The sequence below is a fragment of the Phytohabitans rumicis genome (assembly GCF_011764445.1).
Lineage (GTDB): Bacteria > Actinomycetota > Actinomycetes > Mycobacteriales > Micromonosporaceae > Phytohabitans > Phytohabitans rumicis.
The window spans coordinates 6,358,951-6,820,323 of sequence record NZ_BLPG01000001.1 but is presented as its reverse complement, the minus strand read 5'-3'; the positions used below and the strand labels follow the sequence as shown (position 1 = coordinate 6,820,323).

Annotated in this window: 377 protein-coding genes, 3 tRNA genes and 28 pseudogenes (2 of these 408 cut by a window edge); 196 read left to right on the top strand and 212 right to left on the bottom strand. The window is 71.6% G+C overall.

Annotated elements, in window-relative coordinates; all coding sequences use genetic code 11:
- The 3 genes from Prum_RS31025 to Prum_RS31010 form a co-directional block, all read right to left on the bottom strand.
- Positions 1-248, bottom strand: the start of a protein-coding gene (locus Prum_RS31025) for an enoyl-CoA hydratase/isomerase family protein (RefSeq protein ID WP_173079689.1). 517 nt of this gene lie to the left of the window's left edge; only the first 248 of its 765 coding nucleotides appear in the window; the start codon lies at positions 246-248; the stop codon falls past the left edge of the window.
- Between the two features lie 46 nt (positions 249-294).
- Complete coding sequence (locus tag Prum_RS31020; RefSeq protein WP_085066491.1) at positions 295-522, bottom strand: helix-turn-helix domain-containing protein; 228 nt, start codon at positions 520-522, stop codon at positions 295-297.
- A gap of 1,316 nt (positions 523-1,838) precedes the next feature.
- Positions 1,839-3,440, bottom strand: coding sequence for an ABC-F family ATP-binding cassette domain-containing protein (locus tag Prum_RS31010; protein WP_173079688.1), 1,602 nt, complete (start codon positions 3,438-3,440; stop codon positions 1,839-1,841).
- 217 nt (positions 3,441-3,657) lie between these two features.
- Here Prum_RS31010 and ypfJ point away from each other — a divergent pair, with 217 nt between their 5' ends.
- Genes ypfJ through Prum_RS30995 form a run of 3 tightly spaced genes read left to right on the top strand, consistent with a single transcriptional unit; the run spans position 3,658 to position 7,079 of the window.
- Complete coding sequence (ypfJ, locus tag Prum_RS31005) at positions 3,658-4,620, top strand: KPN_02809 family neutral zinc metallopeptidase (protein ID WP_173079687.1); 963 nt, start codon at positions 3,658-3,660, stop codon at positions 4,618-4,620.
- Between the two features lie 9 nt (positions 4,621-4,629).
- Positions 4,630-5,082, top strand: coding sequence for a (2Fe-2S)-binding protein (locus Prum_RS31000; RefSeq protein WP_173084346.1), 453 nt, complete (start codon positions 4,630-4,632; stop codon positions 5,080-5,082).
- Positions 5,079-7,079, top strand: coding sequence for a xanthine dehydrogenase family protein molybdopterin-binding subunit (locus tag Prum_RS30995; protein WP_173079686.1), 2,001 nt, complete (start codon positions 5,079-5,081; stop codon positions 7,077-7,079). Before Prum_RS31000 ends, Prum_RS30995 begins: the two co-directional genes overlap by 4 nt.
- A 3-nt stretch (positions 7,080-7,082) precedes the next feature.
- Here Prum_RS30995 and Prum_RS30990 read toward each other — a convergent pair whose 3' ends face one another.
- Genes Prum_RS30990 through Prum_RS30960 form a run of 7 tightly spaced genes read right to left on the bottom strand, consistent with a single transcriptional unit; the run spans position 7,083 to position 15,178 of the window.
- Positions 7,083-8,534, bottom strand: a complete 1,452-nt coding sequence (locus Prum_RS30990) for an NAD-dependent succinate-semialdehyde dehydrogenase (protein WP_173079685.1) — start codon at positions 8,532-8,534, stop codon at positions 7,083-7,085.
- Complete coding sequence (locus tag Prum_RS30985) at positions 8,531-9,472, bottom strand: NAD(P)-dependent oxidoreductase (protein ID WP_246278201.1); 942 nt, start codon at positions 9,470-9,472, stop codon at positions 8,531-8,533. The genes Prum_RS30990 and Prum_RS30985 overlap by 4 nt, the downstream gene beginning before the upstream one ends.
- A gap of 35 nt (positions 9,473-9,507) precedes the next feature.
- Positions 9,508-10,575, bottom strand: a complete 1,068-nt coding sequence (locus Prum_RS30980) for an alpha/beta hydrolase family protein (protein ID WP_173079684.1) — start codon at positions 10,573-10,575, stop codon at positions 9,508-9,510.
- Entirely contained in the window at positions 10,568-11,296 is a 729-nt protein-coding gene (locus Prum_RS30975) for an ABC transporter ATP-binding protein (protein WP_173079683.1), read from the bottom strand. The genes Prum_RS30980 and Prum_RS30975 overlap by 8 nt, the downstream gene beginning before the upstream one ends.
- Positions 11,283-13,052 (bottom strand): branched-chain amino acid ABC transporter ATP-binding protein/permease, encoded by a 1,770-nt coding sequence (locus Prum_RS30970; RefSeq protein WP_246278200.1) that lies wholly within the window; start codon positions 13,050-13,052, stop codon positions 11,283-11,285. The genes Prum_RS30975 and Prum_RS30970 overlap by 14 nt, the downstream gene beginning before the upstream one ends.
- Complete coding sequence (locus Prum_RS30965; RefSeq protein ID WP_173079682.1) at positions 13,049-13,927, bottom strand: branched-chain amino acid ABC transporter permease; 879 nt, start codon at positions 13,925-13,927, stop codon at positions 13,049-13,051. Before Prum_RS30965 ends, Prum_RS30970 begins: the two co-directional genes overlap by 4 nt.
- 3 nt (positions 13,928-13,930) lie before the next feature.
- On the bottom strand, positions 13,931-15,178 hold the full coding sequence (locus Prum_RS30960; RefSeq protein ID WP_173079681.1) for an amino acid ABC transporter substrate-binding protein: 1,248 nt from the start codon (positions 15,176-15,178) through the stop codon (positions 13,931-13,933).
- 99 nt (positions 15,179-15,277) lie between these two features.
- Between Prum_RS30960 and Prum_RS30955 the strand changes: the two genes are divergently transcribed.
- The gene (locus tag Prum_RS30955; protein WP_173079680.1) at positions 15,278-16,120 is read left to right on the top strand and encodes an ABC transporter substrate-binding protein; all 843 of its coding nucleotides are present in this window, start codon (positions 15,278-15,280) and stop codon (positions 16,118-16,120) included.
- A gap of 38 nt (positions 16,121-16,158) precedes the next feature.
- Positions 16,159-17,145 (top strand): LacI family DNA-binding transcriptional regulator, encoded by a 987-nt coding sequence (locus tag Prum_RS30950; RefSeq protein WP_173079679.1) that lies wholly within the window; start codon positions 16,159-16,161, stop codon positions 17,143-17,145.
- A gap of 197 nt (positions 17,146-17,342) precedes the next feature.
- Here the strand turns inward: Prum_RS30950 and Prum_RS30945 are convergent, their stop codons facing one another.
- The gene (locus Prum_RS30945; RefSeq protein WP_281369046.1) at positions 17,343-17,987 is read right to left on the bottom strand and encodes an acVLRF1 family peptidyl-tRNA hydrolase; all 645 of its coding nucleotides are present in this window, start codon (positions 17,985-17,987) and stop codon (positions 17,343-17,345) included.
- A 27-nt stretch (positions 17,988-18,014) separates the two neighbouring features.
- Between Prum_RS30945 and Prum_RS30940 the strand changes: the two genes are divergently transcribed.
- Positions 18,015-18,692 (top strand): DNA alkylation repair protein, encoded by a 678-nt coding sequence (locus Prum_RS30940; RefSeq protein ID WP_173079677.1) that lies wholly within the window; start codon positions 18,015-18,017, stop codon positions 18,690-18,692.
- Here Prum_RS30940 and Prum_RS30935 read toward each other — a convergent pair.
- Positions 18,676-19,986 (bottom strand): jacalin-like lectin, encoded by a 1,311-nt coding sequence (locus Prum_RS30935; protein WP_173079676.1) that lies wholly within the window; start codon positions 19,984-19,986, stop codon positions 18,676-18,678. The genes Prum_RS30940 and Prum_RS30935 overlap by 17 nt on opposite strands.
- An 81-nt stretch (positions 19,987-20,067) precedes the next feature.
- Between Prum_RS30935 and Prum_RS30930 the strand changes: the two genes are divergently transcribed.
- Complete coding sequence (locus tag Prum_RS30930; RefSeq protein WP_173079675.1) at positions 20,068-23,226, top strand: penicillin acylase family protein; 3,159 nt, start codon at positions 20,068-20,070, stop codon at positions 23,224-23,226.
- Positions 23,227-23,274: 48 nt separating this feature from the next.
- On the opposite strand, the pseudogene Prum_RS30925 reads toward Prum_RS30930, so the two are convergent.
- Positions 23,275-23,900 (bottom strand): annotated as a pseudogene (locus tag Prum_RS30925) (LysE family transporter).
- Positions 23,901-24,075: 175 nt separating this feature from the next.
- Here Prum_RS30925 and Prum_RS30920 point away from each other — a divergent pair.
- The 3 genes from Prum_RS30920 to Prum_RS30910 all read left to right on the top strand — a co-directional run bounded on the left by Prum_RS30920 (position 24,076) and on the right by Prum_RS30910 (position 29,342).
- Positions 24,076-25,815, top strand: coding sequence for an Hsp70 family protein (locus Prum_RS30920; protein ID WP_173079674.1), 1,740 nt, complete (start codon positions 24,076-24,078; stop codon positions 25,813-25,815).
- A gap of 12 nt (positions 25,816-25,827) precedes the next feature.
- The gene (locus Prum_RS30915; RefSeq protein ID WP_173079673.1) at positions 25,828-28,719 is read left to right on the top strand and encodes an AfsR/SARP family transcriptional regulator; all 2,892 of its coding nucleotides are present in this window, start codon (positions 25,828-25,830) and stop codon (positions 28,717-28,719) included.
- 284 nt (positions 28,720-29,003) lie between these two features.
- Positions 29,004-29,342: an XRE family transcriptional regulator gene (locus Prum_RS30910; protein WP_173079672.1), complete on the top strand. Its 339-nt coding sequence runs from the start codon at positions 29,004-29,006 to the stop codon at positions 29,340-29,342.
- Here the strand turns inward: Prum_RS30910 and Prum_RS30905 are convergent.
- From Prum_RS30905 to Prum_RS30825, 17 genes are all read right to left on the bottom strand, one after another.
- Positions 29,327-30,205, bottom strand: a complete 879-nt coding sequence (locus Prum_RS30905) for a carbohydrate ABC transporter permease (protein ID WP_173084340.1) — start codon at positions 30,203-30,205, stop codon at positions 29,327-29,329. The genes Prum_RS30910 and Prum_RS30905 overlap by 16 nt on opposite strands.
- Positions 30,206-30,225: 20 nt before the next feature.
- Entirely contained in the window at positions 30,226-31,224 is a 999-nt protein-coding gene (locus tag Prum_RS30900; RefSeq protein WP_173079671.1) for an ABC transporter ATP-binding protein, read from the bottom strand.
- Positions 31,221-32,531, bottom strand: coding sequence for an ABC transporter substrate-binding protein (locus Prum_RS30895; protein WP_371871282.1), 1,311 nt, complete (start codon positions 32,529-32,531; stop codon positions 31,221-31,223). The genes Prum_RS30900 and Prum_RS30895 overlap by 4 nt, the downstream gene beginning before the upstream one ends.
- Positions 32,531-33,328: a carbohydrate ABC transporter permease gene (locus Prum_RS30890; RefSeq protein ID WP_173079669.1), complete on the bottom strand. Its 798-nt coding sequence runs from the start codon at positions 33,326-33,328 to the stop codon at positions 32,531-32,533. The genes Prum_RS30895 and Prum_RS30890 overlap by 1 nt, the downstream gene beginning before the upstream one ends.
- Before the next feature lie 3 nt (positions 33,329-33,331).
- On the bottom strand, positions 33,332-36,145 hold the full coding sequence (locus Prum_RS30885) for a beta propeller repeat protein (RefSeq protein WP_173079668.1): 2,814 nt from the start codon (positions 36,143-36,145) through the stop codon (positions 33,332-33,334).
- 418 nt (positions 36,146-36,563) lie between these two features.
- Positions 36,564-36,911, bottom strand: a complete 348-nt coding sequence (locus Prum_RS30880; RefSeq protein WP_308785388.1) for a metal-sulfur cluster assembly factor — start codon at positions 36,909-36,911, stop codon at positions 36,564-36,566.
- Positions 36,908-37,378 (bottom strand): Fe-S cluster assembly sulfur transfer protein SufU, encoded by a 471-nt coding sequence (sufU, locus tag Prum_RS30875; protein WP_173079667.1) that lies wholly within the window; start codon positions 37,376-37,378, stop codon positions 36,908-36,910. The genes Prum_RS30880 and sufU overlap by 4 nt, the downstream gene beginning before the upstream one ends.
- Positions 37,378-38,670, bottom strand: a complete 1,293-nt coding sequence (locus Prum_RS30870) for a cysteine desulfurase (protein ID WP_173079666.1) — start codon at positions 38,668-38,670, stop codon at positions 37,378-37,380. The genes sufU and Prum_RS30870 overlap by 1 nt, the downstream gene beginning before the upstream one ends.
- A 15-nt stretch (positions 38,671-38,685) precedes the next feature.
- On the bottom strand, positions 38,686-39,459 hold the full coding sequence (gene sufC / locus Prum_RS30865; protein ID WP_173079665.1) for a Fe-S cluster assembly ATPase SufC: 774 nt from the start codon (positions 39,457-39,459) through the stop codon (positions 38,686-38,688).
- On the bottom strand, positions 39,456-39,785 hold the full coding sequence (locus Prum_RS30860) for a non-heme iron oxygenase ferredoxin subunit (protein ID WP_173079664.1): 330 nt from the start codon (positions 39,783-39,785) through the stop codon (positions 39,456-39,458). Before Prum_RS30860 ends, sufC begins: the two co-directional genes overlap by 4 nt.
- Positions 39,782-40,921, bottom strand: coding sequence for a Fe-S cluster assembly protein SufD (gene sufD, locus Prum_RS30855; RefSeq protein ID WP_173079663.1), 1,140 nt, complete (start codon positions 40,919-40,921; stop codon positions 39,782-39,784). The genes Prum_RS30860 and sufD overlap by 4 nt, the downstream gene beginning before the upstream one ends.
- A complete protein-coding gene (gene sufB / locus Prum_RS30850) occupies positions 40,921-42,327 on the bottom strand; it encodes a Fe-S cluster assembly protein SufB (protein ID WP_371871393.1) in 1,407 nt (468 codons plus the stop codon). The genes sufD and sufB overlap by 1 nt, the downstream gene beginning before the upstream one ends.
- Positions 42,328-42,339: 12 nt before the next feature.
- Positions 42,340-43,041, bottom strand: a complete 702-nt coding sequence (locus tag Prum_RS30845; RefSeq protein ID WP_246278199.1) for a helix-turn-helix transcriptional regulator — start codon at positions 43,039-43,041, stop codon at positions 42,340-42,342.
- Positions 43,042-43,051: 10 nt separating this feature from the next.
- Positions 43,052-43,984, bottom strand: coding sequence for a COX15/CtaA family protein (locus Prum_RS30840; protein ID WP_173079661.1), 933 nt, complete (start codon positions 43,982-43,984; stop codon positions 43,052-43,054).
- A gap of 4 nt (positions 43,985-43,988) precedes the next feature.
- On the bottom strand, positions 43,989-44,921 hold the full coding sequence (locus Prum_RS30835; RefSeq protein ID WP_173079660.1) for an ATP-grasp domain-containing protein: 933 nt from the start codon (positions 44,919-44,921) through the stop codon (positions 43,989-43,991).
- Between the two features lie 8 nt (positions 44,922-44,929).
- Positions 44,930-45,265: a hypothetical protein gene (locus Prum_RS30830; protein ID WP_173079659.1), complete on the bottom strand. Its 336-nt coding sequence runs from the start codon at positions 45,263-45,265 to the stop codon at positions 44,930-44,932.
- Positions 45,266-45,474: 209 nt separating this feature from the next.
- Complete coding sequence (locus Prum_RS30825) at positions 45,475-46,443, bottom strand: heme o synthase (protein ID WP_173084335.1); 969 nt, start codon at positions 46,441-46,443, stop codon at positions 45,475-45,477.
- A gap of 252 nt (positions 46,444-46,695) precedes the next feature.
- Between Prum_RS30825 and tkt the strand changes: the two genes are divergently transcribed.
- The 6 genes and pseudogenes from tkt to pgl all read left to right on the top strand — a co-directional run bounded on the left by tkt (position 46,696) and on the right by pgl (position 54,799).
- Complete coding sequence (gene tkt, locus Prum_RS30820) at positions 46,696-48,798, top strand: transketolase (RefSeq protein WP_173079658.1); 2,103 nt, start codon at positions 46,696-46,698, stop codon at positions 48,796-48,798.
- Between the two features lie 14 nt (positions 48,799-48,812).
- A complete protein-coding gene (tal, locus tag Prum_RS30815; RefSeq protein ID WP_173079657.1) occupies positions 48,813-49,925 on the top strand; it encodes a transaldolase in 1,113 nt (370 codons plus the stop codon).
- Positions 49,918-51,505, top strand: a pseudogene (locus Prum_RS30810) (phosphoglucose isomerase-related protein). The gene tal and the pseudogene Prum_RS30810 overlap by 8 nt, the downstream one beginning before the upstream one ends.
- Before the next feature lie 12 nt (positions 51,506-51,517).
- Positions 51,518-53,035 (top strand): glucose-6-phosphate dehydrogenase, encoded by a 1,518-nt coding sequence (gene zwf / locus Prum_RS30805; protein WP_173079656.1) that lies wholly within the window; start codon positions 51,518-51,520, stop codon positions 53,033-53,035.
- Positions 53,032-54,036: a glucose-6-phosphate dehydrogenase assembly protein OpcA gene (locus Prum_RS30800; RefSeq protein ID WP_173079655.1), complete on the top strand. Its 1,005-nt coding sequence runs from the start codon at positions 53,032-53,034 to the stop codon at positions 54,034-54,036. Before zwf ends, Prum_RS30800 begins: the two co-directional genes overlap by 4 nt.
- Positions 54,029-54,799, top strand: coding sequence for a 6-phosphogluconolactonase (gene pgl, locus Prum_RS30795; RefSeq protein WP_173079654.1), 771 nt, complete (start codon positions 54,029-54,031; stop codon positions 54,797-54,799). The genes Prum_RS30800 and pgl overlap by 8 nt, the downstream gene beginning before the upstream one ends.
- A gap of 106 nt (positions 54,800-54,905) precedes the next feature.
- Here pgl and Prum_RS30790 read toward each other — a convergent pair whose 3' ends face one another.
- The 11 genes and pseudogenes from Prum_RS30790 to uvrA all read right to left on the bottom strand — a co-directional run.
- Entirely contained in the window at positions 54,906-55,250 is a 345-nt protein-coding gene (locus tag Prum_RS30790) for an RNA polymerase-binding protein RbpA (RefSeq protein ID WP_173079653.1), read from the bottom strand.
- 99 nt (positions 55,251-55,349) lie between these two features.
- Complete coding sequence (secG, locus tag Prum_RS30785) at positions 55,350-55,604, bottom strand: preprotein translocase subunit SecG (RefSeq protein ID WP_173079652.1); 255 nt, start codon at positions 55,602-55,604, stop codon at positions 55,350-55,352.
- A 181-nt stretch (positions 55,605-55,785) separates the two neighbouring features.
- Positions 55,786-56,577, bottom strand: coding sequence for a triose-phosphate isomerase (tpiA, locus tag Prum_RS30780; protein ID WP_173079651.1), 792 nt, complete (start codon positions 56,575-56,577; stop codon positions 55,786-55,788).
- Positions 56,577-57,769: pseudogene (locus tag Prum_RS30775) on the bottom strand (phosphoglycerate kinase). Before Prum_RS30775 ends, tpiA begins: the two are co-directional and overlap by 1 nt.
- Positions 57,766-58,770 carry a type I glyceraldehyde-3-phosphate dehydrogenase gene (gap, locus tag Prum_RS30770; RefSeq protein WP_173079650.1) on the bottom strand — a complete coding sequence of 335 codons (1,005 nt, stop codon included), beginning with the start codon at positions 58,768-58,770 and terminating at the stop codon, positions 57,766-57,768. Before gap ends, Prum_RS30775 begins: the two are co-directional and overlap by 4 nt.
- 359 nt (positions 58,771-59,129) lie before the next feature.
- Positions 59,130-60,110, bottom strand: a complete 981-nt coding sequence (gene whiA, locus Prum_RS30765) for a DNA-binding protein WhiA (RefSeq protein WP_173079649.1) — start codon at positions 60,108-60,110, stop codon at positions 59,130-59,132.
- A gap of 43 nt (positions 60,111-60,153) precedes the next feature.
- Positions 60,154-61,093: pseudogene (locus Prum_RS30760) on the bottom strand (gluconeogenesis factor YvcK family protein).
- A 4-nt stretch (positions 61,094-61,097) separates the two neighbouring features.
- Positions 61,098-61,991 (bottom strand): RNase adapter RapZ, encoded by an 894-nt coding sequence (gene rapZ, locus Prum_RS30755; RefSeq protein ID WP_173084333.1) that lies wholly within the window; start codon positions 61,989-61,991, stop codon positions 61,098-61,100.
- Between the two features lie 6 nt (positions 61,992-61,997).
- Positions 61,998-63,911 (bottom strand): excinuclease ABC subunit UvrC, encoded by a 1,914-nt coding sequence (gene uvrC, locus Prum_RS30750; RefSeq protein ID WP_173079648.1) that lies wholly within the window; start codon positions 63,909-63,911, stop codon positions 61,998-62,000.
- A 49-nt stretch (positions 63,912-63,960) separates the two neighbouring features.
- Positions 63,961-64,428: a Rieske (2Fe-2S) protein gene (locus Prum_RS30745; RefSeq protein ID WP_173079647.1), complete on the bottom strand. Its 468-nt coding sequence runs from the start codon at positions 64,426-64,428 to the stop codon at positions 63,961-63,963.
- Between the two features lie 618 nt (positions 64,429-65,046).
- Positions 65,047-68,009: pseudogene (gene uvrA, locus Prum_RS30740) on the bottom strand (excinuclease ABC subunit UvrA); the annotation flags it as partial.
- 202 nt (positions 68,010-68,211) lie between these two features.
- Here uvrA and Prum_RS30735 point away from each other — a divergent pair.
- Complete coding sequence (locus tag Prum_RS30735; RefSeq protein WP_173079646.1) at positions 68,212-69,444, top strand: bifunctional diguanylate cyclase/phosphodiesterase; 1,233 nt, start codon at positions 68,212-68,214, stop codon at positions 69,442-69,444.
- On the opposite strand, the gene rsgA is transcribed toward Prum_RS30735, so the two are convergent.
- Positions 69,441-70,436: a ribosome small subunit-dependent GTPase A gene (gene rsgA / locus Prum_RS30730; RefSeq protein ID WP_173079645.1), complete on the bottom strand. Its 996-nt coding sequence runs from the start codon at positions 70,434-70,436 to the stop codon at positions 69,441-69,443. The two genes, Prum_RS30735 and rsgA, sit on opposite strands and share 4 nt — an antisense overlap.
- Positions 70,437-70,543: 107 nt before the next feature.
- On the opposite strand from rsgA, the gene Prum_RS30725 reads away from it, so the two are divergent.
- The 6 genes from Prum_RS30725 to Prum_RS30700 all read left to right on the top strand — a co-directional run bounded on the left by Prum_RS30725 (position 70,544) and on the right by Prum_RS30700 (position 74,570).
- Positions 70,544-71,251, top strand: a complete 708-nt coding sequence (locus Prum_RS30725; protein WP_173079644.1) for a maleylpyruvate isomerase family mycothiol-dependent enzyme — start codon at positions 70,544-70,546, stop codon at positions 71,249-71,251.
- A 2-nt stretch (positions 71,252-71,253) separates the two neighbouring features.
- The gene (locus tag Prum_RS30720) at positions 71,254-71,907 is read left to right on the top strand and encodes an MBL fold metallo-hydrolase (protein ID WP_173079643.1); all 654 of its coding nucleotides are present in this window, start codon (positions 71,254-71,256) and stop codon (positions 71,905-71,907) included.
- A 55-nt stretch (positions 71,908-71,962) separates the two neighbouring features.
- Positions 71,963-72,172, top strand: a complete 210-nt coding sequence (locus tag Prum_RS30715; protein ID WP_173079642.1) for a type II toxin-antitoxin system VapB family antitoxin — start codon at positions 71,963-71,965, stop codon at positions 72,170-72,172.
- Positions 72,169-72,594: a PIN domain nuclease gene (locus Prum_RS30710; RefSeq protein ID WP_173079641.1), complete on the top strand. Its 426-nt coding sequence runs from the start codon at positions 72,169-72,171 to the stop codon at positions 72,592-72,594. The genes Prum_RS30715 and Prum_RS30710 overlap by 4 nt, the downstream gene beginning before the upstream one ends.
- A 101-nt stretch (positions 72,595-72,695) precedes the next feature.
- Complete coding sequence (locus Prum_RS30705; RefSeq protein WP_173079640.1) at positions 72,696-73,055, top strand: hypothetical protein; 360 nt, start codon at positions 72,696-72,698, stop codon at positions 73,053-73,055.
- A gap of 48 nt (positions 73,056-73,103) precedes the next feature.
- On the top strand, positions 73,104-74,570 hold the full coding sequence (locus Prum_RS30700; RefSeq protein ID WP_173079639.1) for a Fic family protein: 1,467 nt from the start codon (positions 73,104-73,106) through the stop codon (positions 74,568-74,570).
- Positions 74,571-74,963: 393 nt separating this feature from the next.
- Here Prum_RS30700 and Prum_RS30695 read toward each other — a convergent pair whose 3' ends face one another.
- A complete protein-coding gene (locus Prum_RS30695; protein ID WP_173079638.1) occupies positions 74,964-76,436 on the bottom strand; it encodes a serine/threonine-protein kinase in 1,473 nt (490 codons plus the stop codon).
- 305 nt (positions 76,437-76,741) lie between these two features.
- On the opposite strand from Prum_RS30695, the gene Prum_RS30690 reads away from it, so the two are divergent.
- From Prum_RS30690 to Prum_RS30670, 5 genes are all read left to right on the top strand, one after another.
- Positions 76,742-77,350 carry an RNA polymerase sigma factor gene (locus Prum_RS30690; protein ID WP_173079637.1) on the top strand — a complete coding sequence of 203 codons (609 nt, stop codon included), beginning with the start codon at positions 76,742-76,744 and terminating at the stop codon, positions 77,348-77,350.
- A 34-nt stretch (positions 77,351-77,384) separates the two neighbouring features.
- Positions 77,385-78,044, top strand: coding sequence for a hypothetical protein (locus Prum_RS30685; RefSeq protein ID WP_173079636.1), 660 nt, complete (start codon positions 77,385-77,387; stop codon positions 78,042-78,044).
- An 8-nt stretch (positions 78,045-78,052) separates the two neighbouring features.
- Entirely contained in the window at positions 78,053-78,421 is a 369-nt protein-coding gene (locus Prum_RS30680; RefSeq protein WP_173079635.1) for a hypothetical protein, read from the top strand.
- Positions 78,422-78,424: 3 nt separating this feature from the next.
- The gene (locus Prum_RS30675) at positions 78,425-80,560 is read left to right on the top strand and encodes a bifunctional polysaccharide deacetylase/glycosyltransferase family 2 protein (protein WP_173079634.1); all 2,136 of its coding nucleotides are present in this window, start codon (positions 78,425-78,427) and stop codon (positions 80,558-80,560) included.
- 71 nt (positions 80,561-80,631) lie between these two features.
- Positions 80,632-81,255, top strand: a complete 624-nt coding sequence (locus tag Prum_RS30670; protein WP_178132667.1) for a hypothetical protein — start codon at positions 80,632-80,634, stop codon at positions 81,253-81,255.
- Between the two features lie 64 nt (positions 81,256-81,319).
- On the opposite strand, the gene Prum_RS30665 is transcribed toward Prum_RS30670, so the two are convergent.
- A complete protein-coding gene (locus tag Prum_RS30665) occupies positions 81,320-81,967 on the bottom strand; it encodes an ester cyclase (RefSeq protein ID WP_218577406.1) in 648 nt (215 codons plus the stop codon).
- Positions 81,968-82,119: 152 nt separating this feature from the next.
- The gene (locus Prum_RS30660; protein WP_173079632.1) at positions 82,120-83,643 is read right to left on the bottom strand and encodes an FAD-binding oxidoreductase; all 1,524 of its coding nucleotides are present in this window, start codon (positions 83,641-83,643) and stop codon (positions 82,120-82,122) included.
- Positions 83,644-83,737: 94 nt separating this feature from the next.
- On the opposite strand from Prum_RS30660, the gene Prum_RS30655 reads away from it, so the two are divergent.
- Entirely contained in the window at positions 83,738-84,112 is a 375-nt protein-coding gene (locus tag Prum_RS30655; protein ID WP_173079631.1) for a DUF4180 domain-containing protein, read from the top strand.
- Between the two features lie 60 nt (positions 84,113-84,172).
- Here the strand turns inward: Prum_RS30655 and Prum_RS30650 are convergent, their stop codons facing one another.
- Positions 84,173-84,403 (bottom strand): hypothetical protein, encoded by a 231-nt coding sequence (locus tag Prum_RS30650; RefSeq protein WP_173079630.1) that lies wholly within the window; start codon positions 84,401-84,403, stop codon positions 84,173-84,175.
- Between the two features lie 103 nt (positions 84,404-84,506).
- Positions 84,507-85,604: an ROK family transcriptional regulator gene (locus Prum_RS30645; RefSeq protein ID WP_218577405.1), complete on the bottom strand. Its 1,098-nt coding sequence runs from the start codon at positions 85,602-85,604 to the stop codon at positions 84,507-84,509.
- A 114-nt stretch (positions 85,605-85,718) separates the two neighbouring features.
- Between Prum_RS30645 and Prum_RS30640 the strand changes: the two genes are divergently transcribed.
- Together Prum_RS30640 and Prum_RS52155 are read left to right on the top strand one after the other, a co-directional pair.
- Positions 85,719-87,290 (top strand): alkaline phosphatase D family protein, encoded by a 1,572-nt coding sequence (locus tag Prum_RS30640; RefSeq protein ID WP_246278196.1) that lies wholly within the window; start codon positions 85,719-85,721, stop codon positions 87,288-87,290.
- Positions 87,291-87,292: 2 nt separating this feature from the next.
- Positions 87,293-88,108 (top strand): polysaccharide lyase family protein, encoded by an 816-nt coding sequence (locus Prum_RS52155; protein WP_173079627.1) that lies wholly within the window; start codon positions 87,293-87,295, stop codon positions 88,106-88,108.
- A 91-nt stretch (positions 88,109-88,199) separates the two neighbouring features.
- Here Prum_RS52155 and Prum_RS55245 read toward each other — a convergent pair whose 3' ends face one another.
- The 3 genes and pseudogenes from Prum_RS55245 to Prum_RS30625 all read right to left on the bottom strand — a co-directional run bounded on the left by Prum_RS55245 (position 88,200) and on the right by Prum_RS30625 (position 92,563).
- Positions 88,200-89,342, bottom strand: coding sequence for a LamG-like jellyroll fold domain-containing protein (locus Prum_RS55245; protein WP_371871280.1), 1,143 nt, complete (start codon positions 89,340-89,342; stop codon positions 88,200-88,202).
- 119 nt (positions 89,343-89,461) lie between these two features.
- Positions 89,462-90,499, bottom strand: a pseudogene (locus tag Prum_RS49800) (beta-L-arabinofuranosidase domain-containing protein); the annotation flags it as partial.
- A 180-nt stretch (positions 90,500-90,679) separates the two neighbouring features.
- Entirely contained in the window at positions 90,680-92,563 is a 1,884-nt protein-coding gene (locus Prum_RS30625) for a glycoside hydrolase family 127 protein (protein ID WP_173079626.1), read from the bottom strand.
- A gap of 284 nt (positions 92,564-92,847) precedes the next feature.
- On the opposite strand from Prum_RS30625, the gene Prum_RS30620 reads away from it, so the two are divergent.
- Positions 92,848-93,876 carry a LacI family DNA-binding transcriptional regulator gene (locus tag Prum_RS30620; RefSeq protein ID WP_173079625.1) on the top strand — a complete coding sequence of 343 codons (1,029 nt, stop codon included), beginning with the start codon at positions 92,848-92,850 and terminating at the stop codon, positions 93,874-93,876.
- Here the strand turns inward: Prum_RS30620 and Prum_RS30615 are convergent, their stop codons facing one another.
- The 3 genes from Prum_RS30615 to Prum_RS30605 all read right to left on the bottom strand — a co-directional run bounded on the left by Prum_RS30615 (position 93,877) and on the right by Prum_RS30605 (position 95,826).
- Positions 93,877-94,242 carry a hypothetical protein gene (locus Prum_RS30615; RefSeq protein ID WP_173079624.1) on the bottom strand — a complete coding sequence of 122 codons (366 nt, stop codon included), beginning with the start codon at positions 94,240-94,242 and terminating at the stop codon, positions 93,877-93,879.
- Between the two features lie 27 nt (positions 94,243-94,269).
- On the bottom strand, positions 94,270-94,509 hold the full coding sequence (locus tag Prum_RS30610) for a hypothetical protein (RefSeq protein WP_173079623.1): 240 nt from the start codon (positions 94,507-94,509) through the stop codon (positions 94,270-94,272).
- A 99-nt stretch (positions 94,510-94,608) separates the two neighbouring features.
- Positions 94,609-95,826, bottom strand: coding sequence for a glycosyltransferase (locus tag Prum_RS30605; RefSeq protein ID WP_173079622.1), 1,218 nt, complete (start codon positions 95,824-95,826; stop codon positions 94,609-94,611).
- A gap of 386 nt (positions 95,827-96,212) precedes the next feature.
- On the opposite strand from Prum_RS30605, the gene Prum_RS30600 reads away from it, so the two are divergent.
- The 3 genes from Prum_RS30600 to Prum_RS30590 are packed head-to-tail and all read left to right on the top strand — an operon-like array spanning position 96,213 to position 99,531.
- Positions 96,213-96,953, top strand: a complete 741-nt coding sequence (locus tag Prum_RS30600; RefSeq protein WP_173079621.1) for an ABC transporter permease — start codon at positions 96,213-96,215, stop codon at positions 96,951-96,953.
- A 56-nt stretch (positions 96,954-97,009) separates the two neighbouring features.
- A complete protein-coding gene (locus Prum_RS30595; RefSeq protein WP_173079620.1) occupies positions 97,010-97,816 on the top strand; it encodes an SAM-dependent methyltransferase in 807 nt (268 codons plus the stop codon).
- The gene (locus Prum_RS30590; RefSeq protein WP_173079619.1) at positions 97,813-99,531 is read left to right on the top strand and encodes a putative bifunctional diguanylate cyclase/phosphodiesterase; all 1,719 of its coding nucleotides are present in this window, start codon (positions 97,813-97,815) and stop codon (positions 99,529-99,531) included. The genes Prum_RS30595 and Prum_RS30590 overlap by 4 nt, the downstream gene beginning before the upstream one ends.
- A gap of 7 nt (positions 99,532-99,538) precedes the next feature.
- On the opposite strand, the gene Prum_RS30585 is transcribed toward Prum_RS30590, so the two are convergent.
- Complete coding sequence (locus Prum_RS30585; RefSeq protein ID WP_173079618.1) at positions 99,539-101,128, bottom strand: phytoene desaturase family protein; 1,590 nt, start codon at positions 101,126-101,128, stop codon at positions 99,539-99,541.
- 42 nt (positions 101,129-101,170) lie between these two features.
- Here Prum_RS30585 and Prum_RS30580 point away from each other — a divergent pair, with 42 nt between their 5' ends.
- Positions 101,171-102,112 carry a YihY/virulence factor BrkB family protein gene (locus tag Prum_RS30580; RefSeq protein ID WP_308785387.1) on the top strand — a complete coding sequence of 314 codons (942 nt, stop codon included), beginning with the start codon at positions 101,171-101,173 and terminating at the stop codon, positions 102,110-102,112.
- Here Prum_RS30580 and Prum_RS30575 read toward each other — a convergent pair.
- Both Prum_RS30575 and Prum_RS52150 read right to left on the bottom strand, forming a co-directional pair.
- Positions 102,006-102,794 carry an MFS transporter gene (locus tag Prum_RS30575; protein ID WP_246278195.1) on the bottom strand — a complete coding sequence of 263 codons (789 nt, stop codon included), beginning with the start codon at positions 102,792-102,794 and terminating at the stop codon, positions 102,006-102,008. The genes Prum_RS30580 and Prum_RS30575 overlap by 107 nt on opposite strands.
- On the bottom strand, positions 102,791-103,189 hold the full coding sequence (locus Prum_RS52150) for an MFS transporter (protein WP_246278194.1): 399 nt from the start codon (positions 103,187-103,189) through the stop codon (positions 102,791-102,793). The genes Prum_RS30575 and Prum_RS52150 overlap by 4 nt, the downstream gene beginning before the upstream one ends.
- A gap of 130 nt (positions 103,190-103,319) precedes the next feature.
- Between Prum_RS52150 and Prum_RS30570 the strand changes: the two genes are divergently transcribed.
- Both Prum_RS30570 and Prum_RS52145 read left to right on the top strand, forming a co-directional pair.
- Positions 103,320-103,541 (top strand): hypothetical protein, encoded by a 222-nt coding sequence (locus Prum_RS30570; RefSeq protein WP_173079617.1) that lies wholly within the window; start codon positions 103,320-103,322, stop codon positions 103,539-103,541.
- Between the two features lie 99 nt (positions 103,542-103,640).
- Complete coding sequence (locus Prum_RS52145; RefSeq protein WP_246278193.1) at positions 103,641-103,979, top strand: DUF6401 family natural product biosynthesis protein; 339 nt, start codon at positions 103,641-103,643, stop codon at positions 103,977-103,979.
- A gap of 129 nt (positions 103,980-104,108) precedes the next feature.
- On the opposite strand, the pseudogene Prum_RS30565 reads toward Prum_RS52145, so the two are convergent.
- From Prum_RS30565 to Prum_RS30555, 3 genes and pseudogenes are all read right to left on the bottom strand, one after another.
- Positions 104,109-104,852, bottom strand: a pseudogene (locus tag Prum_RS30565) (mechanosensitive ion channel family protein); the annotation flags it as partial.
- A gap of 86 nt (positions 104,853-104,938) precedes the next feature.
- The gene (locus tag Prum_RS30560) at positions 104,939-106,957 is read right to left on the bottom strand and encodes a glycerophosphodiester phosphodiesterase family protein (RefSeq protein WP_173079616.1); all 2,019 of its coding nucleotides are present in this window, start codon (positions 106,955-106,957) and stop codon (positions 104,939-104,941) included.
- Between the two features lie 47 nt (positions 106,958-107,004).
- Positions 107,005-107,931, bottom strand: a complete 927-nt coding sequence (locus tag Prum_RS30555) for an anti-sigma factor RsbA family regulatory protein (RefSeq protein ID WP_173079615.1) — start codon at positions 107,929-107,931, stop codon at positions 107,005-107,007.
- A gap of 175 nt (positions 107,932-108,106) precedes the next feature.
- On the opposite strand from Prum_RS30555, the gene Prum_RS53955 reads away from it, so the two are divergent.
- Both Prum_RS53955 and Prum_RS30545 read left to right on the top strand, forming a co-directional pair.
- A complete protein-coding gene (locus Prum_RS53955; RefSeq protein ID WP_173079614.1) occupies positions 108,107-109,522 on the top strand; it encodes a glycoside hydrolase family 6 protein in 1,416 nt (471 codons plus the stop codon).
- 60 nt (positions 109,523-109,582) lie between these two features.
- Entirely contained in the window at positions 109,583-110,146 is a 564-nt protein-coding gene (locus tag Prum_RS30545; RefSeq protein WP_173079613.1) for a hypothetical protein, read from the top strand.
- 68 nt (positions 110,147-110,214) lie between these two features.
- Here Prum_RS30545 and Prum_RS30540 read toward each other — a convergent pair whose 3' ends face one another.
- Both Prum_RS30540 and Prum_RS30535 read right to left on the bottom strand, forming a co-directional pair.
- Positions 110,215-111,171 carry a DNA polymerase domain-containing protein gene (locus tag Prum_RS30540; protein ID WP_173079612.1) on the bottom strand — a complete coding sequence of 319 codons (957 nt, stop codon included), beginning with the start codon at positions 111,169-111,171 and terminating at the stop codon, positions 110,215-110,217.
- Positions 111,172-111,429: 258 nt separating this feature from the next.
- Positions 111,430-112,254, bottom strand: a complete 825-nt coding sequence (locus Prum_RS30535; protein WP_173079611.1) for a glycerophosphodiester phosphodiesterase — start codon at positions 112,252-112,254, stop codon at positions 111,430-111,432.
- Between the two features lie 55 nt (positions 112,255-112,309).
- Here Prum_RS30535 and Prum_RS30530 point away from each other — a divergent pair, with 55 nt between their 5' ends.
- Complete coding sequence (locus Prum_RS30530) at positions 112,310-112,786, top strand: YflT domain-containing protein (RefSeq protein ID WP_308785386.1); 477 nt, start codon at positions 112,310-112,312, stop codon at positions 112,784-112,786.
- Here the strand turns inward: Prum_RS30530 and Prum_RS30525 are convergent.
- The gene (locus Prum_RS30525) at positions 112,752-113,357 is read right to left on the bottom strand and encodes a DUF1684 domain-containing protein (RefSeq protein ID WP_173079610.1); all 606 of its coding nucleotides are present in this window, start codon (positions 113,355-113,357) and stop codon (positions 112,752-112,754) included. The two genes, Prum_RS30530 and Prum_RS30525, sit on opposite strands and share 35 nt — an antisense overlap.
- Positions 113,358-113,494: 137 nt before the next feature.
- Here Prum_RS30525 and Prum_RS30520 point away from each other — a divergent pair, with 137 nt between their 5' ends.
- From Prum_RS30520 to Prum_RS30510, 3 genes are read left to right on the top strand one after another with little or no spacing between them, the layout of a single operon-like run.
- The gene (locus tag Prum_RS30520) at positions 113,495-114,334 is read left to right on the top strand and encodes an NAD(+)/NADH kinase (RefSeq protein WP_218577401.1); all 840 of its coding nucleotides are present in this window, start codon (positions 113,495-113,497) and stop codon (positions 114,332-114,334) included.
- 29 nt (positions 114,335-114,363) lie between these two features.
- A complete protein-coding gene (locus tag Prum_RS30515; protein ID WP_173079609.1) occupies positions 114,364-114,825 on the top strand; it encodes a MarR family winged helix-turn-helix transcriptional regulator in 462 nt (153 codons plus the stop codon).
- Between the two features lie 12 nt (positions 114,826-114,837).
- Entirely contained in the window at positions 114,838-115,830 is a 993-nt protein-coding gene (locus Prum_RS30510) for a pirin family protein (RefSeq protein WP_173079608.1), read from the top strand.
- A 69-nt stretch (positions 115,831-115,899) separates the two neighbouring features.
- On the opposite strand, the gene Prum_RS53950 is transcribed toward Prum_RS30510, so the two are convergent.
- Entirely contained in the window at positions 115,900-116,025 is a 126-nt protein-coding gene (locus tag Prum_RS53950) for a hypothetical protein (protein WP_281369027.1), read from the bottom strand.
- A 143-nt stretch (positions 116,026-116,168) separates the two neighbouring features.
- Between Prum_RS53950 and Prum_RS30505 the strand changes: the two genes are divergently transcribed.
- Positions 116,169-117,674 (top strand): phospholipase D family protein, encoded by a 1,506-nt coding sequence (locus Prum_RS30505; RefSeq protein ID WP_371871392.1) that lies wholly within the window; start codon positions 116,169-116,171, stop codon positions 117,672-117,674.
- Here Prum_RS30505 and Prum_RS30500 read toward each other — a convergent pair whose 3' ends face one another.
- From Prum_RS30500 to Prum_RS30490, 3 genes are read right to left on the bottom strand one after another with little or no spacing between them, the layout of a single operon-like run.
- Complete coding sequence (locus Prum_RS30500) at positions 117,675-118,790, bottom strand: protein-L-isoaspartate O-methyltransferase family protein (protein WP_173079606.1); 1,116 nt, start codon at positions 118,788-118,790, stop codon at positions 117,675-117,677. It lies immediately after the preceding gene.
- Between the two features lie 22 nt (positions 118,791-118,812).
- Positions 118,813-120,060: an asparaginase gene (locus Prum_RS30495; protein WP_173079605.1), complete on the bottom strand. Its 1,248-nt coding sequence runs from the start codon at positions 120,058-120,060 to the stop codon at positions 118,813-118,815.
- 46 nt (positions 120,061-120,106) lie between these two features.
- Positions 120,107-121,198 carry an MBL fold metallo-hydrolase gene (locus Prum_RS30490; protein ID WP_246278637.1) on the bottom strand — a complete coding sequence of 364 codons (1,092 nt, stop codon included), beginning with the start codon at positions 121,196-121,198 and terminating at the stop codon, positions 120,107-120,109.
- Between Prum_RS30490 and sthA the strand changes: the two genes are divergently transcribed.
- Positions 121,193-122,596 (top strand): Si-specific NAD(P)(+) transhydrogenase, encoded by a 1,404-nt coding sequence (gene sthA / locus Prum_RS30485; RefSeq protein WP_173079604.1) that lies wholly within the window; start codon positions 121,193-121,195, stop codon positions 122,594-122,596. The genes Prum_RS30490 and sthA overlap by 6 nt on opposite strands.
- Before the next feature lie 3 nt (positions 122,597-122,599).
- Here the strand turns inward: sthA and Prum_RS30480 are convergent, their stop codons facing one another.
- The 12 genes and pseudogenes from Prum_RS30480 to Prum_RS30430 form a co-directional block, all read right to left on the bottom strand.
- The gene (locus Prum_RS30480) at positions 122,600-123,526 is read right to left on the bottom strand and encodes a hypothetical protein (RefSeq protein WP_173079603.1); all 927 of its coding nucleotides are present in this window, start codon (positions 123,524-123,526) and stop codon (positions 122,600-122,602) included.
- 10 nt (positions 123,527-123,536) lie between these two features.
- The gene (locus tag Prum_RS30475; RefSeq protein WP_173079602.1) at positions 123,537-123,911 is read right to left on the bottom strand and encodes a hypothetical protein; all 375 of its coding nucleotides are present in this window, start codon (positions 123,909-123,911) and stop codon (positions 123,537-123,539) included.
- Between the two features lie 84 nt (positions 123,912-123,995).
- Positions 123,996-125,918 carry a CHAT domain-containing protein gene (locus Prum_RS30470; protein WP_173079601.1) on the bottom strand — a complete coding sequence of 641 codons (1,923 nt, stop codon included), beginning with the start codon at positions 125,916-125,918 and terminating at the stop codon, positions 123,996-123,998.
- Positions 125,915-128,458 carry a hypothetical protein gene (locus Prum_RS30465; protein ID WP_173079600.1) on the bottom strand — a complete coding sequence of 848 codons (2,544 nt, stop codon included), beginning with the start codon at positions 128,456-128,458 and terminating at the stop codon, positions 125,915-125,917. The genes Prum_RS30470 and Prum_RS30465 overlap by 4 nt, the downstream gene beginning before the upstream one ends.
- A 127-nt stretch (positions 128,459-128,585) precedes the next feature.
- A complete protein-coding gene (manD, locus tag Prum_RS30460; RefSeq protein WP_173079599.1) occupies positions 128,586-129,794 on the bottom strand; it encodes a D-mannonate dehydratase ManD in 1,209 nt (402 codons plus the stop codon).
- Between the two features lie 469 nt (positions 129,795-130,263).
- Positions 130,264-130,719 (bottom strand): hypothetical protein, encoded by a 456-nt coding sequence (locus tag Prum_RS52130; RefSeq protein ID WP_246278636.1) that lies wholly within the window; start codon positions 130,717-130,719, stop codon positions 130,264-130,266.
- Positions 130,720-130,850: 131 nt separating this feature from the next.
- Positions 130,851-131,282, bottom strand: a pseudogene (locus Prum_RS52125) (allantoicase); the annotation flags it as partial.
- Positions 131,279-132,508, bottom strand: coding sequence for an allantoinase AllB (gene allB, locus Prum_RS30450; protein WP_246278191.1), 1,230 nt, complete (start codon positions 132,506-132,508; stop codon positions 131,279-131,281). The pseudogene Prum_RS52125 and the gene allB, both read right to left, overlap by 4 nt.
- Before the next feature lie 67 nt (positions 132,509-132,575).
- Entirely contained in the window at positions 132,576-133,745 is a 1,170-nt protein-coding gene (locus tag Prum_RS30445) for a DUF6986 family protein (RefSeq protein WP_173079598.1), read from the bottom strand.
- Positions 133,745-135,271, bottom strand: a complete 1,527-nt coding sequence (gene aceB / locus Prum_RS30440; protein ID WP_173079597.1) for a malate synthase A — start codon at positions 135,269-135,271, stop codon at positions 133,745-133,747. The genes Prum_RS30445 and aceB overlap by 1 nt, the downstream gene beginning before the upstream one ends.
- A 16-nt stretch (positions 135,272-135,287) precedes the next feature.
- Positions 135,288-136,805: an NADH-quinone oxidoreductase subunit NuoF family protein gene (locus Prum_RS30435; RefSeq protein ID WP_173079596.1), complete on the bottom strand. Its 1,518-nt coding sequence runs from the start codon at positions 136,803-136,805 to the stop codon at positions 135,288-135,290.
- Between the two features lie 8 nt (positions 136,806-136,813).
- Entirely contained in the window at positions 136,814-138,874 is a 2,061-nt protein-coding gene (locus tag Prum_RS30430) for a hypothetical protein (protein ID WP_173079595.1), read from the bottom strand.
- 289 nt (positions 138,875-139,163) lie between these two features.
- On the opposite strand from Prum_RS30430, the gene Prum_RS30425 reads away from it, so the two are divergent.
- Entirely contained in the window at positions 139,164-140,180 is a 1,017-nt protein-coding gene (locus Prum_RS30425) for a molybdopterin-dependent oxidoreductase (RefSeq protein ID WP_173079594.1), read from the top strand.
- Here the strand turns inward: Prum_RS30425 and Prum_RS30420 are convergent.
- Genes Prum_RS30420 through uraD form a run of 10 tightly spaced genes read right to left on the bottom strand, consistent with a single transcriptional unit; the run spans position 140,177 to position 147,359 of the window.
- Positions 140,177-140,605, bottom strand: coding sequence for a type II toxin-antitoxin system VapC family toxin (locus Prum_RS30420; protein WP_173079593.1), 429 nt, complete (start codon positions 140,603-140,605; stop codon positions 140,177-140,179). The two genes, Prum_RS30425 and Prum_RS30420, sit on opposite strands and share 4 nt — an antisense overlap.
- A complete protein-coding gene (locus Prum_RS30415; protein ID WP_173079592.1) occupies positions 140,602-140,814 on the bottom strand; it encodes a hypothetical protein in 213 nt (70 codons plus the stop codon). The genes Prum_RS30420 and Prum_RS30415 overlap by 4 nt, the downstream gene beginning before the upstream one ends.
- A gap of 42 nt (positions 140,815-140,856) precedes the next feature.
- Complete coding sequence (pucD, locus tag Prum_RS30410; RefSeq protein ID WP_173079591.1) at positions 140,857-143,067, bottom strand: xanthine dehydrogenase subunit D; 2,211 nt, start codon at positions 143,065-143,067, stop codon at positions 140,857-140,859.
- Positions 143,064-144,398, bottom strand: coding sequence for an 8-oxoguanine deaminase (locus Prum_RS30405; protein WP_173079590.1), 1,335 nt, complete (start codon positions 144,396-144,398; stop codon positions 143,064-143,066). Before Prum_RS30405 ends, pucD begins: the two co-directional genes overlap by 4 nt.
- Positions 144,395-144,841: a (2Fe-2S)-binding protein gene (locus Prum_RS30400; protein WP_173079589.1), complete on the bottom strand. Its 447-nt coding sequence runs from the start codon at positions 144,839-144,841 to the stop codon at positions 144,395-144,397. The genes Prum_RS30405 and Prum_RS30400 overlap by 4 nt, the downstream gene beginning before the upstream one ends.
- The gene (locus Prum_RS30395) at positions 144,838-145,590 is read right to left on the bottom strand and encodes an FAD binding domain-containing protein (protein WP_218577400.1); all 753 of its coding nucleotides are present in this window, start codon (positions 145,588-145,590) and stop codon (positions 144,838-144,840) included. The genes Prum_RS30400 and Prum_RS30395 overlap by 4 nt, the downstream gene beginning before the upstream one ends.
- Entirely contained in the window at positions 145,590-145,682 is a 93-nt protein-coding gene (locus tag Prum_RS49795) for an FAD binding domain-containing protein (RefSeq protein ID WP_218577399.1), read from the bottom strand. Before Prum_RS49795 ends, Prum_RS30395 begins: the two co-directional genes overlap by 1 nt.
- The gene (pucL, locus tag Prum_RS30390) at positions 145,682-146,536 is read right to left on the bottom strand and encodes a factor-independent urate hydroxylase (RefSeq protein ID WP_173079588.1); all 855 of its coding nucleotides are present in this window, start codon (positions 146,534-146,536) and stop codon (positions 145,682-145,684) included. Before pucL ends, Prum_RS49795 begins: the two co-directional genes overlap by 1 nt.
- 5 nt (positions 146,537-146,541) lie before the next feature.
- Positions 146,542-146,868, bottom strand: a complete 327-nt coding sequence (uraH, locus tag Prum_RS30385; protein ID WP_173079587.1) for a hydroxyisourate hydrolase — start codon at positions 146,866-146,868, stop codon at positions 146,542-146,544.
- Complete coding sequence (uraD, locus tag Prum_RS30380) at positions 146,865-147,359, bottom strand: 2-oxo-4-hydroxy-4-carboxy-5-ureidoimidazoline decarboxylase (protein WP_173079586.1); 495 nt, start codon at positions 147,357-147,359, stop codon at positions 146,865-146,867. The genes uraH and uraD overlap by 4 nt, the downstream gene beginning before the upstream one ends.
- Before the next feature lie 115 nt (positions 147,360-147,474).
- On the opposite strand from uraD, the gene Prum_RS30375 reads away from it, so the two are divergent.
- Complete coding sequence (locus Prum_RS30375) at positions 147,475-148,998, top strand: PucR family transcriptional regulator (RefSeq protein ID WP_173079585.1); 1,524 nt, start codon at positions 147,475-147,477, stop codon at positions 148,996-148,998.
- A 421-nt stretch (positions 148,999-149,419) separates the two neighbouring features.
- Here Prum_RS30375 and Prum_RS30370 read toward each other — a convergent pair whose 3' ends face one another.
- From Prum_RS30370 to Prum_RS52120, 3 genes are read right to left on the bottom strand one after another with little or no spacing between them, the layout of a single operon-like run.
- Complete coding sequence (locus Prum_RS30370) at positions 149,420-151,246, bottom strand: ABC transporter ATP-binding protein (RefSeq protein WP_173079584.1); 1,827 nt, start codon at positions 151,244-151,246, stop codon at positions 149,420-149,422.
- Between the two features lie 11 nt (positions 151,247-151,257).
- Entirely contained in the window at positions 151,258-152,367 is a 1,110-nt protein-coding gene (locus Prum_RS30365; protein ID WP_173079583.1) for an XdhC family protein, read from the bottom strand.
- Entirely contained in the window at positions 152,360-152,923 is a 564-nt protein-coding gene (locus tag Prum_RS52120; RefSeq protein ID WP_246278190.1) for a nucleotidyltransferase family protein, read from the bottom strand. The genes Prum_RS30365 and Prum_RS52120 overlap by 8 nt, the downstream gene beginning before the upstream one ends.
- Before the next feature lie 319 nt (positions 152,924-153,242).
- Between Prum_RS52120 and Prum_RS30355 the strand changes: the two genes are divergently transcribed.
- The 6 genes and pseudogenes from Prum_RS30355 to Prum_RS30330 all read left to right on the top strand — a co-directional run bounded on the left by Prum_RS30355 (position 153,243) and on the right by Prum_RS30330 (position 161,260).
- Positions 153,243-154,364, top strand: a complete 1,122-nt coding sequence (locus Prum_RS30355; protein ID WP_246278189.1) for an epoxide hydrolase family protein — start codon at positions 153,243-153,245, stop codon at positions 154,362-154,364.
- A 91-nt stretch (positions 154,365-154,455) separates the two neighbouring features.
- Positions 154,456-155,363 (top strand): annotated as a pseudogene (locus tag Prum_RS30350) (SDR family oxidoreductase).
- Positions 155,364-155,404: 41 nt separating this feature from the next.
- Positions 155,405-157,510: a glycogen debranching protein GlgX gene (glgX, locus tag Prum_RS30345; protein WP_173079580.1), complete on the top strand. Its 2,106-nt coding sequence runs from the start codon at positions 155,405-155,407 to the stop codon at positions 157,508-157,510.
- A 2-nt stretch (positions 157,511-157,512) separates the two neighbouring features.
- Complete coding sequence (locus Prum_RS55820; RefSeq protein WP_173079579.1) at positions 157,513-158,883, top strand: alpha-amylase family glycosyl hydrolase; 1,371 nt, start codon at positions 157,513-157,515, stop codon at positions 158,881-158,883.
- Complete coding sequence (locus tag Prum_RS55815) at positions 158,853-159,755, top strand: malto-oligosyltrehalose synthase (protein ID WP_173079578.1); 903 nt, start codon at positions 158,853-158,855, stop codon at positions 159,753-159,755. Before Prum_RS55820 ends, Prum_RS55815 begins: the two co-directional genes overlap by 31 nt.
- The gene (locus Prum_RS30330; protein ID WP_173079577.1) at positions 159,752-161,260 is read left to right on the top strand and encodes an alpha-amylase family glycosyl hydrolase; all 1,509 of its coding nucleotides are present in this window, start codon (positions 159,752-159,754) and stop codon (positions 161,258-161,260) included. The genes Prum_RS55815 and Prum_RS30330 overlap by 4 nt, the downstream gene beginning before the upstream one ends.
- Positions 161,261-161,381: 121 nt before the next feature.
- Here the strand turns inward: Prum_RS30330 and Prum_RS30325 are convergent, their stop codons facing one another.
- The 3 genes and pseudogenes from Prum_RS30325 to Prum_RS30315 form a co-directional block, all read right to left on the bottom strand.
- On the bottom strand, positions 161,382-163,697 hold the full coding sequence (locus Prum_RS30325; RefSeq protein ID WP_173079576.1) for a putative bifunctional diguanylate cyclase/phosphodiesterase: 2,316 nt from the start codon (positions 163,695-163,697) through the stop codon (positions 161,382-161,384).
- 56 nt (positions 163,698-163,753) lie between these two features.
- Positions 163,754-164,476, bottom strand: coding sequence for a hypothetical protein (locus Prum_RS30320; protein WP_173079575.1), 723 nt, complete (start codon positions 164,474-164,476; stop codon positions 163,754-163,756).
- An 18-nt stretch (positions 164,477-164,494) separates the two neighbouring features.
- Positions 164,495-165,216, bottom strand: a pseudogene (locus Prum_RS30315) (PP2C family protein-serine/threonine phosphatase).
- Between the two features lie 196 nt (positions 165,217-165,412).
- On the opposite strand from Prum_RS30315, the gene Prum_RS30310 reads away from it, so the two are divergent.
- The 6 genes from Prum_RS30310 to Prum_RS30285 all read left to right on the top strand — a co-directional run bounded on the left by Prum_RS30310 (position 165,413) and on the right by Prum_RS30285 (position 172,533).
- Positions 165,413-168,415 carry a glycoside hydrolase family 9 protein gene (locus tag Prum_RS30310; RefSeq protein ID WP_246278188.1) on the top strand — a complete coding sequence of 1,001 codons (3,003 nt, stop codon included), beginning with the start codon at positions 165,413-165,415 and terminating at the stop codon, positions 168,413-168,415.
- 36 nt (positions 168,416-168,451) lie between these two features.
- Positions 168,452-168,736 carry a CPCC family cysteine-rich protein gene (locus tag Prum_RS30305; RefSeq protein ID WP_308785385.1) on the top strand — a complete coding sequence of 95 codons (285 nt, stop codon included), beginning with the start codon at positions 168,452-168,454 and terminating at the stop codon, positions 168,734-168,736.
- A 172-nt stretch (positions 168,737-168,908) separates the two neighbouring features.
- Positions 168,909-169,346 (top strand): DUF3307 domain-containing protein, encoded by a 438-nt coding sequence (locus Prum_RS30300; RefSeq protein ID WP_173079574.1) that lies wholly within the window; start codon positions 168,909-168,911, stop codon positions 169,344-169,346.
- Between the two features lie 71 nt (positions 169,347-169,417).
- Positions 169,418-170,419, top strand: a complete 1,002-nt coding sequence (locus Prum_RS30295) for a Rossmann-fold NAD(P)-binding domain-containing protein (protein WP_173079573.1) — start codon at positions 169,418-169,420, stop codon at positions 170,417-170,419.
- Entirely contained in the window at positions 170,416-171,291 is an 876-nt protein-coding gene (locus tag Prum_RS30290; RefSeq protein WP_173079572.1) for an LLM class flavin-dependent oxidoreductase, read from the top strand. The genes Prum_RS30295 and Prum_RS30290 overlap by 4 nt, the downstream gene beginning before the upstream one ends.
- A gap of 219 nt (positions 171,292-171,510) precedes the next feature.
- A complete protein-coding gene (locus Prum_RS30285) occupies positions 171,511-172,533 on the top strand; it encodes a hypothetical protein (protein WP_173079571.1) in 1,023 nt (340 codons plus the stop codon).
- Here the strand turns inward: Prum_RS30285 and Prum_RS30280 are convergent.
- Complete coding sequence (locus tag Prum_RS30280; protein ID WP_371871279.1) at positions 172,509-172,766, bottom strand: UBP-type zinc finger domain-containing protein; 258 nt, start codon at positions 172,764-172,766, stop codon at positions 172,509-172,511. The two genes, Prum_RS30285 and Prum_RS30280, sit on opposite strands and share 25 nt — an antisense overlap.
- A gap of 4 nt (positions 172,767-172,770) precedes the next feature.
- Positions 172,771-174,336, bottom strand: coding sequence for a Na+/H+ antiporter (locus tag Prum_RS30275; protein ID WP_173079569.1), 1,566 nt, complete (start codon positions 174,334-174,336; stop codon positions 172,771-172,773).
- Positions 174,337-174,435: 99 nt separating this feature from the next.
- Between Prum_RS30275 and Prum_RS30270 the strand changes: the two genes are divergently transcribed.
- The 4 genes from Prum_RS30270 (at position 174,436) to Prum_RS30255 (ending at position 179,446) form a co-directional block, all read left to right on the top strand.
- Entirely contained in the window at positions 174,436-175,281 is an 846-nt protein-coding gene (locus Prum_RS30270) for an SGNH/GDSL hydrolase family protein (protein ID WP_173079568.1), read from the top strand.
- Positions 175,282-175,754: 473 nt separating this feature from the next.
- On the top strand, positions 175,755-175,907 hold the full coding sequence (locus Prum_RS30265; RefSeq protein WP_173079567.1) for a hypothetical protein: 153 nt from the start codon (positions 175,755-175,757) through the stop codon (positions 175,905-175,907).
- A 15-nt stretch (positions 175,908-175,922) separates the two neighbouring features.
- On the top strand, positions 175,923-176,594 hold the full coding sequence (locus Prum_RS30260; protein ID WP_173079566.1) for a hypothetical protein: 672 nt from the start codon (positions 175,923-175,925) through the stop codon (positions 176,592-176,594).
- Between the two features lie 119 nt (positions 176,595-176,713).
- Entirely contained in the window at positions 176,714-179,446 is a 2,733-nt protein-coding gene (locus tag Prum_RS30255) for an AfsR/SARP family transcriptional regulator (protein ID WP_246278186.1), read from the top strand.
- On the opposite strand, the gene Prum_RS30250 is transcribed toward Prum_RS30255, so the two are convergent.
- Positions 179,422-180,129 (bottom strand): EcsC family protein, encoded by a 708-nt coding sequence (locus tag Prum_RS30250; RefSeq protein WP_173079564.1) that lies wholly within the window; start codon positions 180,127-180,129, stop codon positions 179,422-179,424. The genes Prum_RS30255 and Prum_RS30250 overlap by 25 nt on opposite strands.
- A 54-nt stretch (positions 180,130-180,183) precedes the next feature.
- Positions 180,184-181,158 carry a hypothetical protein gene (locus Prum_RS30245; RefSeq protein WP_173072765.1) on the bottom strand — a complete coding sequence of 325 codons (975 nt, stop codon included), beginning with the start codon at positions 181,156-181,158 and terminating at the stop codon, positions 180,184-180,186.
- Positions 181,159-181,542: 384 nt separating this feature from the next.
- Here Prum_RS30245 and Prum_RS52115 point away from each other — a divergent pair.
- Positions 181,543-182,232: pseudogene (locus tag Prum_RS52115) on the top strand (adenosine deaminase family protein); the annotation flags it as partial.
- Between the two features lie 255 nt (positions 182,233-182,487).
- Positions 182,488-183,402, top strand: coding sequence for a proteasome assembly chaperone family protein (locus Prum_RS52110; protein WP_173079563.1), 915 nt, complete (start codon positions 182,488-182,490; stop codon positions 183,400-183,402).
- A gap of 140 nt (positions 183,403-183,542) precedes the next feature.
- On the opposite strand, the pseudogene Prum_RS30230 reads toward Prum_RS52110, so the two are convergent.
- The 7 genes and pseudogenes from Prum_RS30230 to Prum_RS30205 all read right to left on the bottom strand — a co-directional run bounded on the left by Prum_RS30230 (position 183,543) and on the right by Prum_RS30205 (position 190,466).
- Positions 183,543-184,294, bottom strand: a pseudogene (locus Prum_RS30230) (ROK family protein).
- Positions 184,295-184,550: 256 nt separating this feature from the next.
- Positions 184,551-184,754, bottom strand: a complete 204-nt coding sequence (locus tag Prum_RS52105) for a GH36 C-terminal domain-containing protein (RefSeq protein WP_246278634.1) — start codon at positions 184,752-184,754, stop codon at positions 184,551-184,553.
- 141 nt (positions 184,755-184,895) lie between these two features.
- Positions 184,896-186,520, bottom strand: a pseudogene (locus Prum_RS30225) (alpha-galactosidase); the annotation flags it as partial.
- Between the two features lie 113 nt (positions 186,521-186,633).
- Entirely contained in the window at positions 186,634-188,112 is a 1,479-nt protein-coding gene (locus tag Prum_RS53945) for a PQQ-dependent sugar dehydrogenase (protein WP_281369018.1), read from the bottom strand.
- A gap of 37 nt (positions 188,113-188,149) precedes the next feature.
- Positions 188,150-188,767, bottom strand: a complete 618-nt coding sequence (locus tag Prum_RS30215) for a class F sortase (protein ID WP_173079561.1) — start codon at positions 188,765-188,767, stop codon at positions 188,150-188,152.
- 22 nt (positions 188,768-188,789) lie between these two features.
- Entirely contained in the window at positions 188,790-189,245 is a 456-nt protein-coding gene (locus Prum_RS30210; RefSeq protein ID WP_246278185.1) for a hypothetical protein, read from the bottom strand.
- Between the two features lie 132 nt (positions 189,246-189,377).
- The gene (locus tag Prum_RS30205) at positions 189,378-190,466 is read right to left on the bottom strand and encodes a cellulose binding domain-containing protein (RefSeq protein WP_173079560.1); all 1,089 of its coding nucleotides are present in this window, start codon (positions 190,464-190,466) and stop codon (positions 189,378-189,380) included.
- Between the two features lie 79 nt (positions 190,467-190,545).
- On the opposite strand from Prum_RS30205, the pseudogene Prum_RS48865 reads away from it, so the two are divergent.
- From Prum_RS48865 to Prum_RS30195, 3 genes and pseudogenes are all read left to right on the top strand, one after another.
- A pseudogene (locus Prum_RS48865) lies at positions 190,546-191,223 on the top strand (hypothetical protein); the annotation flags it as partial.
- A 39-nt stretch (positions 191,224-191,262) separates the two neighbouring features.
- Positions 191,263-191,955, top strand: coding sequence for a tRNA (guanosine(46)-N7)-methyltransferase TrmB (trmB, locus tag Prum_RS30200; protein WP_218577761.1), 693 nt, complete (start codon positions 191,263-191,265; stop codon positions 191,953-191,955).
- A gap of 50 nt (positions 191,956-192,005) precedes the next feature.
- Complete coding sequence (locus tag Prum_RS30195; RefSeq protein WP_173079559.1) at positions 192,006-192,968, top strand: C40 family peptidase; 963 nt, start codon at positions 192,006-192,008, stop codon at positions 192,966-192,968.
- 122 nt (positions 192,969-193,090) lie between these two features.
- On the opposite strand, the gene Prum_RS30190 is transcribed toward Prum_RS30195, so the two are convergent.
- From Prum_RS30190 to Prum_RS30145, 10 genes are all read right to left on the bottom strand, one after another.
- The gene (locus Prum_RS30190) at positions 193,091-193,765 is read right to left on the bottom strand and encodes a hypothetical protein (RefSeq protein WP_173079558.1); all 675 of its coding nucleotides are present in this window, start codon (positions 193,763-193,765) and stop codon (positions 193,091-193,093) included.
- A 111-nt stretch (positions 193,766-193,876) separates the two neighbouring features.
- Positions 193,877-196,726 (bottom strand): AfsR/SARP family transcriptional regulator, encoded by a 2,850-nt coding sequence (locus tag Prum_RS30185; protein WP_218577397.1) that lies wholly within the window; start codon positions 196,724-196,726, stop codon positions 193,877-193,879.
- 61 nt (positions 196,727-196,787) lie between these two features.
- The gene (locus Prum_RS30180; protein WP_173079557.1) at positions 196,788-198,521 is read right to left on the bottom strand and encodes a multicopper oxidase family protein; all 1,734 of its coding nucleotides are present in this window, start codon (positions 198,519-198,521) and stop codon (positions 196,788-196,790) included.
- Positions 198,473-198,964: a hypothetical protein gene (locus Prum_RS30175; RefSeq protein ID WP_173079556.1), complete on the bottom strand. Its 492-nt coding sequence runs from the start codon at positions 198,962-198,964 to the stop codon at positions 198,473-198,475. Before Prum_RS30175 ends, Prum_RS30180 begins: the two co-directional genes overlap by 49 nt.
- Positions 198,965-199,048: 84 nt before the next feature.
- Positions 199,049-199,840, bottom strand: a complete 792-nt coding sequence (locus Prum_RS30170; RefSeq protein ID WP_173079555.1) for a hypothetical protein — start codon at positions 199,838-199,840, stop codon at positions 199,049-199,051.
- Positions 199,827-200,600 carry a flavin reductase family protein gene (locus Prum_RS30165; RefSeq protein ID WP_173079554.1) on the bottom strand — a complete coding sequence of 258 codons (774 nt, stop codon included), beginning with the start codon at positions 200,598-200,600 and terminating at the stop codon, positions 199,827-199,829. The genes Prum_RS30170 and Prum_RS30165 overlap by 14 nt, the downstream gene beginning before the upstream one ends.
- Positions 200,554-201,732 carry an acyl-CoA dehydrogenase family protein gene (locus Prum_RS30160; protein WP_173079553.1) on the bottom strand — a complete coding sequence of 393 codons (1,179 nt, stop codon included), beginning with the start codon at positions 201,730-201,732 and terminating at the stop codon, positions 200,554-200,556. Before Prum_RS30160 ends, Prum_RS30165 begins: the two co-directional genes overlap by 47 nt.
- Positions 201,733-201,742: 10 nt before the next feature.
- Complete coding sequence (locus Prum_RS30155; RefSeq protein ID WP_173079552.1) at positions 201,743-202,456, bottom strand: hypothetical protein; 714 nt, start codon at positions 202,454-202,456, stop codon at positions 201,743-201,745.
- Between the two features lie 82 nt (positions 202,457-202,538).
- Complete coding sequence (locus Prum_RS30150; protein ID WP_218577396.1) at positions 202,539-202,898, bottom strand: Rossmann-fold NAD(P)-binding domain-containing protein; 360 nt, start codon at positions 202,896-202,898, stop codon at positions 202,539-202,541.
- On the bottom strand, positions 202,859-203,962 hold the full coding sequence (locus tag Prum_RS30145; protein ID WP_173079550.1) for a type I 3-dehydroquinate dehydratase: 1,104 nt from the start codon (positions 203,960-203,962) through the stop codon (positions 202,859-202,861). The genes Prum_RS30150 and Prum_RS30145 overlap by 40 nt, the downstream gene beginning before the upstream one ends.
- Positions 203,963-204,030: 68 nt before the next feature.
- On the opposite strand from Prum_RS30145, the gene Prum_RS30140 reads away from it, so the two are divergent.
- The gene (locus Prum_RS30140) at positions 204,031-204,726 is read left to right on the top strand and encodes a nitroreductase (protein WP_173079549.1); all 696 of its coding nucleotides are present in this window, start codon (positions 204,031-204,033) and stop codon (positions 204,724-204,726) included.
- On the opposite strand, the gene Prum_RS30135 is transcribed toward Prum_RS30140, so the two are convergent.
- Positions 204,705-206,207 carry an arsenate reductase/protein-tyrosine-phosphatase family protein gene (locus tag Prum_RS30135; protein WP_173079548.1) on the bottom strand — a complete coding sequence of 501 codons (1,503 nt, stop codon included), beginning with the start codon at positions 206,205-206,207 and terminating at the stop codon, positions 204,705-204,707. The two genes, Prum_RS30140 and Prum_RS30135, sit on opposite strands and share 22 nt — an antisense overlap.
- Before the next feature lie 334 nt (positions 206,208-206,541).
- On the opposite strand from Prum_RS30135, the gene Prum_RS30130 reads away from it, so the two are divergent.
- Positions 206,542-207,216: a class I SAM-dependent methyltransferase gene (locus Prum_RS30130; RefSeq protein WP_173079547.1), complete on the top strand. Its 675-nt coding sequence runs from the start codon at positions 206,542-206,544 to the stop codon at positions 207,214-207,216.
- Positions 207,217-207,264: 48 nt separating this feature from the next.
- Here the strand turns inward: Prum_RS30130 and Prum_RS30125 are convergent, their stop codons facing one another.
- A complete protein-coding gene (locus tag Prum_RS30125) occupies positions 207,265-208,377 on the bottom strand; it encodes a LuxR C-terminal-related transcriptional regulator (protein WP_173079546.1) in 1,113 nt (370 codons plus the stop codon).
- A 295-nt stretch (positions 208,378-208,672) separates the two neighbouring features.
- Positions 208,673-212,311, bottom strand: coding sequence for a S8 family serine peptidase (locus Prum_RS30120; RefSeq protein ID WP_173079545.1), 3,639 nt, complete (start codon positions 212,309-212,311; stop codon positions 208,673-208,675).
- Positions 212,312-212,476: 165 nt separating this feature from the next.
- Between Prum_RS30120 and Prum_RS30115 the strand changes: the two genes are divergently transcribed.
- The 3 genes from Prum_RS30115 (at position 212,477) to Prum_RS30105 (ending at position 216,902) form a co-directional block, all read left to right on the top strand.
- On the top strand, positions 212,477-213,454 hold the full coding sequence (locus tag Prum_RS30115; protein WP_218577395.1) for a TrmB family transcriptional regulator: 978 nt from the start codon (positions 212,477-212,479) through the stop codon (positions 213,452-213,454).
- Between the two features lie 22 nt (positions 213,455-213,476).
- Positions 213,477-215,960: a DEAD/DEAH box helicase gene (locus tag Prum_RS30110; protein WP_173079544.1), complete on the top strand. Its 2,484-nt coding sequence runs from the start codon at positions 213,477-213,479 to the stop codon at positions 215,958-215,960.
- A 141-nt stretch (positions 215,961-216,101) separates the two neighbouring features.
- Positions 216,102-216,902, top strand: coding sequence for a SigB/SigF/SigG family RNA polymerase sigma factor (locus Prum_RS30105; protein ID WP_173079543.1), 801 nt, complete (start codon positions 216,102-216,104; stop codon positions 216,900-216,902).
- Positions 216,903-216,913: 11 nt separating this feature from the next.
- Here Prum_RS30105 and Prum_RS30100 read toward each other — a convergent pair whose 3' ends face one another.
- The 10 genes and pseudogenes from Prum_RS30100 to Prum_RS30055 all read right to left on the bottom strand — a co-directional run bounded on the left by Prum_RS30100 (position 216,914) and on the right by Prum_RS30055 (position 228,736).
- The gene (locus tag Prum_RS30100; protein WP_246278184.1) at positions 216,914-217,666 is read right to left on the bottom strand and encodes a DUF559 domain-containing protein; all 753 of its coding nucleotides are present in this window, start codon (positions 217,664-217,666) and stop codon (positions 216,914-216,916) included.
- A 251-nt stretch (positions 217,667-217,917) separates the two neighbouring features.
- Positions 217,918-218,859, bottom strand: coding sequence for a DUF5005 domain-containing protein (locus Prum_RS30095; RefSeq protein ID WP_246278183.1), 942 nt, complete (start codon positions 218,857-218,859; stop codon positions 217,918-217,920).
- A 274-nt stretch (positions 218,860-219,133) separates the two neighbouring features.
- Positions 219,134-219,724: pseudogene (locus Prum_RS30090) on the bottom strand (SDR family NAD(P)-dependent oxidoreductase); the annotation flags it as partial.
- 59 nt (positions 219,725-219,783) lie between these two features.
- Entirely contained in the window at positions 219,784-220,716 is a 933-nt protein-coding gene (locus tag Prum_RS30085) for a DUF4432 family protein (RefSeq protein ID WP_218577394.1), read from the bottom strand.
- Positions 220,717-220,769: 53 nt separating this feature from the next.
- The gene (locus Prum_RS30080) at positions 220,770-221,981 is read right to left on the bottom strand and encodes an enolase C-terminal domain-like protein (protein ID WP_173079541.1); all 1,212 of its coding nucleotides are present in this window, start codon (positions 221,979-221,981) and stop codon (positions 220,770-220,772) included.
- Positions 221,978-224,992, bottom strand: coding sequence for a glycoside hydrolase family 38 N-terminal domain-containing protein (locus Prum_RS30075; RefSeq protein WP_173079540.1), 3,015 nt, complete (start codon positions 224,990-224,992; stop codon positions 221,978-221,980). Before Prum_RS30075 ends, Prum_RS30080 begins: the two co-directional genes overlap by 4 nt.
- 9 nt (positions 224,993-225,001) lie before the next feature.
- Positions 225,002-225,808 (bottom strand): carbohydrate ABC transporter permease, encoded by an 807-nt coding sequence (locus tag Prum_RS30070; protein ID WP_173079539.1) that lies wholly within the window; start codon positions 225,806-225,808, stop codon positions 225,002-225,004.
- Positions 225,805-226,746 (bottom strand): carbohydrate ABC transporter permease, encoded by a 942-nt coding sequence (locus Prum_RS30065; protein WP_173079538.1) that lies wholly within the window; start codon positions 226,744-226,746, stop codon positions 225,805-225,807. The genes Prum_RS30070 and Prum_RS30065 overlap by 4 nt, the downstream gene beginning before the upstream one ends.
- A complete protein-coding gene (locus Prum_RS30060) occupies positions 226,746-228,005 on the bottom strand; it encodes an ABC transporter substrate-binding protein (RefSeq protein ID WP_246278182.1) in 1,260 nt (419 codons plus the stop codon). The genes Prum_RS30065 and Prum_RS30060 overlap by 1 nt, the downstream gene beginning before the upstream one ends.
- Before the next feature lie 5 nt (positions 228,006-228,010).
- Positions 228,011-228,736, bottom strand: a complete 726-nt coding sequence (locus Prum_RS30055; RefSeq protein ID WP_218577393.1) for a FadR/GntR family transcriptional regulator — start codon at positions 228,734-228,736, stop codon at positions 228,011-228,013.
- A gap of 109 nt (positions 228,737-228,845) precedes the next feature.
- Between Prum_RS30055 and Prum_RS30050 the strand changes: the two genes are divergently transcribed.
- The 3 genes from Prum_RS30050 (at position 228,846) to Prum_RS30040 (ending at position 231,237) form a co-directional block, all read left to right on the top strand.
- A complete protein-coding gene (locus Prum_RS30050) occupies positions 228,846-229,547 on the top strand; it encodes a FadR/GntR family transcriptional regulator (RefSeq protein ID WP_218577392.1) in 702 nt (233 codons plus the stop codon).
- A 2-nt stretch (positions 229,548-229,549) separates the two neighbouring features.
- Entirely contained in the window at positions 229,550-230,434 is an 885-nt protein-coding gene (locus Prum_RS30045; protein WP_173079536.1) for an AraC family transcriptional regulator, read from the top strand.
- A 65-nt stretch (positions 230,435-230,499) separates the two neighbouring features.
- Complete coding sequence (locus tag Prum_RS30040) at positions 230,500-231,237, top strand: phytanoyl-CoA dioxygenase family protein (RefSeq protein WP_173079535.1); 738 nt, start codon at positions 230,500-230,502, stop codon at positions 231,235-231,237.
- A 55-nt stretch (positions 231,238-231,292) separates the two neighbouring features.
- Here the strand turns inward: Prum_RS30040 and Prum_RS30035 are convergent, their stop codons facing one another.
- Positions 231,293-234,391: a M14 family metallopeptidase gene (locus Prum_RS30035; protein ID WP_173079534.1), complete on the bottom strand. Its 3,099-nt coding sequence runs from the start codon at positions 234,389-234,391 to the stop codon at positions 231,293-231,295.
- A gap of 178 nt (positions 234,392-234,569) precedes the next feature.
- On the opposite strand from Prum_RS30035, the gene Prum_RS30030 reads away from it, so the two are divergent.
- The 4 genes and pseudogenes from Prum_RS30030 (at position 234,570) to Prum_RS30015 (ending at position 239,935) form a co-directional block, all read left to right on the top strand.
- The gene (locus Prum_RS30030; protein ID WP_246278181.1) at positions 234,570-234,908 is read left to right on the top strand and encodes a DUF5655 domain-containing protein; all 339 of its coding nucleotides are present in this window, start codon (positions 234,570-234,572) and stop codon (positions 234,906-234,908) included.
- 356 nt (positions 234,909-235,264) lie between these two features.
- On the top strand, positions 235,265-235,684 hold the full coding sequence (locus Prum_RS30025) for a DoxX family protein (RefSeq protein WP_173079532.1): 420 nt from the start codon (positions 235,265-235,267) through the stop codon (positions 235,682-235,684).
- A gap of 118 nt (positions 235,685-235,802) precedes the next feature.
- Positions 235,803-239,429, top strand: a pseudogene (gene hrpA, locus Prum_RS30020) (ATP-dependent RNA helicase HrpA); the annotation flags it as partial.
- A gap of 83 nt (positions 239,430-239,512) precedes the next feature.
- Positions 239,513-239,935, top strand: a complete 423-nt coding sequence (locus Prum_RS30015; protein ID WP_173079530.1) for a DUF6232 family protein — start codon at positions 239,513-239,515, stop codon at positions 239,933-239,935.
- Here Prum_RS30015 and Prum_RS30010 read toward each other — a convergent pair whose 3' ends face one another.
- Complete coding sequence (locus Prum_RS30010; RefSeq protein WP_173079529.1) at positions 239,936-241,297, bottom strand: type I glutamate--ammonia ligase; 1,362 nt, start codon at positions 241,295-241,297, stop codon at positions 239,936-239,938.
- Positions 241,298-241,348: 51 nt separating this feature from the next.
- Positions 241,349-243,628 carry a peroxidase family protein gene (locus Prum_RS30005; RefSeq protein ID WP_173079528.1) on the bottom strand — a complete coding sequence of 760 codons (2,280 nt, stop codon included), beginning with the start codon at positions 243,626-243,628 and terminating at the stop codon, positions 241,349-241,351.
- Positions 243,629-244,189: 561 nt separating this feature from the next.
- Here Prum_RS30005 and Prum_RS30000 point away from each other — a divergent pair.
- The 9 genes from Prum_RS30000 (at position 244,190) to Prum_RS29970 (ending at position 252,346) form a co-directional block, all read left to right on the top strand.
- Positions 244,190-244,951 (top strand): carbohydrate-binding protein, encoded by a 762-nt coding sequence (locus Prum_RS30000; protein ID WP_173079527.1) that lies wholly within the window; start codon positions 244,190-244,192, stop codon positions 244,949-244,951.
- An 86-nt stretch (positions 244,952-245,037) separates the two neighbouring features.
- Positions 245,038-246,030, top strand: coding sequence for a LacI family DNA-binding transcriptional regulator (locus Prum_RS29995; RefSeq protein WP_173079526.1), 993 nt, complete (start codon positions 245,038-245,040; stop codon positions 246,028-246,030).
- Between the two features lie 3 nt (positions 246,031-246,033).
- A complete protein-coding gene (locus Prum_RS29990) occupies positions 246,034-247,299 on the top strand; it encodes a sugar ABC transporter substrate-binding protein (protein ID WP_173079525.1) in 1,266 nt (421 codons plus the stop codon).
- 1 nt (position 247,300) lies between these two features.
- Positions 247,301-248,170, top strand: a complete 870-nt coding sequence (locus Prum_RS29985) for a carbohydrate ABC transporter permease (RefSeq protein ID WP_246278180.1) — start codon at positions 247,301-247,303, stop codon at positions 248,168-248,170.
- Position 248,171: 1 nt separating this feature from the next.
- Positions 248,172-248,999, top strand: coding sequence for a carbohydrate ABC transporter permease (locus tag Prum_RS29980; RefSeq protein ID WP_173079524.1), 828 nt, complete (start codon positions 248,172-248,174; stop codon positions 248,997-248,999).
- An 8-nt stretch (positions 249,000-249,007) separates the two neighbouring features.
- Positions 249,008-249,925 carry a DUF3131 domain-containing protein gene (locus Prum_RS49785; protein WP_218577391.1) on the top strand — a complete coding sequence of 306 codons (918 nt, stop codon included), beginning with the start codon at positions 249,008-249,010 and terminating at the stop codon, positions 249,923-249,925.
- Positions 249,910-250,386, top strand: coding sequence for a hypothetical protein (locus Prum_RS52090; RefSeq protein WP_246278722.1), 477 nt, complete (start codon positions 249,910-249,912; stop codon positions 250,384-250,386). Before Prum_RS49785 ends, Prum_RS52090 begins: the two co-directional genes overlap by 16 nt.
- Positions 250,272-250,526, top strand: coding sequence for a hypothetical protein (locus Prum_RS49780; RefSeq protein WP_246278632.1), 255 nt, complete (start codon positions 250,272-250,274; stop codon positions 250,524-250,526). Before Prum_RS52090 ends, Prum_RS49780 begins: the two co-directional genes overlap by 115 nt.
- A complete protein-coding gene (locus Prum_RS29970) occupies positions 250,523-252,346 on the top strand; it encodes a GH39 family glycosyl hydrolase (protein ID WP_173079523.1) in 1,824 nt (607 codons plus the stop codon). The genes Prum_RS49780 and Prum_RS29970 overlap by 4 nt, the downstream gene beginning before the upstream one ends.
- Before the next feature lie 46 nt (positions 252,347-252,392).
- On the opposite strand, the gene Prum_RS29965 is transcribed toward Prum_RS29970, so the two are convergent.
- The 5 genes and pseudogenes from Prum_RS29965 to Prum_RS55230 all read right to left on the bottom strand — a co-directional run.
- Positions 252,393-253,289, bottom strand: a complete 897-nt coding sequence (locus Prum_RS29965) for a Sco1979 family transcriptional regulator (protein ID WP_246278179.1) — start codon at positions 253,287-253,289, stop codon at positions 252,393-252,395.
- 141 nt (positions 253,290-253,430) lie between these two features.
- The gene (locus Prum_RS29960; RefSeq protein ID WP_173084301.1) at positions 253,431-253,670 is read right to left on the bottom strand and encodes a DUF397 domain-containing protein; all 240 of its coding nucleotides are present in this window, start codon (positions 253,668-253,670) and stop codon (positions 253,431-253,433) included.
- A 524-nt stretch (positions 253,671-254,194) separates the two neighbouring features.
- Positions 254,195-254,656, bottom strand: a complete 462-nt coding sequence (locus tag Prum_RS49775) for a glycosyltransferase (protein WP_246278178.1) — start codon at positions 254,654-254,656, stop codon at positions 254,195-254,197.
- A gap of 83 nt (positions 254,657-254,739) precedes the next feature.
- Positions 254,740-255,027: pseudogene (locus Prum_RS55235) on the bottom strand (hypothetical protein); the annotation flags it as partial.
- A gap of 80 nt (positions 255,028-255,107) precedes the next feature.
- Positions 255,108-255,356: pseudogene (locus Prum_RS55230) on the bottom strand (hypothetical protein); the annotation flags it as partial.
- A 70-nt stretch (positions 255,357-255,426) separates the two neighbouring features.
- On the opposite strand from Prum_RS55230, the gene Prum_RS29945 reads away from it, so the two are divergent.
- Positions 255,427-256,350 (top strand): 50S ribosomal protein L11 methyltransferase, encoded by a 924-nt coding sequence (locus tag Prum_RS29945; RefSeq protein WP_173079522.1) that lies wholly within the window; start codon positions 255,427-255,429, stop codon positions 256,348-256,350.
- On the opposite strand, the gene Prum_RS29940 is transcribed toward Prum_RS29945, so the two are convergent.
- Together Prum_RS29940 and Prum_RS55910 are read right to left on the bottom strand one after the other, a co-directional pair.
- Positions 256,332-257,516: a 4-hydroxybenzoate 3-monooxygenase gene (locus tag Prum_RS29940; protein WP_173079521.1), complete on the bottom strand. Its 1,185-nt coding sequence runs from the start codon at positions 257,514-257,516 to the stop codon at positions 256,332-256,334. The genes Prum_RS29945 and Prum_RS29940 overlap by 19 nt on opposite strands.
- Entirely contained in the window at positions 257,513-258,664 is a 1,152-nt protein-coding gene (locus Prum_RS55910) for a 3-methyl-L-tyrosine peroxygenase-related protein (RefSeq protein WP_503826929.1), read from the bottom strand. The genes Prum_RS29940 and Prum_RS55910 overlap by 4 nt, the downstream gene beginning before the upstream one ends.
- A gap of 51 nt (positions 258,665-258,715) precedes the next feature.
- Here Prum_RS55910 and Prum_RS29930 point away from each other — a divergent pair, with 51 nt between their 5' ends.
- Together Prum_RS29930 and Prum_RS29925 are read left to right on the top strand one after the other, a co-directional pair.
- Positions 258,716-258,985: a DUF6343 family protein gene (locus tag Prum_RS29930; protein ID WP_173079519.1), complete on the top strand. Its 270-nt coding sequence runs from the start codon at positions 258,716-258,718 to the stop codon at positions 258,983-258,985.
- A 24-nt stretch (positions 258,986-259,009) separates the two neighbouring features.
- Positions 259,010-260,047: a GNAT family N-acetyltransferase gene (locus Prum_RS29925; protein ID WP_173079518.1), complete on the top strand. Its 1,038-nt coding sequence runs from the start codon at positions 259,010-259,012 to the stop codon at positions 260,045-260,047.
- 492 nt (positions 260,048-260,539) lie between these two features.
- On the opposite strand, the pseudogene Prum_RS29920 reads toward Prum_RS29925, so the two are convergent.
- Together Prum_RS29920 and metG are read right to left on the bottom strand one after the other, a co-directional pair.
- A pseudogene (locus Prum_RS29920) lies at positions 260,540-261,754 on the bottom strand (RNA polymerase sigma factor); the annotation flags it as partial.
- A 64-nt stretch (positions 261,755-261,818) separates the two neighbouring features.
- Positions 261,819-263,315 (bottom strand): methionine--tRNA ligase, encoded by a 1,497-nt coding sequence (metG, locus tag Prum_RS29915; protein WP_173079517.1) that lies wholly within the window; start codon positions 263,313-263,315, stop codon positions 261,819-261,821.
- A 161-nt stretch (positions 263,316-263,476) separates the two neighbouring features.
- On the opposite strand from metG, the gene tsaA reads away from it, so the two are divergent.
- On the top strand, positions 263,477-263,890 hold the full coding sequence (tsaA, locus tag Prum_RS29910) for a tRNA (N6-threonylcarbamoyladenosine(37)-N6)-methyltransferase TrmO (RefSeq protein ID WP_173079516.1): 414 nt from the start codon (positions 263,477-263,479) through the stop codon (positions 263,888-263,890).
- Here the strand turns inward: tsaA and Prum_RS29905 are convergent.
- A complete protein-coding gene (locus Prum_RS29905; protein WP_173079515.1) occupies positions 263,887-264,930 on the bottom strand; it encodes a winged helix DNA-binding domain-containing protein in 1,044 nt (347 codons plus the stop codon). The two genes, tsaA and Prum_RS29905, sit on opposite strands and share 4 nt — an antisense overlap.
- A gap of 27 nt (positions 264,931-264,957) precedes the next feature.
- On the opposite strand from Prum_RS29905, the gene Prum_RS29900 reads away from it, so the two are divergent.
- Positions 264,958-265,605 (top strand): lysoplasmalogenase family protein, encoded by a 648-nt coding sequence (locus Prum_RS29900; RefSeq protein ID WP_173079514.1) that lies wholly within the window; start codon positions 264,958-264,960, stop codon positions 265,603-265,605.
- A 54-nt stretch (positions 265,606-265,659) separates the two neighbouring features.
- Entirely contained in the window at positions 265,660-266,022 is a 363-nt protein-coding gene (locus Prum_RS29895; RefSeq protein ID WP_173079513.1) for an STAS domain-containing protein, read from the top strand.
- Here the strand turns inward: Prum_RS29895 and Prum_RS29890 are convergent.
- The 4 genes from Prum_RS29890 to Prum_RS53935 form a co-directional block, all read right to left on the bottom strand.
- A complete protein-coding gene (locus Prum_RS29890; protein ID WP_173079512.1) occupies positions 265,927-266,898 on the bottom strand; it encodes a sigma-70 family RNA polymerase sigma factor in 972 nt (323 codons plus the stop codon). The genes Prum_RS29895 and Prum_RS29890 overlap by 96 nt on opposite strands.
- A gap of 64 nt (positions 266,899-266,962) precedes the next feature.
- Positions 266,963-267,268 (bottom strand): hypothetical protein, encoded by a 306-nt coding sequence (locus Prum_RS29885; RefSeq protein ID WP_173079511.1) that lies wholly within the window; start codon positions 267,266-267,268, stop codon positions 266,963-266,965.
- A 53-nt stretch (positions 267,269-267,321) separates the two neighbouring features.
- Positions 267,322-267,747, bottom strand: coding sequence for an aldo/keto reductase (locus Prum_RS53940; RefSeq protein WP_281369132.1), 426 nt, complete (start codon positions 267,745-267,747; stop codon positions 267,322-267,324).
- A gap of 32 nt (positions 267,748-267,779) precedes the next feature.
- Positions 267,780-268,154, bottom strand: coding sequence for an aldo/keto reductase (locus tag Prum_RS53935; RefSeq protein ID WP_281369013.1), 375 nt, complete (start codon positions 268,152-268,154; stop codon positions 267,780-267,782).
- A gap of 27 nt (positions 268,155-268,181) precedes the next feature.
- Here Prum_RS53935 and Prum_RS29875 point away from each other — a divergent pair, with 27 nt between their 5' ends.
- On the top strand, positions 268,182-269,177 hold the full coding sequence (locus Prum_RS29875) for an NAD-dependent epimerase/dehydratase family protein (protein WP_173079510.1): 996 nt from the start codon (positions 268,182-268,184) through the stop codon (positions 269,175-269,177).
- 66 nt (positions 269,178-269,243) lie between these two features.
- Positions 269,244-270,593, top strand: coding sequence for a serine hydrolase domain-containing protein (locus tag Prum_RS29870; protein WP_173079509.1), 1,350 nt, complete (start codon positions 269,244-269,246; stop codon positions 270,591-270,593).
- Between the two features lie 910 nt (positions 270,594-271,503).
- Here Prum_RS29870 and Prum_RS29865 read toward each other — a convergent pair.
- Positions 271,504-271,935, bottom strand: a complete 432-nt coding sequence (locus Prum_RS29865) for a Flp family type IVb pilin (RefSeq protein WP_173079508.1) — start codon at positions 271,933-271,935, stop codon at positions 271,504-271,506.
- Between the two features lie 95 nt (positions 271,936-272,030).
- Between Prum_RS29865 and Prum_RS29860 the strand changes: the two genes are divergently transcribed.
- Both Prum_RS29860 and nhaA read left to right on the top strand, forming a co-directional pair.
- Positions 272,031-272,471, top strand: coding sequence for a DUF5709 domain-containing protein (locus Prum_RS29860; RefSeq protein WP_173079507.1), 441 nt, complete (start codon positions 272,031-272,033; stop codon positions 272,469-272,471).
- Positions 272,472-273,890 carry a Na+/H+ antiporter NhaA gene (gene nhaA / locus Prum_RS29855; protein WP_173079506.1) on the top strand — a complete coding sequence of 473 codons (1,419 nt, stop codon included), beginning with the start codon at positions 272,472-272,474 and terminating at the stop codon, positions 273,888-273,890.
- 151 nt (positions 273,891-274,041) lie between these two features.
- Here the strand turns inward: nhaA and Prum_RS29850 are convergent, their stop codons facing one another.
- Positions 274,042-274,527, bottom strand: coding sequence for a DsbA family protein (locus Prum_RS29850; RefSeq protein WP_173079505.1), 486 nt, complete (start codon positions 274,525-274,527; stop codon positions 274,042-274,044).
- A gap of 213 nt (positions 274,528-274,740) precedes the next feature.
- Between Prum_RS29850 and Prum_RS29845 the strand changes: the two genes are divergently transcribed.
- The 24 genes and pseudogenes from Prum_RS29845 (at position 274,741) to Prum_RS29735 (ending at position 300,241) form a co-directional block, all read left to right on the top strand.
- Positions 274,741-275,421 (top strand): AfsR/SARP family transcriptional regulator, encoded by a 681-nt coding sequence (locus Prum_RS29845; protein ID WP_173079504.1) that lies wholly within the window; start codon positions 274,741-274,743, stop codon positions 275,419-275,421.
- Between the two features lie 70 nt (positions 275,422-275,491).
- Positions 275,492-275,689, top strand: a complete 198-nt coding sequence (locus Prum_RS29840) for a hypothetical protein (RefSeq protein ID WP_173079503.1) — start codon at positions 275,492-275,494, stop codon at positions 275,687-275,689.
- Positions 275,682-278,339: a glycosyltransferase gene (locus Prum_RS29835; protein WP_173079502.1), complete on the top strand. Its 2,658-nt coding sequence runs from the start codon at positions 275,682-275,684 to the stop codon at positions 278,337-278,339. The genes Prum_RS29840 and Prum_RS29835 overlap by 8 nt, the downstream gene beginning before the upstream one ends.
- Before the next feature lie 10 nt (positions 278,340-278,349).
- Positions 278,350-279,927 (top strand): phage tail sheath family protein, encoded by a 1,578-nt coding sequence (locus tag Prum_RS29830; RefSeq protein ID WP_173079501.1) that lies wholly within the window; start codon positions 278,350-278,352, stop codon positions 279,925-279,927.
- A 10-nt stretch (positions 279,928-279,937) separates the two neighbouring features.
- Positions 279,938-280,465, top strand: a complete 528-nt coding sequence (locus Prum_RS29825; protein WP_173079500.1) for a phage tail protein — start codon at positions 279,938-279,940, stop codon at positions 280,463-280,465.
- A complete protein-coding gene (locus tag Prum_RS29820) occupies positions 280,462-280,959 on the top strand; it encodes a T4 family baseplate hub assembly chaperone (protein WP_173079499.1) in 498 nt (165 codons plus the stop codon). Before Prum_RS29825 ends, Prum_RS29820 begins: the two co-directional genes overlap by 4 nt.
- Positions 280,917-281,156 (top strand): hypothetical protein, encoded by a 240-nt coding sequence (locus tag Prum_RS29815; RefSeq protein WP_173079498.1) that lies wholly within the window; start codon positions 280,917-280,919, stop codon positions 281,154-281,156. Before Prum_RS29820 ends, Prum_RS29815 begins: the two co-directional genes overlap by 43 nt.
- A 221-nt stretch (positions 281,157-281,377) precedes the next feature.
- Positions 281,378-282,313 (top strand): hypothetical protein, encoded by a 936-nt coding sequence (locus tag Prum_RS29810; protein WP_173079497.1) that lies wholly within the window; start codon positions 281,378-281,380, stop codon positions 282,311-282,313.
- Complete coding sequence (locus Prum_RS29805) at positions 282,310-283,473, top strand: Pvc16 family protein (protein ID WP_173079496.1); 1,164 nt, start codon at positions 282,310-282,312, stop codon at positions 283,471-283,473. The genes Prum_RS29810 and Prum_RS29805 overlap by 4 nt, the downstream gene beginning before the upstream one ends.
- Entirely contained in the window at positions 283,470-285,368 is a 1,899-nt protein-coding gene (locus Prum_RS29800; RefSeq protein ID WP_246278176.1) for an ATP-binding protein, read from the top strand. Before Prum_RS29805 ends, Prum_RS29800 begins: the two co-directional genes overlap by 4 nt.
- Positions 285,365-285,595 carry a hypothetical protein gene (locus Prum_RS29795; RefSeq protein ID WP_173079495.1) on the top strand — a complete coding sequence of 77 codons (231 nt, stop codon included), beginning with the start codon at positions 285,365-285,367 and terminating at the stop codon, positions 285,593-285,595. The genes Prum_RS29800 and Prum_RS29795 overlap by 4 nt, the downstream gene beginning before the upstream one ends.
- 15 nt (positions 285,596-285,610) lie before the next feature.
- A complete protein-coding gene (locus tag Prum_RS29790; protein ID WP_173079494.1) occupies positions 285,611-286,135 on the top strand; it encodes an eCIS core domain-containing protein in 525 nt (174 codons plus the stop codon).
- Positions 286,132-286,758: a hypothetical protein gene (locus Prum_RS29785; RefSeq protein WP_173079493.1), complete on the top strand. Its 627-nt coding sequence runs from the start codon at positions 286,132-286,134 to the stop codon at positions 286,756-286,758. Before Prum_RS29790 ends, Prum_RS29785 begins: the two co-directional genes overlap by 4 nt.
- Positions 286,759-286,760: 2 nt before the next feature.
- Positions 286,761-287,045, top strand: a complete 285-nt coding sequence (locus Prum_RS29780) for a LysM peptidoglycan-binding domain-containing protein (RefSeq protein WP_173079492.1) — start codon at positions 286,761-286,763, stop codon at positions 287,043-287,045.
- Positions 287,042-288,166: a hypothetical protein gene (locus Prum_RS29775; protein WP_173079491.1), complete on the top strand. Its 1,125-nt coding sequence runs from the start codon at positions 287,042-287,044 to the stop codon at positions 288,164-288,166. Before Prum_RS29780 ends, Prum_RS29775 begins: the two co-directional genes overlap by 4 nt.
- Positions 288,163-288,663 carry a phage baseplate assembly protein V gene (locus tag Prum_RS29770; RefSeq protein WP_173079490.1) on the top strand — a complete coding sequence of 167 codons (501 nt, stop codon included), beginning with the start codon at positions 288,163-288,165 and terminating at the stop codon, positions 288,661-288,663. Before Prum_RS29775 ends, Prum_RS29770 begins: the two co-directional genes overlap by 4 nt.
- A complete protein-coding gene (locus Prum_RS29765; protein ID WP_173079489.1) occupies positions 288,663-288,983 on the top strand; it encodes a hypothetical protein in 321 nt (106 codons plus the stop codon). Before Prum_RS29770 ends, Prum_RS29765 begins: the two co-directional genes overlap by 1 nt.
- 2 nt (positions 288,984-288,985) lie before the next feature.
- Positions 288,986-289,342: a GPW/gp25 family protein gene (locus Prum_RS29760; protein ID WP_173084297.1), complete on the top strand. Its 357-nt coding sequence runs from the start codon at positions 288,986-288,988 to the stop codon at positions 289,340-289,342.
- Positions 289,342-291,597 carry a putative baseplate assembly protein gene (locus tag Prum_RS29755; RefSeq protein ID WP_173079488.1) on the top strand — a complete coding sequence of 752 codons (2,256 nt, stop codon included), beginning with the start codon at positions 289,342-289,344 and terminating at the stop codon, positions 291,595-291,597. Before Prum_RS29760 ends, Prum_RS29755 begins: the two co-directional genes overlap by 1 nt.
- A pseudogene (locus tag Prum_RS55905) lies at positions 291,594-291,809 on the top strand (hypothetical protein); the annotation flags it as partial. The gene Prum_RS29755 and the pseudogene Prum_RS55905, both read left to right, overlap by 4 nt.
- Positions 291,810-291,958: 149 nt before the next feature.
- Complete coding sequence (locus Prum_RS29750; RefSeq protein WP_173079487.1) at positions 291,959-294,097, top strand: baseplate J/gp47 family protein; 2,139 nt, start codon at positions 291,959-291,961, stop codon at positions 294,095-294,097.
- Entirely contained in the window at positions 294,094-295,953 is a 1,860-nt protein-coding gene (locus Prum_RS29745; protein WP_173079486.1) for a hypothetical protein, read from the top strand. Before Prum_RS29750 ends, Prum_RS29745 begins: the two co-directional genes overlap by 4 nt.
- Positions 295,954-295,964: 11 nt before the next feature.
- A complete protein-coding gene (locus tag Prum_RS29740; protein WP_173079485.1) occupies positions 295,965-299,903 on the top strand; it encodes a DUF6519 domain-containing protein in 3,939 nt (1,312 codons plus the stop codon).
- Positions 299,900-300,241 (top strand): hypothetical protein, encoded by a 342-nt coding sequence (locus Prum_RS29735; protein ID WP_173079484.1) that lies wholly within the window; start codon positions 299,900-299,902, stop codon positions 300,239-300,241. Before Prum_RS29740 ends, Prum_RS29735 begins: the two co-directional genes overlap by 4 nt.
- 197 nt (positions 300,242-300,438) lie before the next feature.
- Here the strand turns inward: Prum_RS29735 and Prum_RS29730 are convergent, their stop codons facing one another.
- Positions 300,439-303,867, bottom strand: coding sequence for an ATP-binding cassette domain-containing protein (locus Prum_RS29730; RefSeq protein ID WP_173079483.1), 3,429 nt, complete (start codon positions 303,865-303,867; stop codon positions 300,439-300,441).
- A 212-nt stretch (positions 303,868-304,079) separates the two neighbouring features.
- Here Prum_RS29730 and Prum_RS52085 point away from each other — a divergent pair, with 212 nt between their 5' ends.
- The 7 genes from Prum_RS52085 to fxsT all read left to right on the top strand — a co-directional run bounded on the left by Prum_RS52085 (position 304,080) and on the right by fxsT (position 313,218).
- Positions 304,080-304,265 carry a hypothetical protein gene (locus Prum_RS52085; protein WP_173079482.1) on the top strand — a complete coding sequence of 62 codons (186 nt, stop codon included), beginning with the start codon at positions 304,080-304,082 and terminating at the stop codon, positions 304,263-304,265.
- 8 nt (positions 304,266-304,273) lie between these two features.
- A complete protein-coding gene (locus tag Prum_RS52080) occupies positions 304,274-305,044 on the top strand; it encodes a radical SAM protein (RefSeq protein WP_246278175.1) in 771 nt (256 codons plus the stop codon).
- Positions 304,969-306,597 carry an aKG-HExxH-type peptide beta-hydroxylase gene (locus Prum_RS52075; RefSeq protein ID WP_246278174.1) on the top strand — a complete coding sequence of 543 codons (1,629 nt, stop codon included), beginning with the start codon at positions 304,969-304,971 and terminating at the stop codon, positions 306,595-306,597. Before Prum_RS52080 ends, Prum_RS52075 begins: the two co-directional genes overlap by 76 nt.
- Positions 306,584-307,381, top strand: coding sequence for an AAC(3) family N-acetyltransferase (locus tag Prum_RS29715; protein WP_173079481.1), 798 nt, complete (start codon positions 306,584-306,586; stop codon positions 307,379-307,381). Before Prum_RS52075 ends, Prum_RS29715 begins: the two co-directional genes overlap by 14 nt.
- 80 nt (positions 307,382-307,461) lie before the next feature.
- Positions 307,462-308,121: a TIR-like protein FxsC gene (locus Prum_RS29710; RefSeq protein WP_173079480.1), complete on the top strand. Its 660-nt coding sequence runs from the start codon at positions 307,462-307,464 to the stop codon at positions 308,119-308,121.
- Positions 308,118-309,344 carry a TIR-like protein FxsC gene (locus Prum_RS29705; RefSeq protein WP_173079479.1) on the top strand — a complete coding sequence of 409 codons (1,227 nt, stop codon included), beginning with the start codon at positions 308,118-308,120 and terminating at the stop codon, positions 309,342-309,344. The genes Prum_RS29710 and Prum_RS29705 overlap by 4 nt, the downstream gene beginning before the upstream one ends.
- Positions 309,337-313,218 carry an FxSxx-COOH system tetratricopeptide repeat protein gene (gene fxsT / locus Prum_RS29700; RefSeq protein ID WP_173079478.1) on the top strand — a complete coding sequence of 1,294 codons (3,882 nt, stop codon included), beginning with the start codon at positions 309,337-309,339 and terminating at the stop codon, positions 313,216-313,218. The genes Prum_RS29705 and fxsT overlap by 8 nt, the downstream gene beginning before the upstream one ends.
- On the opposite strand, the gene Prum_RS29695 is transcribed toward fxsT, so the two are convergent.
- The gene (locus Prum_RS29695; RefSeq protein WP_246278173.1) at positions 313,160-314,089 is read right to left on the bottom strand and encodes an alpha/beta fold hydrolase; all 930 of its coding nucleotides are present in this window, start codon (positions 314,087-314,089) and stop codon (positions 313,160-313,162) included. The genes fxsT and Prum_RS29695 overlap by 59 nt on opposite strands.
- Before the next feature lie 145 nt (positions 314,090-314,234).
- The gene (locus Prum_RS29690) at positions 314,235-315,512 is read right to left on the bottom strand and encodes a lipopolysaccharide biosynthesis protein (protein WP_173079476.1); all 1,278 of its coding nucleotides are present in this window, start codon (positions 315,510-315,512) and stop codon (positions 314,235-314,237) included.
- A 50-nt stretch (positions 315,513-315,562) separates the two neighbouring features.
- Between Prum_RS29690 and Prum_RS29685 the strand changes: the two are divergent.
- From Prum_RS29685 to Prum_RS29670, 4 genes and pseudogenes are all read left to right on the top strand, one after another.
- Positions 315,563-317,193: pseudogene (locus Prum_RS29685) on the top strand (MmpA family trehalose lipid delivery protein).
- A gap of 43 nt (positions 317,194-317,236) precedes the next feature.
- Positions 317,237-318,790 (top strand): substrate-binding domain-containing protein, encoded by a 1,554-nt coding sequence (locus Prum_RS29680; RefSeq protein ID WP_173079475.1) that lies wholly within the window; start codon positions 317,237-317,239, stop codon positions 318,788-318,790.
- A gap of 25 nt (positions 318,791-318,815) precedes the next feature.
- The gene (locus tag Prum_RS29675) at positions 318,816-322,931 is read left to right on the top strand and encodes an alpha-(1->3)-arabinofuranosyltransferase (protein ID WP_173079474.1); all 4,116 of its coding nucleotides are present in this window, start codon (positions 318,816-318,818) and stop codon (positions 322,929-322,931) included.
- Between the two features lie 46 nt (positions 322,932-322,977).
- A complete protein-coding gene (locus tag Prum_RS29670) occupies positions 322,978-323,145 on the top strand; it encodes a hypothetical protein (RefSeq protein WP_173079473.1) in 168 nt (55 codons plus the stop codon).
- On the opposite strand, the gene Prum_RS29665 is transcribed toward Prum_RS29670, so the two are convergent.
- Positions 323,136-324,236: a glycosyltransferase family 4 protein gene (locus tag Prum_RS29665; RefSeq protein ID WP_173079472.1), complete on the bottom strand. Its 1,101-nt coding sequence runs from the start codon at positions 324,234-324,236 to the stop codon at positions 323,136-323,138. The two genes, Prum_RS29670 and Prum_RS29665, sit on opposite strands and share 10 nt — an antisense overlap.
- A 20-nt stretch (positions 324,237-324,256) precedes the next feature.
- On the opposite strand from Prum_RS29665, the gene Prum_RS29660 reads away from it, so the two are divergent.
- On the top strand, positions 324,257-324,985 hold the full coding sequence (locus Prum_RS29660) for a class I SAM-dependent methyltransferase (RefSeq protein WP_173079471.1): 729 nt from the start codon (positions 324,257-324,259) through the stop codon (positions 324,983-324,985).
- Positions 324,986-325,043: 58 nt separating this feature from the next.
- Here Prum_RS29660 and pgfA read toward each other — a convergent pair whose 3' ends face one another.
- Positions 325,044-326,048: a cell envelope lipid trafficking protein PgfA gene (pgfA, locus tag Prum_RS29655; RefSeq protein ID WP_173079470.1), complete on the bottom strand. Its 1,005-nt coding sequence runs from the start codon at positions 326,046-326,048 to the stop codon at positions 325,044-325,046.
- Positions 326,049-326,167: 119 nt separating this feature from the next.
- Here pgfA and Prum_RS29650 point away from each other — a divergent pair, with 119 nt between their 5' ends.
- Entirely contained in the window at positions 326,168-328,066 is a 1,899-nt protein-coding gene (locus Prum_RS29650) for a glycosyltransferase family protein (protein WP_173079469.1), read from the top strand.
- 249 nt (positions 328,067-328,315) lie between these two features.
- The gene (locus tag Prum_RS29645; protein WP_173079468.1) at positions 328,316-328,561 is read left to right on the top strand and encodes a hypothetical protein; all 246 of its coding nucleotides are present in this window, start codon (positions 328,316-328,318) and stop codon (positions 328,559-328,561) included.
- A gap of 37 nt (positions 328,562-328,598) precedes the next feature.
- Here Prum_RS29645 and Prum_RS29640 read toward each other — a convergent pair whose 3' ends face one another.
- The 4 genes from Prum_RS29640 to Prum_RS29625 are packed head-to-tail and all read right to left on the bottom strand — an operon-like array spanning position 328,599 to position 339,186.
- Positions 328,599-329,663: a hypothetical protein gene (locus Prum_RS29640; protein WP_218577387.1), complete on the bottom strand. Its 1,065-nt coding sequence runs from the start codon at positions 329,661-329,663 to the stop codon at positions 328,599-328,601.
- 25 nt (positions 329,664-329,688) lie between these two features.
- Positions 329,689-330,114 (bottom strand): hypothetical protein, encoded by a 426-nt coding sequence (locus Prum_RS29635; protein ID WP_173079466.1) that lies wholly within the window; start codon positions 330,112-330,114, stop codon positions 329,689-329,691.
- Positions 330,115-330,145: 31 nt separating this feature from the next.
- Complete coding sequence (locus Prum_RS29630; RefSeq protein WP_173079465.1) at positions 330,146-330,406, bottom strand: hypothetical protein; 261 nt, start codon at positions 330,404-330,406, stop codon at positions 330,146-330,148.
- Positions 330,403-339,186 (bottom strand): RHS repeat-associated core domain-containing protein, encoded by an 8,784-nt coding sequence (locus Prum_RS29625; RefSeq protein WP_173079464.1) that lies wholly within the window; start codon positions 339,184-339,186, stop codon positions 330,403-330,405. The genes Prum_RS29630 and Prum_RS29625 overlap by 4 nt, the downstream gene beginning before the upstream one ends.
- A gap of 515 nt (positions 339,187-339,701) precedes the next feature.
- Here Prum_RS29625 and Prum_RS29620 point away from each other — a divergent pair.
- Positions 339,702-340,397 carry a hypothetical protein gene (locus tag Prum_RS29620; protein ID WP_218577386.1) on the top strand — a complete coding sequence of 232 codons (696 nt, stop codon included), beginning with the start codon at positions 339,702-339,704 and terminating at the stop codon, positions 340,395-340,397.
- Here Prum_RS29620 and Prum_RS55810 read toward each other — a convergent pair.
- The 3 genes from Prum_RS55810 to Prum_RS29605 all read right to left on the bottom strand — a co-directional run bounded on the left by Prum_RS55810 (position 340,384) and on the right by Prum_RS29605 (position 343,780).
- Positions 340,384-341,616 carry an ATP-binding cassette domain-containing protein gene (locus tag Prum_RS55810; protein ID WP_246278172.1) on the bottom strand — a complete coding sequence of 411 codons (1,233 nt, stop codon included), beginning with the start codon at positions 341,614-341,616 and terminating at the stop codon, positions 340,384-340,386. The two genes, Prum_RS29620 and Prum_RS55810, sit on opposite strands and share 14 nt — an antisense overlap.
- Complete coding sequence (locus Prum_RS29610; protein ID WP_173079463.1) at positions 341,613-342,644, bottom strand: ABC transporter permease; 1,032 nt, start codon at positions 342,642-342,644, stop codon at positions 341,613-341,615. The genes Prum_RS55810 and Prum_RS29610 overlap by 4 nt, the downstream gene beginning before the upstream one ends.
- Positions 342,645-342,706: 62 nt before the next feature.
- Entirely contained in the window at positions 342,707-343,780 is a 1,074-nt protein-coding gene (locus tag Prum_RS29605) for a substrate-binding domain-containing protein (RefSeq protein ID WP_173079462.1), read from the bottom strand.
- A gap of 185 nt (positions 343,781-343,965) precedes the next feature.
- Between Prum_RS29605 and Prum_RS29600 the strand changes: the two genes are divergently transcribed.
- The gene (locus tag Prum_RS29600; protein ID WP_173079461.1) at positions 343,966-344,997 is read left to right on the top strand and encodes a LacI family DNA-binding transcriptional regulator; all 1,032 of its coding nucleotides are present in this window, start codon (positions 343,966-343,968) and stop codon (positions 344,995-344,997) included.
- 9 nt (positions 344,998-345,006) lie between these two features.
- Positions 345,007-346,116, top strand: a complete 1,110-nt coding sequence (locus Prum_RS29595) for a M20 family metallopeptidase (protein WP_173079460.1) — start codon at positions 345,007-345,009, stop codon at positions 346,114-346,116.
- 486 nt (positions 346,117-346,602) lie between these two features.
- On the opposite strand, the gene Prum_RS29590 is transcribed toward Prum_RS29595, so the two are convergent.
- Positions 346,603-347,463 (bottom strand): AbfB domain-containing protein, encoded by an 861-nt coding sequence (locus Prum_RS29590; protein ID WP_173079459.1) that lies wholly within the window; start codon positions 347,461-347,463, stop codon positions 346,603-346,605.
- A gap of 355 nt (positions 347,464-347,818) precedes the next feature.
- Between Prum_RS29590 and Prum_RS29585 the strand changes: the two genes are divergently transcribed.
- Positions 347,819-348,442 (top strand): hypothetical protein, encoded by a 624-nt coding sequence (locus tag Prum_RS29585; RefSeq protein ID WP_173079458.1) that lies wholly within the window; start codon positions 347,819-347,821, stop codon positions 348,440-348,442.
- Positions 348,443-348,457: 15 nt separating this feature from the next.
- Here the strand turns inward: Prum_RS29585 and Prum_RS29580 are convergent, their stop codons facing one another.
- From Prum_RS29580 to Prum_RS29550, 7 genes are all read right to left on the bottom strand, one after another.
- Positions 348,458-349,507 (bottom strand): VWA domain-containing protein, encoded by a 1,050-nt coding sequence (locus Prum_RS29580; protein WP_173079457.1) that lies wholly within the window; start codon positions 349,505-349,507, stop codon positions 348,458-348,460.
- Entirely contained in the window at positions 349,507-350,481 is a 975-nt protein-coding gene (locus tag Prum_RS29575; protein WP_173079456.1) for a VWA domain-containing protein, read from the bottom strand. Before Prum_RS29575 ends, Prum_RS29580 begins: the two co-directional genes overlap by 1 nt.
- Positions 350,482-350,500: 19 nt before the next feature.
- A complete protein-coding gene (locus Prum_RS29570) occupies positions 350,501-351,388 on the bottom strand; it encodes a DUF58 domain-containing protein (protein ID WP_173079455.1) in 888 nt (295 codons plus the stop codon).
- A complete protein-coding gene (locus tag Prum_RS29565) occupies positions 351,385-352,359 on the bottom strand; it encodes an AAA family ATPase (RefSeq protein ID WP_173079454.1) in 975 nt (324 codons plus the stop codon). Before Prum_RS29565 ends, Prum_RS29570 begins: the two co-directional genes overlap by 4 nt.
- Before the next feature lie 25 nt (positions 352,360-352,384).
- A complete protein-coding gene (locus tag Prum_RS29560; protein WP_246278171.1) occupies positions 352,385-353,200 on the bottom strand; it encodes a S1C family serine protease in 816 nt (271 codons plus the stop codon).
- 78 nt (positions 353,201-353,278) lie between these two features.
- Positions 353,279-354,268 carry an acetylxylan esterase gene (locus Prum_RS29555; protein ID WP_246278170.1) on the bottom strand — a complete coding sequence of 330 codons (990 nt, stop codon included), beginning with the start codon at positions 354,266-354,268 and terminating at the stop codon, positions 353,279-353,281.
- Positions 354,268-355,278, bottom strand: a complete 1,011-nt coding sequence (locus Prum_RS29550) for a LacI family DNA-binding transcriptional regulator (protein ID WP_218577385.1) — start codon at positions 355,276-355,278, stop codon at positions 354,268-354,270. Before Prum_RS29550 ends, Prum_RS29555 begins: the two co-directional genes overlap by 1 nt.
- Positions 355,279-355,487: 209 nt before the next feature.
- Between Prum_RS29550 and Prum_RS29545 the strand changes: the two genes are divergently transcribed.
- From Prum_RS29545 to Prum_RS29520, 6 genes are read left to right on the top strand one after another with little or no spacing between them, the layout of a single operon-like run.
- On the top strand, positions 355,488-357,842 hold the full coding sequence (locus Prum_RS29545) for a beta-xylosidase/alpha-l-arabinosidase (protein ID WP_173079451.1): 2,355 nt from the start codon (positions 355,488-355,490) through the stop codon (positions 357,840-357,842).
- A complete protein-coding gene (locus Prum_RS29540) occupies positions 357,839-358,810 on the top strand; it encodes an ABC transporter permease (RefSeq protein ID WP_173079450.1) in 972 nt (323 codons plus the stop codon). Before Prum_RS29545 ends, Prum_RS29540 begins: the two co-directional genes overlap by 4 nt.
- Complete coding sequence (locus Prum_RS29535; protein WP_173079449.1) at positions 358,804-359,712, top strand: carbohydrate ABC transporter permease; 909 nt, start codon at positions 358,804-358,806, stop codon at positions 359,710-359,712. Before Prum_RS29540 ends, Prum_RS29535 begins: the two co-directional genes overlap by 7 nt.
- A 41-nt stretch (positions 359,713-359,753) precedes the next feature.
- Positions 359,754-361,400, top strand: coding sequence for an ABC transporter substrate-binding protein (locus Prum_RS29530; protein ID WP_173079448.1), 1,647 nt, complete (start codon positions 359,754-359,756; stop codon positions 361,398-361,400).
- A 42-nt stretch (positions 361,401-361,442) separates the two neighbouring features.
- Positions 361,443-362,132 (top strand): DUF624 domain-containing protein, encoded by a 690-nt coding sequence (locus tag Prum_RS29525; protein ID WP_173079447.1) that lies wholly within the window; start codon positions 361,443-361,445, stop codon positions 362,130-362,132.
- Positions 362,129-364,126, top strand: a complete 1,998-nt coding sequence (locus tag Prum_RS29520) for a beta-galactosidase (RefSeq protein ID WP_173079446.1) — start codon at positions 362,129-362,131, stop codon at positions 364,124-364,126. The genes Prum_RS29525 and Prum_RS29520 overlap by 4 nt, the downstream gene beginning before the upstream one ends.
- On the opposite strand, the gene Prum_RS29515 is transcribed toward Prum_RS29520, so the two are convergent.
- From Prum_RS29515 to Prum_RS29500, 4 genes are all read right to left on the bottom strand, one after another.
- Positions 364,120-366,081, bottom strand: a complete 1,962-nt coding sequence (locus tag Prum_RS29515) for an alpha-glucuronidase (RefSeq protein WP_173079445.1) — start codon at positions 366,079-366,081, stop codon at positions 364,120-364,122. The genes Prum_RS29520 and Prum_RS29515 overlap by 7 nt on opposite strands.
- Before the next feature lie 21 nt (positions 366,082-366,102).
- Positions 366,103-367,173 (bottom strand): cellulose binding domain-containing protein, encoded by a 1,071-nt coding sequence (locus Prum_RS29510; protein WP_173079444.1) that lies wholly within the window; start codon positions 367,171-367,173, stop codon positions 366,103-366,105.
- The gene (locus Prum_RS29505) at positions 367,170-369,242 is read right to left on the bottom strand and encodes a cellulose binding domain-containing protein (RefSeq protein WP_173079443.1); all 2,073 of its coding nucleotides are present in this window, start codon (positions 369,240-369,242) and stop codon (positions 367,170-367,172) included. Before Prum_RS29505 ends, Prum_RS29510 begins: the two co-directional genes overlap by 4 nt.
- A gap of 132 nt (positions 369,243-369,374) precedes the next feature.
- Complete coding sequence (locus Prum_RS29500; RefSeq protein ID WP_173079442.1) at positions 369,375-369,755, bottom strand: DoxX family protein; 381 nt, start codon at positions 369,753-369,755, stop codon at positions 369,375-369,377.
- A 93-nt stretch (positions 369,756-369,848) separates the two neighbouring features.
- Between Prum_RS29500 and Prum_RS29495 the strand changes: the two genes are divergently transcribed.
- On the top strand, positions 369,849-370,337 hold the full coding sequence (locus tag Prum_RS29495) for a MarR family winged helix-turn-helix transcriptional regulator (RefSeq protein ID WP_173079441.1): 489 nt from the start codon (positions 369,849-369,851) through the stop codon (positions 370,335-370,337).
- Here Prum_RS29495 and Prum_RS52065 read toward each other — a convergent pair whose 3' ends face one another.
- The 3 genes and pseudogenes from Prum_RS52065 to Prum_RS29485 all read right to left on the bottom strand — a co-directional run bounded on the left by Prum_RS52065 (position 370,338) and on the right by Prum_RS29485 (position 374,415).
- The gene (locus Prum_RS52065; protein WP_246278631.1) at positions 370,338-371,012 is read right to left on the bottom strand and encodes a beta-xylosidase family glycoside hydrolase; all 675 of its coding nucleotides are present in this window, start codon (positions 371,010-371,012) and stop codon (positions 370,338-370,340) included.
- Positions 371,001-371,803: pseudogene (locus tag Prum_RS52060) on the bottom strand (glycoside hydrolase family 43 protein); the annotation flags it as partial. The gene Prum_RS52065 and the pseudogene Prum_RS52060, both read right to left, overlap by 12 nt.
- Positions 371,800-374,415, bottom strand: a complete 2,616-nt coding sequence (locus Prum_RS29485) for a family 78 glycoside hydrolase catalytic domain (protein ID WP_173079440.1) — start codon at positions 374,413-374,415, stop codon at positions 371,800-371,802. The pseudogene Prum_RS52060 and the gene Prum_RS29485, both read right to left, overlap by 4 nt.
- 83 nt (positions 374,416-374,498) lie before the next feature.
- Between Prum_RS29485 and Prum_RS55220 the strand changes: the two are divergent.
- Positions 374,499-374,612, top strand: a pseudogene (locus Prum_RS55220) (LacI family DNA-binding transcriptional regulator); the annotation flags it as partial.
- Between the two features lie 47 nt (positions 374,613-374,659).
- Here the strand turns inward: Prum_RS55220 and Prum_RS52055 are convergent.
- Complete coding sequence (locus tag Prum_RS52055) at positions 374,660-374,974, bottom strand: hypothetical protein (RefSeq protein WP_246278169.1); 315 nt, start codon at positions 374,972-374,974, stop codon at positions 374,660-374,662.
- On the opposite strand from Prum_RS52055, the pseudogene Prum_RS55215 reads away from it, so the two are divergent.
- From Prum_RS55215 to Prum_RS29450, 7 genes and pseudogenes are all read left to right on the top strand, one after another.
- Positions 374,859-375,398, top strand: a pseudogene (locus Prum_RS55215) (substrate-binding domain-containing protein); the annotation flags it as partial. The gene Prum_RS52055 and the pseudogene Prum_RS55215 sit on opposite strands and share 116 nt — an antisense overlap.
- Positions 375,399-375,636: 238 nt before the next feature.
- Positions 375,637-377,172, top strand: coding sequence for an ABC transporter substrate-binding protein (locus tag Prum_RS29475; protein ID WP_173079439.1), 1,536 nt, complete (start codon positions 375,637-375,639; stop codon positions 377,170-377,172).
- 1 nt (position 377,173) lies between these two features.
- Positions 377,174-378,115: an ABC transporter permease gene (locus Prum_RS29470; protein ID WP_173079438.1), complete on the top strand. Its 942-nt coding sequence runs from the start codon at positions 377,174-377,176 to the stop codon at positions 378,113-378,115.
- Positions 378,112-379,782: a dipeptide/oligopeptide/nickel ABC transporter permease/ATP-binding protein gene (locus Prum_RS29465; protein WP_173079437.1), complete on the top strand. Its 1,671-nt coding sequence runs from the start codon at positions 378,112-378,114 to the stop codon at positions 379,780-379,782. The genes Prum_RS29470 and Prum_RS29465 overlap by 4 nt, the downstream gene beginning before the upstream one ends.
- Positions 379,779-380,612, top strand: coding sequence for an ATP-binding cassette domain-containing protein (locus Prum_RS29460; RefSeq protein WP_173079436.1), 834 nt, complete (start codon positions 379,779-379,781; stop codon positions 380,610-380,612). Before Prum_RS29465 ends, Prum_RS29460 begins: the two co-directional genes overlap by 4 nt.
- Complete coding sequence (locus Prum_RS29455; protein ID WP_173079435.1) at positions 380,609-383,005, top strand: beta-glucosidase; 2,397 nt, start codon at positions 380,609-380,611, stop codon at positions 383,003-383,005. The genes Prum_RS29460 and Prum_RS29455 overlap by 4 nt, the downstream gene beginning before the upstream one ends.
- Positions 383,002-383,934 (top strand): nucleoside hydrolase, encoded by a 933-nt coding sequence (locus tag Prum_RS29450; protein ID WP_173079434.1) that lies wholly within the window; start codon positions 383,002-383,004, stop codon positions 383,932-383,934. The genes Prum_RS29455 and Prum_RS29450 overlap by 4 nt, the downstream gene beginning before the upstream one ends.
- Before the next feature lie 169 nt (positions 383,935-384,103).
- On the opposite strand, the gene Prum_RS29445 is transcribed toward Prum_RS29450, so the two are convergent.
- Together Prum_RS29445 and Prum_RS29440 are read right to left on the bottom strand one after the other, a co-directional pair.
- Positions 384,104-384,331, bottom strand: a complete 228-nt coding sequence (locus Prum_RS29445; RefSeq protein ID WP_218577384.1) for a hypothetical protein — start codon at positions 384,329-384,331, stop codon at positions 384,104-384,106.
- A gap of 8 nt (positions 384,332-384,339) precedes the next feature.
- Entirely contained in the window at positions 384,340-385,275 is a 936-nt protein-coding gene (locus Prum_RS29440) for a hypothetical protein (RefSeq protein ID WP_173079432.1), read from the bottom strand.
- Between the two features lie 448 nt (positions 385,276-385,723).
- Between Prum_RS29440 and Prum_RS29435 the strand changes: the two genes are divergently transcribed.
- The 5 genes from Prum_RS29435 to Prum_RS49765 all read left to right on the top strand — a co-directional run bounded on the left by Prum_RS29435 (position 385,724) and on the right by Prum_RS49765 (position 393,738).
- Positions 385,724-386,563, top strand: coding sequence for a calcium-binding protein (locus tag Prum_RS29435; RefSeq protein ID WP_173079431.1), 840 nt, complete (start codon positions 385,724-385,726; stop codon positions 386,561-386,563).
- Positions 386,564-386,766: 203 nt separating this feature from the next.
- Positions 386,767-387,447: a M15 family metallopeptidase gene (locus tag Prum_RS29430; RefSeq protein WP_218577754.1), complete on the top strand. Its 681-nt coding sequence runs from the start codon at positions 386,767-386,769 to the stop codon at positions 387,445-387,447.
- Positions 387,419-390,415, top strand: coding sequence for an AfsR/SARP family transcriptional regulator (locus Prum_RS29425; protein ID WP_173079429.1), 2,997 nt, complete (start codon positions 387,419-387,421; stop codon positions 390,413-390,415). The genes Prum_RS29430 and Prum_RS29425 overlap by 29 nt, the downstream gene beginning before the upstream one ends.
- 107 nt (positions 390,416-390,522) lie before the next feature.
- A complete protein-coding gene (locus Prum_RS29420) occupies positions 390,523-392,139 on the top strand; it encodes a CHAP domain-containing protein (RefSeq protein WP_173079428.1) in 1,617 nt (538 codons plus the stop codon).
- A 27-nt stretch (positions 392,140-392,166) separates the two neighbouring features.
- The gene (locus Prum_RS49765; RefSeq protein WP_218577383.1) at positions 392,167-393,738 is read left to right on the top strand and encodes a glucosaminidase domain-containing protein; all 1,572 of its coding nucleotides are present in this window, start codon (positions 392,167-392,169) and stop codon (positions 393,736-393,738) included.
- Positions 393,739-393,797: 59 nt separating this feature from the next.
- On the opposite strand, the gene Prum_RS29410 is transcribed toward Prum_RS49765, so the two are convergent.
- Positions 393,798-395,543 (bottom strand): ATP-binding cassette domain-containing protein, encoded by a 1,746-nt coding sequence (locus tag Prum_RS29410; protein WP_173079427.1) that lies wholly within the window; start codon positions 395,541-395,543, stop codon positions 393,798-393,800.
- A 92-nt stretch (positions 395,544-395,635) separates the two neighbouring features.
- Here Prum_RS29410 and Prum_RS29405 point away from each other — a divergent pair, with 92 nt between their 5' ends.
- From Prum_RS29405 to Prum_RS29395, 3 genes are read left to right on the top strand one after another with little or no spacing between them, the layout of a single operon-like run.
- Positions 395,636-397,123: a hypothetical protein gene (locus tag Prum_RS29405; RefSeq protein ID WP_173079426.1), complete on the top strand. Its 1,488-nt coding sequence runs from the start codon at positions 395,636-395,638 to the stop codon at positions 397,121-397,123.
- A gap of 51 nt (positions 397,124-397,174) precedes the next feature.
- On the top strand, positions 397,175-397,471 hold the full coding sequence (locus tag Prum_RS29400; protein ID WP_173079425.1) for a hypothetical protein: 297 nt from the start codon (positions 397,175-397,177) through the stop codon (positions 397,469-397,471).
- The gene (locus tag Prum_RS29395) at positions 397,468-397,722 is read left to right on the top strand and encodes a hypothetical protein (RefSeq protein WP_173079424.1); all 255 of its coding nucleotides are present in this window, start codon (positions 397,468-397,470) and stop codon (positions 397,720-397,722) included. The genes Prum_RS29400 and Prum_RS29395 overlap by 4 nt, the downstream gene beginning before the upstream one ends.
- 110 nt (positions 397,723-397,832) lie before the next feature.
- Here the strand turns inward: Prum_RS29395 and Prum_RS29390 are convergent, their stop codons facing one another.
- Positions 397,833-398,492: a hypothetical protein gene (locus Prum_RS29390; RefSeq protein WP_173079423.1), complete on the bottom strand. Its 660-nt coding sequence runs from the start codon at positions 398,490-398,492 to the stop codon at positions 397,833-397,835.
- Positions 398,493-398,877: 385 nt separating this feature from the next.
- On the opposite strand from Prum_RS29390, the gene Prum_RS29385 reads away from it, so the two are divergent.
- On the top strand, positions 398,878-399,069 hold the full coding sequence (locus Prum_RS29385) for a hypothetical protein (RefSeq protein WP_173079422.1): 192 nt from the start codon (positions 398,878-398,880) through the stop codon (positions 399,067-399,069).
- A gap of 35 nt (positions 399,070-399,104) precedes the next feature.
- Here the strand turns inward: Prum_RS29385 and Prum_RS29380 are convergent, their stop codons facing one another.
- Complete coding sequence (locus Prum_RS29380; protein WP_173079421.1) at positions 399,105-399,797, bottom strand: DUF6082 family protein; 693 nt, start codon at positions 399,795-399,797, stop codon at positions 399,105-399,107.
- 91 nt (positions 399,798-399,888) lie between these two features.
- Here Prum_RS29380 and Prum_RS29375 point away from each other — a divergent pair, with 91 nt between their 5' ends.
- From Prum_RS29375 to hpxZ, 5 genes are all read left to right on the top strand, one after another.
- Positions 399,889-400,551: a GntR family transcriptional regulator gene (locus tag Prum_RS29375; protein WP_246278167.1), complete on the top strand. Its 663-nt coding sequence runs from the start codon at positions 399,889-399,891 to the stop codon at positions 400,549-400,551.
- A 67-nt stretch (positions 400,552-400,618) separates the two neighbouring features.
- Positions 400,619-401,308 carry a biuret amidohydrolase gene (gene biuH / locus Prum_RS29370; protein WP_173079420.1) on the top strand — a complete coding sequence of 230 codons (690 nt, stop codon included), beginning with the start codon at positions 400,619-400,621 and terminating at the stop codon, positions 401,306-401,308.
- On the top strand, positions 401,302-401,979 hold the full coding sequence (locus Prum_RS29365) for a cysteine hydrolase family protein (protein ID WP_173079419.1): 678 nt from the start codon (positions 401,302-401,304) through the stop codon (positions 401,977-401,979). The genes biuH and Prum_RS29365 overlap by 7 nt, the downstream gene beginning before the upstream one ends.
- On the top strand, positions 401,976-403,565 hold the full coding sequence (locus tag Prum_RS29360) for a regulator (protein WP_173079418.1): 1,590 nt from the start codon (positions 401,976-401,978) through the stop codon (positions 403,563-403,565). Before Prum_RS29365 ends, Prum_RS29360 begins: the two co-directional genes overlap by 4 nt.
- Before the next feature lie 9 nt (positions 403,566-403,574).
- On the top strand, positions 403,575-403,955 hold the full coding sequence (gene hpxZ / locus Prum_RS29355) for an oxalurate catabolism protein HpxZ (protein ID WP_173079417.1): 381 nt from the start codon (positions 403,575-403,577) through the stop codon (positions 403,953-403,955).
- Between the two features lie 536 nt (positions 403,956-404,491).
- On the opposite strand, the gene Prum_RS29350 is transcribed toward hpxZ, so the two are convergent.
- Entirely contained in the window at positions 404,492-405,172 is a 681-nt protein-coding gene (locus Prum_RS29350) for a TetR/AcrR family transcriptional regulator (RefSeq protein ID WP_173079416.1), read from the bottom strand.
- Between the two features lie 105 nt (positions 405,173-405,277).
- On the opposite strand from Prum_RS29350, the gene Prum_RS29345 reads away from it, so the two are divergent.
- Positions 405,278-406,780, top strand: a complete 1,503-nt coding sequence (locus Prum_RS29345) for an MFS transporter (protein ID WP_173079415.1) — start codon at positions 405,278-405,280, stop codon at positions 406,778-406,780.
- Between the two features lie 8 nt (positions 406,781-406,788).
- A pseudogene (locus tag Prum_RS52045) lies at positions 406,789-407,427 on the top strand (phosphatase PAP2 family protein); the annotation flags it as partial.
- A gap of 8 nt (positions 407,428-407,435) precedes the next feature.
- Here Prum_RS52045 and Prum_RS29335 read toward each other — a convergent pair.
- Together Prum_RS29335 and Prum_RS29330 are read right to left on the bottom strand one after the other, a co-directional pair.
- Positions 407,436-408,695: a sensor histidine kinase gene (locus Prum_RS29335; RefSeq protein ID WP_218577382.1), complete on the bottom strand. Its 1,260-nt coding sequence runs from the start codon at positions 408,693-408,695 to the stop codon at positions 407,436-407,438.
- The gene (locus tag Prum_RS29330) at positions 408,692-409,348 is read right to left on the bottom strand and encodes a response regulator transcription factor (protein ID WP_173079413.1); all 657 of its coding nucleotides are present in this window, start codon (positions 409,346-409,348) and stop codon (positions 408,692-408,694) included. The genes Prum_RS29335 and Prum_RS29330 overlap by 4 nt, the downstream gene beginning before the upstream one ends.
- Before the next feature lie 119 nt (positions 409,349-409,467).
- Here Prum_RS29330 and Prum_RS29325 point away from each other — a divergent pair, with 119 nt between their 5' ends.
- A complete protein-coding gene (locus Prum_RS29325) occupies positions 409,468-410,649 on the top strand; it encodes a serine hydrolase domain-containing protein (RefSeq protein WP_173079412.1) in 1,182 nt (393 codons plus the stop codon).
- Positions 410,650-410,652: 3 nt separating this feature from the next.
- On the opposite strand, the gene Prum_RS29320 is transcribed toward Prum_RS29325, so the two are convergent.
- The 3 genes from Prum_RS29320 to Prum_RS29310 are packed head-to-tail and all read right to left on the bottom strand — an operon-like array spanning position 410,653 to position 413,682.
- Positions 410,653-412,416, bottom strand: coding sequence for an ABC transporter permease (locus tag Prum_RS29320; protein ID WP_218577381.1), 1,764 nt, complete (start codon positions 412,414-412,416; stop codon positions 410,653-410,655).
- A 1-nt stretch (position 412,417) separates the two neighbouring features.
- Positions 412,418-413,146: an ABC transporter ATP-binding protein gene (locus Prum_RS29315; protein WP_218577380.1), complete on the bottom strand. Its 729-nt coding sequence runs from the start codon at positions 413,144-413,146 to the stop codon at positions 412,418-412,420.
- Positions 413,143-413,682, bottom strand: coding sequence for a PadR family transcriptional regulator (locus Prum_RS29310; protein ID WP_173079410.1), 540 nt, complete (start codon positions 413,680-413,682; stop codon positions 413,143-413,145). Before Prum_RS29310 ends, Prum_RS29315 begins: the two co-directional genes overlap by 4 nt.
- A 121-nt stretch (positions 413,683-413,803) precedes the next feature.
- Between Prum_RS29310 and Prum_RS29305 the strand changes: the two genes are divergently transcribed.
- The 3 genes from Prum_RS29305 (at position 413,804) to Prum_RS55210 (ending at position 419,458) form a co-directional block, all read left to right on the top strand.
- On the top strand, positions 413,804-414,646 hold the full coding sequence (locus tag Prum_RS29305; protein WP_173079409.1) for an alpha/beta fold hydrolase: 843 nt from the start codon (positions 413,804-413,806) through the stop codon (positions 414,644-414,646).
- Positions 414,647-415,819: 1,173 nt separating this feature from the next.
- A complete protein-coding gene (locus Prum_RS29295; RefSeq protein ID WP_218577379.1) occupies positions 415,820-417,031 on the top strand; it encodes a serine hydrolase domain-containing protein in 1,212 nt (403 codons plus the stop codon).
- Positions 417,032-417,328: 297 nt separating this feature from the next.
- Positions 417,329-419,458, top strand: a complete 2,130-nt coding sequence (locus Prum_RS55210) for a cellulose binding domain-containing protein (protein ID WP_178132666.1) — start codon at positions 417,329-417,331, stop codon at positions 419,456-419,458.
- 46 nt (positions 419,459-419,504) lie between these two features.
- Here the strand turns inward: Prum_RS55210 and Prum_RS29280 are convergent, their stop codons facing one another.
- A complete protein-coding gene (locus Prum_RS29280; RefSeq protein WP_173079407.1) occupies positions 419,505-420,095 on the bottom strand; it encodes a TetR/AcrR family transcriptional regulator in 591 nt (196 codons plus the stop codon).
- Between the two features lie 82 nt (positions 420,096-420,177).
- On the opposite strand from Prum_RS29280, the gene Prum_RS29275 reads away from it, so the two are divergent.
- The 3 genes from Prum_RS29275 (at position 420,178) to Prum_RS29265 (ending at position 422,837) form a co-directional block, all read left to right on the top strand.
- Entirely contained in the window at positions 420,178-421,020 is an 843-nt protein-coding gene (locus Prum_RS29275) for an alpha/beta hydrolase family protein (protein ID WP_173084288.1), read from the top strand.
- Positions 421,017-422,135 (top strand): YbfB/YjiJ family MFS transporter, encoded by a 1,119-nt coding sequence (locus Prum_RS29270; RefSeq protein WP_218577378.1) that lies wholly within the window; start codon positions 421,017-421,019, stop codon positions 422,133-422,135. The genes Prum_RS29275 and Prum_RS29270 overlap by 4 nt, the downstream gene beginning before the upstream one ends.
- A 117-nt stretch (positions 422,136-422,252) precedes the next feature.
- Positions 422,253-422,837 (top strand): dihydrofolate reductase family protein, encoded by a 585-nt coding sequence (locus tag Prum_RS29265; RefSeq protein ID WP_173079406.1) that lies wholly within the window; start codon positions 422,253-422,255, stop codon positions 422,835-422,837.
- Positions 422,838-422,984: 147 nt separating this feature from the next.
- Here the strand turns inward: Prum_RS29265 and Prum_RS29260 are convergent, their stop codons facing one another.
- Complete coding sequence (locus Prum_RS29260; protein WP_173079405.1) at positions 422,985-424,556, bottom strand: prenyltransferase/squalene oxidase repeat-containing protein; 1,572 nt, start codon at positions 424,554-424,556, stop codon at positions 422,985-422,987.
- A 67-nt stretch (positions 424,557-424,623) separates the two neighbouring features.
- Here Prum_RS29260 and Prum_RS29255 point away from each other — a divergent pair, with 67 nt between their 5' ends.
- Positions 424,624-425,334 carry a glycerophosphodiester phosphodiesterase gene (locus tag Prum_RS29255; protein ID WP_173079404.1) on the top strand — a complete coding sequence of 237 codons (711 nt, stop codon included), beginning with the start codon at positions 424,624-424,626 and terminating at the stop codon, positions 425,332-425,334.
- Positions 425,335-425,340: 6 nt separating this feature from the next.
- On the opposite strand, the gene Prum_RS29250 is transcribed toward Prum_RS29255, so the two are convergent.
- Entirely contained in the window at positions 425,341-426,330 is a 990-nt protein-coding gene (locus Prum_RS29250) for a helix-turn-helix domain-containing protein (RefSeq protein ID WP_173079403.1), read from the bottom strand.
- Positions 426,327-426,863 carry a hypothetical protein gene (locus tag Prum_RS29245; protein WP_173079402.1) on the bottom strand — a complete coding sequence of 179 codons (537 nt, stop codon included), beginning with the start codon at positions 426,861-426,863 and terminating at the stop codon, positions 426,327-426,329. Before Prum_RS29245 ends, Prum_RS29250 begins: the two co-directional genes overlap by 4 nt.
- A gap of 282 nt (positions 426,864-427,145) precedes the next feature.
- Between Prum_RS29245 and Prum_RS29240 the strand changes: the two genes are divergently transcribed.
- The 3 genes from Prum_RS29240 to Prum_RS29230 all read left to right on the top strand — a co-directional run bounded on the left by Prum_RS29240 (position 427,146) and on the right by Prum_RS29230 (position 429,783).
- A complete protein-coding gene (locus Prum_RS29240) occupies positions 427,146-427,925 on the top strand; it encodes a hypothetical protein (RefSeq protein WP_173079401.1) in 780 nt (259 codons plus the stop codon).
- Positions 427,926-428,005: 80 nt separating this feature from the next.
- Positions 428,006-428,815 carry a hypothetical protein gene (locus Prum_RS29235; RefSeq protein WP_173079400.1) on the top strand — a complete coding sequence of 270 codons (810 nt, stop codon included), beginning with the start codon at positions 428,006-428,008 and terminating at the stop codon, positions 428,813-428,815.
- Positions 428,816-429,144: 329 nt separating this feature from the next.
- Positions 429,145-429,783, top strand: coding sequence for an AAA family ATPase (locus tag Prum_RS29230; protein ID WP_173079399.1), 639 nt, complete (start codon positions 429,145-429,147; stop codon positions 429,781-429,783).
- A gap of 18 nt (positions 429,784-429,801) precedes the next feature.
- On the opposite strand, the gene Prum_RS29225 is transcribed toward Prum_RS29230, so the two are convergent.
- The 11 genes and pseudogenes from Prum_RS29225 to Prum_RS29180 all read right to left on the bottom strand — a co-directional run.
- Positions 429,802-429,978 carry a hypothetical protein gene (locus Prum_RS29225; protein WP_218577377.1) on the bottom strand — a complete coding sequence of 59 codons (177 nt, stop codon included), beginning with the start codon at positions 429,976-429,978 and terminating at the stop codon, positions 429,802-429,804.
- Between the two features lie 149 nt (positions 429,979-430,127).
- Positions 430,128-430,202 (bottom strand) — tRNA-Val (locus Prum_RS29220).
- Positions 430,203-430,215: 13 nt separating this feature from the next.
- Positions 430,216-430,286 (bottom strand) — tRNA-Cys (locus Prum_RS29215).
- Positions 430,287-430,324: 38 nt separating this feature from the next.
- A tRNA-Gly gene (locus Prum_RS29210) sits at positions 430,325-430,397 on the bottom strand.
- A 114-nt stretch (positions 430,398-430,511) separates the two neighbouring features.
- Positions 430,512-431,531, bottom strand: a complete 1,020-nt coding sequence (locus Prum_RS29205) for a CapA family protein (protein WP_173079398.1) — start codon at positions 431,529-431,531, stop codon at positions 430,512-430,514.
- A gap of 17 nt (positions 431,532-431,548) precedes the next feature.
- The gene (locus Prum_RS29200; protein WP_173079397.1) at positions 431,549-432,493 is read right to left on the bottom strand and encodes a TAXI family TRAP transporter solute-binding subunit; all 945 of its coding nucleotides are present in this window, start codon (positions 432,491-432,493) and stop codon (positions 431,549-431,551) included.
- The gene (locus tag Prum_RS29195) at positions 432,490-432,909 is read right to left on the bottom strand and encodes a roadblock/LC7 domain-containing protein (RefSeq protein ID WP_173079396.1); all 420 of its coding nucleotides are present in this window, start codon (positions 432,907-432,909) and stop codon (positions 432,490-432,492) included. The genes Prum_RS29200 and Prum_RS29195 overlap by 4 nt, the downstream gene beginning before the upstream one ends.
- A complete protein-coding gene (locus Prum_RS29190; protein WP_173079395.1) occupies positions 432,863-435,088 on the bottom strand; it encodes a sensor histidine kinase in 2,226 nt (741 codons plus the stop codon). The genes Prum_RS29195 and Prum_RS29190 overlap by 47 nt, the downstream gene beginning before the upstream one ends.
- Before the next feature lie 78 nt (positions 435,089-435,166).
- Entirely contained in the window at positions 435,167-436,171 is a 1,005-nt protein-coding gene (locus Prum_RS29185) for a TAXI family TRAP transporter solute-binding subunit (protein ID WP_173079394.1), read from the bottom strand.
- The gene (locus tag Prum_RS52040; protein WP_246278166.1) at positions 436,168-436,494 is read right to left on the bottom strand and encodes a hypothetical protein; all 327 of its coding nucleotides are present in this window, start codon (positions 436,492-436,494) and stop codon (positions 436,168-436,170) included. The genes Prum_RS29185 and Prum_RS52040 overlap by 4 nt, the downstream gene beginning before the upstream one ends.
- A pseudogene (locus Prum_RS29180) lies at positions 436,494-438,149 on the bottom strand (TRAP transporter permease); the annotation flags it as partial. The pseudogene Prum_RS29180 and the gene Prum_RS52040, both read right to left, overlap by 1 nt.
- Before the next feature lie 214 nt (positions 438,150-438,363).
- Between Prum_RS29180 and Prum_RS29175 the strand changes: the two are divergent.
- Positions 438,364-438,966: a TetR/AcrR family transcriptional regulator gene (locus Prum_RS29175; RefSeq protein ID WP_173079393.1), complete on the top strand. Its 603-nt coding sequence runs from the start codon at positions 438,364-438,366 to the stop codon at positions 438,964-438,966.
- 70 nt (positions 438,967-439,036) lie between these two features.
- On the opposite strand, the pseudogene tuf reads toward Prum_RS29175, so the two are convergent.
- Together tuf and Prum_RS29165 are read right to left on the bottom strand one after the other, a co-directional pair.
- Positions 439,037-440,223, bottom strand: a pseudogene (tuf, locus tag Prum_RS29170) (elongation factor Tu).
- A 275-nt stretch (positions 440,224-440,498) separates the two neighbouring features.
- On the bottom strand, positions 440,499-442,121 hold the full coding sequence (locus Prum_RS29165) for a glycosyl hydrolase family 18 protein (RefSeq protein WP_173079392.1): 1,623 nt from the start codon (positions 442,119-442,121) through the stop codon (positions 440,499-440,501).
- Positions 442,122-442,286: 165 nt separating this feature from the next.
- Here Prum_RS29165 and Prum_RS29160 point away from each other — a divergent pair, with 165 nt between their 5' ends.
- The 6 genes from Prum_RS29160 (at position 442,287) to Prum_RS29135 (ending at position 446,570) form a co-directional block, all read left to right on the top strand.
- Positions 442,287-442,991, top strand: a complete 705-nt coding sequence (locus tag Prum_RS29160; RefSeq protein ID WP_173079391.1) for a hypothetical protein — start codon at positions 442,287-442,289, stop codon at positions 442,989-442,991.
- A complete protein-coding gene (locus tag Prum_RS29155) occupies positions 442,988-443,212 on the top strand; it encodes a hypothetical protein (protein WP_173079390.1) in 225 nt (74 codons plus the stop codon). The genes Prum_RS29160 and Prum_RS29155 overlap by 4 nt, the downstream gene beginning before the upstream one ends.
- A gap of 63 nt (positions 443,213-443,275) precedes the next feature.
- Positions 443,276-443,791, top strand: a complete 516-nt coding sequence (locus Prum_RS29150) for a DUF4365 domain-containing protein (RefSeq protein WP_246278165.1) — start codon at positions 443,276-443,278, stop codon at positions 443,789-443,791.
- Positions 443,788-444,939, top strand: coding sequence for a hypothetical protein (locus Prum_RS29145; RefSeq protein ID WP_173079389.1), 1,152 nt, complete (start codon positions 443,788-443,790; stop codon positions 444,937-444,939). Before Prum_RS29150 ends, Prum_RS29145 begins: the two co-directional genes overlap by 4 nt.
- Before the next feature lie 143 nt (positions 444,940-445,082).
- Complete coding sequence (locus Prum_RS29140; RefSeq protein WP_173079388.1) at positions 445,083-445,940, top strand: DUF4397 domain-containing protein; 858 nt, start codon at positions 445,083-445,085, stop codon at positions 445,938-445,940.
- 3 nt (positions 445,941-445,943) lie between these two features.
- Entirely contained in the window at positions 445,944-446,570 is a 627-nt protein-coding gene (locus Prum_RS29135; RefSeq protein ID WP_173079387.1) for a class F sortase, read from the top strand.
- 8 nt (positions 446,571-446,578) lie between these two features.
- On the opposite strand, the gene Prum_RS29130 is transcribed toward Prum_RS29135, so the two are convergent.
- Complete coding sequence (locus tag Prum_RS29130) at positions 446,579-446,929, bottom strand: DUF2203 domain-containing protein (RefSeq protein WP_173079386.1); 351 nt, start codon at positions 446,927-446,929, stop codon at positions 446,579-446,581.
- A gap of 71 nt (positions 446,930-447,000) precedes the next feature.
- On the opposite strand from Prum_RS29130, the gene Prum_RS29125 reads away from it, so the two are divergent.
- Positions 447,001-447,405 (top strand): hypothetical protein, encoded by a 405-nt coding sequence (locus Prum_RS29125; protein ID WP_173079385.1) that lies wholly within the window; start codon positions 447,001-447,003, stop codon positions 447,403-447,405.
- Positions 447,406-447,481: 76 nt separating this feature from the next.
- Here the strand turns inward: Prum_RS29125 and Prum_RS29120 are convergent, their stop codons facing one another.
- The 5 genes from Prum_RS29120 to Prum_RS29100 all read right to left on the bottom strand — a co-directional run bounded on the left by Prum_RS29120 (position 447,482) and on the right by Prum_RS29100 (position 451,340).
- The gene (locus Prum_RS29120) at positions 447,482-447,844 is read right to left on the bottom strand and encodes a hypothetical protein (protein WP_173079384.1); all 363 of its coding nucleotides are present in this window, start codon (positions 447,842-447,844) and stop codon (positions 447,482-447,484) included.
- 96 nt (positions 447,845-447,940) lie between these two features.
- Positions 447,941-448,759, bottom strand: coding sequence for a pyrroline-5-carboxylate reductase (gene proC / locus Prum_RS29115; RefSeq protein WP_173079383.1), 819 nt, complete (start codon positions 448,757-448,759; stop codon positions 447,941-447,943).
- Between the two features lie 76 nt (positions 448,760-448,835).
- The gene (locus Prum_RS29110) at positions 448,836-449,864 is read right to left on the bottom strand and encodes a 6-phosphofructokinase (protein WP_173079382.1); all 1,029 of its coding nucleotides are present in this window, start codon (positions 449,862-449,864) and stop codon (positions 448,836-448,838) included.
- A gap of 98 nt (positions 449,865-449,962) precedes the next feature.
- Entirely contained in the window at positions 449,963-450,454 is a 492-nt protein-coding gene (locus Prum_RS29105; protein ID WP_173079381.1) for a polyadenylate-specific 3'-exoribonuclease AS, read from the bottom strand.
- 19 nt (positions 450,455-450,473) lie between these two features.
- Positions 450,474-451,340 carry a phosphotransferase enzyme family protein gene (locus tag Prum_RS29100; RefSeq protein WP_246278164.1) on the bottom strand — a complete coding sequence of 289 codons (867 nt, stop codon included), beginning with the start codon at positions 451,338-451,340 and terminating at the stop codon, positions 450,474-450,476.
- A 255-nt stretch (positions 451,341-451,595) separates the two neighbouring features.
- On the opposite strand from Prum_RS29100, the gene Prum_RS29095 reads away from it, so the two are divergent.
- Positions 451,596-452,288, top strand: a complete 693-nt coding sequence (locus Prum_RS29095) for a Crp/Fnr family transcriptional regulator (protein ID WP_173079379.1) — start codon at positions 451,596-451,598, stop codon at positions 452,286-452,288.
- Between the two features lie 85 nt (positions 452,289-452,373).
- Complete coding sequence (locus tag Prum_RS29090; protein ID WP_173084282.1) at positions 452,374-455,886, top strand: ATP-binding protein; 3,513 nt, start codon at positions 452,374-452,376, stop codon at positions 455,884-455,886.
- Between the two features lie 383 nt (positions 455,887-456,269).
- On the opposite strand, the gene Prum_RS29085 is transcribed toward Prum_RS29090, so the two are convergent.
- Complete coding sequence (locus Prum_RS29085) at positions 456,270-457,004, bottom strand: lysophospholipid acyltransferase family protein (RefSeq protein WP_173079378.1); 735 nt, start codon at positions 457,002-457,004, stop codon at positions 456,270-456,272.
- 156 nt (positions 457,005-457,160) lie between these two features.
- Between Prum_RS29085 and Prum_RS29080 the strand changes: the two are divergent.
- Together Prum_RS29080 and Prum_RS29075 are read left to right on the top strand one after the other, a co-directional pair.
- Positions 457,161-457,894, top strand: a pseudogene (locus Prum_RS29080) (DUF308 domain-containing protein).
- 127 nt (positions 457,895-458,021) lie between these two features.
- Positions 458,022-459,434, top strand: a complete 1,413-nt coding sequence (locus tag Prum_RS29075) for an alpha,alpha-trehalose-phosphate synthase (UDP-forming) (RefSeq protein ID WP_173079377.1) — start codon at positions 458,022-458,024, stop codon at positions 459,432-459,434.
- Here Prum_RS29075 and Prum_RS29070 read toward each other — a convergent pair.
- Together Prum_RS29070 and Prum_RS29065 are read right to left on the bottom strand one after the other, a co-directional pair.
- A complete protein-coding gene (locus Prum_RS29070) occupies positions 459,431-460,228 on the bottom strand; it encodes an alpha/beta hydrolase (protein WP_173079376.1) in 798 nt (265 codons plus the stop codon). The genes Prum_RS29075 and Prum_RS29070 overlap by 4 nt on opposite strands.
- Positions 460,225-461,373, bottom strand: the 3' portion of a protein-coding gene (locus Prum_RS29065; protein ID WP_173079375.1) for a flavin-containing monooxygenase. The gene runs 246 nt beyond the window's last position; the window shows 1,149 of its 1,395 coding nt (coding positions 247-1,395); the start codon falls outside the window, past its right edge; its stop codon occupies positions 460,225-460,227. The genes Prum_RS29070 and Prum_RS29065 overlap by 4 nt, the downstream gene beginning before the upstream one ends.

Here is a 461,373-nt window from a genome sequence, read left to right as displayed (position 1 = left end):
ATCCGGGCCATCTCCGTGAAAGAATTCATCCCTTCACCACTCACTAGTGAAAGGTCTAACCCGGCGGAGAAGGCCCGGCCCTCGCCCCGTACGATTACGACCCGCACATCACCGGGCAGGTCGCGGGAGAACTCACGCAACGCCGTCCACATCGCAGGCGTTTGCGCGTTGAGCACGTCGGGCCGGCACAACGTGACAGTCGCGACCGGCCCGGCGCAATCCAGCCGAACACCGCTGTCGGAGGTCATCGGGGGTTTCCGACGGCGGGCGGGTGCGGAACAGGCGAAAGAGTGCTCACGCCTTCTTGCGGCGACGAGCGCCGCCGCGCTGGCGAAGCTGCACGCCCGATTCGGTCAGTACGCGGTGCACGAACCCGTACGAACGGCCGGTCGACGCCGCGAGAGCACGAATGCTCTCACCCGACGTATACCGCTTGACCAGGTCCTTGGCGAGCGTCTGACGCTCGGCTCCGACGATCCGGCGACCCTTCTCAGTGCTGGTGGCTGTGCCGGTGGCTGCCATGTTGATTCCTCACGTCCCAGACTGTGCGGTTTCTTTGCGGTCCCACCTATTAGACCGCCTCGAACGATCATGCGCTAGATATCATCGCTAAGCCAAGCGACACGCACACCTTGTCGCCTACCCGATACCGTGGTGCGCCGTGATGAGCGATGCGAGGGTGACGCGCCGAGATCTTCTCGGGTGGCTCGCCCTCGTCGCCGCCGGACTCGCGTTCACCTGGCTGGCGACGCGGTTCGCGAGTGGCCTCGGCACGTCCGCGGCGCCGTTCCTCGGCGCGTACTCGTGGACGGTCGGGCCGCGAAGCCTGCTCGCGCCGGCGGTGGCCGCGGTGGTCCTGGCCGTCGTGGCCCGTGGCTGGTGGGACCGGGCCGGCTGGCCATTCGTACTGGTCACCGGCTATCTGGCCGGTCTGGCGTGGACGGTCTCGCTGGCCCTCGTACACGGCCTGGCCGGGCTGTACGGGCAGGCGTTCCACCCCGGCGCGCCGCCCGGCCCCGCGCTGGTGCTGCGCTGGCTGCACCGTGCCGGAATCACCGAGCCGCTGGCCGTGGGCGCGCTGCTGACCGGCGTCGGGGCGCTGCTGGTGCCGCTGGTCCTCGTCGCGGTGCGGGGCGTCTGCGGCGACCTGCCGGGCCGCCGTTACCTACCGGTGGTCGCGCTCTCGCCGTACTCGATATGGCTGTGCGCGAGCCTGGACGCGCTCGTCGCGGTCCTGGTCGCGGCGATGGTCGCGGCGGGGGTCCGGGCCAGCGATCACCGCCGCACGGGCGTGCAGGCGGCCGCCTGGGCGGGTACGGCAGGGCTGCTGCTCGGCGTGGCGGCGATGTTCTCGTTCGCCGTGCCGTGGATGGGCCTGTCGCTGGTGTGCCTGTACTTCGCCCGCCGGCGGGCGGCGCTCAACCTGGTCACCGCGGCCGGCGCGCTGGTGCCGGTGGGCGTGGCCCAGTTGCAGGGGTTCCGCTGGGTGGACGGGCTGCTGGCCGCGCAGCGCGACCGCCCGGTGCTCTGGTGGGGCGGGATCAGCCTGGTCGCGCTGCTGCTCGCCGCGGGCCCGGCGCTGGTCGCCAGCCTGCGGAAGGTGCGCAACACGCCCGGGTGGCCGTTCCTGGTGGGCGCCACCGTGGCGGTGCTGTCCACTGTGCTGGCCGGGCTGGCCCGGGGCGGGGTGGAGCAGGCGTGGCTGACGTTCTTCCCGTGGCTTGCGGTGGCCGCGACCGCCCCGGAACGCCGGGCCGGACCGCCGGTGCCGCCCCCTTGCTCCTCGTCGGGGTCGGCGCCGCCACCGCCGTGCTGCTCGCCGCCGCACTCCACCCCGGCTAGGCCAGCTCGACGAGCTCCAGCAGGTCGTCGCTCCAGGCGTCCTCGTCACCGTCCGGGAGCAGGATGGCGCGGTCCGGCTTCAGGGCCTGTACGGCGCCCGGGTCGTGCGTCACCAGGACGATCGCGCCGGGGTAGCGGGCGATGGCGTCCAGGACCTGCTCGCGGCTGACCGGGTCGAGGTTGTTGGTCGGCTCGTCGAGCAGCAGCACGTTGGCGCCCGAGCAGACCAGCGTGGCCAGCGCCAACCGCGTCTTCTCGCCGCCGGACAGCACGCCGGCGGGCTTGTCAACGTCGTCACCCGAAAAGAGGAACGCGCCCAGGATCTTGCGCAGGTCGGTGTCCGACTGCTCGAACGCCGCGCTGCGCATGTGGTCCAGCACGGTGCGCTCGACGTCGAGCGTCTCGTGCTCCTGCGCGTAGTAGCCCACCCGCAGCCCGTGCCCGGCCAGCACCTGTCCGGTGTCCGGCTCCAGCAGGCCGCCGAGCATCCGCAGCAGGGTGGTCTTGCCGGCGCCGTTGAGGCCCAGGATCGCCACCCGGGAGCCGCGGTCCACGGCCACGTCGACGTCCGTGAAGATCTCCAGCGACCCGTACGACTTGGACAGCCCGGTCGCGGTGAGCGGGGTGCGGCCACACGACGCCGGCGTCGGGAACCGCACCTTGGCAACCTTGTCCGCGACCCGCTCGTCCTCCAGACCGGACAGCAGCCGCTCCGCCCGGCGGGCCATGTTTTGCGCGGCGATCGTCTTGGTGGCCTTGGCCCGCATCTTGTCCGCCTGGGCCATGAGCGCGCCGGCCTTCTTCTCGGCGTTGGCCCGCTCCCGGCGCCGCCGCCGCTCGTCGGTCTCGCGCTGCTCCAGGTACGCCTTCCAGCCGAGGTTGTACATGTCCACGACGGACCGGTTGGCGTCCAGGTACCAGACCTTGTTGACCACCGCGTCGAGCAGCGACACGTCGTGGCTGATCACGATCAGGCCGCCCTTGTGGGCCGCCATGTAGCCGCGCAGCCAGGTGATCGAGTCGGCGTCCAGGTGGTTGGTCGGCTCGTCGAGCAGCAGGATGCCGGCGCCGTCCTCGCCCGCGTCGCGGAAGAGGATCCGGGCCAGCTCGATGCGGCGCCGCTGGCCGCCGGACAAGGTGCCGATGGTCTGCGCCAGCACCCGGTCGGGCAGGCCCAGGTTGGCGCAGATGCGGGCGGCCTCGGCCTCGGCCGCGTATCCGCCCAGCGACGCGAACTGATCCTCCAGGGTGCCGTACCGGCGCAGGAGGCGGTCGTCGCCCGCGGCCAGCTCGGCCTCCAGGCGCTGCATCTCGGCCAGGAGGGTGTCCAGGCCGCGCGCGGACAACACCCGGTCGCGGGCGGTGACTTCGAGATCTCCGGTACGCGGGTCCTGCGGCAAATAGCCGACGACACTGCGCCGGTCGACCTGCCCGGTGTACGGCTGGCCCTCGCCGGCCAGCACCTTCAGCGTGGTGGTCTTGCCGGCGCCGTTGCGCCCGACCAGGCCGATCCGGTCGCCCGGCTGCACGCGCAGCGTCGTGTCGGACAGCAGGATCCGGGCGCCGGCGCGAAGCTCCAGGCCGGTGGCGGTAATCATCTCGTGAACTCGCTCTCTGGGGGATCGAAGGCTGTCTCAGGGCGCACCAAAGAGCCGGCCGGTCATCGACCCGGTCGGCTCCTGAAAGCTCAGCCTTCGCAGAGCAGCACGGGAGCGATTCTACCGGGCCGTCCGGCGGGCTCCCAACGCATTAGTGATCAAGATCGGCAACGCCCTTTAGACCGTATTGCCGGATTTGTGGTCTTAGCATGATCGCGTGGAGTTCAACAAGGACGCCGACCTCGACACCAGCCAGGTCGAGGACATGCGCGGCACGCGGGGTGGGGGACGCCCACGCCTGCCTGGTCCGGGCTTCAAGCTGCCCGCCGGCAAGGGCGGCCTCCTCGTCGTGGCCGTGGTGCTGGTCTGCCTGCTCGGCTTCCTCTGCCTCGGCCAGGGCGGGCTGGGCGGGCTCGGCAGCCTGGGCAGCCTCGGCGGGCTCACCGGCAGCGACACCGAGACCGCCGACAACACCCAACTCGATCAGGCATGCTCCCGGGAGAACGCCAACCGGTTCGACAACCCGGCCTGCGTCAACCTTGCGTTCATCAACTCCATCCAGGCGTACTGGCAGCGCGGCCTGCCGGAGAACTTCGGCCGGCCGTACCAGACCGCGACGACCCGCTACTTCTCCGGCGCGGTGTCGACCGGATGCGGCGCGGCCGACTCGGGCGTCGGCCCGTTCTACTGCCCCGCCGACAACCACGTCTACATCGACCTGAGCTTCTACGACGAGCTGGCCAACCGGTTCGGCGCGCCCGGCCAGTTCGCCCAGGCGTACGTCACGGCCCACGAGTACGGCCACCACGTGCAGACGCTGCTCGGCACCGAGGCCCAGATGCGCCGCCAGCAGCAGCGCGACCCCGGCAACGCCAACGCCCTCTCGGTGCTGCTGGAGCTACAGGCGGACTGCTACGCCGGGGTCTGGGCCAACAAGGCGACGCAGACCACCGACGCCGGCGGGCAGCCGCTCTTCACCGGCGTGACCGAGCAGGACATCCAGCAGGCGTTGACCGCCGCCGCCGCGGTGGGCGACGACACGATCCAGCGCCAGAGCACCGGCCGGGTCAACGAGCAGGCGTTCACGCACGGCAGCGCACAGGAGCGCCAGCAGTGGTTCGACCACGGCTACCGCACCGGCGACCCGAAGCGGTGCGACACGTTCGGCAACGCGCTGTAGAGTGGCGCAATCGATTGCTTTGAGCTGATCATCAACGGCGAGCGCCAAACCGTCGAAGGTCCGCCGGACCGGACGCTGCTCGACGCGCTCCGCGGTGAGCTGGGGCTCCTCGGCACCCGCTTCGGGTGCGGCATGGGCCTGTGCGGCGCCTGCTTCGTGCTCCTCGACGGCCGGCCCGCGCCCTCCTGCGACCTACCGCTGTGGTCGGCCGCCGGCAAGCAGGTCACCACCATCGAAGGGCTGACGCCGCATCCGGTCCAGGAGGCGTTCCTGGCCGAGCAGGCGGCCCAGTGCGGCTACTGCGTCTCCGGCATCCTGGTCAGCGCCGCCGCCCTGCTGGCGTCGGACCCGCACCCGGACGCCGCGACCGTCGCCGCCGCCCTCGACCGCCACCTGTGCCGCTGCGGCGCGCACCAACGGATGGTCCGGGCCGTCGTCCGCGCCGCCCGGGACACCGCATGAGGGTTCGCTTCGCACCGGACGGCACCGTCCACGTACGGGTGGGCAAGGTGGAGCTCGGCCAAGGCATCCTCACCGCGCTGGCCCAGATCGCCGCCGAGGAGTTGGACGTCGACCTGAGCCGGATCCGCATGCTCCCGGCGAGCACAGTGGACGGTCCAGACGAGGGCCTCACCGCCGGCAGCATGTCCGTCGCCGTCTCCGGCTCCGCGCTCCGCCAGCATTGTGCCGGGGTACGCGCACGGCTCGTCACCGCGGCGGGCTTGGAGCCGGCCACGGCGGTGGTCCGCGACGGGGCCTTCGGCGACACGACGTACTGGGCGCTGGCGGCACATGTGGACCTCTCCGCCACGCTCGCGGCCCCGTCTTCGCGTTCGGGCGGGCCGCGCGTCGTCGGCACCAGCGCGCCCCGGCTGGACCTGCCCGACAAGGTCACCGGCCGGCCGCGCTTCGTGCACGACCTGCGCCTGCCCGGCCAGGCGTACGGCCGGGTGGTGCGCCCGCCCTCCCCCGGCGCCGTCCTGCTCGGCGTGGACACCACCGCCGACTTCTACCTGGACGGCCGCTTCCTCGGCGTGGTCGCCGAGACCGAGTACGCCGCGGACCGGGCCGCCGAGGCGCTCGCCAAGGCGGCCCGCTGGCACGAGGAGGACACGCTCCCCGACGAGGACGACCTGCCGGCGTACCTGCGTTCCGGGCCGGTCGACAGCTCCACTGTGGACGAGTCCGGTGCCCCCGCTCCGGTCGCCCGTTGGCTGCGGGCCAGCTACAGCCGGCCGTTCCTGGCACACGCCTCGATGGCGCCGAGCTGTGCCGTCGCCGCGTGGGACGGAGACGTCGTTCGCGTGTGGACGCACAGCCAAGGCATCTACGCCCTGCGCGGCGCGATCGCCCAGGCGCTGGACATCCCCGCCGAGCGGGTGGAGGTGCGCCACGTCGAGGGCGCCGGCTCGTACGGGCACAACGCCGCCGACGACGCCGCCTTCGACGCCGTGCTGCTGGCCCGCTCGGTCCCCGGCCGCCCGGTGCAGGTGCGCTGGAGCCGGCGCGACGAGCTGACCTGGGCCCCGTTCGGCTCGGCCATGACCGCCGACGTGGCGGCCGGCCTCGACGCCGACGGCACCGTGGCCACCTGGTCGTACGACGTGTGGAGCCAAGGCCACGTCGCCCGCCCCGGGTACGCCGGCAGCCCCGGCCTGCTCGCCGCGGCCCACCTCGCCCACCCGCACGAGCTGCCGCCCCCGGCCGACCCGCCCGCGCAACGGGGTGCCGGCACCGCGCGCAACGCCATACCCAGCTACACGTTCCCGCACCGCCGGATCCGCGCCCACCGGGCCCTGCGCGCGCCGCTACGCTCGTCGTCCCTGCGGTCGCTGGGCGCGTTCCTCAACGTCTTCGCGATCGAGTCCTTCATGGACGAACTCGCCGAAGCCGCCGGCCGGGACCCGCTGGACTACCGCCTCGCGCAGCTGACCGACCCGCGCGCCCGCGCGGTCCTGCGCGCCGCCGCGGAACTGGGCGGCTGGGGCTCGCCCGACGCCGAGGAGGGCGTGGGGCGCGGCATCGGCTTCGCCCGCTACAAGGACCACGGCGCGTACTGCGCGGTGGTCGCCGAGGTCGAGGCGGTGCACGACATCCGGGTACGCCGGCTGGCCGTCGCCGTCGACGTCGGCCTGGTGGTCAACCCCGACGGCGTACGCAACCAGATCGAGGGCGGCGCCGTCCAGGCGACCAGCTGGACGCTCAAGGAGCGGGTACGCTTCGACCGCCGCCGGGTGACCAGCGTCGACTGGGAGAGCTACCCGATCCTGCGCTTCAGCGAGGCGCCGCCGGTCGACGTGGAGCTGCTGTCCCGCCAGGAGGAGCCGTCGGTGGGCGCCGGCGAGGCCGCCCAGGGCCCCACGGCGGCAGCCATCGGCAACGCGGTCGCCGACGCGCTCGGCGTACGCGTCCGCGACCTCCCCATCACCCCCGACCGCGTCCTGGCCGCGATCTCGTGAGGGTTACCAGGATGCGGCTATGTACTTGGACTCCAGGTACTCCAGCAGGCCGTCGTGGCCGCCCTCGCGACCGATGCCGCTCTGCTTCACCCCGCCGAACGGGGCCGCCGGGTCGCTGACCAGCCCGCGGTTGAGGCCCACCATGCCGGCCTCCAGCGCCTCGGCCACCCGCAGCCCGCGCGCCAGGTCGCCGGTGTACAGATAGGACACCAGCCCGAAGTCGGTGTCGTTGGCCTGAGCCACCGCGTCCTCGACGTCGTCGAAGACCACGAGCGGCGCCACCGGGCCGAAGATCTCCTCGCGCAGGATCGCGGCAGCCGGGTCGACATCTGCGAGGACGGTGGGCCGGTAGTACCAGCCGCGACCGTCCGGCCGGCCCGCGCCGGTGAGCACCCGGGCACCGCCGTCGAGGGCACCGGAGACCAGCTCGTCGACCTTGTCCACGGCCGGCTCGTTGACGAGCGGGCCGACCTCGGTGGCCGGGTCGAGGCCCGGGCCGACGACGAGCTTTGCCATCGCCTCGGCCAGCCCGCGGGAGAACTCGTCGGCCACCCGCCGGTGCACGTAGAAGCGGTTGGCCGACGTACATGCCTCGCCGCCGTTGCGCATCTTCGCCACCATCGCACCCGCGATCGCGGCGTCCACGTCGGCGTCGTCGAGCACCAGGAACGGCGCGTTGCCGCCCAACTCCATCGACGTGTTGACGACCCGGTCGGCCGCCTCCCGCAACAGGATCCGGCCCACCTCGGTGCTGCCGGTGAAGGACAGCTTGCGTACCCGGGGATCGTGCAGCATCGCCGACACGACCGCGCCGGAGCGGCGCGACGGCAGCACGTTGACGACGCCCGGCGGCACGCCGGCGTCGGCCAGGATGGCGCCCATCGCGAGGGCGGTGAGCGGGGTGTCGCTGGCCGGCTTCAGGACGACGGTGCAGCCGGCCGCCAGCGCCGGTCCTATCTTGCGGGTGGCCATGGCGGCCGGGAAGTTCCACGGGGTCACCAGCACGCACACCCCGACCGGTTGGCGCACCACGAGAATGCGGTTGGCGCCGGCGGGCGCGGTGCCGATGGAGCCGGACGCGCGGACCGCTTCCTCGGCGTACCACCGGAAGAACTCGGCGGCGTAGGCGACCTCGCCGCGGGCATCGCGCAGCGCCTTGCCGTTTTCCATGACGATGAGCCGCGCCAGCGGCTCGGCGCGCTCGGTCATCAGCTCGAACGCCCGGCGCAGCACCTCGGCCCGCTCCCGGGGCGCCGTGGCGGCCCATGACGGCCCCGCTTGGGCGGCCGCGCCGACCGCGGCGAGCGCATCGTCCACTGTGGCGTCCGGCACCTGGGCGAACGGCTCGGCGGTGGACGGGTCGTACACCTCGATGACGCCGCCGCCGTCGGCGGGCCGCCACTGCCCGCCGATCAGCAGACCGGTAGGCGCGAGAGCGAGTGCAGAGTCCTTCATGGACGCTCACCTCCTAGACCGTCGTCCACGTCGGCGGCCTCCGGCTTGAGGTCGAGGCCGGCGCTGGCGGCCTGCTGGTCGAGCAGCACGGCGAAGTCGTCGCCGCCGCGACCTGCACCGATCGTACCCTGCACGATCTGCTGCGTCAGGGCCGCGACGGGCATCGGCACGCCGAGCTCCCGCGCCGCGGCCAGGCCGAGGTCGAAGTCTTTACGCAGGAGTACGGGGGTGAAGGTCGGCGTGTAGTCGAGCTTGACGAACGACGGCGTCTTGTAGCGGGTGAACATGGAGCCCATCACGCTGTTGTTGAGGAAGTCCAGGAAAGCCGCCCGGGAGACGCCGCCCTTCTCCGCCAGCACGGTGATCTCGGCCAGGGACTGGGTGACCACGCCGAGCAGCAGGTTGTGGCAGATCTTCACCAGCCGCGCCGTCTCGCCCTCCCCGACGTACGTCGTGGCCTGGCCCAGCTCGGCGAGCAGCGGCGCGACCCGCTGGTAGACCGGCTCGGGGCCGGAGACGACCAGGCTGAGCCGGCCGGCGGCGACGACCTTTCCGTTGCCGCTGACCGGGGCGGCGAGGAACTCCACGCCCCGCTCGGCCGCCGCGGCCCGCATCGCGGCCGACGCCTCCGGGGACACGGTCGAGCAGTCGACGATGACGCCGGGGGCCGCGTCGGCGCGGGTCAGGAGGCCGCCGTCGCCGGTGAGCACCGACTCCAGGTCGGTCGAGGCGGACACCATGGTGAACACGACGTCGCGGTCGGCCAGGTCGGTGATGCGGTCGGCGACGCGCACCCCGTCGCTGGTGAGCGCCTCGGTCTTGGCACGGGTGCGGTTCCACGCGGTGATGTCGACGCCGGCGCGGGCGAGCCGCCGCGCCATCGCCGCGCCCATCCGCCCGGCGCCGATCCAGCCGACCGTGGTTGCTGCGGTCTTCACGCTGCGGTCCCCCTACTGCAATCGATTGCTCTCACCTAACGTACACCCGCGTCGAGCTGGTCGGCGACCCAGTCCGCGGTCCGGAAGCGGTGCTGGGCGGCCACGTTCATGCAGCCGTGGTTGCCCTCGTCGAGCAGGATCAGGGTCGTCGGGCCGCGCGCCTCGGCGGCCAGGCGCTCGGCGTGCCGCCACGGGATCAGCCGATCGCGCTTGCCGGTGACGACCAGCAGCGGGCACGCGATGGCGCCGGCGAGCCCGGCCAGGCTGAGCGTGTGCGCGGCCCGCCGCGCCGCGGCGTCGTCCGCCGAGCGGGAGCGCACCCGGAACGCCTCGCGGGTCAGCGCCGGCAGGCCGTCCCAGCAGTCGCCGAAGTCGTACGGGCCGGCGAGCGCGACGCAGCACCGCACGCGCGGGTCGGCGCTGGCGATCCGGGGCGCGTAGTAGCCGCCGAGGCTCACGCCCCACACGCCGAGCCGGGCCCCGTCCACGCCTTCCTGGGCGGCGACCGCGTCGAGGATCGCCGCGCCCGGCTCCGTCCAGTCGCCCTGGATCGGCAGGTCGTACTCGGCCTCGCCCTGCCCGGGCCCGTCGACGCTGAACGTGCCGACGCCGCGCTCCAGGAAGAGCGCCTCGGTCGAGCGGAACTCCTCCTTGGCCGAGTCCAGGCCGGGCACCATCACCACCACCGGGTGCGGGCCCGGCCCGGCTGGCAGCCGCAGGACGCCGGCCAGCCGCGCCCCGCCGTACGGGATCTCGACCCGGCGCCCGGCGGGGTCGAGGAACGGCAGCGCGACGTCGAGACAGCGCACGGCGGCCGCGTGCGCCGTACGCATCTGCCCCCGGTCCTGTACGAAGAGGAACTTGCCGAAGTGGTAGTACACGGCCGCCTGCGCGTAGTGCTGCCCGGCCGACCGGACACGCCCCTCCCGCACCGCCTCCGCCCCGAGGGCCTCGTGCTCGGCCGCGACCCTCGACCAGGCCGCGCACCAGTCCGCCCACCGGTCCACCACGCGGGTCACCCGGACGAAGTCGGAGACCGCGACGCCGTTCGTGGTGAACCGGGGAGCCCAGTTGGCGATCGCCGACTCGACCAGCTCATCCATCGCGGGCCACCGCGGCGCCGCCCAGGTAGAGGGTCGCGATCTCGGGGTGGTGCAGGATCTCGCCGGCCGGACCGCAGAGCCGTACCCGGCCGCCTTCCATCACCACGCCGCGGGTGGCCATCCCCAGGCCCAGCCGCACGTTCTGCTCGACCAGCAGCACCGTCTTGCCGTCCTCGTGCAGCCGCCGGATGAGCGCCGCCACCGACGCCAGCGCGCGCGGATCCAGCCCGAGCGAGGGCTCGTCGAGCAGGATCAGCGACGGATCGAGCATCAGGCACCGTCCAATCTCGACCATCCGGCGCTGGCCGCCGGACAGGTTGCCGGCCGGGTCACCGGCCCGCTCCGCCACCAGCGGCACGAGTTCCGCGACCGCCGCGTACCGCCGGCGCAGCAGCGCCCGATCGCGCCGGATCAGGAAGCCGCCCATCAGCACGTTCTCCCGCACGGTCATGGACGGGAAGAGCGCCTGCGACTGCGGCACCTGGGTCACGCCGCGGCGCAGGATCTCGTCCGGCGCCAGCCCGCCGATCGGCTGGCCGCCGAGGGTCACCGTGCCGGCGCGCGGGCGCAGCAGCCCGCTGACCACCCGCAGCACTGTGGACTTGCCGGCGCCGTTGGGGCCGACGACGCAGGTGATCGAGCCAGCCGCGCATTCCAGGTCGACGCCCTGCAACACGTCTCCGGCGCCGTACCCGGCGACCACGCCGTCAAGCCTGAGCATCGGCGGTCGCCTCCTCGCCCAGGTACGCGTCGAGCACCACCGGATCCGAACGGATCAGGGACGGCGGCCCGCACGCGATCGGCTTGCCCCGGGAGAAGACCACCACCGGGTCGCACAGCTCCAGCACCATCGGGACGTTGTGCTCCACCACGAGGAATGTCACGCCCTGCTCGTTGAGCCCGCGTACGACGTCGCACAGCCGCCCGACCAGGCTCGGGTTGACCCCGCCGGCCGGCTCGTCCAGCAGGATCAGGCGGGGCTCCATCATGAGCACCTGGGCCAGTTCGACGAGCTTCTGCTGGCCGTACGACAGGGATCCGGCCGGCTGGTCGGCGAAGCGGCTCAGGCCCACGAAGCCCAGCAGCTCCCGGGCCCGGTCTGCCTCGTGGCCGCTGACCGCGCCGGCCAGCATGGTGCGCCAGCGGGCGTCCGGCATGGGCGCCACGACGTTCTGCAGCACGGTCATGCTCTTGAAGAGCCGGGTGACCTGAAACGTGCGGCCCAACCCGAGATGCCCCCGGGTCCACGGCGGGAGCCGGTCGATCCGCTGACCACCGAACCAGATCTCCCCGGCGTCGGCCCGCATCGCGCCGGTCACCAGGTTGAAGAGGGTGGTCTTGCCGGAGCCGTTGGGGCCGATGAGCGCGGTGATGCTGCCCTCGGCCACGGTCAGGTCGGCGCCGTCCACGGCCACGAGGCCGCCGAAGCGCTTGGTCGCCCCCCGGACCTCCAGCAGCGGCCAGCGGTCGGCCATCCGCGAGGTCGGCTCCGGCACCCGCACCGACACCTGCGCGGCGGCGAGTGCCCCCGCCTGATCGGTGTATTCCACGGTCTTCGATCGGCGCCAGCGAGCGATGGTGGGCAGCAGGCCGGCCGGCAGGAAGAGCACCACCAGCACCAGCGCCACCCCGAAGAGCAGCACCCGGCTCTGCGACCCACCACCGTAGACGGTGGCCAGTTCGCCCGCGATCTGCACCGCGAACGCCCCGACGACCGGCCCCCACAGCGTGCCCCGGCCGCCGACGAGCGCGGACAGCACGATCGTGACGCTGCCCAGGATGCCGAACGCGCCGACCGGGTTGAGAAACGTCAGGAAGTAGGCGTACCCCGCGCCGGCCATGCCCACGAAGAACGTGCTGCAGCAGAACGCGAGGATCTTGAACCGGGTGGTGTCGACCCCGATCGCGGCGGCCTTGCCCTCGTCCTCCCGGATCGCCACCAGCCCGGTGCCGAACTTGGTCCGCCGGATCGCCGCGCTGAAGCCGATCGCCGCGACCATGAGCAGGAGGAAGAAATAGTAGAAGGGAACGTTCTGGTAGTCCCGCGACCAGAACGGCAGGTCCAGCGTGATGCCGGTTGAGCCGTTGGTCAGCGCGGACCAGTTGGTCGCGACCACCTGCATGGCCAGCAGCAGCGCGATCGTGATGATCACGAAGGCGTGCCCGCGGGCGCGCAGCACCACCGCGCCGAGGGCCAGCGCGCCCAGCACGGCCACCACGCCACCCAGCGGCGCGGCCAGGAACGGGTTCAGTCCGGTGTGGACGCCCACGATGCCGGCCGTGTACGAGCCCAGCCCCAGGAACGCGCTGTGCCCCAGCGAGACATAGCCGGCGTACCCGGAGATGATGTTCCAGCTGACCGCCTGCACGGCCAGCAGAAACGCCAGCAGCAGCACGGTCTGCGGGTACGCGTCGTACGGCCGGATGACCGGGTACAGGAAAAGCCCCGCCAGCGGAACGAGCCACAGCCTCTTCACGCGACGTCCTCGCGCAACCTCGTGCCGAACAGGCCCTGCTTGCGTACCAGCAGGACGCCGAGGATGACGACGTAGAAGACCAATGTGGACCAGCGCAGCGAGCCGTACGTCGCGGTGAGCGTCTCGGCCAGGCCCAGCACCAACGCCCCGACCAGCGCGCCCGGCAGGCTGCCCATCCCGCCGAGCACGATGATGCCGAGCAGCCGGGATATCCAGTCGTAGTGCGAGGCCGGGAAGAACGGGTACAGCACCGACATGACGGAGCCGCCGACGCCCGTGGTGGCGGTGCCGATCGCGAACGCCAGCGCCGCCGTCGCGGTGGCGCCCACCCCGACGAGCGCGGCGCCGTCGGGGTTCTGCGCCGTGGCCCGGATCGCCCGCCCGGTCCAGGTCTTCGTGAGTACGACGTACAGCAGCGCCAGCACCGCGACGGCCGCCAGGAAGCCGTAGAGCTGTGGCTTGGGCAGCGACACCCCGCCGATCCGGTACGACTCCTCGAAGTAGCCGGGGGTCGCCGAACGGAACTTGTTGCCCGCCGTCACGTTGAGGACGCCCTCGACGGTCAGCGCCAGCCCGAACGTGAGCAGCACCGACATCGAGGCCGACGCGCCCCGGATCCGCACGACGAGCCCCCGGTAGAGCACCCAGCCGAGACCGAACATCAGCGGCGTGGTGACCACCGACGCGACGATCGGGTCGATGCCGGTGTGCCGCCACAGCCACCACGTCACCATGGCCACCAGCACCAGGAAGGCGCCGTGCGCCACGTTGACGATGTGCATGACGCCGAAGATCAGCGTGAGGCCGGCGGCGAGCAACGCGTACACCCCACCGATCAGCACACCGAGCGCCAGCGCCTGCACCAGTTGCGTCATGGGCTACTTCCAGCCCGGCTTGGGGTGGATGATCGTGGTCGTCGTCGCCCGGTCGGCGGGCATGACGATCTCGACCTTGCCGCCCTGCCACTGCGCGAGCAGGAACTGCGACTGCGGCGCGCCGGTCGCGTCCCAGTTCAGCTTGCCGAGGATGGTCTCGACGGAGTTGGCGTGCAGCCAGTCGGCCAGCGCCTTCTGGTCGATCTTGCCGACCGCCGCCACGGCCGCCTGCAACACCTGCGCCGCCGCGAAGGCGTCCGCCGCGTCCTCCGCGGGCGTTTCCCCGTTGTACGCCTTCGCGTACGCCGCGACGAACTCCTCGTTCAGCGGCGTCTTGGCCTTCTCGTTCCAGCTCACCGTGTAGAAGACGCCCTCGGTGTTGGCCAGCCCGACGCCGTCGCTGTACTGGCCGGCGTTGCTGGGCGCCGACGTCTGGAAGAGCACCTTCGGCGAGAAGTTGAGCTGCTTGAGCGAGCGGACCAGCCCGACGCCGTCCTCGAAGACCGCGCCCTGCGCCACCAGGTCGGGCTTCTTCGCCGCGAGCGCACTGGCGATAGTCTGGAAGTTCGTGGCGTCCGGCGGGTACACAGTGGAGTAGACGGTCTTCACGCCGAGCGCTTCCAGGCCCGCCTGCAGCGTCTCGATGACCGGTCGGGTGAACGGGTCGTCCTGGGTCGGGTACGCCGCGGTCTTCGGCCGCTGATCGGCGGGCAGCGACTTGACCCAGTCGAGCATCACGTCGGCCTGCTTCGGCGCGGTCGCCGGCTGGGCATAGATGAGGTACTTGAAGCCGCGCTCGAACATCCGCGGCGCGCCGCCGGCCGGCTCGACGTAGAGCATGCCGTTCTTCTCCGCCACGGCCGAGGCGGGGTAGTTGAGCAACGACGAGAACGTGCCGAGCAGGAGGTCGACCTTGTCCTGCGTGATCAGCCGGGTGTAGTCGGCGACCACCGTGTCCTGGTTGCTGGCGTCATCAGTGATCTTGAGCTCGACCTGGCGCCCGAGCATGCCGCCCTTGGCGTTGACCATGTTGACCCATACCTCGTACCCGCGCTTGGCCTGGGTGCCGGGCTGGGAGAAGTCGCCGGTGAGCGGCAGCGAGATGCCGATCCTGATCGGCTTGTCGGTGTTCGTGGACTGCGCGCTGGGGGATCGCCGCAGCCGGCGACGGCCGCGGCGAGCACGGCGGTGGTGACAAGAGCAAGGCGAGACAGCAGGCCAGCCATGAGGCCCTCCTTGTTTCAGTCTCATATCGCAATCGATTGCGATCCCTGCATCATGTGAGCCGCGCCACTGAGTGTCAATAGTCTGCGCCAAGATGGTGCAATCGGTTGCGGTAAGGTGTGCGGCGTGACGGATCTGGTGCGGCTGGGGGTGTTCGGTCCCTCGGTGCTGGTGGGCGTCGCTGCGGCGACCGGCGCGCTGGACCGGGCCGGCCTCACGGTCGAGGAGGTGCCGGCCGTCTCCTCCGCCCAGCAGTTCGAGGCGCTGCTCGCCGGCGAGCTGGACGCCGTACTGACCAGCCCCGACAACGTGCTCGCCCACCGCGACGCCGACGTGCGCATCCTCGCCGCGATCGACCGCGGGCTGGGCCTGTCGCTGTTCTGCGCGCCCGGCGCCGACCCCGCCAAGCTCCGCGGTGGTGTCCTCGCCGTCGACGTGCCGCGGTCCGGGTTCGCCTTCGTCGCGTACGCCCTGCTGGCCCGGCTCGGCCTGCACGCCGGGCTGGACTACGCGGTGCTGGCGCTCGGGACGACGCCGCGCCGCGCCGCCGCCCTGGCCGCCGGCGAGTGCACGATGAGCGTCCTCAACGCCGGCAACGACCTGCGCGCCGAGGGCGCCGGCTGCACCCGGATCAGCCGCGCGTCCACCCTCGGCCCGTATGTCGGCGCGGTCCTCGCCGCCCCGGGCGCCACGGTGGACGGCGGCAGCGCCGCGCTCTGGGCCCTGACCACCGCCCTGCTGGAGACGTCCCGCGCACTCGTGGCCGGGCGGCTGCACCCGGCCGCGGCGGCGGTGACCGCGGACCGGCTGGGGCTGGACGACGGCGGCGTCCGGCGATACCTGCGCATGCTCGTCGACCCGCGCGAGGGCCTGGTCGGCGACGGGCGCCTGGACCAGCGTGCGCTGCACACCCTGTGCTGGCTCCGTACGGCCCACGGCGCCCCTCCCCCACGCTGGACGAGGGCCTGATCGACGCCCGCTTCCTCCCGCCGGTATAGGGGACGATCATGAGGCAGCCGACGCTGCAGGACGTCGCGGACACCGCCGGCGTACACCGGGGCACCGCCTCGCGGGCGCTGAACCCGGCGACCCGCCATCTCGTCAACGCCGACACGGCCGATCGGGTCGACCGGGCCGCGCGGTCACTGGGCTACCGGCCCAACCCGATCGCCCGCAGCCTGAAGACCTCCCGCTCGGCCAGCATCGGCCTGGTGATCCCGGACCTGACCAACCCGCTCTTCCCGCCGATCGCGCGCGGCGTGGAAGACGTGCTCGGCGAGGTCGGCTACAACGCCTGGATCGTCAACACCGACAACGACCCCGCGCGCGAGGCCGCCGCGGTCGAGTCGATGCGGGTACGCAACGTGGAGGGCTTCGTCTTCGCGACCGCGCGCCTGGAGCACCCGCTGCTGGCGGAGCTGGTCGCCGCCGGCAACCCCGTCGTGCTGGTCAACCGCCGGGTCACCGGGCCGGAGATCCCGTCCGTCACCTCCGACGACGCCACCGGCGTAGGGCTGGCCGTACGGCACCTCGTCGAGCTGGGACACGAGAAGATCGCCCACCTGGCCGGACCGCAGGACCTGTCGACGGGACGCGGCCGGCTGCGCGCCTTCCGCCAGGCGCTGGAGGACCACGGCCTGCCGGACGAGCCCGCGCGGCGCATCATCTGCCCATCGTGGACGGAAGCGGCGGGCGCGGCGGCGCTGACCCAACTGCTCGACTCCGATGTGGACTTCACCGCCGTACTGGCCGGCAACGACATGCTGGCGCTCGGATGCTACGACGTCCTCGCCGAACGCGGGCTGTCCTGCCCCGGCGACCTGAGCATCGTCGGGTTCAACGACATGCCGTTCATCGACAAGCTCAGCCCGCCGCTGACCTCCGTGCGGATCCCGCACTACGAGCTCGGCGCCGAAGCCGCCCGGCTGCTCCTGACCGAAATCCAGGAACCCGGTCGCCACCCCCGCTCCGTCCTCCTCCCCTCACCCTGGTAGTCCGCGGCTCAACCGGCCCCTCCCCTAACCCCACCCCCACGCGCCGCTGCCCCGCCCCGGCGCCCGCGTCGATCAAGGACCTGCGCGTCGATCAAGGGCATACAGCCGTGCTTTGATCTCCAATCCACGACCGTATGCCCTTGATCGACGCGGAAATCCTTGATCGACGCGGAGCCTTTATCGACGCGGGCCGGAGGTCAGGGGTCGCGGACCAGGATGCGAACCGCGCGGGCGCGCGCCACCGCGGCCTCCAGGATGGCGTGCCGGGGGTCGGGCACGTCCAGCAGGTGCGGGGAGCGCAACGAGGCCAGCGGGGACAGGCGCGGCGTGGCCAGGATGGTGTCGACCGTACGGCGGTCACCGCCGCACACCAGGGCCGCCAGCGAGCCCACCTCGGGCAGGAGCAGCCGGGCGGCCAGGTCGGCGGCGTCACCGGCGGCGGCCTTGGCCTGGTTGTCACGCCGGCGGGCGAAGCGCTGCTGCGACCAGCCGCCCGCGGCGGTGCGGCTCTGGACGTACCGGGTGTCCACCTTGGAGACCACGAGCTCTCCTCCGTGGGCGATCCCGACCGCCACCGAAGCCTTGCGGGCCAGCAGGAGCCCGAGCCGGCGGGGTGCGGCCACGGCGGCCACGAAGCCGGGCAGGTCGGCGAACGGCGGGAGCCCGGGCGGCGAGTGCAGTTCGGCGCTGGATCCGTCCGGGGCGTGCAGGTGTATGCCGTACTCCTGGATGGTGAAGCTCGGCGGACCGTGCCGGGTCGCGAAGCCGTCGAGCCAGCGCGCCAGGCGCGCTGGGTCGACTTCGACCCAGCGCCCGCCCCCTGCGGCCGGTCGGCTGCTCACAAGCCGACGGTACGGCATGATCGGGGCATGACGCCGCTCGCCGCCGAGGTCACGGCCCGGCTCACCCGGGTGTACGGCGCCGCGCGCGACCCGGATCGCGCGGCGGCGATGGCGGCGTACATGCGTGGGCAGTTCGCGTTTCTGGGGATCCCGTCGCCGGCGCAGCGGGCGCTCGCCCGGGAGGTCCTGGCCGGGCTGCCCCGGCCGGCGGAGGACGACCTGCGGGACGTGGCGCGGGGGTGCTGGGCGCTGCCGGAGCGGGAGTACCAGTACTTCGCGTGCGGCTGGCTGCGGCGGCACGCGCGGGTGTGCTCGGCCGGGTTCGTGCCGGTGGCCCGCGACCTGGTTACGACGAAGCCGTGGTGGGACACGGTGGACGCGCTGGCCGCGCACCTGGTGGGGCCGCTCGTCGCCGCGCATCCCGCGCTGGTGTCCACGATGGATGAATGGGTCGAAGACGACGACATGTGGCTGGTACGCACGGCGATCCTGCACCAGCTGCGGTACCGGGAGGCGACGGACGCGGCCCGCCTGTTCCGCTACTGCACGAGGCAGGCCGGCCACCCGGACTTCTTCATCCGCAAGGCGATCGGCTGGGCGTTGCGGGAGTACGCCAAAACCGACCCGGCGGCGGTGCGCTCCTATGTGGAGGCGCACCGCCTGGCGCCGCTGTCGGTGCGGGAGGCCCTTAAGAACCTGGCGTGAAGATGACGCCGAGCTTGTCGACCTCGTCGCCGGAACGCCCGTGGAAGCCGCTGATCTGCCAGCCGGCGGGCGCGGTGTACGTGACGGTGTCCGAGGTGGTGGAGCCGCCGGACAGGGTACGGCCGAGGCTGGTGGTGAACCGGATGTAGAAGATCCGGGTGTGGCCGTCGCGGACACCCGCGTTGAGCGTCACCGACGTGATCCGCTCCCCTGAGCCGAGGGTCAGGCTGGCCGCGGTGCCGCCGGTGCCGCCGTGCACATAGGACGCGCCGCCCACGACGATGCCGACCCGGTCCACTCTGGACCCGGCGCGCAGGCTGACCTGGCTGACCCGCTGGTTTGTCGGCACCGTGGCCACGTCGGTGAACGCGGTGCCGTGCGGGCCGCCGAACGCGTCGCTGAGCGAGAGGCTCGGGTTGAGGGTCCAGCGGAAGCCGGCCGCGATCGGGTAGTGGTCGGAGAGCATCTCGTCGTCGGCCGTGCGGAACGCGGCGTTCTCGTTGTTGTACCAGTCCAGGCCGAGCGTGATGTACCGGTTGCCCCGGTAAAGGATCTTGTCGACGACCTCGCAGGCGTTGGTGACGTTCGCGTCGTCGCACACCAGCGCGTCGCTGCCGGCGGCCGGGGGCGTGCCGCCGCGGACCGCCTGCACCCACGCGTCGGTCAACCCGTTGGCGGACACCAGGTCGCGGATGTTGTCGCCGGCGCGGGTGTAGCGGGTGTTCGTGTCGCCGGTGACGATGACAGCGTTGCCCGTCGAGTTGGCCTGGATGAACGCGGACAACTCACTGATGTTGGCGCGCCGCGCGGACAGGTCGGCGTCGGTGGTGCCGGCGTTCGGGTGCAGGTTGTAGAAGTCGACGTAGACGCCCTCGGCGAAGCGGATCCGCGACCAGGTGAACCCCTTGGGCGTCAGGCAGTCGGTGCCGTTGCAGGCGTCCCAGTCGTCCCGGACGAAGTCCGAGTACGGGTAGTCGGACAGCGTGTTGAGGCCGTCCCCGAAGCCGGCCCCGCCGCTGGTCGGCGTCCGGTACGGGTGGGCGTCGGCGGCGTACAGGGCGGCGTGGTAGTTGAAGTCTTCCTGGACGTGGACGACGTCGTACCCGCCGAGCCGGGCGCCGATCAGCGGCGTGTTCGCCGACGGGTTGCCGCTGGACAGCCCCTCGGGCAGGCCGGCGACGTTGTAGGTGAGCACCGAGAAGGTGCCGGTGGATGGCGGAGCCGCCGAGGCGGGAGTGGCCAGGCCAACCGTCAGCAGCGACGCCGCCACGACGACCCGGGAAATCGAGGACATTGCCTCTATCTATCACGACCGGCGCGAGGTTACTATCCAGTACACGAATGTTCCTCACATATTCACAACCGTGAGGCCCCCATGAAGCGACTCGCCCCCTCCGCCGCGGTCCTCCTCACCGCGGCGACCTGCCTCGTCGTGCTGCCCGCGGCGCCCGCCGCCGCGGCGGTGCTCGCCCCCAACGACTACTGCCTGGAGCAGTGTTCGGACATCCTGCCGCCGGGCCAGAACGGCAACGCCACGCTGGTCGAGATCCTCGGCCACCAGGCGTTCGGCACCCGTCCGGCGCACTCCGCCGACCAGCTCGACAAGTACGCCAACCTGGTCTACAACTACGCCGGGCTCACCGACGAGCAGATCGGGACGTACTTCAACAACGCGTCCTTCGGCGTCCCGGCCGGCCAGGCCGAGCGCACCTACCAGCCGCGGTCGGACGTCACGATCGTCCGGGACAGCGCGACCGGCACGCCGCACGTCACCGGCACGACCCGGTCCGGCACCATGTTCGGCGCCGGCTACGCGGGCGCCGAGGACCGCCTCTTCACCATGGACCTCCTCCGGCACGTCGGCCGCGGCACGCTGACCCCCTTCGCCGGCGGCGCACCGGGCAACCGGGCGCTGGAGCAGAGCGTCTGGCGCAACTCGCCGTACAACGAGGCCGACCTGCAGGCCCAGATCACCTCGCTGCGCCAGCAAGGCGGGCGCGCCGAGCAGCTCTACACCGACGTGGAGAGCTACATCGCCGGCGTCAACGCGTACATCACGGCGTGCATGGCGGGCCGCTACTGCCCCGGCGAGTACGTCCTCACCGGACACCTCGACTCCGTCACCAACGCCGGCGGGCCGGTGCCCTTCACGTTGACCGACCTCGTGGCGATCGCCGGCGTCGTGGGCGGGCTTTTCGGCGGAGGCGGCGGCACCGAGATGCAGTCCGCACTGGTACGCATCGCGGCGCGCGCCAAGTACGGCGCCACCGAGGGCGACGCGGTGTGGCAGGCGTTCCGCGCGGAGAACGACCCCGAGACCGTGCTCACCCTCCACGACGGACAGAGCTTCCCGTACGGGGCCGCCGCCAACGACGCGCCCAGCGTGGTCATGCCCGACGCCGGCTCGGCGACGGTGGAGCCGGTCGTGACGAACCAGACGGGCTCGGCGGCCACCACGACGGCCGCCACATCCACCGAGGGTGCCATCGCCCTCGCCGGGCTGACCATCAGCAGCGCGCAGCGCGGGATGTCCAACGCCGTCGTCATCTCCGGCCAGCACACCACCTCCGGGCACCCGGTCGCCGTGTTCGGCCCGCAGACCGGCTACTTCTCGCCGCAGCTGCTGATGATGCAGGAGCTTCAGGGGCCGGGCATCAGCGCCCGCGGCGTCGCGTTCGCCGGCATCAACCTGTACGTCCTGCTCGGTCGCGGGCAGGACTACGCCTGGAGCGCCACGTCGTCCATCCACGACATCACCGACACGTTCGCGCTGCCGCTGTGCACAGTGGACGGTACGACGCCGACGCTGGCCAGCAACCGCTACCTCTACCAGGGGCAGTGCCGGGCGATGGAGGAGCTGTCGCACGTCAACTCCTGGGCACCGACCACCGCCGACTCGACACCCGCCGGGTCGTACAAGATCGTCGCGTACCGGACCGCACTCGGGCTGGTGGGCTGGCGCGGCGCCGTCGGCGGCCAACCGTACGCGTTCGCCCAGCGCCGGTCGACGTACGGCCGGGAGGCCCAGTCGGCGATCGGGTTCCAGATGTTCAACGACCCGAGCGTGATGGGCACCGCGAGCGCGTTCCTCACCTCGGCGTCCAACGTGGAGTACGCGTTCAACTGGTTCTACGTCAACTCCACCCAGTCGGCGTACTTCAACTCGGGGCGCAATCCGATCCGGGCCACCGGGTCCAACCCCAGCCTGCCGATGAGCACGGCGTACGACTGGACCGGATTCGCCGCGGCGGCCGCCCACCCACAGTCGGTCAACCAGGACTACTACGTCTCGTGGAACAACAAGCAGGCCAAGGACTTCGGGTCCGCCGACGGCAACTTCAGCTTCGGCTCGGTGCACCGCGGCGAACTGCTGGACACCCCGGTCAAGGCGGCCCTCGCGGCCGGACAGAAGTTCGACCGGGCCGGGCTCGTACGCGTGGTCGAGAACGCGGCCACTGTGGACCTGCGGGGCAAGGAGGTCCTCGACGACCTGATCCGGGTGCTGGAGAGCCAGACGATCACCGACAGCAGCCTCGCCACGACGGTGAGCCAGCTCAAGGCGTGGCAGCAGGCCGGGGCGACCCGCAAGGAGACCACGGCCGGCTCGAAGACGTACCAGCACGCGGCCGCGATCCGCACCTTCGACGCGTGGTGGCCGCTGCTGGTCAGCGGCGAGTTCAAGTCCGGGCTCGGCACCGATCTGTACCAGGCGCTCGTCAACGCCCTGCAGATCAACGAGTCGCCCTCCGGCCACCAGGCCGGCGACGTCTCCAACCTGCCCTCGTCGGCCAACGAGGCCCAGACCCACAAGGGCTCCTCCTTCCAGTACGGCTGGTGGGGCTACGTGGACAAGGACATCCGCGCGGTGCTGGGCGACTCGGTGTCCGGCGGGCTCGGCCGCACGTACTGCGGCGGCGGCAGCCTGTCCGCGTGCCGGACGATGCTGCTGGACACGCTGCGGACCGCGGCGGCCCAGTCGGCGTCCACTGTGTACCCGGCTGACGACTACTGCTCCGCCGGCGACCAGTGGTGCGCCGACGCGATCGTGCAGTCCCCGCTGGGCGGCATCACCTCGCCGATCATCGCCTGGCAGAACCGGCCGACGTACCAGCAGGTGGTGTCCTTCCCGGCCGGACGCGGGCAGGACATCACCAACCTCGCGGCCGGGCGTACGGTGACCGCGTCGGGGACGCAGTCACCGCACGTGGCCGCGCGGGCGGTGGACGGCGACACGTCGACCCGCTGGGCCAGCGAGTGGGTCGACAGCCAGACGCTCACCGTCGACCTGGGGTCGAGCAAGACCGTGGGCCGCACGATCCTGCGCTGGGAGCCGGCGTACGCGTCGGCGTACCGGATAGAGACCTCGACGAACGGCACCACCTGGACCACCGCGTGGTCGACCACGGCGGGCAACGGCGGCACCGACAACGACGCCTTCACCCCGCGAACGGCGCGCTACGTCCGCTTCGTCGGCGTGACCCGCGCGACCTCCTACGGCTACTCGCTGTGGGAGTTCGAGGTCTATACCGCCTGAGCCGGACCCTCGCCGATCTTGGACCCGTGGGAGTCCAAGATCGGCGGGTCAGGAGAGTGCGGTGCTCAACGCCAGCGCGGCGATGAGCGCCGCACTCAGCAACGCGGTGACCAGCCGGCCGCGCGAGCCGGCCAGCAAGCGGCCGACGAGGCGGCCGCCGCCGGCGATCAGGAGTTGCCAGCTGGCTGAGGCCAGGAAGGCGCCGGCGGCGAAGAGGACCTCTCCCCCGCTATCCAGCCCGTCGGACGCCTGCCGGCCCAGCACGAGCGCTCCGAAGTAGACGATCGTCATCGGGTTGAGCAGGGTCAGACCGAGCAGCCCTCCGTACGCCCGCAGCGGCGTGGACAGGCCGCTGTCCGGCCGCGCCGCGCGGGCCGGGTCGCGGTGGTGCCGGACCGCGGTGACGGCCGTGTGCACCGCCAGCCCCACGAGCACCACGACCGCGATCCACCGCATCGGCGCGGCGGCCGGCTCGATCACCCCGCGAGCGCGGCGCCACCGGCCACCGCGATCACGGCGTAGAGCCCATCGGCCGTGGCCACACCGAGAGCCGCGGCGGCCCCGACCCGGAACGACGTACGGGCGGCCAACCCCATGATCAGGATAGCGATCGCACCGACCGGGATGGCGACGCCGTACCCGGCGATGACGCCGTCGACGAACGCCCCGATCATGACGGCGGGTACGGGATCGCAGCCGGCCGCTCGCCGCGCTGCTGTCGCTTGCCGGACGTGGCGGCAGCGACAGGGACGCGGGTGAGGAAGGTCGGCTCGATCACGCCGCCAGTCTGCGACCAGGTCAGCGCCGCCGGCCACCCATTTTCGTGCGCGCAACGCTACGGTTGCCTCCGTGGGCGCTGCGGGAGTACGGCTCGGCATCGATTTCGGTACGTCCAACACGGTCGCGGTCGTGGCCCTGCCCGGCCGCGAGCCCCGCCCGCTGCTCTTCGACGGCTCGCCGCTGCTGCCCTCCGCGGTCTGCCTGGACCAGGCGGGCCGGCTGCTGGTCGGCCGGGACGCGCTGCACACCTCGCTGGCCTCGCCGGCCTCCTTCGAGCCGTTCCCGAAGCGCTGCATCGACGACGAGACCGTGCTGCTCGGCGAGGCCCAGGTGCCGGTGCCGGACCTGATCGCGGCGGCGCTGCGCCGGGTCGCCGCCGAAGTGGCCGTGGTCAGCTCGGACCCGGTCACCGAGGTGGTCCTGACCTGCCCCGCGGCCTGGGGCGCACGGCGGCGCGACGTGCTGCTCACGGCCGCCGCCCAGGCCCTCCCCGGAACGGTGCGCCTGGTCACCGAGCCCGTCGCGGCGGCCAGCTTCTTCGTCGAGGTGGCCGGCAGCCAGGTCCCGGTCGACCGGTGCGCGGTGGTGTACGACTTCGGCGCCGGCACCTTCGACGCCTCGGTGGTGCGGCGCACCGCCACCGGCTTCGTGACGGTCGCCGCCGAGGGCCTGACGGACGCCGGCGGCCTGGACGTCGACGCCGCCATCGTGGAACGGATCGGCACGACCCTCGGCGTACGCGACCCGGCGATTTGGCAACGGCTGCTGCGCCCGGAGAGCAGCGGCGACCGGCGGGCCAGCCGCCAGCTCTGGGACAACGTGCGGGCCGGCAAGGAGATGCTGTCCCGCGCCACCACCACACTCATCCACGTACCGCTGTTCGACGCGGACGCGCCGCTCGGCCGGGAGGAACTGGAGGAGATCGCCGCACCGGTCCTGCAGCAGACGATCGGTGCGGTCCGGCTGGTGCTCCAGCGCGCCGCCATCGAGGCGCCCGAGGTCGCCGCGGTGTTCCTGGCCGGCGGCTCCAGCCGCATCCCCGCCGTGGCCACCGTCCTGCACCGAGCGCTGGGCATCGCACCGACCAATGTGGAGCAGCCCGAACTCGCCGTGGCCGAGGGCAGCCTCCGTACCGTGGAATCGGCCCCCCACGAGGAGCCGACGACGACGGCCTGGCCCGACCTCCCAGGCGTGGCCACGCCCGCCCGGCCGCGGCGCCGGCCCGCGGTGATCCTCGCGGTCGGCGCGGCGTTGGCGGTGTTCGCGGCGGCCGGCGTGGCCGCGGCGGCCGCCCTCGGCGACGACGACGCGCAGGGGCAGGGCGCCGGCCCGACCACGACGCCCACCGCCGCGAGCCCATCGCCCACGCCGTCGCCGACCCCGTCGCTCGCGCCCAACCTGGACCCTTGTCTGGTCGGAACCTGGCGGTCCACGTCGATCACGGCCTTCCACGCGATCAGCGGCGACCAGGTCGCGCTCACCGGCCGCGCCGGCGTCGTCGCGACGTACCGGCCGGACGGCGTCCTCACGCAAGACTTCAACAAGAGCACCGACACCGCGGCCAACCACGACGGCGCCCGGTGGAGCGAGAAGGTAAGGGGCACGGCCAGGATGCGCGTCCGGCACACGGACGGCAAGGAGTACATCAGCGAGGTCCAGGCCAAGGGGACGGTCACGCTGTACCGCAACGGAAAGCGGAACAACCAGATCCCGCTGTCCTTCATCCTCGAACCGGAGGAGTACTTCTGCTCCGGCGACCGGCTGGAGTTCCACGGCGGGGGCGTGAGCGTGTGGACCCGCCTGGCATAGGGGGTGACGGGGATGGCCAGGTTCCGGATTCTCGGCACACTCGAAATCGACCCCGCCGGCGGGCAGCCGGCGACGCTGACCGCGACCAAACCCCGCACCCTGCTCGGCGTGCTCCTGCTGCACGCCAACCGCCCGGTGGGCGTCAGCGCGCTGACCGACGCGCTGTGGCCGCTCAAGCCGCCGCGGACCGCCGCCGGCGCCCTACGGACGCACGTCTCCACCCTGCGTACGTCGCTACGCCTCACCGGGCTGACCGCGCGGCCACCCGGATACCAGCTCGACATCGCCCCGTACGACCTGGACATGCTCCTGTTCGACCGGCTCGCCGAGGAAGGGCACCGGGCGACGGGACGCGGCGACCTGGCCGGCGCGGCCGACCTGTGGGAGCGGGCCCTCGCCCTGTGGCGCGGGCGGCCACTGGACGGCATCGAGGTGGGCCCGGCGGCCGAGTCCACCCTGGCCGACCTCGCTGAGCGACGGCTCACACTGCTGGAGCACTGGGCACAGGCCCGGCTCACCCTCGGCCGGCACTCCGACGCGCTGCCCGCGCTCGCCGCCGCCGCCACGGAGCAGCCGCTGCGCGAGCGGTTGCACGAGCTGACCATGCTGGCGCTGTACCGCGCCGGGCGGCAGGCCGACGCGCTGGACGCGTTCCGGCGCCTGCGCCGCCGCCTCGTCACCGAACTGGGCGTCGAGCCGGGCCAGGCGCTGCAACGGCTCCAGCGGCAGATCCTGTCCGCCGACCCGGCACTGGACCCGCTCCGCGAGCCGGTCACCGCCCGCGCCCCCGTACCCCGGCAGCTGCCACCCGACGTCGCCGCGTTCACCGGCCGGCATCGCGAGGTGGCGGCCATCCGGGCCCGGCTGCCCGCGACGTCGCCACTGCGCCCGATGCCGATCGTCGCCATCGACGGAGCCGGCGGGGTCGGCAAGTCCGCGCTCGCCATCCACATCGCACACCGGCTGGCACACCGCTTCCCCGACGGCCAGCTCTACGTCGACCTGCAGGGCGCCACCGCCGGCCTGCGCCCGCTGCCGCCGCTGGAGGTGCTCGGCCGCTTCCTTCGTGCCCTCGGCGCCCGCGAAACCGATGCCACCACAGTGGACGAGGCCAGCGCGGCGTTCCGGGCCGTAGCGGCTCCCCGGCGGCTGCTCGTGGTGCTGGACAACGCACACAGCGCCGAGCAGGTGCGCCCGCTGCTGCCGGCCGGACCGCACACCTCCGTGGTGGTGACCAGCCGCCGCATGCTCTCCACTCTGGACAGCGCCACCCACGTACGCCTCGACGTACTGCCGCCGACCGAGGCGATCCAGTTACTGGGGCGGCTCTGCGGCACCGACCGCATCGCCGCCGACCCGGCCGCCGCGCAGGGCCTGGCCCGCTGGTGCGGGCGCCTGCCGCTGGCCCTACGCATCGCCGGCGCCCGACTGGCGGCCCGCCCGGCCTGGCCGGTGCGCGAGCTCGCCGACCGGCTGTCCGACGCCCGCCGCCGCCTCGACGAGCTGCAGATCGCCGAGCTGGGCGTGCGGTCCAGCTTCCAGGTCGGGTACGAGCTGCTGCGTGACGGCGGCGACGCGGACGACCGGGAAGCGGCGTACGCGTTCCCGTTGCTGGCTCAGCCGGACGCGGCCGACCTGAGCCTGCCGGCCGTCGCGGCGCTCCTCGACCTCAGCGAGGCCGCCACCGAGCGGATCCTGGACCGGCTCGTCGACTGCCAGCTCGTGGCCAACCCGGCGCCCGGCCGCTACCGCCTGCACGACCTCCTGCGCCTCTTTGGACGGTCCCTCTTGGACAGCCGGACTGGGCCGCTCACCCGCCTACTTCGCTGGTACGCGTCGACCGCCTGGCAGGCGTTCCGGCTACTGCGCCCGGCCGACCCGCGCCCGGCGAGCGCCGGCGAATGGGCGCAGGGCGGCACACCGTTCCCGGACGTCGAGCGGGCCCTGGACTGGCTGGAGGCCGAACGCCCCAACCTGCTCGCCGCCGTACACCAGATCGCGGAGGCGCCCGAACTGCCGGCGGCCGCGGCCACCAGCCTGGCCCGCGCGCTGTTCGCGTTCTTCCACGTGCGCGGCTACCTCAACGACTGGGTCGAGGTGAACGAGACGGCCCGCACGGTCGCCCGCCGGGCCGGTGACCCGGTCGCCGAGGCGCACGCCTGTCGCGACCTGGGCGCCGCGTACGAGGTACGCGGCGAATACCCCAAGGCGCTCGACCGCCTGCGCGCCGGCCTCGACCGGTACGCCGCGGCTGGTGACCGCGCCGGGGAAGCCGCCTGCCTGAACGGCCTCGGCGCGGTGCACGACAGCCTCGGCCAGCTCCACCAGGCCGCTGACTGCCTGGAGCGGAGCCTGGCCATCGCTCGGGAGCTGAACGACCCGCACACCCGGGGAATCAGCCTCAACAACCTCGGCGAGGTCTACGGTGGACTCGGCGACTACAGCCGGGCCGTCGCCAGCCTCCGCGAGGCCCTGACCATCTTCCGCGGCACCGGCAACCGGCGCAGCCAAGCGACCGCCCTCAACAACCTGGCCCAGGTGTACGAGCGGCAGGGCTCCTTCGCCGACGCCTTATCGTGCTACGAAGAGAGCTACGCGATGTTCGTGGACCTGGGCATCGCGGTCGGGCAGGCGACCGTGCTGGCGGCGCTCGGCCGGGTGCAGCGGCTCCTGGGCCGGCACGCCGACGCCCTGGACCGGCTGCGGGCCGGCCTCGCCGTCGCGGAACGGGTGGACGAACGCCGCAGCGCCGCCATCTGCCTGCGCGAGTTGGGCACGACCCAGTGGGAACTCGGCGAGCAAGACCAGGCCCGCGAAGACTGGCGCCACGCACTTGCGATCTTTCAAGAATTGGGCGTCCCCGAAGCCGACGAAGTCCGCGCCCACCTCCTCCGCGGAGCCTAAGCCCCTCCTCTCCCCGTCGATCAAGGGCATATGGCCGTGCTTCGATCTCCAATCCACGACCCTTTGCCCTTGATCGGCGCCGAGTTCCTTGATCGGCGCCCGCGGCCGAAGCCAGCAACTAAACGCTGGCGTTACTAAACATCAGCGTTTAGTCTTGAAGAATGGCGGACGCCTGGGAGGTCGTCTTCGTCGCGGAAGTCGTTACGTGGGTACGACGAGAACATCCCGCTGGCCGAGAAGCGGTACGAGTCCCACCTGGCCGAGCTGGAGTTGAGGGAGTACGAATGAGCACGACGCCGTGGAATGAGATGCGGCAGCGGATGGAGCAGGCACGTGCTGCCAAGGGCCTCCCGCCGCGGACCGACACGGACCGCCAGGCCGACGTTGACCGGATCCGGGCCGAGGCGCGGGCCTTCCAGCTCGCCGAGCTGCGTCGTGGGCAAGACCTCACCCAGCAGGACGTCGCCGGGACGATGGGGGTCTCCGCGCCACGCGTCTCCGCGATCGAGCGCGGCGATGTCGAGCGGGTGGAGCTGTCGACGCTGCGCGCCTATGTCGAGGCCCTCGGCGGCAGACTGCAGGTTATCGCCGAGTTCGGCGACAACCTTTACCGAGTCGCCTGACCAAAGCTCCCCAGGGAGCGGCGGATGAGGCGCCACTGGAGGACCACCGCGACCACGGTCAGCGCGAGCATCACGAGCGTGGCCGCCGAGGCGTACCCGTAGCGCAGGTACTCGAACGCGTTGCGGTACACGAACAGCGACAGGTACGTCGTCGCGTACGGTGGCGGGCCGCCGTCGGTCACCACGAGCGCGGGCACGAACGACACCTGGAAGCTCAGGATCGTGTCGCGCACCAGCAGCAGCCCCAGCACCGGCGCGATCAGTGGCAGGGTGATCCGGCGGAAGATGTCCCATCCGGTGGCGTCCTCGATGGCGGCCAGCTCGTACACCTCGGGTGGCAGGGCGAGGCGCGCCGCGAGCAGGACCACAAAGGACTCCCCGATCGTGAAGAGGCTCATCACGACGATCGCCGCCCGCGCGTCGGTCGGATCGGTGAGCCACTGCGGCGGCGTGCGACCCAGCGCCGTCAGCCCGTTCTCGCCGCCGACCCGCAGGAGTTGGTTGACCGGGCCGTACAGCGGGTTGAACAGCCACAGCCACAGCAGGCCGTACGCCACCTCCGGGACCGCGGTGGGCAGGGCCGCGACGGCGCGGGCCGTGCCGACGCCGGGCGCCCGCCGGTGCAGCAGCAGCGCCAGCCCCAGAGCCACAAGCAACCGCAACGGTACGGCGACGGCCGCGAACACGAGCGAGTTCACCAGCGCCGTACGGAATATGTCGTCGCCGGCCAGTTCGGTGAGGTTCGCGGTGCCGGTCCACTGTGGTGGCTGCACGAGGTCGTAGTCGGTGAACGCGAACGCCAGCGTCACGGCCGCCGGCAGGAAGACGAGCAGGACCAGCCCCACGGTGTACGGCGCCAGCATGAGGCCCAGCTGCCGCCGGCTCATACGCGCTGGCCCGTGACGGCGTCGAAGACGTGCACGTCGGCCTCCCGTACGGCCACGCGCACCTGCGCTCCGGGCGCCGGCCGGTCGGCGGCGGGGATCCGGGCCACCATCGGATGCTCCCCCAACCGCAGGTAGGCGTGGGCGTCCTCGCCGACGACCTCCACCCGTTCCACGGTGGCGGCGACGCCGTCCGCGCCGAGCCGCACGGCGGCCGGCCGGACGCCGATCACCTGGCCGGTGCTGGCCAGCCCCGGCAGCGGGCCGTCAGCCGGCAGCAGGTTCATCGGCGGCGAGCCGACGAAACGGGCCACGAACGTGGTCGCCGGCGTCCGCCAGATCTCGTCGGGCGTGCCCACCTGCTCGATGCGCCCCGCGCGGAGGACGGCGATCCGGTCGCCCAGCACGAGCGCCTCGACCTGGTCGTGGGTGACGTGCAGCATCATGCCGCCGACCCGGCCGTGCAGGGCCTTCAGTTCGGCGCGCATCTCCACCCGCAGCTCGGCGTCCAGGTTGGACAGCGGCTCGTCGAGCAGGAAGACGTCCGGCTCGCGCACCAGCGCGCGGGCCAGGGCGACACGCTGCCGTTCACCGCCGGAGAGCTGGCCGGGCCGGCGGTCGAGGAGATGGGCGCAGCCGACGACCGTGGCCGCCCGATGCGCCCGTTCCCGCGCTTCCGCCTTCGGTGTGTCCCGCACGATCAGCCCGAACGCGATGTTGTCCGCCGCGGTCAGGTGTGGGAAGAGGGCGTACGTCTGGAAGACCATCGCCACGTTGCGGCGGCCGGGCCGCAGCCGCGTGACGTCACGCCCGCCGATCGCGACGCGGCCGGCGGCCAGCGGTTGGAGGCCGGCGACCACACGGAGCAATGTGGACTTGCCTGCGCCCGACGGCCCGAGGACGACGAGCAGTTCGTCGCGGGCGACCGCCAGGTCGACGCCGTGCAGGACCTCGGTGGCGCCGTGCGTGACGCGTACTCCGTCGAGGACCAGCGTCACGGTGTTTCGCCGCGGGCGAAGAGTGGCCGGGTCTGTTCGTCCAGCTGCCGGATGACGTCGTCGAGCTTGTCGCCGCGGTACAAGGCGTTCTCCAGGATGCCGCCGGTGACGTCCTCGATCTCCGGCCAGGTGGAGATGGTCGGGACCGGCTTCACCGTGGCGATCGCGTCGAGGAAGACCTGGGCGTTGCGCGGCGGCTGCGCCGGGTCGAGGAACGCGCTGGACTTGGCGACCTCGATGTTCGACGGCACGGTGCGGCCGGTGCCGGCGATGATGCGCTGCCCCTCGGGACCGACCGCGAACTCGAGGAAGCGCCACGCCGCGTCCTTGGCCTTGGAGCCGCGGGTGATGCAATACGCGTCGGAGTGCAGGATACCGACCCGCTGCCCGTACGTCGGCAGCGGCGCGACGTCCCACTCGAAGTCCTTGATGGTACGGAACGTGGTGGTGACCCGCCGGGACTCCAGCAGCATGGCGAGGCGCCCGTTGGCGAAGCGGGAGGCGTCGTCCTCCGCCTCCACCTCCTCGTCGGTGGGCACCACGCCGTACGCCAAGCGCAGCTCGACGAAGTTGCGCAGCGCCTCCCGGGCCGCCGGCGAGTCGAACGTGAACCGGGTGGGCTTACGGTCGTTGTCGACGATCTGACCGCCGTTGGACCACACGAACGGCGCGACCCGGATCATCACCGGCTCCACACCGAGGCCGTACACGGCGACCCGGGCGCTGCCGCCCTCGGCCTCGGTGCCGCGGACGATGGCGCCGCTGGCGTTGCGGGTCATCGCGGTGGCAGTGGTGATCAGGTCGTTCCAGGTCCAGCCCGGCTTCGGCTCGGCGACGCCGAATTTCTTGAAGAGGGTGCGGTTGTAGTACACGGCGAGGCTGGACGCGTTCTGCGGCAGGCACAGCTGCTGGTCGCGCCAGCGAAACGCGCCCATCGCCTGCGGGTAGAAGTCCTCGCTTTTGACCACAGTGGACTTCGCGAGCCGGCCGTCCAACGACTCGATCGCGTTCTTCGCCGCGAACTGGCCGTAGAAGCGGTAGTTCATCAGGAAGAGGTCCGGTGGCGAGCCGCCCGCGATCGATGTGGACAGCCGGGTGATGAGGTCTTCCCGGTCGCTCGCCTCGATCAGCTGCACCTCGGCACCCGGCGCCGCCTTGCCGTACGCGGACACGAGCGTGCGGAACGCCTCGAGCTCCTCGGGTGCGCCGAAGACGAGCAGCCGGATCGAGGCGGGCGCGTCCGCCGGCTCCGGTGCGCCGCACCCCGCGAGCAGGACCACCGGCAACAACAAGGCGAGCAATCGCATCATGACTCCCGGTACTGGTGAAGGAACCTACGCTGCGCGACTACGAAGACGGCGAGCGGCGGGACCGTGGTGAGCACGGCGCCGGCCAGGAAGACCGGGAAGTTCGTCGGGTCGAGCGTGGCGAGCGAGCGCAGGGCGAGCGGAAGGGTGAACAGGTCGCGGTCGTAGACGTACACGAGCGGGTCGAGGAAGTTGGACCAGGTGAGCACGAACGTCAGCGCCGCGATCGCCGCGGTCACCGGCCGGACCAGGGGCATGGCCACCCGCCACCAGGTCCGCAGTGGACTGAGGTCTTCGAGCCGGCAGGCGTCGTACAGGTCGGCCGGCAGCGCGCGGAACGCCAGGTAGTACACCAGCGGATAGAGCGGCGAGGTGGCCAGCAGCGCCGGCGCCACGAGCGGCGCCAGCGTGTCCGTCAGTCCGAGGGTACGGAACAGCGCGAACCGGGGTACGAGCAGCGCGGTGGCCGGAGCCATCAGCGCGCCGAGCGAGGCGACCACGACGACCGCGGTGAGCCGGCGTGGCAGTTGGGTGAGGGCGAACCCGGCCAGCGCCGCCACGAGCACGCTGACCGGGACCGCGACCGCTGCTACGACGACCGAGTTGACGCCGGCGCGTACCAGACCGCCGAGGTCGACGGCCTGGGTGTACCCCTCGGCGGACATCGGGTCCGGGAGGAGTTGCGGGCCCGGTGGGGGCGGCAGCCCGGGCCGCCGCAGTGATCCCGCCACCAGCATCAGCAGCGGCGGCAGGAACACCGCGACGACGGCTACCGCCCCGACGGAGCGCCACCTCATCTATCAGTCAAGGTTGAGCCGCCACGCGGACAGGCCGTGGGTGGCCGCGTACACGATGCGCTTGCCGGGCAGGATCGTCAGGCCGGCGACCTCGACGTTGGGCATCCCCGGCGCCGCCTTCGTCCACGTCGTCGTGCCGGCCGCGAGGCGCAGCACGCCGAAGTCGGTCGAGGCGTACAGGTCGCCCTTGACGTCGTCGCGGACGAGGTCGGTGACCGGGATGTCGCCGAAGTCGTACGACCGGTCGACCCAGGTGGACGTGCCCGCGGCGGGGTCGAACGTGACCTCGAAGACGTGCCCCGGGGTCGCCGTCGTGTTCACGTTGTAGCCGCTGTAGGAGATCCACGCGTGGTTGCCGTTGTTCGGGTCGACGTGGATGCTGCTGACGAACCGGTTGGGCGTCACCGCGTCGTCGTCGACCCGGGCCCACGCCACGGACGCCGCGGGCTCGGCGTCCACGTTGGACGTCACGAACACGCGGCCGGTCGTGGTGGCCGCCCAGGCGCTCGACGCGTTCGCCGTCGTACGCTCGATCGCCGCGACCGCGCCGCCGGCCCGGTCGCCCCAGAACGGGTCGACCAGCCGGTTGGGCCCCAGCTCCGCCCAGTCGCCACAGGTGGCCTCGAACGTGCCGGTCCACGTGTTGCAGACCCGGTTCGCCTCGGCCAGGCTGCGGTCGCCGAGCCCGAACGTCTTGGTGCGGTACGCCGTCCGGCCGGTGCCGGCGAACATCGTGCCGCTGACCTTCGGATCGCTGATCACCGGCGAGTAGAACTGCGACCCGGCCTGGCCGGCGAGCTGATCCGCGGTCCAGATCCAGTCCGGCATGGCGCCGTTGTTGAAGTTCACCTCAGGTGTCGTGTCGTTGTACGTGTGGAAGCGGAAGCTCCTGTTGGTGACGTCGAAGCCGGACTGCCCGCCGTCACCGATGATGGTGTTGAGCCACCGGGTGCGGTTGCCGCCGTTCTCCCAGGTCCCGTTGTCCTGCGTGCCGCCCTGCAGCAGCGTGTGGTCGTGCGGGCTCACCGATAGGCTCATGAACTGCAATGTGGACAGTCCACTGTTGATACCGTCCAACCTGGACGGTATCCGGGAGAGCATCTGCCGGCACCGGTCCAGCTGCACCGGGGTCAGCTGCCGGTCCGGGTTGTCGCACCACGCCGAGCGGTTGACGAACGTCCCGCTCGACCGCATCACGCCGCCGTCGTTCGTCTCGAAGAACTGGAACGGGTTGCGCGGGTTGGTGACGATGTCGTGCTGGTCGGGGTGCAGCCCGTTCGGGTGCAACTCGTCCGTGCCGTCGAACGTCATGTCCGTACCCGTCGCGCCGGCGTCGGTGGACAGGATCACCGCCCGCTTGTTGGCGATCGTCTCGCCGTACGCGTAGGACCCGCCGGCGTACACGATGTCGGGGTGGCCGTCGGGCGTGTGGACGAACACGTCGTACCAGCACTGTCCACCGCAGAGGTTGTACCAGGCGAAGCCCGGGTCGGCCACGTTGGCGCTGGTCAAATCGGTGTACACGGGCGTTCCGGTGGCGACGTCGTCGCTGCGGAAGAGCCGGGCGTACGGCGCGCCGGTGTTGCCCTCGTAGACGTACATCCGGGTCTGGCCGCTGGGCAGGCGGGTGACGTCGAAGGCCGGACGGGTCTGGATGATCGCCGCGTTGAGCGACGGCTTGATCTGCGTCCAGGTCGCCCCGGCGTCGTTGGAGCGCCAGACGCCGCGCGCGTACGACGAGGCGTACACGATGCTGGAGTTGGCCGGGTCGAGCTCGACCTGGCGGACGCCGCGCGGCGAGCAGGTGGCGGTGTTGGCGAACTCGCCGGCGCTGCCGGTGCAGTCGGCGGCGTTGACCGAGCCGTTGTGGATGAACGCGAAGGTCTTGCCGCCGTCCGTCGACTTGTACAGGCCCCACTTCGCCGCGCCGGGCGTCGGCCGGGTCACGCCGGTGCAGCACACGCTCGACATGCCGGTCAACGCGGTGGTCGTGCCGACGTACAGCGTCTTGGGGTCGCCGGGCTTGACCACGATCTCGCCGATGCCCTTGCCGGCCAGCTCCGCCTTGCCCAGCGGGCCGATCCAGGTGCGGCCGCCGTTCACCGACTTGTAGAGGCCGACGCCGGCCGCGCAGCCCGAGCCGCAGATGTTGGCCTCGCCCGTACCCAGATAGATCGTGTTGCGGGTGGGGTCGTTCTTGTCGATGGTGACCGCGCCCGCGCTGTTGATGTCCAGCGGCCCGGCCAGGTATTCCCACTTCGGCGCCTTGCGCAGGATGTCGTCGGTGCGCCAGACGCCGCCGCCGGCCGGCGTGATCCACGCCCGGCAGGAGCCCGGCCAGCACCGGTCGCTGATCGCGATCGAGGTGGTGCGGCCGCCCGCGACATACTCGTTCGGCACATAGTTGGAGGAGTTGCGCAGCGGCGTGTCGGGGTAGACCGCCTCGCTGGGCCCGACCGGGAACCAGGTGCCCTTCTTGGCCTTGCCCCGCGGGAAGCCACGGTTGAACGACGTGGTGAACGCCCGCTTGGCGGCGTCGACCTCGGCGACGGCGATGGCCGTGTCCGGGTACGCCCGCTTCAGGTACTCGGCATCGGCCGCGGAGGCCGGGCCTTCCAGGGCCATGCCGCTGTTGCCGGGCATCGCCTGGCGAAGCTTTTCGAGGTGCCTGGCGAGGGCGGTCGGTACCTCCGCCTCGCCGGTCACGGCGGTGGGTGCGGCCGGTGCGCCGGACAGGTAAACGGCGACCAGACCGGTCGAGACAACGAGCAGGCCGACCGCTACGCCTGCCAGGGATTGACGACGTCTTCGGGTCACGGGGGTCCCCTTCCCTGGGGTGCCGCCGCCGCGCAATGACCAGCAGAGATCGTCAGCCGTCACTGGCGACGCTTTCAGCACCTTCCCAGAAAAGAACACCTGCTCACAAGCATGTAGATGTAACGATCAGCGACAACCCCGTCGATCAAGATCCAATGCCCTTTCGGGTACGCCAACGGACGCGACCCGGGGGTGCGCCGGCATGCCGCATCCTCCCGAGACTTACGTGAAGGATCTGAGTCGCCCCAGCGACCCAAATCCTTCACGTTCATGCAGGCTCTCACCAGGTGAGATCGACCGGCCATGGCTAGTGGCCAACCGCGTCGATCAAGGGCAAACGGCCGCGGATTGGAGATCAAACCACGGCCGTTTGCCCTTGATCGACGCACGAAAAGGGTAGGAGGAGGGAGAGGGGAAGCTAGACGTTGAAGCCTAGGGCGCGGAGCTGGTCGCGGCCCTCGTCGGTGATCTTGTCGGGGCCCCACGGCGGGAGCCAGACCCAGTTGATCCGGAAGTCGCTGACGAGGCCGCCACCTGGGCCGCCGGTCAGGGCCGACCGGGTCTGGTCTTCGATCACGTCGGTGAGCGGGCAGGCCGCCGAGGTCAGCGTCATGTCCAGCGTCGCCACGTTGTCGTCGTCGATGTGGATGCCGTACACGAGGCCGAGGTCGACCACGTTGATGCCGAGCTCCGGGTCGACGACGTCCTTCATCGCCTCTTCGACATCGGCCACCGGGGCCTTACTAGTAGCGGTCACGTCACTCATGCCTTCACCTCCGGAGCCGCCGACGGTGCGACGGCAACACCCGCGCGCGCCGCGGCGTCCTTGAACGCCATCCACGGTAGCAACGCGCACTTCACTCGGGCCGGGTAGCGAGCCACCCCGGCGAACGCCACCCCGTCGCCGAGCAGCTCCTCGTCCGGGGTCACCTGGCCCCGGCCGCCCATCAGCTCGACGAAGCCATCGAGAACCCGAAACGCCTCGTCGGCGCTCTGGCCGCGCAGCAGCTCGTACAGCACGCTGGCCGACGCCTGGCTGATCGAGCAGCCCATGCCGTCGTACGAAATGTCCGAAAGGCGGGAACCATCGAGTGCCACCCGAATGGTCACCTCATCGCCACACGTCGGGTTCACATGATGCGCCTCGCCAGCGAAAGGCGATCGCAGGCCACGGCCGTGCGGGCGCTTGTAGTGATCCAGGATGATCTCCTGGTACAGCTGGTCGAACTCCATCAGCCGAACACCCTCCGCACCTGCTCCAGGCCGCGCACCAGGGCGTCGACCTCGCCGACCGTCGTGTAGAGGTAGAACGACGCGCGGGTCATGGCCGGTACGCCGTACCGCACGCAGATCGGGCGGGCGCAGTGGTGGCCGACGCGCACCTCCACACCGACCGAGTCGAGGATCTGACCCACATCGTGCGGGTGTACCCCGTTGAGGTCGAACGAAATCGTGCCGCCGCGGCCCACCGGCGTCGTCGGGCCGAAGATCCGCAGGCCCGGGACGGTCGCGAGAGCGTCCAGGGCGTACGTGGTCAGCTCCTTCTCGTGCCAGCGGATGGCCTCCATGCCGACGCTCGTCAGGTAGTCGACGGCGGCGCCCAGCCCGATCGCCTCGGCGATCGGCGGCGTGCCGGCCTCGAACCGGGCCGGCGGCGGCGCGAACGTCGACCGCTCCAGCGTGACCGTCTCGATCATCGAGCCGCCGCCGAGGACCGGCGGCATCGCGGCGAGCAGCTCGTGCCGCCCCCACAGCACGCCGATGCCGGTCGGGCCGCACATCTTGTGACCGGTGAACGCGATGAAGTCGACGTCGAGGTCGGCCACGTCGACCGGGATGTGCGGCACCGCCTGCGACGCGTCGAGCATGACCAGCGCGCCCACCTCGCGGGCCCGGGTGGTGATCGCGGACGTCGGGTTGATGGTGCCGAGGGTGTTGGAGACCAGCGCGTACGAGACCAGCTTGGTGCGCTCGTTGACCAACTCCTCCAGCGGAGAGAGGTCGAGCCGGCCGGCGTCGGTCACCCCGAACCAGCGCAGCGTGGCGCCGGTCCGCTCGCACAGCAGCTGCCACGGCACGATGTTGGAGTGATGCTCCATCTCGGAGATCACGATCTCGTCGCCAGGGCCGATATTGAAGGAAGAGCCCGGCCCGGCGTTCGACATCGCGTACGCCACGATGTTGATCGCCTCGGTGGCGTTCTTGGTGAAGACCACCTCGTCCGGGGTGGCCGCGTTGATGAACGCCGCCACCTTGGCCCGCGCGCCCTCGTACGCCTCGGTCGCCTCGGTGCCGAGCTGGTGCACCGAGCGCGCGACGTTGGCGTTGTGCCGCTCGAAGTGCTCCCGCATCGTGTCGATCACCTGTTGCGGCTTCTGCGAGGTGTTGCCGCTGTCCAGGTACACCATCGGGTGCCCGTTGACCTCCCGGCCCAGGATCGGGAAGTCGGCACGCACCTTCTCGACGTCGAAGCGCGGCACGTCGCCGTACTGCGGCATGCCTTGCGGGATCGCGATCGTGGTCATGCGCCGTGCCCCTCCCTATGCCGCAGCCGGTCCGGCGCCTGCGAGGTAGCGCTCGTAGCCTTCGGCTTCGAGCTTCTCGGCCAGCTCCGGGCCGCCCTCCTCGACGATCCGGCCGGCGACGAAGACGTGCACGAAGTCCGGCTTGATGTAGCGCAGGATCCGGGTGTAGTGGGTGATCAGCAGCAGGCCGGTCTCGCCGGTGGCGCGGACCCGGTTGACGCCCTCGCTCACCACGCGCAGCGCGTCGATGTCGAGGCCGGAGTCGGTCTCGTCGAGGACCGCCACCTTGGGCTTGAGCAGCTCCAACTGCATGATCTCGTGCCGCTTCTTCTCGCCGCCGGAGAAGCCCTCGTTGACGTTGCGCTGGGCGAACGCCGGGTCCATGTGCAGACGCTCCATCGCGGCGCGCAGCTCGCCGGCCCAGGTGCGCAGCTTCGGCGCCTCGCCGTCGATGGCGGTCTTGGCCGTACGCAGGAAGTTGGCCACGGATACGCCGGGCACCTCGACCGGGTACTGCATCGCCAGGAACAGCCCGGCACGGGCCCGCTCGTCGACGGTCATGGACAGCACGTCGACGCCGTCGAGCAGCACCGAGCCGCCGGTGATCTGGTACTTGGGGTGGCCGGCGATCGAGTACGCCAGGGTCGACTTGCCCGACCCGTTCGGCCCCATGAGGGCGTGCGTCTCGCCCGCCCGCACGGTCAGGTTGACCCCGGCCAGAATCGGCTTGAGCTCGCCCTCGGGCAACTTCACCGACACCTGCAGGTCGCGGATCTCCAGGGTGCTCATGACGGGACTACTCCATTGCTAGGCGTGAGCGATACGTAAACTTCGCCGTCGCGGATCTCGACGGGAAAGACGGGGACGGGCTCGGTCGCGGGCAGCCCGGTGGGCTCGCCGGTCCGCAGGTCGAAGCGCGAGCCGTGCAGCCAGCACTCCAGCGTGCAGCCGTCGACCTCGCCCTCCGACAGCGGCACCGCGGCGTGCGAGCACTCGTCGTAGATGGCGTAGAAGTTGTCGTCTTCCGCGTGCACCACGGCGATCTCGGTGCCGTCGATGTCGGCACTGATCGTGCTGCCCTTGGGGACGTCGTCCACCGAACAAACCTTGATCATGTGCCCGCCTTCGCCAACCGATCCTCGATCGACGCGCCGAGCCGCTCGCGCAGCTCCTCGACCGGGATCTTGTTGATCAGCTCGGCGAAGAAGCCGCGCACGACCAGCTTGCGCGCCTCACCCTCCGGGACGCCGCGGGACATCAGGTAGAAGAGCTGCTCGTCGTCGAAACGGCCGGTCGCGCTGGCATGGCCGGCGCCGGCGATCTCGCCGGTCTCGATCTCCAGATTGGGTACGGAGTCCGCGCGCGCTCCGTCGCTCAGCAGGAGGTTGCGGTTGATCTCGTACGTGTCGGTGCCGGTCGCCTGCACCTGGATCAGCACGTCGCCGACCCAGACGGTGTGCGCGCTGTCGCCCTGCAACGCGCCGCGGTAGCCGACGTAGCTGCGGCAGTCCGGCACGCTGTGGTCGACGAGCTGGCGGTGCTCCAGGTGCTGGCCGGCGTCCGCGAAGTACAGCCCGTACAGCTCGGCCTCGCCGCCGCGCCCGGTGTAGTCGACGCTGGTGAACTGCCGGACCAGGTCGCCGCCCAGGGACACCTGGATGTGCGTGACGCGGGCGTCCCGGCCCAGCCGGAACTTGACATGCTGGGCCTGCACCGCGTCCGGCGCCCAGTCGGCCACCGTCACGAAGGTGAGCTTGGCGCCGTCGGCGACCGCCACCTCGACGTTGTCGGCGAGCACCACCGAGCCGACCTGCTCCAGCACCACGGTGGCCTCGGCGAACCGCCCGACCTCCACATAGGTGTGCCCGAAGCTGGGCGTCTCGGCGCCGGCGCCGGCCACCGTGAGCACCGCCGGCCGGTCCAGCACCGCGTTGGCGGCCACCGAGACCACCGACGCCTTGCCGGCCTTGCCGTACGCGAGGGCGCTGATCCGGTCGAACGGCGTGAGCACGCTGCCGATCCGCGGGTCACCGAAGTCCACAGTCGACACGGTGACGCCGGCCGGCAGCTCGGCGTACCCGATGACGGGAGCGGGACCACCGACCTCGTCGCCGGTCAGGCGGCGCAGGCGCTTGAGTGGCGTGAAGCGCCACTCCTCCTCCAGGCCCGTGAGGGCCGGGAAGTCGGCGACATCGTAGGACCGCAGCGCCTGAGACTTCGTCTTAGGGGGTGCGGCGAGAGTGTCGGTCATTAACCGACCGCTCCTTCCATCTGCAGTTCGATCAGGCGGTTGAGCTCCAGTGCGTACTCCATCGGGAGCTCCTTGGCGATCGGCTCGATGAAGCCGCGCACGATCATCGCCATCGCCTCGTCTTCGCTCAGGCCGCGGCTCATCAGGTAGAAGAGCTGGTCCTCGCTGACCTTGGAGACGGTCGCCTCGTGCCCCATCGACACGTCGTCCTCGCGGATGTCGACGTACGGGTAGGTGTCCGACCGGGAGATCGTGTCGACCAGCAGCGCGTCGCACTTGACCGTGCTCTTGCTGTGGTTGGAGCCCTCGAGGACCTGCACGAGACCGCGGTACGACGTGCGGCCGCCGCCACGGGCGATCGACTTGCTGATGATGGTCGAGGAGGTGTTGGGCGCGGCGTGCACCATCTTGGCGCCGGCGTCCTGGTGCTGCCCCTCGCCGGCCATGGCCACCGAGAGGACCTCGCCCTTGGCGTGGTCACCAACCATGTAGACGGCCGGGTACTTCATCGTGACCTTGGAGCCGATGTTGCCGTCGATCCACTCCATGGTCGCGCCCTCGTGCGCCACCGCGCGCTTGGTGACCAGGTTGTAGACGTTGTTGGACCAGTTCTGGATGGTCGTGTAGCGGCAGCGGGCGTTCTTCTTCACGATGATCTCGACGACCGCGCTGTGCAGCGAGTCGGACGAGTAGATCGGCGCGGTGCAGCCCTCGACGTAGTGCACGTACGCGCCCTCGTCGACGATGATCAGGGTCCGCTCGAACTGGCCCATGTTTTCCGTGTTGATCCGGAAGTACGCCTGCAGCGGGATGTCCACGTGCACGCCCTTCGGCACGTAGATGAACGAGCCGCCGGACCACACCGAGGTGTTGAGCGCGGCGAACTTGTTGTCGCCCACCGGGATCACCGTGCCGAAGTACTCCTTGAAGAGTTCCGGCTGCTCCCGCAGCGCGGTGTCGGTGTCGAGGAAGAGGACACCCTGCTCCTCCAGGTCTTCACGGATCTTGTGGTAGACCACCTCGGACTCGTACTGCGCCGCGACGCCGGAGACGAGGCGCTGCTTCTCGGCCTCCGGGATGCCCAGCTTGTCGTACGTGTTCTTGATGTCGGCTGGCAGGTCGTCCCAGCTCGCGGCCTGCTTCTCGGTGGAGCGCACGAAGTACTTGATGTTGTCGAAGTCGATCCCGGTCAGATCGGCGCCCCAGCCTGGCATCGGCTTGCGGCCGAACAGCCGCAGGCCCTTCAGGCGCAGGTCGAGCATCCACTCGGGCTCGTTCTTCTTGGCTGAGATATCACGAACGACCGCCTCGTTCAGACCCCGCTGCGCCGAAGCGCCGGCGACGTCCGAGTCGGCCCAGCCGTACTCGTAGTTGCCGAGGACGGCGAGCTGCTCCGCTTGGGTCATCTGCTCGGTCATCTATTCGGTCCTCACCGTGGTTGTTTGGGCTGGGATGTGAGTCGTGCACACCCCGTCGCCGTGCGCGATCGTGGCCAGGCGCTGCACATGGGTGCCGATCAGGCGGGAGATGACCGCCGTCTCGGCCTCGCAAAGCTGGGGGAACTCGGCGGCCACGTGCGCCACCGGGCAGTGGTGCTGGCACAGCTGCCCGCCGGACGCGATCGTGGACGCGTTGGCAGCGTAGCCTTCGGCGGTCAGAGCAGCGGCAAGCGCCTCCGCGCGGGCGAGCGGATCGTCACCCGCTCCCTCCAGCGCGGCCCGGCAGCGGGCCTCCAGGCCGGAGACCTGCTCGGTGGCGAACTCCGCCACCGCGGCCGGGCCGCCGGTGCGGGAGATCCAGCGCAGCGCGGCGGTCGCCATGCCGTCGTAGAAGTGGGTGCCGCAGTCCTGCCGGCCCGCGTCGGTCAGCACGAACGCCTTGGCCGGGCGGCCGCGGCCGCGGTGGCCACGGACCGGCTGCTCGCGGGCGACGACGACGCCGTCGGCCAGCATCGCGTCGAGGTGACGCCGGATGGCGGCGGGGCTCAGGCCCAGCTCGGTGCCCAGCTCGGCCGCCGTGGCGGAGCCGTGCTCCAGCAACAACCGGGCGACGCGATCACGGGTACGCCCGTCGACCGCCGCCGCCGGCTGCTGCTCAGACAGCGCCGACACGTATTTCACAACGCCAACGTTACGTATTTCCCGTGGTACCCGCAAACCGGTCTTGGAGTGATCCACCCCACGCACTCACGTCCGGCTGCTCTTCGATCACGCGGCGCTTGGCCCGCACGACGACCGCCCACAGCACGGACAGCGTCGCCAGCCAGACCAGGCAGGCGCCGAGCATGTGCGCGCCCACCAGCAGCACCGGCAGGTCGGTGAAGTACTGGACGAAGCCGATCAGCCCCTGGCCCAGCTCCACGGCGATCAGCACCAGCGCCGCGCGGGCCGCCGTGTGCGCGCCCAGCGCCCGCAGCCCCAGCCAACCGGCCACCGACAGGCCGATCAGCAGGAACACCAGGTCGGCGTGCACCTGGGAGATCGTCTCCGGGTCGAGGCCGTTGCGGGCCGCCCCGTGGTCGCCGGAGTGCGGCCCGCTGCCGGTCACCCACGTGCCCACCACCAGCACCGCCGCGCTCACCCCGGTGACCAGCCAGGCCAGCGCCCGCACCGGCTTGGGCGCGGGCGGGGCGACCGGCAGCCCGCGGGTGGCCCGCCAGAACGCGTACGCCGCCAGCAGCATCAGCATCGAGGCGAGAAAGTGCAGGCCCACCACCCACGGGTTGAGGTTGGTGAGCACGGTGATCCCGCCGATCACGCCCTGGAGCGGGATGCCGAGCAGCACCGCACCGGACAGCAGCACGAGCGGCCGCTGCCGGGGCCGCTGCCGCCAGGCCGCGATGAACGCCGCGAGCGCGATGAACCCGACGACGTACGTGAACATCCGGTTGCCGAACTCGATCGCCCCGTGGATGCCCATCTCCCGGGTCGCCGTGTACGACTCGTCGGTGCACCGCGGCCAGGTCGGGCAGCCGAGCCCGGAGTCGGTCAGGCGGACCGCCCCGCCGCTGACCACGATCGCGACGTTGGCGACGACCGAGGCGAGGGCGAGGCGGCGCAACACGCCACTATGTTACGTAGTAGTCGTCCCGCTTACGGGCGCGGGTCGCGACCGCCGCCGCAAGCCGATCCGCCGCCCCCTCGGCCGTCGCCAGGAAGAGCGAGGGCTCGGTCAGTTCCAGCTCGACCACCACCGGGAGGTCGTCCGGGCCGGGGATCAGGTCGACGCGGGCGTACAGGAGGCTGTGCGGGTCGCCGGGTGCCACGGCCAGCGCGCGCTCCCCCAACTCCAGTTCGGCGTCCAGCGGCCGCCGCGGCCGGATCGTCTCCTCCTTGTAGAGGCCCGCGCCGCCCTCGTCCGGACCACCGAGCATCGCGCCCTTGCGGATGGCGTGACTGAACGCGAGCCGCCCCGACTCGTCGGGGAGGTAGAGCAGGGAGGTCTCGCCGTACGTGTCGACGGCGGTCAGGTAGGGCTGGACCATCACGAGCCGGCCGGCGGCCTGCAATCGGGCGACGTGTGCCTGGGCCAGTTCCCGGTGCTCGGGCAGGCCGAGGTCGTACCGGCCGGTGTCGACGCTGCCGGCGCCCACGGCGGGCTTGACGACGTACTCACCGCCGTCCGGAAGGTCGACGCCGTCGACAGCCCAGGTCGTCGGTACGACGGGAACCCCGGCGCCGGCCAGGTCGCGCAGGTAGCGCTTGTCGGTGTTCCACCGGACCACGTCGGCCGGGTTGGCCAGGCGGGGCACCGCGCTCGCCCAGTCCACGAACTGCTCGCGCCGGGCCGCGTAGTCCCAGGTCGAGCGGAGCACAGCGAGGTCGAAGCCGGCCCAGTCGACGCCCTCGGCGTCCCAGGCCACCGGCACCGCGGTCACGCCGCGAGACCGCAGCGGCGCCAGCAGCAGCCGGTCATCCGGGTCAAGATCGGGAATTTCGCCGCACGTAACGAGAGCGACCCGGGATTCCTCCCGGGTCGCTGGGACAGAATTACTGGTCACGAGATTTCCTACCGAGACAGCGACCGCTTACCCATCGACCGCCAAAGGTCGTTGCTCGGGCGCATCTGGTCCATGAGCTCGCGCTCCCACTCGTTTTCCACCTCGACGCCCGCCTTCGCGCACGCCTGCCGCGCCACGTCGGTGGCATCGGCGAACTGGTCCGCCCACTCGCCGTCTTCCCCCACGAGGACGATTCGGGCGCCCCGCTTACCGACGTACTCGATGACCGCCTTCGCGCCGCCGTGACCGGCGGCGAAGGCCCGGATGCCCGCGACGAGGCCACCAGGGGCCTGTGCCGGAGCGGTCGGGCCGGCGGTCATGTGTGTATCGGAACCATCTGCCATGAGCACGAGCCTAGGCAGACTCCCTCGAAGGTTGCCGACCTCTCACATTTTTTTGTGATGCCAATTACCCGACCATTTCGACACGTCACCCAGAGGTTTTGCCCGATTTATCAACATAAAAGCTCATAAGAACACCGGGCAAAAGGGGCACGGTTACAACCGCATTTCGATCGACTTCAGAATCGGGCGTTTCACGCGCCAAAGGGACGTTAGAGCAGTGCGTCGGCGGCGACCGCGACGAAAAGGATCGTCAGGTACGTGGTGGACCAGTGGAAGAGCCGCATCGGCCGCAGGGGCTCCCCGCGCCGGGAGCGACGGACCAGCCGATGCGCCTCCAGAAGAAGGAGCGCGCCGACGACCAGCGCCGTTACTCCGTACAGCGGGGTCATGCCCAGCGGCCACACCGCGACCGACGCGGCCACGGTGAGCCACGCGAACAGGATGATCTCCAGGTTGACCCGGCGCTGCGAGGCAACCACCGGCAGCATCGGGATGCCGGCGCGGGCGTAGTCCGCCTTGAACTTGATCGCCAGCGCGTAGAAGTGCGGCATCTGCCAGAAGAACACGACCGCGAAGAGGGCCCAGGCGGGTGCGGCCAGCGAGCCGGTCACCGCGGCCCAGCCGATCAGCACGGGCGCGGCCCCGCAGGCGCCACCCCAGAAGGTGTTGGCCGGCGTGGTCCGCTTGAGCCACAAGGTGTAGATGACGTCGTAGTAGACGATCGCCGCGAGCGTCAGCCCGGCCGCCAGCCAGTTGGTGAACACCGCCATCAGCGTCACCGACACCACACCGAGCACCAGGCCGAAGACCAGCGCGCTGCGCGGCGACACCCGGTGCGCGGGCAGCGGGCGCCGCGAGGTCCGCTTCATGAGCTGGTCGATGTCGCGGTCGATGTAGCAGTTCAGCGCGTTCGCCGCGCCCGCGGCAAGCGATCCGCCGATCAGCACCACGGCCACCAGCCACAGCGACGGCACGCCGTCGGCCGCCAAAACCATCGCGGGTACGGTCGTGACGAGCAGCAACTCGACGATGCGCGGCTTGGTCAGGGCCACGTACGCCTTGACCACCCCGGCGACGTCCCACCGGCGCGTCTTCTCCCGCTGCGGCACCAGGTCACGCGGTGCCACCGGCACCAGGGGCCGGGCTGCGGCCGGAGAGTGTGGGCGCTCGGTGATCATGCTCACGTGACGTGTTCACCTTCCGGCATTGGCGCGGGCTGGCGTTTCGGCGCGGACCGGCAAGGTCATCGCGCCGACCGACAGGGTACGCGCAGGCGGAACCCGGCTTTACTACGACCCCTCGTAGATGCGCGGACGTGCGTCCCGTCACAGCTTGTTCGCCCACCCGTCGGGACGTCACCCGGCAGACGTTTAGCACGGGTATATAGGGTCATCGCAAGAGGGTCGACGCATTGCCGAGGAGCACACACCGTGACCGCGAACGAAGCACAACTCAACTGGTCCGACCTCGACCGCAAGGCGGTCGATACCGTACGGGTCCTGGCCATGGACGCCGTCGAGAAATCCGGTAACGGCCACCCCGGTACGGCGATGAGCATGGCGCCGGCGGCCTACCTGCTGTTCAACAAGCTGCTGCGGCACGATCCGACCGATCCGCAGTGGGCGGGCCGGGACCGCTTCGTCCTGTCCATGGGCCACTCCAGCCTCACCCTTTACATCCAGCTCTACCTTTCCGGGTACGGCCTGAGCCTCGACGACCTCAAGTCGTTGCGCCAGTGGGGCTCGCTGACCCCCGGCCACCCGGAGCACGGTCACACGGTCGGCGTCGAGACCACCACCGGCCCGCTCGGGCAGGGCGTGGGCAACGCGGTCGGCATGGCGTTCGCGGCGCGCCGGGAGCGGGGTCTCTTCGACCCGGAGGCCGCGCCGGGCCAGTCCCCGTTCGACCACTACATCTGGGCGTTCGCCTCGGACGGCGACCTCGAAGAGGGCATCAGCCACGAGGCCAGCGCGCTCGCCGGCCACCAGAAGCTCGGCAACCTGATCCTGGTCTGGGACGACAACGAGATCTCCATCGAGGACGACACCCGGATCGCCAAGAGCGAGGACATCGCGGCCCGGTACGCCGCGTACGGCTGGCACGTCGAGACCGTCAACTGGCGCTCCGGCCACCCCGAGGAGGGCGAGTACCACGAGGACGTGGAGGCGCTGAACGCCGCGCTGGAGCGGGCGAAGGCGGAGACCGACCGGCCCTCGTTCATCGCGCTGCGCACCATCATCGCCTGGCCCGCGCCCACCAAGCAGAACACCGGCAAGGCGCACGGCTCCGCGCTCGGCAAGGACGAGGTGGCCGCCACCAAGAAGCTGCTCGGCTTCGACCCGGAGCTGTCGTTCGCCGTGGACGACAAGGTGCTCCTGCACGCCCGCGAGGTGGTCGACCGGGGCCGCGCCGCGCATGCCGAGTGGCAGCAGAAGTTCGACGCCTGGGCGGCCGCCAACCCCGAGCGCAAGGCCCTCTTCGACCGGCTGGCGACGCGTACCCTGCCGGCGGGCTGGACCGAGGCGCTGCCGGTGTTTCCTGCGGACCCCAAGGGCGTCGCGACCCGGGCCGCCTCCGGAAAGATCCTCAACGCCCTCGCGCCGGTGCTGCCGGAGCTGTGGGGCGGCTCGGCCGACCTGGCGGAGAGCAACAACACCACGATGGCCGGCGAGCCGTCGTTCGTGCCGCCGGAGTTCGCCACCAAGGAGTTCCCCGGCCACGAGTACGGCCGCACGCTGCACTTCGGCATCCGCGAGCACGCCATGGGCGCGATCCTCAACGGCATCGTGCTGCACGGCGGCACCCGGCCGTACGGCGGCACGTTCCTGGTCTTCAGCGACTACATGCGCCCGGCCGTACGGCTCGCCGCGCTGATGAAGCTGCCGGTCATCTACGTCTGGACGCACGACTCCATCGGCCTCGGCGAGGACGGCCCGACGCACCAGCCGATCGAGCACCTGTCGGCGCTGCGGGCGATCCCCGGCCTCGACGTGGTCCGCCCGGGCGACGCCAACGAGACCGCGTGGGCCTGGCGGCAGGCGCTGGAGCACACCGACCGGCCGACCGCGCTGGCGCTGACCCGGCAGGCGCTGCCGGTCTTCGACCGCGGTGTCGTCGCGTCCGCCGAGGGCGTGGCCAAGGGCGGGTACGTCCTGGCCGACGCGTCCAGCGGGCAGCCGAGCGTGATCATCATCGCCACCGGCTCCGAGGTGCAGCTGGCGCTGACCGCCCGGGAGCGGCTGGAGGCCGAGGGCACCCCCACCCGGGTCGTCTCGATGCCGTGCCAGGAGTGGTTCCGGGAGCAGCCCGAGGCGTACCGGGAATCGGTCCTCCCGCGCGGCGTGAAGGCCCGGGTCAGCGTGGAGGCCGCGATCGCGATGTCCTGGCGCGACCTGATCGGCGATCAAGGTGAGGCCGTGAGCATTGAACACTACGGGGCCAGCGCGCCGTATCAGGTGCTGTTCGAGCAGTTCGGCTTCACCGCCGACCACGTCGTCGCCGCCGCCCACGCGTCGCTGTCGCGGGTTAACTGAGAGAGGCTAGAGCCATGACTGACCGGCTTGCAGAACTTTCCGCCGCTGGCGTAGCGGTGTGGATCGACGACCTGTCCCGGGTACGGCTGGTGTCCGGTGGGCTCGACCAGCTGCGCCGTGAGAAGCACGTGGTGGGCGTGACCACCAACCCGACCATCTTCGCCAAGGCGCTGAGCGACGCCGACGCGTACAACGAGCAGCTGCGCGACCTGGCCGTGCGCGGCGTGACCGTCGAAGAGGCGGTCCGCATGCTCACCACGTACGACGTGCGGTGGGCGACCGACGTGATGAAGCCGGCGTACGACGCGTCCGCGGGCGTGGACGGCCGGGTCTCGATCGAGGTCGACCCGCGCCTGGCGTACGAGACCGAGAAGACCATCGCCGAGGCCAGGGCGCTGTGGTGGCTGGTCGACCGGCCCAACCTGTTCATCAAGATCCCGGCCACCGAGGCGGGCCTGCCGGCGATCACCGCCACACTGGCCCAGGGCATCAGCGTCAACGTCACGCTGATCTTCTCGCTGGAGCGGTACTCGCAGGTGATGGACGCGTTCCTCGCCGGCATGGAGCAGGCCAAGGCCAACGGCCACGACCTGACGAAGATCGGCTCGGTGGCGTCCTTCTTCGTGTCCCGGGTGGACACCGAGGTCGACAAGCGCCTCGACAAGATCGGTTCGGACGAGGCCAAGGCGCTCAAGGGCAAGGCGGCCGTCGCGAACGCCCAGCTGGCGTACGAGCGGTACGCCAAGGTGTTCAGCTCGGAGCGCTGGCAGAAGCTGGCCGACGCCGGCGCGCACCCGCAGCGTCCACTGTGGGCGTCCACCTCGACGAAGAACCCCGCCATGCGGGACGTCATCTACGTCGAGGAGCTGATCGCGCCCGGCGTGGTCAACACGATGCCGGAGCCGACCATCCACGCGTTCGCCGACCACGGCGAGACCCGCGGCGACACCGTCACCGGCTCGTACGCCGACGCCCGCCAGGTGCTCGACGACCTCGCCGCGCTCGGCGTCGACTACGACGACGTGGTGCAGACGCTGGAGCAGGAGGGCGTGGAGAAGTTCGAGGCGAGCTGGCTGGAGCTGCTGCGGGCCATCGAGGGCCAGCTGGAGATCTCAATCAATGGGTGATGTCGAGGCGGCCGCCGGGTTGGCCGTCTGGGGGGCCGATCCGGTGGGCGCCGAGGCCCGCGCGACCCTGGTCGAAGCCGGGGTCCCGGGCCTGCTCGTGCAGAAGGACCCCACGCTGTGGGGTGCGGACGCCGAGGCCGAGGCGAAGGTGCGGCTGGGCTGGCTCGACACGTTCCGGCGCAGCCGCGACCTGCTCCCCCAACTCGCCGAGCTGAAGGCGGAGCTGGCGGATCTGGACCGGGTGGTGCTGGCCGGCATGGGCGGCTCGTCGCTCGCGCCGGAGGTGATCTGCCGTACGCTCGGCCGCCCGCTGACCGTGCTGGACACCACCGATCCGGGGCAGGTCCGGGCCGTGCTCACGGAGAGGCTGGAGCGCACCGTCGTGGTGGTCGCCAGCAAGTCCGGCTCGACGGTGGAGACCGACAGCCACCGGCGCGCGTACCTGCGGGCGTTCCTCGACGCCGGGTTCAGCGAGGCCGAGGCTGGGCGCCACTTCGTCGTGGTGACCGACCCGGGATCGCCGCTGGTGGAGATCGCCGAGGAGATGGGTGCCACCGTCATCTTCGCCGACCCTGAGGTGGGCGGTCGCTACTCGGCGCTGACCGCCTTCGGCCTCGTACCCGCAGCTCTGGCCGGGGTGGACGTGGCCGAGCTGATCGATCAGGCCGAGGAGCTGCACGCTTCGCTTTCGAAGGACCGCGACAACCCGGCGCTGGCGCTGGGCGCCGCGCTCGGCGCGGCGGTGACCGCGGGCCGCGACAAGGTGGCGCTGGTCGAGGACGGCACCGGGATCGTCGGTCTGGCCGACTGGGTCGAGCAGCTGCTCGCCGAGTCGACCGGCAAGGACGGCCGCGGCATCCTGCCCGTCGTGCTGGAGACGCCGGACGCCCCATCGCCGGCGGCGAGGACGTGCTCACCGTGACCGTGGGCGGCTCGCTGCCCGTCGGCGCGGTGCCCGGCGGCGGGGTACGCCCCGACGTGGCCGTCAACGGGCCGCTGGGGGCGCACTTCCTGGCCTGGGAGTACGCCACGGCGGTGGCCGGGCGGGTGATCGGCATCGACCCGTTCAGCCTGCCGGGCAGGGCGGCGGCGTCCGCACTCCCGGTGGAGGATCCGGCGTTCGTCGAGGGCGCCATCGAGGTCTACGGCACCTCGGCGCACTCGGTCGAGGGCGCGCTCGGCAGCCTGCTGCTGGCCGCCCGCCCGCACGGGTACGTGGCGGTCATGGCCTTCCTGGACCGGTTCGCCGACGCCCGGGCCGCGCAGGTGCGCCCGCTGCTGGCCGAGTTGAGCCGCCGTCCGGTCACCTTCGGGTGGGGACCGCGCTTCCTGCACACCGCCGGGCTGTATCACAAGGGCGGGCCGCAGCTCGGCGCGTTCCTGCAGATCACCGGGGCGGTCGGCGCCGACCTGGCGGTGCCGGGCAAGCCGTACACCTTTGGAACCTTGCAGGCGACGCAGGCCGCCGGCGACCGGCAGGCCCTGACCAGCCGCGGACGCCCCTCGTTCGCCTGCACCTGACCGATCGGGCAACGGGCATCGTTCAGCTACTGGACGCTGTCCGGTCCCTGCGGAACTGAAAGGATGTAGCCGTGGGTAACCCGTTGCGCGATCCCCAGGACCGCCGGCTGCCACGGATCCCCGAGCCATGCGCTCTGGTGATCTTCGGGGTGACCGGCGACCTGGCTCGCAAGAAGCTTCTCCCCGCCGTGTACGACCTGGCCAACCGCGGCCTGCTGCCACCCGGCTTCGTGGTGGTCGGCTTCGCCCGCCGCGACTGGGATCACGGCACCTTCGAGCAGGTGGCGTACGAGGCGGCCAAGACGCACTCCCGTACCCCGTGGCGCGAGGAGGTCTGGGCCCGGCTGACCGGAAACATGAAGTTCGTCGGCGGCGCGTTCGACGACGACGCGGCCTTCGACCGGCTCAACGACACGCTGAACGAGCTGCGCGACACGCATGGCATCGCCGGCAACGCGGCGTTCTACTTCTCCATCCCGCCGCAGGCGTTCCCGACCGTGCTCAAGCAGCTCGCCCGCACCGGCATGGCCGACAACGAGAAGTGCGGCGGCTGGCGGCGGGTGGTCGTGGAAAAGCCGTTCGGCACCGACCTCGGCTCGGCCAAGGAGCTCAACGACCTGGTCGACGACGTCTTCACCGGCCAGGACGTGTTCCGCATCGACCACTACCTGGGCAAGGAGACGGTGCAGAACATCATGGCTCTGCGCTTCGCCAACTCCCTGTTCGAGCCGGTGTGGAACTCCAAGTACGTCGACTCGGTGCAGATCACCATGGCCGAAGACGTCGGCATCGGCACCCGGGCCGGCTTCTACGACGCCACCGGCACCGCCCGCGACGTGTTCCAGAACCACCTGCTCCAGCTCCTCGCCCTGGTCGCGATGGAGGAGCCGACGAGCTTCGACGCCGCGGAGATCCGCGCCGAAAAGCTCAAGGTCCTGCGGGCCATCAGCCTCCCCAAGGACATCAACGCGGGTACGGTCCGCGGCCAGTACCTGCAGGGCTGGGTGGCCGGCGAGCGCGCCAAGGGATACCTCGACGAGGACGGCGTGCCGTCCGACTCGAACACCGAGACGTACGTGGCCGTGCGGCTCGGCATCCAGAACAGGCGCTGGGCCGGCGTGCCGTTCTACATCCGGGCCGGCAAGCGGCTGCCGCGCCGGGTCACCGAGGTGGCGGTGCTCTTCAAGAAGGCGCCGCACCTGCCGTTCAACCCGGCCGACGTCGAGGCGCTCGGCGAAAACCAGCTCGTCATCCGGGTCCAGCCGGAGGAGGGCGTGGTGCTCAAGTTCGGCTCCAAGGTGCCCGGCACCACAATGGAGCTGCGCGACATCGCGATGGACTTCCAGTACGGCGAGGCGTTCACCGAGCAGAGCCCCGAGGCGTACGAGCGGCTCGTGCTCGACGTCCTCATCGGCGACCGCACGCTCTTCCCCGACGCCGCCGAGGTCGAGCAGAGCTGGAATGTGGTCGACCCGCTGGAAGAGGCATGGATCGGCACCAAGCCGGAGCAGTACCGGTCCGGCGAGTGGGGGCCGCGCGCGGCCGACGAGATGCTGGCCCGCGAGGGCCGCCACTGGAGGCGGGCATGATCGGCTTGTGGGACACGACCGGTAACGAGGTCGTCAAGGCGCTGTCCGCGGAGCGGCGCAGCGCGGGCGGCGTCGCCAGCGGCATGGCGCTCTCGCTCATCGTCGTGGTCGACGAGAAGCGGGTACGCGAGGCGGAGGCGGCGGCCACCATAGCGTCGGCCGCCCACCCGTGCCGGCTGCTGATGGTGGTGCGCTCCGACTTCGAGCGCCCCAACAACCGGCTCGACGCCGAGATCGTCGTCGGTGGCCGGCTCGGCCCGTGCGAGGCCGTGGTCATGCGGATGTACGGCCGGCTCGCGCTGCACGCCGAGTCGGTGGTCATGCCGCTGCTGGTGCCCGACGTACCGGTGGTGACCTGGTGGCACGGCGAGCCGCCGGAGCTGATCGCCAACGACTACCTCGGCGTGGTTGCCGACCGGCGGATCACCGACAGCGCGCAGACCAGCGACCGGATCGCGACGCTGCGGCAGCGGGCCACCGACTACGCACCCGGCGACACCGACCTCGCCTGGACCCGGATCACCCCGTGGCGCACGCTCGTGGCGGGCGCCTTCGACACGCTGGAGACCCAGGTCGTCGGCGGCACGATCGTGGCACCCGCGTCCGACCCGACGGCGGCCCTGATGAGCGGGTGGCTCACCGCCCGGCTCGGCATCCGCCCGCGGCTGGAGGCGACCTCGGACTTCCCGCGGATGCGCTCGGTCACCCTGGAGTGCGCCGGCGGCGAGGTGATCACGCTGACCCGCGAGGACAGCATGGCCACGTTCAGCCGTACCGGCCACGCCGACCGCAGCCTCCCGCTCGTACGCCGCCCCACCGGCGAGGAACTGGCCGAGGAGCTGCGCCGGCTCGACTCCGACAACATCTACGGCGACGCGCTGGGCGCGTTCGCGGGCGTGTCCGGCCTGGACAGCCGGCCGCCGAAGCGGGTGCACATCTGGAAGGACCCGGTGGCCTCCTACGCCTCACCCTCGACGCCGGCAGTGGCCGTCGATGCCTGAGACGAACGTTGTCGTCCACTCGGACGCGTCCGTACTCGCCCAGGCGGTCGCCGCGCGGCTCATCGTCAAGCTCATCGACGCTCAGGCCGCACGCGGCTTCGCCGGCGTGGTGCTGACCGGCGGGCGGGTGGCGGCCGCGGTCTACCGGGCCGTACGCGACCTGCCCGCCCGGGACGCGGTGGACTGGTCCCGGGTCGACGTCTGGTGGGGCGACGAACGCTTCCTGCCCGCCGGCGACCCGGACCGCAACGAGACCCAGGCCCGCGAGGCCCTGCTCGACGCACTGCCGCTCGACCCGGCGCGGATCCACGCCATGCCGGCCTCGGACGGCCCGGACGGATCCGACCCCGAGGCGGCGGCCGCCCGGTACGCCCGGGAACTCGCCGCCTCGGCCCGCCCCGGCACGGCGGCGCTGCCCCACTTCGACGTACTGATGCTGGGCGTCGGCGAGGACGGGCACGTGGCGTCGGTCTTCCCCGAGCACCCGGTGGCGTACGAGACCCGGCCGGTCAGCGCCGTACGCGGCAGCCCCAAGCCGCCGCCTATCCGGATCACGCTGACCATCCCCACCATCAACACGGCCGAGGAGGTCTGGCTGGTCGCCGCCGGCCCCGACAAGGCCGGCGCGGTGGGCATGGCCATGGCCGGCGCAGGCCCCGTACAGGTCCCCGCGGCGGGCGTGTCCGGCGTGGAGCGCACCCAATGGCTCCTGGACCGCGCCGCCGCCTCCGAGGTAGCCCCGAAGCTCCGCAGCCTCCGCTAGCCCCGCTGCGCCCGCCCCGCCTGACCCTGTTGATCAGGGAGTGGCTCTGGCGTGTTGCGGCGCGTCGAGGGAGCTAGTCCCTGATCAACACGCTAGGCCGGGTGGGTTAGAGCTCGCCCCGGCGGCGGCGGAGGGCGGCCAGCGCCTCGGCGAGCAGGGCTTCGCCGTCGGCTTCGCTGCGCCGCTCCTTCACGTACGCCAAGTGGGACTTGTACGGCTCGGCGCGCGACGGGCCGGGCGGGTTGTGCTCATCAAGGCCGGCGGGCTGGCCGCAGCGGGGACAGTCCCAGGTCGCCGGCGGCGGCACGTCTGCCGCGAGCGAGACCTCGACGGTGTGGCCCTTGGCGCACCAGTACGTCACGGGGCGGCGTGGGGCGGGGTCGCACCGCTCGACCGGCCGCATGGGACCGGAGCCGACGCGGGTGCCGCGGATAGCACTGCCATGTGGCACGGCTCTTAGCTCCTGTCGTCGAGTGAGGGTTCGACGTCGCGATGGGGAACCTGAACGTGGACCGCGCAGAGTCTATGACTAGATACGGTGCGAAAGGCCCTAAGAGTTCATCGCGAGTTTGAGCCAAAGGCCCAGGCCGACAATGCAGGCAAACCAGACAATGCCCACGAGAATGGTGTACCGGTCGAGGTTCTTCTCCGCGACCGACGAGCCAGCGAGGCTGGTGCTGACGCCACCGCCGAACATGCTGGACAGGCCACCACCCTTGCCCCGGTGCAGGAGGATCAGGAGCATCAGCAGGAAGCTGGTGACAACCAGCAACCCGATCAACGTGTATGCGAACGCGATCGGCATGGCGACGGTTAATCCTCTCGATGAGCGGGCGAACCAAGGATAGCCGCCCCGCTCCGGACAGGCACGCCCGCCTCCCGCCCCTGGCGTCGATCATGGACTTCTACGTCGATCAAGGGCGAACGGTCGTGGATTGGAGATCAATCCACGACCGTTCGCCCTTGATCGACGAGCTAAGGAAGGACTAGCGGGCTATGTGGTCCGGGAAGCGGCAGATCTGGACCCATTCCTCGGCGTCGATGCTGGCACCGCCGACCAGGGCCCCGTCCACGTCTTGCTGGGCCATGAGGCTCGCGACGCTCGTCGCCTTGACCGAGCCGCCGTACAGGATACGGGTGCGCTCGGCCGTGGTGGCGCCGAACGCCTCACCCAGCCGGGCCCGGATCGCGCCGCACACCTCCTGCGCGTCCTCCGGCGTCGCGGTCTTGCCGGTGCCGATCGCCCACACCGGCTCGTACGCGACGACGACCCGCTCCACCTGCGCCGCCGTCAACCCGTCGAGGGCGGCGTCGAGCTGTGCGATGACGTGCGGGACGTGCTCGCCGGCCTCACGGACCTCCAGGCCCTCGCCGATGCACAGGATCGGCGCCAGCTCGTACGTCAGCGCCGCCTTCACCTTGCTGTTGACCAGCGCGTCGTCCTCGTGGTGGTACTGCCGGCGCTCGGAGTGGCCGACCACGACGTACTGGCAGCCCAGCTTGGCGAGCATCAGCCCGGAGATCTCCCCGGTGTACGCGCCCTTGGCGTGCGGGGACAGGTCCTGCGCCCCGTACCCGATCAGCAACTTGTCGCCGTCGACCAACGTCTGCACGGTGCGCAGGTTGGTGAACGACGGCAGCACGACCACCTCGACGTCGGTGAGCTGCTGCTCGTTGAGGCTCGCCGCGATCTTCTGCACCAGGAGGTTGGCCTCCAGGTGGTTGAGGTTCATCTTCCAGTTGCCGGCCATGAGGGGCCGGCGAGCCACCGCTGCCATCAGTGCTCCAACGCCGCGATGCCGGGGAGAGTCTTGCCCTCCAGGTACTCCAGCGAGGCTCCCCCACCGGTCGAGATGTGGCCGAAGGCCGACTCGTCGAGGCCGAGCGCGCGTACGGCCGCGGCCGAGTCGCCGCCGCCCACCACGGTGAAGCCGTCGACCTTGGTGATCGCCTCGGCCACACCCCGGGTGCCGGACGCGAACGGCGCCAGCTCGAACACGCCCATCGGGCCGTTCCAGAACACCGTCTTCGCGGGCCCGAGGGCCTCGGCGAACAGTGCGACGCTCTCCGGGCCGATGTCGAGCCCCAGCCGGTCGGCGGGGATCGCGTCCGCGGGCACCACGTCCCACGAAGCGTCGGCCGCGAACGACGTCGCCGCCGCCACGTCGACCGGCAGCACGATCCGCCCGGCGGCCCGGGACAGCAGGTCGCGGCAGGTGTCGACCATCTCGGCCTCGAGCAGCGACTTACCCACCTCGTGGCCCTGGGCCTTGAGGAACGTGAAGCACATGCCGCCGCCGACGAGCAGCTTGTCCACCTTGGGCAGCAGCGCCTCGATCACCGCGAGCTTGTCGGAGACCTTCGACCCGCCGAGCACCACGATGTACTGCCGCTCGGGCTGGCCGGTCAGCTTGGCCAGGACTTCGACCTCGCGCAGCACCAGGCCGCCGGCGAAGTGCGGCAGCCGCGCGGGTACGTCGTACACGCTGGCGTGCTTGCGGTGGACGGCGCCGAAGGCATCGTCCACATATGCCTCGGCGAGCCCGGCCAACTCGTCCGCGAACGCCCCGCGTACCGCGTCGTCCTTGCTGGTCTCGCCCGGGTTGAAGCGCAGGTTTTCCAAGAGCGCGACATCGCCGGACGCGAGGCCCGCGACCGTCGCGCGGGCCGACTCGCCGACCGTGTCGTTCGCGAACGCGATCGGCTTGCCGAGCAGCTCACCAAGCCGCCCGGCGACGGACGCGAGCGTGTACTTGGGGTCGGGCACGCCCTTGGGACGGCCCAGGTGGGACACGACGATGACCCGCGCGCCCGCGTCGCTCAGCGACCGGATCGTGGGCAGGACCGCACGAATGCGCCCGTCGTCGGTGATGACGCCGTCTTGCAGGGGACGTTGAGGTCGGCGCGCACGAGCACGCGCCGACCTTCCACACCCTCGGCGAGCAGGTCGTCGAGAGTCTTGATCGTCACAGCGAAGAACCCACCAGCTTGACGAGGTCCGCGAGACGGTTCGAGTAGCCCCACTCGTTGTCGTACCAGCCGACGACCTTGACCTGGTCACCGATCACCTTGGTGAGGCCGGCGTCGAAGATGCACGAGGCCGGGTCGGTGACGATGTCGGAGGACACGATCTCGTCCTCGGTGTACGTCAGGATGCCCTTGAGCGGGCCCTCCGCGGCGGCCTTCAGCGCGGCGTTGACCTCCTCGACCGAGACCTCGCGGCCCAGGGTCACGGTCAGGTCGGTCGCCGAGCCGGTCGGGATCGGCACCCGCAGCGCGTACCCGTCGAGCTTGCCCTTCAGCTCCGGCAGCACCAGGCTGATGGCCTTGGCGGCGCCGGTGGAGGTCGGCACGACGTTGAGCGCGGCGGCCCGGGCCCGGCGCAGGTCCTTGTGCGGGCCGTCCTGCAGGTTCTGGTCCTGCGTGTACGCGTGGATCGTGGTCATCAGGCCGCGCTCGATGGTGAACGAGTCGTGCAGCACCTTGGCCATCGGAGCGAGGCAGTTGGTGGTGCAGGAGGCGTTCGAGATGATCGTGTGCTGGGCCGGGTCGTACTTGTCGTGGTTGACGCCCATGACGATCGTCACGTCTTCGTTCTTCGCCGGCGCGGAGATGATGACCTTCTTCGCGCCCGCCTCGACGTGCGCCTTGGCCTTGCTCGCGTCGGTGAAGAAGCCGGTCGACTCGATCACCACGTCGGCGCCCAGGTCGGCCCACGGCAGCTTGGCCGGGTCGCGCTCGGCCAGCGCCTTGAACGTCTTGCCATTCACGGTGATCTCGTCACCGGTGGCCTTGACCTCGTAGGGCAGCCGGCCCAGAATGCTGTCGTACTTGAGCAAGTGGGCGAGCGTGGCGTTGTCGGTCAGGTCGTTCACGCCGACCAGTTCGATGTCGGCGCCGGACGCCAGCACCGCCCGGTAGAAGTTACGGCCGATCCGGCCGAAGCCGTTGATGCCAACCCGGATGGTCACTTGTCCATCTCCTCGCGTTGCAACTTGGGATCTTTTCGGCCTCGTCGCCGTGCTGTTCGACCTTATCCGAGTTGCGGTTTTGGATCCGGGCCGGGGGTGCCCGGCGGAGCCCGTCAGGCTTGATGTCTCCGCCGGTCACCCCCGGCCCGGATCCCGACCTGGTCCAGCGAGGAGTGCTGGTAACGGCTTGCACAGTTACGCCGAACCATGGGTCACCCTGTGCTTCCAGGTGACTCCCGAGCCGTAACTCTCCCTGCGGACGGTGCCCACGTCAGGTTTTGGGGGCAGGAGTGACCTGCGAAGACATCAAGCCTGACGGGCTTCGCAGGGCACTCCTGCCCCCAAAACCCCACAGTGACCTACCCCACCAACATCTCAGGCGTAACAGCCGCCTCAGTGTCAGGAATGCCCAAATCACGAGCCCGCTTGTCAGCAAGCGCCAGAAGCCGCCGAATCCGACCAGCGATCGCGTCCTTCGTGAGAGGCGGATCCGCGAGAGCGCCTAGTTCCTCGAGCGACGCCTGGCGGTGCTCCAGGCGGAGCTGGCCGGCCGACGTGAGGTGGTTGGGCGCCTCCTCGGCGAGGATTTCCAGCGCGCGGGTCACCCGGGCCGCCGCCGCCACGGCTGCCCGGGCGCTGCGCCGCAGATTGGCGTCGTCGAAGTTCGCCAGCCGGTTGGCCGTGGCACGCACCTCACGACGTACCCGACGCTCCTCCCACGCGAGAACGCTGGAGTGCGCGCCGATGCGGGTGAGCAGCGCGGCGATCGCGTCGCCGTCCTTGACCACGACCCGGTCGACCCCGCGGACCTCGCGCTGCTTGGCGCTGACGCCGATCCGGCGCGCGGCGCCGACCAGCGCGAGCGCCGACTCCGGGCCCGGGCTGGTGATCTCCAACGCGCACGAGCGGCCCGGCTCGGTCAGCGAGCCGTGCGCCATGAACGCGCCCCGCCACGCGGATACCGCGCAGCAGACGCCGGCCGACACCACGTGCGGTGGGAGCCCGCGCACCGGACGGCCGCGCACGTCGAGCAGCCCGGTCTGGCGGGCCAGGGCCTCGCCGTCCTTGACCACCCGCACGATGTAGTGGCTGCCCTTGCGCAGCCCGCCGGACGCGAGCACGTGAATCTCGCTCGGGTAGCCGTAGACCTCCGCGACCTCGCGCCGCAGCCGCCGGGCGACCGCGCCCGTGTCGAGCTCGGCCTCGACCACGACCCGACCGGAGACGATGTGCAGCCCGCCGGCGAACCGCAGGAGCGCGGCCATCTCCGATCGGCGGCAACACGGCTTCGGCACGTCGACCCGGCTCAGCTCGTCTTTGACCGCCCCGGTCATAGCCATCTTGTTGTCATCTCCTGGACAGTTTCGGGTGCTTCAGTTGGGTCTAACGACCGGCGCCCAAGACAGGCACCAGTGCGGCGCCGAGCGCCGCCGGATCGTGCCGAGCGCTGCCATCCGCCATCGCGACCGGGGCGAGGGCGAGCCGCGCACCCAGCGATTCTGCCGCATGCCGGACCGGTTCGGGGTCGCCTACGGCCTTCTCGTCCGCGATGACCGTGTCGACTTTTAGCTCCGGCAGGTACCACCGCAGGGCCGCCAGGTGGCCGGCCAGCGACAGTCCGAGGGTCTCCTTCTCCTCCGCCAGGTTGAGGGTCACCAGGCGGCGAGCCGGGCTGGCCACGATCGCGGCGGCCAGGTCGGGCATGAGCAGGTGCGGGATCACGCTCGTGTACCAGCTACCCGGTCCGAAGATCAACCAATCGGCCTCGGCCACCGCCGCGAGGGCCTCCGGGCAGGCCGGCTGCTCCTCGGGGGTGACGCGCACGGACAACACGCGGCCCCGGGTCACCGCGACCGCGTGCTGTCCGCGGACCGTCAAAACATCATCGGGTACGGAGGGGTCGGCCCCTGCACCTCGGCCTCGATGCCCAGCGGCTGGCACGACATCGGCAGTACCCGCCCGGCGGCGCCGACCATGGCGGCGGCGTGGTCGAGCGCGGCCACCGGGTCGCCGAGCAACTCCATCAGGCCCAGCAGCACCAGGTTGCCCACGGTGTGCCCGGTCAGCGGGCCTGGCGGCCGGAAGCGGTGCTGGAGCAGGTCCGTCCGCATGGCCGCGTCCGGCGCCGCCAGCGCGGCGAGCGCTTGGCGCAGGTCACCGGGCGGGAGCGCCCCGCGCTCGGCCCGCAGCCGGCCGCTGGACCCGCCGTCGTCCCCCACGGTCACGACGGCGGTGATGTCGAGGTCCAGCGCCCCGCGGCTGCGCCGCAGCGCCCGTAGCGACGCCCCGAGCCCGTGCCCTCCCCGAAGGCGACGACCCTCACGAATTTACTCCCGCCCCAGGTCGCGGTGCTGGGCGTTGGCGGACAGCCGGACCTGGCGCAACCGGTCGGCGAGCTCCTCGGCGATCGCGACGCTGCGGTGCTTGCCGCCGGTGCAGCCCACCGCCACGGTCAGGTACCGCTTGCCCTCGCGCTCGAAGCCGCTGGCCGTCGAGTTGATCAGCTGGGCGTATGTCTCCACGAACGCCGTCGCCCCGGGCTGGCCGAGCACGTACTGGCTGACCCCCTCTTCCCGCCCGGTGTGCTCGCGCAACTCGGGCACCCAGTACGGGTTGGGCAGGAACCGGGCGTCCAGCACGAAGTCGGCGTCCTGCGGCAGGCCGTACTTGAAGCCGAACGACAGCACGGTGACCCGCAGCCGGCGGGCGTCCTCGCCGCCGAAGAGCTCCTCGACCCGGCGCCGGAGCTGGTTCACGTTCAGGTGACTCGTATCAATGATCACGTCGGCGTGGTCGCGGGCCTCGTCGAGCAGCTTGCGCTCGGCGGCGATGCCGTCGGCGAGCCGGCCGTCGCCCTGCAGGGGGTGCGAGCGCCGGACGCTCTCGAAGCGCCGGATCAGCACCTCGTCGTCGGCGTCCACAAAGACCACGCGCGGCTGGAAACCGCGCTCCTTCAGCGCCCGGATCGCGCCCACCAGGTCGGTGGAGAACGCCCGGCTGCGCACGTCCAGCACCATCGCGGTGTGCTGGGCCGCGCCGCCGGCCTTCTGCGCCAGCTCGGCCATGTCGAGCATCAGCGCCTGTGGCAGGTTGTCGACCACGTAGAAGCCGACGTTTTCCAGGGCACGCGCGACAGTGCTGCGCCCGCCGCCGGAGAGGCCAGTGACGACCACCAGCTCGGTTTGATCGTCCGACTGCCGGACATCGTCGTCGTGCACCAGAGAATCCTAGGGGGTCGCGTTCAAGGCTTCCACGATGGCCTCGGCGGTGCGCCGGCCGATGCCCGGCACCTCGGTGATCTCGTCGACGCCGGCCGACGCGAGCCGCTTGAGCGACCCGAAGTGCCGCAGCAACGCCTTGCGCCGCACCTCACCCAGGCCCGGGATCGCGTCCAGGCTCGACGCGGTCATCCGCTTCGACCGCCGCTCCCGGTGGAACGCGATCGCGAAACGGTGCGCCTCGTCGCGCAGGCGCTGCAGCAGATACAACCCTTCCGAGGTACGCGACATGATCACCGGGAAGTCTTCGCCCGGTTGCCACACCTCTTCCAGCCGCTTGGCCAGGCCGCACAGCGCGACGTCGTCGATCCCCAGGTCGGCCAGGACCGCGGCCGCGGCGTTCACCTGCGGCTGGCCGCCGTCGACGACGACCAACTGCGGCGGGTACGCGAACTTGCGCGGCTTTCCGGTGGTCGGATCGATGCCGGGGGTGTCCGTCTCCACGGTGTCCAGCTCACCGCTCTCCGCCCGCGCCTCCAGATAGCGGGCGAACCGGCGCCGCAGCACCTCGGACAGCGCCGACAGATCGTCCGTCGCGCCGCGCACCGCGAACCGGCGGTATTCGCTCTTGCGTGGCAGCGCGTCCTCGAACACGACCATGCTGGCGACCACGTCGGTGCCCTGAATCTGGGAGACGTCGTAGCACTCGATCCGCAGTGGTGCGGTGCCCAGCCCCAGCGCCTCGCCGATCTCCTCCAGGGCCTTGCTGCGCATGGTCAGGTCGCCCGAACGGCGCAGCTTGTGCCGGGTCAGCGACTCGGCAGCGTTGCGCGCCACGGTCTCCAGCAACGCCTTCTTGTCGCCCCGCTGCGGCACCCGCAGCTGCACCCGGCTCCCCCGGTGCTGGCTCAGCCAGTCGGCCAGCGCGTCGGCGTCCGGCGGCAGCGCGGGCACCAGCAGCTCCCGCGGCACGTCACCCTCGCCCTCCTCGCCGCCGTAGACCTGGCTGCAGAAGTGGTGGACCAGATCGCCGGTGGTCAGATCCTCGACCTTCTCCACGACCCAGCCGCGCTGGCCGCGCACCCGCCCGCCACGTACGTGGAAGACCTGCACCGCGGCCTCCAGCGGATCTTCGGCGAACGCCACCACGTCGGCGTCCGTGCCGTCCCCGAACACCACGGCCTGCTTCTCCAGCGCCCGCCGCAGCGCCACCACGTCGTCCCGCAGCCGCGCCGCCCGCTCGAACTCCAGCTGCTCCGACGCGGCCAGCATCTCCTTTTCCAGCCGCCTGACCATGCCGTCCGTGCGCCCGGCCATGAAGTCGCAGAAGTCCTCGACGATCGCCCGGTGCTCATCCGCCGTCACCCGGCCCACGCACGGCGCCGAACACTTGCCGATGTCGCCCAGCAGGCACGGCCGGCCGATCTGCCCGGCCCGCTTGAACACCCCGGAAGAACAGGTCCGCGCCGGGAAGACCCGCAACAGCAGGTCCAGCGTCTCGCGGATCGCCCACGCATGCGAGTACGGCCCGAAGTAGCGCACGCCCTTGCGCTTGGCGCCCCGCATCACCTGCAGCCGGGGATACTCCTCGTCGAGCGTGACGGCCAGATACGGGTACGACTTGTCGTCGCGGTATTTGACGTTGAACCGCGGGTCGTACTCCTTGATCCAGGAGTATTCGAGCTGGAGCGCCTCCACCTCGCTGCCGACCGTGACCCAGTCGACGGCCGCGGCCGTGGTGACCATCTGCTGCGTGCGCTGGTGCAGATGCCAGAGATCCCCGAAGTACGAATTGAGCCGGCTGCGCAGGCTCTTCGCCTTGCCGACATAGATGACCCGGCCGCTGGGATCGCGGAACCGATAGACCCCTGGCGCGTCAGGAATTGTGCCCGGCGCGGGACGGTAGGTCGAGGGGTCAGCCACGCGAAAAGCCTAGCCCCCACGCCGGACATTCCTGCCGCTCGCGCAGGGCCTAGGCGAGGGTGATGCTGTCGCCGTCCACCTTGATCTCGCGCTCGGTCAGCGGCTTCGTCGCCGGGCCGCCCTTCACCGAACCGTCCTCGATGGAGAACTTACTGCCGTGACAGTTGCAGTTGATGGTGCCGCCTTCGACGGCGGTCACCGGGCAGCCCTGGTGCGTGCACGTCGAGCTGAAACACTTGAACTCGCCCTGAGTGGGCTGGGTGACCACCACGCTCTGCGCCGCCAGAATGATGCCGCCCTCGACCGGGACCTTGCTGGTCTGGGTGAGCGCGCCGGAACTCCCGCCCGCGGCGGCGGTGCTCCCGCCGGTCGTCTGGGCACTGCCGGTGGGGGTGTCCTCGTCAGGGTCGGTGCCGCACGCCGCCAAGACGGCGGTGGCGCTGATCGCCCCCGCACCCGCCAGCAGCGCCCGGCGGGTTGTGATGCCCGACTCCGTCACCACCTGTTCCTCGCTCATGCCTCACCCTTCCTCTGGAACCCACCGCGATCGGATCGACCACGGCCACGCCAGTACACACGGGAACCCCTCATTCCGGTTCACTCTGACGGCGAGTCCCAGCCCCACCCCCCACGTTCCCGCACGCCCCCGCGTCGCTCCCCCGCGACGCTTGATCATGAAGTTATCTGCCGAGGGAGCGCTCCCCCTTGCCGCTAACTTCATGATCACCACAGCGATTAAGGGAATACGCCGCACGGACACCTCCACGCCGGACGCGAGCCTCGACCGGCCTCTACCCAGCCCCGATCAAGGACTTTGCCGTCGATCAAGGGCAAACGGTCGCGGTTTAGAGATCGAAGCACGGCCGTATGTCCTTGATCGACGGCAAAGTCCTTGATCGACGCAGCGGGCGGCGCCAGGCAGCAGCGACACAAGGACACAGCGGCGCAACGGGCAGCGCGAGGATGCGACGGTGCGCAGGCGGACGGCTCAGCCGCGGGGCTTTGCGGCGGTACGGCGGGCCGGTGCCGCCTTGGCCGCCTTCGCCGCGCCGGCCGCGGTCTTCGTCGAGCCGGCACCGGCCTTGGTCGCGCCAGCCGCGGTCCTGGTCGAGCTGGCCGCGGTCTTGGCCGAGCCGGCGGTCGACTTCTTGGTCGCCCGCGACGAGGAGGGAGCCGCAGCGCGAGAACCGTTCGCCTTGGCGGCGCGCCCCGTGGCCGCCTTTGCGCCGGTCGCCTGGCCGTCCAGGCCCAGTACGTGCCGCAGGAACTCGCCGGTCGCGCTGTCGGGCACCTCGGCGATCTCCTCGGGCGTACCGGTGGCGACCACCTCGCCGCCCTTGTGGCCGCCGTACGGGCCCATCTCGATCATCCAGTCGGCCGTCTTGATCACGTCGAGGTTGTGCTCGATCACGATCACCGTGTTGCCCTTGTCGACCAGGCTCTCCAGCACCCGCAGGAGCTTGCGGATGTCCTCGAAGTGCAGGCCGGTGGTGGGCTCGTCGAGCACGTACACCGTGCGGCCGGTGGAGCGCTTCTGCAGCTCGGAGGCGAGCTTGACGCGCTGCGCCTCGCCGCCGGACAGGGTCGGCGCCGGCTGGCCCAGCCGTACGTAGCCGAGGCCCACGTCGACCAGCGTCTTCAGGTGACGGTGGATCGCCGGGATCGGCTCGAAGAAGGTCGACGCCTCTTCGATCGGCATCTCCAGGATCTCGGAGATCGTACGTCCCTTGTAGTGCACCTCGAGCGTCTCGCGGTTGTAGCGGGCGCCCTTGCACACCTCGCACGGGACGTAGACGTCCGGCAGGAAGTTCATCTCGATCTTGATGGTGCCGTCGCCGGCGCAGTTTTCGCAGCGGCCGCCCTTCACGTTGAACGAGAACCGGCCCGGCCCGTACCCCCGCACCTTGGCCTCGGTGGTCTCCGCGAAGAGCTTCCGGATGTGATCGAAGACCCCGGTGTACGTCGCGGGGTTGGACCGGGGCGTACGCCCGATGGGTGACTGGTCGACCCCGACCACCTTGTCGACGTTGTCCATCCCCGTGATCCGGGTATGCCGGCCGGGCACCAGCCGGGCGCCGTTGATCTGGTTGGCCAGTACGGCGTACAGGATGTCGTTGACCAGCGTCGACTTGCCCGAGCCGGACACCCCGGTCACCGCGATGAGCTGCCCCAGCGGGAACGACACGGTCAGGTTCTTCAGGTTGTGCTCGCGCGCGCCCTGCACCACCAGCTCGCGCCCCGGGATCTGCATGCGCCGCATCCCCGGCGTCGGGATCGACCGGCGGCCGGACAGGTACGCCCCGGTCACCGACTCCTCGCTCGCCAGCAGCCCCTCGACCGACCCACTGTGCACGATCTTGCCGCCGTGCTCGCCCGCGCCCGGGCCGATGTCGACCACCCAGTCGGCGGTGCGGATGGTGTCTTCGTCGTGCTCGACCACGATCAGCGTGTTGCCCAGGTTTTTCAGCCGGACGAGCGTCTCGATCAACCGGTGGTTGTCGCGCTGGTGCAGGCCGATCGACGGCTCGTCCAACACGTACAGCACGCCGACCAGGCCGGAGCCGATCTGGGTGGCGAGCCGGATGCGCTGCGCCTCGCCGCCGGAGAGCGTGCCCGCCGCCCGGTCCAGCGACAGGTAGTCAAGCCCGACGTCGACCAGGAACCGCAGCCGCGCGTTGATCTCCTTGAGCACCCGCTCGGCGATCATCTTCTGCCGGTCGGTGAGCGTCATCGCGCCCAGCAGGTCGGCGCACTCCCCACCGACAGGTTGCAGACCTCGGCGATGCTGCGGCCGTCGATGGTGACCGCGAGCACCTCGGGCTTGAGCCGCGCGCCGCCGCACGAGGGGCAGGGCACGTCCCGCATGTATCCCTCGTACTTGTCGCGGGACCAGTCCGAGTCGGTGTCGGAGTGCCGCCGCTCGATCCACTGCACCACGCCCTCGAAGCCGGTGTAGTAGGACCGCTCCCGCCCGTACTTGTTGCGGTAGCGGACGTGCACCTGGTCCTCGGCGCCGTGCAGGATGGTCTTCTGCGCCCGCGAGGGCAGCGCCCGCCACGGGGTATCGAGGTCGAAGTGCTCCGCGTCGCCGAGCGCCTCCAGCAGCCGCAGGAAGTATTCCAACGTCGTGCCGCCGGACCACGGCTGGAGCGCGCCCTCGCGCAGCGTGCGCTCCGGGTCGGGCACGACCAGGTCGGGGTCGACCTCCTTCTTGGTGCCGAGGCCGGTGCACTCCACGCACGCGCCGTACGGCGAGTTGAACGAGAAGCTGCGCGGCTCCATCGCCTCGAAGGAGAGGTCGTCGTACGGGCAGGCCAGGTGCTCGGAGAAGGTGCGCTCGCGGTGCTCGTCGCCCTCCGGCAGGTCGACGAATTCGAGCACCACCACGCCGGCCGCCAGCCGCAGCGCGGTCTCCACCGAGTCGGTGAGCCGCTGCTTGGCGCTGGCCTTGACGGTGAGCCGGTCGACGACCACCTCGATGCTGTGCTTTTCCTGCTTCTTCAGCTTTGTGGGCTTCGCCCCGCCAACGAAGTCAGTCAGCGAGTGGACCACGCCGTCGACCCGGACCCGGGCAAAGCCCTTCGACTGGAGCTCGGCGAAGAGGTCGACGTACTCCCCCTTGCGCCCGCGCACGACCGGGGCGAGGACCTGGAAGCGGGTGCCCTCGTCCATGGCGAGCACCCGGTCGACGATCTGCTGCGGGGTCTGCCGGGAGATCGGCCGGCCGCACTTGGGGCAGTGCGGATCGCCGACCCGGGCGAAGAGGAGCCGGAGGTAGTCGTAGACCTCGGTGATCGTGCCGACCGTCGAGCGCGGGTTGCGCGAGGTCGACTTCTGGTCGATGGAGACCGCCGGGGACAGTCCCTCGATGAAGTCGACGTCCGGCTTGTCCATCTGCCCGAGGAACTGCCGGGCGTACGACGACAGCGACTCGACGTACCGCCGCTGGCCCTCCGCGAAGATCGTGTCGAACGCGAGGCTGGACTTGCCCGAGCCGGAGAGCCCGGTAAAAACGATCATCGCGTCTCGTGGCAGGTCGAGGTTGACGTCGCGCAGATTGTGCTCGCGCGCGCCTCGGATGATCAACCGATCTGCCACCTTTTGCCCCCGGGAGAAGACGTCCTCAGACTGCCGGCGCAACTCTAGACCCCCGGTATGACACTTTCCCCCGCCCCAACATTCCCGCAGCTCACGGCCGTCTCACCGGCATGGTTCAAGAAGGCAAATTCGGGCATCACTCCTATACCGGCCCGCAAGATTTCCACGTACGGTCGCGGGTGCGAAGCAAGGGGGGCAACACATGACAGGTGAGCTCAGCGCGACGGCACTCCGCGACCGGGTAGCGGCGCTACTCGACCACAGTCAGGGCGGGTTCGCCCTGGCCCGCTGCGGCGTGGAGAGCTATCACGAGATCACCTGCTCGCTCGGCCCGGGGACCGGCGCCGAGCTGCTCAGCCAGCTCGCCCGGCGGCTGTCCGCCCAGCTCAAGCCCGGTGAGGTCTGGGCCAGGTACGCCGACGGCACCTTCGCCGTCGTGCTTCCCGGCGCCGGCCCAGCCACCGTGCACCACCGCCTGGAAGACCTCGTGCGCGCCACCAGCGGCTGGGCCTCCGACGCGTACGCCCAGGTCACCGCCGGTGCGGCCGGCGCCGCCGAGGTGGCCTGCGCCGAGGACCTCTTCACCCGGGCCGACCTGGCGCTCGCCGAGGCCAGCCGGCGCGGCCCCGGCGCCGTGGCGCTCTTCGAGAAGCACCTGCTCACCGCCGCCCGGGCCCGCGTACGCCTGGACACCGACCTGCGGCGCGCCGTCGAGGCGGGCCGGCTGGGCGTGCACTACCAGCCCGTCGTGGCGCTGCGCGGCCGCCGGACCGTGGGCTACGAGGCGCTGGCCCGCTGGCTCGATCCGGTGCGCGGCTGGGTCTCCCCGACCGAGTTCATCCCGGCCGCGGAGCGCTCCGGCCTGATCGACGACGTGGGCATGGCCGTGTTGCGGACCGCCCTCGCCGACGGCCGCAAGCACGGCGGCCGGCAGGACTTCTGGCTGTCCGTCAACGTCAGCCCGCTCCAGCTCGACGACGAGGCGTTCGCGCGCCGGCTGATGGCCGTGATCAACCGCTTCGGCGTCGGCCCGAACCGGCTGCGGGTCGAGGTCACCGAGACCGCCCTGCTGGAGTCGGAGCGGGCGCGCACCCAGCTCGCCGAGGTGCGCCGCCAGGGCGTCCGGGTGCTGGTCGACGACTTCGGCACCGGCTACTCGTCGCTGGCCAGCCTTCGCCGCCTCCCGGTCGACGGCATCAAGATCGCACGGGAACTCCTCCACGACGCCGAGGGCGGCCCCGACGCCACGGTCGTCCGAGCCGTACAACTGCTCGCCGCCGGCGCCGGCGTCACGGAGGTCATCGCCGAGGGCGTCGAAAGTGCCGCCGAAGCCAAGGCGCTCGCGGGTCTGGCCGTACCCCTGGCTCAAGGTTTTCACCTCGGGCGGCCGGTGCCGGCGCAGCGGGCAATGCGCCGGTCGCACACCCCCGCCTAAGGCCGCAGTCGGGCCTCCCTGCGCCGTTTCTCGAACGCGTTCTCCCGCTGAAGCTTGCGCCAGCTCTCCAGGCGCCGCGGCGGCAGGTCGCCCGACTCCAGCGCCGCCCGCACCGCGCAGCCCGGCTCGTCGTCGTGCCGGCAGTCCGCGAACCGGCACGCCGCCGCCAGGTCGGCCACGTCCGCGAAGGCCCGGCCCAGGCCCTCCTCCGCGTCCAGGAGGCCGACCGCGCGCATGCCCGGCGTGTCGAGGACGGCACCACCGCCCGGTATCGGGATTAGCGCCCGATATGTGGTCGTATGCCGGCCCTTGCCGTCCGCCCGCCGGATCGCCTGAGTGCCCATTACGACGGTGCCGGCCAGCGCGTTCACCAGCGAGGACTTGCCCGCGCCGGACGGCCCGAGCAGCGCCAGCGTGCGCCCCGCCGCCACGAACGGCCGCAGCGCGGCCAGCCCGTCACCGCGCTGCGCGCTGACGGCCAAAACCTCCACACCAGGCGCGACGTGCGCCAGCCCCGCGACGACCGCGGCCGGATCCGCCGCGAGATCGCATTTTGTGAGTACGACGAGAGGTTGTGCACCGGATTCCCAGGTGAGTGCCAGAAGGCGCTCGATCCGGCCGGCGTCGGGCGACGGATGCATGGGCTCGACCACGGCGGCGGCGTCGAGGTTGGCCGCGAGGACCTGGCCCACCGAATCCTTGCCGGACGTACGGCGCACGATGGCGGTCCGGCGCGGCAGCACGGCCTCGATGGTGATCCGGTCGTCGGGCCAGACCCGCAGCGCCACCCAGTCGCCCGCGCAGGGCAGGTTGACCGGGTCCTTGGCGGCGGCCGACAGGATGGCACCGGCGAGGCTGGCGCGCACGGTGCCGTCGGCGGACAGCACCGTACAGACACCGCGGTCGACCCGGACGACGCGTCCGGGGCGATGGTCGTGATTGGGCATGGTGTAACTGGCGTCCCAGCCAAGGGACGCGAGATCTAACGTCATCGGAAACCCTTTGTGTTATCGGCTCTCTCGGGCCTTCGTTGACGCGTCTGTACCGAACGGTAGGGGCAAACCCGGCCAGGGGAAAGCCATTTCTGTAGTGTCGTGGTGTGACGGCTGATCCCCTTGTGCTCCTGCCCGAACTCGACCGCGCCACCGACCGCGTCCTGCGTTCGGCCGCCGCGCTCGACGACGCCGCCGTGGCCGGCCCCTCCCTGCTGCCCGGCTGGACCCGCGGACACGTGCTGACCCACATCGCGCGCAACGCCGACGCGTACGTCAACCTGCTGCGCTGGGCGCGGACCGGCGAGCGCACCCCCGCGTACGCCAGCGCCGAGGCCCGGAACGCCGACATCGAAGCCGGCGCCGCCCGCCCATCGGCGGCCCAGCTCGACGACCTGCGCACCGCGGTGGCCCGCTTCGCGTCGGCCGCCGCCGAGCTGCCCGCCCCGGCCTGGGCGGTCTCCGTCGAGAAGTCCGGCGGCCGTAAGGCGACCGCGGCCAAGCTCGTGTGGGACCGGCTGCGCGAGGTCGAGGTGCACCACGTGGACCTGGACGCCGGCTACACCCCGGCGGACTGGCCCGAGGCGTTCAGCCAGCACCTGCTCCGCGAGGTGGTCAACGACCTGGACTCCCCCGACCTGGTGCTGCGGCCGGACGGGCTGGGCCACGACCTGGTGATCGGCTCAGCCTCGGCCGCACCGGTCGTCACCGGCCCGGCGCACGCCATCGCTGCCTGGCTGGCCGGCCGGTCGCCGGGCAAGGACCTGCGGGTCACCCCCGACGGTCCACTCCCGACTCTCCCGGCCTGGATGTGACCGTGCCGTACACCGGAGACGTGACGCCCGGCGGCCCGCCCGACGTACGGGCACTCGACGCGCTCACCATCACCAAGATGTCCGTCGGCCCGATGGACAACAACGCGTACCTCCTGCGCTGCGCGACCACCGGCGAGCAACTGCTCATCGACGCCGCCAACGAGGCACCCCGGCTGCTCTCGCTGATCGGCGATGATGGTCTGTCCACTGTGGTCACCACACACCGGCACATGGACCACTGGGTGGCCCTGGAAGAAGTGGTGGCCGCGTCGGGCGCCCGCCCGGTAGCACACCCCGCCGACGCCGGCGAGCTGCCCGTGCCGTGCGACACCGTCCACGATGGAGACTCCGTACGCGTCGGCGCCTGCGAGCTGGAGGTCATCCACCTGGTCGGCCACACACCCGGCTCGATCGCCCTGCTGTACCGCGACCCGGCCGGCACCGCGCACCTGTTCACCGGCGACTCCCTCTTCCCCGGCGGCGTCGGCAACACGCGCGGGAACGCCGCAGACTTCGCGTCACTCCTCCACGACGTCTCGACGAAGCTCTTCGACCGGCTCCTCGACGAGACGTGGTTCTACCCCGGCCACGGCAAGGACTCCACCCTGGGCGCCGAACGCCCGTCGCTACCGGACTGGCACGCCCGCGGCTGGTGACCGCCACCATGAGATATACTCAGCAGGCAGCCGGTATATACAGGGGTGGTCAGCCGTGACGAAGGTACTTATCGATGTCGACGATGACGCCCTTGCAGAGGCGTCGGCACTGCTCGGCACCAAGACGAAGAAGGACACCATCAACACCGCGCTGCGCGAGACAGCCAACCAGCTGCGACGGGCAAAGGCCCTAGCTCGCCTCGCGGAGCTCGGAGAGGCCGGCGCGTTCGACCAACTGTTAGACAAGACCACATACCGCGCATGACCCCGGCCCGCTTCCTGGTCGACACCAGCGCCGTGGTTCGGCTACTGCGCGATCCCGACGTCCGCGCCCGGTGGCAGCCACAGATCACCGCGGGCGTTATGGGCATGTGTCCGATCACCGAACTCGAGCTTCTGCACAGCGCACGGTCCAAAGCCGACCGCGAGGAATGGCTGGAACTACTCAGCGCCACCTTCACATGGATCGCCATGCCCGACCGCGTCTTCAGCCGGGCAACCGAAGTCCAGGCCGCCATGACCGCTCGTGGCACCCACCGCTCGGCCGGTGCCGTCGATCTGCTTCTCGCCGCGACCGCCGAACTGAGTGGCCTCGCACTGGTGCACTACGACCACGATTTCGACGAAGTCATCAAGGTAACGAGCCAGCCAGCGGTATGGGTCGCCGCGCCTGGCTCCATCGCCTGACCCGGTAGCCCCCTGCCGGTTTCGGCCAAGCCCAGCGGGTAGCCCGGCGTCGGTCATACGGTGAGGTGGTCAGCGCACCACGCAACCGGTTGGAGGGCATCATGTACGGCGCAATCCTGGTCCGTTGGGGCGAGAACATTCCCGGTCGTGAGGCCAAGGGGCTCGACGTATTCGGCAAGGCGGTCAATCGGTTCGAGGAACTGGCCAAGCAGGGTCGGGTGCACAGCCACCGCGAGTTCTTTTCGCTCACCGGCCGGCAGGGCGGTTTCATGATCGTCGACGGCGAGCTGGACGAGCTGATGAAGATCGTCGCGGAGGAGGAGACGCTCACGCTCAACACGCAGGCCACCGCGATCGTGGCGGACTTCGAGATTCAGGTCTTCGGTGGCGGCAACGACCACTCGGTCCAGCAGCTCATGGGGAACTACACGGAAAGCATGCGGGAGCTCGGGTACATGTGACGGAGCCATATCACTTGTTGATCTCCGTTTCCGTGATATATTGGGGAGGTGGGTCGCTGGGAAGAGGCTGCCTGGGCGCCCGATCTGGCCGCGCCGGGAGGGCGTCGCGCCCGCCAGGGCTTCACGTATCGCGCATACATCCCCGATGCCCTTGACGCAGACGGCCTGATGTTCAGCGCGGCGACGGCCGCGGACATCGCGGACGCGGAGGCCGCTATCGCGGTGGCCGATCACGGCCGCCATCTGGTGGCCATGGAGACCCTCGCTCGGCTGCTCCTGCGCAGCGAGTCGGTGGCGTCCAGCCGCATCGAAGGGCTGGAGTGCAGCCAGCGCAGGCTCGCCGAGGCCGCCTTCGCTCCCGAGCACGCCGGTGAGACGGCCCGCCAGGTGCTGGCCAACATCGACGCCATGCGGCAGGCGATCGAAACAGGAGCCGCCGACCGCGATCTCACGATCGACGACATCAAGAGCATGCACGAGCTCCTGATGCGGGAGGATCGCGCGACGGGACGGTTCGCCGGCGAGTTCCGCGCTCGGCAGAACTGGATCGGCGGACGGAGCGATAGCCCGCGCGACGCGGCCTACATCCCGCCGCCACCCGCGTACGTCGAGCCGCTCATGCGCGACCTGGTCGCCTTCATCAATCGTGACGACGTGCCCACCCTTGCCCAGGCCGCGATCGTGCACGCCCAGTTCGAGACGATCCACCCGTTCATCGACGGAAACGGTCGGGTCGGGCGCTGCCTGATCCACACCGTACTGGCACGCCGGCGGCTGGCATCCCGGATGCTCGTGCCGGTCAGCCTCGTCCTCGCGGCTTACGGAGACCACTACATCGAAGGGCTGGTCGACTTCCGGGAGGGCCGGATCGACCAGTGGTGTGGCACGTTCGCCTCAGCAGCCCGGCTCGCGATCGACGGCGCCGCGCAGTTCGAGGAGCGGCTGGCCACCATGATCACGCGCTGGCGGTTCGAGTCAGACGCACGGCCCGACTCGCACCTCTGGCGGGCGTGCGAGCAGACCACCATCACGCCGGTGTTCACCATGGTGTCCCTGCGCGACGAGCTCCGATGCTCGACTACAGCCGCCACCGAGGTCATCGAACGGTTGGAAGCGATCGGCATCGTCACGCAGGTCAGCCTGGGCAAGCGCAACCGCGTGTACCTGAACAGAGCGGTGCTCCGGTTGCTCGACGACTTCGAGCGGGATCTGCTCAGTGCCGACGGGAAGCCCGGCCGGCTGCGGACCTCGGCCCGTGCCAAGACATCGGTCCCGGCCGCGGTGCTGCCATCCATCGAGCACGCGGTGCTGGAGTCCTTTCCAGTGGGTACCGATGCGCCACCGGCCACCGGCACCATCGCGCGGATCTCCGGCTACCGCCCTGACCAGATCCGCCTGGTTCTAGAGAAGTTCGCCGCCGAGGGTCTGTTGGAGCGGGTCGACACACAGGGATGGGCCTTGACGCCAAAAGGTCGCCAGCTCCGCGCAATGATCCGGACGAACGAGGACCTCTAGCATCGGGCGGCCGCGTACAGGTGTTCGTTGCGGCGCGCCCCGGCAGGGCCCCGCTTGGGTAGTCCCGCGTGAGTAGGGCGCCCCACTCACACCGCAAGTCCTGATAGGGGCGGGGAGATCGACGCCAGCCTGCGGTGATCATGAGGTTAGCGTTGGGGAGAGCGCTTGCCCGGACGCCAACTTCATGATCACCGCAGAAATCGGGCTACCGTGCTGAGCACGCTATCCCGCGGCCCCGCACGCCGACCCCGCCGATCAAGGACTTCTGCGTCGATCAAGGGCGAATGGTCGCGGTTCAGAGATCAATCCACGACCATTCGCCCTTGATCGGCGCGGGGACGGCGGCGCGGGGACGGCGGCGCGGGGACGGCGGCGCGGGGACGGCGGCGCGGGCTAGATGGCGTGTAGGGACGCGGCGATCGCGTCGAGGTCGGGTAGCGCCGCGTAGCCGGCCACTGTCAGCGTGCCGTTGGCGCGCAGTTCGCGTACCCGATCGGTGAAATCGCCGAATGCGTCCGCCGCCTGCTCGGCGTTTCCGGCGCGGACGTGGCGGGCGACCTGGTTGAGCTTCCTGATCAGCTCTCGTGCGGCCTTGGCGGTGAGTTGGCCGCTGTCGGCCTGCTCCTGGACGACGGCGGCGAGCGTGCCGATCCGCTCGATCGGTGTCACCTGCCGGGGCGGCGTGGTCGGGGCGGACGGCGACGGCGACGGGCTGGGGGTGCCCAGCTCGGCGACGCCCGTCGGCGCCAGGGGCACGAACGTGGTCGGCTGGTTGGTAACCGCGGCCGGCTCGTCGCCGCGGCTCGACAGGACGGCGGTCGCGGCCACGAGGCTGACGACGGCGCCCACCAGCAGCAGGATCACCCAGCCGGACAGCCAGTGCCGCAGCCAGCTCAGGGCCTGCTCGGTGACAGGCCCGCCGGCGCGGTGCCGCCCGCCCGAAGGAACGCCCGAAGGAAGGAGCTCGGTGGGTACGTCGGCGGGGACAACGGTGGGCACGTCCGGGATCTCGGGCTGCCCGGCGATCGCGCGCAGCCGGTCCCGGACCTCCCAGGCGCTGGTGGGCCGGTCGACGGGGTCCTTGGCCAGCAGCTCGCGGACGAGTTCGTCGAGCGCCGTCGGGATGTCGTCCCGGTGCGCGCGCAGCGGCACCGCGGGCTCTTCCAGGTGCAGGTCGAGGACGTCCAGCGGGCTGTCCGCGTTGAACGGCGCGGCGCCGGTCAGCATCGCGTACAGCACGCAGCCGACCGCGTACAGGTCGGTGCGGGCGTCGATCGGGCCGCCGAGGGCCTGCTCCGGCGCCATGAACAGGTAGCTGCCCACCACCATGCCGGCGGCGGTGAGAGCGGACTGGGTGGCGGTCCGGTGCAGCACCGCGATGCCGAAGTCGCACACCTTCGCGGTCCCATCGGGCTCGACGAGGATGTTGGCGGGCTTGATGTCCCGGTGCACCACCCCGGCCTGGTGTGCGGCGCCGAGGGCGTCGCAGACCTGGGCGGCGATCGCGGCGGCACGCTCCACCGGCAGCCGGCGGTGCATGGCGATCAGGCGGTTGAGGCCGTCGCCCTCGACCAGTTCCATCGCCAGGTACGCGACGTCGTTGTCGACGTCCACGTCGTACACCCCGACGAGGTTATGGTGGGCGAGACTGGCGACGGAGCGCGCCTCCCGGCGGAGGCGTTCCAGCGCCACCGGATCGGTTTGCCAGGCCGGGTCGAGCACCTTCAGCGCGGCCGCACGATCAAGCCGCTCGTCCCGGGCCTGCCACACGCTGGCCGTCGCGCCGCGTCCGAGCTGCCGTTCCAGCCGGTAGCGGCCGCCCACGACCTCACCCGTGCGGAAAGCGAAGCTCAGTTCGTCGCGCATAAGGAGTCAGGCGCCGGGCCGCCCTGTGGCGTTACACCACGGAAGGGCCGGGGCAGCGGTCGACGAGCCGACCGCCGGGACCGCCCCGGCCACGCTCCGGAGCACGATCGCACCAGAGCACCGGCGGGCCCCGCGACCGGGGAACGGATGGACCCTCTGGGCGAAGGGATGCACGTCGCGAACGAACGGACGCTCTTCTCTCCGTTGTCCGATTTCGAGTAACGCGGTACCACGGAACCTGAGCGGGCCACGCTCAACTTGGCCGACATTTACCCTGGTGGAAGCGGGTGTAGCCTGCTCCCTCGATGCATCTGAACGACGAGGAACTCGCGAGTGCCCTGACCGCCGCCATCCAGGGCGACTCCGCGGCCTTCGCCGTACTCTGGCGAGCCCTGCAACCGGCCCTGCTGCGGTATCTGCGGGTGATCGTAGGCGAGGCCGCCGAGGATGTGGCCTCCGAAACCTGGCTGCAGGCGGCCCGCGACCTGCGCCGCTTCTCCGGCCCGCCACACGTGTTCCGGGTGTGGCTCTTCACGATCGCCCGGAACCGCGCCATCGACGAGCGGCGGCGCGCCCGGCGCCGGCCGGAGGAGCCGCGCGACCTGTCCGACCGGGATGTGTTCGCCGTCCAGCCGGACATCGCCCACGACGTGATCCAACGGTCCGAGACCGACTGGGCACTCGCCGTCATCGCCTCGCTGCCCAAGGACCAGGCCGAGGCGGTGACGCTGCGCGTGGTGGCGGGGCTGGATGTGGCGCAGACCGCGAAGGTGCTCGGCAAGCGGCCGGGGGCGGTGCGCATCGCCGCGATGCGCGGCCTGCGGCGGCTGGCCGAGCACGCCGAGGTGCGGGCCCGCCGGGACGCGGCCCGGCCGTCGCTGGGCCTGAACTCCCCGCGCCCGGAGGGGGTGTAACGCGATGGGACGCCGAGACGCATTCTTCAACGCCATGCGTACGTCACGGAAGCCCCGGATCGGGCCGCGCGAGGCCGAGCGACTGCTCGACGCCGCCCCGAGCGGCTCCGCCTACCCCGAACTCAGCTACCTCCTCGCCGCCGCGACCGCGCCGCCGCGGCCACACGAACTGGCTGGCCTGCACGCGGCCGTGGCGGCGTTCGAGGAGGCCGGCCGGTACCCGGACGCGCCCGCCCGGCGCCGTTCCCGCCTGCTCCGCCCGCTCGGCGTCAAGCTCGCCGCCGGCGTGGCCGTCCTGCTGGTCGGCGGTACGGCGCTGGCGGCGGAGACCGGCAACCTGCCGACCAACCCGTTCACCTCGGGCGGGGCACCGCCCCCGGCCACCAGCGCTCCCCGGGTCGACCGCTCCACGACCGCGCCGGCCCCGGACCCGAGTCCCACCAACCACGGCCGCACCCTCGCCCCCACCAGCCCGGCCGTGCTCGGGCTGTGCCGTGCGTGGGAGGCGATCCAGAAGAACCCGAAGGCCAAGCCGATGGCCGCCGAGGCGTTCCGCGATCTGGCCGCGGCCGCTGGCGGCGCCGACCACATTGGAGCCTTCTGCGCCCCGCTGCTGGCCCAGAAGCCGGAACGCACCACGGGCGGCGGCAAGGACCATCCCAAACCCAGCCCGACCCCGCACAGGAAGGGCTAGGCGAGGCCGTGCACGCCGATCCGGTCTTCGTCGACGGTACGGGCCGCCGCCGGCGCCTCTTCGCGCTGGCCGGCGCGGCCGCGGGAGTCCTGCTGGCGCTGGCCGCTCTCGTGCTGGTGGCCGGCTTCACCGGTACGGGACCGGGGCACCTGCCCACGCTTCCGCTGCCGGCCGGCGGTGACGCACGGGAAGCCGTGTCGCCGCCCAGACCGTCGGGCACGCCGACCACCCCCGCTCAGGCGCCGCGTCCGGGGTTGCCGATACCGTCCACAGTAGAGTCTCCGTCAGTCGCCGCCGTCACGCCGAGCCCCAGCAGGTCCAACCACCGCCGGGTGCCCACCCACACGCCGGGCAACAAGCCGTCCAAAAAGGCGTAGGCGATGTCCGCCAAACACGTACGGCTGCGGGAGCCCGCCGCCCACTGGCTGCTGCTGTGCGTCTTCATGGTGGTCCTGCTCGCCGGCCTGTGCTTCAACGGGTACGTGTCGCACGTCGGCGCGGAAGGCAGCGGCCCCGCACCGGTCCCGCCGGCGGGTGGCTCGGTGCCGGCGGCGCTGACCGACGGCGGGCCGGTCCTGCGGATCGGCACCGACGGCGCGGTCACCAGCCGGTCGATGCCGGACAGGACGATCGCGCTCACGTTCGACGACGGTCCCGATCCACAGTGGACGCCGAAGATCCTCGACGTGCTCGCCCGGTACGGCGCGCACGCCACCTTCTTCCAGGTGGGTTCGGCGGTCAACGAGCATCCGGACATCGCCCGCCGCGTGCTGTCCGAGGGGCACGAGATCGGCGCGCACACGTTCACCCACGCAGATCTGACCAGCATCCCGGCATGGCGGCGCGGGATCGAGCTGACCCTCAGCAACAACGCCATCGCCGCGGCCACCGGACGGGTGCCGGTGCTGGTGCGGCCGCCGTACTCGTCGGAGCCCGACGCGGTCACCGGCGCCGACTTCACGGCGCTGCGCCAGGCGGCCGCCGCCGGCCACCTCATCGTGCTGGCCGACCGCGACACCGAGGACTGGCGGCGCCCCGGGGTGGCCGCGATCATCGCCGCCGCCCAGCCGGCGAAGGGGCGCGGCGCCGTCGTCATGATGCACGACTCCGGCGGGAACCGCGCCCAGACCGTCGCCGCGCTGGACGCGTTGATCCCGCGGTTGCAGGCCCAGGGGTACCGCTTCACGACGGTCTCCGCGGCGTTGGGCCTGCCGGCCGCCGCGGCGGCGCCGACCGGCCAGCGGCTGCGCGGCCACGCCCTGCGTTGGGCCCAGGCGGGCAGCGGGTGGCTGGCCCGCGCGCTGACCGCGCTCATGCTCGTCGCGGTGGTGCTCGCCGCGCTGCGCCTGGCCATCCAGCTAATCTGCGCGCGGATCCACCTGCGCCGGGTACGCCGCCGCGCCCGCGAGCCGTTGCGCTTCCTCGGCCCGGTGACGGTCGTCGTGCCGGCGTACAACGAGTCGGCCAACATCGCGGCCACCGTACGGTCGCTGGTGGCCAGCGACTACCCGCAACTGGAGGTCATCGTCGTCGACGACGGCTCCTCCGACGGCACCGCGGACATCGTCGAACGCCTGCGCCTGCCCGGCGTATCCGTCATCCGCCAGGCCAACGCCGGCAAGCCGGCCGCGCTCAACACCGGGATCGCGCACGCGCGCGGCGACATCCTCGTACTGGTGGACGGCGACACCGTCTTCGAGCCGGACGCGGTGGGCCGGCTGGTGCAGCCGTTGCGCGAGCCCGACGTGGGTGCGGTGTCCGGCAACACCAAGGTGGCCAACCGGCGCGGCCTGCTCGGCCGCTGGCAGCATCTGGAGTACGTCATCGGGTTCAACCTCGACCGCCGGATGTTCGACGTGGCCCGCTGCATGCCCACCGTCCCCGGCGCGATCGGCGCCTTCCGGCGGGCCGCTGTCGTGGACGTCGGCGGCGTGCCGGCGGACACCCTCGCCGAGGACACCGACTTCACGATGGCGCTGATCCGGGCCGGCTGGCGGATCCTGTACGCGCCGGACGCGGTCGCCTGGACCGAGGCGCCCGCATCGCTGCGGCAACTGTGGCGCCAGCGCTACCGCTGGTGCTACGGCACGATGCAGGCCACCTGGAAGCACCGGCGGGCGCTGGTGCAGTCCGGTCCCGCCGGCCGGCTGGGTCGCCGCGGCCTGACGTACCTGCTGCTCTTTCAGGTCCTGCTGCCGCTGACCGCGTGCATGGTCGACGTGTACGGCGTGTACGGCGTGCTCTTCCTGCCGCTGGGCAAGGTGGCGGCGGTGTGGGCCGGGTTCACGCTCGTCCAGGTGCTCACCGCCGGGTACGCGCTGCACCTGGACCGGGAGCGTTTTGGTCCACTGTGGAGCCTGCCACTGCAGCAGATCGTGTACCGGCAACTGATGTACCTGGTCGTCATCCAGTCGACGGTGATGGCGCTGCTCGGCGGCCGGCTGCGCTGGCACCGCATGGCGCGTACCGGTGCGGTGGCGTCGCAGCTGCCCTCGGCGTTACACCCGCGCGGTTGACTCCGCATCAATCGTGAAATGTAGGTCGACACTGTGGTTTGTCGCATGTTGGCCGCATTAGCGTGTCGGCCATGCGACACCTCTGGACCTTGATCGCGGCGCTCGTCATCGCTCCCCTGGCCTGGCTGCTCCTGGCATTCGGTCAGGAACGGTCGATCCGGGCGTTGAGCCCGGAGGGCACCGGAGACCTCGTCCGCCCCGCGGTGTGCCTCGCCGCGGCGGGGCTCCTGCTCGGTCTCCTGGCGACGCTGCGGTTCTCACCGCTCGGCGCGTTCGTCGCCGGGCTGGCCTACGCGGGCAGCTACCTGGCCGCCGTAGCGAATCCGGACGGCGTGCTCGACGCGTTCCCGAGCAGTGTGACCATCGCCGGCCGGGACGCCGACCCGACCACCCCGCTGCGGACCGGGACCGCCTTGCTGCTCGGCGCGTTGCTCCTGTTGGGTGTGGTGAGCGTGGGCCGCTGGCGGCAGTGGCCGGCGCGCCAGGACGCCGACGCGGACCCGCCGGCCAGCGAGCTCCCGCTCCGCGCCGACCGGCCGCTCGGCGTGGACGGCCTGGGCCTCGCCCCGGCGGCCCGAACCGCGGAACCGGAACCGGCCTGGGCCGGTGGGGATGGCTGGGGGGCCGGCCGCCACACGGCCGAGCCCGACCTCGTGGCCCGCCACGCGAGCCGGACCAGCCGCCCGTACGCCTAACCCCGCACGTGTGGAGCCGCGGCCGAACCAGCCGCGGCTCCAGCCCTACGGCAGGGCTACCCCCTTACATGTTGACCGCGCCGACCTGCCGCAAGGCCCCAAGGAAGTCGAAGTTCCACCAGCCTTCCTGGATCTTCCCCTCGTGCATCCGGTGGATCGTCATGCCGGTCATCTCCACCTTCTTCTTGGTGGGTGCGATGCCCAGGAACTCCCCGCTGTGCGTGCCCCGCCACGTCCACCGCGTGATGACCTTGTCGCCCTCCGCGAGCTGATCCTCCACTGTGAACTTGAAGCCGCGGAACGCGTTGCGGTACATCTCGATTTCCACCCGCGCCCCGTCGACCCCGCGCACATCCTCCTCGTTGGTGGCGTCGTGGTCGTGGTAGTCGTCCGTCAGCAGGTCACCGAGCCGGGCGAGCTCGCCTTTGCTGGCCATCTCGAAGAACCGCCGGGCCGTGGCCTTGTTGAGCTGTTCGTCCCGGACCACGTCGAGATCGGTGAACGTCGGCGGTGCGTCGCACAGCGCCACCATCTCCTCGAAGATGCGGTTCGTCTCGGGAAGGTTCGAGTTGCGCATCGCCTCCTCGTACGACGGGAACTCGACGATTTCGACCACGTGGTGCGCGTCTTTCCGGTCCTTCCCGACGATCGAGTGAGTCGCCGTCCGCTTGCCCTGGGTCGCCTCGACCCATTGATCGAGCAGACGGTTCACGTCGTCCACCCGATCGGTCTTACAGTCAACGATCTGGACGAATGTCATGGCACGCCCCCTCCGGGGTCCACCTGTCTGGAACGGCGTGTATCCCGGGTCACGGCCTGCGATCAGGATAAGCCCGACATTTCAGAAGTACAACAGTTCAGGCACTATGCCCGGATGGCGAGCGCGTGCCGGAAGACGTCCCGTGGATCCCACCGGGCCTTCACCCGGCGCAGCCGCGCGTAGTTGTCCCCGTAGTAGAGGGCGTGCCAGGGCACGCCGGACGCGTTCCACGCCGGATCGGCCAGGTCCGTGTCCGGATAGTTGATGTACGCCCCGTCCGCGACCGGAACGCCCCCGGTGTCCGCGTACATGTCCCGGTAGAACTCGCGGATCCACGCCACGTGCCGGTCGTCCTCCGCCGGGTCCGACCAGGCCACCAGATAGAACGCCTTCATCACCGCGTCGCGGTGCGCGGTGGCCGACGCCTCCGGGGGTACGGCGTTGATCCGGCCGCCGTGCGTGTTCAGACTCAGCGAGCCGCCCGGGTTGTCGTAGTCGCCGCAGGTCAGGTGCCGCTGGGCGGCGGCGAGCTGCGCGCCGGAAAGCGACCGCCGCAGGTACGCCGATTTCACCTTCAGCCGCCATTGCTTGCCGTCGTCGCCGCCGGGCTGCCGCACCGACGCCAACCACGGCGTCATTTCCTGGGTACGGCTCTGCGGCGCACCGGCCACGCGGGCGAGCGCGGCGATGAAGTCGTCGGCCAGCCGCTCGGCGTCCGGCCCACCCGCCACCTGACCGGCCAGCAGGTGCGGGCCCGGACTGCGGCGCAGGACCATCTCCGCGTACACCCGGGCGTAGGGCGAGCCGGACGCGCTGTGCCGCTCGCACCAGGCGCCGAAGCCGCGCGCCAACCCGGTCAGCGCCTCCGGTCGCCAGGTGACCGTGAAGCTGAGTACCGAGTCAGGCGCCGGCGGCAGGTCGCGGAACCAGTACCGGGTCACCACGCCGAAGTTGCCGCCACCACCGCCGGTGTGCGCCCACCACAGGTCCCGGTGCGGATCGTCCGGCTCCCGGGTGGCCACGACGGCCCGCGCCCGGCCCGACCGGTCCACGACGACGACTTCGACGCCGTACAGGTGGTCGACCGAGAGGCCGTGGAGCCGGCCCAGCGGGCCGAAGCCGCCGCCGACGATGTGGCCGCCCGCGCCGACCCCGGGACATGCCCCGGCCGGCACGGTCACGCCCCAGCTCAGATAGAGCCGGCGGTACACCTCGCCCAGCGTCGCGCCGGCCTCCACGGCGTACGCGCGCCGGCCGGCGTCGTAGTACACCCCGTCCATAAAGGACGTGTCGATGACCACCTTGACGGCGGGATCGTCGACGAAGTTCTCGAAGCAGTGTCCGCCGCTGCGCACGGCGACCCGGCGCCCGGTGTCGACGGCCTCCTGCACCGCGTGCACGACCTGCTCGGTCGTGCTCACCACGCGTACGTGGTCCGGCCTGCCGACGAACCGCCGGTTGCCCCGCCGGACCAGGTCGGCGTAGCGCGGATCGCCGGGCCGGACCAGCACGGACCCGACCGGCGCCGGCGTACGGCCGTCCGCCGCGGCGGCCACCAGTGGTGCGGCCACGCCGGTCACCACGACGGCGCCGGCTCCCAGTACTCCCCTTCGCGTGAATGTCCCCATGCGACAGACGCTAGGAAAGATCGCGACGGCGGCCCATCCGGCCAGCCGGAAAACCGGTACGGGGGCTGCCCCTACCGCCGTAGCATGGGCAGGCATGACCTCCTGGACGCTTGACGAAGTCCACGGCGTGCGCGTTTTCGCGTTCGCGCCCGACGGGCCGCCGGTGCGCGACGCCATGGAGCTTGTCGCGGCCGCCTTCGAGCACGACGCCGAGTTCCTGGTCGTGCCGGCCGAGCGGCTCGCCCCCGAGTTCTTCACGCTGAGCTCGGGCGTCGCCGGGGAGTTCCTCCAGAAGCTCGTCAACTACCGGCTCCGCCTGGCGGTCATCGGCGATATCTCCGCGCACGTCGCCGCCAGCAACGCCCTGCGCGACTTCGTCCGCGAGACCAACCGCGGCCGCCAGGCATGGTTCCTAGAAACCCGCGCCGACCTGGCTACGCGCCTAGCCGCCCCCACCCCCCACGGATGATCAGGGAACGGCTCTGGCGTGTCCCGGCGCGTCGCGAAAGCTGGTCCCTGATCACCGCCCTCAGGGGCGGGCCAGGACGGTGGCGACCGCGACCAGGGCGAGCCCCATCAGCGCGACCAGCATGACCATCGCCCCGGCGATCGCCAGCGCGGGCGCCACGGGCGGGCGACCCGGCACCACCGCCGGATGCGCGGCGGTCACCAGCACCGGCTGCGCCGCCGGCGGATGGACCGGAAGCGACGGCGCCGGCGGATCGCGGTGGGCGTACGCGGGGTTCAGGTAGTGGTCCATACCGAAACAGCGCTCCACCGCCGGAAATCGTCACACCACCACCTCACCCACCCGTGATCAAGGCGTCCTTCAAGTCGTTATAACGACTTGAAGGACGCCTTGATCACGGAGAGTGGGTTCGGAGCAGGTCCGCCTCGATCCGGTCCAGGGCCAGCCGTACGGCGCCCAGCGCGACTGACTCGTCACTCAGGGTCGACGCCTCGATCCGGGTCGGGCTCAGGCACAGCGGGCGCACCTGCCGGCGTACCTCCTCGACAAGAGCACCGCCGGCGAGGGTGAGCGCGCCGCCCACGACGACCATCTCCGGGTCCATCGCCAGGACGAGCGCGGCCACGCCTCGCGCCATGCGCGCGGCCAGCGCGGCCACCCGCTCCCGGGCCTGCGCGTCGCCGGCGTCGGCCGCGGCCAGGACCTTCGCCGCGGCCCCTTCGAGGTCGACCCCGCGCCGGCCGGCGAGCGCCGCGGCGGTGTCCCGCCAGCCCAGCTCGGGCAGCACGCCGACCTCGCCGGCGGCGCCCCAGCGACCGCGCCGCAGCTGCCCGCCGATGATGGCGCCCGCGCCCGTGTGCAGGCCGGCGAGCACGTACACGACGTCGTCGACGTCGACGGCGACGCCCCGCCAGCGCTCGGCCACGGCGGCGAGGTTGGCGTCGTTCTCCACCAGCACCGGGCAGGCGAACGACCGGCCGAGCTCGCGGGCCAGGTCGACGCCGGCCCAGTCCGGCACGACCGTGCACGAGGTGACCCGGCCCTCGGGGTCGACCACGCCGGGGGTGCCGGCCGCGACGGCCCACAGCTCCGCGTGGGTGGCGCCGGCCTCGCGCAGGCACGCCCGCACCGCCGCGCGGACCGCCGCCAGGCGCTCGGCTCGGGCCCCCGCCGGATCCAGCTCCGCGCGGTGGCTGGCCACCGTCCGACCGTCCAGGTCGGACAGGAAGAGCACCGTCCGGTGCGCGTCGATCTCGATGCCGAGCGCGAGGCCGGCCTCCGCGCGGAAGCGATATCGCCGCGCTGGCCGCCCCAGCCGCTGCCCGACCAGCGGTGCCACCTCCTCCGCCAGGCCGCGGACGGCCAGTTCCGCGAGTACGGCCTCGGTGGTCGGCCGGGACAGCCCGGTCCGCTGGGCCAGCTCGGTCAGCGTCGGCTCGCCGGCCCCGCGCAGCGCCCGCAGGGTGGCGGCCGAGTTAAGCCGGCGCAGCACCGAGGGGTCACCCCGGTGAAGTTGACCTTCAGACACCCGCGCACCCCTTGACATCGCCAACCGCACCCGGAAGCTTAATGCACGCTACTTATGAAAGGTTCCTTCGGAAGTGAGGTGGCCACCATCGATCGCCGATCCTTTCTCGCCCTGAGCGGTGTCAGCACCGCCGCCGTCGTCCTCGGCTCCGGCCATCCGGCCGCCGCCGGATACGACGGCCGTGTGCCCGCGAACCCGTTCACTCTCGGTGTCGCCTCCGGCGACCCGCATCCCGACGGCGTGGTGCTCTGGACCCGCCTCGCGCCCGAGCCGCTCGCCGCGGACGGCCACGGTGGCATGCCCCGCCGGCCGTTCACGGTGGCGTACGAGGTCGCCGAGGACGAAGGCTTCGCCCGGATCGCGGCGCGCGGACACGCGCTCGCCACGCCCGAGCTGGCCCACTCCGTGCACGTCGAGGTTTGCGGGCTACGCCCCGGCCGGGAGTACTTCTACCGCTTCCGGGCCGGCACGGAGCTGAGCCCGGTCGGGCGGACGAAGACCGCGCCCGCGCCGTACGCGATGCCGGACGAGCTGCGCTTCACCACCGCGTCCTGCCAAGCCTGGTACCACGGCCACTTCACGGCGTACGAGCACATGGCCAAGGAGGACCTGGACGTCCTGTTCTTCCTCGGCGACTACATCTACGAGTACGGCATCACCGCCACCAACCTGTGGCGGCAGGGTGTGCCGATGCCGGCCGCTGAGCACGGCGTCGAGACCGTCACGCTGGAGCAGTACCGGCTGCGCTACGCGCTCTTCAAGACCGACCCCCACCTGCAGGCCGTCCACGCCTCCGTGCCATGGGTCATCACCACGGACGACCACGAGGTGCAGAACAACTACGCCGACGAGTGGTCCGAGACCGGCATCCCGCCGGCCGACTTCCTGCGCCGGCGGGCGGTGGCGTACCGCGCCTTCTACGAGAACCTGCCACTGCGCGCGGTGTCCCTTCCGGACGGTCCACACCTGGCGCTCCACCACCGGCTGCGCTGGGGCCGGCTGGCGGACTTCAACGTGCTGGACAACCGGCAGCACCGCGACCCGTACCCGGCCGGCGCGGTCGTCGACAACTCCCCGGAACGGCACGACCCGAGCCGCACGATCCTCGGAGCCCGCCAGGAGAAGTGGCTGTTCGACGGCGTACGCCGCTCGCAGGCCACCTGGAACGTCTTGGCCACCGGGGTCGTCATGGCCCAGATCGACCGGGACACCGGCCCCGGCGAGCTGTACAGCAACGACATGTGGGACGGCTTCCCGGCCTGCCGCGACCGGCTCTTCGCCGCGCTGCGCCAGTCGCCGGCCACCCCGGTCGTGCTCAGCGGCGACATCCACCGGCACGTCGCGGCCGAGCTGAAGACCGACTGGCGCGACCCGGCCTCGGCCACGATGGGCGTCGAGCTGGTCGGCGGCTCGATCGGCTCCGACGGCGACGGCGCGGACACGGACAGCTTCGGTCCACTGTGGCTGGCCAACCCGCACGTGAAGCTCTACAACGCGCGCCGCGGCTACCTCAGCTGCCGGATGACGCCCACGGCGCTGACCAGCGAGTTCAAGACGCTGCCGTACGTCACGCGGCCCGGCGCACCGGTCACCACCGCGGCCCGCTTCGTCACCGAAGCCGGCCGCCCGGCCCTGAACCGAGAGGTGTGAGCATGCCAGCTTCTGTACGCCGGCTGCGTACGACCGGCGAGCTGGGCCGCATCCTGCTGTCCTGGGAGGGCGAGGCGTACCGGCCGCTCGTGGACCACTACGCGGTCTACGTTTCCGAGCCGGGCGGGCCGGAGAGCCTGCTGGGCAAGACGGTCTACGCCACCTTCGTCCACGGCAAGCTCGGCGGGCGGGCGCGGACGTTCCACTACCGGGTGGTCACCGTCGACGCGGCCGGCGACCGGAGCCGGCCCACCCGCGCCGTGGTGGGCACCAGCGCCGAGTCCGTCACCGTCTCCGGCCGCCCGATCGCGACGGTGGGCACGTTGGACCACAAGAGCCTGGAGTTCGCGCTCGCACCGAACCTCAGCGCCCAGTTCACCGCGCGGTTCGGCACCGGCGTGGACTACACGTACGGCGTGGACGCGCCGGGCGTGGACTGGTCGTACATCCATCCCGGGCCGTCCGACGCCTGGGCCGGGCGCAAGGCGCACCGGTTCACGTTCCGGTTCACTGTGGACGCCGTACCCGCGGGCGAGGTGTGGCTGGCGATCTGGCTCATCGACACGCACGCCACGCTCCCGGGCACCGCGGTGCTGGGCCTGAACGGGACGACCGTGCGGGAGGTGGCGCTGGAGAAGGGCGCCACGCGGGGTTCCTTGGAGGGCGATGCCGCGCTCCCCGGCTCGCCACTCAAGCCGTCGTACGTCGAACTGGCGCTGCCGAAGGCCGCCCTGGTGGCCGGCGAGAACGTGCTGACCATCGACAAGACCAGCGGTTCCTGGCACGTGTACGACGCGCTGGGGGTTTACGAGAAGTAGCGGTAGCGGGAAGGGCCGGCTGGTGGCCCGACTAGCCGGGCGCAGGTCGGAGCCACCAGCCGGGGACCATGGGGGTGAGGTCCTCCTTCCTTTACTGTCCGGTGGAGTGGAGATCGGCCACCTCGGCCGCGGAAAGCACCCGGCTGTAGAGCCGGAAGCCGTCCACCGCGCCGTCCAGGTACGGATCTCCTCCGTACTGGGAGCGGCCGATCCAGTTCTGGGTGGTGCTGCCCAGGTCGGCGGGGCGCAGGGTCAGCGCCGCGTTGCGGGCGACCTCGACGCCGTTGACGTACAGGATGCCGAGGGCGCCGGACAGCGTGACCGCGACGTGCGTCCACGCGCCGGTGGGCAGCGCCGAAGGGGCGTTGATGCGCTGTTCGCCACCCGACCCGGCGGTGGTGATGGCGAACCGCGCGGTGCCCGCGCTGCTGCGCGGGGTGAAGAACATGTTCGTGCTGGTGCCGGAGCCGAGGTCGAACACCCGGGTCCAGTTGGTGATCGTGTCCAACCGGACCCAGGTGGCGACGCTGCACGCGGTGGCACCGGCGAGGATGCCCGCCGGCAACGACACGTGCGCGGTCGAACCGGTGAGATCGACCGCGTTGCCGGTGCGGCCGGTGATCCAGCCGGCACCGCCAGCCAAGGTGGCCGTACGGCCGTTGCCGGTCGCGTCCGCCGCCGCGGTGCCCGACGTCTCGTCGAAGCGGTAGTGCGCCACGAACGGCGGCGGGGGCGGCGTGGTGTTGACGTTCCAGTAGACCGTGTAGCGCTGGCCGTGCATCTTGTAGAACGGCAGCAGGGTGACCGCGCCGGTGCTGGCGGTCGCGGTGAACTGCAACGGGGTCGCGGTGGCGGCGATCGTCGACGGGTTGAGCGTGGGCATCGTCGACAGGTTGTTGGTGCCGTACGCGCCGGACAGCACGATCGGGCCGTACTTCACGGCCTGCACCGCGGCGTTGTCCGGAGTGGACTCCCGGGTCAGCGCCATCGGCAGGCTCACGTCGACCGCGTCGCCGGAGGCCCAGGCGCGGCTCACGACCGCGTACGTCCCGGGCGTGACCGTGACGCTCTGGACCACGCCGTTGACCCGGATCTGCGCGCCACTGGTCCACGATGGAATCCGCAGCCGCAGCGTGAACGTCCCCGAGCCGGTGATGGTGAGCCGGGTGGTGGTCGCCTCCGGGTACGCCGTCTCCTGCCGTACGGTGATGCCCCGGCCGGGCCAGATGAGCACCGAGGGGATGAAGAGGTTGACGTACAGGTCATCCCCGAGTGGAAGTAGATGCTGTCCACGTACTTGGTGTTGCTCTCCATGCCGGTGCCGTGGCAGCAGGTCCAGTTGTTGTAGTCGTTGCTGTACGTCTTGATGCCGCCCGGCCGCATCGGCACGTAGTAGCAGTGGAAGCCGTGCGACGAGCTCGGGTCCTGCGCGCCGAGGATGTGGTTGTAGAGCGCCTTCTCGTAGTAGTCCATGTAGTCGGCGCGCGCCGGGTTGGTGAAGAAGAGCTGCCGGGTCAGCTTCAGCATGTTGTACGAGTTGCAGCACTCACACGTCGTGTCGGACAGCTCGCTGGCGATCCGGTTCGGCGCCTTGAAGTACTCGCCGTTGGAGTTGCCGCCGATCGCGTACGAGTGCCGGCCGACCACGATGTCCCAGAAGTTGACGGCGATGTCGCGGTAGCGGGTGGTGCCGGTGGCGTGGTATTCGCGGATCGCGCCGAGCACCTTCGGGATCTGCGTGTTGGCGTGGTAGTTGTTGAGAGCGTCCACGTTGGACGCCAGCGGGTCGAAGACCTCGGCGTGGTCGAAGTACTGCGCGGTCGCCAGGTGGTTGGCGTCGCCGGTGAGCTGGTAGAGGTTGGTCAGCGTCTCGTTCATCCCGCCGAACTCGGTGTCCAGCATGTTCTGGCGCTGGGTCAGCGTCAGCCGGTCGTTGCGGAACTTCACCCACGCCGCCATCCGGGTCAGCACGGTCAGCGCCTGGGCGTTGCCGGCCAGCAGGTGCATGTCGAGCAGGCCCGCCATGATCTTGTGCAGGGTGTAGTACGGCGCCCACACCGACTGCCGCGCCTCGACCCGGTCGATGAAGCTCTCCGGGTACGCCGACAGGTAACCGGTGTTGAACCCGGCGGTGGTGGCCCGGTCCTGGCACTTGGCCAGCTCGGCGACCAGGTAGTCGCCCTTGGTCTTGAACGCGGCGGGGCCGGCGTTCGCGTACCCCTGGGCCAGCGCGGTCAGCACGTGGCCCAGCGAGTGGCCGCGCAGCTCGGTGGTGGGCGACTCCCAGCCACCCATCGCCGCGGCCGACGACGGCAGGCCGACGTTGAGCCGGAACATGTGCAGCAGCCGGTCGGCGTCCAGGAAGCTGAGATAGCTGTGGGTGCGCCCCATGTTGGCCTGGAACGGGCCGGACAGCAGGGTGACGGCGGAAAGCGGGAACGGGTACACGGAAACCCCGGTGTCTGGTAGGGCGGCCGCGGCCGGTGCCGCCGGGATCGCGGTGATCCCGGCCGCCACGGCGGCGCCTGCGACCCCCGTGCGCAGGACGGTTCGGCGAGACGGGGACATGCGCTACCTCCTATCCAGTGGGAGCCAGACCCGCATCGTGACGGGCCCGCGGTTCGCCCACAGGTGGTAGGGGACGAGGGTGAGGTTGCCCGGCTCTGACTCTTCGGCGTTGATCGATCCGTACGGCCAGCCGTTGCCGGCCGCGGCAGTGGTGGGCGCCGGGATGTCGAGCGCGACGACGTCCCGGCCGAGCGCCGGCAGCGGGCGCTCGGTCACCGGCGCCGAACGGTCCACATTGACCACATCCAGCGCCAGCACCGAGTCGTGGTCGACCGACTCGGCGCAGTACACGAGCGGGCCACGCTCCACCGCCACGCAGCCCCGCACCGCGTCGATGCGCGGATCCGCGGCGGTCCACCGTGGCGCGACCGGCAGCTCCAGCCGTACCTGGTCGCCGGGGCGCCAGGTGCGGGACACGACCGCGTAGCCCGGCCCGACCCGCTCGACGCCCTCGGGCGTCACCAGCGTCGCCTCGCCGGCCCACGCCGGTACGCGCAGCGAGAGCCGCCACGGCCGCTCGCCGGTCCGATCCACCCGCACGACGACCGACCCCTGCCACGGGTAGTCGGTCGTGACGGCCAGCTCGGTCTCGCCGTCGCGCACCGTGCCGCCGGCGTACTGGTGGAGCTGAAGGCCGTGGTGGTCGGCGGTCGCGACGTAGCCGCCCAGCGACGCGAGCGTGCGCGCCACGTTGGTCGGGCAGCACGAGACGTCGCGCCACGGCGCCCGTTCGCTCGACGTGGCCCGCGGCCACGGCTTGGTCGGGTCGAGAGCCGAGCCGGCGCTGCGCTGCTGCAAGGGGTTGGCGTAGAAGAACGCCCGGCCGTCCAGCGACGTCGAGGTGGCCACCACGTTGTAGAGCGTGCGCTCGGCCAAGTCGGCGAAGCGCGCCTCGCCGGTGGCCAGCAGCAGCCGCCAGGACAGCATCACCGACGCGACCGCCGCGCACGTCTCCACGTACGCCCGGTCGGCGGGCAGCTCGAAGTCGTCGCCGAACGCCTCACCCTCGTGCCGCGAGCCCATGCCGCCGGTGAGGTACGTCCGGGTCGCGACCGTCCGCTCCCACTGCCGTACGACGGCGGCGAGCAACTTGTCGTCCCCGGTCTCCACGGCCACGTCGACCGCGCCGCTGGCCAGGTACAGGGCGCGCACCGCGTGCCCCGCGAACGCCGTGCGCTCCCGGATCGGAATGTCGTCCTGGTAGTACGTCCGGCCCAGCTCGATGTCGGGCAGGGTGGCCTGCCCGCGCCGGTCGACGAAGAGCCGGGCCTGGTCGAGGTAGCGCGACGAACCGGTGACGCGGTACAACTCCACCAGCGCCATCTCGATCTCCGGATGCCCGCACAGGGTCTGCCGGCCGGCCGCGCCGAACTCCACGCACACGTGGTCGGCGGCCCGGATCGCCGTCGCCGTCAGCGCGTCCTCTACGCCGGTGCGCAGCCGGGCCACGCCCGCCTGGATGAGGTGGCCGTAGCAGTACAGCTCGTGCCCCCACACCAGGTCCGAGTAGCGCGGCTCCTGTCCGGGCCGGCCGAACACCGTGTTCAGGTACCCGCCCGGCTCCTGCGCCGCCGCGACCACAGTGGACAGCTCATCGATCGGCGCGCTGCCGCCACGACCGTTCTCCCACGCCATCGCCTCGGCGAGCTTGTAGACCTCGGAGTCGGAGAACTCCCGCCCGCGGCGGCGATGCGGCGCCAACTCGCCCGCGGCGGCGAGCCGGAAGTTGCCCAGCCAACCGGTCTTGTCCAGCCACTCGTGCGCGTGCGGGATCGTCGCGTTCGCGTTGCGCTCCTGCCGCTCGCCCCAGAAGCCGCCGCTGAGCCGCACCTGGTCGAGGCCCAAGGGGCGTAGCGCGCCCGCCGACGGAAGCACCGGTCCGATCATGTTCACCCCTTGAGAGCACCCCGGAATGTGGGTGGTCGCGACGGCAGGGGCCAACCGCGCAGCCATCACTCTCCGTCCGAAAATCGGCAGAGATAGGCATGCACGCCACCTCCCGCTGCGCTTGCCCAAAAGAAACCAAACGCCAACGCTGAGGGTCGCGGCCGCCCGGTGGCCGAAAACCTTTTCGGCAATGTAGCCACCCCGTTACGACGATGTCAAGGGTCGATATCTTGGCCGAGAGATGATGTAGTCTTCACACCGAAAGTTGATTCGAAAGGATTTCGGTGGGCAGGCAGCGATCCCAGTCGGTCACGCTGAGCGACGTGGCCCGGCTGGCCGGCGTATCGGTGGCGACCGCGTCGAAGGCGCTCAACGCGCGCGACGAGGTCGCGCCCGAGACCCGTCGCCGTGTCCTCCAGGCAGCCGACGAGCTCTCCTTCCAGCCGAACGTGCTCGCCCGCGGCCTCATCTCCGGGCGCACCCGCACGGTCGGCCTGCTCACCGACGAGCTCGCCGGCCGGTTCTCCATCCCGATCCTGCTGGGCGTGGAAAACGCGTTGGGCAACGAGCAGATGTCCGTCCTGCTGTGCGACGCCCGCGGCGACGCCATCCGCCGCCAGCACTACATCCGTACGCTGCTGGCGCGCCAGGTCGACGGCTTCATCGTGCTCGGCGACTCCAACGACCTTCGCCCGTCGCTCACCCGCGACATCCCGGTCCCGGTCGTCTACGTGTACGGCGAGTCCGACGACCCGGGCGACCTGTCGGTACTCGCCGACGACGAGGACGGCGCCCGGCTCGCCACCGAGCACCTGGTCTCCTTGGGCCGCCAACGGATCGCGCACATCACCGGCCCGGAGGCGTACCGGGCCGCCCGCGACCGCGTCGCCAGCCTCCGCAAAGTCCTCGCGGCCGCCGGACTCCCGCTCGTCGGCGGCGACCCCTTGTACGGCGAGTGGTCACAGCGCTGGGGCCGGAACGCCGCCAAGATGCTCCTCACCGCCAACCCCGAGATCGACGCCATCTTCTGCGGCAACGACCAGATCGCCACCGGCGTGGCCAACACCGTCCGGGAGCTCGGCCGCCAAATCCCCGACGACGTCTCCATCATCGGGTACGACAACTGGCATGAGTTCGCCGCCGACTGCCAGCCCCCACTGACCACAGTGGACCTCAACCTGCAGCAGCTCGGCGCGACCGCGGTGAAACACCTTTTCGCCGCCCTGGACGGCCAGCCCGCGTCGGGCGTCATCCGCCAACCCTGCCGCCTGGTAGTCCGCGACTCCACCGGCCCGGCCACACGCCGCGAATGACTAAGCGGTCCGACTGTTCTTGCGAGTGACGCGGCGCTTCTTCGCGGACTCCGCCACGCCGGCTAGCCGCCGGACCTCGTCAAGCTCCCGCTGCAGTGCGTCCAATGCCTTGCGGACGCCCGCGGCGTCCACCGTGGGAGCGCCGGTCGCCGCACGCAGTGCCGCATTCCGGATGTACGTCGACAACGGCACACCCGCCGCGCGAGCAGCCGTATCGATGGGGCCAAGCTCGCCCCGGTTGAACCTAACCGACACGACCGACCGGACATCCTGGTCGACGTCGACCTCAACCTGCTCCAACTGATCAACCTCGTGGCGGTGGGTGTACGCCTCGTCGGCCATCCGCGCGTAGTCGTCGTCCTCCATCCGATTCCGTCCTTCCCGATTGGCCATTTACTTCTCCCACGCGTTGATCGGCTTCGCGGTGCGGGTTTCCGCTTCGTAGATGAAGGCGACCACGAGTGGCCTGCCGGCACTGGTCCGCCCGGTAGCGAGATGCGTCGCCGCTCGGCCCGGCAGGTTGCGCCGAAAGACGGACCGGAAGTCGCACAGAACGTCCTCGATCTCCGCGACACTTGCCCGCCTCGTGGCATAGGGCGTGTTTCCGTTCCACAAGACTTGTCTGATCCTCATGGGTGGCAAGATCGCCATCCTCCAACGTAGTACGCACAACTTATCACGTATTACGCTGGAGCGACACGCGTCAGTCTGTCGGCACCCTACGAATCTCGCTCACGCCACGGCGCCCCTGGTCCGACGCAGCCGGCTGACCGCCGAGTAGACGGCGGTGAGCTGCTCGGCGACCCGCTTCCACGAGTAGCACTGGCGGGCCCGGTCGAGCGCCGCCGTGGCGTACGCGAACCTGCGCACCGGATCGCCCAGCAGTCGGCGCATCGCGACGCCCAGCGAGCGGGGGTCGCGTGGGGGCACGAGGTCGCCGGTGAGGCCGTCCACGACGGTGTCCGTGAGGCCGCCGACCGACGAGCCGATCACGGGTACGCCGCAAGCCATCGCCTCCAGCGGAGTGCGGCCGAACTGCTCGTACCAGGGGGCGGACGCGAGCACGTCGGCCGAACGGTACCAGCGGGGCATGTCGCTGGCCGGCACCGCGCCGACGAGTTGGACCCGGTCGGCGACGTTGGTCGACTCCGCGACGCTGCGCAGCCGTTGGGCGAACGGGTCGGTGGCGAGCTGCGCGGCGTCCGGCCCGCCGACCACGACACACTCGGCGCGGGGCACGACCCGCATCGCCTGGATGACGTCGGCGAGTCCCCTGCGTTCCACGAACCCACCCACCGTGAGGATGCGCGGCCGGCGCGGATCACGCGCTACCGCCGGACCGTCCGGTGTGAACCGTCCACTGTCGACGCCGGACGGGACGATAGCCATCCTGGCGCGGGGAACGCCCATGCGGACCAGTTCGCGCACCTCGTCCTGGCACTGCGCGACGACGCGGTCCACGGCGCGGCCCAGCGCCCGCTCGTATCCGATCCGCTGCGGCGGGCTGGTGTCCGCCGCGCCTTGGTGGCGCCGATTCACCGTGCCCAGCGCGTGGTACGTCTGTACGACCGGCACGCCGACCTGGCGCCCGGCGACAACGGCGGCCAGGCCACTCATCCAGAAGTGGGCGTGCGCCACGGTGGGCGCCCAGTCGTCGCCCCGCCACTGATCGACCAGCCAGCGGCCGAAGTCCTTCATGTACGGCAGCAGCGCCTCCGCGGGCAACGGCTCGGGCGGGCCGGCCGGCACGTGTGCCACCTCCACGCCGTCTCTCATCGGCACGAGCGCGGGCAGCCCGGCGGAGTCGCGCCGGGTGTAGACGCGCACGTCGTGGCCCTGCTCCGCGAGCGCGGCGGACAACTCGGCGACGTGGATGTTCTGCGCACCGGCATCCGCGCCGCCCAGTGCGGCGAGCGGGCTGGCGTGCTCCGAGATCATCGCGATGCGCATGCAGTCCCCTCCAGCAGCAGGTCCCCGTGCGGACGGCCTCGCACGAGGCAGGTTCCCGGACTCCCAAGACCTAAACATCAACTGACGCCACGCCGTGGCTGTGCTCCAGGAGCCCGGCGCCGTCGATCAAGGGCATACGGTCGTGCTTTGATCTCTAAACCACGACCGTATGCCCTTGATCGGCGCGGAAATCCTTGATCGGCGAGGCTGGTGGCTACCGCGCCCGCGCGGCCCGGAGTCGGGGTCGACCCCGGGCGGGGCGCCGACCCATCATCCCGAGACGGCGGAGCGCTAGGCACTGCGCCCCCAGTAGGGCGCTCCCTTCAAGCGAAAACTTCATGATCACCGGATGGGTGGCGGGTGGGTGGCGCGGGAAGATCTAGTCCGTGAACGCTACTGAGCTTCCGGTTGGGCCACTATTGGCGGGCGTCCTTGTTGCGCTGACCGCGTACGCGGCGATCGGCGCGTACGCCGGGAAGCTCGGCACCGGCAAGGCCGTCGTGACCGCGTCGATCCGGGCGACCGTGCAGCTCATAGCGGTTTCCGCCGTCATCGTCGCGGTGCTGCGCCACGGGCTGCTCACGGTGGCGTTCGTCACGCTGATGTACGTGGTGGCCACGCTGACCTCCGCGCGGCGCGTCGCCGAGAACTGGTCGGCGTGGTGGATACCGGCGGCCGCCATCGCGACCGGGGTGGTACCGGTGCTGGTCCTGCTCCTCGCCTCGGGGTTGGTGCCACTGCGGGGCATCTCGGTCGTACCCATCGCGGGCATCCTGATCGGCGGCGCGATGACCGCGACCTCGCTCGCCGGCCGGCGGGCCCGCGACGAGCTGCGCACCCGCCACGGCGAGTACGAGGCCGGGCTGGCTCTCGGCCTGCTGCGGCGCGACGCGGCCCTGGAGATCTGCCGGCCCACGGCGGCGACCGCGCTGGTCCCGGCGCTGGATCAGACCCGGACGGTCGGCCTGGTCACACTGCCGGGGGCGTTCGTCGGTGTGCTGTTGGGCGGCGCCAGCCCGGTGCAGGCCGGCGCTATCCAACTGCTGGTGCTCATCGGCCTGCTGGCCGTGGAGGTGGCCGCGATCATCGTGACGATCGAGGGGGTGTGCGCGAGCGGCCGCGTTTGAGCTGTGACCGCTGACACAGGATACTTGGTGTCCTACCCCCACCCCCGAGGAGCGCGATGACCGACCGACCGGACTGGGCACCCGCCGACGTCGATCTCAACACGGCCACCCTGGCCAGGGCGTACGACTATCTGCTCGGCGGCTCGCACAACTTCACCGCCGACCGCGAGCTGGCCCGCAAGCTGACCGAGGTGTTCCCGGACGCCAAAGTACAGGCACGGATAAATCGGGCATTCCTCCACCGCGCTGTGCGGCACGTTCTCGATCAGGGGATCCGGCAGTTCCTCGACATCGGGTCGGGCATCCCGACGGTCGGCAACGTGCACGAGATCGCGCAGAAGGTCGACCCGCTGGCGCGGGTGGCGTACGTCGACATCGATCCGGTCGCCGTCGCGCACAGCCAGCAGATCCTCGCCACCAACGGGTACGCGACGGCGATCCGCGAGGACTTCTCCGCGCCCCAGGCCATCCTCGACAGCCCGGGCGTGCGCGGACTGATCGACTTCGACAAGCCGGTGGCGCTGCTGCTCGTGGCACTGCTGCACGCCGTCCGCGACGAGCGCGACCCGTACGGCGCACTCCAGACGCTCAAGGACCGGCTGGCGCCGGGCAGCTACCTGGTGATCGGGCACGCCACCCACGAGAGCCGCCCCGACGAGTTCAAAGAGGCCAGCCGGGCGATCGAACGGACGCCGACCCCGCTGGCGACGCGTACCCGGGCCGAGATCCTTCGCTTCTTCGACGGCTTCGAGCTGGTCGAGCCCGGCCTGGTCTGGGTGCACGAGTGGCGCCCGGAGTCGCCCGACGACAAGCCGGAGCAGCTCGCCTCGATGAACTACGGGGGCGTAGGGCGCAAGCCATGAGGCCGGTGGAGCGGTTCGCGCGGGCGTGGGGCCAGGCGGTCCACGACGCCAGCTACGTGCTGTTGACGCGGGCCGAGCGGGAGGCGTTCTTTCTCGACCTCAGCGAGCGGCTGGCGCAGGCGCTGACCGCCGACCCGTTCGACGCGGTCGGCGGCTACCGGGTCGGCGTCGACCTCGCCAACACGGCCGCGATCGCGCCCGAAGGGCTCGGGCGCACGGTCACCATGCTCACCACCCGCCTACTGTCCACTCTGGACCTGTCCGGTGTGGTCAGTCGCGAGCGCCTGGCCGCGCTCGTCGAGGCGCTCACCATGGGCTACACCGCGACCCTGCACGACCGGACCCTGGACCAGCAGGACTCGCTGCGCCGGGCCGACATCACCGCCCGCTCCGAGGCGGAGCGGGCGCTGCGGCGCAGCGAGGAGCGGCTGCGGCACGCGGCGCTGCACGACGCGCTGACCGGCCTGCCCAACCGGACACAGCTGAGCCATTGGCTGAGCGAACTGCGGACGGACGCCTCCGCGCCGGGCCGCTTCGGCCTCTGCCTCATCGGCGTCGACCGGGTCCGCGCGGTCAACAACAGCCTCGGGTACGCCGCTGGCGACCGCCTGCTGCGGGCGGTCGCCGAGCGGCTGTCGCAGGTGCCGGATGCCGTCGCGTGTCACCTGGGCGGCGACGAGTTCGCGCTGCTGATCCGGGGCACCACCAACGCCGAGGACGCGGCGAAGCTGGCCGACCGGGCGCTCGTGCTGCTCCGCGCACCGTTCGAAGTGGACGGCCACGAGCTGCCGGTCGCGGCGAGCGCCGGCGTGGTGGAGCGCGCGGTGGGCGACGGCGACCCGGTGGACGCGATCCGCGCCGCCGCGATGGCGCTGCACTGGGCCAAGGATGACGGCCGGGACCGGTGGCGCGTCTTCGACGACGAGCAGAACGCCCGCGACGTGGCCCGCTACCGGCTCTCGGCGGAGATGCCGGGCGCCTTGGCGCGGGGCGAGTTCGCGCTGGCGTACCAGCCGATGGTCGACCTGACGACCGGCGCGGTCGTCGCGGTGGAAGGGCTGGCCCGGTGGGCACACCCCGAGCTGGGCCGGCTGCTGCCGGGACGGTTCATCGGCCTGGCCGAAGACTCCGGGTTCATCCTGCCGCTGGGCATGCACCTGCTGGAGCAGGCGTGCCGCCAGGCGATGCAATGGCAAAACGTGCGACCCGCGGCGCCCGTCGTTAGCGTCAACCTGGCCGCCCGGCAGCTGTGCTACCCCGGGCTGGCCGCCGAGGTCGCCGCCGTGCTCGACCGGGTGGGCCTGCCGTCGCACCGGCTCCAGCTGGAGATCACCGAAAACGACGTCATGACGGCCGAAGGCGACGCGGTCCGCAACCTGCACGCGCTGGCCGGCCTCGGCGTCCGGGTGGTGCTGGACGACTTCGGCACCGGGTACTGCGGCCTGGCCTACCTGCGCTCCCTGCCGGTGCACGGGATCAAGGTGGCCCGCCCGTTCGTGGCCGGGCTCGACCACCACGGCGCCACGGGCCGCACCGACGAGGCGATCCTGACCTCGCTCGTCCACTTGGGACACACGCTGGACCTGAGCGTCACCGCGGAGGGCATCGAGACCTCGCACCAGCTCGACCGGCTCCGGGCGATCGGGTGCGACGTCGGCCAGGGCTGGCTGCTCGGCCGGCCCGCCCCCGCCGGCCACCTCTTCACGGCAACGTAGGGCCCGGCTAGCGGTAGATGGCGCGGTGCGCGGCCGACACCGCGAGCCGGTACGCGTCGCCGGTCAGCGCGCGATCCCGGGCCAGGGCGGCGCGGGCGGCGTTGGCGCCGGGGCCGCCGTGCACTCCCCCACCCGGGTGCGCCGACGAGCTGGCAAGGAAGAGCCGGTCGACGGGCGTGTCCGCGCGCCCCAGGCCGGGCACCGGGCGCAGGAAGAGCTGCTGGTACGCCGAAGACGTACCGCCGCCGATCGCGCCGCCCACCAGGCTCGGGTTCGCCCGCTCCAGGTCGGCCGGGCCGGCGACGTGCCGCCCGACGACGAGCCGGCCAAACCCCGGGGCATGGTCCTCCAGCACCGCCTCCATGCGTTCGACGTGGGCGAGCACGTCGTCGGCCGACCACTCCCGCCGGAACGGCAGATGCGTATATCCCCACAGCGACTCCGTGCCGGCCGGCGAGCGGCTCGGGTCGGTGGTCGTCAGCTGTCCGATGATGAGGAACGGGTCCTCGGGCACCTCACCGCAGGCCAGCGCGGCTGCGTAGCGGGTCAGTCCATTGAGGTCGCCGCCGACGTGGATGGTGCCGGCGCCGGCGGCGGCCCGGTTCTTCCACGGCATGGGGGCCGACAGCGCCCAGTCCACCTTGACGGTCGAGCCGTCCCAGCGAAAGTGGGCCAGCTCCTCCACCAGGCGGGGCGGCAGCTGGGCCGCGCCGACCAGGTCCAGGTAGAGGGCGGGCGCGGGCACGTCGGCGAGCACCGCCCGGCGAGCCTGCCAGCGCCGGCCGTCCACGGTGGACACACCCACCGCACGGCCACGCGCGGTCAGGACCCGGTCGACGCGTACGCCGTACTCGATGCGACCGCCGCGAACCCGCAGGCGCGCGACGAGCGCCTCGGTGATGCGCTGCGCGCCGCCGATCGGGACCGGCCAGCCGCGCTCCTGGCCCAGCATGGCCAGGAGCCAGCCGTAGACGCCGCTGCCGGCGTCCTCGGTGGACAGATCGGTGTGCAGGGCGCAGCCCGCCAGCAGCGCGGCGGCGCCCTCGCCGCGGAAGAGCTCGTCGCTCAGCCTGCGGACCGGCAGGATGAGGCGGCGGGCCATCCGCAGCGCCCCGGCCACCCGCAGCCGGCGCAGCAGCCCCGCCGTGCCGACCACCGGCGGAAACGGCGTGAACAGCGCCGCCAGCAGGCGGTCGGAGATGGCGCGCCACTCGGCGTACGCATCGAGCCAGCGCGCCCCGTCACCGGCGGCGAACGCTTCGACGGAGGCCGCGGTGGTCTCCGGCCTGCGGTTGAGCGTCGCGGCGCGGCCGTCGGGCAGCAGGTGGGTGAGCACGTCGGGCGCGTGCCGCCAGGCCAGCCCGTGGTCGGTGAGCCGGAGGCGGCGCATGACCGGCGAGGCGTACCCGAGCGGGTAGAACGAGCTGTAGAGGTCGCTCAGGTAGCCGGGCGCGGTGACCTCCGCGGACCGGATCGCGCCGCCGGGCGTGGCGGCGGCCTCCAGCACGAGCACGTCCCACCCGGCGTCGGCCAGCAGGTTGGCGGCGACGAGGCCGTTGTGCCCCGCGCCGACCACCACCGCGTCAACGATCGTCACACCAGGAACCTACCGCTGCCGAGGAGGTCGACGTTTGTGCTGGTGGGTGTGGGGGTAGTGGCGGGCATGTTCGCCACCGCGTCGCAGATCCTGGTCCGGGCCGCCAAGGGCTTCATGAAGGACAACGGCACCGACTGGGCGGCCGCGCTGACGTACTACGCCGTGCTGGCCATCTTTCCCGCCCTCATCGTCATCGTCGCGCTCGTCGGTCTGGTGTCCGAGGGCGAGCAGACCGTCGACACCATCGTCGACATCGCCACCGACCTCGGCGCCGGATCCGTGGCGGCGAACGACAGCGTCGTGAACACGATCAACGACGTGGTGACCAAGCAGGACTCGCCGAGCGTGCTGCTGAGCTTCGGTCTGATCGGAGCGCTGTGGTCCGCGTCCGGCTACGTCGGCGCGTTCACCCGGGCCTCCAACGCGATCTATGGGGTCGAGGAGGACCGCCCGGTCTACAAGCTGCGCCCGCTCCAGCTCCTGATCACCGCGACGGCCCTGGTCCTGCTCGCGGTCGTCGCCGTCATCCTGATCGTCAGCGGCCCGGTCACCGACGCGATCGGCAACGCGCTGGGCGCCGGCGACGCCGCCCGGACCGCCTGGTCGATCCTGAAGTGGCCGGTGCTCGTGGCGGTGATGATGCTGCTGCTGTCGCTGATGTTCTGGATCGCGCCGAACGTGCGCCAGCCGCGGTTCCGCTGGCTCACCATCGGCGGGTTCGTGACGCTCCTGGTCTGGGCGATCTCGTCGTTCGGCTTCGGGCTCTACGTGGCGAACTTCGGCTCGTACGACGCCACGTACGGGACGCTGGGCGGGATCATCGCGTTCCTGGTGTGGCTCTACCTGTCCAACTGCGCGGTCATACTCGGCGTCGAGGTCAACGCGGAACTGCTTGCCGACGGGCGGAGGCGGCGTACAGCAGCATCAGAAGCAGCGACATCGCCACCAGCGAGGGCCCGAGCGCCTCGACGTCCACCCGGCTGATGAGCACGCCGACCAGGCCCGGCAGCAGCGCGCCGCCGAGGGCCGACGCCCCCAGTTGTACGCCGATCGCCCGGTCCGCGTGCGCGTCGCCCACCCGGTCGGCGGTGGTCAGCGTCATCAGCGGGAAGACCGGGGCGGCCGCGAAGCCGATGACCGCCAGGCCGGCGGCGGCGACCCAGCCCGGCGCCGGCAGGGCGACCAGCACCGCGCCGCCCGCCATCCCGGCGAGGCTGGCCCACAGCACCTGGCCGCTGCCGACGCGTTCGGCGACCACGCCCTGGACCACCCGGCCCAGGAAGAGGCTGGCCCAGTACGCGGACACGCACACGCCGGCCACCGCCGGGCCGATGTCGCGCCCCTCGGTCAGCAGCGTGTACGCCCAGAGGCCCGCCGCCACCTCCACGGCGACGTACACGCCGAACGCGAGGGCGCCCAGCCAGACGGCGGGGATGACGAGCGTGTCCCGGATCGGCACCCGCACCGGCGGACCACCGTCCGCCGGGGCCGCGCGGTGGGCGGCCCAGTTGCGCACCGTCAGCACGAACGCGGTGGCGAGCACCGCCTGGGCGGCGGCGACCACGCCGTACCCCCAGCGCCAGGACAGGCCCGCGGACAGCACCGCGGTCATGATCAGCGGGCCGATCGCGACGCCGAGCCCGAAGAACGCGTGCATCCAGTTCATGTGGCGGGGCCGAAGGCCGCCGCCGCGTACGCGTTGAGCCCCGAGTCGATCGCCCCGCCGCCCAGGCCGAGCACCAGCGCGAAGACGACCATCAGGGCGAGGGCCGGCGACATCGCGTACGTCGCGAGCGCGATGCTGCACAGCGCGGTGCTGCCGGCCAGCAGCCGCCCCACGCCCAGCCGCGCGATGGTGAACCCGGCCGCCACGCTGGAGCTCAGATAGCCGGCCGTGCCGAGCGCGAGCAGCAGCCCGACCGACTCCCGCGGCACGTCGAAGTCTTCGCTGATCGACGGCCAGCCCACGCCGAGCAGGCCGTCCGGCAGCCCCAGACTGACGAAGGCGAAGTAGGCGAGCAGCAGCGTTGACCCGCGGGTCGGGGTCCGGGTGGTCGACACGAGATCCGATCCTTCCCGACTGTCGGGTGCCCGCCAACCCTGTTACCAAAGCCGTCTCAACCGGACGCATCAACCACAATCGTCCGATCGTACGACGAGCGGCCGGTGGGGTCCGCGTCAGACTGGCCGGATGCGCCGCGCCCCCCACGCCCCCGGCTTCCTGACCGTCCGCCAGCGCCGCTTCGCCTGGCTCGGCTTCATGCTGACCGCGCTCCAGGCCCCGCTCGCCGCTCGGCTGCTGCCCGACGACTCGTGGCTTTTCAGCATCGTCGTGGCGCTGATGGTGGCCACCGTGATCCTGGCCGACGACGCCATGCGCCGCCGCCCCGCCGACGTTTCCCACCCCGAGTAGCCGGACACTTACACACCGCAATGAGGGTTCTATGAACCCGTCAAGATTCGTCCGACCGGCGGAAGACCCGGTGCGCCTCGCGGGCTAACGTCGATCCACATGACCGGGCTGTTCAGCGCCTTCACGTCGCGCGCCGCCACTCGTTCCGCGCGCACCGCGCTCACCGCCCTGATGTCGGCTATCGGCGCCGACGGCCTGGACGCCGCCGCCCGCCATCCCGGCCTACTGGCCGCCGTCGACCAGCACGCGGCCGCCATCCGCGACAGCCTCTTCGGCGACCTGCGGCCGCTGACCGCGATCCACCTCGCCGGGTACGCCGAAGGCGTGCGCGACGCCGCCGCCGAGCACGGCTGGCACCTCCCCGAGACCCCGGTGGACTGGCACACGCCGGACTGGGTCCTGACCCGCCTGCTCGCCGTCTGCCACCTCGCCCGGTGACCATGGGGTCGGCCAACCCCTGATCACCGGGCCGGAAGCAACCCTAACGCTGGGGTTCGATGCGCTGGGTTTCGTCGTTCGCGCGGTCTCGCGGGGGCCGGACGGCACCACCGGGGCGGCGGGTGCGGGCGCCATCTCGCGGGCCACGTCCTCGCGGCCACTGCGGTACGCCTGGGTCTGCTCCTTGATCGCTTGAGACTCGGCGGCCGCCCGGTCGAGCATGGTCTCCCAGCGCTGCTGCATCGGCCGGATCAGGCCGCCGCCCACGCCGACGATCAGGATGCCGGCGATCGTGGCCAGCGCGGCGATCAGCACCGGCGTGGTGACCGTGGTGGCGATGCCCACCTGGTTGAGCGCGGCGATCGCGCCCAGCACGATGATGAACACCCAGGCGAGCGTGGCCAGCAGCCGGCCGTACGACAGGTTGCCGAGCGCCCCACCGACCAGTTCGCGTACGGCGTTGGCGATGGCCACGGCGACCACGATGATCACGATGGCGACGAACGCCCTGGGCAGCCACGTGACAACGGCGCTGATCAGGTCGCTGATCGGGTTCGGGCCCCAGATGCCGAAAGCGAGTTGCAGGACGAGCAGCAGGACGGCGTAGTAGATGAGCTTGGACGCGACGGTGCTGGCGTCGTACCGGCCGCTCTGGAACACCCGGCCCATGCCGCCGCGCTCGATGGCGCGGTCGAGGCCCACCCGCCGGAGCCCCTTCAGGACGATCCGGCGGATGAACCTCGCGACGATCCAACCCACGAACAGGATCGCCAGGAAGGCGACCGCCTTGGGCAGGAATACGAAGATTGACTTCCACATATCGGTGAGCGCGTCATCGATGTCGACGCGCCCGACCGCCAGAGAATCGGACATCGGTGCCTCCTGTTCCCGGAGCGAGAGCATTCCTTCCGATCATGCAACTCACTCCGGGGCAAGAGGGTATAAACCACCAAAAAAGGTCAGCGCAGGCCGTTCTTGATCGCTACCGCCACCAGCGCGTCCGGGTCGTCCGTGATGATGCCGTCCACGCCCAGGTCGATCACGCGCTGCATGACCGCCGGGTCGTTGACCGTGTACGGCACGACCGCCAGGCCGTACCGCTTCTGGAGCACGGGCACCGTCGGGCCGTGGAAGTACGCCGGGTTGGTCCGCAGGTACCAGTCCGGCGACGCCGACAGCACCTGCGCCGGGTCGTGCACCTGCCAGTTCGACGAGACGGTGGTGGCCCCGGCGGCCCGTACGAGCTTGCCCAGGTCCTGGTACTTCCACCAGTCCAGCCCGCCGGTCCACGGGCTCTTCACCGAAGGGTCGCCGTACGCCGCCTGCAGCGAGCACTCGTCGGCGATCGAGGCGCACTCGGCCGGCCCGTACTGCCAGACCAGGGCGACGGTCTGTACGCGGCGGTCCAGCCGGCGGGCCTCGATGAGCGTGCGCCAGTCGAACGACTGGATCGTGGCGCGGTCGACGAACCCGGCGCGCCGCAGCGAGGAAACCAGCTTCCGGGCGAAGGCGTCCGCGGGAACCGTGTCCGCCACCGTCGGGCTGATCTTGGTTTCGATGTTCAGCCGTACGTCCGACCGGCCCGAGGAGCGCACGAGCGAGAAGACCTCGTCCAGCGTCGGGATCCGCGCCCCCGGCACGGCCACCTGCGCCGGAAACTCCGGCAGTGTCTTCGATCCGCAGTCGATGGTCTTGAGCTGGCGCAGCGTCAGGTCGTGCACCCGCTTGCCGACGTACGGGAACTCCGGGTCACCCGACCACGCCGGCGCGGTGTCGACGCAGTGCGAGCCGTTGATCGTCCGGTCGTGGATGACCACCAGGTGACCGTCCTGCGTGACCCCCGTGTCGAGCTCCAATGTGGACACGGCCCGGTTCGCCAGCGCGTACTCGAATGCCGGCAGTGTGTTTTCCGGCCGCACCGCCCGCGCGCCGCGGTGGCCCTGGATGTCGAACGGGGCGGCGTAGCCGCGCGGCAGCTTGAACCCGCGCTGGGCGAGCAGCCCGCGCAGGCGGTCCGGGTAGTCGGTGATGATGCCGTCCACGCCGTCGTCGATCAGCTTGCCCATCGTCGGTACGTCGTCGATGGTCCACGGCACCACCTTGATGCCGTGGCGGTGCGCGTGCTCGACCATCTGCTTGGTCACATACGGCCGGTACGCCGGGTCGGTCACCGAGCCGCCCTGCGGGAAGCCGTGCACCGGCGAGAACGTGGTCGCACCGAACGACTTGATCGCCTTGATCGGGTCGCCGCCGAAGTCGTCGATGTCGATGCCGCCCAGCCACGGCGACGCGCCCGGCTGCCCGGTCTGCAGGAAGTCGTAGTTGGTGAGAGCAACCAGCGGCAGGCGCGGCTCGACCTGGCGCATCCGCATCAGCGCGCCCCAGTCGAAACTCTGGATCGTCACCTGCTTCAGCAGCCCGGCCGCCCGGATCTCCCGCGCGGTCACCTGCACGAACCGCTCCCGCGGCGCCGTCTCGCTCGGCGCGCCGGCCTCCACTTTGGTCTCCACGTTGAGCTTGACGCCGCTGGCGCCGTACCGCTTCACCAGCGCGAACACCTCGCGCAGCAGCGGCAACCGGGCGCCCGGCACGGCGAGTTGCCCCGGCAGGATGGTCTTGCCGCCACAGTCCAGCGTCCGCACCTGCGCCAGGGTCAGCGTGTTGACGTACTTGCCGACGTACGGAAACTCGGGGTCGCCCGGAACGGCGGGCCCGGTGTCGGCGCACTTCGCGCCGGACACGCGGCGGTCGTGCGTCACCACCGCCTGACCGTCCTCGGTGATCTGCACGTCCAACTCCAGCGTGCTCACGCCGAGCCGCAACGCGTTCCCGAAGGAGGCGAGCGTGCTCTCCACCCGCAGCCCGAGGCCGCCGCGATGGGCCTGCAGGTCGAAGTCGGTCCGCCCGTGCGCCTGCGCGGCACCGGGCAGGAGGGTCAGAATCAGGGCGCCGGCCAGCGCCACACTCAGCTTCTTCACAAGGCGGCATCATCGCGGCCCGGAACGGCCGTCAGGTGAACGGAGAGCTAACCGACGCCGTTCACCGCCATATGGAAGCGCACCGTCGTGGATGTCCGGAGAGTGTGGATGTGCACGGCGTCGGAGAGCAGGTTGACCAGCATCAGCCCGCGGCCGCCCTCGCTGTGGTGCGCCGGCGGGATGCGCCCAGCGAGCACGTCCGTCATCTGGCCGCCGTCGCGCACCTCGCAGACCAGGCCGTCGCCGTCGCGCCAGACCCGCAGCGTGGCCGGACCCAGGCCATGGGTCACCGCGTTGGTCGCCAGCTCGTTGACGGCCACGAGCAGGTCGTCGAGGCGTTCGTCGCGCATGCCGGCAAGCTCGGCGATGGTGACCACGAACCGCCGGACGGCCGGCAGCTCACCCGTGTCGAAGATCAGCACGGCGGGCGGATCGGACGGCTCGGGCAGCGGCCGGTTGAACGAGGCCACCACCGACTCGGGCGCCGTGTACCCGTCGCTGGCTCGGCGCGTACCCGACTCGACCAGGAACGGGTGGGTGCGGACGGCGTCCGCGACCGCCGCCGGCTCGAGCCCGGCGATGTCGTACGGGCACAGGATGGTGGCGCGGCGGTCCGCGAGGGCCAGGTTGATGAGCGCCTCGTGCTGGACGCACCGGGGGTAGACGTCGGCGGGGCGGCCGGGCCAGATCGGCTCCCCGATGATCCGGGCCCACCGGCCGGCGTGCTCGCTGACGAAGGCGTGCAGCACGGCGGGGATGATGCGACCGGGGTTGCGCCCGGCGCGCGCCATGTCCAGGAGCCGTACCCGGCTCGCGGCGGCGCCCAGGGCGCGGCGGATCAGTTGGAGGCGGGGCGCCGGCACGGCGACCAGGACCGGGTCGCCAGCCGCAAGACCACCATCGATGAACTCGCGGACGCCAACGAGGTAGTCCTCGTCGTCCGCGTAGAACATGGCCTCGTGCCGCATGATCATCTAAGTCCCAAGCGTACCTTCCCAGTCGCACTCTAGTACGCCCCGGACATCTCGCTAGATCAACGACAACCGATTGGACTTCGGGTCTTCACATCGACGCAACAAATCCCGTACGGTAATCGATGCCATGGGAGCGCTTCCAATGAGGGAGCTCTATGCCGGGAAGGAGTCCCGCATGCGCAGGAGATCCGCACTCTCCGCCACTGTCGCGGCCGCTGCCGCCGCACTCGCAACGGCGACCGCGGTGGGTGTCGGGCTGCTGCAGCCCCACGCCGCATCGGCCGCCGACTCCGTATTCTACGTGGATCCGGAGACCCAGGCGGCCCGCTGGGTGGCCGCCAACCCCAACGACTCGCGGACCCCTGTCATCCGGGACCGGATCGCCAACACGCCGCAGGCGCGCTGGTTCACCACGACCAACACCTCGGCCGTACGTGGCCAGGTCGACACGCTCGTCGGCGCGGCCGCGGCGGCCGGCAAGATCCCGATCCTGGTGGTCTACAACATCCCCAACCGCGACTGCGGCGGCGCCAGCTCCGGCGGCGCGCCCAGCCACCAGGCGTACCGGCAGTGGGTCGACCAGGTCGCCCTCGGGCTCGCCGGTCGCCCGGCCACCATCATCCTCGAACCTGACGTGCTCGCCCTGATGAGCGACTGCCAGAGCGCCGCCCAGCAGGCCGAGACGAGCGCCTCGATGGCGTACGCGGGCAAGCAGCTCAAGGCCGGCTCGTCGCAGGCCCGGGTCTACTTCGACGCGGCGCATTCCGCGTGGCTGTCCGCCAGCGCGATGGCCGCCCGCCTGGTCGCGGCCGACATCGCCAACAGCGCCCACGGCATCTCGCTGAACGTCTCCAACTACCGCACCAACGCCGAGCTCATCCCGTACGGCAAGGCGGTCATCGCGGCCACCGGCGCGTCCAGCCTGAAGATGGTCATCGACACCAGCCGCAACGGCAACGGCCCGGCCGGCTCGGAGTGGTGCGACCCCGCCGGTCGCGCGATCGGCATCCCGAGCACCAACAGCACCGGCGACGCGGCGGTCGACGCGTTCCTGTGGATCAAGCTGCCGGGCGAGGCGGACGGCTGCATCGCCACCGCCGGCCAGTTCGTCCCGCAGCGGGCGTACGACCTGGCCATCGCGGCCGGCCCGTACACGACGCCGCCCACCACGCGGCCGCCGACCACCGCACCCACCACGGCGGCGCCCACCACCGCGGCCCCGACGACCGCCGCCCCAACCACCGCCGCCCCGACCACGGCGGCGCCCACCACGGCCGCACCCGGGGCCTGCACGGTGGTCTACACGCCGAACCAGTGGACCGGCGGCTTCACCGCCGAACTACGGGTCACCAACCGGGGCGCCGCGGTGTCGAGTTGGACGCTGCGCTTCACGGTCGGCTCCACCGTCCGGCTGACCAACGGCTGGAACGGCACCTGGACCCAGTCCGGTACGCAGATCACGGTGACCAACGCGACCTGGAACGGCCCGCTGGCCACCGGCGCCACGGTCAGCATCGGGTTCCAAGGCACCTTCACCGGCTCCCTGGCGGCGCCGACCGGCTACACCCTCAACGGTGCGGCCTGCTCGTAACTTGCCCCCGGGCCCCGCGCGGTGTGGCGCGGGGCCCACAGGCGGATTGGACGGTGCCGAATGACCGCCGCCATCGAGGCGCCCCCGGTACGCAAGCGCGGCCGGACCCGCTGGATCGCCGTCGCGATCATCGTGGTGGCCGCCACCGTACTGGCGGTGCTGCTGCGCGGCCTCGGCTCGGGCGCCCCCGCCAAGCCGCCGACCCTGCAAAACCAGCTCGCCGACCGGGTCGCCGCGATCCTGGAGCAGTCCACCCCGGCCCAGCACCACGACCACGGCCACGGTGCGGTCGCCAGCGAAGGCGCCGTGCTGTGCGCGGTCAAGACGCTCGGCTTCGACCCGCCCGGCGCGACCACGCTGGCCGAGGTGCGGATCTTCTACGGCAACCACCTGTGCGCGGTCGCCGAGCCCAACCGCGCCTGGGACTTCGCCGTCAAGCTGTCCGGCCCGCTGTCGGTGGAGTTCGTCGAACCGGCGAAGATCCGGGTCGCCGAGGGTGGCGAGGGCTACCCGGAGCGGGTCCGCGACATCATTCCGGCCCAGTACCAGGAGCAGGCGATGCTAGCCCTCGTCGACGACGACGACATGCGCGAGCTACGCCGCCGCTTCGACGACGCCTCCTGAGCCTTTGGTGCAAGGAAGGGCACCTTGTTATCGCTTTTTGCATAACAAGGTGCCCTTCCTTGCACTGCTCACTGGCGGCGGGCTCGGGCTCGGCGCTTGCCCTCGTGCATCGCCTGCACCCGGGCGATCGGGATCTCGTGTCCCTCCGCGATCAGATCGGCCGGCAGCGGCTGCGGCGCGGGCATCCGCTCGACCCACAGGTCGCCCGCGCCCAGCAGCCCCACCGCCGTACGCACGGTGAAGTCGGCGGGGGCGACGCTGTCCAGGTCGTCCCAGGCCACCGGGAACGACACCGGCACCCCCGGCCGCACCCGCGGGCTGTACGCGGACACCACCGTCGCCCCGCCCGCCCGCGTCGAGTCCAGGAAGACCTTCCCCTCCCGGTCCTCCCGGATGAACGCCGTCGTCGCCAGCACCGGGTCGATCCGCTCGGCGCGCGCCGCGATCGCCCGCGTCGCCGCGGCCACATCGTTGATCGGGGCCGCCGCGTCGACCGGGACGAAGATGTGCAGGCCCTTCGCCCCGCTGGTCTTCACGGCACCGACCAGGCCCGCGCCGGCAAGGGCCTCGCGGACCAGGTGCGCGGCCCGCACCGTCTGCGCGAACGCGTCCGCCCCAGGTGGATCGAGATCGAGTACGAGATGCGTGACGCGATCCCAGCGGTCGGCCCGGACCAGCGTCGTGTGGTATTCCACCGCCCGCTGGTTGGCCAGCCACAGCAGCGTTCGGCGGTCGTTGCACAGCGCGTACGACACGTCCCGCCGCGACGACTCGGCCCACAGCGTGACCGTGTTGACCCACGACGGCGTGTACTTCGGGACGTTCTTCTGCATGAACGGTTCCTGGCCGACGCGTACCCGCACGACCGACAGCGGCCGATCGTGCAGCGCCGGGATGATCCGGTCACGCACCGCGTCGAGATAGTCCACCAGGTCGCGCTTTGTCGCGCCCGCCCCGTCGAAGAGCGGCTGGTCGAGATTGGTGAGCGTCACGTCGTCCCGTACCTCATCGCCCATGCCACACATGCTTCCACTGTCAGCCCTCCATCGATCAAGGACTTTCGCCGTCGATCAAGGGCTTGCCCGTCGATCAAGGGCGAATGGCCGTGACTCGATCTCCAAACCACGACCATTCGCCCTTGATCGACGGGGAAATCCTTGATCGACACACATCCGCACCGCCAAGCACGGGCGCCAGCGCGGGCCGCGCCCAAGCCGCACCCGGCCCGGCGTGGGCCGCGTGGGCCGGGGTGGGGCCGCGCGGGCCGGCGCGCTGCGCGTCGATCAAGGACTTTTGCGTCGATCAAGGGCAAACGGCCGCGACTTGATCTCCAAACCACGGCCTTTTGCCCTTGATCGACGGCGAAATCCTTGATCGACGCGCAGCGCGCCGCAGGCGGGCGCCGCGCGCGGCGGGCGGGACGTGCGGGCGCGGGGCGGGGCGGGGCGTGCGGGTGGGACGTGGTTAGCGGGATGCGATGAGGTCCTGGAGGAGGGGAGGTTTTTGCTGATCACGGCGGTTACGTCGAGCGAACGGGCGTGGGCCAGCGCCTCCGGGGTGTCGACGGGCCACACCATCACCGTCTGTACGGACTCGCGCAGCTCCGCCACCACCGCCGGGGTCAGCAGTTCGCGGCGCACGGACACGCCGTACTCGGGTTGGCGGCGCAGCCGGGCGCGCAACCTGCGCAGCGACAGCCGGTTGCTCGCGGACAGCACGCGGCGTACCGGGTCCTCGAACGAGTCCAGCATCCGCCAGTGCTTCGTGCACACCGTGATCGGCGCCCGCGGTGCGACCTCCCGCAGCAGGGCGGCGACCTTCGGGGCGAGCGCCGCCGCCGGGCCCTTCAGGTCGAGCATCAGCCGGGCGTCACCGTCCGCGGCGGTCAGGATCTCCCCGAGTACGGGGAGCGTGGTGTCCCGCCGGCGCGCCAGCTCCCATTTGTCCCACAGCAGTTGCGGGCCGAGCGTCTTGAGGTGCCGTACCTCCAGCGCGCCGCGGAAGAGGTGGATGTCGGCCTCGACCAGGTCGACGCCGGCGTCCAGGGCGGCGCGGAGGCCGGTCACGTCGTTGCCGGCGCGGTGGGCGATGGCGAGCAGAGGAGCCACTGGATCACGGTAGCGCCGCGTTTGCGCGATGCGACCGCGGGGAAGGTGAAACGTCGTGACCAGACCCGAGAATCCTGCCCGTCCTACCGTCACCATCGCGACGTACCCGGACTACATGTCGGCCCAGCGCGCGGTGGACTACCTGTCGGACAACGAGTTCCCGGTCGAACGGGCCGCGATCGTGGGCACCGACCTGCGGCTCGTGGAGAACGTGTTGGGCCGGATGACCACCGGCAAGGCCGCGCTCGCCGGCCTGGCCACCGGCGCCTGGTTCGGCCTGTTCATCGGCCTGCTCTTCGGCATCTTCAGCGAGTCGAACTGGTTCGGCGTCATCCTCACCGGCGTCCTGGTGGGCGCGTTGTGGGGTGCCGTGTTCGGCGCGATCGCGCATGCGATGACCGGCGGCCGGCGCGACTTCACGTCGACGAGTTCGCTGCAGGCCAGCCAGTACGCGGTCGCCGTGGACGCGGAGCACGCCGAGCAGGCCCGCCAGCTGCTCACCCGGCTGAACTGGCAGGCTGCCAATACGTGAGTTCGCCCGCCTCGATCGGGGCGACGAGCCGGTTCTCCTCGGGCGCGAGCGGGCACAGCCACTCCGGCGAGTACGCGCAGCTGGGGTTGTACGCGTAGTTGAAGTCCAGGCGCACCCGGTCACCGGGCAGCACGACCACGCCGCGGCCGAAGGTGCCCTTGACGGTGTCGGTCAGGTACCGGCCGGCGCCGTACGTCTGCTTGCCGTAGGTGCCGTCGCGGAACGGCAGGAACAGGCCACCGCCGTACGCCTCGATCCAGAAGAGGGTCAGCGGACCCCACGGCGTCGCGGCCACCGCGACCCGGCGGTAGCGCACGACGCCGTCCGGACCGCCGGTGTCGAGCTCCAACCCACCAGACGACGGTTCCAGGGGTACGTCGACGACGGCGGCCGGATTTTCCGGAAAGTAGCGCAGTCCGGCGAACGCGGACCGCTCCTCGGCCGGGACGGGTGACTGGGGGTGAGCAGCGAAGAGATCATCCCGGGCAGCCCGGAAGCCGGCCAGGTCAAGATCGGATAGGTACATCCGGGCGACCCGCTCACGCCAGTTCGTCAGATCCAGATCATCCACGCTCTCGAACCCTAACCGCCCAACGAACGTATTCAGGGCGGATGAGGCACTATTTCGCTCCGGCGACCCCGAGGCCCTCGCTGCTACCGTTTGTCCGTGACTTTTCGGACACCTCGATGATCCGTACGGTCGGCTTGGTGCTGCATCCCGAGCGGGACAGCCGCGCCGCCATGTCGACCATCGGCACCTGGGTACGCGGGCATCAGGCAACGCTCATCGGCCTGCCCGAGGAGGTGGATCGCACCGACGGCGCCGTGCCGGTGCCCGCGGAGAAGCTGGCCGACCAGTCCGACCTCGTGGTGAGCCTCGGTGGCGACGGCACGATGCTGCGCTCGATGCGGCTGGCGTGCGGCGGCAAGGCGCCCGTGCTGGGCGTCAACCTGGGCCGGCTCGGCTTTCTGGCCGAGATCGACGTCCCGCAGCTGCCGGAGGCGCTGTCGGCGATCGACGACAAGCGGTTCACGGTGGAGCCGCGGTCGGCGGTGCGCTCGATCTTCCACAATCAAGAGCAGTTGGCGTTCAACGAGGTGGCCCTGGTACGCCGTCCGGGCGGCCCGATGGCCGCGGTCGCGCTCTTCGTGGAGGGGCATCCGTTCATCCACTATGTGGCGGACGCCCTGATCGTGGCGACGCCCACCGGGTCGACGGCGTACAGCTTCTCGGCCGGGGGCCCGATCGTCTCGCCGCGGGCGCAGGGCCTGGTGGTGACGCCGGTGGCGCCGCACTCGGCGTACAACCGGGCGCTGGTGCTCTCCGAGGGCGAAAAGGTCGCGCTGCGGGTGCTGCCGGCGAGCGGCGACCTGGAGGTCGAGTCCGACGGCGCGGTGGTGGGCCGGCTGTGCCCCGGCGACGTGGTGGAGGTCTGCGCGGTGCCGGGCGCCGCGAACGTCGTACGCCTCGGCCACACCACGTTCTACCAGCGGGCGCAGCGCAAGCTCCGGCTCACCGGCTCGACCGAGGTCGACCGCTCCTGGTAGATCCTTCAGATTTGAAGTAACCTGGGGGCATGGCGGAGCCACTCACCCCTACCGAGATGGCCGGCTGGCGGGCCTACATCGAGTCCAGCCAGCGGCTGATGACGCAGCTCGAAGACGACCTGCGCACCGACAGCGGACTGACGTTCGCCGACTACCACGTGCTGGTGTTGCTGTCCGAGGCGCCGGGTCGCCGGCTGCGGATGGGCGAGCTGGCGAACCGCCTCGTGTTCTCGCCGAGCCGCTTGACGTACCAGATCGGGTCGATGGAAAAGCGCGGGCTGGTCGCCCGCGAGAGCTGTCCGGCGGACCGTCGCGGCAGCGAGGCCGTCCTGACGGCCGAGGGCCTGCGCACGCTGCGCGAGGCCGCGCCGCACCACCTGCGGTCGGTGCGCGCCCACTTCGTTGACGACCTCGACGATGCCGAGATCGCCGTCCTGACCAGTGTCTTCACCCGTCTCGGCGAGCGGCTGCGCGCCGAGCGCGTCTCTTAGGGGACAACCACCATGCCAGCCGTCACCGTGGACGACGTGCTCGTCCTGCCCCGCCTGCCCCAGCTCGACGAGGCCACCACCGCGTACCGGCCGGTGCGCCGGCTCATCACCGCGCCCAGCGGCTTCGAGGGCGAGGGGTTCCCGGTGCGCCGGGCCTTCGCCGGCGTGCCGCTGCCCGAGCTCGACCCGTTCATCCACCTGGACCAGATGGGTGAGGTGGACTACGCCCCCGGCGAGCCGAAGGGCACGCCGTGGCACCCGCACCGCGGCTTCGAGACCGTCACGTACATCATCGACGGCGTCTTCGACCACCAGGACTCCAACGGCGGTGGCGGCACCATCACCAACGGCGACACCCAGTGGATGACCGCCGGCGCCGGGATCCTGCACATCGAGAAGCCGCCGGAGCACCTCGTGGTCAGCGGCGGCCTCTTCCACGGCCTGCAACTGTGGGTCAATCTGCCCCGGGTCAAGAAGATGAGCCCGCCGCGCTACCAGGACATCCGCGGCCAGGAGGCGAGCCTGCTGACCACCCCGGACGGCGGCGCGCTGATCCGCGTCATCGCCGGCGAGCTGGCCGGGCACCAGGGCCCGGGCACCACTCACACCCCGATCAGCATCCTGCACGTCACGCTGCAACCGGGCGCCACCCTCGACCTGCCCTGGCGACCGGACTACAACGCCCTGGTGTACGTCCTGGGTGGCCGCGGGACGGTGGGCACCGACCGCCGCCCGTTCCACACCGGACAGATGGCCGTCCACGGTCCCGGGGACGCGATCCGGGTCACCGCCGACGCCAAGCAGGACGCGCACACGCCGGCGCTGGATCTCTACATCATGGGTGGGGAGCCGATCCGCGAGCCGGTCGCCCACTACGGCCCGTTCGTGATGAACACCCGCGAGGAGCTGGTGCAGGCGTTCGAGGACTACCAGGCGGGCCGCTTGGGCGTCATCCCCGCCGCCCACATCCCCCACTCCACCGGCGAGGAGCCGCCGTCGGCCTAGCGCCCCGCTGTTAGGAAGGGCCCCCTGCTATGCAAAAAGCGATAGCAGGGGGCCCTTCCTTGCAGGCGGTCAGAGCGAGATGAGGTACATGCCGAACACGCCGAGCACGACCATCACCAGCATCGTCAGCAGCAGGCCACGCTCGGAGTCGGCGGACGTCTGGGTACGGTCGTTGGTGATGGTCTCGGTGGTCATCGTGGCCTCCCGGCTCGCGTCTTGATGTCATTGACGCTATGGCCGAGCGGCCGGCGGGTAATCCTGGATTCGTGCCGCATGAGCAGTGGTTCCTCTCCGCCCGGGAGCGTGGTAACCCCGCATCCGACATACCCGCCTGGACCATGGGAAACACCACGGAGCCACTGATTCACGGCGCGGCGTACTTCGCCCGGCTCGTCTCCGTCGTGGAAGGGCTGGCCGCCGGCGACCACCTCTTCTTCACCGACTGGCGCGGCGACCCCGACGAGCGCATGCGCCCCGAGGGCCCCACCGTCTCCGCCCTTTTCAGCGGGGCGGCCAGGCGGGGCGTCGTGGTGAAGGGCCTGATGTGGCGCTCCCACCTGGACGCGCTGCAGTACAGCGAGGAGGAGAACCGGCACCTCGGCGAGGTGATCGAGGAGGCCGGCGGCGAGGTGCTGCTCGACCAGCGGGTACGCCGGGGCGGTTCGCACCACCAGAAGCTGGTCGTGCTGCGGCACCCGGGCCGGCCCGAGCGGGACGTGGCGTTCGCCGGCGGCATCGACCTGTGCCACAGCCGCCGCGACGACGCCGAGCACCAGGGTGACCCGCAGGCTATCCGGATGTCCCAGCGGTACGGCGACCGGCCGCCGTGGCACGACGTACAGCTGCAGCTGCGCGGGCCGGTGGTGGGAGCGCTGGACAGCGTGTTCCGTGAGCGGTGGCGCGATCCGGCGCCGCTGGACGCGCACAGCCCGCTCGCCTGGATCCGCGACAAGCTGGGCGGCGCCGACCTGACGGCCGACCCCCTGCCGCCGCAGCCGCCCGATCCCCCGCCGGCCGGGCCGCACGCGGTGCAGGTCCTGCGCACGTACCCGGCGCGGCGACCGGGGTACCCGTTCGCGCCGCGCGGCGAGCGGACCGTGGCCCGCGGCTACACCAAGGCGGTCCGCCGGGCCCGGCGCCTGATCTACCTGGAGGACCAGTACCTCTGGTCGACGGAGGTGGCCGACCTCTTCGCGGACGCCCTGACCCGCCACCCCGACCTGCACCTGATCGTCGTGGTCCCCCGCTACCCGGACGTGGACGGCCGGCTGGCGTGGCCGCCCAACCAGGTCGGCCGGGCCAAGGCGCTGGAGGTGTGCCGCCGGGCGGGCGCGGACCGGGTGCACGCGTTCGACGTGGAAAACCACGCCGGCAACCCGGTCTACGTACACGCGAAGGTGTGTGTGGTCGACGACGTGTGGGCCAGCGTCGGCAGCGACAACTTCAACCGTCGCTCGTGGACACACGACAGCGAGCTGTCGTGCGCCGTACTCGATGAGACCCGCGACGAGCGCGCGCCGGCCGACCCGGCCGGCCTCGGCGACGGCGCCCGGGCCTTCGCCCGCGACCTGCGGCTGCGGCTGATGCGCGAGCACCTGGACCGGTCCGACGACGCCGGCCTGATCGACCCGGAGGCCGCGGTGCGAGCCGCCGTGGCGGCCGCGCAAGCGCTGGAGGCGTGGCACGAGGGCGGCCGGTCCGGACCGCGCCCGCCCGGCCGCCTGCTGCCGCACGAGCCGGAGCGCGTGTCTCGGCTGACCCGGCTCTGGGCGGTCCCCGCCTACCGCCTCGTCTACGACCCCGACGGCCGCCCCTGGCGCGACCGCCGCCGCGCCACCTGGTGATCAGGGTTGGGGAGTGAGGTGCCAGCCGCGGGGCACCCAGATCGGGCGGTCGGGATCGCCGTCGAGCGCCATCGCCGCGCGCCACGCGGGCACCGCCGGCTCCCCGCTGGTCACCCACCGATCCAGCAGGGCGGCGGCCCTTTCCGAGTACGCCCCGGCGTGCGCGCCGGTCGCGTGGATGGAGCCGTCCGGCGCGATCCCCGCGCCGCCCACGCCGGTCTCGTCCAGCAGCGCGCAGCCGCTCTCACTGGGAGCGCCGGCCAGCTGCGCGAACGTCGCCCGGCCGTCCCAGGCGCCGACCGCGAACCACAGGTCGTGGTAGCGGAACACGTCCAGCGGCGGGTCGAAGCGCGCCGGCCGGGCAACCGTCGCCGCCGGCAGCGGATCGACCGGCAGCGGATGGGCCGACGGGTACGGCGCGGACAGCGGCCCGGCCGCCGACATGAACCCGGCCGGGCACACCCCGGCCGCGTGCACCACCCCGTCCGGCTCCCGGCGTACCCGCAGGACCGGGTGGTGGCCGGCGTGCCGCAGCGGGACCAGCACGAACCCGTCCGGGGCGAGCTGCTCCAGCCAGCGCGGCGACGCCCCGGCCACCCCGACGGTCACGATCACCCGGTCGTAGGGCGCGCCCGCGGCGTACCCGTCATAGCCGTCGCCCTCGTGCAGCAGGACGCCGGCGGCGCCGCACCGGGCGAGCGCGGCGCGCGCCCGCCCGAGCACGTCGGCCTGTACGTCGATGCTGGTCACCCGGGCCCCGACGGCGGCCATCAGGGCGGCGTTGTAGCCGGTGCCCGCGCCGACCTCAAGCACTCGGGTGCCGGGCCGCAGCTCAAGCCCTTCGATCATGGCGGCCATCAGCGAAGGCTGGCTGGACGAGCTGACCGGCCGCCCGTCGCGGATCTTGGTGACGAGCACGTCGTTGGTGTAGACGCTCTCCAAGAAGCCGTCGCCGTCCGCCGGCACCCAGGTGCCGTCCCGCCCGTGGAAGCCGTCCGCGACGAACACCTCCCGGGGCACCGCCGCGAACGCGCCGGCCACCTCCGGCCGGGTGATGGCGCCCTCGCGGCGTAGCCCGTCGACATATCGACGGCGCAACCGCTGGGAGGCGCTCATCACCCCACCGTAGGCGAGCCGGTCAGGGCGCGGTGTCCCACTCGGGGTTGCCGAGCGTGGTCACCCACTGGCGTACCTTCGCCACGTCGGTCGGCGCGAACGCCAGGCTCAGCAACAGCAGCAACCGGGCCTTCTGCGGCAGCAGGTCGTCGCCGGCGATGATCGGTTGCGTGGTGCTGCCGCCGTACACCGATCCGGAGCCCACCCTCGTCGTACTCACGAAGACCACGCCCTTCGCGGCGGCCGCGGTGCGCGCGGCGGTCTGCGCGGACGAAAGGCCGCCGGAGCCGGTCCCGGCGGTGACGATGCCCTTCACGCCGGCGTCCGCGAACGCCGTGATGGCCTCCCCGCCGGCCTGCTGGTAGCTGGTCACCACCTCGACCCGGGGCAGCGCCTCCGGCTTGACCTTCTCCACGTCGAACGGGGTGAGCCAGCTCTTCTTGCTGTCACACTTCTGGACCCGCGCCGGCGCCCGGCCCACCTTGATGTTCGGCCCGTCGATCCAGCCGAGCACGCCGAACTCCCGGGTCTGAAAGGTGTCCATCCGGTACGAGCTGGTCTTCGTGACGTCCCGGGCGGCGTGGAACTCATCGCCCAGCATCAGCACGGTCCCGAAGCAGTACGTGGTCTGGCTGGCCGCCAGCACGATCGCGTTGTAGAGGTTGGCCGGACCGTCGGCGCCGATCACCTGCGGGCCGTCCGGCGTCACGGCCGCCCATGGGCGCATGGCACCGGTGAGTACGACCGGCTTCTGGTCCCGGACCGTGAGGTCCAGCCAGTACGCGAACTCCTCCATCGTGTCCGTGCCGGTGGTCACCACGACGCCGTCGGACGTCTTCAGCGCCTTCTGCACGGCCAGCGTGAGCGCGTGGAACTCGGCGATCGTGTACCCGCCCGAGCCCTTGTTGCCGAACTGCACGGTGCTCACGTCGGCGACCTGGCCGATCTCGGGCTGGAGCTGGCCGACCATGTCCGCGATCGCGATCTGCCCGGACCGGTAGTCCTGGAAGCTGCTGCGCGACGTCGCCACCCCGGAGATCGTGCCGCCGGTGCCGATCACGGTCACCTTCGGCTTGCGGGTCTGGGCGGCGGCGACGGCTTGGGTGTACGCGACGCTCTCGATGTTCGCCGCGCTCACGACCCCGTCGACCTTGACGGACGTGGACTGCGACTCGGACGGCGCGGGCGCCTGCGGCGCCAGCACGGAGATCACGACGACGGCCGTGAGGGCCGCCGAAAGGACAGGCAGGAGTACAGCGCTCTTCCGCATGCCCAAGATCCTCTGCACCGCACTTTTCGGCGGTGTTGCGGCCAGATCAACTCAGCGGTTGCCACCAGCCATCCACTGTGGGCGGGTCGGAGACGTCGACGCGCTCGCCGGGGCGCGGGATCGTCACGCTCACGTCGTACGCCTTGGCCTCCCGCCAGAGCCGGTCGGCCGGCTCGCTCCAGGCGTGGAAGGACAGGTTGAACGTGGCCCAGTGCACCGGCAGCAGCAGGCCGCCGCGCAGGTCGACGTGGGCCTTCACGGCGTCTTCCGGCGTCATGTGGATGTCCGGCCACGCCGGGCTGTACGCGCCGATCTGGATCAGGCTGATGTCGAACGGGCCGTGCGCCTCGCCGATCGCGGCGTACCCGTCGAAGTAGCCCGAGTCGCCGGTGTAGAAGACCGACCGGTCGCCGCCGCTGACCACCCACGAGCCCCACAGCGTACGGTCGCGCGCGAACGCCCGGCCGGAGAAGTGCCGGGCCGCCGTCGCGGTGAAGCGCAGGCCGGACACTTCGACGCCGTCGTCCCAGTCCAGTTCGACGATCCGATCCTTGGGTACGCGCCAGCGGTCCAAATGCGCGCCGACGCCGAGCGGCACCAGGAACGGCGCCTCCTGGGTGCGTACCAGCGAGCGCACCGTGGGCATGTCCAGGTGGTCGTAGTGGTCGTGCGAGATGACGATGGCGTCCAGGGCGGGCAACTGGTCCAGCGGGATCGGCGGCGGGTGCAGCCGGCGCGGCCCGGCGAACTGGAACGGCGAGCACCGCTTGCTCCACACCGGGTCGAAGAGCACCCGCCGGCCATCGATCTCGATCAGGGTGGACGCGTGGCCGTACCAGGTCACGTGGAGCCCGTCGGCGGGCGCCGCACCGGGGGTGACCAGCGGCACCGGGCCGGAGGGTCGCCGGCGCTGCTTGCCGAAGATCAACTCGCGCATCGCCCCTGGGGCGGTGCCCGGCGTCAGCGTGGTCGCCGGCACCGTGTTGTGGAAGCGGCCGTCCCGGTATCGGGCGGACCGGCCCATCCGGTCGCCGTCCGGGCGGCCGCCGAACGCCGCAGGAGTGAATCTCACCAGGTAACCGTAGCCATTACTCGTAAGGCTCTGGTAACCGAATCCTGCGAGAATGACGGTGTGTATGACTACGACGTGCTCGTCCTGGGCTCGGGCCCCGGTGGTCAGAAGGCCGCCATAGCCGCCGCCAAGCTCGGCCGGCGGGTCGCAATCATCGAGCGCCGGCACATGATGGGCGGGGTGTGCATCAACACCGGCACCATCCCCTCCAAGACGCTCCGCGAGGCGGTCCTGTACCTCACCGGCCTCAGCCAGCGGGAGATGTACGGCCAGAGCTACCGCCTCAAGGACGACATCACGGTCGACGACCTGACCGCCCGCACCCAGCACGTCATCGGGCGGGAGATCGACGTCGTCCGCAGCCAACTGGCCCGCAACCGGATCCGGCTGCTGACCGGCACCGGCAGCTTCACCGACCCGCACACCCTGCGCGTGCTGGACGATTCCGGGCGGGAGCAGAAGGTGACCGGCGAGAAGATCGTCATCGCCGCCGGCACCCGGCCCGCGCGCCCCGCGTCGGTCGAGTTCGACGAGCGAACGATCATCGACTCGGACGGCATCCTCAACCTCCAGCACGTCCCGCAGTCCCTGGTCGTGGTCGGCGCCGGCGTGATCGGCATCGAGTACGCGTCGATGTTCGCCGCACTTGGCACCAAGGTCACCGTCGTGGAGCGGCGCGACCGGATGCTGGAGTTCTGCGACCTGGAGATCATCGAGGCGCTCAAGTACCACCTGCGCGACCTGTCGGTGACGTTCCGGTTCAGCGAGACGGTGGCGGCGGTCGAGCACCACCCGCGCGGCGCGATCGCCGTCCTGGAGAGCGGCAAGCGGATCGCCGCCGACGTCGTCATGTACTCCGCCGGCCGGCAGGGCATGGCCGACCAGCTCGCGCTGGAGGTCGCCGGGCTCAGCGCGGACGCGCGCGGCCGGATCAAGGTCGACGAGAACTTCCGTACGGAGGTCGAGCACATCTACGCCGTCGGCGACGTGATCGGCTTCCCGGCGCTGGCGTCCACCTCGATGGAGCAGGGCCGGGTGGCCGCCCACCACGCCTGCGACGAGCCGGTGCACGCGATGCACGAGCTGCAGCCGATCGGCATCTACACGATCCCGGAGATCAGCTTCGTCGGGCGCACCGAGGACGAGCTGACCGAGAGCCGGGTCCCGTTCGAGACCGGCATCGCCCGCTACCGCGAGCTGGCCCGCGGCCAGATCATCGGCGACTCGTACGGCATGCTCAAGCTGCTCGTCTCCCCCGACGACCGCACCCTGCTGGGCGTGCACGTCTTCGGCACCGGCGCCACCGAGATCGTCCACATCGGTCAGGCGGTGATGGGCTGCAAGGGCACGATCGATTACCTGGTCGACACGGTCTTCAACTACCCGACGCTGTCCGAGTCGTACAAGGTGGCGGCGCTGGACGCGATGAACAAGATGCGCAGCATCGACCGCCTCCGCGCCTGACCATCAAGCCCCTTTGCGCAGCAGCCGGGTGATCGTACGGCCGGTCTCCGGGTCGAAGACGCCCGCCGGCGGCGACACGTGGACCTGCTCGGCGAGGTCGTGCACGTGCAGGTCCACGATCGCCTCGGTGGCCTCGGCGAGCCGGTCCGCGCCCAGCCGGGCGGTCCGCCAGGCCACCAGTTCGGTGGCCACCCCAATCAGGAGCGCCGGGTACCAGGCCAGCCCGAGCAGGCCGTACAGGATGCCCCAGCCGCCGAGCCGGGCGGCGCGGTCGAACGCGTCCCGGGCCAGCCCGAACTCGGCCCGCGCGGCGTCCGAGGCGACCAGCCACAGCCGCGGCCAGGCGGAGGCCAGATCCAGCCCGTACGTCACGTGCACGCGGCTCTCCACCGCGAGCAGCCGGTCGCCCATCCACGTCGCCGCCCGCGGCGGGTGCAGGGCGATCTCGTTGCGCCGGGCGGACAGCTCCGCGATGCGCGCCTCGTCCGGCTGCTCACCGGCGCGGATCTGCCGTGCCGGCTCGTCCAGCCGCTCGTCGGCGGCCCGCCAGCGGTCCGCCCGGCGCCGGGTGAGGGCGCCCGCGAACGGCAGGCTCCCCAGCCACATCCGCTGGATCGCCCAGCCGACCAGTTGGGCGGCCAGCGCGGCCGCGAGGGCGAGCAGGAAGACCGCCACGGCCGTGACGGCGATCGCGGCGGTGCCCGCGTCCTGCAGGCTCTTCAGGTGGGCGCCGCTCCAGGCCACGAAGGCGCCCAGGTCCAGGGCCGACCCGTGCGCACCGAAGACCCCGCTCAGGCCGTCGCCCGGGTGCCAGCCGGCCACGCCGGCCGCGAGGTAGACCGCGCCGAGGAAGAGCAGCCCGGGCAGGGCGACCGCGGCCGACAGCCGGCCGGCGAGGCCCTTGCCGACCTCGCCGAGGAGACCGATCATGCCGGGCCCCTCACGGGCTCAGGGTGAGCTGGCCGCCGTACAGCTCGCAGCGGGCGGGTGGGGTGCCCGGACGGTTGCGCCACCAGCGGTCGCACCGGCCGTGCGGGCAACCGAACACGTCGACGACCGGGTGCCCGGCGAGCCCGATCGGCAGCCGGTTGCGGTCCGGCCGGTCGATCATCCCCGGCTGCTCGCTCCGGTGCGGGACCGGGATCGGTACGCCCAGCGCGTCCTTGATCGCCAGCAGCTCGGCACGGGCGCCGGGCGGCACCGCCGTACCGATGGTGAACAGGCGGCGCAGCGCGGCCACCCGGGCCTGCCACCCGCCGTCGTACCCGGGATCCGGGCCACCGCCCTCGCGGTCGACCCGCTCGGCCGCCCGCACCAGGTACGGGAGTGCCCCGCACAGCAGGGCGGTGAGCCGCTGTGCCTCGTCGGTGTGCTCGGCGTTGCTGATGGGGTCCTCCTGTCACAGTCCGACGTGGACGAGGCTGGCCCAGTCCCGGGCCAGCAGGGGTGCGGCGGCCCGGCGGCGGCGGACGGCCTCGTGGACCGCCCCGGCGGGATCGTCCCACGCCCAGACCAGATGCTCGTAGAAGTCGGCCGCCAGGTCCGCCGCGACCGTGTCCGCGACCGGCCAGAGCGTGCCGACGACGCCGCGAAAACCGGCCAGGTGAAAGGCCGACGCGACGTGGATCGCCTCGTCGGCAAGGCGGTCCACATTGGTCTGTGCGGTGGAGCAGGCGGAGAGGTACGCGAGCCGGGCCGGCACCCGGCTCATCCGGCCCACGTCGCCGACCGTCAGGCCACCGCCGGCCAGCAACAGCCGGCTCCGGGCCGGGCTGGCCTCGTCGCTGATCGCCGGGCAGGCGAGGTGGGCCACGTCGACCTCGGCGAGTGCGCGCAGCACCCGTTCCGGCGTCGCCGAAGGCCCCTTGAGCACCGTCGCGGCCGCGAACCGCCCGGAAAGCCCGGCCACCTCCGCCTCGATGGCCGGCAACCGGCCGGACGCGTCGCTGCCCACGATGAGCACGCGCCGGCCGAGTCGACTGTGGACGGTGGACCGCCGGGCGTGCTCCAGCACCCGGGCGGTGGGCGCGTAGCTCGACACCACCCGCTCGACGACGGCGGCGCCGGCGCCGAGGGCCGGATCCTCCGCCGCGTGTACGGGCAACCCGGCGAACCCGCCGCAGGTCACCCAGTGCACCCGCGGCCACGCGCCGGCGGGTGGCCCGGCATGGCCCAGCGCGTCGAGGACGGGCGCGGCCACGTCCCGCCAGAGCCGGGCGAGGACCTCGCGCAGGCCCTCCTCGGCGGCGACGTGCTCGCCGACGTCCGCCTCGGCACCGGCGGAGATCACCGCGCCCAGCTGGTGCACCTGCGCCCGCAGGCCCTGGACGGCCTCGTAGTCCAGGCCGGACAGCGGCAGCGCGGTCACGCCCGACGGGCGCAGGATCAGCGCGTCGCAGCGGGTCGCGGCGGCGGTGAGGATGACGGTGGTGCTCGACGCGTCGGGCGGCAGCAGATCCGCGGCCGCCGGCGGCAGCAGGAACCGGCCGAACCCGGGCTTGGCCCGGATCTCCGCCAGGAGCTTGTCCCACTCCCGGGACAGCCGCAGGATGTCGCCGATGTCGGGCACGACGGTCGGCTCGCCGGGCAGTGGGGCCGTCCCGGTCGAGGCCGAGACCATGCTCCCCCGGAGCGTCTCGAAGCGGGCGGCCGCCTGCGGGTCGGCGTCGCGCAGCCGGCCCAGGTCGCCGCCGGTGTCCAGGCCGTACGACAGCACGATGCCGCGCCCCTGCTCCAGCAGCTCGACGGCGCCGGTGACGTCGCCGATGTCCAGCGCGCAGGCGGCCGCGGCGCCGGCCAGGCCGCTGTGCTCGGCGAGCCAGAACTCCTGGTCCACCGCGCCGGCCGTGCGCGGGGCGAGCCGGGGCAGCAGCTCCAGGGCCAGCCGGTACGCCGCCAGCGCGCTCGGCACGTCGCCGGCCGCACGGGCGTGGTCGGCCCAGCCGCCGGCGGCCCGCACGCGTACCTCCAGCAGGCCGGTGGGCTGCTCGGCGGCGGCCCGCAGGTGGCGCACGGCCTCCTCCCGATCGGAGTCGAGGAGCCCGGCGGCCAGTCCGACCGCGTTCAGCATGCTGGACAGCTGCAGGTGTCCGGACGGCAGTTCCTCAAGCGCCCGCCGCAGCGCCAGCCGGGCCCGCCAAGGCGACCCCTGCTCCGGTTGCGACGCCACCCGGATGGCGAGCGCCAGCGCGAGGTTGCCCCAGCGCAGCGCGCGCTCGGGATGCGCCTCCGGCATCTCCTCCACCGCGACCTGAAACGCCGCCACCGCCCGGTCGAGCAGCTCCGGATCGTCGGTCCGCCCGGCCAGGTGCAGCAGCGTCACGCCGAGCCCGTTGGCCAGGGTGTCGCGGCCGGGCGCCCCGGACGCGTGGCCTCCAGTGCCTCCGCACGCACGCGGGACGCGTCGGCGTACGCGTCGGAGTCGCCGGTGCGTTCCGCCCTGGCGTGCAGCAGCGTGCCGTACGCCGAGAGCAGCCGGGACCGTTCCGGCGCGCCCGCGGGGAGGGTGCGCACCGCCTCGGCGGCCATCCGCTCCCCGTCGTCGAGCACGGCGTACTCGCCCGACGTCTGGTAGCGGGCCCACACGGACGCCAGGTAGTTGAGCACCCGGGCGGTGCGCTGGAAGTGCTCCGGCCCGGTCGCGTCGACCGACGCCCGGCCGACGCGCAGCGCCGCCGACAGGTCCTCCTGGTCGCCGGTCGCCTGGTAGCGCAGTTGCAGGGCGTACCCCAGATCGGACAGCGCGCCGGTGTGGTGCGGATGGCCCGGCGGCAGGCCGGCCAGCGTCTCCTGCAGGACGGTGATGGCCTCGTTCAGCATCGCGAGGTCGCCGGTCCGCACGTAGTGCTCCACCAGACCCTGCGGCAGATTCGAGGTGTGCGCCTCGACGCCGGCGGTCCGGGACGACAGCGGGATCGCGCTGGCGCGCCGGGCCGCCTCCATCCCCGCCGAAAGGTCCGCCGGGTCGCCGCCGGTGAAGTAGCGCAGGCCGAGCAGGTGGGCGTGGTTCATCAGCAGGGTCCGCTGAGCGGGATCGCCGTCCGGGAGGGTGTCGACCGCCTCCTGGCTGAGCGCGACCGCCTCCCGCAGATCGGACTCGGCGCCGTCCCGCCGGTAGCGCATGATGATGGTGATCGCGAGGGTGTCCAGCCGGTGGGCCCGTTCGGGATCGCCCTCGTCCGCGAGCGCGAGGGCATCACGGTACGCGGCGATGGCCGCGGCGACGTCGTCGGGCGCGCCGGTCAGCTCGTACTTCGCGCTGTACGCGCCACCGATCAGCTGCAGCTCGCCCACCAGGAGCGCGCCCGGCTCCACGGCGTCGGCCACGGCGCGGAGCAGCTCGACCGCCTCCGCCACGGCCTCCGGGCGCCCGGTGTGGTCCCACTGGCGCAGCAGGATCCGGGCGAGCTCGGCCCGCTCCTGCCGGGACAGCTCGTCGCCCAGCTCCTGGCTGCGCAGCAACGCCTCGCGCAGCAGCCCTTCCGCCTCGTCCAGGGCCGCGCCGTCGCCGGTCTGCAGGTACCGGTTGTCGAGCAGGTCAGCGAGGTCGGAGGCGCGCTGCGGCCAGCGGAAGTTTTCCCGGCGGGTGGCTTGCAAAGCGGCCCGCGCCTGCCGGATCAGATCCGGGTCGTCCGCCTCGCCCCGGACCTGGTGGGCCTCCGCGGACCAGGTGGCCAGCAGGGCCCGGCCGGCCGCCCAGACGTCCCGGCTCTCGTCGACCAGCGCCATCGCTTCGCGCATCCGCTCGATCGCCGCGGCCCGGTCCGCCGCGGAGCCGGTGAACCGGCCACGCTGGTCCAGCGCCCGGGCCTCGTTGTACATCCAGACCGGCACGTCGCCGTGGCCGTCCGGTGCGGTGTCGATGGCCTCCCGGAACGCCGCGACGCCGGCATCGTGGTCGGCAGACTCGGGCTCCATGGCGTTCGCGACGAGCAGCGCGTTGCCCAGGTTGGCCAGGATGTTCCCGCGCTGCGGGGCGTACGGCGGCGTCAGCGCCACGGCCCGCCGGTGCTGGTCGACCGACTCCGCCAGGTCGTCGAAGGTGCCGCTGAACATGCCGCGACGCAGCAGCGCGAGCCCCAGCGCGTCGTGTGCCAGAGCGGGGTTCGGCGAATCCGGCGCGATCCCGTCGACCGCGGCGCGGGCCCAGGTCACGGCCTCCTCCGCGGGCTGCGGCCCCAGGTTCTCGGCGGCGGCGGTCAGGTTGAGCGCGAGGTTCGCCATCATGGCGAACCGCATCGGCTGGTCCGCGGGCATCGCCTCCACCGCCAGGCGGGCCCACGACACCGACTCGGTGATGTACTCGGCCTGACCGAGCATCATGCCGTGCATGCGAAGGATCAGCGCGAGGTTGGACAGGCAGGGCGGGCGTGACGGCTCCTGCCCGCCGATCACGGTGGCCGCCCGCCGTTGCAGGGCGAGCAGTTCGGGCAGCAGGTCGACCAGGCCGATGCTCAGCACGACCGCCATCGCCGGCAACGCCGCGCAGTGCAAGACCGTGCCGACGTCGTCCAGGTCCGGGATCTCCTCCGCCGACCGGGCGATGTCAAGCAGGTCGCGCGGGATGGCCCCGGCGTCCGCGGCCGCCATCAGACGCAGGTACGCCAGGGTCGTCGCCCACTCGTCCTCCTCGGCCGCCTCCGGGGCGATCTCCGCCCGGGCCCGCTGCCAGGAGACGAGCGTCCCCATGAGACGCAGCTCCTCGGCGCCCAGCCGGGCCATCTGCTCGCTGCGGCGGGACACCTCCAGGAGCAGTCGCGCGGCGGCGACGACGGCCACCGGATCCTGGAGTACGCCGGGATCACCGCTCGCGGCGTACCGCCCGGTCGCGGCCTGTACCACCGCCTCGTCCGCTTCGCCCACATGGCCTCCTGGCCGGCTGCTTATGCGCGACACCGTAGCGTGACCGGACAACGCCGGGCAGTGCCCCGTTAGGGTGGTTCGATGGTCCGGCGCGGCGAGCTGCTATCGGCGTTGGCGCCGCAGGTGCTCACCAGCTGTGCAGGGTCCCGTCCTCCAGGCGGTTGACCGGCAGCGCCGCCGGCCGGTACGGGTACCGCGCCGCCAGGTCCTCGTCGATGTCGACGCCCAGCCCCGGCTCCTCGGACGGGTGCAGGAAACCGTCCTCGAAGCGGTACGTGTGCGGAAACACCGCGTCGGTGTCGGCGACGTGCGGCATGTACTCCTGCAGCCCGAAGTTGGGGATGCTGATGTCGACGTGCAGCGCGGCGGCCAGGCACACCGGCGACAGGTCGGTGGCGCCGTGCGAGCCGCTGCGCACGTGGTAGAGCGCGGCGAGGTCGAAGATGCGGCGCAGATGCGTGATCCCGCCCGCGTGCACGACCGTGGTCCGCACGTAGTCGATCAGCTGCTCGGTGACCAGCCGCTGGCAGTCCCACACGCTGTTGAAGACCTCCCCCACCGCGATCGGCGTGGTGGTGTGCTGCCGGATGAGCCGGAAGCCCTCCTGTAACTCGGCCGGCACCGGGTCCTCCATCCAGGTCAGCGCGTACGGCTCCAGGCTCTTGCCGAGCCGCGCCGCCTCGATCGGGGTGAGCCGGTGGTGCACGTCGTGCACGAGCCGCAGGTCCGGTCCGAACTCCTCGCGCACCCGCGCGAACACCGACGGCACATGGTTGAGGTAGCGCACGGTCGACCACACCGCCTCGCTCGGCACGGCGGCGTCGGCGGGCTCGTAGACGCCGGGTCCGATGTGGACGCCGTACACGCCGGCCAGCCCGGGGACGCCGGCCTGGATCCGTACCGCCCGGTAGCCGTCCTTGACGAACCGTGCCACCTCGGTCAGCACACCGTCCACAGTGGCCGCACTGGCATGCCCGTACACCGTCACGCCGGCGCGCGACCGCCCACCCAGCAACTGGTACACCGGAAGCCCGGCCACCTTGCCCTTGATGTCCCACAGCGCGGTGTCGACGGCGGCGATGGCGCTCATGGTGACCGGCCCACGCCGCCAGTAGGCACCCTTGTAGAGGTACTGCCAGGTGTCCTCGATGCGGGCCGGATCGCGCCCGATGAGCGCCGGCACGACGTGGTCGCGCAGGTAGCTGGCGACGGCCAACTCGCGCCCGTTGAGCGTCGCGTCGCCCACGCCCGTGACGCCGTCATCGGTGACGACCTTCAACGTGACGAAGTTACGGCCAGGACAGGTAACGATCACCCGCGCATCAACGATCTTCACAGGACCGTCCTTCGTTACCGGAATACTTCCGGAATCAGTATAGTCACCACCATAGATCCCCCCTCCCCGCCCTTCTCCCGGGCGATCAAGGGCTTTCGCGTCGATCAAGGGCGAACGGTCGTGGTTTGATCTCCATTTCACGACCGTTTGCCCTTGATCGACGCGAAAGTCCTTGATCGACGGCGCCCGCCGTTCCCCACGCCCACGCGCCGCGGCCGCGCACGGATCGTGAAGGATCCGTGTCGTCCCAGCGACCCGGATCCTTCGCGATGACGCCGTACCCCCGGACTCACCCCAGCCCGCCCGGAGTGGGATCCCACACGCACCCCACGCCACCGCCGATCAAGGGAATGCCCGCCGATCAAGGGCAAAGGGTCGTGGTTTGGAGATCAAAGCACGACCGTTCGCCCTTGATCGACGGGCAAGCCCTTGATCGAGGGCGAGGCGCGCGAGGCGCCAGCGGGAGGGGTTATGGGGTTGTTGTGTGCCAGCGGTGGGTTAGGGCGGCGCGGGCGGTCGGCGTTGGCTCGCCGTACAGGCGGAGGCGGGCCATGCCGCCGTCCGGGAAGATGTCGAGGCGCACGTGCGTGGCGGGGCGGTCGGCGTCGATCCGGAAGCGGTGTCTCGTGTCCGGCTGGAGGCGGGTGCACGGCAGCATGTCGAACCAGCCGTCCGCGCCGTCAAGACCGTCCAGATCGTCCACATCGGACACGATCCCGCGCAGGCTCGCCGCCCCTGGCGCGTTGCCCTTGAAGTGGCTGGTGTCCAGTTCGGCGAGGTGTACCCGGCCGGGCGCGGCGAGGCGTACGACGGCCCAGTCGTTGGCGTCGTCGCGACGGCGGGCGGTCTCCCAGCCCTCCCCATCACCCGGGCCAGTCCGGGCGCGATGAGCCGGTGCGGCGGGCCGTAGAACATGTTGCTGCACGCGACGACCAGGCCGCCGTGCTCCATCGCCGCGAGGTCCAGGACCGCCGGGAGCAGTTCCGGATCGGGTACGACGTCGCCGTGCACCCGTAGCCGGGCCACCCCGCCGTCGGGGTAGATGGTCAGCCGTACGTGGGTGAAGCGGTGCGGATCGGTGACCACGAAGGCGTTCCGGCTGTCGCCGTGCAGGGGTGACCTGGGCACCACCGTGATCCAGCCGCTCAGCTCCTCAGGTGCCGGGTAGCCGGCGACCGCGCATGCTTCCACCGAGGCGTATGGCGGGTAGTTGCCGGTGAAGAACGACGTGTCCACGACGACGCCGCGCACGATGCCGGGCGCGCCCAGCCGGACGATCGCGTGATCCTCACCGGGCTCCCGGCGCCGGCGGGTCTCCCAGCCGTCGTACACCTGGCCCTTGGGACCGAAGGTCTGCGCCTCGAAGCTGGGCGCGGCGTCCGTCACCAGGTTGTCGCGGGCGGCGAAGAACTCGTCGTTGGCGTACACCACGCTGCCGCCGAGCGAGCGCGCCGCCAGGTCGGGCAACCGAGTCCAGTCGGCGCTCATGAGGAGCCCCGAACCAGGAGCCGGCCGAGCGGGGCCACCCCGTCGACCACCGTGCCGCGCAGCCAGGTGCGCTGGACCTTTCCCAGCAAGGCGCGCCCGTGGTACGGGGTGACCGGGTGCCGGTGCCGCAGCCGGCCGGCGTCCACCACGAACGCGGCGTCCGGGTCGAACGCGACCAGGTCGGCGTCGTACCCGGCGGCGATGCGCCCCTTGCGGGTCAGCCCGACGATCTCCGCCGGCCGCTGCGCCATCCACCGCACCACGTCGGTGAGGGTGAAGCCGCGGGCCGTCGCCTGTGTCCACACCACCGGCAGGCCGATCTGCAGCGACGCGATCCCGCCCCACGCGGCGGCGAAGTCGCCGGTGTCGCCGCGCTTGAGCTCGGGCGTGCAGGGCGAGTGGTCGGACACGACGCAGTCGATGGCGCCGGTCGCGAGCCCTTGCCACAGCGCCTCGCGGTTGTCCGCGCCCCGGATCGGCGGGCAGCACTTGAACTCGGTCGCCCCGTCCGGCACCTCTTCGGCGGTGAGCGTGAGGTAGTGCGGGCACGTCTCGACCGTGACGTTGGCGACGCCCATCGTGGCGGCCAGCGCCGGGGCGGCGGACACGTGCAGCACGTGCAGGCGGGCCCCGGTTTCCTTGGCCGCCTCGACCACGGCGGCGACCGCGCCGGTCTCCGCCTTGGCCGGGCGGGAGTCGACGAAGTCCGCGTACCGGCGGGAGGCGGCGGCCGGGACGATCTCGTCCGGGTCTTCGGCGTGGACGACGAAGAGGGCGTCCACCGCACCGATCGCGGTGCGCAAACCCGAGGGGTCCAGCGGCGGAAACTCCGGCACGCCCGAGTCGACCAGGAACGCCTTGAAGCCGAACACGCCGGCGTCGTACAGGGCGGGCAGGTCGGCCGCGTTGCCGGGGATCGCGCCGCCCCAGAAGCCGACGTCGACGTGGCACTGGCCGGTCGCCGCGGCGCGCTTCTGCGCCAGCGCCGCGACGCTGACGGTGGGCGGCAGGGAGTTCAGCGGCATGTCCACAATGGTCGTCACGCCGCCGGCCGCCGCCGCCCGCGTGGCGCTGGAGAAGCCTTCCCATTCCGTACGGCCGGGCTCGTTGACGTGCACGTGCGTGTCGACCAACCCGGGCAGCAGCGCGGTGTCGCCGAGGTCCTGCGCGCCGTCCAGCCCGTCGGCGTCGTACGCCTCGACGGCCACGATCCGCCCGTCGGACACGCACACCGCGGCCGGCCGCTCCCCTCCGGCGTGACGACCCGGCGCGACCGGACCACCAAGTCGTACGTCATATCCGCTCCAAGTCGGTGCGCGCGAACCCGGCCTCGTCCGGGTCGAGCGCGCCGCAGTCGAGCCCGCGCAGCAGGAACCCGGCCAGCGCGCGGGCGGTGGCCGGCTCGTCCAGCACCCCGCTCACCCGGCGCACCAGGTACGCCGACAGCCGGGCCCGCGCCGCGCCCGCACCGTCCCGGAAGAAGGTGTACGTCGCGCCGAACCGGGTCGGCAGCTGCGCCGGGTGCAGGTCCCAGCCCTGGTAGAAGCCGCGCTCCAGGGAGCGGCGCACCAGCCGGGCATGTAGCGCCCAGGCGCCCCGCACCGAGGCCGGGTCGCCGACCGGCAGCACGTTGGTGGAGCCGTCGGACAGCCGTACGCCGGTGCCGGCCGCCGCGACCTGCATGACCGCCTTGGCGTGGTCGGCCACCGGATGCTCCATGCTCTGGTGCGCCGCCGCGATGCTCAGCGAGGCGCTGTAGTCGTACGTGCCGTAGTGCAGTCCGGTGAGGCGGCCCTGGGCGGCCGCGATCAGGAGCGCCACCGTGGCCCGCCCGTCGGCGCCCAGCACGGCGGGTGGCGTCTCGATCTGCGCCTCGAAGCGCAGCGTGCCGGCCCGCAACCCGTACGCCTGCTCAAACCGTCCACACAGGACAGCCATCGCCTCGACCTGCTCCGGGGTGTTCACCTTCGGCAGGGTCACCACGAAGCCGGGCGGCAGGCCGCCGTACGCCTCGATGAACGTGTCCAATGTGCGCACCGCCCGGCGCCGGCTCGACCGTTCCAGGCTCTTGATGCGCAGCCCTACGAACGGTGTCTTGAGCCCGCCGCGCAGCGCGGATGCGGCGGCCTTCGCAGCCGCGTCCTCGGCCGCGTCGTCGTGGGCGCCGTATCCGTCCTCGAAGTCGATCCGCAGGTCTTCGATCGGCTCCCGCTTGATCTTGGCGAGCACCCGGTCGGCCAGGTCGGGGGCGTACGGCGGCGGCGGGTTCTCCTCCAGCGCGGCGAGCGCGCCCGCGCTCCACTCGGCAGCCAGCCCGGCGTGCACCCGGTCGGCCGGCACGTAGACGGTGTGCACCGGCTGCCGGCCGACCGGGTCGCCCGGGTAGCGGGCCCGCAGCGCCACGTCGACCGGGCCGAGCCGCTGGTCGAGCTCGGCGTACGCGTCATCGGGCAATCGCCCCATCAGTCGATCAGCTCGTACGCCGGGACGGTCAGGAAGTCGGCGAAGTCGTCGGCCAGCGCGACCCGCTCGAAGAGGTCGCGCGCCTCCTTGAAGCGGCCACCCTCGCCGAGGCGGCTCAGTTCCTCGTCGCAGATCCGCCGGACCAGCTCCGCGGTGATCGGGGTGCCGTCGTCGAGGCGTACCCCTTGATGGATCCATTGCCAGATCTGCGACCGCGAGATCTCGGCGGTGGCCGCGTCCTCCATCAGGTTGTTGATGGCGACGGCGCCGTTGCCACGCAGCCATGCCTCGATGTATTGCAGGGCAACCGAGACGTTGTTGCGCAGGCCGGCCTCGGTGACCGCGCCGGGCGTGGCGGCCACGTTCAGCAGCTCCGCGGCGGTGACCGTGACGTCCGGCCGCTGCCGGTCGAGCTGGTTGGGGCGGTCGCCGAGCGCGGCGTCGAAGACCTCCTGGCAGATCGGCACCAGGTCCGGGTGGGCCACCCAGGAGCCGTCGAAGCCGTCGCCGGCCTCGCGCTCCTTGTCCTCCCGCACCTTCGCGAGCGCGACCTCGTTGACGGCCGGGTCGCGCCGGCTGGGGATGAACGCGGCCATGCCGCCCATCGCGAACGCGCCGCGCCGGTGGCAGGTCGCCACCAGCAGCTCCGTGTACGCCCGCATGAACGGCGCGGTCATCGTCACCGCCGCCCGGTCGGGGAGCACAAAGGACGGACCAGCGTCGCGGAAGTTCTTGATGATGCTGAAGAGGTAGTCCCAGCGGCCGGCGTTCAGGCCCGCGGCGTGCGGGCGCAGCTCCCACAGGATCTCGTCCATCTCGAACGCGGCCGGGATCGTCTCGATGAGGACGGTGGCCCGGATCGTGCCGCGCGGGATGCCCAGGGCGTCCTGCGCGTGCTCGAAGACGTCGTTCCACAGTCGAGCCTCGAGGTGAGACTCCATCTTGGGCAGATAGAAGTACGGCCCGCTGCCGCGCTCGACCAGCTCCCGGGCGTTGTGGAAGAAGTAGAGCCCGAAGTCGACCAGTGCCCCGACGGCCGGCCCGCCGTCGACCGGCAGGTGCCGCTCGTCGAGGTGCCAGCCGCGCGGCCGAGGCACGATCGTCGGGTATGGGCCGCCCGCCAACTCGTAGTGCTTCTCCGGGGTCTCGTACGAGATGGTGCGGCGCACCGCGTCGTAGAGGTTCTGCTGGCCACCGACCACGTTGGACCAGTGCGGGGTGTTGGCGTCCTCCAGGTCGGCGAGCCACACCTTGGCCCCCGAGTTGAGGGCGTTGATGGCCATCTTGCGCTCGGTCGGGCCGGTGATCTCCACCCGCCGGTCGGTGAGGTCGGCCGGGGCGGGCGGCACCTGCCACTCGGTGAGCCTGATCTCGGCGGTCTCCGGCGGGAAGTCGAGCCGGCCGGTACGGGCGATCTCGGCGCGGCGCTCGGCTCGGCGGGCCAGCAACTCGTCGCGGCGCGGGGCGAACCGGCGGTGCAGGTCGGCGACGAAGCCCCGGGCCTCGTCACTGAGAATCTCAGTCACCCAAGAAAGGTAACCCCTAGCGGAGGGGTTTCTGGCGCGGCTTGGGCTTCGTCTTGCGCTTCTCCTTCGGGGCCACGCCGGTCAGCCGGAGCGCGAGACCGGGGCACATATCGACGGCGCGCCGGGCGTCCGCCTCCAGCCAGGCGGGCACCGGCGTGTCCGCGATGGCCGGGTAGCCGTTGCCGTCCAGCCGGATCAGCTCCGGCACCAGGTGCGCGCACAGGCCGTGCCCGTCGCAGCGGGTCCAGTCCACGACCAGCTTGCCGACGCCGCCGACGGTCTCTTCCTTCTCCGGCGTGCTGGTCAGCGGCAGGATCCCCTTGACCGGGCGCCCGCAGCCGTCGTGAAAGGCGTGCGCGGCGATGTCCTCCGCGAACACCTCCAGCGCGGAGAGGGCGAACCGGGACGTACCGTCGGGGTGGCTGCACGCGCCGCGGCCCTTCACCACGCCCGCGGCAGCGCGCACGGCGGCCTGGCCGCCGCCGCCCTCGACCAGCTTGGACACCGTGCGGGCCAGGTCCGGCAGGCCGAGCCGGCACGGGCCGCACTGCCCGGCGGACTCGGCGGCCATGTAGTGCATGACCCGGGCCACCTCGCCGAGCGGGCAGGTGTCGTCGGGCAGCGGGACCATGATGCCCGCGCCCAGCGTGCCGCCGACCTCGGTCAGGCTCTCCCGGGAGATCTCCGCCCGGCTCGCCGCCTCCGCGGTGATCCACTTGCCGTGGTAGCCGCCGAGCAGCAGACCCTGCCCCGGCGTGGTCCCGCACATCCGCAGGACCTCTTTCAGCGGTACGCCGGTCGGGGCCTCCACCACGCTGGGCTTGCCCTTGGCGGTGATGGTGAGCATGACTGTGCCCGGCTCCTTGGCGGTGCCGACCGCCGCGTACTCGTACGGGCCGACCGTCGCCGCGTACGCCAGCTGCGCGTACGTCTCGGCGTTGGACAGCAGCGTCGGCAGGCCGTCCACGCCGGAGTCGCTGGACCGGATCTTGCGGCCGGGCGGGATGTGCGCCTCGCCGTTGATGCCCCGGACGAGCGCGCCGCCCTCGCCGGAGATGAACCGGTGCGGCACCGCGACGATCCGGGTCGGGGCCGGCATGCGCCGCTCGGCCAGGGCCTGGCGCAGCGAGTCGTGGCCGACGTGCTCGCCCTCCACGCCGATGACGATCTCCTCGGCCTCCAGGGCCCAGGCGGCGAGCGAGGCGCCGTCGAGGATCAGGTGCGGTGCACGGGCGAGCAGGACCTTGTCCTTCCACGCGGCGGGCTCACCCTCGGTGGCGTTGACCACCACCACGATCGGCTTGTCCTGGCGCATCGCGGAGTCGATCACCGCGCGCACCTTCCGGGCGAACGGGAACGCCGCGCCGCCCCGGCCGGTCAGCTTGATCTGCTCGGCGAGGGAGATGAGGTCCGCGCTGGACATCGGGCGCAGGTCGCCGTGGACCTGCTGGTGATCGTAGAGGTCAAGGCGCCCGAACTGCTCGAAGCCAGCGGTCAGCCGGGCCGGGCCGGCACGCCCGACCGCAGGAACCATCCCGCCACTCACCTGCCATACCCTTCCTTCGGCCTTGTCCAGTAGGCACCGTCGCCCAGGTCCAGGTCTTCGCCGCCGGCCGCGCGCTGACCGCGCCGCGACGACCGGTCACTCGAGTCGATCACGTCCGGCGCCGACCGCCGGGCACGGCGGGACGGTGCCGGATCCACCGCCGGCGGGTACGGACCGGGGCGACCGTAACCCGGTTCGGAATCGTACTCGCCGGTACGGCGGGACCGCCGCGGCGGCTCTTGATCTTCGTCGGCGGTACGGCTGTGGCGGGACTCCGACCGGGAACGGCGGGACGAGCGGTCTTCGTCGTCGGTGACCAGGCGCAGGCGACCCCGGCGCGGCGACTCCTCCTCGACCCGCCGATCCTCGTACGCGTCGTAGTCGTAACGCGACTCTTCGTACCGGGCGGCCGGGGCGGAGACGGGCGCCTCGCCGTACCGCTCGTCGCCGGGCGAGGCCCAGCGGTCCGCCGGCCGCTCACGCCGGCTGTCGCGGGACTCCGAGCGCGGCGGGGGCACGTACGGCGCCGCCGAGGCGGGGGCGTACCCCTCGCCCGAGGTCGGCTCGGCGTACCGGCCGCCGGAGGTCGGCTCGGCGTACCGGGCACCGGACGTCGGCTCGGAGCGGTCGTCGGACCCGCCGCGCAGGCTCTCGTACCACTCGCGGTCGTTCTCGGCCTCGCGCTGCTTGTCCTCGCTGCGGCCGCGGCGGCGCCACTGGGTGAGGCCGCGCTTGGCCTCCGCCTGCTCGCGCCGCATGCCCTCGCTGCGACCGCGCCGCTCCTGCCGGCGCAGCTCGCCCAGGCGCTCGTCGACGTCGACGCGCTCCCGCTCGCGCCGCTCCTCGGCCCGCTCGTCCAGCGCCTCCAGCCGCGAGCGGCGCTCGTCCGAACGCGACCGCCGCGACTGCTGCGACCGCGACACCGGCTCCTCCACGCGTTCCCGGGACCGGGGCGGGCGCCCGTCCGACCGGGAGGATCGCCGCGGCGGCTCCGGCTCGGCCCGGCTGACGACCGGCTCGTTCCAGCGGTCCTCGGCCGGCGCCGCCGGGGCGGAGACCGGCGTGGCGTACCCGCCGCGGCGCTCGGCCCGGGAGGGCTGCCCGGCCGGCGGCCGGGCCCGGGACGGCTCCCCGGTCGACCGCGCCTGGCGGGGAGCGACACGGGTGGCCGCCGCCGGCTCCATCTCCTCGCGGTCCTGCCGCGCGACGCGATTCTCCCTGGTCGACTCGACCAAGCTCTCCGACACCTGCTCCCGGCGGAACGGGTTGTCGCCGACCCGGGGGATCAGCGCGGTCTCCACGTTCACGCCGACCGCGGTCGGTCCCACCTTGGGGCCGTTGGTCCGGCGCCCGAGGGTCACGTACAGGCGGACCAGCAGGGCGATCACGACGCCGACGATGCACGCGCCGTAGCTGAGCACCACCCAGGTCTTGGCGTCCCGGCCGGCGTTGAGGCCGTGTCCGAGCGCCGCCGGCCAAGCCAGGTAGGCGCCGCTGTGCAGGGTCCGCCACATCCAGGGCTTGCCGCTGCCGGCGAACTTGGCCCGGATGATGCCGGTCCAGAAGACCGAGACCATCAGGTAGCTGGCGATCGTGCCGAGCCCGACGTAGAGCGGGTTGGCCAGGTTCGCGAACGGGACGAACGGGTCGATCAGCGTCGCGCTGCCGGACAGCACCTTCATCGAGATGTGCAGCCCGAGGAAGACGATCGCGATGATCGCCGTCGCGCGGTGCAACCCCTGGAAGAACACCCGGTGACCGATCTTCAGGAAGAACCGGTCGGTGGCGACCAGGCCGCCCATCACGGTCAACGAGAGCGCCACCAGGGTGAACACGCCCGCGAAGAAGTTGAGGAACGCGAAGACGTACACCGAGGCCAGCGCGCCGCCGAACGTCGTGCTGGCGGCCCACATCGCGAGCGCCAGGAACCCGACGGCACCCAGCAGCGGAAGTCGGGGGAACTTCCGCCGGGAGCCTGTCGCGCTACTGCTCGTCTCCACCGTCTCGGTGTCGTCCATGCGCTCCGCGGAGCGCTCTTCGTACTTCCTCTTCAGCAAGGCTTACCGACCTTCCGCGCACCTAGTGACTTGCCCTTCACCGGTCCCGATCGAGCTCACTGCATCGGACGCTCTCCTTCACCAGCGCACACCTCTCCGCCCCACGTGTACGTAGCCGGGGCCGAACTTGGTTGAACCGAATTTCGAAGAGTTGCGTGTCTTAAGAGACCTATAAGGAAGGGCTAAAGGCCGGCTGCGGTCCGAAACCCAAGCGACACCTCCGCCAGGTTCTTACGGACCGCTTACGCCCCCTTGAGACAGGCCCGCCTCAGCAGCTATAACGCATGTTATGAGAGCTCCGAGCGGCCGCGTCAGCAACCTGACGCTCCTCCTCGCGCTGCTCCTGACGTTCGCCACCGGCGTCGGAGCGGTCGCCGCCGGCACGCCCCGGGGCCGCTGGGTGGTCGTCGCGCACGGGGTCGCCGCGATGCTAGTGATCCTGCTCATACCGTGGAAGACCCGCGTGATCCGCGCCGGACTTCGCCGCTCCCGCCCCAGCCGGTGGGCGTCCCTGCTACTCGCCGCCCTCGCCGTGACGGCCCTGCTGGCCGGGCTCGGCTACTCCACCGGCCTGGTCCGCTCCGTCGGCGGCGTACGCGGCATGTGGCTGCACGTCGCGGCGGCGCTCGCGCTGGTGCCGCTGCTGCTGTGGCACCTGCTCACCCGCCCCGTACGCCCCCGCCGCACCGACCTGTCCCGCCGGGTGCTGCTGCGCACCGGCACGGTCGCCGCCATGGCGGCCGCCCTCTACATCGCGACGTCCGCGGCGGTGCGGCTCGCCGCCCTGCCGGGCAGCAAGCGCCGCTTCACCGGCTCGTACGAGGCCGGCTCGTTCGACCCGCCGGCCATGCCGAACACGATCTGGCTCGACGACACCACGCCGCGTATCGACCCGGCGCTCTGGCGGCTCGCGGTGGTCGACGCCGACGGTCGCTACGAGCTCACACTCGGCGACATTTCCGGGTACGCCGTGCGGCAGCGCGCCCTGCTCGACTGCACCTCCGGCTGGTACGCCGAACAGGACTGGACCGGCGTGCCGGTGTCCGCCCTGCTCCGCAGCACCGGCGCCGCCCGCAGCCTGCTCGTGCACTCCGCGACCGGCTACTGGGTACGCCTGCCGGTGCGGGACCTCGACGGGCTGCTGCTGGCCACCGAGGTGGGCGACGCACCGCTGTCACCGGGGCACGGCTATCCGTTGCGGCTGGTGGCACCGGGACGGCGCGGCTTCTGGTGGGTCAAGTGGGTGGACCACATCGAACTCCAGTCCACCCCGTGGTGGTGGCAACCACCTTTCCCCGTGACCTAGGCGGGCACGAGCACGAAGGCGACGCCGTTCCGGGGACGAACAACGGAGAAGTGCCGGCGGTCGAGCGTGGCGACCTCGACGGCGCGCAGCCGCTCGGCGAGTGCCACGACCGCCGCGTCGGATCCGCCGAGCGGAAAGTCGGCGTAGGTCCGCACCAGCTCCGCCATGCGCAGGTAATCGGCGGGGCCGGGCGCCACGACCTCGAAAGGCTCCCTCGCGGCCAACGCCTCCAGGAAGGCCGCCTCCACGTCGGCGCCGCAGCGGCCACCGAGTAGGTAGCAGACCTCCGCGACGATCGGGGACGGCACGACAAGGCGCGACGTACACAAACGGAGCCACTTCACACATCGCTCGTGATCCGCGTCGTCACGGTCGGCCAACGCCACCAATGGGCCGGTGTCGACGACAACGACCGGCCGAGTCACGCGGCGTGACCGCCCAGCTCCTTACGAACTATCTCCTTCGCCCGGCGGCCAAGGTCACCCTGTCCGCTGTGACCCATCCCGACGAAAGCCGGAAGCTTCCGCTCGCCAGGGCGGTGGGCGTACCGCGAAGCGAGCAGATCCAGCACCTCGGCCGCCTCGGCCTCGTCGAGGTGCTCGACCAGGTCTATGAGCTGCTCTTTGCTCGTCATTCCACCAGTTTAGGCCGGCACCCCTCGCCGTGGGGAACGCTGTCAGCCGACGATGTGTTCGGGGCGGATGGGGACGCGGGTCAGGGCCTTGCCGGTGGCGGCGCGTACGGCGGCCACGATCGCGGGCGTGGACGAGATGGTCGGCGGCTCCCCCACCCCGCGCAGGCCGTACGGCGAGTGCGGGTCGGCCAGCTCCAGGACGTCGACCTTCATCGGCGGCATGTCGAGGATCGTCGGGATCAGGTAGTCGGTGAACGACGGGTTGCGCACCACCCCGTCCACCACTTGGATCTCCTCCATCAACGCCAGGCCCAGCCCTTGGGCCGTACCCCCGTGGATCTGGCCCTCGACGGCGAGCGGGTTGACGGCCTTGCCCACGTCCTGCGCCGTCACGATCTCGACGACCCGGACCAGGCCCAGCTCGACGTCGACGTCGACGGTGGCCCGGTGCGCGGCGAAGGCGTACTGCACGTGCGCGTTGCCCTGGCCGGTCTCCGGGTCGAGCGGGTACGTCGGGCGGTGGCGCCACTCGACGGTCTCCTCCACCGGGTCGTCGCCGATGACCTCCAGGACGTCGGCGAGCACCGCCCCGGTCGCCGAGACCACCTTGCCGCCCACGATGCCGGCGCCGCCGACCCGGGCCAGCAGCGTGGCCCGCACCGCCTGGCAGGCCGCCCGCACCGCGCCGCCCGTCACGTACGTCTGCCGCGACGCCGAGGACGAGCCGGCGCTGCCGACGGTGGTGTCGGCGGTGGCGATGGTGACCCGCTCGACGCCCAGCTCGGTGCGGGCGATCTGTGCCTGCACGGTGACCAGGCCCTGGCCCACCTCGGCGGCGGCGGTGTGCACCAGCACGGCCGCCTCGCCGCCGATCACCTCCAGCCGGACCCGGGCGGTGGAGAAGTCGTCGAAGCCCTCGGAGAAGCCGACGTTCTTGATGCCGATGGCGTACCCGACGCCGCGCACGACGCCCTCGCCGTGCGTGGTGTTGGAGACCCCGCCGGGCAGTTCACGGAGGTCGCCGCTGCCCGCGGGCGGCGGCGGGACGGAACGCACCCGTTCCAAGAGGGGAGCGACGGGTGCCGGCCCCTCCACGATCTGGCCGGTGGGCATCCGGGAGCCGGTCGTCATCGCGTTGCGGATGCGCAGCTGCACCGGGTCGAGCCCCAACGCCAGCGCCAGCTTGTCCATTTGCGACTCGTACGCGAAGCACGCCTGCACCGCGCCGAAGCCCCGCATCGCCCCGCACGGCGGGTTGTTCGAGTAGTACACGCTGGCGTCCATGTCCACATTGGGCACCTCGTACGGGCCGATGCCGAGGGTCGCCGCGTTGGCCGCGACCGCCGTCGAACTGGACGCGTACGCGCCGCCGTCGAGCACGATGCGGGCCTTGACGTACACGAGTTTGCCGTCACGGGTGGCGCCATGCTCGTACCGCAGCGTGGCCGGGTGCCGGTGCACGTGGCCGTAGAAGGACTCCTCCCGGCCGTACACCATCTTGACCGGCTTGCCGGTGTGCAGTGCGAGCATGCTCGCGTGCACCTGCATCGACAGGTCTTCCCGGGCGCCGAACGCGCCGCCGACGCCGGCCAGGCTGAGCCGCACCTTCTCCGGCGGCAGGGCAAGGCAGCCGGCGACCTGCTTCTGGTCCACGTGCAGCCACTGGGTGGCGATGTAGAGGTCGACGCCGCCGTCCTCGGCCGGCACCGCGAGACCCGACTCGGGCCCCAGGAACGCCTGGTCCTGCATGCCCACCGTGTACTCCCCAGCGACCACGACGTCGGCGGTCGCGGCCGGGTCGCCGGTCCGCACCGGTACCCGCCGCAGCAGCTCGCCCCGCTCCGGGTCGGTGACCGGCGGCAGCTGCTCGTAGTCCACGACGATGCGGGCCGCCGCCCGGCGCGCGGTCTCCGGGTGGTCGGCGGCCACGATCGCGACCGGCTCGCCCTCGTAGCGCACCTCGTCCATGGCCAGCACCGGCTGGTCGACGATCTCCAGGCCGTACCGCTTGGCGCCCGGCACGTCCTCGTGGGTGAGGACCGCGAAGACCCCGGGCAGCGCGAGCGCCGCGGTCAGGTCGATGCCGCGGATCCGGGCATGCGGGTACGGGCTGCGCAGCGTCGCGCCCCACAGCATGTCGTCGGCCCACAGGTCGGAGGAGAACGCGAACTCGCCCTTCACCTTAAGCGTGCCGTCGGGGCGGCGCGGGCTCGTGCCCACCCCGGCACTGACGCCAATGTCCACTGTGGTCATCGGATCAACCTCTCGTGCGCGCGCACCGTACGCCGGGCCAGGTCACGCTCGTCGGCGGTACGCAGCTCGCCGCGCTCGACCACCGCCCGGCCGCCCACGAGCAGCAGCTCCACAGTGGCCGGTGGGCCGAACACCAGCGCGGCGACCGGGTCGTCGATCCCGGCGTGGCCGAGCCCGTCGAGGCGCCACAGCGCGACGTCGGCGAGCTTGCCCGCCTCCAACGATCCCACCTCCTCGGCGCGGCCCAGGCACCGGGCGCCGCCGACGGTGCCGAGCGCCAGCGCCTGCCGGGCGGTCAGCGCGTCCGGGCCACCGCGCAGCCGCGCGGCGTACAGGGCCTGGCGCAGCTCCGCCCCCAGCTGGCCGGCCTCCTGCGAGGCGGCGCCGTCCACACCGAGGCCGACGGGCGCGCCGGCGGCCAGCAGATCGGGTACGGGAGCGATGCCCGCGCCCAGCCGCGCGTTGGAACTCGGGCAGTGCGCCACACCCGTGCCCGTCGCGCCGAAGCGGGCCACCGCCGCCGCGTCCAGGTGGATGCCGTGCGCCAACCACACGTCGGCGCCGAGCCAGCCGAGCCGGTCGGCGTACTCCACCGGGGTGCAGCCGTGCGTCTGCTGGCAGTACTCCTCTTCCTCCACGGTCTCGGCGAGGTGGGTGTGCAGCCGTACGCCACGCCGGCGGGCCAGCGCCGCGGCCTCGCTCATCAGCTTGCCGGTGACCGAGAACGGCGAACACGGCGCGACCGCCACCCGCACCATCGCCCCGGGCGACGGGTCGTGGAAGCGGTCGATCGCCTCTTCGGTGGCGACCAGCGCGGCCTCGGTGTCCTCGACGACCTCGTCCGGGGGCAGCCCGCCGGCCGAGACACCCAGGTCCATCGAGCCGCGGCACGGGTGAAAGCGCAGCCCGATCTCGCCGGCCGCGGCCACCTGGGCGGCCATCAGGTCGCCCGCCCCGGACGGGTAGACGTAGTGGTGGTCGGTGCTCATGGTGCAGCCGGAGAGGGCGAGCCAGCCGAGGCCGGCGGCGGTGGTCGCGGCCACCACCTCCTCGTCCAGCCGGGCCCAGATCGGGTAGAGCTCGGTGAGCCAGCCGAAGAGGTTCTCCTGCTGGGCGTGGCCCCGGGTGGCCCACTGGTACAGGTGGTGGTGGGTGTTGACCAGGCCGGGCGTGGCGAGGCAGCCGGACCCGTCGACGCGTTGCCCCGCGCCGGCGTACCGGCCCGGTCCGACCGCCACGATCCGGTCGCCGTCGACCACCACGTGACCGTCGGCGTACTCGGTGCCGGCGGCGTCGACCGTCGCGACCGCGCACCCCTCCAGGACGATCATCGGGCGGCCGCCAGCCGGACCGCGTCCATGATCTTCTCGTACCCCGTGCAGCGGCACAGGTTGCCGGCGAGCGCCTCGCGGATGTCCGGGTCGCTGGGCTTCTCCTCCCGCGCCAGCAGATCGTGTACGGCGACGATCAGCCCCGGCGTACAGAATCCACACTGGACGGCGCCGGCCTCCAGGAACGCCTCCTGCACCCGGCTCTCGGCGAGCCCTTCGATGGTGACCACGTCGCGCCCCTCGGCCTGCCCGGCCGCGACCAGGCAGGCGCACACGGGCGTGCCGTCCAGGTACACCGTGCAGGAGCCGCACTCCCCTTGCTCGCAGGCGTTCTTCGAGCCGGGCAGGCCGAGCCGCTCGCGCAACACGTACAGCAGGCTCTCGCCGGGCCATACGTCGTCGGCCTGGCGGGCGTCGCCGTTGACCGTGCAGTTGACCCTCATGGCAACCCCTTCCAGGCCCACGCGAGGGTGCGTCGGGCCAGTACGGACAGCGCGTGGCGGCGGTAGGCGGCGGTTCCGCGTACGTCATCGATCGGAGACGCGGCCCCGGCGACCAGCCGGCCGAACTCGGCGGCGACTGTCTCTTCCAGTGGCCCCCGGGACTCCCACGGCAGCTCGGCCGCCAGGAAGTCCGCCGCGGCGCCGGCCCGCACCGGGGTCGGGGCCGCCGAGCCGATGCCGGTGCCGACCGTACGGCGCACCGGATCCAGCGACAGCGCGAACGAGCACACCGCGATCACCATCGCGTTCCGCGTACCGATCTTGGCGAACTGCTGCGCGCCACCGGGGCGCACCAGGAACGCCGCGATCAGCTCGTCCGGCGCCAGCACGCTGCGCTTCGGGCCGGTGAAGAACTCGCCGACCGGCACCCGGCGGAAGCCCCGCAGCGAGGCCACCTCGACCACCGCGTCGGCGGCCAGCAGCGGCGGGTGCGCGTCGCCGGCCGGGGAGGCCGAGCCCAGGTTGCCGCCGACCGTGCCCCGGTTGCGGATCTGCGGCGAGCCGACCGTACGGGACGCCATCGCGAGCCCGGGCAGCACCGCGCCCATTTCCTCGATGATCCGGCGGTACGACACGCCCGCCCCGACCCGCAGCATGTCGCCGTCGGAGCCCCAGTCGGCCAACGGGGCGACCCGGGTCAAGTCGAGCAGCGCGGGCGGGCGGCGCTTGTCGAAGTTGAGCTCCACCATCACGTCGGTGCCCCGGCGATCGGCACCGCGTCCGGGTGCGCCGCCTTGGCCGCCAGCGCATCCTCCCATGTGGACGGTTGTAGGAAGTCCATCAGAAGGCCCCGTCGTTCGCTGCGGCACCTTCGCGGAGCACTGAGCCTTCGATCAGCCCGTACGGCCGGTCGGCGGCGACGAACACCTCGTTCGGGTTGTCCAGCCCGAACGGTGCCAGGTCGACGAGCAGATGGTGCTTGTTGGGCAGGGCAAGACGTACCTCCGCGACCTCGGGCCGCTCCTCCAGCACCCGCCGGCCCATCGCGTACAGGGTCTGCTGCAGCGAGAGGCTGTACGTCTGGGCGAAAGCCGCCACGAGCGCCGCCCGCACACCGTCGTACGAGGCGGCCCAGTCCGTGTCCACGGAGGACAACAGCCAGCGCGCCGACACGGCCGTCGCCAGGACCCGGTCCTTGGTCTCCGGGAGCGTCGTGTACTCGTCCTTCGCGTACCCCCAGAACTCCGAGTCGGTCGAGTTGAGCAGCACCAGGTCGGTGACCCCGGACACCACCGCTTCGCCGGCACCGTCCACAGTGACCGCGCAGGTACGCGTGGCGCCGCCGTCCCGCTGGAACGAGTGCGGCCCGAGGCGCTGCCAGCCGTACTGCTCGATGGTCACCCGGGCCCACCGGATCGAGGGTTGCGCCGCGACGAAGTGCCGCGCCAGCCGCAGCCCGAACTCCTCCGGCTCGCCGATGCCGTACCGCTTGGCGAAGGCGTACACCGTGTTCTTCTGCGTGTCGGTCGGCAGCACCGCCGCGTTGTCGCCGGTCAGGTGCGTCGCGTCGAGGTCGCCGGAGAGCGCCACGCTGACGTTCAGGTCGCGCAGCTCGTGCCGGGGGCCGTCGCGGACCACCCGCACGACCCGGGTCTCCGCCTTGCCGTACTGGTTGGCGCCCAGCACGATCCCCATCTCGGTCAGCTCCCTCGGTAGGTGGTGTAGCCGTACGGGCTCAGCAGCAACGGCACGTGGTAGTGCCGGCCGGCGTCGGCGACCTGGAAGACCACCGCGACCTCCGGGAAGAACGCGTCCGGCCCCAGGTGCGCGGCCGTGTCGAAGACCAGCCGGTACGTCCCGGCGCCCCACCCGGCGTCCGGCACCCAGTCGCGCAACCGGCCGTCAGTGTCGGTGCGGCCCGCGGCGACGGGCGTCCAGCCGTCGCCGCTCCGCCGTTCCAGCCGCACCGGCACCCCCCGCGCCGGCTCCCCGGTCGCGTTGTCGAGCACGTGCGTGGACAGGCTCACCCGACGAGCCTCTCCAGCCGGAGCAGCGCGATCTTGCGCAGCTCCTCCCGCACCACGGGCCGCTCGGCCGCCTCGTCGTGCGCCAGCCGCGCCCGGGCCGCCGCGAGCATCTCCTCCGGGCTCTTCCCGGTCGCGAAGATCAAAAACACGTGGCCGAACCGCTCCTCGTACTCCCGGTTGACCTGCGCCAGCGCGACCGCCACCGGCGAGTCGGCGGCGCCCGCCTGCTCCCGGCGCGACCAGGCCGCCTCCCGGCCGCCGCCCGCGACGCGCTCGCCGATCCGCGGGTGCGCGGACAGGGCCAGCGCGACATCCGCCCAGGCCAGCCCCTGTGCCGCGACATCACCCGCCGCGCGCAGCGCCATCCTGTCCGGGTACGGCCGGCCCGCCGCGACCGCCCGTGCCCAGGCGGGGGCGGCGCAGCACGCGAGCAACTCCCGCTCGGCCTCGGCAGGCGGGAGAGCGTTGAACTCGGCGAGGCTCCCCGTCATTCGGCCAGTACACCAGTAGGACGACCGGCCATGAACCGGTATTGACACCGAAACCGAAACACGCGGGCCGTAGGGTTTTCGTAGGTTCCTCCAAACGTCGGCGGGAGGTGCGCACATGCTGCTGCGGGAGCTGCTTGACCAGCACCGATTCAAGCTCACCCTGCTCACCGGCCCGGAAGGGCGGGAGCGCCCGGTCAACCGGGTGTACGTCACGGACCTGCCCGACCCGAGCCGCTACCTGGCCGGGGCGGAGATCGTGCTGACCGGCCTGATGTGGCGGCGCGGCCCGGCCGACTCCGAGACGTTCGTGGCCGCCTGCGCCGCCGGCGACGTCACCGCGATCGGGGCCGGCGACGCGGTCTTCGGCTCGGTCCCCGCCGACCTGATCGAGGCGTGCGAGCGGCACGGCATCCCGCTCTTCGAGGTGCCGGTCGAGGTGTCGTTCCGGGAGATCGTCGACGCGGTCAACCCGTCGCTGTGGGCGCAGCGGGCCAGCGGGCTGGCCACCGTACTCGGTCGGCAACGTGGACTGGTGGCGGCGATGGCCGCCGGCGCGCGTTTGGCCGATTTGCTCCCGCCCGTGGCGGGAGACCTGGGCCTGGCCTGCTGGGTGTACGCGCCGACCGGGCGGGAGATCGCCGGCACGGACGCCGCGCCGCCCGGCGCGGAGCTGGCGCGGGCGTTCCTGGCCGCCGGCCGGCTGCCGGCGACGGTGACCGTGGACGCCCACCGGTACGCCCTGGTCGGCGTGCCCGGCCGGCCCGAGCACCGGCTGGCGTCGTGGTTCGTGGCGTTCCCATCCGAGCCGGCGACGCCGTCCGGGTTGCCGGACGGGGCCGACGAGCTGGTCAGCCTGGTCGCGCTCGAGCGCGCCCAACTCGACGAGGTGGTACGCGTCGAGCGCCGGCTCGCCGACGGGCTGGGCCGGCTGCTGACCACCGGCGCCGGCGCCGCCGACCTGCGAGCCGGGGTGCTCTCGTGCGGGCTGCCGCCGGAGTCGACCTTCGTGGCGGTGGTGGCTGAGCTGAGCGGGCTGCGCACCCCGCCCGACCTGACCGTGGCCGTACTCGAAGAGGCCCTGCGGCCACTCGCGCCGCAGGTGGCCGTGACCGCGCTCGGCGACGGCAGAGCGCTGGGGGTGCTCGCGGCGCCGCCGGACCTGGACGTGCCCGCGGCGCTGCGGTCCGCGGTGGCCGCGCTCGGCCCCGGGCTCGGCGCCGGGCGGCTGTCGGTCGGGGTCAGCGCGCCGGCCGCCGGAGTGGCCGCGCTGGCCGGAGCGGTCGAGGAGGCCCGGCACGCGCACCGGTCGGCGGCGGGCCGGACGGCGGTGGTCTGCGCGGCGGAGCTGGCGTCGCACCTGCTACTCCTCTCGCGGGTGCCCAGCGACACCCGCGAGGCGTTCCGGGAGCGGCTGCTCGGCCCGCTCGTCGCGTACGACCGTGCACACGACGCCGACCTGGTCCACACGCTCGCCGAGTTCCTGAACTGCTCCGGCTCGTGGACCCGATGCGCCGAACGCCTGCACGTCCACGTCAACACCCTGCGCTACCGCATCGGCCGCATCGAGGCACTGACCGGCCGCGACCTGACCCACTTCGACGCCCGCGTCGACTTCTACCTAGCCCTCCAAGTCCCCTAGCCCCACCCCGCGCCCCACGCCCCCGCCGCCCCGCGCGCCGCGCCCGGACCGCGCCGCCTCGGACCGCGCCGCCCCGGACCGCGCCGCGCCGCGCCGATCAAGGACTTCTCCGCCGATCAAGGGCAAACGGCCGTACTTCGATCTCCAAACCACGACCATTCGCCCTTGATCGACGAGCAAAGCCTTGATCGACGCAGCCCCACCCCACCCCACGACCAGCCCCCGCCGCCACCCCAACCACACACACCACCCCGCGCCGATCAAGGACTTCCCGCCGATCAAGGGCAAACGGCCGCACTTCGATCTCCAAACCACGACCATTCGCCCTTGATCGACGAGCAAAGCCTTGATCGACGCAGCGCGACGCACGGCCGCGACGCCGCGTCAAGGCGGCCCGACGTGACGCCGCGCCAAGGCGGGCTTAGCCTTCGACGTACGCGGCCGCCTGCAGGGTGAATAGCTCGGCGTACAGGCCGCCCAGGGCCATTAGGGCGTCGTGGTCGCCGGATTCGACGACCTTGCCGGCGTCCAGCACGTAGATCCGGTCGGCGGACCGCACGCTGGAGAAGCGGTGCGAGATGAGCAGCACGGTACGCGCGGCCAGCAGCGACCGGATCCGTTCGAAGAGCTCCTGTTCGGCGCGCGCGTCCAGGGAAGCGGTCGGCTCGTCGAGGATGATGAACGGGGCACCCCGGAAGAACGCGCGCGCCAACGCGATCCGCTGCCACTGGCCGACGGACAGGTCGGTCCCGCCGACGAATTCCGGGCCCAGTTGTGTGGCGTACCCCTTGGGTAGCTCCTCGATGAACCCGTCGGCGCCGGCCTGGCGCGCGGCGGCCTTGATGGCGTCGAGGTCGTCGGCGGCGGACACCCGGCCGAGCCCGATGTTGTCGGCGGCCGTGAGGTGAAAGCGCTCGAAGTCCTGGAAGATGACGGCCACGTGGTCGTGCCACCCATCGGGATCCACAGTGGACATGTCGGTGCCGTCCCAGCGGATGGTGCCCGCGTCTGGGCGGTACAGCCCGGCGAGCAGCTTGGCGAGGGTGGTCTTGCCGGAGCCGTTCTCGCCGACCAGGGCGACCACCTCGCCGGCGGCCACCTCCAGGGTGACGCCGCGCAGGGCCGGTTCGGGCGCGGTCGGGTACGTGAAGGTCACGTCCTCGGCGGTGAGCCGGGCGAACCCGGGCGGCGCCGTGCCGGTCGGGCGGGCCGTGCGCACGCGCGGGAGCAGTTCGGTGAACGCCAGGTAGTCGTCGAGGTAGCGGCCCGCCTCGGTGAGCGCGCCGGCCGACCAGCCGGCTTCGGCAAGCCGCCCGCCGACCAGGGCCACGCCGGCGACCGCGATGCCGGCCGCGGCGAGCGGCACGGTGCCGCGCAGCGACAGCCAGGCCACCACGAGCAGCGTGGCGGCGAGCACGGCACCGATCATCACGTTGGCGCCGAACGTCACCACGAGCTGCTTGCGGGCCACCTTCTTCAGTTCGGTGATCCGCTCGTCGTACAGCTGGTCGTGGCGGCGGCGCAGGTGACCGGCCAGCCCGAAGGCGCGCACCTCCTTGGCCGAGCCCCGGCTCTGCAGCAGCCCGCCGAGGTAGTGCCGTTCCCGGTCGCGCGGTGTCATCTTCCAGAAGAACTTGTGGAACGCCTCGCCCCGCCGGGACGCCGCGAACCAGGCCGGCAGCACCACCAGCGCCAGCAGCGGGAGCAGGATCGGCGCGATCGCCACGATCGCCACCAGCGCCGCGGTCACCCCGACGACGGCGCGGACCAGGCCGGACAGCCCGAACACCATGTTGAGCGCCTGGTTGCCGCTCATCTGCATGCGCTGCACCCGGTTGTGAAACTCGGGCTCGTCGAACATCGCCAGGTCCGCCGCCACCGTCACGTCCAGGACGCGCCCCTCGATGTACCGGCTGACCAGTTCGCCGAGGATCTGCTGGCGCTCCCGCTGCAGCGAGCCGGCCAGCGACTGGAGCGCGGCGACGGCGGACATGGCCAGCACCCACGGCAGTACGTCGGACAGCGAGCCGCTGCCGCTGATGGCGTCCAATACGGACTGGAGCGCTGACTGACCGATCAGCAGCAGCCCGGCGAGGCCGAACCCGGCCACGACCTGGAGCCCGGTGGACAGGATCAGGTCGCCGCGCCCGGCCGTCCAGGCGATCGACAGCGCGTGGCGGCACAGCCGGGGCAGATGCCGCAAACCCACGGGCGGCGGCTCATCGACCGGCCCGATCATCACGACCATGGAGCCAAGTGTTACGCGTGAATGCGACCCTCGGTCTCCGACAACCGGGCCCCCTTGCCGCCCCACCGGCCCGCGATGATCTCGGCGGCGATGCTGACCGCGGTCTCCTCCGGCGTACGGGCGCCCAGGTCCAGCCCGATCGGCGAGGCGAGCCGGGCGAGTGCGTCCTCGGCGACGCCGGCCTCGCGGAGCCGGGCCAGCCGGTCGTCGTGCGTACGGCGGGAGCCCATCGCGCCCACGTACGCCAGCGGCATGTCCAGCGCGATCTGCAGGACGGGCACGTCGAACTTCGGGTCGTGGGTCAGCACGCACACCACCGTGCGCTCGTCGAGCCGGCCACCCTCGGACTCGGCGGCCAGGTAGCGGTGCGGCCAGTCCACGACCACCTCGTCCGCCTCCGGAAAGCGGCGCTGCGTGGCGAACACCGGCCGCGCGTCGCACACCGTCACCCGGTAGCCCAGAAACGCCCCGATCCGGGCCACCGCCGCGGCGAAGTCGATCGCCCCGAACACGATCATGCGAGGCGGAGGCGCGTACGCCCGGACCAGCACGCTGAGCCCGGAGCCCCGGCGCTGGCCGTCGGGCCCGTAGTGCAGCACCCCATTGCGCCCCGCCGCGAGCAGGCCGCGACCGTCGTCGGTGGCCGCGTCGTCCAACCGGGCCGAGCCGAGCGTGCCGTCCCGCTCGTCCGGCCAGATCACCAGGTGCCGGCCGATCCGGTCGGTCGGCCCTTCGATGCAGGTCAGCACGCCCACCGGCACGCCCTTGTCGATCGACTCGGCCACGTCGGCCAGCCGCGGGAAGCTCTCCCGGTCGACCCGCTCGACGAACAGGTCGATGGTGCCGCCGCAGGTCAAACCCACCGAGAAGGCGTCGTCGTCGCTCACCCCGTACCGCTGCTGGCGCGGCACCCCGTCGGCGATGGCCTCCTGGCAGAGGTCGTAGACCGCGCCCTCGACGCAGCCGCCGGAGACGCTGCCGACGGCCGTGCCGTCGGGCCCCACCAGCATGGTCGCGCCCGGCTGCCGGGGCGCGCTCTTCCAGGTCGCGATCACGGTGGCCATGCCGACCGGCTCGCCCACGCGCCACCAGCGCAACAGATCATCAAGGACGTCACGCATGGGAACCAGTGTGCTCCTCCGGCACGTCCACGTCACGATCGTCGGCCACGTCGTCGCACGGCACCACCCGCACGGCCGCGGCATGCGCGGACAAGTAGGGCTTGGCGCCCACATCGCCCACCGCGAGCGCCGCCACGCCGGCCCAGTGGTCCCGGCCGAGCAGCACCGGATGCCCGCGCCGGTCGCCGTAACCAGCCATGACCAGAGCATCGGGCGCGGCCAGCGCCGCGAGCCGCCGGACCGCCGTCGCAGTCACCCCCGGAAGATCAACCAGGAGTACGACGGCAGCGCTCACCCGGGTGCCGTCGAGGGAAGCGAGGCCGGTGCGCAGCGACGACCCCATGCCGGTAGCCCAGTCCACGTTGTCCACGGTCGTGGCGTCCAGGCGCGCCTCGGCCCGGACCTGCTCGGCGGCGGCGCCGAGTACGACGACCACGGGTGCGCAGCCGCCCTCCCGGAGGGTGTCGGCCGCCCACTCCACCATGAGCCGCCCGTCGCGCCGGGCGAGCGCCTTCGGCATGCCGTACCGCCGCCCGGCACCCGCCGCAAGCAACACCCCGCGACCGCCACCCTCCCACCCTATGCCCGCCCCCGCCCCGCCCCCTCCGCACGCAGCGCCGCGCCCGCTCCCTGCGCACGCCGCGCCGCGCCCGCTCCCTCCGCGCCGCGCCCGCTCCCTCCGCGCCGCGCCCGCTCCCTCCGCGCGTCGATCAAGGACTTTGCCGTCGATCAAGGGCGAACGGTCGTGCTTTGATCTCCGATCCACGACCGTTTGCCCTTGATCGACGAGGAAGTCCTTGATCGACAGGGAGGTCCTTGATCGCGCGTGGCCCGGCGCCCCGGCGAGCCGCCGCCCGCGCTCTACCCTGGGCCGGGTGGAGCCGTTCGTGATCGAGGTCGACGAGGCCGTGCTCGTGGACCTGCGGGCGCGCATCCGCAACACCCGCTGGCCCGACCCGGCGCCCGGAGAGCCGTGGTCGCAGGGGACGGACCTGGCCTACCTCCGCGACCTGCTGGCCTACTGGGCGGACGGGTTCGACTGGCGAGCCCGGGAGCGGGAACTGAACGCGTACCCGCAGTTCCGCGTGCCGCTGGACGGCGTGCTGGTCCACTGTGTCCACGCGCGGGCCCGGTCCGGCCGGGGCATCCCGCTGGTGCTGACCAGCGGCTGGCCCAGCACGTTCGCCGAGCTGCTGCCGCTGGTGCCGCTGCTGACCGACCCGGCGGCGCACGGCATCGACGGCCCGGCGTTCGACCTGGTCCTGCCCTCGCTGCCCGGGTACGGCTTCTCGTCCCGGCCACCGCACCCCGTCACCTACCGGTACGTCGCCGGCCTCTGGCACCGCCTCATGCGGTCGCTGGGCTACGACCGGTACGCCGCCGGCGGCAGCGACTTCGGCGCCGGGGTGGCCACGTACATGGCGCTCGACGACCCGGCACCCATGCTCGGGCTGCACCTGAGCACGCTGGAGATCTCGCCGTACACCGGCCCGGGGTCGCGGCCGCTGTCGGCTGCCGAGCGGGCGTACCTGGAGGTGAACGAGGCGTGGTGGCGGCATGAGGGCGCCTACAAGGAGATCCAGGCGACCAAGCCGCAGACCCTCGGGTACGGCCTCACCGACTCCCCCGCCGGCCTGGCCGCCTGGATCCTGGAGAAGTGGCGGTCCTGGTCGGATCCCCGGAGCGCGGTGCCCCGTGATTCCTTGCTGAGCATCGTGACGCTCTACTGGGTCACCGGCACCATCACGTCCTCGATGCGGGACTACTACGACAACCGCTGGTACGACGAGCCGCCCGGCCCGGACGATTTCGTCGGCGTACCGACCGGGATCGCCTCGTTCACGAACGAACTGGCGGACGAGGGCACCCCACCCCGCGAGTGGGCCGAGCGCCTGTACGACGTCCGCCGGTGGACCCCGATGCCGCACGGCGGCCACTTCGCCGCAGCCGAGGCCCCGGACCTGCTGGCCCGCGACATCGCCGCCTTCTTCGCCTAACTGCAAGGAAGGGCACCTTGTTATCGCTTTGTGCATAGCAGGGGTCCCTTCCTAACGCCCCTTGTCGGAGCCTCGTGTCAGGATCGCGGGCATGACGTTGGAGGGGAAGATCGCGCTGGTCGCGGGGGCTTCGCGGGAGCGGGGCGGGGGATCGCCACCGAGTTGGGCGCGGCTGGCGCCACGGTCTACGTGACGGGTCGCAGCACCCGGGCGCAGCGCTCGGAATACGACCGGCCGGAGACCATCGAGGAGACCGCCGAGCTGGTGGAGCGTGCCGGCGGGGTGGGCATCCCGGTCCAGGTCGACCATCTGGAGCCCGACCAGGTGCGCGGGCTGGTCGAGCGCATCGAGCGCGAGCAGGGCCGGCTCGACGTCCTGGTCAACGATGTCTGGGGCGCCGAAAAGATGATCACGTGGGAGCGCAAGATGTGGGCGCAGGACCTCGACAAGGGCCTGCGTACGCTGCGACTGGCGATCGACACGCACATCATCACCAGTCACTTCGCGCTGCCGCTGCTCACCCGGCAGCCGGGCGGGCTCGTGATCGAGGTGACGGACGGGACGACGGCGTACAACAGCGACAACTACCGGGTCTCGTTCTTCTACGACCTGGCGAAGGTGTCGGTCAACCGGATGGGCTACACGCTCGCCGAGGAGTTGCGGCCGTTCGGCGGGACCGCGGTCTCGCTCACGCCCGGGTGGCTGCGCTCGGAGTTCATGCTGGAGATCTACGGCGTCACCGAGGCCAACTGGCGCGATGCCCTGGCCAAGCAGCCGCACTTCGCCATCTCGGAGACGCCCGCGTTCGTGGGGCGGGCGGTGGTCGCGCTCGCGGGCGACGCCGACCGGGCACGATGGAGCGGGCAGTCGCTGTCCAGCGGCCAGCTCGCCCAGGAGTACGGGTTCACCGACGTCGACGGTTCCCGTCCGGACGCCTGGCGCTACGTGGTGGAGGTGCAGGACCCCGGCAAGCCCGCCGACGTCACCGGATACCGCTGAACCCGCCGTCGCGGCGAAGCCCAGGCCGTAATGTGTGATTTATGCTGGTGTGGCCTGGGCGTCGCTACCCACTGGGCGCGACGTACGACGGTGTTGGCACAAACTTCGCCCTGTACTCGGAGGTGGCCGAGGCGGTCGACCTGTGCCTGTTCGACGCGGACGGCACGGAGCAGCGCATCGAGCTGCGTGAGGTCGACGCGTTCGTCTGGCACGTCTTCCTGACCGGCGTCGAGCCCGGCCAGCGGTACGGCTTCCGCGTGCACGGGCCGTACGACCCGGGGCGCGGGCTGCGGTGCAACGAGCACAAGCTGGTCCTCGACCCGTACGCCAAGGCGGTCGACAGCGACGTGCGGTGGCACCCGTCGCTGTACGGGTACGACCTCGACCATCCCGAACGGATGTCCGAAGTGGACTCCGCACCGCACATGCCGAAGGCGGTGGTGGTCAACCCGTACTTCGACTGGGGCAACGACCGCCCACCCGGTAGGCCGTACCACGACACGCTCATCTACGAGGCCCACGTGAAGGGCCTGACCTGGCGGCACCCGGACATCCCGGAGCAGCTGCGCGGCACGTACGCCGGCATCGCCCACCCGGTGATGATCGACCACCTGTCGCAGCTCGGGGTGACGGCCATCGAGCTGATGCCGGTGCACCAGTTCATCCACGACCACCACCTGGCCCAGAAGAACCTGCGCAACTACTGGGGCTACAACACCATCGGCTACTTCGCGCCGTACCACGGCTACTCGGCGATGGGCCACCTCGGGCAGCAGGTGCAGGAGTTCCGCGGCATGGTGCGGGCGCTGCACGCGGCGGGCATCGAGGTGATCCTCGACGTGGTCTACAACCACACCGCCGAGGGCAACCACCTCGGTCCGACGCTCGGCTTCAAGGGCATCGACAACGCCGCGTACTACCGGCTGGCCGACAACGCGCCGCAGCAGTACCTGGACTACACCGGGTGCGGCAACAGCCTCAACATGCGCGGGCCGCAGACGCTGCAGCTCATCATGGATTCGCTGCGCTACTGGGTGCAGGAGATGCACGTCGACGGGTTCCGCTTCGACCTGGCCGCCGCGCTGGCCCGGGAGTTCTACGAGGTGGACCGGCTCTCGACGTTCTTCGAGGTGGTGCAGCAGGACCCGGTCGTCAGCCGGGTCAAGCTCATCGCCGAGCCGTGGGACATCGGACCGGGCGGATACCAGGTCGGCAACTTCCCTCCCCTGTGGACGGAGTGGAACGGCAAGTTCCGCGACACGGTCCGCGACTTCTGGCGTACGCAGCCGGTGCTCGCCGAGTTCGCCAGCCGGATCAGCGGCTCGGCCGACCTGTACCAGGACGACGGCCGCCGCCCCTTCCACAGCATCAACTTCATCACGTGCCACGACGGGTTCACGCTCACCGACCTGGTGTCCTACAACGACAAGCACAACGCGGCGAACGGTGAGGACAACCGGGACGGGGAAAGCTACAACCGATCCTGGAACTGTGGCGTCGAGGGACCGACCGACGATGCCGACGTGCTGGCACTGCGCGCCCGGCAGCGCCGCAACTACCTCGCCACGCTGCTGCTGTCGCAGGGCGTACCGATGATCAGTCACGGCGACGAGCTGGGCCGCACCCAGCGCGGCAACAACAACGTGTATTGCCAGGACAACGAGCTGTCCTGGGTGGACTGGGACAACGTGGACGAGCAGATGTTCGAGTTCGTCCGGCGGCTCACCGCGTTCCGCGCCCGGCACCGGGTCTTCCGGCGGCGCCGGTTCTTCACCGGCGACCCGGTCAAGACGCGCAGCGCCGCCACGCCGGTGGCCGACATGGAGTGGTTCACGCCGGACGGCCGGCAGATGAGCGGCACCGACTGGGACAGCGACATCGGCGCGCTCGCGGTCTTCGTCAACGGGGAAGGCATCCGGGAGCGCGGCCGGTACGGCGAACGGCAGTGCGACGACTCGTTCCTGCTCTGCTTCAACAGCCACCACGAGCCGGTCGAGTTCATGCTCCCGCCCGAGGAGTACGGCGAGAAGTGGCAGACCGTCGTGGACACCGCCGAGGCGGGGCCGGTCAACCCGATGACGCTCGGCGCCGGCGCCCGGGTGCGCGTGCCCGAGCGCTCGCTGCTGGTGCTGGACCGGGCGGTGTAGGCATGTCCGGCCCCACGTACCGGATCCAAGTGCGGCCGGACTTCGACCTGCACGCGACCGCCGACGTCGTCGGCTACCTGGCCGACCTGGGGGTCGGCCAGCTCTACAGCGCACCGCTGCTCGCCGCCACGCCCGGCTCCACCCACGGGTACGACGTGGTCGACCACTCGCGCGTCAACCCCGAACTGGGTGGCGAACCGGCGTTCCAGAAGCTGCGTGGCGCGCTACGCGAGGCGGGGCTGGGACTCGTCGTCGACATCGTGCCCAACCACATGGGCGTGGCGGTGCCGGCCGCCAACCCGGCGTGGTGGGACGTGCTGCGCCGCGGGCGGGAGTCGGCATACTCGCGCTGGTTCGACATCGACTGGTCGGCCGGGCGGCTGCGGCTGCCGGTGCTCGCCGACGACCCGGCCGCGCTGAACGACCTCAAGGTGGTCAACGGCGAACTCGTCTACCAGGAGCTGAGCTTCCCCATCGCGGACGGCACCGGCGACGGTGAGCCGCGTGCGGTGCACGACCGCCAGCACTACCAGCTCGTGTCGTGGCGGGACGGGCCCAGCTACCGCCGGTTCTTCGCGGTGTCCACACTGGTCGCCCTGCGGGTGGAGGACCCCGCCGTCTTCGAGGCCACCCACGCGGAGATCCTGCGCTGGGGCGCGGACGGCATCCGGGTGGACCATCCGGACGGCCTGCGCGACCCGGCCGGGTATCTGTCCCGTCTCCGCGCGGCCGCCAAGGACGCCTGGCTGATCGTGGAGAAGATCCTGGAGCCGGGCGAGCAGCTCCCGCGCGGCTGGCCCGTCGACGGCACCACCGGGTACGACGCGCTCAGCGAGGTGTGCGGGCTCTTCGTGGACCCGACCGGCGAGGAGACCTTTACCCGGCTCGCCGGGAGCGACAGAGGCGGCGAGGCGTGGCCCGATGTCGCGTACCGGTCCAAAGTGGAGGTCGCCAGCACGATGCTCGCCGCCGAGCGGTCGCGGCTGGCCCGGCTCGTGCCCGACGTGCCGGAGGCCGCCGAGGCGCTCGGCGAGCTGGCCGCCTGTTTCGGGGTCTACCGCTCCTATCTGCCCAGCGGGGCCCGCCACCTGCACGCCGCCCGCGCGGAGGCCGGCCGGCGCCGCCCCGACCTCGCGGCGGCGCTCGACGCGGTCACCGCCCGGCTCGGCGACCCGGACGACGAGCTGGCGCAACGCTTCCAGCAGTACACGGGCGCGGTCATGGCCAAGGGTGTGGAGGACACGGCCGAGTACCGCTACACCCGGTTCGTCGCGCTGAACGAGGTCGGCGGCGACGTCAGCCGCTTCGGCGTGACCCCGAGGCGTTCCACCGATCGGCGGCGGTGCGCGACCGGGACTGGCCGTACTCGATGACCACACTGTCCACACACGACACCAAGCGCTCCGAGGACGTGCGGGCGCGGCTGGCCGTACTCTCGGAAATGCCGGCCGAATGGGCGGCGGCGCTGCGCCGGTGGACGGCGGCCGCGCCACTGTCCGATGTGTCCTTCACGCAGTTGATGTGGCAGACGGTGGCCGGCGCCTGGCCGATCGAGCAGGAGCGGCTGCACGCCTACCTGACCAAGGCGGCCCGGGAGGCGGCGGCGTCGACGAGCTGGGCCGACCCCGACCCGGACTTCGAGGCGGCCATACACGCGGCCGCGGACCGGGCGTACGAGGACGAGGCGCTGCGGTCGGACATCGCCGCCTTCGTCGCGGAGATCGCGCCGCACGGCTGGTCCAACTCCCTCGGCCAGAAGCTGGTGCAGCTGGCGATGCCCGGCGTGCCGGACGTCTACCAGGGCACCGAGCTGTGGGACAACTCGCTCGTCGACCCGGACAACCGGCGCCCGGTCGACTTCGCGCTGCGGCGGGACCTGCTGGCGCGGCTCGACGACGGCTGGCTGCCGCCCATCGACGGGACCGGCGCGGCCAAGCTGCTCGTCACCAGCCGGGTGCTGCGGGCCCGCCGTAACCGGCCGTTCATCGGCTATGCACCGGTGGCCGTGGAGGGGCCGGCGGCGGAGCATGCGATCGCGTTCGACCGGGGCGGAGTTGTGGCCGTTGCCACCAGATTGCCGGTGAAGTTGGCATGCCGCGGGGGCTGGGGCGGAACTAAGCTGGCGTTGGCTCCGGGGCGTTGGACGGATGCGTTGACGGGACGCACGTGGCAGGCCCGGCGGGTGCCGCTGTCCGAAGTGCTGTCCGCCTACCCAGTTGCTCTTTTGGTGGTGGCTGCCGCATGACGCGTTTTAGTGTGTGGGCTCCCGAGGCGTCGCGGCTCCGCGTGCGGGTCGCCGGCGCCGACCATCCGATGGCGCTCGACGCCACCGGCTGGTGGCGTACGAACGTCGACTGCTCCGCCCACGGCACCGACTACGTCTACCTGCTCGGCGACTCCGAGGAGCCGCTGCCCGACCCGCGTTCGCGCTGGCAGCCGCACGGCGTGCACGGCCCCAGCCGGACGTACGACCACGCGCTCTTCCCCTGGACCGACGCCGGTTGGGCCGGGCGCGAGCTGCCCGGCGGCGTGGTCTACCGGCTGCGGGTGGGCGCTTTCACCTCGGACGGCACGTTCGACGCCGCGATCGCCCGGCTCGACCACCTGACCGACCTCGGCGTGGACATGGTCGAGCTGCACCCGGTCAACGTCGAGCGCGGCGCCGCCCACCACAGCGCGTGCTGGTACACGCCGCACCCGTCGTACGGCGGTCCGGACGGGTTGAAACGCTTCGTCGACGCCTGCCACGCGCGGGGCATCGGCGTGATCCTAGACCTGGCGTACGACCACCTCCAGCCCGCCGAGGCCGGCGCGCCCCGGCTCGGGCCGTACCTCGCGGAGGTGGCCAACACCTGGGGCCACACGCTCGCCCTCGACGGCGCGCACGGCGCCGGCATCCGCAGCTTCATCACCGACAGCGTGCTGATGTGGCTGCGCGACTACCACGCCGACGGGGTACGCCTGGACGCCGCCCACACGCTGATCGACCGCGACGCGCTGCGCCTGCTGGAGGAGCTGACCGCCAAGGTCGAGGCGCTGTCCACCCGGCTCCGGCGGCCGCTCGCGCTGATCGCCGGCTCCGAGCGGGTCGGCGCCCGGCTGATCACCGGCTTCGACGGCGCGCTGCCCGACCTCTGGCAGCCCGACGGCGCGCAGGGGCTCGACAAGAGCTACCACGCCGAGTTCGGCTCGCTGGAGCAGCTCTTCGCCATCCTGCGCAACGGCTTCGCCACGGTCATCGCCACCGACCGGCCCACCGCCGCCCTCTCCCCCGGCCTGCTGCGGGTCGGGGCCACGCTGCTGCTCACCGCGCCGTCCACGCCGGTGCTCCAGATGGGCGAGGAGTGGGCCGCCCGCCCGCACGGCGAGCCGGCCCCGCCGGACTGGTCCGGTGCACGCGCTCCCGCGCTCAACGACGGGCTGGACTGGTCCGAGCTGGACAAGCCCGAGCACCGCGACATGTTCGAGCTGCACCGCCGGCTCGTCGCGCTGCGCAGGCAACAGCCCGAGCTGGCCGAGCCGATGCTGCGCCGGGCCGACGTGTGGCACGGCGGCAGCTTCCTCGCCATCCGCCGGGGCTGCTGCGTCGTGGTGGCCAACCTGCGCCGTACGCCGCAACGGGTCAACCTGCACGGCACCGCCCGCTCGGTGCTGCTGGCGACCGAGCCCGGCCTCGTGCTCGTCCACGACGCCGCCGACCTCCCCGGTGAGTCCGCCGCCGTCATCGCCTGCTGCCGCTGGGACCGCTGAGGCCCCCGCGGCGCGGGACGTCCTCGGCGACGACGGCCGCGCGGAGATCCCACCAAGTCGATCTTGGAGTTGTCAGGTTCCATCTCGGACATTCGAGGCTGACAAGTCCAAGATCGGCGGGTTAGCCGGTGGCTACGGTCAGCGCGGCTAGGGGGCGTGGGGGGCCGTACAGGTAGCCCTGGCCTAGGCGGCAGCCTAGGCGGGCTAGCGCGCCGGCGCGGGACAGCGTCTCCACGCCCTCGGCGACCACGGTGATCTGCAGTTCGGCGCAGATCGCTAGCACTGATCTCGCCAGCGCCTCGGTCCGGTCGGGCTCGGTGTCGATGTCGGTGAGCGCCGCGTCGAGCTTGACCACGTCCACCGGCAGCGCGTGCAGCTGCGCGAGCGCGTTGAAGCCGGACCCGAAGTCGTCCAGCGCCACCCGCACGCCGCGGGCGCGGATCCGCCGGGCGGCCGCCGCCGCGGCTGGCAGATCGGTGATCCGGCTGGTCTCGGTGATCTCCAGGACGAGGCGTCCCGGCCGCAGGGCATGGGCCGCCAGGACCCGGTCCAGCGCCGCCTCCAGCTCCGGCCTGCCGAGCCGCCCGGCCGACACATTCACGTGTACGTCGACCGCCTGGCCGTACGCCTCGGTGAGCGCCGCGGCGTCGGCGCACGCCCGGTCGAGCACGAAGTCGTCGAGCGCCGCGACGAGCCCGGAGCGCTCGGCCAGCCGCACGAAGACGTCCGGGTCGATCGCCCCGACGGCCGGGTGCGACCAGCGGGCCAGCGCCTCCACCGCGACCGTCGCCGCGTCCTCGAACCGCACGATCGGCTGGTAGTGCACCTCGAACCCGGCCGCGCCCGGGTCCCCGGCGAGCGCGTCCGCCAGCAGGTCGGGCAGGTGCGGGTCGCCGTTCCCGTCGCTGACCCCGGCGTCGTAGCGGACCAGCAGGCCCTTGCCGCGCCGCTTGCCGGCGTACATGGCGGCGTCGGCGCGGCGCAGCAGCGAGTCGGGGGTGAGCGGCTCGTCCGGGTCGGGCACCACCACACCCACGCTGGCCGTCACCGGCAGCACGTGGGCGTCCACCGTGAACGGCTCGCGCAGCGCCGCGATGATCCGCTCCCCGACCGGCACGGGTGCGATGGCGTCGCCTTCCAGGAGTACGGCGAACTCGTCACCGCCGAGCCGGGCGACCGCGTCCTCAACCCGTACACAGGTCAGCAGCCGGGCTCCGACGGCGCGCAACAGCCGGTCTCCAGCGGCGTGCCCGAGGCTGTCGTTGACCAGCTTGAAGTCGTCGAGGTCGACGAAGAGCAGTGCGACGGGCCGGCCGTGCTCGCGGTGCCGCTCGACCGCCTGCTGGAGCCGGTCACGGAAGAGCGCGCGGTTGGCCAGGCCGGTGAGCGGATCGTGGTACGCCTGGTGCACCAGCCGCTGCTGGCCGTCCGACACCCGGGCGAGCAGCGCGGTGTTCTCCACCAGCGTGACCATCTGCCGGGCCACGACCAGCGCGAGGCCGAGCCAGCCCAGGTAAATCTCCAGAGTGGACAGCGACTGGCCGGTCGCGGCGCGGGCGAGGATGAGCGGGCCGGTGGCGATGAACGGCACGTACGGCACGAGCAGGTGCATCCAGTCGTACCGGTGGCGGACCGGCACGGGAGGCTCGGGCCGCTGGCGGTCGACGGTGGCCGCCCCGGCGAGCGCGATGAGCGCCGGCCCGGCGATGTACCCGGTGTTGGCCAGCGACGACATCTGCTCCGCGCCGCTGGCGATCAGGTACGCGTAGACGCAGTCGGACATGGCCAGCGCGACCAGACCCAGGCCCAGCAGGAAGAGCTGCGGGCGGAAGGTGCGCGGCACCGGGCGGGTGACCACGAGCAGCGCGACGATGACGGTCAGTACCACGCCGGTGAGCGGGTGGGCGATCGCGACGGCGAACGCCAGCCGGGTGTCCGCGCCCGCATCCACCACCGGCCCGAGCACGGTCGCCCAGCTCAGGACCGCCAGCGAGGCCACCACGATCAGGCCGTCGAGCACCAGCACGAGCCGGTCCCGCCCCCGGGAGACCGGCGTCGACCGCGGCGCGGAGGCGGCGATCGCGAAGAGCGCCATCAACGCGAACGGCGGCAGCGACAGGTAGCCGAGGTCGGCGAGCGACGGCGAGGGCAGGTGCTCGGTGCTGAAGATCTGATACCAGCTCCAGATCACCTGGCCCGCGGCCCAGCCCGCCATGCCGACCGCCATCAGCCGGCGCCAGGTGCGCTCGGCGCCGGTCAGGCGTCGCGCGGCCCACGCGCACACGCCGATCGCGACCAGGGCGGCGGCGAGCTGCGCGCCGTTGTCCAGGACGACGGACGCGCGCTCGGGTAGCCACCCGCTGCTATTGATGCCAACGATCACGGTGACGATCCCCAGCGTCACCGGTACGCGGACATGGTGTCGTGTCGAGGCCATCCCCTCCACCGGCCGACCGCACAGCGCCCCCGTGCAACCGCTGTAACCTACCGCAGTTAGGCGCCGGTGGAGTTCACCCGGGTCATCTCGATCGTCCACGTCGGGCCGAACTGCCGGAGCGTGTTGCCTGAGCAGGTATAACGCTCGGGGTCGATGGGGGCTGTCAACGCCTGGCGGTGGATGATCTGGCCGCCGTTACGCCAGACCTCCGTGCCGCTCGCCTTGGCGTTGCTGTGCAGGATCTGCCCCCGGTTGGTCTGCCAGTTGTACGTCAGCCGCCCGGCAATGGTCAGCTCGTACGTGCTCCCCTTCAGCTTGACGCCCTTGCCGTAGTCGATGATGAGGTTGCCGCCCTCGCGGAACCGCTGGATCGCTCCGGAGCCGTTCAGCCGGACCTTCACGCCGCCGATCTCGGTGTCGACCTGGTGCGACGTCTCCCGCCAGGCGCCGACCACGCACGGGTCGTGCAACGGGTCGACCGGCAGCGGGCTGTCGCTCTCCTCCGGGGTGGGGGTTGCCTCCACTGTGGGCGTTGGCTCCGCCGACGGTGACGGCCCGTCCGATGGGGACGGCGACGGCGATGGGGATGGCGACGCCGCGGCCACCGGAGCCGCGCGCGGCGGCTCCGATTCCAGGCTCCGCGAGATCAGCATGGCGCCGGCGATCACGCCGACAATCAGCACCAGCGACAGCCCGCCGATGAACAGCGGCAGCAGGGCGCCGATCTGATTGCTGGGCGGGGTGGGGCGGGGCGGCGGCGGGGGTGAGCCGGGGTGCATGGCAAGACGGTAATCCCTCTAGTCATCCCCGGTCACGTCGGCGACGACCACCGTGATGTTGTCCGGCCCCCGGCCCGCAGCGCCAGGTCGACCAGCCGCCGCGCGCAGTCGCGCTGATCGGCGTACTCCTTGAGGGTCTCCCCGATCGTCTCGGCGCTGACCACATTGGACAGGCCGTCGCTGCACAGCATCCAGCGGTCGCCGGCGATGGGACGCATGAAGGTGTACGCCGGGTTCGCCTCGCCGCCCTGCAGCGCCTGCGTGACCACGGCCCGGCGCGGATGGCTGCTGGCCTGCTCCGGGGTGATCACGCCCTCGTCGACCAGCATCTGCACGAACGTGTCGTCCCGGGTCATCTGCTGCATGTGGCCGTCGCGCAGCAGGTACGCCCGCGAGTCGCCGACGTGCGCCAGGGCCAGCGCGGTCCCGGTGAAGAGCACCGCGGTCAGCGTCGTGCCCATGCCGTCGCGGCTCGGGTCCTCGGCGACGGCCTCGCGGATCCGGCCGTTGGCGGCGTCGAGCGCGTCCCGCACCGCGTCGAGCAGCCCGTCGTCGGATATCTCCCGATCCAGCGGCGCCACCGTCTCGATCACGATGCGGCTGGCGAGGTCACCCGCGGCCATCCCACCCATGCCGTCGGCGACGGCGAGCAGGCGCGGACCGGCGTGCACCGAGTCCTGGTTCGCGCTCCGGATCAGGCCGGTGTCACTCACCGCCGCGTAGCGCAGCTTCAGGGTCATGGCTGGGAGCCTGCCAGGGCGACGTAGGGATGTCTCTAGTAGATCACCGCATCGCCCGAGAGATTACAAAAATCCCGCTTTCCGCCTTGGGCGTTAGGAAGGGTCCCCTCCTATGCGTAAAGCGATAACAAGGTGCCCTTCCTTGCATCTCAATACATCGATATGATGGGAGCGCTCCCAATGCCTGGAGGCCCCCGTGAAACGTGCCCTCGCCGTCCTAGCCGCCGCCCTCCTCACCGCCGCGGGCCTGGCCACCGCGGCGTACGCGGAAGAGGTCCAGCACATCGACAACGGCACCTTCGACAGCGGCACCGCGCCCTGGTGGAACACCGGCAACGCGCCGGTCTCCGCAGTGGACGGTCGGCTCTGCGCCGAGGTGCCCGGCGGCCTCGCCAACCCGTGGGACGGCGCGATCGGCCACAGCGACATCCCGCTCGTCGACGGCGACGCGTACCGGCTGACCTTCTCGGCGTCCGCCAGCGTGCCGGTCACCGTCCGCGCGAACGTCCAGCTCAACGAGGCGCCGTACACCACGGCCCTGTCCCGCGAGGTCGCCCTCACCGGCACGCCACAGACCTTCGTGTACGACTTCAGCGGCAACCTCGACTCGTCCAACGGCGTCTTCACGTTCCAGCTCGGTGGTTCGGCGGAGCCGTTCACGTTCTGCCTCGACGACGTGTCGCTGACCAGCGAGGCCGGCAGCAGCGGTCCCGAGCAGGTGGAAAACGGCGACTTCGCGGACGGCACCGCCGGCTGGTACTCGTACGGCACCACCTCGACCGCGGTCGTGGACGGCAAGCTGTGCTCCGAGGTGCCCGGCGGGCTCGCCAACCCGTGGGACGGGGGCGTCGGGCAGAACGGCGTGACCCTGGTCGCCGGCGCGGCGTACACCTTCTCCTTCGACGCCTCGGCCGCGCCGGGCGCGACCGTACGGGCGGCCGTCCAGCTCGGCGTCGACCCGTACACCTCCTTCCTGACCCGCGACGTCGTGCTGACCGGAGAAACCCAGCACCTGGAGTTCACCCTGACCTCGCCGGTCGACACCGAGCAGGCCCAGGTGGCGTTCCAGGTCGGCGCCAACCCGACGGCGTACACCTTCTGCCTGGACAACGTGTCCCTGATCGGCGGCGAGGAGGAGCCGCCGTACGTGCCGGACACCGGGCCGCGGGTCCGGGTCAACCAGGTCGGCTACCTGCCCGCCGGCCCGAAGAACGCCACCGTCGTCACCGCCGCCACCGACCCGCTGCCCTGGGAACTCACCAAGGGCACGACGGTCCTCGCGAGCGGCCAGAGCACCCCGCGCGGCGTCGACCAGGCGTCCGGGCAGAACGTGCACACCATCGACTTCTCCGCGTACCGCACCGCCGGCACCGGCTACACGCTCACCGCCGACGGCGAGACCAGCCACCCGTTCGACATCTCCGCCGATGTCTACAAGCAGCTCCGCTCGGACGCGTTGCAGTTCTTCTACATCCAGCGCAGCGGCATCGCGATCGACGGCGCCCTGGTCGGCGAGCAGTACGCCCGCCCGGCCGGCCACCTCGACGTCGCACCCAACCGGGGCGACACGGACGTGCCCTGCCAGCCCGGCGTCTGCGGCTACCGGCTGGACGCACGCGGCGGCTGGTACGACGCCGGCGACCACGGCAAGTACGTCGTAAACGGCGGCATCGCCACGGCCCAGCTGCTCGGCGCGTTCGAGCGGACAAAGACCGCGGCGTCCGCGGGCGCCGGCGCCGCGCTGGGCGACAGCACCCTACGCCTTCCCGAGCGCGGCAACGGTACGCCCGACGTCCTCGACGAGGCCCGGTGGGAGCTGGAGTTCCTGCTCCGCATGCAGGTCCCCGCCGGACAGCCACGCGCCGGGATGGCCCACCACAAGATGCACGACGCCGCCTGGACCGGCCTGCCCCTGCAGCCCGAAGACGACCCGCAGCAGCGCGAGCTGCACCCGCCGTCCACCGCGGCCACACTCAACCTGGCGGCCGCCGCCGCGCAGGGCGCGCGCCTGTTCGCCCCGTACGACGCGCCGTTCGCGGCCAAGGCGCTCACCGCCGCCAAGACCGCCTACGCGGCGGCCAAGGCCAACCCTGCCGTGTACGCCGACCCGAACGACGGCACCGGTGGTGGTACGTACAGCGACAACGACGTGAGCGACGAGTTCTACTGGGCGGCCGCCGAGCTTTACCTGACCACCGGGGAGGCGCCGTACCTGGCCGACGTGACCGCGTCGGCGCACCACACCAGCGCGGACGTCTTCGGCCCGGTCGGCTTCGGCTGGGGCAGCACCGCCGCGCTCGGCCGGCTCGACCTGGCCACCGTCCCGAGTGGACTGCCGGCCGCCGAGCGGCAGCGCCTGCGTACGTCCGTGCTGGCCGCCGCCGACGCGTACCTCACGACCCAGGCCGGCCAGGCGTACGGCCTGCCGATGCCGGGTCACCGGGGCGCCTACTTCTGGGGCGCCAACAGCAATGTCCTCAACAACATGGCGGTGCTGGCCACCGCGTACGACCTGTCCGGGGACGCCAGGTACCGGGACGGCGCGATCCAGGGCATGGACTACATCCTCGGCCGGAACGCGCTGAACCACTCGTACGTCACCGGCTGGGGCGAGAAGGCGTCGAAGAACCAGCACAGCCGGATCTTCGGCAACCAGCTCGACGCGTCGCTGCCCAACCCGCCGGCCGGCTCGATCGCGGGCGGGGCGAACGCGGGCCTCGACGACCCGTACGCCAAGCAGCTGCTGGAGGGCTGCCAACCGATGTTCTGCTACGTCGACCACATCGAGTCGTACGCGACCAACGAGGTGGCGGTCAACTGGAACTCGGCGCTCGCCTGGGTCGCCTCCTTCCTCGCCGACCAGGGCGCGGCCGCCCCACCGGCCGTTCGCTGCAAGGTCGACTACGTGATCCACGGCTCCTGGTCCGGCGGCTTCACCGCGCAGGTGACGCTGACCAACACCGGGACCACGGCGATCAATGGCTGGGCCGTACGCTGGGCGTTCCTCGGCGGGCAGCAGGTGACCCAGTCCTGGCTTGCCGACACCACCCAGTCCGGCGCGACCGTGACCGCCCGGAACCAGTCGCACAACCGCGTCATCCAGCCCGGTTCGACCAAGACTTTCGGCTTCAACGGCACGTCACATGGGCCGAACCCGGTGCCCGGGCTCTTCACCGTCAACGGCGCCGCGTGTGGCTGAAAATTAAGTGTCCACAAAGGCGACGTCCCGGGTTACGTGGTAGGCGGTTGGCGTGAAAAGCTAGCGCGCGTGGGTGGTCATGGTCAGGCGTCTGTGGTGAGCAAGTGTCCTTGTTGCGGCTATCGAACCGGGTGTGTCACGTGCCCGGTCTGCTTTTGGACAGACCCGGCGCAGGCCGATCCCGGGGCCTTCGTCGCGGTCGGCGGGCCGAACGGGGAGCTGACGCTGACCGAGGCCCGGCTCAACTACGCCCTATACGGCGCCAGCCACCCCAAGTACCGCGAAGTGGTGCGTAAGCCCCGCGCAGACGAGCAGTACTAGCCCCCGTACCAGCCCGGCCAGCACGGTCTCCGCGATCGGCGACGATCTCTGTGGCCGCGCGCACCCTCACCCTGGCCGTTTGATACATGAAACCCGCGCGACCTTCGACACAATCAGCAAAACTGTCAGCTACCACGCTGTCGAAGATCGTGCCTTCGCGCACGATGCCATGATGACCGCCGAGCAATTGACCGTACAGGCGACCTTCGGGGTGGCTCTCCTCGCGCTGCTGATCGGGCATCAGCTCGGCGACCACATCGCACAGACCGACCGGCAGGCCGAGCACAAGGCGGGCGCGGGCTGGACCGGGGCCAAAGCCATGGCCGGCCACCTCATCGGGTACCACGTGACCGCCGCCGTGGTGCTCGCCGGCACGGCGTACACCTTGGCGCTGCCGCTGTCCGCGACGGGCCTGGCCGCCGGGTTTGGTTTCAGCGTGGTCACCCACGCGATCCTCGACCGGCGAAGACCAGTCGCGCGGCTGCTTCGCCTGACCCGCTCGCCCGCGTTCGTCGAGCAGACCTCGCCGGTGTGCGGCATGTACGTGGCCGATCAGGCCCTGCACTGGCTGGCGCTGCTGGTGTCCGCCCTCCTGATCGCCCGGCTATGACCGCCACAAACCCGCTTTAGCTCATCGCGAACGCGCTTGGGAGCGCGCCATCCCAGTGGTTGGCTGGGCGCATGGAGATCTTGGTCCTGGGTGGAACGGCATGGTTGGGTCGGGAGCTTTCCCGAGAGGCGATGGCACGCGGGCACCAGGTCACGTGCCTGGCGCGCGGCGAGAGCGGCGAGGTGGCCGAGGGATCGGTGCTGGTCTTGGCGGACCGGGGCGAGCCGGGGGCGTACGAGCAGCTGGCCGGCCGCGAGTGGGACGCGGTCTTCGAGGTGTCGTGGCAGCCGGGCTTCGTGCGCGGCGCGCTCGACGCGCTGGGCGGCCGGACGCGGCACTGGACGTACGTCTCGTCCAGCAGCGTGTACGCCTCCCACGCGACCCTGGGAGCCGACGAGTCCGACCCGCTGCTCCCGCCGACCGACCGCGACACGATCGAGCGCGAGGGCGGTTACGGCGAGGCGAAGGTGGCCTGCGAACAGGCTTCGGTGGCGGCCGTCGGCGACCGGCTGCTCATCGCGCGGTCCGGCCTGATCGGCGGCCCCGGCGACCACACCGGGCGCTCCGGCTACTGGGTGGCCCGCGCCGCCCGCGAGCCGGCCGCGCCCCTGCTCGTACCCGACGCGGCGGACCAGGCGACGCAGGTCGTGGACGTACGCGACCTGACCACCTGGCTGCTCGACGCGGCCGAGGCCGGCACCACCGGGACGTACGACGCGGTCGGCCCGGTCCTGCCGCTCGGCGAGTGGATCGAGCTATCCCGTACGGTCGGCGGGCACACCGGCCCGGTGCACGCCGCCGACCCGCGGTGGCTGGTTGAGCACGAGGTCAAGCAGTGGATGGGACCGCAGTCGCTGGCGATGTGGATCGTCGAGCCGGGCTGGGAGGGGTTCCTGGCGCGCAGTGGCGCCGCTGCCCAGGCCGCCGGCCTCCGCCACCGCCCGCGCGCGGAACTGCTCGCCGACACGCTGACCTGGGAGCGCGCGGAAGGCTTGGACCGGGAACGACGCGCCGGGCTCACCGCGGAAGAGGAACGCGAACTGATCGCCGCGCTGACAGGATCATCGTCATGACGACCCTCGGCGCCGTACTCCTGCCCCAGCTGCCGCCCGAGCGCTTCCGCGACGTGGCCCGCGCCGCCGACGACGCCGGCCTGGACGAGCTGTGGCTGTGGGAGGACTGCTTCAAAGAGAGCGGCATCGCCAGCACCGCCGCGCTGCTGGCCTCGACATCACGGGTGCGCGTCGGCGTCGGCCTGCTCCCGGTGCCCCTGCGCAACGTCGCGCTCACCGCGATGGAGATCGCCACGCTGGATCGGCTCTTCCCGGGCCGCTTCCGGCCCGCCCTGGGCCACGGCGTCCAGAGCTGGATGGGCCAGGTCGGGGCGCGGGTGGACTCGCCACTCACTCTCCTTCGGGAGTACGCCGACGCGCTCCGCGCCCTCCTTTCCGGCGAACGGGTCACCGCCCGCGGCCGGTACGTGTCGCTCGACGACGTCGCGCTCGACTGGCCCCCACCGTCGCCGCCCGCCATCTACGCCGGCGGCGAGCGCCCCCGCACGCTACGGCTGTGCGGCGAGATCGCGGACGGCACGATCCTCACCGGCGGCAACTCCCCCGACCGGGTACGGGAGCTGCGCGGCCACATCGACGAAGGCCGGGCGGCTGCCGGCCGTACCGGCGAGGCGCATCCCGTCGTCGTCTACGTGCACGCCGCGACCGGCCCCGACGCGGCGGAACGCCTGGAGCGCGAGCGCCAGACGTGGAAGTACCCGTCGATGGCGGGCATCGGGCTCACCGGCCCCGCCGAGGCGATGGCCGAGGCCATCCAGGGCTGGGCCGACGCCGGCGCCGACACCGTGGTCCTCCAGCCGACCCCGGACGACCCCGACCCGGAAGGCTTCATCCGCTTCGTCGCCGAAAAGGTCCGCCCCCTGCTCCCCTAAGCCCTCCGTCCCCCTCCACCCGCGCCCCGCGCCGATCAAGGACTTCCGCGCCGATCAAGGGCAAAGGGTCGTGGATCGGAGATCAAAGCACGGCCGTATGCCCTTGATCGACGGGGAAAGGGGGGTGTGCGGCGCGGCGGGGGAGAAAGGGGGCGTGGGGCGTGTTATGACATCTTTGTGGTTAAAGCGGCGTTCTGGGGGTTTCTCGCGGGGGTCTTGGTGACCGCGGCCGGGGCGTACGCCATCACCCCTGACCGCGAAACACCCGTACCCATCGCCGCGCAGAGCCCTGCGCCCGACACTCCCACCGCGCCCGACCTGCTGCCCGCCCTCGCCACCGAGCTGCCCGCCAACGAAGCGTCCGGGGTGATCGCCAGCCGCCGCCATCCGGGCGTGTACTACTGGCTGCGCGACGGTGGTCCGGTCAAGCCGGGCCAGCCGCGTTCCGCCCTGTGGGGACTGCGGCTGGACCGGGCCGGCGAGCCGCGCACCGTACGCGGCGAGGAGGTCTTCCCGTCGTACGAGGTGGTCGGGGTGGGCAACCGCGACTGGGAAGCCCTCGCGATCGACGACACGAACAACCTCTGGATCGGCGAGCTGGGCGCCAACGACTGCCGCAGCCGCCAGCGCCTGCTGCGGGTGGTCGAGCCGGACCCGACCACCGCCACGTCGGTCGAGGTGGCCGCCGAGTACGCCCTGCGGTTTCCGGACAACCCGCGCGACGGGTGCCGGACGTACAACTCGGAGGCCATGTTCTGGCTCGACGGCCACCTGTACGTCTTCGCCAAGACCGAGGGCTCGCCGGTCTACCGCGTGGACCTGGGCGAAGACACCGCGACCCTGGTACGCATCGGCCAGCTGGGCCGCGGCGTCGACAACATCTCGGCGAGCAGCGTCTCCGACGACCGCACCCGGCTGATGGTGCTGGACCACGAGCGCCTCTGGGTGTACGAGGCCGGCGACCCGTCGCTGCGCGGCGACGCGTACGTCCGCGACGTGATCGCCCGCGCGCCGCGCTGGCAGGGTCGGTTCGACGGGCCGGGCACCGCCGCGGTGGAGGGCGGCACGTTCGCCCGCGACTCGTACGACCTCACCTTCGTCGGCGAGGACCGCCGGATCTACTATTCGGACCCCACCGGCTACGGATCGGTGCAGCCGTGCCCGGAGCCGTCCGAGACAGGGGCGCCGTCCGAGACGCCGTCGCCGACGCCGACGCCTCAGCCGACCATCTCGTCGACGTAGCACCAGCGCCAGTCCTCGCCCGGCTGGAACGACTGGATCACCGGATGCCCGGCCGCCCGGAAGTGGGCGCTGGCGTGCCTCATCGGCGAGGAGTCGCAGCAGCCGACGTGCCCGCAGGTCAGGCACAGCCGCAGGTGCACCCAATCCCGCGAACCGGCCGCCAGACAGTCCTGGCACCCCTCCCGGGTCTGCGGCTCCGGCTTGTCGGCCGCGTTGAGATGCATACAAATCACGGACTCACCCCTCAATCGTGCGCTGTAGCAACGACTCCTCCAGGTCCAGGTCGCGCTGGGCCCGGCGAAGCACCTCCTCGGCGATGCGCCCTTCGTCGCGAGCGGCGCGGAACACCTCGCGCTCGGCGTCGATCATCTCGCGCCGCAGCCGCCCGTACGCACGGGACGGCGTTTCTCCACCGCCGCCGAGGCGCTCCCATACCTTGTTGCTGCGGTGGTCCGCCAGGTCGCGCAGCCGCTGGACGGCGGCCGTCGGCGCGCTGTGGGCCAGCGCGTCCAGCCGTTCGCGGGCGGCCCGGCTGGCCGCGTTCTGCACGGCGGCCTCGGCGAGCGTGTCCTTGGCCGGGTCGTCCGGCGACAACCGCATCATGCGCGCGAACGCCGGCAGCGTCGCGCCCTGCGCCACCAGTGTCACCACGATCACCGCGAACGCCAGCCAGATGAACAGGTCGCGCGGGTACGCCACCTCGTCCGTCGTCGGCAGCGCCAGCGCGGCGGCGAGCGTCACCACGCCCCGCATCCCCGCGAAGCCGATCACCGACGGGTGGCTGATCGGCGGGAACGGGTCGCGGCGCCGGATGCTGGGGATGAGCCGCGGAATGTACGTGGCCGGGAAGACCCATACGAACCGCGCCACGATCAGGGTCACCACCACCGCGGCGGTGATCCCGAGCACCTCGCCCCACGGCGTTTCCAGATCCCGCACAATGTCGCGAAGTTGCAGCCCGACCAGCAGGAAGACCATGCCCTCCAGCAGGAACTGGGTGATCCGCCAGAACGCGTCGGTCTGCAGCCGGGAGGCGGCCGACATCATCATCGGCATCCGGTGCCCGATGTACAGGCCGGCGACCACGACGGCCACGACGCCGGACGAGTGCACCGCCTCGGCGGGCAGCACGATCAGCCAGGGGGTGAGCAGGGAGAGCGCGGTGTCGAGCAGGGGATCCTGGATCCGCTTGTGCAGGAAGCTGATCGCCACGGCACCGGCCGCGCCGATCGCCACGCCGCCGCCGGCGGCGAGCACCACATCGCCGACCACGTCGAGCGCGCCGACCGCGGCGCCGGTCGCGGCTCCGACCGTTACCCGCAGGAGTACGAGGGCGGTCGCGTCGTTGATCAGGCTCTCCCCTTCGAGGATCGTCACGATCCGGCGGGGCAGCCCGATGCGGCGGGCGACGGCGGTGGCCGCGACCGCGTCCGGCGGGGCGACGACCGCGCCCAGGGCGACGCACAGCGCGAACGGCACCTCCGGCAGCAGCATGTGCAGGACGATCCCCACCGCGAACGCCGTGAAGATCACCAGCCCGACGGCGAGCAGCAGAATCGGCCGCAGGTTGAACCGGAACGCCGGCACCGAAGTCTCGATCGCCGCCACATACAGCAGGGGCGGGAGGATGCCGACGAGCACCAGCTCCGGCTCCAGATGGATTTCCGGGAAGCCGGGCACGAACGACAGCCCGAGACCCGCCACCACCAGCAGGATCGGCGCGAGCAGCCCAAACTTCCGGGCCAGCGCCGTACCGATCACCGCGATCGCCACGAGCGCGACGATCTCCCCCAGCCCATCCATGCGGTGAAGCTTAAGCTGTCGGACTCCGGGCCCCCGCGGTTAGGGGAGCTAGTACAGTAGCTGAGCCGTTGCAGAACGTATCGACCATCGGGGACGACGATGCGCCGACGCTGGACGACCGTGCTACTCGCCCTCGCCGCGATCGCGGCCCTGGCCTGCGAGGAGGGCGGCGGCGCGATCGGCGACCCGGACCCCACACCGCGCGGCGACCTGCCGTCGTCCATGGCGGCTCTGGGCGACTCGATCACCTCCGGATTCGGCGCCTGCCTCACGCTGATCGCGTGCACCCGCCACTCGTGGTCCACCGGCGAGAGCCTCCAGGTCAACAGCCACTACCGCCGGCTGCGCAAGGCCAACAAGGCGATCGACGACAAGGCGTACAACTACTCGGTGCCGGGCGCGCGGGTCTCCGGCCTGCAGGCGCAGGCCAACAAGGCGGTCCGGGCCAAGGTCGAGTACGTCACGGTGCTGATCGGCGCCAACGACGTGTGCCGCGACCGGGTCGAGAACATGACGCCGGTGGACGACTTCCGGCAGGACCTGGATAAGGCGCTCGGGACGCTGAAGAAGGGCCTGCCCAAGGCGCGCGTGCTGGTGGTCAGCATCCCCGACCTCAACCGGCTCTGGGAGATCGGGCACACCGAGGCACGTGCGGTGCGTGCCTGGTCGAACGGCATCTGCCCGGCTCTGCTCGCCAACCCCACCTCGACCGCCGGCCCCGACGCCAGCCGGCGCTCGGCCGTCGGCAAGCGGGTCGACGCGTACAACAGCCAGCTCGCGGCCGCGTGCAAGGCGTACGGGTCGCGCTGCGAGTACGACAAGGGCGCGGCCCACAAGGTGAAGTTCACCCTCGACATGGTCAACCGGCTGGACTGGTTCCACCCCGACTCGGACGGCCAGAAGAAGCTCGCCGAGGTCACGTACCCGGGCCAGTTCCAAAGCTGACGGTCGAAGCGGAATCGAAGCGGAATCGAAGCGCGCCCTCCTACCGTCGCCGCCATGCAGAAGACACTCAGGCTCCTGCGCCAGATCCTCGCCATCGGCGTCATCGCGCTCGGCGGCACGCTGGTCGCCCAGCCGGCGGCGCACGCGACCCCGTTCCCGGAGCTCTGGCTGGCGGACAGCGCGGGCCACGCGTACTGCTTCGTGGCCAACTTCGACAACTACCCGGAGCACCGGTCGCGGGTGCACTGGGGGATGGACCGGCTGGACGACCAGACCCAGATGACCGACATCTTCGAGAGCTGCGCCCCGGCACGGACATCTGGTTCTCCCGCGTCGACCTGCCCGGCAACGACCGCGGGCAGACCAGTTGCCAGCGGTGGCTCGCCGGCGAGAAGTGCGACTCCGCCGTCATCTGGATCGACTTCATCGAGATCAACGAGGGCTCGTGGGACGTCGAGGACCAGCAGAAGACGGTGGTCCACGAGATCGGCCACTCGATCGGCCTCGGGCACCACTCGCCCTCCGCGCACAACTGCGCCATGTACGTCGGCGAGATCCCGAGCAATGACCTGCAGTGGCGCTCGTACCACTCGCACGACGTCGGCCACATCAACGCGCAGTACTGAGCGGAGGCACCCGAGATGAACAAGGCAGTGAACCTCGTGGTCGCCGCCGCCCTCGCGGCGCTGGCCACCGGCTGCGCCAGCGCGAACGCCAACGAGAAGGCCAGCACGGGTTCGGCCCGTGAGCTGGCCGAGGTGGCCGGTCGCGGCGTCGACGGCGACTACTCGCCGCTCGCGTCGCCGAAGGAGGCCGTGGGCGAGGCCGACCTGATCGTCCAGGGCACGCTGGTCGAGGTGGGCGCCGGGATCCAGGTCAGCTACCCCGACGCCGCGCAGACCAAGCAGGAGTCGGACGGGTACGCGACGTTCGTCATCGCCGTCGACAAGGTGCTCGACGGCGACGCCAGCCGGGTCGTCGACGGCAAGGTCTACGTCGCGGTGCGCAAGGGCGTGGCGACCACCCCCGAGCAGCTCTCCGCGCTGAACCCGCGGGCCAGTGTCGTCGCGGTGCTGGACGACATCACCACCTGGCGGCCCGTTCCGGAGGCGACCGTGGTCCGGCCGGCCGGCATCCCGGCGGCGGGCCCGCTGTACTACGCCTACCACGACGGCCTGTGGTTGCAGGGCACCCAGGACGACCAGATGTACGGCATCGACGTCGAGCACGAGGAGCTCACTCCCGCCTGGGGCGGCGTGCGCGAGGTCGAGGACCTCGCCACCACCCTGGAGAAGGCGGCCGCCACCGGCTGAGCCGCATCCACGAGCCGCGGCTCCCCAGGCGCGCCCCCGGGGAGCCGCGTTCCATCTCGCGCGACCGGCGGATGTAACCCATTCCTGGCATGATGGCCGGAACCTGGGGAGGAATCCGGTTGCGCTATCAGGTCCTGGGACCGATCACGGTCCACCGCGCGGGAGACGAACTGCCACTGGGCGGGCCCAAGCCGCGCGCCGTCCTGGCCGTGCTGCTGCTGAGCGCCAACCGGGTCGTCTCGGAGGACCGTCTCATCGCGCTGGTGTGGGGCGACGACCCGCCGTCGTCGGTCCGGGGCCAGCTCCAGGTACACATCTCCGGGCTGCGCAAGGTCCTCGGCGCCACGGTCATCGAGCGTCGCCCGCCCGGGTACCTCATCGGCGTACACCCAACAGAGCTGGACCTCGACGACGTCGACGCCGCGGTCGCGCAGGCCCGGATCGACGCGGCCGCGGATCGGCCGGACGCGGCGGCGGCCCGCCTGCGCGCGGCGCTGGCGCTGTGGCCCGGGCCGGCCCTGGGTGGCGCGACCGAGCCGCTGCTCGCGCACGAGGGCCCCGGCCTGCGGGAGCGGCGGGTGAGCCTGCTGGAGGACCTGTACGACGCGGAGCTGGCCGCCGGCCGGCACGACGAGGTGACCGGCGAGCTGCGCACCGCGGCGCGGGACAACCCGTTCCGGGAACGGCTGCACGCCCAGCTCATGCTGGCCCTGTTCCGGTCCGGGCGGACGGCCGAGGCGCTCGACGTGTACGCGGACGTCCGCGAGCGGCTCGCCGCCGAGCTGGGCACCGAGCCCGGCCCGGTGCTCCGGCGGGCGCACGCGCAGGTGCTGCGCGACACGGGCGACGGCCGCACGGTGCCCCGCCAGCTGCCGACGGACCTGCCCACGTTCGCCGGCCGCGCACCCGAACTGTCCATGTTGGACGAGCTGCTGAGCCGCGCGGACGGCGCCCGGATCGCCGCGATCGTGGGCACCGCCGGGGTGGGCAAGACCACCCTGGCCGTGCGCTGGGCGCACCGGGTCCGCGGCCGCTTCCCGGACGGCCAGCTGTACGTCAACCTGCGCGGCTTCGACCCCGGCGGCGCGGCGATGACGACCGCGGACGCGGTCCGCGCGCTGCTCGACGCGCTCGCGGTGCCGGCCGACCGGATCCCGGCCAGCCACGACGCGCAGATCGGGCTGTACCGCAGCACGCTGGCCGACCGGCGCATCCTGGTCGTGCTCGACAACGCGCGGGACGCCGACCAGGTCCGCCCGCTGCTGCCCGGCACGCCCGGCTGCCTCGCGGTCGTGACCAGCCGGGCCGACCTGACCAGCCTGGTGGCCGCGGAGAGCGCGCAGCCGCTGCCGCTGGACCTGCTCACCGCCGAGGAGGCGCGGGAGATGCTGGCCCGGCGGCTGGGCGCGGACCGGCTGGCCCGTGAGCCCGACGCCGTGGACGAGATCGTCGCCAGGTCCGCGCGGCTACCGCTGGCGCTGGCCGTGGTCGCCGCCCGCGCCGCCGCCCATCCGGCCTTCCCACTGCGCGCCATCGCCGCCGAACTGTCCGAACTGGACGCCTTCGACGGCGGCGCGCCGGCCACCGACGTACGGTCCATCTTCGCGGCCTCGTACCGCGTCCTCGGGACCGCGACGGCGCGCGTGTTCCGGCTGCTGGGCGTGCACCGCGGCCCGGACATCACCGCCGCCGCGACAGCCAGCCTCGCCGGCCTGCCGGCCGCCCAGGCCCGCCGCGCGCTGACCGAGCTGAGCCGCGCGCACCTGGTCACCGAGCACACCCCCGGCCGGTACGCGCTGCACGACCTGCTGCGCGGGTACGCCGCCGAGCTGGCCGAACGGCACGACCGGGACCTCGAGCGGCGGGCCGCCCTGCACCGCGCCCTCGACCACTACCTGCACACCGCGCGGGCCGCGGACCGGCTGCTCATCCCGCAGCGCGACGCGATCGAGCTGGCCGACCCGCGGCCGGGTGTGACCCCGGAGGTCCTGACCGACGCGCGGCACGCGCTGGACTGGTTCGGCGCCGAACACCCCGTTCTGGTGGAGCTGGTGCAGCGGGCACCCGCGGAGTTCGACACGCACGTGTGGCAGCTCTCCTGGACGCTCGCCACGTTCTTCGACCGGCAGGGGCACTGGGACGACTACAAGACTTCGCACCGGGCCGCGCTGGACGCCGCCCGCCGGCTGGCCGACCCGGCCGCGCAGGCGCACACCCACCGCAACCTCGCCCGCGCGTACGGCCGGCTGGGCCGCCTCGCCGACGCGCGGTTTCACCTTGGCGAGGCGCTCGACGGGTACGCCGCGGCGGGCGACCCGGTTGGCATGGCCCACGTCCACGGCAACCTGTCCTGGGTGCTGGAGCGGCAGAGCCACCACGCCGAGGCGCTCGGCCACGCCCGGGAGGCACTCCGCCTCTACCAGGAGACCGGCGACAAGGCCATGCAGGCCAACGCCCGCAACACCGTCGGCTGGCTGTGCGCGCTGCGGGGCGACCACGACGAGGCCCTGCGGCACTGCGAGCAGGCGCTGACCCTGCTGCAGGCGCTCGATGACCGGTTCGGCGAGGCGGTCACCTGGGACAGCCTCGGGTACATCCACCACGCCCGGGGTGACCACGTGCGGGCGGTCGACGCGTACGAGCGGTCGCTCGCCCTGTTCCGCGAGGTCGGCGACCGGTCCAACGAGGCCAAGACGCTGGACAACCTCGGCGACACCCACCGCGCCGCCGGCCGCCCGGATGCCGCGCGGCGCGCCTGGCAGCGGGCCGTCGACATCCTCGACGAGCTGGGCCACGCGGAGGCCGGCGAGATCCGCGCGCGGCTGAGTCAGGACTCCGACGGCGGGCGCTGATGCGGGATCGCCGGCCGGTAAAGAGCCTGGGTACGGCGGCCGAGGTCCTTTGTGGCCGATGAGTTCGCCCAGGTGCCGAACACGATCCCGGCGCCCGGCACGGCCTTCGCCACGATCTTCTTGGCCGCGCCGATGCCGGCCATCTGCGCCAGCTTGACGCCCAGCCGGACGAACGCCCGCCCGGCCGCCGCCGGCTGGCCGAAGAGCGCGCCGGCGCGTTCCCGGCCGGCGGCCACGCCGAGCGCGAGCCGGGCCGCCTCGGCGACCTTGTGCACCTTCTGCAGCACGAGCAGGTCCGTGGCGCGGCCGCTGTGCGCCGGGTCGACGCCGTACGCCGCCGCGATGTGCAACACCATCCGGGCCTGGGTCCAGGCCAGCACGCCGACGTCGGCGACGGCGCCGGGCAGGCCGGCGGCCCCCGACACGGCCCCGGACAGCCGGGCCAGGTTGACGAACCTCTTGGTGGCGCGCCGGGCCAGCTCGTCCGGGTGTACGTCGGGTTGCCGCGTCCGCGATTGCTCGGCCCACTGACGCGCCTCCGGCCCCAGCCGGCGCACCGCCTCCAGGGCAAGGTGTTCCGGGGCGTACTGCGGGTCGCCCTTCATGCGTTCCCACAGGCCGGCCGGGGGCCCGGCGGGCGCGTCGTCCTCGATGGAGTCAGCTTCTGGTAACGGATCGTTCATAGCGGGCTCCGGGGGAGAGGGGGTTACTCCATAGTGCCCCGGAGTCGCCACTACCTACTGTGCCTTGACGCCGGCCTTCAGCAACGTGCTGACGATCCACGCGGCGCCGCCCTCGTGCTTGGCGTACGCCTCCGGGTACGCCGAGACCTGGACGGCCTGCGCGGCGTACGTCAGCGCCATGCCCTGCCAGCCCGGCACCTGCAGCAGCACCCGGTAGAACGCCGTCGCCGCGTACTCGGGCTTCATCAGGTTGGCCACGGAGCCCCAGCCGCTGCTCGGCCGCTGCTGGAACAGGCCCACCGAGTCGTGGTCGGAGCCGGTGCCCTGGTGCGTGTACTGGTAGGACTCGGGCAGCACCTCGCTGGCCCGGTTGAGCAGCGTGCTCTCCTGCATGGCGGTGGCCACCGCGATGACCAGGCCACGCTGCGGCACGCCGAGGTTCAGTCCGGTCTGGACGATGGCCTGCGCGTTGTCCATCTGGACCTGCGTAAGGCTGCCGACCGGGGCCACGTGCGCCGGCGACTTCGCGGCGGCGGCAGCGGCGGCGGCGGCCTTCTGCGCCGCCGCCTTCTTGTCGGCCGCGGCCTTGGCCGCGGCGGCCTTGGCGGCAGCGTCCTTCTTGGCCTTGGCGGCCGCCTCGGCCTGGACCCGCTGCGACCGGGACGCCGCCTGCTGGGCCTGGGCCCGCTCCGCCACCTGCGCCTGCGCGGCAGCGGCCGGCGACACCGAGGTGACGGCGTCGGTGGTGGCCACGTTCTCGGCGACCGCGGCGAAGCCGAGCGCACCGATCACGCTGGTGGCCACGGCGAGCCGCAGCCGGCGACCGCTGAACTGGTCGCTGAACGACGGCCAACTCCGGGTGCGGAGCCAGGCCGGGAGCTCAGTGGCCCACTGCGTCGCACGCTCGCGGGCGACGGTGTGCCATGACTGAGTGTGAAGGCGATGCTTTCCGGTGGATGTGCCATCAGCCGAACGGTTAGGGGTAGCTGTGGCGGCGTTCTGGGGGATTTTCTTGTCGTCGTCACGCATCCAGCGAGGCTAGGCAGCTTCACGGGCGATTACCCACAGTGATTTTGTGACGCTCACCACTTTGCCAGGCTAACTATTCGGGCACTCCACGACAGGCGGTTGAGCCGAGGCGCGAACCTCGCTAGACCGGCATGTCGGGTATGCCCATGAAGTCATGACATGAGGTTAGATATGTCCACAAGTAGATGCGCGCCCGAGGGCGTGTGACTACCTCATCCGTTCGGCTGAGAGGGGTCCTTGGACCGCCGTCCACGCAACAGAAGCCTTGAAACTCAACGTAGTCGCCTGTGGACCCATAGTAGTCATAGTCGCGGTTAGGGTCGAGCCGTGCGTGACCCGCGTCTCCTGCCGAAGGCGAACCTCCATCTCCACCTCACCGGCTCCATGCGCCCGGCCACCCTCGCCGAACTGGCCGACCGCTATGGCGTACCCCTGCCGCCGCCGCTGGACTCGGGCGGCGCGCACGCGTGGCCCGCGTTCCAGAGCAGGTACGACGCGGCGCGCGCCGCACTGCGTACCCCGGAGGACATCGCCCGCGTGGTAGCCGAGGCCACAGCGGACGACGCGGCGGACGGCGCGGGGTGGGTGGAGATCCAGGTCGACCCCACCTCGTACGCCGCGCGGCTGGGCGGCCTGGAGCCGGTCGTGGAGGCGGTGCTGGCCGGCGCCGGCGGCGGTGCCACCGGCGTGGTCCTGGCCGCGAGCTGGGCCCGCTCCCCCGACGAGGCGGAACGCGTCGCGCGCCTGGCCGCCCGCTATGCCGGTGCCGGCGTCGTCGGCTTTGGACTGTCCAACGATGAACGCCTCGGGAGGGTGGCCGACTTCGCGCCCGCGTTTCGGATCGCGGCCGGCGCGGGGCTGCTCGCGGTGCCGCACGGTGGGTTCTACGAGCCGGCCCGGCACGTGCGCGACTGCGTCACGCTGCTCGGCGCCCGCCGGATCGGGCACGGGCTGACCGCCTGCGCCGACCCGGCCACGCTCGACCTGCTGGCGAACGAGGGCGTGACACTGGAGGTGTGCCCCACGTCATACCCACCGCTCGGCGTGATCGCGAACCTGGCCGCCGTACCCGTGCGTACCCTGCTCGGGGCCGGTGTACGGGTCGCGCTCGGCAGCGACGACCCGCTGCTGTTCCCGGCGGGCTGCACCGGCAGTACGAGATCGCCCGGCACGACCTGGGCTGCTCGGACGCCGAGCTGGCGGTACTGGCCCGGCACTCGGTCGAGGCGTCGGCGGCGCCGCCGGAGGTCCGGAGTCGGCTCTTGGCGGGAATCGACGGCTGGGCCCGCGGGTTTAATGACGAGTAGGTGTTTGTACGGAGGAGGACCGGTGCTCGATCCGCATGGCCTGTACGAGCTGGCCGAGGACCTGCCCGAGCTGGGCAGGCCGGTGCTGGTGCAGGCGCTGAGCGGCTTCGTCGACGCGGGCAACGCGACCCGCCTGGCCCGCGAGCACCTCCTGGAGACGCTCGAGTCCCGCGCGGTGGCCCGGTTCGACGTCGACCAGCTCATCGACTACCGATCCCGGCGGCCCCCGATGATCTTCGTCGAGGACCACTGGGAGTCGTACGAGGACCCGCGGGTGGAGCTGCACCTGCTGGGCGACGACGCCGGTACGCCGTTCCTGCTGCTCACCGGCCCGGAGCCGGACCTGCAGTGGGAGCGGTTCGTGGCCGCGCTCATCGCCCTGGTCGACCGGCTCGGCGTACGCCTGTCCGTCGGGCTCAACTCCATCCCGATGGCCGTGCCCCACACCCGCCCCACCGGCATCACCGCTCACGGCAGTCGACGGGAGCTGGTCGCCGGCTACGAGCCCTGGCTGCAGCGGGTCCAGGTGCCGGGCAGCGCCGGCCACCTGCTGGAGTTCCGGCTCGGGCAGCAGAGCCACGACGCGATGGGCTTCGCCGCCCACGTCCCGCACTACCTCGCCCAGGCCGAGTACCCGGCGGCCGCCGAGGTGCTGCTGACCTCGGTGTCCAAGTCCACCGGGCTGCTCCTGCCCACCGACGGCCTGCGCCAGGCCGCCGAGCTGGTACGCGCCGACGTCGACCAGCAGATCGCCCAGACCGCCGAGGCCGCCGAGCTGGTCCGGGCCCTGGAAGAGCAGTACGACGCGTTCACCCGGGGGCGCACCCTCGGCGCCAACCTGCTCGCCGACAGCGGCCCCCTGCCCACCGCCGAGGAGCTAGGCGCCGAGCTGGAACGCTTCCTAGCCGAGCAAGGCCGCGACCCCGGCCCCTCTTAGCCGCTCTTGCGTGCCCTTCCCGCCCCTTCTTCGCGTCGCCCTTCCCGCCCTTTCGCGTCGATCAAGGGCAAATGGCCGTGCTTTGATCTCCAAACCGCGACCATTTGCCCTTGATCGACGCAGAAGTCCTTGATCGGCGGCTACGGCCTCGTGAGTGACCACGCTCGCACGCCGCCGATGATGCCGGCGGTGTTGGGCACCACGACCACGTCGTCGCCCATCCGCACGAGCTGCTCGGGCCGGATCCGCCGGGAGTTGCCGCCACCCAGGTAGAGCCGGTCCCACAGAAACACCGGCCGCAGGCCCTCCACGATCGTGCGGATCCGCCGGGACCAGAACGTGTCCCCCAGCCGCCGCCGCTCGTGCTCGCCGATGTACGTGTCGTAGCTCAGCCCCCAGCGCACCGGCGCCTGCGAAAACTCCAGGTGCGGTGCCAGGATCCCGCCGTCGAAGAGCGCGCAGCCCAGCCCCGTACCCAGGGTCAGGACCAGCTCCAGCCCGGTGCCGGCGACCACCCCGGCGCCGTGCACCTCCGCGTCGTTCAGCACCAGCGTGGGCACCCCGAAGGCGTCGCCGAGCGCGGACCGGGCGTCAAACCCCGCCCACTCCTGGACCAGGTCCGGATCCACCTTGGTACGGGGACCGTTGCGCGTCACATAGTGCGGCGTCGCGACCACCACCCCATGCCTGATCATCCCCGGCATGCCCACCGTCGCCCGGTCCGCGGTCGGCAGCTTGGCGGCCAGGTCGGCGAGGGTCTGCACGAACAGGGACGGCGGCAACGGGTACGGCGTGGGCACCCGCACCGGCTGGGCGCGCATGGTGCCCGCCTCGTCCAGCACGGATGCCTTGATCCCCCCGCCCCACAGTCGATAGCCAGCGTCGTCGTCACGCCTGCCAGTGTGCCTTCCGCGCCCCGCGCCCGCAGAGCGGCTCGCCCTCCACCCTCCGCCGCCCCGCGTCGATCAAGGACTTTCCCGTCGATCAAGGACAAACGGTCGTGGATCGGAGATCAAAGCACGACCGTTCGCCCTTGATCGACGCGCAGGGCCTTGATCGGCGCGCGGCGGCGCGGCGGCGCGCGGCGACGCGGCGCGCGGCGGCGCGCGGCGACGCGGCGCGAGGCGGCGCGGGGAACGCGGCGGGCGTTACGGGACGGTGCGGAGGTGGATCAGTGTGCTGGCGTAGTCGCCCTTGGGGAAGGCCGGCTCCAGGCCGTACGCCATCAGGACGGCGCCGTCGTACGTGGTGCCGGTCGACGGGTCCTGGTAGCGGGCCGACGGGTCCAGCCCGGCGAGGCGCACCGGCGGGTCCGCTTGACCGTGCCGAACGGCCGGCCGCCACGCGAGCACCACCGCTTCCGAGCGGTCGGCCGACACGTACTGCACGACCGTCGTACCCTCCACTGTGGGCGGTGTGAGTCGGTACAGCGCACCGTGCTGGACCACGTGCCGAATGTCCTTGTACTGGGCCACCAGGGCGGCCGCCTCCTGGCGTTCCGCGGCGGGCCACTCGTGCAGGCTGCCGCTGATGCCGAGCGCGCCCGCCATCGCGACATGGAAGCGGAACCGCACCGGGGCCAGCCGCCGGGTCAGCGGGTTGACCGGATCGCTGGCCCAGGCGCCCATCGCCTGCGCCGGGTAAACCTGGCTGTACCCATGTTGGATGTGGATCCGATCAACCGGGTCGGTGTTGTCGGAGGTCCAGACCTGGTCGGTGCGGGCCAGTACGCCCAGGTCCACCCGTCCGCCGCCGCTGGCGCAGCTCTCGATGCGGACCTGCGGATGGGCGGCCCGCAGTCTGTCCAAGATGGAGTAGACCGCCTCGGTGTGTGCGGTGAACGCGTCCGGCGGCGTCTCGGTGAAGGGACGGTTCATGTCCCACTTGATGAAGTCGATCTCGTGCTCGGCGAGCAGCCGGTCCAGCCAGCCGTACGCCCATTCGGCCACTTCGGACCGTCCAAAGTCGAGCACCAGTTGGTTGCGGATCTCGGTACGACCGCGGTTGGGCATGTGCAGCACCCAGTCCGGGTGTGCCCGGTAGAGGTCGCTGTCCGGGTTCACCATCTCCGGCTCCACCCACAGCCCGAACCGCATGCCCAGCTTGTGCACCTCCTGGATGAGCGGGGTGAGGCCGTTCGGGAAGCGGTCCGGGTTGGGCCACCAGTCGCCGAGGCCGGCTCGCTCGCTCGTCCGACCGCCGAACCATCCGTCGTCCATCACGAAGAGCTCGACGCCCATCTCGGCGGCCAGCGCGGCGATCTCCCGCTGGTTGTCCTCGTTGACGTCGAACCAGGTGCCCTCCCACGAGTTGTAGAGCACCGGCCGTACCTCGTCGGGTGTGGGCAGCACGTGGCGGCGGGCGTGCTCGTGCCACCGGCGGCTCGCGCCACCGAAGCCGTCCGCGGCATAGAGTCCCGCGAACACCGGGGTTTCCCACCGCGCGCCGGGGGCCAGCGTCCGCGGTGCGCCGTCGTGTCCTGACCCGCCGCTCACCGTGACGTGCCCGCCGAGGGTACGCAGTGCCGCGATCCGCCACGTGCCGCTCCACGCCAGGGCGGCGGTCCACGTCTCGCCGTGCTCCTCGGTGGCGTCACCTGAGTCCACGGTCAGCCACGGGTTGCTCTGGTGCCGGGTGATGCCACGCCGGCTGGTGAGCACGGTCTCCCCGCCGGGCACGAGGGGCACCCGCCGCAGCTGGAACTCGGCGCTCCACTCCCCGCCACGTAGCTGAGCCGGTAGTCAGGCCGGGCGGGCAGCGTCCAGGACGCCGAGTCGGCGATGTCGACCACGATGGGGTCGGCGTCACCCGTGTGCCGCAACGCGCTCCACCGCTCGATGACGTCCGAGTCGTCGTACACCCGGTAGTGCAGCTCGACCTCGAGCGGGTAGTGCCGGTCGGCGAGCCGCACGGTCAGGTGGCCGCCGTCGATCGTGTGGTCGACGTAGTCCCACTCGACCGCGCGCACCCCGTCGGCGAAGGCGACCCGCAGCGACGGCGGCCCGAACCGCTCGCCGCCCTCGCCTGGCAACTCCTCGCCGAACACGTCGCCGTGGCTGCGCGAGCGCAGCGGAAGCCCGGCGAGTTGCTCCGGCGCCAGCCGCGGCCCCCAGTGCACGTGCCAGAGTGAGCCCTCACTGCGTCGGAACGCGTACGAGGTCGATGGGGTGGTCAGGGTCCAGGTGCTCGTGGCGGCATCAAAGGCAACAGCAGCAGTCACGAGCGCCCAGTCTAGGTGGCCGTGCAGACCGTGTTGTTGAGCCGGAACTCAGCCGGCCGCGCATTGGTGCCGCTGTACGTCGCTTGGAAGCCGAAGTTCGCCGTGCCGCCCGCCGGGATCGACGCGTTCCAGCTCGCGTTGCGCGCGGTCACGGCCGTCCCGCTCTGGGTGACCGTGGAGTTCCACGCGTTGGTGATCTGCTGGTTGCCGGCGAAGCTCCAGGTGAGCGCCCAGCCGTTGATCGCCCCGCCGTTGTTGGTGACGGTCACGTTGGCCGTGAAGCCGTTGCTCCACTGGTTCAGCTGGTACGACACGCTGCACGCACCGGCCGGCGGCGGCGTGGTGACCGGCGGCGACGTCGTGATGACCGTGGGCACGGGCGACGCCGTGCTGGTGGGCACCGTGCCGACCGGCGGGAAGCGCAGGATCCGGTCGTCGGTGGCGGCGGGCGTGCCGCGGCCGTCCCGGTTGCTCGTCATCACCCACAGGTAGCCGTCCGGGCCCACGGCGACCGTGCGCAGCCGCCCGTACTGCCCGGTGAGCTGGGCGGTCGGGGTGCCGGCGCCGCCGCTGCCGTTCAGCGGGACCTGCCACAGCCGGGTCCCGCGCAGCGCCGCGACCAGCAGCGTGTTGCCGTCCACGGCCGCACCGCTCGGGGACGCCTCGGCGGTGGTCCACTGCACGATCGGGTCCCGGAAGCGCGAATCGCCGGCCCGGCCCTCCACCGTCGGCCAGCCGTAGTTGCCGCCCGGCACGATGTAGTTGACCTCGTCCCAGGTGTTCTGCCCGAACTCACTGGCGTACAGCCGACCGGACGAGTCCCAGGCCAGCCCCTGCACGTTGCGGTGGCCGAGGCTGTAGACGAGCGAGCCCGCGGTCGGGTTGTCCGGCGGCGTGCTGCCGTCCGGCCGCATGCGCAGGATCTTGCCGTTGCGGCTCTGCGGGTTTTGCGCGTTGGCGGTGTTGCCGGCGTCGCCGACGCCCGCGTACAGCATGCCGTCCGGCCCGAACGCGATCCGCCCGCCGTCGTGGATGCTCGCCCGCGCCAGTCCGGTCAGGATCGGCGTCTGGGTCTGCGGCGCGGCCAGCGTGAACCGCACGATCCGGTTGTCCGAGGCCGACGTGAAGTACGCGTAGACGAACCCGTCCTGCCCGTACGTCGGGGAGACCGCGAGCCCGAGCAGCCCCGCCTCACCGGTCGCCGAGACGCCGTTGATGGTCGCGACCTGCTGCGGCTGCTGGCCGGGTGGGATCCGCAGCACCCGGGCGCTGTTGCGCTCGCTGACCAGCGCGCTGCCGTCGGGCAGGAACGCCAGCCCCCACGGCACCGTCAGCCCGGTCGCGGCCGTCTGGGGCCGGGTCCAATCGAAGTTGCCGTTCGCCAGGGTGGTGATGGGACCGGCCGCGGGCACGGTGGCCGCCGCCGCCAGGCCGGCGCCGCCGACCGTGGCACCCAACGCGACAAGGGCAAGGACGATTCGTGTACGCACGACGAGCTCCCTCCAGAGAGCGATCGTCGTCAATGTATCACGCGTCTTTGGTCTCCACGAGCGACGCGAACGCGACGATGTTGTCGGCGTACCCGATGCTCCCGCCGACCCACCGGCCACCGCAGGTGATCAGGCGGAGGGCGGGACGGGTGTAGTCGCTGTACACCCGGTCGGCGGGCAGTTTGGCCTTGCCGAAGCGCTCGACCGAGTTGACCTCGAAGATCGCCACCGACCGGTCCCGCCGGGTGACCTCGATCCGGTCGCCGGCCTTGAGCTTCGGCAGCGAGTAGAAGATGGACGGCCCATCCTTGGTGTCGGCGTGGCCGACGATGATGGCCGGCCCGAACTCGCCCGGCGTGGGGCCGCGGTCGAACCAGCCGGCTTCGTTGTGCCGGTGCACCGACGGCACCGAGATCGAGCCGTCGTCGGCCAGCCCCACCCCGTGCACGGGGGCGCGCACGTCGATCGACGGGATGGCGATGCGGATCGGCTGGCTCGGCTCCAGCACCGGAAACTCCCGCGGCGGCGGCTTGGACCCGCTCGCCGGCCGGTCCCACAAGCCGCCGTGCTCGCTCAGCCCGGCGCCGACCGCGAGGACACCGGCGAGCCCCACCACGATGGCGATCGGCCCGGTCAGCGACTTCGGTCTCTTCACGCCGCCCGCCGCCGGCGCAGGGTCACCACCCCGAGTACGGCCGCGACCGCGATGGCGACGAGCCCGCCGCCGACCAGCAGGCCGCGGGAGCCGTCATCGGCCATGCCACCGAAGCCGGTGGCCGGCCCTCGCTCGGCTGCCCGCTGGCCAGGACGTTGAGCCGGGCCGTCGCGGTCTCCCCGCCGGCGCACCGCAGCCGAACGGTGTACCGGCGCGCGTCCTTGTCGGCCGGCACGGTCACCGCGGCGGTGAGCACCTCGAACTGCGGATAGACCTTGACCTCGCCGAACGCGTCGGACTCGACGGTGGCCGGCTGGCTGTTGTCGTCGCAGCTGGCCCGGATGCCGACCAGGTAACCGGCCTGCACGGTCTCGGGGCTGAGCTCGACGTAGATCGCGGCCGCCCGCGCGGGAGCCGCCACGAACAGCACCGCGGCCACGGCCAGCAGGGCCGCCCAGATGGTGCCGCGTCCGCCCATGCCCAGATTCTCCTCGTGATCACGGCCGCCTTCAAGTCGCGCTAACGCTCGATAGCGACCGTGATCACGGTGTGCTAAGTGGAGCGTGCACAGCGCGCCTAAAGGTGCCGCTGCGCACGCTCCACGAGCAGGCTAGGTCGCGGTGCAGGTTGGTGTGGGTGCGGTGTTTGTGCCGGTCCAGCTGCCGATGAAGCCGAAGTTGACCGAGGCGCTCGGGCCGACCGCGCCGTTGTAGGCGGCGTTGGTCACGGTCACGTTCGCGCCGCTCTGGGTGTGCGTGCCGCCCCAGATCTGGGTGATCTGCTGGCCGTTGGCGAACGTGAAGCGCACCGTCCAACCCCGGGTCGCGGCGGTGCCGGTGTTGCGCACGGTCACCTCGCCCTGGAAGCCGCCCTGCCACTGCCCGACGATCCGGTACGTCGCGGCGCAGCCACCCGGCGGCGCGGTGGTCGGCGGCGCGCTCGTGGGCGGGGTCGTCGTGGGTGGCGCGGTGGTCGGCTGCGTGGTGGGCGTGACCCCGCGCAGGGCGGCGGTCAGCGCCGGGTACCACTTGTCCGACATCTTCTGGTCGCCCGCGGCGTTGGGGTGCACCCCGTCGTACGTGTCGCTGGCGGTGCTGAATCCGGTCCACTGGTCGACCACGGTGATCGGCGACGCGGTCGTGGTCTTGCCGGCGGCCCAGCCGGGGATCGCGTTGTTGAGTGCCACCGTCCGCTGTGCGCACTCGGCGCAGGAACTCGGATTCATCGGGATGATCTTGGCGACCAGGACCCTCATGCCGGGGTTGCTGGCCCGCATCTGGTCGACCAGCTTGCTGTACGCGGCCAGGATCGTGGCCGGGTCCCGATTGCTCCACACGTCGTTCGTGCCGAAGTGCATCAGCACGATGTCCGGACGGGTCGCCGACAGCCAGCCCACGAGTTGGTTCTGGTCGGCGACGGCGGTGACCAGGGCGCCGCCGTGCCCCTCGTTGTCGCCGTCGTGGGCCTGCCCGCAGCCCTGCGGCGGGAGCGTGCCGACGAAGTCGACGTCGGTGAACCCGGTGCTCTGTAGCCGGTTCCAGAGCAGGGAACGCCAGCAGCCCGGTGAACCCGTGATCGAGTCGCCGAGCGGCATGATGCGGACCGGAGCCGCGGCGGCCGCCGGCGGTGCGGAGACGGCGAACGCCAACGCACCGAGCAGCCCGGCAAGAGCCGCGCCCAGGAGAGACCTTCTCAACATGTGCTGCATTGAAACATGTAGATGTAGCTAACTCAACCGGTTCAGGGGCGGACTTTGTCGTACCCGCGGATTAGTATGTATGTACGAAAGCAAGCGATCACGCCTAGTCACAACTAGGCCGAGTGAGGAGATTGCTGTGATCGGCGCCCCACCCCCGTACGCCACGCTGCTCGCCTTCACCCGCTATGTCGGGCGCACCGGCCCAAGCAAGGCCACCTTCGTCTCCGGGCTGCGCCGCCAGCGCGAGTCCGGCTCCGGCTTCAACCCGCACGGCTCCCTGGTCAAAGCACTCAAGGCGGACATCCAGTTCCGCACCGAGGGCGCCCACCTGACCGCCGTCATCGACGTCGTCCGGCCCCGCTGGCGGCCGCTCTACGAGGCGCTGGTCCCCGGCGCGATCTCGTACCTGAAGTCCCTCGGCGACCCGGCCAAGGTGGGGCTCGCACAGACCCACGACGCGCTCGGCGTCCTCGGCGGGCTCTCCCTGAAGGTCAACCCCCACCTCGGCCTGCGCTACGACGACGGCAACGCCGAGGCGGTGCGGCTGCACTTCGACCCCGAGCCGCCGTCCGACGAGGCCGTGGTGGCGACGCTGCACCTGATGTCCCGCCACATGCGCCAGATGTTGCCGCGCGCGACGCCCGTCCTGGTCGACGTGCGGCGCGGGACGGTGCACCGGCCCGACCCGGCCATCCGGTCCGGCGATGTGGAGCGCTGGCTGGCCGGCGAGGCGGCGGCGTTCGCCGCGATGTGGGCCCGGCCACGGCGGCAGCCAGCTAAGTATGCTCGGGAGGTCATGACTTCAGTCGCACACCCGGCCCGCGTCCGGACCTTCCACCCGCGCCGCGGCCGGATGACCGGCCGCCACGCCGACGCGCTCACCAGGCTCTGGCCCGTGTACGGGGTGCCCATCCCCGAGTCGCCCACCACCCGGCTCGACCCGGCCGCGCTCTTCGGCCGCCGGGCACCGCTGGTGCTGGAGATCGGCTCGGGGATGGGCGAGGCCACCGTTGCCATGGCCGCCGCCGACCCGGGCCGCGACTACCTCGCCGTCGACGTGCACACCCCCGGCATCGCCAACCTGCTGGCCGTCGTCGAGGAGCGCGGGCTCACCAACGTCCGGGTCGGCCTCGGCGACGCCGTGGAGCTGCTGCGGCACATGCTGCCCGCGGCGAGCCTGGACGCCGTACACGCGTTCTTCCCGGATCCGTGGCCGAAGTCCCGGCATCACAAGCGGCGGCTGATCCAGCCGGCGCACGTCGCGCTGCTGCGGTCCCGGCTGGTGCCCGGCGGCGCGCTGCGGTGCGCGACCGACTGGGCGGAGTACGCCGAGGCCATGCTCGAGACGCTGCGCGCCGACCCGGAGCTGGTCAACGAGCATGACGGCTTCGCGCCGCGGCTGGCCGACCGGCCGCTGACCAAGTTCGAGCAGCGCGGCGTCGAGGCTGGTCGGGAGATCTTCGACCTGGCGTTCCGCCGCCGGCACTGAGGTATCCCGGCGTTGATGTATCCGCCGTGTATGTCCGCCACCCAGACTCCATGGACATGTTGGACACCTCGCCGCGCTCGCGCGTCAACGGCCACGCCACGGCCTCCTCGCTGACCGACGTCCGCGCCGTGGCTGTCGCCGGCGCCAACCTCTGGACCTCCCCCGACGCGGTACGCCCGCTCGATGCCTCTGCCGTGTCCACCCACCCTGACCTGCGGCGCTGGGCCGGTGCGCACGACGTCGAGGAGCGCCGGGCGCTGTGGGGGCGGGTCAACAGCCAGCTGCTGCTCGGCGAGCCGGTGGCCGTACACGAACGGGTCGACGGCTGGGTGCGGGTGACCGCGCCCTGGCAGCCCTCGGCCGCGGACCCGCGCGGCTACCCGGGCTGGCTGCCCGAACGCCAGCTCGCCGAGCCCGCGCCACCGGCCACCGGCGGCCTGGCGGTGGTGGTCGTCGCCCCGACCACCAGCCTGCGCGACGCCCCGGCCGGCCGGGTGACCGTGCCCGACGTGAGCTTCGGGACCGTGCTGCCGCTCCTCGACGAGACCCCCGGCTGGCAGGAGGTGTCCGTGCCGGGCGGCGGCCGCGGCTGGCTGTCCGCCGCGCACACCCGGCGCCGGCCGGTCGGTGGCCGGCCGCCGACGGCCACGCAGATCATCGTGGCCGCTCGCCAACTCCTGGGTACGGCGTACTTCGTGGGCGGTACGAGCGGGCTGGCGGTCGACTGCTCCGGGCTGGTCCACCTGGTCTACCGCCGGTTCGGGGTGACCGTGCCACGCGACGCCGACGAGCAGTACGCCCTCGGCGAGCCGATCGACCCCGCCGACGCCGAGCCCGGCGACCTGCTGTTCTTCGCCTCCGCTGGCGCCGCCCGCTTCGACCACGTGGCCATCTGCCTGGGCGGTGACGAGGTGCTGCACGCCTCCCAGGGCGCCTGGCAGGTCCTCGACGAGCCGCTCCCCGCCGCCCGCCGCGACGACCTCTGCGGCGCCCGCCGCTTCCGCCGCGGCTAAGGACTTCTCCGTCGATCAAGGACTTCTCCGCCGATCAAGGGCAAACGGTCGTGGTTCGATCTCCATTCCACGACCGTTTGCCCTTGATCGACGAGAAAAGCCTTGATCGACGGGAAAAGCCCTCAGCCGGCTACCGGGTACTGGGCCACGCTCCAGCCGCGGTAGCTGACGTGTGCGGTGTAGCTCGCGACGCCCACCCCGCCGTTGACCGAGGTGCCGATCACCTTGCCCTCACCGAGGCTGATCGCGACATGCCCGGTGCCGGCGGAGTTGTGGTACCAGACCAGTGCCCCACGCGGCGGGATCCCGCTCGTGTGCAAGTAGCCATTAGCCTGGATCCAATCTCCACCGATCTCGGCCGTGTTCCATCCCGAGTACGACCAGCCGTACGCCTGCGCGGTGAACGCGAGGCACAGGTTCTCGTACGACGCCGAGCCGAGCCGCGCGAACGCCCACGAGATGGCCGCGTTGGCGCCGCGCGGGTTGGCCCGGGCCGGGCTGCCGACGTAGGCGCACGCGTTTTCGACGTACCCGTCCGACCCGGTGTTGACGTACGCGTCGGAGACGAAGCCGCCGTTCGACAGCATGTCCCAGACCGTGCTGGTGCCGTAGGTGCCGGTGACCGCGGTGCCCTCGGTCTGGCACACGATCGTGACGGTGGCCCCGTCGGCGACCGTGGTCCACGCGTCGTACGAGGTACCCGGCGCGGCCCGCACGGTCAGTGCTGAGCCGGCGGTGTTGACGGTTCCGGTCGCCGCGAGGGCGGGCCCGGATGTCCCCAGGAGTACGGCTGTCACCGCTGTCGCGGTGACGGCGGTTCCTCGTAGGAACCGCCTCGGCGCAAGCGAACGCATGCCCGCAGTCTCATCGCCGTCGATACATGACACATACAACGCATGATCAAAGGACTAGCCGAGCGCGCGCAGGCGGGCGGCGACCGCGGCCGCCGGGCCGGGCGCCTCCAACTCGCGCCACGTGTCCAGCGCCCGCGTCAGGTACTCCTGCGCCGGGCGGGTGCGGCCGGCCGCGTCGTGCCACTCCCCCAGCAACGCCGCGATCGTGGCCTCGGCGCGCCGGTCGCCCATGCGCTGCAACACGCTGAGCGAGTCGGTCAGAAACGCCCCGGCCCGCCGCGGATCCCCGAACCGCAGGTGCAGCTCGCCGATGCTCTGCCGCACGTACGCCGCACACGCGTCGTCGCCCAACTCCTCCAGCAGGGCCAGCGCCCGATCCAGCTCCACCTGCGCGCGATCCGGCCGCCCCCACTCCTGCCGCAGCATCGCCAGGTGGTGCAGCGCATTGGCCTCGCGGTGCCGGTCGCCGATCTCGACGGCCATCTCGTAGGCCGTGGTCAGCCAACGCTGCGCCTCGTCGCGCCGGCGCAGCGCCAGGTGGACCAGCCCGATCGAGCCGGACACCACGGCCTGGTTGGCCCGGTCACCGCCGCGCGTGAACGCGTCCAGCCCGCGCCGGTACAGCCGCAGTGCCCGGTGATGCCGCCCCTTGACCCGGTGCACGGTGCCCTGCCCGCACAGCGCCAGCGCCTCCCCTGCCTCGTCGCCGGCCCGCACGAAGAGCTCCCGCGAAGCGTCGAACGCGGCGGCCGCCTCGTCGTACCGGTCGTGGTAAAGATGCAGCTGCCCGATGTCGCGCAGCAGGATCGCCTCGCCGTGCGCGTCGCCCACCCGACGGGCGCACGACAGTCCAATCTGGTGGGTGCGCCACCACACGTCGCGATGCGAACGCAGGTCGAAGAACGGCGCCAGCGCCGCTGCGATCCGCCACGCGTGACCGTCCAAGCCGGACAGTGAGGCCAACTCAACCGCCGACACCAGCGCGGCCCGCTCCGCCTCGAACCAGGCCATCGGATCGGCCACCAGCCGCTCCGCGCCGTCGAACGCCGCCTGCGGCGGCGCGAAGGACGCACCGAAGAAATGCACCGGCATCCGGTCCCGGGCCTGCGCCGCCAGAGCCAACCACCCATCGAGTACGCGGACCGTGGCGGCCCGCCGTTCGAGCGATCCTTCCTCGTCGGCGCGTTCGACCCCGTAACAGCGCAGCAGATCGTGCAGCCGGTAGCGGGCCTGGCCGGCGACGTCCATCCCGACGAGCTGCAGCAGGTTGGCGTCCACGAGGACGTCCACGGTGTCCTCCGAGTCGGACCCGATGAGCGCGGACACCACCCACGCCGGCACCGGGCCAGGACCGAGCGTGCCGAGCAGCCGGAACGCGCGAGCGGCTGCTGGCGGCAGTAGCCGGTAGCTCAACTCGACGCTGGCGCGTACGGCCAGGTCGCCCGCGCGCAGCTCGTCGAGGCGGTGCCGTTCGAGGCGGAGCCGGTCGGCGAGCACGGACAGCGACCAGCCCGGCCGCTGGGCCAGCTTGGCACCGGCGATCCGGACGGCGAGCGGCAGGTGCCCGCAGGCACGCAGGATTTCCCGGGCGCTCTCCGGCTGCTCGACCACCCGCCGCCGGCCGGCGACCCGCCCGAATAGCTCCTGCGCCTCCTGCTCGGTCAGGACGTCCACATTGACCTGGAGCGCGCCGGTCAGCTCCGGCAGCCGCTGGCGACTGGTCGCCACTACCGCGCAGGCGCCGGCGCCGGGCAGCAGGGGCCGCACCTGCCCGGCGTGCGCGACGTCGTCGAGCACCAGCAGCATGCGGGCGTCGGCCAGCCGGGACCGCAGGAGCGCGGCACGGGCCTCGACACCGTCGGGAATGACCACATTGGACACACCGAGCGCGCGCAGGAGCTCGGCCAGCACTTCGCGCGGATCGCGTGGCGCCTCGGTGGTGCCGCGCATGTCGACGTAGAGCTGGCCGTCCGGAAACGAGCCGCGCACGGCGTGTCCGGCGTGGACGGCGAGCGCGGACTTGCCCACGCCCGGCGCGCCCGAGATGGCGACCAGGGCCGGCTGCGGGCCGCCGGTCAGGTGTGCCACCACGCTGTCGACCAGCGCGGACCGGCCGGTGAAGTCGGGCGGATTCAACGGCAGCTGGCAGATCGGCCCGGCGGCGGGCGGGGTGGCGCCGAGGACCGTGTCGAACGCCGCGCGCAGCTGTGGGCCGGGCTCCACGCCCAACTCGTCGGCCAGGACCTGCCGCGCGTCCGCGTACGCCCGCAGCGCCTCGGCCGTACGCCCGCTCGCGTGCAGGGCCAGCATCAGCCGGCGCCAGAACCCCTCGTGTAGCGGGTCTGCCGCCAGCAGCCCGCGCAGCTCGGCAGCGGCGACGTCGGGCTGGCCCAGCCCGATGCGAATCTCCATCGCCAGCTCGACGAGCGACGTCTTTTGCGCGGTCAGCCGGCTGGCCACCGCCTCCCACGCAGAGCTGCCCGGCAGGTCTTCCAGCAGCCGCCCGCGCCAGAGGCCGATCGCCTCCTCCAGGAGCCGCAGCGCGCCGGCCGCGTCGCCGCCCTGCCATGCCTGGCGCGCCCGCGCCGCCCGGTCCTCGAACAGGGTCAGATCCAGCGCATCCGGGTCGACGCGTACGGCGTACCCGTGCGGTTTTGTCATGATGGCGTCGCCGGACAGGCGGCTGCGGAGGCCGCGCACGTAGGTGCGGAGATTGGCCACGGCGGACGCCGGCGGCTCGGCCGGCCAGAGGACGTCGACGAGCACGTCGGTGGAGACCACCCGGCCGGGCTGGAGCAGGAGCGTGCCGAGGAGGATGCGCGGCATCCGCCCGCCCAGGGGCAGCATGTGACCGCCCGCCAGCACCTCCAGCGGGCCCAGGACCCGGTACGAAAGGTCCGGCACGAGACTTGATCGTAGGGTGAAGAAGGGCACCCGGCTAGGTGCCCTTCTTCATTGCGGAGGGTCAGGAAGCCTTCACTACAAAGCGCGCCATCATGGCCATGTCCTCATGCTCGAGCATGTGGCAGTGCAGCATGTACGGCCCGAGGTGGTCGGTGAACGTGGTGAGGACCGAGAATCCCGTGTTCGCCGGGATGAAGAAGGTCTCCTTCAGCGCGGACTCGTAGGGCTGGACCGGGATCGCGGCCCCTTGTGTCGGGTTCCCGCTGGCGTCGAGTACCACTTGGAAGCGGCTCACCAACTGCCAGTCGACGTCGTGCAGGTGGATGGAGTGTGGCTGGGGCGAGACGTTCATGAACGTCCAGCGCTCGGTGGAGTTGAGCACCGGGTCAGCGTCGATCCGGTTAGGGTCGAACGCCTGGTTGTTGATCGTCCACTGTGTCGGCGTTCCGGCGGCGTTGGTCACCGCCCGCAGGACGAACTGGCGGTCCTTCGTGGGAGTGGGGAACGTCGGAGCCGGTCGCAGCGTCGCCGGTACCGAACTGGTCTCGGTGAGGTCCCGGTTGACGCGGAACTGCATGAGCTCCTTGGGCGGGTTGCCGGGGGTGGCGGGGGTGTTGGTGTCCATCAGGACCACGTTCTGGCCGAGGAGACCGGCGAAGTCCAGGACCACCTCGACCCGCTCGGCCGGCTGCAAGATGATGGACGTGCGCTGGATCGGGGCCGGCAGCAATCCGGCGTCGGTGCCGATCTGGGTCATCGGCGCCCCGTTGCTGAGCGCCAGGACGAGCGGGCGCCGGTTGGCGGCGTTCAGGATCCGGACCCGGTACTTGCGGTCGCCGACGTCGAAGTACGGCTGCGGCCGGCCGTTGACCAGCCACGTGTCGCCGAGCGTGCCGACGATGCTGAACGTGTAGGGGATCTGGTTGTTGGCGTCGAAGGTCTTGTCGGCGATGACCAGCGGGACGTCGAATTCGCCCTTCGGCAGGGGCAGGGCGGAGTCGAAGGCGTCATCGAGAATGAACATGCCCGCCAGGCCGTTCCACACGTTCCGGCCGGTGACGTCCATCCGGTGGTCGTGGTACCACTGCGTGACGGCCCACTCCGGCTCGCCGCGCTCCAGGTGCTCGTACGTGTACGTCCGCACGCTGCCGCGCGGAATCAGGAAGTCATTCGGCTGCCCGTCCTCACTGGGCCGGGAGTGGCTGCCGTGGTGGTGGATCGTCGCCCTGTCGAAGGTGACGGGTAGGTCGTTGCGGAAGCTGATCCGGCTCGTCTGGCCGCTCGGCCGCCGGATGGTCGGGCCCGGGTAGATGCCGTTGTACGTCCACATGCGGGTGGGCGGCCCGGTCGGCATGATCTGGACGTCGGCCTCCCGCATCTGGAGCGTGACCTCCGCACCCTGCAGAACGGGCGGGATCCGCAGCGGCACGCTGTACGGCACGACGGCTGCGCGGGCCGCCGACGAGAGGACGAAGTTGCCGACGGTGATCAGCAGGAGGGCGCTGCCCGCGGCGGCCCAGCGGGATCGGGCCCCGACCGGCCTGATTCGGCGCCGCGGCACCGGCACGGGCGCCCGGGACGCGAGGAACAGGCCGAGGAACGCGATCGGCGCACCGACCAGCAGCACGATGAACGCGTCCTGCACGGCGTAGGCGACAGTGTCCGCGCCCAGGCTGGCCTTCTCGTTGGGGTCGAACGGCGCGTTCATCGCCGCGCTCGCCTCCGCGGAATGGCCGGTGGTGTTCATCATCTTGTGGTGGGCCTGTGCGACCGCGTCGGCGTCGAACGTGCCCATCTGGACTTCGAGGTCGCGGCACTCCGCCGCGGTGTAGATGGCCGGGCACGCGTCGCTGTACTGGATCGCCGCCAGGTTCGGCTCGATCGCCGGGGCGCCCAGCGGTCGAGCGCGGCCCCCTGGACCGGTGCGGTCGCCAGCAGGAGCACGGCGAGGAGCCCGACGGTGGCGCCGGCCTGCGCCGGCACGCGCCAGGATCCGCCGTTGTGCCAGCAGCGCCGGCGGGCCAGCCAGGCGGCGCCGCCGACGGCCAGCAGTGCCAGCGGCAGCGCCAGCAGCGCGGTCACCAACATCTGTCGTGGTCCGGTCCGGCCACCGCCGGCCAGGACGTCCGGTGGCAGGATCCACCACCAGAGGGTCACTCCCACGGTCAGCAGCAGCGCGACGCCCAGCGCGTCGCGCACCCTGCCGACCGCGGGTCTCTTTGCGGTCCTCGTTGTCACGGGCCTCAACTCCTTCTCCCTCGTCGGGGTTTTCGGGCAGCATCGATCGCCCGGCGACCGCGCCGGGTCCACAGTGGATCCGTGCTAGCGGACGAACACCTCGCGCTGGAAGTAGTCCGCCCGTCCGCTGTCGTCGAGGAACTCGTTGAAAATCACGAACGGCAGGATGCCGATGTTGAACCGGGCCTGCACGTGCACCCGCATGAAGCCGTGGTCGAAGGAGGCGAAGAAGGCGGGTCCGCCGTCGGTGGCGCGGATGTCGGCGTAGTGCGGCGCCCCGGGCTCCGCCGCGGAGCGGCCGCCGCCGGTGACGCTGATGTCGGTGTAGAGGGTGATGGGCACCTCACCCCAGTCGATGGGGCCATCCGGTCCCGCGGCGGTGACCCGCAGGCACGGCTGTCCGTCGCGGAGCGAGATGCTCACCTCGGGTATCCCCTTGGTGGCCGCGTCGGTGTTGCGCCACCGGGTCAGCAGCCGATCCGGCACGATCGGGGCCGCGAGCATGGGCAGCCGGTCGTCGCCCCGGGCGCACGCGGGGTCGTCGTCCGATGCGGACGGTGGCGGCAGATCGTCCGTCGACTGCGCTCCGCGCCGGTGCAGGAACTCGCGGGACAGGTAGTTCACCCGCCCGCTGCCGTCGGTGAACGTGGTGAACGCGGCGCACACCATGACGCTGTGGAGCATGTTGGCCTGGATCTGGGTACGGGCGTGGCCGAGGTCGAACGTCGCCCGGTAGCCGCACACGTTGTTGGACGTCGGCCCGTCGGCGTACAGGCCGTCGAGGGGCACCTCGCCCCAGTCCCGGATCACGCCAGCGTGCGGGTCGGTGGCCCAGGCGTGCGCCCGCACCTGCCCGTCGCGCTCAACGAGTTCCACTGTGGAGATTCCCCAGGTGCGGCTGTTGGCGTTGCGCCAGAGGCCAAGGAGGGGCTTCAGATCGATCGGTCCGATGCGGACCGACCCCCCGTCGGGGAGCCGATCGACTTCGCGGAGGTACTTTGCGGTGGTGTGCGTGGTGGCCATGCCGCCCCCTGAAATCGTTGTGTTTCAATGTGAATCTTATTCGGTTAAGCGTCGACTTAGGACCGTCCAGAACCCCCGGGGGTGGCCCGGCGGGACACAGATCCCAGTAGCCGCGCCGAAACCAGATGAACGGCGCGGCGGCGTGATCCTCCGCCTGCCAGAGCGGCCCGCCCATGACGATCACGTGGTCGGCGACCGGAAGCGCCTCCTGAACGGCGCACACCGCCACGGTCATCGCGCCGTGCAGCACGGGCACGCCGAGGACCCATCGGAACGGCACACCCGCGAAGCGCCGCGCCGGCTCACCCGTCGCGAACGTCTGGGCCAATCGACGTTGCGCCGCCGACAGCACGCATATCCCGAACTGGCCGGCGTGCTCGATCGCCTCCAGCGTGCGGCTTCGGGCGGCCAGTGACACCAGCAGCAGCGGAGGATCGGCCGAGACCGAGGCGACGGCGGTCACCGTGCAGCCGACCGGGTGTCCGGCCGCGGTACCGGTCACCACGGCCACCCCGGTCGGCCAGCCGGCCATCAGGTCGCGGAAGCGGGCCGCCTCCGCCAGCAGCTCAGGGCTTGAAGAACGACGCGTCATGGTGACGTCCCAGGGCTCCACGCCCGATCGTGGCCAGGATGTGGTCGTCGTTGTCGTGCCGGACGTAGAAGGTCAGGTCGCGCAGGATCCGCTCGACCGGGCTGGGTCGTACCAGGCTGCGCGCGCCGCACGTACGGATGCAGTGGTCCACGGTGGACAGCGCGAGGTGCTCGACGACGTGGCGGGCCCGGGTGCCGGCGAGGCGCGCCTCCTCGGCGTGCCCCTCGTCCCACAGCCGGGCCACGTGCGCCAGCCACAGCCGGGCGGTGTCCAGAGCGACGAGCATGCCGCCGACCCGCTGCTGGACGTACGGGTCCCCGCCCTTGTCCTGCCGTTCGACGTACCGCAGGGCGTAGTCGTATGCCGCCTGCGCCGCGCCGAGGAAGCTCGCCGCGTAGTGCGGGATGAACGCCGACTGCCAGCCCTGCCGGATGTAGTCACCGGGCTCGCCGAGCTGCCACGCGCCTTCGATCGGCGTGTGGTCGAAGTGGACGACGTGGCTGGCCGTCGCCCGCATGCCGACCGGGTCCCACCACGAGGTGTCCACGGTGACCGACGGGTGCCGCAGGTCGCAGGCGAGCAGCAGCACGCTGTCGCCGGCGGCCGCGTGCCGCGCACCGCCGGGGCCGGCCAGGCTCACCAGCAGGATGGCCCAGTCCGCGCCGGTGGCGCTGGTGGCGAACGCCTTGCTCCCGTCGACCACCCACCCGTCCGCGGTGCGCGCCACCGCCGTCCCGAAGCGGCGCGCCTCGCCGGGCTTGGGCGCCTGCGGCTCACCGCTCCACGCCACCCACTTCTCGCCGCGCCGCACCACGCCCTCGAACCAGCGCTCCCGCTGCTCGCCGGTGGCGAACGCGTCGAGGAGCACGAGCGAGTTCGTGTGGCCTTCCCAGCAGCGGGCCAGCGACAGGTCGGCCTTGGCCAACTCCGTCGTCATCAGCCAGAGCGGGTACGCGTCGCCGCGCAGTGGCCCCAGTCCCAGCCCGCCGTGCTCGACCGGGACGGTCGGGGCGTTGAGGCCGGCGGCGAAGAGGTCGTCCAGATCGGCGGCGGGGAAGGTGGCATCGCGGTCGTACTCGCCGGCCCGGTCGGCGAAGCGGTCCCGGGCCAGCTCGGCGACCTGGGTCACCGCCTTATCGATGTCGACTGTCATGGCGAAGCCCTCAACTCGGGTAGAAGTGTTCGCGGACGTAGAAGGGATACCGGCCGCTGCCGTCCCCGAAAACGCTCGCGGTCTCGATGGTGAGCAGCCGCCGGTCGAGGTACCCGACCATGTCCACCCGGCCGACGGACAGCTCGAAGAAGGCTGTGAACGCGACCGCCACGCTGGTGCGGACGTCATGGGCGTACGCGCTGCCGACCGTCTCGTGCCAGTCGTGCCGGCGGGGCGTCCACACACCGTGCGGGCGCACCACCAGATAGCCGGCGCGCTCGGTGATCCGTACCCGGGCCAGCCGGGTGGCGGCCGGATCGACGTTGCGCCACATCCCGACCAGTGCCGAGGGGTCGAGCTGCCACGGCCCCAGCGGCGCCGTGGTCCGGCCCGTGGCCCGAGGGCCTCCGGTCGCCGTGTCCGCCGGCATCTCCAGGTCGCGGTGGAAGAACTCCCGCGCCCAGTAGGGCGGCGGCCAGCCCGCCCCGTTGAACGCGTGGTACGAGGTCAGCGCCAGCAACCCGCCCTTCGTGTACCCGAAGAGCTTCATGCTGCGCTGCCCGGTGTCATGGACCGCGGTGAACGCCCAAGCGGCGGCGGACGTCGGCGCCGTCGCGTAGCCGTCCGCCGCGATCTCGCCCCAGTCGTACGGCCGGGGCCGGCCCGCGCCGAAGACCCGCAGCCGCAAGGCCCCGTCGCGCTCGGTCAGCACCAGGCGCCGCACGCCCCGGAGCCGTCCGTGTTGCGCCAGGAGCCGAGCAGCGCCGCGTGGTCCAGGCACCGGTCATGGACCGCTGATGTCCGCATCAGTTCACCCCCGGCATCGTCCGGCCGGTCATCAGCCGGAACTGCTGCTCCGACTCCTCCGCGAGCACCTGGTGGCCGTCGACGGTGCGCAGGCCGCGCCGCCGGGCCGCCGTGACGAGCGCGCTCGGCCCGTCCGCCGGGCACACCATGTCCAGCACGGCGGCCCCGTCGTCGAGGTCGTCGAGGGCGAACGGCAGGCCCTTGTGGACGGTGGTGGCATGCACGACCAGCGCCGGGCCGGCGGGCCGGAAGCCGTCCAGCGGCGCGAACGGCAGGCCGAGCAGCTCGGCCGCCAGCCGGCCCCGGGTCTCGGTGCGGTTCACCATCGTGACGTCGGCGCCGGCGTCCCGGAGCGCCACGGCGGCGGCCCGGCCGGCACCGCCGCAGCCGACCACCGCGGCGGGGCGGTGCGCCAGCGGGATGTCAGCCCGCCGGAGCACCGCCGCGACGGCGGACGTGTCCGTCGTCTCCGCCCGCCACCGCCCCGGCGCCGGACCAGGGCGTTGGCGGCGCCGGCCGCCCGCGCCGCCGGGCTGGCCACCTCCGCGACGTGCAGTGCCGCCTCCTTCAAGGGCCCGCTGACGCACAGGCCACGTACCGGCAGGCCCAGGTCGCGGAGCCCCGCCGGTACGCCCGGCCAGAACCCGCTGAGGAACTCGCCGAGCCCCGGCAGGTAGAACGGGAGCAGCAGTCCAGGCACACCGCGCTCGGCGTACGCGCGGTTGTGCTGGCGCATCAGGTTGGAGGTCCGCGCCACCGGGCCGACCAGGCCGTACAGCTCCCGTAGCGGGGACAGCAGCGGAAACGGGTAGTCGCCACAGAGTCGCGCGACGTCCGGGGCATCGTCGTCCACTGTGGTCAGCTGGCCGGTGACCGCCGGGGCGCCCAACCACGGCGCGAGTAGCCGGCTCCACGTACCCGCTGAGCCGGCGCCGTATGCGGTGACGTCGCGGCGGCGCAGTGCGCCGAGCAACCGGAGCGGCACGAGCGCGCCCTCGGCGGACGTCACCGCCGACGCCAGCAGGTAACTCGCGGCCGGCACCGCCGCCATCGCCGCGAACGTCGCCCGCAGCCCGGCGAGCGGCAGCGCGCCGCCGTGCCAGCAGATCCGCCGGCGTGACGCCGGCACCGCGGCCAGCAGGTCCGGATCGAGGTCGTGGTCGGCCTCGAGGTCGACCACGTCGTATCCGGCGGCGACGGCGGCGGCCAGCCGGGCCCGGCGCACCTCCGGCGGGTCGGCGGCGCGCCCCCCGTACGCGCGGCTGCGCAGCGTGTAGATCAGCCCGCGGACGCCACCGCGGCGCAGCGGCCCAGGTGCGAGGTCGCCGGTCAGGTCCGCGCGTACCTGTAGGTGGGTGACGCCGGCGGGCACTGTGGACAGATCGGCTGGCCACGCCGCCAGGGTCGCGATCACGTCGGTCATGCCGGCACCACCCCGGGGGTTATCAGCCACTGGACAGCCGGCCGCCGTGCCCGAAGACTTGGCAGGCTGTGGACCGTATCTGGACGCAGTTCGCCGCGATCGCGACCGCACGCCACTGCAAGCGCGCCTTCCTCGACCGGCCGGTGCCGCGCGAGGTGCTGGAACAGGTGCTTGCGGTCGCCGGGCACGCGCCCTCGACCCGCAACGCGCAGCCGTGGCGGGTGGCGGTGGTGACCGGCGCGGCGCGGGATGCCCTGGCTTGCCGGCTGCGGGCCGAGTTCGACCGGGGCGCGCCGCCGCGGCCGGACTATCGCAACCGGCCGGACACCATCGACGCGGTGACCGGGGAACGGGCCCGGATCGCCGGCACCGGCCTGCTGCGGGCGCTGGGCATCGCTCGCGACGACGAGGCGGGCCGCCGCGAGCACCTGCGGGCCAACCTCGACTTCCACGGCGCGCCCGCGGCGCTCATCTTCCACCTGCCGGCCGACGCGGCGGCCGGCACGTTTCTGGAGCTGGGCTTCTTCCTGCAGAACACCATGCTCGGCCTGGTGGCCTGCGGCCTGGGCAGCTGTCCACAGTATAGTGTCGCCGGCTATCCGGACGTGCTGCGCGGGGCGTTGGGCCTCGGCGACCGGTTGGTGGCCTGCGGGCTGGCGGTCGGCTACCCGGACCCGACCGCCAGCGTCAACGGATTCGCGCCGGAGCGTGCGGTGCTGGCGGAGTACGTCGAATGGCACGATCAGCCACCGCCCTGCGGCTGAGCCTGGACGGCGCCGACCCCGACGAGGTGCTCCCGCAGCCGGGTCCGCACGTGCCCACGGATCAGGCGCGCGGTCCGCTGGTAGGCGACGGGCGGATCGGGCGACGCCGCCGGATCGGGAATGTCCTGCCCGGGGTCCAGGCAGTACGTCCGCCCGCTGGCCTCCGGGGCGAGCTGTTCGACGGCCGACCGCTGCGCCTGCGTCATGCAGTAGACGGCGTCGCTGTCCCGACACATCTCCCAGGTGAGCTGCCGGGCCCGGTGCCGATGGGCGGGCACGCCGAGCTCGCGCAGCGCGTCGACGGCCGGCTCGGCCATGGGCGCGCCGGCTGATCGGGCGGACAGGCCGGCGCTGCGCGCCACCAGCGTGCTGGCCGCCTCGGCCCGGACGATCGCCTCCGCCATCGCCGAACGGCCGGTGTTGCCGCCGCAGACGAACAGGATCCGGCGCGGGCTCACCACCACCGCCGGCCGGCGGACGGCCGCGCGCAACGCGGGATAGCTCAGCGCGAGTATGGCCAGGCCGATGAATGCGGTAGCCAGCAACTGCCCCGCACCCGGCGTGGCGATGCCGGTCAGCCAGGCCAGCCCGTACGACGCCACGAGGCCGGACAGCAGGCTGGCGCACCGGTTCGCGGGTACGCACCATGTGTACTCGCGCGGATCCAGGTAGATCAGCGTGCCGTAGATGAACAGCGCCTCGTAGAGCAGGCCGACCGCGAACGCCCCCAGCACCGCCGGGGTGAGCAGGAACGACGTGAACCCCTCACGCAGCGCGCCGAGGAACGGTCCGATGCCGATGAGTGCGAGGACCGCGCAGAGGCCGACCTGCCAGACCGCGGCGGACATCTGCTCCTCCACCAGATAGCGCCGGTCCACCTCGATATCGCCGGTCTTCGCGACCCGACTCATGGTCTCGAACCGTCCGATGTAGCCGGTCAGGTAGATGGCCAGGCTCAGGACCGCCGCGACCGTCAGGTGGTAGCTGTTGACGTCGGCCAGCGCCGTGACGACGGCCAGCAGGCTCAGCCCAAGGGCGGCCCACGAGTAGACGCGGACCCGGCGCCGGCGCAGCGCGTCGACGATCGGCGAGAGGACGAGCACGCCGCCACGCATCATCAGCAGCATGAAGAGGATCGACACCCCGGCGAACGTGTAGTTCAGCGTGGTGGTGGCGATGATAAGGGCCATGAAGAAGCCGGCCGTCACCGTCGTACGGCCGGGCCAGGGCAGGGATCTGCCGCGGACCGTCCGGCGACCGGCGTACCGCCACCAGCCGGACACGCTCAGGAAGGCCAGCGACCCGACGAGCGTGCCGAGCGCCGCCGCGGGCAGCAGCACGAGGCCGCCGACCCGGTCGTCCATCCCGGGCAGCAGCCCGCTGGACAGCGCCTTCGTGAGCCCGGCGTAGGGCGTGTACCAGAGGAAATAGCCGAGAGCGAGCCCCAGCATGCCGGAGCCGATCTGAGCTTTGCGGGTCATGAACACAACCGTTGCCTCCCCAGGAACGAATAGCGAACAACAATTGCCGCCTGCCGCACTCGACCGGCCTATCATGGGCCCCAATCGGCCGCAACTTGAGCGGCAAAAAAAATCGCTCAGCGCCACACACATGTACTCCTTCCCCACCCCCGGGAGGTTTCGTACTAGGCGGTTCCCCGGGGGATTGGCAGGTGCGGAGAGCCGAATTACGCTTCGCCTCCTGCCGCATAACCCCTGACCATCCGCGCTGCTCCGCACCTGGAGGTGACCGGGGCAGTCTCGTTTGCAGACGTCTTAGTTTCAGTAAAGAAATCCTGGGGAAAGGCGCGAAAAAATGACCAGCATCGCACAGTTGCGTACGTTTTACCTATGCGACAATGAGCTGAGCCTGTTCGACATCTGGGAGGGCGGCGCAGCCAATGGCGACTCCGTAACCCCATCGACGTACAGCACACCTTACCGGCAATGGATGATTGAATTCCTGCGCGGAGTCCTGGAGCAGGCCGAAACACCGCGGCTGATCAGCGTCGGCTGCGGCAATGCCGCGGTGGAATCGGAGATCGCCCGCGCCGGGTACGACGTGCTCGCGGTGGACGTCCTGGACCGGGCGGTGGAGATCGCGCGGCGCAAGGGGCTACGCGCCGAGCTCGCCGACATCCGCACCTGGGCGCCACGGCCGGGCGAGTGGGGCGTCGTGTACGCCGACGGCCTGCTGGGCCACATCTACCACCCGGACGAGGGTCTCGTGCCGATCCTGAAACACATCCACGATTGGCTCTCTCGGGACGGCATCTTGGTGATCTCCAACGACAGCACCCGCGAGGGGCGGGACACGCAGCCGGCGCCGGGCGTGCCGGTGCACTGGCTCTCCGCCGGCTATCTGCTGGAGCAGTGCCGGGAGGCCGGCTTCGACGACGTGGCGTTTACGACGTACACCTACACCCGTCCGCTGTCCGGCCCCCGCGACCGTGTCGTGGTGACCGCGCGCGTTTGCTCCCGAATCCACTAAGGACGGTGGCTCGGTCCGGGTCGCGGTGAGCGCCGCGACCCGGACCGCTCAGATCGGCCGCGGCACCACGTCCGCGCGGGCGTCGTTCGGCTGCAGCAGGCCCAGGGCGTACGCCTTGGCCAGTGCCGCGGCGCGGTTGTGCACGCCGAGCTTGCGGAAGAGGTGGCCCTGCGCGTTCTCCACCGTCTTCATCGCGATGCCCAGCGTCCGCGCCGTCTGCCGCACCGTGTGGTTGTGGCCGATCGACCGCAGGATGTCGTGCTCGCGGGCGGTAAGGCTCGGCCCCACCGACGGCAGCTCCGCGGACCTGGCCCACATCGCGTCGGTGAAGTGCCCGGTGGCGGACGGGTCCATCACCATGTAACCGGCGGCGGCCAGGTTGAGCACGGGTACGAGCTGCCGCTCGACGTGCTCGGCGTGGACGACCGCGAGGACCCCGTGGGTCAACGCCTGCTCCATGCCGCGCTGGTCGACGACGCCGTCGTGCACCATGATGGCCGCCCAGCCCAGCGTCGCGCCGATCCACCACTGGTCGGTGGTCGGGTTGACAAGCACGCGGACCACCGGCCCGCGGTGCGAGCGCAGCCAGTGCACCTGAGCGACCGCCTGCGGGCAGTGTTCGCGCACGACCGCGAGCCGGTGCGCGATCAGCGTGGTAACGACGCGGTCGAGTACGGGGCCGGGATGGCCCACGGCCACCGCGAGCACCGATCGCCCGGCCGGCTCGGCCGTCTCCTCGCTCGGGCGGGCCACGCGGGCCGGTGGGGAGCTGTCGATGATGCCCAGCGAGGCGGCGCGCGCCACGGCGTGCGCGGCGCTGGTCGCGCTCAGCTTCGCGTACACGCGACGCTTGTGGTTTTCCACCGTGCCGGGGCTGATGTCGAGCATCTCGGCGATCTCGCTGACGTGGTGTCCGGACGCGACGAGCAGGAGGATCTCCCGCTGGCGGGTGGTGAGCCCGCGGCCGTTCACGTTGGGCTGCACGCCGGTCGCGAGCGCCCGGAGCACCGACAGCAGGCCGCCGAGGCCGTGCGCGTACGGCACCACCGCCGCGACGCCCGACTCGCGGACCGCCGTGAACTCCTCGGTGGAAAGCCGCTCGTAGACGAGGACGAGCCGCATGAGCGCGAACCGGTCACGGAGTTGCCGGAGGGTCGGCACCGCTTCGCCTGGGCGGTGCCCCCCATCGATCAATGCGATGTCCGGACGCTGCAGCTCCGCCAACGGGACCAGGTTGTGCCCGTCGGCTACCCGCCCAACCAGCGTAAAGTCGGGCAGGCTGCCAAGATAGGCGGCCAGCGCCTCTCGACGGAGCTGGTCAGCGGAGCATACGGCTATCCGGCTCGCGCCTGGTGCGCTTCCGCTGCCCATGGGGCGCCCCCTAAAAGGAGCACGAGCACAATAACCATTAATAGATATGGATTTATTGGGGGCAGCATACTCGCTGTGCCGCGACTTAGCTACGCCTCACTTTCCAGGCCCGGATGATCGTCTGCTCGATCTCGTTCCCCGCCGCGTCGGCGGCGGTGACGCGCAGCGTGGCGAACCGCGCACCGGCCGGCGCCGCGGGCAGCATCGCGGTAATCGCCCGACCACGCGACGTGGGGATCGCTTGCCAGTGCGCTCCGTCGTCGTAGGACACCCGGACCGCGAGCACGATCGGGCCGCGGCCACGCGCACCCGGCTGATAGCCCGGCCGCAGCACCAGCGGATACGGCCGGTCGGCACGGACCACATTGGACACGTCGGTTGCGATGTCGTATCCAATCTGGAGCAGCGGAAGCACCTCCGGCCCGCCCTTTGCCGGCCGCCCGGACCGGAACGTCCAGGTCGTCGACGTCGCGGTCGAGGTCGTCCACCACACCCGTTCGTCGAACCTGTCCCGCACGACGTCCAGGGTCAGCCGGTACCGGGCGTCCCGCGCGGGCACGGTGAACTGGGCACTGGACGCCGCGCTCTCCCCCACGACCGTGTCGCCGCGGCGCAGCGTGAGCCGCGTCCGGTCCGAGACGCGGTCGGCCCACCCGTACGCGCCGGCCAGCCCGTCCGCGTACGCCGGGACCGCCACCCGGATCGCGTCCCGGGCCCGGTTGACCGGTACGCCGTACGCGTAGTCGACCAGCGCCTGCGGCATGGCCGGCCGGGTCAGCGCGGGAAACCACACCTCGTGCACCCGCTCGCCTTGCCGGTATCCGCGCAGCGGCCCGAACATCGTCCCCTGCGGCCGGCCGAGCTGGTACGCCTCGGCGCTGGCCTGGTGCCGCCACGTCACGCCTTGCGCGCTGACGTAGTCGGTGCGCCGCAACGCCTGGGTCACCGGGCGGGTGAACGCGAGCGCGACGTCGATGCCGGCGGTGAACCCGGCCCGCGACGACAACGCGCGCATCTGCGTGCCGTGCCCGTGAAACTCGGTGTCCACGGTGGCCAGTTTCAGTTCCCGTCCGGTGTAGTGCAGGTCGGCCGGCACCCGTCCGGGCTCGGGCAGCAGCAGGTCGTAGCGGTACGGGCTGACCGGCGTGCCAGTCAGGGCGAGTCGCATGCCGGTGCGCAGCCGCTGCGCGTCGGCATGGTCCAGCGCGTACACCGGGACCGCGCTGCCGTACCCGTTCGCGTAGAAGTAGCCGGGCTGCGCCGCGGTCAGGAACACCACCCGGGCACCGGCCGCGCTGGCCGCCCGCAGCCGCGCCTCCGTCCCCTCGTCGGTGTCGGCCGCCCGGATCAGCACCGCCGCACCGCGCGCGGCACCCAACTCGCCCGTCGTCCCGTCGCCGCCGTCGACCAGCCGGAGCGCGGCCGGGCCGTCCAGCAACGGCGAGTTCGGCAACGGCCGCGGATCGACCAGCCGGAACCCGCCCGCGCCGGTCACCTCGGCGGTGAGTTCGGGCGCCGCCAGCTCCCACCGGCTGGCGAACGTGAAGGAGCCGACCGACACCGGCCGGGTCGGCGTGGCGTACAGCCGCTGGGCGTAGTCCGGGTTGGGCGAGTAGCCGAGCACGACCGATCGGGTCGCGGTCGCGCGCTGCCAGGCCAAGCCGACCCGGGTCACCGCGGTCCGGTGCGCGGTGTCCACGCGCAGCTCGGTGCCGGCCCGAGCGTCGTACCGCAGGGTGCGGTCGCCGGTGAGCACCAGTTCCGGCTCGGCGATCATCGTCATGTCGCGCGGGAACCCGGCCGCGTCCAGGCTGTGCACGTACGTGGCCATCGCGTACCGCCCGGCGGGCAGCTCTATGGTGGCCGCGCCGTCGACGAAGTGCCCGTACGCCATCTGTCCACTGTCGAGGTTCCACAGCTCGACAACGTTGGGGTAGCCGAGCGCCGGCTTGCCGTCACGGTCCACCGCGGCGACGGTCAGCGTCCGGATGGGCGGGGTGACCATCGCGCCGATCGGGATGCGTAGCTCTTGGCCGCCACCGCGCGCGGTCAGCAGCCCGGCGTACGGGTTCGGCGCGGTGGACGAGGCGTCCAGCCGTACCGTGGCCGTCGCCTGGCCCCGGGCCGGGACGGTCAGCCGGGCCGGCGACACGCTCAGCGCGGCCGGCTTTCCGGTCGCGCCCGCGTCGGTGGCGCCCGCCGACAGCGCCAGCGTGACGGGGCGGTCGCCGGTGTTGCGATAGACGACCGGTGCGATACGTGTGCCGGAACCCGCAGCCACCGCGCTGAAGGACACTGTCGCCGCGTCGGCGCGGACCCGCTGGCCGAGGGCGGCCGGCACGTCGACCCGGCCGGCGCCCTGCGCCCACACCGGGATGTCCTGCCCTGGGCGTGCGCTCGTGACCAGCGCCGCCTTGAGCTGGTCCGCCCGCCAGTGCGGGTGCCGCTGGGCGAGGAGGGCCGCGGCGCCCGCCACGTGCGGCGCCGCCATCGAGGTGCCGGACATCGACGTGTGCCCGGCGTCGACGACCTCGCCGAGCGTGGTGCCGGCGGCGCGGGCGGCCACGATGTCGACCCCCGGTGCGGTGATCTCCGGCTTGACGGCCGCGTCGCCGAGGCGCGGACCGCGGCTGGAGAAGCTCGCGAGGGCGTCCACCTTGGACACGGCGCCCACGGTCAGCGCCGAGGCCGCGGTGCCCGGGGTGCCGACCGTCTGCATGCCCGGCCCGGCGTTCCCGGCGCTCACCACGAAGAGCGCTCCTGAGCTGGCGGTCAGCGCGTCGACGGCGTCCGCGACCGGATCCGGGCCCTCGAACGCCTGCGCGCCGAGGCTGACGTTGACCACCCGGGCGCCCTGCGCGACCGCCCACTCCATCCCGGCGATCACCCAGGACAGGTCGCCCGACCCGCCGCTGCCCAGTACCTTCCCGACCAACAGGTCCGCGCCGGGTGCGACGCCCTTGCCGGCCCGGTCCCGGCCCGCGATGGTCGCCGCGACGTGGGTGCCGTGCCCGAACCCGTCGACCGCGTCGGCGTCCTCGGTGAAGTTGGCCGCGGCGGTCACCCGGCCGGCGAGCGCCGGATGCGCCGGGTCGTAGCCGCTGTCCAGCACGGCCACTTTGACGCCGCGGCCGTCGTACCCGGATCGCCATGCCTCGGGCGCGCCGATGTGCGGCACGCTGTCGGCCAGATCAGCGCGGACCTTGCGGTCCAGCCAGATCTTTCGTACGCCGGTGGACAGCGTCGCCGGGCCGGCGACGATCGACGCCCAGAACTCGTCCGCCCGCGCCTTGTCCTCCGTCACCGCGACGGCGCCGATGCTGGGCAGCTCGCGGCGCGGCGTCACGCCCGCCCGCGCGGCCCGCAGGGCCGTGCGGTCTCCGGTGATGAGCAGCGGCAGCGTGGTCCGTGCCGCGTCGTGAAAGCCCTCGGCGACCAGGTCGGTCACGTTGAAGAGCGCCGGGTCGATCCGACCGGACCGCAGGTAGGGCCGGGCCTCGTCCGGGATCACGTAGACGTCGCCGTCGCGCTCCTCGAACTGGAAGCCTTGGTGGGCACCATCCACTGTGACCACATGCTTGCCGTCGGCCAATGTGGACAGTTGCACGACGTGCCCGGTGACGAGCGTCAGGGTGTCCAGCTGGCCGCCGGCGGCCGAGGCCGAGGATGGCGCGAGTGCGCCAGAGGGGGGCTCGGCCCCGGCTGGTCCGGCGGCCGCCGTCACGGCGGCGAGAGAGGCGATCGCTGCAATTACAGAGCGTAATGACCTGACCACGACTTCCCCGTCATGTGGCGGCTCTAACAGCGAGCAGCGTCACACCTTGTCATCAAGGCGGTAAAGGATCTACGGTCAGCGCAGTCGCGCCATGTCGCAGATGCGTCAACGGGGGTGTCCACCGTGCTCCAGGCCGCCGGGCTCAGCGCCGCGGAGGAGACCACGTACCTCTCGCTGGTACGCCAGGGCGGCGCGCCGCTCCCCCAGCTCGCCGACCGCGTCGGCCTGACCGCGGCCGGCGTCCGCCGCGCGGTCGCCGGTTTGCAGCGCAAGGGACTGGTGCACCGCACGCCGCCACCGCACGAACGGGTCGTCCCGGTGCCGCCGGACCTGGCGGTGGAGCAGCTGGTCCGCCGGCGCATGGAGGAGCTCGAACGCACCCGGGAGGCCGCGCACCAGCTCGCCGACGAGGCGCAGCACCTGGTCGCCAACCGGCGTACCGAGGAGCTGATCGAGATCGTGTCCGGCCGGGCCGCCGTGGGACGGGCGTTCGACCGGATCCAGCGGACCGCCCGGCGGGAGATGCGGGTGCTGGTGGCCCCGCCGTACGCGAAGCCGACCGAGGTCAACCGCACCCAGCTCGACCGGGAGGCCGCCGGCGTCAGCTACCGGGCGGTGTACGACGCGGCCGCCCTCGCCGACCGCGACATGGCGGCCGCCGCCGCGACCCACCTGCGCGCCGGCGAGCAGGCCCGCCTCATCGACGTGCTGCCGACCAAGCTCGCCATCGCCGACCAGGAGCTGGCGCTGCTGCCGCTGGCGTACGCCACGGCGGCGCACGACGCGGCGCTGCTGGTGCATCCGTGCGGCCTCCTCGACGCGCTGATCGCGCTCTTCGAGACGGTCTGGACGCTCGCCACCCCGCTGTCGCTGGCGGACGCCGACACGCCGCGGGCCGACTCGGCCATCTCCGGCAGCGACCGCCAGCTCCTGTCGCTGCTCGTCGCGGGACTGACCGACGAGGCAGCCGCCGCCCGCCTGGGGGTAAGCCGGCGGACCGTCGTGCGCCGGGTGCAGCACCTCATGGAGTTGACCAACGCGCGGTCCCGACTTCAGCTCGGCTGGCAGGCGCGGGAGCGTGGCTGGTTGTAATACCTGGCACTATTGAGCGGTTATGACGCTCACCGACCTCCGCCCGGCCGACGCCGGCCCCGACGCGCTCTTCGACGCGTTCTCATCCTGGGCCGCGGATCAGGGGCTCACCCTCTATCCCCATCAGGAAGAGGCGCTTATCGAGATCGTGTCGGGCGCCAACGTGATCCTGAGCACACCGACCGGCTCCGGCAAGAGCCTCGTCGCGCTCGGCGCCCACTTCGCCGCCCTCGCGACCGGCCGCACCACCTTCTATACCGCACCCATCAAGGCGCTCGTCTCGGAAAAGTTCTTCGCCCTCTGCGAGGCGTTCGGCGCGGCCAACGTGGGCATGCTCACCGGCGACGCCAGCGTCAACGAGGACGCGCCCATCATCTGCTGCACCGCCGAGATCCTCGCCAACATCGCCCTGCGCGAGGGCGCCGAGGCGGACGTCGGCCTGGTCGTGATGGACGAGTTCCACTTCTACTCCGAGCCCGACCGGGGCTGGGCGTGGCAGGTGCCGTTGCTGGAGCTGCCGCAGGCGCAGTTCGTCCTCATGTCCGCGACGCTCGGCGACGTGTCGTTCTTCGAGAAGGACCTGACCCGGCGCACCGGCCGGCCCACCGCCGCGGTCCGCACGGCCGCACGGCCGGTCCCGCTCTTCTTCTCGTACGTCACGACGCCGTTGCACGAGACCATCGAGGAGCTGCTGAGCACCCACCAGGCGCCTGTCTACATTGTCCACTTCACCCAGGCGGCCGCGCTCGAGCGGGCGCAGGCGCTGATGAGCGTCAACCTCAGCACCCGGGCGGAGAAGGACGCCATCGCCGCCGCCATCGGTGACTTCCGGTTCACCGCCGGCTTCGGGCGTACGCTGTCGCGGCTCGTGCGGCACGGCATCGGCGTGCACCACGCCGGCATGCTGCCGAAGTACCGCCGGCTCGTGGAGACCCTCGCCCAGGCCGGCCTGCTGAAGGTGATCTGCGGCACCGACACGCTCGGCGTGGGCATCAACGTTCCTATCCGGACGGTCCTGTTCACCGGGCTGAGCAAGTACGACGGGGTGCGCACCCGACTTCTCAAGGCCCGCGAGTTCCACCAGATCGCCGGCCGGGCCGGGCGGGCCGGGTACGACACCGTCGGCAACGTCGTCGTCCAGGCCCCCGAGCACGTCATCGACAACGAGAAGGCCCTCGCCAAGGCTGGCGACGACCCGAAGAAGCGCCGCAAGGTGGTGCGGAAGAAGCCACCCGAGGGCTCCATCGGCTGGGGCAGGCCGACGTTCGATCGGCTGGTGGAGGCCGAGCCCGAGCCGCTCACGTCGAGCTTCGCGGTGAGCCACTCCATGCTGCTCAACGTCATCGGCCGCCCCGGTGACGCGTTCGCCGCGATGCGCCACCTGCTCACCGAGAACCACGACGACCCCGCCACCCGGCGCAAGCACATCCGGCGGGCGATCGCCATCTACCGGGCCCTGCTGGCGGCGGGCGTCGTCTCCTCCACACCGGTCCCGCACCTGACCCTGGACCTACAGTTCGACTTCGCGCTCAACCAGCCGCTGTCGCCGTTCGCGCTCGCCGCCATCGACCTGCTCGACCGCGAGTCCCCCACGTACGCCCTCGACGTGCTCTCCGTCATCGAGTCCACCTTGGACAATCCGCGCCAGGTGCTGTCGGCGCAGCAGTTCAAGGCGCGCGGCGAGGCGGTGGCCGCGATGAAGGCCGAGGGCATCGAGTACGAGGCCCGCCTGGAGCTGCTCGACCAGGTGACCCACCCGAAGCCGCTCGCCGACCTGCTGGAGGTCGGCTTCGAGGCGTACCGCAAGGGGCACCCGTGGGTGGCCGACCACGAGCTGTCTCCCAAGTCGGTGGCGCGCGACATGTACGAGCGCGCGATGACGTTCACCGAATATGTCAGCTTCTACGGCCTGTCCCGCTCCGAAGGGCTGGTGCTGCGCTACCTCGCCGACGCGTACAAGGCGGTCCGGCAGACCGTGCCCGACGACGCCAAGACCGAGGAGCTCATCGACCTCATCGAGTGGCTCGGCGAACTGGTCCGCCAGGTCGACTCCAGCCTGCTCGACGAGTGGGAGCGGCTGCGCTCCGGTGCTTCCACCGCCGACGAGCGGGCCGCGATGGCCGATCAGCCGCCCGCGGTCACCCGCAACGTCCGCGCCTTCCGGGTGCTCGTCCGCAACGCGCTCTTCCGCCGCGTCGAGCTTGCCGCCCTGCGCCGGTACGACGAGTTGGGCACCCTCGACGCCGAGTCCGGCTGGGACGCCGACGCCTGGGCCGACGCCCTGGAGCCGTACTACGACGAGCACGACGAGATCGGCACCGGCCCGAACGCGCGCGGCCCCGCCCTCCTGATGATCGATCAGGGCCCGGACCGCTGGCGCGTGCGCCAGATCCTCGACGACCCCGCCGGCCACCACGACTGGGCGATCACCGCCGAGGTGGACCTGGCCGCCTCCGACGAGTTGGGCGCCGCCGCGGTCAGGATCATCTCGGTCGGCGACGAGTAGCCCTTGTTGTTCTGTACTGGTTTCATCGACTTTGACCGTTAAGGCACTCATCCTTTCGGCTATCCCCTGCCGGCCGAATGGGCTACGGTGAGGTAAGTCGATATTGCCGAGGCGCTGGGACGCCACCAAGGGGAGACCACCGTGACCCACGCTCTCGTTACTTCGACCACCTCGGATGCCGGCACAGACGCGGCACGCGACGACGGCGCCGACCTACTGGCCGCCCTGGCGGCGCTGCCCGCCCGCCACCCGTCCCGGCCCGCGCTGCGCGAGCGGACGATCACCGCGTTCGCCCCCATGGCCCGGCACCTGGCACACCGCTATCACGGCCGCGGCGAACCCCTCGACGATCTGATCCAGACCGCGATGGTCGGGCTGATCAAGGCGGTCGACCGGTTCGACGCCCAGCGGGGCATCGAGTTCGCCGGGTTCGCCATCCCCACGATCATCGGCGAGCTCAAGCGCCACTTCCGGGATCGCACGTGGGACATCCGCGTGCCACGCCGGCTACAGGAGCTGCGGCTGGCCATCTCCGAGGCCAACAGCACCCTGTCCCATCGGCTGGGCCGCTCACCGACCGTCGCCGACATCGCCGGCCACCTGGGGCTCACCGAGGAGCAGATCCTGGAAGGGCTGGAGGCCGCCCGCGCCTACAACAGCACGTCGCTGTCCGCACCGCTATCCACGGACAGCGACACCGAACTCGGCGACACCATGGGCGGGCCGGACCCGGAGTTCGAGCTCGCGGAGCTGCGGATCGCGCTCGGACCGGCGCTGGCCAGCCTCGACGCGCGCGAGCAGAAGATCCTGCTCCTGCGCTTCTACGGCAACCTCACCCAGAGCCAGATCGCCGACCAGATCGGCGTCTCCCAGATGCACGTGTCCCGCCTGCTGACCAAGGCGCTAGCCAAGCTGCGCGGCCGCATGGCCGACGCCGCTTAGTTCGTCAACCTCTACTCGACTGGCACCCAGCCGGCGGTCATGAGGGCGCGCCGGAGCTGATCGGCCACCTCTTTGGGGCGGTGGCGGACCTGCCAGGCGGAGAAGCGCAGGATCCGGTCGCCGGCGATCCACACCTCGTTCTGCCGACTCATGTCCGCCTCCCAGTAGCGGACCTGCATGTGGTGCGCGCCGTCCACCTCCACGTGCAGCTTCCAGGCCCGCCAGTACGCGTCGAGGTACCGCGTCCGGCCGCTGGCGTCTTTGCGCGGCTCCTGCAGGTCCGGTGGCGGCAGGCGGTGCCGTCGGCAGAGCTTGACGAAGTCGATCTCCGATAGCGCGGTCGCGCCGCCGTGGGCGTACTGCGCAGTCTCGACCACGAGCGCGCGGCGCCGGGCCCGTGGCAGCTGCTGCACGACGGTGATGATCTCTTGAGGCGTGACGATGCGCTGCTGGCAGCCGGCCGCGATGATGGACCGCGCCTCGTTGTCGCCGCGTGCCCACCCGGCCGCGTCGACCAGCGAGCGGGGTGTGCTGGTCCGCATCGGCCGACCCACTTGTAGGTGTTCCTGCGGCAGCGAGCGCGTGCGGTGTACGCGCACGCCCGGCATGCCAGGCGGGAGGTGCCGCCGAGCCGACGCAGTGGTACGGCCCTCCGGCACGAGCAGATCGATGGGCTCGGCCCGAAAGCCGCGCAGGCCCGACTCGGCGGCCGCGGCGAGCCCGGCGAGCACCGCACCCCGCCCACCGAGAGCACCGCGACCCACAGCTGCTGCAGATGGTTCAGCTCACCCGGATGGCTGACCAGGACGCCCCGGCACCAACGCCGCCAGCGACCGCTGGCGATCAGGTGGCGCACCTTGCCCGCGCCCAGCAACCCGACAGCCTGCTTCGTGCTCAGCACACCGCCCTGCTCGAACAGCACCCAGTCCAACTCGCGCACTGGGCCAGTTCACCGGAGATGTTGACGACTTCCTGTCGTTGGGACGACACAAAGTCGTCAACATCTACGACACGGTCAAGCCAAGTTCACGTCGACGAAGCGGCCGCGGTAGATCGTGACGTCGTCGTACAGGTCCTGGCCGTTGAAACTGTTGACGTTGTACGACACGACGAGCTTGCGGTCGGTGCTCAGCTCCGGGTGCACGTGCGGGTTGTAGGTGAACACGTTTGGGTTGCCGTAGCTGCCCAGCAGCCCGGTCTCCGGCGTGTTGTAGAGCAAAGTCTTGCCGGTGAACGGTCCGGTCGGGCTGCCGCCCAGGTACCCGACGATTTTGGTGCTGAACAGCTCGGTGGTGTCCTGGGTGACCAGGAGCCACTGGCCGCGCCACGGCGTCACGCTGTACTCGTTGCTGACGCCCTCCAGCACGCGCGCCGAGTCGGCCTCGCTGGTGGACCACCCGGACCCGGTCCAGTACTGCCAGCGCCCGAGCGGGTTGCGCCCCGCCGCCCGGGCCACATGGAGGTACTTGCTCGCGCCGAGGTCCTCGACGCCGTAGATGTAGAGGTAGTTGCCGATCGGCTGGAGCCAGGAGGCCCAGGTCACCTCGATCGAGGACGGCAGCGGACGGATGTCGATGACGCGGTTCAGCCGGCCCACGGACATCCGGGCGAGGTGGTTGCCCATCCAGGCGAAGTCCCACGGTCCGTCGCCGGTCCGGCCGAACTCGACGACGGTCTGGTACAGCACGCCGCCAAGGGTGATCCCGGCGCCCACCCACCACCACCGGGTGGGGTCGTCGGGGGCGAGCAGCGTGGTCGGTTCGGCCGCCGTACCGCCGTGGATCGTGGTGAGCTTGCGTCCATTTTGGACGATCATCGAGTTGCGCAGGAAGGGAACGTCCATCGGGCGGCTGAGGTCGGGGTTGACCGGGCCGAGGAAGGTGTCGGAGTAGATCCAGAGCCGCTTTCCGCCGGGCAACGACGTGGAGTACGTGCTGTCGGCCCCGGTCCAGCCCACACCGGAGTTGCCGTACGTGTTGAAGAGGTTGTTCAGCCCGGCGTTGGGTGACGCCGACGGGGTGAGGACGGGGCGGGGCCAGCGGCAGCGGCCGGGCGGGCGGACAGCACGGTGAGTGCCGCGGCGCCCGCCGCACCGCCGAGGAGGGTGCGACGTTGCATGACTCTCCTATCCAGTGACTATGCAGGGGGAGCGATGCCGGGTTGACGGCGAGCAGGCCACCGTCCACCCGATATTCGGCGCCGGTGACGAACGACGCCCGGTCGCTGGCGAGGAACGCGACTACCTCGGCGACCTCTTCGGCCTGTGCCACCCGGCCAAGCGGGTGGCTGCGGCCCCATTGCGCGATGGTCTCTTCCACAGTGGAGCCGCCACGGAACAGGTCGGCGGCCCAGCGGAGCATGGGTGTGTCCACGGAGCCGGGGCAGACGGCGTTGACCCGGATCCGTTCGGCCGCGTGGTCCAGGGCCATCGACCGGACCAGCGCGTTGATCGCGGCCTTGCTCGCGGCGTACGCGGCGACGCCTTGCTGGGAGACGAACGCCTGCACCGAGGAGACGGCGACGATGGCGCCGCCGCCCCGCGCGCGCAGGTGCGGGACCGCTGCCCGGCAGGCGAGGAAGACGCCCTTGAGGTTGACGTCGAGGACCTCGTCCCACAGCGCCTCGGACGTCTCGACGACCGTGCCGTACCGCTGTATGCCGGCGCTCGTGACAAGCACGTCGATGCCGCCGAAGCGTTCGACGGCGGTGGCCATGAGCCGGTCCATGTCGGCCGCGACGGTTACATCGGCGTGGACCTCAGCGGAATCGTCAAGTCCACAGGAGACGACCGAGGCGCCAGCGTCGGCCAGCCGGGAGACCACCGCGGCACCGATGCCCTGCGACCCGCCGGTCACCACGGCGACCTTGCCCGCGAACTCCGTCACGGCAGCACCTCCACGGCCCACGTGAGCTCCTTCGACGAGGATGGCGGCAGGGACAGCGCGGTCCCGTTGGCGACCGCGTCCGGCAGGCCGTTGGTCGGGTAGCTGGAGAACGGTTCGAGGCCGGCGACGTACGCCTGGCCCCACCACGGGTAGTCCGTCGTGTCGCCGAACTCGTGCCACATCCACAGGTACGGCAGCACGGCCGCGTCCCACTCCACCCGTACGCCCGGACCGGCGTCCGGCCGGCGAAGCTCGTACCAGCCCTCGGTGAAGCCGGTCAGGTACAGCACGTCGCTGGGCGACCCCGGCGCCGGAACCACCGACAGGTCGACCGACCCGCCGTCGGGCGTGGGCACGACCGGCCACGGGTACGGCCCGCCCGCCGCGACCGCCCGCCGCGGCGGGTTGAGGGTCGTCTCGTGCGGGATCACCGTGATCCCCGGCGGGAGCGCGATGCGGGCGCCCGGTACGAGGAACGGCGCACCGTACGCGAAGTGCTGCCCCCACATGGCGTGCACCGCCACGGCTGACTCGTTGGTCAGCGTCTCGGCCGCTTCGAGGCGGGCGACGCCGGAGCGCAGGCGCAGCACCTTGGACACCCGGTACGGCATGCGCCGGGTACGCACGGTGAGGCGGACCGCGACCTCCGCGGGGTCATTCGCGACCACCGCACAGTCCCACGGAAGTCCGGCCGCCTCACCGTGCTGCGCCATCGCGGCACCCCGATAGGCCGCCGGCGCGCCTCCGTTGGGCAGCACCTCTTGCCAGCCGCCCGGGTAGGTGTCGAAGAAGTCGTCGGACGGTGGCACCGGCCAGCCACCGCGCGGCGAGAGCCACACGTAGTCCAGATCGCGCGGCTTGTGGTTGAACTCGACCACGTGACCGCCGTGCAGCAGCACGGTGATCCGCAGCAGCTCGTTCTCGAGCACTACGGCCGGGACGCCCCGCAAGGTAGCGAAGTGGACGCGGCAACTGTGGTTTCTCATGACGGGTCCGCCCAACGGTCGTTCGGCACCAACGGATACCACCCGGGCCGGGCCGGGTCCCGGTCGTACGGATAGCCACCCAGCTCGCGGTAGAGCTCGGCGTACTGGGCCACCCGCTCAGGGTCGAGCCGCACGCCGAGCCCGGGCCCGTCCGGCACCGTGATGGCGCCGGCCACATAGGGCATCTTGCCACCGGCGATGACGTCGTCGCGGAGATGGTGGTAGTGCGCGTCGGCGGCGTGCGTGAGGTTGGGCAGCACGGCGCCGAGGTGCAGCATGGTGGCGAGCTGGATGCCGAGCTCGCCGGACGAGTGCACGGCGACGCCGAGCTGGAACGTCTCGCACACGGCCGCCGCCTTCACACACGGCCGGATGCCGCCCCAGAACGTCGTGTCGAGCAGGATCACGTCGACGGCGGGATCGCGTACGTTCGTGGCCAGCTGCTCGAAGTTGACGACCACCGTGTTGGTGGCCAGCGGGATGCCGAGGTCGCGCAGCTGGCGCATGCCGTTCAGGCCCCACGTCGGGTCCTCGAAGTAATCGTTGGGCAGGTCCCGGATCGCCTCACCGAAGCGGCGGGCCTCGGCCACCGACAGCGAGCCGTTCGGGTCGTGGCGCAGCCGGTCGCCCGGGAACGCCTTCGCCAGGGCCCGGTAGCACTCCAGCTCGTACTCGGGCGGGAAGACACCGCCCTTGAGCTTGTGGACGGTGAAGCCGTGCTCGTCCCGCAGCGCGCGGGCGTGCGCGACGAGCTGCTCGGGGGTGCGCACCTCCCCGAAGCCCGCGTCGGTGGCCAACCGGAAGAACAGGTACGACGCGAACGGCACGCGGTCGCGCAGCTTGCCGCCGAGCAGGTCGTACACGGGCACATCGAGGTGCTGGCCGATCAGGTCGAGGCAGGCGAACTCGATGGCCGCGAGCAGCTGCGTGCGGTTGTTGTAGAGACTCGCGGTCGGGTTGGCGATGGCGAACCGCAGCGCCTCCAGCGCGAACGGGTCGTGGCCGACCAGATACTCCCGCAGGCCCCGGACCGCCGCCTCGGCACTCTCGCCCCCACCGCCCAACTCGCCGAGGCCGACCAGCCCGTTGTCGGCCTCGACCTCGACGATGGTGCGGACGAAGCGACCCCAGTGCGCGCCGTTGGAGTGGCGCAGCGGCGCTTCGAGCGGGACGGTGACGGTCGTGGCCCGGATGTCGACGATCTTCATGAAACGGACACCGCCACAAAGCCACCGGCCGGCACGGTTACCTCGATGGCGCCATCCGATATGGACAGTGGCACCAGGGAGCGCTCCAAGCTGGTGCCGAGGAAGGCATGCCGGACCCCCGGCACCCGCAGCGTGGTCGACAGGGGATCAGGAGCCGCCGAGGCCAGATACACCACCAGGTGGTGACCGCGCCGCGACGGACCGATCGCGGCGACGCGTACCAGCGGATGGTCCACAGAGGCAAAACGGTCCGACGGCGGCGCCGGCTCGCCGGAGCCGGTGAGGGGCACGGCCACGAACGGGTCGGTGAGCCCGGCGGCGACCCCGAGCCCGAGCGCGCGGGGTTCCGCACCGGGCTCGGAACCGATCGCGTACCGGAAGGTGGTCTCGCCCTGCTGCTGCGCCGGGAAGTTGGTGTCCCAGATGTTGTTCATCGCCCAGGAGTAGACGGTGCCCGGCTCGGCCGGCTCGGGCGAGAGCGTGGGCGGGAACGGCGCGTACGGCAGGTAGATGTCGCCGAACATCACCAGCGGCGCGTGCAGCGTGGCCCACGCCGCCGTCACCTCCCCGTCCTCGAACGCGACCCAGTGCCGGATCGGGGTCATGTGGCTGGCCGCGCCGGGCACCGTCGGCGCGTCGCCGCCGCCTACCCCACCGGTCAGTTCCCACGCGACCGGCGCCGGCATCGCGAACGGGAACGCGAAGAAGACGCTCTCCTTGGCGGGCGCGCCGTCCTTGTAGAGCCGGTTGGTGACGTCGACCCGCGGCACGCCCGCGGTGAGCGTGACGGTGGTGCGCAGCCACTGCACGCCGTCGCCGTCCAGCTCGACCTCCAGCGTCTCCCCCACCGCCGTACGCGTCGCGCGCACGATGCCGGCGCGCCGCCCGATCGACCGTCCGGCGAGCAGCGCCAGATCCCCGTGCGGGGCCTCGATGTGGCCAGAGAGGTGGTTGACGTGCGGCGCGGTCGAGTAGCGCTCGTGCACGTACTGGTTCATGCCCGCGTACGCGGTGCCGTTGACCAGGTCGCGCCCGGCCCGCTTGTCGAAGATGGACGTGAGCCTGCCGTCGCGCGGATCCACGCTCACCCGGTAGTACTCGTTCTCGATCTGCCAGCCGTCGAGGTCCGCCACGGGAGCGGGTCCGGAGCCGGCGACCACGTCCACCCGAGCCTGCCCGACCGCGGGCACGTCCGCGACGACGAACCACAGCCGCCGCCCGGCCGGCCGGGTCGGCCACTCCTCCGGGCGTACGGCCTCCTCGTGGTGCGGGAGCGTGGCCCCGGAGCGGGCATCCACGATGGACACCGGTGCGTCGAGCGGGGCCACGCTCGCCGGCAGGAAGACCTCCGCGAGGTCGGTACGGTCCGTCGGACCCAGGTTGGCGATCAGGTACGACGTGAGCGCGCCCGCCGCCGGAGCCAGGCGCGCGCCGAGCCGGTGGGCGCCGGCGTGCCGCAGATCCTCCGCGTCGTCGGCGCCGGAGTACGCCATCTCGCACTTGCGGGCCCACTGCATGCCGCCGGAGTCGAAGCCGTCCTCGTGGTCGTGCCACGGGTTGGCGGCGCCCCAGGTGTGCTCGTCGAAGAGGCCGAGCTTGTCGTAGACGGCGTCCACCTCGGCGGTCGCATCCGTGCCAGCGAGGGTGTGGAGCGTCTCCGCGTGCCGTACGGCGTGCTGGGCCCGCCGGGCGTAGCCGAGCGGGCGGGCACCGGAGCCGAGCCCGTCGGCCCACCAGTCGGTCCAGTCTCCACTGTGCTCGGCGAGGCGCTCCCCCAGCCGCCGCTCGGCATCCACGAAGAACTCGGTGTTCGTCGACATGCGCAGGCGTGGGTATGCGTACGTGGCGTTCCACTCCCGTACCACCGACGGCGGCACGATCGACGGCCCGGCGTTGTCCGCGTTGCCGCCCTGCACCCGCAGGTGCAGTACGTCGTGCGGGTACGGCGGCTTCGTCAGCGCGACGCCGTCGAGCCCGCTCCAGCCGAACGCCTCCCGCCCGTACGGGACCGCCCGGTTGGCCAGCGACCACAGGTAGCCCGGCAGCAGGGCCGCGGCGGCCGGGAAGCTCTCCGCCAGCCCGACGACGTTGCCCTCCATGTACGCCATCCCGTGTGGCGTGTCGGTGAACCAGACCAGCAGCCGGTTGCCGGCCGGCGACCGCCACCAGAACGGGCGCCCGAGGTCCTGACCGCCGGTGAGGAACGGCACCGAGCGGCCGGCCCAGTTGTGCGCGGCGGACAGGTAGCGCACCCCGGCCGCGGCCAGCGCGTCGACGAACCCGACGACCGCGCCCGGTACGTCGGTGTGCATCGCCGACGTGATCGGGATGTCGTGCCGCTCCCGCAGGTCGTCGGTGAAGCGCAGCATCCGGTGCAGTTCCTCCACCGAGCACGCCTCGGTGTGCAGCTGGAACGGCATCGCGGTCACCTCGATGCGGCCCTCCCGCGCCAGCGACACGAACCGGTCGACCGCCGCCGCGTCCCGCGAGTCCAGCCAGCGCCGCACCGGCAGCGCCGACTCGACCGTCCACCGGAAGCGGGCGTCGTCCGCCCAGTCGTCGGTCGCGGCCGCCAGGTCCAGCGCGGAGTCCAGGTACTCCAGGTGGTTGCGCAGCACCACGCCCTGCCGGTCGGTGTAGCCGATGTCCAGGTGCGAGTGGTGTACGACGTGGACCGTCCACTTGCGCTGCGGGTGGACGACGAGCGGCGCCTCACCAATCCCGGAAACCGACACGGTGACGGTGCGCGGTGCGTCCACTTCGGGTAGCCACAGGTCCTCGCCCGCGCTCGCCCGGTCGATGACCGTCTCGCCGTCCAGCAGGGCGATCGCGGCCCCGTCCGGCGCGCCGGTCACCCGGACCGCCTGCCGCAAGGGATCCCCGCGAAACAGGGGCAGGGCAGCCGCGTGGACGTCGCCGGCGATGGCCGTCATGCCCGCCGCACGGAGCGTGCCGCGCATGTCGTCGTAGCCCGGCGAACCCAGACTCGCCCGCAGCAACCGACTGGTCAATCCAACTCCCTAATACTGGCCGAGGGTCAAGCCCCGGGCGAAGATGCGCTGGGCGGCCAGGAACACGACCACCGTGGGCAGCGACATGAGCAGTCCGGCGGCGAGCACGACCGGCACGGTGCTACCGGAGTAGGCGCTGGACAGCGACGACAACGCGGTCATGACCGGCCGCACGGTGTCGGTCTGCGAGAGCGTCAGCCCGAAGAGCAGGTCGTTCCAGACGAACGCGAACTCCAGGATCAGCACCGCGCTCAGGGCCGGCACGGCCAACGGCAGGTACACCCGCCAGAAGATGCGCCACACCGACGCACCGTCCACCCGGGCCGCCTCGTAGATGGAGTACGCGACGCCGGTGAAGAAGCTGCGCATCACGAGCGCGGCCAGCGGCACGCAGATCGCGGTGTAGAGCAGCACCAGCCCAAAGCGCCGGTCGTACAGGTCGGCGCTGCTGTAGCCGAGGAACAGCGGGATCAGCAGCATCTGGGTGGGAAACATGGTGCCGCCGAAGAGCAGCATGAACCACCAGAAGCCGGCGCGCAGCCGCAGCACCACGATGGCGTATCCGGCCATCGCGCCGATCACGACCGCAGCGGCCGGCGAGACGACGCTGTAGAGCAGCGTGCTGGCCAGGCTCGGCCCGAGCCCGGCGGCGTCCCAGGCCAACCGCACGTTGTCGATGAACCCGAAGTCGCTGTCCGGGATCCAGATCCGGGACGTGTCGTACTCCGTGCTGGGGCGGAACGCGTTGACCAGCAACAGATAGATCGGGATCAGCCACAGTAGACCGAGGGCGCCCAGCACCAGACGGCGGATCATTCCAGCGCCTCCCTGCTCGTGACCTGCCGGCGCATGTAGGCCAGCGTGATCGCCCCGGTGGTGAGCGTGAGCACGAGCGCGACCGCGGAGCCGTAGCCGTATTCGCCGGCCACGAACGCGTCGCGGTACATGGTGACCGCGAGCGTCTCGGAGTTGCGGCCGGGTCCGCCCTGCGTCGTCACCCAGACGATGTCGAACGTCTTGAGGCCCGTCACCAGCGCCAGCCCGACCACGACGGTGGTGAGCGGGGCGAGCAGCGGCCAGGTGACGTGCCGGAAGAGCCGCCAGCCGCTGGCGCCGTCCAACCGCGCCGCCTCCAACGGCTCCTTCGGGATGGACTGGAGGCCGACGAGGAAGAACAGCGCGTTGACGCCGGTCTGCTGCCAGGTCCACGCGACGATCATCGAGATCGTGTTCCACGGCTGTTCCTGCAGGAACGACGTGCCGGCGCCGGGCAGGTGCAGGGCCGACAGGATGTCGTTGGCGGCGCCTCCACTCTGGAGGATGAAGCCCCAGATCACGCCGAGGCCGGCGCCGGACAGCGCGTACGGCAGCATGAACGGCAGCCGCAGCCAGGTGCCGCCCTTGATGCCGAAGCTGAGCACCGCGACGAGCAGGCCCAGGCCGACCGGGAAGACGGTCGTGCCGACCACCCACATCAGCGTGTTGCGCACCGATGTGGACAGGGCCGGGTCGTCGAAGAACCGGACGAAGTTGTCCACGCCGACCCACTGCGGCGAGGTGAGGCCGTCGTACTCGGTGAAGCTGAGCACCACCGTGTAGAGGAACGGCGCGTAGAGCAGCACCACGACGAGGATCGCGCCCGGGGAGACGAACCCCGTCGCGCCCCACCGGGCACCGCGATCGCCGCGCCGCCCCCGCCCCCCAGCGGCCGGAGCCGCCGGAGGACGGGTACGCGTCGCCGTGGCGACCGGCATCAGCGACCCTTCCAGTACTCGTCGGCCGCCTTCTGGATGTTCTGCAGCTGCTTCAGGTAGCTGCCCGGGTCCACCATGAACGCCCCGAACGCGTCCAGCGCGGCGGTGAGCACCGGCGCCGGCGCGGCCTCGAAGTACCGGTTCGCCAGGGTGTATTCGCCGCCGCCGGCCGCCTTGGCGATCGTCGCCAGGCCCGGGTCGGGGATGGTCACCTTGGGGTTGGCCGACACGTCGCCGCGGCTGTTGGCCCACTTCTCCTGGGCCGGCTGCTGCACCCACCACTTCATGTAGTTCATGCTGGCCTTGTCGTCCGGCGCCTTGGCGAGCGAGCACAGTGGACCGCTCTCGAACGCCACCGTGTTTTTCGTCTTGGCCGGGTCGACGTTCGGGATGACGAACATGCCGTAGTCCGAGCCCGGTTTGAGGCCCTGCTGGGTCATGCTCGTGTTGAACCAGGTGCCGAAGATGCCCATCGCGGTCTTGCCGGTCTTCAGCTGGACGGCCGGGTCCTCCTTGCTGCCCGCGTCGGAGAAGTAGCCGTCGTCGATCATCTTCTTCCAGCGCTCCATGACGGCCACGACGCCCGGGTCGGTGTACTTGGCCTCACCGGTGGCGAGCTTGTTGTACAGGTCCGGATCCGTGCCGATGAGCAGCTGCTGGAACCAGACGAAGCTAAAGAGGACGGACGTGTGGTAGAAGGGCTTGATGCCCTTGGCCTTCAGCTTGTCCGCCGCGGACATCAGGTCGGCCCAGGTGGTCGGGGGCTGGATGCCGTTCTGGTCGAGGACCTTCTTGTTGTAGAACATCACCCAGTACGAGATGTTCAGCGGCACGCAGTACTGCTTCCCGCTGTACGTGTACGTCGCTTCCAGTTCCTTGGACAGGTCGCCGGCCGCGACCGCCTCCTTCCAGAGGTCGGTCGTCTCCGCCACCTGGCCGGCCTCGACGATCTCCTCCAGCCGCCCGCCGGTCGACCACGTGAAGAGGTCCGGCTTGTTGTTGGTCCGGAACGACGCCTTGATGAACGCCGAGTACGTCGGCTCGTCCGTGTAGCCGACCGGCGACATGCTCACGCCGATCTGCTCCTTGCTCAGCTTGCCCAGTTCCTCGAAGAACGGGCTCCAGGCGCCCTTGTCGTTGTAGAGCTTCAGCTCCGTCTTGGTGCCACTGCTGCCGCTGTCGTCGCCGGAGTCGCCGCCGCATGCGGTCAGCGCCAGCGAAGCGGCAGCGACCAGAGCGGTGAGTACGCGTGCCCGCACGAACATCACCCTTCTTTGATTTCCTCGTTGGTAGACAGGCGGCGTGCGACCACGTCCGCCACGTCCTCTAGGTGTCGCCGCATGAGCCGGCGGGCCCGCTCTTCGGACCCGGCTTCGATGGCGGCGAGGACGGCCCGGTGCTCCTCGTGGTCTCGGGACCGGTCGTCGAAAATCTGCAGGATCTCTCGCTGCTCACCGGCGTGGACCGACAGTAGCGAGTCGAGCACTTCGTGCAGGATGCGGTGGCCGCTGGCGGTCGCGACGGCGCGGTGGAAGGCCATGTTGGCCTCGTGCAGCCGCGCGTCGTCCCCGTTCAGGTGCTGCTCCGCCGCATCAAGGGAGCGCCGCAGCGCCGCCGTGCTGGCCGGGCTGCGGTGCCGTGCCGCCAGGCCGGCCAGGTACGGCTCGACCAGCAGCCGGGCGTCGAGCAGCTCGACGAGCTGGTCGGCGTCCAGGGTGGGCAGGTTGGGGTTGGCGATGACAACGCGGTCAAGCGCGGCATTCACATACATGCCGGAGCCGTGCCGGATGTCGATCGCACCCGTGGCCTGCAACTGGCGCAGCGCCTCGCGGATGGTCGGGGTCGCGACGGCGAACCGCTGGGCCAGCACCCTTGCGGCCGGCAACCGGGCGCCGGGCGCCAGCCCTTCGCTGCGGATCATCTCGACGACGCGGCTGATCAGCGCGTCGGACAGGCTCCGTCGCAGCAGCTCGTCGTCGGTGACCGTCACGTCCGCCCCTCCCGAGGTATGTTTCTGCTCGGTTAAAAGTGAGCAAGAGATTAGATGACTTGTTCACCTGGTGTCTAGCCCTCGCGGCGGGCGAGACGCACAATGAGCTGTGTCCGCCACTCCACAGCCCGTCGTGCGGCGGGGCCTGCTCGACGAGGTGACCGACCGGATCCTGGCCCACATCCGCGACCAGGGCCTGCGCCCCGGTGACCGGCTGCCGTCCAACCGGGCCCTCTCCGAACGCTTCCTGGTCGCCACGCCCACGCTGCGCGAGGCACTGCGCCGCCTCGAAGCCACCGGCGCGGTCGAGATGCGCCACGGGTCCGGCGTCTACGTCCGCGCCGACTTGTCCCGGCTAATCATGATCAACCCCAACCGGCTGCGGCTGGACGGCGCCGCGCTCCTCGACCTCCTGGAGGCCCGCGAGCTGATCGAGCCACACCTGGCCGAGGCGGCCGCCCGCAACGCCTCCGACGCCCAACTCGACGAGCTGGCCGCCAACCTCGACCGGGCCGGCCGCGCCCTCGACGAGGACGCCGCCCTGCACACCGCCAACATGAACTTCCACCGGACGCTCGGCCGGCTCGCCGGCAACCGCGCCCTCGCCCAGGTGCTCGACTCGCTGATCGACCTCCACGACCAGGAGCAGCGGCACATCCTCACCCTGTACGCCGACCGCGACCACGACCACCACGTACACCTGGCGATCCTCGCGGCCGTCCGCGGGCGCATGCCGGTGAAGGCGCGCCGGCTCATGACCGAGCACCTGCGCGACGTACGGGACGTGGTCATCCGTGCGCTGGAGGCGTAGCGGTGGGGTGGACCGACCGCCTCAACGCGACCCCCGGCCGCATCCGCCTCGGGCCGGTCGACGTCGACGTCTACCACTGGGCCGAGATGGCGGACACCGTCGTCAACCCGCCGCACCGGCACACGTACTTCGAGCTGTGCTGGGTCGAGGACGGCGCCGGTGAGTTCATCGTGGACGGTCGCACACACCCGATCGGGCCGGGCTCGCTGCTGTTCGCGCGGCCGGGCGTACCCCATCAGATCATCAGCCGGCACGAGCCCGGCATCCGGCTCGCGTGGGTGGCGTTCCACCTGCGCCTGACCGGGGACGACGGCGACCTCGGCGCGCTCTTCGACGCCTTCTCGACGTCCGCGCGGCCGCTGGCGCACGACGCGCAGGCGCGGGTCGCCGCGCTCTGGACCGCGTTGCGGGCCACCGGCGCCGGTCCGGCGCTGCCGGGCCAAGACGCGGCCGCGACGTCCGTCGCCCAGGCACTGCTCGTCGCGCTCGCCCAGGCCGGCGCCGACGCGCTGCGGCCTCAGACCGCCGTCGCACCGGACGCGGGGGCAGCAGTGGTACGCCAAGCGACGCGCTATGTGCAGGACAATCTCGACCGTCCACTGTCGGTGGAGGAGCTGGCCCGGCACGTCCACCTCTCGCCACGGCAACTCACCCGGCTCTTCACCCTCCATGTCGGACAGTCGCCGGCCGGGTACGTGGAGCGGACCCGGCTCGACCACGCGGCCGCCCTGTTGGTCCGCACCGACCTACCCATCAAGCAGATCGCCGACGCGGTCGGGTACGGCGACGTGCCCGGCTTCACCCGCGCCTTCTCCCGCCGGCTGGGCACACCACCTGGCCGCTTCCGGCACGCGGCGACCCTACAACCGGTCTTGTCCGTGTCTTGAATCGCCAAGCCGGTGACCGGCCCGCACAATGACCATTCGCGGGGGCGGGTCACAGACTTTCTCCCATGAGCCCACTTACCGCAGATCAGATCGACCAGTTCGCCGCCGACGGATACGTCCTCCATCGCCAACCCGTGCTGCCCGCCGAGGCGTTCGGGCGGCTGAAGGGGATCTTCGAGGAGCACCTGGCCGGCGCCTCCCGGGGCGACAGCGGCGAACTGGACATGCCGCACCAGCGCGATCCGCGCCTGCTCGACTTCCTCCTCGCGGACGAGGTGCTCGACCTCGTCGAGCCGGTCATCGGCCCGGACATCGGGCTGTTCGCGAGCGCGTTCCTGTCCAAGGAGCCGTACAGCGGCCGGGCCACGCCCTGGCACGAGGACTCCTACTTCTGGCAGGACCGCTTCGACCGGATGGACCGCATCGCCACGGTGTGGCTCGCCCTCGACCCGGTGGACCGGGAGAACGGCTGCATGCGCGTCCTGCCCGGCACGCACCTGGACGCCGGCGCCGAGTACGAGTTCGCCGACCTCGACACCCACTCGTTCGACCGGGTGGTCAAGGGCGAGGTGGACGACTCGCGGGCGGTCGACTTCGAACTGGACGCCAACCAGTGCTCGCTGCACGACGCCCGCATCATCCACGGCGCCGATGCCAACCGCAGCGCGCGCCGGCGGGCCGGCTACACGATCCGCTACTTCTCCCAGGAGTTGCGCTTCGACCCGGCCCACCCGAAGAACGCCGGCCACCAGCTGTGGCTCGCGAGGGGCCGCAACGTCGCCGGCAACCCGGTGCAGAACTGATAGGAAGGGCCCCTTGCTATGCATAAAGCGATAACAAGGGGCCCTTCCTTGCAACTCAGCCGAGGAGGTGAGCCAAGGAGCGCGCGACCAGGTCGTCGCGGGCTGCTGGGGCTAGGCCCTCGATGCCGAATCCGGTGTAGACGGTGTCCCGGGTGAGGACGATGCCGCCCTCGTCGAACGCCGTCTGGGTACGGGTCCAGTCGTTGCTGTTCGGGTCGGAGCCCGGTGCCGGCCCGGCAACCGTCCAGCCGCCGAGGTCCGCCTCGAACGACGTGTCGGCCACCGGCGAGCCGTTCGCCGTCACCCGTACATCGTCGATGAAGACACCCAGACCCTGGGTGGCCCAGTCGGAGGCGTACGAGATGGACAGCTCGACCTGCTTACCCGCGTACGCGGACAGGTCGACGGCCCACTCCACCCAGCCGCCCGACGCGCCGGTCGCGGCGTTCCAGGAGCCGGTGGTGCCGGTCGGTGAGCAGTCCGCGGCCTGGTAGTGCGCCAGGTGCGGGTGCAGCTGCGGGACCCAGCCCGACAGGCAGCTCTCGCCCGTCTCGGTGCCGGTGTGCCCGTTGGCGTCCGGCAGCGTGGTCCAGTTGTCCGTGCCCACCTCGTGCGCCTCGACGAAGAGGAAGTCCCACTCCGCCTCGGTGTCGTACGAGGTCCAGAAGCGCAGCTCGCTGCTTGACGCGCCGGTCAGGTCGACCGTGCGCATCAGCCGCTTGTACGACTGGTCCGACTGGCCACTGTAGACGTACCAGGAGCCGGTCAGCGGGTCGAACGGGGCCGCGCCCGGCCGCTGCCAGTCACCGGCGATCTCGCTGCGGAACTGCGGGAACTGCGCCGGCGGCAGGAAGCTGGACGTCGGCAGGAACGACGCCGTGTGGTTCTGGTTGTTGGCCGAGCCCGCCGCGTTGAGCGTGCCCGTCCAGCCGGTCAGCTCGCCCGTGCCCGCGATCGGGTAGTGCGAGCCGTCCGGCCCCGTGCCGCCACCGCTGACGTACGTGTGCGCGCCGAGGTAGTACTGCTGGAAGTCGTTCACCAGCGGCAGGCACACCAGGTCATTGGGGTTGGTGCACTCGGGCGGTGCGTACGGGTTGTAGAAGTACGCACCGTTGGCGGCCTGGGCGAAGAGCGCGTTCTGCCCGGTCGCCAGCAGCTTGCCACCCTCGTTGAGGTAGTCGCGGACGGCCAGTTCGGTGTCCAGCGCCGCCTTCGCCGTGGTGCCCGGCACCTGGCCCGGCGACCGCATGATGACGTCGTCGCCGGTCTCCCAGACCACCGCCTTGTAGTGCGAGAGCACACCGAGCGGGTGCGGTGCCTTGCGGCCCTGCGTGTCGAAGTCGTACACGTCGCTGGTGTAGCCGGCCGCGGTGATGGCCGCGACCGTCTCGTCGGCGTACTTGGCGGAGGTGAAGCCGGCTTGCACCGGGCTCAGCCCGGTCACGTCCTCGGCCGCGAGCACCAGCACCTTGCCGCCGATGTCGCTGGCGACCGTGTACGTGAAGTGCGTGCTGGCCACCGTGGCCTTCTTGCCCTTCTTGCCGCTGAACCACACTTCGACCTTGTCAGCCGGCTTCGCCCCGGTGACCTTGCCGCGGACCTCGGCGTAGTAGTCGTCGTGCGTGTCGCCGTACCGCTCGCCGCCGCGCCACTCGTTGACGCCGACCGTCTTGGTGTAGCCGCCGTTGATCCGGTAGTGCATCCGCACGTCCTTCAGCGCCCGGCGGACGACCGTGGCGACCGGCTGGTTGCGGCCGAACGAGGTGTCGAAGGAGTCGACCACGAAGTCGGGCGTGCTGAGACCGACCACCGAGACCGGGTCGTCCGGGTCGAGCGCGGACTTGCCGACCGCCAGCGCGAACGGGATGTTCTTGGCGACCTCGGCCGCGATCAGGTCCTCGTCGTCCGGAAAGATGAACGTGCTGACGCAGTCTTCCGGCACCCACTCGTCGTCGGGCACCGACGCCGAGACGGTCTGGCAGGTCGACATCTCCGGGGTGAAGCCCAGCGTGCCGTACTTGACCGTGGCGTGCGTGTCGGTGTCGCCGTTGGTGATGTAGAGCTCGGCCGAGATGTCCGGGTCGTAGCCGGGCACCGCCGGGTTGGCGTCGTCGCCGGCCATCACCTTGTAGATCTCGTCATCCGGGGTCGGCGTGCTCTGCTGCCAGCCGACGCCGTACAGCAGCAACTCGGCCGCGGAGTGGTAGTTGATGAGGAACTCGAAGCCGATCCGGCGGAAGAACCGGTCGAACGCCTGCGTCTCCGGCTCGGAGTTGGGCCCGGTGCCGCGGAACGTGTCGCTCGCGAGGTCGGTCGACGAACCCTCGTTGTCGTAGCCCCACTTGACCGCGTAGTTGCGGTTGGGGTCGACGCCGTCGAGCGTGGTGATCTTGCCATCACCGTCGTTGTCGCGCAGGTTCTTGCGCCAGAGCCGGTTGTCTTCGCTCGTGAACGTGTAGTCGTACCCGTCCGGGTTGGACACCGGGACGAACCACAGCTCGGTCGTGTTGACCAGCTTGGTGATCTCCGGGTCCTTGCCGTAGCCGTCGAGCACATGGTGGAACAGCCGGCGAGTCATCTCGGGCGTGATCCACTCGCGGGCGTGCTGGGCACTCATATACAGCGTCGAGGGGCGCTTTCCGTCCTCGATCCACTTCGCGTCCTTGGTGACCTTGACCGCGATGATCGGCTTGCCGTTCAGCGACTTGCCGATCGTGGTGAGCTTGGCGATCTTCGGGAACTTGGCCGTCGTGGCGACGAACTCTTCCTTGAGGCCACCCGGCCCGCTGTACGGCCGGAATACCCCGTCGCCCTGCGCGGCCTGCGCCCGCAGCGCCTGCGACGCGGCCATGCCGTCCACCTTCTTGGGCGAAAGCTTCACGCCCTTGGTCGCCAGCTTGGCCGCCTGGCGCCCGCTAAGCACGGCCTCCACCGCCGAATTACCGGACTTGTCGGTGGAAATAGCCGTGTCCTCCATGTCGACACCGGCCGCCCGAAGCTCGCCCAGCTGCGGTGGCGTCAGGGTGCCGACGTATACCTCCAGCTTGTCCGGCGCGCCGGGTTTCGACGGCGCCTGCGCGCTCGCCGGTATGGCCGGTAATAACGCACCGGCCAGAGTGAGCACGCAGGCGGTCGCCAACCGTGCTGTCCTCATTGCGCCTCCTCTATGTTGAAAGACGTCCACGCGTGAGCCTCCTGTTACGCGCCGTAGGTGTCAATCACCCCTTCGGTCGCGGCGCGGTCTAAAATCACGGTCGATGAGCCGGTGGACCTGCCCCCTTTGCGACCGCGAGTTCGACCGGACGCACCAGTCACACGTGTGTGTGCCCGGAATGACCGTTGACGAATGCTTCGCGCCCTGGCCACCCGTCTACCGTGATATATACGGCGCGCTGGCTGATTTTATGTCCACATTGGGCGCTGTACACGCCGACACGGTAAAGGTCGGTGTTTTCCTCAAGCGCCAACGCAAGCTCGCCGAGATCCGGCCCAAGGCGCGCTGCCTGTCGCTCGACGTGGTCCTGCCGCGGCGCGTGGACGACCCGCGGATCGCCCGCACGATCCCCGTCTCGGGTGACCGGTTCGCCCACCTCGTAAAGCTGACCAAGGTCGAAGACGTCGACGACCAGGTCCGCGCGTGGCTCGCCGAGGCTTACACCGCCGCCGGCTGAATGGCGGTTTTCCAGAAGTCGTACTCCACCGCGTCCCGGGTAATGGGGGTCGCCCTTGACGCCGCCGCGGACGCCGGCACGTCCGCGGACGGCGTAATCAATGACGCCGACGCGGGGGTCCCCGCGGCGGTAACCGCGAGGACGCCCGCTATCCCAACGACCATGTGGCTGACGAAGCCCTCATGGCCGGCGTGCTCCTTTTGGGGACGACCTCACGCAGTCTGCGCTAGCAAAACGCCCAGGTCACTAGCCTGACGCTGCGCAAAGGTGCCATGTCACTAAGGCGCCAAGCCTTGATCGAAGCGGGTAGCGAGCAGATACTTGACTCCTCAAGCGTCTCATAGAAGGGGATAAATATGGACATCCTCGTACTGATCGGACGCATCCTGTTCTCCGCCCTCTTCATCGCATCCGCGCTCGGCCACCTCACCCAGACCAGAGCCATGGCCGGATACGCCGCGGCCAAGGGCGTCCCGCAGGCATACGCGGCGACGTTGGGCAGCGGCGTGCTCATCCTGGTGGGTGGGCTGAGCGTGCTCCTCGGCATCTGGGCCGACCTGGGCGCGCTCCTGCTCGTCATCTTCCTCGTGTCGACGGCGGTGCTCATGCACGCGTTCTGGAAGGAGACCGACCCGCAAGCGCGCCAACTGGACATGATCCAGTTCCAGAAGGACATCGGCCTGGCCGGCGCGGCCCTCATGCTCTTCGCGCTCATCTCGTTCGCCGGCGACGCGCTCGGCCTCACCATCACCGGCCCCCTCTTCAACATCAGCTGACCGTGATCAGGGCGTCCTTCAAGTCGTGCGAGCGACTTGAAGGACGCCCTGATCACGAAGGGGGGCGGCGCTGGGGAAAACCGCTGGGCAGGGCGGATACCCTGGTAGGGCGATGGAGATCAGGTATCCGCCGGAACTGCCGGTCAGTCAGAAGAAGGACGACATCCTGGCCGCCATCCGCGACCACCAGGTCGTGATCGTCGCCGGCGAGACCGGCTCCGGCAAGACCACCCAGCTCCCGAAGATCTGCCTTGAGCTGGGCCGCGGCGTCGAGGGCATGATCGGCCACACCCAGCCGCGCCGGCTGGCCGCCCGCACGGTCGCCGACCGCATCGCCGAGGAGCTGGGCACGCCGCTCGGCACCACGGTCGGCTTCAAGGTCCGCTTCACCGACCGGGTCAGCGAGGGCACCCAGGTCAAGCTGATGACCGACGGCATCCTGCTCGCCGAGATCCAGCACGACCGCATGCTCCGGCGGTACGACACCCTGATCATCGACGAGGCGCACGAGCGCAGCCTCAACATCGACTTCATTCTGGGGTACGTCAAGCGCCTGCTCCCCCGCCGCCCCGACCTGAAAGTGATCATCACCTCGGCGACGATCGACCCGGAGCGCTTCTCGCAACACTTCGGGGACGCCCCCATCGTCGAGGTCTCCGGTCGGACATACCCGGTCGAGGTGCGCTACCGCCCGCAGGAGGACGAGGAGCAGGACCAGATTCAGGCCATCCTCGACGCGGTCGACGAGCTGTGCGCCGAGGGGCCCGGCGACATCCTGGTCTTCCTCAGCGGCGAACGGGAGATCCGCGACACCGCCGACGCGCTCCGCAAGCAGGACCGGCGCGACACGGAGGTCCTGCCGCTCTACGCGCGACTGTCCACAGCGGAGCAGCACCGGGTCTTCCAGCGGCACCCGGGGCGCCGGATCGTGCTCGCCACCAACGTCGCCGAGACCTCGCTGACCGTCCCCGGCATCAAGTACGTCGTGGACCCCGGTACCGCGCGCATCTCCCGCTACAGCCACCGGCTCAAGGTGCAGCGGCTGCCCATCGAGGCGGTCTCGCAGGCATCGGCCAACCAGCGCAAGGGCCGTTGCGGGCGAACGTCCGACGGCATCTGCATCCGGCTCTACTCCGAAGAGGACTTCGTGTCCCGGCCGGAGTTCACCGACCCGGAGATCCTGCGCACCAACCTCGCCTCCGTCATCCTCCAGATGACCGCGCTGGGCCTGGGCGACATGGCGGCGTTCCCGTTCGTCGAGCCGCCGGACCGGCGCAACGTCAAGGACGGCGTCGACCTGCTGCACGAGCTGGGCGCGCTGGAAGACGGGCGGCTGACCAAGCTCGGCCGCCGCCTCGCCCAGCTGCCGATCGACCCGCGCCTCGGCCGGATGGTGCTGGAGGCCGAGCGCAACGGCTGCGTGCACGAGGTGCTGGTCATCTCCGCCGCACTGTCCATCCAGGACCCGCGCGAACGCCCCACCGACAAGCAGCAGGCCGCCGACGAAAGGCACGCCAGGTTCGTCGACAAGGAGTCGGACTTCGCGGCGTACCTGAACCTGTGGCGGTACGTCGAGGAGCAGCAGAAGGCACTGTCCTCCAGCCAGTTCCGCCGGATGTGCCGGACCGAGTTCCTCAACTACCTGCGCGTACGCGAGTGGCAGGACCTGCACGGCCAGCTCCGGCAGGCGGTCAAGCCCGCCAAGGCGCCGCCCGCGGACGCCCAGCGCATCCACCAGTCCCTGCTCGCCGGGCTGCTCTCGCACGTCGGCCTCAAAAATCCGCAGAAGCACGAGTACGCGGGTGCGCGCGGCGCCCAATTCGCCATCTTCCCCGGCTCGGCCCTGTTCAAGAAGCAGCCCCAGTGGGTGATGGCCGCCGAGCTGGTGGAGACCTCCCGGCTGTGGGCCCGCGTGGTGGCCAAGGTGGAGCCGGAGTGGGTGGAAAAACTCGCCGGCCACCTCGTCAAGCGCAGCTACAGCGAGCCGCATTGGGAAAAGAAGCAGGGCGCCGTGATGGCGTACGAGCGGGTCACCCTGTACGGCGTATCGCTGGTCGCCGGTCGCAAGGTGAACTTCGGCCGCGTCGACCCGCCGCTGTGCCGCGAACTGTTCATCCGGCACGCGTTGGTCGAGGGCGACTGGGAGACGCACCACGCGTTCTTCGCCGAAAACCGGGCGCTGCTGGCCGAGGTGGAGGAGTTGGAGCACCGGGCCCGGCGGCGCGACATCCTGGTCGACGACGAGACCCTGTTCGCGTTCTACGACCAGCGGCTCCCGCCCGAGGTGGTGTCGGCGCGGCACTTCGACTCCTGGTGGAAGCAGGCCCGGCGGGACACTCCCGACCTGTTGAACTTCGAGAAGGCCATGCTCATCAACGAGCGGGCGGGCCAGGTCGAGGCGGCGAACTACCCGGACGAGTGGCGGCAGGGCGGGGTGGCGCTGCGGTTGACGTACCAGTTCGAGCCGGGGGCGGAGGCCGACGGGGTAACCGTCCACATTCCCCTGCCGCTGCTGCCGCGGCTGTCCCCGGCGGGCTTCGACTGGCAGGTGCCCGGCCTGCGCGAGGACCTCGTCGTCGCGCTGATCCGGTCGCTGCCGAAGGCGCTCCGGCGCAACTACGTGCCGGTGCCCGACTACGCGAAGGCGGCGCTCGCCCGGATGCCACTCGACGGGTCGCTGCTCGAAGCGCTGGAACGCGAGCTGCGCCGGATGACGGGCGTGCCGGTGCCGCGCGACGCGTGGGACCTGGGCAAGGTCCCGGACCACCTGCGGATGACCTTCCGGGTGCTCGACGACAAGGGAGGCACGCTCGCCGAAGGCAAGGACCTCGCGGCGATCCAGGCCCAGCTCAAGCCCGCCGTACAGGAGACCGTGGCCGCGGCGGCACCGGGCATCACCCGGCGCGGGCTGCGCTCGTGGGAGGTCGGCACGCTGCCCCGCACGGTGCGGCAGGACCGCGCCGGGTACGCCGTCACGGCGTACCCGGCTCTGGTGGACGAGGGTGAGTCCGTCGGAGTCGGCGTCTTCGAGACGGAGACCGAGCAGCGGTACGCGATGTGGCCGGGCACCCGGCGGCTGCTGCTGCTCACCCTGCCCGCGGCGGCGAAGGTGATGCAGGGCCGACTGTCCAATGAGGCCAAGCTGGCGCTCAGCCGCAACCCGCACCGCAGCGCGGCCGACCTGCTGGACGACTGCGCGGGCGCGGCGGTCGACAAGCTGATGGCCGACGCCGGCGGGCCGGCCTGGGACGAGGACGGGTTCGCCAAGCTGCGTGACCGGGTCCGCGCCGAGTACGTCGACACGCTCGCCGACGTGGTCGGGCGGGTGCAGCGGGTGCTCGCCGCGGCGTACTCGGTGGAGCAGCGCCTCAAGGGTGGCTCGCGCCTGGACCTCATGCCCTCGCTCGCGGACATCCGCACCCAGCTCTCCGGTCTGGTCTATCGGGGTTTCGTGACCGCGACCGGATGGGCGCGCCTGCCCGACGTGGCGCGTTACCTGACCGGGATCGAGCGGCGCCTGGACAAGCTGCCGCAGAACCCGCAGCGCGACCTGCAGCAGACCCGCCGCGTCGAGCAGATCCAGCAGGAGTACGACCAGCTGCGCCGGGAGCTGCCGGCGAGCGACGCGCTGCACCAGATCCGCTGGATGATCGAGGAGCTGCGGATCAACCTGTTCGCGCAGGCCATGGGTACCCAGTATCCAATATCCGAGCAACGGATTCTGCGCGCGATGGACGAGCTATAGCGCTATCTGCCACATGGCATCTTGACCAGTTGCTATCCGACGCCTGTCGTCTGATAGTGAGGGGTAGTTAAGGAGGCCAGCAAATGAGCGTCGACTACCTCCACACCACCCTCTACAACCAGCGCGGCGTGGTCGTCACCGACCAGTGGTTGATCATCAACGGCAAGTGGTTCGCCGTCTCCGACCTCTACTACCTCGAGCGGGCCCGCGGCCCGATGTCCGCCGCCACCCGTGCGGCCCTGCTCGTCGGCTTGGCAGAGTTGCTGGTCGTCGCGCCGGTCGCGTTCGTTTTCAACACGCCGACGGCCTGGGCGGTCGCCGGCCTCGACGTGCTGGCCGCGGCGGGCGGCGTGGCCTTCTGCGGCCGGCGCTGGCCGGCCACCTTCCAGCTGTGGGCGGAATACCAGGGCCGCCCGACGCTGCTCTTCAGCACCGGTGACGAGCAGGAGTTCGGCCAGGTGAGCCGGGCCCTGATCCGGGCGGTCGAGCGAGGGCAGCTCACCTAGTCAGTACTTCCAGCGGGTGCCCGCGACCGTCGCCTCCGGGCTGGCATCCGCGAAGATCGCGTGCTCGGCGAGACGCACCGCACAGAACGCCTCCAGCAGCGGCTCGCCCAGCACGCCGGGCAGCAGGTCGTCGGCGCGCAGCGCGGCCACCGCGGCAGGCAGCCCGGACGGCAGCCGGGGCGGCTGCCTGCCTTCCGGCAACGACGCCGGATCCACCGGGACCTCCAACGGTAAGGTCAGGCCCGCCCCGGCCGCCGCGGTCACGGCCGCGGTGACGGCACCCCCCAGGAGGTACGGGTTGGCGGCCGCGTCGAAGGACTTGAGCTCGGCGTTGGCCGCGGTGTCCCGCTCCCCCACCGTGCCGGTGACCAGCCGCAGCGCGGCCTCCCGGTTTTCCCGCCCCCAGCACTGGTACGGCCCGGCCCAGTGCCGCGGTACGAGCCGGAGCTGGCTCGCCGGGCTCGGCGCGCCGATCGCGGTCAGCGCGGGCAGCCGGTCGAGCAGGCCGGCCAGGATGGACTCGCCCTCGGCGGTCACCCCGTACGGCCCCGGGCCGCCCGCGAAGAGGTTGCGCCCGTCCCGCCACGCCGATACGTGCAGGTGGCCGCCGTTGCCCACCTGGTACGCGACCACCACGGGCGCGAACGAGACCTGGTAGCCGAAGGACGCCGAGACCGCCCGGATGGTCTGCCGTACCAGCACGTTGCGGTCCGCGGCGGTCACCGGGTCGGCCGGCGCCACCGACAGCTCCAGCTGGCCCGGGGCGTACTCGGGGTGGAACTGCTCGACCGGGACGTCCTCGGCGGCGAGGGCGGCGAGCACCGCGTCGGCGTACGCGGACAGCTCGACGACGCGGGACATGCCGTACGCCGGGCCGGTCGTGGCCGGGATCGGGTCGCCGGCTCGGGGATCCGCCGTGCCCACGAACCACTCCACCTCGTACGCCATCCGCAGCTCCAGCCCGGCCGCGGCGGCGCGCTCGACGGCGGTCCGGGCGAACAGGCGCTGGCAGCACGGGTGCGGCTCGCCCTCCTGGGTGTACCGGTCGACCGGCGCCCAGGCCCAGCCCGGCTGGGCGGCGAGCGCGGTGATCCGGCTCAGGTCGGCGTACAGCCGCAGGTCGCCGACCGGGCCACCGACGTGCGCGCTGGTGGTGATCGAATCGTCGACGCAGAACACGTCGAACACCGGGGACATGCCGACGCCCCACGCGGCGGCATGCTCCAGCCGGCGGACCGGCACCGCCTTCGCCCGCGTGACGCCGGCATTGTCCACCCAGGTGAGCGCCACCGTGCGTACACCCTGCGCGGTGAGGTCGGCGGCGGCCAGGCGCGCGCGTTTGGCCTGTTCTTGACGGTCCATCAGTTCGGATTCTGCCGCATAAATGCGGCAGAATCCGCTTCCCACGGCGAGTCAGCCCACCGCACAGTTCGTTGTATTCAGGGAGAACGCCGCTGGTCGGCCATTGGTGCCGGACCAGGTGGCATTGAAGCCCACTCCGCCCAATGTCTGGCCGGGATTCAGGGTGCTGTTCCAGGCCGCGTTCGTGACCGGCACCCGGGCCCCTTCTTGGGCGACCACCCCGTTCCACAGCTGGGTGATCTGCTGCCCGTTGGGGAACACGAACCGCAGGGTCCAGCCGGCCGGGATCGGCGTCGACCCGGTGTTGGCGAGGGACATGGTGACCTGGAACCCGGTGTTCCACTGCGTCTCGATCCGGTAGGTCAGTCGGCAGCTCGCCGGCGGCACGTTGCCCTCGGCGAAGAACACGTTGCCGGGCAGGTCGGCCCGCGGGACGTCGCTGTTCGACGCGATGATGTCGCCGAGGCTGCGCCGGAAGTCGATCCCGTACGTGTTGCGGATGTACGTCAGGCCCTGGTCGTTGCCGTAGAAGAACCGGTCGCCGTCGCGCAGCCGCTGGAACTCCCGGGTCCAGATGGCCCGCTGCAGCTCGCCGAACTCGCCGCCGGAGGCGTGCGCCTCCGCGACCGCGCCGACGAAGGCGTCGACGTTGTTGACGTTCCCGTAGATGGCTTGGAGCCGGGCCGCGAGCGGGGCGCCGCGGACGAAGCTCGTCGGCGTGCCTTCCACGGCGTCCTCGTCGGCCTGGTCGACCTCGGCGTTGAAGACGTCGAAGAGCTGTGGGAAGGCCAGGCTCGCCGGGTTGTCCACGCCGGTGCCGGGCGGGAACGCCGCGCTCGACTCGCCCGTGATCTGGGTGAACGAGGTCCGCGCCGGCAGCCCGTACGCCTGCCGCATCTGGTTGTACGTGGGCATGCCGTGGTCGCGCCCGCGCTCGATGTCGATCGCGCCCAGGTCGAGGACGCCGTCGAAGCACTCCGGCAGGCCCGGCCCGTCCAGGCACTCGGGGTTACCGGTGACCGGGATCTGGAAGAGCACGCTGCGGAGCTGGTTGTCGATCATCTCCTCGTTCTTGTACTGCGGCTCGCCGCCGATGGCCTGCAGCAGCGGCCCGAGCCCGATGCCGGGCACCAGGTCCGGGTTGAAGAAGCCGCGGTTGAGCGGGATGACCAGCTCGACCTCGTCGTCCTCTTGGACGATCTCGATGCCCTGGGCCTCGAACGCGGCGAGCTGCGCCGGCGTGTAGTGCCCGGCCTCCACGGCGATCTCCATCTCGCCGTGGATCATGCTGTGCACCCGGTATCCGACCGTCGCGAACTCGTTGCTGAGCGACGTGTTGATGCCCGAGTTGTACCCGGAGTACGCCGGCAACGTGACGCCCATGGCGGGCAGCCACTCGTTGTACGTCACGTACTGCTGCTCGGCGATGATCACGCGCCGGGCGATCTGGAACTTGTCCTCTTCGGACAGTGAGGCCGGCAGCGCGGCCACGATCCGGTTGTGTTCCCGGGCGAAGAGGGTATGTGTCGCGGTGAGGAAGAGGTTCTCGTTGGCGCGTACGTCGCCGGCGACCATCGCGCTGCCGGGGTTGGCCCGCAGGATGCCGTCGATCTCCATCGCGGGCGCGGTCGCCGCGTTGCCCCGCGCGGTCGCCCGCGGCAGGTAGTTGTTCTGCATCAGCAGCCGGGCGTTGTTGTTGGCCGGGTTGCCGTCGGTGGAGCCCTCACGCAGCCAGTCCAGGCGCGTGTTGGTGCCGCCGTACACCGCGAACGCGTTGACGTACGAACTGTTCGTGTTGACCTGCTGTCTCGGGTTCGTCACGCCGGTCCCGGGGGCGGGATCCGAGCGGGCGAACGGGATGACGCCGAGCGTGTTCTCGAACTCCTCCAGCGGGTCGTTGGCGTTGAAGGGGATGTTGGCCGTCTCGCCCGCCGGGTCACCGGGCGACCGGCCCAGGCGCAGGCCGAACGTGTGGTCGAGGAACTGGCCCCACGTCCAGCCCCAGGCCGTGACCTGGCGCTCGGAGAAGATGTTCTGGGCGACGTCGTTGAATACCCGGTTGCTGACGTAGCGCGAGTTCGGCCCGGCCACCGGCTGGCTGCGGTTGTCCGCGTACCGAGCCGCCGCCACCCGCGAGTACGGCGTATTCGACTGTCCCCATGTCGGGTTGGCCACGTTGTTTCCGCTGCCGTCCAGGCTCTGCACGGCGAACGGGACGGCCAGCGCCGTGACGTCCGCGGTGGCGAACGTGGTCGCGGACGAGGCCACCACGGTCGTCAGCGCGACGAGCGCGACAAGAATGGGCGCGCGGAAGCGCCATTTGGGTCGCATCGGTCCTCCCATTTCGGCGGCGCTATTGTCGGGGCGCGCAATTGCGCCACGATCGAAACGCCCACCTGACTGGGAAGATTGGTCTCGCTCAATTTTGAAGTCAATAGATGTATTTGGACGCGTTACCCTTGGGGGTCGTTCTAAAATGCACGGTCGCTATCTATATTGTTCGTTGCGCTTTCATCGAACTCCTACCGCCGCCAGCTCCGGGCAGGGCTCGGCGGCGGTAGGCCCTCCCGCATCGTCCGCGCGTCAAGATCAAGGGCGTCTCCGTCGATCAAGGACTTCCGCGTCGATCAAGGACGAATGGTCGTGGTTCGATCTCCGATCCACGACCGTTTGCCCTTGATCGACGCAGAAGTCCTTGATCGGGGGAGCCGCGCCGCGGGCACGGAGCCGCGACAGGGGGGCGGAGCCGTGGCGACAGGGGCGGAGCCGCTGGTCACGCCGGTTGAGTGACCGATATCCGACAAAAGTATTAATATAGATACTTTACAATTGCCCCAAAGTGCCTGGTCAGGGTACTCTCCTCGCCGCGTGTGGATCTTTGGGGGGACCACCATGGGCGGAGGACGAGCCGCGGCCCTCGCCGCGGAGATAAGTAGATACGTCTATCAAGGCCGGCGGCGCGTCGGTGAGTTCATCTCGCCGCGCCAGCGCCAGGCGCGCATCGCCACGATCACGGTCGGGGTGGTGGCGCTGCTGCTCGTCGTGATCGTCGCCGCCATCTCCCCGGACGGCGAGGAGCCCGCCGGGCAGGGACTCGCGCTCCCCACCGAGCAGCCACCGCCGGCCGAGGCCACGGCCGCCGAGGGCCTGGGCTCGGCGACGCCCGGGGAGCCCGGGACCACCGCGCCGGCCACGCCCAGCCGTACCCCGCGGAGGTCGACCGCGCCGGCGATCCCGCCACCACCGCGGACCCCGGCCGGGCCGACGACCACGTACTACGAGGCCGAGGACGCGCTGCTGATCGGCGCGGCCGAGGTGTCGAACATGCCCGAAGCCTCCGGCGGGCAGATCGTCCACGATCTCGGCACCGACCAGTACGGCCGCTCCGGGCAGATCTCGTTCACCCGGGTCACGGTGCCGATTGCGACCCGGTACGCGCTGACCGTCTTCTACGTCAGCGGCGAAAACCGGTACGCCCTCCTGTCGGTCAACAACGGTCCCGCGTACCAGCTCGGCTTTCCGTCCAACGGCGGCTGGGACCGGGTCGGCCGGCAGACCTTCACGATCTCGCTGAACGCCGGGCAGAACAGCCTCACGTTCAGCAACCCGTACGGCTGGGCGCCGCGTCTGGACCGGATCAGCATTCTCGGTTGACGCAAGAGGTTTGAAACCACGATCCGCGGGGTAAACCTCGCGCCGTGGCAATGAAAGCGCTTTCAAAGCCCAAACAACGCGGCGGCGTGACGATCTACGAGGTCGCGCGGCGGGCCGGCGTGTCGATCGCCACCGTCTCCCGGGCGATGCGCGACTCGGACCTGGTCACCGCGGAGACGCGGGCGCGGGTGCGGGCCGCGGCGCAGGAGCTCGACTTCACCCCCAGCCGGCTCGGCCGCTCACTCGCCGAGGGGCAGCACGCCGCCAACGGGATCGTCTTCCCCGATCTCGTCGGGCCGTACTACGCCGAGGTGGTCCTCGGCTACGAGGAGGTCGCCGCCGAGCTGGGCCGCAGCGTGCTGATCCTGGCCACGCACGGCCGGCGGGACGCGGCGGCGCAGGTGCTCGACCTGGCCAACCGGGTCGACGGCATGGTGATCATGGGTCGCACGGTGGGCGACGACGTCGTCGAGCGGATCGCCGCGACCGGGCCACCCCTCGTGCTGCTCGCCCGCGACCCGGTCTCCACCGTGGACACGATCCGGACCGACAACGAGCGCAGCGCCCGCGAGCTGGCCGAGCACCTGCTGGCACACGGGCACCGGCGGTTCGCGTTCCTCGGGGATCCGGACGACTCACCGGACGTCGCCGGCCGCTACGCGGGCTTCGCCGCCGGGCTGCGCGCCGCGGGCGTACCCGTCCCGGCGCCGGTGCGGTGCGCCTTCAACCTCGACGCCGGTCGCGAGGCCGCATCCGGGTTGCTGCGCCGGCGTACCCGTCCGCAGGCCGTGGTGTGCGCCAACGACGAGGTGGCGCTCGGCGTACACACCGCGGCGACCGAAGCCGGACTGTCCATTCCGGACGACCTGGCGATCACCGGCTGGGACGACGTGATGGCGGCCGGGTTCGCCGGGCTGACCACGGTCCGCCAGCCGATGCGGGAGCTGGGCGCCACGGCGGCCCGCTGGCTGCACGACCGCATCACCGAACCATCCAGGGACCGGACGCCGGTGCGGCGCCAGGTCCTCCCCACGCAGCTCACGGTCCGGCGCAGCTGCGGCCCCCACACCGGGAGGTAAACCATGAAGAGGCAGCGGCTGGCCGCGGCGGCGTTCGCGGCCATGCTGGCGCTCGCGGCCTGCGGGCGCGATTCCGGCGGCGAAGACACCGACACCACGGCACCGGTCAGCGAGGGCAAGGCCACCGGCGACATCACGGTCTGGGCCATGGGTACGGAGGGCGAAAAGCTCGCCGCGTTCGCCCAGGACTTCATGACCGAGAACCCCGACGCGAAGGTGAACGTGACGGCCGTGCCGTGGGACGCGGCGCATCAGAAGATCGCCAGCGCGATCGCGGCCAAGCAGACGCCGGACGTGTCGATGGTCGGCACCACGTGGATGGGCGAGTTCGCCGCGACCGGCGCGCTCGACCCGACCCCGGCCAGCGTCGTGGACAAGGCCGCGTTCTTCAGCGGCGCCTGGGACACGACGGTCGTCAATGGTACGTCGTACGGCGTGCCCTGGTACGTCGAGACCCGGCTGCTCTACTACCGCAAGGACCTGGCCGCCAAGGCGGGCGTGACCGCGCCGGCGAGTTGGGACGAGATGACGTCCTTCGCCACCGCCATGCGCGATAAGGGCGGGGCCAAGTGGGGACTCAACCTGCAGCCCGGCGGCACCGGCAGCTGGCAGAGCTTCCTGCCGTTCGCCTGGTCCAACGGGGCCACCCTGGCAAGCGGCAAGGACTTCACTTTGGACAGTCCACAGATGACCGAGGCGTTGGCGTACTACCAGTCCTTCTTCACGAACAAGCTGTCGCCGCCGACCGACCTGTCGCTGCAGGGCGCGCTGGAACAGAGCTTCATCAACGGCACCCTGGCGGCGTTCATCTCCGGGCCGTGGCACGTGGGCCTGCTGAACCAGCAGGGCGGCGCGGGCTTCAAGGACAAGTTCGCGGTGGCGCCGATGCCGCGCAAGCAGTCGGCGACGTCGTTCGTGGGCGGTAGCGACCTGGCCGTCTTCAAGGACGCCAAGAACCGGGACGGCGCCTGGAAGTTCGTCTCCTGGCTGAGCCGGCCGGACGTGCAGGTCAAGTGGTACAAGGCGGTCGGCGACCTGCCGGCCGTACAGCGCGGCTGGGAGGACCAGAGCCTGTCCGGCGACCCGATCCTGGCCACGTTCGGCGAGCAACTGAAGGACGCCAAGTCGCCGCCGGCGATCCCGACGTGGGAGCAGGTGGCCGCCGTCATCGACGGCGAGATCGAAAAGGTGGCCAAGTCGGGCGCGGACCCGGCCACGGCTACCAAGGCGATGCAGGACCGCGCCAGCGGCATCGGCACCGGGTCCTGACGTGCGCCGTGCGCTCGCCGGCTGGGCCTTCGCCACCCCGTTCACCGTGCTGTTCCTGGTCTTCATGGCCGTTCCGGTGGTGGCCTCCCTGGTGATGAGCGTGACCGACCTGCGCTCGACCGACCTGCGTACGCCGTTCGCGGTGGAGTTCGTCGGCCTGTCCAACTACACGAGGATGGTGGACGACGCCCAGTTTCGCCGGGCGGCGCTCAACACCGCCGTCTTCGTGGTGGTCGGCGTGCCGCTGACCATGGTGGTCGGACTGGCGGCGGCGAGCGCACTCAACTCCGGGCTGGTCAAGCTCCGCGCGCTCTTCCGGGTCGGCTTCTACCTGCCGGTGGTGACCAGCATCGTGGCGCTTGCCGTGATCTGGCGCTTCCTGCTCGACCCCGAGGCCGGGCTGGTCAACAGCGCCCTGCGCCTCGTCGGCGTCGAGGGGCCGAACTGGCTGGGCGACTCCCGCCTCGCGCTGCCGTCCATCATCGCGATGGCGGTCTGGCGCAACTTCGGCTTCCTGATGGTGATCTTCCTGGCCGGGCTCCAGGCGATCCCGGCCGACCTGTACGAGTCCTCGCGGCTCGACGGAGCCGGGCGGTGGGCCCAGTTCCGGTACATCACCGTGCCGATGCTGCGCCCCACCCTCCTCTTCGGCGGTGTCGTCACCAGCATCGGCTACCTCCAGCTCTTCGAGGAGCCGCTGGTGATGACCCGGGGCGGCCCGCTCGACTCGACGCTGTCGGTCTCGTACCACATCTACAACCAGTTCGGCTTCGGCAACTACGGGTACGCCGCAGCGGTCAGCTATGTGCTCTTCGCCGTGATCGTGGGTTTGGCCGCCCTTCAGTTCCGCCTGCTCGGATCGAGGGACTGACATGCGTCGCAGAGATTTCGCCGCGCGGCTCGGGCTGCACACGATCCTCGGCGCCGGAATGCTGGTGGTCGTCGGCCCGTTTCTGTGGGCCCTGCTGTCGTCGGTCAAGCCGGAGGCGGAGATCCGCCGCATCCCGGCCACCTGGTGGCCGAACGTCTTCACCCTCGACAACTACGACGAGCTGCTGTCCAGACTGGACTTTCCGCAGGCATTCGCCAACTCGGCCATCGTCGCGGTGTTCACCACGCTGGGCAACCTCGTCTTCTGTTCGGCGCTCGGGTACGCGCTCGCCAAGCTGCGCTTTCCCGGTCGCCGGGCGATCTTCCTCGTCGTGCTCGGCACGCTGATGGTGCCGAGCATGGTGACGTTCGTGCCGCAGTTCGTGATGGTCAGCAACCTCGGGCTGGTCAACTCGTACGGCGGTCTGATCCTGCCGTTCCTCGCCACGCCGTTCGGGGTCTTCCTGATGCGGCAGTACCTGCTGTCCATTCCGGACGAGCTGATCGAGGCGGCCCGCGTGGACGGGGCGGGCGAGCTGCGCATCTTCGCGCGCATCGTCCTGCCGCTCTGTGGGCCGGCCCTGGCCACGCTCGGCATCCTCACGTTCCTCGCCTCCTGGAACAACTTCCTGTGGCCGCTCGTCGTGGCCACCACCGAGGACAAGTACACGCTGCCTGTCGCGCTCGCGCTCTACAGCGTGGGCCAGAACCGCATCGACTACGGCCTCGTGCTGGCCGGTGCGGTCGCCGTCCTGCTGCCCGTGGTCATCGTGTTCGTCCTGCTCCAGCGGCAATTCCTGCGGGGCATCGCGACGACCGGACTCAAGTGAGGGTTTCCATGCGACGTCTTCTCGCCATTCTCCTGGCACTGGTCCTGCTCCCCGCCGCCCCCGCGTCCGCCGCCACCGACCCGCTCCACACGTACGCGAAGGACACCTGGCGCTCGATGGTCGCCATGGTGGATCCGGCCACCGGGCTACCCGCCGACAACATCGGCGGCGACCTGGCTCCGGGCACCCGCTCGGCGTACACCTCACCGACGAACATCGGCGGGCTCATGTGGTCGGCCGTCGCGGCCCGGGACATCGGCACGATCTCCCGCCGTGAGGCGTCCCGCGTGGTCGGCGCGGCGCTCGACGGGCTCGCCGGCCTCGACCGCCACGACGACTCGGGCATGTTCTACAACTGGTACGACCCGCACACCGGCGCGGTGATACGTACGTGGCCCGAGGACGGCACCCCACGCACCCCGTTCCTGTCGAGTGTGGACAACGGCTGGCTCGCCGCCGCCCTGCTCGTCGTGCGGGGCGCCGTGCCGGAGCACCGGGCCCAGGCGGACGCGCTGCTCGCCCCGATGGACTTCGGCTTCTACTACAACCCGAACGCGCGCGGGCCGGACATCCCCGCCGGCCTGATCCGGGGCGGCTTCTGGGACACCCCGCCGACCGAGTGCTCGGTGGTGGACAACTACCGCGACCGCGGCCCGGACGTCTGGTACACCTGCAACCACTACGACATCGCGGTGACCGAGCCGCGGATCGCCAGCTACCTCGGCATCGCGTTCGGGCAGATCCCGCCCGCGCACTACTTCGCGACTCAGCGCACGTTCCCGGCCACCTGCGACTGGGACTGGCTGGAGCAGCAAGCCACCGGCTTCCAGACCTCGTACCTCGGGGTGCCGGTGTTCGAGGCTCGTACACGTACCGGGGCATCCGGTTCGTGCCGAGCTGGGGCGGGGACATGTTCGAGGCGCTGATGCCGGACCTGTTCGTGCCCGAGGCGAAGTGGGGCCCGCGCAGTTGGGGCCGCAACCACCCGGCGACCGTGGCCGGCCAGATCGAGCACGGGCTACGCGACGCCAAGTACGGCTACTGGGGCTTCTCCCCCGCCTCCGACCCGTTCGGCGGTTACAAGGTGTGGGGCGTGGACGCGATGGGCATGGACCCGGGCGGCTACCCGTCCGATGTGGAGGCGTCCAACTACGACGCCGGCTTCGGTGACTGCCGCACGTCCGGTCCGGCACCCACCTATGGGGACGGTGTGGTGACCCGCACGCCGCCTTCCTCGCGCTGCCGTACGCCAAGCGCGCGGCCGTGGACAACCTGGCGAAGCTCCGCGCCAATCTCGACGCGTACGGCCCGGGCGGCTTCTACGACGCGGTCGCGGTGCGCAGCGGCACGGTGGCCAAGCGGTACCTGGCGCTCGACCAGGCAATGATCCTGGGTGCGCTCGGCAACGAGCTGGGACACGACTCGATCCGGCGGGCGTTCGTGACGCCGCAGATCGAACGCGCGCTGCGCCCGCTGATGGCGATGGAGGAGTTCAACGTGCCCGCCTCGCCCTGGGCGGCCCGATGACGGTCGAGGAGAGGGCCCGCGAGCGGTGGGCGCAGTTGATGGGTACCGGGGGCGCTCAGGATCGCGAGCCCGGCGCCATCGTCCCGGCCGATCTGCCGGCGCCCACCGGCCTCGTCGCCACCCCCGGGCGGGGCCACGCCACGCTGACCTGGGCGCCGGTGCCGGGCGCGATCGGGTACGCGGTACACCGCGCGGACGCGCCGTCCGGGCCGTTCGAGCCGCTGGACCACGGCGGCGGGGACGTGCTCGCGGTGCCCCGTCCGCCGTACGCGGACACGACCGGCGAGCCCGACCGCGAGTACTGGTACGCGGTCGCGCCGCTCGCCACGGTCACCTCGATGGGCCCGCTCAGCTCGCCGGTGCCGGGCGCGTCCCGGTCCGGCGGGCCGGCGGCCGTGCGGATCGACGTGGCCGCGGACGGCGACGCGGGCCCGGTGTACCGGCCCTGGCGGGCGATGGTGGGCTCGGAGCACCTGAGCCACCTGCTCTGCACGGACGAGACCGGTGGCCGGCCGATCGGCGCGGAGCTGCGCGAGGCGCTGCGCCGGGTGCACGACGAGCTGGGCGTGGAGCAGGTACGCGCGCACGCGATCCTGTGCGACGACTTAGGCGTCTACCGGGAGGTCGACGGGCGGCCGCGGCTGGACTTCGACGGCGTGGACCGGGTCTACGACACCGTGCTGGAGCTGGGGCTGCGCCCGGTCGTCGAGCTGTCCTTCATGCCGCGCGACCTGGCCCGCGACCCGGGACACACGGTGTTCGCGTACGAGGCCGGCATCTCGCCGCCGCGGGACTGGGACCGCTGGGCATGGCTGGTGCGCGAGCTGACCGCCCACCTCGTCGAGCGGTACGGCCGGGCCGAGGTGCGCGACCACTGGTGGTTCGAGGTGTGGAACGAGGCGAACCTGTCCGTCTTCTGGTCCGGCACGCCCGCCGAGTACTGGCGGCTGTACGACGTGACCGTCCGGGCGGTCAAGGACGTCGACCCAGGGCTGCGGGTGGGCGGCCCGGCCTCGGCGGCGGTGGGTTGGATCGACGACCAGCTGGCCCGCGAGTCCGCAGTGGACTTCGTCTCCACCCACACGTACGGCAGCCCGCCGCTCGACCTGCGTCCGCTCGCCGGTGACCGCCCTCTGCTGTGGACGGAGTGGGGCGTGACCGCCACGCACGGCAGCGGGATCAACGACACCGTGTTCGCGGCGACGTTCCTGCTGCGCGGGATGCGTTCCGTGGCCGGCCGGGTCGAGGCGCTCGCGCCGTGGGTGGCGTCTGACCACTTCGAGGAGCTGGGCCGCCCGCCGCGCCTGCTGCACGGCGGGTTCGGCCTGCTGACGGTGGGCAACCTGGCCAAGCCCAAGTTCTGGGCGCTGTCCCTGGCGCAGCGGCTCGGCGACACCGAGCTGCCCGCCACAGTGGACGGGGACGGCGCCGGCGGCCTCGTCGAGGCGTGGCCGGCGCGCTCGCCGGACGGCACGGTCACGGTGCTGGTGTGGAACGGCACGCTGGACCACACCAAGGCGGCCGGGGACGAACGGCTCGACCGCCGGGTCACGGTGCGGATCGCCGGGTTGGCCGCACCCGCGTACCGGATGAGGCATTGGCGGGTCGACGCCGCGTACTCGAATGTCGCGGCCCGGTGGCGCGCGATGGGTGCGGGGCGGGACTGGCCGGACGACCGCCAGTGGGCCGCGCTGCGCGGCGCCGACCGGATCGACGAACCGGAACAGCCTCGGGACGTCGCGCCCGCCGGCGGCCTCGTCCAGGTGGACCTGGACCTCCTGATGCCCGCCATCTCCTGCCTGGAGCTGACCCCCCTGTGATCAAGGCGTCCTTCAAGTCGTTCCCACGACTTGAAGGACGCCTTGATCACGGGAAGGAGGGGGTGGAGTCGTAGTCGCGCAGGATCCGCTCCAGCAGCTCGGCGGTGCGGTCCGGCGGCACTGACTCGACGCACAGCCGCTCCATGGCGGCCGCGTACTCGTCGACGTCGTCCCGCTTGTCGAGGTAGAGCCCGCTGGTGAGCTGCTCCATGTAGACGATGTCGGGCAGCTCCTCGTCGGCGAAGCGCAGGAGCGTGAACGCCCCGCCGGCGGCCGCGTGGCCGCCGGCCTGGAACGGCATGACCTGGATCGTGACGTTGGGCTGCTTGATGGCGTCGAGCAGCGCGGCGACCTGGGCGCGCATCACGGTGACGCCGCCGATCGGCCGGCGCAGGACGGCCTCGTCGACGACCGCCCACACCTGCGGGGCGCCGGGGCGGGTCAGCTGTTGCTGGCGGGCCATGCGCAGCTCGATCCGGCGCTCGATCTCGTCGAGGCCGGCGCCGCCGTGGCCGAGCATGACGACCGCGCGGGCGTAGTCCCGGGTCTGCAACAGGCCGGGGATGAACTGCACCTCGTACGTGCGGATCAGCGCGGCGTTGGACTCCAGCCCGAGGTACGCCTGGAACCAGTTGGGGAGGACGTCGCCGAACCGGTGCCACCAGCCCTGGGTGTTGGCCTGGCGCGCGAGCGCCAGCAACGACTCGCGGTCGGCCTCGTCGGTGACGCCGTAGAGGCTCAGCAGGTCGGCGACGTCCCGCTCCTTGAAGCCGACGCGGCCCAGCTCCATCCGGCTGATTTTCGACTCAGACGCCCGGATCTCCCAGCCGGCGGCCTCGCGGGTGACGCCTCGGGACTCGCGGAGCTTGCGGAGCTGAGACCCGAGCAGGATGCGCAGAACGGTCGGACCGCCGGCCCCGCTCTCCGGCCCCGCCGTCGTCACCTGCTGACCTCCGCCTGCTCAGCCCGAAACCCGGGTAAGCATGCCACGAGACATTGGTGAGGTGGATCCCCGATTCGTTCATATTGGCGCCTGTGCGCCAGCGCGGCGTCTATGCGCCAAGAAGAGGGCCTGAGCCGTGGCTCAGGACACGAGATGGTCGAAGTCGCCGTCCCGCGCGCCCAGTATGAAGGCCGTGATCTCGTCCGGGGTGTAGATCAGCGCCGGGCCCTCCGGGTCCCGGGAGTTGCGTACCGCGATGCCCGCGCCACCGGGAAGTTCGGCCAGCTCAACACAGTTTCCGCTGGGGTTGCTGCGGCGGCTTTTGCGCCACGTGAGCGCCGGTAACTGGCCGGCGGGTGTGCCGTTGGCAATCTGGTTCATCGACATCTTTCTATCAAGCGGCGCCCGTTCGTCGTCATCCTGCGCCCGGGCGGGTGCCCAACCGTGCACCTGCATCAGATCATCTGCACGTGCATCAGCCCTTGCGTCTGCAAGGGCCCAATAGCATGATAACGGTGTGCTACTTGTGCAAGGTTGTTCACGTTTTGTGACGGGAGCGCGGTTCACCGACGATCCGCCGGACGCGTCGCAGCGCCGAAATCACCATCACGAAGCCAAGTCGACCTGCTTGGAGTGGGCATGACCCAGCCAACCATCGATCCTATGCAACGCGACCCCAAGGGAGTTGCACCCACGGACAGTTACCGTCCGGCGGACCGAGTGTGGGTCTACCGCGGCGGTACCTGGCGCGCGGGCGTCGTCGAGGCCGTATCCCCCGGGCGGCCACGGTGACGTACCGGCCCAACAGCGCTCGCGGGACGGGCGTCGACACGCTCACCGCGGTCTACATGCTGCCGCGCGCGGACGTCGACCCCTTGCTCGACCCCGTGCCCCAACGCTGACGGCTAGGAGACGCTCGCGCCGGTCGTGGCCAGCACCAGCCGGCCCACCAGGTCGGCCGGCGCGGGCAGCTCCGCCATCCGGGCCGCCGCGGCCCGTGCGGCCTCCTTCATGGGTACGTCGTGCAGCAGCCCGGTCACCAACGCCGGCTCGACCTCGTCGGGCTCGCGGCACACCCCGATCCCCTGCCGCTGCACAGCGTGGCCGTTGATGAACTGGTCGGCGCCGTGCGGCAGCACCAACTGGGGCACGCCGGCGCCGAGCGCGGCCATCGTCGTACCCGACCCTCCATGGTGGACGACGGCGGCACAGCCGGGAAGCAGATGGTGCAGCGGCACCCAGCCGACCGGGCGCACATTGGCGGGGAGCCGTCCGAACCCGGCCAAGTCAGCGTCCGCGCCCAGCGCCAGCACGAACTCGGCGTCCACCTCGGCCGCGGCGGCCAGCATCCGGCCCAGGCCACCCACCCCGCGAGACGGGGCACCACGGTGCCCAGCGTGACCAGCACGCGGGGCCGGTGGGTGGGGCGCCACAGCCAGTCGGGCAGCTCACCGCCCGCGTTGTACGGCACGTACCGCATCGACCAGCCGGCTCCGGTGCCGACCATCATCTCCGGCGGCGCCACGTGGAGGACCTCGCGCCGGGGCAGCCGCGGCTCCACGCCCACCCGCTCGTACGCCTCGGCCAGGTGCGGCAGGAACCGGCCGGCGAGGTCCTCCTCCCGCTGGAGGTTGAAGCCGTGCTCGACCGCCGGCACGCCCAGCGCGGCGGCCACCGCCAGCCCGGCGCCTTGCAGTCGAGAGTGGACAACCAGGTCGGGGCGCCAGAGCCGAGCCACCCGCGCGGTCTCCCCGCCGTCACCGCGGATATCTGCCCGAACGTCCGCAGCAGCAACTCGTGCACGTCGGCGCCGGCCTCGGCGATCCGCCGGCCGCGCTCGCGCATGCGCCGGGCCCGGTCGCCGGGCGGTCCCGTCGCCACGCCGAAGATGGCCTCGATCGCGGCCGCCGGCGCGGTGTCGACCACCGGGAGGCCGGCCTGGATCGCGGCCGCGACGCTCTCCGCCGCCGTCGCGACGAGCACCTCGTGGCCGGCCGCGCGCAACGCCCAGGCCAGCGGCACGGTCGGAAAGAGATGGCCGACGCCCGGCGAAATCGCGAAGAGCATCCGCACCGCCGTAGGCTAACATTGACCGGTGGCGAAATCTGGTGATGTTCCGTTCACCGTAGACCTGCACATGCGACTGCTGTTGAGCATCGATCGCGGCCACAACGTCCGGCGCGCGGTGAGCGCGGCCATCCGGCCCGGCGCCCGGGTGCTCGACGCGGGCACCGGCAGTGGCTTGCTGTCCTTTGTGGCCCTTGCCGCGGGTGCCGGCGAGGTCGTCGGCATCGACCGCCACCACGTGGACGTGGCCCGCGCGCTGGCCGCACACAACGGCTTCGCCGACCGGATGACGGTGGTCGAGGCCGACCTGGCCGGGCTGGAGCTACCCGGCGTCGACCTGAGCCGCAAGTTCGACGTGCTGCTGGCGTTCATCCACGTCAACAACCCGCTGATCGACGAGGACCGAGCCCGCCTGGTCTACGAGGTGCGGGACCGGTTCGGCACCAGCGACTGCACGGTCCTGCCCAACCGCGTGCGCTACCGCGTCGCGGGGTGCGACCGCCTCGACTGGGACCTGTTCACCGAGCTGTCCGACCTGCAGGAGTCGGCGGGCATCCTGCACAGCGTGTACGGCCTGGACTTCCAGCCCTTGGTCGACGCGGCGAAGCAGACGGTGGCCCGGGCCGGCAGCCGGCCGGCGAGCGCCGTACTGCCCCAGTGGCGGTCGCCCACGACGATGGCGTCACTGCGCTTTCCCCGCGAAGACGTGCGGCTGCTGACCGACAACCACGACTTCGTCACGTTCGACTACGGCGCGCCCGCGTTCACCGGCTTCCCGCCCCAGGTGCGGCTGCGGATAGCCACTCCGGGACGGCTCAGCGGCGTGATCTGGACGCAGGAGCTGATCTGCGACGGCCAGCCGGTGTGGACGACGGAGTCGTTCAGTCCACTTGCGACCGCGCGCACGGTGGCGGCCGGCGACGAGGTGGTCCTGGACGCGGACGACGAGTGGCGGGCGACGAACGTGCTCCGCTCTCACCACCAGCCGATGTAGTCCTCCAGAAACGCGGCGCCGTACGCCTCGGACGCCAGCACCCGCTCCAGCCGCGCCATCTGCACCCGGTGCAGGAACGGCGCGGCCGGCGTGCCCAGGCCCGGCGTGTTGACCAGGTCCATCATCCAGTGCACGAACTCCTGGATCCGCCAGATGCGTTGCAGCCGCGTGTCCGAGTACGCGTCGAGCCGCCGCTCGTCCGCCGCGGTGAACCGCTCGATCAGGCCCAGCGCCAGCTCCTCGGCGTCGGCAAGCGCGACGTTGAAGCCCTTGCCACCCACGGGCGGCACGACGTGCGCGGCGTCGCCGGCCAGGAAGAGCGACCCGTGCCGCATCGGCGCGCAGACCAGGCTGCGCATGCGCACCATGCCGGTGGACAGGATCGGTCCCTCGTGGAGGGTCCACGGCTCGTCCAGTGCCAGCCGCTGCCGCACCTCTTTCCAGATGCGCTCGTCGGGCCAGCTCGCCGTCGTGTCGTCGCGCGGGCACTGCAGGTAGAAGCGGCTGATCTCAGGGGTACGCCGTACGTGCACGCACGAACCGGACTCGTGGATCGAGTTGATGACGCAGTCGCTCGACGGCGGGGCCTGGGCGAGCACGGCCAGCCACGCGTACTCGTACTGATGCTCGTAGCAGTCCAGCGCCGCCGGCGGGATGGTCCGGCGCGCGACGCCGTACTCGCCGTCGGTGCCGACGACCACGTCGCACTCGATGACCTCCGAGCCGCCGGCGGCGCTCTCCACCTCGATCCGCGGGCTGTCGCCGGCGATGCCGGTGACGGCCCGCGCCGGCGTCTCGAAGCGCAGCTCGCCGCCGTCCGCGAGGTACGCCTCGACCAGGTCGCGCACCAGGAACTGCTGCGGATAGATGTAGTGCGTGCGCCCCTGCGCGATCGGGTCGTACCGCAGCGGGTAGCGCCGGCCGGCCATCCGGAACTCGATGCGGTCCTCGACCGCGCCGGTACGCAGCAGCCCGCCCGCGAGGTCGTGCCGGCGCAACAGGTCGACCACCCGGTGCTCCACCGTCCCGCCGCGGGACCGCTGCTCGACGTACTCCCGGTCGCGCTGCTCGACCACGACACAGTCGACGCCGGCGCGCCGCAGCAGCACGGCCACCAGCATCCCCGCCGGCCCCGCACCGACGATGCCGACCTGGGTGTGTGTCATGTGGAGTCACCTCCGCCTTTGCCGAGAGCGAATAGCCGGGATCGCATGAGCTGGCGCAGGGCGGACACGCCGGACTGCGTGGTGCGCCCCCGGGAGGCGGCCGCCATCCGCAGGCTGGGCAACACCTCGCCGCCGAAGCGGGCGCAGATGAACTTGTGCGCCTCGTACGCGGTCACGGTGGCCTCGACGAACTCCTCGAAGGCGTCGCCCGCCGGCCCGGGACCCACCTCGGCCGCGGCCGCCCGCACCCGTCCAAAGAGGCCGACGAGGTGGGCGTGGTCGCGGGTCTGCAGGCCGCTGAAGCCGGCCCGCACGCTCGGCGGCGCCATGGCCGTCCGGATCCGCGCCTCGTAGTCGACCGGGCCGAAGTCCGACGTGAACTTGATCGCCGAGGCGGAACTGCGCATGAACGCGGTCGCGACCCGGATCGCGGCGTCGGCGTCCGGATCCTCACGCCGCTCGAGGTAGCAGTTGATGCCGACGATCACGCCCTGGACGAGCGCGAAGAACAGTTGGTGCCCGATCAGCCAGCGCCGCTCCGGGTCGTACCCGTCGGGGACGTACCGGGGCGCGCGTGTCACCGAGACCGGCGCGCCCTCCTTGAGGCGGTCGCCGGCGGCGTACCGCAGGAGCGCGTCCAGCCCGGCGAACATCTCCCGCCACTCGACCGAGTTGAGCAGCGTGACGCCCATCCGCATGCCGTTTTCGTGCACCGAGGAATGCGACGCGAGAAGCCCTCTCACAAAGGCGTCGACCGTCCGCCCTTGCATCCGGACGACCCGAAAATAACGGTCGTGCTCTGCGTGATCAGGGTCATCCTTAATAGGTGACTCGGCGACGTGACAAACGCTTTGTAATAGGTCCTGGTCAAACAGGGTATCGATGGCGCCAGCGTAAGAGAGATGTCGTGTAACGTCGGCGATCTGGGCCCGGGTAGTCGGTAAAAGCGCAGGGTAAGGCAGGTACAGGGTATCGTCAGGCACGGAGACCCCGCCTTTCTGACAGGGTTTTTTGTGGCCGCAACAATCTGTTTGAAGACCGCCACGCTGCAGCCCATGAAGATTCTGGTTGAGCCGGCTTATATATGTCAATCCCTGATCAAGGATCTTTACATTTTCCCAGGTCGCGCGTTTTTCGTCCCAAATCATTGATCAAATGTCCGGTGATTGAGCGTTGAGTAAGCCGGGTACCCGTACGGCATGACACATCAGGCAGGCCAGCCCCGCGACCGGCGCGGGACGGTCGGTCACGCGTACAGCGCGCTGAACCTCCGCCTGATCATGGCGTCGTTCGGCTTGGTGGCCGGCACCGCGCTCGCGGTGCTGATGACGCGCGCGGACCAGCCGCTGCTCGCGCTCATCGCCGTCGCGGTGGTGGTCGCCTCCGCGGTCGACCTCGTGATCGTGCTCCGGCGCCGGCGCATCCGCCGGCGCCAGGACCCGGGACACCGGTACTCGCTCTTCGAGTAGCGGTCCCTGGCCTATCTTGTGTGCGTGCCGTTGTTGATGCGCGCCTACCGCGACGCCGACCTGGTGCCCCTGCAGGAGACGGTGGCCGGCTGGATCGCCGAGGCCGGACGGTGCGGATACGACCACATCGGCGAGCTGCCGCACCGCATCTACGAGAACCTCCGCGGCGGCGGGTCGGAGTTGGTCTGGCTCTGGGAAGACGGTGTGGACATCGCCGGGCTCGCCATCACGATGCGCTTCGGGTCCGCGTTCGACGTCGTCACCGCCCCGGCGCTGCGCGGCACCCCGGCAGAGCTGTCTATGCTGCGGTTCGCGTACGAGGCGACGGCCCGCCAGACGACCGACGAGTACGTCCTCACCGACGTCTTCGACTGTGACACCACCCGGATCGCCCAGCTCGAACGGCTCGGCTTCGAGCGCTTCCGCACCTGGGACGACGCCAACGAGTGCGTCCTCCCCGACGCCATCGCCCCGCCGTCGGTGCCGGACGGCTTCCTCGTACGCAGCGCGCGGCTGGACGACGCGGACCAGCTCGCGGCGGCACGCAACTCCTCGTTCGACGCCGACTGGACCGGCGAGCAGTACCGCGCGGCCGTCATGACCAAGCCCGGCTACGACCCGGACCGCGAAATCGTCGTCGAGGCGCCAGACGGTCGGATCGCCGCGTTCACCGTGTACTGGGTCGACGCCCGCAACAGGATCGGGCACTTCGAGCCCGTGGGGACCCACGCGGACTTCCGGCGACGCGGGCTGGCGCGGGCCGCGATGCTGCACGCCATGGAGCGGATGCGGGCGGCGGGCATGACCCTCGTGACGGTGAACCACAACACGGACAACATCGGAGCCCGCCGCCTATACGACTCGATCGGCTTCACCAAACGCCACGAGACCCACGGCTACCACCACCCCGCCCTTAGCCCTCTCTCCCTCCCCTCCCTCGCTCCGCCCCTCTTTTGCCGCCCCTCTCTTGCCGCCCCTCTCTTGCGTCGATCAAGGGCATATGGCCGTGGTTTGATCTCTTTTCCACGACCGTTTGCCCTTGATCGACGCAAAAGTCCTTGATCGGAGTGCAGGTCCAGGGGCGTGTGGCAGCGGTGGGCGAGGCGGGCGGGTCTCGCTGGGTGCTACCCGGCGCTGGCACGGCGCTGGCCCCAGTAGGGCGCCCCTGTTGGGTGCTCGCGCGTGAGAAGGGGTCCCTTATGCCGCTCCAGGCACGTACAGGGGCGCCCTCCTCACGCGGCATCGCCCAAGTAGGCCCCCCTTCTCAGGTGCGAGCTGGGCCAACCGCAGGGGCGGAGGGGCGGAGGGGCGGGACATGCTCCAGCCATGGCGCGACCCACGGGACGGCCGGCGCGGGCCGTCGATCAAGGACTTTCCCGTCGATCAAGGGCAAATGGTCGTGGAAAGGAGATCAAACCACGGCCGTATGCCCTTGGTCGACGGGAAAGTCCTTGATCCACGCGGAGAGGGCGGGAGAAGGCGGGAGAGGGCGGGAATGGGCGCGGACACAGGGCGCGGCGAGGGCGGAGAGAGGGGCGGGAAGGGCGGGAGGGGTCAAGGGAGGGTGGATAGGCGGCGGGTTAGGTAGCGGCGTTCGGCGTCGGTGGGGGCCAGGGCGAGGGCTTCGCGGTAGGCGGCGGCCGCGTCCGTTGGACGGTCGAGGCGGCGGAGGAGGTCGGCGCGGGTGGCGGGCAGGAGGTAGTAGTCGGCCAGTGCCCCGGATGCGGCGAGCGTGTCGACCAGTGCCAGCCCTGCCGCTGGGCCGTCGGCCATGGCGACCGCGACCGCGCGGTTCAGCTGCACCACGGCCGACGGCACGATCTTGGCCAGCCGCCCGTACAGGTCGGCGATCTGAGGCCAGTCGGTCGCGTCGGCTTCCGTGGCGGTGGCGTGGCAGGCCGCGATCGCTGCTTGGATCTGGTACGTCCCGGCGCGCCCCCTGCGCAGCGCGGTTTGCAGGAGCGCGACACCCTCGTCGATCTTGGCGCGGTCCCAGCGGGTGCGGTCCTGGTCGGGCAGGGTCACCAGGTCGCCGGCGCTGTCGACTCGGGTGTCGCGGCGCGCGTCGTGGAGGAGCATCAGCGCGAGCAGGCCGACCGCCTCCGGCTCGTCGGGCATGAGGGTGGTCAGCGTACGGGCGAGCCGGATCGCCTCGGCGCACAGTCCCTCGCGCACCAGGTCGGCGCCGGCGGTGGCCGCGTAGCCCTCGTTGAAGAGCAGGTACAGCACGGCCAGCACCGCCGGGGTCCGCTCCGGGAGCAGGTGGTCGGGTGGGACCCGGTAGGGGATGCCGGCGTTGCGGATCTTGTTTTTGGCCCGGACGAGGCGCTTGGCCATGGTCGGCTCGGGCACCAGGAACGCCCGCGCGATCTCGGCGGTGGTCAGGCCGGTGAGCGTACGCAGGGTCAGCGCGACGCGGGCCTCCATCGACAGCGCCGGGTGGCAGCACGTGAAGATGAGACGCAATCGATCATCAGGAATATTGGATCCAGGATCCTCGTACGACAGCACCGCCACCTCCTGGAGCTTGGCCGCCTCGGTGGCCCTGCGGCGCAGCCGGTCCAGGGCCCGGTTGCGTGCCGTGGTCGTGAGCCACGCACCGGGGCGGCGCGGGACGCCGTCGCGCGGCCAGCGCTCCAGCGCCTGCGCGAACGCGTCCTGCGCGCACTCCTCGGCCAGGTCCCAGTCGCCGGTCATCCGGATCAGGGTGGCGACAACCCGCCCCCACTCCTGCTCGAATGCCTTCGCGACGGCGGCCGCTACCCCTCCACAGCGTCCTCATTTCGGTCAGCCTTGCCCTTACGACGAACGGAACCGACCCGGATGGACAGTCTCAGGCGTCCAATCGCGGAAAGAGCGGCCACGGCTCCGGCAACAGCCCCTCCGACGGTGTGCACTGCGCGGCCACCCGCGCCGCCGTCTCCGGCACGAACGGCGCCAACTCCTCGGCCGCCACCCGGCACGCGTCGGCCAGCACGCCCAGGGCGGCATCCAGTCCCGCGCCGTCATCCTCCTTCGCGAGCTGCCACGGCCGCACCCGCTCGACGTACCGGTTGGCCTCCTCGACCACGCGCCACGCGGCCGCCGTCGCGCGGCGAAAATCGAAGGCCGCGAGCGCCGCGGCCACCTCCGCCGGGGCCGCGCGGCACGCGGTCACGAGCGGGTCATTCTCGCTTCGGGGGTACGCGGGGAGCCGGCCACCGCGGTAACGGTGCACCATGCTCACTACCCGGTTGACCAGGTTGCCCAGGTCGTTGGCCAGGTCCCGGTTGGCGCGGGCGACCAGCTTGTCCACTGTGAAGTCCGCGTCACCCACGCGCGGCACCTCGCGCAGCAACCACCAGCGCAGCGCGTCCGTGCCGTACCGCTCCACCAGGGACACCGGATCCACGGCGGTGCCCGAGGACTTGCTGATCTTCTTACCGTCCGCCGTCAGGTAGTCGTGCACCAATACATCGGTGGGCACCGGCTCGCCTGCGGACAGCAGCATCGCCGGCCAATACACCGCATGAAATCGCAGAACCCCCTTTCCGACCAGGTGGACGCGCTCGTCGCCGCGTACCCACCAGCGCGCGTAATCCGGCCCGTCGTGACCGTAGTCCAGCGCGGTGATGTAGTTGCCCAGCGCGTCCCACCACACGTAGATGACCTGGTCCGGGTCGCCGGGGACGGGGATCCCCCAACCGCGGGCACGGGTGTGCGACCGGGAGATGCTGAAGTCGTCCAGCCCGGCGGCGATGAACGCGAGGACCTCGTTGCGGCGTGCGGCCGGCTCGATGCGCAGGCGCCCGCTGCCGATCAGGTCCAGCAGCCGGTCCTGGTAGCGGGAGAGGCGGAAGAACCAGTTCTCCTCGGCGACGTGCTGCGGCTCGGTGCCGTGCTCGGGGCAGCGGCCGTCCACCAGTTCGGCCGGCGTGTAGAAGAGCTCGCAGCCCACGCAGTACAAACCCTCGTAGTGCTTGCGGTAGAGGTCGCCGGAGGCCGCACATGCCTGCCAGAACCGCTCCACGCCGGGCCGGTGCCGGGGATCGCGACTGGTGCGGATGAAGTCGTCGAACGACAGCGCCAGCGGCCCGCGCAGGGCTTCGAAGGCGCCCGCGTTGCGGTCCACCAGTTCCTGAGTGGACAGACCCTCGGCCGCGGCGGCCAGGACGTTCTTGAGCGAGTTGTCGTCGGTGCCGGACAGGAAACGCACGTCGTGCCCGCGCTTTCGGCGGTGCCGGGCGAGCACGTCGGCCTGCACCAGCTCCAGCGCGAAGCCGACGTGCGGGCGCGCGTTGACGTACGCGATGGTGGTGGTCATGTAGAAGGTGGATGCGGAACCGGTCATCGGTGCCTCCCTGGGGAGTGGACCGGGGCCTCGCACACATGACAAAGGCCCCGCGTCCGGGGCCTCGTCGACGTCGTGCGTCCAGCGTGAAGCGCCCCGCTAGCGGGGCACCATCACCTGAGCTGACGTCACAGTCACGCCACTCAGCATAACCTGGCCCCGTGAGCGATGAGTACGCAATACGGCCGGTCGGGTGGGTGGAGTCGTCCCTGACGGACGCGGCCATGGCGCCCAAGCAGGGCGACGAGGGGGCGCCGGACGCGTGGCTGGTCTTCGCGCCGGAGGTGGCGCGGGCGCTGGGTGACCTGGCCGTCGGGACGGACGTGCTGGTGCTGACCTGGCTCGACCGGGCCAGCCGGGACGTGCTGGCCGTCCACCCGCGGGGCGACACCAAGCGGCCGGAGACCGGTGTCTTCAGCACCCGCTCGCCGGCCCGGCCGAACCCGATCGGGCTGCATCGGGTGACCATCGTCGGGATCGACGGACTGCGCGTGCGGGTACGCAACCTGGAGGCCCTCGACGGCACGCCCATTGTGGACGTCAAGCCGGTGCTCGGCGGCGTGGCGGAGCGCTAGGGCAGCGCCGCGTACGCCCGCGGGATGGCCGTGGCGACCGCGTCGGTGAACGACTCGAACGGCGTCGCAGCCACCGTCTGCCGCGCGCCACGGCCGGCGTGCTTCCAGGTGCCGACGACCCGGCCGGCGCTGACGACGGTGGGCTGGAATACGCCGTTGCCGCCGGGCACGATCCGGGCGGCGTACTCGGCGGGCACGACTGCACCCCGGTCGGCGTAGCCGAGGATGAACTCGTCGAACCCGGGCAGCAGGAACACGCCTCGGGCCCGGCGCAGGCAACCGGCGAGCGCCTCGGGTGTCCGCGGGTCCATGAGGTATTCGACGCCGTCCACCGTCACGCTGGCGAGGTCGGGACGGGCGATGGCGAGCCCGGCGCGCACGTCGGCGGCGACCAGATGGGCCCAGCGGGTGAAGTCTTTGCCGGTGGCCGGACCGTGGCTGCGGAAGTAGCGCAGGGCCAGCTCGCCGAGCGCCTCTTCACGGTCCAGGACGCGCGGCTGCGGGATCCACTCCTCCACGAGCACCACCTGCTGGTCGCCGGGGCCCAGGCACAGCACCCCGGTCATGGCCAGATGCCGCAGCAGGCTGTAGCCGCGTTGGCCCACTGTGGACACACCGGCGGCATCCCAGGCGGCGAGGAGCTCGTTACGCGACAGCACGATGCCTCCCCTCAACGCGTCCCGGGCGAGTTGGTCGGCGTACTCGATTGTTTTGGTATCGAGGCCGAGCTCCGCGCGGCGAGCGGTGGTCGTGGCGACGACGCGAGGCGCCGCGAGGTGCACAAGCCACGGGAGGTCCTCGGCCGCGACGAGGTGGAGTGTCCCGCGCATCGGCCAGGACTTGACGATCTCGCCCGCGTCGAGCGCGGCCTGGACCGCCGCGCGGCTGCCGGACGTGGTGCGCAGGGCGACCGACGCGAGGGCGCCGCCGTGATCCTGGGCCTGTGCGGCGGTCAGCCACCGCACGGCGTCGCCAGGACCGGCCATCCCGGGACCGGCGATCCGCTGCGCGGCGAGCCGCAGCATTCCGATGTCGGTCATGCGCCACCCTACCCCGGAGGTGCGACAATGACTTCCGTGGGCGCGCTTATGGCGTATGCCGTGGTGGGGATGGCGCATCTGGTCGCCATCGGCGTCGATGCTGACGCCGTCCAGTGGGTGACCAAGGCGCTGCTGATGCCGCTGCTGGCGCTGTACGCGGCGCTGGCTGCCCGGTCGCGCGGCGAGACACCGAGCCGGCTGCTGCTCTGGGCGCTCGGCTGGGCGTGGCTCGGCGACATCGTGCTGGAGTACGGCGGGACCGCCCCGCTGATCGCCGGCATGGTGTGCTTCTTCATCGGGTACGGCGGCTACGCGGTCGCGTTCGTGCGGGCGGGTGCGCTTTCCCGGCTCCGGCTGACCGTCCTCTGTGGATACGCCGCCTTCGTGATCGCGATGCTGGTCTGGCTCTGGCCCGGGTTGAGCGACCAGGGGCTGGCCATTCCGATGGCGTTTTACGCCGCGATGATGGCTTTCCTGGCGTCGACCGCCGCGACGCTGGGCGCCCGGATCGGCGCCGGCGGCGCGCTGTTGTTGCTTTCCGACGCCCTCATCGGCGTACGGCTGGCCGAGGCGGCGGACATCCCCGGCCAGCCGTATTGGGTGATGCTCACGTACATGCTGGGCCAGGCCCTAGTGGTCACCGGCTGGCCACACGTGCGGCGCGGCATGCGCTGAAACTCATCGGCAACCGTCCGATGACTTTCGGCTACCGGGCCGGTCTACACCAGCGTGAGCGGACCTGTCTTCGTCGTGGGCCCGGGGGTCGGTCGCGCCGACGTACCCGTGCTGTCCGAAAGGCTTGTCGCGCTCTTGCGCGACCGCCCCGCGGACGTGGTGATCTGCGACGTCGCGGCCATCACCGCACCGGACGCGAGCACGCTGGAGGTGCTCGCCCGGCTGCAGCTCATGGCCCGGCGGCACGGCTGCGGCATCCGCCTGTACGGCGCCGGCGGCCGGCTCCGCGCCCTGCTGGCGATCACCGGCCTGAGCGAAGTGCTACCCCTGGCCCTCGACGGTGAGTGGCAGGCCGAAGAGCGGGAAGAGCCGGTCGACGTCGAGGAACGTGTTGACCCCGCGGATCCGGCCGGCTGAGATCTCCAGGACGATGATCGCCCACGGCCCGGTGGTCCGGTACTGGCCGAAGGCCGGCAGGCCGTTGGCCACGGTCGGGACCAGCCGGGAGCCGCGACAACCGCTGCCGGTGCCGAGCATCCACTCGCGGATGTCGTCGTAGCCGCGCAGCCACAGCGACAGCGGCGGCATGGACAGCGTCGCGTCCTCGTGCAGGAGCGAGGCCAGCGCGGCCATGTCGTAGCTCTCGAACGCCTTGACGTAGCGAGTCAGCAGCTCGTCCTGCTCCTCGTCCATCGGCTTGAACGTGTCGGCGGCGACATCCGCGGTGGCCAGCGTCGCGCGGGCCCGCTGCAGCGCGCTGTTGACCGAGGCGACGGTGGTCCCGAGCAGCTCGGCGGTCTCGCTCGCCGACCAGGCCAGCACCTCGCGCAGGATCAGCACCGCCCGCTGCCGCGGCGCGAGGTGCTGCAGCGCGGCGACGAACGCCAGGCGGATCGAGTCGCGCGCGACCACGACCTCGGCGGGGTCGCTGCGCTCGGGCAGGACCCGGCTGTCCGGGATCGGGCCGAGCCAGACCTCCTCGGCCAGCGGCGCGTCGGGCAGCGACCGGGGCGTCGACGCCGGGCCCAGGTCCATCGGGCGGGCCCGCCGCTGCGCGCTGCCGAGCATGTCCATGCAGACGTTGGTCGCGATGCGATACAGCCATGAACGCAGCGCCGACCGACCCTCAAACCGGTCGAAACTACGCCAAGCCCGGACCATCGTCTCCTGTACGGCGTCTTCCGCTTCGAACGCCGAGCCGAGCATCCGGTAGCAGTAGCCGGTCAGCTCGGACCGGTACTCCTCCAACTGCAGCTCCGGCCCGCCAGCCACGCTTGTCGCTCGCTCCCCCATCGCCTCAACCTACCCCAGCCAGGGCGTCCCCTCGACCGCGCGAAGGGACGCCCCGATCGGGGTCTTACCCCCGCTTCTCGATCCAGACGTTCTCGATGGTGTGCGGCGGATACCCGGTCGACGACACGCCACCGACCGGCGCCCACTGGCCCTCGACCGGGATCAACCCGACCTCGGGCAGGAAGTGCCGCAGGGTCATGTGGATCTTGTGCTCGCCCGTACCGCTCGTGCAGTAGCTCTGCACGACCCGCGGCGCGGTGAAGGTGATGGTGCAGTCGGACGGGACCGCCCACGCACCACTCGGCGTGACCGCCACCAGGCCGGCGGTGGTCAGGACGATGGCGGCGAACATCGGGGCCAACTTAGGCATCTTCATAAAGGAAACTTTCCTAATAGTTGGCCGCCGCGTCAATGCGACTGACCTCAATGTCCAAAGAGGTCGGAGTCGGCACCCGCCGCATCACCCCGGTCCAGCGCGGAGATCGCCGCGACATCCTGCGCCGCCAGCGAGAAGTCGAAGATGTCGAGATTCTGCCGGAGCCGCTCCAGGTTGCTCGACTTGGGCACCGTGACCAGGCCCAGCTCCATGTGCCAGCGGAGCACGATCTGCGCCGGCGTACGGCCGTAGCGCTCGGCCAGCTCGACCACCACGCGCTCACGCAGCACATCGGTGCCCTGACCACCGATCGGCGACCAGGACTGCGTCACGATGCCGTGCTCGGCGTGGTACGCGCGGGCCGACTCGCGCGCGACGACCGGGCTGAGCTGGATCTGATTGACGTCCGGCGCCACCCCGGTCGCGGCGATGATCCGTTCCAGATGGGTTGGTTTGAAGTTCGAGGTGCCGATCGCCCGGACCCGGCCGTCCTCCAGCAGCCGGATCAGGCCCTGCCACGCCTCGACGTACCGGTCCTGCCGGGGTTGGGCCAGTGGATGAGCAGCAGGTCGACGTAGTCCACCCCGAGCCGGTCGGCGCTGCGCGCGAACGCCTCGGCGGCCAGTTCGACCCCGTGCCACTCCTTGTTGAACTTCGTCGTGACGAACAGTTCCTCCCGCGGTACGCCCGACGCCTTGAGCCCGCGCCCGACGCCCCGCTCGTTGCGGTAGTTCTCCGCGGTGTCCACCAGCCGGTAGCCGGCCTCGATCGCGCTGGCGATGACGGTCTCGGCCTCCGCGTCGTCCATGGGCCAGGTGCCCAGGCCGAGCCGCGGCAGCTCGGCACCGTGCGTGAGGGTGATGGTCGGAGCAAGAGTCATCGCACGATTCTGGCCTAGGGTGGATGCGTGCGCCCACTCAAGATTCTTTTCATCGGCGGTAGCGGGATCATCAGCTCGGCCGCCTCGCGGCTGGCCGTTGAGCAGGGCATCGACCTGTATGTGTTGAACCGGGGCAGCACCACCCACCGCCCGCTCCCGGAGCAGGCGACCGTGCTGCGGGCCGACGTACGCGACCCGGCCGCGGTCCGGGCCGCCCTCGGCGACCTCGAATTCGACGCGGTCGTCAACTGGGTGGCGTTCACCCCCGACCACGTCCAGGCCGACATCGACGTGTTCCGCGGCCGCACCAGGCAGTACGTGTTCATCAGCTCGGCGTCCGCGTACCAGACGCCGCCGGCCCGGCTGCCGGTCGTCGAGTCGACCCCGCTGCACAACCCGATATGGCAGTACTCCCGCAACAAGATCGCGTGCGAGGACCTGCTGGTCGCCGCGTATCGGGACGGCGGGTTCCCGGCCACGATCATCCGGCCCTCCCACACGTACGACAAGACGCTCATCCCGTTCGACGGCGGCTGGACCGCCGTGGCCCGGATGCGGCAGGGCAAGGAGATCGTCGTACACGGCGACGGCACCTCGCTCTGGACGCTCACCCACCACGCGGACTTCGCCCGCGCGTTCGTGCCGCTGCTCGGCCACCCACGCACCCTCGGCGAGGCCATCCACATCACCTCCGACGACGTGCTGACCTGGGACCAGATCGCGTGGGCGCTCGCGGACGCGGCGGGCGTCGAGCCGCGCATCGTGCACGTGCCCTCGGACGCGGTCGCGGCGGCCGACCCGGAGTGGGGCGCCGGGCTGCTTGGCGACAAGGCGCACTCGCTGGTGTTCGACAACAGCAAGGTGCGCGGCCTGGTGCCGGGCTGGGTCGCGACCATCCCGTTCCACCAGGGCGCCCGCGAGATCGTCGGCTGGTACGACGAGGACCCGTCCCGGCAGGTCGTCGACGCCCGGCTCGACGCGCTGATGGACAAGCTCGTCGAGGCGTACCGGCCGCGGGGCTAGGGCGCCTCGCCGTCGTTTCCTCGCCTGCCTTTCGTAGGCGCCGTTCGACGTGGCACGATCTTCGCCGTGTCTGTGACTCGGCGAAGCGTGTTGGGTGCCGGCCTGGCCGCCGCGGCGGCGGGGCTGACCGGGTGCGGCCCTTCGGCGGACCCAGCCGTATGGGCCGACGGCACCTCGGCCACTCCCGCCGGCACGCCCGCCGCTGGCGCGGGAGCCGGCCCGGCCGGGGTGACCGCGTCCCCATCCCCGACCGCTGGCGGTTCGGTGACCGCCGCCGGGGCAGCACCATACGTCGCGAAGCTCACATCTACCCTCCAGCGCTTCCTCAAGCCGACCACCGAGAACCCCAAGCACCCCACCTATGCGGGCGCGGTCGCCCTGGTCATGGTCGGTGGGAAGGTGACCGCGCAGGTCGCGGTCGGGCACGCGCTGCGGTACGGCGCCGGCCCGGTCGAGCTGCCGGCCGCCAAGCGGGTCGCAATGCGCCCGGACTCGGTCTTCGACCTGGCGTCGCTCACCAAGGTCTACACCGCCATCCTGCTGCTGCAGCAGGTCGACAAGGGCAGGGTCGACCTGTCCGCCCCGGTGGTTTCCTACCTACCCGAGTTCACCGGCACCGGCAAAGACAAGATCACGGTCCGGCAGCTGCTCACCCACACCAGCGGCCTGCCCGTCGGCGCCAAGGTGGCCGGCCTGCCCGACCTGGCCGCCAAGCGCAAGGCCGTCCTGTCCACCCCGCTCATCTCCGGCGCCACCCCCGGCACCGTGTTCCGCTACTCCAGCGTCGGGCTCATGGTCGCCGCCATGCTGGTCGAGAAGATCACCGGCAGCACCCTCGACAAGGCCCTCAAGACCGGCATCGCCGGCCCGCTCGGCCTGCGCGACACCGGCTTCAAGCCGCTCACCTGGATGTCCAAAGCGGACCAGGCCGCCCGCCTCGTCGCCACCGACGCCCGCTCCTCCCGCGGCCTGCTGCGCGGCGTCGTCCACGACGACGTCGCCAACCAGATGGGCGGCGTCGCTGGCAGCGCCGGCATCTTCGGCACCGCGGCCGACGTCGCGGCGATCGGGCAGATGTTGCTGAGCGGCGGCAAGGGCATCCTGTCCGCCAGCCTGGTGAAAACCATGCTCACCAACGCCAACAAGGGCCTGCCCGCCATCGACCCGGAACGCCCCGGCCGCCCCTCCGACCACGGCCTCGGCGTCGTCCTGCGCCAGCCCTGGTTCATGGGCAAGCTCTCCACCGCCGCCACGTACGGGCACACCGGCTTCACGGGCACCTCGCTGCTGGTCGAACCCCGCCGCAAGCTCGTACTCGCCCTGCTGACCAACCGCGCCCACCCCAACTGGAGCTGGGCCAACCCCGACCCCATGCGCGCCGTCATCTCCAACCTCCTAGCCGACGCCCTCCCCTAACCAACGCCCTCCCCGCCCCCTTCTTCCTCGCCGCGCCCTCCCCCGCTCTCCTCGCCGCGCCCGCCCCCGCTCTCCTCGCCGCGCCCGCCCCGCTCTCCTCGTCGCGCCCGCCCCGCTCTCCTCGTCGATCAAGGGCATACGGTCGTGCTTTGATCTCCAATCCGCGACCGTTTGCCCTTGATCGGCGGGCATTCCCTTGATCGGCGAGGTCTGCGGGTACGCGGCAGCCTCGGTAGGGCGTCCCGTTAAGGGCCCACATGAACGTGAAGGATGTGGGTCGTTGGGGCGACTCGGATCCTTCACGCAAATCCCGATCGCTTGCCAGCATTGGAGCCGCCGAATCGATCTAGGAAATATCGTGGGTATAAATCGGACTCGATACCCACGATACTTCCTAGATCGACGCCAACCCTGCCGCGATCCCTGGCGCTGTCAGCGTTTGACGTGGACCGGGTTCCCTTAACAACCCGGCCTTGAAAAGCGCCCCGGTCGGGGCACGGGCGTGAGTAGGGCGCCCCTGCTGGGCCCGCGCGCGTGAGAAGGGTGCCCCTATTGATAGGGCTGCCCTGCTCACGCACGGGCACCCAGTAGGGGCGCCCTACTCAGGGCGGTCGCTCGCGCGCGGGGTATTGGAGCGCGGTACGCCACGCAGCTGGCGCGTATCGGCTGGTATCGCCCTACGACGCCGCTCGCCGCCCGGCCCACCCGCCCTCCCGTACAACCCGCCTGGCCACCGCGTCGATCAAGGAATTCCACGCTGATCAAGGGCAAAGGGTCGTGGTTTAGAGATCGAACCACGGCCGTTTGCCCTTGATCGACGGGGAAGGGGGCGATCGACGGGGAAGGGGGCGATCGACGGGGAAGGGGGTGGGCGGCGGGGAAGGAGGGGCGGGAGGGAAGGGGCGGCGGGTTAGGCGACGGCGATGAGGGCGGCTATGAGGCCGTACTCGATGGCGGTGGCGTTCGTTGTGGCGTCGGCTGACCACCAGCGGATCTCCAGGCGCTCGGTGCCGGCCGGGACGGCGATGAGCACGCCGTCCGGGTCCGCCCGGTAGTTGAGGAAGCCACCGCCGTCGTCGCGGACCACGATCGGGCTGCCGGCGACCGCGTTCGCGATGTCGAGGTCGATGTAGATGGGCCGTCCCTCGAGGGTCGTCACGGGGAGGGTGATACTCGAGCCGCTTTGCGCGACGACGGAGGTGCTGGGCGTACCAGAGCCGTCGACCACGGTGAGGCGGACGGACGTGGCCGCCTCGGCGGCGCTGCCCGCTGCCGGAAGTATGCCTAGGGAGAGCACCCCCGCGAACGCTGCGGCGAGGATGCGAGGCTGCATTGGTCGCATGGCGTGACGGTACGAGCGTCCGGCTGAGCTTGTCTTGAGCATCACCACTGCCCAGAAACCACGATCCAGAACGCTGGCGCCAATAGATTGGATCCATGAGCCAGGATGAGTGGAACGTCGCGGAGGACGACGGGGTCCTCGACACCTCGGACACCCTTGACGACGACCGGGTCGCGGACCCGCTGGACACCGGCATCGCGCCGGCGGACCGTTGGTCGGGGGCGAACCGGTTTGGCACCACGCCGGCGGAGGAGCGGGCTGGCGAGTCGTTGGACCAGTTGCTCGCGCAGGAGGAGCCGGACGTCGACCCGTACGCCGAGCAGGACGACGACGAGGACGAGCTGAACCGGCGGGGCTACGAGCAGGATCCGCGCGCCGGCCGGCTGGTGGCCGACGACCAGGGCTTCGGCGAGGACGAGGAGGCGGACTCCGTTGCCTGGGACGCCGGGATCGACGCGGGTGGAGCCAGCGCGGAGGAGGCGGCGGTGCACGTGGTCGACGACCCAAACGGCCCGGGCGATGGCCCGTTGCGCTGAATGAGCCGGCCGACGACCGCGTCGCTTCCCCCGCGACCGGGCCCGGCGCCGCGGGTCACGATCCCGCTGCCACACGTCTCGCAGCCGCTGCAACGCTTCCTGGCCACCGAGGCCGGGGGCGCGTTGTTGCTGCTGGTGGCGGCGGTGGCGGCGCTGGTGTGGGCGAACGTGCCGGGCGCCGGTTACGAGCCGTTCTGGACGACCGAGGCGTCGATCCGGGTCGGCGACGCCGCGATGACGCTCGACCTGCGGCACTGGGTGAACGACGCGGCGATGGCGCTCTTCTTCCTGGCCGTGGGCCTGGAGGTCAACCGCGAGATCACGGTCGGCGAGCTGCGCAACCCGCGGGCGGTGCTGGTGCCGGTCGTCGCGGCGATCGGGGGCCTGGTCCTGCCCGCGCTGATCTACCTGGCCTTCAACCATGGCGGGCCGGCGGTGCACGGCTGGGGCATCCCGGTGTCGACGGACACCGCGTTCGTGGTGGGCATCCTCGCGCTCTTCGGGCCGCGCTGCCCCGACCAGCTCCGGCTGTTCCTGCTGACGCTCGCGATCGCCGACGACATCGGGGCGATCGCGGTGATGGCCGTGTTCTACACGGATGACGTCTCGATGCCCGCGCTGGCCGCCGCGGCGCTGCTGCTGCTCGTGCTCTTCGGGCTGCGCTGGGCCCGGGTGTGGCAGCTGCGGCTGTACGTCCTGACCGGGCTGGCGCTGTGGGCGGCGGTGTACGCGTCCGGCGTGCACCCGACGCTGGCCGGTGTGCTGGTCGGGCTGCTGGTGCCGGCCACGCCGGTGGAGGCGGGGCAGGCGGAGCGGTTCCGCTTCTACGGCCGCGCGGTGGTCGAGCGGGCGGACGCCGTACGGGCGCGGCTGGCGGTGCTGGCGACGCGGGCCACCGTGCCGGCGAACGACCGGCTGCAGGACGCGCTGCACCCGGTCAGCGCGTTCCTGGTGGTGCCGGTGTTCGGGCTGGCCAACGCGGGTGTGCGGCTGGACGGGGAGACGCTGCGCAACGCGGTCACCTCGCCGCTCACGATCGGCGTCGTGGTGGCGCTGGTGGCCGGCAAGACGGTCGGCATCTCGCTCGGCGCGGCCATCGCCCTGCGTACCCGCCTCGGCGACCTGCCCGGCCGGGTGCGCTACGGGCACCTCATCGGCGGCGCCGTGCTGGCCGGCATCGGCTTCACGATCTCGCTGTTCATCACGGATCTCGCGTTCGACGACGAGCGGCTGCGGGAGGAGGCCAAGATCGGCGTGCTGGCCGGGTCGCTGCTGGCCGCGGTGCTGGGCTCGGTCGCCCTGCGCTACCTGGGCGAACGGCTCCCGATGTGCACCGTGGACGAGGAGGAGATCCCGGCGCTGCCGGACGGGCCGTGGTTGGATCCAACATCCAGGTGGCGATCAGCGCCGCAGTCCTAGGGCGTATCTGATGGATCTTTGTGGGGCTGCGGCGGCCCCAGACGACGACCGGCGGCACCGGTCGAAAGGCCGCATACAACACCGGTATGCGACCTTCCACCCGGCACCACCGGACCACCGCCTGGACCTCGCCTCGCACCCACAAGATCCATCAGATACGCCCTAGCGCGCTGCGCAGGGCGCCGAGCTCGACCCGCCCGCTGTAGAGCCGCCCGTCCACGAAGAGGGTCGGCGTGCCGCGCGCCCCGTCCGCCACGCCCGCGGCGTAGTCGGCCTGCACCGCCGGGCGGAACAGCTGCGCCGCGTCGCCGACCACGCCCCCGGCGCCGACCTTCTTCGCGTACGTCGCCAGGTCGGGGTCGGTGAGCCTGTCCTGGTGCGCGAAGAGCAGGTCGTGCATCGCCCAGAACTTGTCGCCGGACGCCTCCGCGGCCAGCGCCGCCGTCAGCGCGAACGGATGCTTCCGGAAGAGCGGGAAGTGCCGGAACACCAGGCGGACCCGCCCATCGGCGCCGTCGACCAGTTCGCGCAGGACCGGCGCGGCCGCTCCGCAGTACGGGCATTCGAAGTCCCCGTACTCGACCACGGTGATCGGGGCGTCGGCCGCGCCGTACACGTGCCGGTCAAGATCGGTCACGCGCCGACTCTAACTCCATTACGGGAACGCCGACCGATTCGCAGATACAGAACGACGGAAACCCGATTGGGTGCTTGTTGTCCTTATCGCCCGGTCACATGCTCATCAGGGGGGTGGAGTATGCCCGACACGGAGCCGATCCTGGTTTGCCTGTTAGGGACATTCCGCCTCGTCAAGCACGGCGAGGCGATGTCACTGCGGCATGGCGGAAAGATGGAGAGTCTGCTTTGCGCGCTCGCCCTGGGGCGGCGGCAGAGCGCGTCCCGGGACACCCTGCTGGACGCCGTCTGGCCGGAGGGTGAGCCCGGGCGCCGGACCAACCAATCGCTCAACACGCTGGTCCACGACCTGCGCCGGATCTTGGCCGACGCGCTGTCCGGCCGGTCGCCGGTGCTGCGCACGGACGACGGATATCGACTCAACCTGGCTGCCGGGATCGCGGTGGACACCGTGCGCTTCGACCATCACATCGCCGCGGCGGCGGACCGGCTCGCGGCCGGCGACGAGGTGGCCGCGCTCGCCCATTACGAGCAGGCCGTCATGCTCTACCGCGGCGACCTGTGCTCCGGCGGCGACCTGCGGCTGCTGATCGAGCGGGAACGGCTGCGCGCGCAGTACCTCAACACGCTCGCCCACCTCGCCGACCACGCGTTCGCCACCCGCCGGTACGACACCGCGCTGCGGCACGCCCAGCAGCTGCTGACGTACGACCCGTGCCGGGAGGACGCGCACCGGGTGGTGATGCGCTGCTTCGCCCGGCTCGGCCAGCGGTCCGCGGGCATGCAGCAGTACCGGCTGTGCCGCAGCGTGCTGCGCGAGGCGTTCCAGGCGGTGCCCGAACGGGCGACCGACGAGCTCTTCGACCGGCTGCGTCTGGAACCCGACAGGGTCTGAGCCAAACCTCAGCCAAACCTCATCGCGAACTGACCGACGGCTCACCGACCCGGGATAGACAGAAGCCCTCATGACCGGGATCGGTGATACGGAGCGCCTCGGCGACCAGAACGTCGTGACGGCGGTCGTGCGGGTGGTGCTCGACGACTGCGGCGACGTCCGCCACGGCGAGTTGGTGGATGCCGCGACCGGTACGACCGAACGCTTCACCGGATGGGAGGGCATGGTGTCGGCGGTACGGCGTTGGCTCGGGAGGATCCGTGACTGATCCGCTCGTCAGCTGCGTCATGCCGACCAGGGACCGGCCACGCTTCGTGGCCCAGGCGGTCGCCTACTTCCTGCGCCAGGACTACCCGCACCGGGAACTGGTCATTGTGGACGATGGCGAGTCGCCGGTCCTGGCGCACGTGCCGGACGACCCCCGGGTCCGGTACGTGCGCCTGGATCGGCGACACCGGCTGGGCGCCAAGCGCAACCTCGCCTGCCGGCACAGCCGTGGCGAGCTGATCGCGAACTGGGACGACGACGACTGGATGGCCGACGACCGGCTCAGCCGCCAGGTGCGCGCGCTCACCGACAGCGGCGCGGACGCCTGCGGGCTGCGCGAGCTGCTCTACCTGCGGCCGCTGGCCGGCGACGCCTGGCGTTACCGGCCCATGCCGACCGACCCGCCGTGGCTGGCCGGGGCCACGCTGCTCTACCGCCGGGCGGCGTGGCAGGCCCACCCGTACCCCGAAGTGGACGTCGGCGAGGACGCCACGTTCGTGCGCGGCCTCGGCCGGTTGCACGCCCTGCCCGACCCCCGCTGGTACGTCGCCCTGCTCCACCCCGGCAACAGCGGCCCCAAGGCGCTCGGCGACCGCCGCTGGCAGCCCACCGACCTGGCCGAGGTCCTCGGCCTGCTCGCCGCCGACCAGACCTTCTACGCCGGCCTGCGCGGATCCTTGGCGCCGCGCAAGCCTGGCACCGCCGTCACACTGGCCAGCGATCTTTTCGTGTACGACGGGTACGCCTCGATGGCCGAGTATCTGGCGCTGGGCATGGCCCGCGCGGGTGCCCGGGTCAACCTCGCGCCGCTCACGCTCGACGAGCGGGGCATCTCCGGAGAACTGCGCACGTTGCTGGCCGCGTCCCGGCCGGAGGTGCCCGGGCCGGTGCTCTACTCGTCGTACCCGCGGCCGGAGTTGGAGCGGTACGCCCGGCGCGAGCACTTCATCCACACCATGTGGGAGTCCAGCCGGCTGCCCGCGGACTGGCCGGCCAAGCTCAACCGGGCCCGCGCGGTCCTCGTGCCGACCAGGTTCGTCGCCGGCGTGTGCCGGGCGAGCGGCGTACGGGTGCCGATCGAGGTGGTCCCGGACGGCGTCGACCCGGCCGTCTACCCCGCGCTCGCCCGCCCGCGGCGGCGCGGCCTCACCACGCTCGTGGTGGCGACGACGCTGCCCCGCAAGCACCTGGCCGAGGCGGTGGCGGCCTGGCGGCTGGCGTCCGGCGCCGACCCCGACGCCCGCCTGGTCATCAAGTCCCGCTTCGACATGGGCGCGTCGCCGGATCCTGACCCACGGATCAGCGTCGTCGCCGGCAGCGAAACCACCCGCGGCATCGCGCACTGGTACCGCCAGGCCGACGTGCTGCTCGCGCTCGGCAACGAGGGCTTCGGATTACCGCTCATCGAGGGCATGGCGACCGGCCTCCCGGTCGTCGCGCTGGACTCGGAGGGCCAGTCCGACGCCTGCCGCGACGCCGGTGAGCTGGTGTTGGCGGTGCCGCCGGCGCGCTTCGAGCGCTGCCGGGAGCCGGGGTACGGCGAGTGCGGCGTCCGGGGCGTACCGGACGTGGCCACGGTCGCCGCGAAGCTGCGGTGGGTGGCCACCCATCGCGACGAGGCCGCCGACCTCGGCCGTGCCGCGTCGGCCTGGGTCCACAAGCACCGGAACGTCTGGCACAAGGGCCCCGCCGCGCTCGCCGTCATGGAGCGCCACGTCCGCCCGGTGCGGCCGCTGCGCCCGCGCCGCGCGCTCTGGGTGCCGAGCTGGGGCCGCCGCTGCGGCATCGCCGAGTACGCCCACGCGCTGCTCCGCCACGCCCCGCGCGCCTTCGCCACCGCCGGTCCGCCCCGCCCCGGCACCGCGTCCCTGCTCCACGTGGAGCACGAGGACGGCCTCTTCACCGACGCGACCCTCGCCACCCAACTCGCCCGGGCCAGGGCGGCCGGCGTACCGGTGCTCGTGACTGAGCACTCAGTCCACGACGGCGCACGCGACTTCGAGGCCGCGGCGTCCACATTGGTCGCCCTGACCGGCGAGGGTGCGGGGAAGCTGCGCGACCGGTGGCCCGGCAAGCGTGTGGTGCACGTGCCGCACGGGTGCCCGACCTGGTTTCCGCGGCGCAAGTCGCGGCGCGGGCGGGTGCTCGGCGCGTTCGGCTTCCTGCGCCCGTACAAGGGTTTCCACCGGCTGCTCGACGTGCTCCGCGCGCTGCCGGGCACCGAGCTGCTGCTCCTCGCGTACGCCGATTCGGAGCCGGACGTGGCGGCGTGGCGGGCGGCGAGCGCGGGCCTGCCGGTGCGCTGGGAGCCCGGATACCTGCCGGCCGCACACGTGGCGCGGCGCCTCGCCGAGGAGGCCGACGCGCTCGCCTTCTGGTACGACGACGTGCCGCACGCCTCGGCGAGCGGCGCCGTCCGGATCGGCCTCGCCAGCGGCGTACCGGTCCTGACCTCACCGACCGGGTGGTTCGCCGACCTGGCCGAGGTCACCCATCAACCGGCGGACCTGGAGTCGGGGGTAGCCGAGCTGCTCGACGACTCGGCTCTGCGCGACCGCCTGTCCACCGCCGCACGCGAGTTCTGCCATCAACACAGCTGGCGGCGCACCGCCGAAGAGTACGTCCGCCTCTGGGACACCGTCGACCACTAGGGGGTCACCCATGCCCGTCACACCCACCTATCCCGGTCTTTACGTGGAGGAGGTGCCCAGCGGGGTCCACCCGATCGTCGGGGCCGCCACGGCCGACACCGCGTTCGTGGACTACTTCGCGCGCGGGCCGGTGAACACGCCCACCCGGGTAACCAGCTTCGCCGACTTCGAGCGCGTCTTCGGCGGGCTCAACGCGGCGAGCGAGGGCAGCTACGCCGTACTGCAGTACTACCTCAACGGCGGCCAGAACGCCTGGATCGTCCGGATCGACCACGGCGACCCGGCCACCGCCACCGTCACGCTGGCCGGCGGGTCGCCGCCGTCCGACGTACTGGAGATCTCGGCGAGCAGCCCCGGCCTGTGGGGCAACGCGCTGCGGGTCGCCGTGACCCAGACCGTCCCGCCAGAAGCCGGACGCTTCAACCTCTTCGTCCAGGAGACGCGGGTCGACGCCGGCGTGCTGGCGGTCGTCGCCACCGAATCGCACCTCGGACTGACCATGGACCAGACCGATCCGTCCTATGTGGCCACCGCGGTCAACTCCGCCTCGTCGCTCATCCGCGTCACCGATGCGACCGGCCTGGTGCCACCCACGCTGGTCGCGCCGACCGCGAGCGGGGACGCGCCCGCGAGCGCGTACGTCGACCTCGACGACGGCGACGAGGGCGACGCCCTGGAAACCGACGGCGACCTGTCCACAACGGACCTCGCCGACGCGCTGGAGGACGGCTGGGCCACGCTGGACCGGATCGACCCGTTCATCTTCAACCTGCTGTGCGTACCCGCGATCGCGCTGCTGGCAGAGGCCAACCAGGGCGCGGCGATCGGCGCGGCGGAGACGTTCTGCGAGCAGCGGCGCGCGTTCCTCATCGTCGACCCGCCCCGGCTGTCCAATGCCTCGGCGGCCCTGGAGTGGCTCAGCGACGTCGGCCGGATCCCGAGCGCCAACGCCGCCGTCTACTTCCCGCGCGTGCTCGTCACCGACCCGCTCAACGGCGGCCGGCAGCGCGAAATCGGCGCCAGCGGCACCATCGCCGGCATCTACGCCCGGACCGACGCCGCCCGCGGGGTCTGGAAGGCGCCCGCCGGCATCGACGCGACCGTGCGCGCGGCCACGCCCGCCGGCAGCGTCAACGACGCGGACAGCGGCGTGCTCAATCCGCAAGGCGTCAACGCGCTGCGGACGTTCGCCGTCTTCGGGCCGGTCGTGTGGGGCGCGCGCACGCTGCTCGGCGCGGACCAGCGCGCCTCACAGTGGAAGTACGTGCCGGTCCGGCGTACCGCGCTCTACATCGAGAACAGCCTCGTGGCCGGCCTGCAGTGGGTGGTGTTCGAGCCGAACGACGAGCCGCTGTGGGCGCAGATCCGGCTCAACGTGGGCGCCTTCATGCAAGGGCTCTTCCTGCAGGGCGCGTTCCAGGGCACGACGCCGCGCGAGGCGTACCTCGTCAAGTGCGACCGCACGACCACCACGCAGCTCGACATCGACCGTGGCGTGGTGAACATCCTGGTCGGCTTCGCACCGCTGAAGCCCGCCGAGTTCGTCGTCATCCGGATCCAGCAGCTCGCCGGCCAGGCACAGGCGTAGGGAGTCCACAATGGCCGAGTTCAGCGTCAACGCCAGCCGCGTCGACCCGTACAAGAACTTCAAGTTCCGCATCAAGTGGGACGGCCGGTACGTGGCCGGCATCAGCAAGGTCGGCGGGCTCAAGCGCACCACCGAGGTCGTCAAGCACCGCGCCGGCGGCGACCCGAGCTACACCCACAAGTCGCCGGGGCGCAGCGACTTCGACGCGATCACGCTGGAACGGGGGGTGACCCACGACCTGGAGTTCGAGCAGTGGGCGAACAAGGTGTGGCACCTCGGCGCCGGGCTCGGCTCGGAAGTGTCCCTTAAGGACTTCCGCAAGGACGTCATCATCGAGGTCTACAACGAGGCCGGCCAGCTCGCCCTCGCGTACCACGTCTACCGGTGCTGGGTCTCCGAGTACCAGGCGCTGCCCGACCTCGACGCCAACGCGAACGCCATCGCCATCCAGCAGATCAAGCTCGAAAACGAGGGCTGGCAGCGGGACGTCGAGGTGACCGAGCCGACCGAGCCGACGTTCCTGGAACCGCCGGCATGAACCAACTGGACCTGCTCGACGCGTGGGAGCGCGCCGCGCCGCTCGACCCGACGGGGCGCGCGCTGGCGCTGCTCGCCGCGGCCTCCACTGTGTCCACCTCCGATGTGGACGATGTGGCCGCGCTACCGATCGGCGTCCGGGACGGCATGCTGCTCGACCTGCACGCGTCGCTGTTCGGTCCGGAACTGGCGGCCGTCGTCGGCTGCCCGGCCTGCGGGGAGCGGCTGGAACTGGCGTTCGCGGTGGACCAGGTCCGCACGGACCCACCGCGCCCCGTCGAGGTCCTACACATCGACGGGTACGACGTGAGCGTGCGACCGCCGGACAGCCGGGACCTGGCCGCGGTGGCTGGTCTCGACCCGGCGGCCGCCGAGGACGTCCTCCTGCGCCGGTGCGTGTCCGGCGACCTGGACCGCCTCCCCCGTCCGTCGTGGCGGCCGTGGAGGACGCCATGCTCGCCGCCGACCCGCAGGCGGACGTGCGACTCGCGCTGACCTGCGAGCCGTGCGGGCACCGGTGGAGCGCGACGCTCGACATCGGCGCGTTCGTGTGGGCGCGGCTCGACGCGTGGGCCCGACGCTGCGCGCTGGAGGTCCACACGCTGGCCCGCGCGTACGGCTGGCGCGAGGTGGACATCTTGGCGATGAGCCCCTGGCGGCGCGGGCTGTACCTGGCGCTGGTGTCGTCATGAGCGGCTTCCTGCGACGGTTGGCACTGCGGGCCGGCGGGGCCAACGAGCCCGGCACGCTCCAACCCCGGTTGCCGTCCCTCTTCGAACCGGCACCGGGGTGGGCGGCGCTTCGCCCTCAAGAGGGCAGCCCTGTTGCCGCGTGGGCGGGCATAGCGGAGCCCTACTCAGGGGTAACGCCCCAAGAGGGCAGCCCTTTTGGGGCGGGCACTGGCTTGCCATCCGTGCCCACTCCCTCGGGGGCGCCGCCAGCCCTGCGCGCTGTCTCGTCGCCGGCGGCGCCTTCCCCGGACGCGAACGCCGAGCGCACTGCCCCGCCGGGACCGCCCGCCCACGTCCCACGCGCGGAGGCGGTCGAGCCGCACGCCGATGTGTCCTCGACCGGCGCTCCGGCCTCGGCCCGCGCTGCGCTCCCGGCCGCCGGCGCGCCGCAGGCCACCACCCTGGGCGCGAACGCCGTGCCCGGTCCGCTCGCGGCCCCGACCACCACCCCGGCCCTCAACCCGGTTGCCACCGCCGGGGCACCCCGCCCGGCCCCCACCGCCAGAGCCGTCAGCCCCATCGCCGACACCCTCACGCCGGCCCTGACCGCCGGGGTACCCACCCCTGCCCTCGCCGCCGCGGAGGCCCGCAGCGCGGCCGAGGCTGGCGCTGCGGCGGCGGAGGCGCTTGCCGGGGCGACGCCCGTCGGCCCGGCGGAGGCCCTCGGCCCGGCGGAGGCTCTCGGCGCGACGCAGGTCCGCGGCGCGGTGCGGGCCTCCGCTGCGGCCTCGCCGATCAAGGACTTCCTCGCCGATCAAGGGCAAACGGTCGTGGATTGGAGATCAAAGCACGACCATATGCCCTTGATCGACGGGGAGAGCGGGCGCGGCGGGGAGAGCGGGCGCGGCGGGGAGAGCGGGCGCGGCGGGGAGAGCGGGCGCGGCGGGGAGAGCCGGGCGCGCGGGGAGAGCGGGGCACGGGCGAGCGGGCGCGGCGGGGAGGGGCGCGAGGGAAGGCGAGGGGCGGAGGGGCGTGGGTGGGAGGACGGGACGGTGCGGGTGACCATCGGGCGGATCGAGGTGCATGCGGTGGCGCCGATGCAGCCGCCCGCGCCGGTAGCCGCGCCGGAGCCGGAGATCTCGCTGGCGGACTACCTCGCGAACCGGGGGCGGCCATGAGCGACTTCCGGGCCGTGGCCACCGTCACCGCGGCGCTGCAGCGGCTGCTCCAGGGCCCGGTCGGCGCCGACGTGCCGGGCGCGCAGGTGTGGACCGACCGGCCGGACATACGGCACGCCGACGGGCCGTCCGGGCCGGGCGCGAACATCTACCTCTACCAGGTCAGCCCGGATCCGGCACTGCGCAATGTGGACCTGCCGACGCGCGGGCCGGACGGCCGGGTGACCCAGCGCCCGCAGGCCGCCCTGACGTTGTACTACCTGTTCAGCTTCTACGGCGACGACAGCGAGATGGAACCGCAGCGGGTGCTCGGTACGACGGTGCGCACGCTGCACGCCCGCCCGCTGGTGACCCGGGCGCTGATCCAGGCGGTGACCGACGCGGCCGCGCACGACCAGCCGGTGCACCCGGATCTCGCCGAGTCCGACCTCGCGGAGCAGGCCGACCTGGTCCGGGTCACGCCGCTCGGGCTCAACCTGGAGGAGCTGTCCAAGCTGTGGTCGGTGTTCTTCCAGGTCCCGTACGCGTTGTCGGTGGCGTACCAGGCGTCGGTGGTGCTCATCGAGGAGCCGGTCACCACGGCGGCCGCCCGCCCGGTCATCACGCCGGACCTGACCGTGGGCGTGCTCAACCGGCCGCGGATCCTCCGCGTCGACAAGGCGGACCGCACGCCTATCCACGCCACCGACACCGTCACGATCCACGGCGAGCGGCTGCTGGGTGAGGGCGCCGTCGTACGGCTGGCGGGACAGCCGGTTCTGACGGCTACCGCCGCGCCGCAGGAGATCACCGTGGATCTGTCCACCGTGGACGGGCTCCGCCCGGGTGGGGTGCCGGTGCAGGTCGTCCACGGCGCACTGGCCGAACGGTCCAATGTGGCGAGCTTCGTGCTGCATCCGACCGTGGACACCGCCACGGCGGCCGGCGGCACGCTCACGGTCGGCGCCGACCTGACCGTCGGTGCCCGCCAGCGGGTCGCGATCGCCCTCCTCGACCCGGCCTCCGGCCAGCGCACGCACCTGCTCACCGTGCCGCCCCGGGACGCGGACACCGACCAGCTCGCCACCCCGACCACGGGCGTCGCTCCTGGCCAGTACGCCGTCCAGCTCTTCATCGACGGCGCCGACAGCCAGCCGGACGGGCCGGTGGTGACGCTGTGACCGACGTGCTGACCGGACCCGTCGCCGCCAACCAGCGGGGGCTCGTCGCCGCGCTCGCCCGGGTCCGGCAGGCGCTGCACCGGCACGCCGGCACCGAGCCGCCCAGCCCCAACGGCGCCACCGGCCCGGACGACGACCACCCCGCCGCGCTGGACGCGCTGTGCGGCACGATGAGCCTCAGCCCGTTCGAGCGGGACATCCTGCTGATGTGCGCGGGCGTCGAACTGGACGCGAGCTTCGCCGCCGCCTGCGCGGCCGCGTCCGGCGACCCGGCCCGCCCGTACCCGACGTTCGGCCTAGCGCTGGCCGCGCTGGCGCAGCCGCACTGGTCCGCGCTGGCCCCGGTGTCGCCGCTGCGCCGCTGGCGGTTGGTCACCCCGGCGGCCGGCGGGTTGACCACCGCGGCGCTGAGCATCGAGGAACGCGTGCTGCACTACCTGGTCGGCGTCGACCACCTGGACGAGCGGCTCTCCGGGCTGGCCGAGGCGCTGCCGGGTGCCGACGAGCCCACGCCGTCGCAGGGCCGCACGGCCGCCGAGGTGGCCCGGGTCTGGCGGGCGGCCGAGCAGCCGCTGCCGGTCGTGCAGCTGTGCGGCCCCGACCCGGTGGCCCGCCGTACGGTGGCCGTCGCGGCGTGCCGGGAGCTAGGGGTGCGCGTGGTCAGCCTCGCCGCGGACCGGTTGCCCAGCGACCCGCACGAGCTTGACGCATTGGTACGCCTCTGCGCCCGCGACGCCGCCCTCTCCGGCGCCGGGCTGCTGCTCGAGGCGGACGACGTCGACACCAATCCGGTCGTCTCCCGGGTGGTGGCTGGCCTGGACTGGCCGGTCCTGGTCAGCACCCGCGAGGCGCGCCGGCTGCCGCACCGGGCCACGGTGGCCGTCCAGGTGGGCCGGCCCACCGCGGCTGAGCAGCGGGCGCTGTGGCGAGAGCGGCTCGGCGCCGAGCGTACGGCCACAGTGGACGCCCTGGCGGCCCAGTTCGACCTGGGCCAGGAGGGCATCCGGGGCGCCTGCCGCCAGGCCGGGACCGCCGACGAGGGGGCACTCTGGGACGCGTGCCGGACGCGGTCGCGACCGGCGCTGGACTCGGTCGCGCAGCGCGTCGAGCCCGCCGCCGGCTGGGCCGACCTGGTACTGCCGCCGGCCGCGAACGAGGTGCTCCGGCAGGTCTCCGCGCACGTCGCGCACCGGCTGACCGTGTACGAGGACTGGGGTCTGGGCCGGGCCGGCGCGAGCCGGGGCCTGGGCACGAGCGCGCTTTTCGCCGGGCCGAGCGGCACCGGGAAGACGCTGGCGGCCGAGGTGCTGGCCCGCGAGCTACGCCTTGACCTGTATCGGGTCGACCTGAGCCAGGTGGTCAGCAAGTACATCGGCGAGACCGAGAAGAACCTGCGCCTGGTCTTCGACGCGGCCGAGGAAGGCGGCACAGTCCTGCTCTTCGACGAGGCGGACGCGCTCTTCGGCAAGCGCAGCGAGGTGCGCGACAGCCACGACCGGTACGCCAACATCGAGGTCAGCTACCTGCTGCAGCGGATGGAGACGTACCGGGGGCTGGCGATCCTCACCACCAACATGCGGGAAGCCATCGACACCGCGTTCCTGCGCCGCATCCGCTTCGTCGTCCAGTTCCCGTTCCCGGACGCCAATCTGCGCGCGGAGATCTGGCGCCGGGTCTTCCCGCCGACGACGCCCACAGTGGACCTGGACATCGCCACCCTGGCCCGCCTCAACGTGGCCGGCGGCAACATCCGCAACATCGCGGTCAACGCGGCGTTCCTGGCCGCGGCGGCCGGCGAACCGGTCAGCATGGCGCACCTGGCGAAGGCGGCGCGCGGCGAGTACGCCAAGCTCGACCGGCCGCTGACCGCCACCGAGATCGGAGGCTGGTCATGACCGTGGAAGTGCACATCGAGCGCCTGGTCCTGCACGGCTTCCCGGACGGTGACGGCGCGGCGATCGCGGCGGCCCTGCGGGACCGGCTCGGCGAACTGCTCGCCGGCGTACCCCCGTCCTGGACCAACCGGTCGCATGTGGACGGTGGCTCGGTCACGACCGGCCCATCGGCGCGGGAGACGGGCGAGCGCGTCGCCGCCGCCGTACACGGAGGACTGTCGCGATGACCGAGGAGGGTCAGCATGCACCCCACATTTGCCGCACCTGTCGTCGCACACCCGGAGACGTCCAGCCGGCCGCCGCTGCGCCGCTGCGGCGGCACCGCATGCCCACCCGGGACCTGCAACCATGACGGCGATCTGCGGCGGACCCCCGCCGGACCGGGGCCGGGGACCGCGCCCCCAGCGGTGCACCAGGTGCTCGGCAGCTCCGGCCAGCCGCTCGACGACGACACCCGGGCCGCTCTGGAGCCGCGCCTCGGGCACGACTTCAGCCAGGTCAGGGTGCACGCCGACGGCGCCGCGGCGGCGTCGGCCGCGGCCGTCGGCGCCCGGGCCTACACGGTGGGCGATCACCTGGCGTTCGCGGCGGGCGCCTACTCGCCGGGGACGTCCGACGGGCGCAAGCTCATCGCCCACGAGCTGACCCACGTCGTCCAGCAGTCGGGTACGGCGGCCGCGCCGGCCGCCTCCCTTGAGGTCGGCGCCGTGGACGACCCGGCGGAGCAGGAGGCGGACCGGATTGCCGAGGAGGTGATGGAGGGATGAAGGGCGCGATCGTCGGGCTGGACCCGTTCAACCCGCTGGCCAGCGTGATCATCTTCCAGTACAACCCGGACACGCTCAGCCGTACCCTCAACGCGCGCACCACGAGCACGCCATGGCAGCAGAGCAACCCGACGCAGGCGCTGCGGCTGGCCGGCCCGCCCACCGAGACCATCCGCATGGAGATCGAGCTGGACGCGGCCGACCAACTGGCCGAGGGTGACGGCATCGCCGAGGCGGTCGGCGTCACGCCCGCCCTGGCCGCGATCGAGATGCTGCTCTACCCGAAGACCGCGCTGATCGTCGCGAACAAAGTGCTCGCCGCGGCCGGCGTCATCGAGGTGATCGCCCCCGAGGCCCCGATGGTGCTGCTGGTCTTCGGCCCCACCCGGGTCCTTCCGGTACGCCTGACCGAGCTCAGCATCACCGAGCAGCTCTTCGGCCCGAGCCTCAACCCGATCCAGGCCAAGGTGAGCCTCAACGTCCGCGTGCTCAACTACGACGACCTCGGGCTCGCCACCGTCGGCGGCGGGCTCTTCCTGGCGTACCAGATCAGCCGCGAGGTGATGGCCACGATCTCCAGCGTCGGTGGGGTCGTGGACGCGGTCGCGGGGATAGGAGGGTAGCCGTGTTCCAGTCGAACAGCCGCTACGCCGCGGTGGAGGAGGCGGAGCTCGACCTGGACGGCCGGGTGGTCCGCTACAAGCGCCGCCGGTTCGTGCCGGAGCCGGGCGGCAGTGCGGTGGTCGAGCACCCGGTGGTGCCGGGCGACCGGCTCGACCTGCTCGCCATGCGCTACCTCGGCGACCCCACCCAGTTCTGGCGGCTGTGCGACGCCTCCGGCGTGCTCGACCCGGACGAGCTCGAACGCCCCGGCGCGACCGTCCACGTACGACTGGAGGTACCCCGGTGAGCACCCTCGCCAGCGTCCTGGGCGTACGGCTGCTGCTGTGGCTGGGCAGCACGGTGCCCACCCCGCCCGACCCGGGGGTGCTGGCCGGGCTGACCCGGGTACGCGTGACCAACGACGCGAACGGCCGGGACGGCTTCGAGCTGACCTTCTCCGTCGGCGTGGACAAGAGCTTCGACATCGACCTGCTCGCCAGCGGCGTGGTCGACGCGAAGACACGGGTCTGGATCGCGGCGATCCTCGGCGTGGTCCCCGAGGTGCTCATCGACGGCGTCATCACGCACCACCAGCTCCAGCTCGGCAACGAGCCGGGCACCGGCACGCTGACCGTGCAGGGCACCGACCTGACCGTGCTGCTGGACCTGGAGGAGCGCAACAAGCAGTACCCCAACCAGCCGGACTCGGTCATCGTGACGCAGTTGCTGGCGTCGTACCCGGATCTGGGTTTCGTGCCCGCGCTGACGCCGACCACCGACGTGCCGATCGAGATCCAGCGGGTCCCCCGCCAGACCGGCACGGACCTCGACTTCATCCGGAAGTCCGCACGGCGCAACGGCTTCATCTACTACGTCGAGCCGATCACCTTCGGCGTCAACACCTTCTACTGGGGACCGCCGACCCGGGCCGGGGTGCCGCAGCCCGCGCTCACCGTCAACATGGGCGGCGACACGAACGTCGGCCGGCTGGACTTCGGCAACGACGCGCTCGCCGCGGTCGGCGCGCCGGTGACGATCGTCGAGCCGACGACGAAAATGCGCATTCCGCTGCCGGCCGCGCCCTCGCTGCGGCTGCCGCCGCTGTCCGGGTCGCCGGCCGCGGCGTTGCGTACCACCCTGATCCGCAACGCCGCCAACCTCAACCCGGCCCAGGCGCTGCTGGCGTCGGCCGCCGCCGCGACCAACGCGCCGGACCCGGTGCGGGCGCGCGGCGAGTTGGACACCGCCCGGTACGGCGCCGTGCTGCGCGCCCGGCGGCCGGTGGGCGTGCGCGGTGCGGGACGCTCCAACGACGGCAACTGGTACGTCGGCAAGGTGGAGCACGAGATCGCCAAGGACCGGTACGTCCAGAAGTTCACCCTGACCCGGGACGGCTCGGGGGCGCTGCTCCCGGTGGTGCGGCCGTGAGTGACCAGTACTGGGGCAAGTACCGGGGCGTGGTGTCGGACACCAGCGACCCGCTGATGATCGGCCGGATCCGCGCGATCGTGCCCGACGTGCTGGGCGACGAGCCGAGCGGCTGGGCCCTGCCGTGCGCGCCGTTCGGCGGTGAACAGAGCGGCTTCTTCGCGCTGCCGGCCGGCGGCGCCCTGGTCTGGATCGAGTTCGAGCACGGCGATCCCGACTATCCGATCTGGACCGGCGCGTGGTTCGGGTCCGCCAGCGACCTTCCCTCGGTCCTGCTGTCCCCGCCGTACCAGAAGGTGATGATCCAGACCCAGGCCGGGCATCAGGTGATCCTCGACGACACGCCCGGCGTCGGCGGGATCACCCTGCAGACGGCGGACGGCCAGAAGCTGTCGCTCACCTCCACCGGCATCGAGATCGACAACGGGCAGGGCGGCACCGTCAAGCTCACCGGCCCCTCCGTGAAGGTCAACGACGGCGCCCTGGAGGTGACCTGATGCCCGGATTCCTGCTGCACCAGGGCGCGAAGGTGCAGTGCGCGCACGCCGGCGACGCGCAGCCGTCCGCGCCGGACCTGCGGGTCAAGGTGGACGGTCAGTCGGTGACGACGCAGAGCCCACCGCCGTACCAGGTGGCCGGCTGCTCGCTGCCGCCGAACGCGGGCGGGCCCTGTGTGACCGCCGAGTGGACGGTCGCCGCGCTGCGCGTGAAGGCCGGCGGCAAGGCGGTGCTGCTCGCCGACAGCCAGGCATCCTGCCTGCCCACCGGTACGCCGGTGACGATCCTGCAGACCCAGACGCGCGTGAAGGGGACGTGACGATGGACGTGGCCTTCCCGTTCCGGACCGACGCGCACGGGCGTACGGCCACCGCGACGCCGGACGAACACCTGCGTGACCTGATCGAACAGGTGCTCTTCACGTCGCCGGGCGAACGCGTCAACCGCCCGGACTTCGGCGCCGGCCTGCTGCCGATGGTGTTCCAGCCGGCCTCCGAACCGGTGGTCGCGGCCGTGCGGATGGCGGTCCAGGGCGCGCTGCAGACCTGGCTCGGCGACCGGATCCAGGTGCGGGACGTGGTGGTGGAGTCCGAGGACAGCACGCTGCGGGTGACCGTCCGGTACGCCGTCCTCGGCCGGCAGGAGCCGGTGACGGCCGTGTTCACGAGGACGCTGTGATGTACCAGTGCGGCAGCGACCTGCGGCGGGCCCTGGTACGCGCGGCCCGGGTGGTCAACGGCATCGACTTCCTGGAGGTCTCGGCCGACCAGCGCCGGCTCTTCGTCACGTTCGTGCTGCCGCTGACCGGCGCCGACCGGGTGCCGGCCGGGCCGCCACTGGCGGTCCACCACGTGACCGTCGAGGGTGGCGTACGCCGGCGCGGCATCGCGGTGACCGCCGTGAGCGCGGCCGGCCGGGTGCTGACCGTCGACGTCTCGCAAGAGGGCGACTTCTCCACGTACACGCTGCGGCTGCGCGGCACCGACCCGGACCGGCCGGACGACCCGCCGCAGGGCTTCGACCCGCGACTGTCCGCCGTGGACTTCTCCTTCAAGGCGGGCTGCGACAACGAGTTCGACTGCCCCACGCCGCCCGCACCGCCGCCGGCGCCGCTCGCCCCCGCGCCGGACATCGACTACCTGGCCAAGGACTACGACAGCCTGCGCCGGCTGATGCTCGACCGGCTGGCCACGACCCTGCCCGGCTGGACCGAGCGCAGCCCGGCCGACCTGCAGGTCACCCTCGTGGAGCTGTTGGCGTACGCGGCCGACCGGCTCAGCTACCGGCAGGACGCCGCCGGCACCGAGGCGTACCTGGCCACCGCGCGGCACCGGGTCTCGGTGCGCCGGCACGCCCGGCTGCTGGACTACCGGATGCACGACGGCGCCAACGCGCGGGCGTTCGTCCACTTCGAAGTCAACCAGGACTTCGCCGTCGCGCCCCCACAGACCGACCCGGTGACCGGCGTGGTCCTCGACGCCCCGGTCCGGCTGCTGGCCGGCGCGCCGGACGCGGCCACGCCCCCGCTCGTCTTCCTGCCGCTGCACGGCCAGGCACTGCGGGTCGCGCACAACGCCATCGACCTGTACGCCTGGGGCGAGCGGGACTGCGTCCTCGTCACCGGCGCCACGACGGCGTCCCTGGTGGACGGTGACCTGTCGCTGGTCGCCGGTGACCTGCTGCTGCTGGACGGCGCGCGCCCCCAGGTCGTCCGGCTCACCGGGGTACGCGCGCTGAACGACCCGGTCACCGGCACCGACGTGGTCGACGTGACCTGGGACCCGGCCGACGCGCTGCGGGCCGACCTGCCCCTGACCGGCGCGGTGGCGCGCGGCAACATCGTCGCGGTCGACCACGGCGAGCCGTTCACCGGTGAGCGCCCGCTGCCGCCCGCCGCCCCGGAGAGCGGGCGGTACCGGCCCCGGCTGCCGCGCGCCCCACTGACGTCCGGCACACCGTACGACGCCACCGTCCCCGCCGCCCTCGTGCCGCACCGCGATCCGGCCGCCGCGCTGCCGGCCGCGCAGCTGCACTCCCCCGGGATCGTGTGGTCGGCCCGGCCGGATCTGCTCGCCAGCAACGCGTTCGACCCCGGCTTCGTCGCCGAGGTGGAGGCCGACGGCACGGCCCTGCTGCGCTTCGGCGACGACGCGTACGGCCGCGCCCCCGAGGCCGGCGAGCCGTTCACCGCCCGGTACCGGGTGGGCAGCGGCGCCGCCGGAAACCTGCCCGCCGGCGCCATCACCGGGATGGTGCCCGCCGACGGCCGGGTGGTCCGGGTCAGCAACCCGCTGCCCGCCGCGGGTGGCGTGGACCCGGAGTCCGCGGCACTGGTCAAGCTGCTCGCGCCGCACGCCTTCCGGCGCCAGGAGCGGGCGGTCACCGAGGCGGACTACGCGGCGGTGACCCAGCGCCATCCGGGCGTGCAGAAGGCGGTGGCCCGGCTGCGCTGGACGGGCAGCTGGCACACCGTCTTCATCACCGTCGACCGGCTGGGCGGCGCCGAGGTGACGCCGGAGTTCGAGGCCGAGCTGCGCGACTTCCTGGAGCGGTACCGCCGGGCCGGCCACGACGTCGAGATCGACGGTCCGGTGCCGGTGCCGCTGTACCTGGAGCTGGCCGTGTGCGTACAGCCGAACGCGCTGGCGCCGGCCGTGAAGGCCGCGCTGCAGGAGGCACTCGGTGCCCTCTTCCATCCGGACAACTTCACCTTCGGGCAGTCGCTGTACCTGAGCCAGGTGTACCGGGCGGCGCTGGCCGTGCCGGGGGTCGCCTCGGTGCGGACGACCGCGTTCCACCGGTACGGACACCGGGCGCCGGCCACGGTGCCCGAGGTCGTCACGGCCGGGCCGCTGGAGATCCTGCGACTGGCCAACGACCCGAACTTCCCCGAGCACGGCAGGCTCGAGCTCACCGTGGCAGGTGGCCGATGACCAGACGTACCCATGCGGACTTCGACACGGCCATGCGCGCCGCGCTCGACGCCTCACCCGCGCTGGCCGCGCTCCGCGCCCGCACCCTGGACGACCCGGCGGTGGCCCTCCTCGACGCCTGGGCCGTCGCCCTCGACGTGCTCTGCTTCTACCAGGAGCGGATCGCCGTCGAGGGCTTCCTCGGTACGGCCACCGAGGACCGGTCGATCCGCGAGCTCGCCGACATGGTGGGCTATCGCCCCTCCCCCGGGCTGTCCGCCGGCTGCCTGCTCGCGTTCACGCTGGAGGACGGCGTCGGCGCGCCCGTCTCGGTGGTGCTGGACGCCGGTCTGAAGGTACAGAGCCTGCCCGGCCCGGGGAGGTGCCGCAGACGTACGAGACCGGGGCGAGCATCGAGGCGCGTCCGGAGTGGAACGCGATCCCGGCGGTCACAGTGGACGACGCAGTGGCCGGCCGCACCGAGCTCTTCCTGCCCGGCGTCGTCACCGACCTGCGCACCGGCGACGCGCTGCTCTTCGTCGACGAGGAACGCGAGGAGACCGGGGCCGGCGACGGCTGGGCGCTGCGCTTCGTGGACACCGTCGCGCCGCTGCCCGGCGGCGGGCCCACCCGGGTCACCTGGACCGAGCCGGTCCCCGGCGACCCGCGGGTGTACGCCCTGCGGCAGCGGGCCGCGGTGTTCGGCCACAACGCGCCGGACTGGCGCAGCATGCCGGAGAAGGTACGCGAGGCGTACGAGGGAACAGCCTGCGACACCGAGTGGCCCGGGTTCGTCGTTCCGGCTCCCGAGCAATCCGGCAGCGTCGACCTGGACAACGTCTACCCGGCCGCGACCGCGGGCGGCTGGGCGGTCCTCAGTGGACCCGGTGCGGACGAGCTGTACCGGATCCGGTCCGCCGGCACGACCGGCCGGGCCGACTTCACGCTCACCGGCAAGGTGACCCGCCTTGAGCTGACCGACGACGACCTCGGCGCGACCTTCGTGCACGTGCGCAAGACCCTGGTGCTGGTGGGCAGCGAACGCCTGACGCTCGCCGCCCGGCCGGTCACCGCGCCGGTCGAGGGCCGCACGATCGTCCTCGCCGGCGCGGTCACCGCGCTGCCCGCCGGCCGCCAACTCGTCGCCACCGGCCGGGCGGCCCACCTCGCCGTCGCCGACGACGCGTTCGCCCTCGAACTGCTGCCGGGCGGCCGGCCGCTGGCCCCCGGCGAGGTGCTGCGGGTCACCGGGCCGGGCGCACCGCCCGGCGCCGACGGCAGCCGGGAGTGGCCGGTGCAGACGGTGGACGGTGCTGCCGGCACGGTCATCGGCACCGACGCGCAGCTCCGCCCGGTGCCCGCGCCCGCCAGCGACCCGCCGATCGCCGAGCCCGCGGCCGTCGCCGAGCCGGTCGATGCCGGCACCGTCACCCTCGCCGCACCGCTGGTGCACGCGTACGACCGCGGGTCGTTCCGGCTGCTGTCCAATGTGGTCGCGGCCAGCCACGGCGAGACCCGGCATCAGGTGCTCGGCAGCGGCGACGCGAGCACCCCGCTGCAGTCGTTCGTGCTCTCCATCGCGCCGGATCCGCGCACCGGCCGGGCGCCGCTGGCGTACGTGCGCTCGACCGAGCCGGGCGGCGCGGTCAGCACGCTCACCGTCGTCGTGAACGGGGTGCGCTGGCGGGAGGTGCCGACCCTGTTCGGCGCCGGCCCGCGCGACCAGGTGTACGTCGTCGGCGCCGACCCGGACGGCCGGGTCCGGGTGCGCTTCGGCGACGGGCGGACGGGTGCCCGGTTGCCGTCGGGCACCGACAACGTCACCGCGACGTACCGGGTGGGCGTGGGCCTGCCCGGCATGGTCGGCGCGGGCCGGATCACGCTGCTGCTGACCCGCCCGCTCGGCGTCCGCTCGGTGACCAACCCGCTCCCCACCGACCTGGCCGCCGACCCGGAGCCGGTCGACGACACCCGGCGGGGCGCGCCGCGCACGGCGTTGACGCTCGACCGGGTGGTGTCCCTTGTGGACTACGCGGAGGCGGCCCGGTCGTTCGCCGGCATCGCCAAGGCGCAGGCGGCGTGGGCGTACGAGGGGGAGGTCCCGGTCGTCCGGCTGTCCGTGGCCGGCACCGGCGGGCTCGCCGTCGACGAGACCACCCGGGCCGCGCTGGCCGCCTCGCTCACCGCGGCCGGCGACCCGTTCCAGCGGGTCCGGGTGTACTCGTACACGCCGGTACGGGTGGGCGTCGGCGCGCTCGTCGTCGCGGCGCCCGGCGTGGTCGCCGCACCCGTGCGGTCCGCCGTCGAGGCGGTGCTGCGCGAGGCGTTCGCCATCGACCGGCGCGACTTCGGCCAGCCGCTGACCGCCGCCGAGGTGGAGGCGGCGATCCAGGGCGTGGCCGGCGTGCTCGGCGTCGCCGCGCTCACCCTCACCCCGGTGGCCGAGACCGGGGGCGGCGGCGCCGAACTGCACACCGTCGACCCGGACCGGCTGGACATCACCGTGCAGGAGTCACTATGACCCACCTCTACGACCTGCTGCCGGCCGTACACCGGGTCCGGGACGCCGCCGTCGACCCGGACGCGCCGCCGCTGCGCGCCCTGCTGGACGTCCTCCAGGCCCCCGCCGAGCAGCTCGCCGAGGACATCGCGGGGCTGTACGACGGCTGGTTCATCGAGACGTGCGACGAGGCCACCGCGATGGCCCTCGGCGAGTTGCTCGGCGTCCGCCCGCTGAACGCCGTACCCGGCATCGCCGGCCCGCGCGGCTACGTGGCCAACACGATGGCGTACCGGCGGCGCAAGGGCACCGCGGCGGTCGTCGAGCAGCTCGCGCTGGACGTCACCGGCTGGCCGGCCCGCGCGGTGGAGCTCTTCGAGCGGCTGGCCACCACCCAGCAGCTCAACCACGTACGGCCGGCGGCGCGCGCCTGGGCCACCGTGCGCGGCACCTCCACTGTGGAGAGCCCGTTCGAGCCTTCCGCGCACACCGCCGAGGCCCGCGCCACCGGGTACGGCATCCGCACGATCCGGGTGTTCCTCTGGCGGCTCGCCGCGTTTCCGGTGGTGGGCGGCACCGCCCGGCCGCTGACCGACCCGCCCGACGGGCGGTACCACGTCAACCCGCTCGGGCTGGACGCGCCGCTGTTCAACCCGGGCCGCCGGGAAGGCGAGATCACCCACCTCGCGCGGGAACGCGACGTCCCGGTGGCGCTGCGCCGCCGCCCGCTGCACGACGAGCTGAACGCGCTGCGCGACGGTACCGGCGACCCGGTCTGGTTCGGCGTCGACCCGGTGCTGCGGCTCGTCCTGGACGGCACCGAGGTGACCCCGACGGCTCTGTCCATCTGCGACCTGAGCACCTGGCGGCGCCCCACCGCACCGGGCATCCGCGCCGCCGTCGACCCGGTGCTCGGCCGGATCGCTCTACCCACCGGCGTCGTCCCCGACCTGGTCCAGGTCGGCTACGCGTACGGCTTCAGCGGTCGGGTGGGCGCCGGGCCGTACGAGAAGGGCGGCGGACCGGCCGACGCCACCTGGACCACGACCGTGGGGGCCGGGGGCACGCACGCCACCATCGGCGCGGCCGTGCTCGACTGGAACGCCCAGCCCGCCGGCACCGTCGGCGTCATCGAGTTCGTGGACAGCGCGAGCTACCGCGAGGACGTGACGGTCGCCGTACCGGCCGGCAGCCGGCTGCACCTCGTCGCCGACGACGCGTACCCGCACCTGCGCGGGTCGCTCACGGTCACCGGCGACCTGGCGGTCAGCGGGCTGCTGATCGAAGGTGACCTGACCGCCTCCGGCGCGCGGGCCCTCGCCGTACGGCACAGCACCGTCCGCGGCACCCTCAGCGCCGCCACGCCCGCCACCGACAACCTGCGGGTGACCGTCGAGCGGTCCATCACCGCCGGGGTGGCCGTCACGGGCACCGCGGACGTCCGGATCGCCGGCAGCGTCGTCGACGGCGACCTGGACGCCGCGGACGCCGACGTCGACCTGGACTCGGTCACCGTGCTCGGCGCGACCGCGGCACGGACGCTGTCCGCCTCCGACTGCCTCTTCACCGAGCCGCTCGGCGTCGCCCGCCGCCAGGCCGGTTGCCTGCGGTTCAGCTTCGTCCCACCGGGGTCGCTGACGCCACGGCGGCACCGCTGCGTGAGCGAACCCCCACCGTCGTTCACCTCGAAGCGGTACGGCGACCCCGGCTTCGCCCAGCTGGCCGACGACGGTCCACTGTCGACCGGTGCCGCCGACGGCGCCGAGATGGGGGCCTTCCGGCACCTGCGCCAGCCACAGCGCATGGCGAACCTGCGCACCGCCCTCGACGAGTACCTGCCCGCTGGCCTGACCGCCGGCACCGTCCGCGTGACCTAGGAGCGATCCCGATGACCGGTGGTGACATCACCCGCGTGACCTTCGACCCCACCCGCCACTTCAGCGGCGTGCGGATGCAGCAGGGCCGGGTCCAGCTCGACGCGGACTGGAACGAGCAGGTGGACATCGCCGCGTACCACGGCCGGACCACCGCGCGGGACGTGATCGGCCCGACCGGGGCGCCGAAGCAGAGCGGCGGCTTCCGGCTCCAGGCGACGGCCGACGGCACCGACCTCACCATCGGCGCCGGCCGGATGTACGTCGCCGGCGTGCTCTGCGAGACCGAGTCGGGCAGCACCGCGACCCGCGACCTGACCGACAGCGGCGTACGCGTCGAGTCGCTGGTGCTGGACGGCCGGGAGTTGGCCGTGCACGACTGGGTGGAGCTGCGCGGCACCGGCGCCCCCGCACTGGCCCGGCTGTCCACCGTGGACGTGGCCGACAGCCGGCTGGGTTTCGCCGACGACATCGACGCGGGGGCGCTCGCCGGCACGGTACGGCTGCGCCGGGTGCGGACGTACACCACCCAGCCGGACCTGCCCCGACCTGAGCTGACTGAGCAGGCGAACAGCGCCGCGCCGCGCGTGCTCGACCTGCCCGACGGGGCATACCTGGCCTACCTGGACGCCTGGGAACGGCCGGTCACCGCGCTCGAACAGCCGTCCATCCGCGAGGTGGCGCTCGGCGGGCCGGACACGGCGACGCGTACCCAGATAGTGGCTCAGGTCCGGCTCGCCGCGCTGGCGGCGGCGCCCGACCCGCTCGACCCAGCTGCCGATATCCCGGAGTGGACGGTCCTGACCGCCGCGCCGGACGGCCGGATGGCGGCGTTCGCCGAGGCCGAGGACCCGGCCACGACGCCGTGCGTGCTCCCGGAGACCGCCGGCTTCCAGGGCCTGGAGAACCAGCTCTACCGGGTGCAGATCGTGTCCGCCACGAGCCTGCTGTGGAGCCGGGAGAACGCGTCGGTGACGGCGTCCTGGACCCAGCGCAACGGCGCCGAGCTGACGCTGGGCAGCGCCGCGCCGGACCGGGCGCTCGGTTTCGCCGCGGACGGCTGGATCGAGCTGACCGACGACACCCATCAGCTGCGCGGCGCCACCGGCACGCTGGTCCAACTGACCAAAGTGGAGGGCACGCTGCTGACCGTGCGGGAGAGCACCGCGACCGGCCCGCTCGACCTGGCCGCGTTCCCGGTGCGCCCGCGGGTACGCCGGTGGGACTCGCCGGGCCCGGTGCCGCTGACCCGGGACACCGACATCGAGCTGGAAGACGGCGTCCAGGTGCGCTTCCCGAGCGGCGGCTCCTACCGCGCCGGGGACCACTGGCTGATACCGGCTCGCACCGGAACCGCCAATGTGGAATGGCCGCGGGACTCCGCCGGCCGCCCGCTCGCCGTACGCCCGCACGGGATCCGGCACTGGCACGCCCGGCTCGCCCTGGTCGTCTCCGCGGGCGGCACGCTCACCGTCACCGACTGGCGCACGCCGTTCCCCGCTTTGACCGAGCTGACCGCCGCGGACGTCGCGTACGACAACAGCCAGTGCGCGCTGGTGGACACCGGGACCGTGCAGGAGGCGCTGGACCGGCTGTGCCAGGAGCGGGACCTGAGGTTCCACAACAGACACCTGCACGGCTGGGGCATCGTCAACGGCCTGGCGCTGCGGTGCGGCCCCAACCCGGCGGGCGACCCGCGGCACATCGTCACGGTGGAGCCGGGGTACGCCATCGACGCGGAGGGCGAGGACCGGCTGCTCGACGCCCCGGGGATCGAGGTCGACGTGGCCACCGAGATCCAGCGGCTGCGGGACCGCGGCATCGAGGTCCTCGACGAGGACGGGGACGGCGAGCTGTGCCTGCGCCTCGGCCTCGACAGCCAGGGCGGCACGGCCATCGTCGCGGAGAAGCGCGCCCCGGTCCCGGAGGAGGACGCGTCATTGCTCGCCGGCACGCTGTGGGCGGACTTCTGGGCCGACTGCATCGGCCCGGTCAGCGACTTCCTGCGCCGCGAACTGGCCGACGACCCCGACCGCCCGGCCGGCCCGGCGCAGGAGCGCCGCGCCGCGCTGGTCAACCTGAGCAATCAGGCGGTCAACCCGAAGACCGGGCACCAGGTCTTCATCTCCGAGCGGGAAGACGTCATCATCCGCGGGTTCTACACCGGCCTGCGGGCGCTGCTGCGCAGCGAGACCTTCTGCGCCATGTTCGAGAACGCCCGGCCGGTCCCCGTGTACCCGCTGGAGGACCTGGGGATGGACACCATCTTCGGCCGGGGCGGACACAACCGGCTGCGGCTGCACCCGTCCGGCGACCAGGCGTGGACGTTCGGGGCCGGGGTGAACCCGGTGGGCCCGAAGCCCTTCATCAACCGGTACGACCTGAACCGGCAGGTGCTCGTCGCCGAGATCGACCCGGTGGCCGGCGCCCAGCGGACCGGCGGGCCGAAGCTGTCCGCCAACGCGGACACCGGTACCGGTGCGGTGCTCGACGTGGCGATCTCGCCGGACGGGCGGCGCATCTTCGTGGCGATCGCCAGCCGTACGGAGGACAACACCATCTTCCGCTCCGGCAGCATCCGCCCGACCGGCGTCGGCTGGGCCCCGCCGGTCACGATCTGCGGGATCAAGCTGGTGTCGCTGGCCACCACCGCTGCCGACAATGCCAACGTGTACGCCGTGGCCCTGAAGAAGGTGCAGATCCAGACGCCGGACAAGAACGGCGGGACGACCACGAGCTTCCAGTGGCGCAGCGCCGGGCTACGGGGCATCAACCCGGATCAGATCGACCCCAACAACGTGCCCGAGGTGCCGCTGACCCCGGAGTTCGCGCCCACCGGACCGATGACGATCGACACCTCCGGCCGCGCCGTGCTCGCCGGCCGGGTACCGGAGACGGACGCCACGACGTACGCGAAGCTGCTCCAGATCAACCTGCCCGGGCGGCAGGTGCGCTGGACGGTCGACCTGCCCGCGTCCGGCACCGACGGGCTGTCCTTCGCCCGCGCCGGCCGCACGGCAGCCGTGTACGCCGTCGTGAAGCCCGGTGCGGACAAGGCGATCGTCGGCTTCGCGCTCAGCAACGGCGCCGCGCTGACGCCGGACCCGATCGAAGTGACCAACACCGGCATCGGGCTGGCCGGCGCCGGTACTCAACTGCTCGTGACCGAGTCGGCCAACAACATCGTCCGCATGGTCGACCCGAGCGCCGACGCCTTCGTACCCACCTGGGGGCTGCCCACGCAGGTCCAGCCGACCGCGGTCGCGGTCACCACCGGCGGCCGCGCGGTCGTGCTGAACCAGGTCAGCGACACCCTGACGATCGTGGACGCGGAGCTGTTGTCACCGACATTCGTCTTCCCATCCGCGGAGCTTGTCGCGTACCGGACGGCCATGCTCAACGCGTTCGCCGACCTGACCGGCGGCTTCCTGCAGTACGTCAAGGACTGCCTGTTCGACCACTTCCTGGTACGGGCGCCGCAGCCGACCGGCGCGGAGAAACTGTGGCTGGGCTGCGTGAGCATCCGCGCCAACCAGGTGTACAAGGTGTGCAACTTCTCCGGCCGCAAGTACGTCAAGAGCTTCCCCACGGTCGGCTACTGGCTGTCCCTCGTACCGCTGCAGCCGCTCATCGCCCGCGCCGTGGAGTGGCTGGGCTGCCTGGTACTGCCGGAGCACTTCGGCAAGTACTCGGCGGACCCCGACGACGACGCCGACGACCTGCTGCCGCTCGGCTCGCTGCTCGACCTCGTGGACTGGGCGCAGGGCAGGACGTCATGGGCTTCCTCGACGACCTGCGCGGCCGGGCCACGGTCACCACCGGCGCGGCGATGTCCGCGGTCCGCTCGCTCGCCCCGTCGGTCCCGCCGCCGGGCGGGCCGCGTGTCCCGCCGTCCACTTTGGTCGGTCAGCCCGCCGCCGACGTGGCGGCGAAGCTGCGCGAGCGGGGCGTGATCGTCCACCGTGCCCGGTTCGACCCGAAGCTGGGCCTGACCGGCCTCGGGACCGCCGCCCGCATGTTCCGGGCGCCGGACCCGGGCCAGGAGGTGACCCTGTGCGAGGAGGACGGGATGGTCCGGTTCTTCAGCGTGTCCCCGCCGTCCGGCGCCGCCGAGCTGCGGCGCAGCCTCAACCGGGCGGAGGCGGCGCTGAGCACCGCCCAGGCCGACCTGGCCCGGCGCGACGATGCGCTCGCCGCCCTCACCGAACGCCTGGACCGCCTCGAAGCCCAGGTGCGCAGCGCCCCGCCGCCCGCGAAACGCACCCGCCGCCCACCCGCCGACGACACGTAGCCGACCATCCGACCCCGCCGACCGTGACCGACCCGGCGCCACTCGCCGCGGCCGGCGGCCACGGCCGGCGCCCTGACGGCCGTACGTCGATCAAGGACTTCCCCGCCGATCAAGGGCAAACGGCCGCGGAAAAGAGATCCAACCACGACCTTTCGCCCTTGATCGACGCAAGAATCCTTGATCGGCGCGGCGCGCGGTTAGCCGGCCAGGTGGCCCCAGGAGGACTCCAGCTCATGCCAGGTGCCCTGGGCCACCGCCGCGCCGCCGAGTAGGACGACCACGCGGTCGGCCTGGGTCAGCGCCGCGCGTTTCGACGTCGACCCGACCACGGTCACGCCGTGCGCGCGCAGCGCCTGCCACAGTTCCAGCTCGGTGGTGACGTCGAGCGCGGACGACACGTCGTCGGCGATCAGCAGCTCGGTACGCGGTGCCAGGGCCCGGGCCAGCGCGAGCCGCTGGAGCTGGCCGCCGGACAGCCGGGTGCCCTTGTGCCCGATCAGCAGCCCGAGCCCGCCACCGGCGCCGGCCAGGTCGTGCTCGAGCTGTGCGGTGGACACCGCGCTGGCCGCGTCGACCTCGTGCCCCAGCCGGATGTTGTCGGCGACGGTCCCGGACAGCACCCGGGGCAGCTGCGCGACGTACCCGACCTGGTTGGGCCGCAGGAACACGTCCGGCTCGGTCACCGCCTGGCCGTTCCAGCGCAGCGCGCCGGTGTGGTGGACGATGCCGGCCAGCGCGCGCAGCAGCGACGACTTGCCCGAGCCGACCGGCCCGACCACCAGCACGAGTTGCCCGCGCCGGACGGTCAGGTCGACGTCCCGTACGCCGAGCGTCCCGTCCTCGTGGACGGCGCTGAAGCCGTTGAGGTCGAGCTGGCTGAGCGGGTGGCGTGGCGCCGTCGCCGGCGCGGGCGCGGTGCCCGCGGAGATGTCGACGCCGGGCACCGGCGCCGAGTACGCGGCGACGCCGGACATGGCGACCGTGCGCCGGGTCCAGACCCGGGCCGAGGGCAGGTGCGAGACCAGCGAGGCCGTGGTCCAGGCGAACCAGCGGGCGGCGTTCAGCGCGGCCACCGCGACGAGCGCGGCGCCCGGCGTGAGCCCGCCGAACAGGTACAGCGCCCACACGCTGACCGGCAGCAGGCCGCTGAGCATGGACGGCGTGGACCGGGCCCACACCTGCACCGAGATCTCCCGGCGCTGCAGGTCGCTGCGGACCGTGTCGAGCCGGGCCAGGTGCGCCAGGACCGACCGGGTCGCGCCGGCCAGCTTCACCGTCCGGGCCGCCGACAGCGACGACACCAGCGCGGTGGCGAACGCGGCCCGCGCCGCGACCGTCTTGCGCGCGGCGCGCTCCAGCTTCGGCCCGAACAGCGTGGCCGTCAGCCCGGAGAGCACCATCGTGCCGGCGAAGAACAGCCCCGGCACGATCGACCCGGACACCGCCGTCATCGCCACCAGGAAGATGGCGCAGATGAACTGGTCGATCAGGTTGTCGGCGAGCATCACGACCCGCTCGGTGTCGCCGCCCTGGGCGACCACCTCGGCCGGCGTGTGCGCGCTGACCCGGCGCCGGCCGGTCTGGCCGTGCACCAGGCGCAGGCTGATCCGCAGCATCTGCCGGACCCACCACTCCGGGAACCACTTGTGCGTGTAGTACGGCAGCGGCAGCGCGGCCAGCAGTCCGACGGCGATCCCGACCGTGGGCCAGAGCAGCCCGCCCGAGCCGTCCACAAGGTCGGCCCACAGCCACGGCAGCAGCGCCCCATCCAGGCCGAGCAGCACCATGACCACGAAGAGCGCGACCGCGCCCAGCCCGTACCGGGGGTCGTTGGTGGCTAACCGGAAGATCTCCCGCATGGTGCGGGCCTCGGCCGCCGGGGGCAGCGGCGGCGGGTCGGTCTTCGGCGGGACGCTGAGCATGGCCGGAGCCGCGAGCGTCAGCGCGCGATCGCCGTCCACCCGTCCGGCCGTGGTGCCGGTGGCCAGCAGCCGCGCGAATCGCTGCGACTCGCGCAGCGGCCCGGCCTCGATCACCTCGCCGTCGGCCAGCACCACGACCTCGTCGCAGCGGCGTACGGAGGACAACCGGTGCGCGATGACGATGCCGATCCGGTCGCGCAGCAGCCGCTCGGTGGCGCGCTGCACGCGGGCCTCGGTGACCGGGTCCATCCGCGCGGTGGCCTCGTCGAGGATCACCACGTGCGGGTCGCGGACCAGGATCCGGGCGAACGCGACGAGCTGCTCCTGCCCGGCGGACAGCACGTAGCCGCCCTCGCCGAGCCTGGTCTGTAGTCCGTCCGGCAGGTCGGCCACCCAGGACGACAGGCCCAGCTCACGCAGCGCGCGTTCGGCCTGCTCCAGCAGGTCCGGGTCGAAGAGCGCGACGTTCTCCGCGAGCGTGCCGGCCAGGATCTCGGTGCGCTGCGGCACCACGGCGATCCACCGGCGCAGGCCCTCGACGTCCAGGTCGAGCAGGTCGGTCTCGCCGAGGAACACCGTGCCGCGCGGCACGTCCACCGCCCGGGTCAGCACCTTGGCCAGGGTCGACTTGCCCGAGCCGGTCCGGCCGATCAGCGCGTACGACCGCCCGCGCACGAACATCAAGTCGACGCCGCGCAACGCGGGTCTCCTCTCACGCCCGTACCCGAAGGTGAGGTCGCGGACGGCGAGGTCGCCCTCGCGCGGGGTCGCGCCGCCGGACGGCTCCTGCCGCGCCGAGCGCAGCAACTGCACGCGGCCCCAGGCGCCCAGGGCGTACTGCAGCTCCGGCACCATGCGGCTGACCTGCTCGACGGTGCCGCCGAAGCCGAGGACGAGCAGCCAGATGGCGGTGAGCCGGGCGCCGTCGATGCGGTCGGTGGCCATGGCCCAGGCACCGGCGACGACGACCGCCGCGATGCCGGCCCGCATCACGCCGGACGCGGTCGCGGTGACCTTCCCGGACATCCGCCACACCCGGCGCCCGCGGCCCAGCACCTGGCTGGCCCGCCGGGCGTACAGGCGCAGGACGTACGGCCGGGCGAGGCTGCTGCGCACGTCGTCCTGCCCGTGGATGGACTCCTCCATCACGGCGGCCAGGTCCGACCATGCCTCCTCCTCGGCCATCCGGGCGGTGGAGATCGCCCGGGTCGGCTTGCTCAGCGTGACCGCCAGCAGCAGGGTCAGCGCCAGCATGCCGGCGCCGGCCGGCCACCAGACCGCCAGCGCGATGCCGATGGATAGCACGCCCAAGGCCAAAGACTGCGCGATGCGTACGCCGCTGCCGCGCAACTCGGCGGCGACCTGGTACACGTCGCCGTCGATCCGGTCCAGCAGCTCACCCACCGGGGTGGTCTCCAGCGCGGGTAGCTCCTGTCCGAAGGCGACCCGGCACAGCCGGCGGCGCACGTCAGCGGCCCAGTCCGCGGTCAGGCCAGCGGCCAGCAGGCCCACCACGAGGTCGCTGAGGACGGTGGCCACCAGCGCCGCGGCGAGCAGGAAGAACAGCGTCGTCGAACGGTGCACCAGCACCGGACCGGCCAGTCCCGCCGCGGCCGCTTGACCGCCGCCGCCGAGCACGATGAGCCCGGCCACGAGCGCGGTACGGCGCGGCGACGTGGCCCAGAGGTCGCGAAGCAGGCGCATTGGAAGTTCCCCCGGAGTCTCGGCCTTCAGCCTGCACCGCCACCCCGGGATTACTCAACGCAATTACCGGGCCCCCACAACGGGATCCGGTGACATCACGTCGAGTATTCTCTATTCTTACCGTGGGGAGTTAGGGCTGCCTACGCAGGCGCCGCCTGCATCGCTAGACAGCAGGCGCCGCCTGCATCGCCAAACAGCGAGGGGACACCGTCATGGATCGTGCCGCACCGAGCCGACCGAGCACCGACGCGGACCCGCTCGAGGCCGTCCGGCACACACCCCTGAGCCGGATCTCCCGCGACAATGTGGACCTGGTCAACGTCGTACGGCGCCGGGTGCTGCGCGCCGCCCCCGACCTGGTGACGGTCGAGGCCACCCCGTTCCAGTCCGCGATCTGACAGAGCCTTTGCTGCGCCACTACGTACTCAAGGTGCACAGCCGGTGTGACCTGGCCTGCGACCACTGTTACGTATACGAGCACGCCGACCAGAGCTGGCGCACCCGGCCGCGTGCCATGGCCGTGGAGACGGTCCGGGCCGCCGGCAAGCGGATCGCCGAGCACGCCGCCGATCACCGGCTCGGGCGGGTCCAGGTCATCCTGCACGGCGGCGAGCCGCTGCTGCTGGGCCGGGCGCGCCTCGACGCCGTCCTCACCGAGCTGGCCGCCACGATCGCGCCGGTGGCGCGGCTCGACCTGCGGATGCAGTCCAACGGCGTGCTGCTCACCCCCGCGATCTGCGACGTCCTGGTCCGGCACCGGGTACGGGTGGGCATCTCGCTGGACGGCGACCGCGCCGCCAACGATCGGCACCGCCTCTTCGCCACCGGGGCCAGCAGCCACGACCGGGTCCTGCGCGCGCTGGCGCTGCTGCGCCGGACCGAATACCGCTCCGCGTACGCGGGCATCCTCTGCACCGTCGACGTCGACAACGACCCGGTCCGGGTGTACGAGGCGCTGGTTGCGCAGCAGCCGCCCCGCATCGACTTCCTGCTGCCGCACGCCACCTGGGACAGCCCGCCTCCCCGACCGGCGGGGACCCTACGCCGTACGCCTCCTGGCTGGGGCGGATCCACGACCGGTGGACCGCCGACGGCCGGCCGGTGCCGATCCGGCTCTTCGACTCGCTGGCGTCCACAGTGGTCGGTGGGCCCAGCGGCACCGAGGCGGTCGGCCTAGACCCCGCCGACCTGGTGGTCATCGAGACCGACGGCGCCTGGGAGCAGGCCGACTCGTTGAAGACCGCGTACGACGGCGCGCCCGGCACCGGGTTCGACGTCTTCTCGCACAGCGTGGACGAGGTGGCCGCGCACCCGGGCATCGCGATCCGGCAGTCCGGGCTGGCCGGCGTCTGCGAGACCTGCCGGGCCTGCCCGGTCGTGCACCGCTGCGGCGGCGGCCTCTTCGCGCACCGCTACCGCACCGGCAGCGGCTTCGACAACCCCTCGGTCTACTGCGCCGATCTCAAGTCGCTCATCGCACGGATGGACGGGATGACCAGGCACCCCATGTCGGATCGCATCCTGGACGACATCGGCTCCGGATACGGCGAGGCCGACACGGTCGAGCACCTCGTGGCGGCCCAGGTGCCCATCACCCGGGTGCTGCTGTCGATGGTGGGCGAGACCGCGTCCGGCTCCGCGGCCTGGGAGCTGCTCGAACGCGTCGACACGGAGGCACCCGAGGCGGTGGCGGCGGTGCTGGCCCACCCGTACGTGCGGGCCTGGGCGGTGCGCTACCTGGAGGGCGCCGAGCCGGCCGACCGGGCCCACCTGGCCGGGGTAGCCGCCGCGGCCGCGATCCGGGCCGGGATGAGCGCCGACCTGGAGATCCCGGTCCGGGACGGCATGGTGCACCTGCCCACCCTGGGCGCGTTCACGCTGGCCAAAACGGGCACCACCACACTGTCCATATCGGATGGATCGTTCGAGCTGCGCGCCGAGAAAGCGGACTGGTGGCCGATCCGCCGGCTCGACCTCGCCGGCCGGAGCGTCCCGATCGAGGACACCGACCCGTACCGCGACTGCCACGAGTGGCCGGTCGCCGGCCGGCTCGCGCCCGCCGAGGCCGAGTCCTGGCAGCGCGCGGTGAACGCCGCCTGGCTGGGCATCCGGCGCGACGCCCCGGGGCAGGCGGCGGGCGTACGCGGCGCGCTCCGCGCCCTGCTCCCGCTGCGCGCGAGCGACGACGGCCAGCAGCGCAGCGCCACCAACCGGAACGCGTTCGGCGCCGTCGCCTTGGCCCTGGGGCCGGCGGAGTCCGGAGCCTGGCGCGGAGCGACAGGCCCGGAGTCTGCCGGCAGCCGGGGCCGAAGCGAGCGCAGCGAGCCAGCTGGCTCAGTCGCAGGGCCGGACGCGGACGCGCTCGCCCTCCTGCTCGTCCACGAGATCCAGCACGTCAAGCTCGGTGCCGTCCTCGACGTCTGCGACCTGGTCGACGGCGCATACCACGGGTTGCTCGACGTGCCGTGGCGGCGCGACAAGCGACGGCCGGTCGAGGCGGCGTTGCAGGGCGCGTACGCGCATCTCGGCGTCGCCGACGTCTGGCGGGCCCGCGGCCGGGCCGGCGGTCCGGACGCCGGCGCGGCGCGCGCGCACTTCCGCCGCTACCGCGACTGGGTCTCCGGGACGGTCGACGCGATCCTGCGGACCCGGGCGCTCACCCCGGACGGTGAACGGTTCGTCGGCCGGATGCGCCAGACGATGGAGACCTGGCGTGATGACGACGATTGAGCGGGCGGCGGGCACCAGTCGTACCAAATTGGCGGCCGACCTGGTCGCGCTCGGCCTGCGGCCCGGACGGGACGTGCTGGTGCACTGCTCCATGCGGGGCGTCGGCGGCGAGCCGGCCGCCCTGGCCGGCGCCATCACGGACGTGATCGGGCGGGCCGCCACGCTCGTGGTGCCGACGCACACCACCGGCGCCTCCACCACCTCCCCCAGCTTCCGGGAGGCCGCCAAGCACCTCACCCCGCCAGAGGTCGAGGCGATGGAGCGGATGCTGCCGCAGTTCTCGCCGTCGGCCACCACGCACGGGATGGGCGCGCTGGCCGAGCACGTCCGAAATCACCCGGAAGCGGTACGCAGCAGCCATCCACTGACGTCGTTCACGGCGCTGGGGCCGGGTGCGCGCGACCTCGTCGCCGTCCACGATCTCGCCTGCCACCTGGGCGAACGCTCGCCACTCGGCCCGCTGTACGCCGCGGACGCGTCGATCCTGCTGCTCGGCGTGGGCTATGCGGCCTGCACCGCGCTGCACCTCGCGGAGTACCGCCTGTCGCCGCCGCCCGCGCTGCGGACGTACCGGTGCTATGTGGAGGAGGGCGGGGCCCGGACCCGCAAGGAATTCCGCGCTCCTGAGCTGGACGACAGCGACTTTGAGCAGCTCGGAGCGGATCTGGACGACACCTCGTACGTACGGCGGGGGCAGGTCGGCAACGCGTCGTCCCGCTTGATCGACATGCGTGGCGCCGTGGATTTCGCCGTCGAATGGTTGACGGCACGGCGTAAGCCGTAGCCATCCTGGTTATGGGCACTGGCGAGGAGTACCTAGCATGATGGCTTCCGATGCACCCGGACGGCAGGGAGAGCGACACTGTGGCAACCGGCGAGCGCTCGCACGCGCCGGTGTTCTTTTTGAGCTACGCGCAGGCCGCCACGCGGTCCCTGAAACAGAACCGGGAACGGAACCTGCGGGTGATGGAGTTCTTCGACGAGCTGTCCGAGCACGTCAGCGGCCTGCTCGGGCTGCGGGCCGGCGAAGATCCGGGCTTCATGGACCGGACCATGACCGGCGGCCAGCGCTGGACCAGGGAGCTGCTGCACGCCGCCGGCACGTGCCAGGTCTTCGTGCCGCTGGTCTCCCCCGGGCTGGTGCGCAGCCCATGGTGCGCGATGGAATGGGACGCCTTCTCCCGCCGCGAGATCGTCCGCCGCGACGACGGGGGCCCGGCCTGGGAGTCCGGCATCCTGCCGGTCTCGTGGATCCAGACGGAGTACGACGTGCTGCCGGCCGTGGTGCGGGAGATCCAGCACTTCGCCCCGATCCGGCTGCCCAACCCCGACTACGCGGCGGACTACCAGCAGGAGGGCCTGTACGGCCTGCTCGCCCTGAAGAGCGACGCGTACTCCGCGGTCGTGTGGCGGCTCGCGCAACGGATCGTCGAGGTCTACCGCACGCACCGGGTCACACACCTGGTCCCCAGCGGCACTGACAGCCTCCGCAACGTCTTCACGGAAAAGGAGGAGGTGGCATGACCCAGGCCAGTGGAACGTACTTCTTCCTCAGCTATGCGCACCCGGCGCCCATCTCCGCGGATACCGGAAGCGACGCGGACCCGTGGGTGAGTGAGTTCTTCGACGCCCTGTCGGCACGGGTGAATCGGCACGCCCGGCCGCTGCCCGGGATGGAGATCGGGTTCTACGACCAGCAGGTGCCGCTCGGCTCGGACTGGAAGGCCGTCCTCGTCGACGTGCTCCGCACCGCCCGGGTCTTCGTGCCGCTCTACTCCCCGGCCTACTTCAACCGGTCCTGGCCGAAGTGGGAGCAGGAGTCCTATCTGGAGCCGCCGGCCGAGCCGGACTCCGCGGGCCCCACCCGGTACGTCGTACCGGTGCTGTGGATCCCGCTGCCGTCCTGGGACCAGACGCCGGAAACCCGGCGGGCGGTCGACCTGGCCGCCGACATTCCCGAGTACGCCGAGAACGGCATGCGGGCGCTGTGCATGCTGGGCGCCTACAAGAAGCGGTACGACGCGCTGCTGGACCGGCTGGCGAAGCGGATCGTCGAGCTGGTGGAGCGCCCGCCGGGCGGCTCGGCCGGGCCGTCCACGCTGGCCCAGCTCGGCACCGAGCCGCCGGCGGAGACCACCGAGCCGGAGACCGCGTTCGTGGTGGCGGTGACCGCGCCGACCGACACCGACCTGCCGCCGTCCCGCACCGCGGACAGCTACGGCGCCGGGAGCACGCAGTGGCGGCCGTTCACCGACCGGCAGGCGCTTCCGGTCGCCGAGTACGCCGCGAGCACCGCTGAGCGGCTCGGCCTGCGGGTGCGCATCGCGCCGTACGAGGACGGCACCGAGCTCTTCGCCCGGTCGCCGGCCGTGCTGCTGATCGACCCCTGGGTGGCGGCCGGCAGCGGCGGCCTGCAGGCGCTGCGGGCGGCCACAAAGGACCTCCCCGAATGGGTGGTTCCGCTGGTGATCGCCGACAACGACGACCCGCAGTACGCCGAGCGCGGCGGCCGGCTGGCCGACGAGGTGATGACTATGCTCGTGGCTGCCGGCGTGCCGCGCGCCAAACGGGTGGCCCAGGTCAGGGAGTTCGTCGACATCATGCCGAGCCTGGTCACCGAGGCCCGCCGGCAGTACCTGAGAAACGCTCCGGTCTATCCCCCATCGGGCGCGCACGCCGGGCGGCCCAGCCTGCGCGGCTCCGACGCATCGACTCCCCTCGACTCCGGGAAGCAGAGCCATGACTGACACATCCGGCGGCCAGATCATCACGTTCTACTCGTACAAGGGTGGCACCGGCCGGACCATGGCGCTGGCCAACGTCGCGTGGATCCTGGCCGCCAACGGCAAACGGGTGCTCGTCGCGGACTGGGACCTGGAATCGCCCGGCCTGCACCGCTTCTTCAAGCCGTTCCTGGACGCCGAAACGGTCCGCGGCTCGACCGGCATCATCGAGTTGATCCGCACGTACGAGGACGAGACCCGGCGCAACCCGGACCGCCCCGAGCGGTGGCACGAGGAGTTCGCCCGGGTCCGGCAGCACGCGTTCTCGCTGAACTGGAACTTTCCCGGCAGCGGCACGCTGGACTTCCTCCCCTCCGGCCTGCAAAACCAGGACTACGCGGTCTCGGTCAGCGGCCTGGACTGGGACAACTTCTACGATCGGCTGCAGGGCGGGCAGTTCTTCGACGCACTGCGCGCCGACATGAAGCGCAACTACGACTACACGCTGATCGACAGCCGGACCGGGCTCAGCGACGTCGCGGACATCTGCACGATCCACCTGCCGGACACGCTGGTCGACTGCTTCACCCTCAGCGACCAGGGCATCGACGGCGCGGCCGAGGTGGCGCGCACGGTGCAGACCAAGTACAGCCCGCGCAACAGCCGCCGCCGGCGGATCCGGGTGCTGCCCGTGCCGATGCGCGTCGACCAGGCCGAAAACGACAAGGCGAACGCCGGCCGGCTGGTCGCGCGGAGCCAGTTCACCAGCCTGCCCGCGGACATGACCGACGAGGACCGGCGCAAGTACTGGGCCGCGGTCGAGGTGCCGTACCAGACGTACTACGCGTACGAGGAGATGCTGGCGACCTTCGGCGACGACCCCAGCTCGCCGCGGCTGCTGCTGTCGGCGTACGAGCGGCTGGCCACGTACATCACCGAGGGCGAGGTCACCTCGCTGCCTCCGATGGACGAGACGACCCGGCTGCGCGAGGTCGCCCGCTTCACCCGGCGGCCGCCGGAGCAGGTCGACGAGGAGATCGTCCTGCGGTACCAGCCGACCGACCAGGTCTGGGCGGAGTGGATGGAGTGGGTGCTCTCCTCGGCCGGCGTCCGGGTCGTCGACCAGCAGGACGCCGAGTCCGACACGGAGCCGTCCCGCACGCTGAGCATCGTGTCGTCGTCCCGGCACGGCCACTTCCCACCGCGTGACCGCGCCGGCGCGCGCTCCCCGATCGCCGTGTACGTCGCGGACGTGCGCCCGTCCGCGGAGTTCCCGCCCGAGGCGTCCACCAGCCTCGTGGGCTGCGACGAGCGCACCGCCGCCGCCCGCATCCTGCGGCTCCTCGGGCGATCCGGCGCGCTGGCCGCCGACGCCCTGCCCGGCGGGGTCCGCTATCCCCGCGACGAGCCTCAGGTCTCCAACGCGCCGGTCCGCAACGCCCGGTTCACCGGTCGCGAGGAGGAGCTGCGCGAGCTGCGTACCCAGCTGAAGGCGGGCCGAACCGCGGTGGTCCTGCCGGTCACGCTGCGCGGCATGGGCGGCGTCGGCAAGACCCAGGTGGCGATGGAGTACGTCCACCGGTTCAAGCCCGCGTACGACATCGTGTGGTGGGTCCAGGCCGAGCAGCCGCAGTTCATCGACGCCCAGCTGACCGAGCTCGGCACGCTGATGGGCGTCGTGCCGGCCGCCACCGCGGCCGCCACCGCCATCGCCACGCTGGAGGCGCTCAAGCGCAAAGAGCGGTGGCTGGTCGTCTTCGACAACGCCGAGGACATCGAGGCCGTGGACGAGTACCGGCCGCAGGGCAACGGCCACGTACTGATCACGTCCCGCAACGACGAGTGGGCGAACCGCACGACGTCGATCCCGATCGACGTGTTCCAACGCCACGAGAGCGTCGCCCACCTGCGCAACCGGCTCCCCACCATCGCCGACGGCGAGGCCGCACAGGTCGCCGAGGCGCTCGGCGACCTGCCGATCGCGGTCGCGAACGCGGGCGCCTGGCTCGCCGAGACCGGCACGCCCGTGGCCGACTACCTGGCGCAACTGGAGCCGGGCGTGCCGGGGCAGCAGTCGGTGCAGGCCGCCTGGAACGTGACCTGGGACCTGTCGCTCGACCGGCTGGCCGACCAGTCGCCGGGCGCGTACCGGCTGCTGCAACTCTGCTCGGTGCTGTCGTCCGAGATCGCGCTGGACCTGCTCTACAGCGACGAGATGGCGGCGGCGATCTCGCCGTACGACGCCTCGGTGTCGGAACGCCAGATGCTGGCCTACATGGTCCAGCAGATCAACCGCCTGGCCCTGCTCAAGCTCGACACGCACGCCGGCCAGATCAACGTGCACCGGCTGATCCAGGCCGCGGTGCGCAAGCGGATGACGGCGGACGAGCTGGAGGCGGCCCGGCACCAGGTGCACCTGGTGCTGGCCCGGTCCCGGCCGAGCGGCGAGGTCGACAACCCGGACAACTGGCCGCGGCTGCGCCTGCTGTGGCCGCACCTGACCGTGTCGCTGGCGGTCGCCTGCCAGGACGAGCTGGTCCGGCAGCTGATCATCGACCGGGTGCGCTTCCTCTGGCGGGTCGGCGACCTCCAGCAAGGCGTGGAGTTCGGCCAGTCGATCGAGGCACAGTGGACCGAGCTACTGGACCACGACCCCGAGTTCGCCCGGGAGACCCCGCGCGGCGAGTCGCTGTACCGGCAGCTGCTGCACCTGCGCTTCAACGTCGCCAACCACCTGTGGTCCCAGGCGAAGTTCGACGAGGCCCGCCGGATCGACGAGGACGTGCACGCCAAGCAGCTGGAGCTCTTCGGCCCGGAGCACCCGCACACGCTGATGACCGCCGGCAGCCTCGCCAGCAACCTGCGCGGCCTGGGCCGGTTCGCCGAGGCCCTGGAGATGGACAAGGAGACGTACGCGAGCTGGTCCCGGGTCTTCGGCGAGGACTACCGGCGCACCCTCTACGCGGCGAACAACCTCGCCACCACGTACCGCCTGGTGGGCGACTTCCGAGCCGCCCGGGAGCGGGACACCGACATCTACGAGCGCCGCCGGGCGATCCTCGGCCCGACCGCGTCCGACACCCTGCACTCGGCCTCCCAGCTGGCCCGCGACCTGCGCGAGGCCGGCGAGTACGAGCGGTCGGTGGCGATGCTGCGCGAGGTGTACAACTCGTTCCGGGACGATCCCACGTTCGGCCCGGACGCGCTGGAGACGCTCAACGCGCAGGCCAACCTGGCGGTCTCGCTGCGCAGCATCGGGCGCGGCGGCCAGGCGGCCCGGCTGCTGGACGAGGCGTACGAGCGGCTGGAGGTGCGGTTCGGTTCCGCCAACCCGGACACGCTGGCCTGCCGGCTGAGCCGGGCGGCCACGCTGATCGTCATCGGCGACACCGACCGCGCCGTCCGCGAGATGCGTGCGGTGGCCACCGCGTACCAGGGGAGCCTGGGCCCGGCGCACCCGCACACGCTGGTGTGCCTGAACAACCTGTCCGCCGCCGCGCGGGCGGCGCAGGACCACACGCAGGCCCGCGACCTGGCGACCCAGTCGACCGAGGGGCTGGCGAAGGCGTTCGGCCACGAGCACCCGTACACGCTGGCGACCGCGATGAACCAGGCCATCTGCTTCTTCGAGGTGGGTGAGACGGAAAAGGCCCGCGACCTGCTCAAGAGCGTGGCGGCCCGGATGGCGGTCGCGCTCGGCCCGGACCACCCGGACACGGTGAGCGGCGAGGCCCACCTAGCGATCTTCGTACGCCGGATCGGCGAGCCGGGTGCGGCGGGTGCCTACGCGCGGGCGCTGGAGCGGATCAGCAAGGCGCTGGGCACCGACCACCCCATCGTCAACGAGCTGCGCGAAGGACAACTGGTGTACCGGGTGCTCGACCCGCACCCGTTCTGATCGGCTGCACGGTGGCGGCCGGCTTGTCGGCCGCCACCACGCCCGTCTCGGTCAGCCAGGTCAGCATGCGCGGCAGGATCTCCACCGCCGCGAAGTGCCCGGCGCCCTGTGCCACCTCGATCTCGGCGCCGCGAATCTGCGCGGCCAGCCAATGGGTGTGCGAGACCGGCGAGAACTGGTCGTCGGCGCCGTGCCACAGGCGTACCGGCACCCGGATCGAGGACGGCTCGAAGCCCCAATTGCGCCGGAAGGCGAGCGCGTCGTCGATCCACCCCTCGGCGCCGTAGCGCACCGCCTCGGCGTAGCTGTCGGTGATTTTGCGGCGCATCGCCACGTTGCCGATTACCCGGCGGTCGGGGTCGCTCAACTCCTTGTCCAGGAAGGCGACCAGGCTCTCGGGGTCGCGCCGCATGCGGTCGGCCTGGCTGGTGAGGCTCGCCATCAGCGAACCCCGGTCGGTGTCCGCCGCCTGGTATTCGTCCACATTGGACGCACTCATGCCGCGGTACCAGTCCAGGCCGGCGGCGTCCGCGGGGGCGATGCTGACCAGGACGGCCGCCCGGGTGACCCGCTGCGGCAGCATCGCCGCGACGGCCAACGCGTGCGGCCCACCACCGGAGCGACCCACCACGGCGAACCGGTCGATCTCCAGCGCGTCGGCGATCGCCTCGACGTCGGCGGCCGCGTCGACCACGCGCCGGCCCTCACGCCGCTCCGAGCGGCCGTAGCCGGGGCGGTCGTAACAGATCAGCCGCACGCCCTGGCGGTAGAGCAGGATGCCGCGCGGCTTGATGCCGGAGCGGCTGCCGGGCGTACCGTGCAGAAGAAAGACCGGCGAGCCGTCGGGGGCGCCCGTGACCTCGACGGCCAAGCGTTTCCCGTCGGGGGTCCGGACGTCAGTTTGGGCCGATTGCTCCCCGATCACTCCCGCCTCCATGCGAGTCGACAACCCGGCCCCGGGCAAACCACCCCAAACTAGCCCAGAACTTCTGGCTCCACGCTATCAGCCTACTGTTTCAAGAACGCGTGTCGCCAGGCGAGGATGAGACGTTACTTTCGGCACCTGCGGCCGATCGACGTACCCGATCGTCAATGTCTTGGCCGTTTGTGCGCGCCCGCAGGAGGACCAGCGCGAGCATCGCGGCCGTCGCCGCCGCGGCCGCGATCAAGGCGAACGCCAGCACCTGTCCCACCGTCGCCGGGTCCACCGCGATCACTACCACGGCGAGTACGACGATCGCTACCCACAGCGGCCCGGCCGGCCGCCGGGCACCGGCCGCGATCTGCGCGTTCAGCAGGAAGAAGATCACCGCGTACAGCGCACCGACGGCGGCGAAGTACGGCGCCAGCGCGGCCAGCGACCGGTAGTCGGCCCCGCCGACCAGCCGTACGGCCAGGTCGGAGGCGACCGCGGTGACCGTCACCAGGATCACCCCTGAGCCACCGATCAGCACCAGACCGGCCGCGAGCGCGCGCCGTGCGCCCTGCGCCAGGTGCGGCAGGGCGAGCAGGGTCACCACCGCCGGTGCCCAGATCGCGCCCCGGGTCAGGACCGCGCCAACGGCGTACGCGCCGGACTCGTCGGGCGCCAGCACGTAACGGGCCAGGATCAGGTCGGCGTACGAGGCGACCAGCATGGCCAGCGTCGCGCTCGCCGCGGTCAGCACCGCCCGGCCGTGCAGGGTCCCGGACCGGGTGGCGGCGTGCGGCGTACGGGCGATCCAGGCGAGCACCGGCGGCGCGAGCCAGGCCGTCACCGCGCCGACGGCGATCGAGCCGACCAGCCCGGCGCCCGCGGCCAGCCCGATGATCACACCGCCGTACCGGGCGGCCGCGAGCAGGGCCATGGCGGCCGCGAGCCCGGTGAACCGCCGGCTGCCCTGCAACTCGCCGAGCGACCGGCCGACCAGCACGATCGGGACGGTCATCGCTGCGAGCAGCAGCGGCACCGCGACCGGCAGGTGCAGCGCCGCGGCCAGGACGGGCGTCGCGAGCAGGACGGCGCCGCCGCACAGCGCGGCGGTCACCGCGCTGACCCGGCCGACGTTCGCCGGCTCGTCGCCGCGGGCCACCGACACCGCGACCGCGGTCTGCAGGCCGACCCCGGGGACGGCCGCGATCGCCACCAGCGCCATCGCCGTCGCCAGCGCGCCCAGATCTCCGGCGTCCAGGAACCGCGCGCCGAGCAGCGGCAACGCGTACGCGATCAGGTTGCCGGCCATGTTCGCCGCGGTCACCACGACGCCCGCCCGGCCGAGGGCGGCCGCCCCCGCTGCGCCGCTGCGCTCGCTCAAGGTGCCTCCGGTCCCGCGTACAGTGACGCCACCTAGCGTGTGGCGCCGTCGTGAGGAGGTCAACCGTGCGGGAGCGGTTGCTGCTCCACGGCACCGCCGCCCTGCTCGTGGTCGCCGTGCTGGCCCCGCTCGCCACGCCAGGGTACGTGCTGGCGTACGACATGGTCTTCGTGCCCCGACAGCCGCTGCGCTGGGACCTGATCGCGCCCGCCGACGCGCTGCCCCGGGCGGTACCGCTGGACACGCTGGTCGCGCTCGTCACCCAGGTCGTACCCGGGTGGCTGGTGCAGAAGGTGGTGCTGGCCGCGATCGTCTACGCCGCGGCGGTCGGCGCGGGCCGGTTGGTGCCGGCCGAGCGGACCCTCACCCGGCTGGTGGCGGCGATCGGGTACGTCTGGACGCCGTACCTGGCCGAGCGGCTGCTCATCGGGCACTGGGGGCTGCTGCTCTGCTACGCCGCCCTGCCCTGGCTGGTGGCCGCGGCCAAGGATCGGGACCTCCCGCGCCTGGTCCTCGCCGCGGCGGTCGCGTCGGTGACGCCCACCGGCGGGGTGATCGCGTTCGCGACGGTGTGCGTCCTCGTGCTCAGCCGGCGCCGCGCGGACCTGCTCGCGGTCGCGGCCACCGCCGCCCTGAACGCGCCCTGGCTGCTCGCCGCCCTGGCGACGTCGGCGGGCGGCCGGTCGGACCCCGCCGGCGTCGCCGCGTTCGCCGCCCGCGGCGAGAACTGGAGCGGCCCGCTGGGCGCGCTCGCCGGCACGGGCGGCATCTGGAACGCGCAGACCGCCCCGGACAGCCGCGGCTCGCCCCTGGTGCCCCTGGTCACCGTGCTGCTGCTGGCGCTGGCCGTGGCCGGGGTCTCGGTGCTGCGCCGCCGGTGGCCCCCGGGTTCGCCACCCGGCTGGGGCTGCTGGGCCTGGCCAGTCTCGTGCTGGCCGCGGCCGGTACGTGGCCGGGCGCCCCGGTCCTGGAGTGGCTCGTCGGGCACGTGCCCGGTGCGGGACTGCTGCGCGATGGGCAGAAGCTGCTCATCCCGTACACCTTGGTGTTGGTGGTGTGTGCGGCGCTCGGCGCGGAGCGGCTGAACCGGAACGCGGTGCTGGTGGCGGCGGCGCTGCTGCCCATCGCGCTGATGCCCGACCTGGCCCTCGGCGGCGCCGGGCGGCTGCGGCCGGTGGAGTACCCGCGGGACTGGGACGTCGTCGCGGCGCGGATCGAGGCGGCGCCGGGACCGGTGGTGTCGCTGCCATTCGGTGCATTCCGGGCGTACGCGTGGAACCGGCGGCACGTGGCGATCGATCCGGCGCCGCGCTATCTCGACGCGCCCGTCCTCGTCGACGACACGCTGCGGGTCGGTGACCTGGTGGTGGCCGGGGAGAACCCGCGGGCCGCCGAGATCCGCCGCCAGCTCGTCGCCGGGCAGCCGCTGACCGGCGTGCGCTGGGTGCTGGTCCAGCACGACGCGGGCGGCGAGGCGCCGGCGGCCGCCCTGGCCGGCCTCCAACTCGTCCACAGTGGACCCACGCTGTCCCTGTACGAGAACCCCGGCACCGTGAGCGCAGCGCGAACAGACTGGCCGCTGCCCCTCGCCGGCCACCTGCTGGCCCTCGCCGTCGTCCTGGTCGCCGGGTGGTTGCGCCTCGGCCGGGGGGCGCTACTCAAATCCAGGTCCCGGCCCTAGGATGCCGGAGTTCGGCAGGGCTGGGACGGCGGGAGGAGGAACCGTGCGACGGTCGCCCGTGGTCTGGCTCAGCGCGGTGCTGGTGGCGATCCTCGCCGGCTGGGCCGCCGTGGCGTACCTGACCGGACGCGACGACGGCGGCGACTGCGCCGCACCGGTGACCGTCCGGGTGGCCGCGGCCCCGGCCATCGCGGAGGCGGTGACGGAGGCGGCGGGCGCCGCGACGGACCCCTGCTACCGCGTCGAGGTGTCGGCCCGGGACTCGGCGGCCGTCGCCGCGGCGCTGGCCGCCCCGCCGTCCGCGGACGCGCCGCACGCCTGGGTGCCCGAGTCGAGCTTCTGGCTGCGCCGCGCCAAGGCCCAGGGGGCGTTCGAGACGCCCGACCGGGGCACCTCCGTCGCCAGTACGCCGGTCGTCGTCGCCATGACCGAGCAGGTGGCGGGCCGGTTCGGCTGGCCGGGCAAGGCCGTGCCCTGGTCGGCCCTGCTCGCCCCGAACGCTCCGAACGTGCCGGTGGGCCTGCCCGACCCGGCCAGCGACCCGCTGGGGGTCTCCGCCGTCATCGGCATCCGCGCGCTCACCTCGAAGGCCGCGAACGCCGAGGCGACCAACGTCGCGGCCCTCCGCCGCATTTCGCCTCATACCGTCACGCACGGGGCCAACCTCTACCAGCGGCTGCCCGGCGCGACGGACACCGGCAAGACGCTCACCGCGTTCGTCACCAGCGAGCAGGCGATGCTCCGCCACAACCGCCAGGCCCCGGAGACGACGCTCGTGCCGGCCTACCCCGACCCGTCGGTGCCGGCGCTCGACTTCCCGTACGTCGTGCTGCCCGGCGCGGGTGACGCCGAACGGCAGGCGGCGACCCGGTTCCTGACCACGCTGATCGCGCCGCCGGGGCAGCGGATCCTGCGCACGTACGACTTCAAGGCGCCCGGCGACGACGCGCTGCCCGACGACGACGCGCTGGTGCAACTGCTGACCGCGTGGACCGGCGTACACCTGTCGGCCCGGCTGCTCGGCGTGCTCGACGTGTCCGGCTCGATGCAGGAGCAGGTCGCCGGCGGCGGAGATACCCGGATGTCGGCCACCGTTCGGGCGGTCCAACAGGGCCTCGGCCTCATGCTCGACACCACCGAGGTGGGTTTCTGGGTCTTCTCGAGCAAGCTCGACGGCGACCGCGACTACCGCGTGCTGGCCCGGCCGCAGCCGCTCGGCGAGCAGCGCGAGCGGCTGATCGCCGAGCTGGCCAAGGTACGCGCCGAGCCGGGCGGCCAGACCGGGCTGTATGACACCACGCTGGCGGCGTACCAGGACGCCCGGCGCAACTGGACGGCCGGTCGGATCAACGTGGTGGTGATTTTCGCCGACGGCGAGAACAACGACCCGGGCAGCATCAGCCGGGCCAACCTGATCGCCGAGCTCACCAAGCTCAGCGACCCGCGCCGCCCGCTGCCCATCATCTTCATCGGCATCGGCGGCGACATCGACCAGAAAGGGCTCACCGCCATCGCCAAGGTGACCGGGGCCGGGTGTTTCTCTCCAAGGACGCCAGCGGGATCCGCCAGATCTTCTTCGCCGCGCTGGCGGAGCTGAGCTGCCAGCCACCGGCGTGCACGAAATGAGAGCCGTCAAACGCGAGCCGACCGCCATCGCCTGCCTGCTCGCCCTGGCGGCACTCTCGTTCGCGCAGGCGCCCGGGCGCGCCACCTTCGACACCAAGCTCGACCTGGCCGTCAACCCGATCGGGTTCCTGGCCCGCTCGCTGCACCTGTGGAACCCCCAGGCCACCTCCGGCGAGCTGCAGAACCAGGCGTACGGCTACCTCTTCCCGATGGGCCCGTTCTTCGCGCTGGGCCAACTGCTCCACCTGCCCGTGTGGATCACGCAGCGGCTGTGGTGCGCCCTGCTGCTGGGCACGGCGTTCCTCGGTGTGCTCCTGCTCGGCCGGGCGCTGCGCATCGGCACCGAAAGCACCCGCCACGTGGCCGCCCTGGCGTACGCGGTGGCGCCCCGGGTGCTCACCGAGATCGGCCCGCTGTCGTCGGAGTCGCTGCCGGCCGTGCTGCTGCCCTGGACGCTGCTGCCGCTGGTCCGCGCGGATCGCGGGCTGACCACGCCGCGCCGGGCCGCCGGGCTCAGTGCACTGGCGGTGCTCTGCATGGGCGGCGTCAACGCGGCGATGGTCCTGATGGCGCTGGTCCTGCCGGGGCTCTGGCTGCTCACCCGGCGGTTCACGGCCGAGCACCTGCGGCTGATCGGCTGGTGGTGCGCCGGGATCGTGGCGTGCGTGCTGTGGTGGCTGGTCCCGCTGTTCCTCCTCGGTCGGTACAGCCTGCCGTTCCTGTCGTACATCGAGTCCTCGACCGACACGACCGCGGTGGCCTCGCTCTTCCAGGCCGTCCGCGGCACCAACCAGTGGGTCGCGTACGTGGTCCAGGGCGTGCCGTGGTGGCCGTCCGGCTGGATGCTCATCGACAACCCGGCCCTCATGGTGGCGACGATGCTGGTCGCCGCCCTCGGCCTCGCCGGGCTGGCCCGGCCCAACCTGCCGGAGCGCGGGTTCCTCGTCCTCGCCATGGTCGTCGGGCTCCTCCTGCTCACCGTCGGGTACGTCGGCACCCTCGACAGTCCACTGTCGAGCGCCGCGCGGGAGCTGCTGGACGGGCCGCTCGCACCGTTCCGCAACATCCACAAGTTCGAGCCGGTCCTGCGGCTGCCCATCGTGCTCGGCCTGGCCCACGGTGCGCCGCTGCTGTGGGAGTGGCTGCGCCGCCCGATCACCAAGGCGCCCACCCCCACCTGGATGGGGGCGCTGCCGGCCCTGCTGCTGGTCGGCGTCGTCGCGGCGCCGGCCTGGCTGCTGGACCTGCGCCCCGGGCCAGGATGGACGCAGATACCGGCGCACTGGCGGCAGGCCACCACCTGGCTCGCCGATCAGGACCGGAACGCGCGCACGCTGGTGGTGCCGGGCTCCGGATTCGGCCACTACACCTGGGGCCGCACGGTCGACGAGCCGATCCAGCCGCTCGCCGAGGCGCCCTGGGCGCTGCGCAACCAGATCCCGCTCGGCTCCGAGGGCAACACCCGGATGATGGACGCGGTCGAGGAGGCCCTCGCCAGCGGCGCCGGCTCGCCCGGCCTCGCCGCGTACCTGGCGCGGGCCGGCTACCGCTACGTGTTGCTGCGCAACGACATCGACCGGCTCCGCACCGGGGCGCCGCCGATCTCCGTACTGCGCCAGGCGCTGACCCGCTCGCCCGGCTTCACGCGGGCGATCACGTTCGGGCCCAAGGTCACCCCGGCCGACGAGACCAGCCGCAGCCCGGTCGACTACGGCACCGAGCCGGTGCCGTCCATCGAGGTGTACGAGGTGGGCGGCGCGGCGCCACTGGCCCGGACCGTGTTGACGAGCGACGTCGCGACCGTCAGCGGTGGCCCGGAGTCCCTGCTGCCGCTGCTCGACCAGGGCCTGATCGAGCGCGACCGGCCGGCCGTGCTCGCCGGCGAACGCACCGGCGTGGCGACCGGTCCGCGACTGGTCACCGACGGCCTGCGCCGCCGGGAGCGCAACATCGGGCGGGTACGCGACAATCTGAGCCAGACGCTGACCGCGACCGAGGCACCCCGGCAGGACCGCCCGTCGCTGGACATCCTGCCGTACTCGGACGAGGCGCATCAGACCGTCGCGACGTACGCGGGCATCCGGTCGGTCACCGCCTCGACGTCCGCCAGCTTCGCCGACGCGTTCGGCGGCTCCGAGCCGTCGTACCTGCCGTTCGCGGCGATCGACGGCGACCGGAGCACCTCGTGGCACAGCTCCAGCTTCTACTCATCCGTAGGCCAGTGGCTCCAGGTGGACCTCGACACCCCTAGAGAGGTCGACGAGATCAACCTGGAGTTCGTCGACGACCTGCGGGTGGGGTGGACGGTCGCCCGGGTACGGATCACCACCGACTCGGGCAGCGTCGAGCGGGACGTGCCGCCGGAGCCGGGCCCGCACGCGTACGACGTGGTGCCGGGGCTCACCACGAAGGTCCGCGTCACGCCGATCGCGCTGGAGGCCGGCCGGACCGACGGCAACGTCGGCATCCGCGAGCTGACCATCCCGGACGCGCCGGCCACCCGGGCGCTGCGGGTGCCCGACGACGTCGAGTCGACCGGTGAGCTGCCGGCGTTCGGCTTCACCCGGGGCTACCAGTCCCGGCCGGCGTGCCTGGCCGTGGACGGGGCCACCCGGTGCGACCCCAACCTGGCCCGCGTGGGCGAGGAGCCGCACGGCGTGGACCGCCTCTTCCGTACGCCCGCGCCCTCGACGTACACGCTGAACATGACCGCGGTGGCGCGGCCCGGCGGCGTCCTGCCGGCGTCCCCGCCGCATGTGACCGTCGATGCGTCCTCGTGGCTCGGTGGCGACCCGGCGGTCGCCGCCCTGGCGGCCGTCGACGGCGACCCGGCCACCGCGTGGGTCTCGGACATCGGCGACGGCCAGCCGGCCCTGCGCCTGAAGTGGATCGGCCAGCGCGAGCTGAACCAGATCCGGCTCCGCGCCGCCGACACACCGGTCGCCTCCACGCCCTCGATAGTCGAGCTGCGCACGCCCACCGAGACCCGGCTGGTCCGGCTGGACACCGCCGGGCAGGCCGTCTTCCCGCCGCTGGTCACCGACCAGGTCGAGATCGCCATCAGCGGCATCAACACCCGCTCGCTCGACCTACGCGGCGACGGCTCGCAGGCGCCCGCCGGCATCGCCGAGGTCGAACTGCCCGGCCTCGCCGGCCTGCTCAAGCCGGTGCCGGCGCAGACCCCGTTCGCCCTGCCGTGCGGGAAGGGCCCGGCGGTCGAGCTGGACGGCCGCCGGCTGCAGACCGCCCTGTCCGGGACGCTCGCGGACGTGATCGCGCGGCGCCCGCTCGCGGTCACCGTCTGCGGCCTGTACGGCGAGGAGGGCATCCCGCTGAACGCCGGCGAGCACCATCTGCGGACCGAGCCGTCGGACCACTTCGTCATCCAGGACGCCACACTCCGGCCGTCCGGCTGGACCGCCGGCACCGTCCACGAACGACCGTCGCATGTGGAGCGCTGGCACACCACCGATCGCGCCGTACGCGTGGAGGCCGGCGAGGAGGCACTGCTCGTCGTCCCGGAGAACGCCAACTCCGGCTGGGTCGCCACCCTCGACGGGAAGCGCCTCACACCGACCAGAGTGGACGGTTGGCAACAGGCGTGGACCGTGCCGGCCGGCGCGGGCGGGCTCGTGCGGCTGCGGTTCGAGCCGGACGGGGCGTACCGGCTGGGGCTGGCCGCCGGCGGCGTCGCCGCGCTCGCCGTGGTGATCCTGGCCCTGCTGCCGGCCCGCCCCCGGCCGGACCGGCACCGCCGCCCGCCGGGCCGCAGATACGAGTACGTCCTGAGCGCCGCGCTGGTGGTCCTGGCCGTCCTGCTCGGCGGCGTGCTGCCGGTGGCGCTCGTGGTCGCCTGCCTGATCGTGCGGCAACTACGGCCACAGGTCCTGCCCGCCGTCGCGTTCGGCGGCGCCGCGGCCGCGATGGTGGTGGCGGCGGCCGGCCGGCTGCTCGGGCACGGACAGGGCTGGGCGCACAACGCGTGGGCCCAGGGCGCGATGCTCGTGGCCGTCGCCGCGGTCATCGCGGCTGCGATCCGCGTGCCCGGTGGTGCGTCGATGGACGACGACCCATCTGATTCTGGTGTTGCGACGGGCGTTACTGATCGGTAAATTCAGGTAGCTCCACGACGGGGGCCCTTTTGAAAGGCGATAAATCGTGCGGACTTACCTCGCCATCGCCGCCGGATCCGCGGCGGGTGCCTTCCTCGCGGTGATCGCTGCATTCGCACTCATCTCGGCGAACGCGCCGGACCAGGACGCCGAGCGGCTGATCAACAGCGGACAGACCAGCGCGGAGTCGACGTTGCAGTACGGTCAGCGCTGAAGCTGCGCCTGCTCACCGAGGATGATCTCCTCGAACGCGTCCACGCTGCGCTTCCACTCGTAGTTGCTGGCGTGCGCCCGCCCGGCCTCGTCCATCCGCGCGCGCAGATCCGCCTCGCTCAGCAGGCGCTCGACGCCCGCGACGAAGTCGCCGAAGTCGTCGGCGAGCAGCCCGGTCCGGCCGTCGAGCACCGACTCACATACGCCGCCGGCCGACCGGTACGCCACCGTCGGCACGCCGCGCGCGGCCGCCTCCATGACGACGATGCCCCAGCCCTCCTTGGCGGACGGGCACAGGTGCACCCAGGACCGGGCGAGGATCTCGTGCTTGTCCTGCTCGTCGACCCAGCCGTGCAGCAGCACGTGGTCGGCGACGCCGCGCTCGGCGGCGTGCTCGCGCAGCGTCTCCAGCCACGGCCCGCGACCGACGATCTCCAGGCGCAGGCCCGGCCACCGGTCGCGCAGCAGCGCCACCGCGTCGATGGCGTGCTCCAGGCGCTTGTGGGGCATCAGCCGGCTCACGGCTACCAGCAGCGGCTCGGGCGCGCGCCGCGACGTCTGGACGGTCACCGGGTCGAGCCCGTTCGGCACCACGCTCACCCGCTCCGGCGTCACGCCGAGCGTGGCCAGTTCGGACCGGGTGTGCTCGGAAACCGTGACGTACCGGCAGCGGCGGTAGACGACCGGCGCCAGCCGCGACTCGATCCACCAGCCCACGCCGCCCAGCCGCCGGCCGAACCAGCTGTACCACTGTTGCCGGTGCAGGTGGTGCAGCACCACGACGACCGTGGCGCGGGTGAAGAGGCGGGAGAAGAACGGCAGGCCGTTCTGCACGTCGATCACCACGTCCGCGCGCGAGAAGAGCACGGCCAGCATCGCGTACAGGTGGACGGTGTACTTGTTGCCCCGGCGGATGAAGTCGACGCCGTCGACCTGCTCCCGATCGGGGGCGTTATCGTGCCTGGGGCACCGGATCGTGACCTGGTGGCCGCGAGCCACCAGGCCCTCGGCGATCCGTTCCACGTACCGCTCGGATCCGCCACCCTCCGGGTGTTGCGTGTCCCGCCAACTGACCACCAGAACCGAAGCCACTAAACCCTCCGGGCGGATCGATGAGCAAAAGACAACGCACACTCGCGCGCTCGGTCGCCCTCTTCCGGGCGTTCCTGGTGGAGCAGACCGACCCGGACCGCTTCTACCAAGCGCTGGCCAACGACTCGGTCACCCAACTTTCCGGGTACGTCGGCCTGACCGACCGTGCCGTCCTGGACGTGGGCGGCGGCCCCGGCTACTTCGCCGACGCGTTCCGGGCGGCGGGAGCGACGTACTTCGGCGTGGACCCCGACGTGGGCGAGCTGTCCGCGCGCGGCGAGCCCGCCAAGGACATGGTCCGGGCCAGCGGTACGGCGTTGCCGTTCCGCACCGACGCGGTGGACGTCTGCTACTCCTCCAACGTGCTGGAGCACGTCGCGGAGCCGACCGAGATGCTGCGGGAGATGGTCCGGGTGACCCGGCCGGGCGGCGTCCTCTTCGTCTCCTTCACGCCGTGGTGGTCGCCCTGGGGTGGCCACGAGACCGCCCCCTGGCACTACCTCGGCGGGGACCGCGCGGCGCGGCGCTACGAGCGCCGTACCGGCCATCCGCCGAAGAACCGCTTCGGACAAAGCCTTTTTCCCCTCTCCATCGGCTCCGTGCTGCGTTGGGCGCGGCACTGCCCGGACGTCGAGGTCCTCGAGGCGCTGCCGCGCTACCACCCCTGGTGGGCACAGTGGATCGTGCGCACGCCCGTCCTGCGTGAGGTCCTGTCCTGGAACCTCGCGCTGGTGCTGCGCAAGCGTTGAGATTTGAGTTGAGCGAGCAGTGCCCGCCGCGCGCGAACGCGGCGGGCACTGTTGTCCTTTAGGCGCTTGCCTTTTCGATCGTCTGGCCGCGGCGGAACCGCGGCTCCCTCGGCGGCTCGGCACCGTCGCCCGAGCCGCCGCGACGCCTACGCGGCAACAGGAACACGCCGCCCACGATCAGCAGCAGGCCCACAGCCAGGAGTACGAGCGGACCGGTGAACTGGATCATCCGGAGCTTGTTCCGGGCTTCCTCACCGTCGGCGACCTGGTTCTGCACGGTCTCCTGGGTGAACCCCAGCGTGCCGGCCAGCAGCACCTGACCGTCGGTGCCGTCGGGCCCGCGCAGCCACTGGCGCACCTCTTCCTGCCCCTTGACGATCAGGCCGCTGTACGGCTCGACCCACACGGTGCGGGTGTTCTCGTACATCCGGGCCGCGGTCACCGACGCCTCGGTCGACTTGACCAGGCTGCCGGGCACCTCCCGGTCCTGGATCTTCACCGCCGGGATCTTCTGGACGAACCGGTAGACCGGCAGGCCGTTGACCTTGTCCTCGCCGTCGAACTTCATCGGCGGCGTGGACGCCCGGGAGTTGAGGTCGAAGTAGGGGTAGTCCTTCTTCTCCGTGTTGAACGGGAACTTGTACGCCAGGCCCGAGTGCACGACCGAGATGTCGTCGTCGATGCGCTGGTTCGAGCACTTCGCGAGGGACTCAGCCGTACGCCGGTCGACGCACACCTGCTCCTCGGTCGCGCTGACCAGCACGTCCTTGTCGTCTTGCAGGACCAGGCCGACGCGCCAAAGAGCCAAGTCACCGTCCACCTTCACCTCGGGGGCGGTGAGGGAGCCCCGGATGATCCGGGTGGCGGTGACGGTGGCGTCGGTACGCTGAGTGAACGTGCCAGGGTAGAAGACGGTCATCCCGCCGCCTTGAGAAACAGTTGTCGACTCGGGGTCCAGGGGCGCCACCGCAAGCTTGTCGTGCACATAGAACCTGAGCAGCGCGGCGAGGACGATCGCGAAGACACCCAAGGAAAGCAGGACCGCGGCGGCTACGCGTCGCAATGCAACCTCCAGGAAATGAGCCGGATCACAGTGGCGCAGACGTTACCCCACGGTAGGTAATGGAGAAAGTGGGGGAGCCGAACGTTTCCATGTCGGTACTTCCGTGGCAGTCTCTCGCCATGGCAGTGGAGGGCACCGAGGCTCCGGCGCCGCCCCGGGAGTCACCGGAAGCGGGAGACCAGGACAAGGACCAGGCCGGCTGGCTGGCGCGGTGGATCGCGAAGGATCCGGTCCGCGCCGTCGCCATCGGTCTGATCCTGTTGCAGGTGATCTGGCGCGTACAGCTGGCCTCGCGCGGCTTCCTGACCATCGACGACTATCCGCTCGCCTCCAAGGTCGCGGAGTCCGACCTGACTCCCGACCTGCTCCTGAGCCTCTACAGCAACCACCTCATGCCTGGCGCGCAAGCCTTCACCTGGCTGGTCACCGACGAGCTCGGGCTCGTGTACTGGCCGTACCTGCTGGCGATGGCCGTCGCCCAGGCGGTGCTCGGATTGGCCTTCTACCGGCTGCTGCGGTCGCTGACGCCAGCCCGATGGGGGGTACTGATCCCCCTGTGTGTGTTCCTCTTCAGCCCGTTGACGCTTGAGGCGATCGCCTGGTGGGCGGTGGGCGCCAACGCGCTGCCGATGCAGCTCGCGATGGTGCTGGCTTTGGGGGCACAGGTGAAATATGTCCGGACGCGCCGGATCCGCCACCTGGGCTCGCTGGCCGCGGCCGTCGTACTCGGGCTGATTTTCTTCGAGAAGGCGCTGCTGGTCGTGCCGCTGGTGTTCCTGGCGACGGCGTGCCTGTTCACCACCGGCGGGCCGGTGCGCAGCGTGATCCGGACCGTGCGCCTGTACTGGCCGTCCTGGCTGGTGCTCACCGCCATCTCCGGCGGCTACCTCGGGCTCTACCTGTCCCGCACCGAGTCGTCTTCGCTGCGCGAGCCGGCCTCGCTCAACGAGGTCATCACGTTCCTCCAGGAAATGCTCACCGGCACCCTGCTCCCCGGCCTCATGGGCGGCCCGTGGCGGTGGCTCGACACCGGCGACGGCGCACCCGTCACCGCCACCGCACAGCTCATGCGGTGGCTGTCCGCCGCCGTGTTCATCGCCCTGATCGTCATCACGGTCCGGCGCAGCCGTTTCGCCGTCCGCGCCTGGACCCTGCTCGGCCTGTACCTCACGATCGTCGTCGGCCTGCTCGCGCTGACCCGGCTCGGCTCCGAGTTCAGCGCGGTGGCCGGCCTCGTCCCCCGCTACGTCGCCGACGTCGTACCGGTGGCGGCGCTCTGCATCGGCGTGGCACTCTTCGGCGTCCGCTCCGACCTTCCGGGTGCAGCGGGCACCGAGCGCTGGACCTGGGCCGGCCTCTTCCGCGATCGGCAGTCCGTCCTCGCGCCCATCGCGGTCGTGGTCGCGTCCATCCTCGCGATCGGGACCATCTGGACCACGACCGAGTTCGGCGAGGACTGGGCGGTCAAGTACGGGCGCGACTACGTACACACCGCCGAGTTGGCACTCGTCGCGGCGCCACGAGACACGGTGTTTCTGGACCGGCCCGTGCCCGAGATCGTGATACACAAGCTGGCCGCGCCGTACAACATGCAGTCCCGGTTCTTCGCCCCGCTCAACCCGCGGCCGCGGTTCGTCGACATAGCCGAGCACCCGTCGGTGTTCGACGACAAGGGCAACATCCGGCAGGCCCGCGTCGAAGGCATCACCAACAAGCCGGGGCCGCAGGAGGGCTGCGGCTACCTGGTCTCAGAGGGTCAGCCGGCATCGATACCGCTGTCCAGCGAGGTGTACGACTGGGTCTGGGTGGTGCGGATCGCGTACATCAGCGCCGGCGACACGACAGCGGTGTTCCGCCTCGGCAGGGGTGAACGGCAGTTCGACGTACGCCGCGGCCTGAACCAGATCTTCTTCACGATCGGGGGCGGCGGCACCGAGGCCACGCTCACCCTCGCCGACCCCGCCATCACGCTCTGCACCAACGAGATCTACATCGGCAACCCCATACCGGCCGAGTAGCAAGCCAATCCCGACTGTCACACCCCCCTACGCTCCCCTCATGCATGCTGCTGTTCTGCGACCCGGCCGACCGGCCACTGCTGGCGGTGGTGCTGGAGGTCCAACGCCGCTGGGATGACAGCAAACGGCGCAACTGGAAGCTATAAGTGGCCCAGCTAGAGGCCGAACTGCCCGCGAAGGGCGATCTTGTATTAAGACGTTGTACTGGCCGGGCTGCCCGTGGCGACCCGGACCCGTTGGGAGGCGTTCATGACCACCATCGCCGACTACGAGTTCCGCAGCGAACTGCTGCGGGGCATCGCCGCCGAGAATCGCAAGATCGGCGAGGTCCTAGGCGAGGCCCGCGCGGTCCTGACCGTGCTCGACGGGCGTGACGTGGCGGTGCCGGCCGACGTTCGCGACCGGATCCTCGCCTGCACCGATCTGCCCCAGCTCGACACCTGGCTCCGTCGGGCCGCCATCGCCACCAGCATCGACGACATCGTCGGCGGCTAAACAACAGTCACATCGCGACACTCCGCATCGGAGAAGGTCAACCCAAAAGATCCGCGATCTTGGACCGAAGACGGTCCAGCGATGCCGCCGTCTCGATGGGTGGCTGGTCGGCGGAAGTGCTCGCCGCGACCACGACCGCGCACAGCCGTCTCGCCGCGATGCCCGACACCACGGAGCGAGTCCCCTCGATGGAGTCCGCTCCCCTAGCCACAATCACGGCCTGCTCCGCAGTAGCCGCCTCGGCCAGGTAAACGTTGAGAAAATGTCGGCCGGGGCTTCGTACCTGGCCTCCGACCGGGGCGGCGGTCACCGTCATGCAACCGGTCATCCCTTCGACGGCTGCGGCGACCCGCCGATCAACATCGGCACCGACCCAGATCGGCGGTAGCTCCTGCCCAATACCCACGCCCTCGACCCGGTACCTACCGTCCTGTTCGACCGCGGCGGCGACCCCCAGGGCGATCGGCACCAGATCCCGATCCGGCTCATAGGATTCGCCATCGTCCTCGAACAACGCCGCACCGTCCGCCGTGGCAACCACCCGGTACCCGCACGAGTCCGCAAGGTCGATCTCGTCCTCATCGACCGCCGCAGCAATGACCTCCGCCACCTGCGGCTCGGCTCGGGAAACCGCCGCCGCCGCTGCCAACGCGGTGACGCCCGAACCCGCCGCGGCATACGCGGCGAACATCGCCGCGACCGACACGTCTCGCCAGTCCACCCGCTCGATGTCAACAGCCGACAAGGCGTCGAAGGCATCCACCACCGCGCCGGGGTCAGCCGTGCGAATCGCCCAGAACGCGCGCCGTCGTGCGAACAACAGCACCGTGTACAGGTCACCCATGCTCAGATTCGCCCGCAGCGCGGCCTGCCCCTGCACGTCGCTGCCCGTGTACTCGCCGACGAACGCGGATACCGCCGCGTCCTCAGGGCGATCCACCCAGCGCCACAGATCGCCGGAGCCGACCGGATAGCGTATCCCCGCGATAGGCGACGGGCCCGTCGGCGTGTGACGGCGCTCGGCGGCCGCCGCCGCAGCCATCTCCCCGCCTAGAACAACAACCTGATCCGAGTCATCGGCCACAGTGTCATCCTCCACCATCCGCAGGTGCCCATCTAGTGTTGGCTTACAATTTCCACTCACGCGCTCCGGCTTTGCGCATTAGTTCAACCGGGTTCTCTGCGAGGAATGGATGGACCTCCCTCGCGCATTTCGCCTGAGACTCGAGCGCCTTTCGGAACAAGTTTAGATTGTGCGCATTCACAGTGAGGGTGTTGTGGGCCGCAAGCCCGGCGGCAACCACAACGCTCCCTAGACTAGCCGACAGTCGCCAGGACCCCAGCTTAACAACCACTCGCGTATCAACCGTCATTTCAAGTGGATCCAGCGAGACGCGGTAGGTGAGTCCCGATCCAGTGTAGGCCACACCGGTTCCTACAATTGACCGTCGATCGGGTCCTCCGAGCCCGTACTCGGTGACCAGGAACCCGAACGCCCGCTCGGCTTCCTCATCGAACACCTTGGCGACATCACCGAAGGCCCGTCTACTCACGAAGGATCACCTCGAGCTTCGTCTCAATCCACTAAGGTCGCACACGGATGACCAACCAATAACCATCGACCGGGCGCCACCCATAGCCTTTACCTTCAAGATACTTGAGCTCCCTGCCGTATACGTTGCCCGCTCCCTCCACGAACACTTTACCCTCCCTCTTGGCACCGTAGCGTATTTTATCAGGGTCGGAGATCAGACGAATCTCCCGACCCTCTTCCAGCGCATCATTGATGAATCGCTTGTTACGGGTCCAATTCCATCCGCCGACACCATTTTTCCCTTCGTTCATATTTCCCTTAATACTGAGGAAGTCGGCATCAAGACCTTCGCCCGCCCGCTCTCCAACATATTCCTTAACCTCGTTGTATACCCAAGGATGACCGGCCCTCTCTTTGTTCCCGAATCAGTACCGGATTCGGGCTCACCCCCGGTCGCCATGTTGATGGACTCGAAGGTTCGGTGATCGGGTACAGGCGTAATGAGGACTTCGGTCGGATTGGGGGGCGCGGGGACGTTGATCCATTGAGTCGGCACCTGCGGCGCCGGCACGTTGATGAGGATCTCGGTCGGGTTCGGCGGCGCCGGCACGTTGATGAGCTGGGTCTGCATCTGAGGCGCCGGCACGTTGATGAGTTGCTCGTTGCCGTCGTCGCGGATGGTCATTGGCTGCGGCTGCTGAACGACGGTCTGGCCGGAGTCGACGACGGTCTGCCTGGACTCGATCTGCTCCAGGTTGCGCCGGATGGCCTTGAGGTCGGCGTGTGCGCCTGTTGGCGGCCGCGGGTGCGGAGTGAGGGCGGTCTGCCGGACGAGTTGGGGCCGGATGTCCGGCGGCGGCGGTGGCTTGACGCGGCCGCCGCGCTGTTGAAGCTGCGCGGAGCTCCCGTACCCGACGCTTCCCTTCGGGCCGGCTTGCGGGCCCTCGCACGCGGTCGCCGAACCACATCCTTGGTACTGCTGCTGGTGGTAGTAGTGCTGGTAGGGCACATCTTCGAGGCTTCGACCGCAGCCGATGGCGTAGCGACAGCCGGATTGTTGGCCCCCGACGATCTGCTGCGGTCTGCCTCTGCTGCCGCCTCGGCTGCGGCATGGGTAGCCGACAGTGGGTCCGCCGATGCTGATACGGCACCCAAACCCGGGGTCGGGGGAATGACCGGTCGTGTCGGTATAGGTGAGAGGGTTGCCGTTGGCGTAGGTGTAGCGGTTGGCCTGGATCGAGGGGTCCGGAGCGAGACTGGCGTCGTCACGGCTGGCGAAGGAGCCGTTCGCTGGCCCGTACCACCGGGCGTGCATATTGACGGCACCGCTGGTGGGGTCGGTGTATTCGCCTTGGTAGCCGAGGGCCAGGGTGCCGGTGGCCCCGTTCGTGGTCGCCTCGCCGAACGGGGCGTATGCAGCCGAAGCGGCCAGCGTGGCAAATCCGTTGGTGCTGGTGCCGACGAGGTCGCCGTGTACCAGGTCGGTGGCGGCCAGGCTGTTGGTGGAGCCGGTGCGCAGACTGAGCGCGTTGCCGTCCAGTCCTCGGCCGATCAACGTTTGGCCCGGTGTGCTTCCCGTCGCGGTGACGGCCACCGGGTCGTTGCCGATCGGCAGGTTGTATCCGTGGCTGGTGGTGGTGCCGGCGTGGCTGCGGGTGGCCAGCCGGCCCGCGGCATCGTAGGCGTAGGTGATGCCGCTGCCGTGCGAGTCGGTAATGAGCTGCCCGAAGGCGTCGTTGGTGTAGGCGTGCGTCGTGGTGACTCCGCCGCCGGCAGTGCTGGTGGCGGTGGCCAGGGTGCCCCGAGCCGTGTAGGTGTAGCTGGCTCCGGCGCCGGCGGTGAGCCGGTTGCGCTGGTCAAATGTGTATGAGTTAGCGCCGGCCTGCGTACGGTTTCCGGCGGCGTCCCACGTGTAGTTGATCGGGCTACCACCGGGCGGGGTGGTGGAAATGACGCGGTCGGCGCGGTCATAGGTGTACGTCGTGGTGCCGGCGCCGACGTACCCGGTGGTGGTTTTCGAGGTGAGGTTGTCGGCGTTGTCGTAACCATAGGTAGTGGAGGCGACCGTGGCGGTGCCGGCCGGGTTGGTGAGGGCGTCGCTGGTGAGCCGATCGAGCGTGTCATAGCCCAGCGTGCGGTGTCCGCCCGTGTTGCCGTACTGAATGTCGGTGAGCCGGCCGAGCGCGTCGTAGCCATAGGTTTGTGTGGTGTTGGTGAGCCCATCGATCGCGGTGGCGGTACGTCCTGCGGCGTCGTACGTGTAGGTCGCGGTGCCGGCGGCGTCTGTGCGGGCGGTGGTGCGCCCGCCGGCGTCGTAGGTATAGCTGGCGGTGGTCTGCCCGGGTGCGGTGACGGTGAGCGGAAGGCCCCGGTCGTTGTAGGTGGTGGCGATGGTGCCGCCGGGCGTAGATTCGGCGACAAGCCGGCCGGCGAGGTCGTAGCCGAAGGTGCGGTCCGTGGTGGCGGCTTCCGCACCAGCGCCCGCCTGGCGGGTGAGCCGGCCGAGTTGGTCGTAGGTGCTGGTCACGGTGACGCCGCCGGGGGCGGCCACATGTACGGCGTTGCCGACCGCGTCATACGCAGCGGTCCAGACACGGTCCACCGCGTCGGGGTGAACGTCTGTGAAGGGTTCGGTGACCGTCTCGACCAGGTTGAGGCTGTTGTAGGTAGTGATCGTGGTGTTGCCCCGGCCGTCGGTAAGGCGAGTTATCGCCCCGACCGAGTCGTATCCGAAGCCCGTCGTGATCGAGGTCGAGGCAGTGACCGGTTCGGTGAGGCTGGTCATCCGGTTTGCCGCGTCGAAGGTGCGGGTGGTGGTGTGCCCGTTGCCGTTTGTGGCGATGGTCGGGTTGTCGGCCCGGTCGTAACCGAAGGTGCGGGTCCGGACGGTGGTCCCGGACGGAATGAGGTCGGTGACCGTGGTGGGCCGGCCGGCGAGGTCGTAGGCGTAGGCGATCGCGACCCCGGTCGGATACGTCATCTTGGTGACGCGGCCGGCGAGGTCGTAGGCGGCCTGCATGCTCCGGCTGGTGGGGTCGACGAGAGTTACCGGTTCACCGGCGGCGTTGTAGGCGGAGGAGACCTGACCGCCGGTGGGACCGGTGACGGAGGTGCGGTTGCCGGCGTCGTCGTAGCCGTACCGGGTGGTGTACGAGGCCGTGGTGGGGCGGCGTTCCACCTCCGTGTTGGTGATCGTGCGGCCGAGGTCGTCGTAGGTGGCCTCGACGCGGGCGCCGGTGGGGTCGACCGTGGCGAGCACCTCGCCGCCCAGGTCGTACGTGTACGTCCACTTCCCGGCGCTGGCCTGCCCCGTCACGAGCGGGTCGGTGCGGGTCACCTGGCGGCCGAGCTTGTCGTACGTGTAGGTGGTGGCGTTGCCGCGCGGATCTGTGGCGGTGGCGAGGTTGCCAGCCGTGTCGTACGCGTATTGGGTGGTGGGGATGATGGCCATGCCGCCGGGCGGGGTGTACGAGGGGGCAGCGACCGAGACGACGCGGCCCGCCTTGTCGTACGCGGTGATGCTCTGTCGCCATTCACCGTCGAACTCGTGGGTGCGTTCGTCGAAGGTGTTGTAGCTGTAGGAGACGTACGGGTTCTCAGTTTGCTGGAAGCCGGCCCGGTCCACGGTCACCTGAGGTTGGGTGATGCGGGTGAGCCGTCCAATGCTGTCGTACGACAGCGAGGTGGTGTAATCGGCGGCGTTCGCGCCGGGCGCGGTGCCGCGCGGATCGGTCACGGCCGCAACCAGGCCGAGGTTGTTCACGGTGTACGTCGTGGTCAGGTCGTCGGCGCCGTTGTCCACTGTGGTGGACGTGCGCTGGTTGCCGGCGTTGTAGGTGTGCGTAGCCGTCTCGACCCGGGTGGACGCGGTGTGGCTGCGGGTGACCGAGGTGACGTTGCCGGCGAGGTCGTAGGCGTAGGCGGTGCGGCGGGCCAGGCCGGCCGGGTCGAGAACGGTCGCGGTCAGCCGGCCCTTGGGGTCGTATGTGGAGTCGATCCGGGTCTTGCCGCCGCCCGTGGTCTGGCGGGTGAGGTTGCCGGCGCCGTCGTAGACGTAGTCGGCCAGGACGACGTCGCGGGGCTCGATGGCGCCGTTGAGGACGGCGTCGCTGGCGATGACCTGCGCGACGCGGTCGTCGTCGTAGTAGCGGTAGCCGGTCACGCGGCCCATCGCGTCGGACTTTGCGGCGAGCCGGCCGCCCTCGTCGTAGGTGTAGGCGGCCAGTTCGACGTCGTGGGCCGGCTCGGGGGCGGCCGGCGACCCAGTCCAGCCGTTGAGGGTCACCGTTTCCAGCTGGCCGCGGTCGGTGTACGCGTACGTGTATGCCTGCCCGGCCGGGCTGGTCGTCGTGGTGACGTGGCCGAAGGCGTCGTACCCGTAGCTGGTGACCGCCCCCACCGCGTCGGTCTGGGTGGCGACGTGGCCCTGGTTGTCGTATGTCCAGGTGGTGGTGCGGGCGGTGTCGCCGCCGGTGAGGTCGGCGGCGGTCTGGGTGAGCGTGTTGCCGTCGTGGTCGTACGTGTAGCTGGTGGCGGCGGTGTGGGTCGTCGCGGTCTGCCAGTTGTACTGGCCGTGCCCGGTCACCGTGGCCAGCCGGCCGGCCGCGTCGTAGCCGTAGCTGGTGGTGGTGCCGGCGGTGTTGACGTCGGAGTACACGGTTTGGGCGGTGCGGCGGCCGACCTTGTCGTAGGCGTAGCCGGTCACCAGGCCGGTCGGGCCGGTGACTTGGAGGAGGTCACCGGCGGAGCTGTACGCGTACGAGGTGAGGTTTCCGCGCGCGTCGGTTGTGGTCTTGAGCAGTCCCGGCGGTTGGGTGCCTCCGCCCGCGGCGGCCTCCGTGCCGGTGGTGTACGTGAAGCTGAGGCCCCACTGGGCCGGTCCGCCGGGCACCTCGGGCCAGAACTCCTTGACCTGCTGCCCCCACTGGTCGTACTCCCAATCCGTGTTGTACGTGACGTCCAGGTACCCGCTGGAGCGCCCGTCCCCGCGCCAGATCAGCAGGTCGTTGCGCGGGTCGAACGGGTCGGCGGCGTTGAGGTAGTAGCCGGCGAAGACGGCGTAGCAGGTGTTGGCGTCGCGGCAACGCGTGGTGGCGAGGATGTTTCCGCGCTCGTCCCGCCAGAACGCGGTGGTGTGCCCGTTGCGGTCGGTTGTCCCGGCGACGTTGCCCCCGGTGTCGTAGCCGTAGGTGGTGACCTGGCCCAGCTGGTCGGTTTCGGTGATCAGTCGCCAGCTGCGCGCGGTGTCGTAGGTCTGGGACTGCTCGTTGCCGGCCGGGTCGGCTATGGTCACCGTCGCGGTGGCGGCGCCGGCTTCTCCGGCGATGACGGGGGCGCCGAGCTGCCAGGTGCCGCCGTTCTGGTCAGTCACCGTCGCGACCCGGTCCGCTTCCGTGTCGTAGGTGACCTGGGCGTGGGTACGGCCCTGCGCGGTGCTGTTCGAGGTGAGCTGCTGGGCGGCCAGCCGGGCCGCATAGTGCGCGGTCACCTCGGTCTGGCCCAGCTGCCGCTGGTAGATGGCTACCTCGTCGACGTCGCCGGTCAGGCAGAAGTTCCCCGTCGCGGACAGCGTGGCGGGCCAGTTCGAGGCGACTCTGGCGCAGCCGGCCTGTACATATTTCATGTCCTGGTGGTCGACCGCGCCCGACCTGGTGCCCACCGCGGCGCCGTCCAGGTACAGGGTTTGCGTCCCACCTCCCGCAGTCAGCACGGCATGATGCCAAGCGCCGTCGTTCACTGGGCCGGCGCTGACGATCGGGTTGATGCCACCGTTCCAGAACTGGCCGCGCAGCTTCCCGTCCGTGCCGACGTAGACGGCCGGCACCCAATGCACCATGCTGGCGGCGCTGAGCAGGCCGCTCTGGTACCCGATGACCGCGCCCGGCCCGGTGGTCTTGAACCAGGCTTCCAGAGACACGTACGGCCCGGCCTGGGTCACCGAGTTCGCCGGTAGCTGCGCCCAGCCGGCGCCGGCGAACCGGGCCGCCTTGTCCGTGGTGCCGGCGAGCGCGCCGGTCACGCCGAGGGTGGCCGCAGTGTAGGTACCGGCGTCCGCTCCCGCGTTCAACGCGACCTCGCTGCCGGCGGTGCTGCCGCTGCTCTCGCCGAGCCGCCAGAACCCGGACGGCCCGCCGTCGAGCACCACGCTGCGGTAGTGCGAACCGGTACCGTAGCCGTAGCTGGCGCACGCGGTGCCGGCGCCCGGCGCGCAGACGCCGGTGAGCCTGTCGCCGCTGTAGCTGTACGTCCACGTCAACGGCGAGGTCCCGGAGCCGCCAACGGGGTCGGTGGACACCGACGAGACGTGTGAGCCGGTGAAGGTGAAGTGCAGCGACCGCCCCGCGGTCGTCACCGTAGTCAGCTTGCCGGCGCCGTCGTACGTGAGCGTCTGCGCCCGGCCCCGGTTGTCGGTCACCGACGTCAGGCGGCCGGCGGCGTTGAAGTCGTACACAGTGGACGACTTGTCCATCAGCTCCCAGCCGCCGCCAGAGACGGCGGCGAACGTGGCGAACTGGCCCGGCGGGGGCGCGAAGGTGCCGTCGGCGTTGCGGCCGAAGCGGACCTGCCGGCCGTCCGGGTACGTCACCACCACGTTGCCCGAGCCGTCGGTGTCCGCGGTGGCGCGCATGTCGTACCGGGTCGACCAGCCCGCACCGAACAGGCCGGTGGTGCGCGGGTCCAGGCTGTTGTAGGTCCGGACGACCGACAAGGGCGGTCCGATGACGGGTACCGACGCGTCCGTCACCGTCGTGGTGTAGTTGCCCACCGACTGGGAGAATTCCCGGCCGGCGTCGGCGCCGGACAGGTGCGAGGTGATCGCCGGCTGCGCCACCGCCGGCCGGATCGCGTACAGCGGGCTGCTGGTGGTCTGCGAGCCGTCCGTGACCGAGACCGACCAGAAGTACTCCTGGCCCCAGGTCATCGTGCCCGCCGGCACCTGCCACACGGGCGAGGTCTGCCAGGTCGGCGAGTTGGTGCACCAGTCCCAGTTCGGGGACGTGCCCTTGCACAGCGTGAACGTGTACGTCAACGCGTTCGCCGGCCACCCGTCCGGGTTGTTGGCGTCCGCGTACAACTGTGGCGTCAGCGTGCCCGGCCGGTGGTTGTTGTACGGGTACATCGCCTCCAGCTCCGGCGGCGGATCCCCGACCACCACCTTCAGCGGCGCCGCCCGCGCTATCCCGTAGTCGGAGAAGATCGCCCACGCGCTGGACGTGGCGTACTGCATGTCGAATCTGACGTACCAGGTGCCCACTGGCAGCGGATTGATCTTCGCGTGCACCGTGACCGTCTGGTTGTAGCCCACATTGGACGGCATCACCGTCTCGGCCGGAATGTGGTAGAGCTGCTGGCCCGCGGCGTCATAGACGCCGTACGACAGCTTGTACCCGTTGCTCGGCGTCCACGTGTCCCGGCCCTTGTTGGTCACATTCACGTTCACATAGCCGGCGGTGTTCGGGTCCACCGTCGGGGAGATGACCGGCGTGGCCTCCGGGAACGCGTACCCGGCGTTGTAGGGGTTGTAGGTGATCGTCATGAACGGACCGTTCGGCGTCTCCCGCGACGCGAACTTCTTCCACGAGTACGAGTCCGTGATCGACGTCCGCACCGTCAGCCCGTTGTTCGCCTTCGTGCCGTCCACCCAACCCTGGATCAGCGCCCGACCGCCCGACCCCAGGTCGATTCCCTTGCCCGACCACGACGTCCAGTTCGCCGGGCACGAACTCGTCGTGGCCCCGGACGGGATGTACCCGTACGCGAACGCCGCCGACGTGGCCACCCTCGTCCCGTACGACGGCCCGGGATACGCCGCGATCGACCCGGCCGACCACGACTGGGTCACCGGATGCACCGTCACAGTCCGCTTCTGCCCGCACGAGTACGACCAGATGTTGTACAGGTACAACTGGGCATTGTGGATGATGGCGTGCCGTAGCAGGTCGTCGACCTGTCCGAAGTGCAGATAGGTGGCCGCCTTGTCCGACCCGCCGTTCCAGGTGCCCACCTTGAGCTGAACGTCGTTCTGCTGCGACGTGGAGTAGCCGGTCTGCACGAACGTGTCCGCCGACGTCGAGTAGTTCCACCAGTGCACCGACGGATCCACCGTCACCGGATACACCCGCACCGGGTCGGAAAGCCACGCCCGGTCCGCCGTCACGACGAGGTCCCAACCCGAACCGCGCCGCACCAGCTCGTACGACACCGCCTCCGACCGGGCCGGATCACCCGACCGAGCGTCCACCTTGGAGTCCACCATGAACCCGTGCGGGATCCACGCCACGATCTCACCGAGCTTGTCGACGAGCTCCACCTCGCCGGACGCCGTCAGCCGCGGGGTCAAACCGGTCAGCCGCAGCGGGAACACCCACGACGAAGCCGCCTCCGGCGAAGCGAGAACGATCTTCTCCTTCACCCCCGAGCCGGGCAGCAGCTCGAACGTCACATCGGTATCCGGCCGGGCCGACCGGTACGTGATCGCGGACCCGGCGCCCGGGGTCAGCCCATCCCCCGCCGGGCCGCCCGACACCGTACCCACCGCGTCGGTGGCGCCAGCCAGCCCGAAGGCCACCGAGCGCCCGCCGCCCAGGTCCAGCCCGACCAGGTCCGCGTCCGACGACCGGCCACCGAAGCTGACCGGCACGCTGTCCGCCCGGTTGCGCCACCGACCGCCGCCCGCGGCGACCAGCGTCGGATCGATCGGCTGCCACGACAAGTCCGGCGCCCGATAGTTCAGCGGATGCGACCCGAACTTCGCCGTCCTCGTGCCATCCGGGTTCTTGAAGACCCTCGTGAACTGGGTCCGCTCCCCCGGCAGCTCGACACTCTTGCCCGCCTCGAACCCGGTCACGGCCGCCGGCTCCTTCGGCGCCACGAACCGCGGCTGCTCGCGGTCCGCCACCCCCTTCGGAGCCGGCGGTGCGGGCACCAGCCCCTTCGACGGCCGCGCCGCGAAAGGCTTGTCCAGCGCCAACGCACCATCGGGTACGGCGGTGGTGCGTGTCTTGCCGTCGGCGGGCGCAGACGTCTGGGCGCCATCAACGAGCCGGGACGGGTCGACACCCGGTCCGACCCGCTGATCCGGCGTGCGCACCGAGCCACCCAGCGAATCGTCCACAGGGGAGGCGAGAGCCGGAGCGGGTGAGACCGGGGCCGCTTGGACTACCAACGCCACAACCACGGCGGAAACCAGAAGCCTACGAAGCCGAGCCCGCGCCATGGACGCCCCCGAGACAGATGCGGCAGAGGCACCCAGAGTGACGCCTCACCCAGCTCCGCGTGACTTACATATACCGGTCGGCGCCAGACGTCGGGGGCCCATGATTCACCTTTGCGCAAACACCAATATCACCACGGGAGCGCGCCAAGCCGCCCTCTTGCCTCGAAAGATCCAAGCAAGCCAAACCCGACTGTCACACGCCTCGCCTACCCTCCCCTCATGCCAAGTGCAGAACACGAAACCCCGGTGGCGCTGGCCAAACTGGATCCGGGCCTGGTCGCCTGGCTGCTGACGAACGTGTTCGACGTGAAGGTTCCCGACTACCACCACGCCCGTGCACAGGCCACCGACGTGCGGGTGCTGGTCCCCGCACCTACCACGCGGACGGCATGCTGCTGTTCTGCGACCCCGCCGACCGGCCGCTGCTGGCGGTGGTCTTGGAGGTCCAACGTCGCTGGGATGACAGCAAACGACGCACCTGGAAGCTATACGTGGCCCAGCTAGAGGCCGAGCTGGATGTGAACGCCGCACTGCTGGTCTACTGCCCCGACCGCCGGACCGCTGGCCGCTACCGGGACCTGTTCGAGTTCGACGGGCTGTGCCTGACCCTGCGACCGTTCATCTTCACCCCCGACGACGTGCCGCTGGTCGTCGACGTGGACCAGGCCCGGGCCAACCCCGCGTTGACGGTGCTCTCAGCCATCTGCCACGGCAGCCACGCCGACATCGACACCGCCTTCCCCGCGCTGGGAGCGGCCCTGCATTCGCTCGGCCCACGAAATGCGATCTTGTATTATGACGTTGTACTGGCCGGGCTGCCCGTGGCGACCCGGACCCGTTGGGAGGCGTTCATGACCACCATCGCCAACTACGAGTTCCGCAGCGAGCTGCTCCGGGTCATCGCCGCCGAAAATCGCAAGATCGGCGAGGCCCGAGCGGTCCTGACCGTGCTTGAGGGCCGTGGCGTGCCGGTGCCGGAGGACACACGCGAACGGATCCTCGCCTGCACCGACCCGGCCCAGCTCAACACCTGGCTCCTCCGCGCCGGCACCGCCACCAGCATCGACGACGTCACCCGCGGGTAGCGGCCAGATGGTCCCAACAACCTGAAAGGATCCGGGTCGCTATGCACTCGCTCGGCCCACGGCGGGCGACCTTGCGCCCAGCGTTGGTTGGAAGGCGTTCATGACCAGCATCGCCGACGACGAGTTCCGCAGCGACCTGGTGCTCGACCTGCTGCTGGCGCCCGCCGACGCCCCCGACATCGCCAACTACGAGTTCCGCAGCGACCTGCTGCGGAGCATCGCCGCCGAGAACCGCAAGCTCGGCGAGGCCCTGGGTGAGGCCCGAGTTGAAGCCCGGGTTCTGGCCCAAGCGCTCCTGACCGTGCTTGAGGTCCGTGGCGTGCCGGTGCCGGAGGACACACGCGAACGGATCCTCACCTGCACCAACCCGGCCCAGCTGAACACCTGGCTCTTCCGCGCCGCCACCGCCACCAGCATCGACGACGTCACCCGCGGATAGCGGCCCGGCCGGGGTCTCAGCCAGCGTCGTCGCGCCGGTCATGATGGCCACCGCCTCCGACATCGTGTGCGAGGACGGGGTGACGACCCCCGCGCACCGGCCGAGCCGCTGGATGTGGATCCGGTCGGCGACCTCGAACACGTGCGGCATGTTGTGACTGATCAGGATGACCGGCAGGCCGCGGGAGCGTACCTCCTCGATCATCTTGAGCACCTGGTTGGACTCCTTGACGCCGAGGGCGGCGGTCGGCTCGTCGAGGACGATGATCTTGCTGCCGAACGCGGCGGCGCGGGCGACCGAAACGGCTTGGCGCTGGCCGCCGGAGAGCGTCTCGACGGCCTGGGCCATGTTCTGCAGGGTGCCGATGCCGAGGTCGGACAGGGCTTGGCCGGCGTCGCGGCGCATGCCCTTCTTGTCGAGCATCCGCAGCACCGTGCCGAGGAACCCGGGCCGCCGACGCTCCCGGCCGAGGTAGAGGTTGCTGGCGATGTCGAGGGCGGGTGCCACCGCGAGCGTCTGGTACACGGTCTCGATGCCGGCGTCGCGGGCGTCCTGCGGCCGCTTGAAGTGCACCGGCTGGCCGTCGATGAACAGTTCGCCGGCATCGGGTACGAGGGCGCCGGTCAGGCATTTGATGAGCGTGGACTTGCCGGCGCCGTTGTCGCCGATGATGGCGAGCACCTCGCCCGGGTACAGGTCTAGGTCGACGCCGTCGAGCCCGACGACATGGCCGAACGTCTTGACCATGCCGCGCGCCGAAAGCACAGGGGACGAACTCACGCCTTCACCTTCCTGATCCATTGGTCGACGGCGACGGCGAGGATGACCAGGAGCCCGACCGCGAGCACCCGGTACTGGTCGTCCACGCCCGCGAGCGACAGGCCGCTACGGAAGAAGCCCACGATGAGGGCGCCGAGCAGGGTGCCGAGCAGCGCGCCCCGGCCGCCGAAGAGGCTGGTACCGCCGATCACCACGGCCGTGATGCTCTCCAGGTTGGCGTCGGTGATCGCGTTGGGGCTGGCGGCGCCCGCCCGCCCGATGAGGATCCAGGCGGTCAGGCCGTAGATGGCGCCGGCCACCGTGTACACGCTGAGCAGCACCCGGTCGACCCGGATGCCCGCGAGCCGGGCCGCCTCCTTGTCGTCGCCGACGGCGTACACGTGCTTGCCCCACGCGGTGTTGGCGAGCGCGAACCCGACGACGACGTAGAGCGCGACGACCAGGACGACGCCCGTGGTGATCCGGAACTGTCCCAGGCGGAACGTCTCGCCGGTCCAGTTCAGCAGCGCCGGCATGTCGACCGCCTGGACGCTCTGACCGCGCGAGTACAGCAGCCCGAGCGCGGTGAAGACGCTGAGGGTGCCGAGCGTGACGATGAACGGCGGCAGCTTGATCCGGGTCACGAGCGCGCCGTTCAACAGGCCCGCCGCGACGCCGAGACCGACGGCGACGGCCACCGCGAGTACGCCGGGCAGGCCGCCGCCCTCGGCGACCTTCGCCGCGACCATCATGGACAGGATCGTGATCGCGCCGACCGACAGGTCGATGCCGGCGGTCAGGATGATCAGCGTCTGCCCGACGGCGAGGGCGCCGATCACGGCCACCTGCTGGACGACGAGCGACAGCGAGTTGGCCGAGGAGAACCGCGGGTTGATCGCGGAGAAGACGACGAACGAGATGACCAGCACCAGGAACGGGCTGATCGCCGGGTACGAGTGGAGCAGGTGCTGGACCCGCTGCACCGGTGAGCGGCGGCGCAGCGCGAACTGTTCGGTGGCGGTGCTGGCTGGTTGGGCTGTGGTGGACACGCCGCTCCTTCAGGGGACGGCCGGCCGCGGCACCGGGCGGCGCCGCGGCCGGGTGCGGATCATCAGGCGGTGCCCCAGCAGAGCTGCGCGCCCTCGGTGGTGTCGATGCTCTCCACACCGGTGGCGGGCTTGTCCGTCACCAGCGCGACACCCGTGTCGTAGAAGTCCAGGCCGCCGCTCACCGCCGGCTTGGCGCCGCCGGTGGCGATCTGCTTGATCGCCTTGACGCCCAGTTCGGCCATCTTCAGCGGGTACTGCTGCGACGTCGCGTTGATCACGCCGTTCTTGACCTGCTGTACGCCGTTGCAGCCGCCGTCCACGGACACGACGAGCACGTCCTTGGTGCCGGCCGCCTGCATGGCCTTCTGCGCCCCGACCGCGGCCGGCTCGTTGATCGTGTAGACCACGTTGACGTTCGGGTTCTTGGCCAGGCAGCGTTCCATGGCCGTTCGCCCGCCGTCCTCGGCGCCGTTGGTCGGCTCGTTGCAGACGATCGTGTACGTCCCGCCGGAGTAGTTGCCGGACGGCGCCTCGTCGCCGTTCTTCTTGGCGTCGCCGGTGTTGATGCCCATGCCGGTCAGGAAGCCCTGGTCGCGGTTGTAGTCGACCGACACGATCTTGTCGTTGAACAGGTCGAGCAGGGCGATCGTCGCCGGCTTTCCGCCCAGCTGCCCCGCCGTCCACTTCCCGATCAGCTCGCCGGCCTTGAAGTTGTCCGTGGCGAACGTGATGTCCACCGTGGACGCCGGGTCGGGCGGTGTGTCCAGGGCGATGACGTACAGGCCGGCGTCGCGGGCCTTCTTGATCGCCGGGTTGACGCCGGGGCCGTTCGGCGTGATCAGGATGCCCGCGTCGCCGCGGGCGATGGCGTCCTCGATGGCCTGGACCTGGCCGGCCTCGTCGCCGTCCTCCTTGCCGGCGGCGATGGTCAGCTTGACGCCGTCGGCCTCGGCGGCCTTCTTCGCGCCCTCCTGCATGCTGACGAAGAACGGGTTGGTGGAGTTCTTGGTGATCAGTGAGACCGCCACACCGTCGTCGCCCGCGTCGTCGCCGCCGCCACACGCGGTGGCCAGCAGGCTCAGGGCGGCTACGGCGGCGAACATACGCGCGGCCCGCCGGCCGGTGCGCTTGCTCATTGTTCGCTCCTTCTTTCGGGGTGTTACGTCGCCGGGGCGGCCTGACCCGCCAACTCGACAACGATGTCAGAGAGGTTAACCATCGCGCTCAGCCGTATGTCAAGAGATGTTTGACATCGTTGTCGAATAGGGCGACGATTCGGTCGGGCCGGTGCGGTGAGAGACTCTCGCCCTAGGAGGTGCGGATGACGCAGGACGCCCCGGCACGCCGTCCAACGCTGCGCGACGTCGCGCTGCTCGCCGGCGTGAGCACCAAGACCGCCTCCCGGGTCGTCAACGGCGAGGGCGGGGTGACGGCGGCCAAGGTCGTGGCCGTCCAGCAGGCGGTCGCCAAGCTGGACTACCGGCCCAACTTCACCGCCAGCAGCCTGCGGCGCGCCAACGGCCGTACCGCCGCGATCGCCGCCGTGCTGGAGGACGTGTCCAACCCGTTCTCGTCCGCCCTGCACCGCGCGCTCGAAGACGTCGCCCGCGACCGCGACGTCATGATCTTCGCGGGCAGCGTGGACGAGGACCCGCAGCGCGAGCGTGCGTTGATCAACGCGTTCACCACCCGCCAGGCCGACGCGCTCGTGGTGGTGCCCGCCAGCGACAACCAGCGCTACCTCGCCAGCGTGGTCAACGCCGGCACCCCGGTCGTCTTCATCGACCGGCCGCCGGTCGGCATCGACGTCGACGCCGTCCTCGTCGACAACAACGCCGGCGCCGCCGACGCGGTGCACCACCTCGTCGCGCACGGCCACCGCGACATCGCCTACCTCGGCGACCTGCTGACCATCGCCACCGCCCGGCAGCGGTTGCAGGGCTTCAAGGAGGCCCTCAGCGACCACGGCATCCGGCCCGCGCCCGAGCACATCGCGTACGACCTGCACACCGAGGCCGGCGCCGAGCGGGCCGCGCTGCGCATGCTCACCGGCGAGTCACCGCCGACCGCGCTGTTCACCGCGCAAAACCTCGTCACCATCGGGGCCGTACGCGCGCTACGCGACCTGGGCCGCCAGCACGAGGTGGCACTGGTCGGCTTCGACGACTTCCCGCTGGCCGACCTGCTGCAGCCGCCGGTCACCGTCATCGCCCAGGACCCGTCGTCACTGGGCCGCCTGGCCGCGTCCCTGATCTTCCGCCGCCTGGACGGCGAGGCTTGGGAGCCAAAGGTCCACCTGGTCCCCACCCGCCTGATCCCGAGAGGCTCCGGCGAGATAGCGGGGCCGCATTAGCCTGACGGGGTGGACCACCTTCTTTCTGCCGCCGACGAGCTGCTCACCATCGCGTCTACCGCGGATCGGCCCGGGGAGCTGCGACGGGCGATCGACTACGTCCTGGACTTCGTCGGGCCCGGGTTCACCGTCGAGCGGTTCGAGTCGAACGGCGTACCCAGCGCTCTTGTCTACTGTGGAAATCCGCGACCGGAGTTCGCGGTCATTCTCAACGCCCACCTCGACGTCGTACCCGGATCACCGGACCAGTTCCACCCCCGTCGCGACGGCGACCGCCTGTACGCCCGCGGCGCGCAGGACATGAAGGTCTCGGCGCTGGCCCTGGCGCAGGCGTTCCGCGACACGGCCGCCGCCCTGCCGTACCCGATCGCGCTGCAGCTCGTCGCCGACGAGGAGGTGGGCGGGCGCAACGGCACGCTGCACCAGCTCCAAAGTGGAGTCACCGGCCGGTTCGTCATCATCGGCGAGCACAGCCGCCTGGACATCGTCGCCGACTCGAAAGGGCTCGTCCACGCCAACCTGCGGGCCAGCGGCCGGGGCGGGCACGGCGCGTACCCGTGGTTGGGCGACAACGCGCTGCTCAAGCTCGTCCGTACGGTGACCCGGCTGCAGGACGCCTACCCGCCGCCGGCCGAGGAGGCGTGGCGTACCACCGTCAACCTGGCCCGGATCGAGACGCCCAACCGCGCCTACAACCAGATCCCGGCCGACGCCGAGGCGTGGCTCGACATCCGCTTCCCGCCCGAGGACGCCACCTTCGCCGGCGCGACCGCCGACGGGATGGCGGCGTACCTCGGCGGGTTCTGCGAGCCCGGTGTCACGGTGACGATCAACCACGTCGACGGCCCGCACCACGCCGACCACGACCGCCCGGAGATCGCCCACCTGCGGCGGGCCGCGCAGGACCAGGGCTTCGCGTCCGACTTCCTCTACAAGCACGGCGCGGGCGACGGCCGCTTCTACTCCGCGCGCGGCATCGCCGCGGTCGCGTTCGGCGTCGGGGGCCACGGCCAGCACGGCCCCGAGGAGTACGCCGAGATCCCCACCATCGACCCGTACTACCGCGCGCTCCGCCAGTTCCTGGAGCACCTCCCGGCAACCGTCACCAGCACCCGATGACAGAGATTTTGAGGATCGAGTTCTGAGCTACCGCGACGTCCGTCGCGGTCCGGGCCGTTGCTCCCGCGGCCTCGCGCTGCGCGGTCCACAATCGACAGAGCGGCGGGCGATGCCGGTGGGTTCGCGGCGGCGCTCGCCGCCGGATATACCAGATACGTCCAAGCGGTCGACCCGATCATCGAAGCCAACGAGTAGATCTAGACGAGAAACGGTTGATATCGAGCCATTTCTCGTCTAGATCTACTCGCCGCACCTCGGCCACTCCGCCACACCCGCCCAGAGCTGAACAAGGGCGCCCCACTCACATCGCCGCGCCCGACCAGGGCGCCCTACTCACGCGCGCAAACCCAGCAGGGGCGCCCTACTCAGGCCGAGTGGCTGGGAGCTCCTGGATGCTGCCGGCGGCGCGGCCGCTCGCTCGCCGGCTTGGGCGGCCACTGTGGACGTGGCGAGGCCCGGAGATATGTCCAATCTCCGGGCCTCTGTTCACGCCAACGCTGTCCTTACCGCGAATGTCGCCGACGCCGCCGAGCCGCCCGATTCGATGACGAGCCGGGAGTCGCGGTGCAGCAGATAGCGGCTCGGATAGTTGTACGACCGCAGCGAGGTTTCCTGTCCGGTCAGCCCGGTGACGGGACAGAACGTGGCATCCGCCCTGAAGAGCTGGGTGCCGTCGTACCGGTGCAGGACGATCTGGAAGTTCTGGTGCCGCAGGTAGTACCCGGGGAAGTTGACCGACTCGAAGGAGGCGCAACTGGAGCTGGCGAGGCCGGCCCGTACCGTGAAGGAGCTGTCGGCCCGGTCGAGCGCGCCGCTGCCCGATCCGATGCGGTCGATCCGCCCGGCGAAGTCGCGGTGCCGTACCCGGAAGCCTGGCTTGCTCACCGGCTCCAGACCGACCCGCGCGCCGGCGCGCAGCGGCGGTGTCGTCGCGGACGGGGACGGGGAGGGCGCGGCCGGCGTGGCGGCGCCACCGCCGGTGGACCGGCTGGGGACCCCACCACGATTGCCACCGCCGGGGTGGGCGACGGCCGGACCGGTGGTCACCCCGGCGGGGCCGGTGGTCACGATGGTCGGGTCGGTTCGGCTCGCCGGGACGCCCACCTCGCCGGGCAGCGCCGCGGCCGGCGGCTCGTCCAGCGTGGCCGGCTCGACCATGCCCCGGTCGCTCGCCGCCACGGCCATGAGCGCGAGCGCGGACAGCATGGTCACGCCGCCCAGCAGCATCCGTCGCCGGGTCACCGGCCCACGGCCGGCGTGCGGTCTCGGTGTCATCGCCAGCCGCAGCCGGATCGGCGCGATGTCGCTTTCCGCGCCATCTGCTGGGTTGCGCACCGAGTCTGGCACGCTCTGGGCCGATACGTCGTACGCCGGTAGCCATCCGCCGATTCGCAGACGGGTACGTGTGGGGTCCTCTTCGGACACTTGCCGCCGCTCCCTTCCGGAACCGGTCTACTTTCTCATGTATCGGCCGGTTTGTTGATCGTGAACACACGACGAAACCCTTTGTGGTCTTTCGATTACGATGCGCTGGGCCCTCGCCTCAACTGCTGCGTCTTTGATAATCTGCCGCCTCACGGCTGGGGGCTTCGCCACAAGAACGTTTACACACGGAGGTCATCCTGTGACTGACAGTGGCATGAAGAGTCGTGTCAAAGGACTACTCGGAGGGCCTTCTCCTGTGAATGAGACCTTGGAACACATGGTTGTCGCTCCGTCGGCGGAGCTCAGCGCCGAGCACCAGGCTCTTCAGGTGCTCACGCTGGCCCAGCGGACGTCGGAAGAGCACGTCGCCAGCGCCCGGCGGGAAGCGGAGCGCATCCGCGCCGAGGCGCACGCGACCGCGGAGCAAATCGTCCGGGACGCTCAGTCCCACGCCCAGGTCCTCCAGCAGGAGGCCGAGCGGGCACTGTCCGACGCGCACGCCAGCGCCTCGCAGGTCGCGCGGGACGCCCAGACGCAGGCGGACGACGCGAAGCACAAGGCCGAGGAGATCCTCTCCAAGGCGCGCACCAAGGCCGACGAGGCGGCCAAGACCGCCCAGGCGAACGCCGACGAGCTCAGGCATCAGGCCGAGCAGCGCTACGAGGACGTGGTCGGAAGCCTGGCCGCCAAGCGCGAGGCGCTGCAGCGGCAGATCGAGGCGCTGGAGCAGTTCGACCAGGACTACCGGTCCCGGCTCACCACGTTCATGCAGAACCAGCTGCGCGCCCTCTGGGTCGACGAGCCGCGGGTCGAGGCCGAGGAGATCGAGGCCGACGAGCCGTTGGTGGCCGTTGCGGCCACGGCCCTCCCGCCGCAGCGCAGCGGCTCCGGCAAGTCGTAGCGCGCCCGGCGGCGGCTACGACGACCGGTTCAGGACGGACAGCCCGACGGCGAAGAGGATCAGGATCGCGCCCGCGAGCGCGAACCATATGGTGATCTCTACGTTTTCCCGCTGCATCGTGATGTTGCTGGGCAGGTCGAGCAGGACCTCGCTGAGCGCCTCCGCGTCCTTGGCCTGGTAGTACTCGCCGCCGGTCATCTCGGCGACCTCGGTGAGGGTCTCCTCGTCGATCTGCCGGGCGAAGCCGCCCCGGCCGAAGCCGCCGGGCGGCCCCTGCCCGTCGCCGCGGAACGCCGCGTCGCCGCTGATCTGGTCGCGGGTGCACACCGACGCGGCCGGCTCGGTCGTGCCGAAGCCGATGGTGTAGACCCGCACCTGGCGAGCCGCGGCCTCGGCGGCGGCCGTCACCGGGTCGACCCCTTGGGTGTTGCGCCCGTCGGTGAGCACGACGATCGTGTCGGGCTGGTAATCGGTGATCGCGCCTTCGACGGCCGGCACCTCGACGCCGGTGGGCGGCACGTCGGGATTGATCTCGGCGATGGCGTCCACCGAGGTCAGGATCGCCTGACCGATCGCGGTGCCGCGGGACGTACGCAGGCCGTCGATCGCCTCCAGCACCGCGTCCTTGTCGGTGGTGGGCTCGACCAGCAGGCCGGCGATCGCGGAGAACGTGACCAGGCCGATCCGGGCCCCATCGTCCTGCGCCTCGACGAACTCGCGGGCCGCCTTCTGCGCGGCGGTCAACCGGTTGGGCGGCACGTCGGTGGAGCACATCGAGGCGGACACGTCCATCGCCAGCAGGATCGACGTGGCGTTCGAGGGCACCGGCACGGACGCCTGCGGGCGCGCGGCACCGGCGCCGAGCACCACGAGGCCGGCGGCGAACAGCCAGAGCGGGATCCGGCGCCGCCACAGCGACCGCCCGGGCAGCGCCGCCCGGATCAGCGTGACGCTCGATATCCGCAGCGCCTCCCGGCGGCGCCGCCGGCGCGTCCACCACCGGTAGGCCAGCAGCAACGGAAAGGCCAACAGCGCGGCGAGGGCCCACGGCCAGGTCAGTGACATCAGACGATCCGCCCGAACCAAGTGATCATTAATAGGCCCCCGATCGTGAGGAGCAGGAGCGCGATCCCGACCGCCACCGCGGTGAGCTCGACCAGCTCGTCCTGCGCGGTGATCCGCAGATCCAGCGACTCGTGCAGGCTGCCGAGGGCCTGCGCGTCGGCGGCCCGGTGGTACGAGCCGGCCGTGAGATCGGCGACCTCGGTCAGCAACTCCTCGTTGAGCGCCGTGGCCACCTGGTATCCGTCGACCTCGACGGTGGTGCCCTCGACCGTGCCGACGCCGACGCTCTCGATGCGTACCCCGGCGGTGGCGGTGAGCTCGGCGGCGGCCGCGGCGTCCGGGCCCCCGGTGTCCTCCCCGTCGGAGAGGAGCACGATCGTGGCGGACCGCCAGTACCCGAGGTCTTGCGGCGGCTGCCCCGCGGCCGGGTCGGGCAGGCCCACCGTCTTGCCGACGATGGCCGACAGCGAGGCGAGAATGGCCTGCCCCAGCGACGTGCCGCCGGAAACGGTCAGCCGGTTGATCGCGGCGATCGTGGCCTCGTGGTCGTCGGTGGGCAGTTGGGTGGTCAGCGCGCCCTGGCTGAACGCGACCAGGCCGATGTCGACCGTGTCCGGCTGCTCCTTGACGAAGCTGACCGCCGCGGCCTGCGCGGCGGCGAGCCGGTTGGGCGCGAGGTCCTTGGCCGCCATGCTGTTCGACACGTCGAAGGCGAGGATCACCGTGCCGGCCGAGCGCGGCACCGCGACCGTCGCTTGTGGACGGGCGACGCCGATGAGCAGAAACACGAGCGCGGTCAGGAAGACCAGCGGCGGGATGTGCCGGCGCAGACCCTTCCGCCCGGCGTTCGCGGCGCGCAGCCCCGCCGCGGCCAGCGCGCTCTCCCGCCGGTGCTGCAGCCACCGGTACGCCGCCACGAGCCCCACTCCGACGACGGCGGCGACCACCACCAGCAACGGGTACCGGAAAGTCATGGGCACCTCTGCTTCAAGCTCATCGGCGCCTCTGCTTCGACTCGTGCGCCATTTCGATCAGCGCCGTCACCAGATCCTGGTCGGTGCCGATCCGGTGCGCCGTCACGCCGGCCCGCCGCATCGAGGCGGTCACGGCGGACTCCCGCGCGTCCACCTCGGCGCGCAGCCGTTGCCGGAAGAGCGGATCGCTGGTGTCGGCCAGCAGCTGCTCCCCGGTCTCGGCGTCTTCGATCAGGATCAGGCCGAGGTCGGGCAGGTCGAGCTCCATCGGGTCAACGACGCGCATCGCGACCACCTCGTGCCGGTGGCTCAGCCGGGTCAGCGCCGGCTCCCAGTCGACGTCACCGATGAAGTCGGAGATGACGAACACCAGGCTACGCCGCCGCGCGGTGGACGCGGCCAGCCGGAGCATGGCGGCGATGTCGGTGGGGCTCCCGTCCCGGCGCGCGGTCACCGGCTTGGTGAGCTGGTGGGTCAGGTGCAGGACGTGGGTGCGGCCGGTACGCGCCGGGATGACCTGCTGGGCGGTGTTGTCGTAGAGGACCGCGCCGACCCGGTTGCCGCCCCGGCTGAACAGCCGCGCGAGGCACACGGCCAGCTCGGTGAGCACGGAGTCCTTGCCGTACTCGTTGGAACCGAATCGCATGGAGGCCGACCGGTCGAGCACCAGCCACGCGGTCAGCTCGCGGTCTTCGGTGTACTGCCGGACGTACGGCTCGTCGAGCCGGGCTGTGACGTTCCAGTCGATGTGCCGGACGTCGTCTTCCGGTGTGTAGGCGCGCAGGTCGGCGAAGTCGATCCCGGTGCCGCGGAACAGCGTGCGGTAGGCACCCTGCAGCCGCCCGTCGAGTCGACGGACGACCTGCCACTCCAGGCGCCGCAGCAGCCGATCCGGCGGACTTGTCATCCGACCGCGACCTTGCGCATCGGCGCGTCCGGCACCGGCAGCGCGGCCATCACCCGGGTCAGCACCGCGTCCGCGCTGACGTCGTCGGAGAGCGCCTCGTACGACAGCACCAGCCGGTGCCGGAAGACGTCGAGGACCAGCTCGGTGGCGTCGTGCGGAACGACGTAGTCACGGCCCCGCACGAAGGCGAGGGCCCGGGCGGCCAGGATCAGGTTGATCGACGCACGAGGACTGGCGCCGAAGCTGACATATCGCCCCAGGTCGGCCAGGCCCACTTCGGCCGGCCGCCGGGTCGCGTTGGCCAGGCGCACCGAGTACTCGATCAGCGCCGGGTCCACGTACACCTGCTCGACCTGCGCCTGCATCTCGATGAGCCGCTCGGGGTTGATGACCGCCTGGGTGACCGGGTCGGGCGAGATGGCCCGCTCGACGATCACGAACTCCTCGGTGGCACTGGGGTAGCCCACGACCACCTTCATCATGAAGCGGTCGACCTGCGCCTCCGGCAGCGGATAGGTGCCCTCGGACTCGATCGGGTTTTGCGTGGCCATCACCAGGAACGGCCGCGGCACCTGATGGGTCTCCCGGCCGATCGTGACCTGCTGCTCCTGCATGACCTCCAGCAGCGCGCTCTGCACCTTCGCCGGCGCCCGGTTGATCTCGTCGGCCAGCAGCAGGTTGGTGAACACCGGCCCGAGCGAGACCTGGAACTCGCCGGTCCGCTGGTGGTAGACCCGGGTGCCGAGGATGTCGGCCGGCACCAGGTCAGGGGTGAACTGGACCCGGTGGAACTGCCCGCCGATCGCGCCGGCCAGCGCCTTCACGGCCAGCGTCTTGGCCAGGCCCGGCACGCCCTCGACCAGGATGTGCCCGCGGGACAGGAGCGCGACCAGTAGGCGCTCGAGCAGCACGTCCTGTCCCACGATGGTCTTCTTGACCTCGTACAGGACCTGCTCTACCGGTGTGTCCATGCATCCATCCTCACGAGTTGTCTGCCTACTGCTGCGGGCCGCGGCCGTTGCCGCCGGCGGCGACGGCGGCACCGATGGGTACGGCGAAGCCGATGCCGATGAAGGTGCCCGCGGACGTCGGGTTGGCCAGCGCCACGACGATGCCGACCGTCTCGCCCCGGGCGTTGACCAGCGGGCCGCCGGAGCTGCCCGGATTGACCGCCGCGTCGAACTGGATCAGGCCGGTCAGCGTGCCGCCCTCCTTGCTGGTCGCGACCCGGTCGAGGCCGGACACCACGCCCGCGGTCGCGCTGCTGGTCATGCCCAGCTGGTTGCCGATGGCGACCACGCCGTCGCCGATCGCCAGCCGCTCGGAGCTGCCCAGGACGGCCGGGACCAGCACCGGCGGTTGGGTGGCGGCGATGAGCGCGGCGATGTCCTGCTTCGGGTCGGACGCGCTGACCGTCGCCGCCGACCGGGTGCCGTCGGCGAAGGTGACCCGGACGGCGACCGCGCCCCGTACGACGTGCAGCGCGGTCAGGATGAGCCCGTCCGCGTTGGCGACGACGCCGGTGCCGGTGGCGGTGACCTTGTTGTCGCGGGTCATCGCCTCGATGACGACCACCGAGGGTGCCATGGCGGCGTAGACCTCGGCCGTGGTCGGCGCGGCGGTGGCGGACGCCGAGGGCGACGGGCTCGGCGCCACTGTCGGCGACTCGGCGGAGCCCCAGCGGAAGAACACGACCGCGGTGAGCACCAGGACCGCCGCCATGGCCGTCACGACCAGCAGCCGGCGGCGGCGACCGCCGGACGTACCCGGATCGGCCGCGACGTCGCCGGGCGCGGTCTCTGGACGGACCACGGCCTGATCGGGCAACGCGGAGGGGCGCATGACTCAAGATATCCACGCCAGCTCAGAAACTGGTAAGAGTCAGCTGCCTTACCTACATCCGGGCGCCCAGCCACCGCAACTGGTGCCCGACGTGGACCGCGTCGCCCCCTCGTGGTGGTTGAACGGGTACACGTGGATCGCGCGATCAGGCGCCGAGCCGTTGGCGGCGCCGTACTGGTTGTAGGCGGCGAACACGGTGCTGGGCGGGCACACCGTGTCGCGCAGGCCCACGCCGAAATGCGCCGGCGCGACCGCCCGGCGGGCGAAGTTCACCCCGTCCACATAGGACAGCGTGCAGCGGGCCGCCTCCTCCGCCTCGCGGTGCACGGCCAGGAAGGTCACGATCTCGCCGTACGGCGCCGCATCAGTGATGTCGATGGCGCGCTGGATGTGGCACAGGAACGGCGCGGTGGCGAGCACGGCGGCCAGATCCGGGACGAGGCCGGCGACGGCGAGGGCGAGCCCGCCGCCCTGGCTGTTGCCGGCGGCGGCGACCCGGGCGGGGTCCACCCCGGGAAGCGCGCGGACCGCGTCGACCGCGCGGACCGCGTCCGTGATGAGCCGGCGGTAGTAGTAGGCCCGCGGGTTCAGGATGCCCCGGGTCGCCGGCCCCGGGCCGCCGAGCGCGCCGCCGCCGCGCGGGTCGGGCGTGGCGCCGCCGGTGCCGTACTCGTCGCCCTGGCCGCGCGAGTCCATCAGCAGGTGGGCGTAGCCGGCCACGGCCCAGGTCAGCCGCTCGTGGGGCAGTCCCCGGCCGCGGCCGTACCCGAGGTACTCCACGACGGCCGGCAGCGAGCTCGCCACCCCGGCCGGGCGGGTGAACCAGGCCCGCACCGGGTCGCCGCCGAACCCGGCGAACGTGACGTCCCAGGTGTCGACCAGGCGCAGGGCGGTCGGGTGCGGCTGGACGTCGAGCAGCACCGGTGCGGCGGCCACCTCGTCCAGGGTGGCCCGCCAGAACGCGTCGAAGTCGGCGGGCTCACGCACCACCGGGGCGTACCGCTCCAGCTCGGTCAGGGGGAGGTCGAAGAGGGCCATCAGCGCCCCGGGGGTGGCGGCGCGGTGCTCTCCCGTACGACCAGCTCGGTGACCAGGTCGATGCGGCTGGTGGGCGGCTCCACGCCGGCCGCCAGGTCGAGCAGCATCCGGGTGGCGGTGCCCGCCATGTCCCGCAGCGGCTGGTTGACGGTGGTGAGCGCCGGGCCGGTCCACGCGGAGATCGGCAGGTCGTCGTACCCGATGACGGAAAGGTCCGTGGGGACGTCGAGGCCGAGCCGGCGCGCGGCCCGCAGCACCCCCATGGCCTGCGTGTCCGACCCGGCGAAGACCGCCGTGGGGCGGTCGGGACGGCTCAGCAGCGCCATGCCGTGCTCGAACCCGGTGCTGGCGGAGAACTTGCCCTGCCGGACCAGCTCGGGGTCGACCGGGATCCCGGCCTCCTCGTGCGCGGACCGGAAGCCGGCCACCCGGGCGCGGCTGCACAGCACGTCCTCCGGCCCCGAGATGATCGCGATCCGGCGGTGGCCGAGCTGCAGCAGGTGACGGGCCGCGATCAGGCCGCCGTTCCAGTTGTTGGAGCCGACCGTCGGCACCGACGCGGACGTCGCGCTGTCGGTGTCGACCACGACGAACGGGATGCGTTGCCGCTCCAGCTGCCGACGCTGGGGCTGGGTCAGGTGGCACAGCACGAAGACCACGCCGAGCGGCCGGCGGGCGAGCACGCCGTCCAGCCACCGCTGCGGCGGCCGGTGCTGACCGCCCAATTGGGACAGCAGTACGTCGATCTTCGCCGTCGCCGCGACCGCCTCCACGCCTCGGATGATCTCCATGGCCCAGCCCGAGTCGAACTCGTGGAAGACCAGGTCGATCTGCCCGGAGCCGGTCGGCTGCCGCTTGCCGCGGCGGCGGTACCGGTGGCGCTCCAGGCTCGCCTCGACGCGCGCCCTGGTCTCGGGCGCGACGTCGGCGCGCCCGTTGAGGACCTTGGAGACCGTCGTCACGGACACGCCGACCTCGTCGGCGATCGTCGCGATCGTCGCGGTACGCATCATCGAAATATCACCCAGTGTGGCCGGAAGTTTCGACGCCTCCTTGACGCCGACGGAACCGAGGCCCCAGGAACATATACCATGATGACCTTCAGTATCGAGACTCTTGACACACCCCCCGGACCGCGCTTAGGTTGCCGCCAGATAACGGAGAAGTTGCGGAAATTTTCGAGTTCCGCACCGCCCGTCATCCGGGTCAAAGGGGAGGCATGAGAGGTCAGCTGCCGGTCAACGCCGGCCTTACGTCGAGCAACGCCAATGGATCGACCGGTCCGGCGCCCTGGCGCGACCCCGAGCTCAGCCCGGCCGCGCGGGCCGCGGCGTTGGTCCCGCTCATGTCGCTGGAGGAGAAGGTCGCCCAGTTGGTCGGCGTCTGGGTCGGCGCCGACGCCGCGGGCGGTGGCGTCGCCCCGCACCAGGCCGACATGGCGGACGGCGCGCCCTGGAGCACGATCATCCGGAACGGCCTGGGCCAGCTCACCCGGCCGTTCGGCACCGCGCCCGTGGACCCCGTCCTCGGCGCGCGCTCACTGGCCGTGTCCCAGGCGGAGATCGTGGCGGCGAGCCGCTTCGGCATTCCCGCGCAAGTGCATGAGGAGTGCCTGACCGGCTTCGCCACCTGGAAGGCGACGGCGTACCCGACGCCGCTCTGCTGGGGCGCCGCCTTCGACCCGCTGCTCGTCGAGGAGATGGCCGGGCTGATCGGCCGGTCCATGCGCGCCGCCGGCGTGCACCAGGGCCTGGCGCCGGTGCTGGACGTGACCCGCGACTACCGCTGGGGGCGCACCGAGGAGACGATCGGCGAGGACCCCTACCTGGTGGGCACCGTCGGCGCGGCGTACGTGCGCGGTCTGGAAGGCGCCGGCATCGTCGCGACGCTCAAGCACTTCGCCGGCTACTCGGCCTCGCGCGGCGGGCGCAACCACGCGCCGGTCGCGATCGGGCGCCGGGAGCTGGCCGACGTCATCCTGCCGCCGTTCGAGATGGCGCTGCGGCTGGGCGGCGCGCGCTCCGTGATGAACTCGTACGCCGAGATCGACGGCGTACCGGTGGCCGCCGACCCGGACCTGCTGACCGCACTCCTGCGCGGCGACTGGGGCTTCGAAGGCACCGTGGTCTCGGACTACTTCTCGGTGCGGTTCCTGGAGAAGCTGCACGGCGTCGCCGCCGAGGCCGGGGACGCGGCCAGGCTGGCGCTGCGGGCCGGCATCGACGTCGAGCTGCCCACAGTGGACACCTTCGGCCCGCCGCTGGTCGAGGCGGTCCGCTCCGGCGCGGTGGACGAGGCGCTGATCGACCGCGCCGTCCACCGGGTGCTGGCCCAGAAGGCCGAGCAGGGCCTGCTGGACGAGAAGTGGCGGCCCGAGCCGGACGGCATCGACGCCCTGGCCTTCGACGACGAGTCCAATCAGGACGTCGCCGTGCGGCTGGCCCGGCAGTCGGTCGTCCTGCTGCGCAACACCGATGGCGTATTGCCGCTCGCCGCGGGCCGGCGGGTGGCGCTCGTCGGCCCGGTCGCCGACGACCCGATGGTGATGCTCGGGTGCTACGCCTTCCCGGCACACGTGGGCGTGCGGCACCCCGAGCACGGGCTCGGCGTCGACATCCCCTCGCTGCGCGCGTCGCTCGCCGCCCTGGTGCCAGACCTGGCGTACGCGCCGGGCTGCGACATCACCGGCGACGACACCTCCGGCATCGCGGCGGCCGCGGCCACCGCCGCGGCGAGCGACGTGTGCGTGCTCGCCGTCGGGGACCGGGCCGGGATGTTCGGACGGGGCACGTCGGGCGAGGGCTGCGACGCCGCCGATCTGCGCCTGCCGGGCGTCCAGGCCGATCTGGTACGCGCCGTGCTGGCCACCGGCACGCCGACAGTCCTGGTGCTGCTGACCGGCCGGCCGTACGCGCTCGGCTCCGATGTGGATGGTGCCGCGGCCGTCGTGCAGGCATTCTTTCCCGGCCAGCGGGGTGGCCAGGCGCTCGCCGAGGTGCTCACCGGCGCAGTGAACCCGTCCGGGCGGCTGCCGGTCAGCATCCCGCGCGACGCCGGGGGCCTGCCGGCGACGTACCTGTCCCCGCCGCTGGGCCGCCGGTCGGGGGTGTCGTCCGTCGACCCGACGCCCACGTTCCCGTTCGGGCACGGGCTGAGCTATACGACGTTCGAGTGGTGCGACCCGCTGGGACCGTCCGACTGGGCGGTCGACGGCGAGGCGCGCTTCGGGATCACGGTCCGCAACACCGGGGCACGCTCCGGCACCGAGGTCGTGCAGCTGTACCTGCACGACCCGGTCGCGCAGACCACCCGCCCGGTGGTCCGCCTCATCGGGTACGCACGGGTGCCGCTGGAGCCGGGCGAGACGGCGCGGGTGATGTTCGCGGTCCCGGCCGACCTCGCGTCGTTCACGGGGGTGCACGGCCGGCGCATCGTCGAGCCCGGCGACGTCGAGCTGCGGTTCGGCCGGTCCAGCGGCGAGGTCGCCGCGGCCGTGCCGGTACGCCTCGTCGGCGCGGAGCGGGAGGTCGACCACCGGCGCCGGTTGCTCTCCACAGTGGAGGTCGATCGATGAGCACGGTGGAGACGCCACCGCGCGTCCAGCAACCCAGACCCAGCCCGCCGGCCCGGGTCCGGCCCCGCCGTACCTGGCGGCGGGCCCTGCGCCGGGACTGGCAGCTCTACTCGCTGGCGGTCCTGCCGCTCGTCTTCTTCCTGATCTTCCGGTACCTGCCGATGATCGGCAACGTGATCGCTTTCCGCCGATACCAGCCGGGCGGTGCGCTCTTCGGCGAGTACTGGGTGGGCCTGCACTACTTCAAGATGTTCTGGAGCGACCCGACCTTCTGGCGGGTGTTCACCAACACCCTGGTCATCGGTGGCCTGACCCTGCTCTTCATCTTCCCGATGCCGATCGTGTTGGCCCTGCTGCTCAACGAGGTCCGGTCGCGGTTCTTCAAGCGGTTCGTGCAGACCATCTCCTACATGCCGCACTTCCTCTCCATCGTGGTGGTGGCCGGCATCATCCTCCAGATGGTCGCGATGGACGGCGCGGTCAACCAGGCGGTGAAGGCGATCGGCCAGGACCCCATATCCTTCATCCAGCAACCGGGCTGGTTCCGCCCCATCTACATCACGTCGGAGATGTGGCAGACGGTCGGCTGGGGCACGATCCTGTACCTCGCCGCACTGACCACCGTCGACAACGAACTGTACGAGCAGGCGCGGGTCGACGGCGCCAATCGTTGGCGACAGACCTGGCACGTGACCCTGCCTGGCATCCGGCCGACCATGATGACCCTGCTGATCCTCAACATCGGCATGTTCATGGCGGTCGGGTTCGAGAAGATCCTGCTGCTGTACAACCCGCTGACGTACCCGACGGCGGACGTCATATCCACGTACGTCTACCGCGTCGGCGTGGTGTCCGGCAGCTTCAGCTACGCCGCCGCCATCGGGCTGTTCGAGTCCATCATCGGATTGGTCCTGGTGTTCTCGGCGAACGCCATCTCGCGTCGCACGGTGGGGACGGGGCTATGGTGACCGTCCAAGCACCGAAGGCGCGGCCGCGCGGGATCCGGCCGAGCCGGGGGTACCGGGTGTTCCAGGCGGTCAACGGGGTCGTGCTGACCGGGGTCGTGCTGGTGACCCTGTATCCGTTCGTCAACATCGTTGCCCGCTCGTTCAGCGGGGAACAGTACATCCGGTCCGGCCAGGTCAACCTGTGGCCGAAGGGTTTCAACCTCACCACGTACAAGACCGTGATGAGCGACTCGATGTTCTGGACCAACTATCGCAACACCATCGTCTACACCGTCGTGGCGACCGCCATCTCGATCGTGCTGACCACGTGCTACGCGTACGTGTTATCCAAAAAGGACCTCAAGGGACGCGGCATCCTGGTCGGGATCGCGGTCTTCACCATGTTCTTCCACGGTGGCCTGATCCCGAACTACGTCCTGGTCAGCCAGCTCGGCATGCGCAACACGATCTGGGCCATCGTGCTGCCCAACGCCATCAACGTGTTCAACCTGCTGGTGATGAAGGCGTTCTTCGAGAGCCTGCCGGTCGAACTGGAGGAAGCCGCCGCGGTCGACGGCCTGAACACGTACCAGATCCTGCTGCGCATCGTGCTGCCGCTGTCCAAGGCGGTGATCGCCACGATGGTGCTTTTCTACGCGGTGTCCTTCTGGAACTCGTGGTTCTCCGCCTTCCTCTACATGGACAAGCTGGAGCGCTTCCCGGTCACCGTCTATCTGCGCAACCTCATCTCGTCGGCGACTGGCGGGTCCGACGTCACCACCGCCAGTGATGTCGCACTGCAGGTCGGAGCCAACATCGTGGCGGTGACCATCGTGCTCACCATGCTGCCGATCATGCTCGTCTACCCCTTCATCCAGCGGTACTTCGTTTCCGGGGTCATGCTCGGCGCGGTCAAGGGCTAGCGCCGCGCGTACCCCGAACTATTGAAGGAAAAGGAGTCCTCATGTACCAGCCAACCCGGCGCCAGTTGCTCGCCGCCGCCGGTGGCGCCGCCACCCTCGCGCTCGTCGGCTGCGGCAGCGGCGATGACACCGAGGGCCAGGACCTGGACGCCAAACGCTCAGGCGCCATGGAGAAGTTCAACGTCGGCGACCAGTTCAAGGCCGCCGAGCCGCTCACGTTCCCCATCATGATGCTGTCCAACGCGGCCTACCCGTACAAGGCCGACTGGCAGTTCTTCACGGAACTGGCCAAGCTCACCAACGTCAAGCTCGAGGCGACGGTGGTGCCGGGCAGCGACTACAACCAGAAGCGCAGCGTCATGGTCAGCTCCGGCGACGCCCCCTTGATCATCCCGAAGACCTACCACCCCGACGAGGAGCAGTACATCGCCGGCGGCGCGATCCTGCCGGTCAGCGACTACGTCCACCTGATGCCGCACTACCAGGACAAGGTCAAGAAGTGGAACCTCCAGGGTAACCTCGACGGCTTCAGCCAGTCGGACGGCAAGTACTACCTGCTGCCCGGCCTGCACGAGGACGCCTGGCTGGACTACACGCTGGCGGTACGCACCGACATCCTGCAGAAGCTCGGCCTGTCCACGCCGCAGACGTGGGACGACGTGACCAACATGCTGCGGGCGATGAAGCAGGCGTACCCCGGCCAGTACCCGATGTCCGACCGGTGGAGCACTCCTCCCGAGCCCGGCGCCAACTGCCTGTTCGGCCTGCTCAGCAGCGCCTACGGCACGTACGCCGGCTGGGATTGGCAGAACGCGTACTGGGACACCAGCGCGAGCAAGTTCGTCTTCTCCGGCGCGATGGAGCAGTACAAGCAGGTCCTGCAGTACCTCAACACGCTGGTGAGCGAGAAGCTGCTCGATCCGGAGAGCTTCACGCAGACGGACGACAACGCCCGGCAGAAGTTCGCGTCCGGCAAGTCGTTCGTGATCTGCTGCAACGCCCAGACGCTCGCGAACGAATTGCGCAAGGACATCGCGAAGATCCCGGGCGCGACGGTGGCGAAGATCCCCCGGCCGATCGGGCCGGCCGGTGCGGTCAAGAGCGGCGAGACCCGGCTGGAGAACGGCATCATGATCTCCAAGAAGGCGTTGGAGAGCAAGAACTTCGTCGCGATGATGCAGTTCATCGACTGGCTGTGGTACTCCGACGCTGGCCAGATGCTGGCGAAGTGGGGAATCAAGGACCAGACCTACACCGGAAGCGTCGATGACGGCACCTTCAAGCTCGCCCAGGACGTGAACTGGGCCGGGCTCAACCCGTCGGCCGCGAAGCACCTGCAGGTCGACTACGGTTTCTTCAACGGCGTGTTCGCCTACGGCGGCAGCACCAAGTTCCTGAACTCCCAGTTCACCGAGGAGGAGAAGAAGTTCCAGGAGGTCATGGACCAGCGCAAGATCCTCCCGGTGCCGCCGGCGCACCCGCTCACCGCCGAGGAGCGCGAGCAGGCGAACCTGTGGGAGACCGCGCTGACCGACCACGTGAACCAGAACTCGCTCAAGTTCGTCCTCGGCCAGCGCCCACTGGGCCAGTGGGACGCCTACGTGGCCGAACTGAAGGGCAAGAACATGGACCAGTACCTGGAAATGGTCAACAAGGCGTACGACCGCTTCAAGAAGGAACGCGGCTGACCGACGCCCGGCGCCCCGATCCGAACTGCCGAAGGGAGTCCCATGAGTGCCGTTGCTGGAGCCCGCCGGCAGTTCGGATCGGGGCCGCTGTCCCGCGTCGCCGCGCTGGTCTACACCCTGATGGTCGTCCAGGTGCTGCTGCTCGCCAGCGCCCTGCCCGGTCTGGTGCCGGTCCTGTTCCTGGAACAGGACGCGAGCAACGCCCCGTTGGTCGCGCTCTGCGCGCTCCCGCTCGGCCCGGCCGTCTCCGCCGCCCTGTACGCGCTGCGCCACCGCAGCCGGGACATCACCGAGCTCTACCCGGCGCGGGCGTTCTGGCGCGGCTACCGGGCCAACCTGCGCGGCGTCCTGCTGGTCTGGGTGCCGTGGCTGGCCTGGATGACGATCCTCGGGATCAACCTCGGCAACTTCGCGGGCGCCGGCGTACCGGGCTGGTGGGCGGCGCTGCTGGGCGCCGTCGCGGTGCTGGCCGCGCTGTGGCTGGCCAACGCCCTGGTGATCACCTCACTGTTCGCGTTCCGGGCCGTGGACGTCGCCCGGCTCGCCGTGTACTTCCTGGCCGCGACGCCCGGCGTAACGCTGGGCAACGCTGGCCTGCTACTCATCGCGGCCGGCGTCACGGCGTACGCCTCCGAAGGCGTGCTGGCGCTACTGGGTGCGGCCTTCCTGGTAGTGCTGCTACGAAACGCGGGCCCGATGATCACTCGAGTCGAGAAGGAGTTCACCGCGTGAAGGTGCCCTTTGGCGGGGACTACAACCCGGAGCAGTGGCCCGAGGACGTCTGGAAGGACGACTACCGGCTCTTCGACGCGGCCCGGATCGACACCGTCACGCTGGGGGTCTTCACCTGGACGCTGACCCAGCCGGCGCCGGACGTCTATGACTTCTCCACATTGGACCGGGTGGTCGCGAAGGCCGAGGCGGAGGGCCGGAACGTCTGCCTGGCGACGGGCACCGGCGCGCACCCGGCCTGGCTGGCCCGCGCGCACCCGGAGGTGACCCGCGTCGACTTCGAGGGCCGCAAGCACAGGTACGGCGCCCGGCACAACTCCTGCCCCAGTTCCCCGGTGTTCCGCCGGCTCTCCACCGAGGTCGCGCGGCGCATCGCCCAGCGGTACGCGGGCAACCCGGCGATCGTCGCCTGGCACGTCGGCAACGAGTACGGCGGGGCGTGCTACTGCGACCTGTGCGCGGCCGGCTTCCGGGACTGGCTGCGGCAGCGGTACGAGACCCTCGACGGGCTCAACGCGGCCTGGTACACGACGTTCTGGTCGCACACCTTCACCGACTGGGACGAGATCGAGCCGCCGTCGGCGCTGACCGAGCACTGGCGCGGGCCGGACCACACCGCGTTCCAGGGCATCACGCTGGACTACCTGCGCTTCATGTCGGACGCCATGCTGGCCAACTACCTGGACGAGAAGGCGGCCATCCGGGAGTCCGACCCGACGACGCCGGTGACGACCAACCTCATGGGCATGTTCCGGGGGATCGACTACCACCGCTGGGCTTCGCACCTCGACTTCGTCTCCTGGGACAACTACCCGCCGGACGACACGTCGCAGGCGCGGATGGCGCTGACCCACGACCTGATGCGCGGGCTCAAGGACGGCCAGCCGTTCTGGCTGATGGAGCAGACCCCGAGCGTCACCGCCTGCCGCGACGTCAACCCGCTCAAGCGGCCCGGCGTGATGCGGCTGTGGAGCTGGCAGGCGGTCGCCCACGGCGCGGACGCGGTGCTGTTCTTCCAGATGCGGGCCTCGCGCGGGGCCAGCGAGAAGTACCACGGCGCCGTCATCGGCCACAGCGGGCGGTCGGACACCCGGGTGTTCGGAGAGGTGGCGGCCCTCGGCGCGGAGCTCGAACGGCTGGGCGCCGCCACGCTCGGCGCCCGCACGCCGGCCCGGGTCGCGCTGCTGTTCGACTGGGACAGCTGGTGGGCGCTGGAGCTCTCGGACGGCCCGTCCCGGCTGGTCCGGTACCAGCAGGTCGTGCTCGCCTACCACCGCGCCCTCTGGGACGCGGGGGTGGGCGTCGACGTCGTCGCGGTCACCGCCGACCTGTCCCGGTACGACGTGGTCGTCGCGCCCGCCCTGCACATGCTCAAGGGCGACCTCGCCCGGCGGCTGGAGGAGGTGGCCGCGCGCGGCGGCTCGGTCGTGACGACGTTCCTGTCCGGCCGGGTGGACGAGGACGACAACGCCTTCCTGATGGACGTGCCCGGCCCGCTCGGCGCCCTCATGGGCGTACGCGTCGACGAGTGGGACGCCCGCGACCAGGAGTTCGTCAACCCCGTACGCCTCGGCGACCAGACCGTCGAGAGCCGGCTCCTCTTCGAGCTGGTGATCCCGCAGGGCGCCGAGGTGGTCGGCACGTACCAGGCCGACTTCTACGCCGGCACGCCCGCGGTGACCCGCAACGCGTTCGGCGCCGGCCACGGCTGGTACGTCGCCGCCGGGCTGGACCAGGCGGGCGTGTCCTGGGTGCTGCGGCAGGTGCTGGACCGGCACGAGCTGTACGGGCCGTACCCGGAGGTGCCGGACCTGGAGACGGCGGTCCGGGTCGCGCCGGACGGCACCCGCCTGCTCTTCCTGCTCAACCACAACGCCGAGCCGGTCTCGTTGACGGCGCGTTTTGACGGGGTCGACCTGCTGACCGGCACCACCGTCCAGAGTGGGCAGATGCTGCACATGGAGGCGCGCGGCGTCATGGTGGTGCGTCAGTAGATCCGTCGTCCTTCCGCATCCGGCACCCCGGACTTGCGGAAGAAGTACGCGTTGACCTGATCCCGCCACTCCTGCGCCGAGCGCACCTGCTCGTCGAGGCGTTCCCGCACCCGGTCGTACACGTCGGCGGGGACCAGCCCGGCCGCCTCCGCCCAGCGTGCCCGCATCTCGGCGGCCTGCTCGGCCCCGGCGAAGTGGGTGTCGTAGATGTGCTGGATGACCGTCGAGCCGCTGTGCAGCACGTGCCCGTACGGCACGTGGTGGAAGAAGAGCAGCAGCTCGTCGGGGCACCGGTCGAGCGACTCGTACACGTCCGACCAGGGCGCCGGGTACTGGCCGGTGAAGCCGGTGCCGGTGGCGCGGGTGCGGTCCACGCCGACGCCGTCCCGGTCGGCGAAGTGGTACGTGCCCCACGGGGTGTACTCGTACCCGTCCACGTCGGGTCCGTAGTGCGAGCCGGGGCGCACCATGAAGCCGACGCCCAGCGGCGAGGTGTACCGCTCGTACGTCCGCCAGGAGCCGTCCATGATGGCGTGCAGCGCCTGGCGCAGCGGCTCGGGCGGCTCCGGAAACGTCAGGTCGATCCACTCGTCCAGGATGGACAGCGGGTCGGCGTCTGGGTCCCAGGCGAGGCGGCCGAACGCGTACAGGTTGGCCTGGGCGAGCGGGTGGCCGGTCCAGAATGGGTCGTCGCCCACGTTGGACACGGCGACCAGCTCGGCGAAGCGGCCTTCGACCGGCTCGAAGGCCAGCACCTCGCTCCACATCGGAGCGAGGTAGCAGGCGTGCAGCTGCTGGCCGGTGTACTCCTGGGTGGCCTGCAACTCCACCGCCAGCCGGGTCGCCGGCATGGCCGCGATCACCGGCGAGACCGGCTCGCGCGGCTGGAAGTCCATCGGACCGTGCTTCACCTGCAGGATCGCGTTGTCCCGGAAGAGCCCGTCGAGCGGTGCGAAGTGGTCGTACGCCGCGCGGGCCCGGTCGGTCGAGCGGTCGCGCCAGTCCTGCCGGTGGTTGTAGACGAAGGCCCGCCAGTGCACCACTCCCCCGTACGGGGCCAGCGCGTCGGCGAGCAGGTTCGCGCCGTCCGCGTGGCTGCGCCCGTACGCGAACGGGCCGGGCTGCCCCTCCGAGTCGGCCTTCACGAGGTAGCCGCCGAAGTCCGGGATGGTCTCGTAGACCCGGCGGGTGGCCGCGGCCCACCACGACCGGACACCCTCGTCGAGCGGGTCGGCGGTCGGCAGCCCGCCGAGGACGGCGGGCGCGGCGAAGGTGACCGACAGGTGCACGCGGATGCCGTACGGGCGCAACGTGTCCGCGATCGCCTTGACGTCGCCGAGCCGGTCGGTCAGCAGGCGCGCCTCGGTGGCGTGCACGTTCACGTTGTTGGCCGCTATCGCGTTGATCCCGCAGGCGGCCAGCAGCCGGCCGTATGCCCGGATCCGGTCCCGGTCCCCGCGGAAGGCGCCGTCCGCCCAGAAGATGGAGCCGCCGGCGTACCCGCGCTCGACCTGTCCCATCACGGGGTGCACGTCGACGTTGTCCCAGTGGTCGACCATGCGGCGCGCCGCCCACGGCCGGTGCGTCTCGATCGGTCGGTCGGCCCCGAACGCCGACTCGCCCAGCCGTACGACGTGGAACAGGCCGTAGAGCAGACCGGCCGGCCCGCCGGCCAGCACCACCGTGACGCCCTCGCGGCGGGCGAGCGCGAAGCCTTCCGGGCCGAGCTCGCCGGCCTCGGCCCGCACCGCCGCGGCCTCCGCCGGCAAGGGCTCTGCCGTATCAAGCGCCAGCACGAGGTCGTACGTCGGGCCGCCGCCGCTGCCGGATGCGGCGACGGCCCGGTCGACCTCGGAACGGACCGTGTCAACGAGCGCCCCGTCGCCGTGCACCACCGTGCGCCGCGAACCGAGTGCCCGAAAGGCTTCCGGCGGCAACCATGCTGCGTGCCACATGATCACCACCCTAACGTGCGTCTATGTCAGCGTGCAGGTCACCGCCGGTACGGCGTTGGTGCCGGTCCAGGAGGCGATGAAGCCGAACGTGGCGGTCCCGCCGGGCGTCAGCAGGCCGTTCCAGCTCAGGTGCCGGGCGGTCACCGCCGCTCCGCTCTGCGTCACTGTCGCGTTCCACGCCTGGCTGACCCGCTGCCCGTTGGCGAAGCTGAAGGCAGCGGTCCAGGCCGACGTGGACGTGGTGCCACCGTTCCGCACGGTCACCTCGCCCTGGAAGCCGCCCGTCCACTGACTGACCACTCGATAGGTCGCGGTGCACACCCCGGGAGCGGGAGGTGCGGTCGTGGCCGGTGCGGTGGTGACCGGTGGCGTCGTGGGTGTCGTGGTGCCGCCGAGGGCCCGCGTCACCGCCGGGTACCAGCGGTCGGACATCTTCTGGAAGCCGGAGTCGTCCGGGTGCACCCCGTCGCCGATGGTGTCGGCGACCGGGTCGAAGCCGGTCCACTGGTCCACCACCGTGATGGGCGACTGCGTGGTGCTCTTGCCGGCCGCCCAGCCCGGAATGGCGTTGTTGAGCGCGATGACGCCCGAGGTGCAGTACGTGCAGTTGGTCGGCGCCATCGCGACGATCTGCGCCACGATGATCCTCATGTTGGGGTTGTTCGCCCGCATCTGGTCGACCAGCTTGCCGTACGCCGCGAGGATGGTGGCGGCCGGCCGGTTGTTCCACACGTCGTTGGTGCCGAGGTGCATCAGCACGATGTCCGGGCTGGTAGCCGCCAGCCACGGCGGCAACTGGTTCTGGTCGGCGATGCCGACCGCCTGGTAGCCGCCGTGCCCCTCGTTGTCGCCGTCGTGCGCGACCGAGCACCCGCCACCGGGCAGGGTGCCGACGAAGTCGATGTCGGTATAGCCGGTCCGCTGTAGACGGTCCCAGAGCAGGGCGCGCCAGCAGCCGGGGCCGCCGGTGATGGAGTCACCGAGCGGCATGATGCGGACCGGCGCGGCGGCGGACAGCGCGGGGCGGGCCACCACGAGCGCCGTCACCAGCGCCAGCGCGGTGAGAACGGCGTACAGAATGGACTTTTTCATAGCGCCGTACACACCGTTCCGTTGAGGGTGAACGCGCCGGGGGTGATGTTCGGCCCGCTGTAGCCGCCGACGAAGCCGGCCGAGACCGAGCCGCCGGGGGCGAGCCTGCCGTTGGTGTCGAGGTTGGTCACCTTGACCGTGCGGCCGGTCTGCGACCAGTTGGCGTTCCAGCCGCCGTTCATCTGCTGCCAGCCGGTCGGCCAGTCGAACGTCAGCGTCCAGCCGTCGATGGCGTACGTGCCCGTGTTGGTGATGTCGAGGTTGGCGACGTACCCGCTCGCCCAGTCGGTGACGTATCCAAACCGGACACTGCACGTGCTCTGCGCCGGGCTGCCCGTCGTGATGGTCAGCGGCGGCGAGGCCCACGAGACGTTTCCGGCCGTGTCCCGGGCGAGCACGTTCACCGTGTAGCGACTGCCCGGCCGCAGGTTCCCCACCGTGAACGAGGTGCCGGGGGTCTCCCCCCACTGCTCGCTGACGGCGCCGTTATGCCGGTACACCTCGTACTTGGCGATCGGGTGGGCGCCGGCCCGCGCGGCCGGCCAGCTGACGGTCGCCGCCTGGTCGGTGACGCCGCTGGCGGTGGGTTGGCCGGGCGCCGTGGGCAGGCCGGTGACGACCCGCGCGGCCTTCGTCTGCACGACCGTCAGCGAGTACGGCGCGAGCGTCTGGCTGGTGGCCGTGCCGGACTGCGCCGTGGCGATCGACGCCGCCCCGTTGGTGTAGGTGTGCACGGTCGGCGCGGCTCCCGCCGGGGAGAAGCCCGCGTAGTCGATGGTCACCGGGTACGCGTTGTCCGGGTCCTTGTTGACCAGCAGCACCGCGAGGTCCCCGTTGGAGCGCCGCACCGCGTGCGCGGTCACCAGCGGCTGGTCGGTGGCGGCCCGGATGAACTGGTCGCCGGTGCGCGCGAACTTCCCGAGCATCGACAGCCCGTGGTACGGCGCGAACGGCGTGTTCAGGGCCGGCTCGCAGGTGCTGTTGTCGGCCGTGCAGGTGCCGCTGGAGAGCATGCCGAAGTCGCCGTAGTCGGTCTGCCCGGCCACAGTGGACACGTTGCCGATGCCGTTGTGCACGTTCCACCACTGCACCGAGAACACGCCGCCCTCCAGCAGCCCGGCGTACGCGTCGGCGAGGAAGAGCGCACCCGGCTGGGTGTTCTGGCCGACGCCGACGTTGAGCTCGGTGAGGCTGATGCCGATGCGGGAGCTGTTGGCGCCGGCGTACTGGGCGATCTGCTGCCGTAGCAGGTAGAGCGCGTCGACGATGTGCTCGGTCTTGCCCACCGCCTCGGCGGCGCTGCCGCCACCGGGGTACCAGTGCACGTCCACAAAGTCGATCTTGGAGCCGGCGGCGGCCAGCACGACCTTGTTCCAGCTACCCGCGTCGCCGTCGGCCACCACGGCGTCCGGCCAGTTCGCCGGGATGGTCAGCACGGCGCCCACCTTGATGGTCGGGTCCACGGCCTTCATCGCGTCGGCGTACGCGATGACCTCGCTGGCGTACTGGGCCGGGCTCTTGTCGGCGTGGTTGTCGGCCTCCCAGTTGGCTCCGTAGTGACCGTTGCCGTAGTTCTCGTTGCCGATCGTCCAGTACTTGACCCCGTACCCCTTGGTCACGTTGGCGTACCGCACCCAGCCGGCGGCCTCCGCGGCCGTACCGGTGCCGTAGTTCGCGACGATCATCGGCTGGGCGCCGGTGCGGCGTACCCCGGCCATGAACGTGTCGAAGCCGGTGTTGGGCGCGACGTAGCCGCCCGGGGCGGTGTGGGTCTCCCAGTGGTAGATGTCGGAGTACGAGCCGCCGGGGTACCGGCGCATCTGCACCCCGGCGGACTTGAGCAGGTCGGAGACGGCGGTGGTGCCCAGCTCCTGGTCCCAGATCGCGTCGTTGACGCCGAGCCCGGTCGCGGGCATGGTCGCGAGGCCGGCGCGCGCGTTCACGGTGACCGTCACCGGTGTGGCGGTCGCCTGCGCGGCGGGTTGGCCGATCCCGACGAGCACGCCGGCGGCCAGGAGCATGGCCGCGGGAGCGGCCACGCGGCGGACGGAGAACGACAAAGGTTTCATGGCGGTAGAGCCTCCGGAGCATGGCAATTCGATGGGTAGCGATCGAAGGTTGCCCTGCCCCCGACCATGTCCGGCTCAGAAACCGATAGCAGTATCAATCGAAGGGCTTCGCTTGGCAAGAGCTACCAAGAGCTACGAACCGAACGAGTGCGGCCCGAAGCGGCCCCAGACCACGATCGCGGCCAGCACGATGAGCAGCAGGTTGCCGAAGATCATCGGCGTCTCCTTGCGGCGGGCATGGGTGATCGCGGCGCCGACCATCAGCGCGACCACGCCGAGCGCGGCGAGCGGCACGAACACCGTGGCGATGTCCAGGACGGCGGGCAGGATCAGGCCGATGGCGGCGAGCACCTCCAGGGCACCGATGAGCTTGATCGCGCCGGGCGGGAAGTCCTCGGTCCAGGCCAGGCCGTTGGCGGCGAGCTTCTCCTTCGGCTGGGCGACCTTCATGAGGCCGGCACCGAGGAAGACGGCGGCCAGCAGGCCAGCGATGATCCACAAAACGACGTTCACGGTTTGTCTCCGGGGGTGAGTTGAATGTTCAACAGCACCGTGCCAGATGCAACTTGAAGCGTCAAGCGTGAGTCCCTCGTTACGCTGTACGCCATGGACGACCCGCCACAGCCGCGCTGGCTGACCAGTGAGGAGATGCAGACCTGGCTGGCGCTCGCCGGGATGATGATCCGGCTGCCGGCCGTCCTGGACGCGCAACTGCAACGGGACGCCGGGATCAGCCACTTCGAGTACCAGGTGCTGGCGGGCCTGTCCGAGGCGCCGGACCGCACGCTGCGGATGAGCATGCTGGCCGTGTTCGCCAACGGCTCGCTCTCCCGGCTGTCGCACGTGGTCAGCCGGCTGGAGCGGCGCGGCTGGGTACGCCGTGACCCCGACCCGAGCGACGGCCGGTTCACCCTGGCCACCCTCACCGGGGACGGCTGGGCGAAGGTCGTCGAGACCGCGCCGGGCCACGTCGAGGCCGTCCGCTCCTACGTCTTCGACCAGCTCACCAGGACCCAGACCCACCAGCTCCGCGACATCGGCCACCGCATCCTGTCGGCGACCGACCCGGACGGCTCCTGCCCCTCCGCCCGCTAGCTAGCTCCCCTCATAGCGGACCGCGTCGGCTGCCACCGTGCCGTCCACGGCGTAGGCGCCCACGACGCGTCCGGTGAAGGAGGCGGCGGTTTCGGCGGTGAGGTAGCGGCCGTCCAAGGTGGCCAGCGCTACCGGGCCCGCGGGGGTGTCGTAGCCCAGGCGGACGGTGTCGGAGGTGAGGGCGTCGAATCCGGCGGCGGCTACCGGGGCGGTCTCGATCCAGAGGGTCACCCGGGGCGTGTCGACCGGGGCCGTCCAGGTCTGCGTCAGGCCGGACAGCCTGCCCCGCGCCGTCACCAGGCCGTCGCCCACCTCGATGTCGTAGTGGTGGGCCTCGTCGTACCGCAGGGACAGGCCGCCCGTGCCGGCGCCGGCGTCGATCTCCGCGCTGAACCGCATGCGGTGGTGCCGCTGGCGGACGCCGACGAAGACCGGTCGCGGGTCGTCCATGCCGGTGCCCTCGCCGCGCAGTACGAGGCTTCCGGCGCGTACGTCGGCCACGTCGGCGGGGAGCCGGCGCACCGCGATCCAGTCGCCGTCCAGCCCCGAGCCCGTCAGGCTGACAGGCGCGGCCGGCTCGGTGAGGTGTACGGGCTCCGCGACCGGCCAGCCGTCCACCCAGGTGACCCGCGTGGCGAAGGTCTCCCGGCCCAGCGGCGAGAACGCCCGGGTCATCCCCAGGGTGCGCATGCCCAGCAGCACCATCGCCCACTCACCGTCCGGAGTGGACACCAGGTCGCCGTGGCCGGTGTTCTGGACGGGCCGGCTCGTGCTCCGGGCGGACAGGATCGGGTTGGCCGGCGCCCCTCGAACGGGCCGTCGGGCCGGCGGCCACGGGCGATGCTCACCGCGTGGCCGCGCTCGGTGCCGCCCTCGGCGATCATCAGGTACCACCAGCCGTCGCGCTGGTACAGGTGCGGCGCCTCGGGAAACATCAGGCCGGTCCCGGACCACATCGAGCGCGGCTCTTCCAGGGCCTTGGCCGCGTACGGGTCGATGCGCACCTGCTCGATGCCGTCGTGCGCGCCCATGTTGTCGCCGCTGAGCCGGAGCGCCGAGTACGTCAGGTAGCACGTGCCGTCCGCGTCCCAGGCGAGGTCCGGGTCGATGCCGTCGACGCCCTCGACCACCGCGCCGTCGCTCCACGGCCCGGCCGGGTCCGGCGCGGTGAACAGCAGCGTCCCCCGGCCGAGCGCGTCGGTGACCGCCACCCAGAAGAGCCCGTCGTGGTGCCGGATGGTGGGCGCCCACGCCCCGCCGCCGGTCGGCACCTGGCCGACCGCGAGCTGCTCGGGCCGGCCCACGACGTGGCCGACACGGGTCCAGGACACCAGGTCCCGGCTGTGAAAGACCGGGATGCCGGGCAGATACTCGAACGTCGAGCAGGCCAGGTAGTAGTCGTCGCCGACCCGGACCACGCTCGGGTCGGGGTAGAAGCCGGCGATCGTGGGGTTGGCGAGTCTCATGAGGGTGCCTCCGGTGGGATCGTGTGGGGCGGGCGCACGGGCGGGTACGGCTCGGGCTGGTACGGCAGCGTGACGGTGTGTTCGCCGGCGGCCAGCGGCATCGGCTCGCCGCCGGGCGGCTCCAGGACCGCGGTGGTGTTGGGCGGCACCACCACACGCACGGTCAGCTCACCGTCCGCAATGGACCAGCCGGCGGCGGCCATCCCGTACGGCGTCTCGTGCCGCGCCTCGGCACGGGTGAGCCCGCCGCCGGGGCGCGGGCGGATCAGCAGCCGGCGGTACCCGGGAGCGGCGGGGGCGAGCCCGGCGACCGTGCGGTGCAGCCAGTCCGCGATGGCCCCGAGCGCGTAGTGGTTGAACGAGGTCATCTCGCCCGGGTTGACGCTCCCGTCGGGCAGCATGCTGTCCCAGCGCTCCCACGTGGTGGTGGCGCCCATGGTGATCGGGTAGAGGAACGACGGGCAGCCCGTCTCCAGCAGCAGCCGGTACGCCACCTGGGTCTGGCCCAGGTCGTCCAGCGCGTCGGCGAGCAGCGGCGTGCCGACGAACCCGGTGCCGATGCGGTAGCCCCGCATGTGCACGAGCTCGGTCAGCCGGGCGCCGGCCCGCTCCCGCTGGGGCGCCCCGGGCAGGAGGTCGAAGCGCAGCGCGAGCGCGTACGCGGTCTGCGAGTCGCTGGCGACCCGCCCGCTCGGCGTGACGAACTCCCGTCCGAACGCCTCGCGCACCGAGTCCGCCAGTTCGCCGTACCGGCGCGCGTCGTCGGCGCGCCCGAGCAACCCGGCCACTGTGGACACGATCCGCGCGGAGCGGGCGAAGTACGCGGTGGCGACCAGCGACCCGTCGGTACGGCTGTCGGCGGGCGCGGCCGGCGGGGCGGTCGGGTCGAGCCAGTCGCCGAGCTGCAACTGCCTGTCCCACACCAGATCCGGGCCCGCGAGCTTGGCGACATGGTCGACCCAGGCCGTCATCCCCTCGTACTGGCGGCGCAGCAGCTCCAGGTCGCCGTACCGCTCGTACAGGACCCACGGCGCGATCGTGACCGCGTCGCCCCAGGCGGCCATCGCGTGCGGCCAGCCCAGGATGTCCGGCACCACGAGCGGCGGGATCCGGTCCGGTGTGGACAACTGATCCGCTTGCAGGTCGCGCAGCCAGGAGGCGAGCACGCCGGCGCAGTCGTACAGGTAGGCGGCGGTGGGCGCGAACACCTGCAGGTCGCCCGTCCAGCCGAGGCGTTCGTCGCGCTGCGGGCAGTCGGTCGGTACGTCGAGGAAGTTGCCCCGCATCGACCAGACGACGTTCTCGTGCAGCCGGTCCAGCAGCGGCTCGGAGCAGGAGAACCAGCCGGTCCGGCGCATGTCGCTGTGGCAGACGACCGCGGTGACGTCCTCGGGGCGCAGCTCGCCGGGCCACCCCTGCACCTCGGCGTAGCGGAAGCCGTGGAAGGTGAACGCCGGCTCCCACTCCTCCACGTCGCCGGTGCCGCGCAGGATGAACCGGTCCTCCGCCTTGCAGATCCGCAGCGGCCGGACGCACAGCTCGCCGTCCTCCAGGACCTCCGCGTGACGCAGCACGATCTCGGTGCCGGCCGCGCCGCGCGGGCGGATCCGCAGCCGGCCGACCAGGTTCTGTCCGAAGTCGACGATGGTGCGCCCGCTCGGCGAGGTGTGGATGCCGACCGGCTGGACCTCGCCGGTGCGGCGTACCGGAGGGCCATCGGGGGCCACCAACGGGCTCGCGTCGAGGGCGCCGGCGCGTACCAGATGCCAGGTGGAGTCGTCGAAGCCGGCGGCCGCCCAACCAGGGTGATCCGCGCGGGCGTCCTGCGTCTGTCCGTCGTAGATGCTGGCGTGGATGCCGCTGGGCGCGCAGCGCCAGGCGGCGTCGGTGCGGACGGTCTCGGACGTGCCGTCGGTGTATTCGATCTCCAGCTGGACCAGCAGCCCGGTGCGGTCGCCCCAGATGTCCCGCCGGCCGCCGCCGAAGCCGAGCCGGCCGCGGTACCAGCCCTCGGCGACCAGGGCGCCGATGGCATTATCTCCACTGTGGAGAGCGTCGGTGACGTCGTACGTCTGGTAGCGCAGCCGGTGGTGATAGCTGGTCCAGCCGGGCGCCAGGACGAGGTCGCCGAACGGTACGCCGCCCAGCCACAGCTCGTAGACGCCGTGCGCGGTGGCGTAGAGGCGGGCGCGGCGGACCGGCCCGCGGACGGTGAACGCGCGGCGGAAGGCGGGGACGCTTTCCGGCTCCGGGTCCCAGCCCGGCTCGATGAGGTCGGCGGTCCAGTCCTCGGGCCGGAGCAGCCCGGCCTCAACGGGGTACGCCGCGCTCCAGCCGGTGTCGCCGGCCGTCCCCCACGCGCGCACCTGCACCGCGGCGCGCTGGCGGGAGGCGAGCGGCGGCCCCGGCCAGGCGACCAGATGGGACTCGTCGTCGTCGATCCGGCCGCTGGTCCACGCGACCGTGCCGTCCGGGTGCAGCGCGCGGATCTCGTACGCCGTCTGGAACCAGCCGGGCGTGCCGGCGGACACCTGCCAGGAGACCCGCGGTGCGGCCTCGCCGATGCCCAGGGGGTGATGATGATGCTCGAAACGGACGTCGACGATGCCCACTATGTCGCCTCCGCTACCTCTACTGTTACGATTAAGTAGCTCCCCACGATACCGTGACGCGCGGTTCTGGCAAGATCAGGAGGATGGGCATGGCCGGCAGGCACGGCCGGGTCACGGCGGCCGACGTCGCGCGGGAGGCCGGCGTCTCCCCCACCACCGTCAGCTACGTGCTGAACAACGTGCCGCACCAGAAGATCCCGGACGAGACCCGCCAGCGCATCCACGCGGCCGTCGCCCGCCTGGGCTACAAGCCGTCCGCCGCCGCCCGCGCCCTGCGCCGCGGCCGCAGCGACATCGTGCTGCTGGTCATCCCGGACGTGCCGATCGGCGCCGCGGTGGCACAGATCGTGGAAAACCTGACCGAGGAGCTGGAGCCCAGGGGCCTGACCCTGATCTCCCGCAGCGAGCGGCACACCCCGCTGTCGGTGCTGTGGCAGGAGCTGATGCCGGCGGCCGTGGTCGCGCTCATCGAGCTCAACCCGGACGACCGGACCGCCATGCGGGCCGCCGGGATCCACGTGTTCGGCGCACTGCTGCGCCCCAGCTCGGACGAGGACACCACGCTGAGCGTCCCGCAACATCTGATCGGCCGGCTCCAGGTCGAGCACCTGGCCGCCACCGGACACCGGCACATCGGGTACGCGGGACCGGGTGACCCGCGCGTGCAGGCGTTCTACGACCTGCGGCTGGACGGCGCCCGCACGGCCTGCGTCGACCTGGGCCTGGACCTGCCGATCGTGCACGAGGTGCCGCTGGACGTCGCCGCGGCGGCGGCCGCGGTGCGTAGGTGGCGGGACGCGGACCCGCGGGTCACGGGGGTCTGCGCGTACAACGACGAGACCGCGTTCGCGCTGCTCGCCGGCGCGCGGGAGGTGGGCCTGGCGGTCCCCGCCGACCTCGCCGTGATCGGGGTGGACAACATCCCGCTGGCGCCGTTCACGCATCCGCCGCTGACCACGATCGACCAGAACGTCGCGATGTTCACCGGGCACCTCGCCGAAATGATCGTGAGCGGCATCGCCGGCAAGCACCCGCCGCGCGCCCCCGCTCCGAGTCGATTGCCCTGGTCATCCGCCAGTCGGCCTGAGTCACACCGGTCACCAGTCGATCAAATCCTGGTTAACTCTTGCGCCCCGTCCACACCGGGGCTACCTTACGGATACGTATCACTTCAACGTTTCAGTAATGCTCACGGGGGTTCGACCCGAGCGGAGTTTCCCTATGCGAAGACTTGTCTTGACGGCGGCCGCCACCGCCCTCACCCTCTTCGCCGCCGCTTGCGGCGGCGGCAGCGGCAGCAGTTCCAGCGGATCCGGCGCCGCCTCCGGCGGCACGCTCACCCTCGCCCCACTCGTCCAGGCCCAGCCGTGGGACCTCAAGGACGCCGGGCTCGGCAACAACACGCAGTACTACCAGCCGGTGTACGACTCGCTCCTGCGCCTGGATCCGCAGGCCAACCCGGTCGCCAACCTCGCCACCGAGTGGAGCTACGACGCCACCAACACGGTGCTGACGCTCAAGCTGCGTACCGACGTGAAGTTCACCGACGGCACCGCGTTCGACGCGAACGCCGTCAAGGTCAACCTGCTGCACACCAAGACCGGGACCAACGAGGCGGCCGGCCAGCTCAAGGCCGTCAAGACCGTCGACGCGGTGGACGCCAGCACCGCGAAGATCACGCTGTCGGTCCCCGACCCGTCGTTCGTGGCCAACCTGGGCTCGGTGGCCGGCATGATGGCCAGCCCCAAGGCGATCGAGGCCGGCACGCTGAAGACCGAGCCGGTCGGCTCCGGGCCGTACACGTTGGACAAGTCCGCGACCACGAGCGGCAGCGTCTACACCTTCGTCCGCAACCCCAGCTACTGGAACACCGCCGCCTTCCCGTACGACAAGATCGTGCTCAAGCCGCTGACCGACCCGACCGCCGTGCTCAACGCGCTGCGCTCCGGCCAGGTCAACGGCGCGGTGATCACCAACTCGAAGAACATCGCGCCGGCCAAGAGCAGCGGTCTGACCGTCACCGAGTACACGCCCGGCGATGTCGAAGGGCTGTACATCTGGGACCGCGGCGGCAAGATCGTCAAGGCGCTCGGCGACGTACGCGTCCGGCAGGCGCTCAACTACGCCTTCGACCGGGACGCGATCGTCAAGACCGCCCGGCAGGGCATGGGCCAGGTGACCGCGCAGGTCTTCAACCCCACCGGGTCGGCGTACGACGCGTCGCTGAACCAGAAGTACCCGTACGACCCGACCAAGGCCAAGCAACTGCTGGCCGAGGCGGGCTACCCCAACGGGTTCGAGGTCACCATGCCGGACCTGTCCGGCTTCTTCCCGGACCAGCAGGCGGCGCTGACCCAGCAACTGACGGACATCGGCGTCAAGGTCAAGCTCGACAAGGTGCCCGCGGACCAGGTCATCAGCTCGCTGCTGTCCGGCAAGTACGCGATGTCGTACTTCGTGCTCGCCTCGTTCCGGCCCTGGGACACCATCGTGATCCAGGCTCAGCCGGACTCGCTGTGGAACATCATGAAGTACTCCGACCCCACGGTCGACGGGCTGATCAAGCAGGCGCAGTCGGCCACCGGGGACGCGCAGGCCGCGCTCTACAAGCAGATCAACACCACGATGGTCGACCAGGCGTGGAACGCCCCGTGGGACTTCGTGGAGAACGCCTACGTGACCACCAAGGGCGTCGAGGTCACCCCGCAGGCGTACGCGGCGGTGCCACCGATCTACAACTTCAAGCCGGCCGGCTGACGTGATCGCCTTCCTCGTGCGCCGGATCGTGGCCGGCATCATCCTGGTCTTCGTCATCGCCACGGTGACGTTCGGCCTGATGAGCCTCACCGGTCAGGATCCGGCGCGCGCCATCACCGGGCAGACCGCGAGCCCGGAGCAGGTGTCGCAGAAGGCCGCCGAACTGGGGCTCGACCGGTCCCTGCCGGTCCGGTACGTCGACTGGCTGTCCCACGCGGTCCGCGGTGACCTGGGCTCCTCGTGGTTCACCAACGAGCCGGTCACCTCCGCGCTGAGCAACAAGCTGCCGGTCACGCTCTCCATCGTGCTGGCCGGCCTGCTGCTCTCCGCGGTCCTGTCCGTCGTCCTCGGGGTGGCCGCCGCGGTGCGCGGCGGCTGGCTCGACCGGGCGGTGCAGGGCCTGGCCATCCTCGGGTTCGCCGTGCCCAGCTTCCTCGTGGCGCTGCTACTGGCCCTGGTGGTGGCGGTGAAGCTGGGTTGGCTGCCGGCGACGGGCTACGTCCCGCTCGAACAGTCGCCCGGCGAGTGGCTCCGGTCGATCACCCTGCCGGCCGTCGCGCTCGCCGTCGGCGCGATCGCGGCGACCGCCCAGCAGGTACGCGGGTCCATGGTGGACGTGCTGCGCATGGACTACATCCGTACGCTGCGCAGCCGCGGCGTGAGCGAGCGCAGCCTGCTCTTCCGGCACGCGCTGCGCAACGCCGCCCCGCCCGCCCTCACCGTGCTGTCGTTGCAGTTCATCGGCCTGCTGAGCGGGGCGGTGGTGGTGGAGAAGGTGTTCGGCCTGGCCGGCATCGGCAGCGAGGCCAACTCGGCCGCCTCCCAGGGCGACGTGCCCATGGTGATGGGGGTGGTCGTGGTGATGGTGCTGATGGTGGTGCTGGTCAACCTCCTCATCGACATCGCGTACGGCTGGCTCAACCCGAAGGTGCGTGTCTCATGACCGTCCGCCGTCCCGGGCTCGCCCGCCGGCTGCTGCGCGACCCCGTCGCGATCGTCTGCCTCGCCGTACTCGGGCTGATCGTGGTGGCCAGCGCGCTCGCACCGGTCCTGAGTGGACACGACCCGAACACCTCGTCGCTGACCGACACGCTCGCGCCGATCAGCGGCGACCACCCGCTCGGCGCCGACGGCGTGGGCCGGGACGTGCTCGCCCGGCTGCTGTACGGCGGCCGCACGAGCCTGCTGGGCGCGCTCGTCGCGGTGGCCGTCGCGGTCACGCTGGGCGTGCCGACCGGGCTGCTCGCCGGCTACTACCGCCGGACCTTCGACGCCGTCAGCAGTTGGACGGCCAACCTGCTGATGGCCATCCCCGCGATCGTCGTGCTGCTGGTCGTGCTCGCCGTCGTCGGGCAGAACATGTACCTGGCCATGATGGTCTTCGGGGTGCTGATGGCGCCCGGCGTCTTCCGGCTGATCCGCGCCTCGGTGACGTCGGTCCGCGAGGAGCTCTACGTGGACGCCGCCCGGGTCTCCGGCCTCGGCGACGCCCGCATCATGCGCCGGCACATCCTGCCGGTCGTCATCGCGCCGACCATCATCCAGGCCGCCCAGATGTTCGGCCTGGCCATCGTCATCCAGTCCGGGCTCGAATTCCTCGGACTCGGCTCGGCCACCCAGGCGAGCTGGGGCGCGATGCTCAACGACGCGTTCGCCAACATCTACACCAAGCCCATCCTGCTGCTGTGGCCCGGCGCCGCGGTCGCGCTGACCGTCGCCGCCTTCGGGCTGCTCGGCAACGCCATGCGGGACGCGCTGGGCAGGCTTTCCAAGACGCCGGCCGGGTCCGCCCCGGCCCCCGCGTCGGCCACCGCCGCCTTGGACGACGACGGGCTTCTCGTCGTGCGCGACCTCCGGGTCTCGTACGCCACCGAGGTGGTCGGCGGGGTCTCGCTGACCGTACGCCGGGGCGAGGTGCTCGGGCTGGTCGGCGAGTCCGGCTCGGGCAAGACGCAGACGGCGTTCGCGGTCCTCGGGCTGCTGCCGCCGGAGGCGCGGGTATCGGGCCAGTTGGTCTTCGACGGCCAGAAGCTCAGCCCGGCGGCCGTGGCGAAGCTCCGCGGGCGGCGCATCGCGTACGTCCCGCAGGAGCCGATGTCCAACCTGGACCCGTCGTTCCGGATCGGCGCGCAGCTGACCGAGCCGATGCGCCGGCACCTGAAGCTCTCCCGGTCGGCGGCCCGCCGCAAGGCTCTCGACCTGCTCGCCCGGGTCGGCATCCAGGACCCGGAGCGGGTGTACGCGTCGTACCCGCACCAGATCTCCGGCGGGATGGCCCAGCGGGTGCTCATCGCCGGCGCCGTGTCCTGCGACCCCGACCTGCTGATCGCCGACGAGCCCACCACCGCCCTCGACGTGACGGTGCAGGCCGAGGTGCTGGACCTGATGCGCTCCCTGCAGAGCGAACGCCAGATGGGGATGATCCTGGTGACCCACAACTTCGGCGTGGTCGCCGACATCTGCGACCGGGTGGCCGTCATGCAGACCGGGCAGATCGTCGAGTCGGCGCCCGCGGCGGAGCTCTTCGCGAACCCGCAGCACCCGTACACCCGGATGCTGTTGGACTCCACGCTCGAAAACACCTCGCCGCGCGAGAAGGAGCCGGCATGAGCCTCCTTGAGGTAGACCAGCTCGTGGTGGAGTACCCGGGCAAGGGCTGGCGCCGGCCGGCGTTCCGGGCGCTGAAGGGCGTGTCGCTGAGCATCGGCACCGGCGAAACCCTCGGCCTGGTCGGCGAATCGGGCTCCGGCAAGACCACGCTGGGCCGCGCCGTCCTCGGCCTCGCGCCCGTCACCAGCGGCACGATCCGGTACGACGGGCAGGTCATCTCCGGGCTCAACCGGGCCCAGCGGCGCGCGCTCAGCGACGAGATCCAGGTCGTGTTCCAGGACCCGTACACGTCGCTGAACCCGGCGATGACCGTCAACGACATCCTTACCGAGCCGCTGCTGGTCACCGGCACCTCGCGGGCCGAGGCCGACCGCCGCGTCCGGGACCTGCTCGACCAGGTACGGCTGCCGTCGGATGCCGGGCAGCGACTGCCCCGCGAGTTCTCCGGCGGCCAGCGGCAGCGCATCGCCATCGCCCGCGCGCTGTCCCGCAACCCGCGGCTGATCGTCTGCGACGAGCCGGTCAGCGCGCTCGACCTGTCGACCCAGGCGCGGGTGCTCGACCTGTTCATCGAGATCCAGGAACGCACCGGAGTGGCGTACCTGTTCATCACGCACGACCTGGCCGTCGTGCGGCACATCAGCCACCGGGTGGCGGTGATGTACCACGGCGAGATCGTCGAGTCCGGCGACGCCGCGACCGTCACCCAGGCGCCCGAACACCCGTACACGCAACGGCTGCTGCTCGCCGCGCCGGTGCCCGACCCGCAACGGCAGGCACAGCGCCGCGCCGAACGCCAGCGGCTCGCTTTGTTGGAAGGACGCGCATGATCGACTTAGCCTCCCGGGTCGCCCGGCTCACGCTGGAGCAAAAGGTGCGCCTGCTGACCGGCGCGGACTTCTGGTCCCTGCACCCGGAGCCGGCGGTCGGTCTGGGCCGGCTGGTCGTCTCCGACGGCCCGGCCGGAGTACGCGGGGAGCGCTGGGACGAGCGCGACCCGTCGGCGAACGTGCCCTCCCCCACCGCGCTCGCCGCGACCTGGGACGAGGAACGCGTCGAACGCCTCGGGCGGCTGCTCGCCGCGGAGGCGCGCCGCAAGGGCGTACACGTCCTGCTCGCGCCGACGGTCAACCTGCACCGCACCCCGTACGGCGGCCGGCACTTCGAGTGCTTCAGCGAAGACCCGCTGCTGACCGCCCGGATCGGCGTGGCGTACGTGCACGGCCTGCAGCGGGCCGGCGTCGGCGCGACGGTGAAGCACTTCGTCGCCAACGACTCCGAGACCGAGCGCATGACGCTCGACGCCCAGGTGGACGAGCGGGCGCTGCGCGAGCTGTACCTGGCCCCGTTCGAGGCGATCGTCAACGAGGGCGGCGTGTGGTCGGTGATGGCCGCGTACAACGGCGTCAACGGCACGACCATGACCGAGAGTCCGCTGCTGCGCGAGATCCTGCACGAGGAGTGGGGCTTCGACGGCGTGGTCATGTCGGACTGGTTCGCCACCCGCTCCACCGAGCCGGCCGCGAACGCCGCGCTGGACCTGGTGATGCCGGGGCCGCACGGACCGTGGGGCGACGCGCTCGTGGCGGCCGTACGCGGCGGCAAGGTCGCCGAGTCTACTGTGGACGACAAGGTGCTGCGCCTGCTCCGCCTGGCCGCCCGGGTGGGTGCCCTCACCGATGCGCCTACGCCCCCGGCGGTGGCGGAAGCGGACATCGCCGTCGAGCTTCGGGACGCCGCGGCCGCTGGCTTCGTACTTGCCCGCAACGAGGATGCGCTGCTGCCGCTGGACCGGGCCGCGCTGCGTACGGTGGCGGTGCTCGGCCCCAACGCCAGCGTCGCCCGGACCCTCGGCGGGGGCAGCGCCACGGTCTTCCCGCCGTACACGGTGTCTCCTGTGGACGGTCTGCGTACCGCGCTCGGCGACGGCGTCGAGGTGACCCAGGCGATCGGCGTGCGCGCTCACACCCGTACCCCGGTGGCGCGGTCCACCTGGCTGGTGGCGCCCGACGGGCGGCCCGGCGTCGAGGTTCGATTCGTCGCCGCGGACGGGTCCGTCGTCGCCACCGAGCACCGCACCGGCGGGTCGTACACCTGGCTGGGAACGACTCTCCCCGAGGGGATCGCCCGCGTCGAGGTGCGCACCACGCTGCAGGCGACCGGGCCCGGACGGTACGAGGTCGGCTGCTCCGGCGTCGGCCGGTTCCGGCTGGCGCTGCGCGGCACCGAGGTCTTCGACACCACGCTGGCCCTGCCGGACGGCGCCGACATCGTCGAGGCGCTCATGACGCCGCCGCAGCGGACGCACCCGGTGCGGTTGGCCGCCGGCGAGACCGCGGACATCGTGCTCGTGCACGAACCGAACCAGCTGGGCATCGGGGTCATCTTCCAGCTCAACCTGGAGCCGCCGCACGGCACCGACGACGAGGAGATCGAGCGGGCGGTGGCGCTGGCCCGCGACGCCGACGTGGCGGTCGTGGTCGTCGGCACCACCGAGGAGGTGGAGAGCGAGGGCTTCGACCGGGGAACGCTGGCGCTGCCCGGCCGCCAGGACGAGTTGGTCCGGCGGGTCGCGCAGGCCAACCCGCGCACCGTGGTCGTGGTCAACGCCGGCGCGCCCGTGCTGCTGCCCTGGGCCGACGAGGTGGCGGCCGTGCTGCTGGCCTGGTTCCCCGGTCAGGAGTTCGGCAACGCGCTGGCCGACGTGCTGCTGGGCGTCGCCGAGCCGGGCGGCCGGCTGCCCACCACCTGGCCGCGCACCGAGCACGGGCTGCCGGACACCCGCCCGGTCGGCGGCGTCCTCAAGTACGGCGAAGGGCTGGCCGTGGGCTACCGGGCCGCCGTCGCGGACGGCGTGCGCTACCCGTTCGGCCACGGGCTCGGCTACACGACGTGGGAGTACGTGTCTGCCGATGCCGCTGGCGGCGTACTCCACGTCCGGCTCCGCAACACCGGCCCGCGCGCCGGCCGCGAGGTCGTCCAGGTGTACGCGAGCCGCCCCGGCAGCGCGATCGACCGCCCCTCGCGGTGGCTCGTCGGGTTCGCCGCCGTGACCGCCGGTCCCGGCGAGGAGGCCGTCGCGACGGTTGCCGTGCGGGAGCGGGCGTTCCAGCACTGGGACACCGAGCGGCATGCTTGGTCGGTGGAGCCCGGCGCGTTCCAGCTCCACATCGGAGGGTCGTCGGTCGACCTGCCGCTGTCGCTCACCACGGAGGCACTGTGATCACCCCACGCGCCAGAGTCATCACCGACAACGACTACTGCGGCGACCCGGACGGGCTGGTGCAGCTGGTGCACCAACTACTCTCCCCGTCGGCCGAGCTACGCGGCGTCATCGGCTCGCACCTCGCGGCGGACGACCCGTTCATGCCGGCGCCCGACACGGCGGCCCAGTCGTACCAGCGGGTCACCGAGGTGCTGTCCATCATGGAGCGCACCGTGCCGGCGTACCAGGGGTCCAATGTGGGGCTTGCCGACCGGCGGACACCGCAACCGTCCGCCGGTGCCGAGGCCATCGTCGCCGAGGCCATGCGCACCGACACCGACCTGCCGCTGTACGTCACGTTCGGCGGCGGGCTGACCGAGCTCGCCAGCGCGTACCTGATGGAGCCGCGCATCGCCGACCGGCTGACCGCGATCTGGATCGGCGGCCCCGAGCACCCGGACCTGGCGCCGCCGCCACCGGACACGCCCGGCCGCGAGTACAACCTCAACATCGACCCGCTGGCCGCCCAGGTCGTCTTCAACGAGTCGCCGATCCCGCTGTGGCAGGTGCCCCGCAACGCGTACCGGCAGGCGCTGGTCACCATGGCCGAGTTGGAGGTCCACCTCCGCCCGGCGGGCAAGATCGGCGCGCACCTGTACGACAGCATCTGCCGCGTCTTCGAACTGGCGTCCGGTGCCGGGCTCAACCTCGGCGAGACCTACATCCTCGGCGACAGCCCGCTCGTGCTCCTGTCGACGCTGCAATCCTGTTTCCACCCCGACCCGTCATCCAGCCGGTACGTCCAACGCCCCACCCCGCGCATCGACGACGACGGCAACTACCAGCCGCGCGAGGACGGCCGCCCGATCCGCGTCTACACCGACCTGGACATCCGCGTCATGGTCCAAGACTTCTACGCCAAGCTGGCCCTAGCCCGCTCGGCCTAGCCCGCCCGGCCCCGCTCGGACGCCGCCCCGCTCGGACGCGTCGATCAAGGACTTCCGCGTCGATCAAGGGCAAACGGCCGTGGTTTGGAGATCAAAGCACGACCATTCGCCCTTGATCGACGGGCAAGTCCTTGATCGACGGGCAAGTCCTTGATCGGCGCGGGCGGGGTCAGGTGGGGGTGGACATGAGGGTTTCGGCGGCGTCGACCAAGAGGCGGCGGGCGGAGCGGATGGCCGACAGGGTTTCCTGCAACAGGTACTCGGTGGTGAGCGGCCGGTCGGCGTACTCGGTGCCCAGCCCGACCGTGTCCAGGTCGACCCCGAACGGGAGGTAGAGCCGCCGCAGCCCGTCGAACGTCTGGAACGGCACGAACACCTGCGTGGTCACCACGAGCACGCGCTGCCCTAGCCGGGGCTGGGCGCAGCGCGCCCACAGGCCGAAGGTGTCCGAGGTGTCCGGACGGTACGGGGGCGGCCGGTGCTGGCCGACAGCACCGAGCCGATGACCCGGCCGTCGCTCTCGATCAGCGTCGCCTGCCGCTCGTGGGTGTACGCGGGCGGCGTCTCGTCGGCGCCCTCCGCGCCCTGGGCGAGCCACTTCGGGCACCGCTGGTCCGCGGACGGGCAGCCGCACAGGAAGGTGACCTCCGACGCGGCCAGCCCGAACTCGGCCCGGACCGCTCCGATCATGAGGCCGAACTCGTCGGTCGCCTCCGGGGCGTACTCGGCGGTCGCCACGTGCTCGGGCGGGTCCTCGATGAGGAACCGCGGGCTGCCCAGGAAGCTGATCTCGCCGAGATCCACGCCGGTCGCCCGGAACCGCGCCGCGAGGCGGGCGCGTAGCAGCGGCGACCGGTAGCCGCCGCCGAGCACGAGCGTCTTCTCGTAGCTGGCGAACCGCGGCGGCCGCGCCTCGACCAGCCCCAGCTCGGTGGTCAGCGCGAGCACGCGCGCCCGCGTCTGCTGGCTGAACGCGCCGTCCACGGCCTGCGACCGTTCCCGGTAGCCGGATCCGTCGCGGGTCCGGAAGTTGAAGTGCGCCGCCGCGGTGCGCTCGACGGACAGCGTGCGGCGCAGCACCTCGACCTGGTCGGGCGTCAGGCCCCGCGGCACGGAGTCCGCCGCCTGGAACACCGCCTCCAGCCACTCCGGCAGCTCCTCGTTGAGGTGCAGCCAGCTCGTCCAGTCGGCCGGCGGCGCCGCGGTCGCCTGGTCGAACAGGCCCAGCAATCCGGCCATCGGATCGCTGGACATCCACTGCTCGACGGTGGCGAACGCGTGCGCCGCCCGCTCGACCGTGTTCGGTGCCGCCGCTGCCGTGGGCAAGGTCGCGTCCGTCACGCCCCGCACAGTACCGCGCGGAGGTCAGCCGGTTGCGGCACGCCGTTCGGCCTGGTCATCGTATGTGTTGAACATCGTGGACTCCGTACCGGCGCAGCAGGGTGAGCGTGGCGTCGCCTCGTCAACGACGTCCTCGTTTTCGTTCGCTACGACCGCCCTCGCGGCCGACTCGGCCCAGCTCATTCCCCAACCTTCCCCGCAGTTGTGCTCCTGCAAGTAAGTCCCGGATGGCGTGCGACAACTCGTTTGATCGGCGCATCAGTTCATCCAAATGATTGAGCACCATTGACTACCGAGAGTCATGGTCACATCACAGTGGACGTTCCCGGTCGTGCTGACGTCGTGCTGATCCGGTGCGAAGACCCGACCCGCACGCTGCCGGTGGCCGTTGACCACGGCCCCCGGCCGGACCCGCGGCCGGTTCGGCACCGGTTCAGGAAGGACCATCATGAACAGACGCACCAGCCTCGCGGCCGCGGCCATCACCGCGGTGGCATCGGTAGGACTGGCGCTCGCCGCCGCGACGCCCGCCCACGCCGCCGGACCCTGCGAAGAACCGACCGTCGCGGGCCTCGTGATCAACGGCGGCCCCGGCGCCGACGTCCTGATCGGAGGCGCCGGCAGCGACACCATCAACGGGTTCGGCGGCAACGACATCATCCTCGGCCTCGGCGGCGACGACATCCTCAACGGCGGCGACGGCGACGACGTGATCGACGGTGGCGACGGCCTCGACACCGTCAACGGGCAGAACGGCGACGACGACCTCTCCGGCGGCCGCTGCAACGACGACGTCAACGGCAACAACGGCGACGACTGGGCCGACGGCAACGACGGCGCCGACACGATGAGCGGCGGCGACGGGCCCGACAACGTCAACGGCAACGACGGACCCGACACGGTGGACGGCAACGACGGCGACGACGGTCTGACCGGCGGCAACGGCGACGACGTCGTCAGTGGCGGCAACGGGGTGGACAACGCCGTCGGCGACGACGGCGCGGACGAGGTCTACGGCAACGACGACGCCGACACCGTGAACGGCGGGAACGGGGCGGACTACCTGCGCGGCGGCAACGGCGACGACCTGGTCCTCGCCGGCGACGGCGAGGACGACGCGGCGGGCGGCGACGGTGCGGACTCCGTACACGGCGACGACGCCGACGACGTGCTGGCCGGCAACGACGGACCCGACCTGCTCTTCGGCGGGTTCGGCACCGACGACGGCGACGGTGGCCTGGGCAACGACACCTGCTTCGCGGACGTGGAGAACCCGACGAGCTGCTGACGCAAGCCACGCCCCGCCCGACCGCGGACACCGGCCGGGCGGGGCGTTCCGTCGAGCGGCCGGTGAAGCCGGATTGAAGCCGGCGGGCGCTACGGTCACCGCGTGTCGCGCCGGACGGCCGTTGCAGCGGGATTGCAGCGGTTCTCCAGCCACCCGGGTCAGCATGCCCGCTGAGCTCGGCGAGCGGAGGATCGGTGACCGACATGGTGTTGCTCAGCGACGAGCGGATCGCCGCGGTGCCCGTACGGGACCGCGGTGAGCCGCTGGTCGACCTGCGAACGGTGGGAGAGCTCGAGGTGGACGACCTGCAGGCCGACCCCGACGGCTGGTACGCCCGGGTGCGCGCCGGGGTCGCGGAACGCCTGCGTACCGCCCAACGTGCCCTACCCGCCGGGTACCGGCTGGTGGTCGTCGAGGGCTACCGGCCGCCGGAGTTGCAGCGGCGGTACTTCGACGAGCACGTCGCGCGCCTCACCGAGCGGTACGGCGGCTTGCCGGCGCGCCTGGTACGCGAGCGGGCCAGCGCGTACATCGCGCCGCCGGAGGTGGCACCGCATCCGACCGGTGGCGCGGTGGACGTCACGCTGCGCGGCCCGGACGGGTCGCTGTGCTGGCTGGGCACCGAGGTGAACGCGTCGCCCGAGGACAGCGACGGGGCGTGCTACACGGACGCGCCGAACATCTGCGCGCGGAGCAGCGCCAATCGCGCGACGCTGCGGGCCGCGATGGCCGCGGGCGGCTTCGTCAACTACCCCACCGAGTGGTGGCACTGGTCGTACGGGGAGCGGTACTGGGCGTTCGTGACCGGCGCGGCATCCGCGCGGTACGGCCCGCTGGCGCCGGCATGGGGGGTCGATGGAGTTCCGCCTCCTCGGCACGCCTGAGGTTTGGCTGGACGGCCGGCGGCTGGAGTTGAGCCCCGGCAAGCCGATGGCGCTGCTGGTGGCCGGCCTGCTCCGGGCGAACCGGATCGTGTCGACGTCGTCGCTGGTGGACGCGATCTGGGGCGATGCCCCGCCGGCGACCGCCGCCGGGCTGGTCCAGTCGTACGTGTCGCACCTGCGGCGCAGCCTGCACACCGGCGGCCGGCAGGTCATCGTGACCCGCCCACCCGGGTACCTCTTCGACGTGGCCGCGGACGCCGTCGACGTGGCCCGGTTCGAGGCCCTCACCGCCGACGGGCGCGCGGCGGCGGCCGGCGGCCGGTACGGGCCGGCGGCCGAGATGCTGCGGTCGGCGCTGGCGATGTGGCGGGGACCCGCGCTGGACGGCCTCACGAGCCCGGTCCTGCGGCAGGCGGCCGACGGTTTGGAGGAGCTGCGCCTGACCGTCACCGAGGAACGGGTCGACGCGGAGCTGCGGCTGGGGCGGCTGGCCGCGCTCGCCGCGGAGCTCGCCACGCTGGTGACCGCGTACCCGCTGCGGGAGACGCTGCGCGCGCAACAGATGCTCGTGCTGTACCGGCTGGGCCGGCAGGCCGACGCGCTGGAGGCGTACCGCAAGGCCCGGCAGGTGCTGCGCGAGGAACTGGGCGTGGAGCCCGGCGTGGAACTGCGCCGGTTGCACCAGGCCATCCTGACCGAGGACCCGTCCCTGGCACCGCCGGCCGTCGGGGACGTCACGGTCGCCGCGCCCGACGAACCGGCCGAAGACGCCGACCGCGGCGCACCGGCCCGGGTACCCCGGCAGCTGCCGACCCAGCCGGGCGAGCTGATCGGCCGCGACCGGGAGGCGGCGGTGCTCGTCGCGGCGCTGCGCGGCGCGGCGGCCGGCGACCGGGCCATGTGCTGCGCCATCACCGGCAAGGCGGGCAGCGGCAAGACCGCCCTGGCGAACGCGGTCGCCCACGCGGTGAGCGAAGCGTTCCCGGACGGCCAGCTGTACGCCGCGTTCGGCGGAACCGGAAGCGGAGCCGGAGCCGGGATGGCGGAGGCCCGCGAGGTCCTCGGCGCGTTCCTGCGCGCGCTCGGCGAACCGGCGGCGCAGCTACCCGAGTCCATTGAGGAGCGAGCCGCCCTCTTCCGCAGCCGCACCGCCGGACGCCGGGTGCTCGTCGTGCTGGACAACGCCGGCTCGGAAGCGCAGATCCGGCCGCTGCTACCGGCCCACGCCGGCAGCGCGGTGCTGCTCACCAGCCGCACCGCACTACTGGGCCTGGAGGCCCAATGGCACCTCGCGCTGGACGTACTGCGGCCGGACGACGGGCTCAAGCTGCTGTCCCGGCTGGCCGGGGACGACCGGGTGGCGGCCGAGCCGGACGCGGCCGAGGAGATCGTCCGGCTGTGCGGCGGCCTCCCGCTGGCGATCCGCACGGTCGGCGCCCGGCTGGCCCTGCGGCAGCGGTGGCCGCTCAGTGTGCTGGCCGGCCGGCTCCGCGACGAGCACCGGCGCCTCGACGAGCTGGTGGCCGGCGACCTGGAGGTACGGGCCAGCCTGCAACTGAGCTACGGCAGCATGGCCGACCCGGTCCGGCTGGCCTTCCGCCGGCTCGGCGTGGTCGGCCCGGCCCAGTTCTCCCCCTGGCTACTCGCCCCGCTGCTCGACGTGGGCGCCGACAAGGCCGAGTACGTCGCCGACCTGCTCACCGACGCCCTGCTCATCGACGCCACCGGGATCACCGGCGACGGCCAGCCGCGCTACGGCATCCACGAGCTGACCCGCCTGTTCGCCCGCGAACGCGCCGACGCCGAAGAGCCCGTCGATGAGCAGCGCCGGGCGCTGACCCGCCTCGCCGAGTCGCTGCTGAGCATGGTCGAGGAGGTGCGGACGCGTACGCCGAGCGACGCCCAGACGTGGCTGGACCAGGAGCGCTCCCTGCTCGTCCAGACCGTCGTCCGGGCCAGCCAGCTGGGCCTGCACCGGCCGGCGTGCCAGCTGAGCGCGGCGCTGCTGTCCTCGTTCCGGCTGCGCAACAGCTTCGACGCGTGGTGGCGCACGCACGACGCGGCACTCACCGCCGCCAAGGCCGCGGGCGACCGGCTCAGCGAGGCCATCCTCCTACGTGGACTCGGACATCTCCGGTACGAGCAGGACCGCCTGGACGACGCCGTGGCGTACTACGACGGCGCGCTCTCCCTCTTCCGGGCCGAGGGCGACCCGCGCGGCGAGGCCGACTGCCTCATCGGCATGGCCGCCGCACACCGCGAGCGGGGCCGGTTCGGGCCGGCGCGGGACCTGCTCGCGGACGCGGGCCAGATCTGCGCACGCCTCGACGACAGCGCCGGCCTGGCCGAGTGCGCGTACGGCATCGGCTACATCGACCGGGAGGTCGGCGACTTCGCCGGCTCCCTGGCGGCGCTGGACCGCGCGCTGGCCGCGTACCGGACGGCCGGCGACCCCCGTGGCGAGGGCCTGACCCTGCGCTCGATGGCCATCACCCACCGGGCCGCCGGTGCGCTAGCCGACGCCGAACGGCTGTCGGTGCGGGCGATCGCCGTGCTCACCGACATCGGCGACGAGCTGCTCCTGGCGTACGGCCGGCAGAGCCTGGCGAAGGTCCACATGAGACAAGGACGGGGCGAGCTCGCGGCCGAGCCCTTGCGGGACGCGCTCGCCGTCTGCACCGCGCTCGACGACCGCTTCGGCGTGGCCCTGGTGAACCGGACCATCGGCGAGCTGCACCTGGCCAGCGGCGACCTCGACCGGGCCGTCGAGCCGTTGTACGCCGCGCGGGCGTGCTGGGCCGCGATGGGCCTGGACCTCTTCCGCGCCCGCGCCGAGCGGGACCTCGCGGAGCTCCACCGGCGCCGCGGCGACCACGCCACCGCGGGCGAGTTGCGCGCGCAGGCGCTCGCCACGTTCGAGCGGTACGGCAGCCGGGAGCGGGCCGAGCTGGCGGCACCGCGGGACTGAAGCGCGCCTGCGGCGGCGGTGCAGGCGCTTTGCAGGGCTTCTGCAGCGGCGAGATCCACCGTGTTGACACGACGCAATGAACGTCGATCGCCAACAGGAGGAATCTCGTGTCGATTCGGGGATATCGAGGAATAGGGCGGCGGCTGATCGGCGCCCTGGTCATCGCCACAGCGCTGTCCGGCGCTGCGGTGACCGCCGGGGTGGCCCACGACGTGGCCGGCGGCGCGCAGTACGCGTACGCGGCGACCACCCGGGCCACCATCGCCGCCACGGCCAACGCCGAGGTGGGCAACAGCGAAGACAACGGCGGCTGCCTGAAGTACGGCCCCTGCAGGACGTACGAGTGGTGCGCAATGTTCGCCCAGTGGGTATGGCGAACCGCGGGAGTGTCGCCCACCATCGACACCTGGGTCGCGACCAAGGTCGGGACGTGGGGCATCGAGCGCGGCCTGTTCAAGCGGCGCCCCGCCGGCCAGGCCGGCAACCCGCTTCCGGGGGACATCGTCGTCTACGGCGAGCCCGGTTCGGGCGAGGGCGGCCACGTGTCCATTGTGTACTCGGTGAACGGCGACGGCACGATCACCACGATCGACGGCAACTACAGCGAGGCCGTGGCGCGCCGGACCATCAACCCGGTCACCGCCCGCGCCGGCGCCCGGAACGTGCTGATCTCCGGGTACGTCACGCCGCCCGGGGTCGTCGACGCGCCACCGATTCCGTCCGGCCCGATGTACCACCAGGTCCGGTTCGCGGACGGGTCCGGCTGGTCCGGCTTCCAGCCGCTGGCCGGCTACGGCACCGCCCAGCAGGGCCGGGCCCGCGACATGGCGGTCGCCGGGATGCCCGACGGCTCCGCCCAGGTGCTCATCATCGGCGCCGACGGCGGCGTCTACCACGAGATCCGCAACGCCAACGGCACCTGGACCGGCCTGCAGCCCTTGCCCGGCATGGGCACCACCGCCACCGCGCTGGGCAGCCGGGTCGCGATCACCGGCCTGCCGGACGGCTCGGCGCAGGTCCTCATCATCGGCGCGGACGGCGGCGTGTACCACCAGATCCGCAACGCCAACGGCACGTGGACGGGCTTCCAGCCGCTGGCCGGCATGGGCACCCCCACGATGGCGCACGGCAGCGACGTGGCCATCGCGGGCCTGGAGGACGGCTCGGCGCAGGTGGTCATCGTCGGCGCGGACGGCGGTGTCTACCACCAGATCCGCAACGCCAACGGCACGTGGACCGGCTTCCTGCCCCGTCCGGGCATCGGCACCACTGACACCGCGAAGGCGAGCCGGGTCGCGATCGCGGGCCTGGAGGACGGTTCGACGCAGATGCTCATCGTCGGCGCCGACGGCGGGATCTACCACCAGGCCCGCTACCCGTACGGCCACACCCAGTCCGACCCCGACGCTCCGGACGTCGTCCGGGTCTGCCAGGTCGAAACCGGCTGCTGGAGCGGCTTCGCGCCGGTACAGGGCATGGGCACCACGGACACCGCCCACGGCAGCGACGTCACCATCGCCGGCCTGCCGGACGAGTCGGCACAGATCGCCATCGTGGGCGCCGACGCCGGCATCTACCACGAGACCCGCGACGCGGACGGCGTCTGGAGCGGCTTCCAGCCCCTGCCCGGCCTGGGCACCCCGGAGACGGCGCGCGGCACCAACGTCGCCCTCGCCGGCCTGCCCGACGGCAGCGCCCAACTCACCATCGTCGGCCCGTACTAAACAGCACCCGCGGAAGAGAGAACGCTCATGCGTATCCGTCGAATAATCCACACCGCGTCGCTCGGCGTACTCGCCGTCGCCGCCGCGCTGACCACCGGTGTCCAGCCGGCCAGCGCCAGCCTGCAGACCGACTACATCGCCGTCGCGGGTCCAGCCGCCCAGACGGTCATGCAGCAGTACGACATCCCCGCGTCCGTCACGGTGGCACAGTCCATCCTGGAGTCCAACTGGGGACGGAGCGGACTGTCGGCGAACGACCGGAACTACTTCGGCTTCAAGTGCACGACGGCCACCAACCCCGGACCGATCGCGATCGGCTGCCATGACTACCCGACCACGGAGTGCACCCCGACCTGCCACACCGTGCACGCCTACTTCCGGGTGTACACGTCGATGACGGACTCGTTCCGCGACTACGGCCGGCTGCTCACCACTAGTTCCAGCTACGCGGACGCGCTGCCGTACCGGCACGACCCGGACCGCTTCATCCAGGAGATCGCCAACCCGTACGCCACCGATCCCGACTACGCCAACAAGGTCATCAACCTGATGCGGACGTACGACCTGTACCGCTTCAACAGCGGCGTACAGGTGGGTGGACCGATGTATCACCAGGTCCGGTTCGCGGACGGGTCCGGCTGGTCCGGCTTCCAGCCGCTGGCCGGCTACGGCACCACGGCGCAGGGCAGCGCACGGGACATGTCCGTCGCCGGGATGCCCGACGGCTCCGCGCAGGTGCTCATCGTCGGCAACGACGGTGGGGTCTACCACGAGATCCGGAACGCCAACGGCACCTGGACCGGCTTCCAACCGTTGCCCGGCATGGGCACCACCGCCACCGCACAGGCCAGCCGGGTCGCCATCGCCGGCCTGCCGGACGGCTCGGCGCAGGTCCTCATCATCGGCGCGGACGGCGGCGTGTACCACCAGATCCGCAACGCCAACGGCACCTGGACGGGCTTCCAGCCGTTGGCGGGCATGGGCACCACCGACATGGCCCGCGGCAGCGACGTCGCCATCGCCGGCCTGCCCGACGGCTCGGCCCAGGTGCTCATCGTCGGCACCGACCGCGGCGTCTACCACCAGATCCGCAACGCCAACGGCACGTGGACCGGCTTCCAGCCACGCCCCGGCGTCGGCACCACGGACACGGCACAAGCCAGCCGGCTCGCCATCGCCGGCCTGCCGGACGGTTCGTCGCAGATGCTCATCATCGGCGCCGACGGCGGCGTCTACCACCAGGCCCGCTACCCGTACGGCCACACCCAGTCCAATCCCGACAGTCCGGACGTCGTCCGGGTCTGCCAGGTCGAAACCGGCTGCTGGAGCGGCTTCGCGCCGGTACAGGGCATGGGCACGACCGACACCGCCCACGGCAGCGACGTCACCATCGCCGGCCTGCCGGACGAGTCCGCGCAGATCGCCATTGTCGGCGCCGACGGTGGCATCTACCACGAGATCCGCAACCCGGACGGCGCCTGGACCGGCTTCCAGCCGCTGCCCGGCCTCGGCACCACCGAAACGGCCCGCGGCATCAACGTCGCCCTCGCCGGCCTGCCCGACGGCAGCGCCCAGCTCACCATCGTCGGCCAGCGCTGACCCTCGATAGAAAGCTAGAAAACCAGGCGGGTGCGGCCCAGTGGGCCGCACCCGCCACTCTAGTGTCGGGCCACGCTCGGACCGGGCAGGTGAAGCCGGGCGTAGGCGCTGTCCGGATCGGCGGAGAGCCGGGCGTAGGTACCCCGCTCGACGAGCCGGCCGTTCGCGAACACCGCGACCTCGTCGGCGGCCCGGGCGGCGGCCGGGCGGTGCGTGATCAGGATCGTGGTACGGCCGCGGGCGACCACCGCGAACGCCTGGTCGATCCGGGCGCGCAGCACCGGGTCGTCGTCCGTGCAGTCGGTGACCACCATGACGTCGGGCCGGTACAGGTAGGCGTGGGCCAGCGCCACCAGGTACTGCTCCGCGGCGGACAGCGTGTGCCGATCCCGGCCCCGGCCGACGAGCGTGTGCATGCCGCGGTCCAGCTCGTCGAGCCATCCGGTGAGGCCGAGGTCGGCGCACGCGCCGGCGACCTGGGCGTCGGTGACCCCTGGCAGGCCGAGCCGGATGTTGTCCGCGACCGTCCCGGCTATCACGAACCCGTTGCGGGGCAGCGACAGCACCCGCGGGCGCAGCGACGCGAACGGCACCCGGGTCAGCGGCACGCCGCCGAGCAGCACCCGGCCGGCGTCCGGGTCGGCGATGCGGGTGAGCAGGTCGGCGACGGCCGGGTGGCCCGCACCCGGCGTACCCACGAACGCCATCAGCCGCCCCGCCGGGATGTCCAGGTCGACCTCGGCGAGCCGGCGGCCACCGCCGGTGTCGCAGCAGACCGACTCGAAGCGGATCCCGACCGGGCCGGGCGGGAGCGCCACGCCGTCCGCGCCGGGATCGCGTACCCCGGGAAGTGGCGCGTCGAGACGGCGCAGGCCGTCCGCGGCCTGCCGCGCCTCCCCGATGGCGCCGGCGATCGCCTGCGCCGGGTGCACGAGCGTGACCGCGAGCAGGGCGACGGCGATCGCCCGGCCGATCTCCAACCGGCCCTCGATGCTGAGCGCCAGGCCGGTGCCCACGGCGAGCGCCACCGCGACGGCGACGCTGAACTCGCGCAGCCCGGTGAGCGCGGCGCTGGCCCGCACCGCAGCCACCGCGGCCTCGTCCCGGGCGCGCAGCGCCTCGTCGATGCGCTGTTCCGCCGCCCGCCGGGCGGCCGCCGCCCGGTGCATCGGGGCGGTCAGGAGCACCGCGCGGGAAACGACCGCGAGCTGCTCGTCCTTCGCCGTTGCCCGGGTGCGGGCATTGGCCAGCCGCCGCTCGACGAGCCGGGCGCCGACGACCAGCGGGGCGAGACCGGCGTACGTCGCGATGGTGATCAGCGGGGAGTACACGAGCATGGCGATGGTGGTGAACAGCACCTGTACGACGGCGGCGGGCAGCGCGTAGTTGTCCCACCTGACGTAGCAGGACACGCCGTCCACCTCGGCGGCCAGCCGGTCGAGCAGGGCGCGCCGGTGCTGGCGTACCTGGGCCGGGGTCAGCGCCCGGACGGCGCTCAGCGTCCGGTCCCGGACGGCCGCCAGTTTCCGCTCGGTCCACTCCGACAGCCGGACGCTCAGCAGGTACGCGGTGGCGCCCCCGGCGGCGAGCACCAGCATGACGGAGGCGGCGAGCGAGCCCGCGGCGCCCAGCGGTACGCGGTGGTCCACGACCAGCTCGACGACGATCGCGACGACGACCCGGCCCGCGGCGGCCGCGCCAGCGGCGAGCCCGCCTACCACGAAGAGCCTGGCCAACCAGGTCGACCACTGGGTACGCATGAAGGGCCGGACCGGAAGCACGGCTCGGGAAAGGAACGCGGTCACGCGGCGACCTCCTGTCGATCGGCCTCGGGCAGTGTGATGGCACCGACGCCCGGCTTTCCTGGCCCACTCCGCGGTGGGCGGGGGCCCGGCGGATGGTGGTCCGGCAGGCGTGGCACGTCGTCCCGCCGCGACGGAGCACGGCGTACGCCCTCGGCGCGGCGGCCAGCAGGGCGAGGCGGTCGACGCAGTGGTGCCGCTCGGTCGCCTCGGTCGCCGCGGTGTCGGCGCAGGTCGGACCGTCCACAGCGGACGGTTCCCGGTCGCCCTCGGCGATGCTGACGACCGCGGCGTACCCGGGCACGTGCTCGAGCAGCCAGTCGTGCGGACCCCGGGCGGCCACACAGCCGCCGTCGAGGTGCACGACCTCGTCGGCCAGCGCCAGCACCGCGCGCCGGTTGGTGACGACCAGCGCGGAGACGTACGGCGCCGCGCGCAACTCCGCCGCGATGGCCGCCTCCTGCGCCGCGGGCAGCGGCCGGTACGTGTCGTCGACGACGATCAGATGCGGCCCGTCGCGGACCGCGCGGATCGCCCGCCGCACCTGGTCGAGGTCGGCGGTGACCCACGTGATCCGCGCGGCGAGCGACTCCTCGGTGAGCTCCCGCAGGTCGGCGCCGTCCAGCATGACCGCGCCCGAGGTCGGGTCGACCAGGCGGCCGGCCAGCGAGGTGATGGCGATGCCGAGTTCCGTGTCCGCACCGCAGATGGCGACCGTACGCCCGGGCGGCACGGTGAAGTTGAGGCCGGTCAGCAGCGTCCGCCCGCCCGGCGCGTCGAGCCCGACGTCCTCGAAGCGCAGCGTGCCCAGCTTCCCGGGTCCGCCCGCCGGCAGCGTGACCGAGCCGTACGCCATGCCGCCGGTGTGTCGGTTCCGGCGCTGTACGCGGTGCCAGCGCACGACGCTGGCGGGCAGCTCGCCCAGCAGCCATGCCGCTGCCCGTATGGGCAGCGCCAACCCCATGAACAGGAACGCGGCGGTCACCACCGCTACGGCACCGCCGTCGCCGTCGCCGGCCCGCCACATGGCCAACGGCACGACCGAGATCGTGCCGAGCACCGGCAGCAGGTCGAGCACCTGCGTGAACCGGGTGCGGAGCGCGTCGAGACGCACCCGCTCGTCGCACAGCGCGGACGAGGCGGTCGCGAACCTCCGGCCCGCGCGCCCCTCCCCCGCGGCGCCGGCCGCGGCCCAGTCGACGCTCTCGGCGGCCGCGGCGCGCACGCCGGTGGCGAGCGTGCCGATCCGCCGCGACGGCCGGGTGAGGCGGTACAGGTACAGCAGGCTGACGGTGACGATGACGGCCAGGACCGCCGCCCCGGCGGCGCCGACGACCCAGTCGATGAGGAGCATGACGGCCACGGCGCCGATGGCGACCACCGCGGTGCCGAGGACGAACGGCAGGGCGGTCACCGGGTACCACAGGCGCTCCCGGTCACCCCGCACAACGGCGAGCGCCTGCTCGGAGAAGTGCCCGTCCGCCCACTGCTGCGGGCGGCGCAGGTACGCGTGCACGGCGGCCGTCCGGTCGGCCGCCGCCAGGCTGATCTGCGCCCGCTCGGTCGCCACCCGGGCCGTGTAGATCCCGGCACCGCGGAGCACACCGAGCACCAGGATCCCGCCGACGGCCGCGATGACCAGCCCGATCCCGGCGGACGGGGCCGTGCCGGGGTCTCGCGCGACCTCGCCGAGCCCGACCGCCCAGACCACCGGGGCCGCCCCGGCCACGACGGTCGCCGCGAGCGCGGCCGCGAACCACCACCGGCCGCCCTCCAGCGCGTGCCGGACCATGCCGTACGCCTCGACCCGCAGCCGGGCCGTGAACGGGGCCGGGCGGGCGCGGCGGCCGGGTTGGCGCGGCGACGGCGCGGGCGCCGAGCGCGCGCTCGGCGGGGTCGGCTGCGCCGCCGGTGCCTGCACCGGCCGGTGACAGACCAGGATCTCGCGGGCGAGCAGGACCGCGAGCGGCGTGAACGCCTCCGGGCGGGCGCCGGCCTCGGCGACCAGGCTCTCCAGGACCGCGATCGCGGCCTCGCCGTGCTCGACGTCGCCGCACAGCCGCCCCATCCGCGCCACCCCCTCGTTCTGCATCGCCGGTACCGGGCTGGTCAGCTCGTTCAGCGCGGTGAGGTACGCGATGTACGCCGCGTCCGCACCGCGCCTGTCGGCGGTGGCCAGTAGCCCGGCCACCGCGGCGGCGTCGACGTCGTCCGGCGCCAGCGGGATCGCCGCGGGCGCCTCCTCATGGTTTGGCCCGCCTGGTTCGATGCCGGCCATCGTTCGCTCGTCGTTCATTCCATCCCTCGTCGTCCTCGGATCTTGTCCCGGAAGCATCGGCGTCTTGAGCGGACGGTCTCGATCGGAATGCCGTGCCGCTCGGCGATCTCCGCGTCGGAGAAGCCGGCAGCTTGGTCGATGACTGCGGCTTTGGTCACCGGATCCGCACCGGCGAGCAGCGCAGCGGCGTGCGCGGCGTCGTCGACGCGGTCGAATTCGCTGCGTGCCGGCACGGAGCCGGCCTCCGCCTCGATGTCGTCGGTCAGCCCCGCGGCCCGGATGCGACCGCGCTCGGCCCGCCACGCGTCCAGACAGTTCGGCAGGTGCAGGGCCACGCCGTTGACGAGGTGGGTGAGCGGGGTGTTCCCGCCTTCCGGCCGCCACGCGTTCCCGTGGCCCATCCGGACATGTTCCTCGAAGGTCCGCATCGCGTCGCCGAGGAGCGTTCCGGCCAGTTCCCTGAACTCGTCCGGAGTAGGGAACTCACCGGCCAGCCAGGCGTACGGAACGCCCAGCCGCCGCGCGCGTTTCACGAGTTCCGCCAGGTCCAATCCGAGCACCTGGCGGAACGCCGCCTCCATCAGCGCGGATCGGAACGCGTCCCAGTCCGGGCCACGAAAGCCGTCCGTGCGCAGCTTCTCCCACTCTCTATGGATCTCATCTCCCTCCTTCATTTTGATCAACTCCCGCACTCGCCACATGGAACGCGGGGTGGGACCTTCGGTGGTTGGACGTCCAGGCCGGGGTTTGGTCCGCAGGCTCGTCCGGGCTGAAGTGCGTGATCGCAAGCTCCTCGCGCGGGGACTGGTCAAGGTCTATGGGTCGTACCGGGGTATCCGAGCGGTGCTGCCGAAGCCCTATGTAGGCGAGCGCGCAGGAATGGGAGTGACTCAAGTCACAAAATCTCCGGCATATGCGCACATATAAGGAGAGGTTGGCGAGGCCGCGACGGCAATCGCAGTACTACCCGACGGCAGTACTACATGAGGGAATTGAGGAAGCAGTGCAGAACACGGTGCTTGTCACCCGAAGGTTGGGCGCGAACGCCCACGGCAGCCGGTGCTACTCCCCAGCGCGTGCCCGAACATCTTCGAGCTCAACACGGGCGACTACCTCGCGGTGGGCCGCGACGTCACGGCGTACATGCGGCGCCTGCTGCCGGTGGACGCCGGCTGCGCCGAGGACGAGGCGATCGTGCTGCTGCCGCAGCGGGTCGTGGTCCTGGCCGCGCCGGAGATCCTCGCGGCCTGACCGTCCACGTAGGCCGGTGACACGCCGGGGTGCGGTCAGGCGGCCGCGCCCCGGTCGAGGTCGCGGTAGACCTCGTCGCCGAGCCGGGCGATCCGCGCGTCCTCGGTGCCGTCGATCACCATCGCCGCCCGCTCCGCCGCCGCGGCGGCCCAGTAGCGGCGCATCACCGGACTGGTCAGCAGGTGCCGCAGCTGCCGCCGGACGGCCTCGTCGGAGTCGCCGGCGACCGTCATGGCGAGCGCGACGTGCTGGAAGATCAGGTTGGCGTAGATCAGCTGGCGCCGGTCGGCCGGATCCGCCGCGGCCGGCGGGTGCGGCCAGACGTCCGCGAGCGCCGGATCGTCGATGCTCATCCGCACAAGCTCGAAGTGCAGCATCCGCATGCTCGCCTCCGCGCTCCGGCGCAGCTCCTCGCTCGACCGCTCGATGGCGTCCCGCTGCAGCCGCAGCTCGGACTGCTGCACGCGCAGCTCGCGGAACTGGATCCAGAGCGTCACGATGAGCGCCGCGAACGCCAGCCCGGACAGCAGGCTGTCGAGCACGCCGAACGACTCGCCGACGTTGGCCCACCGGCTCCACGCCTCCGGGCTTTCCATCCCGGCGATCGCGGCGGCGACCACGACGCCCGCCGCCACGATCGTGATCACGAGCATCAGCGCCACCACCATGGCACCGGCGGCCATCAACAGCCGGCTGCTCCCACCCTGCCCGCCCGCACCCACACCCATCGCCCACCACCCACCCGCGACGCTCCGTGCATGGACAAGTATGAGCGAGTAGCGCTACGCGTCCGCGCGGCCGGCTGGCACACTCGGTCACGTGAGCGGCGACGTGATGGCGGTGGACGGCGAGTTGGAGAGCCTCAGCCTGGTACAGCTGGCGGTGACCCGGCTGCGGCGGGAGCTCCTGTCCGGCAAGACCGAGCCCGGCGAGCGGCTGGTCGAGGAGCAGCTCACCCGCCGCCTCGGCATCAGCCGGGCGCCGCTGCGGGAGGCCCTCCGGCTGCTGGCCGAGCAGGGACTGGTCGAGCACGTGCCGCGCCGCGGGGTACGGGTCGCCACGCTGTCCGACCGGGACGTGCGCGAGCTGTACACCGTACGCGATGTCCTGGAACGGCATGTCGTGGAGACGGCGCTGCCGGTGCGCCGGGAGGCCGACCTGGCGGGCATGCGGGCCGCGCTGGACGAGATGGCCGAGGCGACCCGCGGCGGCGACCGGCTGCGGATCGCGGAGGCGCACCGGCGCTTCCACGTGGCGCTGGTCGCGCTGGCCGGCAACCGGCAGCTCGTCCAGGTGCAGGAGTCGGTGCTGGTCAAGCTGCAGCTGTACATGGCGCTCAACCTGAGCCGGGAGGCCGCGTCGGCGCACGAGGACGACGGTTTGCACCGCCACGAGCGGCTCTTCGAGACGGTGGCGGCCGGCGACCCGCAGGCCGTCCTCGCCGAGTTGGCGTCTCACGGCGCCCTCACCTACCTGGCGTGAGGGTCGCGTCACAGCGTTGTAATGCGCACGCGAGGTGGTCGAAACACGACGGTCGACAATCGACTGTATGCCAACCATCGGATCGATACGCGCCGAGCCGTACGCCTGGCCGTACGACGGCACGGTGCCGGTCGAACGCACCGCGCTGCTCTGCATCGACTGGCAGACCGACTTCTGCGGCCCGGGCGGCTACGTCGACGCCATGGGGTACGACATCGGGCTGACCCGCGCCGGGCTGCCCGCCACCGCCAAGCTCCTTCACCACGTCCGGTCCCTGGGGATGCTCGTCATCCACACCCGCGAGGGCCACGACCCCGACCTGTCCGACCTGCCACCCAACAAGCGCTGGCGCTCCGCCCGGATCGGCGCCGAGATCGGCTCGGCCGGTCCGTGCGGGCGCATCCTCATCAAGGGCGAGCCCGGCTGGGAGATCGTGCCGGAGGTGGCGCCGGCGCCCGGTGAGGTGATCGTCGACAAGCCCGGCAAGGGCGCGTTCTACGCCACCAACCTGGATCTGGTGCTGCGTACGCACGGCATCACGCACCTGATCCTCACCGGCATCACCACCGACGTGTGCGTGCACACCACCATGCGCGAGGCCAACGACCGCGGGTACGAGTGCCTGATCCTGTCGGACTGCACCGGCGCCACCGATCCGGGCAACCACGCCGCGGCGCTGCACATGGTCACCATGCAGGGTGGCGTGTTCGGCTGCGTGGCCACGTCCGAGGACGTGATCGCGGGTACGGCATGGTGACCGTCGGGGCGCGCCCCTTCCCGTACACCTTCGAGCCCGCGACGGCGGCGCTGCTCGTCATCGACATGCAGCGCGACTTCCTGGAGCCCGGCGGCTTCGGCGAGAGCCTCGGCAACGACGTGTCCCAGTTGCGCCGGACGATCGCGCCCACCGCGGCGCTGCTCGCCGGCTGGCGCGCCGCCGGACTGCCGGTCATCCACACCCGCGAGGGCCACCTGCCCGACCTCAGCGACTGCCCGCCGGCGAAGCTGGCGCGCGGCGCGCCCAGCATGCGCATCGGGGATCCGGGCCCGAAGGGGCGCATCCTGATCCGCGGCGAGTACGGGCACGACATCATCGACGAGCTGGCGCCGCTGCCCGGCGAGCCGGTCGTCGACAAGCCCGGCAAGGGCGCGTTTCACGCCACCGAGCTGCAGTCGCTGCTGGACCGCGACGGCATCCGCAGCCTGGTGGTCACCGGCGTGACGACCGAGGTGTGCGTGCACACGACGGTCCGCGAGGCCAACGACCGCGGGTACGAGTGCCTCGTGCTCGCAGACTGCGTCGGCTCCTACTTTCCGCACTTCCACGAGACCGGGCTGGAGATGATCGCCGCGCAGGGCGGGATCTTCGGCTGGGTCGCCTCCTCGTCCGACGTCCTCGCTGTCCTTCCATCGGGGGTACCGTCATGATCAAGTTGCCCTACTGGGTACGCGGAGACACCAACGCGTTCTTCGGTTTCGGCGTCAACGTCCTGGTCAACGTGCTCACGCTGACCGCGCTGTGCATCGGCGTCATCCACCTGCCCGGCGACAACGTCTTCGGCGACGTCCTGCCCGCGCTCGGCATCGCCCTCGTGTTCGGCAACATCTACTACACCGTGCTCGCCCGCCGGCTGGCCCGCCGGGAGAACCGCGCCGACGTCACCGCCATGCCGTACGGCCCCAGCGTGCCGCACATGTTCATCGTCATCTTCGTGATCATGTTGCCGATCTACCTGCGTACCCAGGATCCGGTGCGGGCCTGGCAGGCCGGCGTCGCGTGGGCGTTCATCATCGGCGTGATCGTGCTGATCGGCGCGTTCGTCGGGCCCTACATCCGCAAGTACGCGCCGCGGGCCGCGCTGCTCGGCACGCTCGCCGGCATCTCCATCACGTTCATCTCGATGAACCCGGCCGGCCGGATGTGGGACCTGGCCTGGGTGGCGCTGCCGGTGTTCGCGCTGCTGCTGGTCGGGCTGCTCACCGACGTGAAGCTGCCCGGCAACATCCCGATCGGCCTGGCCGCGCTGCTGCTGGGTACGGCCATCGGCTGGATCGGCGGCGCGATGTCGGTGCCGGACGTCTCCGCCGCCGCCAAGGACATCGCGTTCGCCGTGCCGTCGTTCCACTTCGGACTGCTCTTCGACGGCCTCGGCGACATGGCTCCGCTGCTGGCCACCGCGATCCCGCTCGGCGTATACAACTTCACCGAGGGCATGACCAATGTGGAGAGCGCGTCGACCGCCGGCGACAACTACAGCCTGCGCAACGTGCTGCTCGCCGACGGCGCGGGCGCCATCATCGGTGCCGCGCTCAGCTCGCCGTTCCCGCCCGCCGTCTACGTTGGACACCCCGGCTGGAAGGCCGCCGGCGGCCGGACCGGGTACTCGATGGCCGCCGGCGTGGTCATCGCGATCCTGTGCTTCCTCGGCATGTTCGGCCTGCTCGGCGCGATCTTCCCGACCGCGGCCATCGTGCCGATCCTGCTCTACATCGGACTGTTGATCGGCGCGCAGGCGTTCCAGGCCACACCGCGGGCGCACGCCGCCGCCGTGGTGGCCGCCCTGATACCGAACATCGCCGCCTGGGCCACCGGCCAGATGGACAACGCGCTCGCGGCCGCCGGCACGACCGCCGCCGAGGTCGGCGACGACGCGCTCGCCGGGGCCGGCGTCGTGTACCACGGCCTGCTCGTGCTCGGCCAGGGCGCGATCCTCGCCGGGCTGGTCCTCGGCGCGATCGTCGCGTTCATCATCGACAAGCGGTTCCGGCATGCCGCGATCTTCGCGGCCGCCGGGTCGCTGCTGGCGTTCATCGGGCTGATCCACGGCGAGAAGATCGAGTGGAACGCGAACGGGCAGGTGGCTCTCGGGTACCTGTTCGTGGCGGTGATCTGCGGGGCGTTCGCGCTCGCGAAGATCCCGCCGCGGGTGCCCGACGAGGAGGAACTGGCACTCGACCGGCTGCACGGCGGCACCGGCGAGGCGCCGCGCGAGAGCGCTCCGGTGGCGTCGTAGGTGGGCGCCGTGCGGATCGACCGGCCGGAGGTCGTCGCCGAGGTGGCGGCGGCCTTCGCCGGCTACGAGAAGGCGCTCGTGGACGGCGACGCCGACCTGGTCGCCGGCTACTTCTGGGAATCCGCCGCCACCGTGCGGTACGGCATCGCCGACCACCAGGTCGGGTACGCCGAACAGCTCGCCTGGCGGCGCGCCCAGTCGCCACTGCCGCCCGGCCGCAAACTGCGCGACACCCGGATCAGCACGTTCGGCACCGACTGCGCCGTGACGACGACCTTCTTCACGTACCCCGGTCGCCGGGTCGTCGGCCGCCAGTCGCAGACCTGGATCCGCTTCCCCGAAGGCTGGCGGATCGTCTCCGCCCACGTCTCCGAGATCCCCCCGCCCTGACCCTCCCCCGAGTCCCCTCTTCCCGTCCCTCTTCCCGTCGATCAAGGGCGAACGGTCGTGGTTCGATCTCCAATCCACGACCGTTTGCCCTTGATCGACGCGGAAAGCCTTGATCGATGGAGATTTGAGCTGCCGCGATGCCCGTCGTGGTCCGGGCCGTTGCTCCCGCGGCCGCACCCTCCGCGGTTGACGACCCCGTACCCCGCGAGCGGTGTCCCTGTCGGACCCCGGCGGGCTTGTCTCGCGGACCCGGCAGCGCAGGTCGGGGATTTCGGCTCGCTCTGCGAGCCGCCGACCTGCGCGGTGCCCGCGGGAGCATGCGGCCCGCAGGTGAAGCGGACCGGGGCGCGGATCAAGGGCTTCCGCGTCGATCAAGGGCGAACGGTCGTGCTTTGATCTCCGATCCACGACCATTTGCCCTTGATCGACGCGGAAGCCCTTGATCGGCGCGGAAAGGCCCTGGTCGGCGTGGAAAGGGCCTGGTCGGCGCGGAAAGGGCCTGGTCGAGCGGAGGTCGAGGTGGGTGGCGGCCCGGGTTAGCGGTGGTGGGGGTGCCAGGATCGCATCGCGTCGTCTACCTGGTCGGGGGTGAGCGGTTCCGGTCGCAGCGGCGTCACCGCCCCGGGTCCGGCGCGTAGCCCGTCGATGATGATGGACAGGTAGCGGCGCCAGGCGTCCGGGGCCACGTCGCGGGTGTAGTCGACGACGGCGCCGAGCATGATCGCGATGAGCGGCATGTCCGTCGCCGCGACGTCCGCGCGGAGCCGGCCCTGCTCCTGGGCGCGGGCGACGAGCCGGGTCACGAGCGGCTGGAGGGCGTCGCGGACTCGGGCGACGCGGTCATGACCGAACCGGCGGCCGAGCAGCACTTCGCGCAGTCCTCGATCGAATGCCTGCAGCGTGTTGGTGCCTTCCAGGAAGGTGATCAGAGCGCGCCAGGCGTCCGGGTCGGCCAGCGCCTGCTCACCCACCGCGACCACCTCGCGGAGCCGGTCTTCGAACAGGGCGTCCACCAGGGCTTCCTTGGTGGGGAACCGCCGGTACACGGTGCCCACGCCGAGTCCCGCGTGGGCCGCGATCTCGTCCAGCGAGACGTCGAGCCCGCGCTCGGCGAACAGCAGTTGCGCCGCGTCCAGGATCCGCCGCCGGTTGCGCTCGGCGTCCCGCCGCAACGGCCGGGCCGCCTCGCCGTCGCGTTCCGTCTTGGTCAAGGCCATGTGACGAGCCTACCAATAAGTTGAGGAGTTGCCTCCGGTTAGTGCTACCGTCTACCGAGAACCGGAGGGATGGCCTCCGATTTGCGTTCGGGAAGGGACGCCACGATGACCCGCACCACAGACACGGTCGTACGCGGCCCAGGCGTCGCCGCCGAGGCGGAGGATCCGCACCACGCCCGGCGATGGCTGATCCTGGGCGTACTCGGGCTGGCGCAGTTGATGGTCGTCCTGGACGCCACCATCGTGAACATCGCGCTGCCCACCGCCCAGAAGGCCCTCGCGTTCTCCGACAGCGACCGGCAGTGGATCGTCACCGCGTACGCGCTGGCCTTCGGCAGCCTGCTGTTGCTCGGTGGGCGGATCGCCGACGTTTTCGGCCGCAAACGCACGTTCCTGGTCGGCCTGCTCGGCTTCGCCGCGGCATCCGCGCTGGGCGGCGCCGCCGGCAGCTTCGAGGTCCTGGTCGCCGCCCGCGCCCTGCAGGGCGTGTTCGGGGCGCTGCTGGCACCTGCCGCCCTGTCGCTGCTGACGACCACCTTCACCAGGCCCGACGAGCGGGGCAAGGCATTCGGCGTGTTCGGCGCCATCGCCGGCGCCGGCGGTGCCATCGGTCTGCTGCTCGGCGGCGTCCTGACCGAGTACCTGTCGTGGCGCTGGTGCCTGTACGTCAACCTCGCCTTCGTCGCCGTCGCCGCGGTCGGCGCGGCCGTGCTGCTGCACCACGTCAAGGCCACCCACCGCCCGAAGCTCGACATCCCCGGCATCCTCACCGCGTCCGCGGGTCTCTTCGCGCTCGTCTACGGCTTCTCCAACGCCGAGACGTACGACTGGAGCGACCCGATGAGCTGGGGCTTCCTGGCCGCGGGTGGAGTCCTGCTGGCGGTGTTCGCCTGGCTGCAGACCCGCGTCGCGCACCCGCTGCTGCCGCTGCGGGTGCTCCTGGACCGCAACCGCGCCGGCTCCTACATCGCGGTGTTCATCTCCGGCGCCGGCATGTTCGGCGTGTTCCTGTTCCTCACCTACTACGCGCAGGCCACGCTGGGCTACTCCCCCGTCAAGACCGGGCTGGCGTTCCTGCCCATGGTCGGCTTCCTCATGATCTCCGCCACCACGTCCACCAGCGTGCTGATCCCCCGGGTCGGTCCCAAACCGCTGGTCGCCGCCGGCATGGCCATCTCCGCGGCCGGCATGGTCTGGCTGACCCGGCTCGACCTGGACAGCACCTACGCCGCGCACATCCTGCCCCCGCTGATCGTCCTGGGCATCGGGTTCGGCCTGATCATGGCGCCCGCGATGAGCATGGGCACCTTCGGCGTACAGGCGTCGGACGCCGGCGTCGCCTCCGCCACCGTCAACACCAGCCAGCAGATCGGCGGCTCGATCGGCACCGCGCTGCTCAACACGCTCGCCGCCAGCGCCGCCGCCGACTACCTCGCCAGCCGGCAACCCACGCCCGATGTGATCGCGCACTCGATGCTGCACAGCTACCACACCGCGTTCTGGTGGTCGGCCGGCTTCTTCGCCGTCGGCGCCATCGTCTGCGGACTCCTGCTGCGCGCGGGAGTGCCCGAGGTCGACCCCGACGCCGAGCCCGTGCTCGTCCACTAGGCACCGACATGTTTGCCTACCCACGCCGGCCGCCGCACAGCGGCGGCCGGCGGGAACGCCCACGCGCCATCCCGGAACTGCTGCTCGTCGCCGCCCTGTTCCTCGCCTACAAGCTCGGCCGGCTCGCCGTCGCCGGCGACATCTCCACCGCGTACGCCAACGCCGGCCACATCTGGGACCTCGAACGCGTCCTCGGCCTGCCCAGCGAAGCGGCCCTGCAACACGCCGTCCTCGGCCACGACTGGCTCGTCCGCGCCGCCAACCTCTACTACGCCGGCGTGCACTTCCCCGCCACCGCCGCGCTCCTGCTGTGGACGTACCTGCGCCGCCCCGCCCTCTACCGCTGGGCCCGCACCACCCTCGCCTGGCTCACCGCCGCCGGCTTCGCCGTCCACCTACTCCTGCCGCTGGCACCGCCCCGGCTGCTGGCCGCCACCGGCATGCTCGACACCGGCCAGGCCCTGGGGCCCAGCGTCTACGGCAACCCCACCAGCGACGTGCTCGCCAACCAGTTCGCCGCGATGCCGTCCCTGCACGTCGGCTGGGCCGCCGTGGTGTCCATCGCGCTCATCCGCGCCAGCCACGGCCGGTGGCGCTGGCTCTGGCTGCTCCACCCGCTCGCCACGCTCGCCGTCGTCGTGGTCACCGCCAACCACTACTGGCTCGACGCCGCCGTCGCCCTGGCGCTGCTCGGCGCCATCCACCTGGTGCGGCTACCGCGGTACGTCCACGCCCGGCCCGCCGTGCCGGCGGCGCGCGCGGCGACGCCGGCGAGCGCATAGGGTCCCGGGAGTTCGACGGTGATGTCGAGGCCGCCGCCGGGCGGGGCGGTGACCGCGATCCGTCCCCGGTGAGCGAGCGCCACCGCGCGCACGATGGACAGGCCCAGCCCGAGGCCATCGGTCCGGACGCGGGCCCCCTGCCCGTGCACGAACGGTTCCAGCAGCGTCTGTGCCTCGTCGGGCGGGATTTCCCGGCCGGTGTTGGAGATCCGCAGGACCGCGCGCCCGTCCGCCGTACCGGTGGAGATCGTGAGGTGCCCGTCCGGGCGGTTGTAGCGGACCGCGTTGTCGACCAGGTTGTCGACCATCCGTTCCAGCAGGACGGGTTCGCCGCTGACCGGCGCCGGCCGCAGATCCTTGTGTACGGCGAGGTCGCGCGCCCGTTGCCCGGCGGCGTCGAGGGCGGCGGCCGCGATGCCGGCCAGGTCGGCCGGTTCGCGCGCGCCGATCCCGGCCTGGCTGCGGGCCAACAGCAGCAGCCCATCCAGTACGCGCTGCACGTGCTCGACGGCGGCGCTCACGTCGCCGGCCATCGCGAGCAGCTCGGCGCGGCTGGGATCTCCGTCCAGGGTGACGTCGATCGCGGTACGCGCGGTGGTCAGCGGCGTGCGCAGCTCATGGGCGGCGTTGGCGGTGAACAGCCGCTGGCTGGCCAGGATCCGGTCCCGCTCGGCGACGCCGTGCTGGATGCGGTCGAGCATCCCGTTGACCGTGCCCGCCAGCACGGACAGCTCGTCGGCGGGCACGGTGATCGGCACCCGCTCGGTGAGGTTCTCGGCGGACAGTCGCCGTGCGGTGGCCGAGATCGCGCGGATCGGCCGCAGCACCCGCCCCGCCATCAGCCACCCGAGTACGGCGGCCAGCCCGGTCACCACGATGAGCGCCAGACCGGCCTGGGTCAGCAGGGCGGACAGGGTCTCGCTCTCCACCCGGTCGGCGAGATCGCGCAGTCCCTGTGCCGGCTGGGGCGTGCCCGGAGGCGGGCCGCCGGACGGGTCCAGCTCGGTGAAGAATGACCGGTGCCGCAGGTTCCGCTGCATCAGCACGTAGGTCAGTGCGGTCAGCGCCGCTCCGGCGGCCAGGACCAGGGTGGTGAGCAGCAGGGTCAGCCGCGCTCGGGCGGTCAGCCTCATCCGGCGATCCGGTAGCCGGCGCCGGTCACGGTATCGATCAGCGGCGGGTCGCCGAGCTTGCGGCGCAGCGTGCCGACGGCGATCCGGACCGCGTTGGTGAACGGGTCCGCGTGCTCGTCCCACACCTTGTCCAGCAGGGTTTCCGCGCTGACCACGGCGCCACCGGCGGCCAGCAGCTGCTCCAGTACGCCAAACTCCTTGGGCGTCAGCCGCAACAACCGCCCGTCCCGCTCGGCGGTGCGCCGGGCGGGATCCAGCGCCACGCCGCCCGCGCGCAGCACCGGCGGGCGGGCCGGGGTGCTGCGCCGTACCAGGGCGTGGACCCGCGCGACCAGCTCGGAGAACGCGAACGGCTTGCCCAGGTAGTCGTCCGCGCCCAGCATCAGTCCGCCGACCCGGTCCTCGATGGCGTCGGACGCGGTCAGCATCAGCACCCGCGACGCACCCTGTTGGGCGAGCTGGCGGCAGACGGTGTCGCCGTGCACGACCGGCAGATCCCGGTCCAGGACCACCACGTCGTACGGCGTGATCTCGCACTTGTCGAGAGCGCTCCGGCCGTCGGCGGCGACATCGACGGCGAAGCCGTGCTTGCGCAGCCCGGCCGCGATGTACCCGGCGAGGGGTTGCTCGTCTTCGACCAGGAGCACGCGCATCCGGGCAGTATCGCAACGCCCGGGTATGGAACGAATATGGATCATGGATCGGCCGTCGATCGGCGCCGGTCGGTAGATGTGGTCACCGTCGAATTCCAGGAAGAAAAGGGTGATTGACCATGACCACGACTCGCCGATCGGCTCTCCAGCTGCTGGGCGCCACCTCGGTCGCCGCCACCGCGGGGCTGGCCGTCCAGGCCGCGGGCTCGCGACCCGCCGCCGCGCATACCGGCTCCCCGTCGAGGCGGGTACCCGAGGGCCTGCGCCCCGGCGGTGAACTGGACCTGCTGATCGCGGATATGGCGGCCAGGGACGTGTTCTCCGGCTGCGTGCTGATCACGTACCGAGGCCGGACCGTCCTGTCCCGGTCGCACGGCATGGCTGACAAGGCGCGGTCGGTGCCCAACGGACCCGACACACTCTTCGGCCTGATGTCGATCGCCAAGCTGTTCACCGCCGTGGCGGTGGCGCAGCTGGCCCAGCGCGGCCTCCTGCGGTACTACGACACGGTCGGCCAGCACCTGGACGGGTTCGCGGCCGAGGTCGCGGACCGGGTGACGATCCATCACCTGCTGACCCACACGTCGGGCCTGGGCGACCCCTTCGGGGACCCCGGGTTCTGGGAGGCGGCCCGCACGTGGACCAGCGTGCAGCAGGCGATGGACGGCGTCGGCGGGTTCGTCCGGAGGCAGACGCTGGCCTTCCCACCCGGCGCCGGTAGCGGGTACAGCAACTCGGGGTACCACGTGCTCGGGGAGATCGTCGCCCGGGTGTCCGGGCAGGAGTACCACGACTACGTCCGCGAGCACATCTTCCGCGCCGCGGGGATGGGCAGCGCCGACTTCTACACCCCGCCGCGGCTTCGCGATGACCGCCGCATCGCCCACGGCTACTACCGCCCCGAGGGGTCGGCGGACCGGATCGAAAACCTCGGCGAACAGATCTTCCTGCCCGGCGCGTACGCGACCTGCGCCCAACTGGAGCGCTTCGCCCACGCGCTGTGGGAAGAGAAGCTGCTGAACCCGGCGTACACGCGGCTGACGCTCAGCCCGAAGGTGCCGATGCTGCCGCCGCCCGGACCGGTGGCATTGACGGTGTTCACCGGCTACGGCCCGGGCGCCACGCTCGCCGGCGACCGGTGGTCGTACGGACACAGCGGCGGCGCCAGCAACGGCGGCGTGGGCGAGCTGGTGTTCTACCCGGACAGCGGGTACGTCACCGTGATCCTGTCCAACTACGAGATGGAAAGCATCCGGGGGATCCCGGGCCTGACCCGGAAGCTGATCGTCGAGCAGGGGTAGCAGTCACGTCGGTGCCGACCGGAGGGTGTCCGCGACCGGGCGCCGCGCGGCGGCCAGGGCGGGGATGGCGGTGAGCGCGGCGACGGCGAGCAGGACCGCCAGCGCCGTGGCGACCAGCCAGGCACCGGATGGGTACTGTATCTGGCCGTTGCCGACGGCCAGATACAGCCCGATGCCGGCCGGGATCCCGGCGGTGACGCCGGGTATGGCGGGAAGCAGTTGCGCCAGCGCCAGGCCCACGCCGGCCTGGCCGGGCGTAGCGCCGAGCGTACGGGCGACGGCCAGCGGCTGCCGGGCGTCGAGAACCGCGGTCCAGGTGCTCACGACGGCGTTGATGAGCGCGAGGATGCACAGCGCGACGGTGAGCACGAGCAGGGCCTTTTCGCCCCGTTCCACCCGGGGATTGGCGAGCTCCGTGTAGCCGAGGTCGAAGCGCACCACCTGGGTGTTGCCCATGAGCGTGGCGACGAGCGCGGTCGTGGTGATCAGGGTGTTCACCGTGACCAGCCGGGCGCGGCGCGGCCGGCGCGCGTTGATGCGTACCCCGATCAGCAGGGCGGTGGGCAGCCGCCGCGACAGCCAGATGCGCCACCGCCGGCGCCGCGGTGGCGTCGCGGCGTCGGCCAGCGCGTGGACGGTGCTGGTGGCGGCGGCGCGCACCACGGGTACCAGCGTCGCCGCCACAGCGATCGTGAGGGCGAGGGCCGTGACGGTGATCACCGTACGCAGCGCGGGTGGCTGGGCGTTGACGGAGCCGATGAGTCCGGCGCTGGGGCGGATCAGCACAGGTGCGGCGAACCAGCCCGCGGCCAGGCCCGTGGCGGCGGCGGCAAGCCCGATCACGAGGTACTCGGCGAGGTGCACGGCGGCGATCATGGCCGGTCCGGCGCCGACGGCCTTGAGCAGCCCCACCCGGCGGCGCTGGCCGATGATCCGGCCCGCGACGATACCGGCGACGCCGGCCAGCGCAAGGCCGCTGAGCAGCCAACTGCCGACGAGCAGCACCACCCGCGCGTCGCGGTACAGCCGACCGTTGACGTCGCCGATCTGCTGCCAGGTGGCGAGGTGGGGGCCGACGACGTACGCGGTGCTGGCCGCCGGGTCGGCGAGTTTGAGGTTGAGGGTGTACGACAGCGGCTGGCTGCCCGCGAGCGTGGCGATGTCGCCGCGGTCGACCCAGACCAGGCCGCCGCGCTCGACCAGGATGTCGTTCGGGTAGTGCCACCCGGCGTACGGATACGTCGCTCTCGCGGCGGTGACCGCGGTCCCGATCACGCGCAGCGGATGGCCGCCGACGCCGACCATGTCGCCGATGCGGATGCCGAGGGCGTCGGCGAAGGCGCGCTCGACGACCACGCCGCCGGGGCGTACCCAGGTGCCGTCGGTCACGGCGGGCCGGTCGATCGATACGGGTGCGGCGTCCCGGCCCTCGACGACGGCGTGCGCGGACCTGCCGCCGGCCGTCATCGTCAGGTAGGCGATCGGGAACGGACCGCTGTGATCGGTGACGCCGGCCGCGGTGGTCAGCGATGCGAGCTCGTCCAACGCCGCCTGGCCGGTGGCCATGGGCGTCACGATCACGTCCGGGCCCGCGGTGGCGGCCCGGGTCTGCTGGTACGGCCGGCCGGCGATCTCGTTGAGGGTGAGGCCGAGGGTCAGCGTGGCGGTGGCGGCGGTGATGGCGGCCAGGAGCAGGACGGTTTCGGTGTGGCGGCGGCGCAGGTCCCGCACCAATAGCCGGCACACGAGCAGAAGGCGACCCGCCACCTCAGCGCAGTCCATTGTAGACGGTGCCGGCGGTGGCGCTGACGAGCTGGCTGTCGTCGGCGAACGCCCCGTCGCGCATCGAGATCACCCGGTCGGCGACCGCCGTGATGCGGGCGTCATGGGTGACCACCACGAGGGTCTGTCCCGTGGTGCGCAGCTCCTCGAACAGCCGCAGCACGTCCAGGGTGGCGGCGCTGTCCAGGTTGCCGGTGGGTTCGTCGGCCAGCACGACGAGCGGCTCGTTGCTCAGCGCGCGGGCAATGGCGACGCGTTGGCGCTGGCCGCCGGACAGGGCCGAGGGCAGGTGCGTGGCCCGGTCGGCGAGCCCCACGCGGTCGAGCAGGTCCAGGGCGCGCCGGCGGGCCCGGCGGGGCGACTGCCCGGCCAGCAGCGCGGCCAGCTCGACGTTCTCCACCGCGGTGAGCTCGTCCATGAGGTGGAATGCCTGGAAGACAAAGCCGAGGGTGTCGCGGCGCAGCCGGGCCGCCGCCCGCTCGCTCATCGTGTCGATCCGGCGGCCGGCCAGCCACACCTGCCCGTCGGTCGGGCGTTGCAGCCCGCCGAGCATGTGCAGCAGAGTGGACTTGCCACAGCCGCTGGGCCCCATGATCGCCAGCGTCTGGCCGGCGGGCACGTCGAGGTCAACCTCGTCGACCGCGCGCACCAGCCCGCTGTTCTGGCCGTACTGTCTGGTCAGCCCGCGCGCCTGCAGGACCGTCGATCCGGTCACTCCCCCGCCTTCCGTCCGGTCCGATCACGCTCGGTCCACATGCGCTCGCACGCCTCCAGCCAGTCCAGGTCGGCACGCAGCCGCAGCACGACGCCCTCCAGCAACAACCCGGCGACCGGATCCACCGACCGGTCCAACGCGGCCCGCTGGGTATCGCGCAGCCGGCGCAGCACCTCGCGCCGCTGCGCGTCGACCAGGGCCACGGGATCGGCCAGCCGGGCGGTCGCGGCGGCCACCAGCTTGAGATGAAACTCGGTGAGGTCCGGCTTCGGCCAGCTCACCTCGGCCAGCCAGGCGGCGACCCGCTGCTGCCCGGCCGGGGTCAGCGCGTACACCCGGCGGTCGGGCCGGTCCGGCAGCCCATCGGCCCGCTTGGAGGTCACCAACCCCGCCTTGCCCAACCGGGCCAGCGTCGAATAGACCTGCCCGGCGTTCATCGCGTCGCCGACCGGGCCGAGCGCATCCCGTATCCGGCGGCGCAGTTCGTACCCATGCGTCGGCTCCTTCACCAGCATGGCCAGCACCACGTCCTGCACCCGGGGACACCCTTCATGTAGATCGCTAATAGATAGCCGCTATCTATAGGGCTGTCAAGTCCTCATCAACCAGGAATAGTGGGCGTGTTTGATGGCCACGCACTGAAGCCGAGGAGGTGCCATGGCAGTCATCGACATCCCGCCGGGGCCCGTCGAATATCGGGCCGCGGGGCCACCGGACAGCACCGCACCGCCGGTCGTGTTCGTCCACGGTCTACTCGTGAACGCGGAACTGTGGACGAAGGTCGCCGATGCCCTCGCCCGCCTCGGCATCCGCAGCTACGCCCCGGACCTGCCGCTCGGTGCGCACCGCATTCCGTGGACGGCGAGCACCGATCTCAGCCCGCGAGGCGTCGCCCGGCTGGTGAACGACTTCATCGCCGCGCTCGGGCTCACCGATGTCACCCTCGTCGGCAACGACACCGGTGGCGCGCTGTGCCAGTTCCTCATCGACACCGATCACAGCCGCGTCGGTCGCCTGGTCCTCACCAACTGCGACGCGTTCGACCAGTTCCCGCCCGCACCGTTCGGCCTGATCGTCAAGCTCGGACGCCGACCGGCAGTGCTGCGCGCCATGATGGAAACGCTGCGCCTCAAGGCACTGCGCCATTCGATGCTCGGCTTCGGCGGCCTGGTCCGCGACCCGCTCGACCCCGCGCTCACCCGTCGTTGGATCACCCCGTCGCTCACCGATCCAGCCGTCCGGCGAGACACCGCGAAGTTCCTGCGCCGCGTCGACCCGAAGGACCTCCTCGACGTCTCAACCAGGCTGCACGATTTCCCGAAACCGGTCCGGCTCGTCTGGGGCGCCGCCGACCCGTTCTTCGACATCGGCCTCGCTCAGCGCCTCCGGGACGCCTTCACCGACGCAACCCTCGTCGAGATCGCCGGCGGGCGGACATTCCTGCCCTTGGACGAGCCGGATCGGGTCGCCGACGAGATCCGCGCCAGCGCGGTCGGATAGTGCTGTAGCCATTGCCTGCGCGATCTCCTGAGCCGGGTACGGCGTTGCCCGGCTTTCGCCGAACAGCTTCCAGTAGAAGCCGTTCATGACGGCCACGACGGGCGCGTAACGGCTGATCAGCTCGGCGACCGGCTCGGGGGCGCCGGCGGGTCGGGCTCCTGCGGCACAGCGGCGGATGTAGTCGTAGCGCTCGACGGGTCCGCCGCTGTCGGGGGCAGCGATCCCGACGACGTTCGCGACTATCCAGTTGAGCAGTTCCCTCATGGCGTAGCAGGCGTCGTGGCTCGCGTTGAGGGCGAGGAAGTCCCTCTCGTCGGTGGACAGGTCGAACCGGGGCGAGGTGGCCAGGCCGAGATCCGCGAGGTAGAGCCGGTGGCCATCAGTCAGGATGTTGCGGAAGTGGGCGTCGAAGTGCAGCAGACCGTTGGCATTCATGAAGGCGATGTCGGCGCGGAGGCATCGCTGCACCATGGCGCAGGCGGCGGTGACGGCGTCCGAGCCGGCGGCGAGTTGGCTGGTCAGCCAGGCATCCAGGGTGTGCGGGATGTATTCGAGAAACAGCACCACGCTCGCCGACGCCGTCGCCACGGCTTGGATCCGCTCCCGCACCGCCGCTGAGCCGTCCCAGTACGCGACGGCCCGTTCGACATCGGCGAGTTCGTCGGCCAGCGGCACCGCCCCGGGCAGCACCCGCCAGTGGTAGAGCAACGGGAACGCCTCGGTCCGCCGAGCCAGTACCCAGTTGGTCGTCAGCACGTTGGCGGCCAGTTCCCGCCACGCTCCGAATCCAGGGTGGCCGCCGAGGCCGTACTGGCAAGAAGGTGGAAGCCCGAAGAGGTTCGCGGTGGACATGACGTTGTCCGGCTCGCGCTCCAGGTCGGTCAGCGGGATCCGCTTCACGAAGACGAAGGCATCGGCGATATCCAGCAGCGCCGAGGTGCCCCCGATGCCGGACCCGATGGCCGGTGCCGCGTCGACGAGCTGACCAAGCTGGTGATCGCTGAGTAGGGCCAACGCCGTGGACACATCGCTGTACTTGACCACGCGGGCCCAATGCGACACGTTGCCGAGCCTAGTGGTAACGCCAGGAAAACACGCTGGCGTGTTGTATCCCCACTGGCCGGCCGGATCCGATCCGGTGCGACACCCGGCCGTCATGTGAGGAGCACTCCCTTGGCATACGAGAACAGGCGCGCGTTTCTGCGGGCCGGTCTGGCCGCCGCCCCGGCGGTCGTCGGCGGCGCCTGGGCGCTGCCGAGCGCGGCCAACGCCACCGGCACCGGATCGACCGGCGCGACGCCGACGCACGCCACGCCGATACCGGCGGCGCTGCGTCCGGGCGGGGAGATCGACCAGTACCTGGGCCAACTCGTGGCCGCGGACCAGTTCTCCGGCACCGTCCTGGTGAGCCGCGACGGTCATCCGGTGCTGTCGCGCTCGTTCGGCTACGCCGACAAGAAGAAGGGCATCCGCAATCGGGCCGACACCATCTACTGCCTCGGCTCGGTGACGAAGCTGTTCACCGCGATCGCCGTCGCCCAGCTCGCCCAGCGCGGCTCGCTGACACTGGTCGACCCGATCGGCAAGCACCTGAGCGGGTTCGCCGCCGAGGTCGCCGACAAGGTCACCATCCACCATCTGCTCACCCACACCTCCGGCCTGTTCGACTTCACCCGGGCCTCGGGGTATTTCGAGGAGTCGGCCACCTGGACGACGCCGGAGCAGATGATGGACGGCACCCTGCGCTACGTCCGCACCGAGTCGCTACTCTTCGCGCCCGGCGCCGGCGAGCAGTACAGCAACTCCGGCTTTCACGTGCTCGGCTGCATCATCCAGAAGGTCTCCGGCCAGTCGTACTACGACTACGTTCGCGAGCACGTCTTCCGGCCGGCCGGCATGACCGACTCGGACTTCACCACGCTGCCGCAGTGGAAGAGCGGAAGCCGCTACGCGCACCCGTACCCCACCGACCGGTCGGGGACGCGGAACGACGCCCTCGACGGGGACGCCTTCTCCTACATCGGCAACCCGGCCGGCAACGCCTTCGCCACCGCTCCCGACCTGGTCCGTTTCGCCCTGGCGCTGCGTGGCGACACGCTGCTGGACGCCGCGTACCGGGAGATCTTCCTCACCCCGAAGCTGCCGAGGCCGCCGCAGGCGGCCAAGCCCGGGCTGCCGGCGGTCACCCCGTTCGTCAGTTACGCAGCGGCCAACTCGCTCATCAACGGCCGGTGGGTCGCGGGACACGGCGGCGGCGCGCCCGGCGTGTCCACCGGCGTCGACTGGTACCCGGGGGCCGGCTGGACGGTGGTCGGCCTGAGCAACTACGACGGGTCGCCCGACGCGAACGTCAACCAGCGGCTACGCCCGATCCTGACCAGCTAGAGACGTCTCGCGGTGAGGGCGAGGAAAATCAAAAGATGTTGAGCTGCCGCGACGCCCGTCGCGGTCCAAGCCGTCGCTCCCGCGGCCTCACCCTCCGCGGTCCACAACCCGCCCCGGCCCGCAGGGCCGCCCAACGGCCTTCCACGCCGAGCCCAAATAGCCGAGCCCTGTCCCTACCGCCCACAGCGAACCTCGTTGCATTGACCATCATAGATGCAGCGGCTACGCTGACGACTCGGAAACCGGTTGCCGAGTCTACGTCGCGCGACCGCCAGTAATAGGAGGGCAGGCAGGAAAATGAGACGGCAAACGATTGCCTTGGCGGTGACCGGGCTGGTCACCGTCTCGCTGCCCGTCCTCGTCATCGGGCAGGCGCAGGCCGCCGCCGGCTGCCGCGCGACGTACGCGGTGACGAGCCAGTGGCCGGGCGGGTTCGGCGCGAGCGTGAACCTGACCAACCTCGGCGACCCGGTCACCAGCTGGCGGCTCACCTGGTCGTTCCCGGCCGGACAGGCGGTCACCCAGGGCTGGAACGGCACGTTCACCCAGTCCGGCGCCGACGTGACCGTCGTCAACGTGAGCTGGAACGGCTCGCTGGGCACCGGCGCCACCGTCGGCGTCGGCTTCAACGGCTCGTGGAACAACAGCACGAACCCGCCGCCCGCGTCCTTCGCGATGAACGGCACGGTGTGCACCGGCAGCCCGACGACCCCGACCGCGGGCCCGACGACGGGCACCACCCCGACCGCGAGCCCCACAGCGAGCCCGACCGTGGTGCCGACCGCGACCGGGACGCCGCCGCAGCAACCGGTCGGGAGGGTACTCACGGTCGCTGTCGGCTCGCCGTTCCGCCCCGTCACCCACGCCGCCGCCGGCGGCCTCTACGCCCTGGCCGAGAACAACCGGCCGGCCGACTCGATGCTGCTGCCGCTGCGCCTGAACAAGCTGGTCCAGCCGGCACCCGGCGTGGGGCAACAGCCGAACGGGCAGCCGCCCGGCGGTGATTCGTTGCTGATCGCGCCGCAGGCCGACCGGGTCGGCGCCGGGCAGTACATCCGCATGCCAGACATCTACCCGAACTTCCCGTACCAGTGGGTGAGTTGGTCCGACTGGCTGTCCAAGGTGGACACGATGGTGACCGCCCGGCTGAACGCCACGAACGTCAGCAACATCGCCGGGTGGGAGATCTGGAACGAGCCCGACTGGACCTGGAACACCAGCGCCGCCGGCAGCTTCAACGAGGGCTGGGTGCGCACGTACCGGCAGATCCGCGCCCGCGACACGGTGACACCGATCGTCGGACCCGGTACGGCCGGCTGGCAGCCCTCCTACATGCAGTCCTTCCTCAGCTACGCCAAGGCCAACAACGCCCTGCCCGACGTGGTGGTCTGGCACGAGCTGAACCGCACCTCCGCGAGTATCGCCGCGAACGTGGCCGCCTACCGGCAGATGGAGGCATCGCTGGGGATCAGCCCGCGGCCCATCTCCATCAACGAGTACGCGTGGACCGACGAGGTGGACGTGCCGGGCCGGGTCACCAACTACATCGCCAAGCTCGAGCGCGCCGGCGTCGCCGACGCCGAACGCGCCTTCTGGTACGAGTACGGCACGGTCAACGGTCTGGTCGTCAACAACAACCAGCCGACCGGCACCTGGTGGCTCTACAAGTGGTACGGCGAGATGGCCGGCAACATGGTCGCGACCACACCGCCGAGCCAGAGCGGGCTGGACGGCTTCGCCGCATACGACAGCACCCGCAGGATCGTCCACGTGGCCCTCGGCGACGAGTCCGGCACCAACAGCGTGCGCCTGACCGGACTCGGCGCGCTCGGTGCCACCGCCCGGGTCACGGTCGAGTCCACGCCGGCCAACGGCCGCTTCACCGCCGTCACCGCCCCCACCGCCGTCTCCACGGGCACCTACCAGATCTCGAACGGCGAACTCGTGGTCGTCATCCCCAACATGGTCGCCGGCAGCGCGTACCACGTGGTCGTCCAGCCGACGAGCGGCGTGCCGGCCTACCAGCAGCGCTACGAGGCCGAAAACGGGTCGGTGTTCCGCGCCGCCACGCTCACCAACTCCGCCGCGTCCAACGGCGGCTATGTCGGCGGCATCGCCAACTGTTGCGACGCGCGCAGCGGCAGCTACGTGGACTTCGTCGTCAACGTGCCGTCCGCCCGGTCGTACACGATGACCGCGCGGTACGCCAACGGCGGCGGTAGCACCGCGACCCAGGGCCTCGCCGTCAACGGCGGCGCCTGGAACGTCGTCAGCTACCCGGCCACCGCCGGCTCGGGCCAGTTCGGTTCCGTCACCGCGACGGTCAGCCTGAACGCCGGATACAACGTCATCCGCCTGGCGAAGGGTGCCCCGCGCTTCGCGGGCGGCACCGGATCCGTCGAGCTCGACTACATCGAACTGGCGTGAGCGCGAAACGCGACCCTCGCGGTGCGGGTGACCAGTGAGGGTGCAGTCATTTCCTGCGTCCTTGCGATTCGAGTAGGGCGAGGGCCGCGTGTTTGGCGAGCCGGGCGGCGTCGGCGTCGGCGTGATGGTCGGCGAGGACGGTGGCGCCCACCCGGAGGGCCAGGATCTGTTTGGCGAGGTTGACAGGGTCGGAGGCTCCGGCACGGCGGGCGATGCCGGTCAGCACGCCGAGCTGGCGTTCCAGGTGCTGACGGGCCACGTCGCGGGCCGGGCCGTCGTGGTGTTGGGTGGCGGCGTTGAGGATGGCGCAGCCCCGGAAGGTGGGTTCGTCATGCCATTGCGCGAGGGCGTCGAAGACCGCGGCGAGCTGGTCCACAGGGTCTTCGCCGGCTGCGGCGACGGTGTCGTGCACCCAGCTCATGATGCGGTCGCTGCGGGTCTCTAGAACGGCCCGTACGAGGCCATCCTTGGAGCCGAAGTGGCGGTAGAGCGTCTCTTTGGAGACGCCCATCGTCGCGCACAGCTCGGCCACTCCGATGCCGTCGAGGCCGCGCTGGTAGAGCAGGCGGGTGGCCGCGCGCAGGATGCCGGCGCGGGTTTGGGCGGGATCGAGGGTCGCGCCCTTGGCAACAGGCATGCCTCAGATGGTACCGATCGGTTCGAAGCGTCTGCTAGCCTCGTGCCTTATCGAACCGATCGGTACCATCTGAGAGGTGATCATGGCGACCGACTTCTTTGCGACCGACCCGCTGAATGCCGCCATTCCGGCTAGCACGCCGGCGGTGACGTTCGCCAGCGGCGGCGAGGCGTTGCTGGGTGTGCTGCATGTGCCGGCGGGTGCCGGGCCTCATCCGATCGTTGTGCTCTTGCACGGATTTCCGGGCAACGAGCGAAACTTCGACCTGGCCCAGGCGCTACGGCGCGCCGGGTACGCGGCCCTGGTGTTCCACTACCGCGGCTCGTGGGGGGTCGGTGGTTCCTGGTCGTGGCGCAACGTGCTCGACGACGCCGCGCGCGTGGTGGCAGCCGTCCGCGAGGAGGCCGTTTCCGCCGCCTACCGGCTGGACCCGCGGCGCGTGGCGGTGGTCGGTCACAGTCTCGGGGGGTTCGCCGCGCTGATGACCGCCGCGGCGGACGAAGGGGTCGGTGCGGTCGTCTCGGTGGCCGGGTTCGACTTCGGCACGGCGTCTGCGGCTTGCCGGGCCGACCGTTCCGTCCGGGCGGCGTACGTCGAGTCGTGGGATGAAGAGTTGCTGCCGCTACGGGGCACCAGTGGCGAGGCGCTCGTCGCCGAGATGGAAGCTGCCGGCCAGGCGTGGAGCTTGGCCCGGCTCGCACCGAACCTGGCGGATCGGCCGGTGTTGCTTGTCGGGACCGGCCGGGACATGGTCACTCCCGCCGAGGTGCACCACTGGCCGCTGGTCGAGGAATATCAGGCGTATCCGGTAAGCCGACTGGACCACCGGCTCTTGCCCACCGATCACGCATTGTCCGACCACCGGGTGGCGTTGGCCCGCACGATCGTGGACTTTCTCGACCGGCACCTGCGGACGCCAGCGTGACGGTGCCGCGGTGGCAGTCGGCTCGCCTCGCGCTGGGCACGGCGTCCGCGCTCGGGCTCGGCCGCTTCGCCTACGGGCTGGTGCTGCCCGCCATGGCCGAGCGGCTGCGGTGGGATCTGACCCGCGCCGGCGCGATGACCACCGCGAACGGGCTGGGCTACCTTGCCGGGGCGATGGCCACCGCGGCGGTGACCCGCAGGCTGGGCATCGTGGCGACGTTTCGACTCGGCATGGTGCTGTGCACCGTCGCCCTCGCCGCGACCGCCACAACCACGCGCTATCCCGCGCTGCTCGCCAGTAGGGCGTTGGCCGGGTTCGCCGGGGCGTTGGTGTTCGTCGCCGGGGCTGTCCTCGCCCCGACCACGGTCTACTTCGCCGGTACCGGGCTCGGGATCGTGCTCGCCGGCGCGGCCATCCCGCCGCTCGTGGGCCACCATCCACAGCACTGGCCGCTGGCCTGGGCGGTGCTCGCGGTCGCCTCCGGGTTGGCCGCTGCGGCGAGTTGGACCGCCGCCCGACCTACGACGACCGCCGCCGCCAGCGACCGGCTGGTCCGCCCGGTCCGTCGACTGTGGCCGGTCGCGGCGGTCTACCTCCTGTTCGCGGCCGGCTACATCGCCTACATCACCTTCCTGTCGGCCTACCTCGCCGGCCGGCACGCCTCGACGGCGCAGACGGCACTCACCTGGATCCTGCTCGGCCTGGCCGTCATGACCGCGCCCACCGTGTGGCAACGCCCGATCAGACACTGGCCGGGCGGCCGAATCCTTGCCGTGCTGCTGGGCATCATCGCCGGCGCCGCCGCGCTCGTATTGCTCGTACCGATCCCCGCGGTCGTGATCGTCTCCGCTCTCGCCTACGGCGCGACTTTCATGGCCGTGCCGGCCGCGGTCACCGCCCTCGTCCGCGGTGCCACGCCGCCCGAACGACTGACCGACGCGTTGTCGACCTTCACCGTCATCTTCGCCGCCGGGCAGATGGCCGGCCCATGGCTCGCCGGGGCCCTGGCCGACCACACCACCGCCGACGCCACCCTCGGCTGGACCGCCACGCTATGCGGCATCGGCGCCGTCGTGGCCGCTACCGCTGTGACACCGACGCCTCGTTACCCCTGAAACGAACCCCATCGAAAGAAGTCCGGGAGCGGGTGTCGGATCGGGGCCGTGGCGTTCGTTGCAGGGGTGAGGGCCACCCACCGAGGGGCGCCCACGGCACTCACGCAGGAGAGCATCATGACCGCCACCTACACCTTCGACGTCTTTTCCACCCTCGACGGCTTCGGCTCCTACAACAGCAGCGGCGACTGGGGCGGCTACTGGGGCAAGCAAGGCCCCGAGTTCCTCGACCGCCGCCTGGCCCAGTACAGCCAGGAGCAACGGCTGGTCCTCGGTGCCACCACCTTCCGGGAGTTCGTGCACTTCCTCGGCCCGGGCACCCAGGATTCCACGATGGACGACCCGATCAACACCCGGATGAAGAACATGCCGACCACGGTCGTGTCGGCCACACTGCACGGACCCCTGGACTGGCCCGACGCGACCGTGCTCAGCGGCGACGCCGTCGACATCGTCGCCCGGCTCAAGGCAGAGTCCACCGTGCCATTGCGCTCGCACGGCAGCCTGTCGCTGAACCGGGCACTGATGGCCGCGGGCCTGGTCGACCGCGTCCAGCTGACAATCTTCCCGGTGATCTCCGGTCAGACCGGAACCGACCCGGTCTTCCAGGGCGCCGCCGACTTCGACCTCGAACTACTCGAGAGCCACACGCTCGACGGCCGCATCCAAGAACTCATCTACCGGCCCACCCTGCACGCGTAAGCGGTGTCCATGTTGGACTCCGGCGGGCTTGTCTCGCGGACCTGGCAGCGCAGGTCGGGGATTTCGGCTCGCTCTGCGAGCCGCCGACCTGCGCGGTGCCCGCGGGAGCATGCGGCCCGCAGGTGACGCGGACCGGGGTAAATCGACTCACTGCTTGGGCAGGAGCCGATCCAGCAGGCCGGTGGAGTCGGCGGTGAAGGCCACCACGTCGATCACCAGGAGCCGCAGGCCGAGCAGCGAAATCAGGGCCGGCGCGTCGGGCGTGGGTGAGTCCAGCACCCAGGTGAGCACGGCCGCCGGGACCAGCGCGCTGACGCTGGAGGTCAGCGCCTTGAGCAGGGACGTCTGGGCAGCGGTCTTGACGCCGAACCAGAGCAGGAGCAGAGCCGCGATGCCGGCCAGCGTCACGGTCAGCCGGGCGCCATCGACCTGCGCGAGTATGTTGGCGACGTCCGGGTTGATCACGGCCAGGGCGGTGATGGTGCCGAGAACCAGCCCGGCGGTGCGGTCGACCACGTCTCGATCCATGAGCGCGTCGACCACGCGCACCCACCAGCGCGCGTTCACCGCGCTGTACAGCAGGTCGTAGAAGTAGGTGCCGCGGGCGAGGAACGGCGGTGACACGGCCGGCAGCCGCCAGCGCCACTGCCAGCCCGGATGGTCCTCGGGAGCGGCGTCGACGTGCCGGGAGGTCTCCGCCAGTGCGATGGCGGCGATCTCGGTCTCGGCGTACGCATCGGCCGTCGGGGCGAGGAACTGCCGTTGCCGGCGGGAGAGCCGGTGGGTCAGCCGCTCGTACCGCGGCAGGTGGAGCAGGTCGAGCTGCATCGCGGTACGTACCGCGAAGGCGTGGTCGATCACCGTACGCGGCGCGACGCCCTGGAGGGCGTTGCGGAACCAGTGTCGGGCCCGGTCGAGCGCGGCCGTGACCTCGTCCGCGCCGGCGATCCCCGCGCCCTGCGCGGTACGCAGGGCGCGTACCGCGTTGAAGCAGTTGTGTACGGCCGGCTGGTGGCCCGGCACCTCGGCCCAGCCGCCGTTGGGTTCCTGCACGGCTAGCAGGAACCGCACACCCTGCGCGATGACCTCGGCGGGCCCGCCGGCACCGATCAAGCAGGTGACGACGTGGCTGGTCGAGCCGGTGACCACCGTCCGTTCGATCGTGGAGTACGCCCAGGCGGCGCCTACCGGCTGCGAGATCGCGGTATCGACCAGGTACTCCCGCATCGCGTCGAGGCGAGCGGACAGCGCCGGATCCCCCAGCAGGCCCAAGGCGCGCAGCGTGCGCGAGGTCTGGCCGGTCTCGCCGTACCCGGCTGACACGATCAGCGGGATGCTGCCATCGGGCAACTGCCGGTCCAACAGCCAGTCCACCACCCGACGCAGCGTCGGATCCGACCGCCGAGTCTCGCCGAGCTCGGCGGCAAGCTGGATGTACCGGATCGCCGGGCTGCTCTCCTCCACCGGGATGCTGGGCCGGCGGTAGATGCAGCCACGCTCGTCCACCCGGTCGCGTAGCTGCCACAGCGCGAACGCCACCACCGGCGGGACGCGGACCCGTTGCCAGCTCTGCAGCAGGTGAGCGATGCCGAGCTGGTGGCGGGGGATGCCCAGCTCCTCAAGCTGGCCAACAAGCTGGGCGTCGCTAAGGCCAGTGATGGAGCCGTCCGAGCTGATCAGGCTCAACCGCCGCCACAGCCCGGGAACCGGTGAGGTCAACGCGCCAGTTTGGACTACAGGCACATCGATACGGTAGGGGCAGAACCCGACGAGCGGAAGGAACGCTATGACCTCCGGACGATGGTCCGACCGGCGGTTGCCACCACTGGGGCCGACCGCCGTGCGCGGCGCCGATGAGGTACTGCAGATCGCCCACCGTGGCGGCAACGGCGGAGCCGACGACTACCGGCCCGAGCACCTCGCCCGCATCGCCGCCTGGGGATGCCATCTGGTCGAGGTCGACGTGCGGGTCGGCGCCGAGGGGGCTCTGGTGGTGCATCACGATCCCCAACCCCCGCCCGCCGCCCCGCCCGCGGCGCTGGTCATCCGCGCCGCCCGACACGCCGGACTCGGGGTTTATCTCGACATCAAGGACCTCACCCCGGCCACGGCGGACGACCTCGCGGCGCTGCTGGCCGCCGAGGACATGTCCACGCGCGCCATCCTCGCCTCGGCCGACCCGACACTGCTGCGCCTGTGCGCCACGAGCGCGCCACGGGTACCCCGGTCGGTACTGTTCCGTTCGGTATCGCAGGACCCGGTCGCGCTGGCGCGCGAGGCCGATGCGGCGTTCGTCCACCCGTGCTGGGAGGACCAGCCGCGGCCAGACAAGCTGATCGACGACCCCTGGCTCGCCGCCGTACGCACGCACAGCCTCGGTGTGATCACCTGGCACGAGGAACGGCCGCAGGTACTCGCCCACCTGCTGCGGCTGCGCGTGGACGGGATCTGCACCGACGACCCCGCGCTGCTCGCCCGCCTCGCCCGAACTCCGTGACCGCCGTCATTGGGTGTGGGGAGGGGCGACCAGGCGCCGTACGCCAAGGGCCAGGCCGAGCTGAAACCGGTTTTCCACGCCGAGCCGGTCCATCAGGGAACGGATGACCGTGGTCACGGTGCGCATGCTGATCCGCAGCTCACGGGCCGCCGAGGCATCGGTGTGCCCGCGGGCCAGCAGCGCGGTGAGGGCGTGCTCGCGTGGGGTGAGCTCGATGCGGGGATGCACCGGCGCGGTGTGGCCGGCCGCCCAGTGCCGCTCGAAGTGCTCCACGAGCGCGGCCACCACCGACGGCTGCGTGACCTCCAGGTAACCGCGGCTGACGTCGGTCGGCGCCACCGGGAAGAGCGCGACCTTGCGGTCCACCACGAAGAGCTTCATCGGCACGGCCGCCATCTCCCGGTACGCCGGTCGAGGGTCGGTTGAGGGGCGCCCGAACGGCGACATCGGATCCGGTGTGGTCGGCTGGACGCCGAGCACCCGCATCGAGACCCCGCGGTCGAGGAGCGCGCGGTCCATGGCGACGGCCGGCCGCGCCGCCTCGGCGTCGAACCGTGGCTCCGGATTCATGGCCAGATGCTCGTGGCGGGCGAGCGCGACGAGCTCGACCAACCGGGCGCGGCTCGCCGCCCGCGTCCGTAGGTGCCGCAGCCCCTCGCCGAGGTCGGTCGCGTGCGCGACCACCTCCGGTACGGGCTCGCCGGCCGCCGCCGGGGTCTCCCGGCGCGCCTCACCCGTGGCCTGAGCCGCCTCCTTGGGCGAGCGGGACACCCAGAAGACGCCCCGCTCGCCGGCGAACCGGCGGGGCGTGGCCAACCCGAGGGCGGCCAGCCGGTCGACGGCCTGGTCGACCCGGCGGCGCGGCATGCCCAACTCGCGGGAGAGCTCACCGGCGGTGGCCCGGCTGAGCGTGGCGAGCCGGCGGTTGACCAGGTCGGCATCCGGCGAGGGGCCGCGCCCGATCACCGAGACCGCCGGTGCAGCGTGCGCTGTCACAGGCAGGTCCCGCAGGTCGGGCCCTCGGAGTCCACCGATTCCCGTCTCACCCCGACCAGGAATCGTGGATCCCCGGTGGAAATGGGTCCGACGACCGGCTGCTCCCCCGGGCCGCCGACGTCGACGCCGATACACGCCGCCCGGCCGTCGTAGGCGTACGCGACGCAGAGCGCCGTCATGGTGGGCATCAGGACGCGGCGAAGACCGTCGATATGGAAGGTGAACGACGTCGGCGAGGACACGGTCTCGTACGGCACGAGCCGGCTGCGGATGCCGCGCTCAGGGTAGTACCGGACGATGGCGAACCCGTCGGTGAGCTCGTTGCCGGCGCACGGCTGGATCCAACCGGATATCCAGAGCGTCGGATTGTCGAGCCCGTCCACGTCGTGGCGGACCTCGGTGATCGCCCCGGTGGCGCAGGGGGCCGGTGACCAATCCGGCGGCACCCCGTCGGCCGAGGCCGGCGCGGCGAACGCGAGGACGAGCGCGATCGCCCCGAGCACCGCCAATCCGGCGCGGCGGTAACCAGCCATCGCGTCGCCTCCCCAGTACCCGCATGGTCAACTGCGTCATCATGCAACCAAGCGTCGGCGACGCAGTCACGTGACGTTGCCGATTCGTGTCCAAGGCTGCGTATTTACGCAGCGGCCCCCGGCCCGGCCGCGGGTTGCGTGATCGCGCGGGCCACCCGCCACGTGATTGCGCGAAATACCGCCGGCCGGCGACGCGTGACGCGGTTTCCGTTGACCATCCGCGAGCCTCGATCAGAGCATCACACCTGCCGATGGATCGGTACCGACTCCGGGAGGGTGCATGTGAGAAGACTGCGTAAGGGTCTCGTCGCCGCGACGATGTCGCTGGTGGTGGCGGCGGGCGTGACCGTACGGCCGGCGCCAGCGGCGGCCGCTGTCCCGTGGACACAGATCGCCGTCGCGGTCGCCTCGTACCTCTTCTCGAATAGCGGGGGAGGCGGCAGCGACCTGGAGCGTGCCAAGCAGGAGATCATCGCGGCGATCAACGCCTCGCGGGACGCGATCATCACCGAGATCGACAGGATCGCCAGCGCGGACGTACGGGCGTGCACCGAGGCCGCGACGACGCTCGTCAACCAGATCGACCTGATGGACGACTTCACGCTGTCGGTGTTCGCGTTGAACGCGGTGGAGTGCGCCAGCCGGTCTACGGCGTACTTCGACGCCGTCGCGAACAAGGCGGAGGCCGACCGTATCGGCAAGCTGATGGGCCAGATCTTCGCGATCGCGATGGTCGGCTTCCGGAAGATGGGCTTCCCGGCCACCGACCTGCTGGCCCAGCTCATCCGCGGGTACGAGGCGGTGGTCGTGAAGCTCGCGCCGACCTGCACCGAGAACGTCCTCCGCGAGTACGACGACAGGGGACGCCTCGTGACCGTCGAGATCCAGTACACGTGCGTCGCGTACAACGGCGACTCGGCCTTCGGCTCCGAGCTGTACTACCTCGCCCGGCTGGTCACGCCGCCGCTGGACCGCGCCCAGGTCAGCGCGGACGCCACCAGGAACACCAGCCGGGCCGTGGCCATGGCCGCGCTTCCGCAACTGCGCGCTCTGCAGGTCTGACGCGACACCCGAAGGGGGCTCCGGACGCCGTCCGGAGCCCCCAACCCCGTACGTCGATATCGCTCTTGAGAGGAGTGGATGTGAAAAGAAGAACTGGACCGCTCCGGCTGATCCTGGCGGCCGTCCTGGGGGTGGCCGTGGTACTGCCGGCCACCGCCCGCCCGGCGAGCGCCGACCAGGACTACGGAAGGGTCACGATCGACCTGCTCCGGAGCCTGCTGGACAAGGGCGGCGACGGCAGACTCTCGCCGGACGAGGTCGCGTCCCTGGTCCTCGAGGCGATCGGCGCGATCACCGACGTCAAGGTGGACCTGTTGGCGCGGCTGGACGCCCAGGCGGTCGCCGACCTCCGGGCGAAGACGGCGACCGCGACGACCAGCGTCAACTACCTGCGGTACCCGCACACGGCCGCGACGTACCTGGGAATCGTCAACCCGGCGGCGCACCAGGCCAAGGAGTACCTCGCGTTGGTCGAGTCGGACGCGGCGAAGGACGCCGTCGGACGCGCCATGATCACCCTCTACTCGGCGCTGCTGGTGGCCGAGGCGAAGACCGGCGTCCTCAACCCGAACACGCGGTACGCCGACTACCGCGCAGCGCTGGAGGAGCTCCGGCGCCAGTTGGAACCGCACTGCGAGGAGTCCCTACCCGGCGAGCACCCCAACTTCTACGCCTACAGCTGCACGTTCAACGGCCGGACCGTCGCGGGCTACCAGCGGCTCAGGGCGGACGGTCAGTGGGAGTACACGCACGTCGGCGACGGCTCTCCAGCCAACGTGTGGCTCCCGGGGGAATACGACCGCGAGATCATCGCCGGTCAGACGATGGACGGCACCGCCGACGAGCTCGCCGAGAAGGCGCTGCTCGAGCTGGCCGCGCGCGGCTACTGACCGTCGCCAGGTCTGACCCCTCGGCACCGCGGACGGGGCCCGGGCATACCGCCTGGGGCGTGTCTGGTGGATCTTGTGGGTGCGAGGCGAGGTCCAGGCGGCGTCCGGTGGTGCCGGGCGGAAGGTCGCATACCGGTGTTGTATGCGGCCTTTCGACCGGTGCCGCTGGTCGTCGTCTGGGCCCGCCGCAGCCCCACAAAGATCCACCAGACACGCCCCAGGTCTCGTCCGCGGCCGGGCGTGGACTCTTGCTATGGTGCACGTGCTAGAGACCCCTTCCGCATGTGTCGGACGTGTCTGTCGTTGCGACGCGGAGGGAGCGCTAAATCATGCCACGTCTCTATGGTCCCGGCCACTTCACCGAAGACCCCTATTCACAAATCGTTTCGCCACATGGCATTCCTGTGGACGACCTCGTCTCTGTCCTCCAGAAGGAGATCAGGCGCGGTCACATCGACAACGCCGTTCTCGCCGCCTACGAGATGTTCATAACCTCGCCGGATGTCGCCCAGCACCTGTGGATGCGTCTACGGCTCATCGCGGTCGAAGACGTGGGCATGGGTCTGCCCATGGGACCTGTTCTGATCGACGTACTCCATCGCAACTTCAACGCCAGCCCGGATGGAGCCTGGATGATGGCGTGCCACGCCGTTCGTTTGCTCGCTTCCGCACCCAAGGACCGGACCAGTTCCGAGCACGCCGGTTGGGTCGCTACGAAGGCCGCTCTCGGAGAGGCGCTGGTCGAGGTCCCGGACTACGCCCATTGCGTGCACACACGTGCCGGCCAACAGCTGGGACGCGGTCTGACGCAGTGGTGGGAGAACGGCGCTCAAGTGCGCGATGAAATACCTTCGGCGGATCATCGGTACCGCGAGGAACTGATCGAGATTCATCGCCGCGATGAGGCGGACAACGGAACCGCGCCCCGTTCGTCGCGTTGGGCAACCGCGACTCCCGACAGCGACTGAGCGGCCCAATTGGGCGAGTCATCGCGATCCGGGCCGTTCGATCATGTCGAGCCGGCGTCGTAGCAGGGCGCGTTCTGGCTCGGTGCCGGCCAGGTCGATCGCCTCGCGGTAGGCGGACGCGGCCTCGGCGTGGCGGCCGAGGCGGTGCAACAGGTCGCCCCGGGCGGTGGGGTAGGGATGGTAGCCGCGCAGCAACGGCTCGTCGGCCAGCTCGTCGAGCAGCGCCAGGCCCGCCTGCGGGAGCTAGATGATCTCTGCTCCCTTTTGCTCCCAGCGGAAGCGCTAAAAGCAAAACGGCTCGCTACCTCAAGATCGGTAACGAGCCCGTGACCTGCGTAAATAGATGGTGGGCGATACTGGGTTTGAACCAGTGACCTCTTCCGTGTCAAGGAAGCGCGCTCCCACTGCGCCAATCGCCCGTATATGGTGCCGAGGTGGAGACGGGATTTGAACCCGTGTACACGGCTTTGCAGGCCGTTGCCTCGCCTCTCGGCCACTCCACCGAGGTGACCCCGACGTCTTGTGTCGCGGCCTCACTCCGAGCGGACGACGGGACTCGAACCCGCGACCCTCACCTTGGCAAGGTGATGCGCTACCAACTGCGCTACGTCCGCACTGCCTGCCACCAACGTTTCCGGGCGACGGATGAGAACTTTAACCCAGTCCCGAACCAACTGCCAACTCGGTTCCCGCACCGGCGCGTCGTGCGACATAAGCCCCATTTCACCTCATAGACCCGTACACCCCCGTAGATCCACGTATTTACTCTGTATCCGGGCACTCTCCCGCGCGGCGGGCAGTGCCGGCTGGCCGGTGCGGCGGGAGATGACCGCCGGCACGAGCTCGGTGGCGGCCACTGTGCCGCCGCGCAGGGTCACGCGCAGCACGCCCGTGTCGTTGCTGTACGCGTCGTCCCGCCACCACAGGAAGTTTCCCAGGCCGTACTGCACGTAGGTCCGGTCCAGCCAGCCGTCGCCGAGCAGGAGGTGGGCGTGGGTGCCGATCACCACGTCGGCGCCGGCGCGGGCCATGGCGGTGGCGAAGCCGCGCATCTGCGCCGTCGGGCAGTCGTTGCCTTCCTGGCCCCAGTGCACGTACACGACGACCACGTCGGCGCCGGCGCTCGCCGTGCGGACGGCGGCGACCGCGCGCGCCCGCTCGTGGGCCATCGCGATGCCGGCTCGCGCCTCGGTCGCCCGCCACCGCTCCCACAGCTCACCCACCTGGCTGAAGCCCAGGAACGCGATTGTCGTCCCGCGTACCGTCGTGGTCCAGGCGGCGTAGGCGGCCGCGGCGTCCGCGCCTGCTCCTACCGCGGGTACGCCGGCCGACCGCGCCGCGGCCACGGTGTCGGCGAGGCCGGTGCGGCCGTAGTCGAGCGCGTGGTTGTTGGCCAGCGAGACGACGTCGACGCCGGCGGCTTTCACGGCGGCGTACGCGCTGGCCGGCGCCCGGAAGAGGAACTCCTTCGGCTCAGGGGTGCCGCGGGTCGTGACGGCGGTCTCCAGGTTGACCATCGCGACGTCGGCGGCGGCGAGCGTGGCGGCGATGGGCCCGAAGGCCGTCTCCGGGCGGTCCAGTAGGGCCGCCGTGCGGCCGGCGAAGTGCACGTCGCCCGCGAAGGCAAGGGTGACGTCCGCGGGCGGCGACGAGGGCGCCGGAGCCACCCACGCGCCGGGCCGGGCGGAAGGCGTACAGGCCGCCAGCGCCGCACACAGGACAACACCGGCAGTACGGATCAAAAACACCCATATCAGGGTACGGCTTATCCGCCCTGGTAGAACCGTTGGGCGCCCGGATGCAGCGGCACCACCCCGGTACGCCCGGCGTTGTCCCGCAGCATCGAGCCCCACTCCGGGTGGCCCGCCACCAACTCCTCCCGGTGCTCGAAGATCAGCGCGGTGAGGTCGTGCGCCAGCGACTCGGGCATCGCCGCGTCGACGACGACCAGGTTGCCGACGGAGACGGTAGGTATGTCACCGGGCAGCCCGTACGCGCTGGCCGGGATGGACCCCGCCGCGTACGTGGCCGGGAAGAGCCGGTCCAGCTCCGGGAGCAGCCCGTCGAGCGGCAGGAAGCTGACCCGGGCCCCCGAGCCGACCAGCTCGGTGATGCCCACCGTGGGCAGCCCGCCGGACCAGAAGGTCGCGTCGATCGTGCCGTCCTCCAGCCCTCGGGTGGTGGCCGACAGCGACAGGCTGACCCGCCTGATGTCCCGGTCCGGGTCGAGGCCGGCGGCCCGCAGCAGGCGCAGCGCCAGGAACTCGGTGCCGGAGTTGACCGTCCCCGTGGACACCCGCTTGCCGCGCAGGTCGGCCGGCGACTTGATGCGGGCGTCGGCGCGCACCACGAGGTGGGTGTAGTTCTGGTAGACCACGGCGAGGGCGCGCAGCTGGCGCGGGCTCTCCGCGAAGGTGCCGCGCCCGCGTACGGCGTCCGCCGCCACGTCGGCGAACGTCAGCGCGATGTCCACGTCGCCCTGGCCGAGGCGCAGCAGGTTGTCCGCGGAGCCGGCGGTGGGCGCGACGATCGCCTCGAAGCCGGACAGGTGCGCGGTGATCACGTCGGCGTACGCGCCGCCGACCTGGTAGAAGACGCCGGTCGTGTTGCCGGTGCCCACGACCAGGTGCCCCGCGCGCAGGTCGCCCGGGGGCTCGGGGGCGCAGCCGGCCAGCGCCAGCACCGCCAGCGCCCCGAGGAGCCGCCTCACGATGGCCGGGTTGCGGGCTCCAGCGCCGCCGCGACGCGCCGGGCCAGCACCGCGGTCTCGTAGCCGACCTGGCCGAGGTCCGCGCCCGGCTCGGCGAACACGGCCAGGTACGCCCGGTCGGCGACCGACATGATCAGGAGTACGCCGCCGTCCATGTCCAGCACGGACTGGCGGATCTGCCCGGTCTGCATGCACTTCGCCGCGCCGGTCGCGAGGCTGGCCAGCCCGCTCGTGATCGCGGCGAGTTGGTCGGCCTGGTCCGGCTCGATCTGATCGGAGGAAGCCAGCGCGAGCCCGTCCACCGACACCGCGACCGCGTAGACGATCGCCGGCACCTTGCGGGCGAACGAGGTCAGCAACCAGCCCAGGTCACCGTAGTCGACGAGGCCCGGAGGGGAGTCCGTAGCGTTTTTCATGAAGGTCCTCCGGGTTGTGTGCCTCAGGTGTGGGTGTGGTTGGTGGTCCCGAACGGCGCCCGGCCGCAATGCCACTGGCCAGACTCGACAACCGCGCCCGAACTTCATCGGGATCGGGCGTCCCGTGGATGGGACGCCCCGCGACAGGCCCGCTGGGCAACGCCGGGGTAGGCGTCCGCCGTGGCAACGCCGCACTCCAGGATCGACTGATCGACCGTGCCGTACGTGGCGGTGGGGGCAAGGGGGCGAGCATGCGTTCGGGGAGGGTCACGGTGGCGGCGGTGCCGCCGCCGGCGACGCTGGTGAGGCGGACCTGTACGCCGTGGCGCTCGGCCAGCCGGCCCACGACCAGCAGGCCCATCGTGCCGACCAGCGCGCTCGTCAGCGCGGACGGGTGGGCGATCCGGTCGTTGGCCTCGGCGAGGTTGTCGGCGGTCAGGCCGATGCCCTCGTCGAAGATGGTGAGCGTCACGTGGTCGACGGCCTGCCGGGCGGCGACCCGGACCAGGGTGGTGGGCGGCGAGAAGCTGGTCGCGTTCTCCAGCAGCTCGGCGAGCAGGTGCACCACGTCGCCGACTACGTGCGCGGCGACCGCCACCAGGGGCGTGGCCACGGCCTCGATGCGCGCCGGCTCCTCGATCTCGGCGGCCGCGAGGCGGATCACGTCGCGTACGGAGACCGCCTCGACGAACCGGCGCCCCGGGTCGCCGCCGGCCAGGACCAGCAGGTTCTCCTCGTTGCGGCGCATCCGGGCGGCCAGGTGGTCCAGGGCGAGCAGCCGCGCCTGGGCACCTAGGTCGGCCTCCGCGCGGGCGAACTCCTCCAGCATGTGGAGCTGCCGCTGCACCAGCGTCTGCCCGCGCCGGGACAGCGCGGTGAACGTGGCCGCCATCTCCATGCGCAGCAGTGCCTGGTCGGCCGCCAGCCGCAGCGCCTGCCGGTGCACGGTGGAGAACGCCGTGGCCAGCTCGCCGATCTCGTCGGTACTGGCCGGCAGCATCCCGTCCACTCTGGACCCGGACTCGGACAGCATGCCGCGTACGGCGGACTCGTCGCGGGCGCCGGACACCTGGGCGACGGCCTCGGGCAACTCCCGGTGGGCGACGGTCAGGGCGGCGGCGCGCATCCGGCGCAGGCGGCGGCTGGTGCGTACGGCCTGGATGATCGCCCCGGCCAGGGCCAGGCCGACGAGTAGCCCGGTCAGTACGCCGACGACCAGGGTGCGGGTGTGCGCGGCGACCTGGATGTCGTACGCCTCGCGCTCCATGCCGACCGACAGCTCGGACTGCATGAGGCGGAGCCGGCGCAGCAGCCCGCTCTGGGCGACGTACCAGACGTCGGGGTCGACGCGCAGCGACGCGGGCGCCCCGCCGGACGTGAGGACCGCGTCGCGCAGCTGGTGAGCGCGGGCGACGTCGGTGCCGGACACCAGCTCCTCGAAGCGCCGGGCGGCCGGGCCGGGCAGCCGCTCGATCACCTCCAGTTGCTGCTCTTCGGCGCCGGCCCAGCCGGCCAACTGGACCAGCTCGCCGGGCTGCAGCGCCTGCCGGGTGAACACCCGCCGCAGCAGGTCGAGCTGCTCGGACGCCAGGTGCTCCAGCTCGGTGACCAGGACGACCGCGCGGGCCCGCTCCACCAGCGCCGGCTCGGTGAGCTGGCTGGGCACCGCGTCGGCGATACCGATCATGGCGTGGGTCACCGCGTTGTACGCGTCGAACACCTCGGGCGAGCCGTCCGGCGAGCTGACCGCGATGGCGCGTACCCGGGGCAGGATCTCCAGCACGGCGTCGGCCGCGTCGAGCATCGGCGCCAAGCTGGGCGCGGCCTCGCGGGCCTGGTCGGCGGCGTCGGCGAACCGGACCCGGGCGGCGTCCGTGCGTACCCGCTGGGCGGTCAGGAGCTGGCTGCCGGCCTGACCGCCGCGCAGCCGGAGCGCGTTGGTCTCGGCGTACTCCAGCTCGGCCTGGTGCGCGAGGGCCACGCCGGCGTTGGCCGTACGGGCGAGGACGCGCGCGTCACCGGCCCGCGTCGACTCGGTGAGCGCGGCACGCGTCTGGATCACGCCCAGCGTGACCAGGCCGACTGTCGCCACGAGCACCGGCAGCAGGATGCGTACGCCGATCGAGCGCAGTGGACGGAGGCGATGCTGGTGCGGGGCGACCTCGCCGGAAGACACCACCCGCTCACGATCGGCCCATTCGGCCCGCTACGGCATCCCTGCACAGTCACCTCGCGCGAACCGATCGTGCCGCTCCGTTCACTTTGGAGCGTTCAGCGTGTCGAGGGCGGCGGTCGCGCCTCGGTGCAGCTGCACAGGTTCCGTCTTTCGGGCGATATCCAGGCTGATCGCCTTGGCGGCGGCGTTCGCCTGCTCCAGCTGCGTCTTACGGTCGAAGAGCGCCTTGGTCAGGACGCAGGCGAGGTTGGCGTCAAGGTCGTCCTTCACCAGCAGCAGGTTGGGCACCACGATGGTCTTGACGTCGGCCGAGGTGCCGTAGGTCGCCGCGGGGACGGCGCCCTCCTCGTACACCGGATTGATCTTTTGCAGCTCCGGCAGCAACGGCGTGATGTCGATGAACGCGACCTTGCCCTTCGCGGTGGTGAAGAGGTCGGTGACGCCGGGCGTCGGCAGCCCGCCGGACCAGAACATCGCGTCGATCGTGCCGTCCTTCATGCCGTCGACGGTCTTGGGCAGGTCGAGGCGCTGGGCGGAGACGTCCTTGGCAGGATCGAGGCCGGCGGCCTGCAGCAGGCGGTTGGCGATGACCTCGGTGCCGGACTTGGGCGAGCCGGTCGAGACACGCTTGCCCTTCATATCGGCGACCGTGTTGATGCCGGCCCCGGTGCGCACGATGACCTGCGTGTAGTTGGTGTAGATGCGGGACAGCGCCCGCACCGGCTGCTGTTTCCCGTCGAAACTGCCGGTGCCGCGTACGGCGTCGGCCGCGGTGTCGGCGAGCGAGAACGCCACCGTGTAGGTGCCGGCGACGAGTTGCTGGATGTTCTGCACCGAGGCGCCCGTCTCGGCCGCGGTCGCCTTGACCTTGCCGCTCGTGGCCGCGCCGATCTGCTCCGCGTACGCGTTGCCGAGGGCGAAGTAGACCCCGGTCGCGTTGCCGGTGGCGATGCCGATCCGGGTGTCGGTGGCGACCTCGCAGGTCACCGCGCCACCCGTGTCGGTGCTGGCCGTGTCCTGCCGGCCGCCGCACCCGGCGACGAGCACGAGAACGCTGGCTACGACGAGGATGGACGTGCGCCTCATGACTGTCTCCTTTGGACGGCGAGCGTGGTCCCGACGGTCGCGAGGAGCAGGACCACTCCGGCGGCGATGGTGACCGGGTGCAGGTAGAGCAGCAGGAGCCCACCGGCGCCGGCGAGGACGCGGGCGGGCGGGCCGGCCGGGCCGACGCCGAGCACCCAGCCGCCGGTCGCGGCGGCGAGGCCGGCGACGCCGAGGCAGGCGGCGGCGGTGGCCCACAGGACACCGAGGGCGGGCCCGCGCCCGAGCAGGTACTCCCCGGTCCAGTGAGGACGAACGCGAGCGGGGCGAGAAAAGCCGGCAGGGCGTACTTGAGGGCCTGCCACATGGTCGGCAGCGTGCGCCCGCCGGTGATGGCGGACGCGCCGACGGCGGCGAGCGCGGTCGGCGGCGTCACCTCGGAGAGCACCGAGTAGTAGAAGACGAACATCGCGGCGGCCGGGGCGGGCACGTCGAGGGCGAGCAGCGCCGGCCCGATGATGACCCAGCCGATGATGAACGACGCGGTCACCGGCACCGCCAGGCCCAGCAGGGAGAGCGCGACGGCCGCGAAGACGACGGTGAGCGCGAGCACGGCCGTACGGTTGTCGGCGAGGGCCTCGGCACCGCGTACGAGCTGCGAGGCCAGCTGCGCGCCGAGGCCGGTCTTGGTGGTGGTCGCCGTGATGACGCCGGCCGCGGCGCAGACGGCGGCGACCGGCAGGACCCCGCGTACGCCGGCGGAGAGCGCCTCGAACAACCGCTTCGGCGTCAGCCGGCCACGACGGTCCAGGAAGGACAGTCCAAACGCGAGGATTGTGGCGTAGACGACGGTCTTGGTGGCACTGACCCCGGCGGCGAGCAGCACGACGATGGCCACCAGCGAGGAGAAGTGGTAGCCGAAGCGGGCCAGCAACCGCCACGGCGACCGGGCGCCGACCTCGATCTGGCGCATCCCGAACCGGCGCGCGTCGATCTCGACGGCGAGCAGGATGCCCAGGTAGTACAGGACCGTGGGGATCATCGCCCAGCCGAGGACGGTCAGGTACGACACCTCGAGGTACTCGGCGACGATGAACGCCGCGGCGCCCAGCGTGGGCGGCGACAGGATCGCGCCGACCCCGGCCGCGGCGAGCATCCCGCCCGCCTGCTCGGCCGGGTAGCCGGCGCGGCGCAGGATCGGCCAGGTGACCGCCCCGACGCTGACGGCGGTGGCCGTGCCGGATCCGGAGACCGTGCCGAGCAGGAAGCCGGAGGCGACGGCGGTGCGCCCGGCCGCGCTGCGCGAGCGGCGAAACGCGGCCACCGACAGGTCCACGAAGAACCGCCCGGCGCCGGACAGGTCGAGCACCGCGCCGTAGATCGTGAAGAGCACGATGTACGTCGCGGCCACGTCGAGCGGCGTGCCGTAGAAGCCGCTGCCGGAGTTGTAGAGCGCGTCGACGATCTGGCTGAAGTCGAGGCCGGCGTGGGCGATCGACCAGGTCTGCGGGAGCAGCCCGCCGTAGTAGCCGTACGCCAGGAAGAGCAGGCACACCGCCGGCAGCACCCAACCCGTCGTGCGCCGGCACGCCTCCAGGACCAGCACCAGCAGCAGCGCGCCCATCGCCACGTCGAGCGGGTCGAGCAGCCCCTGCCGGTCGAGGAAGCCGTTGTAGCCGCCGGCCAGCGGCAGCACCGGGTACAGGCAGACGGCCAGGGCCAGGCCGGCGAGGATCCAGTCGGCCACCGCCGGCCCGTCGCGCCGGTCGATCCAGGGCATTCCCGATCGGTACGCCAGAAAGACGAGCGGCAATACGCCGGCGAGAAAAATGATCAGATAGAACTGGCTGCCCTGGGCCAGCGGGCGGAAGACCTGCCACAGCACGAGCAGCGCCACCGCGAACGCGGCGATCGCGACCGCGCCGCCGATCCGCCCGGTCAACTCGCGGGCCGGCCGCTCCTCGTCGTCAAAGTGGACGGTGGACGGCGCCGCCCCGTCCTGGGCGACCGAATCCGGCATGTCGGGCTTGGCGTCGGCCGATCGGGCGATGCTGACCTGGCTGTCCGACATGACGAGACGATACAACAGGACAGCGACATCGACCGATTGGCGAACCCCATCGTTTCCCTCTCGTGATCTTCGACGATTACCCCGGTATTCGATTTCGTGCGTGAAAATTGCGCGCGAATCACGCCGAAAATCGAAGAGGCATTCATGAGTTACTGTGTGCGCTGTGACGAGACGATCCGCGGAAGTACGCCTGGACGCATTGCTGCGCACCGCCTGCGAAGTGATCGTGGAACGAGGGCTCGCCAACACCCGCACCGCCGACGTGGCTACCGCCGCGGGCGTCAGCCAGGCCCTCGTCTTCTACCATTTCGCCACGAAGGAGCGGCTGCTCGCGCGGGCGTTCGCGTACGCGGCCGAGCAGGATCTCGCCCGCCTCGCGGCCGTCGTCGACTCGTCATCGACGCCGCTGGAAAAGCTCAAAAAGATCATTAAGTTGTACGCGCCGCAGGGGCGCTCCAAGTCGTGGGCAATGTGGATCGACGGCTGGTCCGAGTCGATGCGCGCACCCGAGCTGGAAAAGGTCTCGCGCCGCCTCGACCTGCGCTGGAAAGAAGCGCTCACCGAGGTGATCGCCGCGGGTGTCGCGGACGGCGTCTTCAAGTGCGAGGACGCCAGCGGCGCGGCCTGGCGGATCCTCGCGGTGATCGACGGGCTCGCCGCCCAGGTCACCGTCCACGAACGGGTGATCACCCGCCGCCAGCTCACCGACTGGATCCACCAGTCGGCGGCCCGCGAGGTCGGCCTGGAGCCGCCCGACCTGGCGTAGGTGCAAGGAAGGGCCCCTTGTTAGCGCTTTATGCATAACAGGGGGCCCTTCCTAACCTCCCTACCGCTGCTCAGGTGAGCAGTTCCGTTACGGTGCCGGCCGCGACTGTGCGGCCGCCTTCGCGGACTGCGAAGCCGAGGCCGACCTCCATCGCCACGGCCTTGCCGAGCGTCACGTCGAGGTCGACGGTGTCCCCCGGCATGACCATCGTGACGTCGCCGAGGTCCACCGAGCCCGGCACGTCCGTGGTACGGAAGTAGAACTGCGGCCGGTAGTTGGCGAGGAACGGCGTGTGCCGCCCGCCTTCCGCGGTCGTCAGCGCGTACAGCCGCGCCCGGAACCTGCTGTGCGGCGTCACCGACCCGGGCAGCGCGACCACCTGGCCGCGCTGTACCTGGTCGCGCTTGACCCCGCGCAGCAGCACCGCGGCGTTGTCGCCCGCCTCGGCCCGGTCCAGCGACTTGCCGAACGTCTCCAGCCCGGTGGCCACAGTGGACAGGGTCGGGCCGAGGCCGACGACCTCGACCGGCTCGCCGACCTTCAGGGCGCCCCGCTCGACCGCGCCGGTCACGACCGTGCCGCGGCCGGAGATGGTGAGCACGTTCTCGATCGGCATCAGGAACGGCTCGCCGAGCTCCCGGGGCGGCACCGGCACGTACCGGTCGACCGCGTCGAGAAGGTCCACGATGGACTGCGTCCACCGCGGGTCACCCTCCAGCGCGCGCAGGGCGGAGACCCGTACGACCGGGACCTCGTCGCCGGGGAACCCGTACCCGGACAGCAGTTCGCGCACCTCCAGCTCGACCAGGTCGAGCAGGTCCTCGTCGTCCGCCGCGTCGGCCTTGTTCATCGCCACCACCAGGTACGGCACGCCGACCCGCCGGGCGAGCAGCACGTGCTCGCGGGTCTGCGGCATCGCGCCGTCCTGCGCCGAGACGACCAGGATCGCGGCATCCACCTGCGCCGCCCCCGTGATCATGTTCTTCACGTAGTCGGCGTGCCCCGGCATGTCGACGTGGGCGTAGTGCCGCGTCGCCGTCTCGTACTCGACGTGCGCGATGTTGATGGTGATGCCCGCGCGACCTCCTCGGGCGCCCGGTCGATGCCGTCGAACGACACGAACCGGTTGACCGACGGGTCCTGCGCGGCGAGGACCTTCGTGATGGCGGCCGTCAACGTGGTCTTGCCGTGGTCGACGTGCCCCATCGTGCCGATGTTGAGGTGCGGCTTGGTACGCACGAACTGGCTTTTGGCCATGGTGAAACCCCACAAGGAGAAAAGGAACGAAAATACGGAACGCTGGAGCAACCCCGAGAGCGGGGTCAGCTATCCAGCCGGACCGTCGTCGCGCACGCGGCGGCTGCGGCCGGCAGGCTGGTGCCTGCGGGTCGCGCGAAGCCGACCTGGGCGAACATGACGATCACGGTAGCGGTCAACGCCGATGCGTCCAACGGTATTTCCGTGGTACAGACGCGGGGCGGGGAGCCGTTGCCACGGCTCCCCGCCCCTGTGTGGGACTCGCGTCAGGTCTCTTAGCCGAGGCCGCTCTTGACAGCCCCGATCAGCTCGCCGTTGGTGGTGTCACCGGAGAGCTCCCAGAAGAACGCGCCGCCCAGCCCTTGGTTGTTCGCGTAGGCCATCTTGCCGCCGATCGTGCTGGGCGTGTCGTAGCTCCACCACTGCCCGCCGCAGTACGCGTACGCCGTGCCGCCGACCGTGCCGGTCGCCGGGCAGCGGTTCTTGATCACCTTGTAGTCCTCGATGCCCTGCTCGTACGTGCCCGGGGCGGGACCGGTGGCGGTGCCGCCCGGCGCGCTCTGCGTGACGCCGGACCAGCCGCGCCCGTAGAAGCCGATGCCGAGCAGCAGCTTGCTGGCCGGGACGCCCTTGCTCTTCAGCTTCTGGATCGCCGCGTCCGAGTTGAAGCCCTGCTGCGGGATCCCGGTGTACGACGTCAGCGGCGAGTGCGGAGCCGTGGGACCCTGCGGGCTGAACGCGCCGAAGTAGTCGTACGTCATAGGCATGAGCCAGTTGAGGCTGCCGGCCGCGCCGGCGTAGTCGGTGGCGTCGATCTTGCCGCCGGTGCTGCCGTCGGCAGTGATGGCCGCCGTCACCAGCGCGCTGGAGCCGAAGCGGGTGCGCAACGCGGACATGAGGTTCTTGAACGCGTTGGGCCCGCTGGTGTCGCAGCTCAGGCCGCAGGCGTTCGGGTACTCCCAGTCGATGTCGATGCCGTCGAACACGTCCGCCCAGCGCGAGTCCTCGACCAGGTTGTAGCAGGAGTTGGCGAACGCGGTCGGGTTCTGCGCGGCCTGGGTGAAGCCGCCGGACCAGGTCCAGCCGCCGAACGACCAGATCACCTTGAGGTTCGGATACATCGCCTTGAGTCGGCGCAGTTGGCCGAAGCTGCCGCGCAGGGCGCCGGCGTCCCACGTGTCGGCGACGCCGTTCACGCTGGACGCGGCGTCGTAGAACTTGTCGTAGTCGGCATAGCTGTCACCGATCGCGCACTGACCGTTGGTCACGTTGCCGAACGCGTACAGGATGTGCGTCAGCTTGGCCGCGGACCCGCTCGTGTGGATGTTCTTGACGTGGTAGTTCCGGGCGTACACGCCCCACTGGGCGAAGTAGCCCACGACCTTCTTCCCGCCGGGCGGCGGCGCGGTGGTGGGCGGCGCGGTGGTCGGGGGCGCCGTCGTGGGCGGGGCCGTCGTCGGGTTCGCCGTGGTCGGCGGCGCCGTCGTGGGCACGGTGCCACCGCCGCAGGAGGCGCCGTTGATGGTGCAGTTCAGCGGGGTACGGAAGGCGCCCGTCCCGATGTAGCCCCAGTTGAAGGAGCCACCCGGGGGCAGGCTGCCGGCCCAGCTCTTCTTGGTCGCGACGTAGTGGTCGCCGGTCCTGGTGACATCGGCGTCCCAGAAGCTGCTGATCGACGTGCCGGCCGGCAGGTCGAACTCGATCCGCCAGGTGCTCACGGTGGCGTCCGAGCCGTTGGCCACGGTCACCCGGACCTCGTGCCCCGTGCCCCAGTCGGAGGTGGCGGTGAACTGGGCGGTGACGCTGCCCGCACCGAAGGCCGACGCCACCGGGACCGCGGCCACGGCGACCACAGCCACCACGCCCGCCCACAGCGCGCGCCGCAGGGATCTCCTCATCGACGTCTCCCCAAATTGTTAAGAAACTTTCCTGTAGGTTGATGCGACGTTACTCACACGTACGTGAACTCGTCAAGATGCGAATTTGTCGATCCCTCGATCGTCAAACCGACCCGGGCCGCCGTACGTAGATACATATGAGCTCTCAAGGGAGGAGGACGCCCTATGGCAACATCGGCGGCCGCCAGCGAGGCCGAGCCAAGCGACCGGACCCTGTCCTGGCTCGACGAGGACGACCCGGGACGGGACAACGAGCCGTTCATCTCCATGGAGCCGCTGCCCCTGCCACCGGCGCTCGAGCCGCCACCACCACCCCCACCGCCGGTCCAGCCGGGACCCCGCCGGCGCAACCGCAAGCTCCTCGCGGTCGTCGTCGGCCTGGTAGCCGTCGTGGTCGGCGCCGCCGTGGTCGCGGCCGGCACGGCGTACCGGCTGGTCTTCGAGGACCGGCCGGCCGGCCCGGCGGCGGTAGCGGGCACCGGACGGACCGTGTCCGCGCCGATCGGCAAGCGCACCGAGGCACAATTCGACCTGGTGACCGGTACGACGACGGTCAACCTGCGCAGCGCCGACCTGGGCGGCGACCTCTACCGGATCAGCACCGCCGAGGGCAGCGACGTGCTGCCCCGCCCGGTCCACGAGGGCGACCAGGTCAACCTGCACCTCGTACAGAGCGGCGAGTCCGGCCCCGGCGCCGTCGACATCCAGCTCAGCTCGCGGGTGACCTGGAAGCTCCGGCTGACCGGCGGCGCGGCCACCCACGTCGTGGACATGGGCGGCGGGCGCCTCACCGGCCTCGACCTGATCGGCGGCGCGGCCCGCGCCGAGCTGACCCTCCCCGCCCGACCGGCACGGTGCCGATCCGGATGACCGGCGGCGTCAACCAGTTCCTCATCCACGCCCCCGCCGGCGTGCTCACCCGGGTACGGATCGGCAGCGGCGCCTCCACCGTCGTCCTGGACAAGCTGAACCAGTCCGGTGTCGCCCCGGGTGTCGTCTTCACCCCGAACGGTTGGGCCCAAGCCACCAGCAGATACGACATCGACGCGGTGGCCGGCGTCTCCACCATCCGCCTCGACCGGACCAAATGATCCACTGACGCCAATGCGTTGGCGGGCCACCGCCAGTCGTACGCCCGCGATAGCGTCCGCTCCATGCCGCTGGAGAACAGGGTGCATCAGGGCTTGCACGGTGAGGCGTTCATCTACGCCCTCGCCAGCGCTGCCGGCCTCTGCTCGGCCCGGCCCGCGCCGGACTACGACGGCATCGACTGGCAGATCGCGCACCCGGGGCCCAAAGGCGCCCTCCGCTCGCCGAAGATAGAGCTTCAGGTGAAGACCTGCTCAGCTCCCGTCGAGCGGGACGACTGCTGGCGGTACCGCCTGCTCGTGCGGCATTACAACCTGCTGGCCGGGCCGGGCTTCCAGGTGCCGCGCCACCTCGCCCTGGTGATCGTCCCCGAAAGCGCGGAACACTACGCGCATTGCGGTCCGGAGAGCATGCTGTTGAGCCACGCCGGCTATTGGCTATCCCTGGCCGACCATGAGGTGCTGCCAGAGGACGACGAGTCACCGAAGACCGTTGCGATCTTGGTCCCCAAGCGTAACCTGCTCACCGTGGAGACGCTCTCGGCGCTGGTCAGCGGCGACTTGAAGGGTGCCACCATATGATCAAGGCAAGCGTCAACGACCTGGATGCGCTCGCCGCGCGCTCGCCCTCTGAGCTGGCCATGTACCTGCGGGCGCAGAGGTGGCAGACCGTACGGCAGGACGATGCCGCGGTGCGGTGGGTCAAGATCGTCGGCGGTGACGAGTACGAGGTGGTCCAGCCGATCGAGTCGGGCATACGGGACTACGCGGCGCGGGTCCGCGATGTGGTGCAGGTACTCGCCCTGGCCGAAGACCGGTCCGAGCTCGACGTCCTCCGGGCTATCTCCAGCGTGTCCACCGACGTCCATCTCGTCCGCTTGTTCCCGGCGGACGAGGATCCGGGCATGATCGGGCTCGACGACGGCGTGCAGGCGTACGAAAACCTGCGCAACCTTGTCGTGGCGGCGGCGTACTCGGTGAGCGCGAAGCAGCCGCGCGCCGTGCAGCCAGCCCGGAAGCCGGCCGACGTACTCCACTATCTGCGCGGCGTGCGGATCGGACCGAGCGCCGAAGGGAGCTTTGTCCTGTCCGTCCATACCGCCGTTCCGCCTCGTCTCACCGCCGAACCGGGCGAGGACGCGACCCCCGAGCCGTTCGAGCGCCAGGTCTCGCTGCGCATCTACGAGGCGGCACGGGCCGCGCAGGAGGCGGCCACCGCCGCACTAGCCGGAGCGGACGGGCTCGACGTGTTCAATCGCAGCGTGACGCGGGGGGTCAGCGCCAACCTCTGCGAGGCTCTGGTCGGTCTTGGCGGCGATGCGCGGCATCCGGTTGAGCTGCGGCTGGCCCTCGCGGCCGCCCGCCCCACCGCGCGGAGCTTTGTTCCGGTCCGGTTCCGCCGTGATCATCTGGCGGTCCTCGAATCGGCCGCGCACGAGTTCCGGGCCCGTTCGGCGGAGGAGGACTCGGTCGTCGCTGGCAACGTCGTCCGGCTCTACCGGGAGGCGTCCGCGACCGGAGAGGTCAGCATCGCCGGCACCGTGGAGGGCGATGACCGCCTGCGCCGCATCTGGGTGGAACTGGCCGGCGTGGACTACGAGACGGCGGTCCGCGCGCACCAGGAGATGCTCCAGGTGTCGGTCCGCGGCGACATCGTCCGGCGTGGCACCCGCTCCTACCTGACCAGGCCCAGCGGATTCCAGATCCTGCCCGATCCGTCAGATCAGTAGTACGCATCCCGAATCCGCCCGTATTGGTGACGGATTGCTGACAGATCAGGGGGTTGCGATCCGCTGGGCGGGCGCGAATCGTGTGCACCGTACCGCGTTGTCGAGGGGGAACCGGCGGCGTGGAAACCAGCACGGGAGGGGCCGTGACTTCCAACCTTCGTACGCTCCGGCGCGCCGCCGCCTTGACCGGAGCGATCTTGATCGGGGCCGGGTTCAGCGCCGCCGCGGCGGCACCGGCGAGCGCGGCGAGCGTCGGCTACGTACGGCTCGCGCACCTGTCGCCCGACACTCCTGAGGTGGACGTCTACCTCGACGATCTGACCGGCTCGGCGAAGACCCAGGTGTTCAAGGGCGTCGGGTACGGCGTCTTGTCGGCGTACCTGCCGCTGCCGGCCGGGCGGTACGCGGTGTCGATGCGCCAGGAGGGGGCCGCCGCGTCGACGCCGCCGGTGCTGACCACCGACGTCAGCGTGGTGGTCGGCGACGCGTACACGGTGGCCGGGGTGGGCCGCTACGCCGACCTGGGGCTGCGCATCCTCGACGACGACCTGAGCGCGCCGGCCGCGGGCAAGGCCAAGGTCCGGGTCGTCCAGGCGTCGGTGCGCGCGCCGGTGCTGGACGTCGCGGCCGCCTCCGGGCCCACCATCGCGAACGGCGTGCAGTTCGCCACCACGACCGACTACCGCGAGGTGCAGCCGGGCGATTGGCAGGTGAAGCTCCAGCCGAGCGGCGGCGATCCGACCACCGCCGAGTGCAGCCTCGCCGAGGGCACCGTCTATTCGCTGCTGATCCTGGATGCCAAGTCGGGCGGCCTGACCACCGAGCTGCGTACCGATGCCAAGGGCGGTGTCGTGGTGCCCATGGGCGGGGTCGACACCGGTGGCGGCGGCGCGGCGGTCGGCGGTACGCCGTACCCCTTGATCGTCGCGGGCCTGGCCGGCGTGCTGCTTGCCGCTTCGGCGGCGGCCGGCCTCGTGGTGCTGCGGCGGCGCCACACTTAGCGCATGCGCGCGTTCGTGCTGATCGCCGCGGCCGCCGTGGGCTTGGCGGCGGCGATCGTCGGCGCGGCCGTCCTCCCTCCCCGGACGGTCGCGCCGACGTGGCGCACCGCGGCGGAGCCGGCGCCGGCCACCACGACCGCCGCGCCCGAGCGCGACCTTCGCGGGCCGCCGACGCGGGTACGCATACCGCGGATCGGCGTCGACTCGTCGCTGGCCGTGCTGGGGCTGGAGGCGTCGGGGGCGCTGCGGCCGCCGGACAAGTACGGCCAGGCCGGCTGGTACGGCGGCGGGCCGGCACCGGGTGACGTCGGGCCGGCCGTGCTCGCCGGGCACGTCGACTCCAAGAGCGGGCCGGCGGTCTTCTACCGGCTGCACGAACTGCGCGCGGGCGACGTCGTCGAGGTGAGCCGGGGCGCGGACCGGGTCGCGTTCCGGGTGACATCCGTGACCCGCTATCCGAAGGACAAGTTCCCCACCGCCGCCGTGTACGGCCCGACCCCCGGCCCGGAGCTGCGGCTGGTCACGTGCGGTGGGACGTTCGACCGGGGGCGCGGCTCGTACCGCGACAACATCGTGGTCTTCGCGGTGACGCAGCCGACCGTGGTCATCCCGGAGTCGGCCGCGGGTTAGGACACGCCCTAAACCTTGCGCCGTCCGGCGAAGCCACACTCCAGGCGGTGGTACCAGCCGATGTCCCGGTCGCCCTCCAGCCAGCACCACAGCACCGGCCGGCCCTCCCGCTCGCCGGCGAAGTCGAGCAGCACCGGCGCGTACCCTTTGACCTGTATGTCCTGCTCGCCCAGCTCGTCGAGAATGCCGTAGATGCGCGCTTCCAGGGCCTTGACCTCCGGCAGGCCGCCGTGCGGGCTGTTGTTGCCGTCCGCCATGTCGGCGTGCAGCTCGGCAAGGTCGGCGCGGAGCACGATCAGCTCGTCGATGCGCGGGCGCAGCGTCGCGAGTAGGTGGCGGGCTTGGGCCAGAGTGAACACGTCCGACAGTATGGTGCATTCGTTATCCGGGCATGGACCTGCCCGATTTGTCGGGATACCGACTACACAAGGTGATCGAAAACGTCGACCTCGACGGCGTCGTCGTGCCCGGCCTGCGCGGGTCGTTTCACCGCCGCCGCGGCGAAGCCGCCTCGGATGACGCTGTCGCTTCACGGATTTCGACTGTTGGCGTCTACCGCTTCGCCGGGGTCGATCTCCTCATGGCCTGGGGGTACGTCGGAGAACCGCACTGCCGCTTCACCTCGGTGCGCCGGCCCGACGGTACGTGGGAGCCGCCGCGACCGGGCTGCCCGCCGGTGACCCGGGTGCACGACGGCGGACTGGTCACCGCCCTCACGCTCGGCGGGCACGTCCTGCCCGCGGAGCCGGTGACCAGCCCGCCGCCGGGTGGAGCACGCGCCACGGCCCCGGACTCCGTACTCGCGGCGGTCGGCGGGCCGGGAGTACGTACCTGATCATGGCCGCCGCCGGCCGCATGCGCGGCCGACAGCGGGTCCTGAGCGGGGGCGCTGCCCCTGGTATGCGGTTGTTTTAGGTGTTGTGCGCCGGCGCGGGGGAAGGCGCGGACCGGCGCACGTACAGCAGGGAGGCGGCGGTCAGGGCGAGCGCCGTCACGAACGACACGGCGTGCACCACCGGGTGCACGATGGGCACGAACGCGATCACCGCGACGGGCACCTGGACCACCCCCACGAGGGCGATCAGCAACCCGCGACGGCGGGCGCCCCACAGGTACGCGGTCCACAGCGGTGCGGTCACCACGCCCAGCACGAGCACGTCGAGCACGGCGTGCAGGTACGGGTCGACGACCTTGTCGTGTGCGAAAGCGGACGCGGGCGCCGAGACCCAGAGGGCCGCCGCAACACCGCCGAGAACTACCGCGAGACGTCGCATGCCGTACCTCCCAGAGTGCCGTTGCCATTACTCCCTGTCATGACGGTACGGGTGGCGCGGCAAGGCCGGGAAGGGATGAGCGCGTGAGTGAATCCTTCAGTCGCTCTGTTGGGCGATTTCCCGCGCACGGTCGCGGGCCGCTTCGAGCGCGGCGAGCAGCGCGGCGCGTACGCCGTGGTTTTCCAGCTCGCGGATGGCCGAGATGGTGGTGCCCGCCGGCGACGTGACCGCCTCGCGCAGCTTGACCGGGTGCTCGCCCGAGTCGCGCAGCATGACGGCCGAGCCGATCGCGGTCTGCACGATCAACTCGTGGGCCACCTGGCGCGGCAGGCCGAGCAGGATGCCCGCGTCGATCATGGCCTCGACCAACAGGTAGAAGTACGCCGGGCCGGAGCCGGACAGCGCGGTCACCGCGTCCTGTTGCGTCTCCGGCACCCGGATCGTGGCGCCCAGCGGCTTGAACATCTCCTCCGCCAGGCCCAGATGCGCGGCGGTGGCGTGCGGACCGGCCGAGATCGCGGTCATCGCCTCGTCGACCAGGGCCGGAGTGTTGGTCATGACCCGGACGATCGGGGTGCCTTCCGGCAGCCGCTTAGCGAAGAAGCTCGTCGGCAGGCCGGCGCACAGCGAGATGACCAGCTTGTCGGCGGGGACCTTGGCGCCGATGTCGTCCAGGAGGACGGCCGCGTCCTGCGGCTTGACGGCGATCGCGAGCACCTCGGCCTCGGCGACGGCGGTGAGATTGTCCACCATCCGTACGCCGTACCGCTGGGCCAACTCCTCGGCGCGCGCGGCCCGGCGGGTGGTGGCCATCAGCTTGTCCGACGGCCAGCCGGCGCGCAGCAGCCCGGAGAGCATCAGCTCCCCGATCTTGCCCGTTCCGATCACGGCTACGGCGTGCACGCCGGGTGCCATGCTCCCCATCCTTTCATGATCAGGGCGTCCTTCACGTTGCTGGAGCGACGTGAAGGACGCCCTGATCACAACAGCGTCAGCTGCCGAAGAAGACCTCGGCCTCGGTGTAGCGCTCGATCGGGACGGTCTTCAGCTCGCCCGTGCCTTCCTTGAGCGGCACCCGGACGATCTCGGTGCCGCGCAGGGCCATCATCTTGCCGAAGTCGCTCTCGTGCACGGCGTCGATCGCCTGCAGGCCGAACCGCGTCGAGAGCACCCGGTCGAACGCGGTCGGCGTGCCGCCGCGCTGGATGTGGCCGAGCACGACCGTGCGGGCCTCCTTGCCGGTCTTGGCCTCCAACTGCTCGGCCAGCCACTGGCCGATGCCGCCCAGGCGCACGTGGCCGAACGAGTCCAGCTCCTGGTTGTGCAGCACCATCTGGCCTTCCAGCGGCTGCGCGCCCTCGGCGACCACGATGATCGGCGAGTACTGGTGCTGGAAGCGCTTCTCCACGTACTGGGCGACCTGGTCGATGTCGAACGGCCGCTCGGGCAGCAGGATCACGTTGGCGCCACCGGCGATGCCGGCGTGCAGGGCGATCCAGCCGGCGTGCCGGCCCATGACCTCGACCACGAGCGTGCGGTGGTGGCTCTCCGCCGTGGTGTGCAGGCGGTCGATCGCCTCCATCGCGATGTTGACGGCGGTGTCGAAGCCGAACGTGTAGTCGGTCGCGTTGAGGTCGTTGTCGATCGTCTTCGGCACGCCGACGACCTTGACGCCCAGCTCGTCGAGCTTGGTGGCCACGCCGAGCGTGTCCTCGCCGCCGATGGCGACGAGCGCGTCGACGCCGAGCGTCGCCAGGTTTTCCTTGATCTTCTCCACACCACCGTCGATCTTGAACGGGTTGGTGCGGGACGAGCCGAGGATGGTGCCGCCGCGGGGCAGGATCCCGCGGACCTCCGCGATGCCCAGCGGCTTGGTCAGCCCCTCCAGGGGGCCACGCCACCCGTCACGGAAGCCGACGAACTCGTGCCCGTACGTGGCCACGCCCTTGCGCACCACCGCTCGGATCACCGCGTTCAGACCTGGGCAGTCACCGCCGCCGGTGAGCACGCCGATACGCATGATGTCCTCAGTCCTCCTGGCTAAGAAGTGCAGATTTGGCCCGTCGGCGTCATTGCCGGCCCGGGGCAGGAGCCGTCAATTGCGCACTGTAGTCGCTCTCATGCCATCGCCCGCCATCGGGCCAGGTTGTGCCGGGCGTCGACCAGGGCGTCGTGCCGGTCCGCCTCGGCGTCCGGCAGCGGCGGGCGGCCGCGGTCGTCCCAGCGCTGCCGCAGGTCCTTGGTGAACCGCGGGATCTCCCGGGGCAGCGCCGGCATCGGCCCCCAGAGCTGGGCGAGCACCACGTGGTCGTACGCCGCGTACCAGGCCCACAGCTCCAGCTTCTCCTGCGGGCGGCCACGCACCGGCTCGATGAGGAAGTCGTACAGGTCGTCGCGGATCCGCTCCCGGGAACGCCAGGCGCGGTCGGCGGGCGACGGCAGCCGGTCGAGCACGTTGCGCCGTACCCAGGGCACGGCGCGGGAGTCGTCGAACTCCGTGGACACCGCGTAGAACTCGCGCCCGTACTCGTCGACGACACCTATCGAGACGAGGTCGACCAGGCGCCCGTCTTCGATGAACTCGCAGTCATAGAAATAGCGATAGACCATCGGGGCCTAATCCTGCCCATTACCCGGTGGTCAGTGCTTCCTGGGCGGCGCGAAGACCGGCATGATGGCTTTCGTCGCCTTCGGCGAGCTGCCTGGCGTGCCAATCCGCCCGCGCCGCCCACCGGAAGCGCACCATCACCGGCAGGGCCGCGTGCAGTTCGTCGGCCGGCACCGGGCCCGCCGCCGCGTACCCGTCGAGCAATTCGGCCGCCGCCGGCAGGCCGCCGGCGTAGAGCACCGCGCTAGCCACGTCGTAGGCCAGCGGGCCCGCGGCGGCCGCGCCCCAATCCGCCAGGCCGCTCCGGCCGGTGTCCGCGTCGATCGCAAAGGCCCGCGGATGCGGATCACCATGGAGTACGCCGTACGTGAGCCGGTCGGTGACGCAGAGCTTGGTCATCGCGGCGACGGCGGCACAGACCGCGGGACGCAGCCAGGGCTCGACGCCGAGGTGGTTGGCGTCGGCGCGCAGCCAGTGCCACGGCGCCAACCCTGGATGGGTGAACCCGTCCAACTTGCGGTGCACCCGGCCGAGCAGATCGCCCCACCACTGCTGGTCGAGCGGGTCGTCCCCCTCCAGCGGGCGGCCCGGCACGCCGTACAGCAGCGCCAGCACGCCCTCGTCCACGACGGCGGTGAGCGCACCGTCGGCCGTCCGCACCGGCGTGCCCGCGAGGACGCCGCGGTGCCGCAGGAAGTCGGCGGCGGCCAGCCCGGCCTCGAACTGCGGCCGGTCGGCCAGCGGGGCCAGCTTGGCGACGTACCGCTCGCCCTCGGCCCGGACCAGCCAGGCCCGGCCGTGCAGGCCGCCGGAGAGCGGGGTGATCTCGTCGGGAGTCCGGTGCCACACCGCGCGGATCGTCGCGCCGACCGGATCGACAAACGCCACGGCGGCGATTATGCCGGGCGTACCGGGCATGGTGGGAAAACGCGGGAACCGCCCGACGTATTTTCCCCTACCTGCCGCGGCTCCTATCCATAGCCGCCACGTATCCTGGAGACCTCACTGTCACCGATGTGATTGCGGCGGTGTAGAGGAGTTGACAGCTCCGCGACGGACGGTGATTGTTGTGTGTTCGACCTGCTTTCTGCCGCGTTAGCGGCTGAAACGGGAACGTGGTCCTTACCGGGGAGGGGTTGGACCGTGGAGGTTCGCCTGCCGGATCCTGGCGACGCACTCACGGGTGTAGAGATGTTCGCCGGCCTCGAGCCTGAGGTACGACAGCGGGTCATCGCCGCAGCGGTGCCGCGTACCTATCGCAAGGGCCAGCTCTTGTTCGTCGAGAGCGACCCCGGCGACTCTCTCATCGTGCTCAAACGCGGCGCCGTGGCGGTGTTCCGGACCTCCCCCACCGGCGAGCGCGCGGTGCTCTCCGTGGTGCGGCCTCCCGACGTGCTCGGGGAGGTGTCCCTCTTGGACGCTTCGACCCGCTCGGCCTCGGCAGAGGCCATCGAGGACTGCACGGCCCTGGCCCTGTCCCGCCCGGCGTTCATGGATCTCGTGCACTCCAACCCGCGCATCCTCGACGCCGTGATGCGGTCCCTGGGCGCGCTGATCCGGCGGCTCACCGAGCAGAACGCCGACCACGTCTTCCTCGACCTGCCCGGCCGGGTGGCCAAGACGCTGGTCCGGCTCGCCGGCGAGAGCCAGGCTCCCATGATCACTATTGAGCTCAACCAGAGCCAGCTCGCCGAGATGGCCGGCGGCTCCCGGCAGAGCGTCAACCAAGCCATCGGCTCGTTCGCCAGCCGCGGCTGGCTGCGTACCGAAGGTCGCCGGATTGTGGTCACCGACGTGGCGGCCCTGCGCCGCCGGGCGGGCATGGCCGAGCGCTGACAGGGTGATTCGGCCGACTGCCCGCTTCCGGGCGGGGCGGCACATGGCGATACTCGGCAGGGACGGCTCTGTCTCACTCCCCTGACTGGAGGACGGCATCACCGCCCCATGCCCACGGTGCGCCCGGCCGGCCGCTGCCGCTGACCGTTTCTGCGGAGGGTGCGGCGGCGAGCTCACCCTGGCCTGTGTGCGCTGTGGCCGGGAGTACGCCGCCGGGGCGGCGTACTGCACGGGCTGCGGTGCCGCGCTGGCCGCCGCCGACCCTCAGGAAGATCGCCGCCGGATCAGCGTGCTCTTCGTCGACCTCATCGACTTCACGCCGTACGTCGAACGCGCCGACCCGGAGCTGGTACGCGGGATGCAGACCGGGTTCTTCTCGGCCGCCCGCCGGGTCGTCGGGCAGTACGGCGGGGTGGTGGAGAAGTACATCGGCGACGCCGTGATGGCGCTCTTCGGCGCGCCGGTGGCCACCGAGAGCGACGCCCTGCGCTGCGTACGGGCCGGGCTGGAGCTGCAGCGGGTGCTGACCGGCTTCGCGGGCGACCTGCGCTTCCGGGTCGGGGTGGCCACCGGAGAGGCCATCGTGGACGTCGCCGCGGCCCGCGACGGCGGCCAGGCCATCGTGGCCGGCGACGTGGTCAACACCGCCTCCCGGATGCAGGCGATCGCCCCGCCCGGCGGCGTGCTCGTGTGCGGCGCCACGTACGCGCTGACCCGTACCGCGGTCCGCTACGCCGCGCAGCCCGCCGTCACGCTGCGCGGGCGTTCGGCGCCGACGGAGATGTGGCTGGCCGAGGCGGCGCTGCAGGAGGTACGCCCCGACCGCGAGCCGGACGCGACCCCGCTCGTCGACCGCGAGCACGAGTTGGGCCTGCTGCGCGGCGCACTGCACCGGGCCCAGCGCGACCGCGTGCCGCAACTGGTCACCGTCTTCGGGCACGCCGGCATCGGCAAGAGCCGCCTGGTACGGGAACTGCGCCGGCACACCGCCGCATCGTCGGCCGAGGAGCAGCTGACCTGGCGTACCGGGCGCTGCCCGCCGTTCGGGGAAAACGCCGCCTTCGCCGCGCTGGCCGACATCGTCAAGGCCGAGACCGGGATCCTGGACACGGACACCGCGCCCGCCGCGGCCCGGCGCCTGGAGGAGGCGGTGGCCGACCTGGTGCCGGCCGCGGAGGCCGGGCGGCTCGCGGAGGCGCTGCGGCCGCTGGTCGGGCTCGGCGGCAGCCGGCTGCCCGCGGAGGAGGCCGAGTCGGCGTGGCGGCGCTTCCTGATCGCGCTCGCCGCCCGGCGGCCGACCGCGCTGGTCTTCGAAGACCTGCACTGGGCCGACGAGACGATGCTGCGCTTCCTGGAGCTGCTGGCCGCGTCGGCGCGCGACGTGCCGCTGCTGGTGCTGTGCACGGCCCGCCCGGAGCTGGCCTGGGTGGGCACCGCCTCCCTGACGATCACGCTGCCGCCGCTGCCGGACACCGGCATCGCCGCGCTCTACAGCCACCTCTTCGGCCGCGGGCCGGTCTCCGCCGACATGCTCGGCCCGCTGGTCGAGGTCGCCGACGGCAACCCGCTCTATGCCCACGAGTACGTCCGGATGCTCATCGAACAGGGCGCGCTGCGCCAGTCCGGGCGCGGCTGGTCGCTGGAGTCCGGGCGGGAGCTGGCCATGCCGGACAGCGTGCACGGGGTCATCGCCAACCGCATCGACCTGCTCGACGTGGCCGACCGGCAGGTGCTGCTGGCCGCCTCGGTGGTCGGCACGGCGTTCTGGCCCGGGGCGGTGGCCGCCGCGCTCGGCCACCCGGTCGAGTCCGTCGAGCGCTCGCTGCGCCGCCTCGAACAGCGCGACTTCGTCCACGAACGCCCACAGTCGACGATCGCCGGGCAGTCCGAGTTCCGGTTCCGGCACGTGCTCGTGCGGGACGTCTGCTACCACCGGCTGCCCCGCACCGAACGGATGGCCCGGCACGAGCGCACCGCCGACTGGCTCGACGCGCTGTCCCGTACCCGGGACACCGACCTCGCGGAGGTCCTGGCCCACCACCGGTGGTCCGCGCAGGAGATCGCCGTCGCGCTCGGCGTCACCCATCAGCGGTACGCCACGGCGGCCCGCGAGGCGCTACACCGGGCCGCCCGGCGGGCGTACGCCCTGCACGTCCTCGACGCGGCGGCCGCCCACGCTTCGCGGGCCCTGGAACTGCCCGGCGCACCCGACGCCGGCCTGGAACTGCTGGCCGCCGAGATCGGGTTTCACCGCGCCGGCGAGCTGGACACCGGGCGGCTGACCACACTCGCCGACCGGCTCTTCGCCGCCGGCGACCACGCCGGGGCCGCCCGCGCCTGGACCCTGCTCGGCCAGGCCGCCTGGCTGCGCGCCGACCGCACCGCCGCGCTGTCCTGCCTGGACCGCGCGGTCGAGCTATTCGACAGCCTGCCGGACAGCGCGCAGAAGGCCGACGCGTACGCCGAACTGGGCCGGCTGCACATGCTCAACTACGAACGCGCGCCGGCGATCGAGGCGGCCGGGGCGGCGGCCGAGATGGCCTCCCGGTTGGGCGTGGTCGAAGTGACCGCGAACGCCAGAATCACCGTGGCCGCCGCCCGCTACCAGGCCGGCGACCCGGACGGCCTGCCCGAACTGCGCGCGATCACCGAGCTCTGCCGCGACCGCCGGCTGCTCGCCCTCCCCCGGGCGGTGCAAAATCTCGCGTACGCCATCCGTGAGGAGGGCGACTGGGCCGCCTCCGACGCGCTGCTGGGCTCGGTCTCCGGCTCCGTGCTCGCCACCGGCTACTCGGGCGAGGCGATGCGGGCGTACTTCGCCGGCGACTTCGGCAAGCTGCTCGCCGCGGCCGACGCGTTCCTGCACACCCCGACCGGCCGCTGGGACATGCAGGTACGCGGCCTCCGTTCGGTCCTGCGCATCCTGCGCGGCGAGCTGGCCCGCAGCGAGCCGGTGGGGCCGGCACCGGACGACGTGGACGACGCCCTCGACACGGCCCGGCGCAGCGGCTTCCACCGCCTGCACTGGACCGCCCTCGGGCTGGGCGCCCTGTGCCGGGCCCTCGCCGGCCGGCGGAGCGAGGCGGCCACCCTCCTCACCGAACTGGTCGATGCGTGGCGCCCCGTACCGGCCCTGGCCAGCGGCGAGTGGATCACCGCAGCGGCGTACGCGGCCGCGCTCACCGGCCCCGAGTCGGCGTCCCTGCTGCGTACGGCCCTGGAGGCGGTCGAGCACCGGACGCCCTGGGCCGAGGCGGCGCTGCACACCGTGACCGCGGCGGCCGGCGGCGCGGGTGCCGGCTACCTCGCGGCGGCGAAGATCTACGCGGCCATCCCGGACGCGACCGACCGGGTGTTCGCGCTGGCGCTGGCGGCGGGAGAGCTCCGCAAGGCCGGCGACCGGGCCGGAGCCGACGCGGCCCTACGGGAGGTACGCGCCTTCGCCCACCGCAACCAGGCCCCCGGCCTCCTCCACCTAGCCCACGCCCCCATAGACACCCGCCTAACCCCCTCCCCCAAACCGGCTAACCCCTCCCCTCGCCCTCTGCCCGCCCTCTTTTCGTCGATCAAGGGCATATGGTCGTGCTTTGATCTCTAAACCACGACCCTTTGCCCTTGATCGACGGGCTTTTCCTTGATCGACGGGGCCGGGTGGTGGGCGGCGGGCATCGAGGCGGCGGCGGTGAACGGTGCCGTGGCGGGTGTCGGGCTCGCGCCGAGGACGCCTCGCGTGGCGCAACGCCTCCTCACATCGGCAGGTACCCGGGTGCCGCACCAACCGCGGGCGCCGCAACCCGGAACCGCGCGCCCACCACCCCGCCCGCCCCACCCCCACGCCGATCAAGGACTTTCACGTCGATCAAGGGCATATGGTCGCGGAAAAGAGATCAAACCACGACCATATGCCCTTGATCGACGAGGAGAGGGGGCGAGGAGAGGGCGAGGAGGGCGAGGAGAGGAGGCGGCGAGGGGAGGGGAGGGTTAGGCGGCTACGGGGGCGGGTGGGGGTTCGGCGCCGGCGTCGGCGGAGGCCATCGCCTTGGACTGCTGGGTCTTGACCTTCTGGGCGTAGATGTCGACGTACTCGCGGCCGGAGAGCTCCATCAGCTCGTACATGATCTCGTCGGTGATGGCGCGCTCGACGAAGCGGTCGCCGGCCATCCCCGCGTACCGGCTGAAGTCCAGGGGCTCGCCGAAGCGGATGTGCACCCGCTGGATCCGCGGAATGATCTTGCCGGGCGGCTGGATCTCGTCGGCGTTGAGCATCACCACGGGGATCACCCGGGCGCCGCTTTCCAGCGCCAGCCGGGCCACCCCGGTCTTGCCGCGGTAGAGGCGGCCGTCCGGCGACCGGGTGCCCTCCGGGTAGATGCCCGCGAGCCTGCCCTGCCGCAGGACGCGCAGTTGGGTGTCGAGGGCGGCCTGCGCCGCGCGCCCGCCGGACCGGTCGACCGGGATCGTGCCGGTGCCGACGAAGAACATCTTCACCAGCCAGCCCTTGATCCCCTTGCCGGTGAAATACTCGGCTTTGGCGACAAAAGTGACTTTCCGCTTCACCATCAGCGGCATAAAGATCGAGTCGGAAAACGACAGATGGTTGCTAGCGATTATCGCCGGACCAGTGTCCGGAACGTGCTCCCGACCCTCGACCCGCGGCCGCCAGATCAACCTGAGCCACGGCCCGAGCAGGATGTACTTGAGCAACCAGTACAGCACAGGCGTCCTTCCCCGCAGAGCTCCGCGCGCGGAACCGCGCGGACCCATCGGCAATGAGCCTACGAAGCAGGTACGCCGCGCCACAACGCACTCCCGCAACCAGTCCTCGCCGTGTCACGATTCAGGGCACGGTCACAACAGCGAGGAGAGTATGCGGTGTCAGCGGGTGGCGCCCGGCGTGGGCGGCGCGACAACGGGCTCGACGCGACCGAGTACGCGGTAGCCGGCGACGTCGACCCCAGAGTCGGCGAGCACCTCCTCGACGTGCTCGCCGCCGGCGGCATCGCGGCGTACCTGCAACCCTCCGCCGATCTCAACCCGGTGACCCGTACGACGACGGTCCCGGCCCGGCCCACCGACCGGCTGTACGTCGACCGGACCCACCTCGAGGTGGCCCGCGACTACCTGTCCAAGCTCGCGACGCCGCCGGAGGCGGAGGACGAAAGCAACGAGCCGGACGTCGAGATCGAGTGGGCTCGCATCGTGGCCGGCTTCGACGCCGAGGTCGAGGAGCGCACGCCACCCCGGCCGAGGGGGAGAAAGAGCCACTCCCCGACGCCACGAGTGTCACCCGCATCACGGTAAACGAGCCGTCCCTTCTCGACGGTCTCGACACGTTCGGTGCGGATCTACCGGACGAGGAGGATGACGGTTACACGCCCCCGCCGCCCCCACCGCTCCCGCGCATCTCCAAGTACGCGGTGCTCGGCGTGCTCGCGATCATCGGCGGCTTCGTGCTCTTCCTCTTCCCGTCGCTATTGCCGGCCGACCGGGGCATCACCACGCTGCTCGGGTTCACCGCGATCCTCGCCGGCTTCGTCACGCTGATCTGGCGGCTGCGCTCGGGCGACGACGAGGAAGACGACCCCGACGACGGCGCAGTGGTCTAGACAAAGAAATACGGATAGAGAAATTCATCTACCTCCTTATCCGCTGCGTAACACTTGTGTAACTTCCTGTCAGTAGGAATACTCGTAAGACGCGCGGTTCGCCGCACCGCCGAAACGAGGTTTCCGTATGCGGCAGAGTTCCCTCGTAGTGGTGGCCAACCGCCTGCCCGTCGACGACAGCGTGGCGCCGGACGGCGCTTGCGAGTGGCGACGTAGCCCAGGCGGCCTGGTCAGCGCCCTGCACCCGATCCTGCAGCACACGCCGGCCACGTGGGTGGGCTGGACCGGTGGCATCGACTCGGCGCCGGCCCTCCCGGACATCGACGGCGTACGCATGCACACCGTCGCGCTGTCCGAAAACGAGGTGCGCGAGCACTATGAGGGCTTCGCCAACGCGACCCTGTGGCCGCTCTACCACGACGCCGTCGAGCAGCCGGTCTATCACCGGCGCTGGTGGGAGTCGTACCAGCGGGTGAACCAGCGATTCGCGGAGGCGGCCGCGGAGGCCGCGGAGCCCGGGGCCGTCGTCTGGGTCCAGGACTACCACCTGCAGCTCGTCCCGGGCATGCTCCGGGCGATGCGCCCGGACCTGCGGATCGGGTTCTTCCTGCACGTGCCGTTCCCGCCGCCGGAGCTCTTCATGCAGCTCCCCCGCCGGGCCGAGCTGCTGCTGGGCATGCTCGGGGCGGACCTGGTCGGCTTCCAGCGGGCCCAGGCCGCGCACAACTTCGCCCAGCTCTGCACGAAGGTGCTCAACGTGCCGGCCACCGACCGGCGGATCGCCGTCGAGGACCGGGTGGTCCGGATCGGCGCGTTCCCGGTCTCGATCGACATGGCCGAGATGGAGGCGCTGGCCGGCAGCACCGACGTGGTCGCCCGAGCGAAGCAACTCAGAAAAGATCTCGGCGACCCGCAGCACGTGATCCTGAGCGTCGACCGGATGGACTACACGAAGGGCATCGAGCACCGCCTCAAGGCGTACAGCGAGCTGCTCGCCGACGGGCACATCAAGGTGCGCGACACGGTGATGGTGCAGGTGGTCGTGCCCAGCCGGGAGCGCGTCGAGCAGTACCAGGTGCTGCGCGACCGGGTCGAGCGCGAGGTGGGCCGGATCAACGGCGAGTTCGGGCGGGTGGGCGAGCCGGCGATCCACTACCTCAACCAGCCGTTCGACCGCGCCGAGCTGGCCGCTCTGTACCGCGCGGCCGACATCATGGTCGTCACCCCGCTGCGCGACGGGATGAACCTGGTCGCCAAGGAGTACGTCGCCGCCCGCGTCGACCACGGCGGCGCGCTGGTGCTCAGCGAGTTCGCCGGGGCGGCCGCGGAGCTGACCCAGGCGTACCTGGTGAACCCGCACGACCTCGACGGCCTGAAGCTGACGCTCATGCACGCCAAAGAGGCCGGCCCGGTCGACGTGAGCAGCCGCATGATCGCGATGCGCGAGCACCTGCGCAGCCACGACATCCAGGCGTGGGCCCGCTCCTACATCACCGCGCTGGACCGGACCGGCTCGCTAACCGCCCAGCTGACGGTCTAGCTGCCGCTTTTGTCCAACCAGTCCAGGATCGCGTCGATCGGCTCCCGCCATCGCGCGTCGAGCATCATGTCGTGGCCCATGCCGGGGAAGAGCAGCGGCGCGCCGCCGTACCGCCGGGCCGCCCGGGTCAGCGCCGACGCCGGCACGATCCGGTCGTCGGGGCTGCCCACCACCAGCACCGGCGGGTCGCCCACGGCCGGCTCCGGCGCCCGGTGCAGCAGCAGCTGCCACTGCGCCCGCGCCGACGCCCGGCCCAGCCGCCCCGCGTACTCCCGGGCCACCGCCTGCGGCACCTCGCGGCTGAAGAGCTGGCGGGGCCGCATCCGCAACCGCCCGCCGAAGACCGCCGGCAGCGTCCCGGCCGGGTTGCGGCGCAGCGCGTTCGCGAAGGTCGCCCACCCGCCGAGCACCGGCGCGGCCAGCACCGCCGCCCGCGCCGGATAGCGGGCCAAGGCCCGCTCCACCACCAAGGCCCCGGCGCCATGCCCGACCAGCACCGCCTGCCGCGGCAAGCTCGCCGCCGCCTGCACGACATCATGTGAGTACGCCCGGAGCGTGGCACCCGGCGAATCGCCGCTGCCGCCGTGACCGCGCGGGCTGACCGCGTGTGCGGGAAAGCCCCGCCCGGCGGCGTGCTCCAACCAGAACTCGGCGAACGCCCACGCCCCATGCCCGAAGCCGGGCACGAACAGCAGCGGCGTCTTACCCTCGTCCACCTCGGGGGTGGCGCTGCGCACCTCACGCCGTACCGGCGGCACCGGCCGGGCCCAGTCCTGGAAGCGAATGACCTTCATGCCTTCGCCCCCGCCAGACCGTCGATCAGCTTCTGCAGCGCGCGCAGGTAGTCCACGTGTGCCACCTCGAACCAGTGCCGCTGCGTGTCCTTCACCTTGGCGCCGACCCACCGGCGGTCGGGCTCCTTGGCCACCCGAGCCGTCCAGAACTGGCCGGCCCGCTGCGGCGCCGCCTCATGCAGCCGCAGCCACCGGGCGATCGCCACGGTCTGCCAGTGCACCAGCGTGAACAGGCCCGAGTCGGACTCCAGCAGCCCCGCCACGGCCAGGGTCGGGTGCCGCCGGGAGAACGCGTGCAGGTGCAGCCGCGGGCGCCCCTCCGCGTCGGCGGCGAGCGCGTCCGGGGCCAGGAACTCGAAGCGCGGCCGGTACCCGGTCGCCACGACGACCACGTCGGGCTCGACCTCGCTGCCGTCGCTCAGCTCGACGCTGTGCCGGCGGAACCGGGCGATGTCCGGCACCGGGGCGATCCCACCGTGGCCGACGTGGTAGACGAGTTGGCTGTTGATGATCGGGTGCGTCTCGAAGACCTTGTGATCCGGCTTGCGCATGCCGAACCGGCGCAGGTCGCCCACCGTGAGCCGGAGCGTCAGGTGCAGCAGCCACTGCCGCAGCCACAACGGCAGCCGCAGCGCGAGGATGCCGTCGTTGACCTGATCGGCGGGGCGACCCAGGACGTACTTCGGGGCGTACCAGTAGCCGCGCCGGGTGGAGTGCCAGCACCGGGACGCGTGCTGGGCCGCCTCCACGGCGATGTCGCAGCCGGTGTTGCCGCCGCCGACCACCAGCACCCGCTTGCCCCGCAACTCGGCCGGATCCTTGTACGCCGACGAGTGGATCACCTTGCCCTTGAAGTCGTCGAGCCCCTCGTACGACGGCAGGTTGGGCGACCAGTTGTGGCCGTTGGCGACCACGACGGCGGTGTACCGGTGGGTGCGCTCCGCGCCGTAGCCGCCCGTACTCTTGGTGGTCACGTCCCACCTGAGCCCGTCGGCCGGCTCGACCTTGACCACCTCGGTACCGAACCAGATGTGCGGGCGCAGGTCGAAATGATCGGCGTACCGCTCCAGATAGGCCAGCACCTGGCCGTGGTGCGGGTAGTCGGGCCAGTCGTCCGGCATCGGAAAATCCGGGTACTGCGTGAA

Excerpts from the sequence above, each read along its gene's own strand:
- Prum_RS31020 (WP_085066491.1), bottom strand. The coding sequence starts at position 522 with ATGGCAGCCACCGGCACAGCCACCAGCACTGAGAAGGGTCGCCGGATC.
- Prum_RS31010 (WP_173079688.1), bottom strand. The coding sequence starts at position 3,440 with ATGATTACCGCCACCGGCCTGGAGCTTCGCGCCGGCGCCCGGATCCTG.
- Prum_RS30995 (WP_173079686.1), top strand. The coding sequence starts at position 5,079 with ATGAGGGTTCGCTTCGCACCGGACGGCACCGTCCACGTACGGGTGGGC.
- Prum_RS30990 (WP_173079685.1), bottom strand. The coding sequence starts at position 8,534 with ATGAAGGACTCTGCACTCGCTCTCGCGCCTACCGGTCTGCTGATCGGC.
- Prum_RS30980 (WP_173079684.1), bottom strand. The coding sequence starts at position 10,575 with ATGGATGAGCTGGTCGAGTCGGCGATCGCCAACTGGGCTCCCCGGTTC.
- Prum_RS30975 (WP_173079683.1), bottom strand. The coding sequence starts at position 11,296 with ATGCTCAGGCTTGACGGCGTGGTCGCCGGGTACGGCGCCGGAGACGTG.
- Prum_RS30965 (WP_173079682.1), bottom strand. The coding sequence starts at position 13,927 with ATGACGCAACTGGTGCAGGCGCTGGCGCTCGGTGTGCTGATCGGTGGG.
- Prum_RS30960 (WP_173079681.1), bottom strand. The coding sequence starts at position 15,178 with ATGAGACTGAAACAAGGAGGGCCTCATGGCTGGCCTGCTGTCTCGCCT.
- Prum_RS30950 (WP_173079679.1), top strand. The coding sequence starts at position 16,159 with ATGAGGCAGCCGACGCTGCAGGACGTCGCGGACACCGCCGGCGTACAC.
- Prum_RS30940 (WP_173079677.1), top strand. The coding sequence starts at position 18,015 with ATGACGCCGCTCGCCGCCGAGGTCACGGCCCGGCTCACCCGGGTGTAC.
- Prum_RS30935 (WP_173079676.1), bottom strand. The coding sequence starts at position 19,986 with ATGTCCTCGATTTCCCGGGTCGTCGTGGCGGCGTCGCTGCTGACGGTT.
- Prum_RS30930 (WP_173079675.1), top strand. The coding sequence starts at position 20,068 with ATGAAGCGACTCGCCCCCTCCGCCGCGGTCCTCCTCACCGCGGCGACC.
- Prum_RS30915 (WP_173079673.1), top strand. The coding sequence starts at position 25,828 with ATGGCCAGGTTCCGGATTCTCGGCACACTCGAAATCGACCCCGCCGGC.
- Prum_RS30910 (WP_173079672.1), top strand. The coding sequence starts at position 29,004 with ATGAGCACGACGCCGTGGAATGAGATGCGGCAGCGGATGGAGCAGGCA.
- Prum_RS30905 (WP_173084340.1), bottom strand. The coding sequence starts at position 30,205 with ATGCTGGCGCCGTACACCGTGGGGCTGGTCCTGCTCGTCTTCCTGCCG.
- Prum_RS30895 (WP_371871282.1), bottom strand. The coding sequence starts at position 32,531 with ATGCGATTGCTCGCCTTGTTGTTGCCGGTGGTCCTGCTCGCGGGGTGC.
- Prum_RS30890 (WP_173079669.1), bottom strand. The coding sequence starts at position 33,328 with ATGAGGTGGCGCTCCGTCGGGGCGGTAGCCGTCGTCGCGGTGTTCCTG.
- Prum_RS30880 (WP_308785388.1), bottom strand. The coding sequence starts at position 36,911 with ATGAGTGACGTGACCGCTACTAGTAAGGCCCCGGTGGCCGATGTCGAA.
- sufU (WP_173079667.1), bottom strand. The coding sequence starts at position 37,378 with ATGGAGTTCGACCAGCTGTACCAGGAGATCATCCTGGATCACTACAAG.
- Prum_RS30870 (WP_173079666.1), bottom strand. The coding sequence starts at position 38,670 with ATGACCACGATCGCGATCCCGCAAGGCATGCCGCAGTACGGCGACGTG.
- sufC (WP_173079665.1), bottom strand. The coding sequence starts at position 39,459 with ATGAGCACCCTGGAGATCCGCGACCTGCAGGTGTCGGTGAAGTTGCCC.
- Prum_RS30860 (WP_173079664.1), bottom strand. The coding sequence starts at position 39,785 with ATGATCAAGGTTTGTTCGGTGGACGACGTCCCCAAGGGCAGCACGATC.
- sufD (WP_173079663.1), bottom strand. The coding sequence starts at position 40,921 with ATGACCGACACTCTCGCCGCACCCCCTAAGACGAAGTCTCAGGCGCTG.
- sufB (WP_371871393.1), bottom strand. The coding sequence starts at position 42,327 with ATGACCCAAGCGGAGCAGCTCGCCGTCCTCGGCAACTACGAGTACGGC.
- Prum_RS30830 (WP_173079659.1), bottom strand. The coding sequence starts at position 45,265 with ATGGCAGATGGTTCCGATACACACATGACCGCCGGCCCGACCGCTCCG.
- Prum_RS30825 (WP_173084335.1), bottom strand. The coding sequence starts at position 46,443 with ATGATCACCGAGCGCCCACACTCTCCGGCCGCAGCCCGGCCCCTGGTG.
- tal (WP_173079657.1), top strand. The coding sequence starts at position 48,813 with ATGACTGACCGGCTTGCAGAACTTTCCGCCGCTGGCGTAGCGGTGTGG.
- Prum_RS30800 (WP_173079655.1), top strand. The coding sequence starts at position 53,032 with ATGATCGGCTTGTGGGACACGACCGGTAACGAGGTCGTCAAGGCGCTG.
- pgl (WP_173079654.1), top strand. The coding sequence starts at position 54,029 with ATGCCTGAGACGAACGTTGTCGTCCACTCGGACGCGTCCGTACTCGCC.
- secG (WP_173079652.1), bottom strand. The coding sequence starts at position 55,604 with ATGCCGATCGCGTTCGCATACACGTTGATCGGGTTGCTGGTTGTCACC.
- tpiA (WP_173079651.1), bottom strand. The coding sequence starts at position 56,577 with ATGGCAGCGGTGGCTCGCCGGCCCCTCATGGCCGGCAACTGGAAGATG.
- whiA (WP_173079649.1), bottom strand. The coding sequence starts at position 60,110 with ATGGCTATGACCGGGGCGGTCAAAGACGAGCTGAGCCGGGTCGACGTG.
- Prum_RS30745 (WP_173079647.1), bottom strand. The coding sequence starts at position 64,428 with ATGAGCGAGGAACAGGTGGTGACGGAGTCGGGCATCACAACCCGCCGG.
- Prum_RS30735 (WP_173079646.1), top strand. The coding sequence starts at position 68,212 with ATGACAGGTGAGCTCAGCGCGACGGCACTCCGCGACCGGGTAGCGGCG.
- rsgA (WP_173079645.1), bottom strand. The coding sequence starts at position 70,436 with ATGACGTTAGATCTCGCGTCCCTTGGCTGGGACGCCAGTTACACCATG.
- Prum_RS30710 (WP_173079641.1), top strand. The coding sequence starts at position 72,169 with ATGACCCCGGCCCGCTTCCTGGTCGACACCAGCGCCGTGGTTCGGCTA.
- Prum_RS30705 (WP_173079640.1), top strand. The coding sequence starts at position 72,696 with ATGTACGGCGCAATCCTGGTCCGTTGGGGCGAGAACATTCCCGGTCGT.
- Prum_RS30695 (WP_173079638.1), bottom strand. The coding sequence starts at position 76,436 with ATGCGCGACGAACTGAGCTTCGCTTTCCGCACGGGTGAGGTCGTGGGC.
- Prum_RS30690 (WP_173079637.1), top strand. The coding sequence starts at position 76,742 with ATGCATCTGAACGACGAGGAACTCGCGAGTGCCCTGACCGCCGCCATC.
- Prum_RS30685 (WP_173079636.1), top strand. The coding sequence starts at position 77,385 with ATGCGTACGTCACGGAAGCCCCGGATCGGGCCGCGCGAGGCCGAGCGA.
- Prum_RS30675 (WP_173079634.1), top strand. The coding sequence starts at position 78,425 with ATGTCCGCCAAACACGTACGGCTGCGGGAGCCCGCCGCCCACTGGCTG.
- Prum_RS30670 (WP_178132667.1), top strand. The coding sequence starts at position 80,632 with ATGCGACACCTCTGGACCTTGATCGCGGCGCTCGTCATCGCTCCCCTG.
- Prum_RS30660 (WP_173079632.1), bottom strand. The coding sequence starts at position 83,643 with ATGGGGACATTCACGCGAAGGGGAGTACTGGGAGCCGGCGCCGTCGTG.
- Prum_RS30655 (WP_173079631.1), top strand. The coding sequence starts at position 83,738 with ATGACCTCCTGGACGCTTGACGAAGTCCACGGCGTGCGCGTTTTCGCG.
- Prum_RS30650 (WP_173079630.1), bottom strand. The coding sequence starts at position 84,403 with ATGGACCACTACCTGAACCCCGCGTACGCCCACCGCGATCCGCCGGCG.
- Prum_RS52155 (WP_173079627.1), top strand. The coding sequence starts at position 87,293 with ATGCCAGCTTCTGTACGCCGGCTGCGTACGACCGGCGAGCTGGGCCGC.
- Prum_RS30625 (WP_173079626.1), bottom strand. The coding sequence starts at position 92,563 with ATGATCGGACCGGTGCTTCCGTCGGCGGGCGCGCTACGCCCCTTGGGC.
- Prum_RS30615 (WP_173079624.1), bottom strand. The coding sequence starts at position 94,242 with ATGGAGGACGACGACTACGCGCGGATGGCCGACGAGGCGTACACCCAC.
- Prum_RS30610 (WP_173079623.1), bottom strand. The coding sequence starts at position 94,509 with ATGAGGATCAGACAAGTCTTGTGGAACGGAAACACGCCCTATGCCACG.
- Prum_RS30605 (WP_173079622.1), bottom strand. The coding sequence starts at position 95,826 with ATGCGCATCGCGATGATCTCGGAGCACGCCAGCCCGCTCGCCGCACTG.
- Prum_RS30595 (WP_173079620.1), top strand. The coding sequence starts at position 97,010 with ATGACCGACCGACCGGACTGGGCACCCGCCGACGTCGATCTCAACACG.
- Prum_RS30590 (WP_173079619.1), top strand. The coding sequence starts at position 97,813 with ATGAGGCCGGTGGAGCGGTTCGCGCGGGCGTGGGGCCAGGCGGTCCAC.
- Prum_RS30575 (WP_246278195.1), bottom strand. The coding sequence starts at position 102,794 with ATGAACTGGATGCACGCGTTCTTCGGGCTCGGCGTCGCGATCGGCCCG.
- Prum_RS30570 (WP_173079617.1), top strand. The coding sequence starts at position 103,320 with ATGCGCCGCGCCCCCCACGCCCCCGGCTTCCTGACCGTCCGCCAGCGC.
- Prum_RS52145 (WP_246278193.1), top strand. The coding sequence starts at position 103,641 with ATGACCGGGCTGTTCAGCGCCTTCACGTCGCGCGCCGCCACTCGTTCC.
- Prum_RS30555 (WP_173079615.1), bottom strand. The coding sequence starts at position 107,931 with ATGATCATGCGGCACGAGGCCATGTTCTACGCGGACGACGAGGACTAC.
- Prum_RS53955 (WP_173079614.1), top strand. The coding sequence starts at position 108,107 with ATGCGCAGGAGATCCGCACTCTCCGCCACTGTCGCGGCCGCTGCCGCC.
- Prum_RS30545 (WP_173079613.1), top strand. The coding sequence starts at position 109,583 with ATGACCGCCGCCATCGAGGCGCCCCCGGTACGCAAGCGCGGCCGGACC.
- Prum_RS30540 (WP_173079612.1), bottom strand. The coding sequence starts at position 111,171 with ATGTGTGGCATGGGCGATGAGGTACGGGACGACGTGACGCTCACCAAT.
- Prum_RS30515 (WP_173079609.1), top strand. The coding sequence starts at position 114,364 with ATGGCGGAGCCACTCACCCCTACCGAGATGGCCGGCTGGCGGGCCTAC.
- Prum_RS30510 (WP_173079608.1), top strand. The coding sequence starts at position 114,838 with ATGCCAGCCGTCACCGTGGACGACGTGCTCGTCCTGCCCCGCCTGCCC.
- Prum_RS53950 (WP_281369027.1), bottom strand. The coding sequence starts at position 116,025 with ATGACCACCGAGACCATCACCAACGACCGTACCCAGACGTCCGCCGAC.
- Prum_RS30505 (WP_371871392.1), top strand. The coding sequence starts at position 116,169 with ATGGGAAACACCACGGAGCCACTGATTCACGGCGCGGCGTACTTCGCC.
- Prum_RS30500 (WP_173079606.1), bottom strand. The coding sequence starts at position 118,790 with ATGAGCGCCTCCCAGCGGTTGCGCCGTCGATATGTCGACGGGCTACGC.
- Prum_RS30495 (WP_173079605.1), bottom strand. The coding sequence starts at position 120,060 with ATGCGGAAGAGCGCTGTACTCCTGCCTGTCCTTTCGGCGGCCCTCACG.
- Prum_RS30480 (WP_173079603.1), bottom strand. The coding sequence starts at position 123,526 with ATGATCGGTCTCCTCGGCGAGGTCGGCAAGGGCCTCGCCGGCCGGCTG.
- Prum_RS30445 (WP_173079598.1), bottom strand. The coding sequence starts at position 133,745 with ATGGGGCGATTGCCCGATGACGCGTACGCCGAGCTCGACCAGCGGCTC.
- Prum_RS30435 (WP_173079596.1), bottom strand. The coding sequence starts at position 136,805 with ATGGTTCCTGCGGTCGGGCGTGCCGGCCCGGCCCGGCTGACCGCTGGC.
- Prum_RS30425 (WP_173079594.1), top strand. The coding sequence starts at position 139,164 with ATGAGAGCTCCGAGCGGCCGCGTCAGCAACCTGACGCTCCTCCTCGCG.
- Prum_RS30415 (WP_173079592.1), bottom strand. The coding sequence starts at position 140,814 with ATGACGAGCAAAGAGCAGCTCATAGACCTGGTCGAGCACCTCGACGAG.
- pucD (WP_173079591.1), bottom strand. The coding sequence starts at position 143,067 with ATGACCACAGTGGACATTGGCGTCAGTGCCGGGGTGGGCACGAGCCCG.
- Prum_RS30405 (WP_173079590.1), bottom strand. The coding sequence starts at position 144,398 with ATGATCGTCCTGGAGGGGTGCGCGGTCGCGACGGTCGACGCCGCCGGC.
- Prum_RS30400 (WP_173079589.1), bottom strand. The coding sequence starts at position 144,841 with ATGAGGGTCAACTGCACGGTCAACGGCGACGCCCGCCAGGCCGACGAC.
- Prum_RS30395 (WP_218577400.1), bottom strand. The coding sequence starts at position 145,590 with ATGGTGGAGCTCAACTTCGACAAGCGCCGCCCGCCCGCGCTGCTCGAC.
- Prum_RS49795 (WP_218577399.1), bottom strand. The coding sequence starts at position 145,682 with ATGGACTTCCTACAACCGTCCACATGGGAGGATGCGCTGGCGGCCAAG.
- pucL (WP_173079588.1), bottom strand. The coding sequence starts at position 146,536 with ATGGGGATCGTGCTGGGCGCCAACCAGTACGGCAAGGCGGAGACCCGG.
- uraD (WP_173079586.1), bottom strand. The coding sequence starts at position 147,359 with ATGACGGGGAGCCTCGCCGAGTTCAACGCTCTCCCGCCTGCCGAGGCC.
- Prum_RS30375 (WP_173079585.1), top strand. The coding sequence starts at position 147,475 with ATGCTGCTGCGGGAGCTGCTTGACCAGCACCGATTCAAGCTCACCCTG.
- Prum_RS30370 (WP_173079584.1), bottom strand. The coding sequence starts at position 151,246 with ATGGTCGTGATGATCGGGCCGGTCGATGAGCCGCCGCCCGTGGGTTTG.
- Prum_RS30365 (WP_173079583.1), bottom strand. The coding sequence starts at position 152,367 with ATGCGTGACGTCCTTGATGATCTGTTGCGCTGGTGGCGCGTGGGCGAG.
- glgX (WP_173079580.1), top strand. The coding sequence starts at position 155,405 with ATGCTGGTGTGGCCTGGGCGTCGCTACCCACTGGGCGCGACGTACGAC.
- Prum_RS55820 (WP_173079579.1), top strand. The coding sequence starts at position 157,513 with ATGTCCGGCCCCACGTACCGGATCCAAGTGCGGCCGGACTTCGACCTG.
- Prum_RS30330 (WP_173079577.1), top strand. The coding sequence starts at position 159,752 with ATGACGCGTTTTAGTGTGTGGGCTCCCGAGGCGTCGCGGCTCCGCGTG.
- Prum_RS30325 (WP_173079576.1), bottom strand. The coding sequence starts at position 163,697 with ATGGCCTCGACACGACACCATGTCCGCGTACCGGTGACGCTGGGGATC.
- Prum_RS30320 (WP_173079575.1), bottom strand. The coding sequence starts at position 164,476 with ATGCACCCCGGCTCACCCCCGCCGCCGCCCCGCCCCACCCCGCCCAGC.
- Prum_RS30300 (WP_173079574.1), top strand. The coding sequence starts at position 168,909 with ATGACCGCCGAGCAATTGACCGTACAGGCGACCTTCGGGGTGGCTCTC.
- Prum_RS30295 (WP_173079573.1), top strand. The coding sequence starts at position 169,418 with ATGGAGATCTTGGTCCTGGGTGGAACGGCATGGTTGGGTCGGGAGCTT.
- Prum_RS30290 (WP_173079572.1), top strand. The coding sequence starts at position 170,416 with ATGACGACCCTCGGCGCCGTACTCCTGCCCCAGCTGCCGCCCGAGCGC.
- Prum_RS30275 (WP_173079569.1), bottom strand. The coding sequence starts at position 174,336 with ATGGATGGGCTGGGGGAGATCGTCGCGCTCGTGGCGATCGCGGTGATC.
- Prum_RS30270 (WP_173079568.1), top strand. The coding sequence starts at position 174,436 with ATGCGCCGACGCTGGACGACCGTGCTACTCGCCCTCGCCGCGATCGCG.
- Prum_RS30260 (WP_173079566.1), top strand. The coding sequence starts at position 175,923 with ATGAACAAGGCAGTGAACCTCGTGGTCGCCGCCGCCCTCGCGGCGCTG.
- Prum_RS30250 (WP_173079564.1), bottom strand. The coding sequence starts at position 180,129 with ATGAACGATCCGTTACCAGAAGCTGACTCCATCGAGGACGACGCGCCC.
- Prum_RS30245 (WP_173072765.1), bottom strand. The coding sequence starts at position 181,158 with ATGCGTGACGACGACAAGAAAATCCCCCAGAACGCCGCCACAGCTACC.
- Prum_RS30210 (WP_246278185.1), bottom strand. The coding sequence starts at position 189,245 with ATGGGCGGACGCGGCACCATCTGGGCGGCCCTGCTGGCCGTGGCCGCG.
- Prum_RS30205 (WP_173079560.1), bottom strand. The coding sequence starts at position 190,466 with ATGTTGAGAAGGTCTCTCCTGGGCGCGGCTCTTGCCGGGCTGCTCGGT.
- trmB (WP_218577761.1), top strand. The coding sequence starts at position 191,263 with ATGACTTCAGTCGCACACCCGGCCCGCGTCCGGACCTTCCACCCGCGC.
- Prum_RS30195 (WP_173079559.1), top strand. The coding sequence starts at position 192,006 with ATGGACATGTTGGACACCTCGCCGCGCTCGCGCGTCAACGGCCACGCC.
- Prum_RS30180 (WP_173079557.1), bottom strand. The coding sequence starts at position 198,521 with ATGGGCACGTTCGACGCCGACGCGGTCGCACAGGCCCACCACAAGATG.
- Prum_RS30160 (WP_173079553.1), bottom strand. The coding sequence starts at position 201,732 with ATGACAGTCGACATCGATAAGGCGGTGACCCAGGTCGCCGAGCTGGCC.
- Prum_RS30145 (WP_173079550.1), bottom strand. The coding sequence starts at position 203,962 with ATGACCGACGTGATCGCGACCCTGGCGGCGTGGCCAGCCGATCTGTCC.
- Prum_RS30135 (WP_173079548.1), bottom strand. The coding sequence starts at position 206,207 with ATGACCCGCAAAGCTCAGATCGGCTCCGGCATGCTGGGGCTCGCTCTC.
- Prum_RS30130 (WP_173079547.1), top strand. The coding sequence starts at position 206,542 with ATGACCAGCATCGCACAGTTGCGTACGTTTTACCTATGCGACAATGAG.
- Prum_RS30110 (WP_173079544.1), top strand. The coding sequence starts at position 213,477 with ATGACGCTCACCGACCTCCGCCCGGCCGACGCCGGCCCCGACGCGCTC.
- Prum_RS30080 (WP_173079541.1), bottom strand. The coding sequence starts at position 221,981 with ATGAAGATCGTCGACATCCGGGCCACGACCGTCACCGTCCCGCTCGAA.
- Prum_RS30070 (WP_173079539.1), bottom strand. The coding sequence starts at position 225,808 with ATGATCCGCCGTCTGGTGCTGGGCGCCCTCGGTCTACTGTGGCTGATC.
- Prum_RS30065 (WP_173079538.1), bottom strand. The coding sequence starts at position 226,746 with ATGCCGGTCGCCACGGCGACGCGTACCCGTCCTCCGGCGGCTCCGGCC.
- Prum_RS30040 (WP_173079535.1), top strand. The coding sequence starts at position 230,500 with ATGAGCCCACTTACCGCAGATCAGATCGACCAGTTCGCCGCCGACGGA.
- Prum_RS30035 (WP_173079534.1), bottom strand. The coding sequence starts at position 234,391 with ATGAGGACAGCACGGTTGGCGACCGCCTGCGTGCTCACTCTGGCCGGT.
- Prum_RS30030 (WP_246278181.1), top strand. The coding sequence starts at position 234,570 with ATGACCGTTGACGAATGCTTCGCGCCCTGGCCACCCGTCTACCGTGAT.
- Prum_RS30025 (WP_173079532.1), top strand. The coding sequence starts at position 235,265 with ATGGACATCCTCGTACTGATCGGACGCATCCTGTTCTCCGCCCTCTTC.
- Prum_RS30015 (WP_173079530.1), top strand. The coding sequence starts at position 239,513 with ATGAGCGTCGACTACCTCCACACCACCCTCTACAACCAGCGCGGCGTG.
- Prum_RS30010 (WP_173079529.1), bottom strand. The coding sequence starts at position 241,297 with ATGGACCGTCAAGAACAGGCCAAACGCGCGCGCCTGGCCGCCGCCGAC.
- Prum_RS30005 (WP_173079528.1), bottom strand. The coding sequence starts at position 243,628 with ATGCGACCCAAATGGCGCTTCCGCGCGCCCATTCTTGTCGCGCTCGTC.
- Prum_RS30000 (WP_173079527.1), top strand. The coding sequence starts at position 244,190 with ATGGGCGGAGGACGAGCCGCGGCCCTCGCCGCGGAGATAAGTAGATAC.
- Prum_RS29990 (WP_173079525.1), top strand. The coding sequence starts at position 246,034 with ATGAAGAGGCAGCGGCTGGCCGCGGCGGCGTTCGCGGCCATGCTGGCG.
- Prum_RS29980 (WP_173079524.1), top strand. The coding sequence starts at position 248,172 with ATGCGTCGCAGAGATTTCGCCGCGCGGCTCGGGCTGCACACGATCCTC.
- Prum_RS49785 (WP_218577391.1), top strand. The coding sequence starts at position 249,008 with ATGCGACGTCTTCTCGCCATTCTCCTGGCACTGGTCCTGCTCCCCGCC.
- Prum_RS52090 (WP_246278722.1), top strand. The coding sequence starts at position 249,910 with ATGTTCGAGGCGCTGATGCCGGACCTGTTCGTGCCCGAGGCGAAGTGG.
- Prum_RS29970 (WP_173079523.1), top strand. The coding sequence starts at position 250,523 with ATGACGGTCGAGGAGAGGGCCCGCGAGCGGTGGGCGCAGTTGATGGGT.
- Prum_RS29960 (WP_173084301.1), bottom strand. The coding sequence starts at position 253,670 with ATGAACCAGATTGCCAACGGCACACCCGCCGGCCAGTTACCGGCGCTC.
- Prum_RS29945 (WP_173079522.1), top strand. The coding sequence starts at position 255,427 with ATGCGACTGCTGTTGAGCATCGATCGCGGCCACAACGTCCGGCGCGCG.
- Prum_RS29940 (WP_173079521.1), bottom strand. The coding sequence starts at position 257,516 with ATGACACACACCCAGGTCGGCATCGTCGGTGCGGGGCCGGCGGGGATG.
- Prum_RS55910 (WP_503826929.1), bottom strand. The coding sequence starts at position 258,664 with ATGATTTGGGACGAAAAACGCGCGACCTGGGAAAATGTAAAGATCCTT.
- Prum_RS29930 (WP_173079519.1), top strand. The coding sequence starts at position 258,716 with ATGACACATCAGGCAGGCCAGCCCCGCGACCGGCGCGGGACGGTCGGT.
- metG (WP_173079517.1), bottom strand. The coding sequence starts at position 263,315 with ATGACCGGTTCCGCATCCACCTTCTACATGACCACCACCATCGCGTAC.
- Prum_RS29905 (WP_173079515.1), bottom strand. The coding sequence starts at position 264,930 with ATGACCGACATCGGAATGCTGCGGCTCGCCGCGCAGCGGATCGCCGGT.
- Prum_RS29900 (WP_173079514.1), top strand. The coding sequence starts at position 264,958 with ATGACTTCCGTGGGCGCGCTTATGGCGTATGCCGTGGTGGGGATGGCG.
- Prum_RS29890 (WP_173079512.1), bottom strand. The coding sequence starts at position 266,898 with ATGGGGGAGCGAGCGACAAGCGTGGCTGGCGGGCCGGAGCTGCAGTTG.
- Prum_RS29885 (WP_173079511.1), bottom strand. The coding sequence starts at position 267,268 with ATGCCTAAGTTGGCCCCGATGTTCGCCGCCATCGTCCTGACCACCGCC.
- Prum_RS53935 (WP_281369013.1), bottom strand. The coding sequence starts at position 268,154 with ATGACTCTTGCTCCGACCATCACCCTCACGCACGGTGCCGAGCTGCCG.
- Prum_RS29865 (WP_173079508.1), bottom strand. The coding sequence starts at position 271,935 with ATGCGACCAATGCAGCCTCGCATCCTCGCCGCAGCGTTCGCGGGGGTG.
- Prum_RS29860 (WP_173079507.1), top strand. The coding sequence starts at position 272,031 with ATGAGCCAGGATGAGTGGAACGTCGCGGAGGACGACGGGGTCCTCGAC.
- nhaA (WP_173079506.1), top strand. The coding sequence starts at position 272,472 with ATGAGCCGGCCGACGACCGCGTCGCTTCCCCCGCGACCGGGCCCGGCG.
- Prum_RS29845 (WP_173079504.1), top strand. The coding sequence starts at position 274,741 with ATGGAGAGTCTGCTTTGCGCGCTCGCCCTGGGGCGGCGGCAGAGCGCG.
- Prum_RS29840 (WP_173079503.1), top strand. The coding sequence starts at position 275,492 with ATGACCGGGATCGGTGATACGGAGCGCCTCGGCGACCAGAACGTCGTG.
- Prum_RS29830 (WP_173079501.1), top strand. The coding sequence starts at position 278,350 with ATGCCCGTCACACCCACCTATCCCGGTCTTTACGTGGAGGAGGTGCCC.
- Prum_RS29825 (WP_173079500.1), top strand. The coding sequence starts at position 279,938 with ATGGCCGAGTTCAGCGTCAACGCCAGCCGCGTCGACCCGTACAAGAAC.
- Prum_RS29820 (WP_173079499.1), top strand. The coding sequence starts at position 280,462 with ATGAACCAACTGGACCTGCTCGACGCGTGGGAGCGCGCCGCGCCGCTC.
- Prum_RS29815 (WP_173079498.1), top strand. The coding sequence starts at position 280,917 with ATGCTCGCCGCCGACCCGCAGGCGGACGTGCGACTCGCGCTGACCTGC.
- Prum_RS29805 (WP_173079496.1), top strand. The coding sequence starts at position 282,310 with ATGAGCGACTTCCGGGCCGTGGCCACCGTCACCGCGGCGCTGCAGCGG.
- Prum_RS29795 (WP_173079495.1), top strand. The coding sequence starts at position 285,365 with ATGACCGTGGAAGTGCACATCGAGCGCCTGGTCCTGCACGGCTTCCCG.
- Prum_RS29790 (WP_173079494.1), top strand. The coding sequence starts at position 285,611 with ATGCACCCCACATTTGCCGCACCTGTCGTCGCACACCCGGAGACGTCC.
- Prum_RS29785 (WP_173079493.1), top strand. The coding sequence starts at position 286,132 with ATGAAGGGCGCGATCGTCGGGCTGGACCCGTTCAACCCGCTGGCCAGC.
- Prum_RS29765 (WP_173079489.1), top strand. The coding sequence starts at position 288,663 with ATGCCCGGATTCCTGCTGCACCAGGGCGCGAAGGTGCAGTGCGCGCAC.
- Prum_RS29760 (WP_173084297.1), top strand. The coding sequence starts at position 288,986 with ATGGACGTGGCCTTCCCGTTCCGGACCGACGCGCACGGGCGTACGGCC.
- Prum_RS29755 (WP_173079488.1), top strand. The coding sequence starts at position 289,342 with ATGTACCAGTGCGGCAGCGACCTGCGGCGGGCCCTGGTACGCGCGGCC.
- Prum_RS29745 (WP_173079486.1), top strand. The coding sequence starts at position 294,094 with ATGACCCACCTCTACGACCTGCTGCCGGCCGTACACCGGGTCCGGGAC.
- Prum_RS29740 (WP_173079485.1), top strand. The coding sequence starts at position 295,965 with ATGACCGGTGGTGACATCACCCGCGTGACCTTCGACCCCACCCGCCAC.
- Prum_RS29730 (WP_173079483.1), bottom strand. The coding sequence starts at position 303,867 with ATGCGCCTGCTTCGCGACCTCTGGGCCACGTCGCCGCGCCGTACCGCG.
- Prum_RS52085 (WP_173079482.1), top strand. The coding sequence starts at position 304,080 with ATGGATCGTGCCGCACCGAGCCGACCGAGCACCGACGCGGACCCGCTC.
- Prum_RS29715 (WP_173079481.1), top strand. The coding sequence starts at position 306,584 with ATGACGACGATTGAGCGGGCGGCGGGCACCAGTCGTACCAAATTGGCG.
- Prum_RS29705 (WP_173079479.1), top strand. The coding sequence starts at position 308,118 with ATGACCCAGGCCAGTGGAACGTACTTCTTCCTCAGCTATGCGCACCCG.
- fxsT (WP_173079478.1), top strand. The coding sequence starts at position 309,337 with ATGACTGACACATCCGGCGGCCAGATCATCACGTTCTACTCGTACAAG.
- Prum_RS29675 (WP_173079474.1), top strand. The coding sequence starts at position 318,816 with ATGAGAGCCGTCAAACGCGAGCCGACCGCCATCGCCTGCCTGCTCGCC.
- Prum_RS29660 (WP_173079471.1), top strand. The coding sequence starts at position 324,257 with ATGAGCAAAAGACAACGCACACTCGCGCGCTCGGTCGCCCTCTTCCGG.
- Prum_RS29650 (WP_173079469.1), top strand. The coding sequence starts at position 326,168 with ATGGCAGTGGAGGGCACCGAGGCTCCGGCGCCGCCCCGGGAGTCACCG.
- Prum_RS29645 (WP_173079468.1), top strand. The coding sequence starts at position 328,316 with ATGACCACCATCGCCGACTACGAGTTCCGCAGCGAACTGCTGCGGGGC.
- Prum_RS29640 (WP_218577387.1), bottom strand. The coding sequence starts at position 329,663 with ATGGTGGAGGATGACACTGTGGCCGATGACTCGGATCAGGTTGTTGTT.
- Prum_RS29630 (WP_173079465.1), bottom strand. The coding sequence starts at position 330,406 with ATGAACGAAGGGAAAAATGGTGTCGGCGGATGGAATTGGACCCGTAAC.
- Prum_RS29620 (WP_218577386.1), top strand. The coding sequence starts at position 339,702 with ATGCTGCTGTTCTGCGACCCCGCCGACCGGCCGCTGCTGGCGGTGGTC.
- Prum_RS29605 (WP_173079462.1), bottom strand. The coding sequence starts at position 343,780 with ATGAGCAAGCGCACCGGCCGGCGGGCCGCGCGTATGTTCGCCGCCGTA.
- Prum_RS29600 (WP_173079461.1), top strand. The coding sequence starts at position 343,966 with ATGACGCAGGACGCCCCGGCACGCCGTCCAACGCTGCGCGACGTCGCG.
- Prum_RS29585 (WP_173079458.1), top strand. The coding sequence starts at position 347,819 with ATGGTTGTCGCTCCGTCGGCGGAGCTCAGCGCCGAGCACCAGGCTCTT.
- Prum_RS29580 (WP_173079457.1), bottom strand. The coding sequence starts at position 349,507 with ATGTCACTGACCTGGCCGTGGGCCCTCGCCGCGCTGTTGGCCTTTCCG.
- Prum_RS29575 (WP_173079456.1), bottom strand. The coding sequence starts at position 350,481 with ATGACTTTCCGGTACCCGTTGCTGGTGGTGGTCGCCGCCGTCGTCGGA.
- Prum_RS29570 (WP_173079455.1), bottom strand. The coding sequence starts at position 351,388 with ATGACAAGTCCGCCGGATCGGCTGCTGCGGCGCCTGGAGTGGCAGGTC.
- Prum_RS29565 (WP_173079454.1), bottom strand. The coding sequence starts at position 352,359 with ATGGACACACCGGTAGAGCAGGTCCTGTACGAGGTCAAGAAGACCATC.
- Prum_RS29555 (WP_246278170.1), bottom strand. The coding sequence starts at position 354,268 with ATGGCCCTCTTCGACCTCCCCCTGACCGAGCTGGAGCGGTACGCCCCG.
- Prum_RS29550 (WP_218577385.1), bottom strand. The coding sequence starts at position 355,278 with ATGCGTACCGCGACGATCGCGACGATCGCCGACGAGGTCGGCGTGTCC.
- Prum_RS29545 (WP_173079451.1), top strand. The coding sequence starts at position 355,488 with ATGAGAGGTCAGCTGCCGGTCAACGCCGGCCTTACGTCGAGCAACGCC.
- Prum_RS29540 (WP_173079450.1), top strand. The coding sequence starts at position 357,839 with ATGAGCACGGTGGAGACGCCACCGCGCGTCCAGCAACCCAGACCCAGC.
- Prum_RS29535 (WP_173079449.1), top strand. The coding sequence starts at position 358,804 with ATGGTGACCGTCCAAGCACCGAAGGCGCGGCCGCGCGGGATCCGGCCG.
- Prum_RS29530 (WP_173079448.1), top strand. The coding sequence starts at position 359,754 with ATGTACCAGCCAACCCGGCGCCAGTTGCTCGCCGCCGCCGGTGGCGCC.
- Prum_RS29525 (WP_173079447.1), top strand. The coding sequence starts at position 361,443 with ATGAGTGCCGTTGCTGGAGCCCGCCGGCAGTTCGGATCGGGGCCGCTG.
- Prum_RS29515 (WP_173079445.1), bottom strand. The coding sequence starts at position 366,081 with ATGTGGCACGCAGCATGGTTGCCGCCGGAAGCCTTTCGGGCACTCGGT.
- Prum_RS29510 (WP_173079444.1), bottom strand. The coding sequence starts at position 367,173 with ATGAAAAAGTCCATTCTGTACGCCGTTCTCACCGCGCTGGCGCTGGTG.
- Prum_RS29505 (WP_173079443.1), bottom strand. The coding sequence starts at position 369,242 with ATGAAACCTTTGTCGTTCTCCGTCCGCCGCGTGGCCGCTCCCGCGGCC.
- Prum_RS29495 (WP_173079441.1), top strand. The coding sequence starts at position 369,849 with ATGGACGACCCGCCACAGCCGCGCTGGCTGACCAGTGAGGAGATGCAG.
- Prum_RS52065 (WP_246278631.1), bottom strand. The coding sequence starts at position 371,012 with ATGACCCGGGCGTTCTCGCCGCTGGGCCGGGAGACCTTCGCCACGCGG.
- Prum_RS29475 (WP_173079439.1), top strand. The coding sequence starts at position 375,637 with ATGCGAAGACTTGTCTTGACGGCGGCCGCCACCGCCCTCACCCTCTTC.
- Prum_RS29465 (WP_173079437.1), top strand. The coding sequence starts at position 378,112 with ATGACCGTCCGCCGTCCCGGGCTCGCCCGCCGGCTGCTGCGCGACCCC.
- Prum_RS29460 (WP_173079436.1), top strand. The coding sequence starts at position 379,779 with ATGAGCCTCCTTGAGGTAGACCAGCTCGTGGTGGAGTACCCGGGCAAG.
- Prum_RS29455 (WP_173079435.1), top strand. The coding sequence starts at position 380,609 with ATGATCGACTTAGCCTCCCGGGTCGCCCGGCTCACGCTGGAGCAAAAG.
- Prum_RS29435 (WP_173079431.1), top strand. The coding sequence starts at position 385,724 with ATGAACAGACGCACCAGCCTCGCGGCCGCGGCCATCACCGCGGTGGCA.
- Prum_RS29430 (WP_218577754.1), top strand. The coding sequence starts at position 386,767 with ATGGTGTTGCTCAGCGACGAGCGGATCGCCGCGGTGCCCGTACGGGAC.
- Prum_RS29425 (WP_173079429.1), top strand. The coding sequence starts at position 387,419 with ATGGAGTTCCGCCTCCTCGGCACGCCTGAGGTTTGGCTGGACGGCCGG.
- Prum_RS49765 (WP_218577383.1), top strand. The coding sequence starts at position 392,167 with ATGCGTATCCGTCGAATAATCCACACCGCGTCGCTCGGCGTACTCGCC.
- Prum_RS29405 (WP_173079426.1), top strand. The coding sequence starts at position 395,636 with ATGGTGGTCCGGCAGGCGTGGCACGTCGTCCCGCCGCGACGGAGCACG.
- Prum_RS29400 (WP_173079425.1), top strand. The coding sequence starts at position 397,175 with ATGACCAGCCCGATCCCGGCGGACGGGGCCGTGCCGGGGTCTCGCGCG.
- Prum_RS29390 (WP_173079423.1), bottom strand. The coding sequence starts at position 398,492 with ATGAAGGAGGGAGATGAGATCCATAGAGAGTGGGAGAAGCTGCGCACG.
- Prum_RS29380 (WP_173079421.1), bottom strand. The coding sequence starts at position 399,797 with ATGGGTGTGGGTGCGGGCGGGCAGGGTGGGAGCAGCCGGCTGTTGATG.
- biuH (WP_173079420.1), top strand. The coding sequence starts at position 400,619 with ATGCCAACCATCGGATCGATACGCGCCGAGCCGTACGCCTGGCCGTAC.
- Prum_RS29365 (WP_173079419.1), top strand. The coding sequence starts at position 401,302 with ATGGTGACCGTCGGGGCGCGCCCCTTCCCGTACACCTTCGAGCCCGCG.
- Prum_RS29360 (WP_173079418.1), top strand. The coding sequence starts at position 401,976 with ATGATCAAGTTGCCCTACTGGGTACGCGGAGACACCAACGCGTTCTTC.
- Prum_RS29350 (WP_173079416.1), bottom strand. The coding sequence starts at position 405,172 with ATGGCCTTGACCAAGACGGAACGCGACGGCGAGGCGGCCCGGCCGTTG.
- Prum_RS29345 (WP_173079415.1), top strand. The coding sequence starts at position 405,278 with ATGACCCGCACCACAGACACGGTCGTACGCGGCCCAGGCGTCGCCGCC.
- Prum_RS29335 (WP_218577382.1), bottom strand. The coding sequence starts at position 408,695 with ATGAGGCTGACCGCCCGAGCGCGGCTGACCCTGCTGCTCACCACCCTG.
- Prum_RS29330 (WP_173079413.1), bottom strand. The coding sequence starts at position 409,348 with ATGCGCGTGCTCCTGGTCGAAGACGAGCAACCCCTCGCCGGGTACATC.
- Prum_RS29325 (WP_173079412.1), top strand. The coding sequence starts at position 409,468 with ATGACCACGACTCGCCGATCGGCTCTCCAGCTGCTGGGCGCCACCTCG.
- Prum_RS29305 (WP_173079409.1), top strand. The coding sequence starts at position 413,804 with ATGGCAGTCATCGACATCCCGCCGGGGCCCGTCGAATATCGGGCCGCG.
- Prum_RS55210 (WP_178132666.1), top strand. The coding sequence starts at position 417,329 with ATGAGACGGCAAACGATTGCCTTGGCGGTGACCGGGCTGGTCACCGTC.
- Prum_RS29280 (WP_173079407.1), bottom strand. The coding sequence starts at position 420,095 with ATGCCTGTTGCCAAGGGCGCGACCCTCGATCCCGCCCAAACCCGCGCC.
- Prum_RS29275 (WP_173084288.1), top strand. The coding sequence starts at position 420,178 with ATGGCGACCGACTTCTTTGCGACCGACCCGCTGAATGCCGCCATTCCG.
- Prum_RS29265 (WP_173079406.1), top strand. The coding sequence starts at position 422,253 with ATGACCGCCACCTACACCTTCGACGTCTTTTCCACCCTCGACGGCTTC.
- Prum_RS29255 (WP_173079404.1), top strand. The coding sequence starts at position 424,624 with ATGACCTCCGGACGATGGTCCGACCGGCGGTTGCCACCACTGGGGCCG.
- Prum_RS29245 (WP_173079402.1), bottom strand. The coding sequence starts at position 426,863 with ATGGCTGGTTACCGCCGCGCCGGATTGGCGGTGCTCGGGGCGATCGCG.
- Prum_RS29230 (WP_173079399.1), top strand. The coding sequence starts at position 429,145 with ATGCCACGTCTCTATGGTCCCGGCCACTTCACCGAAGACCCCTATTCA.
- Prum_RS29195 (WP_173079396.1), bottom strand. The coding sequence starts at position 432,909 with ATGAAAAACGCTACGGACTCCCCTCCGGGCCTCGTCGACTACGGTGAC.
- Prum_RS29185 (WP_173079394.1), bottom strand. The coding sequence starts at position 436,171 with ATGAGGCGCACGTCCATCCTCGTCGTAGCCAGCGTTCTCGTGCTCGTC.
- Prum_RS29165 (WP_173079392.1), bottom strand. The coding sequence starts at position 442,121 with ATGAGGAGATCCCTGCGGCGCGCGCTGTGGGCGGGCGTGGTGGCTGTG.
- Prum_RS29160 (WP_173079391.1), top strand. The coding sequence starts at position 442,287 with ATGGCAACATCGGCGGCCGCCAGCGAGGCCGAGCCAAGCGACCGGACC.
- Prum_RS29155 (WP_173079390.1), top strand. The coding sequence starts at position 442,988 with ATGACCGGCGGCGTCAACCAGTTCCTCATCCACGCCCCCGCCGGCGTG.
- Prum_RS29150 (WP_246278165.1), top strand. The coding sequence starts at position 443,276 with ATGCCGCTGGAGAACAGGGTGCATCAGGGCTTGCACGGTGAGGCGTTC.
- Prum_RS29145 (WP_173079389.1), top strand. The coding sequence starts at position 443,788 with ATGATCAAGGCAAGCGTCAACGACCTGGATGCGCTCGCCGCGCGCTCG.
- Prum_RS29135 (WP_173079387.1), top strand. The coding sequence starts at position 445,944 with ATGCGCGCGTTCGTGCTGATCGCCGCGGCCGCCGTGGGCTTGGCGGCG.
- Prum_RS29120 (WP_173079384.1), bottom strand. The coding sequence starts at position 447,844 with ATGCGACGTCTCGCGGTAGTTCTCGGCGGTGTTGCGGCGGCCCTCTGG.
- proC (WP_173079383.1), bottom strand. The coding sequence starts at position 448,759 with ATGGCACCCGGCGTGCACGCCGTAGCCGTGATCGGAACGGGCAAGATC.
- Prum_RS29110 (WP_173079382.1), bottom strand. The coding sequence starts at position 449,864 with ATGCGTATCGGCGTGCTCACCGGCGGCGGTGACTGCCCAGGTCTGAAC.
- Prum_RS29105 (WP_173079381.1), bottom strand. The coding sequence starts at position 450,454 with ATGGTCTATCGCTATTTCTATGACTGCGAGTTCATCGAAGACGGGCGC.
- Prum_RS29075 (WP_173079377.1), top strand. The coding sequence starts at position 458,022 with ATGCGGCAGAGTTCCCTCGTAGTGGTGGCCAACCGCCTGCCCGTCGAC.
- Prum_RS29070 (WP_173079376.1), bottom strand. The coding sequence starts at position 460,228 with ATGAAGGTCATTCGCTTCCAGGACTGGGCCCGGCCGGTGCCGCCGGTA.